The 448,770-nt window shown below is 56.7% G+C and carries 446 protein-coding genes, 6 tRNA genes, 4 pseudogenes and 1 riboswitch (2 of these 457 cut by a window edge); of the genes and pseudogenes, 230 read left to right on the top strand and 226 right to left on the bottom strand.

Going from position 1 to position 448,770, the window contains the following annotated elements:
• Both B9Z44_RS08470 and B9Z44_RS08465 read left to right on the top strand, forming a co-directional pair.
• Nucleotides 1–567, top strand: the 3' portion of a protein-coding gene (locus B9Z44_RS08470; RefSeq protein ID WP_108402165.1) for a metallophosphoesterase family protein. 198 nt of this gene lie to the left of the window's left edge; the window shows 567 of its 765 coding nt (coding positions 199–765); its start codon lies off the left edge, out of view; it ends in the stop codon at nt 565–567.
• Complete coding sequence (locus B9Z44_RS08465) at nt 564–1,997, top strand: bifunctional serine/threonine-protein kinase/universal stress protein (protein WP_108360220.1); 1,434 nt, start codon at nt 564–566, stop codon at nt 1,995–1,997. The genes B9Z44_RS08470 and B9Z44_RS08465 overlap by 4 nt, the downstream gene beginning before the upstream one ends.
• Before the next feature lie 66 nt (nt 1,998–2,063).
• On the opposite strand, the gene B9Z44_RS08460 is transcribed toward B9Z44_RS08465, so the two are convergent.
• The 8 genes from B9Z44_RS08460 to B9Z44_RS08425 form a co-directional block, all read right to left on the bottom strand.
• Entirely contained in the window at nt 2,064–3,044 is a 981-nt protein-coding gene (locus tag B9Z44_RS08460) for a tripartite tricarboxylate transporter substrate-binding protein (protein WP_108402164.1), read from the bottom strand.
• 107 nt (nt 3,045–3,151) lie between these two features.
• Nucleotides 3,152–4,396 (bottom strand): phenylacetate--CoA ligase family protein, encoded by a 1,245-nt coding sequence (locus B9Z44_RS08455; protein WP_108402163.1) that lies wholly within the window; start codon nt 4,394–4,396, stop codon nt 3,152–3,154.
• Nucleotides 4,397–4,409: 13 nt separating this feature from the next.
• Nucleotides 4,410–5,219: an ABC transporter ATP-binding protein gene (locus B9Z44_RS08450; RefSeq protein WP_108360223.1), complete on the bottom strand. Its 810-nt coding sequence runs from the start codon at nt 5,217–5,219 to the stop codon at nt 4,410–4,412.
• 116 nt (nt 5,220–5,335) lie between these two features.
• The gene (locus B9Z44_RS08445; RefSeq protein WP_108402162.1) at nt 5,336–6,673 is read right to left on the bottom strand and encodes an ABC transporter substrate-binding protein; all 1,338 of its coding nucleotides are present in this window, start codon (nt 6,671–6,673) and stop codon (nt 5,336–5,338) included.
• A gap of 41 nt (nt 6,674–6,714) precedes the next feature.
• Nucleotides 6,715–7,791, bottom strand: a complete 1,077-nt coding sequence (locus tag B9Z44_RS08440; RefSeq protein WP_108360225.1) for a branched-chain amino acid ABC transporter permease — start codon at nt 7,789–7,791, stop codon at nt 6,715–6,717.
• Nucleotides 7,792–7,803: 12 nt separating this feature from the next.
• The gene (locus tag B9Z44_RS08435; RefSeq protein WP_108360226.1) at nt 7,804–8,733 is read right to left on the bottom strand and encodes a branched-chain amino acid ABC transporter permease; all 930 of its coding nucleotides are present in this window, start codon (nt 8,731–8,733) and stop codon (nt 7,804–7,806) included.
• 10 nt (nt 8,734–8,743) lie between these two features.
• Nucleotides 8,744–9,526, bottom strand: coding sequence for an ABC transporter ATP-binding protein (locus B9Z44_RS08430; RefSeq protein WP_108360227.1), 783 nt, complete (start codon nt 9,524–9,526; stop codon nt 8,744–8,746).
• Nucleotides 9,523–11,469: an AMP-dependent synthetase/ligase gene (locus B9Z44_RS08425; protein ID WP_108402161.1), complete on the bottom strand. Its 1,947-nt coding sequence runs from the start codon at nt 11,467–11,469 to the stop codon at nt 9,523–9,525. The genes B9Z44_RS08430 and B9Z44_RS08425 overlap by 4 nt, the downstream gene beginning before the upstream one ends.
• Nucleotides 11,470–11,642: 173 nt before the next feature.
• Here B9Z44_RS08425 and B9Z44_RS08420 point away from each other — a divergent pair, with 173 nt between their 5' ends.
• The 4 genes from B9Z44_RS08420 to B9Z44_RS08405 all read left to right on the top strand — a co-directional run bounded on the left by B9Z44_RS08420 (nt 11,643) and on the right by B9Z44_RS08405 (nt 16,052).
• The gene (locus B9Z44_RS08420) at nt 11,643–12,350 is read left to right on the top strand and encodes a Crp/Fnr family transcriptional regulator (protein WP_108360229.1); all 708 of its coding nucleotides are present in this window, start codon (nt 11,643–11,645) and stop codon (nt 12,348–12,350) included.
• A 12-nt stretch (nt 12,351–12,362) separates the two neighbouring features.
• Nucleotides 12,363–13,220, top strand: a complete 858-nt coding sequence (locus B9Z44_RS08415) for a pseudouridine synthase (protein ID WP_211308694.1) — start codon at nt 12,363–12,365, stop codon at nt 13,218–13,220.
• Nucleotides 13,221–13,315: 95 nt separating this feature from the next.
• Nucleotides 13,316–15,301 (top strand): molecular chaperone HtpG, encoded by a 1,986-nt coding sequence (gene htpG, locus B9Z44_RS08410; protein ID WP_108402159.1) that lies wholly within the window; start codon nt 13,316–13,318, stop codon nt 15,299–15,301.
• 19 nt (nt 15,302–15,320) lie between these two features.
• Entirely contained in the window at nt 15,321–16,052 is a 732-nt protein-coding gene (locus B9Z44_RS08405) for a haloacid dehalogenase type II (RefSeq protein WP_108360297.1), read from the top strand.
• Nucleotides 16,053–16,058: 6 nt separating this feature from the next.
• Here B9Z44_RS08405 and B9Z44_RS08400 read toward each other — a convergent pair whose 3' ends face one another.
• The 21 genes from B9Z44_RS08400 to rplN all read right to left on the bottom strand — a co-directional run bounded on the left by B9Z44_RS08400 (nt 16,059) and on the right by rplN (nt 27,163).
• Entirely contained in the window at nt 16,059–17,090 is a 1,032-nt protein-coding gene (locus B9Z44_RS08400; RefSeq protein ID WP_108402158.1) for a serine/threonine protein kinase, read from the bottom strand.
• Entirely contained in the window at nt 17,056–17,400 is a 345-nt protein-coding gene (locus B9Z44_RS08395) for a DUF1840 domain-containing protein (RefSeq protein WP_108402157.1), read from the bottom strand. The genes B9Z44_RS08400 and B9Z44_RS08395 overlap by 35 nt, the downstream gene beginning before the upstream one ends.
• Nucleotides 17,401–17,444: 44 nt before the next feature.
• Nucleotides 17,445–18,296, bottom strand: coding sequence for an alpha/beta fold hydrolase (locus B9Z44_RS08390; RefSeq protein WP_108402156.1), 852 nt, complete (start codon nt 18,294–18,296; stop codon nt 17,445–17,447).
• A 54-nt stretch (nt 18,297–18,350) separates the two neighbouring features.
• Nucleotides 18,351–18,427: transfer RNA gene (locus B9Z44_RS08385), tRNA-Met, on the bottom strand.
• Between the two features lie 22 nt (nt 18,428–18,449).
• Nucleotides 18,450–18,845 carry a 50S ribosomal protein L17 gene (gene rplQ, locus B9Z44_RS08380; protein ID WP_108360234.1) on the bottom strand — a complete coding sequence of 132 codons (396 nt, stop codon included), beginning with the start codon at nt 18,843–18,845 and terminating at the stop codon, nt 18,450–18,452.
• A 77-nt stretch (nt 18,846–18,922) separates the two neighbouring features.
• Nucleotides 18,923–19,915, bottom strand: coding sequence for a DNA-directed RNA polymerase subunit alpha (locus tag B9Z44_RS08375; RefSeq protein ID WP_108360235.1), 993 nt, complete (start codon nt 19,913–19,915; stop codon nt 18,923–18,925).
• A 112-nt stretch (nt 19,916–20,027) separates the two neighbouring features.
• Complete coding sequence (gene rpsD, locus B9Z44_RS08370) at nt 20,028–20,651, bottom strand: 30S ribosomal protein S4 (RefSeq protein ID WP_108360236.1); 624 nt, start codon at nt 20,649–20,651, stop codon at nt 20,028–20,030.
• Between the two features lie 102 nt (nt 20,652–20,753).
• The gene (rpsK, locus tag B9Z44_RS08365; RefSeq protein ID WP_100133809.1) at nt 20,754–21,155 is read right to left on the bottom strand and encodes a 30S ribosomal protein S11; all 402 of its coding nucleotides are present in this window, start codon (nt 21,153–21,155) and stop codon (nt 20,754–20,756) included.
• Nucleotides 21,156–21,167: 12 nt separating this feature from the next.
• Nucleotides 21,168–21,533: a 30S ribosomal protein S13 gene (gene rpsM, locus B9Z44_RS08360; RefSeq protein WP_108360237.1), complete on the bottom strand. Its 366-nt coding sequence runs from the start codon at nt 21,531–21,533 to the stop codon at nt 21,168–21,170.
• Between the two features lie 25 nt (nt 21,534–21,558).
• Nucleotides 21,559–21,672 carry a 50S ribosomal protein L36 gene (gene rpmJ / locus B9Z44_RS08355; RefSeq protein WP_011481465.1) on the bottom strand — a complete coding sequence of 38 codons (114 nt, stop codon included), beginning with the start codon at nt 21,670–21,672 and terminating at the stop codon, nt 21,559–21,561.
• A 71-nt stretch (nt 21,673–21,743) separates the two neighbouring features.
• On the bottom strand, nt 21,744–23,057 hold the full coding sequence (gene secY, locus B9Z44_RS08350; RefSeq protein ID WP_108360238.1) for a preprotein translocase subunit SecY: 1,314 nt from the start codon (nt 23,055–23,057) through the stop codon (nt 21,744–21,746).
• Between the two features lie 28 nt (nt 23,058–23,085).
• Complete coding sequence (gene rplO, locus B9Z44_RS08345) at nt 23,086–23,517, bottom strand: 50S ribosomal protein L15 (RefSeq protein ID WP_104796729.1); 432 nt, start codon at nt 23,515–23,517, stop codon at nt 23,086–23,088.
• A 10-nt stretch (nt 23,518–23,527) separates the two neighbouring features.
• Nucleotides 23,528–23,710: a 50S ribosomal protein L30 gene (rpmD, locus tag B9Z44_RS08340; RefSeq protein ID WP_104796730.1), complete on the bottom strand. Its 183-nt coding sequence runs from the start codon at nt 23,708–23,710 to the stop codon at nt 23,528–23,530.
• Between the two features lie 14 nt (nt 23,711–23,724).
• Nucleotides 23,725–24,243 (bottom strand): 30S ribosomal protein S5, encoded by a 519-nt coding sequence (rpsE, locus tag B9Z44_RS08335; protein WP_108360239.1) that lies wholly within the window; start codon nt 24,241–24,243, stop codon nt 23,725–23,727.
• A gap of 18 nt (nt 24,244–24,261) precedes the next feature.
• Entirely contained in the window at nt 24,262–24,627 is a 366-nt protein-coding gene (gene rplR / locus B9Z44_RS08330; RefSeq protein WP_108360240.1) for a 50S ribosomal protein L18, read from the bottom strand.
• An 11-nt stretch (nt 24,628–24,638) separates the two neighbouring features.
• A complete protein-coding gene (gene rplF, locus B9Z44_RS08325; RefSeq protein WP_108402155.1) occupies nt 24,639–25,172 on the bottom strand; it encodes a 50S ribosomal protein L6 in 534 nt (177 codons plus the stop codon).
• Nucleotides 25,173–25,196: 24 nt separating this feature from the next.
• Nucleotides 25,197–25,592, bottom strand: a complete 396-nt coding sequence (gene rpsH / locus B9Z44_RS08320; RefSeq protein WP_104796734.1) for a 30S ribosomal protein S8 — start codon at nt 25,590–25,592, stop codon at nt 25,197–25,199.
• A gap of 17 nt (nt 25,593–25,609) precedes the next feature.
• Nucleotides 25,610–25,915 (bottom strand): 30S ribosomal protein S14, encoded by a 306-nt coding sequence (gene rpsN, locus B9Z44_RS08315; protein ID WP_108360242.1) that lies wholly within the window; start codon nt 25,913–25,915, stop codon nt 25,610–25,612.
• A complete protein-coding gene (gene rplE / locus B9Z44_RS08310; RefSeq protein WP_108402154.1) occupies nt 25,908–26,462 on the bottom strand; it encodes a 50S ribosomal protein L5 in 555 nt (184 codons plus the stop codon). The genes rpsN and rplE overlap by 8 nt, the downstream gene beginning before the upstream one ends.
• Nucleotides 26,463–26,464: 2 nt before the next feature.
• The gene (gene rplX, locus B9Z44_RS08305; RefSeq protein WP_104796737.1) at nt 26,465–26,785 is read right to left on the bottom strand and encodes a 50S ribosomal protein L24; all 321 of its coding nucleotides are present in this window, start codon (nt 26,783–26,785) and stop codon (nt 26,465–26,467) included.
• 9 nt (nt 26,786–26,794) lie between these two features.
• Nucleotides 26,795–27,163, bottom strand: a complete 369-nt coding sequence (rplN, locus tag B9Z44_RS08300; RefSeq protein ID WP_053172537.1) for a 50S ribosomal protein L14 — start codon at nt 27,161–27,163, stop codon at nt 26,795–26,797.
• Nucleotides 27,164–27,381: 218 nt separating this feature from the next.
• Between rplN and proC the strand changes: the two genes are divergently transcribed.
• Nucleotides 27,382–28,212 carry a pyrroline-5-carboxylate reductase gene (gene proC / locus B9Z44_RS08295; RefSeq protein WP_108402860.1) on the top strand — a complete coding sequence of 277 codons (831 nt, stop codon included), beginning with the start codon at nt 27,382–27,384 and terminating at the stop codon, nt 28,210–28,212.
• A 59-nt stretch (nt 28,213–28,271) separates the two neighbouring features.
• Nucleotides 28,272–28,493: a hypothetical protein gene (locus tag B9Z44_RS08290; RefSeq protein WP_108360243.1), complete on the top strand. Its 222-nt coding sequence runs from the start codon at nt 28,272–28,274 to the stop codon at nt 28,491–28,493.
• A 79-nt stretch (nt 28,494–28,572) separates the two neighbouring features.
• On the opposite strand, the gene B9Z44_RS08285 is transcribed toward B9Z44_RS08290, so the two are convergent.
• The 3 genes from B9Z44_RS08285 to recG are packed head-to-tail and all read right to left on the bottom strand — an operon-like array spanning nt 28,573 to nt 32,619.
• A complete protein-coding gene (locus B9Z44_RS08285; protein ID WP_108402152.1) occupies nt 28,573–29,475 on the bottom strand; it encodes a 4-hydroxybenzoate octaprenyltransferase in 903 nt (300 codons plus the stop codon).
• Between the two features lie 13 nt (nt 29,476–29,488).
• Nucleotides 29,489–30,454, bottom strand: a complete 966-nt coding sequence (locus B9Z44_RS08280; protein ID WP_108360245.1) for a LysR substrate-binding domain-containing protein — start codon at nt 30,452–30,454, stop codon at nt 29,489–29,491.
• A 14-nt stretch (nt 30,455–30,468) separates the two neighbouring features.
• Complete coding sequence (gene recG / locus B9Z44_RS08275) at nt 30,469–32,619, bottom strand: ATP-dependent DNA helicase RecG (protein WP_108402151.1); 2,151 nt, start codon at nt 32,617–32,619, stop codon at nt 30,469–30,471.
• Between the two features lie 67 nt (nt 32,620–32,686).
• On the opposite strand from recG, the gene queA reads away from it, so the two are divergent.
• The 3 genes from queA (at nt 32,687) to B9Z44_RS08260 (ending at nt 36,370) form a co-directional block, all read left to right on the top strand.
• Nucleotides 32,687–33,796, top strand: coding sequence for a tRNA preQ1(34) S-adenosylmethionine ribosyltransferase-isomerase QueA (gene queA, locus B9Z44_RS08270; RefSeq protein WP_108402150.1), 1,110 nt, complete (start codon nt 32,687–32,689; stop codon nt 33,794–33,796).
• Nucleotides 33,783–34,949 carry a tRNA guanosine(34) transglycosylase Tgt gene (tgt, locus tag B9Z44_RS08265; RefSeq protein ID WP_108360248.1) on the top strand — a complete coding sequence of 389 codons (1,167 nt, stop codon included), beginning with the start codon at nt 33,783–33,785 and terminating at the stop codon, nt 34,947–34,949. Before queA ends, tgt begins: the two co-directional genes overlap by 14 nt.
• An 83-nt stretch (nt 34,950–35,032) precedes the next feature.
• Entirely contained in the window at nt 35,033–36,370 is a 1,338-nt protein-coding gene (locus B9Z44_RS08260; RefSeq protein ID WP_108360249.1) for a dicarboxylate/amino acid:cation symporter, read from the top strand.
• A 25-nt stretch (nt 36,371–36,395) separates the two neighbouring features.
• Here B9Z44_RS08260 and B9Z44_RS08255 read toward each other — a convergent pair whose 3' ends face one another.
• The 5 genes from B9Z44_RS08255 to B9Z44_RS08235 all read right to left on the bottom strand — a co-directional run bounded on the left by B9Z44_RS08255 (nt 36,396) and on the right by B9Z44_RS08235 (nt 39,993).
• Entirely contained in the window at nt 36,396–37,667 is a 1,272-nt protein-coding gene (locus B9Z44_RS08255; RefSeq protein WP_108360250.1) for an FIST signal transduction protein, read from the bottom strand.
• A complete protein-coding gene (locus B9Z44_RS08250) occupies nt 37,664–38,335 on the bottom strand; it encodes a PhaM family polyhydroxyalkanoate granule multifunctional regulatory protein (RefSeq protein ID WP_108402149.1) in 672 nt (223 codons plus the stop codon). Before B9Z44_RS08250 ends, B9Z44_RS08255 begins: the two co-directional genes overlap by 4 nt.
• Before the next feature lie 71 nt (nt 38,336–38,406).
• A complete protein-coding gene (locus B9Z44_RS08245; protein ID WP_108402148.1) occupies nt 38,407–38,901 on the bottom strand; it encodes a copper chaperone PCu(A)C in 495 nt (164 codons plus the stop codon).
• 17 nt (nt 38,902–38,918) lie between these two features.
• Nucleotides 38,919–39,467: a YcnI family copper-binding membrane protein gene (locus tag B9Z44_RS08240; protein ID WP_245912788.1), complete on the bottom strand. Its 549-nt coding sequence runs from the start codon at nt 39,465–39,467 to the stop codon at nt 38,919–38,921.
• Between the two features lie 145 nt (nt 39,468–39,612).
• Complete coding sequence (locus tag B9Z44_RS08235) at nt 39,613–39,993, bottom strand: DUF2946 family protein (protein ID WP_342748886.1); 381 nt, start codon at nt 39,991–39,993, stop codon at nt 39,613–39,615.
• Between the two features lie 83 nt (nt 39,994–40,076).
• Between B9Z44_RS08235 and B9Z44_RS08230 the strand changes: the two genes are divergently transcribed.
• A complete protein-coding gene (locus B9Z44_RS08230) occupies nt 40,077–40,442 on the top strand; it encodes a TraR/DksA family transcriptional regulator (protein ID WP_108360255.1) in 366 nt (121 codons plus the stop codon).
• Between the two features lie 16 nt (nt 40,443–40,458).
• Nucleotides 40,459–40,830, top strand: a complete 372-nt coding sequence (locus B9Z44_RS08225; RefSeq protein ID WP_108360256.1) for a hypothetical protein — start codon at nt 40,459–40,461, stop codon at nt 40,828–40,830.
• Nucleotides 40,831–40,907: 77 nt separating this feature from the next.
• On the opposite strand, the gene B9Z44_RS08220 is transcribed toward B9Z44_RS08225, so the two are convergent.
• A complete protein-coding gene (locus tag B9Z44_RS08220) occupies nt 40,908–41,867 on the bottom strand; it encodes a fumarylacetoacetate hydrolase family protein (RefSeq protein ID WP_108360257.1) in 960 nt (319 codons plus the stop codon).
• Between the two features lie 11 nt (nt 41,868–41,878).
• On the opposite strand from B9Z44_RS08220, the gene B9Z44_RS08215 reads away from it, so the two are divergent.
• From B9Z44_RS08215 to B9Z44_RS08195, 5 genes are all read left to right on the top strand, one after another.
• Nucleotides 41,879–42,961, top strand: a complete 1,083-nt coding sequence (locus tag B9Z44_RS08215; RefSeq protein WP_245912787.1) for a DUF3108 domain-containing protein — start codon at nt 41,879–41,881, stop codon at nt 42,959–42,961.
• A 59-nt stretch (nt 42,962–43,020) separates the two neighbouring features.
• Nucleotides 43,021–43,299 (top strand): BTH_I0359 family protein, encoded by a 279-nt coding sequence (locus B9Z44_RS08210; RefSeq protein ID WP_108360301.1) that lies wholly within the window; start codon nt 43,021–43,023, stop codon nt 43,297–43,299.
• Nucleotides 43,300–43,372: 73 nt separating this feature from the next.
• Nucleotides 43,373–44,218, top strand: coding sequence for a formyltetrahydrofolate deformylase (gene purU / locus B9Z44_RS08205; protein ID WP_108360258.1), 846 nt, complete (start codon nt 43,373–43,375; stop codon nt 44,216–44,218).
• Nucleotides 44,219–44,224: 6 nt separating this feature from the next.
• Nucleotides 44,225–45,100 (top strand): LysR substrate-binding domain-containing protein, encoded by an 876-nt coding sequence (locus B9Z44_RS08200; RefSeq protein WP_108402145.1) that lies wholly within the window; start codon nt 44,225–44,227, stop codon nt 45,098–45,100.
• A 131-nt stretch (nt 45,101–45,231) separates the two neighbouring features.
• Nucleotides 45,232–46,734 (top strand): FAD-linked oxidase C-terminal domain-containing protein, encoded by a 1,503-nt coding sequence (locus B9Z44_RS08195; RefSeq protein ID WP_108402144.1) that lies wholly within the window; start codon nt 45,232–45,234, stop codon nt 46,732–46,734.
• Between the two features lie 12 nt (nt 46,735–46,746).
• Here the strand turns inward: B9Z44_RS08195 and B9Z44_RS08190 are convergent, their stop codons facing one another.
• Entirely contained in the window at nt 46,747–47,463 is a 717-nt protein-coding gene (locus B9Z44_RS08190) for a YggS family pyridoxal phosphate-dependent enzyme (RefSeq protein ID WP_108360261.1), read from the bottom strand.
• A gap of 45 nt (nt 47,464–47,508) precedes the next feature.
• Between B9Z44_RS08190 and B9Z44_RS08185 the strand changes: the two genes are divergently transcribed.
• Entirely contained in the window at nt 47,509–48,570 is a 1,062-nt protein-coding gene (locus tag B9Z44_RS08185; protein WP_108402858.1) for a type IV pilus twitching motility protein PilT, read from the top strand.
• 85 nt (nt 48,571–48,655) lie between these two features.
• Nucleotides 48,656–49,570 (top strand): NAD(P)-dependent oxidoreductase, encoded by a 915-nt coding sequence (locus B9Z44_RS08180; RefSeq protein WP_108402143.1) that lies wholly within the window; start codon nt 48,656–48,658, stop codon nt 49,568–49,570.
• Nucleotides 49,571–49,627: 57 nt separating this feature from the next.
• On the opposite strand, the gene B9Z44_RS08175 is transcribed toward B9Z44_RS08180, so the two are convergent.
• From B9Z44_RS08175 to B9Z44_RS08165, 3 genes are read right to left on the bottom strand one after another with little or no spacing between them, the layout of a single operon-like run.
• Entirely contained in the window at nt 49,628–50,308 is a 681-nt protein-coding gene (locus B9Z44_RS08175; RefSeq protein ID WP_108360263.1) for a BON domain-containing protein, read from the bottom strand.
• Nucleotides 50,305–50,904, bottom strand: coding sequence for a phosphoheptose isomerase (locus tag B9Z44_RS08170; protein WP_108360264.1), 600 nt, complete (start codon nt 50,902–50,904; stop codon nt 50,305–50,307). The genes B9Z44_RS08175 and B9Z44_RS08170 overlap by 4 nt, the downstream gene beginning before the upstream one ends.
• Before the next feature lie 15 nt (nt 50,905–50,919).
• Nucleotides 50,920–51,285 carry a YraN family protein gene (locus B9Z44_RS08165; protein ID WP_108402857.1) on the bottom strand — a complete coding sequence of 122 codons (366 nt, stop codon included), beginning with the start codon at nt 51,283–51,285 and terminating at the stop codon, nt 50,920–50,922.
• A 57-nt stretch (nt 51,286–51,342) separates the two neighbouring features.
• On the opposite strand from B9Z44_RS08165, the gene rsmI reads away from it, so the two are divergent.
• The gene (rsmI, locus tag B9Z44_RS08160; protein ID WP_108402142.1) at nt 51,343–52,254 is read left to right on the top strand and encodes a 16S rRNA (cytidine(1402)-2'-O)-methyltransferase; all 912 of its coding nucleotides are present in this window, start codon (nt 51,343–51,345) and stop codon (nt 52,252–52,254) included.
• 72 nt (nt 52,255–52,326) lie between these two features.
• On the opposite strand, the gene B9Z44_RS08155 is transcribed toward rsmI, so the two are convergent.
• The 4 genes from B9Z44_RS08155 to B9Z44_RS08140 all read right to left on the bottom strand — a co-directional run bounded on the left by B9Z44_RS08155 (nt 52,327) and on the right by B9Z44_RS08140 (nt 55,301).
• Entirely contained in the window at nt 52,327–53,610 is a 1,284-nt protein-coding gene (locus tag B9Z44_RS08155; protein WP_108402141.1) for a TRAP transporter large permease, read from the bottom strand.
• Nucleotides 53,607–54,122 carry a TRAP transporter small permease gene (locus tag B9Z44_RS08150; protein ID WP_108360267.1) on the bottom strand — a complete coding sequence of 172 codons (516 nt, stop codon included), beginning with the start codon at nt 54,120–54,122 and terminating at the stop codon, nt 53,607–53,609. Before B9Z44_RS08150 ends, B9Z44_RS08155 begins: the two co-directional genes overlap by 4 nt.
• Nucleotides 54,123–54,207: 85 nt before the next feature.
• Nucleotides 54,208–55,191, bottom strand: coding sequence for a TRAP transporter substrate-binding protein (locus B9Z44_RS08145; RefSeq protein WP_108402140.1), 984 nt, complete (start codon nt 55,189–55,191; stop codon nt 54,208–54,210).
• A 34-nt stretch (nt 55,192–55,225) separates the two neighbouring features.
• Nucleotides 55,226–55,301, bottom strand: a tRNA-Arg gene (locus B9Z44_RS08140).
• A gap of 77 nt (nt 55,302–55,378) precedes the next feature.
• Between B9Z44_RS08140 and B9Z44_RS08135 the strand changes: the two genes are divergently transcribed.
• Entirely contained in the window at nt 55,379–55,885 is a 507-nt protein-coding gene (locus tag B9Z44_RS08135; RefSeq protein ID WP_108360269.1) for a c-type cytochrome, read from the top strand.
• A 46-nt stretch (nt 55,886–55,931) separates the two neighbouring features.
• On the opposite strand, the gene B9Z44_RS08130 is transcribed toward B9Z44_RS08135, so the two are convergent.
• The 12 genes from B9Z44_RS08130 to B9Z44_RS08075 all read right to left on the bottom strand — a co-directional run bounded on the left by B9Z44_RS08130 (nt 55,932) and on the right by B9Z44_RS08075 (nt 64,985).
• Complete coding sequence (locus B9Z44_RS08130; protein WP_108360270.1) at nt 55,932–56,462, bottom strand: DUF2946 family protein; 531 nt, start codon at nt 56,460–56,462, stop codon at nt 55,932–55,934.
• Entirely contained in the window at nt 56,455–57,435 is a 981-nt protein-coding gene (locus B9Z44_RS08125) for a YheT family hydrolase (RefSeq protein WP_108360271.1), read from the bottom strand. Before B9Z44_RS08125 ends, B9Z44_RS08130 begins: the two co-directional genes overlap by 8 nt.
• Nucleotides 57,432–57,881, bottom strand: a complete 450-nt coding sequence (locus B9Z44_RS08120) for a YybH family protein (protein WP_108360272.1) — start codon at nt 57,879–57,881, stop codon at nt 57,432–57,434. Before B9Z44_RS08120 ends, B9Z44_RS08125 begins: the two co-directional genes overlap by 4 nt.
• A gap of 84 nt (nt 57,882–57,965) precedes the next feature.
• Nucleotides 57,966–58,382, bottom strand: coding sequence for a F0F1 ATP synthase subunit epsilon (locus B9Z44_RS08115; protein ID WP_108360273.1), 417 nt, complete (start codon nt 58,380–58,382; stop codon nt 57,966–57,968).
• Between the two features lie 8 nt (nt 58,383–58,390).
• Nucleotides 58,391–59,794 (bottom strand): F0F1 ATP synthase subunit beta, encoded by a 1,404-nt coding sequence (gene atpD / locus B9Z44_RS08110; RefSeq protein WP_108360304.1) that lies wholly within the window; start codon nt 59,792–59,794, stop codon nt 58,391–58,393.
• A gap of 21 nt (nt 59,795–59,815) precedes the next feature.
• Complete coding sequence (gene atpG / locus B9Z44_RS08105; protein ID WP_108360274.1) at nt 59,816–60,682, bottom strand: F0F1 ATP synthase subunit gamma; 867 nt, start codon at nt 60,680–60,682, stop codon at nt 59,816–59,818.
• A 26-nt stretch (nt 60,683–60,708) separates the two neighbouring features.
• A complete protein-coding gene (gene atpA / locus B9Z44_RS08100) occupies nt 60,709–62,247 on the bottom strand; it encodes a F0F1 ATP synthase subunit alpha (RefSeq protein WP_108360275.1) in 1,539 nt (512 codons plus the stop codon).
• A 36-nt stretch (nt 62,248–62,283) separates the two neighbouring features.
• Nucleotides 62,284–62,814 carry a F0F1 ATP synthase subunit delta gene (locus B9Z44_RS08095; RefSeq protein ID WP_108360276.1) on the bottom strand — a complete coding sequence of 177 codons (531 nt, stop codon included), beginning with the start codon at nt 62,812–62,814 and terminating at the stop codon, nt 62,284–62,286.
• 9 nt (nt 62,815–62,823) lie between these two features.
• Nucleotides 62,824–63,294 (bottom strand): F0F1 ATP synthase subunit B, encoded by a 471-nt coding sequence (locus B9Z44_RS08090; protein WP_108360277.1) that lies wholly within the window; start codon nt 63,292–63,294, stop codon nt 62,824–62,826.
• A gap of 30 nt (nt 63,295–63,324) precedes the next feature.
• Nucleotides 63,325–63,573: a F0F1 ATP synthase subunit C gene (gene atpE / locus B9Z44_RS08085; protein WP_100147432.1), complete on the bottom strand. Its 249-nt coding sequence runs from the start codon at nt 63,571–63,573 to the stop codon at nt 63,325–63,327.
• Between the two features lie 63 nt (nt 63,574–63,636).
• Nucleotides 63,637–64,494 carry a F0F1 ATP synthase subunit A gene (atpB, locus tag B9Z44_RS08080; RefSeq protein WP_108360278.1) on the bottom strand — a complete coding sequence of 286 codons (858 nt, stop codon included), beginning with the start codon at nt 64,492–64,494 and terminating at the stop codon, nt 63,637–63,639.
• A gap of 14 nt (nt 64,495–64,508) precedes the next feature.
• The gene (locus tag B9Z44_RS08075; RefSeq protein ID WP_108360279.1) at nt 64,509–64,985 is read right to left on the bottom strand and encodes an ATP synthase subunit I; all 477 of its coding nucleotides are present in this window, start codon (nt 64,983–64,985) and stop codon (nt 64,509–64,511) included.
• Nucleotides 64,986–65,094: 109 nt separating this feature from the next.
• On the opposite strand from B9Z44_RS08075, the gene B9Z44_RS08070 reads away from it, so the two are divergent.
• Genes B9Z44_RS08070 through lipA form a run of 3 tightly spaced genes read left to right on the top strand, consistent with a single transcriptional unit; the run spans nt 65,095 to nt 67,092 of the window.
• A complete protein-coding gene (locus B9Z44_RS08070) occupies nt 65,095–65,388 on the top strand; it encodes a YbeD family protein (RefSeq protein WP_108402139.1) in 294 nt (97 codons plus the stop codon).
• 44 nt (nt 65,389–65,432) lie between these two features.
• On the top strand, nt 65,433–66,062 hold the full coding sequence (lipB, locus tag B9Z44_RS08065; RefSeq protein ID WP_245912835.1) for a lipoyl(octanoyl) transferase LipB: 630 nt from the start codon (nt 65,433–65,435) through the stop codon (nt 66,060–66,062).
• Between the two features lie 31 nt (nt 66,063–66,093).
• Nucleotides 66,094–67,092 carry a lipoyl synthase gene (lipA, locus tag B9Z44_RS08060; protein ID WP_108402137.1) on the top strand — a complete coding sequence of 333 codons (999 nt, stop codon included), beginning with the start codon at nt 66,094–66,096 and terminating at the stop codon, nt 67,090–67,092.
• On the opposite strand, the gene ptsP is transcribed toward lipA, so the two are convergent.
• The 6 genes from ptsP to B9Z44_RS08030 form a co-directional block, all read right to left on the bottom strand.
• Nucleotides 67,089–68,849 (bottom strand): phosphoenolpyruvate--protein phosphotransferase, encoded by a 1,761-nt coding sequence (gene ptsP / locus B9Z44_RS08055; RefSeq protein WP_108360283.1) that lies wholly within the window; start codon nt 68,847–68,849, stop codon nt 67,089–67,091. The genes lipA and ptsP overlap by 4 nt on opposite strands.
• A gap of 8 nt (nt 68,850–68,857) precedes the next feature.
• Nucleotides 68,858–69,127 carry an HPr family phosphocarrier protein gene (locus B9Z44_RS08050; protein WP_108360284.1) on the bottom strand — a complete coding sequence of 90 codons (270 nt, stop codon included), beginning with the start codon at nt 69,125–69,127 and terminating at the stop codon, nt 68,858–68,860.
• A complete protein-coding gene (locus B9Z44_RS08045; RefSeq protein ID WP_108360285.1) occupies nt 69,096–69,542 on the bottom strand; it encodes a PTS sugar transporter subunit IIA in 447 nt (148 codons plus the stop codon). Before B9Z44_RS08045 ends, B9Z44_RS08050 begins: the two co-directional genes overlap by 32 nt.
• A gap of 28 nt (nt 69,543–69,570) precedes the next feature.
• Nucleotides 69,571–70,809: an MFS transporter gene (locus B9Z44_RS08040; RefSeq protein ID WP_108402136.1), complete on the bottom strand. Its 1,239-nt coding sequence runs from the start codon at nt 70,807–70,809 to the stop codon at nt 69,571–69,573.
• Nucleotides 70,806–71,345, bottom strand: coding sequence for a hypothetical protein (locus B9Z44_RS08035; protein ID WP_146180599.1), 540 nt, complete (start codon nt 71,343–71,345; stop codon nt 70,806–70,808). Before B9Z44_RS08035 ends, B9Z44_RS08040 begins: the two co-directional genes overlap by 4 nt.
• Before the next feature lie 182 nt (nt 71,346–71,527).
• On the bottom strand, nt 71,528–71,989 hold the full coding sequence (locus B9Z44_RS08030) for a c-type cytochrome (protein ID WP_108360288.1): 462 nt from the start codon (nt 71,987–71,989) through the stop codon (nt 71,528–71,530).
• Between the two features lie 95 nt (nt 71,990–72,084).
• Here B9Z44_RS08030 and B9Z44_RS08025 point away from each other — a divergent pair, with 95 nt between their 5' ends.
• A complete protein-coding gene (locus B9Z44_RS08025) occupies nt 72,085–72,768 on the top strand; it encodes a cytochrome b/b6 domain-containing protein (RefSeq protein ID WP_108360289.1) in 684 nt (227 codons plus the stop codon).
• Between the two features lie 56 nt (nt 72,769–72,824).
• Here B9Z44_RS08025 and B9Z44_RS08020 read toward each other — a convergent pair whose 3' ends face one another.
• From B9Z44_RS08020 to B9Z44_RS07920, 21 genes are all read right to left on the bottom strand, one after another.
• Nucleotides 72,825–73,331 (bottom strand): peroxiredoxin, encoded by a 507-nt coding sequence (locus tag B9Z44_RS08020; RefSeq protein ID WP_108360290.1) that lies wholly within the window; start codon nt 73,329–73,331, stop codon nt 72,825–72,827.
• A gap of 92 nt (nt 73,332–73,423) precedes the next feature.
• Nucleotides 73,424–73,693: a 30S ribosomal protein S17 gene (rpsQ, locus tag B9Z44_RS08015; protein WP_108360291.1), complete on the bottom strand. Its 270-nt coding sequence runs from the start codon at nt 73,691–73,693 to the stop codon at nt 73,424–73,426.
• A gap of 9 nt (nt 73,694–73,702) precedes the next feature.
• Nucleotides 73,703–73,897, bottom strand: a complete 195-nt coding sequence (rpmC, locus tag B9Z44_RS08010; protein ID WP_100147416.1) for a 50S ribosomal protein L29 — start codon at nt 73,895–73,897, stop codon at nt 73,703–73,705.
• Nucleotides 73,898–73,914: 17 nt separating this feature from the next.
• On the bottom strand, nt 73,915–74,331 hold the full coding sequence (gene rplP / locus B9Z44_RS08005) for a 50S ribosomal protein L16 (RefSeq protein WP_100133884.1): 417 nt from the start codon (nt 74,329–74,331) through the stop codon (nt 73,915–73,917).
• Nucleotides 74,332–74,333: 2 nt separating this feature from the next.
• A complete protein-coding gene (rpsC, locus tag B9Z44_RS08000) occupies nt 74,334–75,221 on the bottom strand; it encodes a 30S ribosomal protein S3 (protein WP_108283479.1) in 888 nt (295 codons plus the stop codon).
• Nucleotides 75,222–75,236: 15 nt separating this feature from the next.
• Nucleotides 75,237–75,566, bottom strand: coding sequence for a 50S ribosomal protein L22 (rplV, locus tag B9Z44_RS07995; protein WP_100133886.1), 330 nt, complete (start codon nt 75,564–75,566; stop codon nt 75,237–75,239).
• Between the two features lie 9 nt (nt 75,567–75,575).
• Nucleotides 75,576–75,854, bottom strand: a complete 279-nt coding sequence (rpsS, locus tag B9Z44_RS07990) for a 30S ribosomal protein S19 (RefSeq protein ID WP_108283480.1) — start codon at nt 75,852–75,854, stop codon at nt 75,576–75,578.
• A gap of 10 nt (nt 75,855–75,864) precedes the next feature.
• Nucleotides 75,865–76,689: a 50S ribosomal protein L2 gene (rplB, locus tag B9Z44_RS07985; RefSeq protein ID WP_104796793.1), complete on the bottom strand. Its 825-nt coding sequence runs from the start codon at nt 76,687–76,689 to the stop codon at nt 75,865–75,867.
• A 2-nt stretch (nt 76,690–76,691) separates the two neighbouring features.
• On the bottom strand, nt 76,692–77,006 hold the full coding sequence (gene rplW, locus B9Z44_RS07980) for a 50S ribosomal protein L23 (protein WP_108360292.1): 315 nt from the start codon (nt 77,004–77,006) through the stop codon (nt 76,692–76,694).
• On the bottom strand, nt 77,003–77,623 hold the full coding sequence (gene rplD, locus B9Z44_RS07975) for a 50S ribosomal protein L4 (RefSeq protein WP_108402135.1): 621 nt from the start codon (nt 77,621–77,623) through the stop codon (nt 77,003–77,005). The genes rplW and rplD overlap by 4 nt, the downstream gene beginning before the upstream one ends.
• A complete protein-coding gene (gene rplC / locus B9Z44_RS07970; protein ID WP_108360293.1) occupies nt 77,623–78,288 on the bottom strand; it encodes a 50S ribosomal protein L3 in 666 nt (221 codons plus the stop codon). Before rplC ends, rplD begins: the two co-directional genes overlap by 1 nt.
• A 198-nt stretch (nt 78,289–78,486) precedes the next feature.
• Entirely contained in the window at nt 78,487–78,801 is a 315-nt protein-coding gene (rpsJ, locus tag B9Z44_RS07965) for a 30S ribosomal protein S10 (RefSeq protein WP_019426908.1), read from the bottom strand.
• A 13-nt stretch (nt 78,802–78,814) separates the two neighbouring features.
• On the bottom strand, nt 78,815–80,005 hold the full coding sequence (tuf, locus tag B9Z44_RS07960; protein WP_108401976.1) for an elongation factor Tu: 1,191 nt from the start codon (nt 80,003–80,005) through the stop codon (nt 78,815–78,817).
• Between the two features lie 130 nt (nt 80,006–80,135).
• Nucleotides 80,136–82,238: an elongation factor G gene (gene fusA, locus B9Z44_RS07955; RefSeq protein WP_108359612.1), complete on the bottom strand. Its 2,103-nt coding sequence runs from the start codon at nt 82,236–82,238 to the stop codon at nt 80,136–80,138.
• 15 nt (nt 82,239–82,253) lie between these two features.
• On the bottom strand, nt 82,254–82,724 hold the full coding sequence (gene rpsG / locus B9Z44_RS07950; protein ID WP_100134358.1) for a 30S ribosomal protein S7: 471 nt from the start codon (nt 82,722–82,724) through the stop codon (nt 82,254–82,256).
• Between the two features lie 148 nt (nt 82,725–82,872).
• A complete protein-coding gene (gene rpsL, locus B9Z44_RS07945; protein WP_066708835.1) occupies nt 82,873–83,250 on the bottom strand; it encodes a 30S ribosomal protein S12 in 378 nt (125 codons plus the stop codon).
• A gap of 128 nt (nt 83,251–83,378) precedes the next feature.
• On the bottom strand, nt 83,379–84,503 hold the full coding sequence (locus tag B9Z44_RS07940) for a D-alanyl-D-alanine carboxypeptidase family protein (RefSeq protein ID WP_233246921.1): 1,125 nt from the start codon (nt 84,501–84,503) through the stop codon (nt 83,379–83,381).
• Nucleotides 84,504–84,619: 116 nt separating this feature from the next.
• Nucleotides 84,620–85,243, bottom strand: a complete 624-nt coding sequence (locus B9Z44_RS07935) for an alpha/beta hydrolase (protein ID WP_108359609.1) — start codon at nt 85,241–85,243, stop codon at nt 84,620–84,622.
• Between the two features lie 7 nt (nt 85,244–85,250).
• Nucleotides 85,251–85,586, bottom strand: a complete 336-nt coding sequence (locus tag B9Z44_RS07930) for a (2Fe-2S) ferredoxin domain-containing protein (protein ID WP_108359608.1) — start codon at nt 85,584–85,586, stop codon at nt 85,251–85,253.
• Between the two features lie 9 nt (nt 85,587–85,595).
• Entirely contained in the window at nt 85,596–86,693 is a 1,098-nt protein-coding gene (locus tag B9Z44_RS07925) for a VanZ family protein (RefSeq protein WP_108402134.1), read from the bottom strand.
• A 16-nt stretch (nt 86,694–86,709) separates the two neighbouring features.
• Nucleotides 86,710–87,138: a CopD family protein gene (locus B9Z44_RS07920; RefSeq protein WP_108359606.1), complete on the bottom strand. Its 429-nt coding sequence runs from the start codon at nt 87,136–87,138 to the stop codon at nt 86,710–86,712.
• Nucleotides 87,139–87,350: 212 nt separating this feature from the next.
• On the opposite strand from B9Z44_RS07920, the gene hemB reads away from it, so the two are divergent.
• Nucleotides 87,351–88,361, top strand: a complete 1,011-nt coding sequence (gene hemB, locus B9Z44_RS07915) for a porphobilinogen synthase (RefSeq protein WP_108402133.1) — start codon at nt 87,351–87,353, stop codon at nt 88,359–88,361.
• Nucleotides 88,361–88,933, top strand: coding sequence for a hypothetical protein (locus B9Z44_RS07910; RefSeq protein WP_108402132.1), 573 nt, complete (start codon nt 88,361–88,363; stop codon nt 88,931–88,933). Before hemB ends, B9Z44_RS07910 begins: the two co-directional genes overlap by 1 nt.
• 3 nt (nt 88,934–88,936) lie before the next feature.
• Here B9Z44_RS07910 and B9Z44_RS07905 read toward each other — a convergent pair whose 3' ends face one another.
• Nucleotides 88,937–89,620, bottom strand: a complete 684-nt coding sequence (locus B9Z44_RS07905) for a dienelactone hydrolase family protein (RefSeq protein WP_108402131.1) — start codon at nt 89,618–89,620, stop codon at nt 88,937–88,939.
• A gap of 116 nt (nt 89,621–89,736) precedes the next feature.
• Here B9Z44_RS07905 and B9Z44_RS07900 point away from each other — a divergent pair, with 116 nt between their 5' ends.
• Nucleotides 89,737–90,483: an SDR family oxidoreductase gene (locus B9Z44_RS07900; RefSeq protein WP_108402130.1), complete on the top strand. Its 747-nt coding sequence runs from the start codon at nt 89,737–89,739 to the stop codon at nt 90,481–90,483.
• Between the two features lie 49 nt (nt 90,484–90,532).
• Here B9Z44_RS07900 and B9Z44_RS07895 read toward each other — a convergent pair whose 3' ends face one another.
• Nucleotides 90,533–91,477: a LysR family transcriptional regulator gene (locus tag B9Z44_RS07895; protein ID WP_108359601.1), complete on the bottom strand. Its 945-nt coding sequence runs from the start codon at nt 91,475–91,477 to the stop codon at nt 90,533–90,535.
• A gap of 106 nt (nt 91,478–91,583) precedes the next feature.
• Between B9Z44_RS07895 and B9Z44_RS07890 the strand changes: the two genes are divergently transcribed.
• The 3 genes from B9Z44_RS07890 (at nt 91,584) to B9Z44_RS07880 (ending at nt 96,004) form a co-directional block, all read left to right on the top strand.
• Nucleotides 91,584–93,107: a CoA-acylating methylmalonate-semialdehyde dehydrogenase gene (locus B9Z44_RS07890; protein ID WP_108402129.1), complete on the top strand. Its 1,524-nt coding sequence runs from the start codon at nt 91,584–91,586 to the stop codon at nt 93,105–93,107.
• A 191-nt stretch (nt 93,108–93,298) separates the two neighbouring features.
• The gene (locus B9Z44_RS07885; protein WP_108359600.1) at nt 93,299–95,020 is read left to right on the top strand and encodes a GMC family oxidoreductase; all 1,722 of its coding nucleotides are present in this window, start codon (nt 93,299–93,301) and stop codon (nt 95,018–95,020) included.
• Between the two features lie 225 nt (nt 95,021–95,245).
• Nucleotides 95,246–96,004: a sulfite exporter TauE/SafE family protein gene (locus B9Z44_RS07880; protein ID WP_108402128.1), complete on the top strand. Its 759-nt coding sequence runs from the start codon at nt 95,246–95,248 to the stop codon at nt 96,002–96,004.
• A gap of 34 nt (nt 96,005–96,038) precedes the next feature.
• Here the strand turns inward: B9Z44_RS07880 and mrdA are convergent, their stop codons facing one another.
• The 4 genes from mrdA to B9Z44_RS07860 are packed head-to-tail and all read right to left on the bottom strand — an operon-like array spanning nt 96,039 to nt 100,630.
• Nucleotides 96,039–98,138 (bottom strand): penicillin-binding protein 2, encoded by a 2,100-nt coding sequence (mrdA, locus tag B9Z44_RS07875; RefSeq protein WP_108402127.1) that lies wholly within the window; start codon nt 98,136–98,138, stop codon nt 96,039–96,041.
• Nucleotides 98,135–98,665, bottom strand: a complete 531-nt coding sequence (mreD, locus tag B9Z44_RS07870; RefSeq protein ID WP_108359597.1) for a rod shape-determining protein MreD — start codon at nt 98,663–98,665, stop codon at nt 98,135–98,137. The genes mrdA and mreD overlap by 4 nt, the downstream gene beginning before the upstream one ends.
• Entirely contained in the window at nt 98,662–99,582 is a 921-nt protein-coding gene (gene mreC, locus B9Z44_RS07865) for a rod shape-determining protein MreC (RefSeq protein ID WP_108402126.1), read from the bottom strand. Before mreC ends, mreD begins: the two co-directional genes overlap by 4 nt.
• Nucleotides 99,583–99,586: 4 nt before the next feature.
• Nucleotides 99,587–100,630: a rod shape-determining protein gene (locus B9Z44_RS07860; protein WP_104796817.1), complete on the bottom strand. Its 1,044-nt coding sequence runs from the start codon at nt 100,628–100,630 to the stop codon at nt 99,587–99,589.
• Between the two features lie 126 nt (nt 100,631–100,756).
• Here B9Z44_RS07860 and gatC point away from each other — a divergent pair, with 126 nt between their 5' ends.
• The 7 genes from gatC to B9Z44_RS15180 are packed head-to-tail and all read left to right on the top strand — an operon-like array spanning nt 100,757 to nt 106,976.
• On the top strand, nt 100,757–101,062 hold the full coding sequence (gene gatC / locus B9Z44_RS07855) for an Asp-tRNA(Asn)/Glu-tRNA(Gln) amidotransferase subunit GatC (protein WP_104801674.1): 306 nt from the start codon (nt 100,757–100,759) through the stop codon (nt 101,060–101,062).
• Between the two features lie 10 nt (nt 101,063–101,072).
• On the top strand, nt 101,073–102,548 hold the full coding sequence (gene gatA / locus B9Z44_RS07850) for an Asp-tRNA(Asn)/Glu-tRNA(Gln) amidotransferase subunit GatA (protein ID WP_108402125.1): 1,476 nt from the start codon (nt 101,073–101,075) through the stop codon (nt 102,546–102,548).
• Nucleotides 102,549–104,018, top strand: a complete 1,470-nt coding sequence (gene gatB, locus B9Z44_RS07845) for an Asp-tRNA(Asn)/Glu-tRNA(Gln) amidotransferase subunit GatB (protein WP_108402124.1) — start codon at nt 102,549–102,551, stop codon at nt 104,016–104,018. It abuts the gene before it with no gap.
• Between the two features lie 27 nt (nt 104,019–104,045).
• The gene (locus B9Z44_RS07840; RefSeq protein WP_108402123.1) at nt 104,046–105,056 is read left to right on the top strand and encodes a sialic acid TRAP transporter substrate-binding protein SiaP; all 1,011 of its coding nucleotides are present in this window, start codon (nt 104,046–104,048) and stop codon (nt 105,054–105,056) included.
• Nucleotides 105,057–105,058: 2 nt separating this feature from the next.
• Complete coding sequence (locus tag B9Z44_RS07835) at nt 105,059–105,535, top strand: TRAP transporter small permease (RefSeq protein WP_245912786.1); 477 nt, start codon at nt 105,059–105,061, stop codon at nt 105,533–105,535.
• Nucleotides 105,532–106,836, top strand: a complete 1,305-nt coding sequence (locus B9Z44_RS07830) for a TRAP transporter large permease (RefSeq protein WP_108402121.1) — start codon at nt 105,532–105,534, stop codon at nt 106,834–106,836. Before B9Z44_RS07835 ends, B9Z44_RS07830 begins: the two co-directional genes overlap by 4 nt.
• Nucleotides 106,833–106,976 carry a hypothetical protein gene (locus B9Z44_RS15180; RefSeq protein ID WP_170108483.1) on the top strand — a complete coding sequence of 48 codons (144 nt, stop codon included), beginning with the start codon at nt 106,833–106,835 and terminating at the stop codon, nt 106,974–106,976. The genes B9Z44_RS07830 and B9Z44_RS15180 overlap by 4 nt, the downstream gene beginning before the upstream one ends.
• A gap of 10 nt (nt 106,977–106,986) precedes the next feature.
• Here B9Z44_RS15180 and pyrE read toward each other — a convergent pair whose 3' ends face one another.
• Nucleotides 106,987–107,682 carry an orotate phosphoribosyltransferase gene (gene pyrE / locus B9Z44_RS07825; protein ID WP_108359590.1) on the bottom strand — a complete coding sequence of 232 codons (696 nt, stop codon included), beginning with the start codon at nt 107,680–107,682 and terminating at the stop codon, nt 106,987–106,989.
• Nucleotides 107,683–107,693: 11 nt separating this feature from the next.
• On the opposite strand from pyrE, the gene B9Z44_RS07820 reads away from it, so the two are divergent.
• Nucleotides 107,694–108,485: an exodeoxyribonuclease III gene (locus B9Z44_RS07820; RefSeq protein WP_108359589.1), complete on the top strand. Its 792-nt coding sequence runs from the start codon at nt 107,694–107,696 to the stop codon at nt 108,483–108,485.
• Here the strand turns inward: B9Z44_RS07820 and ureG are convergent.
• The 7 genes from ureG to B9Z44_RS07790 are packed head-to-tail and all read right to left on the bottom strand — an operon-like array spanning nt 108,482 to nt 113,013.
• On the bottom strand, nt 108,482–109,135 hold the full coding sequence (gene ureG / locus B9Z44_RS07815; RefSeq protein ID WP_370444590.1) for an urease accessory protein UreG: 654 nt from the start codon (nt 109,133–109,135) through the stop codon (nt 108,482–108,484). The genes B9Z44_RS07820 and ureG overlap by 4 nt on opposite strands.
• Nucleotides 109,132–109,866: an urease accessory protein UreF gene (locus B9Z44_RS07810; protein ID WP_245912785.1), complete on the bottom strand. Its 735-nt coding sequence runs from the start codon at nt 109,864–109,866 to the stop codon at nt 109,132–109,134. Before B9Z44_RS07810 ends, ureG begins: the two co-directional genes overlap by 4 nt.
• Nucleotides 109,856–110,422, bottom strand: a complete 567-nt coding sequence (ureE, locus tag B9Z44_RS07805) for an urease accessory protein UreE (RefSeq protein WP_108402119.1) — start codon at nt 110,420–110,422, stop codon at nt 109,856–109,858. The genes B9Z44_RS07810 and ureE overlap by 11 nt, the downstream gene beginning before the upstream one ends.
• Before the next feature lie 9 nt (nt 110,423–110,431).
• The gene (gene ureC / locus B9Z44_RS07800; RefSeq protein ID WP_108402118.1) at nt 110,432–112,198 is read right to left on the bottom strand and encodes an urease subunit alpha; all 1,767 of its coding nucleotides are present in this window, start codon (nt 112,196–112,198) and stop codon (nt 110,432–110,434) included.
• Nucleotides 112,198–112,527, bottom strand: coding sequence for an urease subunit beta (locus B9Z44_RS07795; protein WP_108402117.1), 330 nt, complete (start codon nt 112,525–112,527; stop codon nt 112,198–112,200). The genes ureC and B9Z44_RS07795 overlap by 1 nt, the downstream gene beginning before the upstream one ends.
• Nucleotides 112,528–112,539: 12 nt before the next feature.
• Nucleotides 112,540–112,704 (bottom strand): hypothetical protein, encoded by a 165-nt coding sequence (locus B9Z44_RS15175; protein WP_158268561.1) that lies wholly within the window; start codon nt 112,702–112,704, stop codon nt 112,540–112,542.
• A gap of 6 nt (nt 112,705–112,710) precedes the next feature.
• Nucleotides 112,711–113,013: an urease subunit gamma gene (locus B9Z44_RS07790; protein WP_108359584.1), complete on the bottom strand. Its 303-nt coding sequence runs from the start codon at nt 113,011–113,013 to the stop codon at nt 112,711–112,713.
• A gap of 309 nt (nt 113,014–113,322) precedes the next feature.
• Between B9Z44_RS07790 and urtA the strand changes: the two genes are divergently transcribed.
• The 5 genes from urtA (at nt 113,323) to urtE (ending at nt 119,030) form a co-directional block, all read left to right on the top strand.
• Nucleotides 113,323–114,594, top strand: a complete 1,272-nt coding sequence (urtA, locus tag B9Z44_RS07785; protein ID WP_108402856.1) for an urea ABC transporter substrate-binding protein — start codon at nt 113,323–113,325, stop codon at nt 114,592–114,594.
• A 63-nt stretch (nt 114,595–114,657) separates the two neighbouring features.
• On the top strand, nt 114,658–116,301 hold the full coding sequence (gene urtB / locus B9Z44_RS07780) for an urea ABC transporter permease subunit UrtB (protein WP_233246916.1): 1,644 nt from the start codon (nt 114,658–114,660) through the stop codon (nt 116,299–116,301).
• Between the two features lies 1 nt (nt 116,302).
• A complete protein-coding gene (urtC, locus tag B9Z44_RS07775) occupies nt 116,303–117,433 on the top strand; it encodes an urea ABC transporter permease subunit UrtC (RefSeq protein ID WP_108402116.1) in 1,131 nt (376 codons plus the stop codon).
• On the top strand, nt 117,430–118,302 hold the full coding sequence (gene urtD / locus B9Z44_RS07770) for an urea ABC transporter ATP-binding protein UrtD (RefSeq protein WP_108402115.1): 873 nt from the start codon (nt 117,430–117,432) through the stop codon (nt 118,300–118,302). The genes urtC and urtD overlap by 4 nt, the downstream gene beginning before the upstream one ends.
• Nucleotides 118,303–118,337: 35 nt before the next feature.
• Nucleotides 118,338–119,030 carry an urea ABC transporter ATP-binding subunit UrtE gene (gene urtE / locus B9Z44_RS07765; RefSeq protein ID WP_108402855.1) on the top strand — a complete coding sequence of 231 codons (693 nt, stop codon included), beginning with the start codon at nt 118,338–118,340 and terminating at the stop codon, nt 119,028–119,030.
• A gap of 163 nt (nt 119,031–119,193) precedes the next feature.
• On the opposite strand, the gene B9Z44_RS07760 is transcribed toward urtE, so the two are convergent.
• Nucleotides 119,194–120,027: an urease accessory protein UreD gene (locus tag B9Z44_RS07760; RefSeq protein ID WP_108402114.1), complete on the bottom strand. Its 834-nt coding sequence runs from the start codon at nt 120,025–120,027 to the stop codon at nt 119,194–119,196.
• Nucleotides 120,028–120,077: 50 nt separating this feature from the next.
• Here B9Z44_RS07760 and B9Z44_RS07755 point away from each other — a divergent pair, with 50 nt between their 5' ends.
• From B9Z44_RS07755 to B9Z44_RS07745, 3 genes are all read left to right on the top strand, one after another.
• Nucleotides 120,078–121,355 carry a TIGR03862 family flavoprotein gene (locus B9Z44_RS07755; RefSeq protein ID WP_281258799.1) on the top strand — a complete coding sequence of 426 codons (1,278 nt, stop codon included), beginning with the start codon at nt 120,078–120,080 and terminating at the stop codon, nt 121,353–121,355.
• A gap of 46 nt (nt 121,356–121,401) precedes the next feature.
• Complete coding sequence (gene panD / locus B9Z44_RS07750) at nt 121,402–121,806, top strand: aspartate 1-decarboxylase (protein WP_104796829.1); 405 nt, start codon at nt 121,402–121,404, stop codon at nt 121,804–121,806.
• An 86-nt stretch (nt 121,807–121,892) separates the two neighbouring features.
• Nucleotides 121,893–123,464 (top strand): hypothetical protein, encoded by a 1,572-nt coding sequence (locus B9Z44_RS07745; protein ID WP_146180598.1) that lies wholly within the window; start codon nt 121,893–121,895, stop codon nt 123,462–123,464.
• A 318-nt stretch (nt 123,465–123,782) separates the two neighbouring features.
• On the opposite strand, the gene B9Z44_RS07735 is transcribed toward B9Z44_RS07745, so the two are convergent.
• Together B9Z44_RS07735 and B9Z44_RS07730 are read right to left on the bottom strand one after the other, a co-directional pair.
• Complete coding sequence (locus B9Z44_RS07735; RefSeq protein ID WP_146180597.1) at nt 123,783–124,322, bottom strand: hypothetical protein; 540 nt, start codon at nt 124,320–124,322, stop codon at nt 123,783–123,785.
• 51 nt (nt 124,323–124,373) lie between these two features.
• Entirely contained in the window at nt 124,374–124,844 is a 471-nt protein-coding gene (locus B9Z44_RS07730; protein ID WP_108359553.1) for a hypothetical protein, read from the bottom strand.
• A 167-nt stretch (nt 124,845–125,011) separates the two neighbouring features.
• On the opposite strand from B9Z44_RS07730, the gene B9Z44_RS07725 reads away from it, so the two are divergent.
• From B9Z44_RS07725 to B9Z44_RS07715, 3 genes are read left to right on the top strand one after another with little or no spacing between them, the layout of a single operon-like run.
• Nucleotides 125,012–126,118, top strand: coding sequence for an HPP family protein (locus B9Z44_RS07725; protein WP_108359552.1), 1,107 nt, complete (start codon nt 125,012–125,014; stop codon nt 126,116–126,118).
• A gap of 17 nt (nt 126,119–126,135) precedes the next feature.
• The gene (locus B9Z44_RS07720) at nt 126,136–126,774 is read left to right on the top strand and encodes an MBL fold metallo-hydrolase (protein WP_108359551.1); all 639 of its coding nucleotides are present in this window, start codon (nt 126,136–126,138) and stop codon (nt 126,772–126,774) included.
• 40 nt (nt 126,775–126,814) lie between these two features.
• Nucleotides 126,815–128,305: a sensor histidine kinase gene (locus tag B9Z44_RS07715; protein WP_108359550.1), complete on the top strand. Its 1,491-nt coding sequence runs from the start codon at nt 126,815–126,817 to the stop codon at nt 128,303–128,305.
• On the opposite strand, the gene B9Z44_RS15045 is transcribed toward B9Z44_RS07715, so the two are convergent.
• The 3 genes from B9Z44_RS15045 to B9Z44_RS07705 form a co-directional block, all read right to left on the bottom strand.
• Entirely contained in the window at nt 128,302–128,571 is a 270-nt protein-coding gene (locus tag B9Z44_RS15045; protein ID WP_146180596.1) for a hypothetical protein, read from the bottom strand. The two genes, B9Z44_RS07715 and B9Z44_RS15045, sit on opposite strands and share 4 nt — an antisense overlap.
• Before the next feature lie 111 nt (nt 128,572–128,682).
• Nucleotides 128,683–129,177 carry a hypothetical protein gene (locus tag B9Z44_RS07710; protein WP_108402111.1) on the bottom strand — a complete coding sequence of 165 codons (495 nt, stop codon included), beginning with the start codon at nt 129,175–129,177 and terminating at the stop codon, nt 128,683–128,685.
• 9 nt (nt 129,178–129,186) lie between these two features.
• Entirely contained in the window at nt 129,187–130,014 is an 828-nt protein-coding gene (locus tag B9Z44_RS07705) for a M48 family metallopeptidase (RefSeq protein WP_108359547.1), read from the bottom strand.
• Between the two features lie 36 nt (nt 130,015–130,050).
• On the opposite strand from B9Z44_RS07705, the gene B9Z44_RS07700 reads away from it, so the two are divergent.
• The 5 genes from B9Z44_RS07700 to B9Z44_RS07680 all read left to right on the top strand — a co-directional run bounded on the left by B9Z44_RS07700 (nt 130,051) and on the right by B9Z44_RS07680 (nt 135,494).
• Nucleotides 130,051–131,391 (top strand): AmpG family muropeptide MFS transporter, encoded by a 1,341-nt coding sequence (locus B9Z44_RS07700; RefSeq protein ID WP_108359546.1) that lies wholly within the window; start codon nt 130,051–130,053, stop codon nt 131,389–131,391.
• A gap of 63 nt (nt 131,392–131,454) precedes the next feature.
• Nucleotides 131,455–132,162: a response regulator gene (locus B9Z44_RS07695; RefSeq protein ID WP_108402110.1), complete on the top strand. Its 708-nt coding sequence runs from the start codon at nt 131,455–131,457 to the stop codon at nt 132,160–132,162.
• A 4-nt stretch (nt 132,163–132,166) separates the two neighbouring features.
• Nucleotides 132,167–133,402 (top strand): sensor histidine kinase, encoded by a 1,236-nt coding sequence (locus tag B9Z44_RS07690; RefSeq protein WP_108402109.1) that lies wholly within the window; start codon nt 132,167–132,169, stop codon nt 133,400–133,402.
• A 65-nt stretch (nt 133,403–133,467) separates the two neighbouring features.
• On the top strand, nt 133,468–134,472 hold the full coding sequence (locus tag B9Z44_RS07685) for an NAD(P)H-dependent flavin oxidoreductase (RefSeq protein ID WP_108402108.1): 1,005 nt from the start codon (nt 133,468–133,470) through the stop codon (nt 134,470–134,472).
• 8 nt (nt 134,473–134,480) lie between these two features.
• Complete coding sequence (locus B9Z44_RS07680) at nt 134,481–135,494, top strand: glycosyltransferase family 9 protein (protein ID WP_108402107.1); 1,014 nt, start codon at nt 134,481–134,483, stop codon at nt 135,492–135,494.
• A gap of 2 nt (nt 135,495–135,496) precedes the next feature.
• Here the strand turns inward: B9Z44_RS07680 and B9Z44_RS07675 are convergent, their stop codons facing one another.
• The 10 genes from B9Z44_RS07675 to B9Z44_RS07630 all read right to left on the bottom strand — a co-directional run bounded on the left by B9Z44_RS07675 (nt 135,497) and on the right by B9Z44_RS07630 (nt 142,469).
• Nucleotides 135,497–136,324, bottom strand: a complete 828-nt coding sequence (locus tag B9Z44_RS07675; protein ID WP_108402106.1) for a glycosyltransferase family 2 protein — start codon at nt 136,322–136,324, stop codon at nt 135,497–135,499.
• 22 nt (nt 136,325–136,346) lie between these two features.
• Nucleotides 136,347–137,396 (bottom strand): lipopolysaccharide heptosyltransferase II, encoded by a 1,050-nt coding sequence (waaF, locus tag B9Z44_RS07670; protein WP_108402853.1) that lies wholly within the window; start codon nt 137,394–137,396, stop codon nt 136,347–136,349.
• The gene (locus B9Z44_RS07665) at nt 137,392–137,595 is read right to left on the bottom strand and encodes a zinc-finger domain-containing protein (protein WP_108359540.1); all 204 of its coding nucleotides are present in this window, start codon (nt 137,593–137,595) and stop codon (nt 137,392–137,394) included. The genes waaF and B9Z44_RS07665 overlap by 5 nt, the downstream gene beginning before the upstream one ends.
• Before the next feature lie 3 nt (nt 137,596–137,598).
• Nucleotides 137,599–138,540 carry a branched-chain amino acid transaminase gene (locus B9Z44_RS07660; RefSeq protein WP_108402105.1) on the bottom strand — a complete coding sequence of 314 codons (942 nt, stop codon included), beginning with the start codon at nt 138,538–138,540 and terminating at the stop codon, nt 137,599–137,601.
• A gap of 77 nt (nt 138,541–138,617) precedes the next feature.
• Nucleotides 138,618–139,049: a glycerate kinase gene (locus B9Z44_RS07655; protein ID WP_108402104.1), complete on the bottom strand. Its 432-nt coding sequence runs from the start codon at nt 139,047–139,049 to the stop codon at nt 138,618–138,620.
• 33 nt (nt 139,050–139,082) lie between these two features.
• Nucleotides 139,083–140,426, bottom strand: a complete 1,344-nt coding sequence (locus B9Z44_RS07650) for an ATP-binding protein (RefSeq protein ID WP_108359537.1) — start codon at nt 140,424–140,426, stop codon at nt 139,083–139,085.
• A 4-nt stretch (nt 140,427–140,430) separates the two neighbouring features.
• Nucleotides 140,431–141,087, bottom strand: a complete 657-nt coding sequence (locus B9Z44_RS07645) for a winged helix-turn-helix domain-containing protein (protein WP_108402103.1) — start codon at nt 141,085–141,087, stop codon at nt 140,431–140,433.
• The gene (locus B9Z44_RS07640; protein ID WP_108402102.1) at nt 141,062–141,610 is read right to left on the bottom strand and encodes a cytochrome b/b6 domain-containing protein; all 549 of its coding nucleotides are present in this window, start codon (nt 141,608–141,610) and stop codon (nt 141,062–141,064) included. Before B9Z44_RS07640 ends, B9Z44_RS07645 begins: the two co-directional genes overlap by 26 nt.
• On the bottom strand, nt 141,607–142,077 hold the full coding sequence (locus B9Z44_RS07635) for a diheme cytochrome c (RefSeq protein ID WP_108402101.1): 471 nt from the start codon (nt 142,075–142,077) through the stop codon (nt 141,607–141,609). Before B9Z44_RS07635 ends, B9Z44_RS07640 begins: the two co-directional genes overlap by 4 nt.
• A gap of 11 nt (nt 142,078–142,088) precedes the next feature.
• Nucleotides 142,089–142,469, bottom strand: coding sequence for a DUF1924 domain-containing protein (locus B9Z44_RS07630; RefSeq protein WP_108402100.1), 381 nt, complete (start codon nt 142,467–142,469; stop codon nt 142,089–142,091).
• A gap of 131 nt (nt 142,470–142,600) precedes the next feature.
• On the opposite strand from B9Z44_RS07630, the gene B9Z44_RS07625 reads away from it, so the two are divergent.
• Nucleotides 142,601–144,160 carry a DUF5666 domain-containing protein gene (locus tag B9Z44_RS07625; protein ID WP_108402099.1) on the top strand — a complete coding sequence of 520 codons (1,560 nt, stop codon included), beginning with the start codon at nt 142,601–142,603 and terminating at the stop codon, nt 144,158–144,160.
• Between the two features lie 4 nt (nt 144,161–144,164).
• Here the strand turns inward: B9Z44_RS07625 and radA are convergent, their stop codons facing one another.
• Nucleotides 144,165–145,541, bottom strand: a complete 1,377-nt coding sequence (radA, locus tag B9Z44_RS07620; RefSeq protein ID WP_108402098.1) for a DNA repair protein RadA — start codon at nt 145,539–145,541, stop codon at nt 144,165–144,167.
• An 83-nt stretch (nt 145,542–145,624) separates the two neighbouring features.
• Here radA and B9Z44_RS07615 point away from each other — a divergent pair, with 83 nt between their 5' ends.
• Both B9Z44_RS07615 and B9Z44_RS07610 read left to right on the top strand, forming a co-directional pair.
• On the top strand, nt 145,625–146,029 hold the full coding sequence (locus B9Z44_RS07615) for a 5-carboxymethyl-2-hydroxymuconate isomerase (protein WP_108402097.1): 405 nt from the start codon (nt 145,625–145,627) through the stop codon (nt 146,027–146,029).
• Nucleotides 146,030–146,041: 12 nt separating this feature from the next.
• Nucleotides 146,042–146,854, top strand: coding sequence for an aldolase/citrate lyase family protein (locus B9Z44_RS07610; RefSeq protein ID WP_108402096.1), 813 nt, complete (start codon nt 146,042–146,044; stop codon nt 146,852–146,854).
• Nucleotides 146,855–146,862: 8 nt separating this feature from the next.
• Here the strand turns inward: B9Z44_RS07610 and alr are convergent, their stop codons facing one another.
• Nucleotides 146,863–147,969, bottom strand: a complete 1,107-nt coding sequence (alr, locus tag B9Z44_RS07605) for an alanine racemase (RefSeq protein ID WP_108402095.1) — start codon at nt 147,967–147,969, stop codon at nt 146,863–146,865.
• A 99-nt stretch (nt 147,970–148,068) separates the two neighbouring features.
• Here alr and lplT point away from each other — a divergent pair, with 99 nt between their 5' ends.
• Genes lplT through B9Z44_RS07590 form a run of 3 tightly spaced genes read left to right on the top strand, consistent with a single transcriptional unit; the run spans nt 148,069 to nt 150,881 of the window.
• Nucleotides 148,069–149,376 carry a lysophospholipid transporter LplT gene (lplT, locus tag B9Z44_RS07600; protein WP_108359527.1) on the top strand — a complete coding sequence of 436 codons (1,308 nt, stop codon included), beginning with the start codon at nt 148,069–148,071 and terminating at the stop codon, nt 149,374–149,376.
• A 3-nt stretch (nt 149,377–149,379) separates the two neighbouring features.
• Nucleotides 149,380–150,339 (top strand): DMT family transporter, encoded by a 960-nt coding sequence (locus tag B9Z44_RS07595; RefSeq protein WP_108402094.1) that lies wholly within the window; start codon nt 149,380–149,382, stop codon nt 150,337–150,339.
• 56 nt (nt 150,340–150,395) lie between these two features.
• Entirely contained in the window at nt 150,396–150,881 is a 486-nt protein-coding gene (locus B9Z44_RS07590; protein ID WP_108402093.1) for a glutathione peroxidase, read from the top strand.
• 7 nt (nt 150,882–150,888) lie between these two features.
• Here B9Z44_RS07590 and glcF read toward each other — a convergent pair whose 3' ends face one another.
• From glcF to B9Z44_RS07565, 5 genes are all read right to left on the bottom strand, one after another.
• Nucleotides 150,889–152,133, bottom strand: a complete 1,245-nt coding sequence (gene glcF / locus B9Z44_RS07585) for a glycolate oxidase subunit GlcF (protein WP_108402092.1) — start codon at nt 152,131–152,133, stop codon at nt 150,889–150,891.
• 15 nt (nt 152,134–152,148) lie between these two features.
• Entirely contained in the window at nt 152,149–153,333 is a 1,185-nt protein-coding gene (gene glcE / locus B9Z44_RS07580) for a glycolate oxidase subunit GlcE (protein WP_245912784.1), read from the bottom strand.
• Nucleotides 153,334–153,469: 136 nt separating this feature from the next.
• Nucleotides 153,470–154,939, bottom strand: a complete 1,470-nt coding sequence (locus B9Z44_RS07575) for an ammonium transporter (RefSeq protein WP_108359523.1) — start codon at nt 154,937–154,939, stop codon at nt 153,470–153,472.
• A 15-nt stretch (nt 154,940–154,954) separates the two neighbouring features.
• The gene (locus B9Z44_RS07570) at nt 154,955–155,293 is read right to left on the bottom strand and encodes a P-II family nitrogen regulator (protein WP_108359522.1); all 339 of its coding nucleotides are present in this window, start codon (nt 155,291–155,293) and stop codon (nt 154,955–154,957) included.
• A 31-nt stretch (nt 155,294–155,324) separates the two neighbouring features.
• Nucleotides 155,325–156,089 carry a TorF family putative porin gene (locus B9Z44_RS07565; RefSeq protein WP_245912783.1) on the bottom strand — a complete coding sequence of 255 codons (765 nt, stop codon included), beginning with the start codon at nt 156,087–156,089 and terminating at the stop codon, nt 155,325–155,327.
• A gap of 211 nt (nt 156,090–156,300) precedes the next feature.
• Here B9Z44_RS07565 and B9Z44_RS07560 point away from each other — a divergent pair, with 211 nt between their 5' ends.
• A complete protein-coding gene (locus B9Z44_RS07560; protein ID WP_108402090.1) occupies nt 156,301–157,872 on the top strand; it encodes a YifB family Mg chelatase-like AAA ATPase in 1,572 nt (523 codons plus the stop codon).
• A 46-nt stretch (nt 157,873–157,918) separates the two neighbouring features.
• A complete protein-coding gene (locus tag B9Z44_RS07555; RefSeq protein ID WP_108402089.1) occupies nt 157,919–159,112 on the top strand; it encodes an MFS transporter in 1,194 nt (397 codons plus the stop codon).
• A gap of 50 nt (nt 159,113–159,162) precedes the next feature.
• Here the strand turns inward: B9Z44_RS07555 and metH are convergent, their stop codons facing one another.
• Nucleotides 159,163–161,898: a methionine synthase gene (gene metH, locus B9Z44_RS07550; RefSeq protein ID WP_425437200.1), complete on the bottom strand. Its 2,736-nt coding sequence runs from the start codon at nt 161,896–161,898 to the stop codon at nt 159,163–159,165.
• A gap of 50 nt (nt 161,899–161,948) precedes the next feature.
• Nucleotides 161,949–162,043, bottom strand: a riboswitch (S-adenosyl-L-homocysteine riboswitch).
• 58 nt (nt 162,044–162,101) lie between these two features.
• On the opposite strand from metH, the gene B9Z44_RS07545 reads away from it, so the two are divergent.
• Together B9Z44_RS07545 and B9Z44_RS07540 are read left to right on the top strand one after the other, a co-directional pair.
• Nucleotides 162,102–162,407 (top strand): hypothetical protein, encoded by a 306-nt coding sequence (locus B9Z44_RS07545; RefSeq protein ID WP_211308693.1) that lies wholly within the window; start codon nt 162,102–162,104, stop codon nt 162,405–162,407.
• Between the two features lie 12 nt (nt 162,408–162,419).
• Nucleotides 162,420–162,563 (top strand): annotated as a pseudogene (locus B9Z44_RS07540) (DUF4377 domain-containing protein); the annotation flags it as partial.
• Between the two features lie 3 nt (nt 162,564–162,566).
• Here the strand turns inward: B9Z44_RS07540 and B9Z44_RS07535 are convergent.
• Together B9Z44_RS07535 and B9Z44_RS07530 are read right to left on the bottom strand one after the other, a co-directional pair.
• Entirely contained in the window at nt 162,567–162,809 is a 243-nt protein-coding gene (locus tag B9Z44_RS07535; protein WP_108359510.1) for a hypothetical protein, read from the bottom strand.
• A 126-nt stretch (nt 162,810–162,935) separates the two neighbouring features.
• Complete coding sequence (locus B9Z44_RS07530; protein ID WP_108402085.1) at nt 162,936–163,979, bottom strand: homocysteine S-methyltransferase family protein; 1,044 nt, start codon at nt 163,977–163,979, stop codon at nt 162,936–162,938.
• Nucleotides 163,980–164,089: 110 nt separating this feature from the next.
• On the opposite strand from B9Z44_RS07530, the gene recQ reads away from it, so the two are divergent.
• The 7 genes from recQ (at nt 164,090) to B9Z44_RS07500 (ending at nt 173,208) form a co-directional block, all read left to right on the top strand.
• Complete coding sequence (gene recQ, locus B9Z44_RS07525; protein ID WP_233246912.1) at nt 164,090–165,988, top strand: DNA helicase RecQ; 1,899 nt, start codon at nt 164,090–164,092, stop codon at nt 165,986–165,988.
• A gap of 94 nt (nt 165,989–166,082) precedes the next feature.
• Nucleotides 166,083–166,214 (top strand): hypothetical protein, encoded by a 132-nt coding sequence (locus B9Z44_RS15405; RefSeq protein WP_255416737.1) that lies wholly within the window; start codon nt 166,083–166,085, stop codon nt 166,212–166,214.
• A gap of 234 nt (nt 166,215–166,448) precedes the next feature.
• Nucleotides 166,449–168,287, top strand: coding sequence for a phosphoenolpyruvate carboxykinase (GTP) (locus B9Z44_RS07520; protein ID WP_108402084.1), 1,839 nt, complete (start codon nt 166,449–166,451; stop codon nt 168,285–168,287).
• Nucleotides 168,288–168,478: 191 nt separating this feature from the next.
• Nucleotides 168,479–169,684, top strand: coding sequence for an ABC transporter substrate-binding protein (locus tag B9Z44_RS07515; RefSeq protein WP_245912782.1), 1,206 nt, complete (start codon nt 168,479–168,481; stop codon nt 169,682–169,684).
• A gap of 67 nt (nt 169,685–169,751) precedes the next feature.
• Complete coding sequence (locus B9Z44_RS07510; RefSeq protein ID WP_108402083.1) at nt 169,752–171,689, top strand: ABC transporter permease; 1,938 nt, start codon at nt 169,752–169,754, stop codon at nt 171,687–171,689.
• Nucleotides 171,686–172,504, top strand: a complete 819-nt coding sequence (locus tag B9Z44_RS07505; RefSeq protein ID WP_108402082.1) for an ABC transporter ATP-binding protein — start codon at nt 171,686–171,688, stop codon at nt 172,502–172,504. Before B9Z44_RS07510 ends, B9Z44_RS07505 begins: the two co-directional genes overlap by 4 nt.
• A complete protein-coding gene (locus tag B9Z44_RS07500; protein ID WP_108402081.1) occupies nt 172,501–173,208 on the top strand; it encodes an ABC transporter ATP-binding protein in 708 nt (235 codons plus the stop codon). Before B9Z44_RS07505 ends, B9Z44_RS07500 begins: the two co-directional genes overlap by 4 nt.
• 3 nt (nt 173,209–173,211) lie before the next feature.
• On the opposite strand, the gene B9Z44_RS07495 is transcribed toward B9Z44_RS07500, so the two are convergent.
• The 6 genes from B9Z44_RS07495 to B9Z44_RS07470 form a co-directional block, all read right to left on the bottom strand.
• Entirely contained in the window at nt 173,212–174,768 is a 1,557-nt protein-coding gene (locus B9Z44_RS07495) for an alkaline phosphatase D family protein (RefSeq protein WP_108402080.1), read from the bottom strand.
• On the bottom strand, nt 174,765–176,174 hold the full coding sequence (locus B9Z44_RS07490; protein ID WP_245912781.1) for a coniferyl aldehyde dehydrogenase: 1,410 nt from the start codon (nt 176,172–176,174) through the stop codon (nt 174,765–174,767). The genes B9Z44_RS07495 and B9Z44_RS07490 overlap by 4 nt, the downstream gene beginning before the upstream one ends.
• A 32-nt stretch (nt 176,175–176,206) precedes the next feature.
• Nucleotides 176,207–177,487: an HlyD family type I secretion periplasmic adaptor subunit gene (locus tag B9Z44_RS07485; protein WP_108402078.1), complete on the bottom strand. Its 1,281-nt coding sequence runs from the start codon at nt 177,485–177,487 to the stop codon at nt 176,207–176,209.
• A 94-nt stretch (nt 177,488–177,581) separates the two neighbouring features.
• A complete protein-coding gene (locus B9Z44_RS07480; protein ID WP_108402077.1) occupies nt 177,582–178,535 on the bottom strand; it encodes an OmpA family protein in 954 nt (317 codons plus the stop codon).
• 131 nt (nt 178,536–178,666) lie between these two features.
• Complete coding sequence (locus B9Z44_RS07475; RefSeq protein ID WP_108402076.1) at nt 178,667–179,620, bottom strand: OmpA family protein; 954 nt, start codon at nt 179,618–179,620, stop codon at nt 178,667–178,669.
• A 216-nt stretch (nt 179,621–179,836) separates the two neighbouring features.
• Nucleotides 179,837–180,400, bottom strand: coding sequence for a cob(I)yrinic acid a,c-diamide adenosyltransferase (locus B9Z44_RS07470; RefSeq protein ID WP_108359494.1), 564 nt, complete (start codon nt 180,398–180,400; stop codon nt 179,837–179,839).
• Nucleotides 180,401–180,510: 110 nt separating this feature from the next.
• On the opposite strand from B9Z44_RS07470, the gene B9Z44_RS07465 reads away from it, so the two are divergent.
• Nucleotides 180,511–181,938, top strand: a complete 1,428-nt coding sequence (locus tag B9Z44_RS07465) for an FAD-binding oxidoreductase (RefSeq protein WP_108359493.1) — start codon at nt 180,511–180,513, stop codon at nt 181,936–181,938.
• On the opposite strand, the gene B9Z44_RS07460 is transcribed toward B9Z44_RS07465, so the two are convergent.
• From B9Z44_RS07460 to B9Z44_RS07415, 10 genes are all read right to left on the bottom strand, one after another.
• Nucleotides 181,907–183,670 (bottom strand): ATP-binding protein, encoded by a 1,764-nt coding sequence (locus B9Z44_RS07460; RefSeq protein WP_108359492.1) that lies wholly within the window; start codon nt 183,668–183,670, stop codon nt 181,907–181,909. The genes B9Z44_RS07465 and B9Z44_RS07460 overlap by 32 nt on opposite strands.
• Nucleotides 183,667–185,421, bottom strand: a complete 1,755-nt coding sequence (locus B9Z44_RS07455) for a hybrid sensor histidine kinase/response regulator (protein WP_108402075.1) — start codon at nt 185,419–185,421, stop codon at nt 183,667–183,669. The genes B9Z44_RS07460 and B9Z44_RS07455 overlap by 4 nt, the downstream gene beginning before the upstream one ends.
• A gap of 6 nt (nt 185,422–185,427) precedes the next feature.
• Nucleotides 185,428–186,348 (bottom strand): ParB/RepB/Spo0J family partition protein, encoded by a 921-nt coding sequence (locus B9Z44_RS07450; RefSeq protein ID WP_108402074.1) that lies wholly within the window; start codon nt 186,346–186,348, stop codon nt 185,428–185,430.
• Nucleotides 186,338–186,889 (bottom strand): RBBP9/YdeN family alpha/beta hydrolase, encoded by a 552-nt coding sequence (locus B9Z44_RS07445; RefSeq protein WP_108402073.1) that lies wholly within the window; start codon nt 186,887–186,889, stop codon nt 186,338–186,340. The genes B9Z44_RS07450 and B9Z44_RS07445 overlap by 11 nt, the downstream gene beginning before the upstream one ends.
• A gap of 18 nt (nt 186,890–186,907) precedes the next feature.
• Complete coding sequence (locus B9Z44_RS07440) at nt 186,908–187,705, bottom strand: ParA family protein (RefSeq protein ID WP_108359488.1); 798 nt, start codon at nt 187,703–187,705, stop codon at nt 186,908–186,910.
• 30 nt (nt 187,706–187,735) lie between these two features.
• Complete coding sequence (locus B9Z44_RS07435; RefSeq protein ID WP_108402072.1) at nt 187,736–188,347, bottom strand: LysE family translocator; 612 nt, start codon at nt 188,345–188,347, stop codon at nt 187,736–187,738.
• Nucleotides 188,348–188,377: 30 nt separating this feature from the next.
• Nucleotides 188,378–188,980 (bottom strand): 16S rRNA (guanine(527)-N(7))-methyltransferase RsmG, encoded by a 603-nt coding sequence (gene rsmG / locus B9Z44_RS07430; protein ID WP_425437199.1) that lies wholly within the window; start codon nt 188,978–188,980, stop codon nt 188,378–188,380.
• Between the two features lie 89 nt (nt 188,981–189,069).
• Nucleotides 189,070–191,109: a tRNA uridine-5-carboxymethylaminomethyl(34) synthesis enzyme MnmG gene (gene mnmG, locus B9Z44_RS07425; protein WP_108402070.1), complete on the bottom strand. Its 2,040-nt coding sequence runs from the start codon at nt 191,107–191,109 to the stop codon at nt 189,070–189,072.
• Nucleotides 191,110–191,183: 74 nt separating this feature from the next.
• Nucleotides 191,184–192,578: a sensor histidine kinase gene (locus B9Z44_RS07420; RefSeq protein ID WP_108359484.1), complete on the bottom strand. Its 1,395-nt coding sequence runs from the start codon at nt 192,576–192,578 to the stop codon at nt 191,184–191,186.
• Complete coding sequence (locus tag B9Z44_RS07415) at nt 192,575–193,264, bottom strand: response regulator transcription factor (protein WP_108359483.1); 690 nt, start codon at nt 193,262–193,264, stop codon at nt 192,575–192,577. The genes B9Z44_RS07420 and B9Z44_RS07415 overlap by 4 nt, the downstream gene beginning before the upstream one ends.
• 62 nt (nt 193,265–193,326) lie before the next feature.
• Between B9Z44_RS07415 and B9Z44_RS07410 the strand changes: the two genes are divergently transcribed.
• Both B9Z44_RS07410 and B9Z44_RS07405 read left to right on the top strand, forming a co-directional pair.
• Nucleotides 193,327–194,595 (top strand): efflux RND transporter periplasmic adaptor subunit, encoded by a 1,269-nt coding sequence (locus B9Z44_RS07410; protein WP_108359482.1) that lies wholly within the window; start codon nt 193,327–193,329, stop codon nt 194,593–194,595.
• Nucleotides 194,592–197,681 carry an efflux RND transporter permease subunit gene (locus tag B9Z44_RS07405; RefSeq protein ID WP_108402069.1) on the top strand — a complete coding sequence of 1,030 codons (3,090 nt, stop codon included), beginning with the start codon at nt 194,592–194,594 and terminating at the stop codon, nt 197,679–197,681. The genes B9Z44_RS07410 and B9Z44_RS07405 overlap by 4 nt, the downstream gene beginning before the upstream one ends.
• A 16-nt stretch (nt 197,682–197,697) precedes the next feature.
• On the opposite strand, the gene B9Z44_RS07400 is transcribed toward B9Z44_RS07405, so the two are convergent.
• Nucleotides 197,698–199,947, bottom strand: coding sequence for a heavy metal translocating P-type ATPase (locus tag B9Z44_RS07400; protein WP_245912780.1), 2,250 nt, complete (start codon nt 199,945–199,947; stop codon nt 197,698–197,700).
• Nucleotides 199,948–199,981: 34 nt separating this feature from the next.
• On the opposite strand from B9Z44_RS07400, the gene B9Z44_RS07395 reads away from it, so the two are divergent.
• Together B9Z44_RS07395 and B9Z44_RS07390 are read left to right on the top strand one after the other, a co-directional pair.
• The gene (locus B9Z44_RS07395) at nt 199,982–200,176 is read left to right on the top strand and encodes a heavy-metal-associated domain-containing protein (RefSeq protein WP_108402849.1); all 195 of its coding nucleotides are present in this window, start codon (nt 199,982–199,984) and stop codon (nt 200,174–200,176) included.
• Between the two features lie 121 nt (nt 200,177–200,297).
• Nucleotides 200,298–200,783, top strand: coding sequence for a Spy/CpxP family protein refolding chaperone (locus tag B9Z44_RS07390; protein ID WP_108402068.1), 486 nt, complete (start codon nt 200,298–200,300; stop codon nt 200,781–200,783).
• On the opposite strand, the gene gyrB is transcribed toward B9Z44_RS07390, so the two are convergent.
• From gyrB to dnaA, 3 genes are all read right to left on the bottom strand, one after another.
• On the bottom strand, nt 200,780–203,344 hold the full coding sequence (gene gyrB, locus B9Z44_RS07385; RefSeq protein ID WP_108402067.1) for a DNA topoisomerase (ATP-hydrolyzing) subunit B: 2,565 nt from the start codon (nt 203,342–203,344) through the stop codon (nt 200,780–200,782). The two genes, B9Z44_RS07390 and gyrB, sit on opposite strands and share 4 nt — an antisense overlap.
• Nucleotides 203,345–203,413: 69 nt before the next feature.
• Nucleotides 203,414–204,520, bottom strand: coding sequence for a DNA polymerase III subunit beta (gene dnaN, locus B9Z44_RS07380; RefSeq protein ID WP_108359476.1), 1,107 nt, complete (start codon nt 204,518–204,520; stop codon nt 203,414–203,416).
• Between the two features lie 231 nt (nt 204,521–204,751).
• Complete coding sequence (dnaA, locus tag B9Z44_RS07375) at nt 204,752–206,164, bottom strand: chromosomal replication initiator protein DnaA (RefSeq protein ID WP_108402066.1); 1,413 nt, start codon at nt 206,162–206,164, stop codon at nt 204,752–204,754.
• 206 nt (nt 206,165–206,370) lie between these two features.
• On the opposite strand from dnaA, the gene rpmH reads away from it, so the two are divergent.
• The 8 genes from rpmH to lptC all read left to right on the top strand — a co-directional run bounded on the left by rpmH (nt 206,371) and on the right by lptC (nt 212,637).
• Nucleotides 206,371–206,505, top strand: a complete 135-nt coding sequence (rpmH, locus tag B9Z44_RS07370; protein ID WP_005798102.1) for a 50S ribosomal protein L34 — start codon at nt 206,371–206,373, stop codon at nt 206,503–206,505.
• A gap of 3 nt (nt 206,506–206,508) precedes the next feature.
• Entirely contained in the window at nt 206,509–206,943 is a 435-nt protein-coding gene (locus B9Z44_RS07365) for a ribonuclease P protein component (RefSeq protein ID WP_233246907.1), read from the top strand.
• Nucleotides 206,940–207,203 carry a membrane protein insertion efficiency factor YidD gene (gene yidD / locus B9Z44_RS07360; RefSeq protein WP_108359474.1) on the top strand — a complete coding sequence of 88 codons (264 nt, stop codon included), beginning with the start codon at nt 206,940–206,942 and terminating at the stop codon, nt 207,201–207,203. Before B9Z44_RS07365 ends, yidD begins: the two co-directional genes overlap by 4 nt.
• Nucleotides 207,200–208,903, top strand: a complete 1,704-nt coding sequence (gene yidC / locus B9Z44_RS07355) for a membrane protein insertase YidC (protein WP_108359473.1) — start codon at nt 207,200–207,202, stop codon at nt 208,901–208,903. The genes yidD and yidC overlap by 4 nt, the downstream gene beginning before the upstream one ends.
• 71 nt (nt 208,904–208,974) lie before the next feature.
• The gene (mnmE, locus tag B9Z44_RS07350; RefSeq protein WP_108402848.1) at nt 208,975–210,399 is read left to right on the top strand and encodes a tRNA uridine-5-carboxymethylaminomethyl(34) synthesis GTPase MnmE; all 1,425 of its coding nucleotides are present in this window, start codon (nt 208,975–208,977) and stop codon (nt 210,397–210,399) included.
• A 26-nt stretch (nt 210,400–210,425) separates the two neighbouring features.
• Nucleotides 210,426–211,439 carry a KpsF/GutQ family sugar-phosphate isomerase gene (locus B9Z44_RS07345; protein ID WP_108402847.1) on the top strand — a complete coding sequence of 338 codons (1,014 nt, stop codon included), beginning with the start codon at nt 210,426–210,428 and terminating at the stop codon, nt 211,437–211,439.
• Nucleotides 211,439–211,993 (top strand): KdsC family phosphatase, encoded by a 555-nt coding sequence (locus B9Z44_RS07340; RefSeq protein WP_108402065.1) that lies wholly within the window; start codon nt 211,439–211,441, stop codon nt 211,991–211,993. The genes B9Z44_RS07345 and B9Z44_RS07340 overlap by 1 nt, the downstream gene beginning before the upstream one ends.
• Nucleotides 211,990–212,637, top strand: coding sequence for an LPS export ABC transporter periplasmic protein LptC (gene lptC / locus B9Z44_RS07335; protein WP_233246906.1), 648 nt, complete (start codon nt 211,990–211,992; stop codon nt 212,635–212,637). The genes B9Z44_RS07340 and lptC overlap by 4 nt, the downstream gene beginning before the upstream one ends.
• 67 nt (nt 212,638–212,704) lie before the next feature.
• Here lptC and B9Z44_RS07330 read toward each other — a convergent pair whose 3' ends face one another.
• Nucleotides 212,705–213,145 (bottom strand): RNA recognition motif domain-containing protein, encoded by a 441-nt coding sequence (locus B9Z44_RS07330; protein WP_108359470.1) that lies wholly within the window; start codon nt 213,143–213,145, stop codon nt 212,705–212,707.
• A gap of 194 nt (nt 213,146–213,339) precedes the next feature.
• Complete coding sequence (locus B9Z44_RS07325) at nt 213,340–214,542, bottom strand: ammonium transporter (RefSeq protein ID WP_108359469.1); 1,203 nt, start codon at nt 214,540–214,542, stop codon at nt 213,340–213,342.
• Between the two features lie 132 nt (nt 214,543–214,674).
• On the opposite strand from B9Z44_RS07325, the pseudogene B9Z44_RS07320 reads away from it, so the two are divergent.
• Nucleotides 214,675–215,229: pseudogene (locus B9Z44_RS07320) on the top strand (TMEM165/GDT1 family protein); the annotation flags it as partial.
• 171 nt (nt 215,230–215,400) lie between these two features.
• Here the strand turns inward: B9Z44_RS07320 and gap (B9Z44_RS07315) are convergent.
• From gap (B9Z44_RS07315) to tkt, 3 genes are all read right to left on the bottom strand, one after another.
• The gene (gene gap, locus B9Z44_RS07315; RefSeq protein ID WP_108402063.1) at nt 215,401–216,399 is read right to left on the bottom strand and encodes a type I glyceraldehyde-3-phosphate dehydrogenase; all 999 of its coding nucleotides are present in this window, start codon (nt 216,397–216,399) and stop codon (nt 215,401–215,403) included.
• Between the two features lie 141 nt (nt 216,400–216,540).
• A complete protein-coding gene (gene gap / locus B9Z44_RS07310; RefSeq protein ID WP_108359466.1) occupies nt 216,541–217,548 on the bottom strand; it encodes a type I glyceraldehyde-3-phosphate dehydrogenase in 1,008 nt (335 codons plus the stop codon).
• A gap of 37 nt (nt 217,549–217,585) precedes the next feature.
• Nucleotides 217,586–219,667 (bottom strand): transketolase, encoded by a 2,082-nt coding sequence (gene tkt, locus B9Z44_RS07305; RefSeq protein WP_108359465.1) that lies wholly within the window; start codon nt 219,665–219,667, stop codon nt 217,586–217,588.
• 126 nt (nt 219,668–219,793) lie between these two features.
• Here tkt and B9Z44_RS07300 point away from each other — a divergent pair, with 126 nt between their 5' ends.
• The 4 genes and pseudogenes from B9Z44_RS07300 to B9Z44_RS07285 all read left to right on the top strand — a co-directional run.
• Complete coding sequence (locus B9Z44_RS07300) at nt 219,794–220,642, top strand: nucleotidyltransferase family protein (protein ID WP_108359464.1); 849 nt, start codon at nt 219,794–219,796, stop codon at nt 220,640–220,642.
• Nucleotides 220,643–220,674: 32 nt separating this feature from the next.
• Nucleotides 220,675–222,069, top strand: coding sequence for an aminopeptidase P N-terminal domain-containing protein (locus B9Z44_RS07295; protein WP_108359463.1), 1,395 nt, complete (start codon nt 220,675–220,677; stop codon nt 222,067–222,069).
• A gap of 199 nt (nt 222,070–222,268) precedes the next feature.
• Nucleotides 222,269–224,578: an NADP-dependent malic enzyme gene (locus B9Z44_RS07290; RefSeq protein WP_108359462.1), complete on the top strand. Its 2,310-nt coding sequence runs from the start codon at nt 222,269–222,271 to the stop codon at nt 224,576–224,578.
• Between the two features lie 148 nt (nt 224,579–224,726).
• A pseudogene (locus B9Z44_RS07285) lies at nt 224,727–225,116 on the top strand (barstar family protein); the annotation flags it as partial.
• A gap of 252 nt (nt 225,117–225,368) precedes the next feature.
• On the opposite strand, the gene rsmA reads toward B9Z44_RS07285, so the two are convergent.
• The 3 genes from rsmA to B9Z44_RS07270 are packed head-to-tail and all read right to left on the bottom strand — an operon-like array spanning nt 225,369 to nt 229,918.
• Entirely contained in the window at nt 225,369–226,127 is a 759-nt protein-coding gene (gene rsmA, locus B9Z44_RS07280; RefSeq protein ID WP_108402062.1) for a 16S rRNA (adenine(1518)-N(6)/adenine(1519)-N(6))-dimethyltransferase RsmA, read from the bottom strand.
• A 12-nt stretch (nt 226,128–226,139) separates the two neighbouring features.
• Entirely contained in the window at nt 226,140–227,441 is a 1,302-nt protein-coding gene (locus B9Z44_RS07275; protein ID WP_158268557.1) for a peptidylprolyl isomerase, read from the bottom strand.
• Nucleotides 227,442–227,449: 8 nt separating this feature from the next.
• Entirely contained in the window at nt 227,450–229,918 is a 2,469-nt protein-coding gene (locus tag B9Z44_RS07270) for an LPS-assembly protein LptD (RefSeq protein WP_233246905.1), read from the bottom strand.
• A gap of 92 nt (nt 229,919–230,010) precedes the next feature.
• Between B9Z44_RS07270 and B9Z44_RS07265 the strand changes: the two genes are divergently transcribed.
• Together B9Z44_RS07265 and B9Z44_RS07260 are read left to right on the top strand one after the other, a co-directional pair.
• Nucleotides 230,011–231,132 carry an aminoglycoside phosphotransferase family protein gene (locus tag B9Z44_RS07265; protein ID WP_108402061.1) on the top strand — a complete coding sequence of 374 codons (1,122 nt, stop codon included), beginning with the start codon at nt 230,011–230,013 and terminating at the stop codon, nt 231,130–231,132.
• A gap of 1 nt (nt 231,133) precedes the next feature.
• Nucleotides 231,134–231,865 carry a 16S rRNA (uracil(1498)-N(3))-methyltransferase gene (locus tag B9Z44_RS07260; RefSeq protein WP_108402060.1) on the top strand — a complete coding sequence of 244 codons (732 nt, stop codon included), beginning with the start codon at nt 231,134–231,136 and terminating at the stop codon, nt 231,863–231,865.
• A gap of 82 nt (nt 231,866–231,947) precedes the next feature.
• On the opposite strand, the gene metW is transcribed toward B9Z44_RS07260, so the two are convergent.
• Genes metW through B9Z44_RS07245 form a run of 3 tightly spaced genes read right to left on the bottom strand, consistent with a single transcriptional unit; the run spans nt 231,948 to nt 236,708 of the window.
• A complete protein-coding gene (metW, locus tag B9Z44_RS07255) occupies nt 231,948–232,529 on the bottom strand; it encodes a methionine biosynthesis protein MetW (RefSeq protein WP_108402059.1) in 582 nt (193 codons plus the stop codon).
• Nucleotides 232,526–233,743, bottom strand: coding sequence for a homoserine O-succinyltransferase MetX (metX, locus tag B9Z44_RS07250; protein WP_245912779.1), 1,218 nt, complete (start codon nt 233,741–233,743; stop codon nt 232,526–232,528). Before metX ends, metW begins: the two co-directional genes overlap by 4 nt.
• Before the next feature lie 16 nt (nt 233,744–233,759).
• Nucleotides 233,760–236,708, bottom strand: coding sequence for a DNA topoisomerase III (locus tag B9Z44_RS07245; protein ID WP_108402058.1), 2,949 nt, complete (start codon nt 236,706–236,708; stop codon nt 233,760–233,762).
• Nucleotides 236,709–236,818: 110 nt separating this feature from the next.
• On the opposite strand from B9Z44_RS07245, the gene B9Z44_RS07240 reads away from it, so the two are divergent.
• From B9Z44_RS07240 to B9Z44_RS07230, 3 genes are read left to right on the top strand one after another with little or no spacing between them, the layout of a single operon-like run.
• Entirely contained in the window at nt 236,819–237,424 is a 606-nt protein-coding gene (locus tag B9Z44_RS07240; protein ID WP_108359454.1) for an SET domain-containing protein, read from the top strand.
• Between the two features lie 5 nt (nt 237,425–237,429).
• Complete coding sequence (locus B9Z44_RS07235) at nt 237,430–238,242, top strand: biotin--[acetyl-CoA-carboxylase] ligase (protein WP_108402057.1); 813 nt, start codon at nt 237,430–237,432, stop codon at nt 238,240–238,242.
• A 57-nt stretch (nt 238,243–238,299) separates the two neighbouring features.
• The gene (locus tag B9Z44_RS07230; protein ID WP_108359452.1) at nt 238,300–238,500 is read left to right on the top strand and encodes a hypothetical protein; all 201 of its coding nucleotides are present in this window, start codon (nt 238,300–238,302) and stop codon (nt 238,498–238,500) included.
• Between the two features lie 63 nt (nt 238,501–238,563).
• Here B9Z44_RS07230 and ahpF read toward each other — a convergent pair whose 3' ends face one another.
• The 10 genes from ahpF to B9Z44_RS07180 form a co-directional block, all read right to left on the bottom strand.
• Entirely contained in the window at nt 238,564–240,129 is a 1,566-nt protein-coding gene (gene ahpF, locus B9Z44_RS07225) for an alkyl hydroperoxide reductase subunit F (protein WP_108402056.1), read from the bottom strand.
• A gap of 193 nt (nt 240,130–240,322) precedes the next feature.
• On the bottom strand, nt 240,323–240,886 hold the full coding sequence (ahpC, locus tag B9Z44_RS07220) for an alkyl hydroperoxide reductase subunit C (protein WP_108359450.1): 564 nt from the start codon (nt 240,884–240,886) through the stop codon (nt 240,323–240,325).
• A 144-nt stretch (nt 240,887–241,030) separates the two neighbouring features.
• Entirely contained in the window at nt 241,031–241,264 is a 234-nt protein-coding gene (gene hemP / locus B9Z44_RS15170) for a hemin uptake protein HemP (protein WP_245912778.1), read from the bottom strand.
• The gene (locus B9Z44_RS07210; RefSeq protein ID WP_233246903.1) at nt 241,261–241,668 is read right to left on the bottom strand and encodes an ExbD/TolR family protein; all 408 of its coding nucleotides are present in this window, start codon (nt 241,666–241,668) and stop codon (nt 241,261–241,263) included. Before B9Z44_RS07210 ends, hemP begins: the two co-directional genes overlap by 4 nt.
• A 2-nt stretch (nt 241,669–241,670) precedes the next feature.
• Complete coding sequence (locus B9Z44_RS07205) at nt 241,671–242,381, bottom strand: MotA/TolQ/ExbB proton channel family protein (RefSeq protein WP_108402055.1); 711 nt, start codon at nt 242,379–242,381, stop codon at nt 241,671–241,673.
• A gap of 15 nt (nt 242,382–242,396) precedes the next feature.
• Nucleotides 242,397–243,062, bottom strand: a complete 666-nt coding sequence (locus B9Z44_RS07200; protein ID WP_108402054.1) for an energy transducer TonB — start codon at nt 243,060–243,062, stop codon at nt 242,397–242,399.
• On the bottom strand, nt 243,062–243,742 hold the full coding sequence (locus B9Z44_RS07195; RefSeq protein WP_108402053.1) for a Fe2+-dependent dioxygenase: 681 nt from the start codon (nt 243,740–243,742) through the stop codon (nt 243,062–243,064). Before B9Z44_RS07195 ends, B9Z44_RS07200 begins: the two co-directional genes overlap by 1 nt.
• Nucleotides 243,743–243,794: 52 nt before the next feature.
• Nucleotides 243,795–246,125 (bottom strand): TonB-dependent receptor, encoded by a 2,331-nt coding sequence (locus B9Z44_RS07190; protein ID WP_108359444.1) that lies wholly within the window; start codon nt 246,123–246,125, stop codon nt 243,795–243,797.
• A gap of 189 nt (nt 246,126–246,314) precedes the next feature.
• Nucleotides 246,315–247,373 (bottom strand): extracellular solute-binding protein, encoded by a 1,059-nt coding sequence (locus B9Z44_RS07185; protein ID WP_108402052.1) that lies wholly within the window; start codon nt 247,371–247,373, stop codon nt 246,315–246,317.
• Nucleotides 247,374–247,484: 111 nt separating this feature from the next.
• Complete coding sequence (locus B9Z44_RS07180; protein WP_108402844.1) at nt 247,485–249,104, bottom strand: ABC transporter permease; 1,620 nt, start codon at nt 249,102–249,104, stop codon at nt 247,485–247,487.
• A 60-nt stretch (nt 249,105–249,164) separates the two neighbouring features.
• Between B9Z44_RS07180 and B9Z44_RS07175 the strand changes: the two genes are divergently transcribed.
• On the top strand, nt 249,165–250,355 hold the full coding sequence (locus B9Z44_RS07175; protein ID WP_108402051.1) for an ABC transporter ATP-binding protein: 1,191 nt from the start codon (nt 249,165–249,167) through the stop codon (nt 250,353–250,355).
• Between the two features lie 33 nt (nt 250,356–250,388).
• On the opposite strand, the gene B9Z44_RS07170 is transcribed toward B9Z44_RS07175, so the two are convergent.
• Genes B9Z44_RS07170 through B9Z44_RS07160 form a run of 3 tightly spaced genes read right to left on the bottom strand, consistent with a single transcriptional unit; the run spans nt 250,389 to nt 253,071 of the window.
• Complete coding sequence (locus B9Z44_RS07170) at nt 250,389–251,831, bottom strand: sensor histidine kinase (RefSeq protein ID WP_108359440.1); 1,443 nt, start codon at nt 251,829–251,831, stop codon at nt 250,389–250,391.
• A gap of 18 nt (nt 251,832–251,849) precedes the next feature.
• Nucleotides 251,850–252,524 carry a response regulator gene (locus B9Z44_RS07165; RefSeq protein WP_104801907.1) on the bottom strand — a complete coding sequence of 225 codons (675 nt, stop codon included), beginning with the start codon at nt 252,522–252,524 and terminating at the stop codon, nt 251,850–251,852.
• Between the two features lie 37 nt (nt 252,525–252,561).
• Nucleotides 252,562–253,071 carry a MarR family winged helix-turn-helix transcriptional regulator gene (locus B9Z44_RS07160; protein WP_108402050.1) on the bottom strand — a complete coding sequence of 170 codons (510 nt, stop codon included), beginning with the start codon at nt 253,069–253,071 and terminating at the stop codon, nt 252,562–252,564.
• A gap of 140 nt (nt 253,072–253,211) precedes the next feature.
• Here B9Z44_RS07160 and recA point away from each other — a divergent pair, with 140 nt between their 5' ends.
• Nucleotides 253,212–254,342 (top strand): recombinase RecA, encoded by a 1,131-nt coding sequence (gene recA, locus B9Z44_RS07155; RefSeq protein WP_108359438.1) that lies wholly within the window; start codon nt 253,212–253,214, stop codon nt 254,340–254,342.
• A 102-nt stretch (nt 254,343–254,444) separates the two neighbouring features.
• Nucleotides 254,445–254,879 carry a recombination regulator RecX gene (gene recX / locus B9Z44_RS07150; protein WP_108402843.1) on the top strand — a complete coding sequence of 145 codons (435 nt, stop codon included), beginning with the start codon at nt 254,445–254,447 and terminating at the stop codon, nt 254,877–254,879.
• On the opposite strand, the gene argC is transcribed toward recX, so the two are convergent.
• Nucleotides 254,876–255,793, bottom strand: a complete 918-nt coding sequence (gene argC / locus B9Z44_RS07145) for an N-acetyl-gamma-glutamyl-phosphate reductase (protein WP_108402842.1) — start codon at nt 255,791–255,793, stop codon at nt 254,876–254,878. The genes recX and argC overlap by 4 nt on opposite strands.
• A gap of 172 nt (nt 255,794–255,965) precedes the next feature.
• On the opposite strand from argC, the gene sucC reads away from it, so the two are divergent.
• From sucC to B9Z44_RS07120, 5 genes are all read left to right on the top strand, one after another.
• The gene (gene sucC, locus B9Z44_RS07140) at nt 255,966–257,126 is read left to right on the top strand and encodes an ADP-forming succinate--CoA ligase subunit beta (protein ID WP_108359437.1); all 1,161 of its coding nucleotides are present in this window, start codon (nt 255,966–255,968) and stop codon (nt 257,124–257,126) included.
• Between the two features lie 10 nt (nt 257,127–257,136).
• A complete protein-coding gene (gene sucD, locus B9Z44_RS07135; protein WP_108359436.1) occupies nt 257,137–258,033 on the top strand; it encodes a succinate--CoA ligase subunit alpha in 897 nt (298 codons plus the stop codon).
• A 130-nt stretch (nt 258,034–258,163) separates the two neighbouring features.
• Nucleotides 258,164–258,676, top strand: a complete 513-nt coding sequence (locus tag B9Z44_RS07130) for a pilin (protein ID WP_108359435.1) — start codon at nt 258,164–258,166, stop codon at nt 258,674–258,676.
• A 75-nt stretch (nt 258,677–258,751) separates the two neighbouring features.
• Nucleotides 258,752–260,431: a PglL family O-oligosaccharyltransferase gene (locus B9Z44_RS07125; protein WP_108402049.1), complete on the top strand. Its 1,680-nt coding sequence runs from the start codon at nt 258,752–258,754 to the stop codon at nt 260,429–260,431.
• Between the two features lie 13 nt (nt 260,432–260,444).
• On the top strand, nt 260,445–261,227 hold the full coding sequence (locus tag B9Z44_RS07120; RefSeq protein ID WP_108402048.1) for a glycosyltransferase family 2 protein: 783 nt from the start codon (nt 260,445–260,447) through the stop codon (nt 261,225–261,227).
• Nucleotides 261,228–261,244: 17 nt separating this feature from the next.
• On the opposite strand, the pseudogene B9Z44_RS07115 reads toward B9Z44_RS07120, so the two are convergent.
• A pseudogene (locus B9Z44_RS07115) lies at nt 261,245–261,427 on the bottom strand (cyclic pyranopterin monophosphate synthase MoaC); the annotation flags it as partial.
• Between the two features lie 812 nt (nt 261,428–262,239).
• Here B9Z44_RS07115 and B9Z44_RS07105 point away from each other — a divergent pair.
• The 4 genes from B9Z44_RS07105 (at nt 262,240) to B9Z44_RS07090 (ending at nt 265,509) form a co-directional block, all read left to right on the top strand.
• Nucleotides 262,240–263,381, top strand: a protein-coding gene (locus B9Z44_RS07105) for an IS3 family transposase (RefSeq protein ID WP_211308669.1) whose coding sequence is annotated in 2 segments (ribosomal slippage) — nt 262,240–262,486 and nt 262,486–263,381 — 1,143 coding nt in all. Because the reading frame shifts where the segments join, the coding sequence is not laid out codon by codon here.
• Between the two features lie 131 nt (nt 263,382–263,512).
• Entirely contained in the window at nt 263,513–263,758 is a 246-nt protein-coding gene (locus B9Z44_RS07100; protein WP_108402046.1) for a helix-turn-helix domain-containing protein, read from the top strand.
• 141 nt (nt 263,759–263,899) lie between these two features.
• Nucleotides 263,900–264,898: a M48 family metalloprotease gene (locus B9Z44_RS07095; protein WP_108402045.1), complete on the top strand. Its 999-nt coding sequence runs from the start codon at nt 263,900–263,902 to the stop codon at nt 264,896–264,898.
• The gene (locus B9Z44_RS07090; protein WP_108402044.1) at nt 264,898–265,509 is read left to right on the top strand and encodes a hypothetical protein; all 612 of its coding nucleotides are present in this window, start codon (nt 264,898–264,900) and stop codon (nt 265,507–265,509) included. The genes B9Z44_RS07095 and B9Z44_RS07090 overlap by 1 nt, the downstream gene beginning before the upstream one ends.
• Nucleotides 265,510–266,010: 501 nt before the next feature.
• On the opposite strand, the gene B9Z44_RS07080 is transcribed toward B9Z44_RS07090, so the two are convergent.
• The 5 genes from B9Z44_RS07080 to moaC form a co-directional block, all read right to left on the bottom strand.
• A complete protein-coding gene (locus B9Z44_RS07080) occupies nt 266,011–267,519 on the bottom strand; it encodes an AAA family ATPase (protein ID WP_108402042.1) in 1,509 nt (502 codons plus the stop codon).
• Nucleotides 267,516–268,181 (bottom strand): bifunctional DNA primase/polymerase, encoded by a 666-nt coding sequence (locus B9Z44_RS07075; protein WP_108402041.1) that lies wholly within the window; start codon nt 268,179–268,181, stop codon nt 267,516–267,518. Before B9Z44_RS07075 ends, B9Z44_RS07080 begins: the two co-directional genes overlap by 4 nt.
• Complete coding sequence (locus tag B9Z44_RS07070; RefSeq protein WP_146180595.1) at nt 268,181–268,423, bottom strand: hypothetical protein; 243 nt, start codon at nt 268,421–268,423, stop codon at nt 268,181–268,183. The genes B9Z44_RS07075 and B9Z44_RS07070 overlap by 1 nt, the downstream gene beginning before the upstream one ends.
• Before the next feature lie 247 nt (nt 268,424–268,670).
• Nucleotides 268,671–269,654 carry a tyrosine-type recombinase/integrase gene (locus tag B9Z44_RS07065; RefSeq protein WP_108402039.1) on the bottom strand — a complete coding sequence of 328 codons (984 nt, stop codon included), beginning with the start codon at nt 269,652–269,654 and terminating at the stop codon, nt 268,671–268,673.
• A gap of 78 nt (nt 269,655–269,732) precedes the next feature.
• On the bottom strand, nt 269,733–270,209 hold the full coding sequence (gene moaC / locus B9Z44_RS07060) for a cyclic pyranopterin monophosphate synthase MoaC (RefSeq protein WP_108402038.1): 477 nt from the start codon (nt 270,207–270,209) through the stop codon (nt 269,733–269,735).
• Between the two features lie 46 nt (nt 270,210–270,255).
• Between moaC and B9Z44_RS07055 the strand changes: the two genes are divergently transcribed.
• Nucleotides 270,256–271,860 carry a M48 family metalloprotease gene (locus B9Z44_RS07055; RefSeq protein ID WP_245912777.1) on the top strand — a complete coding sequence of 535 codons (1,605 nt, stop codon included), beginning with the start codon at nt 270,256–270,258 and terminating at the stop codon, nt 271,858–271,860.
• Here the strand turns inward: B9Z44_RS07055 and B9Z44_RS07050 are convergent.
• Entirely contained in the window at nt 271,813–272,172 is a 360-nt protein-coding gene (locus B9Z44_RS07050; protein WP_108359431.1) for a phage holin family protein, read from the bottom strand. The two genes, B9Z44_RS07055 and B9Z44_RS07050, sit on opposite strands and share 48 nt — an antisense overlap.
• Before the next feature lie 79 nt (nt 272,173–272,251).
• On the opposite strand from B9Z44_RS07050, the gene B9Z44_RS07045 reads away from it, so the two are divergent.
• Nucleotides 272,252–272,731 carry a DUF3717 domain-containing protein gene (locus B9Z44_RS07045; RefSeq protein WP_108359430.1) on the top strand — a complete coding sequence of 160 codons (480 nt, stop codon included), beginning with the start codon at nt 272,252–272,254 and terminating at the stop codon, nt 272,729–272,731.
• Between the two features lie 25 nt (nt 272,732–272,756).
• Here the strand turns inward: B9Z44_RS07045 and B9Z44_RS07040 are convergent, their stop codons facing one another.
• Both B9Z44_RS07040 and purB read right to left on the bottom strand, forming a co-directional pair.
• Nucleotides 272,757–273,317, bottom strand: a complete 561-nt coding sequence (locus B9Z44_RS07040; protein ID WP_108359429.1) for a YaeQ family protein — start codon at nt 273,315–273,317, stop codon at nt 272,757–272,759.
• A gap of 4 nt (nt 273,318–273,321) precedes the next feature.
• Nucleotides 273,322–274,725 carry an adenylosuccinate lyase gene (gene purB / locus B9Z44_RS07035; RefSeq protein WP_108359428.1) on the bottom strand — a complete coding sequence of 468 codons (1,404 nt, stop codon included), beginning with the start codon at nt 274,723–274,725 and terminating at the stop codon, nt 273,322–273,324.
• Nucleotides 274,726–274,809: 84 nt separating this feature from the next.
• Between purB and B9Z44_RS07030 the strand changes: the two genes are divergently transcribed.
• Complete coding sequence (locus B9Z44_RS07030; RefSeq protein ID WP_108359427.1) at nt 274,810–275,424, top strand: glutathione S-transferase N-terminal domain-containing protein; 615 nt, start codon at nt 274,810–274,812, stop codon at nt 275,422–275,424.
• A 1-nt stretch (nt 275,425) separates the two neighbouring features.
• Here B9Z44_RS07030 and B9Z44_RS07025 read toward each other — a convergent pair whose 3' ends face one another.
• From B9Z44_RS07025 to B9Z44_RS06990, 8 genes are read right to left on the bottom strand one after another with little or no spacing between them, the layout of a single operon-like run.
• A complete protein-coding gene (locus tag B9Z44_RS07025) occupies nt 275,426–275,893 on the bottom strand; it encodes a nuclear transport factor 2 family protein (protein WP_108359426.1) in 468 nt (155 codons plus the stop codon).
• Nucleotides 275,894–275,902: 9 nt separating this feature from the next.
• Entirely contained in the window at nt 275,903–276,685 is a 783-nt protein-coding gene (locus tag B9Z44_RS07020; RefSeq protein ID WP_108359425.1) for an SDR family NAD(P)-dependent oxidoreductase, read from the bottom strand.
• A 1-nt stretch (nt 276,686) separates the two neighbouring features.
• Complete coding sequence (locus tag B9Z44_RS07015) at nt 276,687–277,241, bottom strand: DUF3833 domain-containing protein (RefSeq protein ID WP_108359424.1); 555 nt, start codon at nt 277,239–277,241, stop codon at nt 276,687–276,689.
• A 44-nt stretch (nt 277,242–277,285) separates the two neighbouring features.
• Nucleotides 277,286–277,888 carry a chalcone isomerase family protein gene (locus tag B9Z44_RS07010; RefSeq protein WP_108359423.1) on the bottom strand — a complete coding sequence of 201 codons (603 nt, stop codon included), beginning with the start codon at nt 277,886–277,888 and terminating at the stop codon, nt 277,286–277,288.
• Entirely contained in the window at nt 277,885–279,120 is a 1,236-nt protein-coding gene (locus B9Z44_RS07005) for an SAM-dependent methyltransferase (protein ID WP_108402037.1), read from the bottom strand. The genes B9Z44_RS07010 and B9Z44_RS07005 overlap by 4 nt, the downstream gene beginning before the upstream one ends.
• A 14-nt stretch (nt 279,121–279,134) precedes the next feature.
• Nucleotides 279,135–279,908 (bottom strand): DUF1365 domain-containing protein, encoded by a 774-nt coding sequence (locus tag B9Z44_RS07000; RefSeq protein WP_108402840.1) that lies wholly within the window; start codon nt 279,906–279,908, stop codon nt 279,135–279,137.
• Nucleotides 279,909–279,913: 5 nt separating this feature from the next.
• Nucleotides 279,914–281,206: an NAD(P)/FAD-dependent oxidoreductase gene (locus B9Z44_RS06995; RefSeq protein WP_108402036.1), complete on the bottom strand. Its 1,293-nt coding sequence runs from the start codon at nt 281,204–281,206 to the stop codon at nt 279,914–279,916.
• On the bottom strand, nt 281,203–281,700 hold the full coding sequence (locus B9Z44_RS06990; protein ID WP_211308722.1) for a glutathione peroxidase: 498 nt from the start codon (nt 281,698–281,700) through the stop codon (nt 281,203–281,205). Before B9Z44_RS06990 ends, B9Z44_RS06995 begins: the two co-directional genes overlap by 4 nt.
• A 190-nt stretch (nt 281,701–281,890) precedes the next feature.
• Here B9Z44_RS06990 and B9Z44_RS06985 point away from each other — a divergent pair, with 190 nt between their 5' ends.
• Together B9Z44_RS06985 and rfaE2 are read left to right on the top strand one after the other, a co-directional pair.
• Nucleotides 281,891–282,856, top strand: a complete 966-nt coding sequence (locus B9Z44_RS06985; RefSeq protein WP_108359420.1) for a MerR family transcriptional regulator — start codon at nt 281,891–281,893, stop codon at nt 282,854–282,856.
• A gap of 11 nt (nt 282,857–282,867) precedes the next feature.
• Nucleotides 282,868–283,371: a D-glycero-beta-D-manno-heptose 1-phosphate adenylyltransferase gene (gene rfaE2, locus B9Z44_RS06980; RefSeq protein ID WP_108402035.1), complete on the top strand. Its 504-nt coding sequence runs from the start codon at nt 282,868–282,870 to the stop codon at nt 283,369–283,371.
• 32 nt (nt 283,372–283,403) lie between these two features.
• Here the strand turns inward: rfaE2 and glnE are convergent, their stop codons facing one another.
• Complete coding sequence (glnE, locus tag B9Z44_RS06975) at nt 283,404–286,109, bottom strand: bifunctional [glutamate--ammonia ligase]-adenylyl-L-tyrosine phosphorylase/[glutamate--ammonia-ligase] adenylyltransferase (protein WP_108359418.1); 2,706 nt, start codon at nt 286,107–286,109, stop codon at nt 283,404–283,406.
• Between the two features lie 36 nt (nt 286,110–286,145).
• On the opposite strand from glnE, the gene B9Z44_RS06970 reads away from it, so the two are divergent.
• Genes B9Z44_RS06970 through B9Z44_RS06960 form a run of 3 tightly spaced genes read left to right on the top strand, consistent with a single transcriptional unit; the run spans nt 286,146 to nt 292,843 of the window.
• The gene (locus tag B9Z44_RS06970) at nt 286,146–290,204 is read left to right on the top strand and encodes a YhdP family protein (RefSeq protein ID WP_108359417.1); all 4,059 of its coding nucleotides are present in this window, start codon (nt 286,146–286,148) and stop codon (nt 290,202–290,204) included.
• Entirely contained in the window at nt 290,204–292,204 is a 2,001-nt protein-coding gene (locus tag B9Z44_RS06965) for a two-component system sensor histidine kinase NtrB (protein WP_108359416.1), read from the top strand. Before B9Z44_RS06970 ends, B9Z44_RS06965 begins: the two co-directional genes overlap by 1 nt.
• 3 nt (nt 292,205–292,207) lie before the next feature.
• Complete coding sequence (locus B9Z44_RS06960) at nt 292,208–292,843, top strand: response regulator transcription factor (RefSeq protein ID WP_108359415.1); 636 nt, start codon at nt 292,208–292,210, stop codon at nt 292,841–292,843.
• A gap of 1 nt (nt 292,844) precedes the next feature.
• Here the strand turns inward: B9Z44_RS06960 and B9Z44_RS15165 are convergent, their stop codons facing one another.
• Nucleotides 292,845–292,985, bottom strand: a complete 141-nt coding sequence (locus tag B9Z44_RS15165; protein WP_170108445.1) for a hypothetical protein — start codon at nt 292,983–292,985, stop codon at nt 292,845–292,847.
• Here B9Z44_RS15165 and mltA point away from each other — a divergent pair.
• Nucleotides 292,918–294,180 carry a murein transglycosylase A gene (gene mltA / locus B9Z44_RS06955; protein WP_108359414.1) on the top strand — a complete coding sequence of 421 codons (1,263 nt, stop codon included), beginning with the start codon at nt 292,918–292,920 and terminating at the stop codon, nt 294,178–294,180. The two genes, B9Z44_RS15165 and mltA, sit on opposite strands and share 68 nt — an antisense overlap.
• A 12-nt stretch (nt 294,181–294,192) precedes the next feature.
• Here mltA and B9Z44_RS06950 read toward each other — a convergent pair whose 3' ends face one another.
• Entirely contained in the window at nt 294,193–294,669 is a 477-nt protein-coding gene (locus tag B9Z44_RS06950) for an Lrp/AsnC family transcriptional regulator (RefSeq protein ID WP_108359413.1), read from the bottom strand.
• A 141-nt stretch (nt 294,670–294,810) separates the two neighbouring features.
• On the opposite strand from B9Z44_RS06950, the gene B9Z44_RS06945 reads away from it, so the two are divergent.
• The 4 genes from B9Z44_RS06945 (at nt 294,811) to secF (ending at nt 301,654) form a co-directional block, all read left to right on the top strand.
• On the top strand, nt 294,811–298,371 hold the full coding sequence (locus B9Z44_RS06945; RefSeq protein WP_108402838.1) for an indolepyruvate ferredoxin oxidoreductase family protein: 3,561 nt from the start codon (nt 294,811–294,813) through the stop codon (nt 298,369–298,371).
• Nucleotides 298,372–298,458: 87 nt separating this feature from the next.
• Nucleotides 298,459–298,788, top strand: a complete 330-nt coding sequence (gene yajC, locus B9Z44_RS06940) for a preprotein translocase subunit YajC (protein ID WP_108359622.1) — start codon at nt 298,459–298,461, stop codon at nt 298,786–298,788.
• 28 nt (nt 298,789–298,816) lie between these two features.
• Complete coding sequence (gene secD / locus B9Z44_RS06935) at nt 298,817–300,670, top strand: protein translocase subunit SecD (protein WP_108402034.1); 1,854 nt, start codon at nt 298,817–298,819, stop codon at nt 300,668–300,670.
• A 30-nt stretch (nt 300,671–300,700) separates the two neighbouring features.
• Entirely contained in the window at nt 300,701–301,654 is a 954-nt protein-coding gene (gene secF / locus B9Z44_RS06930) for a protein translocase subunit SecF (protein ID WP_108359410.1), read from the top strand.
• Between the two features lie 63 nt (nt 301,655–301,717).
• On the opposite strand, the gene B9Z44_RS06925 is transcribed toward secF, so the two are convergent.
• From B9Z44_RS06925 to dprA, 6 genes are all read right to left on the bottom strand, one after another.
• Nucleotides 301,718–303,451 (bottom strand): T6SS phospholipase effector Tle1-like catalytic domain-containing protein, encoded by a 1,734-nt coding sequence (locus tag B9Z44_RS06925; protein ID WP_108402033.1) that lies wholly within the window; start codon nt 303,449–303,451, stop codon nt 301,718–301,720.
• Nucleotides 303,448–303,969: a DUF3304 domain-containing protein gene (locus tag B9Z44_RS15465; RefSeq protein WP_108402032.1), complete on the bottom strand. Its 522-nt coding sequence runs from the start codon at nt 303,967–303,969 to the stop codon at nt 303,448–303,450. Before B9Z44_RS15465 ends, B9Z44_RS06925 begins: the two co-directional genes overlap by 4 nt.
• Nucleotides 303,966–304,796, bottom strand: coding sequence for a DUF2235 domain-containing protein (locus tag B9Z44_RS06915; RefSeq protein WP_108402031.1), 831 nt, complete (start codon nt 304,794–304,796; stop codon nt 303,966–303,968). The genes B9Z44_RS15465 and B9Z44_RS06915 overlap by 4 nt, the downstream gene beginning before the upstream one ends.
• Nucleotides 304,793–305,314 carry a DUF3304 domain-containing protein gene (locus B9Z44_RS06910; RefSeq protein WP_170108481.1) on the bottom strand — a complete coding sequence of 174 codons (522 nt, stop codon included), beginning with the start codon at nt 305,312–305,314 and terminating at the stop codon, nt 304,793–304,795. The genes B9Z44_RS06915 and B9Z44_RS06910 overlap by 4 nt, the downstream gene beginning before the upstream one ends.
• Before the next feature lie 208 nt (nt 305,315–305,522).
• Nucleotides 305,523–306,005, bottom strand: a complete 483-nt coding sequence (locus B9Z44_RS06905) for a Smg family protein (RefSeq protein ID WP_108359621.1) — start codon at nt 306,003–306,005, stop codon at nt 305,523–305,525.
• A 61-nt stretch (nt 306,006–306,066) separates the two neighbouring features.
• On the bottom strand, nt 306,067–307,230 hold the full coding sequence (dprA, locus tag B9Z44_RS06900; protein ID WP_108402029.1) for a DNA-processing protein DprA: 1,164 nt from the start codon (nt 307,228–307,230) through the stop codon (nt 306,067–306,069).
• A gap of 98 nt (nt 307,231–307,328) precedes the next feature.
• Between dprA and def the strand changes: the two genes are divergently transcribed.
• The 4 genes from def to B9Z44_RS06880 are packed head-to-tail and all read left to right on the top strand — an operon-like array spanning nt 307,329 to nt 309,908.
• Nucleotides 307,329–307,835: a peptide deformylase gene (gene def / locus B9Z44_RS06895; protein ID WP_108359406.1), complete on the top strand. Its 507-nt coding sequence runs from the start codon at nt 307,329–307,331 to the stop codon at nt 307,833–307,835.
• A gap of 14 nt (nt 307,836–307,849) precedes the next feature.
• Nucleotides 307,850–308,839 (top strand): methionyl-tRNA formyltransferase, encoded by a 990-nt coding sequence (gene fmt, locus B9Z44_RS06890; protein WP_108402028.1) that lies wholly within the window; start codon nt 307,850–307,852, stop codon nt 308,837–308,839.
• On the top strand, nt 308,839–309,576 hold the full coding sequence (locus B9Z44_RS06885) for an AzlC family ABC transporter permease (RefSeq protein ID WP_108402027.1): 738 nt from the start codon (nt 308,839–308,841) through the stop codon (nt 309,574–309,576). Before fmt ends, B9Z44_RS06885 begins: the two co-directional genes overlap by 1 nt.
• A complete protein-coding gene (locus tag B9Z44_RS06880) occupies nt 309,573–309,908 on the top strand; it encodes an AzlD domain-containing protein (RefSeq protein WP_108359403.1) in 336 nt (111 codons plus the stop codon). Before B9Z44_RS06885 ends, B9Z44_RS06880 begins: the two co-directional genes overlap by 4 nt.
• A gap of 34 nt (nt 309,909–309,942) precedes the next feature.
• Here B9Z44_RS06880 and B9Z44_RS06875 read toward each other — a convergent pair whose 3' ends face one another.
• Entirely contained in the window at nt 309,943–310,326 is a 384-nt protein-coding gene (locus B9Z44_RS06875) for a cupin domain-containing protein (RefSeq protein ID WP_108402026.1), read from the bottom strand.
• Between the two features lie 112 nt (nt 310,327–310,438).
• Here B9Z44_RS06875 and B9Z44_RS06870 point away from each other — a divergent pair, with 112 nt between their 5' ends.
• Nucleotides 310,439–311,188: an SDR family oxidoreductase gene (locus tag B9Z44_RS06870; RefSeq protein ID WP_108359401.1), complete on the top strand. Its 750-nt coding sequence runs from the start codon at nt 310,439–310,441 to the stop codon at nt 311,186–311,188.
• A 47-nt stretch (nt 311,189–311,235) separates the two neighbouring features.
• A complete protein-coding gene (locus B9Z44_RS06865; protein ID WP_108359400.1) occupies nt 311,236–312,429 on the top strand; it encodes a phosphoglycerate kinase in 1,194 nt (397 codons plus the stop codon).
• A 3-nt stretch (nt 312,430–312,432) separates the two neighbouring features.
• Here the strand turns inward: B9Z44_RS06865 and B9Z44_RS06860 are convergent, their stop codons facing one another.
• Both B9Z44_RS06860 and B9Z44_RS06855 read right to left on the bottom strand, forming a co-directional pair.
• Entirely contained in the window at nt 312,433–312,804 is a 372-nt protein-coding gene (locus tag B9Z44_RS06860) for a surface-adhesin E family protein (protein ID WP_146180594.1), read from the bottom strand.
• Between the two features lie 69 nt (nt 312,805–312,873).
• On the bottom strand, nt 312,874–313,956 hold the full coding sequence (locus B9Z44_RS06855; protein WP_108402024.1) for a fatty acid desaturase: 1,083 nt from the start codon (nt 313,954–313,956) through the stop codon (nt 312,874–312,876).
• A 237-nt stretch (nt 313,957–314,193) separates the two neighbouring features.
• Here B9Z44_RS06855 and pyk point away from each other — a divergent pair, with 237 nt between their 5' ends.
• The 5 genes from pyk to B9Z44_RS06830 all read left to right on the top strand — a co-directional run bounded on the left by pyk (nt 314,194) and on the right by B9Z44_RS06830 (nt 320,188).
• Nucleotides 314,194–315,627 carry a pyruvate kinase gene (pyk, locus tag B9Z44_RS06850; protein ID WP_108359397.1) on the top strand — a complete coding sequence of 478 codons (1,434 nt, stop codon included), beginning with the start codon at nt 314,194–314,196 and terminating at the stop codon, nt 315,625–315,627.
• 108 nt (nt 315,628–315,735) lie between these two features.
• Nucleotides 315,736–316,800 carry a class II fructose-bisphosphate aldolase gene (fba, locus tag B9Z44_RS06845; RefSeq protein ID WP_108359396.1) on the top strand — a complete coding sequence of 355 codons (1,065 nt, stop codon included), beginning with the start codon at nt 315,736–315,738 and terminating at the stop codon, nt 316,798–316,800.
• A gap of 3 nt (nt 316,801–316,803) precedes the next feature.
• Nucleotides 316,804–317,709: a phosphoribosylaminoimidazolesuccinocarboxamide synthase gene (locus B9Z44_RS06840; protein ID WP_108402023.1), complete on the top strand. Its 906-nt coding sequence runs from the start codon at nt 316,804–316,806 to the stop codon at nt 317,707–317,709.
• A 206-nt stretch (nt 317,710–317,915) separates the two neighbouring features.
• Nucleotides 317,916–318,476 carry a DUF3304 domain-containing protein gene (locus B9Z44_RS06835; protein WP_170108480.1) on the top strand — a complete coding sequence of 187 codons (561 nt, stop codon included), beginning with the start codon at nt 317,916–317,918 and terminating at the stop codon, nt 318,474–318,476.
• Entirely contained in the window at nt 318,473–320,188 is a 1,716-nt protein-coding gene (locus tag B9Z44_RS06830; RefSeq protein WP_108402021.1) for a T6SS phospholipase effector Tle1-like catalytic domain-containing protein, read from the top strand. Before B9Z44_RS06835 ends, B9Z44_RS06830 begins: the two co-directional genes overlap by 4 nt.
• A gap of 20 nt (nt 320,189–320,208) precedes the next feature.
• Here the strand turns inward: B9Z44_RS06830 and trxA are convergent, their stop codons facing one another.
• Entirely contained in the window at nt 320,209–321,165 is a 957-nt protein-coding gene (gene trxA / locus B9Z44_RS06825; RefSeq protein ID WP_108402020.1) for a thioredoxin, read from the bottom strand.
• Between the two features lie 46 nt (nt 321,166–321,211).
• On the opposite strand from trxA, the gene purE reads away from it, so the two are divergent.
• The 4 genes from purE to B9Z44_RS06805 are packed head-to-tail and all read left to right on the top strand — an operon-like array spanning nt 321,212 to nt 324,830.
• Nucleotides 321,212–321,703 (top strand): 5-(carboxyamino)imidazole ribonucleotide mutase, encoded by a 492-nt coding sequence (gene purE / locus B9Z44_RS06820; RefSeq protein ID WP_108402019.1) that lies wholly within the window; start codon nt 321,212–321,214, stop codon nt 321,701–321,703.
• The gene (locus B9Z44_RS06815) at nt 321,700–322,872 is read left to right on the top strand and encodes a 5-(carboxyamino)imidazole ribonucleotide synthase (protein WP_108402018.1); all 1,173 of its coding nucleotides are present in this window, start codon (nt 321,700–321,702) and stop codon (nt 322,870–322,872) included. The genes purE and B9Z44_RS06815 overlap by 4 nt, the downstream gene beginning before the upstream one ends.
• A gap of 23 nt (nt 322,873–322,895) precedes the next feature.
• Nucleotides 322,896–323,918 carry an L-threonylcarbamoyladenylate synthase gene (locus tag B9Z44_RS06810; RefSeq protein WP_108402017.1) on the top strand — a complete coding sequence of 341 codons (1,023 nt, stop codon included), beginning with the start codon at nt 322,896–322,898 and terminating at the stop codon, nt 323,916–323,918.
• Between the two features lie 30 nt (nt 323,919–323,948).
• Nucleotides 323,949–324,830 (top strand): SGNH/GDSL hydrolase family protein, encoded by an 882-nt coding sequence (locus B9Z44_RS06805; RefSeq protein ID WP_108402016.1) that lies wholly within the window; start codon nt 323,949–323,951, stop codon nt 324,828–324,830.
• On the opposite strand, the gene B9Z44_RS06800 is transcribed toward B9Z44_RS06805, so the two are convergent.
• Both B9Z44_RS06800 and dacB read right to left on the bottom strand, forming a co-directional pair.
• Nucleotides 324,827–325,102, bottom strand: a complete 276-nt coding sequence (locus B9Z44_RS06800) for a SemiSWEET transporter (RefSeq protein ID WP_108402015.1) — start codon at nt 325,100–325,102, stop codon at nt 324,827–324,829. The two genes, B9Z44_RS06805 and B9Z44_RS06800, sit on opposite strands and share 4 nt — an antisense overlap.
• Nucleotides 325,102–326,610: a D-alanyl-D-alanine carboxypeptidase/D-alanyl-D-alanine endopeptidase gene (dacB, locus tag B9Z44_RS06795; protein ID WP_108402014.1), complete on the bottom strand. Its 1,509-nt coding sequence runs from the start codon at nt 326,608–326,610 to the stop codon at nt 325,102–325,104. Before dacB ends, B9Z44_RS06800 begins: the two co-directional genes overlap by 1 nt.
• A 32-nt stretch (nt 326,611–326,642) precedes the next feature.
• Here dacB and tsaB point away from each other — a divergent pair, with 32 nt between their 5' ends.
• The 4 genes from tsaB to pyrF all read left to right on the top strand — a co-directional run bounded on the left by tsaB (nt 326,643) and on the right by pyrF (nt 329,874).
• A complete protein-coding gene (gene tsaB, locus B9Z44_RS06790; protein ID WP_108402013.1) occupies nt 326,643–327,452 on the top strand; it encodes a tRNA (adenosine(37)-N6)-threonylcarbamoyltransferase complex dimerization subunit type 1 TsaB in 810 nt (269 codons plus the stop codon).
• A 27-nt stretch (nt 327,453–327,479) separates the two neighbouring features.
• On the top strand, nt 327,480–327,944 hold the full coding sequence (rimI, locus tag B9Z44_RS06785; protein WP_108402012.1) for a ribosomal protein S18-alanine N-acetyltransferase: 465 nt from the start codon (nt 327,480–327,482) through the stop codon (nt 327,942–327,944).
• 11 nt (nt 327,945–327,955) lie between these two features.
• Nucleotides 327,956–328,900 carry a uracil-DNA glycosylase gene (locus B9Z44_RS06780; RefSeq protein WP_108402011.1) on the top strand — a complete coding sequence of 315 codons (945 nt, stop codon included), beginning with the start codon at nt 327,956–327,958 and terminating at the stop codon, nt 328,898–328,900.
• 134 nt (nt 328,901–329,034) lie between these two features.
• The gene (gene pyrF, locus B9Z44_RS06775; protein ID WP_211308691.1) at nt 329,035–329,874 is read left to right on the top strand and encodes an orotidine-5'-phosphate decarboxylase; all 840 of its coding nucleotides are present in this window, start codon (nt 329,035–329,037) and stop codon (nt 329,872–329,874) included.
• A gap of 17 nt (nt 329,875–329,891) precedes the next feature.
• Here pyrF and B9Z44_RS06770 read toward each other — a convergent pair whose 3' ends face one another.
• Nucleotides 329,892–330,554 (bottom strand): GntR family transcriptional regulator, encoded by a 663-nt coding sequence (locus tag B9Z44_RS06770; RefSeq protein WP_108359384.1) that lies wholly within the window; start codon nt 330,552–330,554, stop codon nt 329,892–329,894.
• Nucleotides 330,555–330,653: 99 nt separating this feature from the next.
• Between B9Z44_RS06770 and B9Z44_RS15160 the strand changes: the two genes are divergently transcribed.
• The 12 genes from B9Z44_RS15160 to B9Z44_RS06715 are packed head-to-tail and all read left to right on the top strand — an operon-like array spanning nt 330,654 to nt 341,740.
• Entirely contained in the window at nt 330,654–330,857 is a 204-nt protein-coding gene (locus tag B9Z44_RS15160; RefSeq protein ID WP_158268556.1) for a hypothetical protein, read from the top strand.
• The gene (locus B9Z44_RS06765; protein WP_170108479.1) at nt 330,850–332,130 is read left to right on the top strand and encodes an amidase; all 1,281 of its coding nucleotides are present in this window, start codon (nt 330,850–330,852) and stop codon (nt 332,128–332,130) included. Before B9Z44_RS15160 ends, B9Z44_RS06765 begins: the two co-directional genes overlap by 8 nt.
• Nucleotides 332,131–332,132: 2 nt before the next feature.
• Complete coding sequence (locus tag B9Z44_RS06760) at nt 332,133–333,329, top strand: CaiB/BaiF CoA transferase family protein (protein WP_108359382.1); 1,197 nt, start codon at nt 332,133–332,135, stop codon at nt 333,327–333,329.
• Nucleotides 333,330–333,331: 2 nt separating this feature from the next.
• Nucleotides 333,332–334,105 carry an enoyl-CoA hydratase gene (locus tag B9Z44_RS06755; RefSeq protein ID WP_108359381.1) on the top strand — a complete coding sequence of 258 codons (774 nt, stop codon included), beginning with the start codon at nt 333,332–333,334 and terminating at the stop codon, nt 334,103–334,105.
• A gap of 24 nt (nt 334,106–334,129) precedes the next feature.
• Nucleotides 334,130–335,107, top strand: a complete 978-nt coding sequence (locus tag B9Z44_RS06750) for an ABC transporter substrate-binding protein (RefSeq protein WP_108402836.1) — start codon at nt 334,130–334,132, stop codon at nt 335,105–335,107.
• 15 nt (nt 335,108–335,122) lie between these two features.
• Nucleotides 335,123–335,923 (top strand): ABC transporter permease, encoded by an 801-nt coding sequence (locus B9Z44_RS06745; RefSeq protein WP_108359618.1) that lies wholly within the window; start codon nt 335,123–335,125, stop codon nt 335,921–335,923.
• A gap of 7 nt (nt 335,924–335,930) precedes the next feature.
• On the top strand, nt 335,931–336,689 hold the full coding sequence (locus B9Z44_RS06740) for an ABC transporter ATP-binding protein (RefSeq protein ID WP_108402009.1): 759 nt from the start codon (nt 335,931–335,933) through the stop codon (nt 336,687–336,689).
• Complete coding sequence (locus B9Z44_RS06735) at nt 336,682–337,560, top strand: polysaccharide deacetylase family protein (protein WP_108402008.1); 879 nt, start codon at nt 336,682–336,684, stop codon at nt 337,558–337,560. Before B9Z44_RS06740 ends, B9Z44_RS06735 begins: the two co-directional genes overlap by 8 nt.
• Before the next feature lie 26 nt (nt 337,561–337,586).
• Nucleotides 337,587–338,369 carry an SDR family oxidoreductase gene (locus B9Z44_RS06730; RefSeq protein ID WP_108402007.1) on the top strand — a complete coding sequence of 261 codons (783 nt, stop codon included), beginning with the start codon at nt 337,587–337,589 and terminating at the stop codon, nt 338,367–338,369.
• Between the two features lie 3 nt (nt 338,370–338,372).
• Nucleotides 338,373–339,527 carry an acyl-CoA dehydrogenase family protein gene (locus B9Z44_RS06725; RefSeq protein ID WP_108359377.1) on the top strand — a complete coding sequence of 385 codons (1,155 nt, stop codon included), beginning with the start codon at nt 338,373–338,375 and terminating at the stop codon, nt 339,525–339,527.
• An 11-nt stretch (nt 339,528–339,538) separates the two neighbouring features.
• Nucleotides 339,539–340,345, top strand: a complete 807-nt coding sequence (locus tag B9Z44_RS06720; protein WP_108402835.1) for an enoyl-CoA hydratase/isomerase family protein — start codon at nt 339,539–339,541, stop codon at nt 340,343–340,345.
• A 3-nt stretch (nt 340,346–340,348) separates the two neighbouring features.
• Complete coding sequence (locus B9Z44_RS06715) at nt 340,349–341,740, top strand: MmgE/PrpD family protein (protein ID WP_108402006.1); 1,392 nt, start codon at nt 340,349–340,351, stop codon at nt 341,738–341,740.
• Here B9Z44_RS06715 and B9Z44_RS06710 read toward each other — a convergent pair.
• Together B9Z44_RS06710 and B9Z44_RS06705 are read right to left on the bottom strand one after the other, a co-directional pair.
• Nucleotides 341,737–342,642, bottom strand: coding sequence for a DMT family transporter (locus B9Z44_RS06710; protein WP_108402834.1), 906 nt, complete (start codon nt 342,640–342,642; stop codon nt 341,737–341,739). The genes B9Z44_RS06715 and B9Z44_RS06710 overlap by 4 nt on opposite strands.
• Nucleotides 342,643–342,697: 55 nt before the next feature.
• On the bottom strand, nt 342,698–343,096 hold the full coding sequence (locus B9Z44_RS06705; protein ID WP_108359375.1) for a glutaredoxin family protein: 399 nt from the start codon (nt 343,094–343,096) through the stop codon (nt 342,698–342,700).
• A 77-nt stretch (nt 343,097–343,173) separates the two neighbouring features.
• On the opposite strand from B9Z44_RS06705, the gene B9Z44_RS06700 reads away from it, so the two are divergent.
• On the top strand, nt 343,174–343,644 hold the full coding sequence (locus B9Z44_RS06700) for an FKBP-type peptidyl-prolyl cis-trans isomerase (RefSeq protein ID WP_108359615.1): 471 nt from the start codon (nt 343,174–343,176) through the stop codon (nt 343,642–343,644).
• Nucleotide 343,645: 1 nt separating this feature from the next.
• Here B9Z44_RS06700 and uvrA read toward each other — a convergent pair whose 3' ends face one another.
• On the bottom strand, nt 343,646–346,621 hold the full coding sequence (uvrA, locus tag B9Z44_RS06695) for an excinuclease ABC subunit UvrA (protein ID WP_108402833.1): 2,976 nt from the start codon (nt 346,619–346,621) through the stop codon (nt 343,646–343,648).
• 188 nt (nt 346,622–346,809) lie between these two features.
• On the opposite strand from uvrA, the gene B9Z44_RS06690 reads away from it, so the two are divergent.
• From B9Z44_RS06690 to B9Z44_RS06655, 8 genes are all read left to right on the top strand, one after another.
• Nucleotides 346,810–347,997 (top strand): MFS transporter, encoded by a 1,188-nt coding sequence (locus tag B9Z44_RS06690; protein WP_108359613.1) that lies wholly within the window; start codon nt 346,810–346,812, stop codon nt 347,995–347,997.
• Between the two features lie 27 nt (nt 347,998–348,024).
• A complete protein-coding gene (gene ssb / locus B9Z44_RS06685; protein WP_104800452.1) occupies nt 348,025–348,522 on the top strand; it encodes a single-stranded DNA-binding protein in 498 nt (165 codons plus the stop codon).
• A 220-nt stretch (nt 348,523–348,742) separates the two neighbouring features.
• Nucleotides 348,743–350,371, top strand: coding sequence for a ShlB/FhaC/HecB family hemolysin secretion/activation protein (locus B9Z44_RS06680; protein ID WP_170108478.1), 1,629 nt, complete (start codon nt 348,743–348,745; stop codon nt 350,369–350,371).
• Between the two features lie 11 nt (nt 350,372–350,382).
• The gene (locus B9Z44_RS06675) at nt 350,383–358,440 is read left to right on the top strand and encodes a two-partner secretion domain-containing protein (RefSeq protein ID WP_108402004.1); all 8,058 of its coding nucleotides are present in this window, start codon (nt 350,383–350,385) and stop codon (nt 358,438–358,440) included.
• Nucleotides 358,437–358,700 carry a hypothetical protein gene (locus B9Z44_RS06670; RefSeq protein ID WP_108359364.1) on the top strand — a complete coding sequence of 88 codons (264 nt, stop codon included), beginning with the start codon at nt 358,437–358,439 and terminating at the stop codon, nt 358,698–358,700. The genes B9Z44_RS06675 and B9Z44_RS06670 overlap by 4 nt, the downstream gene beginning before the upstream one ends.
• Before the next feature lie 65 nt (nt 358,701–358,765).
• Nucleotides 358,766–360,814: a DUF637 domain-containing protein gene (locus B9Z44_RS06665; RefSeq protein WP_170108477.1), complete on the top strand. Its 2,049-nt coding sequence runs from the start codon at nt 358,766–358,768 to the stop codon at nt 360,812–360,814.
• Nucleotides 360,811–361,170: a hypothetical protein gene (locus tag B9Z44_RS06660; RefSeq protein ID WP_108402002.1), complete on the top strand. Its 360-nt coding sequence runs from the start codon at nt 360,811–360,813 to the stop codon at nt 361,168–361,170. Before B9Z44_RS06665 ends, B9Z44_RS06660 begins: the two co-directional genes overlap by 4 nt.
• 65 nt (nt 361,171–361,235) lie before the next feature.
• Nucleotides 361,236–361,559 carry a hypothetical protein gene (locus B9Z44_RS06655; protein ID WP_170108476.1) on the top strand — a complete coding sequence of 108 codons (324 nt, stop codon included), beginning with the start codon at nt 361,236–361,238 and terminating at the stop codon, nt 361,557–361,559.
• 197 nt (nt 361,560–361,756) lie between these two features.
• Here B9Z44_RS06655 and B9Z44_RS06650 read toward each other — a convergent pair whose 3' ends face one another.
• Nucleotides 361,757–362,308 carry a DUF2889 domain-containing protein gene (locus B9Z44_RS06650; RefSeq protein ID WP_108402000.1) on the bottom strand — a complete coding sequence of 184 codons (552 nt, stop codon included), beginning with the start codon at nt 362,306–362,308 and terminating at the stop codon, nt 361,757–361,759.
• A 240-nt stretch (nt 362,309–362,548) separates the two neighbouring features.
• Between B9Z44_RS06650 and B9Z44_RS06645 the strand changes: the two genes are divergently transcribed.
• From B9Z44_RS06645 to B9Z44_RS06600, 10 genes are all read left to right on the top strand, one after another.
• On the top strand, nt 362,549–363,400 hold the full coding sequence (locus B9Z44_RS06645) for a branched-chain amino acid ABC transporter permease (protein ID WP_108358871.1): 852 nt from the start codon (nt 362,549–362,551) through the stop codon (nt 363,398–363,400).
• Between the two features lie 17 nt (nt 363,401–363,417).
• On the top strand, nt 363,418–364,398 hold the full coding sequence (locus tag B9Z44_RS06640; protein ID WP_108401503.1) for a branched-chain amino acid ABC transporter permease: 981 nt from the start codon (nt 363,418–363,420) through the stop codon (nt 364,396–364,398).
• A gap of 60 nt (nt 364,399–364,458) precedes the next feature.
• A complete protein-coding gene (locus B9Z44_RS06635; RefSeq protein WP_108401504.1) occupies nt 364,459–365,187 on the top strand; it encodes an ABC transporter ATP-binding protein in 729 nt (242 codons plus the stop codon).
• Nucleotides 365,184–365,888 (top strand): ABC transporter ATP-binding protein, encoded by a 705-nt coding sequence (locus B9Z44_RS06630; protein WP_108360499.1) that lies wholly within the window; start codon nt 365,184–365,186, stop codon nt 365,886–365,888. Before B9Z44_RS06635 ends, B9Z44_RS06630 begins: the two co-directional genes overlap by 4 nt.
• A gap of 69 nt (nt 365,889–365,957) precedes the next feature.
• Nucleotides 365,958–367,145 carry an ABC transporter substrate-binding protein gene (locus B9Z44_RS06625; RefSeq protein ID WP_108360388.1) on the top strand — a complete coding sequence of 396 codons (1,188 nt, stop codon included), beginning with the start codon at nt 365,958–365,960 and terminating at the stop codon, nt 367,143–367,145.
• Between the two features lie 87 nt (nt 367,146–367,232).
• Nucleotides 367,233–368,750, top strand: coding sequence for an FAD-dependent oxidoreductase (locus B9Z44_RS06620; RefSeq protein WP_108360389.1), 1,518 nt, complete (start codon nt 367,233–367,235; stop codon nt 368,748–368,750).
• 19 nt (nt 368,751–368,769) lie between these two features.
• Nucleotides 368,770–369,015 carry a hypothetical protein gene (locus B9Z44_RS06615; RefSeq protein ID WP_146179079.1) on the top strand — a complete coding sequence of 82 codons (246 nt, stop codon included), beginning with the start codon at nt 368,770–368,772 and terminating at the stop codon, nt 369,013–369,015.
• A gap of 27 nt (nt 369,016–369,042) precedes the next feature.
• Complete coding sequence (locus B9Z44_RS06610) at nt 369,043–370,452, top strand: FAD-dependent oxidoreductase (protein ID WP_108360391.1); 1,410 nt, start codon at nt 369,043–369,045, stop codon at nt 370,450–370,452.
• A gap of 28 nt (nt 370,453–370,480) precedes the next feature.
• Nucleotides 370,481–372,196 carry an FAD-dependent oxidoreductase gene (locus tag B9Z44_RS06605; protein ID WP_108401999.1) on the top strand — a complete coding sequence of 572 codons (1,716 nt, stop codon included), beginning with the start codon at nt 370,481–370,483 and terminating at the stop codon, nt 372,194–372,196.
• A gap of 22 nt (nt 372,197–372,218) precedes the next feature.
• The gene (locus B9Z44_RS06600; protein WP_108401998.1) at nt 372,219–373,001 is read left to right on the top strand and encodes an SDR family NAD(P)-dependent oxidoreductase; all 783 of its coding nucleotides are present in this window, start codon (nt 372,219–372,221) and stop codon (nt 372,999–373,001) included.
• Nucleotides 373,002–373,022: 21 nt separating this feature from the next.
• Here the strand turns inward: B9Z44_RS06600 and B9Z44_RS06595 are convergent, their stop codons facing one another.
• Together B9Z44_RS06595 and B9Z44_RS06590 are read right to left on the bottom strand one after the other, a co-directional pair.
• On the bottom strand, nt 373,023–374,084 hold the full coding sequence (locus tag B9Z44_RS06595) for a Gfo/Idh/MocA family protein (protein WP_108401997.1): 1,062 nt from the start codon (nt 374,082–374,084) through the stop codon (nt 373,023–373,025).
• Between the two features lie 43 nt (nt 374,085–374,127).
• On the bottom strand, nt 374,128–374,889 hold the full coding sequence (locus B9Z44_RS06590) for an SDR family NAD(P)-dependent oxidoreductase (RefSeq protein WP_108402832.1): 762 nt from the start codon (nt 374,887–374,889) through the stop codon (nt 374,128–374,130).
• 111 nt (nt 374,890–375,000) lie between these two features.
• On the opposite strand from B9Z44_RS06590, the gene B9Z44_RS06585 reads away from it, so the two are divergent.
• Entirely contained in the window at nt 375,001–375,924 is a 924-nt protein-coding gene (locus B9Z44_RS06585) for a LysR family transcriptional regulator (RefSeq protein ID WP_108360396.1), read from the top strand.
• A gap of 168 nt (nt 375,925–376,092) precedes the next feature.
• Nucleotides 376,093–376,332 (top strand): hypothetical protein, encoded by a 240-nt coding sequence (locus tag B9Z44_RS06580; protein WP_108360478.1) that lies wholly within the window; start codon nt 376,093–376,095, stop codon nt 376,330–376,332.
• Nucleotides 376,333–376,353: 21 nt separating this feature from the next.
• Here B9Z44_RS06580 and mnmA read toward each other — a convergent pair whose 3' ends face one another.
• The gene (mnmA, locus tag B9Z44_RS06575) at nt 376,354–377,481 is read right to left on the bottom strand and encodes a tRNA 2-thiouridine(34) synthase MnmA (protein ID WP_108401996.1); all 1,128 of its coding nucleotides are present in this window, start codon (nt 377,479–377,481) and stop codon (nt 376,354–376,356) included.
• Between the two features lie 7 nt (nt 377,482–377,488).
• Nucleotides 377,489–377,989 (bottom strand): NUDIX hydrolase, encoded by a 501-nt coding sequence (locus B9Z44_RS06570; protein ID WP_108360398.1) that lies wholly within the window; start codon nt 377,987–377,989, stop codon nt 377,489–377,491.
• A gap of 102 nt (nt 377,990–378,091) precedes the next feature.
• Between B9Z44_RS06570 and B9Z44_RS06565 the strand changes: the two genes are divergently transcribed.
• From B9Z44_RS06565 to B9Z44_RS06545, 5 genes are read left to right on the top strand one after another with little or no spacing between them, the layout of a single operon-like run.
• Nucleotides 378,092–379,222 (top strand): Re/Si-specific NAD(P)(+) transhydrogenase subunit alpha, encoded by a 1,131-nt coding sequence (locus tag B9Z44_RS06565; protein WP_108401995.1) that lies wholly within the window; start codon nt 378,092–378,094, stop codon nt 379,220–379,222.
• 17 nt (nt 379,223–379,239) lie between these two features.
• Nucleotides 379,240–379,563 (top strand): NAD(P) transhydrogenase subunit alpha part 2, encoded by a 324-nt coding sequence (locus B9Z44_RS06560; RefSeq protein WP_108283800.1) that lies wholly within the window; start codon nt 379,240–379,242, stop codon nt 379,561–379,563.
• A complete protein-coding gene (locus B9Z44_RS06555) occupies nt 379,560–381,059 on the top strand; it encodes an NAD(P)(+) transhydrogenase (Re/Si-specific) subunit beta (protein ID WP_108401994.1) in 1,500 nt (499 codons plus the stop codon). Before B9Z44_RS06560 ends, B9Z44_RS06555 begins: the two co-directional genes overlap by 4 nt.
• Entirely contained in the window at nt 381,056–382,744 is a 1,689-nt protein-coding gene (locus B9Z44_RS06550) for a long-chain-fatty-acid--CoA ligase (RefSeq protein ID WP_108401993.1), read from the top strand. The genes B9Z44_RS06555 and B9Z44_RS06550 overlap by 4 nt, the downstream gene beginning before the upstream one ends.
• Entirely contained in the window at nt 382,741–383,499 is a 759-nt protein-coding gene (locus B9Z44_RS06545) for a 5'-methylthioadenosine/adenosylhomocysteine nucleosidase (RefSeq protein ID WP_108401992.1), read from the top strand. The genes B9Z44_RS06550 and B9Z44_RS06545 overlap by 4 nt, the downstream gene beginning before the upstream one ends.
• Here the strand turns inward: B9Z44_RS06545 and corA are convergent, their stop codons facing one another.
• Entirely contained in the window at nt 383,500–384,486 is a 987-nt protein-coding gene (gene corA / locus B9Z44_RS06540; RefSeq protein WP_108360403.1) for a magnesium/cobalt transporter CorA, read from the bottom strand.
• A gap of 281 nt (nt 384,487–384,767) precedes the next feature.
• Between corA and hpf the strand changes: the two genes are divergently transcribed.
• The 3 genes from hpf (at nt 384,768) to hprK (ending at nt 386,594) form a co-directional block, all read left to right on the top strand.
• Nucleotides 384,768–385,097: a ribosome hibernation-promoting factor, HPF/YfiA family gene (gene hpf, locus B9Z44_RS06535; protein WP_104800461.1), complete on the top strand. Its 330-nt coding sequence runs from the start codon at nt 384,768–384,770 to the stop codon at nt 385,095–385,097.
• A gap of 88 nt (nt 385,098–385,185) precedes the next feature.
• Entirely contained in the window at nt 385,186–385,650 is a 465-nt protein-coding gene (locus B9Z44_RS06530; protein WP_108360404.1) for a PTS sugar transporter subunit IIA, read from the top strand.
• A complete protein-coding gene (gene hprK / locus B9Z44_RS06525) occupies nt 385,647–386,594 on the top strand; it encodes an HPr(Ser) kinase/phosphatase (protein ID WP_108360405.1) in 948 nt (315 codons plus the stop codon). Before B9Z44_RS06530 ends, hprK begins: the two co-directional genes overlap by 4 nt.
• A 3-nt stretch (nt 386,595–386,597) precedes the next feature.
• Here the strand turns inward: hprK and fur are convergent, their stop codons facing one another.
• A complete protein-coding gene (gene fur / locus B9Z44_RS06520; RefSeq protein WP_108360406.1) occupies nt 386,598–387,032 on the bottom strand; it encodes a ferric iron uptake transcriptional regulator in 435 nt (144 codons plus the stop codon).
• 85 nt (nt 387,033–387,117) lie between these two features.
• Here fur and B9Z44_RS06515 point away from each other — a divergent pair, with 85 nt between their 5' ends.
• The 11 genes from B9Z44_RS06515 to gshB all read left to right on the top strand — a co-directional run bounded on the left by B9Z44_RS06515 (nt 387,118) and on the right by gshB (nt 399,506).
• On the top strand, nt 387,118–387,660 hold the full coding sequence (locus B9Z44_RS06515; protein ID WP_108401991.1) for an outer membrane protein assembly factor BamE: 543 nt from the start codon (nt 387,118–387,120) through the stop codon (nt 387,658–387,660).
• A gap of 22 nt (nt 387,661–387,682) precedes the next feature.
• Complete coding sequence (gene dapB / locus B9Z44_RS06510) at nt 387,683–388,501, top strand: 4-hydroxy-tetrahydrodipicolinate reductase (protein WP_108401990.1); 819 nt, start codon at nt 387,683–387,685, stop codon at nt 388,499–388,501.
• A 5-nt stretch (nt 388,502–388,506) separates the two neighbouring features.
• On the top strand, nt 388,507–389,133 hold the full coding sequence (locus B9Z44_RS06505) for a MotA/TolQ/ExbB proton channel family protein (protein ID WP_108401989.1): 627 nt from the start codon (nt 388,507–388,509) through the stop codon (nt 389,131–389,133).
• Nucleotides 389,133–389,585: an ExbD/TolR family protein gene (locus B9Z44_RS06500; protein ID WP_108401988.1), complete on the top strand. Its 453-nt coding sequence runs from the start codon at nt 389,133–389,135 to the stop codon at nt 389,583–389,585. Before B9Z44_RS06505 ends, B9Z44_RS06500 begins: the two co-directional genes overlap by 1 nt.
• A 141-nt stretch (nt 389,586–389,726) precedes the next feature.
• A complete protein-coding gene (leuS, locus tag B9Z44_RS06495; protein WP_108401987.1) occupies nt 389,727–392,414 on the top strand; it encodes a leucine--tRNA ligase in 2,688 nt (895 codons plus the stop codon).
• 8 nt (nt 392,415–392,422) lie between these two features.
• Nucleotides 392,423–392,929, top strand: a complete 507-nt coding sequence (locus B9Z44_RS06490) for an LPS-assembly lipoprotein LptE (RefSeq protein ID WP_108401986.1) — start codon at nt 392,423–392,425, stop codon at nt 392,927–392,929.
• A gap of 2 nt (nt 392,930–392,931) precedes the next feature.
• Nucleotides 392,932–394,002: a DNA polymerase III subunit delta gene (holA, locus tag B9Z44_RS06485; RefSeq protein WP_108401985.1), complete on the top strand. Its 1,071-nt coding sequence runs from the start codon at nt 392,932–392,934 to the stop codon at nt 394,000–394,002.
• Between the two features lie 15 nt (nt 394,003–394,017).
• Nucleotides 394,018–395,298: a glutamate-5-semialdehyde dehydrogenase gene (locus B9Z44_RS06480; RefSeq protein ID WP_108401984.1), complete on the top strand. Its 1,281-nt coding sequence runs from the start codon at nt 394,018–394,020 to the stop codon at nt 395,296–395,298.
• A gap of 81 nt (nt 395,299–395,379) precedes the next feature.
• Nucleotides 395,380–396,675: a glutamate--cysteine ligase gene (gshA, locus tag B9Z44_RS06475; RefSeq protein WP_108360416.1), complete on the top strand. Its 1,296-nt coding sequence runs from the start codon at nt 395,380–395,382 to the stop codon at nt 396,673–396,675.
• A gap of 8 nt (nt 396,676–396,683) precedes the next feature.
• A complete protein-coding gene (locus B9Z44_RS06470) occupies nt 396,684–398,555 on the top strand; it encodes a potassium transporter Kup (protein WP_108360418.1) in 1,872 nt (623 codons plus the stop codon).
• A 3-nt stretch (nt 398,556–398,558) separates the two neighbouring features.
• Nucleotides 398,559–399,506, top strand: coding sequence for a glutathione synthase (gene gshB, locus B9Z44_RS06465; RefSeq protein ID WP_108360420.1), 948 nt, complete (start codon nt 398,559–398,561; stop codon nt 399,504–399,506).
• On the opposite strand, the gene B9Z44_RS06460 is transcribed toward gshB, so the two are convergent.
• The 3 genes from B9Z44_RS06460 to B9Z44_RS06450 are packed head-to-tail and all read right to left on the bottom strand — an operon-like array spanning nt 399,503 to nt 401,974.
• Nucleotides 399,503–400,279, bottom strand: coding sequence for a class II glutamine amidotransferase (locus B9Z44_RS06460; RefSeq protein ID WP_108360422.1), 777 nt, complete (start codon nt 400,277–400,279; stop codon nt 399,503–399,505). The genes gshB and B9Z44_RS06460 overlap by 4 nt on opposite strands.
• Nucleotides 400,280–400,296: 17 nt before the next feature.
• On the bottom strand, nt 400,297–401,757 hold the full coding sequence (locus B9Z44_RS06455) for an MFS transporter (protein WP_108360424.1): 1,461 nt from the start codon (nt 401,755–401,757) through the stop codon (nt 400,297–400,299).
• Nucleotides 401,750–401,974, bottom strand: a complete 225-nt coding sequence (locus tag B9Z44_RS06450; RefSeq protein ID WP_108360426.1) for a cysteine-rich CWC family protein — start codon at nt 401,972–401,974, stop codon at nt 401,750–401,752. Before B9Z44_RS06450 ends, B9Z44_RS06455 begins: the two co-directional genes overlap by 8 nt.
• Before the next feature lie 46 nt (nt 401,975–402,020).
• On the opposite strand from B9Z44_RS06450, the gene B9Z44_RS06445 reads away from it, so the two are divergent.
• Complete coding sequence (locus B9Z44_RS06445) at nt 402,021–403,223, top strand: FAD-binding domain-containing protein (protein WP_245912774.1); 1,203 nt, start codon at nt 402,021–402,023, stop codon at nt 403,221–403,223.
• A 17-nt stretch (nt 403,224–403,240) separates the two neighbouring features.
• Here the strand turns inward: B9Z44_RS06445 and B9Z44_RS06440 are convergent, their stop codons facing one another.
• From B9Z44_RS06440 to B9Z44_RS06430, 3 genes are all read right to left on the bottom strand, one after another.
• Nucleotides 403,241–403,636: a hypothetical protein gene (locus B9Z44_RS06440; protein ID WP_108360430.1), complete on the bottom strand. Its 396-nt coding sequence runs from the start codon at nt 403,634–403,636 to the stop codon at nt 403,241–403,243.
• Between the two features lie 126 nt (nt 403,637–403,762).
• Complete coding sequence (locus tag B9Z44_RS06435; RefSeq protein ID WP_108401982.1) at nt 403,763–405,982, bottom strand: malate synthase G; 2,220 nt, start codon at nt 405,980–405,982, stop codon at nt 403,763–403,765.
• Nucleotides 405,983–406,114: 132 nt separating this feature from the next.
• A complete protein-coding gene (locus B9Z44_RS06430; protein WP_108401981.1) occupies nt 406,115–407,143 on the bottom strand; it encodes an SLAC1 anion channel family protein in 1,029 nt (342 codons plus the stop codon).
• 51 nt (nt 407,144–407,194) lie between these two features.
• On the opposite strand from B9Z44_RS06430, the gene B9Z44_RS06425 reads away from it, so the two are divergent.
• Genes B9Z44_RS06425 through B9Z44_RS06415 form a run of 3 tightly spaced genes read left to right on the top strand, consistent with a single transcriptional unit; the run spans nt 407,195 to nt 410,560 of the window.
• The gene (locus B9Z44_RS06425; RefSeq protein WP_108360436.1) at nt 407,195–408,136 is read left to right on the top strand and encodes a LysR family transcriptional regulator; all 942 of its coding nucleotides are present in this window, start codon (nt 407,195–407,197) and stop codon (nt 408,134–408,136) included.
• Nucleotides 408,133–408,963, top strand: coding sequence for a ChbG/HpnK family deacetylase (locus tag B9Z44_RS06420; protein ID WP_245912773.1), 831 nt, complete (start codon nt 408,133–408,135; stop codon nt 408,961–408,963). The genes B9Z44_RS06425 and B9Z44_RS06420 overlap by 4 nt, the downstream gene beginning before the upstream one ends.
• 7 nt (nt 408,964–408,970) lie before the next feature.
• Nucleotides 408,971–410,560 carry an ArnT family glycosyltransferase gene (locus B9Z44_RS06415; protein ID WP_108401980.1) on the top strand — a complete coding sequence of 530 codons (1,590 nt, stop codon included), beginning with the start codon at nt 408,971–408,973 and terminating at the stop codon, nt 410,558–410,560.
• Here B9Z44_RS06415 and B9Z44_RS06410 read toward each other — a convergent pair.
• Both B9Z44_RS06410 and B9Z44_RS06405 read right to left on the bottom strand, forming a co-directional pair.
• Nucleotides 410,483–410,854 (bottom strand): GtrA family protein, encoded by a 372-nt coding sequence (locus B9Z44_RS06410; RefSeq protein ID WP_108360440.1) that lies wholly within the window; start codon nt 410,852–410,854, stop codon nt 410,483–410,485. The genes B9Z44_RS06415 and B9Z44_RS06410 overlap by 78 nt on opposite strands.
• Nucleotides 410,855–410,857: 3 nt before the next feature.
• Entirely contained in the window at nt 410,858–411,913 is a 1,056-nt protein-coding gene (locus B9Z44_RS06405; protein ID WP_245912772.1) for a glycosyltransferase family 2 protein, read from the bottom strand.
• Between the two features lie 55 nt (nt 411,914–411,968).
• Here B9Z44_RS06405 and argS point away from each other — a divergent pair, with 55 nt between their 5' ends.
• The 8 genes from argS to B9Z44_RS06365 all read left to right on the top strand — a co-directional run bounded on the left by argS (nt 411,969) and on the right by B9Z44_RS06365 (nt 419,956).
• Nucleotides 411,969–413,678 (top strand): arginine--tRNA ligase, encoded by a 1,710-nt coding sequence (argS, locus tag B9Z44_RS06400; RefSeq protein ID WP_108360442.1) that lies wholly within the window; start codon nt 411,969–411,971, stop codon nt 413,676–413,678.
• A gap of 20 nt (nt 413,679–413,698) precedes the next feature.
• Nucleotides 413,699–414,385, top strand: a complete 687-nt coding sequence (locus B9Z44_RS06395; RefSeq protein WP_108401979.1) for an SPOR domain-containing protein — start codon at nt 413,699–413,701, stop codon at nt 414,383–414,385.
• A gap of 17 nt (nt 414,386–414,402) precedes the next feature.
• Complete coding sequence (locus B9Z44_RS06390; protein WP_108360446.1) at nt 414,403–415,062, top strand: thiol:disulfide interchange protein DsbA/DsbL; 660 nt, start codon at nt 414,403–414,405, stop codon at nt 415,060–415,062.
• Between the two features lie 111 nt (nt 415,063–415,173).
• The gene (gene lptA, locus B9Z44_RS06385) at nt 415,174–415,692 is read left to right on the top strand and encodes a lipopolysaccharide transport periplasmic protein LptA (RefSeq protein WP_108360448.1); all 519 of its coding nucleotides are present in this window, start codon (nt 415,174–415,176) and stop codon (nt 415,690–415,692) included.
• Nucleotides 415,689–416,471, top strand: a complete 783-nt coding sequence (gene lptB, locus B9Z44_RS06380) for an LPS export ABC transporter ATP-binding protein (RefSeq protein WP_108360450.1) — start codon at nt 415,689–415,691, stop codon at nt 416,469–416,471. The genes lptA and lptB overlap by 4 nt, the downstream gene beginning before the upstream one ends.
• 6 nt (nt 416,472–416,477) lie before the next feature.
• A complete protein-coding gene (locus tag B9Z44_RS06375) occupies nt 416,478–418,049 on the top strand; it encodes an RNA polymerase factor sigma-54 (RefSeq protein ID WP_108401978.1) in 1,572 nt (523 codons plus the stop codon).
• Between the two features lie 48 nt (nt 418,050–418,097).
• Entirely contained in the window at nt 418,098–419,513 is a 1,416-nt protein-coding gene (locus B9Z44_RS06370) for a THUMP domain-containing class I SAM-dependent RNA methyltransferase (RefSeq protein WP_108360454.1), read from the top strand.
• Entirely contained in the window at nt 419,510–419,956 is a 447-nt protein-coding gene (locus tag B9Z44_RS06365; RefSeq protein ID WP_233246975.1) for a putative toxin-antitoxin system toxin component, PIN family, read from the top strand. The genes B9Z44_RS06370 and B9Z44_RS06365 overlap by 4 nt, the downstream gene beginning before the upstream one ends.
• Here the strand turns inward: B9Z44_RS06365 and B9Z44_RS06360 are convergent, their stop codons facing one another.
• From B9Z44_RS06360 to apaG, 4 genes are read right to left on the bottom strand one after another with little or no spacing between them, the layout of a single operon-like run.
• Nucleotides 419,957–420,472: a CinA family protein gene (locus B9Z44_RS06360; RefSeq protein ID WP_108360458.1), complete on the bottom strand. Its 516-nt coding sequence runs from the start codon at nt 420,470–420,472 to the stop codon at nt 419,957–419,959. It abuts the gene before it with no gap.
• Nucleotides 420,469–420,957, bottom strand: coding sequence for a phosphatidylglycerophosphatase A family protein (locus tag B9Z44_RS06355; protein ID WP_108360460.1), 489 nt, complete (start codon nt 420,955–420,957; stop codon nt 420,469–420,471). The genes B9Z44_RS06360 and B9Z44_RS06355 overlap by 4 nt, the downstream gene beginning before the upstream one ends.
• Nucleotides 420,958–420,967: 10 nt before the next feature.
• Entirely contained in the window at nt 420,968–421,957 is a 990-nt protein-coding gene (gene thiL / locus B9Z44_RS06350) for a thiamine-phosphate kinase (RefSeq protein ID WP_108360462.1), read from the bottom strand.
• An 11-nt stretch (nt 421,958–421,968) separates the two neighbouring features.
• Nucleotides 421,969–422,361: a Co2+/Mg2+ efflux protein ApaG gene (apaG, locus tag B9Z44_RS06345; RefSeq protein WP_108360464.1), complete on the bottom strand. Its 393-nt coding sequence runs from the start codon at nt 422,359–422,361 to the stop codon at nt 421,969–421,971.
• Nucleotides 422,362–422,416: 55 nt separating this feature from the next.
• On the opposite strand from apaG, the gene rpe reads away from it, so the two are divergent.
• From rpe to B9Z44_RS06220, 26 genes are all read left to right on the top strand, one after another.
• A complete protein-coding gene (gene rpe / locus B9Z44_RS06340; protein WP_108360466.1) occupies nt 422,417–423,106 on the top strand; it encodes a ribulose-phosphate 3-epimerase in 690 nt (229 codons plus the stop codon).
• On the top strand, nt 423,106–423,819 hold the full coding sequence (gene gph / locus B9Z44_RS06335) for a phosphoglycolate phosphatase (RefSeq protein ID WP_108360468.1): 714 nt from the start codon (nt 423,106–423,108) through the stop codon (nt 423,817–423,819). The genes rpe and gph overlap by 1 nt, the downstream gene beginning before the upstream one ends.
• Nucleotides 423,820–424,024: 205 nt before the next feature.
• The gene (gene trpE / locus B9Z44_RS06330; RefSeq protein WP_108360470.1) at nt 424,025–425,536 is read left to right on the top strand and encodes an anthranilate synthase component I; all 1,512 of its coding nucleotides are present in this window, start codon (nt 424,025–424,027) and stop codon (nt 425,534–425,536) included.
• Nucleotides 425,533–426,102, top strand: a complete 570-nt coding sequence (locus tag B9Z44_RS06325; protein WP_108360472.1) for an anthranilate synthase component II — start codon at nt 425,533–425,535, stop codon at nt 426,100–426,102. Before trpE ends, B9Z44_RS06325 begins: the two co-directional genes overlap by 4 nt.
• A gap of 21 nt (nt 426,103–426,123) precedes the next feature.
• Nucleotides 426,124–427,158 (top strand): anthranilate phosphoribosyltransferase, encoded by a 1,035-nt coding sequence (trpD, locus tag B9Z44_RS06320; RefSeq protein ID WP_108360484.1) that lies wholly within the window; start codon nt 426,124–426,126, stop codon nt 427,156–427,158.
• A gap of 10 nt (nt 427,159–427,168) precedes the next feature.
• The gene (locus B9Z44_RS15155) at nt 427,169–427,330 is read left to right on the top strand and encodes a hypothetical protein (RefSeq protein WP_170108475.1); all 162 of its coding nucleotides are present in this window, start codon (nt 427,169–427,171) and stop codon (nt 427,328–427,330) included.
• Complete coding sequence (trpC, locus tag B9Z44_RS06315) at nt 427,327–428,118, top strand: indole-3-glycerol phosphate synthase TrpC (protein WP_108401977.1); 792 nt, start codon at nt 427,327–427,329, stop codon at nt 428,116–428,118. The genes B9Z44_RS15155 and trpC overlap by 4 nt, the downstream gene beginning before the upstream one ends.
• Nucleotides 428,119–428,124: 6 nt before the next feature.
• Complete coding sequence (locus B9Z44_RS06310) at nt 428,125–428,928, top strand: uracil-DNA glycosylase (protein WP_108360476.1); 804 nt, start codon at nt 428,125–428,127, stop codon at nt 428,926–428,928.
• A 60-nt stretch (nt 428,929–428,988) separates the two neighbouring features.
• Nucleotides 428,989–429,074, top strand: a tRNA-Tyr gene (locus tag B9Z44_RS06305).
• A 63-nt stretch (nt 429,075–429,137) separates the two neighbouring features.
• Nucleotides 429,138–429,211, top strand: a tRNA-Gly gene (locus tag B9Z44_RS06300).
• Between the two features lie 39 nt (nt 429,212–429,250).
• Nucleotides 429,251–429,325: transfer RNA gene (locus B9Z44_RS06295), tRNA-Thr, on the top strand.
• Nucleotides 429,326–429,365: 40 nt separating this feature from the next.
• A complete protein-coding gene (gene tuf / locus B9Z44_RS06290) occupies nt 429,366–430,556 on the top strand; it encodes an elongation factor Tu (RefSeq protein WP_108401976.1) in 1,191 nt (396 codons plus the stop codon).
• Nucleotides 430,557–430,567: 11 nt separating this feature from the next.
• Nucleotides 430,568–430,641: transfer RNA gene (locus tag B9Z44_RS06285), tRNA-Trp, on the top strand.
• 99 nt (nt 430,642–430,740) lie between these two features.
• Nucleotides 430,741–431,124, top strand: coding sequence for a preprotein translocase subunit SecE (gene secE, locus B9Z44_RS06280; protein WP_108358434.1), 384 nt, complete (start codon nt 430,741–430,743; stop codon nt 431,122–431,124).
• Nucleotides 431,124–431,720 (top strand): transcription termination/antitermination protein NusG, encoded by a 597-nt coding sequence (gene nusG, locus B9Z44_RS06275; RefSeq protein ID WP_108358433.1) that lies wholly within the window; start codon nt 431,124–431,126, stop codon nt 431,718–431,720. The genes secE and nusG overlap by 1 nt, the downstream gene beginning before the upstream one ends.
• 112 nt (nt 431,721–431,832) lie before the next feature.
• Complete coding sequence (gene rplK, locus B9Z44_RS06270) at nt 431,833–432,264, top strand: 50S ribosomal protein L11 (protein WP_104800531.1); 432 nt, start codon at nt 431,833–431,835, stop codon at nt 432,262–432,264.
• 1 nt (nt 432,265) lies between these two features.
• Nucleotides 432,266–432,961 carry a 50S ribosomal protein L1 gene (gene rplA, locus B9Z44_RS06265; protein WP_108358432.1) on the top strand — a complete coding sequence of 232 codons (696 nt, stop codon included), beginning with the start codon at nt 432,266–432,268 and terminating at the stop codon, nt 432,959–432,961.
• Nucleotides 432,962–433,196: 235 nt separating this feature from the next.
• Nucleotides 433,197–433,697 carry a 50S ribosomal protein L10 gene (rplJ, locus tag B9Z44_RS06260; RefSeq protein WP_104800533.1) on the top strand — a complete coding sequence of 167 codons (501 nt, stop codon included), beginning with the start codon at nt 433,197–433,199 and terminating at the stop codon, nt 433,695–433,697.
• Nucleotides 433,698–433,736: 39 nt separating this feature from the next.
• Nucleotides 433,737–434,108 carry a 50S ribosomal protein L7/L12 gene (rplL, locus tag B9Z44_RS06255; RefSeq protein WP_104800534.1) on the top strand — a complete coding sequence of 124 codons (372 nt, stop codon included), beginning with the start codon at nt 433,737–433,739 and terminating at the stop codon, nt 434,106–434,108.
• 257 nt (nt 434,109–434,365) lie between these two features.
• Nucleotides 434,366–438,478, top strand: a complete 4,113-nt coding sequence (gene rpoB, locus B9Z44_RS06250) for a DNA-directed RNA polymerase subunit beta (protein WP_108401975.1) — start codon at nt 434,366–434,368, stop codon at nt 438,476–438,478.
• A gap of 28 nt (nt 438,479–438,506) precedes the next feature.
• On the top strand, nt 438,507–442,733 hold the full coding sequence (gene rpoC, locus B9Z44_RS06245) for a DNA-directed RNA polymerase subunit beta' (protein WP_108358430.1): 4,227 nt from the start codon (nt 438,507–438,509) through the stop codon (nt 442,731–442,733).
• A 77-nt stretch (nt 442,734–442,810) separates the two neighbouring features.
• Nucleotides 442,811–443,368, top strand: a complete 558-nt coding sequence (locus tag B9Z44_RS06240) for a LemA family protein (RefSeq protein ID WP_158268535.1) — start codon at nt 442,811–442,813, stop codon at nt 443,366–443,368.
• The gene (rsmB, locus tag B9Z44_RS06235) at nt 443,365–444,705 is read left to right on the top strand and encodes a 16S rRNA (cytosine(967)-C(5))-methyltransferase RsmB (RefSeq protein ID WP_108358428.1); all 1,341 of its coding nucleotides are present in this window, start codon (nt 443,365–443,367) and stop codon (nt 444,703–444,705) included. The genes B9Z44_RS06240 and rsmB overlap by 4 nt, the downstream gene beginning before the upstream one ends.
• Entirely contained in the window at nt 444,659–445,321 is a 663-nt protein-coding gene (locus B9Z44_RS06230) for a DUF4390 domain-containing protein (protein ID WP_108401974.1), read from the top strand. Before rsmB ends, B9Z44_RS06230 begins: the two co-directional genes overlap by 47 nt.
• Nucleotides 445,318–447,597, top strand: a complete 2,280-nt coding sequence (locus B9Z44_RS06225) for a sensor histidine kinase (RefSeq protein ID WP_108358426.1) — start codon at nt 445,318–445,320, stop codon at nt 447,595–447,597. The genes B9Z44_RS06230 and B9Z44_RS06225 overlap by 4 nt, the downstream gene beginning before the upstream one ends.
• A 21-nt stretch (nt 447,598–447,618) precedes the next feature.
• On the top strand, nt 447,619–448,275 hold the full coding sequence (locus B9Z44_RS06220) for a response regulator (protein ID WP_108358425.1): 657 nt from the start codon (nt 447,619–447,621) through the stop codon (nt 448,273–448,275).
• 7 nt (nt 448,276–448,282) lie between these two features.
• On the opposite strand, the gene B9Z44_RS06215 is transcribed toward B9Z44_RS06220, so the two are convergent.
• A protein-coding gene (locus tag B9Z44_RS06215) for a hypothetical protein (RefSeq protein WP_108401973.1) crosses the window boundary here: on the bottom strand, nt 448,283–448,770 show its 3' portion. 127 nt of this gene lie beyond the right edge of the window; the window shows 488 of its 615 coding nt (coding positions 128–615); the start codon falls outside the window, past its right edge — the gene reads right to left on this strand; its stop codon occupies nt 448,283–448,285.

Here is a 448,770-nt window from a genome sequence, read left to right as displayed (position 1 = left end):
GAAGAGCTGATTCAAACGCACAACATCAACTCGGCCAACCCCAACCCTTCGTTGGGCAGCCAAACGGCTGAATGGACACACAACCAGCTGTCCCCCGCGCAACGCTTTTGGTTAGAAATCTTGCCGCTCACCGCACAGGTGGACCACATGCTGTTGGTCCACGCCAGCGCCGATGCGCCTGACCGCTGGCGTTATGTGGAAGACGAACGCACCGCCAGCCTGAGCTTGGATGCCGCTTGCGCCCACCCCGATGTGCGCTATGTGTTTGGTGGCCATGTGCACCACCAGTCGTTGTATTACCGGGGCACAGGCCGTCAGTTGATGGCGTTCAAGCCCACGTCGGGCGTGCCCATCCCCACCCCCAAACACCGCCAGTGGATTGCCACCATTGGCTCGGTGGGCCAACCACGCGACGGCAACCCACGCGCCATGTACGCGGTGTTTGACAGCACGGCGGCCAGGCTCACCTTCCACCGCGTGGCCTATGACCATCGCGCGGCCGCTCGTGCCGTGCGCGAAGCAGGCTTGCCCGAGTTCTTTGCGCAACGCTTGGAGACCGGCAAGTGAAACGCCTAGAAGCGGGCACCGAGCTGGACGGGTTCCGCATTGGCGCTTGCTTGCATGCAGGCGGCATGGCCCACATTTATGAAGTGACCTATGCCGACGAGCGCCCCGCGCCGTTTGACATGGTGATGAAAGTACCACGCATGACGGCGGGCGATGGCGCTGAAAACATTGTGGGCTTCGAAGTGGAGCATCAAATTTTGCAAGTACTGCAAGGCACGCATGTGCCACGTTTTGTGGCGGCAGGCGATTTGGTGAACATGCCCTACTTGGTGATGGAGCATGTGCCCGGCCTTACCTTGCAGCAAGTGTTGGACGCACACACGCACAACCGCACACGGGCAGAAGTAGCCGACATCACGCGCCTTGGTGCGGCCATCGCCCGCGCTGCCCACAGCCTGCACCAACAAAACACCTGCCACCTAGACATCAAGCCCGCCAACGTGCTGATGCATCCAAACGGTCACGCCGTTTTGCTGGATTTTGGTTTGTCGTCCCACGCGCATTACCCCGACTTGCTGGCCGAAGAGCTGCGCAAAGCCGTGGGCTCACCCGCTTGGATTGCGCCCGAACAAGTGGTGGGCGTGCGCGGCGACCCGCGCAGCGACATCTTTGCCATTGGCGTCATGCTGTACGAACTGGCCACGGGTGAGTTGCCCTTTGGCAATCCACAAACCAATGGTGGTATGCGCCAGCGTTTGTGGATGGACCCCACGCCACCGCGCCGCTTGCGCGACGACTTGCCCGAGTGGTTTCAAGAAGTGGTGCTGCGTTGCCTAGAGCCCGAAGCGGCCAAGCGCTATCCATCGGCCGCGCATTTGGCATTTGACCTGGAGCATCCAGAACAGATCAAGGTCACCAAGCGCGGCAAGCAGGTGCTTGGCACGCCGTTCTTCACGCACTTCAAACGTTGGCTCAAAGCAGCAGGCATGCACTACCAGCCTAGCCCACTGCCATCGCAGCAAATTGATGAAATTCCCATCGTCATGGTGGCAGTGCCAAACCACGAGGCCAGCGATGCCACCTTGTATTCGCTGCGTCAGTCTGTGGCGCGCTCTTTGGGTTTGCGGCCTGGCGCACGCTTGGCGGTGGTGACGGTGATTTCGCCCAACCTCAGTAGCTCGTCAGAACACGACAAGAGCGAAACCACCCTACACCGCCAATACCGCACCATGCTGCAGCAATGGGCGCAACCACTGGATTTGAGCGAACACCAAACCTCGTACCACGTGCTTGAAGCAAGCGATGTCGCCAACGCCATCGTGCGCTACGCCGAAGGCAATAACGTGAGCATCATCGTCATGGGTGCGGCCACACATGGCTTGCAGATGCAACGGTTTGTCGCGACTATCCCTATCAAGGTGGCCATGGACGCGCCCTGCACCGTGATTTTGGTGAAGCAGGCGTTGCCGTTTGAGCACTTGAACAACTAAGCCAAACGCCCACAAAAAAGCCACCCGAAGGTGGCTTTTGTTTTTGTCACAAGCTCAATTGTGGGTTTAGTCAGCGTACACGCCCGCAGCCTGAATGATCGGGCCCCACTTGGCGATTTCAGCCGCCACAAACTTCTTGTGCTCGGCGCCATCGGTGCGCTTGTCCGTCACGACCACAGCGCCCAAGCCTTGTTGCTTCTTGAGGAACTCGGGGTCTTTCAGAGCCACCTTCAACGCTTTGTTGATCTTGGCGGTCACCTCAGCAGCTGTGCCTTTAGGGGCATACAAACCGTGCCAAATGGTGACTTCAAAACCTTTGAGGCCTGACTCATCCAAAGTAGGCAAATACTTCAAGGCAGGCGTGGTCAAACGCTTGGTGGTGGTGACAGCGAAAGCCTTGACAGTTTTGGCTTCGATTTGGCTGGTGGTGTTGGTGGTTTGGTCACACAGCAAATCGATTTGGCCGCCCATCAAGTCGTTCATCGCAGGTGCCGTGCCTTTGTAAGGCACTGTCGTCATGTCGGTCTTGAGTGCGTTTTGGAACAACAAGCCGCACAGGTGTGAGGCGGCGCCCAAACCGGCGTTGCCCAAATTGACGGCGCCTTTGTTTTGTGCAATCCAAGCTTGCAACTCTTTGAAGTTGGTCGCAGGCAAGGTGGGACGACCGATCAAGGTCATGGGCACTTCGTTGACCATGCCCAAGTACTCAAAATCTTCGGTGGTGTTGTAAGGCATCTTGCGGTACAGGGCTGGCGATGTGGCCATGCCGATGTGGTGCAAAAGGATGGTGTGGCCGTCTTGCGGCGCTTTGGCAACCTTGTTGGCGCCAATCGTGCCGCCTGCGCCAGCCACGTTTTCAACCACCACGTTGGCGCCCAAAGGCTTGCGCAAAGCTTCAGCCAAATCACGCGCGACGCGGTCAGTCGGGCCGCCAGCCGTGAACGGCACAACGATGGTGACAGGCTTGTCTTTGATCGGGAAATCGGCGGCGTTTGCGCCAGTCAAAGTGGCCACAGCCAGCAAGCTCAAAGCGAATAGTTTTTTCATGAGGTCTCCTTAATGACAGTTCATGATAGTAGCGCCCAAGATGCCTTAAAAAACAGCGGGAATTACGTAAGCCCCTTGAGCTAGGTCAACCCCGCTGCAGATGGGTGTCACTGGTAGGTGCGGGCGTCTTCGATGACCTTGCCGTCGTTGGGTAAACTGCCCAGCGCCACCAAGCTCACATCGGCACGCAGCTTGGTGATGTCGCGCACGGCATCCCCAATTTTTTGTGCCAAGCCTTCGGCCTCGGCGGCTTCAACCTTCAACGACATTTGGTCGTTGGCCATTTCGCCCGTCACCACCAAACGCGCACGTTTGATTTCGGGGAAACGTTTGACCACTTCGGCCACTTGGCCTGGGTGAACAAACATGCCGCGGACTTTGGTGGTTTGGTCGGCACGACCCATCCAGCCTTTGATGCGCACGTTGGTGCGACCTGTGGGGCATTGCCCCGGCAGCACAGCCGACAAGTCGCCGGTGCCAAATCGAATGAGTGGGTAATCAGAATTCAGCGTGGTGATGACGAGCTCACCCACCTCGCCTTCGGGCACAGGGTCACCGGTGCCAGGACGCACGATCTCAACGATCACACCTTCGTCCAGCACCAAGCCTTCACGGGCTTCGGTTTCATACGCAATCAAGCCGAGGTCGGCCGTGGCGTAGCACTGGTAGCCCGCGATGCCGCGCTCGGCCAACCAATCGCGCAAGCTGGGAGGAAAGGCTTCGCCTGACACCAAGGCTTTGGTGACCGTGGGCAACTTCACGCCCATCTCGGCTGCTTTTTCCACAATGATTTTCAAGAAGCTGGGCGTGCCGATGTAGCCGGCAGGCTTCAACTCAGCCATGGCGCCTACTTGCTGTTCGGTCTGGCCTGTGCCGCCCGCAAACACGGTGCAACCAATGGCGTGTGCCCCCGTTTCCATCATCGAGCCCGCAGGCGTGAAGTGGTAGCTGAAGCAGTTGTGTGCAAGTTCACCCGCGCGAAAGCCTGCGGCGTAAATGGCACGGGCCATGCGCCAGTAATCTGGGCGCGCACCTTCAGGTTCATAAATGGTGCCAGGGCTGGCAAACACGCGCGGCATGGCTTTGCCAAAGCCAATGGCAGAGAAGCCGCCAAACACATTGGTGGCACGTTGTTCTTGTTGCTGCGCCAACAACTCGTATTTGCGAATCACGGGCAACTTGGCCAGCGCTTCACGGCTGGTGATGCTGGCGGCGTTCACACCGGCCAATGACTTGGCAAATGCGGGCGAGTTCTTTTGTGCATGCGCCACTTGCGCCGGCAGCGCGGCCATGAGTGCGGCCTCGCGCTCGACGGGGTTGCGGGTTTCGAGTGCGTCGTAGTGCTTGGACATGTGCGAGCCCTACTTATGCCAACCAACGCTTGCGGCGCTTGTAGCTCTTGGCGTCTTTGAAGCTCTTGCGTTCGCCGCCACCCATGCCGAGGTAAAACTCTTTCACGTCTTCGTTGTTGGCCAAGTCAGAGGCGGCACCGTCCATCACGATGCGGCCAGACTCCATGATGTAGCCGTAGTCGGCGTACTTCAAAGCCATGTTGGTGTTTTGCTCGGCAATCAGGAAGGTGACTTTTTCTTTCTCGTTCAAGTCTTTGACGATGTTGAACACCTCTTCCACAATTTGTGGCGCCAAGCCCATGGAGGGCTCGTCTAACAACACCATGTTGGGGCTGGCCATGATGGCGCGACCAATCGCGCACATTTGCTGCTCGCCACCTGATGTGTAGGCCGCTTGCGAGGTGCGGCGCGTTTTCAAACGAGGGAAGTAGTTGTAGACCTTCTCCAAGTTGGCCTCAATCTCGCCTTTGCTGCTGCGGGTGTAGCTACCGGTCAACAAGTTTTCTTCGATGGTCAAGTGGGCGAAACAGTGACGCCCCTCCATCACTTGCACCACACCGCGCTTGACCAAATCGGCGGGCGTGAGGTTTTCGATGCGCTCGCCGCGAAACTCAATGCTGCCCTTGGTCACCTCACCGCGCTCGCCTTGCAGCAAGTTCGAGATGGCACGCAAGGTGGTGGTTTTGCCTGCGCCGTTGCCACCTAGCAAAGACACGATGCGGCCTTCTGGCACGCTGAGCGAAACGCCCTTGAGCACCAAGATGACGTGGTTGTAAATGACTTCAATGCCATTGACGTTGAGAACGATGTTGTTGGCGCTCATAACTTACCTTGCTAAAAAAACGTTGTTGGGTTGGACCAAACCGCAAGCCCCTTGGGAGCCTGTGGTTTGGTGGCTCGTGAGAGCCACCAAACTGTCACAGCGTGACGACCCTCAAATTACAGCTGGCAGTCTGCGGCGCTACGACGCTGGATTTTTTTCTCAGCAGCGTATTTGTCAGCAGCAGCTTTCACCATGGGCTTCATGATTTGTTCGTCGGCTTGGTACCAATCAGAGGACCAAACAAACTTAGAACCATCCCATGTGTGCATGCGTGTCCATGCGCTACCCATGTGGTCTTGGCAGCTGGTCGACAAAGGACGGAGCACGCCTTTGAAGCCCAAGGTGTCCAACTTGGCTTGCGTCAAGTTCAGGTTTTCATAACCCCAACGAGCTTGCTCGCCGGTCATGACCTTGCCTTTACCGAAACGCTCTTGCGCGGCGCGAACACCTTCAATGCCGTACATCGCGGCTTGCACGCCACGCATGTAAAGCACATCGCCCACTTCTTCAGCAGGGCCTGTGCCTTGCTTTTTGCCGTGCACTTTGGCGAGGATTTCTTTCACAACATCAGACTTCTTCTCTGCGCCGTGTTGCATCATCACCGCGGTGTAACCCTTGGCGCCTGCGCCAACGTCTTTGACGTCTGGCTCAGCACCCGCCCACCACACGCCATACATTTTTTCGCGTGGGTAGCCTGTGGCTTGCGCTTCTTTCAACGCAGTGGAGTTCATCACACCCCAACCCCAGTTGACGACGTAGTCAGGGCGGTTTTGGCGAATTTGCAACCAGGTTGACTTTTGCTCAACGCCTGGATGCGTCACGGGCAACAGGCTCAGTTGGAAGCCGTGCAAAGCTGCGCGCTCTTGCAACATGGGGATGGCTTCTTTGCCGAATGGGCTGTCGTGGTACATCAACGCGATCTTTTTGCCCTTGAGTTTGTCAAGGCCGCCTTCACGCTTGCCGATGTCTTGGATGATGGTGTCAGCAGCCACCCAATAGGTGCCAGCCAATGGGAAGTTCCACTTGAACACGCCACCGTCTTGTGACTCACTGCGGCCCAAGCCAGGTGTCAACACGGGGATTTTGTCGATCGGTGCTTTTTCAGTCAGCGCAAAGGTGATGCCTGTGGACAAAGGCTGGAACACGGTGGCGCCGCCGTTCTTGCCCTTCAAGCGCTCGTAACACTCCACACCACGGTCTGTGGCGTAAGCGGTTTCACACTCTTCATAAATGACTTTGACGCCGTTGATGCCGCCACGCTCATTGGTGAGCTTGAGGTAGTCAATGAAACCGTTCGCAAAAGGAATGCCGTTAGGGGCATAGGCACCTGTGCGGTACACCAGCGCAGGGAAAAACTGCTCTTTGGCTTGTGCAGCAGCTTGCGTGCTCACCAAGCTGCCGGTGATGGCAGCAGCGAACAAGGTCACGGCTGTTGTGATTTGACGAAACTTCATGGGTTGTCTCCTGTTAAAAGTTTTTTAGAGGTCAAGGAAAATCAATGAGGGAAAGGCCACAGGCGAAGCTTTTGTTTGGCAATCGACCACAGCTTTGCCAAGCCGTGTGGCTCAACAATCAGGAACCAAACAATCAGCGCACCAAAGACCATGGACTCCACGTGCGACACGGTGGCGGTGGAGATGGCGATACCAAACACCTCGCCAAACACGGGCAAGAACTGGTTCAAGAAAATGGGCAAGATCACGATGAAGGCGGCACCAAAGAAGCTGCCCATGATGGAACCCATGCCGCCGATGATGACCATGAACAGCAACTGGAAGCTGCGGTCAATCGAGAACGCAGCAGGCTCCCACGAACCCAGGTGAATAAAGCCCCACAACGCACCCGCCACGCCCACGATGAATGAGCTCACCGCGAAAGCACTGAGCTTGGCGTAAACAGGGCGAATGCCAATCACGGCAGCGGCCACGTCCATGTCGCGAATGGCCATCCACTCACGGCCAATGGCAGAGCGCACCAAGTTTTTGGCGAGCAAGCCAAAGACCACGAGAAACGACAAGCAGAACAAATACTTTTCGACAGGGGTGCCGACAGGCAAGCCCATCACGCTCAAGTTCGACACCGAGACCGAGCCTGATGCGTTGTTGTTGGTGAACCAACCAATGCGCAAGAAAGCCCAATCGCAGAAGAACTGCGCAGCCAAGGTGGCGACCGCCAAGTACAAGCCTTTCACACGCAAGCTGGGAATCCCGAAAAAGATACCCACCAGCGTGGCAAAGAAACCGCCCGACAGCAAGGCCAAGATCAGCGGCACACCCTCAATGCGGATGTAGGTGTTGTAGGCCATGTAGGCGCCCACCGCCATGAAGGCGCCTGAGCCCAATGAAATCTGACCGCAGTAGCCCACCAAGATGTTCACCCCCAACGCTGCCAACGACAAGATGAGGAAGGGAATCAAAATAGCGCGGTACATGTACTCGTCGACCATCGCCGGAATGCCGATGAAAGCAAATGCGACCAGCGCAAGAATGACCCAGCGATCTTGGGCAATCGGAAAGATCTGTTGATCTGTGCGATAGCTCGTTTTGAATTGACCGTTTTCTCTGTAAAACATTTCTTTTTCTCCTTACACGCGGTCAATGATTTTTTCGCCGAACAAACCTTGTGGACGGAACAACAAGAAGACCAAGGCCAACACATAGGCAAACCAAATCTCAATGCCGCCGCCCACCATGGGGCCGACATACACCTCAGAGAGTTTTTCCCCGACGCCGATGATCAAACCGCCAATGATGGCGCCAGGCACCGAGGTCAAACCGCCCAAAATAATCACGGGCAAGGCACGCAAAGCCACGGTGGTCAGCGAGAACTGCACCCCCATCTTGGAGCCCCAAATGATGCCGGCGACCAACGCCGTCAAGCCAGCCACAAACCACACGATGACCCAAATGCGGTTGAGTGGAATACCGATCGACTGAGCCGCTTGGTGGTCATCGGCCACAGCGCGCAGTGCGCGGCCTGTGGTGGTTTTTTGGAAAAACATCGACAACACGAACACCAGCAAAGCAGCAATGCAAGCGGCATACACGTCTTCGAGGTTGATCATGACGCCGCCTTCAAAGACAGAGTCAAGCAAGAACACGGGATCTTTGGGCATGCCCACATCAATCTTGTAAATGTCGCTGCCAAAGATGCCTTGGCCCAAACCGTCCAAGAAGTAGGTGATGCCCAAGGTGGCCATCAGCAAGGTCACGCCTTCTTGGTTGACCAAGTGGCGCAACACCAAGCGCTCGATCGTCCAAGCCAACACAAACATGCACGCGCCAGCCAACACAAAGGCAATCACGTTGGCCAAAAACTGGCTGTTGATGCCGAGCCAGCCAGGCACCCACTCGGAAAAACGAGCCATGGCCAGCGCCGCAAACAACACCATCGCGCCTTGCGCAAAGTTGAAAACGCCTGAGGCTTTGAAAATCAAGACAAAGCCAAGTGCGACCAACGAATACAACATGCCGGCCATCAGGCCGCCGAAAAGGGCTTCTAGAAAAAATGCCATGTTCTTGTCCTTAGTGTGAAGTGCCGAGGTAAGCGCTGATGACTTCCTCGTTGTTGCGCACCTCATCGGGGGTGCCATCGCCAATCTTTTTGCCGTAGTCAAGCACGACCACGCGATCCGAAATGTCCATCACCACGCCCATGTCGTGTTCAATCAACACGATGGTGGTGCCGAACTCTTCGTTCACATCCAAAATGAAGCGGCACATGTCTTGTTTCTCTTCGACGTTCATGCCGGCCATGGGTTCGTCGAGCAGCAACACTTGTGGCTCCATCGCCAAGGCGCGACCTAAGTCGACGCGCTTTTGCAAACCGTAGGGCAGCTGGCCCACAGGCGTTTTGCGGTGCGCTTGGATTTCCAAAAAGTCGATGATGTGTTCAACCTTTTCGCGATGCTCTTCTTCCTCGCGTTGTGCGGGGCCGATGCGCAAGGCCTGCATGAACAGGTTGCTCTTGATGCGCAGGTTGCGGCCCGTCATGATGTTGTCAATCACGCTCATGCCTTTGAACAAGGCCAAGTTTTGGAAGGTGCGCGCAATGCCCATGGTGGCCACTTGGTGGCTGTCCATGTGGTCGAAGGTTTGACCGCGGAAAGTGATGGAACCTTCTGAAGGCGTGTACACCCCGTTGATGCAGTTGAGCATGGAGCTCTTGCCCGCACCGTTGGGGCCAATGATGGCGCGCACTTCGTGCTCGCGCACGTTGAAGGAAATGTCGGTCAGCGCCTTGACGCCACCGAAACGCAAACTGATGTTTTTGACGTCGAGGATGACGTCGCCGATTTTCTTGCTCATGCTGCTTTCCCCACAGGCGCGAAGGTTTTGGCGTCAGACAGTTTGAGCGTGGCGCTCACGCTGCCGGTGCGACCGTCTTCAAACTTCACCACGGTTTCAATGAATTGCTCGGTCGCGCCGTTGTACAGGGCGCCCACCAAGGCGTCGTATTTTTCGGCGATGAAACCGCGACGCACTTTGTTGGTACGGGTGAGTTCGCCATCATCGGCATCGAGTTCTTTGTGCAACACGAGGAAGCGGCTCACTTGGCTACCGGCCAAGAGTTCGTCAGCAGCGAGATCAGCATTGACCTTCTCAACGCACTCTTTGATCAACTGATACACCTCAGGCTTTTGCGCCAAATCGGTATAGCCGGCGTAAGGCAGGTTTTGACGCTCAGCCCAATTACCCACGGCTTCCATGTCGATGTTGATCATCACGCACACTTTTTCGCGTTGGTCGCCATAGGCCACCACTTCTTTGATGTGCGGGAAAAACTTGAGTTTGTTCTCGACGTACTTGGGCGCAAACATGGCGCCGTCGTTGCTGCCGCCTTTGATGCGGCCCACGTCTTTGACGCGGTCAATGATTTTCAAATGGCCATGCGCATCCAAGAAGCCCGCGTCGCTGGTGTGGTACCAGCCATCGGCGGTCAGCACTTCAGCCGTGGCTGCGTCGTTTTTGTAATAGCCTTTAAGCAAACCTGGCGACTTGACCAAGATTTCACCGTTGTCGGCGACTTTGATTTCAACGCCCGCGCAGGGCACGCCCACGGTGTCGGCGCGTGCTTCGTGGTCGGGCTGCAAGCAGACGAACACGGCGGTTTCGGTGGAGCCATAGAGCTGCTTCAAGTTCACACCGATGGAACGGTAGAAGCTGAACAAATCGGGACCAATCGCCTCACCGGCGGTGTAGGCCACGCGCACGCGGCTCATACCGAGGTTGTTGCGCAGCGGGCCGTAGACAAAGAAATTGCCCAAGGTGTAGAGCACTTCGCCTACCAAACCAATCGACTTGCCGTCCATTTTGGTGGGGCCGTATTTGCGAGCCACATCCATGAAGTAATGGAACATGTTGCGCTTGATGACGCCAGCATCTTCCATGCGAATCATCACGCTGGTGAGCAAGCCTTCAAACACGCGGGGTGGCGCGAAGTAGTAAGTGGGGCCGACTTCCTTCAAGTCGATGGTGACGGTGGCGGCTGACTCGGGGCAGTTCACCACATAACCGCAATACAACCACTGGGCGTAGCTGAAAATGTTTTGGCCAATCCAAGCGGGTGGCAAATACGCCAACACGTCTTCGTGCGAAGTGAGCTTGTCAAACAAGGCGCCGGCTTCAGCACGGTTGATGAGCGAGTTGTGCGTGTGCACCACACCTTTGGGGTTGCCTGTGGTGCCCGATGTGAAGAACATCGCGCCCACGTCGTCGGTGTGTGCTTTCTCCACTTCGTCCAGATAGAAGCCTGGGTGTTGCTTGGCAAACACGGCGCCAGCAGCCAGCAACTCTTCGAGGGAGGCCAAGCCTGGCTCGTCGTATTTGCGCAAGCCGCGTGGGTCATCAAAAAAGATGTGTGAGATTTGTGGGCATTGCTCACGAATCTCGAGCAGCTTGTCCACTTGCTCTTGGTCTTCCACGACGCAAAAACGCACGTCCGCGTTGTTGAGCGGGAACACGCACTCAGGGCCAGCGGCATCTTGGTACAAAGGAATTGGAATGGCACCCAACGATTGGGCCGCCAACATGGTGGCGTACAAGCGGGGACGGTTAGAACCCACCACCACCATGTGTTCGCCGCGCGTCAAACCTGCTTGGTGCAAGCCGCACGCCATGTGCTCCACCATTTGAGCCATATCGGCCCAAGAGGTGGTTTGCCAAATGCCGTATTCCTTCTCGCGCATGGCTGGCGCACTGGGGCGCTCGCTGGCATGCTTGAGTAACAGTCGTGGGAACGTGGTCTGCATTCCTAATCCTTGCTTTGTGTGTCGACAAAAAATCATGACGCGTAGGTGACGCGTTTTGATGTTGGGTGCGATCGTAGGACCGGATTTGACGCCAAGTTGTCGTTTCGACGACAATTTAGGGTAGACACTGAGCAGTGATTACCCGAATAAAACTTTTCTATTGATCAGAATCCATGGCGCAAACACCCACCGTTTACCAGCGACGACGCGCACTGACCGAGCAAGAACTCAAGCTCATTCCGTGGTTTGGCTTGCTCAAAGAAAACGAGCGCAACCGCATTGAATCTCAGCTGGTGGTGAGCGACCCCATGCCCGGCGACTACGTGTGCCGCATGGGCCGCCAAGCCACGTATTGGTTTGGCGTGGTGGAAGGCTTGCTGAAAATGAGCACGGACAGCGCCAGTGGCCGCACCATCACCTTCACGGGCGTCCCGCCCGGCGGTTGGTTTGGCGAGGGCACGGCCATCAAGCGCGAAACGTACCGCTACAACATCATGGCCTTGCGACGCAGCGTGGTGGCAGGCTTGCCGATCGAAACGTTTCATTGGCTGCTAGACAACTCCATCGGCTTCAACCGCTTTGTAATGAACCAACTCAACGAACGCTTGGCGCAGTTCATTGAAGCGCGAGAAATTGACCGATCTACCGACCCTGACGTGCGCGTGGCACGCAACTTGGCCGCGCTGTTCAACCCCACGTTGTTTCCAGGTGTGGGCGAGATTTTGCGCATCACGCAGCAAGAGCTGGCTTACCTTGTTGGCCTGTCGCGCCAACGTGTGAATGTGGCGCTGAATCGGCTGGAAGAGCAAGGCGCGATTCGCATTGAATATGGCGGCATGCGCGTGCTCGACTTGGCGGCTTTGCGCGCCAGCGGCACTTAGAATTTGCCTCTTATGTCAGACACCCCCTCAGAACTCATCCGCCTCAACAAACGCATGGCCGAACTCGGCCTGTGCTCACGCCGCGAGGCCGATGCGTGGATTGAACAAGGCTGGGTGTTGGTCAATGGCCGCCCCGCTGAAATGGGCGTGAAGGTTGGCCCGAACGACCGTGTTGAGGTGGACCCACGCGCCAAGGGCCACCAAGACACCCAAGTCACTATTCTTTTGCACAAGCCCATGGGCTATGTGAGCGGCCAAGCCGAAGACGGACATGAGCCCGCCATCATGCTGATCAACCCTCGCACGCATTGGGCGGGCGATTCGTCCAAGCGACGCTTCACGCCCCCACACTTGCGCAGCCTCGCCCCTTCGGGCCGACTCGACATCGACTCCACGGGCTTGTTGGTGTTGACGCAAGATGGACGCGTGGCACGCCAATTGATCGGTGAAGACTCGGAGATGGAAAAAGAATATTTGGTGCGCGTGACCTACACCGGCCACGAAAACACCGCCGCGGCCACCGCCGCCTCTGCCACGTACGGCGGCAGAGCGAATCAACTCAGCGCCATTGGCGACCACGACCGCGTGACCAACAATGTGCAGGCTGTGTTTCCGAAAGCGCAACTCGAACGCTTGCGCCACGGCTTGAGCTTGGACGGCAAGCCTCTCAAACGTGCACAGGTGGAATGGCAAAACCCAGAGCAACTTCGCTTTGTGTTGACCGAGGGCAAAAAACGCCAAATTCGCCGCATGTGCGAACAAGTCGGCCTTCAGGTCGTGGGCCTCAAACGCATCCGCATTGGGCACGTGCAACTGGGGCAACTGCCTGCTGGGCAGTGGCGCTACCTCGGCGCGCACGAGCGCTTTTAAGTTGCGCGCATTTCCCGCGTTTGATGCCTCTTGAAATTGAGGCCCACGCCCCGCATCTTGGGGCGTTGTTTTTTGTAATTTAGTTTTTGAAGACCATGACCAAACAAACCCATTCCTTCCAAGCCGAAGTGTCGCAACTGCTGCACCTCGTCACGCATTCGCTGTATTCCAACAAAGAAATCTTCTTGCGCGAGCTGGTGTCCAACGCCTCTGACGCCTGCGACAAGCTGCGCTACGAAGGCCTAAACAACGATGCTTTGTTTGAAGGCAACGCAGACCTCGAAGTGCGCGTGAGCTTTGACAAAGACGCCCGCACCTTGACCATTGCTGACAACGGCATTGGCATGAGCCAAGAAGAAGCCATTGCCCACCTCGGCACGATTGCCAAGAGCGGCACACGCGAATTCATGGGCAAACTCAGCGGCGACCAAAAGACCGATGCCAAAGACCAAGGCGCTTTGATTGGCCAGTTTGGCGTGGGCTTTTATTCGGGCTACATCGTGGCGGACCGCATCACGGTGGAATCTCGCCGCGCAGGCTTGAAGGCCAGCGAGGGTGTGCGCTGGAGCAGCACCGGCACGGGTGACTTTGAGGTGGAGACCATCACCCAAGCGGAGCGTGGCACCAAGATCATCTTGCACTTGCGTGATGATGCCGAGGAATACCTGAGCGCTTGGAAGCTCAAGTCGGTCATCAACAAATACTCTGACCACATCTCGTTGCCTATCCGCATGCGCAAAGAAGAATGGAAAGAGGGAGAAAACGACCAACCCGGCGAAATGGTGTTGACCGATGAATGGGAAACCATCAACCAAGCCAACGCGCTGTGGGCTCGCGCGAAGAAAGATGTGACTGACGAACAGCACAACGAGTTCTACAAACACATCAGCCACGACTTCGAGCCACCTTTGGCTTGGAGCCACAACCGTGTGGAAGGCAGCACCGAGTACACACAGTTGCTGTACATCCCCAGCAAAGCGCCGATGGACTTGTTCAACCGCGACAAAAAGTCGGGCTTGAAGTTGTACGTGAAGCGCGTGTTCATCATGGACGACGCCGAAGCGCTGATGCCCTCTTACCTGCGCTTCATCAAAGGCGTGGTGGACTCAGCCGATTTGCCACTGAACGTGAGCCGTGAGTTGCTGCAAGAAAGCCGCGATGTGAAAGCCATTCGCGAAGGCAACACACGCCGCGTGTTGGCCGTGTTGGAAGACTTGGCCAAGTACGACAAAGCCCCCGTGGCGGGCGACGATGGCGTGACTGACGCGACAACCGAAGGTGTCACTGACGTTCTCAGCGACGAAGACAAAGCCAAGCAAGGCAAGTACAGCCAGTTCTACGCGGAGTTTGGCTCCGTGCTGAAAGAAGGCTTGGGCGAAGACTTTGCCAACAAAGACAAGCTCGCCAAGTTGTTGCGCTTTGCCAGCACCAGCACAGACGCTGTGACCGTGTCTTTCGCCGACTACAAAGCGCGCATGAAAGAAGGCCAAGAGGCCATCTACTACATCACCGCCGACTCATTGGCTGCGGCCAAGAACAGCCCACAACTCGAAGTGTTCCGCAAAAAAGGCATCGAAGTGCTGTTGATGACCGACCGCGTGGACGAGTGGGCCTTGAACTTTGTACAAGAGTTCGACGGCACGCCATTGCAATCGGTCGCCAAAGGCGCTGTGGACTTGGGCTCGTTGCAAGACGAGGCCGAGAAGAAGGCTGCCGAAGACGCCGCCGAAGCTTTCAAGCCCGTGCTGGCCAAGCTCAAAGAAGCCCTGAAGGACAAAGCCGACGATGTGCGCGTGACCACCCGCTTGGTTGACTCGCCCGCCTGCTTGGTGGTGAAAGACCATGGCATGTCCATGCAACTGGCCCGCATGCTCAAGCAAGCAGGTCAGCAAGCGCCTGAGATGAAACCCATCTTGGAAGTGAATGCTGAGCATGCCTTGGTGAAGAAGCTGGGCGGTGACGCCAACCCCAACTTCAACGACTTGGCGCACATCTTGTTTGACCAAGCTTTGTTAGCCGAAGGTGGTTTGCCCGAAGACCCTGCCGCCTATGTGAAACGGGTGAACGCACTCTTGGTGTAAAACACCGTCCATGACACACATGGACACCCCTTACCCCGCGTTGCTAGACGACTTGAAGGCCAACACACACGTGTTGGCCTTTGACATTTTTGGCACGGTCGTCGACTGGCATGGCAGCATCGTGCGCGAAGTGCAAGCGCTCTACCCCTCCGTCGATGCCAATGCGTTTGCCCTAGCTTGGCGAGCGGGCTATCAGCCGGCCATGGCTCGCGTGCGCTCTGGCGAGCTGGGCTGGACGCGCATTGATGAGCTACACCGTTTGATTCTGGATGACTTGTTGCCAAGGTTTGGCTTAGCGCATTTGAGTGAAGCCGAACGCGTGCACCTCAACCGCGTGTGGCATCGCTTAGACGCGTGGCCTGATAGCGTGGCGGGGCTGCTTCGCTTGAAAAAGAAATTCACCATTTGCAGCTTGTCGAATGGGAATCTAGGCCTACTGACGAACATGGCCAAGCGAGCGGGACTGCCATGGGATTGCATCTTGTCCGCCGAAGTGTTTCGCGCCTATAAGCCTGACCCCGCCACCTATCTGGGTGTGGCACAGACCTTTGATGTGCAGCCTCATCAAGTCATGCTCTGTGCTGCGCACCATGACGACTTAGAAGGTGCGAGAGCTTGTGGTTTGCGCACGGCCTACATCGAGCGGCCTTTGGAGTTTGGTGCATCGCAACCCAAAGATGTGTCGCCTCAGGCGGGCAACGATTTGCATGTGCGCGACATTCATGCGCTTGCCGATGCGTTGGGTTGCTAAGTCCCGTTAAACGTAGAGCGGTTCTTCTTGCATGGCTTCGCATTGCTCCACCAACATGTGCGTTTGCCCCGCCCAGTAGTCACTGCTGCCAAACCATGAGAAGTGCTGTGCGAACGCAGGATCGTCCTTGCGACGTGCCAACCAAGCGCTGTAGTGAATCAAGCGCAAGGTGCGCAGCGGTTCAATCAAGGCCAGCTCGCTGCGATTGAGTTCACGCATTTGTTCGTAGCCATCTAACAGCATCGACAGTTGTTGTGTGCGTTGCGCACGATCGCCACTGAGCAACATCCACACATCTTGAATGGCAGGGCCCATGCGTGCATCGTCTAAATCGACAAAGTGCGGACCACCGTTGGGTAAGTCAGTGGGCGTCCACAAAATATTGCCGGGGTGGCAGTCGCCATGCAGGCGGATGTGGTCCGGAGGATGCATTGCAAATTTCTCTTGTGCCATGTCAATGGCCTGGTTGCAGACCGCCAGCCATTCGGTTTGTTGGTCCATCGGGATGATGCGGTGCGCCATCAACCAATCACGCGACTCAATAGCAAACGTATTCACACTCAAGGTGGGGCGTGTTGCAAAGTTGTGTTGCGCGCCGACGTTATGAATACGCGCGATGAAGCGGCCAATCCACTCCAACACTTCCGCATCGTCTAGCTCAGGCATACGTCCCCCACGACGCGGACTGACGCTGAATGCAAACCCATGCGCGTGATGCAAGGTTTTGCCGTGCAGCATGAGAGGGCCCACCAGTGGCACTTCGTCTGCCATCAACTCTGCGGCAAAACTATGCTCTTCCAAAATCTGCGCGTCCGTCCAACGCTCTGGCCGATAAAACTTGGCAACCACCGAGGCGTTGTCATCGAGCATGACTTGGTACACACGGTTTTCGTACGAACTCAAAGCGGTGAGTCGACCATCGACTTCGAGCCCCAAATCGGACAATGCATCCAACACCACATCGGGCGTGAGTGCTTCGTAGGCATGGTGCGTGGGCGTGTCATCAAACACCCCAAACCACCTCTTTGTCTTCCGCATGTGCGCGGCGCAGCATGTCGATGAAGGGCACAACACGTTGCTTTAAGCTGATGGTGCGCAGACCGCTGGTCGCGGGCGCTGCGCCCTCCTCCTGCACATTGCCACTTTGAGCGGCTTCTTTGGCGGTTTGATGCGCCAACTCTTCTTGCGCTACGGCAGCATTCAAGGCCTCAATAGCACCCAACATTTCATTGGGCAAGATGATGCCTTGGGCTCCCGATTCTTTGCCAATCAGCTTGAGAATGTGTTTGCCTTGCGGCTCCAGCATGATCAGATCGCCTGTGGCTTTTGATTTGAATTTGTACAGCATGCTTTTTATTGTGCGCTCTTGTGCGTCGTCGTGAAAGTCATTTGTTATCGACCTTGCAGCAGTGGATCCACCACAGCATGAAACGCATCGGGTCGCTCGAACATCACCCAGTGCCCAGCATCAGGTACCACGGTGAATGATGTCAGGCGCGTCAACACCTTTGGCACTTGCGACAACGTTCTTTCGTACAGAGCATCTTGAGCGCCCCAGACGCCATGCACAGGACACGTCCAGCGTGCCTGGGCTTTCGCCAACACATCCGTGCGCGCGATACGACGGCGGCGCATCCGATCACGGCCCACATTGGCTTGCTGCAAATCGATCACGTCTTCTGTGACGCTGTCTGCATGCGCAAACATCATGGCATTGAGGTTGTGTCGGTGCACGTCGCGCTGTGCTGCAGCATCCATGTCCACTGTCATGCCGCGCATCGGCAATGTTTGTCCAAACAGGCCCAAACCAGGAACCCCCACCAGCACCATGCTGCGAATGCATTCGGGGTGCGCCGCGGCAAGCAATCCGACCGTCATGCCGCCAAATGAAAAGGCCATGACATCGACGGCACGAACATCAAATGTTGCTTTCAATATTTCGGCTAGATAAGGCACAAGCCCATCGGCATCCCAGACGTCAGGCGGCACGCTGGAGTCACCAAACCCGGGGATGTCTAACACCCAAACGGGACGATATTGGGCGATGTGTTCCACATTGCGCAGCCAGTGCGTCCAGCTGCCTGAGCCGCCGTGCAAAAGCACCAAGGGCGCCTCATGTGAAGATGCATGTGTAGAGCTCGGAGCCGCCTGATGCGTCCCCCAAACGTGCCACACGACCTCACCCCAAGCGTAGGCTTGAACGATGCGCTGCGATTGCGCCTCAATCCGTTTGATTTCGACCATTTCGAATCTTCCAAGAAAAACGCCCACTGAATAAATTCAGCGGGCGTTTTAAAGTGGTTGCGCGAGTAGGATTTGAACCTACGACCTTTGGGTTATGAGCCCAACGAGCTACCAGGCTGCTCCATCGCGCGTCAAGAGGATTAGTATAACCTATTAAGCGGCTGTTTCGGTAGAAGATGCCTCAGAAACTTCTGCGCGGTCTACCAATTCAACATAAGCCATTGGTGCGTTGTCGCCCACGCGGAAACCCATTTTCAAAATACGGGTGTAACCACCTGGACGTGTCTTGAAACGTGGGCCCAATTCGTTGAACAACTTCACAACGCTGTCACGATCGCGCAAGCGGTCGAATGCCAAGCGGCGGTTTGCAACGGTAGGCTCTTTCGCCAAAGTGATCATCGGCTCGATGACGCGACGCAATTCTTTGGCTTTAGGCAATGTGGTTTTGATGGCTTCGTGCTCGATGAGCGAATTCATCATGTTGCGCAACATCGCCAAACGATGTGATGTTGTGCGGTTAAGTTTGCGAAGTCCGTGTCCGTGACGCATTTTGATTTCCTTTGATGTTTTGCCGGCCGCCGTATCAGGTACGGCCAGGGGACGTTATGTCAGTGATTATTTTAAGTTCAACGACGCTCTAAACCTGCAGGTGGCCAGCTCTCGAGCTTCATGCCCAAGGTCAAACCACGAGAAGCGAGAACTTCTTTGATTTCGTTAAGTGACTTACGACCCAGGTTAGGGGTCTTGAGCAACTCGTTTTCAGTGCGCTGAATCAGGTCACCGATGTAATAGATGTTTTCTGCTTTCAAGCAGTTGGCCGAACGAACGGTCAATTCCAACTCATCAACAGGGCGCAACAAGATCGGATCGAACTGTTGGCCACCGCGTGGTGCAGCTGCTTCCATGATGCCGTTGATGGCGTCGCCTTCCAACTGTGCGAACACAGCCAGTTGCTCAACCAAAATCTTTGAAGAAGCGCGCACAGCGTCTTCTGCAGTGATGGCACCGTTGGTTTCGATTTCCATGACCAAACGGTCGAGGTCGGTACGTTGTTCAACGCGGGCGTTTTCAACGCTGTAGCTCACGCGGCTCACAGGTGAGAACGATGCGTCCAACACGATACGGCCGATGGACTTGCTTGGCTCTTCACCATAACGACGCACAGTACCTGGCACATAGCCACGGCCTGTTTCAACTTTGAGTTGAATGTCGATCTTGCCGCCGTGCGACAAATTAGCAATCACGTGCTCAGGGTTGATGATTTCAACATCGTGAGGCACTTGAATGTCTGCAGCAGTGACAGCGCCTTCGCCGTCTTTGCGCAAGCTCAAAGTGACTTCATCGCGGTTGTGCATCTTGAACACAACGCCTTTGAGGTTCAACAAAATGTTGACCACGTCTTCTTGCACGCCGTCGATGGACGAGTATTCGTGCACTACGCCAGCGATGGTGACTTCAGTCACGGCATAACCAACCATGGAAGACAACAAAACGCGACGCAGGGCATTGCCCAACGTGTGGCCATAGCCACGCTCAAACGGCTCCAAGGTGACCTTGGCGCGGTTGTGACCCAATTGCTCGACGTGAATATTTTTTGGTTTCAGCAAGTTCGTTTGCATTCAGATTTCCTCTCAATACCCCCGGTTCGTTACACCGGTAAGGCTGGGTGTCTGGACCACGCTGCGCGAGCGGGCAGCGTGGGGTGCGTTAGGTTGAAAACTTCAACCAGGATTAACGCGAGTAAAGTTCGACGATCAGAGATTCGTTGATGTCTGCAGCGAATTCGTCGCGGTCTGGGGTCTTCTTGAAGACGCCTTCAGCTTTTTCGAGGTTCACTTCAACCCAAGCAGGCATGCCCACTTGTTTGGCCAATTCGAGAGCTTCCAATACGCGACCTTGCTTTTTAGACTTTTCGCGCACAGCCACTACGTCACCGGCTTTCACCAAGTAAGAAGCGATGTTGACTTGTTGACCGTTCACGGTGATGGCTTTGTGTGACACCAACTGACGTGCTTCAGCACGTGTAGAGCCGAAGCCCATGCGGTACACCACGTTGTCCAAACGTGTTTCCAAAATAGTCAACAGGTTTGCACCGGTGTTGCCTTTTTGGCGGTCAGCAGCTGCGAAGTAACGGCGGAACTGACGCTCCAACACACCGTACATGCGTTTGACTTTTTGCTTTTCGCGCAATTGCAAACCGAAGTCAGACGTACGCTGACCTGAAGTGCGGCCGTGTTGGCCTGGCTTGCTGTCGAATTTGCACTTGTCGCTGATCGAGCGGCGTGCGCTCTTCAAGAACAAGTCGGTGCCTTCACGGCGTGAGAGTTTGGCCTTGGGGCCTAGGTAACGTGCCACTTGAATTTCCTTATCTAATCAGCTGCTCGCAAGAAGCGAGGAGCCGCTGGGGGTTAGCCAGCGGCGGTGGGCTTGTGGTTAACAGTAAAAAGCGAAGAACGCTTAGATACGACGACGCTTTTGTGGACGGCAGCCGTTGTGCGGCACTGGAGTCACGTCAGCAATCGAGTTGATGCGAATGCCCAATGCGGCCAAAGCACGCACTGAAGATTCACGGCCAGGACCTGGGCCTTTGATCTCGACATCAAGATTTTTGATGCCTTGATCAACGGCTGCGCGACCCGCAACTTCCGAAGCCACTTGAGCTGCGAAAGGTGTGGACTTGCGTGAGCCCTTGAAACCTTGACCACCTGACGAAGCCCATGACAATGCATTGCCTTGGCGGTCAGTGATGGTGATGATGGTGTTGTTGAACGACGCGTGCACGTGCGCGATACCGTCAGCAATGTTCTTACGAACCTTTTTACGTACGCGTGAAGCTGCGCCGCTTGGAGATTTAGCCATTGTTCAGTCCTATTATTTCTTCAACGACTGGGCTGCTTTACGCGGACCCTTGCGTGTACGAGCGTTGGTACGCGTACGTTGGCCACGCATAGGCAGACCACGACGGTGACGGAAGCCGCGGTAGCAACCGATGTCCATCAAACGCTTGATGTTCATTGTTGTTTCGCGACGCAAGTCACCTTCAATCGTGAATTCAGCGATCTGATCACGGATCTTTTCGAGGTCCGAGTCAGTCAGATCTTTGATCTTCTTTGCGTAATCAATGCCAGTTGCTTCGCAAATTTTGCGAGCGCGTGTGCGACCAATACCAAAAATGGCTGTCAAGCCGATTTCAGTGTGTTTGTGCGGCGGAATGTTAATGCCAGCGATACGTGCCATGTGCGTCCTCTTTAAACCAGTTCAATCAACCTTGACGCTGTTTGTGGCGTGGATCTGTACAGATCACACGAACCACGCCCTTGCGGCGGATGATTTTGCAGTTGCGGCAAATTTTTTTGACCGAAGCCGAAACTCTCATTTCACTCTCCTAAAACTCATTTCATTTCACACCCTAATTGGCATGAAACACGACTTTTTTTACTTGGCCCGTTAGAGCGTTGTTTTGAAACTTGCCTTCTTCAACAGCGATTCGTACTGTTGGCTCATCATGTAGTTTTGCACTTGGGCCATAAAGTCCATGGTGACAACCACAATAATCAGCAACGAAGTACCACCGAAGTAGAAAGGCACGTTGTATTTCAAGATCAAGAACTCAGGTAGCAAGCACACAAAGGTGATGTACACGGCGCCCGCAAGCGTGAGTCGAACCAAAATTTTGTCGATGTATTTGGCAGTGTGGTCACCGGGACGAATACCGGGAACGAAAGCACCGCTCTTCTTCAGATTATCCGCTGTTTCTCGGCTGTTAAAGACCAAGGCGGTGTAAAAGAAGCAAAAGAAAACAATCGCAGCTGCATACAACATCACATAGACAGGTTGTCCAGGTGCAAGTGCTGCAGAAATATCTTTGAGCCAACGCATGCTGTCACCAGAGCTGAACCAGCTCACCACAGTTGCGGGCAAGAGAATGATGGACGAAGCAAAGATGGGAGGAATCACACCCGCCATATTCAACTTCAAGGGCAAGTGAGACGATTGACCGCCATACACTTTGTTACCCACTTGGCGACGCGCATAGTTCACCAAGATTTTGCGTTGGCCACGCTCGACAAACACCACGAAGTAAGTGACCAAAGCCACAACAATCACGATGAGGATGGCAGCCAAAATGCTCATCGCACCAGTACGCACCAATTCAAGCAAACCACCGATAGAACCTGGTAAGCCTGCTGCGATACCAGCAAAAATCAGTATAGAGATACCGTTACCCAAACCACGCTCAGTGATTTGCTCACCCAACCACATCAGAAACATGGTGCCAGCGGTCAAGCTGACCATGGCTGTCATGCGGAAACCAAAGCCTGGCACGTTGACCAAACCAGCTGATGCTTCCAACGCCAAGGCAATGCCCATGGACTGGAACAAAGCCAAGCCCAAAGTGCCGAAACGTGTGTACTGAGTGATTTTGCGACGACCTGCTTCGCCTTCTTTTTTGAGCTGCTCCAAAGAGGGCAACACATAAGTCAGCAACTGCATGATGATCGATGCAGAGATGTAAGGCATGATGCCCAAAGCGAACACCGTGAAACGCGACAAAGCGCCACCGGAGAACATGTTGAACAAGCTCAAAATACCGCCCTGCTGACCTTTGAACAGTTGTTGCAACTGGTTAGGGTCGATGCCGGGCACAGGAATGTGCGCACCCACGCGGTACACCACCAGGGCGAGCAGCAAGAAAACCAGTCGGCGACGGAGGTCGCCGAACTTGTCGGTATTGCCAATCGATGGAGCGGTAGTTGCCACGGAGTGCTATTCCTATTGAATCGAACGATTAAGCGACAGAGCCGCCAGCGGCTTCGATCGCAGCTTTAGCACCGGCAGTAGCGCCGATACCATTGAGTTTGACAGCTGTAGTCAATTCGCCAGTCTTGACAACTTTGACCACGCGAGCGATAGATGCCACGAGGCCAGCGGCCTTCAGTGTCAACATATCAACTTCAGCAGCGCCGAGTTGTTGCAAGTCAGCCAATGTCACTTCGTCGTTGTACTTCAAAGTGGTGGACTTGAAGCCACGCTTAGGCAAACGACGTTGCAAAGGCATTTGACCGCCTTCGAAACCAACCTTGTGGTAGCCGCCTGAACGTGACTTTTGACCTTTGTGACCGCGACCAGCAGTCTTACCGAGGCCAGAGCCAATACCGCGACCAACGCGACGCTTGGCGTGTTTTGCGCCAGGTGCGTGGGTGATGTTATTGAGTTCCATCTTTAACCTTTTACAGCACTTTGACCAGATAGCTGATCTTGTTAATCATGCCGCGCACTGCAGGCGTGTCTTGCAACTCGCTCACAGAATTCAGTTTGCGCAAGCCCAAGCCACGAACGGTGGCACGGTGCGATTCTTTGGTGCCAATTGGGCTACGCACCAATTGGATCTTCACAGTTTGAGGGGTAGTCATCGAATGCTCCGGAATTAGGCGAAGATTTCTTCGATATTCTTGCCACGCTTAGCAGCAACTTCTGCTGGCGTAGTGGAATTGTTCAAAGCATCCAAAGTTGCACGAACCATGTTGTATGGGTTCGATGTACCGTGGCTCTTTGCCACGATGTCAGTGATGCCCATCACTTCGAACACAGCGCGCATTGGACCGCCTGCAATGATGCCGGTACCCTTAGGTGCTGGAATCATCATGACGTTTGCAGCACCGTGACGACCGTGCACCTTGTGGTGAATCGTGCCGTTTTTCAAAGTGACTTTTGTCATGTTGCGACGGGCTTCTTCCATCGCTTTTTGGACAGCAGCTGGCACTTCTTTCGACTTGCCCTTGCCCATGCCCACGCGGCCATCGCCATCACCGACCACAGTCAAAGCTGCGAAACCGAGAATACGGCCGCCTTTAACCACTTTGGTGACGCGGTTGACCGCGATCATTTTTTCGCGGAGTCCGTCTTCTGGACCATCACCCTGCGCTTTAGCTTGAAATTTAGCCATGTGTAATTTCCAATCCGATTAGAACTGCAAGCCAGCTTCGCGGGCTGCGTCGGCCAAAGCCTTGACGCGACCGTGGTAAGCAAAACCTGAACGGTCAAACGCCACTTTTTCGACGCCAGCTTTTTTCGCCTTTTCAGCGATCAGCTTGCCAATCATTTGCGCCGCATCGACGTTGCCGCCTTTGCCTGTTGCGCCCAGTTGCTTGCGCACATCGGCTTCGGCTGAGGATGCTGTCGCAACCACTTTGGTACCGCAAGCGGAAACCACAGTAGCGTAGATGTGCAAGTTGGTGCGGTTCACCATCAAACGTGCAACGCCTTGGTTGGCGATGCGAATACGTGTTTGACGTGCCCGGCGGAGTCGCTGCTCTTTTTTGGTCAACATTTTGCAGCTCCTTATTTCTTCTTGGTCTCTTTGATCGTGATCTTCTCATCCGAATAACGGATGCCCTTGCCTTTGTAAGGCTCTGGGGGGCGAATTGCACGAATCTCAGCGGCCACTTGACCGACGCGTTGACGGTCAGCACCTTTGATGATGATCTCGGTTGGCGCTGGCGTCTCAACCTTGATACCTTCAGGCATGTCTTTGTTGACGGGGTGAGAGAAACCCACGGCCAAGTTCAATTTAGAACCTTGTGCCGCAGCTTTGTAACCCACACCAACCAAAATCAACTTCTTCTCGAAGCCTTTGGTCACACCGGTCACCATGTTGTTGACCAATTGACGCAAAGTACCGCTCATGGCGTTGGCTTCGCGAGAGTCATCAACTGGCGTGAAAGTCACTTGACCAGCTTCGTTGACAACCTTCACTAATGCGTGGGCAGCAACCGACAGCGTACCGCCGGAACCCTTCACACTGATTTGGGCGTTATTAACAGACACATCCACACCTTGGGGGATGGTCACAGGCATTTTTCCTACTCGGGACATTTCAGTCTTTCCTTTAGGCTGCGGTTAAGCGACGTAGCACAACACTTCGCCACCGACACCGGTAGCGCGTGCTTTGCGGTCAGTCATCACACCTTGAGGTGTTGTGACAATTGCCACACCCATGCCATTCATGACTTGGGGGATAGCGCCGCAGCCTTTGTAAACGCGCAAGCCAGGACGGCTCACACGTTCAATGCGTTCGATCACTGGACGACCTGCGTAGTACTTGAGAGTAATCTCAAGCTCAGTCTTGCCAGCGTCTTTTTTAATTTGAAAACCGTCGATGTAGCCTTCGTCTTTCAGCACTTGCGCAATGGCGATCTTCACTTTGGAAGATGGCACCATCACAGTGGGCTTAGCCACCATTTGCGCGTTGCGGATGCGAGTCAGCAAGTCGGCGATTGGATCACTCATGCTCATATTGAATCTCCTGCCTATTACCAGCTGGCTTTGGTGATGCCGGGAATGTTGCCTTGGAAGGCTAATTCACGGATCTTGGCGCGGCCAAGGCCGAATTGGCGGAACGTGCCACGTGGACGACCGGTGATTGCGCAACGGTTACGTTGACGTGTTGGGTTCGCGTTGCGAGGCAACTTTTGCAGACCCAAACGGGCAGCTGCGCGCTCTTCATCGCTACGCTTGAAGTCGGTGGCAATTGCCTTCAACTCAGCATGCTTAGCAGCGTACTTTGCAACCAAACGGTCACGCTTGAGCTCGCGCTCGATCAATGCTTGTTTAGCCACGTGCCACCTCTGTCTTGAATGGGAAACGGAAACCAGCGAGAAGCGCTTTGCACTCTTCGTCAGTCTTAGCCGTCGTGGTGATGCTGATGTTGAGGCCGCGCAGTGCGTCGACTTTGTCGTACTCAATCTCAGGGAAAATGATTTGCTCTTTTACGCCGATGTTGTAGTTGCCACGACCATCAAAGGCACGGACAGAAATACCACGGAAGTCACGAACGCGAGGCAAAGCCACGGTCACGAAACGGTCCAAGAATTCATACATCTGAACGCCGCGCAAAGTCACCATGCAACCGATAGGCTGGCCTTCACGGATTTTGAAACCCGCGATCGCCTTCTTAGCCTTGGTCACCACAGGCTTTTGGCCCGCGATTTTGGTCAAGTCATTGACAGCGTTGTCCATGACTTTTTTGTCAGCCACAGCCTCGCTCACACCCATGTTCAACGTGATTTTGGTCAAACGTGGAACTTGCATGGGCGATGTATAACCGAACTTAGCAGTCAGTTCAGCAGCCACTTTTTCGCGGTAGTGTTGTTGGAGTCGTGCCATATTTATGCCGCCTTGATTTCTTCGCCGCTGGACTTGTAGACGCGCACTTTGCTGCCGTCTGCCAGGACTTTGATGCCAACACGATCAGCCTTACCAGTAGCAGCATTGAAAATGGCTACGTTGGACTGATGAATAGGCATTGTTTTATCAACGATGCCACCTTGCGTGCCAGCCATTGGATTTGGCTTGGTGTGTTTTTTCACCAAGTTGATACCGTCGACCACCAAGTGGCTGTCATCTTTACGCAGCGACACAACGCCACGCTTGCCTTTGTCACGCCCAGTAAGGACGATGACTTGGTCGCCTTTGCGAATCTTGTTCATTGCTAGCCCTTACAGAACTTCAGGAGCCAATGACACGATCTTCATGAACTTCTCAGTGCGCAACTCGCGCGTCACTGGGCCGAAGATACGGGTGCCGATAGGCTCCAACTTTGCATTCAGCAACACAGCTGCGTTGCCATCGAATTTGACGAGCGAACCGTCGCCACGGCGGATGCCTTTGGCAGTACGGACCACAACAGCGCTATACACCTCGCCTTTTTTGACGCGGCCACGCGGAGCGGCTTCTTTGATGCTCACCTTGATGATGTCGCCCACGCTTGCATAGCGACGCTTAGAACCGCCGAGCACCTTAATGCACAAAACGGACTTCGCACCGGTGTTGTCAGCGACATCTAACCGTGTTTCAGTTTGGATCATTTCAATATTCCCAACTTGCATCAGTCTTGGCGCAACTCGCGTCACACACAAGACCGATCAGTCTTGGGCCCGTCATCCACATCGCGAACCACTCGCAACGCTTCAACTTGGGGCAGATAAACCCCGCTTTTTTAGCGGAGCCGCAAATTATGCCATAACTTTTCAGGCCGCGTCAAACTATTTTTATGAATCTTTCTGGATTGACCGACAATTCTTTCATGTCTACACCCTCTAACACCTCTCAAACCCTTGCATTCATTGGCGGCGGCAACATGGCCAGCGCCATCATCGGCGGCCTGATCAAGCAAGGCACGCCCGCCAACCGCATCTTGGTGGTTGAGCCTTTTGAAGAAGCGCGCCAGCGCCTACAGGCGCAATTTGGCGTGCGCATTTTGGCCGTCGCCGATGCCACCTTGGCAGAAGCAGGCCTTGTGATTTGGGCCGTCAAACCCCAAACCTTCAAAGAAGCCGCACAACAAACGCGTAGCTTCTGCGCCCATGCCCTGCACCTGAGCGTGGCCGCCGGTATTCGCAGCGACAGCATTGCCAACTGGCTTGGCACCGAGCGCGTGGTGCGCGCCATGCCCAACACCCCTGCACTCGTGGGACTGGGGCAAACCGGCTTGTTTGCCCGCGCAGCCGTGACCGCGGCAGACAAGGCATGGATTGAGCAAGTCGTTGCCACCACAGGCGCACTGCTATGGGTGAAAGACGAGCCATTGCTGGATGCCGTCACCGCCATCTCGGGCTCTGGCCCTGCGTATGTGTTCTTTTTCATTGAGGCGATGGTTGAAGCGGGCGTGAAGATGGGCCTGACCGCAGAGCAAGCAACGCAACTGGCCATCGGCACGTTTGAAGGCGCGTCACAACTGGCCAAGACTGCCAGCGAGCCACCCTCGGTCTTGCGTGAACGCGTCACATCGAAAGGCGGCACCACTTATGCCGCCATCACCTCGATGCAAAACGCCCACCTAGGCCAACTGTTCGAAACCGCGCTTAAAGCCGCAGAAATACGCGCGCACGAGCTAGGCGACGAGTTTGGCGCGTAAGCTTTTGCAGCCCCTCTGGTGAGACAATATTCGTGTTGATTTTTAAACCACTTGATTCCATGAACAAACTTCTTCTTTCTCTCTTGTCGGCTGCTGCATTGGGCTTGCCTTTGACATCTGTGGCACAAGCCCCTGCCATGCCCGCCGCGCCTGTGGCACAACCTGAGCAAGCCACGGCACCTGCCGTGACCAACACCGATTCAGCCACAGCGAAAAAAGCCAAGAAGGCCAAGAAAAAGAAACTGAAAAAGAAGAAATCTAAAAAGGCCAAAGCTCACTAAGCCAAACGCTTAAAGCTTGAAAAAAAGCGCTTGCGGCATTCGCCCAAGCGCTTTTTTCATGGCCGCATGGTGCGCACGATCAGCGCAAGGCGTAACTCACGGCAATGCCAGCGAATACGGTGCCGCCCAGCCAATGGTTTAAGCGAAACGCTCTGAAACATCCATCCCGCGAACGATCAAGGATGAGCAAAAAGTGCCACACCGCTTGCAATGCCGCCAAGCACAAGGCGAACGTCCAAGCCCCGCCCAGTTTTTCGGACGCCAACAAACCATACCAGCCGCAGAGATAGACCGCATAAAACGCCATGATCGCCGACACGTCATGGCGGCCCAAGGTGATGGCCGAGGTCTTCATGCCAATTCGAAGGTCGTCGTCGCGGTCGACCATCGCGTACTCGGTGTCATACGCCAACACCCAAAACAAATTGAACAACATCAAGCCCCAAGCTTGCATGGGCACCACATCGTTCAAGGTTTGCAAGTGGATGTCTTGCCACGTCAACCTGGCACCGCCCACCGCGACAAACGCCAAAGGAATGCCAAAGCTAAACGCCACGCCCAACACCGCTTGCGGCATCGACACATAACGTTTGGCGTAGGGATACATCAAAGTCACGGCCAGGCCTGCAAACGACCACACGATGGTGGCGGGGTTGGTGGTGAGCACCAAGCCAAATGCAGCCAGCGCCAGCACGGCGCCCACCAGCAAAGCCTCGCGCACCGACACCGCGCCGCGTGTGACGGGTCGCTCTGCGGTGCGTTTGACGTGACGGTCAAACTCGCGATCGGCGACATCGTTGATGCAGCAGCCTGCGCTGCGCATCAGGACAGTCCCCAGCACAAACACCGCCAGCAAATGCCAGCCGGGCCAGCCATCTGCCGCCACCCACAACGCAGCAAGCGAGGGCCACAACAACAGCAACCAACCGGCGGGACGGTTCCAGCGAATCAAGTCTAAATACAAGGCCAAGCGTTCACGCATCACACATACACCTTCAAGACAGACGGGTCACGCCTGGCAATTCGCAGGCATAGATGGCGTTACGCAAAGCAGCAATCGCTTCGTAGCGCGTGAAGCTGCGGCGCCACGCCAACACCACGCGGCGTGTGGGCGGTTCACCGCCTTTGTCGTCGGTGATGGGCAAATAGCGCACATACGTCTCTTCATTTTTTTTGCGCTTGGCCTGTGTATTCAGCGCTTCTTTGGGCACGCTCAAACGCGGCACCAGCGTGACGCCCATGCCTGCCGCCACCATGTGTTTGATGGTCTCCAGCGACGAACCTTCAAAGCTCTTTTGAATCCCCTCGGCATTGCTAGAGAAACGGGCGAACTCGGGGCACACCTCCAGCACATGGTCGCGAAAGCAGTGGCCATTGCCCAGCAGCAACATGGTTTCATTTTTCAACGCATCCGCGCTGACCTCCTTCAAAGCCGCCAGCGAATGGTTGCTAGGGACTGCGGCCATGAAGGGCTCGTCATACAAAGGCGCAGTGGCAAGGCCCGTGTCTGGGAAAGGCTCAGCCATGATGGCGCAATCAATCTCGCCGGTGCGCAACATTTCCAGCAACTTGACGGTGAAGTTTTCTTGCAGCATCAGCGGCATTTGCGGCGTCCGTGAAATCGCTTGGCGCACCAGGCTAGGCAGCAAGTACGGGCCAATCGTGTAAATCACGCCCAGCTTCAACGGACCTGCCAACGGGTCTTTGCCACGCTTGGCAATTTCTTTGATGTTGGCCGCTTGCTCCAACACGCTTTGCGCTTGACGGATGATTTCTTCGCCCAAAGACGTGACGGCCACTTCGTTGGCGCTGCGCTCAAACAGCTTCACATCCAACTCTTCTTCGAGCTTTTTGATGGCCACCGACAGCGTGGGTTGCGACACAAAGCAGGCCTCGGCCGCGCGGCCAAAGTGCTTTTCGCGGGCCACAGCCACGATGTATTTGAGTTCGGTAAGGGTCATGTGCGTTTAAGAGGTTAGGCCTTCAAAAAATCCGATTTTCCACCCAACCAGCGGCTCACGTGTCGCTCGGCCAACTCTGGGTACATGTCGAGCATCAACGGCGCCAACTCTCTGGCCCATTGCAGCAGTTCGCCGTCTTCGGCCAAATCCGCAAATCGCAGCAAAGCCGCGCCAGATTGGCGCGCACCCAAAAACTCACCGGGTCCACGAATTTCCAAATCGCGTCGTGCAATTTCAAACCCGTCTGAGGTTTCCACCATCGCACGCAACCGCTCGCGGGCGGTTTCGCTCACGCGCCCACTCTCGCCGGTGGCGTACATCAGCACACAGGCCGATGCAGCCGCACCGCGACCCACACGCCCACGCAACTGGTGCAACTGGCTCAGACCAAAACGTTCGGCATGTTCAATCACCATCAACGAGGCATTGGGCACATCCACGCCCACTTCAATCACCGTGGTGCTGACCAACACGCCCATGGCACCGCTTTCAAACTGGGCCATGACCGCTTTTTTCTCAGCAGGCGGCATGCGTGAATGCAACAGGCCCACCAACACGGGCTTCACCCCCGGCGGGTTGAGTGCCTCGGTCAGCAAGGCGTGTGTCTCGGTCGCGTTGGTCAAATCCAGCGCTTCGCTTTCTTCAATCAGCGGGCACACCCAATAGACCTGACGACCTTCATCCAGTTGATGGCGAATGCGCTCTATCAACTCATCGCGGCGGGACTCGGACACCAGCTTGGTCACCACGGGCGTGCGGCCCGGTGGCAACTCGTCCAAGGTAGACACATCAAGGTCGGCGTAATAGCTCATGGCCAAGGTGCGAGGAATGGGCGTGGCGCTCATCATCAGCATGTGCGGCTCTTGCTCTGGCATGCCGTCGTGCGTGAGCATCTTCTCGCGCAGGGCCAGGCGCTGCGCCACACCAAATCGGTGCTGCTCGTCAATGATGGCCAAGGCTAAGTTTTTGAACTGCACCTGCTCTTGAATCACCGCATGCGTGCCCACCACCAAGGCAGCTTCGCCACTGGCGATGAGCCCCAACATTTCTGTGCGTTCTTTTTTCTTTTGGCTGCCCGTGAGCCAAGCCACGCGCTTACCCAGTGGCGAAAGCAAAGGCTCTAGCCAGCCAATGAGTTTGCGAAAGTGCTGCTCGGCCAAAATTTCTGTCGGGGCCATCAGCGCACATTGCCAGCCGCCATCCATCGCCACCGCCGCGGCCAAAGCAGCCACCACGGTTTTGCCCGAACCCACATCGCCTTGCAACAAACGGTGCATGGGCACTTGACGCATCAGGTCTTGTGCAATTTCCTCGCCCACGCGGCGCTGCGCAGCCGTTAAACCAAACGGCAACACGCCCAGCAGCTGCTCGTGCAAGCCACCTTTTTTCAACACCAAGGCAGGCGCGCGCAACTCGTCACGCGCACGTTTGGACTGCAGCTGCGACAGCTGCTGCGCCAGCAACTCTTCAGCCTTCAAGCGTTGCCACGCTGGGTGCGTGCGGTCTTCCAGCTGCGCCAGCGACACATCGGGCGTAGGGTGGTGCAAAAAATGTAGGGACTGCTCAAGGCTCCACGCCTTCGCGCCAGCACTCATGGCCGAACGCGGCATGTACTCGGGTGGAATCGTCTCGACAAACGCACCATGCCGTGCGGCATGCACCAGCCCGCTGTGCACCGCCTTGCGCAAATACACCTGCGGCAAACCCGCCGACGTGGGGTACACCGGCGTGAGCGCATTGGGCAGCTCGCCACCGGCCATGTGAAAACTGGGGTGCATCATGGTGCGGCCCATAAAGCCGCCCTTCACCTCACCACGCAAACGCAGGCGGTTGCCCACAGCCAAAGCTTTTTGTTGAGATGGGTAGAAGCTAAAGAAGCGCAGCGTGCAAGTGTCTGAGCCATCGTCCACCACCACCAGCAATTGGCGGCGCGGCTTGTAGGCGATGTCACACGACACCACCGTGGCCTCAATTTGCGCCATGTCGCCCTCGCGCGTATCGGCCAGCCGCACGATGCGCGTTTCGTCTTCGTAACGCAGGGGTAGGTGCAGAGCCAAATCGATGTCGCGGTCCAGCCCTAGCTTGCGCAACGCTTTTTGCGGTGCGGAGAGGGGTTTACTTTCCGATTTAGCTTCCAGCTTCACGGATGGCTTGGTGCGAGTCATGGGACAATTGTGCCTCTGTCATTTGATCTCCCTCAACTTGGAACGGGCCCGTCCGGCCCTCAAGCGCATGTCACACATTTACACGCTCAGCGATTTCGATTTCGAACTGCCTGAGTCCCTGATTGCCCAGCACCCCGCCTCTGAACGCAGCGCCTCGCGCTTGCTCGACGGCCGCCATGCTGAATTTGCCAATCGCACCTTCAAAGACCTTCCCTCTCTGCTCAAAGCAGGCGACTTGCTCGTGTTCAACGACACCCAAGTGGTGAAAGCCCGTTTGTTTGGCGAGAAGCCCACAGGCGGCAAGCTCGAACTTTTGGTGGAGCGCGTGCTGACCAACCACGAAGTCGTGGCCCACATGAAGGTGAGCAAAAAGCCGCCCGTGGGCACTGAGCTGTTGATGGTGGGCGGCAAAAATAACGGCGGATTCAACGCCACGCTCTTGGGCCGCTGGCCCAATGAAGACGGCCAACTGTTTCGCTTCAAGTTCAGCGACGAGCCGCACACGCTGATGCAGCGCCACGGCCACATGCCGTTGCCACCCTACATTGAGCGCCACCAAAACACGACTGACGCGCAACACGAAACCGAGGCCGACAAAGCCGAAGACGAGCGCCGTTACCAAACCGTGTTTGCCAAACACCCGGGGGCCGCCGCTGCGCCCACCGCTGCGCTGCACTTTGACGAAGGCGTGTTGCAAGGGCTAGAGGCGCAAGGCGTGGCACGCGCCAGCGTGACGCTGCATGTGGGCGCGGGCACGTTTCAGCCGGTGAAGACCGAGAACTTGGCCGAGCACCGCATGCACAGCGAGTGGTACAACATCCCGCCCGAAACCGTGCAAGCCATTGCCGACTGTCGCGCACGCGGTGGTCGCGTGGTGGCGGTGGGCACCACCAGCGTGCGCACGCTGGAGAGTTGGGCGCAAAGCGGGCAAGCCAGTGGTGACACGCAAATTTTCATCACACCGGGCTTTGCGTTTCAGGTGGTGGATGTGCTGATCACCAACTTCCACTTGCCCAAGAGCACCTTGCTCATGTTGGTCAGCGCGTTTGCGGGCTTCGAGCACATGCACGCGCTGTACCGGCACGCGATTGCCAACCACTACCGTTTTTTCAGCTATGGCGACGCCATGCTGCTAGAGAGAAATTCCGAAAGAAAGGCCGCCCATGTTGAAGTTTGACGTTCTCGCCAAAGACACATCCAGCCACGCACGCCGCGGCACGCTCACGCTCAACCACGGTGTGGTGCAAACGCCCATCTTCATGCCCGTGGGCACCTACGGCACGGTCAAAGGCGTGATGCCGCGCAGCCTCGAAGAAATGGGCGCGCAAATTATTTTGGGCAACACCTTCCACCTGTGGATGCGCCCCGGCCTCGATGTGATGCAAAGCTTTGGCGGCCTGCACGACTTTGAGCGTTGGAACAAACCCATCCTCACCGACAGTGGCGGTTTTCAAGTGTGGTCGCTGGGCGCGATGCGCAAAATCACCGAAGAAGGGGTGACGTTTGCCTCACCCGTGAACGGCGACAAGCTGTTCATGTCGCCCGAGGTGAGCATGCAAATTCAAACCACGCTCAACAGCGACATCGTGATGCAGCTCGACGAGTGCACACCCTATGAAACCAAAGGCCACCTCACCACGGAAGCAGAAGCCCGCAAGTCGATGGAGATGAGCCGTCGCTGGGCCGTGCGCAGCAAAGACGAATTTGCGCGCTTAGAAAACCCCAATGCCTTGTTTGGCATCGTGCAAGGTGGCATGTTCACCAACCTGCGTCAAGAGTCACTCGACGCGTTGGTGGAGATGAACTTCCCCGGCTACGCCGTGGGCGGCGTGAGCGTGGGTGAGCCCAAAGACCAAATGCTCGAAATCATGGCGCACACGCCCCACCGCTTGCCCGAGCACAAACCACGCTACTTGATGGGCGTGGGCACGCCCGAAGACTTGGTGCAAGGCGTGGCCGATGGCGTGGACATGTTTGACTGCGTCATGCCCACACGCAATGCACGCAACGGCACGCTGTTCACCCGCTTTGGCGATTTAAAAATTCGCAATGCCCGCCACAAAGCCGACCACGGCCCGCTCGACAGCACCTGCACCTGCTACACCTGCGCGGGCCACACACGCCCCGACGGCACAAGCAGCGGCGGCTTCAGCCGTGCGTACTTGCACCACCTCGACCGCTGCGGCGAAATGCTCGGCCCCATGCTGACCACCGTGCACAACCTGCACTACTACCTCAACCTCATGCGCGAAGTGCGTGAGGCTTTGGAGGTGGGGCAGTTTGGTGCGTTCCGCGCCAAGTTCAAAGAAGACCGCGCACGCGGGGTTTGACGCGCGACAGCCATGTGGAAACCCACATGAGAAGAGAGGGTTTGGACAGTTAAATTTCTAGGGTTAACACTTAGGAGCTTCGTATGTCCAACGCGCTCACCCAAAAACCTATCTACAAATCGCTCTACGCCCAAGTGCTATTCGCCGTGGTCGTGGGCGTTTTGCTCGGCCACTTCTACCCACAAGTCGGCACTGACATGAAGCCCTTGGGCGACGGCTTCATCAAGCTCATCAAGATGATCATCGCGCCCATCATCTTCTGTACCGTGGTGGTGGGCATCGCCGGCATGGAAGACATGAAGAAGGTCGGCAAGACCGGTGGCTTGGCGCTGCTGTACTTTGAAGTGGTCAGCACTTTGGCACTGATCATTGGCTTGCTCATCGTCAACTTTGTGCAGCCAGGCGTGGGCATGAATGTGGACCCCACCACGCTCGACACCAAAGGCATTGCCGCCTACACCGCACCCGGCAAGATGCAAGGCACCGTGGACTTCTTGTTGAACGTCATCCCCACCTCGGTGGTCGATGCGTTTGCGAAAGGCGAAATCTTGCAAGTGTTGCTGTTCTCCATCTTGTTTGGCTTTGCACTGCACAAGTTCGGCGGCCGCGGCACGATGGTGTTTGACTTCATCGAAAAGTTGTCACACGTGTTGTTTGACATCGTGGGCATCATCATGAAAGTGGCCCCCATCGGCGCGTTTGGCGCGATGGCCTTCACCATTGGCAAGTACGGTGTGGCCTCGTTGTTCTCGCTCGGCAAATTGATGGGCACGTTCTATCTGACGTGTTTGATTTTTGTGTTCGTGGTACTGGGGCTCATCAGCAAGTTGCACGGCTTCAGCATCTGGAAGTTCGTGAAGTACATCAAAGAAGAATTGCTCATCGTGTTGGGCACGTCTTCTTCTGAATCTGTGTTGCCACGCATGATGGAAAAGCTGGAAAACCTTGGCGCACGCAAATCGGTTGTGGGCTTGGTCATTCCGACTGGCTACTCGTTCAATTTGGACGGCACATCCATCTACCTCACCATGGCGGCTGTGTTCATTGCGCAAGCCACCGACACGCCGATGAGCCTGACACAACAGCTCACCTTGTTGGCGGTTTTGTTGATGACCTCCAAAGGCGCAGCGGGAATCACCGGCAGTGGTTTCATCGTGTTGGCCGCGACCTTGTCAGCCGTGGGCGGCGTGCCTGTGGCGGGCTTGGCGCTGATCTTGGGCATTGACCGCTTCATGTCTGAAGCACGCGCGCTAACCAACTTGGTGGGCAACGGCGTGGCGACTTTGGTGGTGGCCAAGTGGACGGGCGACTTAGACATGCAACGCTTGCATGACGGCCTGAACAATCCAACCCCCGAAGAACTGGAAGCGCCTGAGGTCATCCTTGACCAAAAAGAAGCGCACATGGCGGCAAAGCACTAAGCCAAAAGCCGAGGCATAGCGCTTGTTACACCTCGGTGGTGAACACCGTCAACACGCCGGTGTAACCATGCAGCGCTTGGTGGGCGATCTCGCCACCCGCAAAGAAGCCCACCAGCGGAACATCCCCCAAAGCGCGACGAACGATGTGCATCTCGGCACTCTCCCCGCCAAAGTGGGGGCCGCCACGTCCCGCACAGCTCACATAAATGGCGCCCGCCATTCGGCGGGCTGGGTGTGGGTTGATGTTGGTGTCGGCAGTCAAGGCGCCTGCCAAATCGGCGGTCATTTCTTCAGGCTCTAGGGCTTCCCGAATTTCGGCACAAATACGCGTCAGATCGGCACGCGCAGCGGCTGCGTTGCGTTGACAAAACGTCAGGCGCATGCCCACGTCCACAGGCTGCGCCACGGCCACCGCTTCACGCGCAGGGTCGATGCCGATGATGTGACGCACCAACACCGCATCGTCAAATTCCCCGGTACGTTTGATCGATGCATCATGTTCTGCCGACAAACCCACCAGCGTCGCGCGCACTTTGGCAATGGCAGGCTGGGTGTCGGTGAGGTTGATCTCTAAGTCACGTTCCAGCACATCCAGGGCAGGCTCGTTGTCTAAGGTCAGCACCACGTGGTTGTCGGCGCTGGTGATGGTGTGTGCTTTGGCCACGGGCAAGCAGCCTTGCGTCACGCGCGACACCATGGCCACATCAGCATCAAAGGCCACCCCACTCAAGCCGCCATGAAACACGCCTGAGGCTTTGCCTTGCCCGGCCATGTTGCCGTCACCATTCAGCGCAAACTGCACCACATCGCGACGGCTGGCGGCCAAACCACCAAACACATAGCCACTGGCCGTGCGCTGCGCCAATTCGGCGATCAACTCGGGCACGTCGGGTGTCTGGGCATCTGCATGCAAGAGCGCGGTGTGCGGCACAAAGTGACTGCCTGTCGTCCCCGCTTGCGCCAATGGCGCCACGCCACTGAACACACGGTAGTGTTCGGGCGCAATGTCGCACAGCATCACGCTGAGCGCGGGCTCATCAAAGTACTCCACGTTGTTGGCCGCAATGCCTACACCCACCGTGCCCGCCCAATCGGTGACCTCGGGCAACTCCGCGCTCAAGTGCGCCAAGATAGCTTGCGCATGGTTGGCGTAATGGTCGGTGATGTAGAGCAACCCCAAGTGCGGGGCACTGGCGTATTCGGGCAATGCCATGTGCGCGCGCAACTGCGCGAGCACCAACCCTGCAGCCATCTCCCACTGCGGATGTGTGGCATGGCCGTAGGGAAAGAGTTTCATCGTTTCGCTTTAGCGGCAGTTTTGCGTGCAGTCGTTTTTCGTGCCGCTGTTTTAGGTGCGGCAGACTTGCGCGCAGCTGTTTTGGCGGCTGTCTTTTTGGCAGCAGGTGCGGCAGTCTCTGTCGCCGCATGCGCTTGGGCGCGATGGGCCATGTCCGTCATGGCTTGTGCGGCAATGTGCTGAAACTGGTCGGTCAACGCACCCCACCAATGTGAGGGGTCGACGCCTGAAGTCGCTGCTTTTTTGCTGCGCAATTTGCTAGCTTTGGGCTCCGCCTTGGGTGCCTCAGGCTCAGGCGCTGCCTGGGTTGGTTCAGCTTGTGTGAATGCGTATTGAGACGCCGCAGGTGCCGCCTCTTGCGGCTTGACCTTGAGCGATTCGGCCAAATCGTTGAAGCTCATGTTCATGCCCTTGAGGGTGGCCAACGTCATGCGCTGCACCTCCAACGCCTGAATGGTGGCCCCCACGGCTTTGGCGTTTTGCTCAAGCCAAAACTGCACGGTCTTGAGTTCTTGAATGCGCTTTTCCAACTCTTCTGGGTCGAGTGTGGGGGCGACCCATCCCGGGGCCGTCGCCGAAGCTGACGATGCGTTACCAGGCGTTAAGTTCTTTAGGAAGTCAAAGCCCGGTACGAACTTTGTGAAATCAAAACCGGTGGGGTTGGTCATGGCTGTCTCCTGTTGGGTTGTTCACACACATTAAACCAAAACAAAACCACCGCCGGTGTGCGATGTGCAACTCAGTGCTTGTGGTCACCGTGGTTGTGTTCCATCTGTTTTTGATGTTGCATCATGGGCGCTTGCATCCCCACTTGCACCTTAAGCTCCACCTTTGATTTCACACCTTTGACATCTTCAAACATCAAGGTCACAGGCACGGTGCTGTCTTTGGCCAACGGTGCTTTCAAGTCCATCAACATCACGTGGTAGCCGCCGGGTTTGAGCTCCACCGCTTTACCAGCGGGCAGGTCTAGACCGTTGGGCAAGGCGTTCATGCGCATCACGTCTTTGTCCATCTTCATTTCGTGAATCTCAGCCACGCCCGCCACAGGGCTGCTCACGCCCACCAATTTGGCGTTGTCTTTGGCGGTGATTTTCATGAACGCACCGGTGGCCTTTTGGCCTTGCACCGTGGCGCGTGCCCATGCGTCGGTAACGGTCACGTTTTGGGCGAAGGCACTGACGGTACACACGGTGGTGAATGCGGCGGTGATGAGGTATTTGGCGAATGGCATGTAAAAACTCCTGGGGATTAATGGTGGTGTTCGTGTTTGGGTGCGGCTTGCACGTCCAGCAGCGCAGCGGGTTGCTTCAAACCGCGCGTTGAGGTGCCACTGGCAGGTAGATCTGACCAGTCATTTTGACCGCGCTCGCAGGTTTGCAAAACCTTCACCCACAAAGGGCCGGCTTGATCGGGCAAGCGGCCCATGAACGCGAACTCGTCAAACTGCGCATCGGGCAATGCCGCGTCTTGGCTGGCAGTCCACTGCAAAGTCACCACATCCTCGGTCACCGTTTTGCCGTGGCTGTTGTAGGGCTGCGCGAGCTTGGCTTTTTGGACCGCCAGCGTCCAGCCCATCTTGGGTTGAGGCTTGGCAGCTTGAAGCCCTGCAGGCACATGCACCGTGATGCCCGTGGTGGCGGCCCCGTTGCAACCGTGGCCCACACGTAGCGTGGCTTTGTAATAGCTGCCCGCCACCGCTTGTGACTCGGCTAAGGTGATGTGGGCGTGCGCTTGCAGCGCCGCGCATGTCACGCTGACCAGCACACACTGCGCTAGTGTTTTGAAATGTTTCGTCATCTTGTCTTCCATTGCTTATTCGGTCATTGCATCCTCGACATGAGGCGTACATGACCTGCTTCATCTCGATGGCGACATGTGCGCCAACGCGCAGCACGACACCCACACCAGGTCGAGGCAAAAGCCTCAAACCCGCAGAAGAGCATTAAAGGAAGACAGCAGGTGGCCCGCGCGAGGGCAGCGGAGGCGCCGTGGTGGCCGCAATGTGCGCTGCAGCCGTCGGCAACATGGCATGGGCCAGAGGGGACGCTTGCGTCAACGTGGTGTTGAGCGCAGGCGGCGGGGCGCTGATGGATGCACACAACGGACAGTCCAGCGTATGGCTAGAGGCAGCCACATCATCGTCACCCGGCATCACCAACTTCATGCTGCCGGTGCTGGTACAGACGAGGTCCATGCCATGTGGGTTGACGACTGGCGATGCAATAGCCACACCGATCGACAACGCAAACCACACCAGCACAAGGCGGGTAAGTTGGATGGCGTGGCGCAAGCGTTGCATGCGTTTGATTATGTCGTATCGCACGGACAAGCCACCATTTCTTGACCTCGGTCAATGAATCAGGCGCAAGATGCGCGCAACATCAAGTTAAACAAAGAGGAGTCCTGATGGATGCACAACACGCCACCGCCTTCAAGCAAAAGCTTGAAACCCAACGCGCCGACTTGTTGGCACAAATTGCACAGCAACGCGGCGGTAAAGCCAGCCGTGTGGAAGTAGCGGCCGAACACTTCGCGCACAACGAAGACTCAGACGCACAAGTCAACACGGCACGCGACCTCGAGTTCGCGATCAACGAACACGAGACTGCCGAGCTGGCTGCGATTGACGAAGCCTTGGCCCGTTTGAGCACTGGCACTTATGGCCACTGCATCGATTGCGACGCCACGATTCCCGAAGCACGCCTGAACGCAGCGCCCGAAGCTGCGCGATGCATTGGCTGCCAAGAAAAAGCTGAACACAACCACCACTAAGAGAGAAAGAAAACACATGACCACTTTTCACGCCGTTGTTTGGATGGACCACCAAGAAGCCCACGTGCTGATGTTTGACCGTGAGCACGTAGAGAGCCAACGCGTCAAGTCACGCACCCACCACAAACATCAAGGTAAACAAAACGACACCGCCGCGATGTATGCAGACATCGCCAAAGCCCTCGAAGGCACGCACGAAGTGTTGGTGACTGGCCCCGGCATTGCACGCGACGAGTTCCGCGATTGGTGCAAGCAGCACCACGCCCATGTGAACGTGGTGGACAGCGTGTCCAGCGACCACCCCACCGACGCACAAGTGGTGGCCATGGCGCGTCAATACTTCAAGAAGCTTGACAACATGGGCGCTGACCCGGCACTCGTCAAATAAGACAACACGGCCTCAGCGCCGCCCACAAAAAAGCCCGCTCACATCACGTCAGCGGGCTTTTTGTTGCGCCGAAAGACTCAAGCGTTCAACGGGGCCAGCTCTTGGTCAATCGCACCAAACACGCTTTGGCCATCTTTGCCCTTGGCTTCGATGCGCACGGTGTCGCCAAACTTCATGAAGTCAGTGGTGGCTTTGCCATCCAATGCGTCTTCCATGGCGCGCTTTTCGGCAATGCAGCTGTAGCCCTTGGGCCATTCTTTTTTGCCGTTTTTCTCAAAGCCTGCGTTGCTGACCGTGCCGCTGCTCACGACCGTGCCTGCGCGCAATGCGCGGGTTTTGCTGGCGTGCGCCACGAGCTGACCGAACGCATACGTCATGTCTGTGCCCGCGTCGCACATGCCCACTTTGCGGCCATTCCAGGCCACTTGCACCGTCAGGTGCACGCAGCCGTTGTCCCAGGCGTCGCCCAATTCGTCAAGCGTCACGGCCACGGGGCTGAATGCGGTGGCGGGCTGACTTTGCACGCGGCTGCCCACGTTGCGCAGCGTGATGTCGTTGGACAACATGACCAAACGAATGCCCTCTAAGGCGTCGTCTGCTGATGCACCTAGGGCCACATCGCCCGTGACGACGGCGATTTCAGCAGAAAAATCGACGCCTAAGTTTTCGTTGGCGCACACCACGTGGTCTTGCGCGCCCAGCAGTGGGTCGCTGGCGGCTTGGTGGACCGCCAAGTCGACCTCAGCGTCACCCAGCAGGGTCGCGTGGTTGGCATAGGCCTGACCCTTCAAGCGTTGGTAGGCGCGTGGCAGCGGGGCCATGCACAAAGTGGGGTCAAACGGAAAGGCGTGGCGCGTTTTGCCGTTGTTGAGGGTTTCATACAAGTCTTGCAGCTGCGGGGCCATGAAGCCCCAGTCGTCCAGCGCTTGCTGCAGGCGGGTGGCAATGCCCGTCGCATAATGCGCGGTGCTCAAATCGCGAGACACGACCACCAGTTGTCCGTCGCGTGTACCGTCTTTGTATGTGGCTAATTTCATGCCACGATTCTATGAAAGTTCGCTCCGTCGTCATGCACGCACGTGCCCTGCCCACTCGTCTGCCTCATTTGCAACGCAAACATGCGGTGCTGCTGGTGGCTGGCGTGCTGTTGCTGCACCTTTGGCTCTTGGCGGGCGCGCCCTTGTGGCTCACACCCGAGTCGGGCAAACCCTTGCGCACACAAGCGTTGGTCACACGCCAAATTGAAGTCGCGGCACCGCGTGCGCCCCAAGTCCCCAAGCCCGTGCAACCCACCCCAGCCAAACCGCCCCCTGCACAAACAGAGGAAGCGCCAGCCGAAGCCAGCGCAGCCACACCGCCGTTGAAGTTTGACGACCTCGGCCAAGACCTCAGCGCCCCGGTGGGCCTGCCTGCACGTAGCGCCGCCAGCGTGGATCTGCCACCGTACAAGCGTGCAGGCAGCGAGGGTTTGACAGACGTCACCGCCTTCAAAGCGCCCGACTCGGCTTTGCTCAAATACCAAGTGCAAGGCCAAGCCAAAGGCTTCAGCTACTGGGCCTCTGCCGAGTTGCAGTGGCTGCAAGACGGCAAAGACTATGAGGCCCGTTTAGAGGTGAGTGCCTTTTTGTTGGGCTCACGCGTACAAATCAGCAAAGGCACGTTGGGCGCGGAAGGCCTCATGCCTACCCGCTTTGGCGACAAAACCCGCAGCGAACAGGCCGCGCACTTTCAGCGTGACAAAGGCCTCATCACCTTCAGCGCCAACTCACCCGATGCGCCACTGCTCAAAGGCGCGCAAGACCGCTTGAGCGTGGTGTTGCAGCTCAGCAGCCTGCTGGCGGCTGACCCCACGCGTTTTCCAGCGGGCACCATGTTGTCGTTCCAAACCGTGTCGCAGCGCGAAGCTGAGGTGTGGCAATTCTTGGTGGAAAAAGAAGAAATGTTGCAATTGCCCTTTGGCGACATCAGCGCCATCAAGCTCAACCGCAAGCCACGCCGCGAATTTGACCAGCACATTGAGCTGTGGTTTGCGCCCACGTTGGGTTATTTGCCCGTGCGTTTGCGCATCACCAACGCCAATGGCGACTTTGTGGACCAACTTTTAAGCAAAGCCGAAAAGCCCAGCCCTTGAATTTGGGCTTTTGAATCCGATATGCTTAGATGCAATTCGTTTTCCGCCGAAAGATTCCCATGGACATGCTCTACAACTCCGACACGTATTCGGTCATGCACCTGCAGGTGGATGACGCGTTGGTGCCTGTGCGCCCCGACGTGCCTGCCTTGGCCCGCCACGGCTTTGAGATCGTGGACAAGCGCTCAGGCAAAGAGATTTACCTAGAAGGCTCATGGGCCGAGCAGTTCCAAGCCCATTTGCGCGCTTGGCAAGAAAACGCCCCCACCCAAGAAGAGGTGGAAGACACCTTGGCTGGCTACGCCGAGCTGGCCCAAAACCCGGTCGTGGTGCACTGAGCCTGCTCCCCACACGACACACAGGGCGCTTTGGCGCCCTTTTTCATGCCCAGTCCTACCTACAATTGCGCACATGACTGCATACATCCTTAATTTGTCTTGCCCCGACCGCCAGGGCATCGTGCACGCCGTGTCTGGCTTTTTGCTGGAGCGCAAAGGCAACATCGAAGAAGCCGCCCAGTACAACGACCCCGACACCGGTCTGTTCTTCATGCGCGTCCAATTCGCGTGCGATGCCGTGGGCCAAGACGAGTTACGTGCGCAGCTCGCCACCTTTGCTGACACCTTTGGCATGAAGTGGACCCTGCATGACACCACCCAACCCATGCGCACGGTGTTGATGGTCAGCAAAGAGGGTCATTGCTTGAACGACTTGTTGTTCCGCGTCAAAAGCGGCCTGCTGCCTTTGGACATTCGCGCCATCATCAGCAACCACCGCGAGTTTTATCAACTGGCGGCCAGCTACAACGTGCCGTTCCACCACATTCCCGTCACGGCAGCGACCAAGGCGCAAGCCGAGGCCAAAGCCTATGAAGTGATCGAAGCTGAAGGCGCAGAGCTGGTGGTGCTGGCCCGCTACATGCAAATTCTGAGCGACGACTTGTGCAAAAAATTGTCAGGCCGTGCCATCAACATTCACCACAGCTTCTTGCCCAGCTTCAAGGGCGCCAAGCCGTATTACCAAGCGCACGACCGTGGCGTGAAACTGATTGGCGCAACCGCCCACTACGTCACCGCCGACTTGGACGAAGGCCCCATCATTGAGCAAGACGTGGCCCGCGTGGACCACAGCAAAACCGTGGAAGACTTCACCGCCCAAGGCCGTGACACCGAAAGTCAAGTGTTGGCCCGCGCCGTCAAATGGCACAGCGAACACCGCGTGCTGTTGAACGGCCACAAGACCGTCATCTTCAAATAAAGCGACATGACCAGCCGCATCCCGCCCATCCAGTGCTTGCTCACGTTTGAGGCCTTGGCGCGGTTGCGTTCGGTCACCCAAGCCGCTGAAGAGCAATGCGTGACCCCCAGCGCGGTGAGCCACCGTGTGAAGCAGCTGGAACAGTTGTTGGGCGTCAAACTCTTTGGCCGAGCTGACTTTTCGCTCACCACCGAGGGCAGCGAATATCTGGCCCATGTGCGCGAAGGCTTGTCTATTCTTGAGCGCTTCCCCGGCAAAGACGGCAGCGCCACACCCGGCAAACGCAAACTGCGCTTGGCCGTGACACCCACTTTTGCCCGCTCCATCTTGATGCCGCGCCTGCGCCAGTTTGCAGACGCGTATCCCGAGATTGACATCATTTTGCAAGTCAGCATTCCGCTGCTGGATGTGGTGGCCGAAGACGCCGACCTGACCATCCGTTTTGGCACAGGGCGCTACGCCGATGTCGAGCATGTGTGCATCATGAAAGACGACGTGACGCCCATGGCCTCACCCGCCTACATCCGCGAACATGGCCCGTTTGACAGCCCCGAAGATTTGGCCGATGCCACTTTGTTGCGCAGCCCTTTGGAGCCATGGCGCACCTGGTTTGCCGCGCATGACCAAGACTGGCCCGAGCCAATTGAAGGCAGCAGCTTCAACGACATTGGCTTGATGTGCGACGCCTCCGCACAGGGCTTGGGCGTGGGCCTGGTGCGCTTAAAGCTAGGCGCACCGTGGCTAGAAAACGGCACGCTGGTGCGCATCTTCCCGCGTCAAGTCCCTAGCCCGCATGGGCATTACCTGTGTTGGCGCACAGGGGCGATGGACCGATGGGAATGTGCGGCGTTTGCTGACTGGTTGAAGAAGGCTGTTCCTTAAGTCACTTCTCTCGCTGTGAACGGGAGGGCCGGTCCCATTCACGACGTTTGGGTTGGCGTGTAAATCCATTTCAACGCACGCTGTAACTTTCTTCACGCGCCAACCCCAAGTTTTGCCGTAAAGTCCCTGACATGAACGCTCCACTGTCAAACGACCAGCAAACCACCCTTGCCCGCGCCGAGCGCCAAGCGCAGGTTGTGCAAGCCCTGCTGCAAGTGCTGCCCCAGCACGCCCTGCTCTACACCACCGAGGACACCGTGCCTTACGAGTGCGACGGCCTCACCGCCTACCGCGCTCGCCCCATGTGCGTGGCTTTGCCCGAGACGGTGGACCAAGTGCAAGCCGTGCTCAAGGCCTGTTACGCGCTAGACGTGCCCGTGGTCGCACGCGGCGCAGGCACCGGTCTGTCGGGTGGCGCGATGCCGCACACGATGGGTGTGACGCTGTCGCTGGCCAAGTTCAACCAAATCCTCAACATCGACGCAACAGCCCGAACTGCCGTGGTGCAGTGCGGTGTGCGCAACCTCGCCATCAGCGAGGCGGTGTCGCAATACGGGCTGTACTACGCGCCCGACCCCTCCAGCCAAATTGCCTGCACCATCGGTGGCAACGTGGCCGAGAACTCGGGGGGCGTGCATTGTTTGAAATACGGCCTCACGGTGCACAACGTGCTCAAAGTGAAGGGCTTCACCATTGAGGGCGAGCCGATTGAATTTGGCAGCGATGCCCTCGACACACCGGGCCTCGACCTGTTGCCCGTGGTTGTGGGCAGCGAAGGCATGTTGGCGGTGACCACTGAGGTGACTGTCAAACTCGTGCCCAAGCCACAACTGGCACGCTGCATCATGGCCAGCTTTGACGATGTGCGCAAAGCGGGCGACGCGGTGGCTGCCGTGATTGCCGCAGGCATCATCCCCGCAGGCTTAGAGATGATGGACGGCCCCATGACCGCCGCCGTGGAAGACTTTGTCCACGCCGACTACGACCTGAGCGCCGCCGCGATTCTGCTGTGCGAGAGCGACGGCACGCCGGAAGAAGTGGAAGAAGAAATTGGCCGCATGAGCGAAGTGCTGCGCGGCTGCGGCGCGACCGCCATCACCGTGAGCCGTGACGAAGCGCAACGCATGAAGTTTTGGAGCGGCCGCAAAAACGCGTTCCCCGCCTCGGGCCGCATCAGCCCAGACTACATGTGCATGGACAGCACCATCCCGCGCAAGCGCTTGGCCGACATTTTGGAAGCCATCAGCGAGATGGAAAAGAAATACCAACTGCGCTGCCTGAACGTGTTCCACGCAGGCGATGGCAACTTGCACCCACTGATTCTGTTTGATGCCAACGACCCCGACCAAATGCACCGCTGCGAACAGTTTGGCGCCGACATTTTGGAAACCAGCGTGGCCATGGGCGGCACGGTGACGGGCGAGCACGGCGTGGGCATCGAGAAGGTGAACAGCATGTGCGTGCAGTTCAGCGCTGAAGAAAACGAACAGATGTTTGGTGTCAAGCGCGCCTTTGACAGCAAGGGGCTACTCAACCCCGGCAAGGTCATCCCCACCCTGCACCGCTGCGCCGAGTACGGCAAGATGTTGGTGCGTGCGGGGCAGATTAAGCATCCGGATTTGCCGCGGTTTTAATTTGCCGCAGATTTAAGCAGCGTAAGTCCGCCCACCAAAGATCGCCGTCCCCACCCGCACCATCGTGCTGCCCGCCTGCACGGCGGCTTCTAAGTCGCCCGTCATGCCCATCGACAGGGTGTCGAACTGGGGCAGGTTCAATGCGGCTTTCACTTCGTCAAACAAGGCGCGTGCTTTGGCGTGTACGGCTACTTGCGCGTCAAAGCCATCCACCGGGTCTGGGATGGTCATCAAGCCGCGCAAAACCAAGCGCGGGAGCTTGGTCACTTCGGTGGCCAGCCCCAGCACGTCGGCGGGCGCAATGCCTGATTTGGTTTCGCCACCGTCAATGTTCACTTGCAAACACACGTTCAATGGCGCCAAGTGCGCGGGGCGTTGGTCACTCAAACGCTGCGCGATTTTGAGACGGTCTACCGTGTGTGCCCAGTCGAAATGCTCGGCCACAAGCTTGGTTTTGTTGCTTTGCATGGGGCCAATGCAGTGCCACACCAACGCGGGGGCTACACCTTGCAAAGCGGTGATTTTGTCTACCCCTTCTTGGATGTAATTTTCTCCAAAATCGCGCTGACCACAGGCCGCCACTTGGCGCACATCGTCGGCGCTGAAGGTTTTGGAGACGGCCAGCAATTGCACCGCATCGACGCTGCGGCCACTGGCCACGCAGGCCGCCGCGATGCGCGCTTGCACGGCACGGAGGTTGTCGCTCAACTGGGTATCTGTGTGTTTCATCTTGGGTACAACTTTAACAAGGAGCTGCACATGCCACACACCACGTTGACTTTGAATGAACTCCTCACCCAAGCGGTGAGACAACACGCGTCTGATTTGCATCTGTCTGCGGGTTTGCCACCGATGGCCCGCGTGCTGGGCGCTTTGGTGCCACTTGGCTGCGGCGCGGCACTGGCCGACTCAGCCACCACAGTGCAGCCGCACACCTCACCATCGCCACGCATAAGAACAGCACCACTCACACACGAGGCTTTGCATGCGCTATTAACGCCGCTGATGGACGCCCCCGCGCAAGCTCGCTTCGCCCAAGGGTACGAGGTTGACTTCGCATTTGCCGTGCCCGAGCTGGGTCGATTTCGGGCGAATGCCTTCATGCAGCAACATGGCTGCGGCGCGGTGATGCGGCACATTCCCAGTGACACCCCCACACTGGCAGCGCTTCATACGCCGCGTGTGCTGCCGGACTTGCTCAAGCAAGTTGGTTTGCTGCTGGTGACAGGGCCAACGGGTTCTGGCAAATCCACCACCTTGGCCGCGATGGTGCAACACCTGAACACCAGCACGCAGCAACACATCGTGACGCTGGAAGATCCGATTGAGTTTGTGCACACCAGCAACCAATGCCTGATTACCCAGCGCGAAATTGGCACGCACAGCCACAGCTTTGCGCACGCGTTACGCGCCGCTTTGCGCGAAGACCCCGACGTGATTTTGGTGGGTGAGCTGCGCGACCTAGAAACCATTCGCCTCGCCCTTACTGCCGCTGAGACGGGTCACTTAGTGCTAGCCAGTCTGCACACGCGCAGCGCGGCGGCCACGGTGGAGCGCATGGTGGATGTGTTTGACGCACACGAAAAAGCCTTGGTACGCACACAACTCAGCGATGCGCTGGTGGGCGTGGTGTCGCAAACGTTATGCCCCAGACCAACGGAAGATGGCCGCGTGGCGGTGTTTGAAACGCTGGTGGCCACCCCCGCCATTCGTCACCTGATTCGCGAGGGCAAAACCGCACAGATGCAAAGCACCCAGCAAACAGGGGCGGCACATGGCATGCAAAGCATGGCGCAAGCGCTTCAAGACGCCCGCCACCAAGGACTGATCGCCTAAGCACATCCAAGGTTGCCCGCGTGACACCAAGGGCTGCACTGAGCCCCTATGATTCAACGCAGTTCAACCCTCTACTGAAATACCCATGTCCAGCATCAACGCCAAAACCTACGAACCCACCGCCTCTGCCCACGTTGCCTTCATCGGCATGGGTGTGATGGGCTACCCCATGGCCGGCCATTTGGCCACCGCAGGCCACGCCGTGACGGTGTACAACCGCTCACCCGCCAAGGCCGAAGCTTGGGTTAAAGAATTTGCCGCGTCCAAAGCCCCCAAGAGCGCACTCACCCCACGCGAAGCCGCCAAGGGCGCCAGCATTGTGTTTTGCTGTGTGGGCAATGACAACGACTTGCGCTCGGTGGTGTTTGGCGCCGACGGCATACTGGCGGGCATGGAGCCTGGCACCGTGTTGGTGGACCACACCACAGCATCTGCCGATGTGGCGCGCGAGATTTACACCGCTGCCAAGAACCTCGGCATTCACTTCATCGACGCGCCGGTGTCGGGTGGTCAAGGCGGTGCGCAAAACGGCTTGCTGACGGTCATGTGCGGCGGCGATGCGCCCGTGTTTGAGCGCGTCAAGCCTGTGGCCATGGCCTTCTCTCGTGCGTTCACCTTGATGGGTGAGCCAGGTGCAGGCCAGCTCACCAAGATGGTGAACCAAATCTGTATCGCGGGCTTGGTACAAGGCCTGAGCGAAGCCATTGCCTTTGGCCAAAAAGCGGGCCTCGACATGAACCTCGTGCTCGACGTGATTGGCAAAGGCGCGGCGCAAAGCTGGCAACTGGACAACCGCGGTAAGACCATGGTGGCCGACAAGTTTGATTTCGGCTTTGCGGTGGATTGGATGCGCAAAGATTTGGGCCTGGTGTTTGACGAAGCCAAGCGCAACGGCGCAGTGTTGCCTGTGACGCAAATGGTCGACCAGTTCTACGGCGACGTTCAAAAAATGGGCGGCAACCGTTGGGACACCTCTAGCTTGATCAAGCGCTTGCGCTAAGCCTGATCGCCCACAAAAAAGCCCCGCATGCGGGGCTTTTTAATTGGTCATGCACGATTATTTAATCGGCGTCACAACGGGTTGCTGCGAAGCATTGGATTTCGGCGCATTCAGGTCCACTGACTGTGAATCGCTGCGCTTGGGCTGCATGGCACGCAGCTCGTCTTCGGTGATGTACTCAAATACACGCACCACACGCTTGACACCACTCACGCCACGCACCACATCGGTCGCGCGTTTGGCTTCGCGTTGGGTCACGCGGCCCATCAGGTAAACCGTGCCACGCTCGCCTACCACTTTGAACACGTTGGCAAACACGTCTTCGCTGTCCACCATGGCAGCTTTGACCTTGGCCACCAACAGCACGTCGTTGGAACGATCACCCATGCTGGAGGCTGGGCCAATGACCAGCTCGTTCACCACAGAGCGGACGTTTTGTACGCGGCCAATCAACTGCTCGGTTTGCGAACGCACGGTGTCGTTGGACACTTCACCCGTGATCAACACTTGGCGGTTGTAGCTGGTGATGTTGATGTGCTCTTTGCTTCCGAAATTTTCGCGGATGGCTGTCGCGCTGCGTTGTTCAATGCCTTCGTCTTCCACCTGGATACCCGCGGTGCGACGGTCGCTCGCCACCATAGCGCCACCAATCACACCACCGAACATCAGAGGTGCACACGCAGACAACTGCAAAGCGGCCAACAGAGCCAATGCGGCTTTTACAAATTTAGATGTCATTCTTTACTTTCTGAGTCGCCAAGCAGTTGCGCGTCCACACCATCGCAAATGCAATGGATGGCCAGCAAGTGCACTTCTTGAATACGCGCAGTGCGGTCGTGTGGCACACAAATATGCACATCGGTTTCGCGCAAAGCTTGGCCCATCTTGCCGCCGCCTTTGCCGGTGAGGGCGACGACCGTCATGTCGCGCTCATGCGCGGCTTGAATGGCCGCCAACACATTGGGCGAGCTGCCACTGGTGGTGATCGCCAGCAACACGTCACCCGACTGACCAAGGGCACGCACTTGCTTAGAAAAAATTTGTTCGTAGCTGTAGTCGTTGGCGATGGCTGTGATGATGGAGCTGTCCGTGGTGAGGGCGATGGCCCCCAGCTCTGGACGTTCACGCTCAAAGCGGCCCACAAACTCAGCGGCAAAGTGCTGCGCGTCTGCAGCAGAACCACCGTTGCCGCACGCCAGCACTTTGCCACCACTGGTGACACTGGCCAGCACGGCAGACACGGCTGCAGCGATGGGTTTAGACAAGACTTGTGCCGCCTGATATTTCAGGTCGGCAGAGTCGATGAAGTGTTGTTCAATTCGTTGCTCAAGCATGGTGCAATGATACCTTTAAGCATTAAAAGCGGCTTTAAACCAGTGCAAATCCTCGCCCTCAACCGCCACGATGTCAAACCTACATGGGGGTATTTGGCGCAATTTCAATAAGAAATGACGGGCGGCAAACACAATTCGCCGTTGCTTGGTCGGCGTGATGCTGGCTAAGGCGCCGCCGTGGTCTTGCCTGCCGCGCTGGCGCACCTCGACAAAAACCAGCGTGCCATCGGGGTCGCGGACGATCAAATCTATTTCGCCGCCGCCTCGCCCAGGCGTCCGATAATTGCGTTGCACCAGTTGCAGGCCCTGCGCCTGTAAATGTTGCAACGCGCGGTCTTCGGCCGCATCTCCTTTTTGCTTGGTGGTTGATTGCAGTTGCACACGCGCTAGTTTTTGCGCTGGCCTTTGACCATTGGGTTTGTTCACAGCATCTCCTTGATGAACGCTAACTTTGATTCCGCCTTGTCTGCCGCGCACGCCGCCGCCGCAAACCAAAACCACCCGGCAGGCACGCTGTATGTGGTGGCCACGCCCATTGGCAATTTGGCCGACATCAGCTTGCGTGCCTTGCATGTGCTGAGTCTTTGCGACACGCTGGCCTGTGAGGACACGCGCCACTCACAAACTTTGCTGCGCGCCTACGGCATCGATAAATCCGCGTCCCATTGGCTAGCCGTCCATCAGCACAACGAGGCCGAAGCCGCCGAAGAAGTGATTCGCCGTCTGCAAGCCGGGCAGCGCGTGGCCTATGTGAGCGACGCCGGCACCCCTGCCGTGAGTGACCCCGGCGCACGCTTGGCGTGGCAGGTGCAAAGCGCAGGTTTGCGTGTGATGCCTTTGCCAGGCGCCAGCAGTGTGACGGCCCTGTTGAGTGCCTGCGGCACGCCCGCACATGACTCGTCTGGTTTTGTGTTCGTCGGTTTTTTGCCCTCCAAAGCCACCGAACGTGGCCACGCGGTCGAGGTGCTGGCCCAAGAGCCACGCACCCAAGTGCTGTTGGAAGCGCCACATCGCATCGAGGCGCTGGCCACCGCCTTGGGCGTGCTGGGCGAACGCCCCGTGACGGTGGGCCGCGAGCTGACCAAACAGTTTGAAGAAATTGCCACCGTGGCGGCACAAGATTTGGCAGCTTGGCTACAGGGCAATGCGCAGCGCACACGCGGTGAATTTGCCCTGGTGGTCCACGCGCAAGCACAAGAGCGCGCGGCGGGCTCAGACAATGACCGCTTGCTGAAAATTTTGATGCAAGAGCTGCCTCTGAAAACAGCGGTCAAAGTCGCGGCTGAAATCAGCGGCGAAGCGAAGAACGCGCTGTATGACCGCGCGTTGGAATTGAAAGCCAACACGTAAACCGTCAGCGACGCCCCAAACAAAAAGGCTTTGCATTGCTGCAAAGCCTTTTTTGTTGGACTACAGGTTGACTTAGAAGCCCAAGGTGTGCGGCAGCCAGGTGGAGAGCTCGGGCACAAAGGTCAGCAACACCAACACCACAAAATGCGCCAGCAAGAAGGGCGGCAATTCGCGCGTCAGATCGGCCATCGACACGCGTGTGGCCACCGCGGTGACAAACAGCAAGCCACCCACTGGCGGCGTGATCATGCCCAAGGTCAAGTTGACGATGACCACCATCGCAAAGTGCGTAGGGTCAATGCCCAAGGCCAATGCCACGGGGGCCAAAATGGGCACCAAAATCATCACGCCTGGCAAGGGCTCCATGAAGATGCCAAACACCAGTAACAAAATGTTCACCACGATGAGGAAGGCCACGGGCGAGAGGTTCCATTCCACGATGGTTTGCGACACCTGCTGTGGCACGCCCTCCACCGTCAACACCCATGCAAATGCCGCCGAGGTGGCCATCACCAACAACACCGAAGCCGTCAACAACGACGAACGCGCAGCAATGCCGGGCAACGCTTTCCACTCTAAGGTGCGGTAAATCCATTTGCCGCAAATCAGCGCGTAAAACACCGCCACCACCGAAGCCTCGGTGGGCGTGAAGATACCGAAACGAATGCCCACCAAGATCAACACAATCAGCATCAACGCAGGGATGGCTTTGAAGCTGGTGACCAGCATTTCACGTGCGGAGGGGCGTGGTTCGGTCGAGCGGTAGTTGCGCTTGCGGCAAATGCGCCAGTTCACAAAGGCCATGGCCAAGGCAATCAAAATACCGGGAATAAACCCCGCCATGAACAAGCCCCCCACAGACACTTGCTCATCTTGCATGGCATAAATGATCATGCTGATGGACGGCGGAATGATGGGGCCCACAATGGCTGTGCTCGAAGTCAATGCTGCGGCATAGGCACGCGAATAGCCAGCCTTCTCCATCATCTTGACCATCATCGAGCCGGGGCCTGCGGCGTCTGCCAAAGCCGAACCGGAGATGCCGGAAAACAAGGTGAGTGACAGCACGTTGGCATAGCCCAAACCGCCTCGCAAATGCCCCACGAATTGCGACGCAAAGCGCAGCAGTACCAAGGTGAGTGCGCCGCCCGACATGAGCTCAGCCGCCAGAATAAAAAACGGCACAGCCATCAGCGGGAAGCTGTCGATGCCTGTGAACATTTCTTTGAACACCACCAACTGCGGATAACGCCCACCCACAAAGACGGCGAGAGACGCGGAAATAGCGAGTGCAAATGCCACGGGGAAGCCGAGGGTCATCAGCACGATGGCTGCGATGAAAAGTGTGAGGGTCATAGTGAGGCTGCGGATTCAGCATCCATCTCGTCTGAAGTGATGTAGTTGCCGTGGCCGATATAACCGCGCACGATGAAAAGCAAATGGACAAAGAGCAACAAAAAGCCAACCGGCATCGCGACATAAATCCAAGCGATGGGAATGTCTGTCGCCGCTGTGGTTTGAAAGCGCGTCGCCCAGACGTAGAGAATGGAGAAGTACATCATCACCAAAAAGAAAACGCCCAGGCCCAGCGCAACGATGGCACGCACCACACGTGCGCCCTGCTCACCCACCGCGTGATGAAAGTTGTCAATGGCCACATGGCCGCCAAAACGCAACACCAAACCAGCCCCCAAAAAGGTGACCCAAATCATCATGTGGCGCGCCACTTCTTCGGCCCACACAATCGAATCACCCGTGGTGTAACGCAACACCACATTGGCAAACACGATGCAGGACATGACCAGCAACAACAGAATCAACACCCATCGGTTGGTGGCCACCAACACGCGCTCAAATCGGTTCAACATGTGCGTTCAACAGCAAGTGCTGTTTTATAAGAGAAAAGAAGAACGCCCGGACATGTCCGGGCGCAGTAGGCAAGCGAAACTTGAATTACTTGGTTTGCGTGATTTTGTCGATGGTGGCTTGACCAAACTTGGCCGCGTATTGCTTGTAAGCAGGTGCCACGCCCGCTTGGAAAGACGCCACATCCACTTTGGTGACCACTTGCACGCCGTGCGATTGGATTTCGGTCACAGCCTTCTTCTCCACATCGTCCACGAACTTGCGTGACGCCAAAGCACCGGCTTTAGCGCCTTCAATGAAGGCCACTTTTTCAGCATCGCTCAAAGACCCAAAGAAAGCAGGCGACACGATCAAAGCCATTGGCGCGTAGACGTGTGCCGTCAAAGACAAATGTTTTTGCACTTGCCACAACTTGGCAGACACAAACACCGACACCGGATTTTCTTGGCCATCAATGGTGCCTTGCTGCAAAGCACCAATCACTTCAGGCCAAGCCATGGGCGTGGGAGACGCACCGAGCGTGCGGAATGCGGCAATGTGCACAGGGTTTTCTGTGACGCGAATCTTCATGCCTTTGATGTCTTCGGCTTTGGTCACCGGGCGCTTGTTGTTGCTCAAGTGGCGAAAGCCTTGCTCACCCCAAGCCAAGGCGATGAGGCCGCGCTTTTTGAACTTGGTCAACAAGTCTTGGCCAAACTCGCCGTCCAACACTTTGCGGGCATGGGCGGTGTCACGGAACAGGAAGGGAATGTCAACCACGCCCACTTCAGGCACAAAGTTGCTCAACGCGCCTGTGGACACAATCACAGCTTCAACGGTGCCCAATTGCAGACCTTCGATCAACTCGCGCTCACCGCCCAAGGCGCTGGCTGGGAACTGCTTGAATTTGTAAGCGCCTTTCGTGGATTTTTCAACCGAGTCAGCCCAAGTTTGAGCGGCGGCACCATAGTGCGAGTTGACAGCCAGGGCGTAGCCCACTTTGACTTCTTTGGCGGTTTGAGCAACGGCAAAGCCCGAAGTGGTGGCCAAAGCGACCAAAGTCATCAAAGCGGTACGGCGAAGAGTCGTCATTTGTAAGTTTTCCAAAAGAGTGCGAATTAAAGTTTGGTGCGGCTGGCGGGGATCGAACCCACGACCCTTGGCTTCGGAGGCCAATACTCTATCCACTGAGCTACAGCCGCGCTTTTGTGACTTGGCATTGTAGGGGTCCCGCTATAATTTCCATCAGTTCTAGAGCCCCTTCTTACAGGATTTAAAAATGAGCAACCAACACCACGAAGAAGACCACACAGGTCCTATCAAAACCCCCAAGCAACTCCTGATGGCTGTGTTGTATTCATTTGTATTGCCTGTGTTCGTCATTATTGGCCTGGTGGCATACGTCACATCTGCCAACAAACCCCAGGCCGGATCTTCGAACGAACCTGAAGCCGTGGCTGCACGTATTCAAAAAGTCGGCTCTGTTGAAATCAAAGATGCCAACCGCGCCGCTCGCAGCGGCGAAGACGTGTTCAAGGGCCAGTGCTCCGCTTGCCACGCCACAGGCGCTGCTGGCTCACCTAAGTTTGGCGATGCAGGCGCTTGGGGCGCTCGTATCGGCAAAGGCTACGACGCATTGTTGACATCGGCCCTCAAAGGCAAAGGCGCCATGGGCCCGCAAAGTGGTGGCGACTTTGAAGACTTTGAAATCGGTCGTGCCGTGGTTTATATGGCCAACGCAGCTGGTGCAAAGTTCACCGAACCCAAGAAGCCTGAAAGCAAATAAGCATTCGCTTCTCTCAAAAACCGGCTCATGAGCCGGTTTTTTTATGTCACTTTAGACCGTTCGCTTGTTGCGGGCTGCGCACGTAACCAAATCGCATGGGTAGTTCGCTAGCGGGCACTTCTTGTGGCACCCACAGGCCGGATTCGATCAAATCAGCGGCTTGCAGCACGTCTTGGGTGTGGACCAAGCCAAACCCTTGCTCGGTGTCAAGGTAGAGACGACCATGCTCGTCCACGATGCAGCGCTGCATTCGTGCAATAGCGCCTGTGTGCGATTGAATGCTGCCATCGGGCTGCAAACGCCAAACCCATGGTGTGGCCTCTAGTTCGACGTAAACGCGTTGCGGGCCATTTTGAAAAAACCAATGGCCTTGCTTATCGGATTCGTAGTTGCGTCCAATGAACGCGATCAGTTTTTCATGCGCAAGGCGAGAGCCTTTGCTTTGGGTAAATGAACCTAGTGCTTGCGCTTGATCGTCGCGCATGTACCAATCGCCGCGTGCGTCTAGCCCCAACCAGCCGTAGCAGTCGGGCACATTGGGCCATTTAGCCATGGCTTGGTGAACGAGATCATCCATGTTGTGTCATCCATTCTGAAACGGCCCAGGGCATTTCTTTCAAGTCACCAGGAAAGCGGCCGGAGGCAAAGCCCACATGCCCGCCCGTGTTGGGCTGCCAAAGCGTGACATGATCGCTCACTTGGTCTTGAGTCGGCAAGCTACTGGCAGGGATGAATGGGTCGTTGCGTGCATTCAGCACCAATGCGGGCACTTGCACACGCGTCAGGCCAGGCTTGGCGCTGGCGCGATCCCAATAATCATCGGTGCCACGAAAGCCGTGTAGCGGCGCTGTGAACACATTGTCAAACGCATAAAGGGTGTTAGCTGCCATCAGTTCGAGCGGGTCGAACAAGCCAGGAAATTGCTGTAACTTTTGCATGGCGCGTGGCTTCATCGTGGCCAAAAACATACGGGCATAAATCGCTTTGTTTAAACCAGTGTCGATGGCGTGACCGCTGGCCGTTAAATCAACCGGCGAACACACAGAAACAACGCCGTTGACGATTTGGGCTGCGGCATGCCCCATCTCTCCCGCCCAACGCATGAGCGCATTACCGCCCAGTGAGATGCCTACGGCATAGATTGGACCACTGTGCTGCTGCCTCAAACGACTGAGCATCCATGCAATTTCCTCAAAATCACCCGAGTGGTAAGCACGCGGAGCCCAGTTGATTTCGCCACTGCAGCCACGAAAGTGTGGCACTGCCATACGCCAGCCACGTGCGCGCGTTTCTTCAGCAAACGCTTCGGCGTAATGGCTGCTGGATGACCCTTCTAGGCCATGAAACAGCACGAACAGTGGTGCATCTTCTGAAAGTACGCGCTCCTCAACACGCCAATCGACATCGACAAAATCACTGTCGGGCGTGTCCCATCGTTCACGCGACCATTGCGGCTTGGGGCCTGAATAGCGACGCGCGAGTTTGGCGGCGTAAATCGTTTGAAAATTTCCGCCTGGCAACCACCAAGGCGCGCGGTAGTCCCAAATCAATGCAAGACCTGTGGTGCTTCGTGCGCTTCGGCGTGTGTGGGCGCTGTGCCTGGACTGGCGTGATGCGCCACCATGCGCCACCCTTGTGCCGTGCGCTGATAAACATTGGTGGCCACCACCACGGCCTCTTGCGTGCCATCGGTGGTGAGCAAAGCGATGCGTTCAATGACATTGTGCATGGCGCTGGTGAGCGATTCGACCTTGCACACATGCTCTGGACGCGCGGCAATCGTGCCATTCGCAAACATGGCTTCAAAAGCAGCACGGATGCTGGCACTGCCAATCAAACGAGGACCACCTGGATGGACGCAAACAATGTCATCTTCATCCGCCCAACAGCGCATGAGTTTTTCGATGTCGCCTGTTTGCAAGGCTTCGTAAAACTGGCTCTCAATGGCGTCGGCTGTGCCACCGACGGTGGCTGCATGAAGTTTGGCTTTAGGCATGGGGCAAATTGTCCACTTATTTTTGCGCAATAAAAAAGCCCCGACCGCGAGGCAGGGGCTTTTGAACGCTGACGCGCACAGCAATTACTTGTGAGCGCGGTAGCGGCGCAAGGCCGACAATTCAGCAGCCAAGATGGTCAGCTCTGAGCGAGCACGAGCCAGATCAACGTCTGATTTTGCGTTCTTCACGGCTTCTTCAGCTGCGAGTTTGGCTGCGTTTGCTTTTTCTTCGTCCATGTCTTTGCCGCGCACAGCGGTGTCAGACATGACGGTGACGCAGTCGGGTTGCACTTCAAGAATGCCACCTGCTACGAAAACAAACTCTTCACCACCATCAGCCGTGTGAATGCGCACCGAACCGGGACGGATGCGTGAAATCAGCGGCGTGTGGCGCGGATAAATACCGAGCTCGCCCGCCTCGCCTGGCAAAGCCACAAAAGTGGCTTCGCCGGAGAAGATCAACTCTTCTGCGCTGACGACATCTACGTGGATGGTACTCATAGGATCTCTCAGATCTTTTTAGCTTTTTCGAACGCTTCGTCGATGGTGCCGACCATGTAGAAGGCTTGTTCGGGCAAGTGGTCACACTCACCGTTCACAATCATCTTGAAACCACGGATGGTTTCAGCCAAGGTCACGTATTTACCGGGTGAGCCAGTGAACACCTCAGCGACGTGGAAAGGCTGTGACAGGAAACGTTGGATCTTACGAGCGCGGGCCACGGCCAGCTTGTCTTCAGGTGCCAATTCGTCCATGCCCAAAATCGCGATGATGTCACGCAATTCTTTGTAGCGTTGCAAAGTACCTTGCACAGCACGAGCTGTAGCGTAGTGCTCTTCGCCCACGACCAAAGGGTCCAACTGACGGCTGGTGGAGTCCAAAGGATCCACAGCTGGGTAGATACCGAGCGAGGCGATGTCACGACTCAACACAACGGTCGAATCCAAGTGAGCAAAAGTTGTCGCTGGAGATGGGTCAGTCAAGTCATCGGCAGGCACGTAAACGGCTTGGATGGAAGTGATCGAACCCACTTTGGTCGATGTAATACGCTCTTGCAAACGGCCCATTTCTTCGGCCAATGTAGGTTGGTAACCCACAGCAGAAGGCATACGACCCAACAAAGCGGACACTTCGGTACCGGCCAAGGTGTAGCGATAGATGTTGTCCACGAAGAACAACACGTCTTTGCCTTCGTCACGGAATGATTCAGCGATGGTCAAACCAGTCAACGCCACGCGCAAACGGTTGCCAGGAGGCTCGTTCATCTGACCGTAAACCATGGCCACTTTAGACTCGTTCAAGTCTTTCAAGTTCACCACGCCTGAGTCGGCCATCTCGTGATAGAAGTCGTTACCTTCACGGGTACGCTCACCCACACCAGCAAACACGGACAAGCCGCTGTGCGCTTTAGCGATGTTGTTGATGAGTTCCATCATGTTCACGGTTTTGCCCACACCCGCGCCACCGAACAAGCCGACCTTACCGCCTTTGGCGAAAGGACACACCAAGTCAATCACTTTGATGCCGGTCTCAAGCAATTCTTGCGAAGGGCTGAGTTCGTCATAGGCAGGAGCCTTGCGGTGAATCGTGGCAGTTTGAGTTTGGTCAACAGGGCCACGTTCGTCGATGGGGTTACCCAACACGTCCATGATGCGGCCGAGTGTGGCTTTACCCACTGGCACGGTGATACCGGCGCCAGTGTTAGTCACCATCAAACCACGACGCAAACCGTCGGAAGTTCCCAACGCGATGGTACGGACGATGCCGTCACCGAGCTGTTGCTGAACTTCCAGAGTCAGTGCGGTACCTTCGAGCTTGAGCGCGTCGTAGACCTTGGGCATCTGGTCGCGTGGGAACTCGACGTCCACCACAGCGCCAATACATTGAACAATCTTGCCTTGGGCATGAGCCATTTTTTGCTCCAAAAATTAAAATCAGACAGCAGCCGCACCGGCAACGATTTCCGAAAGTTCTTTCGTAATCGCCGCTTGACGCGTCTTGTTGTAAACCAGTTTGAGTTCGTTGATCACGTTCCCAGCGTTGTCGGTCGCAGACTTCATCGCAACCATACGGGCCGATTGCTCGGACGCCATACTTTCAGCCACAGCTTGATACACCATAGCTTCTACGTAGCGGAGCAACAATTCGTCGATGACGGTTTGCGCATCCGGTTCGTAGATGTAATCCCAAGTGCTGTGCACTTCGTGCGTTTTCAGCACTTCGGCCGACAAAGGCAGAAGCTGCTCAACCACAGACTCTTGCTTCATGGTGTTGATGAAACGCGTGTAACACAGCTGGACCGAATTGATCTCGCCGTTGACATACGCATCCAACAACACCTTGACTGGGCCAATGAGCTTGTCGAGGTGAGGGGTGTCACCCAGCTGTGTCGCATGCGCCACAACTTTGACACCTGAACGACCTAAGAAGCCCAGACCTTTGTTACCGATGGCCACAGCTTGCGCTTTGTGCCCTTCGGTTTGCAAGTCACGCAGCTTGTTCGCCACCATACGCAACACGTTGGTGTTGAGACCACCGCACAAGCCTTTGTCTGTGGTGACCACGATCAGGCCCACGTCCTTGGCGTGATTCACTTCCATGAAGGGGTGAACGTACTCAGGATTGGCCTTGCCGAGGTTAGCCGCGACATGGCGAATTTTCTCGCTGTAAGGGCGAGCCGCACGCATGCGGTCTTGCGCCTTACGCATCTTGGACGCGGCGACCATTTCCATGGCTTTGGTGATCTTCTTGGTGTTTTCCACCGATTTGATCTTGCCGCGAATTTCCTTACCTGCTGCCATTTGAGGCTCCTTGTGTCAGGTAGGAATTAAGCAAAGGTTTTCTTGAACGCAGTCAATGCTGCGGTCAGTTCGGCCTCGGCATCTTTGTCCATGGCTTTGTCGGCTTCGAGTTTGGCCAACAAGGCAGCGTGCTTAGCTTTGAGGTAAGCGTGCATTTCATATTCAAAGTGCAGAACTTGTTTGACTTCGATGTCGTCCATGAAGCCTTTGTTCACCGCAAACAGGGTTGAACCCATGATGCTGATTGACTGTGGGCTGTACTGAGCTTGCTTAAGCAATTCAGTCACGCGAGCACCGCGGTCGAGCTGTTTACGTGTGGCTTCGTCGAGGTCAGAAGCGAACTGAGCAAACGCTGCCAATTCACGGTACTGAGCCAAGTCGGTACGGATACCACCGGACAAGTTCTTGATCAATTTCGTTTGCGCTGCACCACCCACGCGAGACACCGAGATACCGGCGTTGATCGCAGGACGGATACCGGCGTTGAACAACGAGGTTTCCAAGAAGATCTGACCGTCAGTGATCGAAATCACGTTGGTTGGCACGAAAGCAGACACGTCACCGGCTTGGGTTTCAATGATTGGCAATGCAGTCAATGAACCCGTTTTGCCTTTGACGGCGCCTTTGGTGAAGGCTTCGACGTAGTCGGCGTTCACGCGGGCAGCGCGCTCGAGCAAACGGCTGTGGAGATAGAACACGTCGCCAGGGTAAGCTTCGCGGCCTGGTGGGCGACGCAACAGCAAAGACACTTGGCGGTAAGCCACAGCTTGCTTAGACAAATCGTCATACACGATCAAGGCGTCTTCGCCACGATCGCGGAAGTATTCGCCCATGGTGCAACCTGAGTAGGCTGACACGTATTGCATCGCTGCAGATTCAGAAGCAGAAGCGGCCACAACGATGGTGTACTCCATCGCGCCAGCTTGTTCCAAAGCGCGCACCACGTTTTTGATCGACGAGGCTTTTTGGCCAATCGCGACGTAAACGCAGGTCATGTTTTGACCTTTTTGGTTGATGATGGCGTCGATCGCAACAGCTGTTTTACCTGTTTGACGGTCACCAATGATCAACTCGCGCTGACCACGGCCCACGGGCACCATGGAGTCAACAGACTTCAGACCTGTTTGCATCGGCTGGCTCACGGATTCGCGAGCAATCACGCCTGGTGCAACCTTTTCGATCACGTCAGTCATCTTGGCGTTGATCGGGCCTTTGCCGTCGATAGGCTGACCCAAAGCGTTCACCACGCGGCCAATCAATTCAGGGCCGACTGGCACTTCCAAAATGCGACCTGTACATTTGACAATATCGCCTTCAGAGATGTGCTCGTACTCACCCAAGATCACAGCACCGACCGAGTCACGCTCGAGGTTCAGGGCCAGACCGAATGTGTTGTTGGGGAACTCCAACATTTCGCCTTGCATCGCGTCTGAAAGACCGTGCACGCGAACGATGCCGTCAGTCACCGACAAAACGGTGCCTTGATTACGAACGTTGGCTTCATTGCCCAAACCTTCGATACGGCTCTTAATCAGCTCAGAGATTTCTGCTGGATTGAGTTGCATGACTCTTTCCTTCTTTCTTGTTAGGGCTGACAGGCATTAAGCCGTCAGCGCAACTTTCATTTGATCTAAACGGGCTTTGACAGAAGTGTCCAACACTTCGTCACCCACCACCACGCGAATACCGCCAATCAGCTCAGGCTGCAAGGCCACAGAGACGTTGAGTTTGCGGCCAAAACGCTTTTCAAGAGTCGTCTTCACATCAGCCAAAGCTGCTGCGTCGATGTCAAAAGCGCTGTACACAAAAGCGTCTGCCGTACCGCTTTGCGCGTTGACATGTGCGCGGAATTGCGTTGCCACTTCGGGCAGCGCGCTCAAGCGACCGTTGTCAATCACGGCGCGCAAAAAGTTTTGCGCAGCAGTTGGCAATTTGGATTTAGCAACACCAGAAATCAAATCAAACACTTGGCTTGATGTGACCTTGGGGCCTTCTGCAAATTGCAGTAATTGGGCATTCCCAGCGATCGCTGCAAGCTCTTCGAGCCATGCAGCGGTACCGCTCAGGTCTGCGGCCGAAGCCTTGAACAAAGCTTCTGCGTAAGGGCGGGCAATGGTGGCGAGTTCGGCCATGTTGTCCTCTTACAGCTCAGTCTTCAGACGGCCCAACAAGTCGGCGTGGACACCAGCATTGACTTCCTTACGGAGAATCTGCTCGGCACCTTTGACCGCCAATGCAGCCACTTGCTCACGCAGTGCTTCACGGGCTTTCACGACTTCTTGCGCAGCTTCTGCATGAGCAGCAGCAACAATCTTGTTCGCTTCAACCGTGGCATGAGCCTTGGCTTCGTCGATCAAGTGTTGTGCACGACGCTCTGCGTCAGCCAACAAAGCAGTGGACTCATTGCGGGTTTCGGCCAGCTTGAGTTCAACTTCTTTGTGCGCATTGGACAGTTCAATCTTGGCATGTTCGGCCGCAGCCAAACCATGGGCAATTTTTTCTGAACGTTCGTCGAGGGCGCTTGCGATGGGTGGCCACACGAATTTCATCGTGAACCACACCAAGACCGCAAAAACGATCATCTGGACGAACAGGGTTGCGTTGATGCTCACGGCAACACCTTTCTTTTGGTAGTTGCTAGATTACTTCAGGACGAAGGGGTTCGCGAATGCGAACATCATGGCGATACCAACGCCGATCAAGAAAGCAGCGTCGATCAGACCAGCCAACAAGAACATTTTGGTTTGCAATTCGTTCATCAATTCAGGCTGACGTGCAGCTGCTTCGAGGTACTTGCTACCCATGATGCCGATACCGATACAAGCACCGATAGCGCCCAAACCAATGATGAGGCCAGCTGCGAGTGCTACATAACCGAGGACGTGTTCCATTTTGTTGCTCCTAAAGAATGGATGAGAAAGAAAAGTTAAGAAAAAACCGAAAACGAGTGCGCTTTAGTGGGCATCATGCGCTTGACCCACATACACCAGCGTCAACATCATGAAGATGAAGGCTTGCAATGTGATGATCATGATGTGGAAGATGGCCCAAATAGAACCAGCAATGATGTGACCGATAGGCAGCAAGATGCCTGGCAATGTGGCAGCAGCAGCGCCACCCATCAATGCGATCAACATGAACACCAACTCGCCAGCATACATGTTGCCGAACAGTCGCATGCCATGCGACACGGTCTTGGCTGCGAACTCGATCATTTGCATGACGAAGTTGACTGGCCACAAGAGGGGATGAGCACCGAAGGGAGCGCAGAACAACTCATGCACCCAGCCGCCGATACCTTTGATCTTGATGTTGTAAAACACGCAGACCAACAAAACAGATGTGGACAAACCCAGGGTGGTGGACAAGTCAGCCGATGGCACTACACGCATGTAAGCATGGTGAGCATCGCCACCGTTTGCGCCGTAGATGATTTCCCAAATTTTTGGGAACAAATCGACAGGAAACAAGTCCATGGCGTTCATCAAGAAGATCCAGACAAACACAGTCAAAGCCAAAGGAGCCACCAATTTGCGACTCTCTGCACTGTGAATGATGCCCTTGGCCTGGCTGTCGACCATCTCAACCAAGATTTCGACAGCAGCTTGGAAGCGGCCTGGCGCGTGCGCAGTTGCACCACGGGCAGCACGCCACAAGAAGAAGCTAGCAACCACACCCAACAACACAGACCAGAAAATCGAGTCAAGGTTGTAAACGGAGAAGTCAATGACGCCAGCCATCGGCTTGTTTTGCAGATGCGTCAGGTGGTGAACGATGTATTCACCAGCGGTCGGACCATGTTCAACAGACATTCGTTCGCTCTTCTTTAAGTTGGATTGACCGGGTAAAACACCTTGCGAAAGCCAAGCGCCACCCAATACACCTTCATTGTCACTACTAGACCTGCCAACATGGCAGGCCAGCTCAAATCACTCACAAGACGCGGGGCCGCAAACAACATTGCGACCGTCAAGCCTATTTTGACCATTTCCCAGAGGAAAAAGCCAAACACCGCAGCACCAACATTCACGGAGGCAACTCGACTGGTCAAACCTCGCGCAAAGAGCGCCGCAGGGGCGATCACCGTCAGAGCTCCGTAAAGCGCCGAATACACAGCCGCCATACGTCCTGACACAAACCACACAAAACCCGCCACCAAGAGCCCCAGGATGACCTGGACTCCGACCACCCGCCATACCGACAGAAGGGGCTGCTGCTTGCGCAACTCGACCACCTGTTCGGCGGTGAGCGGCTCAAACGCGTCTTGTACGTTTTCTTGATCTTCGGGTTGTATTCTGGTCATGTTTGTTTACGCCCAGGTTACATCCACTAGCCTCTATAGAGCCAATTATTGTACGTGATAACACATACGCTTTTAGGCTGATTGCACCAAGAAGAGGATAATTTCCCACATGACAAGCTCAAGCCCCCCCCCAGAAAACCCTCGTGCAGACTCGCTGATCGAGTATCCAAGCCTTTTCCCCATCAAAGTCATGGGAACGAAGGCCGATGGTTTTGTGCATGCGGTGACCTACATTGCCGAGCAATTTGACCCCGCATTTGACGCCACCACCATTGAGTTGCGAGAAAGCAAAGGCGGCAATTATTTAGGCGTCACCATCACTGTGACAGCCACCAGCCGCGAACAACTCGACGAGCTGTACCGCACCCTCACCTCTCATCCCATGGTGAAAGTGGTTCTGTGATCAAACAACTCGGCCTTGTGCCGTACCTGCCAACCTACCAAGCAATGCAGGATTTCACAGCCGCACGCACGTCCGATACACCGGATGAACTATGGGTTTGTGAACACCCCCCCGTATTTACGCAGGGGCTCGCCGGGCACGAAGACCACCTACTTGCCCCAGGGGACATCCCTGTCGTTCCCACCAACCGCGGCGGGCAAGTGACATTTCATGGCCCAGGCCAAGTGGTGGCTTACCCGCTGATTGACCTCAAACGCTCCGGCTACTACGTCAAAGAATATGTGTACCGCATTGAAGAGGCCGTGATTCGCACGCTCGATCACTTTGGCGTGACGGGACACCGCGTGTCTGGTGCGCCTGGCATCTATGTGCGCTTAGACAACCCACACAGCCACGCCATGCTGGCACAGCGCCCGCAAAAAGACGGCAACAAAGATCCAGACTTTGCGGGCCTAGGGAAAATCGCGGCACTCGGCATCAAAGTCAGTCGCCATTGCACGTACCACGGTGTGGCGCTGAATGTGGCCATGGATCTATCACCCTACCAACGCATCAACCCTTGTGGCTATCGAGGTTTGCAAACCGTCGATCTTTCTACAATCGGCGTATCGGTCAGCTGGCAAGACGTCGCTGACACTTTGAGCCAAAAGCTCGTTACCTATTTAGCGCCCTGAACCCAGGGCCTCCAACACAGGCTTGATTGCTATGTCCACCCCTGACAACAACGTCGTGCGCGAAGCGCAAACCGTCGAAAACTACAACGCATCAGCCAAGCAAAAAGCTGCAGCCAAACTCTCACGCATTCCCGTGAAAGTCGAGCAAAGCGAAGTGCTGAAAAAGCCAGATTGGATTCGCGTCAAAGCGGGCTCGCCGTCCACGCGTTTTTACGAGATCAAAGACGTGCTGCGCGCCAACAAATTGGTGACCGTGTGTGAAGAAGCCAGCTGCCCCAACATTGGTGAATGCTTCGGCAAAGGCACCGCCACCTTCATGATCATGGGCGACAAGTGCACACGCCGCTGCCCCTTCTGCGATGTGGGCCACGGCCGCCCCGATCCACTCGATGTGAATGAACCAGAGAATTTGGCCAAAACCATTGCTCAGTTGAAACTGAAATACGTGGTCATCACCAGCGTGGACCGCGACGATTTGCGCGACGGCGGCAGTCAACACTTTGTCGATTGCATTCGTCGCACGCGCGAGCTGTCACCGCAAACACAAATTGAAATCTTGGTCCCAGACTTCCGCGGCCGTGACGACCGCGCTTTGGAAATTCTCAAAGCTGCACCACCTGATGTGATGAACCACAACATGGAAACCGTGCCACGCCTCTACAAAGAAGCGCGCCCCGGCAGCGATTACGCCTTCAGCTTGAATTTGCTCAAAAAATTCAAAGCCCTCCACCCCAACGTACCCACGAAGAGTGGCTTGATGGTGGGCCTCGGCGAAACGGACGAAGAGATTTTGCAAGTGATGCAAGACATGCGCGACCACAACATCGACATGCTCACCATCGGCCAATACTTGGCGCCTAGCACCAGCCACATCCCTGTGCGCCGCTACGTGCACCCAGACACGTTCAAGATGTTTGAGGAAAAGGCCTACGAAATGGGCTTTAGCCATGCCGCCGTCGGCGCCATGGTGCGATCTAGCTACCACGCGGACCAACAGGCCCACGCGGCATCCGAAGCTGCAAAGGCTTAAAACCCCATCAATTCGGCCGGCTCATCGCTGGCCAACACACTTTGCGACCACGCTTCAAGACGCAAGGCATCCGCACGAATGATCTCTTGCTTGACGGCCAAGATTTGCGTGGGGTGCATCGAAAAACTGCGCAGACCCAAACCCAACAGCAAGCGTGTGAGGCTAGGGTCGCCTGCCATTTCGCCACACACACTCACGCCCTTGCCTTGCGCGCGGCACTCAGCAATGACATCGGCCACCAAACGAAGCACCGCTGGGTGCAGCGGGTCATACAGGTGTGCCACTGACTCATCGGCACGGTCAATCGCCAAGGTGTATTGAATCAAGTCGTTTGTGCCAATCGACAAGAAGTCGAAATAACGCAAGAACATCTTCACACTCAGTGCCGCAGCGGGCACTTCAATCATGGCGCCAACTTTCACCGGGCCAAACGCCACGCCGCGTTTGTCGAGCTGTTTGCGCGCCTGCTCCAACAACGCCAGCGTTTGCTGAATTTCACGCGCATGGGCCAGCATGGGAATGAGCAAATGAACTTGGCCATAAGCCGCCGCGCGCAAGATGGCACGCAACTGCGTCAAAAACATCGCAGGGTCAGCCAAGCTCCAGCGAATGGCTCGCAAACCCAACGCAGGATTCAAGTGGGCTTCCTCTTTCATCGCGCGGTCCAAGGGCTTGTCGGCCCCCACATCGACCGTGCGAATGGTGACGGGCAAGCCTTTCATACCTTCCACCGCGCGTCGATAGGCTTGGAACTGTTCTTGCTCATCAGGCAACGCGCCTTCGCGACCCATGAACAAAAACTCGCTGCGGAACAAGCCCACACCCACCGCACCGACGCCCAAAGCCGCAGGCGAGTCCTCGGGCATTTCAATGTTGGCCAACAAGTCCACGCGCTGACCATCTAGGGTTACTGCAGGTGTGTGGCGCAAACGTGAAAGCCGTTCACGCTCGACTTCTGCCTGACGTTGCTTGAAGCCGTATTCCGCCAAGATGATGGGCGAAGGATCGACAATGACCACGCCCGCATCACCATCAATGATGATCCAGTCGTCTTGCCGCACCAGCTGACTTGCCGTGCGTGCACCCACCACAGCAGGGATATCCAAGCTGCGCGCCACGATGGCGGTGTGCGATGTTTTGCCACCGACATCGGTGACAAAACCGGCAAACACGCTTTGCTTGAATTGCAACATGTCGGCTGGCGACAGGTCGTGCGCCACCAAGACCAAGGGGACATCCATCTCATCACCCAGCTGCAAATCTTGCTGACGCGGCTGATTGCTACGCTTGGGGGAGACTTGGGGCATCACATGCGGCATGCCTTTCATGTGGCGCAGCATGCGCTCCACCACCTGCTCGAGATCACCTTTGCGCTCGCGCAAATACGGGTCATCCATCTCATCGAACTGGCGTGCGACCACATCCAGTTGCGAGGTCAACGCCCACTCGGCGTTGTACAAACGATCTTTCACCCACTGCGCCACGCCGTCAGCCAGCATGGTGTCGTCCAGCAGCATGAGGTGAACCTCAAGAATCGCAGCCAGCTCTGGGGGCGACTCTTTGGGCAAGTTGTCGTGCAACTGTTGCAGCTCAGCCATCACCGCCTGGCGCGCTTCTGAAAGGCGCTCAATTTCGGAAGCGACTTGTGTGGCTTCGATGAAATAGTGAGCCACATCCACGCGACTGGATGCCACCAGCACCGCACGCCCAATGGCGATGCCGCGTGCGACTGCAAGACCGTGGACTGAGAATGTCATGTACGCCCTTACTCGCCTTCGCCAAACTTGTCGGCGATGAGGGCCAACAAGCCGTCCATGGCTTCTTGCTCTTGGGCACCATCGGTTTCCAGTTCGACCTCGCTGCCAATGCCGGCCGCCAACATCATGACGCCCATGATGCTTTTCGCATTCACACGGCGCTCGCCTTTGCTGATCCAGACTTCGCACGGAAAGCTGCCGGCGAGTTTGGTGAGTTTGGCTGAAGCACGCGCGTGCAGGCCCAATTTATTGCTGATGGTCGTTGTGGTTTTGATCATGGATTCGACGGTTTTGATTTTGAGGGGCGGTGATCGCAACTTGCATCACGCCTTGCGTACCACCCGCGAGTGCGCGCGCCACCAGCGCGTCGAGCGACTCGTGGCGATAACACACACTTCTAAACAACATGGGCAAGTTCACGCCCGCAATGAGTTTGGCGTTGCTGCCCGCGACCAGTTTTTGCGCGACGTTGGCTGGCGTCGCGCCAAAAATATCGGTCAGGACCAACAAACCACTGTCCAAGGCCGCGCCGGCCACGTCCAAGGCTTGCGCCAACGTGTCTTCAGGCTGCGCGTCTGGCAAAACGTCTAGCGCAATCACATCCGCCGCGCACTCGGAATACACATGCATGGCGCAGTCACGCAAGGCACTGGCCAGCGGCGCATGGGCGATGATGAGGATGCGGTTGTTCATATAAAAAAGCGAGGTCTGCCGCGCATTATCAGCTGTCTGATTTGTGCTTCAAAAAATAGCCGTAAGACACCAGGCAACATGCAAAAAATACAGCCATGGCGCACTGAAAGGCTTGTGGCTCTTGCCAACCGGCGGTTTTAAACCCGTCAATCATCAAGCCCATGCCCCACTGCACCACAAACACGCCCAAGAACAGCACCAAGTTATAGGCCGACAAGGCCCGCCCCGCCAGCGCCGTGGGAAACGCCATGCCCACCGCAGGCTGTGCAAGCGACACAAACGAACTGCTGATGCAAAACAAGGCCCAATGCAACGCACCCGCATCGGCCCCAGCCAACACAATGTAAATCTGCACACAAAAATTCAAAGGCACGCCATACGTCATCAGCTTGTTGGCGTTCAGGCCGCGCGCGTACAGCATCGGCGTCACCAAACCCCAAATCCAAAACGTCACCAACATGCACACGTTGATCCAAAACAAGCCCGTTGCAGCTTCCAGCGATGTGTAGCCTGCCACCTTGATCATCCAAGGCCCCGCCCACAAGGTTTGCATCGCGATCAATCCGCCGTAGTTGAAGAAACCCATCGGGGTGAGACTGCGAAAGTACGGATGCGCCCACACTTGTTTGTAGCTTGCCAAAATGCCAACGGGTTTGGCTGGCGTGCGCGTTGCGGCGGGCGGCTCTGCCATGCGCCACTTGGGAACCTGCCAGGCCATCAATGCCATGGACAAAACAATCAACAACGCCAAGCCAACAAACATCCAGCGCCAACCGATCACGGGCAGCAGCCATTGCACCGGCAAGGTCGACGCCAGCATACCGAATGCGCCTGTCATCTGCATCCACGCGTTCGCGCGCTGTTGTTTTTCAAGAACCAACCAACGGCGATAGCCTGTCAGTGGTGCCATCAAACAAGCGCTCACACCGACACCAATCAGCACGCGAGCCAACAACAAGCCACCGAAGTCTGTGGCCCATGCAAATGCCAGACAGCCCACCACAGCGACGCCTAAAAAGCTGAGCACCACCTTCTTGGGGCCGTGCTGATCCAGCCAATGCCCCATCGGTAACTGCGTGAGGGAGAAGCCTAAAAAATAACCGCCGGCCAAGAGCCCCAGATCACGTGCCTGCAAGCCAAATTCCAAAGTCAATGTCGGCGAGAGCGTGGCCGTGATGGCGCGCAGCAACGCGGATAAAAAATAGGCCGAAGCAAACGCCACAAAGACCCACACCGCGGTGCGGCGAGACAACACATCATGGCTCATGGCAATTTGATTCCTGAAAAATAAGTTTCGGCAGCCTCTGGCAAACCTTTGTCCTTGGCTTTGCCATACACGGCTGCTTGATAAATTTTGTTGCCATCGGCAAACCACACCCACTGCACTTGGTGCGTTCCAATCATGACCTGGGCACGCTCTGGCGGCGTCTGCGCATGGGCACCTTGGATCGCCCAGGTTTGCACCAACACATCGGTTGACGCGGCTTCGAGCGGCGCCACACTTGCCAAGCGCCATGCACGTATCGCATCACTCGCTGTTAATCCTTGCGGCACAACCATCTGCCCAAAAGTGAATTGCATATTGCTGGCTTCGCAACCCTGCAGCAACAAACTGGTTTGCACATCTTGATTGGCGACACGCAAGGTCACCGGACGTGTCGCCTGATCTGGCTTGCATGGCATCAACCACATCATGCCGGAAGTGCCTGCGCTCACCTGCCGCCAGTTGAGCGCAGGCGTGCAGGCCCCAAGCGCCGCAGCCAAGGTAAGTAAAGAAATTGAGCGCGTCGCACATCCTGTCATGGCTTGCATTATCTAAGTTCTCTGGAGCTGGGCAGCGCACGCAGCGGCCCGGCCGTTCATTGGCTGTCACGTGGCCGACATGCGCATGATTTTTCAAATGCAAACGGGGCACGGCCTCATGGCCAGTACCCCGTTTGCATGAGCGCAAGTTGTAGAAACCGCGCGCGTCTTAACGCCTTTGCTTATTTGGCTCTGAAGTCATCGTGACATGACTTGCAAGTACCGGCGGTTGCCGAGAAAGCTGTTTTGAAAGTATCTTCTTTGCCGCTTTTAGCTGCTGCGGCCAACTTTGTGGCTTCAGCCTGGAACTTTTCTGAGGCCTCTTTGAACTTGGCGTTTTGCTTCCAAATTTCGGGCTTGGCCTTGGTTTCGCCCACATCGGTGCCTTCGCCAAACGCAGCCCAAGGCAACTTGGACATGTTGGCAACGATGTCGGCATTCTCTGCAGCCGCCTTGGCATCAAACGGCACCTTACCTTGGGCCATCGCACCCAAGCGACCAAAATGCGCGGCGGTCACTGTCAAGGCGGCTTTGCGGTACTTGACTGCATCTTCCGGTTTGGCAAATGGCGACGATTGTGCAAAGGCCGAGATGCTGATCGCTGCTGCGCTGACTGCAATCAAGGTCAGAATTGTTTTTTTCATAAGTCGGTCCTTTAAGGTTGAAAATACGCGTTTAGGTGGCCGGAGTTTACGAACTTTCCATCACCTTGTCTTTTTGCCACCGCCATTGCTCACACATGCACCACGCTTCTTCTTTTCAACGCATCCGCATCTGGGATCTTCCCACACGTGTTTTTCATATTTTGCTAGCGCTGTCGGTCGCAGGATTGGTCATCAGCGGTGAAATCGGCGGCGATGCCATGCCAATTCACTTCATGCTTGGCTATGTTGTGTTGACCTTGGTTTTTTTCCGTTTGATTTGGGGTGTTGTAGGTGGCCACTGGTCACGCTTCGTGCACTTTGTGCCAACGCCCTCTAAGCTGTTGTTTTATGTTCAGGCGGTGCGCGCCAAGCAAACGCCGCATAGCGTGGGCCATAACCCATTAGGCGCGCTGTCTGTGTTGGCCATGTTGGCCGTTTTGTTCGTTCAGGTGTTGAGTGGCTTCATGAGCGACGATGAGATTTCCAACACCGGCCCTTGGACGGCTCTCGTCTCGTCCGAATGGGTGTCTAGGGCCACCAATTACCACAGTGACATTGGCAAGGTTCTTCTGATCCTCTTGATCGTGGTGCACGTGGGAGCCGTGCTGTATCACAAGCGCATCAAACAAGATGACTTGATCACCCCCATGCTGACGGGGGACAAAGTGCTACCGCCTGAGACACACCACTCGCGTGACACCTTGACTTCGCGGCTTTTCGCGTTAAGTGTGTTGGTGGGGTGCGGCTATGTGGTGTATCGCTTGGTCAATCTCGGCTAATTGTTGAGACGTAAAAAAGCCGCGCTAATTGGCGCGGCTTTTTTGCAACTGGCGAATTAAGCTTTTGCTTGAGCCAGCAAGGTCTCTGCGTCGCTCACTTCAAATTTGCCTGGCGCTTCCGCGTTCAGGTTCACCACTTTGCCGTCTTTGACGAGCATCGAGTATCGATCGCTACGCAAACCCATGCCGCGCGCAGTCAGGTCCAAGGTAAGGCCGGTGGCTTTGGCGAAATCGGCACTGCCATCCGCCAACATGCGCACTTTACCGTTGGTGTGTTGGTCACGTGCCCAAGCGCCCATCACAAACGCATCATTCACGCTCACACACCAAATCTCATCAACGCCAGCGGCTTTGAATTGTTCGAATTTTTCTACATAGCCCGGCACATGCTTGGCTGAGCATGTCGGCGTGAATGCACCTGGCAATGCAAACAAGGCAATGGTCTTGCCGGCAGTGGCTTTTGCCACGTCCACGGCATTCGGGCCAATGCTGCAGCCTTCGCCTTCAACCTCTGAATATTCCATCAGGGTGGTGTGTGGCAGGGTGTCTCCAACTTTGATCATGGTGTCTCCAAAAATATGACGTTACAAAAACAAAAACGACCCACATTGTGGGTCGTTTTCTTTAGCCTTGCAGAGCCGAAGCTCTTTGGTATTTAAACCGCTGCAGCTTTCTCAACCAAACGGGTCACGACCCAGTTTTTGGTTTTCGAAATTGGCTTGCTTTCAGTGATCTCGATCACGTCGCCCAGGTGGTAGGCACCTGTTTCGTCGTGAGCGTGATACTTCGAAGACTTAGCCACGATCTTGCCGTAGAGGGCGTGCTTCACACGACGCTCCACGAGCACAGTCACAGTTTTAGCGCGCTTGTCGCTAACCACCTTGCCAATCAAGGTGCGTTTGAGGGATTTCTTAGCGTCCGTCATGTTCACTCCTTACTTGGCGGCTTGCTTTTCAGCAAGAATGGTTTTCGCACGAGCAATACTGCGACGTGTAGAACGCAGTTGTGACGTGTTGTTGAGTTGTTGCGTACCTTTTTGCATGCGCAAGCCAAAATGAGCTTTTTGCAACTCTTTGACTTCAGCTTCGAGGCCGGCAACGTCTTTTTGGCGCAGTTCAGCAGCTTTCATTTCTTATTTCTCCTGAATTACTGGCCGATCATGCGAGCCACGAATGTGGTGCGCAAGGGCAGCTTTGCAGCGGCCAGACGGAATGCTTCACGGGCCAACTCTTCAGGGACGCCTACGATTTCGTAGAGGACCTTGCCGGGTTGGATCTCAGCCACGTAGTACTCGGGGTTACCTTTACCGTTACCCATACGCACTTCAGCAGGCTTTTGGGAGATCGGCTTGTCAGGGAACACACGAATCCAGATACGACCGCCACGTTTGACGTGACGAGAGATCGCACGACGTGCGGCCTCGATCTGGCGGGCCGTCAGACGGCCGCGATCGGTGGATTTCAGACCGAAGTCACCGAATGCAACAGTGTTACCACGTGTTGCGATGCCGGTGTTGCGGCCTTTTTGCTCTTTGCGGTATTTACGGCGTGCTGGTTGCAGCATGCTTATTCTCCTGTTCCGTCCGCAGCCGTGCCAGTGGATGCGGGCGCGGCAACCTTGCGGACGCGCTTGACGGCAGTTTTAGGGGCATCAGCGGCTTCAGCGGGTTTATCGCTGCCATCCGTTGGTGCGGCATTGGTACCTGCAGGACGACGAGCGCCGCTGCGTGCGGGACGGTCACCGGTAGGGCGAGCATCACGACGGGGACCGCGAGGACGACGCTCTTCTTCAGCACGAGGCTCAGCAGCGGCCGGCAGGTCGTTACGACCCAGGGTATCGCCTTTGTAAACCCACACTTTGACACCGATGATGCCGTAAGTGGTTTTAGCTTCCGAAGTTGCGTAATCGATATCTGCACGCAGGGTGTGAAGTGGCACGCGACCTTCACGGTACCACTCGGTACGTGCGATCTCGATGCCGTTCAAACGACCTGCCGACATGATCTTGATGCCTTGAGCACCCAGACGCATGGCGTTTTGCATGGCGCGCTTCATGGCGCGACGGAACATGATGCGTTTTTCGAGCTGTTGAGTGATGCTGTCAGCGATCAATTGAGCATCGATTTCAGGCTTGCGCACTTCTTCGATGTTGACTGCGACTGGCACGCCCAAACGAGCTGCGAGTTCTTTCTTCAAGTTCTCGATGTCTTCGCCTTTTTTGCCGATCACCACGCCTGGACGAGCCGAGAAGATGGTGATGCGGGCGCTTTTAGCGGGACGCTCGATGAGAACACGAGAAACAGAAGCGTTTTTCAGCTTGGCCTTCAGGTATTCGCGCACTTTGATGTCTTCAGCCAGCATGCCAGCGAAGTCATTGTTGCTTGCGTACCAACGGCTAGCCCAGTTGCGGCTCACTGCAAGGCGAAAGCCTGTGGGGTGGATTTTTTGTCCCATATCTTCCTATACCTTTCAGTTACCGACTGTCACGTAAACGTGACAAGTAGGCTTGCTGATACTGTTGCCGCGGCCTTTGGCGCGGGCAGTGAAACGCTTGAGCGTGGCGCCTTTTTCGACGTAGATGGTTTTCACCTTCAACTCGTCGATATCTGCACCGTCGTTGTGTTCAGCGTTAGCAATCGCAGATTCCAAAACTTTCTTGACGATGCCCGCAGCTTTTTTCTGCGTGAATGTCAGGATGTTCAGAGCCTGGTCAACTTTTTTGCCGCGGATCATGTCCGCGACCAAACGGCCTTTGTCGACCGACAAACGGACGCCCCTAAGGACTGCACGTGTTTCCATGGTCTTTCCTTATTTCTTCTGGACTTTTTTGTCCGCGGGGTGACCTTTGAAGGTACGAGTCAGAGCGAATTCGCCCAACTTGTGACCCACCATTTGGTCAGTGATATACACGGGCACGTGTTGTTTGCCGTTGTGCACAGCGATGGTCAAGCCGATGAAATCGGGCAAGATCATGGAACGACGTGACCAAGTTTTCACTGGCTTTTTATCTTTAGTTGCGATGGCCTTGTCGACCTTGGCAACCAAATGATGGTCAACAAACGGACCCTTTTTGAGAGAGCGAGTCATTTGTTACCCCTTACTTTTTACGACGCGACACAATCATGACTTGTGTGCGTTTGTTGTTACGGGTACGGTAGCCTTTTGTCAGGTTACCCCATGGGTCAACTGCATGACGGCCTTCACCGGTGCGACCCTCACCACCACCATGTGGGTGATCCACTGGGTTCATAGCGACGCCACGCACGGTTGGGCGAATACCCATCCAGCGCTTGACACCAGCTTTACCCAATTGGCGGAGGCTGTGTTCTTCGTTTGCAACTTCACCAATGGTGGCGCGGCATTCGATATGGATCTTGCGAACTTCACCCGAGCGCATACGCACTTGAGCGTAAGTGCCTTCACGAGCCAACAAAGTGGCTGATGTACCGGCCGAACGCGCGATTTGCGCACCAGCACCTGGCTTCAGTTCGATACAGTGAATGGTTGAACCCACTGGAATGTTGCGGATGGGCAAGGTGTTACCTGCACGGATCGGGGCTTCCGAACCGCTGAGCAACGATGCGCCAACTTCCAAACCACGTGGGGCAATGATGTAGCGACGCTCGCCGTCTGCGTAACACACCAAAGCGATGTGTGCCGTACGGTTTGGATCGTATTCAATGCGTTCCACTTTCGCGGGGATAGCGTCTTTGTTACGCTTGAAATCCACCACGCGGTAGTGATGCTTGTGACCACCGCCCTTGTGACGGGTAGTGATGTGACCGTTGTTGTTACGACCCGATTTTTGGTGCTGTGGTTCCAGCAACGGAGCGTATGGTTCACCTTTGTGGAGGTGATCACGGGTAACTTTAACGACGCCACGTTGACCGGGCGACGTAGGTTTCATCTTGATGACTGCCATGATTAAGCGGCCTCCCCAGAGATGTTCAGTTCTTGACCAGCTTTCAGGGTCACATAAGCTTTGCGAACGTTGTCGCGACGGCCAATGGACTTACCAAAACGCTTGGTTTTGCCTTTTGTGTTCACCACATTCACGCCTTGAACTTCAACCTTGAACATCAATTCCACAGCGGCCTTGATCTCTGGTTTAGTAGCGTTTTGCAGCACCTTGAATGTCACAACGTTGTGCTTCTCTGCAACCATGGTGGCCTTTTCGGACACAACGGGAGAGACCAACAATTGCATCAAACGACCTTCGTCAAATTTGTGTGCGCTCATGCGAACATCTCCTTGAGTTGGTCCATGGCACCCCTAGTCACGAGGACTTTACGGTAGTGCACCAATGACAATGGATCAGCGTAACGAGGCTCAACCACCAACACGTTTGGCAAGTTGCGTGAAGCCAAGTACAAGTTGTCATCAACTTCCTCAGAGATCACCAACACAGACTCAAGGTTCATGGCCTTGAATTTGGCTGCCAACAGTTTGGTTTTAGGAGCATCAACCTTCAAAGACTCAACCACAGCCAAACGACCTTCGCGGGCCAATTGGGACAAGATCGAAGCCATACCAGCGCGGTACATCTTCTTGTTGATCTTCTGTGTGAAGTTCTCGTTAGGCATGTTCGGGAAAATGCGACCGCCGCCACGCCACAGAGGCGATGACGTCATACCAGCGCGAGCGCGGCCGGTGCCTTTTTGCTTGAACGGCTTCTTGGTGGAGTGCTTAACTTGCTCACGGTCTTTTTGGGCACGAGTGCCTTGACGCGCGTTAGCTTGGTAAGCGACCACGATCTGGTGAACCAGATCTTCGTTGTATTCACGACCGAACACGGTTTCAGGGGCATCGTATTTAGACGCTGCTTGACCTTGGTCGTTCAGGAGTTCGACTTGCATCAGTTCGCTCCTTTAGCTTTGACGGCGGGATGCACAGTCACGAAGCCACCGGCTGAGCCAGGCACTGCGCCACGGATCATCAACAGTTGGCGAGCTTCGTCGATGCGAATCACGTCGAGGTTTTGTGTCGTCACGATGTCGTCGCCCAAATGGCCAGACATGCGCTTACCAGGGAACACGCGACCTGGGTCTTGTGCCATACCGATAGAGCCAGGCACGTTGTGCGAACGGCTGTTACCGTGCGACGCGCGCTGTGACTTGAAGTGGTGACGCTTGATGGTGCCAGCAAAGCCCTTACCGATGGTTGTGCCTTGCACGTCCACCTTTTGGCCCACAGCAAACACATCCGTCACAGGCACAGTAGCGCCGGCGGCGTACTTAGCTGCAACATCAGCAGTCACTTGGAATTCTTTGATGATTTCACCGGCTTCGACGCCTGCTTTCGCAAGGTGTCCAGCCATTGGCTTGGTCACACGAGATGCTTTACGTGCGCCGAATGTGACCTGCAAGGCCACATAGCCGTCGTTTTCCTGGGTTTTCACTTGGGTCACGCGGTTATTGGACACATCCAACACCGTGACAGGGATTGCATCCCCATCATCAGTGAACAGACGCATCATGCCCACCTTGCGGCCCAGCAATCCCAAACGGATGCTTTGACTCATTGTTTTCTCCAAAACTCTCACCGCAACCACTTCAATTGGCAGTTACGTTTTTACGTGAAAGACGGTTGATAAATCTCCGAACAAATTGCACGGAGCCCGCGAGTATATCGCGAAAACCGCGCCAAGAGCAACTACTCGTTGGCGCGGGGGTTGGAATGGGCTATTCACCCACTCCAAAACTGCAATAACGTTTAATTTTTATTGCAATTTGATTTCGACGTCCACGCCCGCTGGCAGGTCGAGTTTCATCAAGGCGTCAACTGTTTTATCAGTTGGGTCCACGATGTCCATCAAACGCTGGTGGGTACGGATTTCGAGCTGGTCACGGCTGGTCTTGTTGACGTGCGGTGAACGCAAGATGTCAAAACGCTTCATGCGTGTTGGCAAAGGCACGGGGCCTTTGACAATCGCGCCAGTGCGCTTGGCAGTGTCAACGATCTCAGCTGCAGACTGGTCGATCAATTTGTAGTCAAACGCCTTCAGACGGATGCGGATCTTTTGCTTCGAGGACATTTAAATTCCTTGATTAGGCAATGATCTTGGCAACCACACCAGCGCCAACTGTCTTACCACCTTCGCGGATAGCGAAGCGCAAGCCTTCTTCCATCGCAATGGGGTGGATCAACTTCACAGTGATCGACACGTTGTCACCTGGCATCACCATCTCTTTGCCTTCTGGCAACTCGATAGCACCTGTCACGTCAGTCGTACGGAAGTAGAACTGAGGACGGTAGTTGTTGAAGAATGGTGTGTGGCGGCCGCCTTCGTCTTTCGACAACACATAGATCTCAGCTGTGAAGTGAGTGTGCGGCTTGACTGAACCTGGCTTGCACAACACTTGACCGCGCTGCACGTCTTCGCGCTTTGTACCGCGCAACAAGATACCCACGTTGTCGCCAGCTTGACCTTGGTCCAACAACTTGCGGAACATTTCCACGCCAGTACACGTTGTCTTGACCGTGTCAACGATACCCACGATTTCGATTTCTTCGCCGACTTTGATGATGCCGCGCTCGATACGGCCTGTCACCACAGTACCGCGACCAGAGATGGAGAACACGTCTTCCACTGGCATCAAGAAGTTACCGTCCACTGCGCGCTCAGGCGTAGGGATGTAGCTGTCCAAAGCAGCAGCCAATTTCAAAATGGCTTCTTCGCCCAATGGGCCTTTGTCGCCTTCGAGGGCCAGCTTGGCTGAACCTTGAATGATTGGGGTGTCGTCGCCTGGGAAGTCGTACTTTTGCAGAAGTTCGCGAACTTCCATTTCGACCAATTCCAACAACTCAGCGTCGTCCACCATGTCGCACTTGTTCAAGAACACGATGATGTAAGGCACGCCCACCTGACGAGCCAACAAGATGTGCTCGCGGGTTTGTGGCATGGGGCCGTCAGCAGCTGAACACACCAAAATAGCGCCGTCCATTTGAGCAGCGCCAGTGATCATGTTTTTCACATAGTCGGCGTGACCAGGGCAGTCCACGTGTGCGTAGTGACGTGTTTCAGTCTCGTACTCAACGTGAGCAGTGTTGATCGTGATGCCGCGTGCTTTTTCTTCAGGAGCCGCGTCAATTTGGTCGTAAGCCTTAGCTTCGCCGCCAAACTTCAAAGACAGGATCGTGGTGATCGCAGCTGTCAACGTTGTTTTGCCGTGGTCGACGTGACCAATGGTGCCCACGTTCACGTGCGGCTTGGTACGTTCAAATTTTCCTTTTGCCATTTCTTTTCTCCAAAGAGCAGTGCCCGTGTACAGGTTTTATGTCTGCACGATGCTGCTGATTCGCCCCGCACGGGTGACAGGGCGGCGCATCGTCGCAGACAGGGGCCGCTTGACGCAGCCCCATGGGTTTTTATTTTGCGCGGGCGGCCACGATGGCTTCCGCAACGTTACGAGGGGCTTCAGCGTAGTGCTTGAATTCCATCGTATAAGTTGCACGGCCTTGTGACATCGAACGCAGGGTGGTTGAGTAGCCGAACATTTCAGACAATGGCACTTCAGCTTTAATTGCTTTACCGCCACCAACCATGTCGTCCATACCTTGCACCATGCCACGACGTGAGGACAAGTCGCCCATCACGCTACCAGCGTAGTCTTCAGGCGTCTCAACTTCCACAGCCATCATGGGCTCCAGAATGACCGGGCCAGCTTTACGGCAACCTTCTTTGAAACCAAAGATGGCAGCCATTTTGAAAGCCATTTCGTTCGAGTCCACATCGTGGTACGAGCCGAAGTGCAAGGTCACCTTGACGTCAACGACTGGGTAGCCAGCCAACACGCCTTGACCCAACGCTTCGATCACGCCTTTTTCAACCGCAGGGATGTATTCGCGAGGAACCACACCACCCTTGATCGCGTCAACGAATTCGAAGCCTTTGCCAGCTTCTTGTGGCTCAACCTTGAGCACCACGTGACCGTACTGGCCTTTACCGCCAGACTGACGCACAAACTTGCCTTCGGCCTCTTCCACAGTCTTGCGAATGGTTTCGCGGTAAGCCACTTGGGGCTTGCCCACGTTGGCTTCCACGCCGAATTCACGCTTCATGCGGTCGACAATAATTTCCAAGTGCAATTCGCCCTGACCACCAATGATGGTCTGGCCAGATTCTTCGTCGGTTTGCACGCGGAAAGAAGGATCTTCTGCAGCCAAACGAGACAAAGCCATGCCCATTTTTTCTTGGTCAGCTTTTGTTTTTGGCTCAACAGCTTGACGGATCACAGAGTCAGGGAACACCATGCGCTCCAAGGTGATCACGGCTGCTGGATCGCACAAAGTCTCACCTGTGGTGACGTCTTTCAAACCCACGCAAGCAGCGATGTCGCCCGCACGAATCTCGTCGACTTCTTCACGGTTGTTGGCGTGCATCTGCACAATACGACCGATACGCTCTTTCTTGCCACGCACAGGGTTGTACACGGTGTCGCCCTTTTTCAGGACGCCCGAGTAAACGCGCACGAATGTCAACTGACCCACAAATGGATCGGTCATCAATTTGAATGCCAAGGCGGAGAACTTCTCGTTGTCATCCGCTTTACGGATCACTTCTTTTTCGTCTTCGTCAAAGCCCTTGATCGCTTTCACGTCCAACGGAGAAGGCATCAATTCAAGCACAGCATCCAACATACGTTGAACGCCTTTGTTCTTGAACGCTGTACCGCACAACATCGGTTGAATTTCGCTGTTGATGGTGCGCACACGAAGACCGTGTGTGATTTCTTCTTCAGTCAAGTCACCTTCTTCGAGGTACTTGTTCATCAACTCTTCAGAGGCTTCAGCCGCAGCTTCCACCATCTTTTCGCGCCATTCTTTGGCCAATTCCACCAAATCAGCTGGAATTTCTTCGAAAGTGAACTTCATACCTTGAGACGCTTCGTCCCAAATGATGGCTTTCATTTTGCGGAGGTCAACCACGCCAGTGAAGTTATCTTCAGCGCCGATTGGGATCACGATTGGCACAGGATTGGCCTTCAAGCGCAACTTCATCTGGTCAACGACCTTGAAGAAGTTGGCACCCGTACGGTCCATCTTGTTCACAAAGGCCAAACGTGGCACTTTGTATTTGTTAGCTTGACGCCACACGGTTTCGGATTGGGGCTGAACGCCACCCACCGCACAGTAAACCATGCAAGCACCGTCGAGCACGCGCATGGAACGCTCAACTTCAATCGTGAAGTCAACGTGGCCAGGGGTGTCAATGATGTTGATGCGGTGGTCAGCGAAAGAGCCATCCATGCCCTTCCAGAAACAAGTGGTGGCAGCAGAAGTGATCGTGATGCCACGCTCTTGCTCTTGCTCCATCCAGTCCATGGTGGCAGCGCCATCATGCACTTCACCAATCTTGTGGTTCACACCGGTGTAAAAAAGAATACGCTCTGTCGTGGTGGTCTTACCAGCGTCAATGTGCGCTGAAATACCAATGTTGCGATAGCGCTCAATGGGGGTATTGCGAGCCATTTTTTACCTTTGAATTTAGAAGCGGAAGTGGCTAAACGCCTTGTTGGCTTCGGCCATGCGGTGAACTTCGTCACGCTTTTTCATAGCACCGCCACGGCCTTCAGAGGCTTCCAGCAACTCGTTAGCCAAGCGCAAAGCCATGGACTTTTCGCCACGCTTGCGAGCGGCTTCTTTGAGCCAACGCATGGACAAAGCCAAGCGACGCACAGGACGCACCTCAACTGGCACTTGGTAGTTAGCGCCACCCACACGGCGGGACTTAACCTCCACCATTGGCTTGACGTTGTTGATAGCAACGGAGAACAACTCGACGGGGTCTTTGCCCGACTTTTGCTCGATTTGCTCCAGAGCACCGTAAATGATGCGCTCAGCAACCGCTTTTTTGCCGCCTTCCATGATCACGTTCATGAATTTAGACAACTCGACATTGCCGTACTTTGGATCCGGCAGGATTTCACGTTTAGGGACTTCGCGACGACGTGGCATATTTCACCTCTTATTTGCTTCAGTTGGCATCTTCTTCAGACACCGCAAAAACCATTTTGGTTTTCACTTACTCGACCCACAGCGGGTCACTACGCCGATTCACCGCGCCACGCGGGAAACAGCACCTGTTTGATCAAAAGATCAGTGCTTACTTAGCCTTAGGCTTTTTAGCGCCGTACTTAGAACGCGATTGCTTGCGATCTTTCACGCCTTGCAAATCGAGCGAACCGCGCACGATGTGGTAACGCACACCTGGCAAGTCTTTCACACGACCGCCGCGCACGAGCACAACGCTATGTTCTTGCAAGTTGTGACCTTCACCGCCGATGTACGAAATGACTTCGAAACCGTTGGTCAAGCGAACTTTGGCAACTTTACGCAGCGCAGAGTTAGGCTTCTTAGGAGTCGTGGTGTACACACGGGTGCACACGCCACGACGTTGTGGAGAATTTTGCATCGCAGGGCTTTTAGACTTGGTCGTTTCGACCTCGCGCCCCTGACGCACCAGTTGATTGATGGTTGGCATTGAAAAACGTCCCTAAACGTTTGAATTAAAAAGAAAACGTGAATCCCTTCGGAAATTCCGAAAAGCCTTCTAGTGTATCAGCATCGGGAGGGGGAGGCAAATCTAGGCCGAAATGCCTCAAACAGCGCTTACTTGACCCACAAGCGCACGGCGTCCCAAGCGCGGCCCACGAAACCTGCTTGTTCGACGGTTTCGAGCACCAACAAAGGCACATCCACCAGTGGCTTCTGGTCCAGAGTGACCTTCAAAGCACCCACGGCTTGGCCCCGGCTGAGTGGCGCAACCAAAGGTTCAGGGCGAGCCACTTGGGTTTGAATGCGGCCAGCAGCGCCAGCCGGCACCGCCACCACGATGGGCGCGAAGCGGCCCAATTTGACTTGGTTGCCACGACCCTTCCAAACATTGGGCGTGACCACCGCTTGGTTCGCATCAAACAACTTGATGGCGTCAAACGCGGTGTAACCCCAGTTCAGCAGCTTTTGCGATTCAGTGGCTCGCGCGTTCTCGCTGGAAGCCCCCAACACAATCGACAACAAACGACGTTGACCCACGCCTGGTGCGTCACGCTTTGCGGTGGCAATCAAACAAAAGCCTGCAGCATCGGTGTGGCCTGTTTTCAAGCCATCCACACTGGGGTCGCGAAACAACAGCAAGTTGCGGTTGCTTTCATTGGCCGCAGGTGTGCCGGGGTAGCGGTATTTTTTGATGGCGTAGTAGCCCACGTAATCCGGAAAGTCTTGCATCAAGCGACCCGCCAAGATGCTCAGGTCACGCGCGGTGGTGGTGTGACCGGGCTCGGTCAAGCCTTCTGGGTTTTTGTAACCGGTGGATTTCATGCCGAGCACTTTGGCTTGGGCATTCATCATCTGCACAAAGTGCTCCACCGTGCCGCCCACACCTTCGGCCAAAGCCATGGTGGCGTCGTTGCCAGACTGAACAATCATGCCTTTGATGAGGTCTTCAACAGGCACTTTCATCTTGGGATCAATGAACATGCGCGAGCCGGGCATCTTCCATGCGCGCTCGCTCACGCCAAAGGTTTGTTGTAGGCTGATTTTTTTGGCCTTGAGCGCATCAAACACGATGTAGGCGGTCATCAACTTCGTCAGCGACGCTTGCTCAATCGGCTTATCGGCATCCAACTCCGCCAAGGTTTGCTGCGCGGTCAAATCCACCAGCAAATACGCACGTGCCGCAATTTCAGGGGGCTGCGGCACTTGCGCCTGCGCTTGAAACACGCAAGTCAAGCCCATCAAAAAGCCGATGAAAGTGGTGCGCAGGAATCGTGTCATGACGGTCTTCAGATGAAAAATGAGCCAAAGAATTGGGCTCGCTTTTTAAGCAAAAGCCCCGCAAGCGCTGGCAGGGCTTAGCCCTGCAAATGACGCACTACTAAATTCTTGAGAAGCGGTAATTGTCCATGAAAGAAATGGCCACCACCAGGCACCACCGTCACCGGCAGGCTTTGTGGGCGCGCCCAATCCATGACGGAAGCCAAGGACACGGTATCGTCTTGCTCGCCATGCACCACCAAGGTTTTGTCATGCAACCCGGGCGCCACAGGTGCGACAGTGAAGCGCTGCGCCGCAGTCCCAATGAAGGCCACCTTCTCAATCACGCGGTACGCGTGCAGCTCGGCCAAAGCATGGCTGGCCACAAAAGAACCAAACGAGAAGCCCGCAATGGCCAACGGTCCGACCGGTGCCACTTGCTCAACCACGCGCAAAAAGTCGCGCGCTTCGCCAGCACCTGCATCGTGCTCGCCCGCCGACGCGCCGACGCCGCGAAAATTAAAACGTACCACCGTCCAGCCGCATTGCACAAAGGCACGCGCCAGTGTTTGCACCACTTTGTTGTCCATGGTGCCGCCAAACAAAGGGTGCGGGTGCGCCACGATGGCCACGCCACGCGACACGCCCTCGGGCTCGTCACGCAAAGCTTCGATGACACCCGCTTCGCCTTCAAGGGTGATTTTTTGGGTTTGTGAATTCATGACTGCCTCAACGCCCCACGTGGGCGGGTACCACCAAGCGCTCGACCACTTGGCCGTTCTTCAGGTGGCTTTCAACGATTTCATTCACATCGCTTTTATCCATCACGGTGTACCAAACGCCCTCTGGGTACACCACAGCCACGGGACCGCCTGCGCAGCGGTCTAAGCAGCCCGCTTTGTTCACACGCACGCCGCCTACGCCCGCAAGGCCCGCCGCTTTGACTTGGGCTTTGCAATGGTCAAACGCTTCTTGTGCGCCATGGTTGGCGCAGCAATCTTGGCCGTTCTCACGCTGATTCAGGCAGAAAAAGATGTGGTGTTTGTAATAAGAAGTTTGTGTCATAGGTGAATTTTAGTTTTGGGTGCTGCGATCGCGCGACACACGCACCAGCGCCAGCATCAGCACGGCATAGGGCCACAGCCAGCCCAGCCATTGCACAAGTCCGTGAAAACGGATGAAACGACCTTGCTCCCAAGTTTGCAAAGTTTGCGCGAAGTAAGCGCTTTCCGGCGATTGGTTCAGCACACTTTGCTGCACAAGCAGCGCGAGCAACAAAAACGTCCAAGCGGTGCGGGCCGACAGCGGCAAAAAGAACAAAGCCACCACACAGCCAAAAATGAGCCCCAACATCACAGGCAAATCCAGCCAAGTCCAAGCATGTACTGGGCCGTAGCTCAACGCGGCAGATAAAGCACTCACACCCAAAGCCATGCACAGCACCAACAGCATGTACAAAAAGCGTTGCCCGGCTTGGCGAATCACACCAAATCCCAGCAAGCAAGGCACGAGCAAGCCCAACATCACACACAACAACTCGGCACCCGGCAGCAATGGCTCTAGTTCAAACGCGCGCAGGGGAATCCAATCTTCAAACGGTGTCGCATCAAATGCACTGGTCAGCGCGTCTTCCACACGCTCCCACACTTGGCCCAAGCCCAAAGGCACAGCCACTGGAAACAGCAACGCAGCGGGCCACACCGCCATCAACACCAAGGCCATATAAGCGTCGCGGACAAACCAACGTTCACGGAATTGGCTCCATCGGCGCAGCAAACCCAAATGTTCCAAGGAGCTCGCCAACACGGCGCCGATCCATGCACCCAGCGTGTTGAGCAGGAAGTCAGGCAAAGAAGGCACGCGCGCAGGCAAGTAGCTTTGCAAACCCTCCATCGCCAATGACAAAACAGCCGCCGCCAGGGTCGAAAGCGTGACCACGCGCGTTTGCCAGCCCATGCGCATGGCGCTCAGGGTCAGGAAAAAACCTAGTGGGGCATAGCCGAGAACGTTTGCCACCACATCAAACCCCAGCCAATACTTGGGCCAAGGCGCCGTTAAAAACGACCAAGACCAAATGCCTTGATCGCGCCAATGGTCAAACGGATACAGACTGGCGTAGACGATCAACGCCACGCACATTTGCGACAGAGGCCAAGCGGAGGTTTTACGCATGGGCCAAGCGTGTTTTTTAGAAAGGTTTGACGACCACCAAGATCACGGCAATGGTCAGCAAGACCACCGGAATCTCGTTGAACCAGCGGTACCACACGTGGCCACGGGTGTTGGTTCGGGTTTCAAATTTGCGAAGCAGGCGGCCACAGCCATGGTGGTAGCCCAGCGCCAGCAACACCACGGTCAGCTTGGCGTGCATCCAGCCATTGCCAGGGCCCATGCCAATACCGACGCCCAGCCAGAGCCACAAACCCAGGCCCACGGCAGGAATCATCAACAAGGTGGTGAAACGCATCAGCTTGCGCGCCATCAGCAACAAGCGCGTCTCTTCTGCCTCGGACCCAGGCTCAACTTGCGCCAAGTTCACAAAAATGCGAGGTAAGTAAAACAAGCCCGCAAACCAGCTGGCCACGAAGATGATGTGAAAAGATTTGATCCAAAGCATGGGACCAGTTTAGCCGCGCTCAAAAAAAGCCCGACACGAGGTCGGGCCAAGTCACCTGGCAGCTTTGACGCGCAAGGTGCCCGCTTAGGGAGGAAAAGCGGGGAGCAGCAAGCTGCCCGAATGCAATCTAGCAAACACGCAAATTGCCATCAATGGGGGTAACGCCACACGTTTCGCCTAAGCGACACACACAAACAGGCACAATTTCATATATGCAACACCCTTTTGCCCCTTTCCCCGCCAACCGCCCTCGCCGTCTGCGCCGTGACGACTTCACCCGCCGCTTGGTGCGCGAACACGCGTTGAGCGTGAACGACTTGATCTACCCCGTCTTTGTGCTCGAAGGCGAAAAACGCCGCGAAGCCGTGGGCTCCATGCCCGGCGTCGAGCGCTTGAGCTTGGACTTGCTGCTACCCGTGGCCGAAGAATGTGTGAAGCTGGGCATCCCCGTGATGGCCTTGTTCCCCGTCATCAGCGGCCACCTCAAAACGCCCGATGGCATTGAGGCCACCAACCCCGACGGCCTCGTGCCGCATGTGGTGCGTGAGCTCAAAAAACGTTTCCCCGAACTCGGCGTGATGACCGATGTGGCGCTGGACCCCTTCACCAGCCATGGCCAAGACGGTCTGCTGGACGACGCGGGTTACATCTTGAACGATGTCACCACCGAGATGCTGGTCAAACAGGCCATGACCCAAGCCGACGCAGGCGTGGACATCGTGGCCCCCAGCGACATGATGGACGGCAGAATTGGAGCGATTCGAGCAGCGCTCGAAGCGAAGGGCCACATTCACACCCGCATCATGGCCTACAGCGCCAAGTACGCCAGCGCGTTCTACGGCCCGTTCCGTGATGCGGTGGGGTCTTCGGCCAACTTGGGCAAGGCCGACAAAAAGGTCTACCAAATGGACCCCGGCAACACAGACGAAGCCCTGCGCGAAGTGGCGCTGGACATCGCCGAAGGCGCCGACATGGTGATGGTCAAGCCCGGCATGCCCTACCTCGATGTGGTGCGCCGCGTCAAAGATGAGTTCCATGTGCCCACCTTTGCCTACCAAGTCAGCGGCGAATACGCCATGCTCAAAGCCGCCGCCCAAAACGGCTGGCTCGACCACGACGCAGTGATGATGGAAAGCTTGCTCGCCTTCAAACGCGCAGGCGCAGACGGCGTGTTGACCTACTTCGCCATCGACGTGGCGAAAAAATTGCACGGACTGTCTTGATGCATTTGCCTGAAATTCGCAGGTCACACATCGCCATCGCGGTGATTTCGGGCTTGCTTTTCAGTTTGTCTTTTCGGCTGAACCAGTACTTTGACGCATTGTTTGTCTACTCTGCTGGCATCAGCCTGTTGTTCTTGCCTGCAGGTGTCAAGCTTTTAGCTGTGCTGGTCGGACGTTTGCCCGCGATCGTGGGCATCATGGTGGTCAGCGTGCATTTAGGTGCGAGCATTTGGCCAGACAAGCCGATGACGGCCATTGTTTACTTCGCTTTTGTGAGCTTGATGACCTACCCAATTGCGACGTTAGGGGTCATGCGTTTGTTCCACATCCGCAAAAATCTCAGCAACTTACGGTATCACCACATCGTGGTGTTGTCGGTCGTGGCCAGCATCCTGAACGGCTTGGTTCACAACTGGCTGTATCTCGCGCAAGGGGTCACCACGAGTGAAGAGCTTTGGCACAAAAGCGCCGCCATGGCGTTGGGTGACTTCATGGGATGCTTTGTGGTGGTGGCGTTTTTCCATGCCGCCATGGGCGTGCTGCGCAGTGCGCGCAACCCCCAAATCGATTGACGCTTAGCCCAGGTGTTTGCCAAAGAACGCCAAGGTTCGCACCAAAGCCAACTTGGCTGACGCCTCTTGGTAAGCACCGCGGTGGTCGCAATTGAAGCCGTGATTGGCGGGATACAAATGCACCTCTACCTCTGGGTGCGCGTGCTTGAACTTTTCCACCGTGTCTAGCGGAATCCAGTGGTCTTCTTCTGCGTAATGCGCGAGCACGGGGCAATGGGGGTGACGTGCGATTTCCTCGTCCGTCGTTGAGCCACCCCCGTAATAAGGCACTGCAGCGCTCAGGCCTTTCACCAAAGCCGCTGCACGCCACGCCAACAAACCGCCCCAGCAATAGCCCACGATGCCGACTTTGGCGCCGCTGGTCTTAGCGGCGTAGTCCACTGCCGCTTGAATGTCAGCCATGACGCCTGGCGCAGGCAAGGACTCGATCGCTGCTTTCAGCACCATGCCGGCTTGCATGTCTTCGGGGCTGTAGCCCAGCTCCACGCCATGTTTGGCTCGGTGGAACGTGGCGGGTGCCACGGCCAAATAACCTTGCGCGGCATACCCATCGGCCACTTCACGGATGTGCGCGTTGACACCAAAAATCTCTTGTACGACCACCACCGCACCCTTGGGCGTAGCCTTGGGTTGCGCCACATAGGCAGGAAAAACAAAGCCGTCTGCAGAAGTCAAATTGACAGTCATCTTGAGATCTCCTTAAATTTCTTGAAAGTAAATATCGAACAGCTTACTGGGTTTTTAAAGGCCTGGTGCTATCGTGCAGCCCATTAAGTTCGCTCAACCGCATTGAGGAGACAAGAATGAAACCTGTACTTTTGATCACTGGCGCCAGCCGAGGCATTGGCGCCGCCACTGCCGTTTTAGCAGCGCAGCAAGGCTGGGCCGTGGCCGTGAATTACGCCAGCAATGCACCGGCGGCCGACAGCGTGGTGAAGCAAATTCAAGACGCAGGCGGAACCGCCATCGCGGTGCAAGCCGATGTGGGCGACGAAGCGCAAATTTTGCGCATGTTTGCCGAAGTCGATGCCAAGCTGGGCCGCATCTCAGGCCTCGTCAACAACGCGGGCGTGGTGGATGTGACCGCCAAAGTGCAAGACCAAAGCTGGGCGCGCTGGGAACGCATGATGCGCATCAACGTGTTGGGCTCGTTCGCCTGCGCACGCGAAGCCGTTAAGCGCATGAGCACCGGGCACGGGGGCTCGGGTGGCAGCATTGTCAACGTCTCAAGCGCCGCCGCACGCTTAGGCGCACCCGGCCAATACGTGGACTACGCTGCGGCCAAAAGCGCCATCGACGCCTTCACCATCGGCCTCGCCAAAGAAGTGGCGGCAGAAGGTATCCGCGTCAACGCGGTGCGCCCCGGCTTGATTGACACCGACATCCACGCCTCAGGCGGCTTGCCCAACCGCGTGCGCGATTTGGCGCACTTGGTGCCCATGCAACGCGGCGGCACCTCTGAAGAAGTGGCGCAAGCCATTGTGTGGCTGCTCAGCGATGCGGCCAGTTACACCACCATGAGCTTGATGGAAATTTCGGGCGGACGCTAAAACACCGCCGCCCACTTTGGCCTTGGACGAGTACCGTCACGTGCGAGGTTTAAGCGGCGAAGCCTCCGGCCAAGGCCTTGCGCAAATAGTCCACAAACGCCGTCACCGCACGTGGCACATGGGGCGAATACGGGCGAATGGCGTACAGCTGCTCGGCAAATGCGCCGACCGGTTGCCAGTCCGGCAGCACCTGAACGAGCTTGCCTTGTTGCAAAGCGGCTTGCGCACTGAAGTCAGGCAAGAGCGCAATACCCAAGCCCGTTAAGGCTGCCTCACGCAGTGCCTCACTGTTGTTGGCAGCCAGCTGCCCCGTCACCGGGACGGTGATGCGTTCGTCTTTGTCTTTGGCTTTGGTCTTCACACGCGCCAGCGTCCACGTGGGCGTGTCTTGTGCGCGCAGGTAATGCAGGCAGTTGTGCGCTTGCAAATCAGCGGGCGTTTGCGGCGTGCCCGCACGGCGCAAATAAGCTTTATTGGCCACCAACACCGAGTGCGTGCTGCACAAAGTCCACGCCACATGTGTATCCGGTGGACGGGCGGTGTGACGAATCGCCAAGTCAAAACCTTCAGTGGCCAAGCTGCTGAGTCGGTCCGCCATATCTAGCTCTATGCGCACCTCTGGGTACTCGCGCAAGAAATCAGCCAAACGCGGGGCGAGCTGTTGACGCGCAAAAGCCACAGGCGCAGTGACGCGTAGCAAACCGCTTGGCACACCTGCCAAGTCGCGCACTTGGGCAAAGCTGTGTTCGATTTGTTCAAACGAAGCGCGGGTATCGTCCACCAAGCGCTGTCCGGCTTCCGTCAAACGCACGCTGCGGGTGGTGCGTTGCACCAGCGGCACACGTGCCGCGCGTTCAAGTTCAGCAATGCGTTGGCTCATGGCGGCCTTGCTCACACCGAGGCGTGCAGCGGCAGCGGTGTAGCTGCCTTGTTGGGCCAGCACACTGAGCCAATGCAGGTGGTGCCAAAGCTCACTGATTTTTTGGTCATTCATGGCTTGATTGTTCACTATTTTGAACAATCAATTCAAGGTTTGATGCTTGTTTCATGCATTTACCCTGCCTACACTGCGTCATCTTTCCTCAACACCGAAACACCTCATGACACAAGCCCACATCGCGCATTACATCAACGGCGCCGTTGCCAACGGCAGCGGCACACGCACGCAGCCCGTGTACAACCCAGCCACAGGCGCTGTCACAGCCAATGTGAGCTTGGCCAATGTGGCCGATGTCAACGCTGCCGTGGCCGCCGCCCACAAAGCTTTCCCCGCTTGGGCCGACACCCCGCCCCTGCGCCGCGCCCGTGTGATGTTCAAGTTCTTGGAATTGCTCAACGCCAACAAAGACAAGTTGGCCCACATGATCACCGCCGAGCACGGCAAAGTGTTCACCGACGCCCAAGGCGAAGTGAGCCGCGGCATCGACATCGTCGAGTTCGCCACCGGTATTCCTCAGTTGCTCAAAGGCGATTTCACCGAGCAAGTCTCCACCGGCATCGACAACTGGACCATGCGCCAACCCCTCGGCGTGGTGGCGGGCGTGACGCCCTTCAACTTCCCCGTCATGGTGCCCGCCTGGATGTTTCCCGTGGCCATTGCCGCTGGCAACACCTTTGTGCTCAAGCCCAGCCCGATTGACCCATCGCCTTCGTTGTTCATTGCCGAACTACTCAAGCAGGCAGGCTTGCCAGACGGTGTATTCAACGTGGTGCAAGGCGACAAAGAAGCGGTCGACGCTTTGCTGGTTCACCCCGATGTGAAAGCCGTGAGCTTTGTGGGTTCCACGCCCATCGCCAACTACATTTATGAGACCGGCGCCCACCACGGCAAGCGCGTGCAAGCCTTGGGCGGCGCGAAGAACCACATGGTCGTCATGCCCGACGCCGACATCGACCAAGCGGTCGACGCCTTGATTGGCGCGGCCTACGGCTCCGCAGGCGAGCGTTGCATGGCCATCAGCGTGGCCGTGTTGGTGGGCGATGTGGCAGACCGTTTGATGCCCAAACTCATTGAACGCACCAAGGCTTTGAAAGTGCTCAACGGCGAAAACCTCGCTGCCGAAATGGGCCCCATCGTGACCGACGTGGCGCACAAGCGCATCACTGGCTACATCGAACAAGGCGTGAAAGAAGGTGCGCGCTTGTTGGTTGACGGCCGCAACTTTGACGGCGCGTCTGCTGGCGAAGGCTGCGGCACTGACACATCAGGCGGCTTCTGGATGGGCGGCACCTTGTTTGACAACGTCACCCCAGACATGCGCATCTACAAAGAAGAAATCTTCGGCCCTGTGCTGAGCTGCCTGCGCGTGGCTGACTTGGCACAAGCCGTAGACCTCATCAACGCACACGAGTTCGGCAACGGCGTGAGCTGCTTCACCCGCGACGGCAACGTGGCCCGTGAGTTTGCGCGCCACATCCAAGTGGGCATGGTTGGCATCAATGTGCCGATTCCGGTGCCCATGGCGTGGCACGGCTTTGGCGGCTGGAAGAAGAGCTTGTTTGGCGACATGCACGCCTACGGTGAAGAAGGTGTGCGTTTCTACACGAAGCAAAAGAGCGTCATGCAGCGCTGGCCTGAAAGCATTGGCAAAGGCGCTGAGTTCGTGATGCCTACATCGAAATAACTTTAGCTTTCGAGAGGGGCGCTTTTGCGTGTGCAGCGGCAGCTTGGGGCAGCATGTTTTGCTCCTCGTCTGCTGCGCATCCGAATGTCGCTGCAACACGCCACCCCAATCTACCGCTGCACACACAAGGGCGCTATGACGCTCACAAGCTACCATCCATGCACACAACAACAAAGACTTGAGACCTTGGCATGAGTGATTCCCAGTTTGACTACATCATCGTCGGCGCCGGCACCGCTGGCTGCTTGCTCGCCAACCGCCTAAGCGCCAACGCCAGCAAACGTGTGCTGCTCATCGAAGCAGGCCGCAAAGACGATTACCACTGGATTCACATCCCCGTCGGCTACTTGCACTGCATTGGCAACCCGCGCACCGATTGGCTTTACAACACCGCACCCGATGAAGGCTTGAATGGCCGCAGCTTGCGCTACCCGCGCGGCAAAGTCTTGGGTGGCTGCTCCAGCATCAACGGCATGATTTACATGCGCGGCCAAGCGCGTGACTACGACCAATGGGCCGACATCACCGGCGACGCGCGCTGGCGTTGGGACAACGCGCTGCCCTATTTCAAACTCCACGAAGACCACCACGCAGGCGCCAATGCCGCCCACGGCGCCAAAGGCGAACGCAGCGAAGTGCTGCTGGCTGACAACACCGTGTACGGCGAAACCTTGCGTCACCACATTGCCGGTGGCGAATGGCGCGTCGAGAAACAACGCTTGCGCTGGGACGTGCTCGACGCGTTTGCACAAGCCGCTGTGCAAGCCGGCATTCCCGCCACCGACGACTTCAACCGCGGCAACAACGAAGGCGTGGGTTACTTTGAAGTGAACCAAAAAAGCGGTTGGCGTTGGAACACCGCCAAGGCCTTCATTCGCCCCACATGCTACGCACGCCCCAACTTTGAGTTGTGGTCATCCGCCCAAGTGGCCAAGCTCGTCATGACGAATGATGAAGACGGAACACAACGTTGCAGCGGCGTCGAAGTGTGGACGGGTCACGGCTACGTGACCGTCACAGCCAAACAATCCGTCGTGTTGAGCGCTGGCGCCATTGGCACGCCTCAAATCTTGCAGCTCTCCGGCCTTGGTCCAGCTGAGCTTCTGAAGCAACACGGCATTGAACCGGTCATTGACCTGCCAGGCGTGGGCGCCAACTTGCAAGACCATTTGCAAATTCGCTCAGTCTTCAAAGTGCAGGGCGTTCAAACTCTCAACACCTTGGCCAGCAGTTGGTGGGGCAAAGCCAAGATCGGTTTGGAATACGCCTTCAAGCGCAGCGGCCCCATGAGCATGGCGCCCTCACAACTCGGCGCCTTCACCCGCAGCAGCCCAGACCAGCCTTATCCCAACATCGAGTACCACGTGCAACCACTCAGCTTGGATGCGTTTGGTGAACCGCTGCACAGCTTCTCTGCCTTCACGGCCAGCGTGTGCAACTTGAACCCCACCAGCCGCGGCACGGTCAGCATCACCAGCGCTAACTTTGCAGATGCGCCCAAGATTGCACCCAACTACCTGAGCACCGAAGCGGACCGCAAAGTGGCTGCCGATTCGCTGCGTGTGACACGCCGCATCGCAGCCCAACCGGCCCTCGCCAAATACAAGCCTGAGGAATACAAACCTGGCGTGCAATACCAAACCGACGAAGACTTGGCGCGACTGGCAGGCGACATTGCCACCACCATCTTCCACCCCGTGGGTACCGCGCGCATGGGGCGGTTGGACGACGCCATGGCCGTGGTCGACCCCGAGTTGCGCGTGCGAGATGGGCGCGGCGGCGTGGTGCGCGGCCTGCGCGTGGTGGATGCCAGCGTGATGCCCACCATCACCAGCGGCAACACCAACAGCCCCACCTTGATGCTGGCCGAAAAGGCCGCGCAATGGCTGGCGCACGAAGCCGAGCAAGCGTGAGTCACATACGCCTCGGGTTAGCCCGCAAGGGAAAATCCTAGGCAAAAGGAGACTAAGTGGCGCTTACAGTCACTTCACTCGAAACGGCGTAAGCGCTGTATCACGAGGGTCTGAGGAGACAAACACAACAGACGCTTCCTAAGGGGCGTCACCCAGGAAAGGCACCGGTTACCCCCGGTGCCTTTTGCTTTTTCTGGCGTCGTCATTTCCGACCACAATCTGCGCATGGAACTTTTCTTCACCACCCTTGCCTCCGCTTTGGCTGGCTTTGTGGACTCAATCGTCGGCGGCGGTGGTTTGATCTTGCTACCCGCCCTCTTCGCCGTCTACCCATCCACGGCACCCGCCACCTTGTTTGGCACCAACAAAAGCGCGTCGGTTTGGGGCACGGCCTTTGCCACTTGGCAGTACAGCCGTCGCGTGCAGGTGCGCTGGTCAGCCTTGCTCCCAGCCGCGGCAACCACCATGGTGGCCGCCTTTGCAGGCGCATGGCTGGTGACCTTGGTTTCGCCCGAGTTTTTGCGTCGCTTGTTACCCGTCGTCTTGCTGGTTGTCCTGATCTACACCCTGATGCGCAAAGACATGGGGCGCCACCATGCGCCACGCTTTCATGGCCGTGCAGAGTTATTGGCGACCTCCACCATCGGTTTGACCATTGGGTTTTACGACGGATTTTTTGGGCCTGGCACGGGCAGCTTCTTTGTGTTTTTGCTGGTGCGCTGGTTGGGCTATGACTTTCTCAATGCGTCTGTGGCAGCCAAGCTGTTGAACCTTTCTAGCAACATCGCCGCCTTGATCTTGTTCACGATGAAAGGCCACGTGTGGTGGCATTTGGCCCTGCCGATGGCCATGGCCAATGTGGCGGGTAGCTTGCTGGGCACGCGCATGGCGTTGCAGCACGGTGCAGGTTTTGTGCGTGGCATGTTCATCATGGTGGTGAGCGCGCTGATTTGCAAAACCAGCTACGACGCGTTTTTGCGCTAAGGCCCAACAGCACCCCTGAGGCCTTTGAGGCTGGTCAGCGTGGGCTGGTGGTAGCTGGCTTTTGCGCCACCGCAGACGCAGCAGCAGAAGCCGATTTGGTAGCAGCCGAGGCGGCTTTTGCTGCGGCTGAAGCTGCTTTCTCAGCCGCAGAAGCAGCCACGACAGGCTCTTCCGCCGCCAACTCGGCCGCCTTGGGTGGCCAAGGTACGCTGGCCACTGGGCGGGGTTTGCCAATTGGCCGTGTCGCCTGACCTCTTTGCACCGCTTCAATGTCTTCTTGTGAGGGGTACTGCCCCGTGATGACGAAGTCAAACACGCGACGTGCAATCGGCGCTGCGTTTTGAGCGCCAAAGCCAGCGTTTTCTACCACCATGGCCAAGGCCACTTTGGGATCGTCTGCTGGCGCAAACGCCACGAACAACGCATGGTCGCGCATGCGTTCATCAATGGCCGCTGCGTTGTACTTTTCGTTTTGTTTGACCGTGAACACCTGCGCCGTGCCCGTTTTGCCGGCGCTCACATACTGCGCACCAATGAAGCTGGTGGCAGACGTGCCTTCGACGTTCACACCGATCATGCCTTTTTTGATGACTTCTAAATTCTCTGGCGACAACGGCAGTTGCCCGATGGGCTCCTTGGCCACAAGGGTCGACGCCTTGGTTTCAACGTCCACCACTTCGCGCACCAAATGCGGCTTCATCTTCAAACCGTTGTTGGCCACGGTGCCCATCGCATGCGCAATTTGCAGCATGGTGAAGTTGTTGTATCCCTGACCAATGCCCAGAGAAATGGTTTCGCCTGAATACCAACGTTGCTGCTCTGGCTTCTTGTAGGTGTTGCGTTTCCACTCGGTAGATGGCAGCACGCCGCGCGACTCACCCAAAATGTCGATGCCTGTAATTTGGCCAAAACCCAAGGGTTTCATTTGGTCGTGCATCAAGTCCACGCCCATGTCACGCGCCAGTGTGTAGTAGTAGGTGTCGCACGACTCGACGATGGACTTGTACATGTCCACCGCACCATGGCCACCCTCTTTGTCGTCCCGGAAACGGTGGTTGCCAAACATGAAGTAGCCCGGGTCGGAGATCAATGTCTTCTCCGCGCGCTTGCCGGTTTGCAACGCGGCCAAAGCCATGAAGGGCTTGTAGGTCGAGCCAGGCGGGTAGGTGCCGCGCAAGGCGCGATTCAACAAAGGCTTGTCGATGGACTCATTGAGCGCAGCCCAGTTTTCAGAGTCAATGCCGTCCACAAACAAGTTGGGATCGAACGTGGGTTTGCTCACAAAAGCCAGCACTTCGCCGGTCTTGGGGTCAAGAGCCACCAAGGCGCCACGGCGTTTGCCGTAGAGGTCTTCCACCAGCTTTTGCAGCTTGATGTCGATGGACAACACCACGCTGTTGCCGGGAATGGCTTGGCTGCTGTTGAGGCGGCGCACGGCGCGTCCGCCTGCCGAGGTTTCCATCTCTTGCACGCCCGTGGTGCCGTGCAACTGTGTTTCGTAGCTTTGCTCGACACCAAGTTTGCCGATGTAGTCGGTGCCACGGTAGTTGCCTGCATCGTCCGACTCTTCAATCTTGCCTTTTTCCGCTTGGTTGATACGACCGATGTAGCCAATCACGTGGCTGGCCAGTTGGTTGTACGGGTAGTTGCGGAACAAACGCGCGCGAATTTCAACGCCAGGAAAACGATAGCGCTGCGCAGCAAAGCGCGCCACTTCTTCGTCGCTCAATCGGTTGCGAATTGGCACCGATTCAAAGCTCTTCGATTCACCGAGCTGCTTTTTAAAGCGACGTTTGTCGCGCGCTTGAATGTCAATGACGCTTGAGAGCTGCTCAATCACCTCTTCCAGGGGCAAGACCACTTTGGAAGCCGTAATTTCGAGGGTGTAGGCCGAGTAGTTGGTGGCCAACACAATGCCGTTGCGGTCCATGATGACGCCACGGTTGGGCACGATGGGCACGATGGCCGTGCGGTTGTTTTCGGCTTGTGCGTTGAGTTCGTCGTAGCGCACCACCTGCAAATAAAACAGGCGAATCGACAACAGGCTAAACAACACCACAATCGCGCCCGTCACCACCACCATGCGCGACCTGAAGCGTCGCAGGTCGGACTCGATGTCGCGAATCACCCTCATAGCGGTCGGTTCGCGTCAGGATTGGGTGCGCGACGCTGCGGCGCCAACAAAAACACGCTGACCACAGGCCACAACACGGCCTCTAACAGCGGCGCCAAAAAGATAGGCCAACCGGGAAACAGCGCACCCGACATCATGCGCACCATCAACTCCAACGCGTGCGCCACCGCAAACATCGGCAACACCTGCATGGCCTGTGAAGGCACCGTGAACCACAACAAACGGCGGTGCATCAAGATCGCCATGAATCCAAGCGAGGTATACGTCAAGGCATGCTGGCCCAGCAAGGCTGATTGATGCACATCGGTGGCCACGCCAAAAAAGAAAGCCACGCCAATGCCGACCAGACGAGGCTGATGGACGCACCAAAACACCAGGGTCAAAGCCAAGAAATCAGGCATCCACGCGGCGTTGCCAACGAGACTGATGTTCACCACCATGTTGGCAAACAAGGCCATCAACAGCGTGAACAAAATGAACATGGGATTAGCAGGCAACAACAACTGCTGGCCACGGGGCATGATCATCGGCGACCTCCCTTTTGCGCAGCAAACGGGAGTTGCTTTTCAATTTGTGGACGTGGTGGCAATTGGTCACTCAAAGGCTCCAGCACCATCACATGGCGCGCCCCCTGCACGCGCCCCACGGGCTCGCACAAAATGCGCGCAAACGCAGTTTCGGCACGGCGCTCGACCTTGATGACTTTTCCGACCAACACCCCAGGCGGGTAAATGCCGTCCACGCCACTGGTCGACAACATATCGCCCACTTCAATGTCGGCATTGGTCGCCATGAAACGCAGCTCCAACAAAGGCGCGCCGCCCGATTCGCCATACGCCACACCACGCGCACCGGTGCGGGTATTGAGCACAGGAATCGAGTGTTCACGATCGGTGACCAAGGTCACTTCGCTGACGAGTGGCAACACATGCGTGACTTGGCCCAAGATGCCGTGCTCATCCATCACCGGTGAACTGGCTTTGATGCCGTTGGTCATGCCTTTGTCGATGATGAGCTTGCGGGTGTAAGGGTCAGCAGCGTCGTACAAGACCTCGGCGGCTTGGCCTTTGGTGTCCAAGCGCTTGCTCAAACTCAACAGCTCGCGCAGCTGTGTGTTTTCCAGGGCCAGCTGCTCTACTTGGCCTGAGCGACGGGCTTGCACCAGCAGCTGCTGGCGTGCCTCGCGCTCGGAAGCTTGCGCCACATCACGCGCTTCAAAATATTCCGTGGAATATTCGGCCAATGCCTGCGGGCGCATGGCCAGCCACTGCACCGGATACAGCGCCACAGACAAGGTGGCACGCAAAGGCTGCGTCACCCCAAACCGCGCGTCGGCCACCATCAACAGCACCGACAAGGCGCTGAAGAAAAGTAATTTGGAGACGGCGGACGGGCCTTGCTTGAAGAAGGCCGGAGGGGAGCTGTCCAGGGTGCCCAGTGGCACTTAATTATTCGCTCGTGAAGATGGAGCCCAAACGCTCCATACGCTCAAGGGCCAAACCGCAACCACGCACCACGCAGGTGAGGGGGTCTTCGGCCACCAAGACTGGCAAGCCAGTTTCTTCGGCCAACAAGCGGTCCAAGTCGCGCAACAACGCGCCACCACCGGTGAGCATCATGCCGCGCTCGGCAATGTCTGCGCCCAGTTCGGGAGGTGTTTGCTCCAACGCGTTTTTCACGGCAGAGACGATGTTGTTGAGTGGGTCGGTCAACGCTTCCAAGATTTCGTTCGACGAGATCGTGAAAGAACGTGGCACGCCTTCTGAGAGGTTGCGGCCTTTGACTTCCATTTCCTTGACTTCAGAGCCAGGGAATGCAGAACCGATTTGTTTCTTGATGGCTTCAGCGGTTGGCTCGCCAATCAACATGCCGTAGTTGCGACGGATGTAGTTGATGATGGCTTCGTCAAACTTGTCGCCACCCACGCGCACGCTGCCTTTGTAGACCATGCCGCCCAAAGAGATGACGCCCACTTCGGTGGTACCGCCACCGATGTCGACCACCATCGAGCCCGACGCTTCCGACACAGGCAAACCTGCACCGATGGCGGCGGCCATGGGTTCTTCAATGAGATACACCTCAGAGGCGCCAGCGCCCAAAGCAGATTCGCGAATGGCGCGACGCTCGACTTGGGTTGAGCCGCAAGGCACGCAAATGATGATGCGTGGGCTGGGCTTCAACACCGAGCGTGGGTGCACCATCTTGATGAACTGCTTGAGCATTTGCTCAGTCACGGTGAAGTCGGCAATCACGCCGTCTTTCATCGGACGAATGGCTTCGATGTTGCCGGGCACTTTGCCCAACATGGCCTTGGCTTCGTGGCCGACGGCTTGAATTGTCTTCTTGCCTTGGGGGCCGCCTTCGTGGCGAATGGACACAACCGATGGCTCGTCCAACACGATGCCTTTGTCGCGCACATAAATCAGGGTGTTGGCGGTACCGAGGTCAATCGCCAAATCGGTGGAGAAATACCGACGAAAAGATCCAAACATCACTGTCCTCTCTGGCCTTGACGGAATCGTCAAAGCACCACATTGCGGGGTGGTCGCGAGCGCGAGCACAAAGGCGAGATAATACCGCATCGCCCGTAAATCGCGGGTTTTTCCCCTTATAAAAGTATGTCCCTGAACGACCAAGACATCAGCCGCATCGCCAACCTGGCCCGGCTTGAGCTGCAGCCTGACGAACAGGCCCGTATGCTGAGCAAAATTAATGACTTTTTCGGCATCGTCGAGCAGATCCGCGCTGTCGACACCACAGGCATCGTGCCCATGGCCCATCCTGTGGACGCCATGCAAGGCGCGCACATCGAGTTGCGCCTGCGCCCCGATGTGGCCAGCGAGCCCAACCAACGCGACCTGAACCAACGCAGCGCCCCCGCCGTGGAGCGTGGTTTGTTCTTGGTTCCCAAAGTGATTGAGTGAGGCCTTTCGCATGACAACTTTGCATGACATGGGCGTGGCCCAACTGGCCCAAGCCCTCCAAACCAAACAAGTGAGCGCGGTCGAAGTGGCCACTGCCTTTTTGGCGCGCACCGGCGGCAACCCGCACAACGCGTTTTTGGACATCAACAGCGAAATCACGCTGGCCCAAGCCCAAGCGAGCGATGCCCGCATTGCCGCTGGAACCGCAGGCGCGCTGGAAGGCGTGCCGATTGCGCACAAAGACGTGTTCGTCACCCGCGATTTCGCCACCACCGCGGGCTCCAAAATTTTGAGCGGCTACCGCTCGCCGTTTGATGCCACCGTGGTGCAAAAACTCGGCGCTTCCGAATTGGGCGGCGCGGGCATGGTCACTTTGGGCAAGGTCAATTGCGACGAGTTCGCGATGGGCTCTGCCAATGAAAACTCAGCCTACGGCGCAGTGACCAACCCGTGGAACACCTCGCGCATCCCCGGCGGCTCATCGGGCGGCAGCGCTGCGGCTGTGGCGGCGCGTTTGGCGCCCGCTGCGACCGGCACAGACACCGGCGGCTCCATTCGCCAACCCGCCAGCTTTTGCGGCATCACCGGCATCAAGCCCACCTATGGCCGCGCTTCGCGCTACGGCATGATTGCCTACGCCTCCAGCCTCGACCAAGCCGGCCCCATGGCCCGCAGCGCCGAAGACTGTGCGTTGTTGCTGTCTGCCATGTGCGGCGCTGACCTCGACCGTGACTCCACCTCGCTCGATGTGCCTGCTGAGAACTTCTCCGCCAAGCTGGGCGACAGCCTGCAAGGCCTGCGCATTGGCATACCCAAAGAGTTTTTTGGCGACGGCCTCGCCGCTGATGTGCGCGCTGCGATTGATGCCGCACTCAAAACGCTTGAAGCCCAAGGCGCCAAGCTCGTGCCCATCACGCTGCCCCGCACCGAGCTGGCCATTCCGGTGTACTACATCATCGCGCCCGCCGAAGCCAGCTCCAACCTGAGCCGCTTTGATGGCGTGAAGTTTGGCCACCGTGCCAAGGACTACACCGACCTGGTGAGCATGTACAAAAAGACCCGCGCCGAAGGCTTTGGCGAAGAGGTGAAACGTCGCATCATGACCGGCGCGTATGTGCTGAGCCACGGCTACTACGACGCGTACTACCTGCAAGCCCAAAAAATTCGCCGCATGATTGCGGACGACTTTCAACGCGCGTTTGCCGAGTGCGATGTGATCGCAGGCCCCGTCGCCCCCACCGTCGCGTGGAAGCTAGGCAACAACGCCAGCGACCCGTTGGCCGACTACTTGGCCGACATCTTCACCCTGCCCGCCTCACTCGCTGGCTTGCCCGGCATGAGCGTGCCTGTGGGCTTTGGCGAAGGCAAGATGCCCGTGGGCCTGCAGCTCATCGGCAACTACTTGCAAGAAGCGCGTTTGCTCAACGTCGCGCACCAGTACCAACTGGCCACAGATTTCCATAACGCCAAGCCGGAGGGCGTTTAAATGACTGCACCCAAATTAGTCCAAGGCTACGAAGTCGTCATCGGCTTCGAAACACACGCCCAGCTCTCGACGAAGAGCAAAATTTTCAGCCGCGCCTCGGTGGCCTTTGGCGCCGAGCCCAACACGCAAGCCTGCGCGGTGGACATGGCCCTGCCCGGCACGCTGCCCGTGATGAACATCGGCGCGGTAGAACGTGCCATTGAGTTTGGCTTGGGCGTCAACGCACACATCGCCGAGCGCAGCATCTTTGCGCGTAAAAACTACTTCTACCCCGACCTGCCCAAGGGCTACCAAATCAGCCAGTTTGAAATTCCGGTGGTGCAAGGTGGCGAGGTCTCGTTCTTCTTGGAAGTGGGCAAAGAGACTGTGCACAAAACTGTGCGCTTGGAACGCGCCCACTTGGAAGAAGATGCGGGCAAATCGCTGCACGAAGACTCAGCATTAGGAGGTGGGGGCCAATCAGGCATCGACTTGAACCGCGCTGGCACCCCACTGCTCGAAATCGTCACGCAACCCGACATGCGCAGCAGCGAAGAAGCCGTGGCCTACGCCAAAGAGCTGCACAAAATCGTGACGTGGATTGGCATTTGCGACGGCAACATGCAAGAGGGCTCGTTCCGCTGCGACGCCAACGTGTCGGTGCGCAAACCTGGCGCCCCCTTGGGCACACGCCGCGAGATCAAGAACCTGAACAGCTTCAAGTTCATGCAGCAAGCCATCGACTACGAAGTGCGCTGGCAAATTGACCAGATCGAAGACGGTCACACCATACAGCAAGCCACCGTGCTGTTCGACCCCGACACCGGCGAAACCCGCGCCATGCGCACCAAAGAAGACGCCGCCGACTACCGCTACTTCCCCGACCCCGACCTGCCACCTTTGGTAATTGGTCGCGACTGGGTCGAGCGCGTGAAAAGCGAAATGGCCGAGTTGCCACGCGTCATGGCCGAGCGCTTTGTGCGCGACTACGCGCTGCCCGAATACGATGCGACGCAGCTGACCCAAAGCAAGGCCACAGCCGCCTACTTTGAAGCCACAGCCAAAGCCTGCGGTCAAGCCAAACTGGCCAGCAACTGGATCATGGGTGAGGTGTCACGTCGCTTGAACGCGAGCGAAATGGCCATCGAGCAAGCACCTGTGAGCGCCGCCCAACTGGCTGCGCTGATTGGCCGCATCAGCGACAACACCATCAGCAACAACGCTGCGCGCCAAGTGTTTGAAGGCTTGTGGAATAGCGAAGGCGATGTCGACGCCATCATCGAAGCCAAAGGCCTCAAACAGATGAACGACACCGGCGAGCTGGAAAAAATCATCGATGACGTGCTGGCCGCCAACCCCAAGAACGTGGAAGAGTTCAAGGCCGGCAACGCCAAAGCCTTGAACGGTCTGGTTGGCCCCATCATGAAAGCCAGCAAGGGCAAGGCCAACCCCGCCCAAGTCAATGAACTGTTGATGAAAAAACTGAGCTAAAAAATAGCCGGAATCTAGGAGACACTCATGAACGCATCCACCTTGCTTCGCCGCACTGTGTTGGGCTTGGCCGCAGCCTCAACGCTGATGGCCCTGACAGCGCCCACAGCATTTGCGCAAAACAAAACACTGCTGCGCATCTCCAGCCCCGCAGTGCCTGACGATTGGCACGGCAAGATGTGGGACGTGTTCAAAGAGTCGCTGAACAAATCGGCGCCCAACGCCTATGACGTGCAAATCAACTTGAACGGTTCTTTGTTCAAACAAGGCACCGAGCCCGCAGCGATGGCGCGTGGCAATCTAGAGTTGGCGTCTATCTCGGCGTTTGACATTGCCAAGCTGGTACCTGAGTTTTCGATCTTCACCGCAGGCTATGTCATCCGCGATCCCAAGCACCAGCAAAAAGTGTTCAACGGGCCCATTGGCGACGAGCTGTTCAAAATGGCTTCTGAAAAAATGGATGTCACGCTGCTCGCCACCGCTTACTTGGGCACACGCCAACTCAACCTGCGCGACACACGCAAGGTCAACACACCCGCCGACCTGAAGGGCGTGAAGCTGCGCATGCCAGGCTCTAAAGAATGGCTGTTCTTGGGCGATTCTTTGGGCGCTACGGCCACGCCACTCGCATTTGGTGAGGTGTACATGGGTCTAAAAACCGGCACCATCGACGGCCAAGATAACCCACTGCCCACCGTGCGTGCGGCCAAGTTTTACGAAGTGACGCAGCAAATTGTGTTGACCAACCACTTGGTTGACAGCTTGTTCATCGCTGTGTCCAACAAGACTTGGAACAGCCTTTCTGCGGCTGAACAAAAGACCCTCAAAGCCGCTGCACAAGCGGCTGCCAAGTTCAACAACGAGAACCGCATCAAAGAAGAAGCACAAATCTTGGACTTCTTCAAAAAGCAAGGTTTGAAAGTCAACAAGCCCAACGAAGAAGCTTTCCGCAAAGCTGTGCAGGCGGCCTATGACAAATCTGAGATGGCTCAGAACTGGCCCAAAGGCCTGATTGAGCGCATCAACGCCACCAAATAAAAATGTTCTTGCGAAAAATCGCGAACGCGATTGGGGGCTTGCTCTTTCTCGCCTTGTTCCTTACTTTTTTGGTTCAAATCACGGCGCGGTTTGGTTTTAACCAGCCGCTGCCGTGGAGCGATGAATTGGCGGTCATCCTGTACCTGTGGGTCATTCTGTGGGCTTGCGCGTTTGTGGTGCCAGAAAAAGAACACGTGATGTTTGACTTGGTGTGGAACAGCGTCAGCCCCACGACCCGTCGCCTAATGCGCCTGGTGGGGCACACACTCATCGGCGGCTTGGCCATCGCTGCCATTCCTGCAAGCTGGAGCTACGTGCACTTCATGGCCCGCGAAAAAACCGCCGTGCTGGGCCTGTCATTTGAATGGGTGTTTTTACCTTTTGTGTTGCTGCTGTTGTCATTGGCTGCTCGCAGTTGGCACGGCTTGGTGCAAGCCATGAACAACCGCGACCTAGACATTCACGAGGCCAACCCATGACGATAACGCCCCTCACCACCTTAGCCGCCGTGTTGGTGCTGGGCATGTTGTTGCGCATGCCCATTGGTTTTTCAATGCTCATGTCGGGCGTGGCTTATCTCATCACCAAAGGCCAAGACTTAGGTCTTGTGGCAGAACAAGTCAGCAACGGCCTTTACAACAGCTATGTGTTGTTGGCCGTACCCTTGTTTGTGTTTGCCGCCAACTTGATGAATGCTGGCACGGTGAGTGAGCGCATTTTTGACTTTTGCCGCATCCTCGTAGGTCGCATGCGCGGTGGCTTGGCGCAAGTCGATATTTTGGTCAGCGTGATCTTCTCGGGCATGAGCGGCAGCGCCATTGCTGATGCCGCAGGCCCAGGCTTGGTGACGATTCGCCAGATGCTCAAAAAGCCCGAATACACCCGCGGCTTTGCGGGTGCCGTGGTCGTGGCCAGCGCCACACTCGGCCCCATCATTCCGCCGTCGATTCCGATGGTGATTTATGCACTCGTTTCAGGCGCTTCTGTCGGGGCTTTGTTTTTAGGTGGTGTGGTGCCCGGGTTACTCATGACGGTTTTGATGATGAGCGTCGTTCACATCATTGCCACCAAGCGCGACATGCCGCGTGAAGCGCCAATTCCTTTGCATGAATGGCCCAGCATTTTGTTTCGTGGTGCATTGCCACTGTCGATGCCCATCGTGTTGCTGGGTGGCATTTACTCGGGCGCCTTCACGCCCACCGAAGCCGCCGCAGTTGCCGCACTGCATGCCTTGATTTTGTCAACGGTGGTGTACCGCGCGCTCACCTGGCGCAGCTTTTGGGGCGTGGTGATGGAGTCCACACGCGCCAGCGCTGTCATCACCATCATCTTGGCCGGCTCGTTCATCTTGAACTACGCCTTCACTGCCGAGCAGGTGCCGCAACAGATGGCCACTTGGGTGGACAGCATGCAGCTCAGCCGCATTCAATTCTTGCTGATGGTCAATGCGTTGTTTTTGGTACTGGGCTGCTTCTTGGATGTATCCGTGCTGCTGCTGGTGTTTGTGCCCATGCTGCTACCCGCAGTCAATGCACTGGGCATCGACCTCGTTCACTTCGGTGTGCTGGTGGTGCTCAACATGATGATTGGCCTGATTCACCCACCCTTTGGCATGCTGCTGTTTGTGACCAAAGCCCTCACCGGTATTCCTATTGGGGAGATGATGCGCGAGGGATGGTTGTTTTTAGTCATGTTGCTGGGTTTACTGCTGGCCCTGACCTTCTTTCCACAACTTGTACTGTGGCTGCCACAGACCATGGGCTATGGCGCGACCACATGACCCAGACACCCGCCGCACTGATGGCGGGCCTCTTAGTGGGCACAGGTATTTTTATTTTTTTGATTCGTCACGGCGGTGTATTTGCTTTGAATTTGGTGATTGCCGTCAACCACCGCGCCGACCGTTACTACGGCGCCTAAGGCTCACCACTTAAACGCCGTAACGCTCGCGATACGCCTGTGTGCGAGCCAAATGCTCACCCATGGCGTTGTCGGGCTGCTTGCCCAAATAAGCCAACAAGTCTTCCAGCTTGGCAATGGTGCACACGCTCATGCCCAGTTGCTCGCGCACGTATTGCACCGCGCTGTAGGGCACGTCTTTGGTCGAACCATCGGCTTGTTTTTCGGTGGCCATTTCTTGGCGGTCCAACGCAATCGCCACAGCATGCGGTGTGGCACCTGCCGCTTTGATGAGGGCAATCGATTCACGCGCAGCCGTGCCCGCGCTCATCACATCGTCCACGATCAACACACGGCCTTTGAGCGGTGCGCCCACCAAACTACCGCCTTCGCCATGGTCTTTGGCTTCTTTGCGGTTGTAGGCAAACGGCACGTTGCGTCCTAGGCGTGCCAACTCAATCGACACGGCCGCACCCAATGGAATGCCTTTGTAGGCGGGGCCAAAAATCATGTCGAACTCGATGCCGCTGTTGACAATGCACTGCGCATAAAAACTGGCGAGCTTGCCCAACTTGGCACCGTCATCAAACAAACCGGCGTTGAAAAAGTAAGGGCTCATGCGGCCCGCTTTGGTTTTGAACTCCCCAAATTTCAGCACGCCACAATCCAGCGAAAATTGCACAAACTCTTGTGCCAACGCGTCGTTGGCAGCCACACTCTGACTCATGGGGAAATTCCTTGTTCAAACTAACCAGCCTCAACCTCAACGGCATTCGTTCGGCCGCCCGCAAGGGCGTGGAAGCTTGGCTCGAAAAAGCCAGCCCTGATTGTATTTGCGTCCAAGAAATCAAAGCCCAGGCTCCCGATGTCGAAGGCAGCTTCGACACCTTGGCGGGTTTGAAAGGCCACTTTCACTATGCAGAGAAAAAAGGCTACTCAGGCGTGGGCGTGTACACCAAGCACGAGCCCAGCGACGTGATCGTGGGCTTTGACGGCGGCGAATTCGATGCCGAAGGCCGCTACATCGAGCTGCGCTTTGACACACCCACACAAAAGCTGTCCATCATCAGCAGCTACTTTCCCAGCGGCTCATCCGGCCCTGAGCGCCAAGACGCGAAGTTTCGTTTCTTGGCCGCCATGTACCCGCACCTCAATGCCTTGAAGCAAGAGCGTGAGTTTGTGCTGTGCGGCGACATCAACATCGCGCACCAAGAGGCCGACTTGAAGAATTGGAAAGGCAACAAAAAGAACAGCGGTTTCTTGCCCGAAGAGCGTGCGTGGATGACGCAGCTCACAACGCAAGGCGGCATTGTCGACGTGTATCGCCAGCTGCAACCCGACACCACCGACGCTTGCTACACCTGGTGGAGCAACCGAGGCCAAGCCTATGCCAACAACGTGGGTTGGCGCTTGGACTACCACCTGGCCACGCCAGCGATAGCAGCCAAGGCACGCAGCGAGGCGATCTACAAGGACGAAAAATTCTCAGACCATGCGCCCATCACCATCGCGTATGAGGGTTTGATTTAAACCAACATCCCTTTGGTCTCGATGAACTTGACCACCTCTTGCAAACCATCCAAGGTACGCAAGTTGGTCATGACAAAAGGCTTCAAGCCACTTGCATTCGTGCGCATGCGAATGGTGTCGGCTTCCATCACATCTAAGTTCGCTCCCACGTAGGGGGCGAGATCGGTTTTGTTGATCACAAACAAATCGCTCTTGGTGATGCCGGGGCCACCTTTTCGGGGAATTTTTTCGCCTGCCGCGACGTCGATCACATAGATCGTCAAGTCGCTCAACTCCGGGCTGAAGGTGGCGGCCAAGTTGTCGCCACCGCTTTCAATGAACACCACGTCGGCATCGGGAAAGTCCACCAACATGCGGTCAATCGCTTCGAGGTTGATGGATGCATCTTCGCGAATCGCGGTGTGCGGACAGCCGCCCGTTTCCACGCCCATGATGCGCTCGGCAGGCAGCGCACCGCTGATGGTGAGCAAGCGTTGGTCTTCTTTTGTGTAAATGTCGTTGGTGATGGCGACGAGGTCGTACTTGTCGCGCATGGCTTTGCAGAGCATTTCCAACAAGGTGGTTTTACCGGAGCCCACAGGGCCGCCGATGCCCACGCGCAAGGGTGGCAATTTTTTGGTGCGATGTGCGATGGTGTGTAAGTGCTTCATGATCTGAACAGTCGTGAGTATTGGGTTTCGTGTTGGGCCGAGAGGATGGCCAGCATGGGAGAAAAAGCTTGGCGTGTGTCGTCGTTCACTTGCATGGCATGGCTGACGGCGGGCGCGATGTGCTGGGCAAGCTTCGTCAACATGCGTTGCCCCGAATTTTGTCCGAGGGGCACCGACTTGATGGCGGCTTGCACCATGTTTTCGGCCCAGCCAAAGGCATAGGTTTGCAAGCATTGCTCCAGCGACGCGCCTGTGCGCGACAACGCCAACGCAAACATCAGCGGATAAGTGGGCACCCAGCGGTTGCACAGGGCGATGGTGGCTGAATCGATGGCTTCTTGGTTGCGCAGCCACTCCAACATGGAGCGGCCCATTTGTTCGCTTTGCAAGCGTAGCTCAGCGCTCTCGCGCGTGGCGTGCACCCATTGGCTCAAGGTTTCTAAACGTTCGTGGTCTAAGGCTTGCCATGCGGTGATCATTTCGCCAAGTACCGCCATATCGCCACGTGATTGTGTGAGGTGCAGTTGGTCCATCAACCACTCGGCCGCGCTGTGTTCGTCATGCACCAGCCCATGATCGATGGCCGCCTCTAAACCTTCGGAGTACGAGAAGCCACCAATCGGCAACGCGGGTGAGGCGAGCCAGATGAGTTGAAGCAACGCGGGCGTGCCAGCAGGCGAGCTAGTCGACACTGGGGCTGCTGCCGCTACCGATACAACATCAATGGTCATGCTTGCAATGAGGTCCGTGCACATGGCCCTGTGCATGTTGCTCGTGAGAATGGTCGTGCGCTTCTGTGCCGTGGTCATCTCCATGACCTTGCGCGTGCCCGTGGCTGCTGTATGCGCCACCTTCTGGTTCAAACGCTTCATGCACGGTGACCACCGTCATGTGCATGGCGCGCAGCATATCGGCCAGCACATGATCGGGCTCGATCTTCAAATGGTCGGGCTTCAACTCAATGGGCACGTGGCGGTTGCCCAAGTGATACGCGGCACGTGTCAAGTCAAAGGCCGAACCGTGCTCGGCACACGCGGTGATGCGCAACACTTCTTGTGGGGCGGCTTGCACGCGCACGAGCGAACCGTCTTCGAGCACCAACACATCGCCGCCACGTACCAAGGTGCCGCGCGACAAGAACACGCCAAAGGCACGGCCTGTCGAGTCGGTTGCATCGAAGCGGCTTTTTTGGCGCACGTCCCAATCCAGCTCTACGGTGGCGGCGCGTTTGACGAGTGCAGCGGCCAAGCCTTGGCCGCCCGCGATTAATTTAGAACAGGTAAGCATCAGAAAAAATCAGAACAAGAAATAGCGTTGGGTCATAGGCAAGCTCACCGCAGGTTCGCAGGTGAGCAGATGGCCATCGGCGCGCACTGCATAGGTTTGTGCATCCACTTCCATGCGCGGCGCGTAGTCGTTGTGAATCATGTCACGTTTGCCAATGCTGCGAATGTTCTTCACCGCACTCAGGGTTTTGTGCAAACCAAATTTTTGCCCAATGCCTGCGGCCAAACCGGCTTGCGACACAAAGGTGAGCGAGCCACGGTGCAGCGCACCGCCATACGCGCCAAACATGGGGCGGTAGTGCACGGGCTGCGGTGTGGGAATGGAAGCATTCGGGTCGCCCATCGCGGCCATGGCGATGAAGCCGCCTTTCAAAATGATGCTGGGTTTGATGCCGAAGAACGCAGGCTTCCACACCACCAAGTCGGCCCACTTGCCCACTTCCACACTGCCCACTTCGTGGCTGATGCCGTGCGCGATGGAAGGGTTGATGGTGTATTTGGCGATGTAGCGTTTGACACGGAAGTTGTCGTGGCGGTCTGAGTCCCCGACGCTGGCGTCGGCGCCTGAAGGACGTAGCTGCCCCCGCTGCGCTTTCATCTTGTGCGCGGTTTGCCAGGTGCGAATGATCACCTCGCCCACACGCCCCATGGCTTGGCTGTCGCTGCTCATCATGCTGATGGCACCGAGGTCGTGCAAGATGTCTTCGGCTGCGATGGTCTCGCGGCGAATGCGGCTTTCGGCAAAGGCCAAGTCTTCGGCAATCGCGGGGTCGAGGTGGTGGCACACCATGAGCATGTCCACATGCTCGTCGAGTGTGTTCACCGTGTACGGGCGCGTGGGGTTGGTAGAGGACGGCAACACATTGGCCTCGCCTACCACTTTCAAAATATCGGGCGCGTGGCCACCACCTGCACCTTCGGTGTGGAAGGTGTGGATGGTGCGGCCTTTGAAGGCGGCCACCGTGTCTTCCACAAAGCCACTCTCGTTGAGCGTGTCGGTGTGGATGGCCACTTGTGTGTCGGTGGCTTCTGCCACGTTCAAGCAGTTGTCAATCGCGGCGGGCGTGGTTCCCCAGTCTTCATGCAGCTTCAAGCCAATCGCACCTGCGTTGATTTGCTCGTGCAGCGAATCGGGCAAAGCGGCATTGCCTTTGCCCAAGAAACCAAGGTTCATGGGGAACGCATCGGCCGCTTGCAACATGCGCTCGATGTTCCAAGCGCCGGGTGTGCAGGTGGTGGCAAAGGTGCCCGTGGCGGGGCCTGTGCCGCCACCGAGCATGGTGGTCACGCCACTGGTCAAGGCTTCTTCAATTTGCTGGGGCGCGATGAAGTGGATGTGGGTGTCCACACCACCCGCGGTGACGATGTGGCCTTCGCAGCTGATGACCTCCGTGCCGGGGCCAATCACGATGTCTACACCCGGTTGTGTGTCTGGGTTGCCCGCTTTGCCAATGGCCACGATGCGGCCACCTTTCAAACCAATGTCGGCTTTCACGATGCCCCAGTGGTCGATGATGAGCGCGTTGGTCATCACGGTGTCTACCGCACCGCCCGCTTGCGGGCCAGTGCCGGCACCGTCGCGTGTGCGCTGCGATTGCGCCATGCCATCGCGGATGGTTTTGCCGCCGCCGAACTTCACTTCTTCGCCGTAGCCGCCCGCTTGCAGTGTGAAGTCTTTTTCAACCTCAATGACCAAGTTGGTGTCTGCCAAGCGCAGGCGGTCGCCCACGGTGGGGCCAAACATTTCTGCGTAGGCGCGTTTGCCGATGGTTGCCATTACATGTTTCCTTTGCGTGGCACGTCCACCGGACCATTCACCAAGCCGCGAAAGCCAAACACTTGGCGATCACCACTCAGGTCCACCAACTCGACCGTGCGTTGTTGGCCCGGCTCGAAACGCACGGCCGTGCCTGACGCAATGTTCAAACGCATGCCGTGTGCGGCAACGCGGTCAAAGCGCAAGCCCGCGTTGGTTTCAGCAAAGTGGTAGTGCGAACCCACTTGGATGGGGCGGTCGCTGGCGTTTTGCACGACCAGCGTGTGCGTGCGTCGCCCTGGGTTGAGGGTGTGTTCACCCTCGTCAATCAACAGTTCACCGGGTGTCATGTGCGCTCCGCTTTATTTGCCACGACCCATCCACCACATGAGAGCAACCACGCCAGCAAAGGCGACGAAGCCCCACACATCGGTGGCGTGGTAGTGGGAGGCACCTTCAATGCCGTGGCCTTCGTGGGCCAGCGCCAAAGTGGGCAACAAAGCAAAAAGAGAAAGAAGTTTTTTCATAGCAGTTCAAACAATGGGTTGATGCACGGTGACGAGCTTGGTGCCGTCGGGGAAGGTGGCTTCGACTTGGATGTCAGGAATCATCTCGGCCACGCCCTCCATCACATCGGCGCGGGTCAGCACGCTGCGACCTGCGCTCATAAGTTGCGCCACGGTTTGACCGTCGCGGGCGCCTTCCATGACGGCGGCGCTGATGAGGGCCACGGCTTCGGGGTAATTGAGCTTCAAGCCACGGGCCTGTCGGCGCTCGGCCAACAAGGCGGCGGTGAAGATCAAGAGCTTGTCTTTTTCGCGGGGAGTGAGTTCCATAGTGGTTTTGTCTATGCAACTTGCGTGCCCTCTTTTGCAATGCATCGCATGCGCCAAGTGCATGCTTTGGTGCACGAAACCTGTCTTGGTGCACGCACAACCACACCTCAAGCCGCGCCACCTTGGTGCATGACACCTGAATTGAACTGTCTTGGTGCATCTGCGTCGCGCTTGGGTTGCACCTTATAGCAACGCTACTTTTTGCCTAGGAGAAATGCGCGTTGGCACAGGGTTTGCGATAGCTGTTACGAAGCGCACCGTTACCACGAGCGCCGAACCAACCCTTAATTTTTGGAGTGAACCCCCATGATGAATCGTCGAGGAAATCTGAAGGCTTTGGCCGCGGCTGCGGCTCTGTCCGTTGGCTCATTTGTGATCGCACCCCAAGCGTTGGCGGCAGACACCATCAAGGTTGGCGTGCTGCACAGCTTGTCCGGCACCATGGCGATTTCTGAAACCGTGTTGAAAGACACAGTGCTCATGGCCATCGACGAAATCAATGCCAAAGGCGGCGTATTGGGCAAAAAGCTCGAGCCCGTGGTGGTGGACCCCGCTTCGAACTGGCCTTTGTTCGCTGAAAAAACCAAGCAGTTACTCGGTCAAGACAAGGTGTCGGTCATCTTCGGTTGCTGGACGTCGGTGTCTCGCAAATCCGTGTTGCCTGTGGTTGAAGAAATGAACGGTTTGCTGTTCTACCCCGTGCAATACGAAGGCGAAGAACTCAGCAAAAACGTGTTCTACACCGGCGCCGCGCCTAACCAACAAGCCATTCCCGCGGTGGACTACTTGATGAGCAAAGACGGCGGCGCTGCCAAGCGTTGGGTCTTGTTGGGCACCGACTACGTGTACCCACGCACCACCAACAAAATCTTGCGCGCTTACCTCAAGAGCAAAGGCGTGGCTGACAAAGACATCGACGAGAAGTACACCCCGTTTGGTCACAGCGATTACCAAACCATCGTGGCTGACATCAAGAAGTTTTCTGCAGGCGGCAAAACAGCCGTGGTGTCCACCATCAACGGTGACTCCAACGTGCCGTTCTACAAAGAACTCGGCAACGCAGGCTTGAAGGCCAAAGACGTGCCCGTCGTCGCCTTCTCAGTCGGTGAAGAAGAATTGCGCGGCGTGGACACCAAGCCGTTGGTCGGTCACTTGGCGGCATGGAACTACTTCATGTCGATCAAGAGCCCCGCCAATGATGAGTTCATCAAGAAATGGTCTGCCTACGCCAAAGCCAAAGGTATCGCTGGTCACAAAGACAAGCCTTTGACCAACGACCCGATGGAAGCCACCTACATCGGCATCAACATGTGGAAACAAGCGGTTGAGAAAGCCAAATCCACCGATGTGGACAAAGTCATCGCCGCCATGGCCGGTCAAACCTTCAAAGCACCGAGCGGCATCGTGAGCAAGATGGACGAGAAAAACCACCACTTGCACAAGTCGGTGTTCATCGGCGAAATCAAGGCTGACGGCCAGTTCAACGTGGTTTGGAAAACACCAGGCCCTGTGAAAGCCAAGCCATGGAGCCCCTTCATCGAAGGCAATGCTTCCAAGCCTGATGAGCCTGTGAAAAAGTAAACCTTTCTCCGAGGGATGAACTTGGGGGAGGGCACTGCCCTCCCCTTTTTTATGGGAATTTGGATGACTTGTTTTTCTATTTCGACGCGCATGCCCAAGCTGCAGCAGCGCAGCGCAGCATGTCGCGATTTTGTTGTGCGCGTCACTTGCGGATTGGCCATTGCCTTGCTCGGTCAATCCAGCGCGTTGGCGCTGACCGCGGAGCAAACACGCGCACTCACGCTGGGCGACACCGATGCACGCGTGACCGCACTGCAAAAAGCACTCGCCTCACCCGACGCACCAACCGCCGCCTTTTTGCAAGCCATGGCCGATGACGCGGTGAAAGTGAATGGCACACAAGTGCTGGTGGTGCGCGATGGCAAAGCCACCGACCCCGTGAGTGGTGACGCCACCACCCTGCCCGACACCGCAGAAGACGTGATCAACAACAACCGCATGCGCGGCGAAATTGACGCCGCCTTGTCTGCCCTGCAATTGCTCAGCCCCGATGCCGCCTTGCGTGTGCAAGCTGCCAAGTCGGTGCTGAAAGAACCCGACCCCACCAAACTTGCCATGCTGGAAAAAGCCGTGGCCAGCGAAACCAACGAGGGCGTGAAAAAACAAATGTTGTTGGCCCGTGCGGCGATTTTGCTCAACAGCAACGACGCCGACGAACGCTTTGCCTCGGCCAAAACTTTGGCTGACAGCCAAACGCCGGACACCCAACTTTTACTCAACCAACGTCTGAGCCAAGAGGAAGACAAAAAGGTGCGCGCTCAGTTGCAAACCTCGCTGCTCACCATCCAAGCGGCGCTGAGCTGGGGTGAAAAACTGGGGGCGTTGTTCACTGGCATCAGCTTGGGTTCTATTCTTTTGCTGGTCGCCTTGGGTCTCGCCATCACCTACGGTTTGATGGGCGTCATCAACATGGCGCACGGCGAGCTAATGATGATTGGCGCTTACGCCACCTACGTGGTGCAGGGCTTGTTCCGTCAATATTTGCCGGGCATGTTTGACGCGTATTTGTTGGTGGCCGTGCCAGCCTCGTTCCTCGCGGCGGCCTTGGTGGGTGCGGTGCTGGAGCGATTGGTGTTGCGTCACTTGTATGGCCGCCCGCTCGAAACACTGCTGGCCACATGGGGCATCAGCTTGGTGTTGATGCAAGGCGTGCGCAGTATTTTTGGCGCGCAAAACGTGGGCGTTGAAAACCCTTCTTGGATGAGCGGCGGCGTGCAACTGCTGGCCAACCTCTCGCTGCCCTACAACCGTTTGATCATCATTGGCTTTGCGGTGTTTGTGTTGGTGGGCATGACGCTGTTGATCAGCAAAACACGTTTGGGTTTGTTCGTGCGCGGCGTCACACAAAACCGCCCGATGGCTTCGGCTTTGGGCGTGAACACGGCACGCATCGACACCTATGCGTTCTCGCTCGGTTGCGGCATCGCGGGCTTGGCCGGTTGTGCGCTCAGCCAAATCGGCAACGTCGGGCCAGACCTCGGCCAAAACTACATCGTCGACGCCTTCATGGTGGTGGTGCTGGGTGGCGTGGGCCAACTGGCAGGCACGGTGTATGCCGCGATGGGCCTGGGCCTGATGAACAAATTGCTCGAAGGCGTGGCCGGTGCGGTGCTGGCCAAGATTGCGGTGTTGGTGTTCATCATCGTGTTCATCCAAAAACGTCCCCAAGGCATCTTTGCCATGAAAGGCCGCAGTGCGGAGGCATGACATGACACACACCACTTCTACTTTGCAACTGCCCGAAGCGCCTGCCCTCTTGGGCACCAAAGGCTGGATACTTTTCTTGGCGGCCTTCATCACCGTATGCGCAGTGGTGCCCGTACTCAACCTGTGGGTGCCCGCGGACAGCGTGTTCCACATGAGCGACTACGCCGTGGCCTTGGTGGGCAAGGTCATGTGCTACGCCATCTGCGCTTTGGCCATTGATTTGATTTGGGGCTACACCGGCATCTTGTCGCTGGGCCACGGTTTATTTTTTGCACTCGGCGGCTACGTGATGGGCATGTACCTGATGCGCCAGATCGGCACAGACGGCAACTACAAAAGCAACCTGCCCGACTTCATGGTGTTCCTCGATTGGAAAACCTTGCCTTGGCATTGGACCTTCAGCGACAGCTTTCTTGCCACGCTGCTGATGATCGTGTTGGTCCCCGGGGTGTTGGCCTTTGTGTTTGGCTACTTCGCCTTTCGCTCACGCATCAAAGGCGTGTATTTCTCCATCATCACGCAGGCCATGACGTTTGCGGCCATGCTGCTGTTCTTCCGCAACGAAACTGGTTTTGGTGGCAACAACGGCTTCACCGATTTCAAACGCATCTTGGACTTGCCCATTGCCACACCCGCCATGCGCATGACCTTGTTTGTGCTGACGGGTTGGGCTTTGTTGATGAGCTATTTGTTTGCACGCTGGTTGGTGCAAAGCAAGTTTGGCCGCGTGCTGCAAGCCATTCGTGATGCCGAAAGCCGCGTGATGTTCTCGGGCTACTCGCCCCTGCCCTACAAGCTCACCATCTGGGTTATCTCTGCGGTGATGTGCGGCATTGCCGGTGCCTTGTATGTGCCACAAGTGGGCATCATCAACCCCAGTGAAATGAGCCCCGCCAACTCCATTGAAATGGCGGTGTGGGCCGCCGTGGGCGGACGCGCTTCGCTGATTGGCCCCATCGTGGGCGCGTTCTTGGTCAACGGCATGAAGAGCTGGTTGACGGTGACGGCGCCTGAGTTTTGGTTGTATTTCTTGGGTGCGTTGTTCATTGGCGTGACGCTGTACATGCCGCAGGGCGTGGTGGGCCTGATGCAAAAACTCAGCGCCAAGACAAAAGCAGAGGAGCGCGTATGACCCCCGATCTGTTTGAAGAAGGCGCCAAGCGCCTCGCCACACACCAAGCGCGTGTGGTGAGCGAAGTTACCTCGGGCGACCGCAGCGCAGGCTTTGGTCGCGTGCACGAACCCGGCAGCCTGGACCTGACGCATGGCCGCATCTTGTACTTGGAAGATGTGCACGTGAGCTTCGATGGCTTCAAAGCCATCAACGGTTTGTCACTCGACATTGCGCCGGGCGAACTGCGCTGCATCATCGGGCCCAACGGCGCGGGCAAGACCACGATGATGGACATCATCACGGGCAAAACCAAACCCGACTCGGGCCAAGTGTTCTTTGGCAGCACCATCGACTTGCTGCGCCACAACGAACCTGAAATTGCACAGCTGGGCATTGGCCGCAAGTTTCAAAAACCAACCGTGTTTGAACGCTTAAGCGTGTTTGAAAACTTAGAGCTGGCTCTGAAAACCCACAAGGGTGTGGCTGCCTCGATGTTCTTCAAACTCAACGGCACGCAACGCGACCGCTTGAGCGAGGTGCTGCACACCATCCACTTAGAAGACAGCGTGAACGCCCAAGCGGGCAACCTGAGCCACGGCCAAAAGCAGTGGCTGGAGATTGGTATGTTGCTCATGCAAGACCCCAAACTCTTGCTGCTCGACGAACCCGTGGCCGGCATGACTGACTTTGAAACTGAACGCACGGCAGAACTTTTCTTGACCCTCAAAGGCAAACACTCGCTGATGGTGGTGGAACACGACATGAGCTTCATCAACACCATCTCCGACATCGTCACCGTGCTGTGCGACGGCTCGGTGTTGGCGCAAGGCACGCTGGCACAAGTGCAAGCCGACGAGCGCGTGATTGAGGTGTACCTAGGCCGCTAACTCTGATGTTGACTATGCAAACCACACACACGCCCATCCTTCAAGCCGCCAACATCAACCAGTTCTACGGCGGCTCGCACATCCTGCGCGATGTGAGCTTTGAAGCCAACCTAGGCCGCATCACGGTGCTGCTAGGCCGCAACGGCGTGGGCAAAACCACGCTGCTCAAATCGTTGATGGGTGCGGTGCCCATTCGCGATGGCAACATCACCTTCAACGGCGAAGCCATCGAACGCGCGGCACCCTACGAACGTGCGCGTGCAGGCATTGGCTATGTGCCACAGGGACGCGAAATCTTTGCGCGCCTGACCGTCGAAGACAACTTGCGCATGGGCCTCGCCACGCAACCCGCAGGCACAGACATTCCTGCGGAGTTGTTTGAACTCTTCCCTGTGCTCAAACAAATGCTGCACCGCCGTGGCGGTGATTTGTCAGGCGGTCAACAACAGCAACTCGCCATTGCAAGGGCTTTGGCATCAGGCCCCAAGTTGTTGGTGTTGGATGAACCCACCGAAGGCATTCAGCCGAGCATCATCAAAGACATCGGCCGCGTGATTCGCATGCTGGCCAGTCGTGGTGACATGGCCATCTTGCTGTGCGAGCAGTATTACGACTTTGCTGAAGAGCTGGCTGATGACTACTTGGTGATGGAACGCGGCGAGGTGATTGCGCGTGGCTTAGGTTCGGATATGCAACGCAACAACGTTCGTCAGCTGGTTGCTATCTGAGGTTTTGTTTTGCTCGTGAAGGTTTCTCGCCGGAGGGCATCCTAAAAAACTGTATGCCGTAGTCTGGGGGCAGAGGGTTTGGGCAGGTGACGATTTCTGGTACCCCAGCATGAGGAACCTGCCCAACCCCTCTGCCCCCAGCGAGCCCAGCAAAAACCAAAAACTACATAGACCAAATACGCGGCGGCACATCCGACATACCCCACATGCCACGTCGCCAAGAAGCCCAAACCCCACGCAACAAATTCTGCGCAGGCTCCACCAACGGCGACAAGGTACGCAACACCACCACACGCGGATGTGGCGATGTCACACCCGCCACCAAACCCGCAGGTGCTACTTCCGTCAGTTCACGCGCCAAGGCCAGTGCCACATCGCGTCGCTCACGCGGCAAATCGGCCCCACACGCAAACACCAAAGTGGCCATGCATCGCTGCTTGGCCAAACCCAGTGGGCCATCCATCAAACGTGCGTCTTGTGCGTCGATCAAACCGCGCTCTAGCCACACACCCGACACTTCCATGTGCTGCTGCAACTGACCGCGCTCAAAGGGTAAGTTGGCGTTGGGTAGCCCGAGGGCCGTGATGTCCCAAGCCATCATCTCTGCTGTGGGGGCGAGATCGAACACCGCATGGTTCAACCCATGGCAACCGTTGTAGGCAATGGTTTCTAGCGGCAGCCACTCTAAGCGCGCGCCGTCGCCCACATGGGCTTTGACTTGCTGCGTGGCCAAGCCTTGTTCGCTTCTGTAAAAACGTGTCGCGCCAGGCGTGGTCAACAACGCATGCGTGCCAGCACCCAAGTTCAAGTGGATGTCCAACACATCACCGCCCACCAAACCACTGGGTGGATGCACCAGCACGTTGTGGCACACGGCGTCGCCTTCGGGGTAAAGGCTTTGCAACACGCGCAGCGGGCCTTCGTGTTCAAACTTAGCCACCGTGCGCTCCGCGTTCAGGGTGTAGTCGAGTTTGAGATGTGCGTGCCAACCAGTCATGCGTTGATTTTCGCTCACGATGCAGGGTATTCGCCGCCTACACTTGAGGTGTGACTACAAATACAAACCAACAAATCGCCATCATTGGCGCAGGCCCCGCTGGCCTGATGGCCGCTGAAATGCTCAGCGCTGCAGGCGTAAACGTGCATGTGTATGACGCCATGCCTTCGGTGGGCCGCAAGTTTTTGCTGGCAGGCTTGGGTGGGCTCAACCTCACACACGCCGAGCCTTTTGACATTTTCACCACACGCTATGCCGAGCGCAGCGAGGCTTGCGCAACATGGCTCAAAGCATTTGATGCAGCCGCCATTTGCGAATGGGTCAAGGGCTTAGGCCTTGACACGTTTGTGGGCAGCTCGCAGCGCATCTTCCCCACCGACATGAAAGCTGCGCCGCTGCTGCGCGCGTGGCTGCATCGTTTGCGTCACCCCACACAGGGCGTGCCCGTGACCTTTCATATGCGCCACCGCTGGAACGGTGCGTTGCAACACGCAGACAAAAAATTCACCTTGAGCTTTGACACACCCCAGGGCGCACATACAGCACAGGCTGATGCTGTGCTGTTGGCACTGGGCGGTGGCAGTTGGGCCAAGTTGGGCTCAGACGGCGCATGGCAACCGTGGGTCAGCGCATTGGGCATTGACGTGTCGCCACTTCGCCCCAGCAACTGCGGCTTTGATGTGCAAGGGCGTGATGGCCAGACGGGCTGGAGCAGCCACCTGTCGAGCCAGTTTGGAGGCACACCACTGAAGTCAGTCGCCTTGTCATTTACCGACAGCATGGGCCAGAGCTTTAGCCGTCGCGGCGAGTTTGTGGTCACGGCCACCGGCGTGGAAGGCAACTTGGTTTACGCCGCCTCTGATTTGTTGCGCGACGACATTGCACGCAACGGCAGCGCCACCTTGGCACTCGACCTCAAACCCGACTTCACGCCTGAGCGCGTGTTGGCCGAGGTGTCACACCCGCGTGGCACCCGCTCGCTCAGCAGCCATTTGAAAAGCCGCCTCAACCTCACGGCCTTGCACTTGGCGCTGTTGCACGAAGTGTTGAGCAAAGAAGCCATGAACGACCCCGCGCAACTGGCAGCAGCCATCAAACATTTGCCCATCACGCTGGCGGCCACGCGCCCGATGGACGAAGCCATCAGCAGCGCAGGCGGCGTGCGCCTAGAAGCACTGGACGCACACCTGATGGCCAGCGCTCTGCCCGGTTTGTTTGTGGCGGGCGAAATGCTGGACTGGGAAGCGCCCACCGGCGGCTACCTGCTGAGCGCTTGCTTGGCCAGTGCTCGCGTGGCGGGCCTTGGCGCGGCAAAGTATTTGGGCTGACCCACTATGATTGAGGCATTGCTTCGTTTTTGACCGATTTTTAGACATGTTCCGTACCCTGCTCAAATCCAAAATTCACCGCGTTGCCACCACCCAGTGCGAATTGCACTATGAGGGCTCCTGCGCCATCGACGAAAACCTGCTGGACGCCGCCAACATTTGTGAGAACGAACAAGTCCACATCTGGAACATCAACAACGGCGAGCGCTTCATCACTTACGCCATCAAAGGTGAACGTGGTTCGGGCATGATTTCGGTCAACGGCTCTGCCGCACGTCGCGCCAGCGTGGGCGACTTGTTGATCATTGCGTCATTCGCTCAAGTTCACGAAGACCAAGTGGCCACCCATGAACCACAACTCGTGTTTGTGGATGAGCACAACCAGCAAGTGGGTTTGCGTCACCATGTGCCTACGCAGGCTGCGCCGGGGCATGGGACGGATGAGTGCTGATTTCAATGTCTCAAAACAAAACCCGCCTGAGAGCGGGTTTTGTTTTGTACACATCAGATAGACGTAGCAAAGCAGGGAATACTTAAGTGGCATCGTTGAAACACTACCTGCTTTTCCTCGGTATGTATGGCGTTGGAATTTCACTCGTTTTAGGATGGGTGGCTTCTTGGCTAATTCCCAACCGGTATGCGAGACATATCGACACGCTGGCAAAGCCGTTGACGTACGCTGCTTTTATTTTTACAGCCGCGTGCTCGGTTCTCTACTTGTTCTATCCGAACTTCATTGACCACTTAGAGCCAACCATCACACAAATCACCTTGATCTGGATGCAAGGTGGCGACTTGTATCCCCCCATGGACGCCCCGTCCATGCATGGGTTGCTCTATGGTCCAGCACTTTACTGGGTTCAGTTTCCGTTTTTAGCGCTTAGCAGCGACCCAATCCTCAGCTCTAAGCTGCCGAGCGTGATTGCCTTCAACATCGCGTGGTGTTTGCTTTTCTTTACCTACAAGAACTCGTTAGCCAAAGCGTATTTGCTTTTATTGCTACCTTTCAACCTGATTCTGTTTTGGAATCGCGCAGAGCCTTACTTTGTTTTGCTTGTTGCGTTAGCTGCTCTGATCGTTGAGCGACAGCCAACGCACAAAGCGCTACTGCTGGGCGTGTTGGCAGGGCTTGCAAGCTCCTTAAAAGCGCACGGAATTTTGTACATCCTGCCATTCCTGATTTTCTTTGGCGGCCACTCGTTGCGCACAGTTGCTCAATTCGTTGTCGCCTTTGTAGTCGTGTGTTTGAGCTTTTTCATAGATGGCGGGACGTCATTGCTTCAATATTTTGAGTATTTGAAGTTGGCAACAAAGCACGGCATCTCGTTTGCTTACTTAGAAAAGAATTTGTTTTTTCTGTTGTTTGCATGGATACCCATTGCTCTGACGTTCAGATGCACAACCGTATCCCGGTACGAAGCCTACAGATGGACGGGCGTTGTGCTTATTGAAATTCTTGTTGCCATTGCAGGCTCAAAGCCTGGTGCCGGCGTCCATCATCTGATTCCCATCGTCGTGTTGAATTCATATCTCTATGAGATTCAATTACGAAAAATTGAAAACATCGAAGCCAAATTTTTAGGCATCAAAATTGGCCTCGCCATCTTGGCTCTCTACGTGCTCTCTTTTGTTTGGAAAAACATTTATGACTCGGAGATCAAGAGCGTATCGACGATCGAGTCGCAACGCCAAGCGACGCTCGAAATCCAAAAGTTTGCCAAAGAATATCCCAGCTTGCTCATGGGGATCACCGACAAAGAAAACGACAACTACAACTTGACGTTTTTGCGGCCCTATTTGATTACCTCCGCTGCACCTCAATTTGAATACGCCGGCTTTATGGACTTGAGTTACTCCGGCATTTCTGACAAACCTTTTGTTGCTTTTCTCAATGGCTGTCAAAACAAGTTCATCGCAACCCCAAACCATGGCATCCCATTTTCGATTGTGAACTTTTACACCAACGAGCCTCTTTTCTCAGTGGATGCACAGAGCGCATTTCGCGACCATTACAAAGCGCGCCATCGCGGAGAGTTCTTTACGGTTTACGAGTGCAAAGAGAGTAACCTTGAGTTACACGAGCGAGCGCTCAAGACATGGAAAAACTAGACTGCTTAATCCAACACGGCATTGATTTGAAGGGGTCGGACAAAGGGCCGCCCTTTTTGCATCCCGTCTATGAATCATCACACCATGGAGATGCAACATTTCAAATGGCAGTGAAGAATGGATCAAAAGCACACCACTGGCGATTTGGTGACATGCCTCCAGTTCCTGGCTTGACCCCTGATGACGTGGTTCACATCACGACATATGTTCGTCAAGTTCAACGCCATGAATGATGCAATCAAAATACTTGTTTCAGCGCTCGTCATTGTGTTGGTGAATGAAGCCAGTAAGCGCAGCACGACTCAAATCACGAACTGGCTAAACCTTCTTGAGCATCAAAGTCACGGCATGGAAAAAAGAAACCACCGCTAGGCAACCCAGAAAATCACCCAAAGCCATGGCGGCAGAGGTTACCCATTGCGCATCCGTCGCTGTGACCCCGACCATCAAATAAGCCGCGTTATGCGCAACGCTATTGAACACGCTTGCTGAAAGCGAGAGCACCACGATGTGGTGATACCGCAAGTTATGCAAGTCTCGGAAGATGCCCGCCAACGTCATGACAACGTACGCGGCAATGGCGTAGCTAAAGACACTGGCGGCAGCAAACAGATAGAGCGATGCCGCTTGCAAGTCACGCCATATTTCCGTAGACACATAAACGCTTGCAATGTACAGGCCCACGATGGCAGGCAAGCGTCCAATAAGAATCGAAAGCAATTTGACGCCCGCAGGAATAAAAATCAGGCTGACGCCTGGTGTGTAAAGCATGTAACTGTCCAAGCGTTGATTCAGATGGAATGAACCCACAAAAACCAAAAAGGTGGTGGCTGCCACCGCTAGGTCAGTGACAGACATAGTGAGATGCTTGACGTACTCAAGCGATCGACATTGCGGCAGCGATGCCATCTAGCTCACCCGGCCAAGGTTGGTGACAAGCGCCCGCTTTAAAGTTGGCAAATCTAATTTTTGGGCATGAAGGCCGTGCGTTTCACGCAGTGCCCAAGCCGTTAACAAAATCGTGTGGCGCGTTTTGTCATCCATGTGCCTGACTAGCTCACGAATGGTGTCAATCACCACATCATCATCCGTTTGTGTTTTGCCCAGCCGTGTGCTCATGAACTCATTGGCATCCAATCCCAACCAGTCCACAAGCACGATTAATTTAGCGACCTCTGGAATGGCTTGACCGGCTAACCACTTACGCGCAGTTTCCCGGGTGACGCCTGCAAGACCGCCCGCACGGAAGCTGAATTGATTAGCAAATGCGTTGGCTGTTGGGACTTTGCCAAACCTGTTGATCAATGCGTCGTTCAAAGCTTTTCTAAAACGAACTTTGGCGTCGTCTAGATTTAGGCTTTGTGTTTGCTGCTTGTTCATGCCGGCGATGCAAAATGACTGCACGATTAGTTTTTGTACGATCCATTTTGTGCATTTCAAAGTTGCATTTGCCAATTTGCTCGTGTATTTTTTGTTGTTATTTGCAATATTGAGTTGTTACTGATGACTTTGTTCAAATCAATACTTTTGCAGCTTGAGGCGCAATCATGATGCGTCGCTTTTGGCCTACTCCGCTGACAGTTTCGAACCAAGAGAAGTTGCGAATGTTGGTGGGTACCGCACTGGGCATTTTGTTTGTCGGTGTTTTGAGTCGATACCTAGGTAAAGGCATAGACCCCTGGTTGGTCGCACCCATCGGTGCCAGTGCCGTTTTGGTGTTTGGCGTGCCATCTAGCCCGCTGGCTCAGCCTTGGGCTGTTGTGGGTGGCAACACACTTTCTGCATTGATCGGCACGGCGATTGCACTGGTATTGCCAGACAACTTAGCCATGGCCGCTGCACTGGCTGTGGCGCTGGCCATTGCCGTGATGTTGTGGGGCCGGTGTTTGCACCCACCTGGTGGCGCTGCGGCATTGTTGGTGGTTCTGGCACACAAGCCATCGTTTGACATCGTGCTGTTTCCGTTCCTCCTGAATTCTGTGCTTTTGGTTGTGGCGGGCTTGGTCTATAACAATTTGACTGCGCGGCCCTACCCCCATCATTCAAAAACTGATCGCGATGATGCACATGCGAACAACCGGTTCACGCAGAGTGACCTGAATGCCGCGCTGGAACACTACCAACAGATCATTGATGTGGACCCCTCCGACCTGGCGCAATTGCTTCAATACGCCGAGTCAGCAGCGTATCAGCGCACGCTAGGAGATTTGCGCTGCGAAGAAGTCATGTCGCGATCACCGCACGCGGTGGAGTTTGGCTCCTCTTTGTCAGAAGCTTGGGGGCTGATGCGGCGGCATCACATCAAAGCGCTGCCGGTCGTGGACCGTGCCAGGCGTGTGGTGGGCATCATCACCATGGCAGACTTTTTAAAGCACGCGCAAATCGACGATTACATGAGCTTGTCTGAACGCATCAAACATGTTTGGAAACCCTCGGGCCTGTCGCACGGCGACAAGCCCGAAGTGGTGGGCCAAGTCATGACACGCCGCGTGCGCGTCGCCAGTGCGCAAAGCTACTTGGCAGAACTGTTGCCACTTTTTTCTCAAACAGGACACCACCACCTGCCCGTGATCGATTCAGAAAATCGCTTGATTGGCATATTGACGCAAACGGATGTGGTCAGTGCCCTGGCAAAAGCAGTCAGACATGTTTAACCGCTACCATTTGCAACATGCTTCAGTACGAAACCGTCCCCGTCACCCCCTTCCAACAAAACTGTTCCATCGTCTGGTGCGATGAAACGATGCAAGGCGCCGTCATTGATCCTGGGGGTGATTTGCCCGTGCTGGAAGACGCTTGCAAACAACTGGGTGTGACGCTGGAACAAATCTGGATCACACATGCACACATTGACCATGCAGGCGCCACCGCCGACTTGGCCGAAAAGCTGAACTTGCCCATCATTGGCCCGCATCCAGGCGATCAGTTTTGGATTGACGGCTTGCCACAGGCCGCTGCCAACTACAGATTTCCGCCGTCACGCCCCTTCACCCCGACGCGTTGGCTACACGATGGCGACACGGTCACATTGGGCAAACACACGTTGCAAGTGCGCCATTGCCCCGGCCACACACCTGGCCATGTGGTGTTTTACTCACCCGAGATCAAGCGTGCGTTTGTGGGCGATGTGCTGTTTGCCGGCAGCATTGGCCGCACCGACTTTCCGCAAGGCAATCACGAAGATTTGATCAACAGCATCACGCAACGTTTGTGGCCCATGGGTGACGACACCGTGTTCATTCCTGGCCATGGTCCAGAGAGCACGTTCGGGCGCGAGCGCGTGAGCAACCCCTATGTGGGCGGCACCTAAGCGCTGCGCACCCAAGCCTCATTGAACACGACACGCACTGATGCAACTTGACACACAAACCACGATCTTCATGATTTGTTTCGTGTACTTGATGCTGCACGGCGCCATTTGGCTCGCCCTGCTGGAGTACAGAAGTTTTCAGGTCAAGCTGTGGTGTGTGTCGGGCATGATCAGCGGCGGTGCCGTGGTCTTGCTCGCCATACGCGGGAGCGTACCGGATGTGGTGTTTTTTTATGTCGCGCAGTTCTTAATGCTTATTGGCAACTGGGGGCGCATGGTGGCCTTGCGCATGTATTTGTTGCCGTCCCCGCAAGACACAGCGTTTCGCGTCTACACGGTGGTAAATACGGCGTACTTCGCTGTTTTTTGCTACTTGATTTATTTTCATCAAGCGGAGTGGGAAGCGCTGCTGCTTTTCAACGGCTTTTACGCCTTGTTGTGCTTTGACTATTTCCGCATTGGTGAACAGTTAAACCAACAGCAACCTTCGCTAGGGGCACGATTGTTGATGTGGGCTGGGTTGAGTCTTAGTGTCACGCTCGGCGTACGCACCTTGGGTGTCAGCCTGCTTGGTGACGTGCATGACATTTACGCGCCCACCTGGGATCAAGCCATCATGATCGTTGGCCAGTTCACGGCCATCACATTAAGCAACATTGCTTTCTTGCGCATCTTTTTAGAGATTGCCGAGCGTCAAAAAATGGCCATGACGCACGAACTGGCCGTAACCAACGAGCGTGCGGAAGCCATACGAAAAACCAGCATCGACTTAAAAAAGTTGTTGCAAGAGCGAGAAGAAATCATTCGCCAACTCGCCATCTTCAACAAAACCGCAGGCATGGGGGCCTTGGTCGCGTGCTTGGCACACGAGCTGAACCAACCCCTCACGTCTATTCAACTCAACGCCGAATTGATTGACTCGGCCTTGCTGGATACGGGTACAGACGCCAACGCAGACAGCACAGTCAAAGAGGCCATGCGCGACTTGATGAAAGACAACCAACGCGCGGCCACCATCATCAAAACACTGCGCAACATGTTTGGCAGCGGCCGGAAATTGATGTCGACGTTTGACTTGAACGCGCTAGCCAATGACGTGTTGTTGCTCTGCAAATCTAAACTCAACAGCAACCACATTGCTTTGAAGGTCGACCTGCACCCCGAGGCAACGATGATCACGGGTGACAAATCTCAGCTACAGCAGGTGTTGCTGAACCTCATCACCAATGCTGCAGATGCGTTGACGCTCGACACCTCAAAACAAAAACGCATCACATTGCGCACACAACTGCAGGGCGACCGTGTGCTGCTGACGGTGACGGACAACGGATCAGGCATTGCCCCAGAAATTGCCGCATCAATTTTTGAATTGTTGCGAACCAACAAAGAAGACGGCATGGGCATTGGTCTGTGGCTGAGCCGCACGATTGTGGAAACACATCAAGGCACGATTGATTTCGTGACCGACACAAACAGCGGCACCACATTCACGGTCAACTTGCCGGCGACAACCGGGCCAATGATTTATTAACGGCTACTGGCCGAGCAGTCGCTGATAACCGACTTGGAAATGCAACCAAAGTCCTGTGTCGCTTTTCCTGGGCGTGTGCTGAAAAACAAAGGTCGAATGATGGTGACCAGCACATACAGCGCCATCAACACACCCACGGCAATGGCCACATAGTTGAGGCGCAACGCACGTTGCTGCTGCGTGTGAAAGCGGCCAAGTCGAGCGCCGTCAGCCAGACCCGATCGTTCTGATGATGGAGTACGGAGGGGGGAAGGCTTGGAAGTCACGCGCGCTACAAATGAAAAGATCTGTAGCGATGGTAATTTTTATAAGCGGCGAAAGCTATACGCCAAGGGGGTTACACCGGCGGGCGTACCTGGGTTGAAGGTCGCGGAGTTTTAAAACCCAAACAGCACCGCAGCACTGAATCCAGAAACCGAAACAGCGCCAGAGCGCAAGACGTCGCGCGAGACACGCAACGTGGTGGTGTCGTCAAGCGCGTGCTCGTAACCCACGCTGTACATCGCCGCACGGTCTTTGGATTTTTCTAAGTCGGCATCATCGCGGTCCAACTTGACATAGGCCGCCTTGCCATAAAACCCGTTGTACGTGAGTTTGTAACCAAACGCCATCAACGTGGTTTCGACGTTTTGAGCGCCCAGTTGTCCTGTGCTGGTGCTGATTGGCCCCGTGTATTCAACGCCATGTTTCAAGTCTGCCGAGAGTGGCCACTCGTAGCCCACGACCACATTGGCTTGGCTGGTGGCGTATGACTGGTCACTGCGTGTGCCAGACAATTTTTGGTATTCCATGCCCATGTACGGATCGGCATAGGCCTTGGCGGCTAGCAACAACAGGCTCGCAAGGAAGGTGCGGGAAAGCGTGGATGTCATGTGTGCGCCTTACTTTTTACGCTCGTACAAAGGCATGACCTTGGGCAAATTGGCCTGAATTTCTTCAATGCGTGTGTTGCCTGAAGGATGGGTGCTGAGCCACTGGGGTGGTGCGCCTTTGTTGGCGGCACTCATTTTTTGCCACAGCGTCACGCCTGCGCGCGGGTCATAGCCGGCGCGTGCGGCGATTTCCATGCCCACCAAGTCAGCTTCGGTTTCATCGTCGCGGCTGAATTTGAGGTTCAGCAAGTTCGCCCCCTGCTTGGCCACCAAATCGGTGAGCTGCGGGCTCACGCCAAAAAAGACAGAAGCCACCGTGCTGCCGATGGTGGCCACGCCGTTGGTGGCAGCCGCTTTGCCCATGCGTTCACGCGCGTGCTCACGCAAAGCGTGGGCAATTTCGTGGCCCATGACCATGGCCACCTCATCGTCGGTCAGTTGCAACTGGGTCAAGATGCCGCTGTAAAAAGCAATCTTGCCGCCGGGCATGCAAAAGGCGTTGATTTGGTTCGAGCCCACCAAGTTGACTTCCCACTTCCATTCTTTGGCGCGGGGGTTCCAGTCAAAGCTCTGCGGGATGATGTCTTTGGCAATTCGGCGCAGGCGTATGACTTGGGGATGGTTGTCTGGGCCCAACGCGTTTTTGCCAGCGGCCTCTTTCATCATGTCGGCGTATTGCTTGTGGGCCGATTGTTCGACCTCCGCCGCAGGCACGAGGTTGGCAAACACAGAGGCTTCTCGGGTCACTTCCACGCCGTCGCGCGCCAACAAAGCGCCGCTGCCAAGGCCACAAGCGCAGCCGACACAACCGTAAAGAAAAGCGCGTTTGGTGAGCATGGAAAAGTCTCTTTGTGAAAGCCTGAAAATAGAGGCATGAACGATACCAAAAAACTCAGCTGGCTGGACGCACTTCATGTGTACTTAGAGCCTGCTTCATGGCGCATGTTGTGTCTGGGCTTTTCTGCGGGCTTGCCACTTTTGTTGGTTTTAGGCACGCTGAGTTTTCGCTTACGAGAAGCTGGGATTGACCGCAGCACGATTGGCTTTTTAAGTTGGGTGGGTTTGGCTTACGGCTTCAAATGGGTGTGGTCGCCGCTGGTGGACCGCCTGCCTTTGCCACTGCTCACACGCTGGCTGGGCCGCCGTCGCAGCTGGCTGCTGTTGGCACAAACCGTGGTTGTCGCAGGGCTCATCGGCATGGCGTTGCTCGACCCGCAACTGGCGCTAGAGCCGGTGGTGTGGTGCGCCTTGGTGGTGGCTTTTGGTTCAGCCACACAAGACATTGCGCTAGATGCCTTTCGCATTGAATCTGCCGATGCGCAACACCAAGCGGCACTTGCCGCCACCTACCAAACCGGCTACCGCCTTGCCATGATTTGGGCAGGTGCGGGCGTGTTGTGGGTGGCAGCGCGTGCATCGGGTGCAGACGAAACCGCGTACCAACACGCCGCTTGGCAAACCGCATACTTGGTCATGGCCGCGTCCATGAGCCTGGGCGTGTTGACCGTGTTGCTCTCGCCCGAGCCAGCCCAACGTGACATGCCCCCCGCGCGCAATGCGCGCGAATGGCTGCAAAGCGCATTGGTCGAACCCTTTGCCGAATTTATTCGCCGTTACCGCTGGCAAGCGGCGCTCATTTTGGGCTTGATCGCGGTGTACCGCATCAGCGATGTGGTGATGGGCATCATGGCCAATCCGTTTTATGTGGACATGGGTTACACCAAAGACGAAGTGGCTGCCGTCACCAAAGTGTTTGGCGTCATCATGACGTTGTTGGGCGCGTTCATTGGCGGGGTGCTGTCCATGCGTTTGGGCGTGATGCGCATCCTCATGCTGGGCGCGGTGCTCAGCGCCGTGACGAATTTGTTGTTTGCTTGGCTGGCCACGCGCGGGCACGATTTGACGGCGTTGGTGTGGGTCATCTCGGCCGACAACTTGGCCAGCGGCATTGCGTCAGCGGCGTTCATTGCGTACTTGTCTAGTTTGACCAATGTGAACTACTCGGCCACGCAGTACGCGCTGTTCAGCTCGATGATGTTGCTCGCGCCCAAGTGGCTGGCCGGGTTCTCGGGCGTGTATGTGGACGCGCATGGCTACGAAGCTTTCTTCAACAGCACTGCCTTGCTGGGCGTGCCTGTGTTGCTGCTGGTGTGGCTGGCCTCACGCATCTTGCCGGTGGCGCACGCAGGCGCAGACGCAAAAGCAACGCACTGATTTACCCAGTCTTTACCTTGTCTTTAGACAAGCCCAGACATCGCGAGGCATGATGAACGCACCATGAATACCTTGCTCTTGATCGAAGATGACCACCGCCTCGCCAACATGGTGAGCGAGTACCTCCAACAATCTGGTTTCACCGTACAGCACGCCGCCAACGGACTAGATGGCCTGAAGGTGCTGCAAAGCACAGCGCCTGCTTTGGTGCTGCTTGACTTGATGCTGCCCGACATCGATGGCCTTGAAGTGTGCAAACGCATCCGCGCTTTGCCCGGCGCGCTGGCCCAAACCCCTGTGTTGATGCTCACCGCCAAAGGCGACCCGATGGACCGCATCGTCGGCTTGGAGCTGGGCGCAGATGACTACCTGCCCAAACCCTTTGAGCCCCGTGAATTGCTGGCCCGCATTCGCGCCGTGTTACGTCGCCACGCGCCAGGTGAGGCAACGGAGGCCACGCACCAAACTTTGAAATTCGGCTCGCTAGAGCTAGACCGCGATGCACGCAGCGTCAGCGTCCGTGGCGACGTGTGCGACCTCACGGCGTACCAGTTTGATTTGCTCTGGGTCTTGGCTGAACGCGCTGGCCGCGTGCTGTCACGCGATCAAATCATGGAGGCGGTGCGAGGACGCGAACTCGAAGCCTTTGACCGATCCATCGACGTCCACATGGGCCGCATTCGCGCCGCCATTGAAGAAGATGCCAAAGCACCTAAGCGCATCCTCACCGTACGTGGTGTGGGCTACGTGTTTGCCAAGCAACAAGACTGACGCCATGCCGACCACCTCATCGCACACCCGCGCTTTGCACCTGCCTTTGTATGTGCGCATCTGGCTGGCCGTGGTGCTGGCGGTGGCCGTGCTGACATTGCTCACCGGCTGGGTCATGCGCATGACCGCGGAGCCACCGCTGCGCGAAGTGTTGGTGCGCAATTCGGCAGGCGAACTGGTGGGCCAAGGCCGCGCACGCTTGCGACCACCAGATGGTCTTCCAGTAGAAGCGCCCCCCCTCCAAGGCCCCGACATGCGCCACCCGCCTGGCCACTTTGGTTCGGGCCCTGAGTTCATGGTGCGCATGCAAAACGGCGAACTGATGCATGTGCATTTGCCACGCCCCCCGCATACTTTTTGGTCACGCCCGCCTTTTGGGTTCGCATGGACATTGGGCTTGGTCGCCCTCGCTGTGGCGCTGGGCACCTACCCCATCGTGCGTCGCCTGACCCGCCGCTTGGAGAATTTACAAAAAGGCGTGGAGCAATGGGGCACGGGCAACTTGTCGGCCCGCGTGGCCGAACAAGGCAATGACGAAGTGGCCTACCTGGCGCAGCGCTTCAACCACGCGGCATCCCAAGTGGAGCAACTCGTCACCTCACACAAATCATTGCTGGCCAATGCCTCGCATGAGCTGCGCTCGCCCCTCACACGCATCCGCATGGGGCTAGAGCTGATGGGGGACGCCCCCTCACCCAGCATGAAAGCAGAAATCTCGCGCAGCGTGGGCGAGCTGGACCAACTGATTGATGAGATTTTGTTAGCCAGCCGCCTTGACGCCAAAGAGGCGGATCTGGGCACGGTTGAAGCTGTGGACCTGACAGGCCTGGCCAGCGAAGAATGCGCACGCGTGGACGCCCATTTAGAGCTCGGCTTTCAGCCGCAAAGCATCGTGGTGCCGGGCATCGCCAAACTGCTGCGACGCATGCTGCGCAATTTGCTGGAAAACGCGCGCCGATATGGCACGTCAGACATTGAGGTGCAGCTGTCAACTCTGGTTGAAAACCACCGAAATTGGGTGCGCTTGTGTGTGTGCGACCGCGGGCCCGGCGTTCCTGCCGACTTGCGCGAACGCATCTTCGAGCCCTTCTACCGCCTGCCGGGCGCCAGCGAACGCGAAGGTGGCGTGGGCCTGGGCTTGTCGTTGGTGCGCTCCATCGTGCAACGCCACGGCGGCCGTGTGCGCTGCGAAGACCGCGAAGGCGGCGGCGCCCGATTTGTGGTGATGCTGCCTGCCTGATGCACCCGCATAACCCGCGGCACTGACGCTCACCAAGCACACGGGCTCGTTGCACAATATCGTGCATGACACACGCTGCCCTGAACACCCGCTTCACCCAACGTTTTCAACTGACCACCCCAATTGCTTTAGCGCCCATGGCGCTGGCCACGGGCGGCGCTTTGGCTGCCGCCTGCGCCCAAGCCGGTGCGCTGGGCTTGGTCGGCGGCGGCTACGGTGACCTCGCTTGGACCCAACGCGAATACGCGCTAGCGCATGACTTGCTGAAAGACGATACCGCGAGCCACGCACGCCTAGGCTGTGGCTTCATCACTTGGAAATTAGACGAAAACGCGGAGGCACTTGACTGGGTACTGACACAAAAGCCTTGCGCCATCATGCTGTCATTTGGCGACCCTCGCCCTTATGCCGAGCGCATTGCCCAAGCAGGCGCGCAACTGATTTGCCAAGTGCAGCGCCTGGACCAAGTGCCGCACGCGTTAGAGGCCGGTGCCTCGGTCATCGTGGCACAAGGCGGCGAAGCCGGCGGCCACGGTGCCAACGCCCTTGAAGGGCGCAGCACCTTCACGTTGGTGCCTGAGATTGCCGACTACCTCGCGGCCCATTCACCCGACACCTTGCTGCTCGCCGCAGGCGGCGTAGCCGATGGTCGCGGACTGGCGGCGGCTTTGATGCTGGGCGCTGATGGCGCCTTGGTTGGCTCGCGCTTGTGGGCCACAACGGAGAGCTTGGCTGCCGCAGGCGCCAAAACCCAAGCCACACACACCAACGGTGACGGCACCGCACGCAGCATGGTGTTTGACATCTTGCGTCGCAAAAACTGGCCCGCACCGTATGACTTTCGCGCCATTCGCAACGACTTGCACCGCGCACTTGAAAGCAACGTGGCCGCTTTACAAACCAACCCAGATGCCGCACGCGCCGACTACGACGCAGGCGTGAAAGCGGGTGACTTCACACGCGCACATGCCACGGTGGGTGAAGCCGTGGGCTTGATTGCCGATATCCCTGCCGCGCAGACGGTGATTGCCCGCATCACACAACAAGCGCAACGCTTGTTAGGCAAGTAAAGGCTCGCATGAAAAAACGCCTGCTCATCTTGTCGCACGACAACAAAATTGGCGATGCCATTGTCGTGACGGGTCTGTTCAAACAATTGCATGCGCACTGGCCTGATTGCGACATCGGCGTGCTGTGTGGCGCCAGCAATGCGGCGCTGTACCGCCACCACCCCGAAGTGAAGTGGCTGCACGTGTCGGCAAGCCGCAATGTGTTTGCCCGCATGTGGGCGAGCCTCAAAGCACGGATGACGCGCTACGACATGGTGGTTCACTTTGGTCTAGACCTGGCCAACCCGTCTGTGCAAATTGTGTTGAACATGGTGAATGCCAAGCAGCGCTTTTTATTTTTGAAACACCCCACAAAACCCCTCCCCAATGATGTGGTGATGGAAGGCGATTGGGGCTACAGCACGCACGGCACGGCACAACACTATTCGGCGCGCCATCTGCGGTTTCTACAAACCCTAGGCGCCACGCCTGGCCCTTACCACTACGACATTCGCTTGGGCGAGCACACGGCGGCGGCCAAGCCTTCAGACACAGGCTTGCTGATGGTCGTCAACAGCCAAAGCAGCGCGGCGAACAAATCGTTCTCTCTGCCGTGGCTGCAACAGTTCGTGCATGCGGTTTATACACAGCACCCCCACATTCACATGCAACTGCTCAGCGCCAGCCCTGCGCTAGAAGTAGCGATGCATGAGATGTTCAACACACAAAGCGACCGCGTCCACGTGACCCCGTTTGCCGCCACGGTCACGCCCTCGCTGGCCAGCATTCAAAACGCAGATGTGGTGGTATCGCCCGACACCTACGCCGTGCATGCCGCCAGTGCTTGGAACAAGCCAGTGATTGCGCTGTACGAGCCCAGCGTGTTGTCGGTGGATTCATGGGAACCGTTGTCAGACACGTATGCCCAAATCATCGCCCCCACGGGGAAAGCGGTAAGCGACATTGGCGTCCCCGAGGTCATGAAGGCGCTGGCACACCTTCTGGCCAATCCGAAGTCACGCGAGCGCGTGTTCTTGAAATAAGTTCAGTTCTCGATCAGCAGCGCGCGCTGCTCGGGCGTCCACTTTTGCTCAAGCGCAATGAGCTTGTCTTTGTCCACAAAGGGTGGGTAACCGCCCTTCATGGTCAAGCGGATGTAGTGGTGGTTGAAGCAATCCAACGCGATGTGCATGGGGCGAATGTCACCCACCTCGCGTGCGCGCATGGCGGTGCGCAAAAACAAATCAAAGTCTGCGGCTTGTTGGGTTTCGTCCCAAGGGCCCAAGATGGCTAGCGCGCGGCGCGAGAACATCACGGTGTTGCCCACAAAGCCTTCCACGGCTTGATGCTTGAAACGCGTTTGACGGTCTTTGCAAAACGCCGCCCAGTTGCCATACATCCATTTGTGCATGAGCAGCAAACAGGTGCGCCCCGTGCCAAACAAGCCCACCAACCCACGGATACGGTTCCATCGGCGACGCAGCTTTTTGGTAGCCGCTTTGCTTTCGATGCGCTCGATACCGCAAGAGGTGATGACATCGAGCTGGTTGTGTTCAGCGTTTGCAATGAGCGTTTCATCCCACCCATCGCTCACGATGATGTCGTTGTTTAAGAACGCCAGCCACTCACCCTTGGCGATGGCAATGCCTTGGTTCTGCGACACAGGGTATGAATAGTTGCCGGAATTGCGAATCACACGTGCGCCGACCGATTCAAAAAAATCAGCGCTGGCATCGGTTGATGCGTTGTCGATGACGATGAGCTCAAACGAATGTTTGGTGTGCTTGACCAAGTTTTCCCAGTAAATCTGGTTCATCGGCAACTGGTTGTACACCGCTGTGATGATGCTGAGTTTGGGCTTTTGTTCAGACATGGTCAGGCTTTTAAAAATGAACTCAGAGCAAGCGGTAGACGCGCTCAGCCGACACGTCTTCTAAGCAACGCGTGTGGCCCAGCGGACACGTGCGTTCGTAACAAGGCGAACAGGCCAACGGAGGCTGGTAGTTGGCATCCACACGCAGCCACACCACGCGCGCACGCTCGTTCAAAGGTGGCGTGTGTTCAGGGCTGGACGAACCAAACACCGCCACTTGCGGCACACCAAACGCTGCGGCCACGTGCATGAGCCCGGAGTCGTTGCTGACCACACGGTGCGCGTAGGCAATCAACGCAAAGGCTTGCATCAAGTTGGTTTGACCTGCCAAGTTGAAACAATGACCGGGCTTTTTGGCATTGGCGGTGGTGGCAATTTCTTGGCAGATGTCGAACTCTTTGTTCGAACCCAACAAGAACACGGGGCGGTCAATCTTGCCCGCCAATTCAGCAAAGTGTTTGGCAGGCCAGCGTTTGGCGGGGCCGTATTCGGCGCCCGGCGCAAACACCACATAGCTGTGCTTGGCCAAGGTTGGCAGCGTGGGCATGTGGGTGGCCAGCTCTTCGAGCGCGTCGTCCATCACGCCCACCCCCACTTTGAGCACGGGGCGTAAATCGCCCACCAGCTTCATGGGCTTGCCGGGGTTTTGGCCCACCAAACTCAGCGCGGCATACCACTCGACCATGGGCGGGCGCTCTTCGGTTTGGGGGTTGTCTAAGCGATCGGTCAGCAGACCAAAACGCATTTCGCCGGTGTAGCCCACGCGCTTGGCGATGTTGGCCATCCAGGGCAGCAACGCGCTCTTCAGTGAGTTGGGGCACACATAGGCCACATCAAACTTGCCGCGCAACTGGCGGGCCAGTTTCAAGCGACCCATCAGTTGCAGGCCGCCGTGTTTGAACGGCATCTCAATCACTTCGGCCACGCCGGGCATCACACGGTAAACCGGTGCAATCCAAGGCAAGGCAGCGACAGTGAGGCGCTCGCCGCGCGCAGCCAAGCGGCGCAGCAAGGGTTCGGTCATCACCGCGTCCCCAATCCATTGGGGGGCGATGATGAGGGCGTTTTTAATGATGGCCGCCAACGTGCTCGCCAGCCTTGAGTTTGTAAACCGTGCCGCAATAAGGACACTTGGCTTCGCCGGTTTTAGCCACATCCAAGTAGACCTTGGGGTGGCTGTTCCAGAGTTTCATGTCAGCTTTGGGGCTGGGGCAAAACACGCCGCCTTGAGCGTTCAAATCTTTGGCTAAGAGTTCAACGGTGTTGCTCATTTTTTAAACCTTTGTCAACCAATGTGCGTACTTGGGATTGCGGCCATTGACGATGTCAAAGAACGCCGTTTGGATTTTTTCAGTGATCGGGCCACGGCTGCCCTCGCCCAATTGGATGCGGTCGAGTTCGCGGATGGGCGTGACTTCAGCGGCAGTGCCCGTGAAGAAGGCTTCGTCAGCGATGTAGATCTCGTCACGGGTGATGCGCTTTTGCACAATCTCAAGGCCCAAGTCTTTGGCAATGTGGAACACCGTGTTGCGGGTGATGCCGTTCAAAGCGCCAGCCGACAAGTCAGGCGTGTAGATGACGCCGTCTTTGACGACGAAGATGTTTTCGCCAGCGCCTTCAGACACAAAGCCCGAGGTGTCGAGCAACAAGGCTTCGTCGTAACCTTCGTCGGTCACTTCCATGTTGGCCAAGATGGAGTTGGTGTAGTTGCTCACCGCCTTGGCTTGCGTCATGGTGATGTTGACGTGGTGGCGGGTGTAGCTAGAGGTCTTCACGCGGATGCCGCGCTTCATGCCTTCTTCACCGAGGTAAGCACCCCAAGTCCAAGCAGCCACCATCACATGGATGTCATTGCCGCGAGGGCTGACGCCCAATTTTTTGTCGCCAATCCAAGTCAAGGGGCGGATGTAGCCGCTTTCTAAATTGTTTTCACGCACCACGGCACATTGCGCATTGTTGATTTGCTCTTTGGTGAAGGGCATGTTCATGCGCAAAATTTTGGCGCTGTTGAACAAGCGGTCGGTGTGCTCTTGCAAACGGAAGATGGCGGTGCCTTGCTCGGTTTTGTATGCGCGCACGCCTTCGAAGGCGCCGCAACCGTAGTGCAGGGTGTGGCTCAGCACATGGATCTTGGCATCGCGCCAATCGACCATCTGGCCGTCCATCCAGATTTTGCCGTCACGGTCAGACATGGATGATGGGATCACGACGCTCATGGGATTTCCTTTGGACTGATGATGTGGTTGTCGCCTGTTTCGGCGTAAGGGTTCATTTTAGCGAGCCTGACGAGGGGTCAGTCGTTGGCGGCGTGGGTCACGGGCTCAACGTCGGTGGCTTGGAACGGACGGTCTAGCGTCCAGCTCTGCAACTTGCCCTGCATAAACACGCAGCGCACCACCGATTGGCTGCCATCGCGCCAGCTGAACACCTCGGGCTGGGCGCCCTTTTCGGTCTCCAGCTGACCCAAGGCGCGGGTCATGGCGACGACGTGCATCAGGCTCACGCCCGCTTTGAGCTTGGCATTGAGCATGACGGCACTGTCCACAAAGCCAATGGGGCGGTTGCTGGCCCGCTTCATGATTTGCACCAAACGTGTGAAATACAGCAGCAGCCACATGACGCCGCCGGTCACCACCATGGCAATGCCCATCCAGCCCCAGCTTTGCCAAGCCCACGCCGTCAAGCCCACCGTGCCAATGGGCACCAAATATCTTTGAAAGTTCATGGGCTTATTGTCTCAGGCTCTCAAAGAGCCAGCTCAGTGCTGTGGATAACGCAAGGTCACTTGCAAACCGCCCAGGGCCTGGGATTGGCCTAATTCCACTTGAATGTGCTGCAACGTCGCGATGTGCCGCACGATGGACCAGCCCAAGCCGCTGCCCGTGGCTGACGTGCCCAACACGCGGAAAAACCGCTCGCCAAGGCGTGCCTTGTCCTCCGACGACAGGCCAGGGCCACCGTCTTGGACGGTCACCACCACGTGTTGCGCGTCTGCCCGATGCGCTTGAATACGCACGGTGGCGCCCTCAGGGCTGTAACGCAAAGCGTTGTCAATGAGGTTGCGCAGCAAGATCTGCCACAAGGTGCTTTGGCCGTTGACCTGCAGCGCGTCAGGCGCGAGCAGCTCTAGGGTTTGATGGCGTCGCAGCGCCTCAGGCGTGAGGTCGGCCATGATTTGTTGTGCCAACTGGTCTAAGCGGAAGGGTTCAGAAAGCACGTCTTGCGGGCCTTCCACACGGGCCAAGGTCAACAGTTGCTCAACCACGCGCGAAGCCCGGTCACAACCCAGCAAGGTGTCTTGCAACGCTTGTTGGCGAACTTGGTCGTTGCTTGCCGATGTGAGCGCCACTTGCGCTTGGGCACGAATGGCGGCAATCGGTGTGCGCAGCTCATGGGCAGCATCGGCGGTGAAGCGGCGCTCGGTTTCCATGCGCTGGGCCAAGCGTTGCAGCAAATCGTTGAGCGCGTCCAACATGGGCTGCACTTCTTGCGGGGTGTCGGGCAAGGCCACGGGCGCAAGGGTTTGGGTGTCACGCTTTAAGAGCACTTGTCGCAAGCGCTGCAAAGGTTGCAGGCCTGAGCGCACGTTCCACCACAAGCCAATCAACAGCAGCGGCAAGGCCATGGTGAGGGGCGGCAAAAAACCACGCAACACGGCACGCAAAATTTCGTCACGGCTGTCTACACGTTCGGCCACATAGATCTGCACATCGCGGGCGCGGCCAGGCGCGGCGAACACACGCCACGATTGACCGTCGGCCAAGATGATGGTCTCAAACCCCTCTGTGTGCTGAGCCATGGGCGTGTGCGCCACGTTGGGGGAGTGCATGACCAAGCGGTCTTCATGAAACACTTGGTAGGCCACGCGGTGCGCGTATTTGTGCAAGGTAGGCGCATCCAGCAAGGGCTCGTCATCGTCGGGCGTGACAGATTGCTGAACCACCAACAAGGCGGCCGACTGCGCCAGGTGGGCGTCGAGGAGCTCGTCCACCTCGTGCCGAGCTTCAAACCACACAAAAGCCGCAGTGGCGAACCACACCACCAGCACCGCACCCAAAGTGCGGGTGAGCAAGCGTTGTTGCAAAGAAAAGTGTTGGCGCATAGCTTTAAGGCATGACGATGTAACCCACACCGCGTACGGTGTCGATCAAGCCCGCGCCCATTTTGCGGCGCAGGTGGTGAATATGAACTTCGATGGTGTTGCTCTCCACCTCGTGGCCCCAGCGGTACAGGTGCTGTTCAAGCTGCTCGCGTGACAACACGCGGCCAGCGTTGAGCAACAAGGCTTGCAACAAATCAAACTCGCGGGTGGACAGGCTGATGGCGTCGCCATCGCGGCTCACCTGCCGTGCGCTGGGGTCCATCACCACGTTGCGAATTTGCAGCATGGCTTGTGTTTTACCGTGGGCGCGGCGCACCAAGGCATGCAGACGGGCGGCCAGCTCGTCCAAATCCACAGGCTTGATCACGTAATCGTCGGCCCCGAGGTTGAGGCCTTCGATGCGTTGGGCCACGGCATCACGTGCCGTCAGCACCAGCACGGGTGTGTCGATGCCACGCGCACGCACAGCTTTCAACACAGCCAAACCATCTTGTCGCGGCAAGCCAATGTCCAGCACCGCCGCTTGGTGCTGCGCGCTCAGCAGCTCTCGCTCGGCGGCCACCCCATCGCGCACCCAATCGACTTGGAAGCCGCGCTGGTCTAAGCCCGCACGCAGGCCGCTGCCTAGCAGCTCATCATCCTCGGCCAGAAGTATTCGCATAACCTCGCCACATGGGTCGCAGGGCTTGTGGGCCACGCCAGATGCGCAGCATCACCACCAACCCCACATGCACACACACCACAGCCATGGCCGCGTTGCCCAAGCCTTCGTGCAACTCTTGCAGGGCATCGTTCAACCAGCCATCGCCTAAAAGTTCATTGTAGGTAGCCCACCCGCTGGCAATGGCCACCGTGCAAAACGCATAAATGAACAGCACCGCAGCGCCCAGCACCCAACTGCTGGCCCCCACCCAAAAGTTACGCGTGAGCCATTCGCCTTGCTTGAGTTTGTTCAGCCACACGCGCCACATCGCGACACGACGCAGCAGCAAACCCCAACGTGCCGACGCAGGTCCCACCCACCCCCACACCAAGCGAAACGCCAACACCGCCGCCAAGCTGTAACCGCTGTAGACGTGTACCAAACGCCAATACTCAGACTCTGACGTGACATAAGACATGAGAAACGCCAGGGCCATGCTGGCGTGCGCCATGCGCGTGCCTAAATCGACCACGGGCTTCATTTTGGAATCCTCACGCGGTCTTCTTCAAAGTCACCTTGTGCTGCGTCGCGGTGGCAAGCGGTGCAATTGGCAGGGCTTTTGATGGACGCACGCTTGAAGGTGGCCGCACTCACCTCGCGGTGCTTGCGCTCAAACCACGCCGAGCGGGTGATGCGGTCTTGTGGCGGCTCCTCGCGCGCACGCTTGCCTTGGCCGCCGTGGGTTTGCAGCCAGGCATCGATTTGTTTTTGTGTGGCAACGTCTAACGAAGCGTCGCTGCCGTAGTGTTTGTCTAGCCCGTTCATCACGCGCTGCCATGAAGCTTTGGGTAGCAAGTTGGGTGGGAATGCCAAGTGGCAGCTGCCGCACTCTTGGGTATAGGTCGCGGGCGGCGTGAGACCTTTGTCGCTGCCAGCCCACGCTGATGTTGTCGTCAGCAAGACTGCGGCCACCATGCCGCGCATGAGGCGTATGAAACATACATGCATAAGAACCTCCATCAACGTAAGGTCATGAGCCAAGCCAACACATCGGCTTTTTCGACTGCCGTGCATTCACGCGCCAACACGTCTTTGCAATTGCGGCGGAACCACTTTTCAACTTTGGCACTGTCGGTGAAGCGTTTGGCGTTGGCCGCAGGCGCGAGTGGCTCAATGGTTTTGTCGGTACTCGCATGACGACCGCCCACCATCGGTGATTTGCCGTGGCAACTGGTGCACTGCCACTCTTGGCCATGGCTGGCTTTGAAAAACGTTTCACCGCGCGCGGCATTGGCAGGCTGGCCGGCTTGCGCGGTGTAGCCAGCCAACAACTCAGCGGGCGTGGCGGCCACCGCATGAAGCGACGTCAAGAGCAGTAAAGCAAAGAACTTTTGAAGCATGGTGTTGAACCTTTCAAAACCGATGCTAGTGAACGCGTCTTAGGGTTTTCTTAAGGCTGGTGCAGCTCTTCTTAAGACTGTCTTAATCTGTGGTCTGCACACTTTCATCATTCGTTAATGGTGGAGTTGGTATGTCACGTTCTGTTTTAAAACCACAAATAGTTGCCTTGCTGTTAGCCACTGCCGGCTTCCTCAGCGCATGTGGGGGTGGCGGCGGCGGAAGTGACAACGGTCACAGTGACGCCACATGGTCGACCAATCCGGCAGGCGCCGCCACGTTCAACGGCGCTGCCGCTGCCTACCAAGGTTCGATCAGCGGTTTGGGCTCAATTGTTGTCAACGGCGTGCGTTTTGAAACGACTGATTCCGTGGTTTACGACAGTGATGATTTCAGCACCAGCTATGACAGCAGTACACCCACCTTTAGCAGCCCACTGGCCTTAGGAATGACCGTTGCCTTGTTTGGGGATGTGGACGATGCACAAAGTTTGGGGCGTGCGGCACGCATTCGCATCGTAGGCGGTGTGCGCGGCACGATGAACGCCATCACGCCCACAGCCATTGATCTGTCAACTCAAATTGTGCAAATCAACGCTGCGACCACCTATGGCGGAACGTCCGATGGAACCTTGGCTGGCACCGCTGTGGCCACTTATGCAGATCTGGCAGCGCTGGCAAACACAAGTCCATTGCTCACCATGTATGGTCTTGCCCAAGCAGATGGCAGCTTCTTGGCGACACGCGTCGTTGTCACCCATGCATTGACTCATGCGCTGGATGTGGCCGTGCGCGGAACCATCACTGCGATTGTCGGAAGTAATTACACGATTCAGACCGGGGCGACTTCCAGCATCACCGTGAATTGCAACAGTTGCACCATTCAACCGACGGGCAACACGCCGGTGGTTGGCGATGCCATTCGTGCATTGGCTGCTGACAACACCAGCTGGAACGGCACAACGCTCACGGCAACACGTTTGCAGTTGGTCAATCCAGCCTATCTCACCCGCTTTAGTGGTGCACCCAGCACATCGACCTACGCCAAGATCAAAGGGATCGCGACACAAGCGAACGGCAATTGGTACGTTGGAGGTGTTCAAGTGAGTGGCGCCACATTGACTGCTAACACCATGTACGAAATCAAAGGCACATGGTCTGGGTCCGTCTTAGCGGCAACTCGCGTAGAAGTTGAAGGCCAGCGTAGCTTTACCGACAGCTATGGCCAAAACCTGACTTACTCTCACGAGTTCTATGGTGCCGTTAGCAACTTGAACGGCAACAGCTTTACCGTGCAAGGGGTAAATGTGAATGCGGGCTCTGCCTACTTCCCTGACGGCTCAGCGGCCAATCTCAGCAATGGCTCGTTTGTTGAAGTCAAAGGCAGCTACGTGAATGGCACCTTGAACGCGACAAAAGTAGAGATCAAATACGCATCCAGCAGCAATGCCAGCTCAGGTCGCGTGTTTGAGATGTACGGTCAGGTCGGCGGTTGGTCTGGCGTCAACAGTGCGTTTAGTTTGACCCGCTTTGGTGTCGTGTACACCGCACAAACGTCAGCCAATACACGCTTCAAATACGGCACACCCACTAACGGAAGCTATGTTGAAGTCAAAGGCTACATGGATGCCAGCAATGTCTTCCAAGTGATCAAACTAGAGCTGAAAAACGGTTACCACGATTACGACGATTGATGCGTTAACCCAACTCGCGCACCAAGCCAATCGCCTCATCCACCCGTTCCACCGCATGCACGGTCATGCCGGGGATGGGCTTTTTGGGTGCGTTGGCTTTGGGAATGACGGCCACGGTAAACCCAAGCTTGGCCGCCTCTTTCAAACGCTCTTGCCCACGCGGAGCGGGGCGCACTTCGCCTGCTAAGCCCACTTCGCCAAAGGCGATGAAGCCTTGCGGCAGTGGCTTGCCACGCAAGCTGCTTTGAATAGACAGTAAGACGGCCAAGTCGGCCGCGGGTTCGCTGATGCGCACGCCGCCGACGGCGTTGACAAACACATCTTGGTCCATGCACGCCACACCCGCGTGGCGATGCAAGACGGCCAGCAACATGGCCAAGCGGTCGCGGTCTAAGCCCACGCTCAAGCGGCGAGGTGAAGGGCCACCGCTATCCACCAAAGCTTGAATTTCAACCAACATGGGTCGCGTGCCTTCCAGCGTGACCAACACACAACTGCCGGGCACGGGCTCGGTGTGTTGGCTCAAGAAAATGGCGCTGGGGTTACTCACGCCCTTCAAGCCTTTTTCGGTCATCGCGAAGACGCCAATTTCGTTGACCGCACCAAAGCGGTTTTTGATGGCACGCACAAGTCGGTAAGTCGAATGTGTGTCGCCTTCAAAGTACAGCACCGTGTCCACCATGTGCTCCAACACACGCGGCCCAGCCAGTGCGCCCTCTTTGGTGACATGGCCCACCAACACCACAGCGGTGCCCGAAGACTTGGCCATGCGGGTGAGGTGTGACGCGCACTCGCGCACTTGCGCCACCGAGCCGGGGGCACTGGTGAGTTGATCGGAATAAACGGTTTGGATGGAGTCCATCACCACCACCGCCGGTTGAAGCTTGTCGACGGTGGCCAATATTTTTTCAAGCTGAGTTTCAGCCAGCACTTGCACTTGGCTGTGGTCCAGCCCCAAGCGGCGCGAGCGCAAGGCCACTTGCGCGGCAGACTCTTCGCCCGTCACATACAAAGTGCTCATGCCGCTGCGTTGCAGGCCGTCCATGGCTTGCAAAATCAACGTGGATTTGCCAATGCCGGGGTCGCCACCAATCAGCACCACACCGCCTTCCACCATGCCGCCGCCCAACACGCGGTCGAGTTCTTCTTGACCAGTGGGCGTGCGCGCCACGTCTTGCGCCTCAATGTCGGAGAGCACCGCCACTTCTGAAGCTGGGGCCAAGGCCGCCATGCCCGCGTAACGGTTTTTGGTGGGGCCGCTGCTGTCGACCGCCGTTTCAATCAGCGTGTTCCACGCGTTGCAACTGGGGCATTTGCCCAACCATTTGGCAGTGATGCCGCCGCAGTCGGTGCAGGTGTATTGGGTTTTTTCTTTGGCCATACGCCAATATTACTGGATAAATAGCCAGTGGTCTGGGCGGCGGAATTGAAACTTGTGAGAAGAAGTTGCGAGACACTTCAGACATGCCTCACCTCATCATCCAATACACCGCCCAGCTCGACGCCGAAACTGACATGGGCGAGCTTTGCCAAACCTTGAGCGCCACGATGTTGGCCGCCAAGCACCCCGACGGCCAAGCCGTGTTCCCGATCGGGGCCACGCGCGTGCTGGCGTTTGCCACATCACACGCCGTCATCGCGGATGGCAGCGGCGACTACGCCTATGTGTATCTGAACTTTCGCGTCGCCAAGGGCCGCACGCCCGAGATGATTGCGCAAGTGGGTCAGTCATTGTTGACCGCGACCCAAGCCCATTTCGCGGAAGTGTTTGCCCAGCGCCCCATCGGCATCACGCTGCAAATTGACGAAGGGCACGAGGTGTTCAACGCCGTCCACAATAATTTGCACCCTTTGTTCAGCAAACCTTGAAAACGCCCAGCCATGCAAACCCCCGAGAACCTATTTAAACAAGCCCTGCGCCACCAACAGCCACAAATCGGCTTGTGGATGGGCTTGGGCAGCACCGTGACCACTGACATTTGTGCGGGCGCAGGCTTTGACTGGTTGGTGATTGACGGCGAACACGGCCCCAACGACTTGACCACCTTGCTCGCACAGTTGCAGGTCGTGGCCGCCTATCCCAACTCACACCCTGTGGTGCGTGTGCCGCATGACAACGCGGCACTGCTCAAGCAAGTGCTGGACATTGGTGCCACCACGGTGTTGGTACCCATGGTGGACACGGCCGCGCAAGCCGCAGCCATTGTGAAAGCCTGCCGCTACCCGCAAGACGATGGCCAAGGCGGCATTCGTGGCATGGCGGGCACGCGCGCCTCACGTTGGGGCCGCTTCCCCAACTACGGCAAAGAGGCCAACGACCAAGTGTGTGTGTTGGTGCAAGCCGAAACCCGAGAAGCCTTGAAAAATCTGGATGCGATCGCTGCCACACCCGGCGTGGACGGTGTGTTCATTGGCCCGGCAGACTTGTCGGCCTCCATGGGACACATCGGCAACCCCAGCCACCCCGAAGTGCAAGCGGCCATCGTGGACGCGATTGCGCGCATTCGCCAAGCAGGCAAAGCGCCTGGCATTTTGATGGGTGACGAAGCGCTGGTGCGTCAGTATTTGTCACTGGGCGCTTTGTTTGTGGCGGTGGGTGTGGACGGCATGATTTTGTCGCGCCAAACCTCAGCCTTAGCGGCCAAGTACAAAGAAGGCTTGGGTGAAGTGAGCGCCGGCAAAGGCCCTTACTAAACGGCGATTCAGTCCTGCGTGAAGCCCACGCGGTTGGACACCGCGCACATCAGCTCATAGCCCACTGTGCCTGCAGCCTGTGCGACGTCATCGATCGGCAGCACCGTGCCGTTGCTGGCTTTGCCCCACAGCGTGACTTCGCTGCCAAAGCCAGCCTCATGACCTGTTTCAACGCAAGGCGTGAGGTCGACCGCAATCATGTCCATGCTCACGCGACCCAAGGTGCGGGTGCGCACACCGTCCACCAACACAGGCGTGCCTGTGGGGCAATGACGGGGATACCCATCGGCATAGCCGCAAGCCACCACGCCCAAGCGCATCGGTGCATCTGCTTTGAACGACGAGCCGTAACCCACGGTGTCGCCCGCTTGCAAGTCTTGCGTGGCAATGATGCGGCTGCGCAAACTCATGGTGGGTTGTAAATCCCACTGCGCGATGTTGCGCTCTGGAAAGTCGGGCGCACTGCCGTACAGCGCAATGCCGGGGCGGACCCAATCGGCAGCCACCGCCGTATCGCCAGCGTGACGCAACAAGCCCGCGCTGTTGCAGGTGCTGCGCTCGCCGGGCAAGTCTTCGGTGGTTTTGGTGAACGTGGCGATTTGTTCGGCAATGCCTTTGGGGCCATCGGCATCACTGAAGTGGGTAATGAGTGAAATCTCATCCACTTGTGGCAACTGGTTCAAGCGTGTCCACGCCGAACGAAAACGCGTGGGCGTGAACCCCAGACGGTTCATGCCGCTGTTCATTTTGAGGAATATTCGGTGCGGCACTTGGGTTTTGTGACGGCTGAGCATGTCAATTTGCTCGTCGCAATGCACGGTGTGCCACAGGTCTAGACGCGAGCAAAGCTCTAAATCGCGAGACTCAAAAACGCCTTCCAGCAACAGCACCGGTCCGCGCCAGCCCAAGCTGCGTAGGCGTTGCGCCTCATCGAGGTCTAACAACGCAAAGCCGTCGGCCCCTCGCAAACCTTCAAACACACGCTCAATGCCATGGCCATACGCATTGGCTTTGACCACGGCCCACACGCGAGCGTCGGGTGCTGCGGCGCGCATGCGCGCCAAGTTATGACGCAAAGCGTCGGTGTGAACAAAGGCTTGTATCGGACGGGGCATGGTCAATATTGTGGCACCCGCGTGATATAACCTTGGGTAGATACAGAAGAAAGAAGAATCAGCAGGCTCGCAGTACGCTGCGAGCTGCCAGACCCATCCATGAAGCGCGGTTTTTACACCATCATGTCGGCCCAATTTTTCAGTTCGTTGGCCGACAACGCACTGTTTGTCACAGCCGTCGAATTACTGAAATCAGATGGCGCCGCCGAATGGCAGCGCGCTGCTCTGGTGCCTATGTTTGCCCTGTTCTACGTGGTGTTGGCCCCGTTCGTGGGCGCATTTGCCGACTCACGACCAAAGGGCGAAGTCATGCTCATGAGCAACACCATCAAAGTGGTAGGTTGCTTGATGATGCTGTTTGGCGTGCATCCTTTGCTGGCTTATGCCGTCGTTGGCTTGGGCGCTGCGGCGTATTCGCCGGCCAAGTACGGCATCCTGACCGAGCTGCTGCCTGCGTCGCAGTTGGTCAAAGCCAACGGTTGGATTGAAGGTTTGACCATCACCTCCATCATCTTGGGCGTGTTGCTGGGCGGCCAATTGGTGGGGCCAAATTTGTCAGCTTGGTTGTTGTCGTTTGATTTGCCATTCGTCACCACGGGTGTGGACACCTCGGCTGAGGCCGCGATTTGTTTGTTGATTCCTCTGTATGCCTTGGCGGCTTGGTTCAACAAGCGCATTCCTTACACCGGCGCGGCGTTGATTCCGATGCGCCTGGACCCCGAAAAAACCATGGCGCGCAACCTCTTGGCGCTGGTGCCCGACTTCTGGCATTGCAACCAACGCTTGTGGCACGACAAGCTGGGCCAAATTTCTTTGGCCACCACCACCTTGTTCTGGGGCGTGAGCGGCAATCTGCGCTACATCGTGCTGGCTTGGAGCGCTGCCGCTTTGGGCTACACCACCACACAAGCCTCTAGCTTGGTGGGTGTGGTGGCCATCGGCACGGCCGTGGGTGCAGTGGTGGCGTCCATGAAGATGCGACTCGACCACGCCACACGCCTCATGCCTTTGGGCATCGCCATGGGCTGCTTTGTGGTGGCGATGAACTTCATCGACAACCTCTGGCTGGCTGTGCCCTTCCTCATTGTCTTGGGGGGCTTGGGCGGCTTTTTGGTAGTGCCCATGAATGCGCTGCTGCAACACCGCGGTCACAACCTCATGGGTGCGGGCCGTTCGATTGCGGTACAAAACCTGAACGAACAACTGTGTATTTTGGGCCTGGGCTTTTTGTACACCTTCAGCACGGGCATGGGGCTCAGCGCCTTTGGTGCCATCACCGCCTTCGGCACGTTGGTGGGTTATGTGATGTGGCTCATCAAGTTGTGGCACGAACACAACCACAAACACCACCGTGAAGAACTTGCACGTTTGATGCACATCGCGCGCAACGACGACTTGCACGGTTAAGTTTTGACCACACGCCCCCTGCTGGCCGTGTTGGCATTGGCCCTCAACGCTTTGGTGTGGGGCCTGTCTTGGTGGCCACTGCGCCAACTCGATGCCGACGGCCTTCACCCCTTATGGACCACAGCCGCGGTGTTTATCTTGGCCACGGTGGTACTTATCTTTATCAGCCCTTCAAGCTGGCGGTACTTCAAGCAACACCCGCAACTTTGGTGGCTCATGGCTGCCTCGGGTCTTACGAACGTCGGCTTTAACTGGGCCGTCACAACGGGCGATGTGGTGCGCGTGGTGTTGCTGTTTTATCTCATGCCCACATGGTCGTTGTTGCTGGCTTGGTGGCTGCTGGGCGAACGGCCTACGCGTGGCGCATTGATGCGTTTGGGTTTGGCATTGCTGGGCGTGGTGCTGGTGCTCAAAACGCCCGAATCTGCTTGGCCTCTGCCGCAAGATTTGTCCGACGTGTTGGCACTGCTAGGCGGTTTTTGTTTTGCACTCACCAATATTTGGCTGCTGCGTTTGCAACACACACCAGAGTCCGCGCGCATGGTCGCCATGTTCAGCGGTGGCGCCCTGATGGCGGTGGCCTGCGCGGTGCTGGCAACAGCGGCGGGCGTGGTTCCCACCGCCCAAGTGTTTGCAGTGCCGCTTGAAAGCCATGGTGTGTCAGGCCTTCTCACTTGGCTCACCGACGCTTTCGTGACGCAACAAGTGGCGACATGGGCACCTTGGGTTTTGGGTTTGAGCGCGGCTTTTTTGGTGTCTAACTTTGCGCTGCAATACGGCGCCGCCCGCTTGAGTGCGCACACCACCGCGATGGTGATGATGTCGGAAGTCGTGTTTGCCAGCGTGTCCTCGGTGGCACTAGGGGCATCGACGCTGACGTGGCGCGTGGGCCTGGGTGGCGGCATGATTGTGTTGGCTGCGCTGCTGGCATCGCAAGCGCACACCGACAAAAACCACGCTTGATTGACTTTAAGTGCCTCGCTTTCGCGTGCAGGCACTTGCTTTGCAAGGCTTCGCCAATGACCACTTTGACCGACTTCACCGCCAACCGCATTGACGGCACACCTTTGTCGTTTGCTGACCTGAAAGGCCAAGTGCTGCTCATCGTCAACACCGCCAGCGCTTGCGGGTTCACGCCGCAGTTTGAAGGCTTAGAGGCACTGCACAAAACCTATGGCTCGCAAGGCTTGGCCGTCATTGGTTTTCCGTGCAACCAGTTTGGCGCGCAAGACCCGGGGAGCAATGTCGAGATTGGTGCCTTCTGCCAACGCAACTACGGCGTGAGCTTTGCAATGATGGAAAAAGTAGACGTGAATGGCGACAACGCGCACCCGCTGTTCAAGTGGCTCAAAGCAGAAGCGCCCGGCGTCTTGGGCAGCGAAGCCATTAAGTGGAACTTCACCAAGTTCTTGGTGGGCAAAGACGGGCGCGTGCTCAAGCGCTATGCGTCGATGGATGCGCCACCCAAGCTGGGGAAAGACATTGAGGCCGCCCTAGCCTCGTGAACTAGGTTTAGTTCAACGCCTCATCCAGCACTTCCACCCAATGCTTCACCGGCACATCGGTGCCGCTTTGCAGATGGGTGATGCAGCCCACGTTGGCACTCAAAATGGCTTTGGGCTTGAGCGCATCGAGGTGGCCCAGCTTGCGGTCACGCAAGGTGGTGCTGATCTCAGGATTGAGCACGCTGTAAGTGCCTGCTGAGCCGCAGCACAAATGCGATTCGGTGTTGGCCACTTGAATGGCAAAGCCCAACTCGGCCAAATGTGTCTCCACACCGCCCTTGAGCTTTTGGCCGTGCTGCAAAGTGCAAGGGGGGTGGAAGGCTTGCATGCCGGCGTTGGCCAACACGTGGGCTTTCAACTTGGGCTTGAGCACCGGCACCAACTCGGGCAACAACTCGCTCAAATCTTGGGTGAGTTCGCTGATGCGCTTGGCTTTGGCTGCATAAAGGGCATCGTCTTTGAGCACGTGGCCGTAGTCTTTCACCATCACGCCGCAGCCAGAGGCGTTCATCACGATGGCCTCCACGCCTTGTTCAACAAAGGGCCACCAAGCGTCGATGTTGTTGCGCATGTGAACCATGCCGCCGTCTTGGTCGTTCAAGTGGAATTTCACCGCACCACAGCAACCGGCTTCGGGCGCCACGATGGTTTGAATGCCCGCCGCATTCAACACACGCGCCGTGGCGGTGTTGATGTTGGGCAGCATGGCGGGTTGTACGCAGCCTGCGAGCATCAGCACTTTGCGAGCGTGGGTTTGGGTGGGCCACACCACGCCATTGCGTTCTGCCGTTTGGGGCGCTGGCACTTTGGCTTTGAGCTTGGCAGGCAACACACCGCGCACGGCTTGGCCCAGCTTCATGGCAGGTGCAAACAACGGCGAAGGTAAGCCTTCTTTCAAGGCCCAGCGCAACAGGCGCTCGCCCATAGGGCGCTGCACTTGGGCGTCCACCACTTTGCGGCCCACGTCCACCAAGTGGCCGTATTGCACACCGCTGGGGCAGGTGCTTTCGCAGTTGCGACAGGTCAGGCAACGGTCCAAGTGCTGTTGCGTAGCGCGCGTGGGCGTGGCACCTTCAAACACTTGTTTCATCAAATAGATGCGCCCACGCGGGCCGTCTAGCTCATCACCCAACAGTTGATACGTGGGGCACGTCGCCGTGCAAAAACCGCAGTGCACGCACTTGCGCAAGATGGCTTCGGCTGCTTCGCCTTCGGGCGTGCCGACGTATTGGGGGGCCAGGTTGGTTTGCATGTGAGGCTCTGAGTTTTAAGTGCGACCGGGGTTGAAGATGCCCGCTGGGTCAAACTGTTTTTTGAGTTCGTTTTGAATGCGTTGTTGCACGGCATTGAGTGGGGTGTACACGCCCACTTGCTTGTCGACATCGCCCAAGGTTTGGCGGCTCGCCGTGCTGGTGCGAAACAAGGTGGCGTGACCGCCTGCTTTCACCGCCGCGTCGCGCACTTGGGTGGCTGCCGAGGCAGGTGCCCACAACCAACGCTGTGCGCCGTGCCATTCGATGTATTGCGCACACGCGATGCCGCTCACACGCACGTCGAGCACAGGGGCCGTTTGCGGCACGCTCAAGCGCCACAAGCAGTCGTGTTCGCTAGGTGCTTTGAAGAAATCCAACGTTTGCTCGCCACTGGCTGTCCAATCGGCGGCCACATCTGCGTGGTCCATGCGCGTGACTTGCGCGCCCAAGGCTTGCACGTCGGCACTCATCTTGATCACAGCAGCGTCTACGGCAGCCAAGGCACCGCGCAGGCGCACAAAGAAAAAGTCTTGCGCGGGTGATGCAGTGGTGTCGTGCACCCACGCGCTGGCATTGAGTGGCAGCGGCTGACCGCCCCATTGGTTGATGAGTTTCAAAGCTTGCGCTTGGCTCACACCCGCGCACACCAAGGTGGCTTCGCCGGGGGCCACGGGCAGCACTTTCAAAGACACTTCAGTAATCAAGCCCAACTGGCCCCAGCTGCCGGCCAGCAAACGCGACACGTCGTAGCCCGCCACGTTCTTCATCACTTGGCCGCCGAAGGTGAGGTGTTCGCCTTTGCCGTTGATCACGCGGGCGCCCAACACAAAGTCACGCACCGTGCCCACACTGGCGCGGGCCGGGCCACTCAGGCCTGCGGCGACCATGCCGCCAATCGTGGCGCCTTCGCCAAAGTGCGGCGGCTCGAACGCAAAGCTTTGGCCTTTTTCAGCCAACGCAGCTTCCACCTCGGCCAGCGGCGTGCCGCAGCGCACGGTGATGACCAGCTCGCTCGGCTCGTAGCTCAAGATGCCGCTGTAGGCACGGGTGTCGAGCACCTCGCCTTGCAGGGACTGGCCTAAAAAGTCTTTGGTGCCGCCGCCGCGCAAGCGCAAAGCCTTGCCCGTTTGGGAGGCTTGCAGAATGCGGTCGGTGAAATGTTGAAGGGTGTGTTGCAGTGTGTCTTGCATGGCGGTCATGTTAGCCGCTAGGTCTGGCGCTGGTTTTGAATTTTTTGCACAGCTCTGTCAAAAATCGTTCGCCCACAAAAAAGCCCGCCCTGATTTCTCAGGAGCGGGCTGTGAAGTCCAAGGAGATCTTGAAGTACTTGAAAAATTAACGGTGGTAGGCAGTTTCGCCGTGTGAGCTGATGTCGAGGCCTTCGCGCTCTTCTTCTTCGCTGACACGCAGACCCAAAACCATGTCCACAATTTTGTAGGCGATGTAAGACACCACACCCGACCAAACAATGGTGGTCACCACAGCTTCCAACTGGATCAGCACTTGGCCGCCGATGGAATACTCTGGGCTCACGGCGTTGGCAACGTAGTCAAAAATGCCCGTGCCGCCGAGGGATGGCGCAGCAAACACGCCGGTCAACAACGCACCCACAATGCCGCCCACGCCGTGGACGCCGAACACGTCGAGTGAATCGTCAGCGCCCAAGAGGCGTTTCAGACCGTTCACACCCCACAGACACAAGAAGCCACCCGCAGCACCGATCACGATGGCACCCATGGGGCCCACGAAACCGCAAGCTGGGGTGATTGCCACCAAGCCAGCCACAGCACCAGAAGCCGCGCCCAACATAGAGGCCTTGCCTTTAGACAATGCTTCACCTGCAATCCAAGCCAGGGTCGCAGCAGCCGTCGCCACCAAGGTGTTCACGAAAGCGAGGGCAGCAACACCGTTGGCTTCCAGGTTAGAGCCGGCGTTGAAACCGAACCAACCCACCCACAAGAGAGATGCGCCAACCATGGTCAACGTCAAGCTGTGAGGCGCCATGGATTCTTTGCCGTAGCCTGTGCGTTTGCCGATCACGTATGCGCCGACCAAACCAGCCACCGCAGCGTTGATGTGCACCACAGTACCGCCAGCGAAGTCCAAAGCACCCTTGGCCCACAACCAGCCAGCAGCGGCCGTCACAGTTTCCAAGGTCGCAGCGTCCGTGATGGCGTCTGGGCCGTCCCAATACCAAACCATGTGGGCCACGGGCAAGTAGCTGAACGTGAACCAGATGGTGCAGAACAACAACACAGCCGAGAAGCGCACACGCTCAGCAAATGCACCCACGATCAAGGCACAGGTGATGGCTGCGAATGTGGCTTGGAACGCCACGAATGACAGTTCAGGAATCACAACACCTTTGCTGAACGTGGCAGCAACGGAGTCAGGCGTGATGGTGGCCAAGAACAACTTGTCAAAGCCGCCGAAGAACGGTGAACCGCCAGAGAACGCCAAGGTGTAGCCGTAGACAACCCACAACACATAAATGAGTGAGCTCACGACAAACACTTGCATCAGCACTGACAGCATGTTCTTGCTGCGGACCAAACCGCCGTAGAACAGGGCCAAACCTGGGATGGTCATCAAGATCACCAACAGGGTGGACACAGTCATCCAAGCGGTGTCGCCTTTGTTAGGCACAGGTGCGGGGGCTGCAGTGGCAGCCGTTGCGGCAGCAGCGGGCGCTGCGGCAGGGGCTGTGACTTTGACGTCAGCAGCAGGGGCAGTTTGTGCCATCGCGGCGGTGCCGCCAAGCAGCAAACCAAACCCGAGGGCCAGAGAGGCTAGAAATTTTTTCATGATGCGTCTTCTTTCTTAAAGCGCTTCCACGCCGGTTTCGCCGGTACGGATGCGGACAACTTGTTCGAGGTCGTAAACAAAAATCTTGCCGTCGCCGATTTTTCCGGTACGGGCAGAACCTTCGATGGCTTCGATGGCGCGGTCAACGTGTTCAGCGTCAACGGCGGCTTCAATCTTGACCTTTGGCAAGAAGTCAACCACGTACTCAGCACCGCGATACAACTCGGTATGGCCTTTCTGACGGCCGAAGCCTTTGACTTCAGTAACAGTGATGCCTTGCACACCAATTTGAGAGAGGGCCTCGCGGACCTCATCCAACTTGAATGGCTTGATGATGGCGGTGATGAGTTTCATGGTTGCTCCTAGAGAAGACAGTTAGCTTGGGTTAGAAGCTGTACTTGACGCCGACGACCATCGCGTTTTTGGCTGTGTTGTAACCGTTGACGGTGAATGCATCAACGTTCTTAGCGTTCGTAGAAATGGCAGCAACGCTGGCAGACAAACCATCACCCAAATCTTTGTTGAGGGTCAAAGCAAAGTCTGTGTAACTGGCGTTCGGTGAGTTGCTGACCTTTTGGTGACCAACATGTGGGACCAGGCTATAGCCATTGCCCAAATCAAGGTTTGCGCTCAAATCAATATAGGCGCTGCCTTTCGAATTTGCCGTACCGAACAAATCAGAGAATGCATAAGAGTACTTAGCTGTGAACACACCATAAGTGGCTGCGCCATAGACTTCGTCTGTATTGGCATTCACGTTGCCAGAGATGTTGTTGTAAGTGTTGCCAACGTACTGATAACGCAGGTAGCCGACGTCATATGCCACACCAGCAGCTTCAAATTTATAGCCACCATAGACATCCAACTCCACAGGACCTTTGGTATCTGCTGCAGGTGATGCACCAGCTCCTGCTTCTTTAATCCACTTGATGGTCGAACCCCAAGCGCCCAAATAAAAACCATTGGCGTTGGCATAGTCAACGCCACCTTGCAAAGCTGGATCACCTTTGGTTTGTGCCAGACCGCGGTAACGGTATTGGCTCACCACGCCCACGTTGTAAGTGACTTCGGGTGCAACAGGCGCAGTTTGCGCGAATGCTGCAGAAGAGGTAGCCAAGAGGGCCAACACGATTTTGGACTTGAGGTTCATAGTTTTCTCCATTGAAAAATTTAAGAGGGATACACCTACTTAGCAGGGTCCGTGCCAGCGTTGAAGTCCACAAAAGTGCCCTCTTCACTTGAACTAAGACCCAAAGTGATGCAGTAGTCTGACGACTGCCTCATTTTCATGCACGCACTTGGTGCGTCAACATGTCTTAGATGCCCTGCAATGGGGCTAACCCCTCAAAAAGAGAAGTTTTATGACGCTTGCGTTAATTCACAGCCGCGCACTCTTGGGTTTGCAAGCACCGGCGGTGACCGTTGAGGTGCATTTGGCCAATGGCCTGCCCAGCTTCACTTTGGTAGGTTTGGCAGATACAGAGGTGAAAGAAGCCCGCGAACGCGTGCGCTGCGCCATTCAAAACACGGGGTTGGACTTTCCAACGAACAAACGCATCACGGTGAACCTCGCCCCAGCCGACTTGCCCAAAGACTCGGGCCGTTTTGACTTGCCGATTGCTTTGGGCATCTTGGCGGCGAATGGCCAGCTCGACGAGGCCGCATTGGCTTTGCATGAGTTTGCGGGCGAGTTGTCTTTGTCGGGCGAGCTGCGTCCCGTGCGCGGCGCACTCGCCATGGGGCTGGCCCTGCGCAGTGCGGGGGTGCGCACGCGGTTGGTGTTGCCACCCGGCAGCGCCGAAGAAGCCGCGCTGGTGCCCACCGCCGAGGTGTACCGCGCCCAACATTTGAGCGATGTGGTGGCGCACTTTGCCAAACCCGAGGTGAAAGGCTTGGTCGCGCAACGCGAAGAAGCCACAACGCGCCCGGTACACACGACTGAAGGATGGTCTCGTATTGCGACGCCCACCTTCAGCGCGCCCGCCGCAGCCTACAGCCCGGACTTGGCCGACGTGAAGGGCCAAGCAGGCCCGCGACGCGCCCTAGAGATTGCTGCTGCGGGCGGGCACTCTCTTCTATTAGTAGGACCACCCGGCACAGGCAAGTCGATGCTGGCGCAACGCTTCGCCGCTTTGCTGCCCGACATGACGCTGGACGAGGCGTTGGAAAGCGCTGCCATCGCCAGCTTGGCGGGTCGTTTTGAGTTGAACCAGTGGATGCAGCGCCCTACGCGCAGCCCGCACCACACAGCCACCTCGGTGGCCTTGGTGGGAGGCGGTACACCGCCTAGGCCGGGGGAAATTTCTTTGGCACACAACGGCGTGTTGTTTTTAGACGAGTTGGCCGAAGTCAAACGCAGCGCACTCGAAGCCTTGCGTGAACCTCTAGAGAACGGCCACATCACCATTTCACGTGCGGCCACGCAAGCCAAATTTCCGGCACGTTTTCAACTCATCTCGGCCATGAACCCCTGCCCTTGCGGCTACTTGGGCTCACCCCTCAAGGCTTGCCGTTGCACGCCCGACCAAGTGGCACGTTACCAAGGCAAGCTCAGCGGCCCATTGCTAGACCGCATCGACTTGCAGGTGGAAGTGCCCACACTGGCCACCGAGGTGTTGATGCAAAGCGGGACGGGTGAATCCACAGCCGCCGTTCGTGCGCGTTGTTTGGTCGCGCACGCCAAAGCACTGGTGCGACAAGGGACCCCCAACCAAGGTTTGCAAGGCCAAGCCTTGGAAGCGCACATGCACCTCGATGCAGCAGCGGCCACGTTTTTACAAAACGCTGCCAGCAAGCTTGGCTGGTCTAGCCGCAGCACACACCGTGCGCTGCGCGTGGCGCGCACGATTGCCGACTTGGCTGACAGCGCCACCGTTGAAGTCACGCATGTGGCCGAAGCCCTGCAATACAGGCGGGTGCTGGTCAACCACTGACCGGTGCGTCGCTTGGCATATCGCTGGCTTCGTATCATTGGCATGTATGCCTCGTTCCCATTTTTCTCGTCACGATGCCCGCTTTGTTTGGGCGCTGTCCGCGCTGCAACTCATCGCTTGGGGCAGTGTTTTTTACGGTTTCGCTTTGTTCATGGTGCCGTTGGAGCAAGCCTTGGGCATGAGCCGCGCCGAGTCGTCGCTGGGCTTTAGTTTGATGTTGTTGGCCGAGGGTGTGCTGGCGTTCCCCGTGGGTCGTTGGATTGACCGCGGTCACGAACGCGCGGTGATGACAGGCGGCTCGCTGCTGGTGGGGCTGGCTTTTTTCCTGCACAGCCGCATTCACACACCCACCGAGTTTTATGCGGTGTGGACGCTGCTGGGCGTGGGCTTGGCGGGCACCTTGTACCCACCAGCTTTTGCGGTGTTGACGCGGCGCTTTCCTAACCATTTCCGACGCGCCATCATCACGCTCACATTCTTGGGTGGTTTGGCCAGCACGGTGTTCATGCCGTTGGTGGCGTGGTTGATCGACGCCTTCGGCTGGCGCGATGCGCTGTGTGTGCTGGGCGCCATACACGTGCTGGTGTGTGTGCCCGTTCACTGGGTGCTGCTGCGCAATGCGCCGCAACGTGCCGTGCTTGCCAGTGCGCACACGGATAGCGACACACTCGCCGGCTACTTGCGCCAGCCCACGTTTTGGCAATTGGCGGTGTTTGTGGTGTTGCTCATGGGCGTGACGTCTGCGCTGCCCGCACACATGGTGAGCCTGTTGCGCGAAGCGGGCATGGACGCGTCGTGGGCCATTGCCGTACCCGCCAGCATTGGCGTGTTGCAGGTGATAGGCCGCTTGGGTTTGTACCTGACCGAGCACCGCGTGAATGTGCACGCCGCCAACCGCTGGGTGACGGTGCTGATCCCTCTCGGGTTTTTGATGCTGCTCATCAGCGCTGGCCACGGCATGTGGGGCGTGGTGTTTGTGGTGTTCTACGGTTTGGGCAACGGCATGCTCACCATCGTCAAAGGCACGGTGATGGCGCAATACGTGAGCCGCGAACACATGGGTCGCTTGAACGGTTTGCTGGGATTGCCCATGGCGGTGGCGCGCGCTGCAGCGCCGTGGTTGATGGGGCTGCTGTGGTCTGCCGAGACGGGCTACACGGCGGGGCTGTGGTTGATGTTGGCGGCCAGTGTGGTGGGCGTGGCGGCTTTGTGGTCCGCGCAAAAAAACCATCGCCTTTGACAAGCCAAAAAAAGCCCGCATGCAGCGGGCTCTTTGTGCAGCAAACACGCTTACAAATTAGGCGCCAGCAAACGCTCTAAGTCTTTCACCGCCACACCTTGGCGTTGGGCCAAGTCTTGTACTTGGTCGTCACCAATACGGCCCACATTGAAGTATTTGGCATCGGGGTGGGCCAAGTAAAAACCGCTCACGCTGGCAGCGGGCGTCATGGCCAAGCTGCTGGTCAAGCCCATGTCGATGTCGTCGCATTGCAAGACGCGGAACATGTCTTGTTTGGCGCTGTGGTCGGGGCACGCAGGGTAGCCGGGCGCAGGGCGAATGCCTTGGTATTTTTCTTTGATCAGGTCTTCGTTAGTCAAAGCCTCGTCTGCCGCGTAGCCCCACAGGTCGGTGCGCACGCGGTGGTGCATGCACTCGGCAAAGGCTTCAGCCAAGCGGTCGGCCAAGGCTTTGAACAAAATGGCTGAATAGTCGTCGTGCGCGGCTATGAAACGCTTTTCTTGTTTCTCCGCCCCGAGGCCTGCGGTCACGGCAAAAAGGCCAACGTAGTCTGCGGCTTGGGTTTGGTCGGCCACGTAGTCGGCCAGGCAACGGTTGGGGTTGCGCACATCATCGCGGGTGGGCTTTTCGGTTTGTTGGCGCAAACCGTACCAAGTCATCACTTGCTGTTGGCGGGTTTCGTCCGCATACAAAACAATGTCGTCCCCCACGCGCTGCGCGGGGTACAAGCCCACCACCGCGTTGGCGGTGAGCCAGCGGTTGGCGATGATTTTTTTCAGCATCGCTTGGCCATCGGCGTAGACCTTCTTGGCTTCCACCCCCACGACGGCGTCTTCCAAGATGGCAGGAAATGGGCCCGCCAAATCCCAAGTTTGGAAGAACGGCGCCCAGTCGATGTATTTCTCAAGCTCAGCCAGGTCAAAGTTTTTGAACACGCGACGACCAATGAACTTTGGCTTGGCAGGTTTGTAGTTGTCAAAGCTCACAGGCGTGGCATTGGCACGCGCTTGGGCCAAGGTGACCAACGGTGTTTGCTTTTTGTTGGCGTGTTGTTCGCGCACCTTGGCGTAGTCGGCATTCAGCTCGGCAATGTATTTGGCGGCTTGGTCTGACAACAAACCCTGCGCCACGCTCACGCTGCGTGAGGCATCGGGCACGTAGACCACGGGGCCGCTGTAGTTGGGGGCAATCTTCACGGCGGTGTGCACGCGGCTGCAAGTCGCGCCACCAATCAACAAAGGCATTTGGCGGTCACGGAAATACGGGTCTTTTTCCATCTCGCTGGCCACGTATTGCATTTCTTCCAGCGACGGTGTGATGAGGCCCGACAAGCCGATGATGTCTGCGCCCTCTTCTTTGGCCTTGGCCAAAATTTCGTGGCAAGGCACCATCACGCCCATGTTCACCACCTCGTAGTTGTTGCACTGCAAGACCACGGTGACGATGTTTTTGCCAATGTCGTGCACGTCGCCCTTGACCGTGGCGATGACCATCTTGCCCTTGGCTTTCACGTCTTGGCCCGCTTCGGCTTGCAAGCGTTTTTCTTCTTCGATGTAGGGCACCAAGTGCGCCACCGCTTGCTTCATCACGCGGGCCGACTTGACCACTTGGGGCAAGAACATCTTGCCTTGGCCAAACAAATCACCCACCACGTTCATGCCGTCCATCAGTGGGCCTTCGATGACGTGCAGCGGGCGGCCGCCCTTGGCCAAAATGTCGCGGTAGGCCTCTTCCGTGTCATCGGTGATGAAGTCTGTGATGCCGTGCACCAACGCGTGGCTCAGGCGATGCGCCACGGTGACGGGCGCATCGGGCGTGCCACGCCAAGCCAGCTTTTGGCTGTCGTCTTTCGCTGCGCCCTTGGCGGTTTCGGCCACTTCAATCAGGCGCTCGCCGGGCGTGAGGTGCGCTTCGCCTTCTTTGTACTGGGGTGTGCGATTCAGCACCACGTCTTCCACGCGCTCGCGTAGTGTGGGTTCGAGGTCGTCGTACACGCCGACCATGCCGGCGTTGACGATGCCCATGTCCATGCCCGCCTTGATAGCGTGATACAGGAATACGGTGTGAATGGCTTCACGCACAGGGTCGTTGCCGCGGAAACTGAACGACACGTTAGACACGCCGCCGCTCACTTTCGCGCCGGGCAGGTTTTGCTTGATCCAGCGCGTGGCTTCGATGAAGTCAACCGCGTAGTTGTCGTGCTCTTCAATGCCGGTGGCAATGGCGAAGATGTTGGGGTCGAAGATGATGTCTTCAGCAGGAAAACCTACCTCGTCGACCAACACGCGGTAAGCGCGCTCACAAATTTCAATCTTGCGTGCGTAGGTGTCAGCTTGACCTTTTTCGTCAAACGCCATCACCACAGCAGCCGCGCCGTAGCGCTTGACCAAGGTGGCTTGACGCTTGAACTCGTCCAAGCCTTCTTTCATGCTGATGGAGTTGACGATGCCCTTGCCTTGGATGCAACGCAGGCCCGCTTCGATGACCGACCACTTGGACGAGTCCACCATCACCGGCACACGCGCAATGTCGGGCTCGCCCGCCATCAGGTTGAGGAAACGCACCATGGCGGCTTGGCTGTCGAGCATGGCTTCGTCCATGTTGACGTCGATCACTTGTGCGCCGTTTTCCACTTGCTGGCGTGCGACGGCCAAGGCTTGCTCGTACTCGCCATTCAAAATCATGCGCGCAAAGGCCTTAGAGCCAGTGACGTTGGTGCGCTCGCCAACGTTGACAAACAAACTGCCCTCGCCAATAGAGACTGGCTCAAGGCCAGACAGCTTCATGGGGGGAACTGCAGTGGAATTCATGGGGGTACTCACCTGGGGGCTATCAATACAGGTGAGCGTCGTTGCAAAAGATTCGGCCCCAAGCCTGACTTCACGCGCGAGTCCTGAAAGGACGGGTGAAGCTGCAACGCTCCTTGGGGAAGGCATTATTTTAACCGCTGCGCTGTTGCGGGCCCCACAGGCCACCGAAAATGCAGGCCATGCGAAAAATCTTACTGAGCCTCTCTGTTTTTTGTTGCACGTCGCTGGCCCAAGCCGGCATCTGCACCCGCGAATACGCGCCTGTTTGCGGCCAGTTGCCTCACCAAAGCCAAACGTTTTCCAACCGCTGCATGATGAAAGACGCAGGGGCAAGCTGGGTGTCTGACGGCGAATGTCCCGCCGCACACAGCAACGCGCCAGCCAAAGACATCACGCTGACCGTGGCGGCGCACGATGTGGCATGCATGGGTGCTGCGCCCATGCGCTGCTTGCAAGTGAAAGAGGGGAAAGCGCTGACGTGGTAAAACTTTTACAGCCCGATTGAGGGCTTCACGTTCACGCCGGGGGTGCAATACAAATTATTGGTGCGCGCGACGCCGACTGCGAACCCGCCAGCCGACATGGCCGATACGCGCTATCAGCTGGTGCGTGTGTTGTCTCGCCAACCCACACCGCCATAAACCTCACGCGCGACGTGGCCGCGTCATCAAGTAAGTGCTGCGGTAGTTGTCCCACTCCACCACGGGCGCATGTGCGCTTAAGAACTCGCGCAGCAACTGGCTGGCTTGCAACTTGGTCAGCGCTAACTTTTCAGAAATCAGGGTCCGATTGACGTGACCGTGTTCTTGATAAATGGCCAACACGGAGTTGATGCGGCTCTGCAGATGAACATCTGCAGGGGAAGTACTTGTGATTTCTGTGGACATGAACGGTAACGTTGAACGATTACCGCCATTCTCGAAATCAAATGCCGCCCTGTAAATCCGCCTCTTGGCGTATACCCTTATCAGCCATCAACCCAAAAGCTCTCGTTTTGACGGGCGATTAAATACTTAGGCTGCTTCGCGATAAAAAGGCCCCGCGCTCAAAGCGCGCGCCTTTTGGTCAGCCACCGCGCTACCAATGGCTGCGATGTGCTCAGGCGTGGTGCCGCAGCAGCCGCCCACGATGTTCACCAAACCTTCGGCGGCAAACTCGTGCAGCAAGCGGCTGGTCACATCGGGCGTTTCGTCAAAGCCGGTGTCGCTCATGGGGTTGGGCAAGCCCGCGTTGGGGTAGCAGCTGATGAAGGTGTCGCCCGCGACTTTGTTGAGTTCTTGAATGTAGGGGCGCATCAGCGTCGCACCCAAAGCGCAGTTCAGGCCAATGGCCAGCGGCTGCGCGTGGCGCACGCTGTGCCAAAACGCGGTCACGGTTTGACCGCTCAAAATGCGGCCCGAAGCATCGGTCACCGTGCCGCTGATGATGAGCGGCAAGCGCTCGCCCGTAGCTTCAAAAAATTCTTCAATCGCAAACAAGGCAGCTTTGGCGTTGAGCGTGTCGAAGATGGTTTCCACCAACAACACATCCGAACCGCCTTCGACCAAGGCTTTGACTTGGTCGTAATACGCGGCGCGCAGTTCTTCAAAGTTCACATTGCGTGCGCCTGCGTCGTTCACATCGGGGCTGATGCTGGCGGTTTTGGGTGTGGGGCCCACAGCGCCCGCCACAAAGCGGGGTTTGTCAGGCGTGCTGTATTTGTCGCAGGCTTCGCGGGCGATGCGGGCTGAAGCGAGGTTCATCTCGTAGGCCAAATCGGCCATGTCGTAATCGGCTTGCGCAATGGTGGTGGCGCCAAAGGTGTTGGTCTCGATCAAGTCAGCGCCAGCGGCGAGGTAACGCTCATGGATGTCACGAATCACGTCGGGGCGGGTGAGGCTGAGCAACTCGTTGTTGCCCTTCACGTCTTTGTGAAAGTCTTTGAAACGCTCGCCGCGGTATTGCTCTTCCGTCAGCTTGAAGCGCTGAATCATGGTGCCCATCGCGCCGTCGAGGATGGCGATGCGTTTGGCCAAGATGGCGGGTAATTCTTTTGCGCGTGTGTAGGCTTGGGTCATCCCCCCATTGTAAGAAGCAGGGACAATAGCTGGTTCATGCCCTCGTTGATCCCCACTCACACCCCCTCTGACCGCCTTGCCAGCTTGGTCAGCGCACGCCGAAAGCTGCCGTGTCCACGCCTGTGAATCCACAAGACATCTTGCGCGAAGTCTTTGGCTACGGCGCCTTTCGCGGCCCACAAGAAGCCATCGTCAACCACGTGTGCGGCGGCGGCGATGCGCTGGTGCTCATGCCCACGGGCGGCGGTAAATCACTCTGTTACCAAATTCCGGCCATTGCGCGGCAACGCGCAGGCCACGGCATCACCATCGTGGTGTCGCCGCTCATCGCGCTCATGCACGACCAAGTGGGCGCACTGCACGAGGCGGGGGTTGAAGCCGCCTTTTTAAATTCCAGCCTCAGCGGCGAAGAAGCTAACGCGGTGGAGCAACGCCTGCGCCGTGGCGACATCACCCTGCTGTACGCCGCGCCCGAGCGCATCACCACGCCGCGCTTTTTGGCGCAGCTCGACATGTTGCACGAGCAAGGCCAGCTCAGCCTGTTTGCCATTGACGAAGCACATTGCGTGAGCCAGTGGGGCCACGATTTCCGCCCCGAATACCGCGCCCTCACCGTGCTGCACGAGCGCTACGCGGGCGTACCGCGCATGGCACTCACCGCCACCGCCGATGCACTGACGCGCGCTGACATCGTGGAGCGCTTGCAGCTGGAAGACGCACAGCAGTTCGTCAGCAGCTTTGACCGCCCGAACATCCGCTACACCATCGTCGAAAAGAAAGACGCGTCCACCCAGCTGCTGCGCTTCATCCAGCGCGAACACACCGGCCCCGACTGGCAAGACAGCGGCATCGTCTATTGCCAATCACGCAAGCGCGTGGAAGAAGTGGCCAAAAATTTGTGCGACGCGGGCATTGCCGCGCTGCCCTACCACGCAGGCTTGGACGGCGCGATTCGCCAAAAGCACCAGAACCGCTTTTTGCGTGAAGAAGGTTTGGTGATGGTCGCCACCGTGGCGTTTGGCATGGGAATCGACAAGCCCGATGTGCGCTTTGTGGCGCACTTGGACATGCCCAAAAACATCGAAGGCTACTACCAAGAAACCGGCCGTGGCGGCCGCGACGGCCAAGCTGCGCACGCGTGGATGGCCTACGGCTTGAACGACGTGGTGAACCAACGCCGCATGATCGACGAGAGCCCCGCAGGCGAAGACTTCAAACAAGTCATGCGCGGCAAACTCGACGCCCTGCTGGCCTTGGCCGAAGCGACCGACTGCCGACGCGTGCGTCTGTTGGGCTACTTTGGCGAAACCTACCAATCACCCGAAAACGGCGCGCCCCGCTACACCTGCGGCAACTGCGACAACTGCCTCAACCCGCCCGACATTTGGGACGGCACCGAAGCCGCCCGCATGTTGCTGTCCACCATCTACCGCGTGAAGCAGCAAAGCGGCATGTCATTTGGCGCGGGCCACATGATGGACATCTTGCGCGGCAAGGTCACCGAAAAAGTCACCCAATACGGTCACGACAAGCTCAGCACTTTTGGCATCGGCGCGCATTTCAGCGAGGTGCAGTTGCGCGGCGTGTTGCGCCAATTGATTGCCATCGGCGCTTTGGGCGTGGACGCTCAGGCCTTCAACACCCTGTATTTGACCGAGGCCTCACGCGGCGTGCTCAAAGGCGAAGTCACCGTGCGCTTGCGTGCCTCGGTGTCCACCCCCGCCGACCGCAAAGCCAAGCGTACCGCCAGCGGCGCAGCCAAGGCCGCACCGATTGCGCTGGACGACGCAGGCCAAAAACGCTACGACGCGCTCAAGGCCTGGCGTGGCGAGGTGGCCCGCTCGCACAACTTGCCCGCCTATGTCATCTTCCATGACGCCACGTTGGCGGCCATTGCGCAGGCCGAGCCGCACGACCTCGAAGCCCTGCAAGGCATCGCAGGCATCGGTGCCAAAAAGCTCGAAGCTTATGGCGACGAGGTGCTGCGCGTGGTGGGCCTGCCCGCCTAAGCCAGCGACATCGACGGGTTTACCCTGTCTCCACGACGACTGCAAACTGGGCGAACTCTCCTAGAATTTGAAGAACTTAAATAGGAGACAAACCATGTCACACCATGACCACGCGGCCGAACAAGATGTTGTTGAAGCCATCGTTCCTTTGATGCCCATCGTGCTGCCCGTTGCTGGCGCCGTGCTGATTTTCTTGTTGGCTTTCATTGCCGTGTTCATGGCCTAAACGCCCTGATGACCGCACCATGTTCGGTCACGAGCCTCAAAAAAGCGCCACTCTTGGCGCTTTTTTGCATTCTTTTGGGTTCTTTTTCTATTTTTTGATGCCCCTTGAAAGCCTCCGTAAGGGGTTGGTTTCTTAAAATAAGGCACCGTTTCACACGGGCGTAATGAATTGAGGTCAGAGCCTCGCAGCAACTCGCTGGGCTCTGACCTCAATTTTTTGACTTAGGAGCTTTCCATGACTATCAACGCACCTGCGTATGTGAAGAACCCCAAGCTGATCGCTTGGGTTGGCGAAATGGCCGCTTTGTGCAAGCCAGACACCGTGTACTGGTGTGACGGCAGCGACGAAGAATACAACCGCCTCTGCCAACAACTGGTGGATGCCGGCACTTTCAAAAAGCTCAACCCCGCCAAGCGCCCCAACTCTTTCCTGGCCTGCTCTGACCCCTCAGACGTGGCCCGCGTGGAAGACCGCACCTACATCTGTTCAGAGAAAAAAGAAAACGCCGGCCCCACCAACAACTGGATGGCCCCCGCCGAGATGCGCGCCACCTTGAACCCTTTGTTCGACGGCTGCATGAAAGGCCGCACCATGTATGTGGTGCCATTCAGCATGGGCCCCATGGGGTCGCACATTGCGCACGTGGGCATCGAGCTGTCTGACAGCGCCTACGTGGCGGTGAACCAACGCATCATGACCCGCATGGGCAAAGCCGTGTTTGACGTGATCGGCACCGACGGCCCCTTCGTGCCTTGCGTGCACACCGTGGGTGCACCTTTGGCAGCCGGTCAAGCCGACGTGAAGTGGCCTTGCAGCAAAACCAAGTACATCGTGCATTTCCCAGAGACCCGCGAAATTTGGTCTTACGGCTCGGGCTACGGCGGCAACGCTTTGCTGGGCAAGAAGTGCTTTGCCTTGCGCATTGCTTCCAACATGGGCCGTGACCAAGGCTGGCTCGCCGAGCACATGCTCATCTTGGGCGTGACCAACCCCCAAGGCAAGAAGTACCACGTGGCAGCCGCTTTCCCCAGCGCTTGCGGCAAGACCAACTTCTCGATGTTGGTGCCCCCAGAAGGCTTTGACGGCTGGAAAGTCACCACCATCGGTGACGACATTGCTTGGATCAAGCCGCACTCGGACGGCAAGTTGTACGCCATCAACCCTGAAGCGGGTTACTTTGGCGTGGCCCCCGGCACCAACTTCCACACCAACCCCAACTGCATGGCCAGCTTGGACAAGAACGTGATCTTCACCAACGTCGCGCTGACCGACGACGGCGACGTGTGGTGGGAAGGCATGGAAAAAGACACCGGCTCATTGCCCGACCACTTGATCGACTGGCAAGGCAAAGACTGGACGCCAGCCATTGCCAAAGAAACCGGTGCCAAAGCCGCCCACCCCAACGCCCGCTTCACCGTGGCTGCCACCAACAACCCCGCGCTGGACAGCCAGTGGGACGACGCCAACGGCGTGGCCATTGACGCGTTCATTTTCGGCGGCCGCCGCTCCACCACCGTGCCTTTGGTGACCGAAGCGCGCAGCTGGACCGAAGGCGTTTACATGGCCGCGACCATGGGCTCCGAGACCACCGCTGCCGCCGCTGGCCAACAAGGCGTGGTGCGCCGCGACCCGTTCGCCATGCTGCCGTTCATGGGCTACAACATGAGCGACTACTTCCAACACTGGCTGGACATGGGCGAAAAGTTGGAAGCTGCCAAAGCAAAACTGCCATCGATCTACTGCGTGAACTGGTTCCGCAAAGGCGACGACGGCAAGTTTGTGTGGCCTGGCTACGGCGAAAACATGCGCGTGTTGAAGTGGATGATTGACCGCATCGAAGGCCAAGCCCCAGGCAAAGAAAACGTGTTCGGCGTGAGCCCCACGTATGAAGAAATCAACTGGACTGGTTTGAACTTCACGGCTGACCAATTCAACACCGTCACCAGCATCGACAAAGCGGCTTGGGTCGACGAGTTGAAGCTGCACGAAGAGTTGTTCACCCAACTGGCCTACCACTTGCCCGTTGAAATGACCGCGACCAAAGTGGCTTTGGCTGCGCGTTTGGAAGCTTAATCTCCGCGCAACATCACAGATGCATCGCAAGATGCGCACTGAATGTGAAGAGCCCCGCATAGCGGGGCTTTTTCTTTGGGGCTTTGATATCTCGTATGCAAATGCCTTTTGGGTTTGCAAGACAATTCGTGCTTCACACATTTTTAGGCGTGGGTTGCCGCAACCCACGCTTGCTTTCAAAGGCCACTTTCGTGAACACCACACTTGCATCAACCCTGCGCACCGCCGCCCTGCTCTTCAGCGTGGCGGCCCTGCCCGCCTTCGCTCAAAACGTCATCAAGATTGGCGAAATCAACAGCTACAAAGCTCAGCCCGCTTTCCTCGACCCCTACAAAAAAGGCATGGAGTTGGCGGTGGAAGAAATCAACGCCGCGGGTGGCGTGAACGGCAAACAACTACAACTCGTCATCCGTGACGACAACGCCTCGCCCGGCGACGCGGTGCGTGCCGCCGAAGAACTGCTGAGCCGCGAAAAGGTGGATGTGCTTTCGGGCGCCTTCCTCTCGCACATCGGTTTGGCACTGGGTGACTTTGCCAAGCAACGCAAAGTGTTCTTCCTCGCGGGCGAGCCGCTGACCGACAAAATGGTGTGGCAAAACGGCAACCGCTACACCTACCGCCTGCGCGCCAGCACCTACATGCAAGTGGCAATGCTGGTGCCCGAAGCCGCCAAGCTCAAGAAAAAACGCTGGGCCGTGGTGTACCCCAACTACGAATACGGTCAGTCGGCTGCCGCCACTTTCAAGCAATTGCTGAAGGCTGCGCAGCCCGATGTGGAGTTTGTGGCCGAGCAAGCGCCCGCGCTGGGCAAGATTGACGCAGGCTCCGTCACGCAAGCGATTGCAGATGCCAAGCCCGACGCCATCTTCAACGTGTTGTTTGCTACCGATCTGGCCAAGTTTGTGCGCGAAGGCAACACACGCGGTGTGTTCCAAGGCCGTGAGGTGGTGAGCCTCTTGACCGGCGAGCCCGAGTATTTGGAGCCCTTGAAAGACGAAACACCCAACGGTTGGATCGTCACGGGCTACCCTTGGTACGGCGTGCAAACCCCCGAGCACAAAGCCTTTTACTTGGCCTACCACCGCAAGTACAGCGACCACCCGCGCTTGGGCTCGGTCGTGGGCTACAGCATGATTCAGGCTTTGGCCGCAGGCATCACCAAGGCCAAGAGCACCGAGACTGAAAAGCTGGTCACTGCGTTCAGCGGTTTGAAATTCAGCACGCCTTATGGCCCCGTGATGTTCCGCAAGCAAGACAACCAGTCCACCATGGGCGCGTTCTTGGGCCGCACCAAGAACGATGGCGGCAAGGGTGTGTTGGTAGACTACCGCTACATCGACGGCGCCAGCGTGCAACCCAGCGATGACGTTGTGAAAAAACTCAGACCGAGCAACTAAACGCCCCTCGAACCTCAACACAACGCCCGCCTCTTGCGGGCGTTTTAATTTCAAACCCTCACACCTCATGGACGTCGCCAGCCTCTTCGTACAAGCCCTCAACGGGCTGGCCGCTGCTTCGTCTTTGTTTTTGGTGGCGGCGGGCTTGTCGCTCATCTTTGGGGTGACGCGCATCGTCAACTTTGCGCACGGCTCGTTCTTCATGTTGGGTGTGTATGTGGCTTACTCGCTGGTGTCACATGCTGCACCCGTTGTGTCGTCAGCTTTGAGCGTGGCGTTGGGCGATGCTGCGAGCCAAACCACCGCCTACTTTGTCATGTTGCTTTGCGCGGCGCTCGTCACCGGCATGTTGGGCGCATTGGTGGAAGTGCTGTTGCTGCGCCGCATTTACAAAGCGCCTGAACTGTTTCAATTGCTCGCCACGTTTGCCTTGGTGCTGGTCATTCAAGACGGCACGTTGTGGCTGTGGGGTGCGGAAGATTTGCTGGGGCCACGCGCCCCGGGCCTGAGCGGCGCGGTAGATATCTTGGGCCGCCGCTTTCCGACGTATGACCTGTTCTTGATTGCGATTGGCCCGCTCGTATTGGCCGTGTTGTGGTGGTGTTTACAGCGCACACGCTTTGGCATGTTGGTACGCGCCGCCACGCAAGACCGCGACATGTTGAGCGCTTTGGGCGTGAACCCGCGTCACTTGTTCACTGCTGTGTTTGCGTTGGGTTGCGCGCTGGCTGGCTTGGGCGGCGCACTGCAACTGCCACGCGAACCCGCGCACTTGGGGCTGGACATGGCCACCATTGGCGACGCGTTTGTGGTGGTGGTGGTGGGCGGCATGGGTTCCATCCCCGGTGCGTTTGTGGCGGCGTTGTTGATTGCCGAAATCAAAGCGCTGTGTATCGCAGTTGGCACGGTGGAAATTTTGGGCGTGTCGTTTGCGTTTTCTAAGCTCACGTTGGTTGCTGAGTTTTTGGTGATGGCTGCGGTGTTGATGGTGCGGCCTTGGGGCTTGCTGGGCAAACCACAAAGCGCACCGCGTGCCAGCACGGAGCAAGAGACACCGTTTGCTTTGAGCAGCGTGCGCACACAGTGGGTGTGGCTGTGCATTGGTGCAGCGTTGTTGGCGCTGCCTTTGTTCACGGCGGATTCGCCCTACACACTGGTGCTGGGCATTGACTTGGCGGTTGCTGTTTTGTTCGCCGCCAGCTTGCACTTCATCATGGGGCCTGCGGGCATGCACTCGTTTGGTCATGCGGCTTACTTTGGCGTGGGCGCGTATGGCGCAGCGCTGCTGGTGTTGCGTGCGGGCGTGTCTAGCGAAGCGGCCTTGTTGTTGGCCCCACTCGTCAGCGCCTTGGTGGCGGCACCCATTGCGTGGTTTGCGGTGCGCTTGTCGGGTGTGTACTTGGCCATGCTCACGTTGGCGTTTGCACAAATTGTGTGGTCCATCTGTTTTCAGTGGGACGACTTCACGGGTGGCAGCAACGGCATCACGGGTGTGTGGCCTAGCGCGTGGTTGCAAGACAAAGCCGCTTATTACTGGCTCACGCTTGTGCTGGTTGCACTCAGCGTGTTTGCGTTGCGCTGTGTGCTGATGTCACCGTTGGGCTACGCACTGCGTGCCAGCCGCGACTCGGTGGGTCGCGCCGAAGCCATGGGCCTGAATGTGGCGCGCGTGCAGTGGCTGGGCTTTGTGCTGGCCGCTGGCTTTGCGGGTTTGGCGGGTGCTTTGTTTGCATTCTCGAAGGGCAGCATCTCGCCCGATGTGTTGGGCGTGAGCAAGTCGGTGGATGGCTTGGTCATGGTCATGCTCGGTGGCGTGCACACCCTCGTCGGCCCGTTGGTAGGTGCCGTCACATTCACCGCGCTGCAAGACAGTTTGGCCCGCAGCACCGACTATTGGCGTGCCGTGTTGGGTGCCAGCATGTTGCTGCTGGTGCTGGTGTTTCCGCAAGGCATTGCCGGGTCAGTGCAAGCGTTGTGGCAACGTGTGCGAGGCGCATCGGCATGACATTGCTCAGCGTTCAACATTTGCACAAAGCCTTCGGTGGTAACCAAGCCGTCAACGATGTGTCGTTCAGTTTGCAAGCCGGCGAGCTGCTGGCCCTCATCGGCCCCAATGGGGCGGGCAAGTCCACCACCTTCAATTTGGTCAACGGCCAGCTCGCGCCGGACAGCGGCAGTATCACTTTAGACGGTGTATCGCTGCTGGGTCGCAAGCCACATGACTTGTGGCGCATGGGTGTGAGCCGCACGTTTCAAATTGCACAAACCTTTGGCTCGCTCACCGTGATCGAGAACGTGCAAATGGCGTTGCTGTCGTCCGATGGCCAATCGCTCTCGCCTTGGCGACGCGCGGCAAACTACCGTCGTGCTGACGCGCTGCATTTGCTGGAACAAGTGCAACTGGACACACAAGCCCAACGCGCAGGCCGTGCTTTGGCCTACGGCGATGTGAAGCGTCTAGAGCTGGCCATGGCGCTGGCCAACGAGCCGCGCTTGTTGCTGATGGACGAACCCACCGCAGGCATGGCCCCCGACGAACGACACGCATTGATGAACCTCACCCGGAGCTTGGTGACACAGCGCGGCGTGGCGGTGCTGTTCACCGAGCACAGCATGGATGTGGTGTTTGAACACGCCGACCGCGTGTTGGTGATGGCTCGTGGCGCACTGATCGCGCAAGGCACACCCGCGCAAGTGCAAGCCGACCCACACGTGCAGACGGTGTACTTTGGCAGTGGTAAAACTTTTGGGGAACCGAGGGTGAGCCAAACATCACATGCAGCGTCTGGCCCTGCATCCAACACCGAGTCCGCACCATGACGCACTCGTCAACGCCCAACATCGCCATCACGCCCTTACTGAACGTGCAAGGTCTCAACGCTTGGTACGGGGCGGCGCAAGTGCTGTTCGATGCTGACCTGCAGGTGACGCGGGGCGAAGTCGTAGCCCTGATCGGGCGCAACGGCGCAGGCAAATCGAGCACGCTCAAAGCCATCATGGGTCTCATGCCGCGCCGCACGGGTCGTGTGGTGTTTGCAGGACATGACATTTCCAACGCCGAACCCTACCAAGCCGCACGTTTGGGTTTGGGCTATGTGCCCGAAGACCGCCGTATCTTCACTGACTTGACGGTACTGGGGAACTTGCAAGTAGGCGCACAAGCCAAACGTCGCTTAGCGGATAAGTTGGCAAGTGACAGCGCGGCACCGCAATGGTCAGTTGAAAAAATATTTGCGCTGTTTCCTAACTTGGCCCCGATGCAGCACCGCCTAGCCAGCCACATGAGCGGGGGTGAGCAACAAATGCTCACCGTCGCTCGCACACTCATGGGCAATCCACAGATGGTGTTGCTGGATGAACCGTCCGAAGGCGTCGCGCCCGTCATCGTGGAGCAAATGGCCGAGATGATTTTGGCGCTCAAGGGCCAAGGCATGGGGGTGTTGCTGTCTGAACAAAACACGCATTTTGCGCAATGGGTAAGCGACCGCAGCTATAGGCTGGATCGCGGCGTGCTCACCGCATAAACATCAGGCCGGTTGCGGGCCTGCTTTGCCGCTCTTGACCACATAACTCGCTTGCGTTTTCAAGCCGGCTTCGCTGCCTGCTGGAAATTTTGTGGTCCGGAAATCACAACGCACGGCATTGGGCGTGACAGTGATCAGGCTGTAGCCGCGCTCATCCGAACGGTAGTGCAACAAATCTGAATTGCTCTCACGGATCAATGCCGCGGGCTTGTCGCCCAAGCCGCGAGAAGTGATGGAGGTGGTGACAAACTCGCTGGCAACAATGGGCGACTGCGGGTTGTTGGGCTCGAGGCGCAAGTTGGCCGCCACATTGCAATGCACATCACCGCCGAGGGTGACGACGTTTTGCAGCTTCGCATCGACCACGGTTTGCAACAGACGCTTGCGGGCTTCGGGATAGCCATCCCACGCATCGTTCCAATAGCTGCGACCAACGGGTGCGGGAATGCTGGTGGAGCTGATTTGCGTGGCTTGCGCCAGCAGCTTCCATTGGCGATTGGAATGGCTCAAACGCTCGGTCAGCCAACGCTCTTGCGCCTGCCCCAACATGCTGCGACTGGTGTCGCTCAACTCATCGCACTGCAACACCATGCGACCACCGCCGCGGACGGGGTCGCGACAGACCTGAACGCTGCGGTACTGACGGCAATCGAGGGTCCAAATGTCCGCCAACTTGCCCCAGCTGAGCTGGTCATACAAACGCATATTGGCTCGGTTATCAACGTCAGGGCCGAGCAGCAAAGGTTGATGTTCAAAGTACGCTTGATACGCAGCGGCACGGCGTTTGAGTACTTGATGCGGGTCGGTGTAATGGCGATCTTGGTCATTGGCGTAATCGTTGACCACTTCATGGTCATCCCACATCAACACCCACGGATGCGCCGCATGCGCGGCTTGCAACATGGGGTCGCGCTTGTATTGTTCGTAGCGCTCGCGGTATTGCGGCAAGGTTTTAGGCTCGGCGCTGCTGTGTTGGCGCGTCGCGTATTGCGGGTTGCTGCTCTCGTAGATGTAGTCGCCCACGAACAAAACAAAGTCAAGCTGCTGGTTGGCAATCTCCGCATGTGCAATGTACTGCCCTTGTTCATAGTGTTGGCATGACGACAATGCCATGCGCAGTTGTCGCACATCGGCATTCAACGCAGGTGCCGTACGGGTGTGGCCTACGGCACTCAGGGCATCACCTTGGCGGAAGCGATACCAATAATCGGTGCCCGGTTGTAAGTGCTGCACATGCACATGCACGCTGTGACCACGCGCGTCATCTGTGACGACGTCTGTTTTTTGCACACGTTGTTTGAGTGCCGCATCGACAAACACCTCCACATGCACACGTAGCGGGTCAGTGCCTGCTGCACGGTCTTGTTCACTGAACAACACACGGGTCCACAACACGACCGAGTCCGCACGCGGGCGTCCACTGGCGACGCCCAATGCAAAAGGGTTGGCAAACCATCTGCGTACTTTTTCTGTCGGTGCTGCAACGGCAGACATCCATGGCGAAAGGGCCAAGGCAATGGCACTGCGATGCAGGTGTTGGTTGAAGTCGCGTCTTTTCATTTCATGAGAAATTTCAAATAGGTCTCTATGCGCTGGCGATAGGGTGGCCAAACCAAACGCACCGCATTGAAACGCGCTTGGTAAAAAATGGGGCGCATCTTGGAAAAATTCACAAACCCTTCATGCCCGTGGTAGTGGCCCATGCCACTCTCGCCCACGCCACCAAAGGGCAAGCTGTGTTGTGCAGCATGCAGCAGTGCATCGTTCACGACCACGCCGCCGGACATGGTCCGCATCACCAAGTCCTGAATGATTTGCCGGTTGTTACTGAATGGGTAGAAAGCCAAAGGGTGCGGTGCCGCATGAATGCTTTGCACCACCTCATCCAAGGTGGTGTAGCCCATCACTGGTAACACGGGGCCAAATATTTCGTGAGTTTGCAGAGCACATCCGGGCGGCAGATTGAGCACCAAGTGCGGCGCGATCTTGCGCGTGCGTTCATCCCAATGCGGGCCTGGCAACAAGGGAACAAGGGTTGCGCCCTGCGCTTGGGCCTCTTGCAAGGCCGCCACTAAGCGGTGGAACGACTTGGCGTCAATGATGGCCGTGAAGTCAGGGCTATCGAGCGTGTCATAGCGTTTTTGCACGATCTCTTTTGCCAGCGCCACAAATGCAGCAATGCTGTGCCGAGGCAGGTACACATGGTCGACATCGGTACAAATTTGCCCTGCGTTGAAGCACTTGGCAAACAGTATCCGCTCGGCAGCCGTTCGCAAGGGGAAGTCCTCGCACACCAACGCGGGTGACTTGCCCCCCAGCTCCAAGGTCACAGGACACAAGTTGGGGGCTGCAGCCGCCATGACCGCTTTGCCCGTTTCTGTCGAACCCGTGAAGACCAAATGGTCAAACTTGAGCTTTGAAAACGCCACGCCCACGCCGCCAGTTTCTTCAAAAAAAATCAATTTGTCGGGACTGAAATAACGAGGCATCAAGTCCATCAATACCCGCGTTAGGTGACGCGAGTTCTCTGACATCTTGACCATGGCGCGATTGCCTGCTGCAAAGACATCCACCAAAACTAGAAAACTCAAATTAATGGGGAAATTCCACGGCACGATGATGCCCACCACGCCCAAGGGCTGTGGCAACACACGATTTTTCGCACCGAAGAATTTCATCCAATCGACGCTGCGCCGCTGTGGCGTCATCCATCGCTTGAGGTGTTTGAGCGCATGGTCCACGCCATGCATGACGGGCAAAACGTCCGCCAACAAAGTTTCGTGGCGTGAACGGTGGCCGTAATCTGCAGAGATGGCTTGGGCCAAAGCTTCGGCGTTGTCACGCACAAAGGCCTTGAGATTGAGCAAGTCGTTGCGACGCTGCGCTTCGCTAGGATAGGCGTGCGCCCTATGCGCGGCGCGCTGGCGTTGCAGCGCTTTGTTTAAAAAAGAATGTTCAATTGGCACCAAAAGTTAACCCCTCTGGCACCCATCCTAAATCAACGCTCGCGCAAGGCTTGGGACACGTTTTGCAAAGGTCGGAACAGATATTCGAGCACCGTCTTTTGGCCAGTTCGAATTTCCACACTCGCCGTCATGCCCGGTGTGGGCGCGATCTTCAACCCTTTGCGCACGAGGTTGGGGTCTTTGATGCGCACCAAGATGCGGTAGAAACCTTCGTCCATGTCCGCGGGTGTTGCGCCGGGTTTGCGCTGTTGGCGTTCGTCTTTCATGGTGTCAGGGCTCAGGTGCTCTAGCTCGCCATCCAATCCGCCGTACTTGTTGAAGTCGTATGACGTGAGCTTGACCACCGCTTTTTGACCCACCTTCAAAAACGCCACTTCTGCGGGTTTGACATAGGCCTCGACCATCATTTCATCTTCGGTAGGCACGATTTCCAAAATCGGTTGGCCCGCTTGAATCACGCCGCCCACGGTGGTGACCTGCACGTTTTTCACCACGCCCTTCATGGGCGATTTGATGGTGGTATGCAGATAGGCATCTTCGCGCGCAGAGGCGTTTTCTTTGGTCTGCGACAGATCGGATGACACACGTGTCAACTCGTTGTTCGCATCTGTGAGGTAACGGTTTTTGCGCTCTGCGCGTTGTCCCATCAATTCGGCTTGTTGACGCTTTAGGCGCAACAGCTCCACCTCCGACATCACACCGCCTTTGACCAAGGGTTCGGTGAGCGTGATTTCACGGGTGATGGCTGCCAACGAAGCATCCACGGCTTGCAATGATTCCGTCAACGCTTGCTTGCGTGCTTTGTAAGCCTGCGTTTCTTGTGTGATCAACTGTGGCTCGGCTTTGAGTTCTGGCGGAAATGCCAAGGTCGTGTTGTTGGCCTCTGCGCGTAAACGTGCAGCAATGGCCAACAAAGACAAATACTTTTCATTTGCTTCCCGGTAGCCTGCCCCTGAACGTGTGTCATCCATCTGCAACAGCACTTGGTCTTTTTCAACCACATCGCCTTCGCGCACCAACATCTCGCTCAAGACACCAGAGTCCAAACTTTGAATCACCTGTTCACGGCTGGAGGGAATGATCTTTCCTTGACCACGCGTGATTTCATCCAAGCTAAAAAACCCCGCCCAAATCAACCCAAAAAACAAAGTACCAGCCGTCACCCACACCAACAAGCGGCTGGCTTCGCGCTCGTCGTCTTCCACGGTGCGCACACCAAAGCCTGCAATCTTTTTGTCGTCTTGCGACAGCTCTTTGAACTTGGCCCACAAGGTTTTGGCTTGCACCCAAGTTGCTATTAGTTTTTGTTTCATACAGCGACTCCGGCCATCTTGACTTCAACGCCACGCGACAGCTTTTCAATCATTTCTTGTTTGGGCCCGACCATCACGCATTGCCCTGCATCAATCACCGCCACCACATCGGCCCACACCAACAACTGGGGACGGTGATAACCGGTTGTTCAGCGCCCACGCCTTGGCCTGTGACACGTTCGGGCTTCATGCCGCCTTCAATCATGTATTTGCGAATGGCAAGCGCGCGGGTTTCCGACAGGCGCTTGTTAGATGCTGGATTGCCCAGAGGATCCGCATGGCCCGTGATTTGGATGAGTGCGTCTTCGTCGTTACCGTATTCTTTTTGCAGTCGTGCAATGAGCGTATCCATGGCTGTACGACCTTGGGGCACGATGTCTTTGATGTCGGCCTTACCAAATGCAAACAACGTGTCTGAACCTAAAACAATGCTTTCTGTCTTAACCATGGCAGTTGCGGCGGCAGAGTGCGGTACAGAGTCGACGCACGGCTTAGCTTGCGCCAGGCGAGACACGGCATGAATTTGCAAGCGCGTGTCCTTAAGTTCGGATTGGGCAATGTCTGCTTTAACAGGGGTGAGCGTGGCGCGACCGTCACCGTATTCAAAAACCCGCACGTAAAAATTTTGTGCAGCTTGTGACTTCAACTTGGCTGTCGCGTCTTGGAAGTTTTTGAGTTCGCTGCCGGTTTGAACCATGCGGGCTGAGAGCTGGAGTTCTGCGGGCTCCACACAGACTTCGGTGTAACCGCCAAGTTGCAAGGAGGTCAGGTAATGGCCGTTAATTTCTAAGTGCGCTGCACCAGGGGCAAAACCATGTGCCGGGCGATAGAGCGTAATGCGGGCCAAGCGAGGGTTGAGTTTTTGAGGCGCAACGTATTCTTCACCCTGGGGCTCTGTCACGCTGCCACTGAGTTCAAAGTCAGCATAGGCACTGGCAGGGGTTCGCTGCGCTTGCACTGGCAGCACAAACGCCCCAAATAACGCAAACACGGCGACAGTGGCTGCAACACAATGGCTGCTGAATAAGCGCGCAGAAATTACATTCATAAGTACTCTTTTAAAATTACAAACCACGGGAAAACGATAACATTCTGCCTCATTATTCCTGTTGGTTACGGATTTAGATTAACAATTCCGTTATTTTTGCAGTTTAAAGATTGATAAAGTATTAAGTTTTGTTAACGCAGTTCGACTGCAACTTCAACTTCCACCCGTCGTGGAGATAAACCAAAAAGCTGCGCTTTTTGTTTTTCTTCAGACCCTCGGCCCTCGTGTGTCAGAGCGGTGGAGCGCAAGCCTTGGGCTTTGAAAAATGCGCGCACGCTTTGAGCGCGCTGTTGAGAAATACGGCGGTTTAAGACGTCATCCGCCTCGTCATCGGCAAAACCCACCACATGAACTTTGACGGTTTTGAAAGTTTTGTACTTAATATTAATTTTTTCAACAATTTGCTGCAGCTCTTGCCTGCCCTGTGTGCTGATCGCGTGGATGTCAGTTTTCTTATGTTCAAAAATAGCATCTGAACCAAAGGTGATGATGTTGGGGTCAAAGGCAAAGCGGGTTTCTTCTGCTTCGCGACATGCCTGGGCACCGGGCACACGGCTAAGGGTGTGCATTTGTTGGTGCGCGTCCGCGAGGTCCTTGAGCGCAAGTTGTGGGGTGACGAGGTCGATGCGGCTTGTCGTGTTCTCGCCCTCAGTGATGCGCAGATATACCGACTGACCACCATTTATGGCAATCGCCAAGTAAGTGTCGAGTTCCGGGCGTATGTCTGTGCTTTGGTTGGGTAAATAGCGGGTGCGAACGTCCGTTTTTTTGCCACTTAAGCAAACCACCGTGAAGGCCTCTTTTTGCAAAGATGCGTGGTAACGCCCATTCAAATAAACTGAGACAACGCCAGCCATATCGGGCACGGACGGGCGGTAAAGCACAATGCGCGTTTGCTCGTCAGCCACACTTTTGACCCCCGCATAGGTATCGCCTAAAGGCTTGCTGACACCGTACTTAGGCTTGCCATCTGCACCGCTCGCTTTGTCTGCTTGCGCATGCGCTTGCAATACAAGTCCTGCGATTCCAAACGCAAAAGTGACAACGCACCAACGCCCCGCGCGTTGGCTGAAAATTAAACACATTGCAAACCACCAGAACTAGATTCAGCAATTGCATCCGCAGGAATGCAAGAACCAAAAGAAACAATAAATTCAACGCATAGGCGCAAAATTAGAAAAATTTCATTGTCTGGGGTTTTCCCTGTTTCGTACATACGCCAACTGGCGTATATGTTTTAGTTTCAGGTGGGTTTTTGATGTTTTTTAAGTGCAAGATTTCATGCGCTTAAGCAGCGCTTCTTAAGCGTCGCTACGCTTCATCCGTTCACTTTTCCAGTACACGTCATCGCCACCATTCAAGCGATTGAGAACACGAGCGAAAACGAACATCAGGTCACTCAATCGGTTGAGGTATTGGCGCGGCGCATCGCCTATCGCTTCTTCGTTGCCTAAAGCCACAGTGGCACGCTCTGCACGACGTGCCACGGTGCGACACACATGTGAAAGCGCTGCACCGCGTGTGCCGGCAGGCAAGATAAATTCTTCAAGTTTGGGGAGTTGGCTGTTGTATTTTTCGAGCGCGTTGTCAAGCGCTTGAACGGCCTCTTCTTTCAGCAACTCAAAACCGGGGATGGACAGCTCACCACCCAGGTTAAACAACTGGTGCTGAATCTCAACCAACACCTCGCGCACGTCTTGCGGCATGTCTTCACAAAGCAAGACGCCGATGTTGGAGTTGAGTTCGTCCACCTCGCCCATGGCGTGGACGCGCAGGCTATTTTTGGACACGCGTTGGTTATTGCCCAAGCCTGTGGTTCCTGCGTCACCTGTGCGCGTGGCGATTTGTGAAAGTCGGTTGCCCATATACGTTTGCCTCGTGTGTGTTTGATTTTTGTCTTATTTTGCCTGTCGCGTGGGCGCGCCCGCCAGACAAGGGCTTCTTCTTAAAATAAGCCATTGCCTAGGAGAATTTCATGAACGCCCCCACCGCCCATCAACATTTAACACCTGCCCTCGCACCACGCGAGGTGCCCGCCGAATTAATTGCGGCACTGCAAGCCCGATTTGGCGCAAATTGCTCAACTGCGTTGGTGGTGCGAGAGCAGCATGGGCGCGATGAATCACCCTTCGTGCACGTGCCACCACCCGCTGCAGTGGTGTTTGCCGAAAGCACACAAGACGTGGCGGATGCCGTCACGCTGGCCGCGCAATACAAAGCGCCCGTCATTCCATTTGGTGTGGGTTCGTCGCTAGAAGGCCACTTGCTGGCTGTCCAAGGCGGTATCAGCCTAGACGTGAGCCGCATGAACAAGGTGCTGAGCATCAACGCCGAAGACTTGACGGTGACGGTGCAACCCGGCGTGACGCGCAAACAACTGAATGAGGAGATCAAAAGCACGGGGCTGTTCTTCCCAATCGATCCGGGTGCGGACGCATCGATTGGCGGCATGTGCGCCACACGTGCCAGCGGCACCAACGCCGTACGCTACGGCACGATGCGCGAAAACGTCTTGACACTTGAAGTGGTGACCGCCAGTGGCGAGGTAATTCGCACCGGAACGCGTGCTAAAAAATCAGCAGCGGGCTACGACCTGACACGTTTGTTTGTGGGCAGCGAAGGCACGTTGGGTGTGATGACAGAAATCACGCTGCGGATTTACCCACTACCTGAGGCGGTGCTGGCTGCCGTGTGTTCGTTCCCCAGCATTGAAGCGGCGGTGCACACGACAATCACGACCATTCAAATGGGGGTGCCCATTGCGCGTGTAGAGCTGCTTGATGGCGCCTCTGTCCGCATGGTGAACCAATATGCGAAATTGAATTTGGCGGAAACGCCCATGCTGTTGATGGAGTTTCACGGTTCACCCGCCGGCGTGAAAGAACAAGCCGAAACAGTGCAAGAAATTGCTGCAGAACATGGTGGCGTGTCGTTTGAATGGGCAACGACACCCGAAGAACGCACACGCTTGTGGACGGCACGACACAACGCCTACTTTGCCGCCATTCAAAGCCGCCCTGGCTGCCGCGCAGTGACAACGGACACATGTGTGCCCATTAGCAAGCTAGCGGATGCCATGTTGGATTCAATTGCCGAGGCCAATGCGTCTGGCCTCCACTACTTCTTAGTGGGGCACGTCGGCGATGGCAATTTCCATGTGGGATATTTGATTGACCCCAACAACGCACAAGAGTGCGCCTTGGCAGAAGACTTGAACCACAAACTGGTGACACGCGCCCTCAACCTAGGCGGCACATGCACCGGCGAACATGGCATTGGTTTGCACAAGATGGCGTTCTTACGTACCGAAACAGGTGAAGGTGCCGTGAACATCATGCGCACCATCAAGCGGGCACTGGACCCAGACAACATCATGAACCCAGGGAAGATTTTTTCTCTGTGAGCATTTGCTCAACCTGAGCGCAGAGCTTGACGGCATCAAATGGCTTGAGCACCACAGCGCTCACGCCGGCATCGGCAAAGCGCTCAAGGTCTTGGGGATTGACGTTCGCGGTGAGGCCCAAGACGGGGGTGTCACGCGTGGGTTGATCAAAGCTTAAGCGCAGCGCAGCAGTGGCCTCAATGCCATCCATTTCGGGCATGACCATGTCCATGAGCACCACATCGAAATCTTGTTGGCGCAGCGCGTCTAGCGCTTTGATGCCGTTATCTGCTTCGACCAACTCACAATTTTTCCAATTATTTTTCAAAATTTGACGCACCAGCAATCGGTTGATTGGATGGTCATCCACAACCAAGAAACGCGGCACCGTAACACTCGTCGTCGTGGGCATTTTGATCCGCGGAACCTCCACCTCGGGAGGGGCAACCTCAACCAGCGGTAAGGTGAACCAAAACATGGAACCTTCACCGGGCCTACTTTCAAAACCAATATGGCCGCCCATCAGTTCAACGAGGCGCTGCGTGATGGACAAACCCAAGCCATTGCCGCCGTAGCGCGATTGAATGTCATCCTCAGCTTGGACAAAACGTTGAAAAATTTTGGGCTGTTGCGCTTCGGGGATACCAATACCGCTGTCACGCACGGAGAAGTGCACGCACAGCGGCTGTTGACGTACATGCAAAGTCACATGGCCTTGATGCGTGAACTTGATGGCGTTGCCCAACAGGTTCACCAGAATTTGCATGAGTCGATGACGATCGGTATGCACCCAATGCGGGACGTTGTCGTCAATGGTGCAAGAGTATTTCAGATGCATGCTCTCGACGCGTTGCGCAAATAGGTCGAATGCGGTGTGAACGGTATCGCGCAAGGCAAAAGTTTCGTACTGCACGTTGATCTTGCCGGCTTGCAACTGTGAGTAATCCAGCACGTCGTTGATGACAGTAAGCAAGTGATCCGCCGATTGCCGGGTGTGGTTCAAAATTTTCAAGGCTTGCGGGTTATCAGACACGCGAGCAAGCAACATGTTGTTGAAGCCCAAGATCGCATTCATGGGCGTGCGCAGTTCATGACTGACAGTGGCAATGAACTGCTCGCGCAAGGCCGCCGTACGCAGAAGTTCTTTGCGTTTTTCCTCTAGCTCTAAGTTGCGTTGAAGGCTTGCGGCATAGGCTTGGCGAAAGAGGTTGTCATACAAAAAAGGCACGGTGATGACGATGATCGTGACCACTGTATAGCTGGCAAACGAGGACATGATTTGTGCTGCCCCCAAAGTCGGGTTGTCAGGCAACCAACCATGCCAAGTGACATAGGCCATGGCCAACTCCACGCACAACACCGAAACCAACCACGCGAGGCCCGTGAAGCGACTGATGGCGTAAAACGGAATCAAAGGAATCGCGGCCAACCACGCCATGCGTGGCGAAAAAATACCGCCTGACATCCAAGCCGCATAACAAACTTGCAACAACCCCGCGAGCAAACCCAGGTTGACAGCCCCTTGCAACGGCAAACCCCAGATGAACAAGAACTGCAAGATAAGCAACACAACAGCAAACGCCAACGGCACAGGCACGCCATTCGGGTAAGGCGTGATCAAAGCAAGCACCACCATCGCAGCAATGAGAAGCCACACGATCAAGAACAAATACGGCAAGCGCCCTTCTTGAAAGCGCGTGGGCAAGCGTGGCACAACCCAAGCAGCCAGGGCATCAAACTTGATGCTGCTCACGGCTGTTCCTTGGCCGCATGCAACGCGAGGGCATTTGAAATTTTGACGATGAGTTCTTGTTCGTCCAACGGCTTGTGTATGACGTCGTTCATGCCCGATGCCAAACAACGGTCTTGGTCCACAGGATTGGCGCTGGCAGTAAGTGCCAACACGGGGATGTGACACACCGGCGCAGAAAAGTTGGTTCGCAGGATTTGGGTGACCTCCATGCCATCCATCTCAGGCATGACCATGTCCATCAAAACCAAGTCAAAACTTTGTGCACGCAGCTTTTCTATCGCGATGGTTCCACTGCTGGCTTCCACAATTTCCGATTTAGGAAAGCATTTTTTAAGCATCATGCGGGCAACCAGCAGATTCACCGCATTGTCATCCACGAGCAAAATTTGCAAGGCTTTGTCTACCAACATGCGCGCCATCTCTGCGGCGGCCTTGGCCTCTTGCACGGCGACGCTGCGCATGGGCAATTGAAACCAAAACCGAGCGCCCTGGCCTTGCACACTACTCACCCCAATGGTGCCGCCTTGCAACCGAACCAAGCGCTCGCAGATGGACAAGCCCAACCCAGTTCCACCGTATTGCCGATTGGTTTGCACGTCGGCATGTTCAAAACCGTTGAAGATTTGTTTTTGACGGTCCGGGGCAATGCCAATGCCCGTGTCTTGCACCTCAAACAACACGCCACCACCCACAGCTTGTCCGCGCACATGAATGTTGCCTGTGGCGGTGAACTTAAGGGCGTTGTCGAGTAAGTTGCTGAGCACTTGAGCCAAGCGTTGACGGTCTCCCTTGACCCACATGTTGTGTACAGCAGCAGCATCGAGGTGCAACGCAATGCCTTTGGCCTGCGCTTTGGCCTCAAAGGAGGCAAGCACAGCCGTCAGCGTTTCACGCAGCGAGAACTCATCCTCCCGCAGCGTCAGCCGCCCGGCCTGGAGTTGCGAAAAATCCAAAATATCGTTCACCACTTGCAACAGCTGTTCTGTCGAGCGGCGAATGTGATCGACCACCTCGGCATCTTCTGCGCGTGAGGAAAGCTCCGTGCGCAAGATGCCGTTGAGACCCAAAATGGCGTTCATGGGTGTGCGCAGCTCATGGCCCACCGATGCAATGAATTCGTCTTTGTGCGCTTGTGCGCGAATCAAGGCTTGGTGGGTTTGTTCTAGCTCCGCGTTGCTGTGATCCATATCAGCCACTTGGCTGCGGTGCATGCGTTCGGCAACAAACACCACGAACATAGCCAAGCTCAACACGAAGAGTTTGTTGGCCACCGTCCACGCCATGACGTCGTTGGCCATGTTGATATCGCTGTTGACCAAGCCCTGCTGACTGATGAGCAGCAGCAGCAAATTGACCACGAACACCACGATGACCCAAAAGAAAGCGGCCATTCGGTCAAGCAACAAAATGGCGGGCAACACAACTGCAGTGATCCACACCAACACGGGTGAGTTAATGCCACCCGTCATCGCCGCTAAGTAAGCGACATAAGAAATGGACCAGAGCAAGGTGCCATTGGCAATGAGCACATACGGGGCGCCTAACCAGAGCAACACCAGCAAACCCCAATACCCCGCGGTGCCGACCAAGTTTGCGACGTGGTTGTAATCGGGATGGTGGATGAAATAAAACGGCAGCGAACACGCGCCCACCAAAAGGAGCATGTACGTGAGCAAGCTGCGACGACGCTGGAGCGGCGAGCCTTGGAAAAAGCCCTTTGGTAAGAATCCGTTTTGCAGCGTTTCAGCCATCTGTTTTTACGATTTGCGCAGTTTGTCAATCAGTCCGTTGAGTTCATCGAGCGATCCAAACTGAATCGCCAACTCGCCCATTTCTTCGACTCTGCCATGACGCTTGACGCGCTTTTTAACGCGCACTTCAACTTGCGCTGTGAGCAAATCGGAAAGCTCTTCTTCGATGCGTTTGATGTCGCGTGATTTTTCGCTTTTGGGTTTTTGCGGCACGAGGTTGAATTCGGCGCTGAGCTTTTTGACCAAACTTTCAGCTTCACGCACCGACATCTTTTTCGCGCTAATTTGATTGGCCGCAGTGATTTGCGTCCCGCGATCCAGCGCCAACAAAGCACGTGCATGGCCCATGTCAATGTCGCCCGCCATGAGCATGGACTGCACAGGGTCGGCCAAGTTGAGCAAGCGCAGCAAGTTGCTGGCGGCGCTGCGTGAACGCCCCACCGCTTGTGCTGCCAGCTCGTGCGTGAGACCAAACTCTTTGATGAGGCGTTGCAAGCCTTGTGCTTCTTCGAGCGGGTTGAGGTCTTCGCGCTGGATGTTTTCAATCAGCGCCATCGCCGCGGCAGCTTCGTTCGGCACGTTGCGCACCAACACGGGCACGGTGTCTAGGCCAGCTAATTTAGCAGCGCGACTGCGGCGTTCACCAGCGATGATTTCGTATTTGCCAGCATTGGGGCCATCGGTGAGCTGACGCACGAGGATGGGCTGCATGATGCCTTGGGCCTTGATGCTTTCGGCCAACTCATACAAAGCGCCCTCGTCCATGCGCGTGCGTGGCTGATACATGCCGGGCACCATTTGGGTGAGCGGCAAGGTGCTGGGCAAACCGTCCGCTGCTGCTGCTTGTGCAGCAACGCTGTCGTCTACTTTGGGGCCGAGCAAGGCTTCAAGGCCGCGGCCTAAGCCTTTGGGTTTTTTAGTGACCATGGGTAACTTCTTCTTTGAGTAAATCTTGTAACAAGGCAAAGCCTTCGGGCCAATCGCCCAAGTTGGCGTCGGCATTGATGTGGCCGCTCATGCCGCAATCGACCATGCGCGAGCCCCACGCGTGCGCCAAAGCACTTGCGCGCATGAAACTGCAATAAGGGTCGTTGCGGCTGGTGGCCATCACGCTTGGGAACGGCAAACGCGCGCGCGCGATGGGGCTCCAACTGTGGAGCATCTGTTGCATCTCGGCTCGCTCGACATCTGCAGGAGCCACCAACAATGCGGCTTTGACACGGTGTGTTTGCAACGAATGTGCGGCCCATGCCGCCACCAACAAACAGCCCAAGCTGTGAGCCACCAACACGGCGTCCGGGTTAGCCAACACAGCTTCTTCCAGCTGCATCATCCAGTCACCACGCAAGGGCCAATCCCAGCTGTGCTGCTCCACACGCACGTAGCCGTGCGTCTGCTGCCACAGGCTTTGCCAATGGGTGGGCCCGCTGTTACGCCAGCCAGGCAGGATGAGAACTGAAGCCGTCATACGGATGCTTTTTAGGGCTTAGAACGCTTTGACGCGCTCCACCATTTCTTGCGCAAAATCGACAAACGCGTGACTGCCTTTGGCAGACGGATCAAACACCACGCCTGGCAAACCGTAGCTGGGTGCTTCGGCCAAACGCACATTGCGAGGAATAACAGCGCTGAACACTTTGTCGCCAAAGTGGTCTTTGAGTTGGTCACTCACCTGCTGTTGCAAGGTGATGCGCGGGTCAAACATGACGCGCAAGAGGCCAATGATTTTGAGGTCCCGGTTGAGGTTGGCATGCACTTGCTTAATGGTATTGACCAAGTCGGTCAAGCCTTCCAGAGCGAAGTATTCGCACTGCATGGGCACGATGACGCCGTGCGCGCAGCACAAGCCGTTGAGAGTGAGCATGGAGAGTGACGGAGGGCAGTCGATAAGCACAAAGTCGTACTCGGTATCCACAGCGGCCAAGGCTTGCTTTAGGCGGTTTTCACGGCGCTCCAAAGACACCAGCTCCACTTCCGCACCTGCCAAATCCCGGTTGGCACCCAGGACGTCATAGGTTGGAATCTTGGCGCGCACGCCATCGGTGCCCCAATTGCTGCGAATGCGGGCTTCGGCCACGCTGGCTTCTTCCAACAACACGTCGTAAACCGACAGTTCCATCTCGCGCTTGTCGACGCCCGAACTCATGGTGGCGTTGCCTTGTGGGTCCAAGTCAACCATCAACACGCGCTGCCCGACGAATGCCAAGCCAGCCGCCAAATTGACGGTGGTGGTGGTCTTGCCAACGCCACCTTTTTGATTGGCAACGCAAAAGATTTTGGCCATATAGAGCTTTCGAAAGAGACAGGAAAATTATTAAAACAGCGCCAACTTCAGGCCAAAACCCATGAGCAAGGTGCCCGCTACTTTGTTGAGCATCACGCTCACCATCGGATTGGCGCGCACGCGCTCAGCCAAATGGTGGGCCAGCAAAACAACCACCAACCCATAAAGAAAAGTAAGCGCCGCAATGGTGATAGCCATGAAACCAAAGGTGACCAAACCTTGATGAACCGCCGGGTCTACAAACAAAGGAAAAAAAGCCATGTAAAACACAATCGCTTTGGGGTTCAACACCGTGATGAACAGCCCTTGGCGAAAGTAGTGATCGGGCTTCATATTCAACACTGGCGCATCACCCGGCTTGCTGTTGAACAAGGAATAGCCCAAACCCAACAAGTAAGCAGCGCCCGCCCATTTGACCGAGCTGTACAAACCAGGATAGTTGATGAGCACCGCCGACAAACCCGCCACGGCCAACCACAACAACACCTGGTCACCCGCGATCACGCCCAGCGTGGCAGCCAAACCAGACCGCACCCCACCCTTGCCCGTTGCGGTGAGCAAGGCCAAGTTACCGGGGCCGGGAATGGCCAAAAAGACAATGATGGCCACGACGAAAGCGCCGTAGTCCGCGATACCAAACATAGAAGACTCAGATTTATAACTGAGTGAAGTTTAACCGCGCATCCAGATGATGCAGCGCTCGGCATCTAAGCCGGGCACTTGGAGCAGTTCCACGTGAAACACTTTGACGCTTTCCGGCAACACGGCCAGCTCTTGGTCCGGGTGCTTACCCTTCATCGCCATCCACACACCATGCGTGGCCAAGGCAGATTTGGACCATGTGGTGAAGTCCACCAGCGAAGCAAAAGCACGAGAACAAACGACATCGTAGGGCTGGGTCAGGCTTTCGACCCGTGCATGCAGACCCTTGAGGTTGGGCAACCTCAAAGTCGCCGCCACCTGCTGAATGAAGGCGGCTTTTTTGGCCACCGTATCCACACAAGTCACTGCCACATCGGGGCAAGTGATGGCAATGACGATGCCTGGCAAGCCAGCGCCCGAACCCACATCAAGCAAGCTGAACTTCGACCGAACTACAGCGAGCCCGGGCCGCTCACCCGATGCCGCCGAATTCGCCACATCCAACTTAGCCAGCTCGCGACGCAGAGGGGCAACCACCGCCAAGCTATCGAGCAGATGGTGCGTGAGCATTTCATTGCCATCACGCACTGCGGTCAGGTTGTAAACCTTGGTCCATTTGGCGATCAAATCCATGTAGGCCAACAACTGGGCTTGCTGGTCACCGGACAAAGGCAAACCCAAATCGTGAATCCCCTTTTGCAGAGCTGGCAACAAAAGATGCATCAGACGGCCTCGGTCGAATTGTTGACAGCAGACTCTTGAGCAAAACCTTTGACACGCGATCGCTTGAGGTGAATGAGCAACAAAGAAATAGCCGCAGGCGTGATGCCCGACAGGCGCGACGCCTGCCCCAGGGTTTCGGGTCGCTGGCGACTCAGCCGCTGACGCACCTCAAACGACAAAGCGGTAACTTGGTTGTAGTCCAAGTCTTCGGGCAACTGTAGGTTTTCGTAATTGGCAGCACGCGCCACCTCGTCGCGCTGACGGTCGATGTAACCGGAATATTTGGCAGCAATCTCGATCTGCTCAATGACAGCTCGGGTTGTTTCACGTGAAACCTCATCACCCACCAAGGCGTCTACAAGCTCTTGGTTCTGGTGCTTGGCGTCATCCAAAGACATCAGGCCTTGGTAACTCACATCGGGGCGGCGGAGCAAGTCGGCCAAGTTGTATTCACGGTCAATGGCCCTGCCCAGCACACGCTCGGCTTCTGCCACCGACAAGTTACGAGGATTCACCCAGATCGATTTAAGGCGCTCTGTTTCACGTGAAACAGCATCACGCTTGCGGCTGAAGGCATCCCAGCGGGCGTCGTCCACCAAGCCCATTTCGCGGCCAAGTTCAGTCAGGCGCATGTCGGCGTTGTCCTCGCGCAGCTGCAAACGGAACTCCGCTCGGCTGGTGAACATGCGGTAAGGCTCGGTCACGCCCTTGGTGGTGAGGTCGTCCACCAACACACCCAAGTAGGCTTGGTCGCGGCCCGGTGTCCACGCACCGCCAAAGTCGTTGGCGGCGCCGGCCAAGCTGCGGCATTGCAAAGCGGCGTTGATACCAGCGAACAAGCCTTGTGCCGCCGCTTCTTCGTAACCCGTAGTGCCGTTGATTTGTCCTGCAAAGAACAGGCCGCCGATGGCGCGGGTTTCAAAACTGCGTTTGAGTTCACGGGGGTCAAAGTAGTCGTACTCGATGGCGTAGCCGGGGCGAATGATGTGAGCATTTTCCAAGCCCTTCATCGAACGGACCAGCTCGTACTGAATGTCAAACGGCAAGCTGGTGCTGATGCCATTGGGGTAGTACTCGTGTGTGGTCAGGCCTTCGGGCTCTAAGAAAATTTGGTGGCTGTCTTTGTCCGCAAAGCGGTTGATCTTGTCTTCCACACTGGGGCAGTAACGTGGGCCGACGCCCTCAATCTTGCCGGTGAACATAGGACTGCGGTCAAAGCCGGAGCGGATGATGTCATGGGTGCGCTGATTGGTATGGGTAATCCAACACGGCATGTGTTGCGGATGCATGGATGCTCCCCCCATATAGCTGAACACCGGTACCTCGCCCAACACGCCCGCCGAGCGTGCGCCGTTTTCGGTTTGGTTGGCCACGCCATCGCCGGGTTGTTCGATGCATTGGCTGAAATCAATCGTACGGCCATCAATGCGCGGGGGGGTGCCAGTTTTCAAGCGGCCTTGAGGCAACTTGAGTTCTTTGAGTCGCGCCGACAAGCTGACCGCAGGCGGGTCGCCCGCGCGGCCACCGGCGTAGTTGTTCAAGCCCACATGAATCTTGCCGTCTAAGAATGTGCCCGCCGTCAGCACCACGGTGCGGCTGCGGAATCGGATACCCGCTTGGGTGCAAGCGCCCACCACGCGGTCACCCTCCACCATCAGGTCATCGACCGCTTGCTGGAACAGCCACAGATTGGGCTGGTTTTCCAACATGCGGCGGATGGCGGCTTTGTACAAAATGCGATCGGCTTGTGCGCGGGTGGCGCGCACGGCTGGGCCTTTGGAGCTGTTGAGGATGCGGAACTGGATGCCCGACTCGTCAGTGGCCAAGGCCATGGCACCGCCCAAAGCGTCCACCTCTTTGACCAAGTGGCCTTTACCGATGCCGCCGATAGACGGGTTGCAGCTCATCTGGCCCAAGGTTTCGATGTTGTGACTTAAGAGTAAAGTTTTAGCCCCCATGCGTGCAGCGGCCAACGCGGCTTCGGTGCCAGCGTGACCACCGCCTACGACGATGACATCAAACTCTTGGGGGTACAACATAAAACCAACCTTTGGGTGTGCACAAGTGCGAGGCCTCAGGGTTGTGCGCCGCCCTTTTAGCCGAGGGGGCGATTTTACAAGGGCTTGTTCAAGGTGATGCTCACCCGCAAGCCGTGGGGGCTTTCGGTTTGCATGGTCACCTTGGCGCCGAGCAAACGCACATACTCGCTGACGATGGCCAAGCCCAAACCCGAGCCTTCTTTGAGTGCCTCACCGGCCGAGCCTTGCACCCAGCGTTGCGTGAGTTTTTTGAGCTGCTCGGGCGAAACGCCGGGGCCGTTGTCAATCACGGCCAACACCACGGCTTGCGGGGCATCCACCACCGACACCGTGATGTGGCTTTCGCCATCAGGCGCGCGGCCATAACGCAAGGCGTTGTCGAGCAAATTATTCAACACGCCTTCTATCAAAGCCGCATTGGCAAACGCCCACACGGGTTGTTCAATGCCACGCGCACCCAGGTCAACACCAGCAGCATCGGCTCGGGGCAAAAAGCGCAACACCGCTTCGCCCACCAGCGCATCAATGGCGACAGGCATTTGTTCTAAGGTGTGTTGCGCCTCATCGGCCAAGGCCAACGCCAACAACTGGTCGACCAAGTGGCTGGCCCGTTCTTGGCTTTGTGCAATGCCAAGCAGCTGCTCGCGCCACACCTGCGGGTCGTTTTGACGCAGGCCGTAATCGGCCAAAGCACGAATGCCAGCGAGAGGCGTGCGCAACTCATGCGCGACATTGCCCGAGAACTCGCGCTGCGCTTGCACGCTGTGCGCAATGCGCCCCAACAACGCATTGATGGCTTGACCCAAGCGTTGCACATCTCGCGTGGTGGCGCTGACAGGCACAGGGGTTAGGTCACGCGCGTCACGGCGGCCCACGGCATGTTCAAGGTCAGCGAGCGGCACCAAATCGTCTTCAATCGCGCGCTGCAGCCAAGCGGCCAAGCCCATGAGCAACAGCAGTTGCGGAACAATAGAAAACGTGAGCAAGCGCTGCAACAAGTGGTCGCGGCTGGCCGTGGTTTGAGCCATCACCACATAAAAATTACCCGGATGCTCGCGGTAAATGGTGACGCTGCGCAACACACGGCCTTGGTATTCAATGGCATCGAAATGCGGTTTTAAATTGTCGTCAAACTGCGGCGGACGCAACCCGGCGTGACCCGCCAACAAAGCACCACTGGGGCTGAGCACCGCAAAATACAACGATTCACTTTGGTCAAACAAAACCGTGCTCATCTCTTGGGCGGAGAGGCTCAAATCCAACGCGCCTGACTCGCCCGTCACACGACGTACATGGCTGGCCACCAAATAAGCATCGTCTAGCAAAGCACGGTCAAACGCCTGTTGTGCAAAGTAAGAAGCAATGCCCACGACCAACGCAGAGCCCAGCAACCACGTCACCGCCAGCGGCACCAAGACATGACGCAACAAACGGTTGCGCAACGAGGGTTTGCTGTGCGTGGCTTTCATGGCTGCTCTTCCAAAACATAGCCAATCCCGCGCAAGGTGCGAATGGTGGCACCGCTGTCTGCCAATTTTTTACGCAACCTGGAAATGAAAGCCTCTAAGGCGTTGTCACCCAGCGCCTCATCAAATCCCGAAAGTTTGTCTGACAACACACGCTTGCTCACGGCGCGACCCGGTGGCGTCATCAGCTCGCACAGCACCTCAAACTCACGCGCGGGCAAGGCCAAATCAGCATCCCCCAAAAAAATACGATGGTGCTTGCGGTGCAAGCGCAACTGCCCCACTTGCACCTCATCATCCACGCCCTGACTGCGGCGAACCAAGGCGCGCAAACGGGCCTCCACCTCTTCCAAATCAAAGGGTTTGCCAAGGTAGTCGTCTGCACCAGCGTCTAAGCCGGCAATGCGTTCGTCAGTACGGTTACGCGCCGTCAACACCAGCACCGGTGTGCGGTCGCCACGGGCACGCGCTTCGCGCAAAAGCTGCAAACCACTGCCTTGTTGGGCATGGGGCTGGCCGTTGAGCGGCAAATTCAAATCCAGCAATACCGCGTCATAGGCCTGCACTTGCCAGAAGTGCGCGCCATCTTCCAAATGGCTTGCAGCGTCCACGCGATGACCCGCATCGCTGAGGCTGCGCAGCATCACCGCTTGCAACACGGCGTCGTCTTCAATCAACAAAATTCGCAAGTGAGGCCCAAAGAAATATGAAGTCAGGGGCTGGTCAGCCACGATGAACGATAAACCTGTCTATGAGCATACGACAGAACCTGCAAGACCGCTTGCGCCAAGCCTCCCGAACCTTGTTAGACACCCCCGCCAAGCGCTACAGCGCAGCAGGCGGTGTCGTCGCACTTCTGGTGCTGGCCTATGCCTTGCTAAACCAAGAAGCCCCCACCAAACCACCCGCGCCTCAGCCTATCGTGCAAGGTCAACAACTGCGCTTTCCCGCAGGCCACCCACAGCTGGCTTTACTCAGCACCATTGAAGCCAAGGCCGCCGAGAGCGTGACCATTGAATTACCCGCCCGCTTGGTCTGGAACGAAGAGCGCACCCAGCGGATCTACCCCGCATTCGCGGGGCGCGTCCTCACACTCAATGCTGACATTGGTCAAACCGTCAATGCCGGTCAAGTATTGGCCACCTTGGCATCGCCAGAATTTGGCGCGGCCCAGGCTGACACGGCCAAAGCCATGGCTGACGCTCAAGTGGCCGACCGCGCCTTGGTCCGTCACCAAACCTTGTTTGAAGCCGACGTGATCTCTCGCAAAGAACTGGATGCCACCGAAGCCGACGCGCTCCGCGCCAAAGCCGAACTGGCACGCGCGCAAGCACGCACACGTATGTATGGCAGCACCAATGGTGTGAACCAACAGCTAGGCCTGGCGGCCACCGTGCGTGGGGTGGTGGTCGAGCGCAACCTGAGCGCGGGCCAAGAAGTGCGCCCCGACCAAGGCGGCCCAGGCAACCAAGCCCTGTTTGTGGTCAGCGACCCCGGCGTGCTATGGGTGCAAATTGATGCCCGCGAGTCTGACACCGCATCCCTCAAACCCGGCACCAAAATTTCTTTAACACTGCCGAACTTCCCAGGCCAAACCTTTGAGGCCAAGATCACCGCGGCAGGTGACTTTATCGACAGCAACACCCGATCTATCAAAGTGCGCGCCGTCATCGACAACGCCCAGCGTTTGCTCAAAGCCGAAATGCTGGGCACCGCCCGCATCGAGCGCAAACTGGCCGCTGGCGTTTTGGTGCCCGCAAGCGCCGTACAGCTGCGCGGTACCGAGCAATGGGCTTATGTACAAACCGAACCTGGCGTGTTCGAACCCCGCCGCGTCAAGCTGGGCTATGAAGGCCTGCAAGAAGTGCTCATCGTTGATGGCGTACAAGCCAACGAGTTGGTGGTGAAAGAAAACAGCTTGCTGCTGGCCCGCGAATTCCGCAACGCTCAAGATGAAGCCATGCAACACACCCCAGCTCCCGGCTCTGCCGTTCCCGCCCGCGGTGCAGGTCAAAAATGAAGCGCCTCATTGACTATGCGCTGAACCAGCCGCTCTTCATTCTGTTGGGCACACTGCTGTTTGTGATGGCGGGCGTATTTGCTTTTAAAAACCTGTCTGTTGAAGCCTTCCCTGACGTCACCGACACCCAAGTCACGGTGATTGCGCTCTACCCTGGCCGTGCCGCCGAAGAGGTGGAAAAAGAAGTGTCTTTGCCCATTGAAGTCGCGCTGTCTGGCTTGCCCAACTCAATTCGCGTGTTCTCACACACGCAGTTTGGTTTGTCGTTCACCGTCGTCACGTACGACGACAAGGCCGAGGTGAACCTCGCCCGTCAACAGGTCAATGAACGCTTAAGCAGCGTGGACTTACCCACAGGCGTGCAAGCCAATGTCATGCCCAACGCGACCCCCGTGGGTGAAGTGATGCGTTACCGCCTCAAGGGCGATGGCAAGACATCTACCGAGCTGCGCACCATCCAAGACTGGACCGTCGAGAGAGCGTTGCGCCAAATTCCAGGTGTGGCCGACGTCGTGGGCATGGGCGGCTACATCAAACAGTACGAAGTGCAGCCCGACATGCAAAAGCTGCGCGCCTACAAACTCACGCTGCAAGATTTGCAAGATGCCATGGGCCGTGGCAACTCAAACGCGGGGGGTAGCTATGTAGCCCAAGGCGCACAACAGTTCGCCATTCGTGGCATTGGCTTGCTGCATTCGGCGCAAGACATTGGCAACATCGTGGTCACTGCACGCGGTAACACCCCTGTACTGGTAAAGGATGTAGCGACCATCGCCATTGGCGCAGTACCTCGTTTGGGCACCGTCGGTCAAGACTTAGACGACGATGTAGTCACCGGCATCATCATCATGCGCAAGGGCGAGAACCCCAGCGTGGTGCTCAAGGGCATCAAAGAAAAACTGATTGACCTCAACGAACGCGTGCTACCCAAGGGCGTGCAGATCGTGCCGTTTTACGACCGCACATGGTTGATGGGCAAGACCCTCACCACCGTGTTTAAAAACTTGGTCGAAGGCGCGCTACTGGTGTCGCTGGTGCTGTATTTGTTCTTGTCCAACATGCGCGCTTCGCTCGCGGTGGTCGTCGTCATTCCACTTGCCCTGCTATCTACCTTCTTGGGGCTCAAAATTTTGGGTGTGCCCGCCAACTTACTCAGTTTAGGCGCGATGGACTTCGGCATCATCGTGGATGGTGCGGTGATCGTGATTGAAAACATCATGCACCGCTTGGCCGAACGCGGTGAAGGCATGAACGAGAAAGAGCGTCGCACGCTCATCACCAACGCGGCCAACGAAGTGGGTCGCCCTACGTTGTTCTCGATGCTCATCATCATCGCCGCGCACATTCCTATCTTTGCACTACAACGCCACGAGGGCCGAATTTTTCAGCCTATGGCGCTATCCGTGACCACAGCACTGGTGGGCTCGCTCATTTTTTCGTTGACCTTGGTCCCACTGCTGGCCTATTGGATGCTGCGTAAAGGCATTCCGCACGGCGACAACGGCCTGGTGTCGTGGGCCAAGCGGGTGTACGAACCCGTGCTGAACTGGGCACTTGAAAAACCTCGCAAAGTGGTGGGCATCGCCCTGAGTGGATTTGCCATTTCTGTTTTAGCGGCAGCCAGTTTGGGCTCTGAGTTCTTACCTGAACTGAACGAAGGCACGTTCTGGGTGAACTGGGACATGCCTGCCAGCGTGTCACAAGAAGAAGCCGCCAAAGTGCTGCGCAAAGCGCGCGTACAACTGCTGACCATTCCTGAAGTGCGTACCGTGGTCTCCAAGGCCGGTCAACCGGAAGACGGCACCGACCCTAAAACACTCAGCATGGCCGAGGTGTTTGTAGACGTGAAGCCCGCTGAAGAATGGCGCAAAGGCATGACACGCGATTTGCTGATTGAAGAAATGGACCAAAAGCTGGCGATTATTCCGGGCGTAGACCCTGCATTTTCGATGCCCATTCGTGACAACGTGTTGGAGTCAATTTCGCAAATCAAAGGGCAGATCGTGGTGAAGGTTTCGGGAGACGACTTAGATGAACTGCGTCGAACCACCGAAGCCATGCAACGTGAGTTCAAACAAGTCGTAGGTGTACAGCGTGCTGAGATTGACCGATTGGGTGAAGTGCCACAACTCATCGTCGACATCGACCGTGACCGCGCCGCACGATTGGGACTCAACGTGGGTGACATTCAAGACGTGATTGAGTCTGCTTTGGCCGGTCGCGCCACCACCCAAATTTGGGAGGGGGAGCGCAAGTTCACCGTGGTACTGCGCTTGGCTAGTGACCGACGCTCGGTCATCAACTTACCAGCCACCCCCATCGCTCTGCCTGGCGGTGGCTACGCCACGCTAGAAAACGTGGCCACGATTCGGCAAGGCAGCGGCGCGATGAACATCGCCCGAGAAGCCGGCCGACGGACCATGGCGATTGGTATTTTTGTGAAGGGCCGCGACATGGGCTCGGTCGTGGCAGACATGAAGGCACGTGTCGAAAAGAACGTGAAGATTGCCGACAGCTACGCCGTCACTTGGTCCGGTGAGTTTGAAAACCAAGAGCGCGCCATGCAACGCTTGGGCGTGGTGGTGCCAATTTCGCTGCTGCTGATTTTCGTGTTGCTGTTCGACGCGTTTGGTTCGTTCAAAACTGCGGGTTTGATTTTGATCAACGTGCCGCTCGCATTGATTGGCGGTTTTGCGGCGCTATGGATTTTTAGCATTCCGCTGTCCGTGTCAGCCGCCATTGGTTTTATTGCGCTATCGGGCCAAGCCGTGCTCAATGGCGTGGTTATGCTTTCGGTCTTCCAACAGTTGCGCAATGCGGGCTACACCGTGATTGAGGCCGTCAAGGAGGGTGCATTGCAACGTCTACGCACCGTCTTAATGACAGCCATGCTCGCCGCACTGGGTTTGCTGCCCATGGCGTTGAGTCATGACATCGGCTCCGAAACCCAACGCCCTTTGGCAATCGTGGTGATTGGCGGCTTGGTCACCGCCACGTTGTTGACGCTGGTGGTGCTGCCGGCCCTTTATGTGTCGTGGTTTTCAACACCGAAAGCGCCAACGATAAACAGCAAAGCCAACGCCTAAGAAAATCAAAAGACGATCAAGGTTTCCAACGCTTCAACAACAAAGCGTTGGTCATCACGCTGACGGAACTCAACGCCATGGCGGCACCCGCGACGACTGGACTCAAATAGCCCATCGCTGCCAGCGGGATGCCTGCGGCGTTGTAAACAAACGCCCAAAACAAATTTTGGCGGATCTTGGCGACCGTGCGCGCCGAGATGTCCAACGCACCGGCGACCAAGGCCACGTCACCGCGCATGAGCGTGATGCCTGCGGCTTGCATGGCCACATCGGTGCCACCACGCTGGCCATCTGCATTGAGGTTGGCCATGGCCAACCCCACATCAGCAGCAGCCAAAGCGGGCGCGTCGTTGATGCCGTCGCCCACAAAAGCGACCACATGGGGAGAGCCATGTGGGTTGTGTTGCAAGCGCTTCACCAACGCCGCTTTGTCACCGGGCATCACGTCGGCATGTACCTCGTCTGAACGCAAACCCAAGCGTGCGGCCATGGCTTGTGCGGCACCCGCGTTGTCACCTGAAATCATCACCAAACGCAAACCACGCGCACGCAACTTAGCCAAGGCAGCCTGCACGCCAGGTTTAGGCTCATCGCCAAAGGCCAGAACGGCGAGTGGTGCTATCCCTTGCGCCGTGCGTTCAGCCAACACCGACACCGTGGCGCCCTGGGCTTGCAAAACGCTCGCTTGCGCGAGCCATGCACCTTCTGGCAAAGCCAGTTCGGTCATCCAACGCAAGCTACCTAGCAGCAGGGTACGCCCCTGCACCACACCTTCGCTGCCAAAGCCGGGAACCGCCTTCGCGCTGTCAGGGGCGGCAAACGCCACGCCTTGGGCCTTGGCCGCCTGCACCACCGCATGAGCCAACGGATGTTCGCTGCCGCTTTGCAAACTCGCGGCAAGGGCGAGCAACAAAGTTTGAGCCTCTGTTATCGCGTCGGTACTTGCGGTCGCGAGCAACGACAACAAACGGGGCTGACCCACGGTCAATGTACCGGTCTTATCAAACGCCACCGCGTCGACTTTGTGAGCCACTTCTAAGGCCTGAGCATCTTTGATCAAGATGCCGTGCTTGGCCGCCACGCCCGTGCCCGCCATGATGGCCGCTGGCGTGGCCAAACCCAGGGCACAAGGACACGCAATCACCAGCACCGCGACGCAATGGATGAGCGACACCTCAAAGCTATGACCCGTGAACCACCAAACCAACAACGTGACCAAGGCCAGCACCAAGACTACCGGCACAAACACCGCAGACACCTGATCCACCAAGCGCTGAATGGGTGCCTTGGCCGCTTGTGCGTCTTCCACCAAGCGGATGATGTTGGCCAACACCGTGGCCGTGCCTGTCGCGCTGACGCGAATCACCACACGGCCTTCACCGTTGATGCTGCCCCCCGTCACACGTGAATCCACAACCTTGTGTACGGGCAATGGCTCGCCCGTGAGCATGGCTTCATCGACCTGTGTTTGCCCTTCAAGGACCACGCCATCTGCGGCGAAGCGTTCACCGGGCAAAACCACCAAACGGTCGCCGACCAACAATTCTTCGATGGGAATTTCAGCCTCGCCGTCCAAAGTAATCACACGTGCGCGCGCTGGACGCAAGGCATGCAAGGCGCGAATGGCATCGGTTGTTTGGCGCTTGGCGCGGGCCTCGAGCCATTTGCCCAACAACACCAAGGTGATGACAACGGCTGAGCCTTCGAAATACAAATGCACCATGGCCCCTGCTGGGGCGGTGAGCCACAGCCACACGGACAACGCCCAGCCCGCGCTCGTGCCCAAAGCAACCAGTAAATCCATATTGCCGCTGCCTGCCAACAGGGCATGCCAACCCGCTTTGTAAAAGCGCGCACCCAGCACAAACTGCACAGGCGTCGCCAACAAAAACTGCCACAGCGCAGACAACATCCAATGCTGGCCTAAAACATCGCCCAGCATTGGCAAAACCAACGGCGTACTGAGCAGCAGACCCAAAGCAACGAGTGAAAAACCCGCCCAGGCCCCTGCAGGTGCTTGCTCTAAATGCTCAGCCGCCAAGGGCTCGTACCCTGCATCGCGTACAGCACGTCGCAAGCGGGCTTGCTGGGTTTGTTCGTCCTCAGTGGTCTGCAAGGCAGCCCATGTCACCCTTGCAGACTCGGTGGCCAAGTTAACGCTCACCGATTCAACCCCGGGCAGTTTGGCAATCGCGCGCTCCACACGGGCCACGCAGGACGCACAGGTCATTCCACCAATACCAATATCGCAAAACAATTCAGACATGAGTTAAGGTTACATCTTTTATAAGGAGCAAATGATGGACAACACGTTTCAAGTTCAGGGCATGACATGCGGCCATTGCGAAATGGCCGTCAAAAAGGCCATTGCGCGCTTGGATCCGGAAGCTAAAGTGGAGATTGACCGCAGCACAGGCAAGGTCGATGTGCACAGCACCAAACCACGCGAAGACATTGCACATGCCATTGCCGACGAAGGCTACCAAGTCGCGTAAAGGCAAAGCCACGCTACAAAACTTTACGAAACTTGTGCGGCGACGCACAGACGCGTTACACGAACGGTTCACAGTACGAACTTGACCGAGGCATTTCGCCTCTCACTTCAAGGAAGCTTCTATGACCCGTTTGAACACCACCCGTTTTGCACTGTCTGTTTTGTTAGCTGGAACTGCCTTGGCCGCTGTCGTGCCTGCACAAGCTCAACCCATGATGGGCGAAATGGGCGTCCACCACGATGAGGGCCGCATGCATGAACGCATGACCAAGCATTGGGAGAAGCGTCAGACAGAACTGAAAGCCAAGCTGCATTTAACAACCGCACAAGAGCCCGCATGGAATGCCTTTGTACAAAGCATGAAAATGCCCGCAAAGCCCCTCATGCAACCGCTTGATCGAGAAGCCATGGCCAAGCTGAGCACGCCAGAGCGCATGGAAAAAATGAATTCGGTGCATGAGGCCAATTTGGCCGCCATGCAATCGCACGTCAAACAACGCTCAGAAGCAACGCGTACGTTCTACAACCAACTGACGGCTGAACAGCAAAAGGTGTTTGATGCCGAGACCCTTCCAGAGCATTCACGCTGGAAGGGCAAGCGCGATTAAATATCGATGTTGGCAGCGCGCAAAGCGTTGTTTTCGATGAAGTTGCGGCGAGGCTCGACCTCGTCGCCCATCAACATGGTAAACACGCGATCGGCTTCGATGGCATCGTCAATTTGCACACGCAACAAACGGCGAACTGTCGGGTCCATCGTGGTTTCCCACAGCTGAGCTGGGTTCATCTCACCCAAACCCTTGTAGCGCTGACGTGCTGTGGCGTTTTCGGCTTGGCCAATCAGCCACTTCATCGCTTGGCGGAAGTCAGAGACTTTTTCTTCTTTCGCCTTTTCGCCTTCGCCACGGTGCACTTTAGAGCCCTCACCCACCAAGTCACGGAAGGTTTGTGCTGCTTCGGCCAAGGCGCCGTAATCGGCACCGTGCACAAAGTCTTGTGTGATCACACTGCTCTTGACGTTGCCATGGTGGCGACGGCTGATGCGCAGAATAGGCTTGTCGGTACGCACATCAAACTCGCCGGAAGCTTCTGAGCCGCTGCCAAGTTCACGCAATTTTTCTTGCATGGCCAGAGCAGATTTTTCAGCATCAGCCACGGTGTCGAGGTTGATAGACACACCATCTGCAATGGCACGCAAGGCTTCGGCATCCATGAAGCCACTCAAACGCGCAATGACAGACTCAGCCACTTGGTGCTTACGCGCCAATTCGGCCAAGGTGTCACCACTCAAGGTTTGCGCATTTGCACCGCCGGTGGTGATGCTGGCGTCTTTCAACGCAATGCGCAACAAGAAGCCATCCAATGCGGATGCGTCTTTGAGGTACAGCTCTTCTTTACCCGCCTTAACTTTGTACAAAGGGGGTTGCGCAATGTAGATATGGCCACGCTCCACCAACTCAGGCATTTGGCGATAGAAGAACGTGAGCAACAGCGTACGAATGTGCGCACCGTCCACGTCCGCGTCAGTCATGATGATGATGCGGTGGTAACGCAGCTTGTCGACGTTGAAGTCATCGGTGGCCGACTTGCCAGACTCAGCACTGGCTTTGCCAATACCAGTACCCAACGCCGTGATGAGCGTCAAGATTTCGTTGCTGGTCAGCAGCTTCTCGTAACGTGCTTTTTCCACGTTCAAAATCTTGCCACGCAGGGGCAAGATGGCTTGGAATTTACGGTCACGACCTTGCTTGGCTGAACCACCCGCAGAGTCACCCTCCACGATGTAGATTTCGCACAGCGATGGGTCTTTTTCTTGGCAATCTGCCAGTTTGCCTGGCAGACCCATGCCGTCCAACACACCTTTGCGGCGTGTCATCTCACGGGCTTTACGGGCAGCTTCGCGAGCACGCGCAGCTTCCACAATCTTGCCGCAAATGATCTTGGCGTCGTTGGGACGCTCTTGCAGATAGTCAGTCAGTGTTTTAGCGACGATGTCTTCCACGGGTGCACGCACCTCGCTGGAGACAAGCTTGTCTTTGGTCTGGCTGCTGAACTTGGGCTCAGGCACTTTAACCGACAGCACGCAGCACAAGCCTTCGCGCATGTCGTCGCCTGTCACTTCGACTTTGGCCTTCTTGGCAAATTCGTTTTCTTCGATGTACTTGTTGATGACACGGGTCATTGCCGCACGCAAACCAGTCAGGTGGGTGCCACCGTCACGCTGTGGAATGTTGTTGGTAAAGCACAAGACGTTCTCGTTGTAACCATCGTTCCACTGCATGGACACTTCCACACCAATGTTGGTGCCCGGAATACCACCATAAGTCTCAGCAGGACGGTCGCCTTCAGCGTAAAACGCATTGGGATGCAATACCTTTTTGCCTGAGTTAATGAAGTCTACAAAGCCCTTCACACCACCTGCACCAGAAAAGTCGTCTTCTTTGCCTGTGCGTTCGTCCAACAAGCGGATGCGAACACCGTTGTTCAAAAAGCTGAGTTCGCGCAAACGCTTGCTCAAAATTTCGTAATGAAAATCTGTGTTTTGAGTGAAGATTTCTGTGTCGGGCAAGAAGTGAACTTCTGTGCCGCGCTTCTCAGTATCACCCGTGATCCGCATGGGAGACACTTCCACACCGTTCACAACTTCAATCAAACGGTTTTGCACAAAACCTTTAGAGAACTCCAAGGTATGTACCTTGCCATCACGGCGGACCACCAAGCGCAATGACTTGGACAGCGCGTTCACACAAGACACACCCACACCGTGCAAACCGCCAGACACTTTGTAACTGTTCTGGTTAAATTTGCCGCCTGCGTGCAATTCAGTCAAAGCAATTTCAGCCGCACTGCGCTTGGGCTCGTGCTTGTCATCCATCTTCACGCCTGTAGGAATACCACGGCCGTTGTCAGTCACGCTGATGGAATTGTCACTGTGGATGGTGACCACGATGTCATCGCAATGACCCGCTAAAGCTTCGTCAATCGAGTTGTCGACCACCTCAAACACCAAGTGGTGCAAACCTGAACCGTCGGATGTATCTCCGATATACATGCCGGGACGCTTACGAACCGCCTCAAGGCCTTCCAAAATTTGGATAGAGCCTTCACCATAGCCTTCACCGGCTGGGGGTGTTACTGGATTTTCAGGGGTTTGAGTGGATTCGGTCATAGCAAGTCTTCGTGCGTGAGGCACAAGCGCCTCACGATTTCAATCAGTAAAAAGGGAAACAACAGCGCGTTAGATACGCATTGGCATCACCACGTATTTGAAGGTGGCGTTATCTGGAATAGTGATCAGTGCAGAACTGTTGGAATCTGCCAAATCAACCTGAACCATATCTTGATCCATATTGGTCAAAGCGTCGATCAAGTAGGTCACGTTGAAACCAATTTCAATGGCATCGCCGCTGTAATCAATTTCAAGTTCATCTACAGCTTCTTCTTGCTCAGCGTTGCTTGACGCCACGCGCAACACACCTGGCTCGAGGTTCAGACGAACACCTTTGAACTTCTCGCTGGTCAAAATCGCGGTACGTTGTAAGGTGGCCAACAAAGCCGTACGACCCATGGTGATGGTGTTCTTGTGGTTCTTTGGAATCACGCGGTTGTAGTCAGGGAACTTGCCTTCGACCAACTTGGTCACAAACTCCATGCCCTCAAAAGTGAACTTGGCTTGGTTGCCTGCAAATTGCATTTCAATCGCGCCTTCTTTGTCACTCAACAAACGCTGCATTTCCAGCACTGTTTTGCGCGGCAAGATGACTTCTTGGCGTGGCACTTCTACATCCAACGTGGCCGAAGAAAAAGCCAAACGGTGACCATCCGTGGCCACCAAGCTCAACTGCTTGCCTTCTGCCACAAACAAAATACCGTTGAGGTAGTAACGGATGTCATGCACGGCCATGGCGAATGACACTTGGTGCAACAACTCTTTGAGTGTCTTTTGTGGCACGCTGAACGAAGGGCCAAAGTTGGCAGCTTCTTGTACCAATGGGAAATCTTCAGCAGGCAAGCTTTGTAAAGTAAAACGACTCTTGCCACCTTTCAAAATCAATTTGTTTTGATTGGATTCCAAACTCACGGTTTGATCTGAAGGCATGGTGCGCAAGATGTCGATCAACTTGCGAGCGCCCACTGTCGTGGTGAAGTTACCTGCATCACCATCCAGCTCAGCTGTGGTGCGAATTTGAATTTCTAAATCGCTGGTGGTGAGTTGCAATGCACTGCCTGTTTTGCGAATCAACACATTGGCCAAGATTGGCAATGTGTGGCGACGTTCAACGATGCCTGCAACAGATTGCAGAACTGACAAAACCTTGTCTTGTGTTGCTTTCAGTACGATCATCTCTTCCTCTTGTTTTCTTTATTTAAATTAGTAGTAGTAGATAAGCAAAGCATCTTTCTGTGGACAACAGCATTTTCCTCTTTTTTTTCAAGCACTTGGGTTGACCCATAAGGTGTTGGCAAGCTTGCTTTTCTGCTGTCGTTCAAAACTGGATAACTTTATTTTTCCTACTTTTCTGTGGATAACTCTGGTGTTATCCAGAAACCATCCACAAGGTTGTTCTTTTGCTGTTTAGCCCTTGAGTGTTTGTTCTAAAACGTGCAGTTGTTGGTTCAGGTCAGCCATTTGTTGACGCTCTGCCGTGATTTTGCGAACTGCATGTAGCACGGTGGTGTGGTCTCGTCCGCCAAACAGCTCACCAATTTCAGGAAGGCTCTTTTGCGTGAGTTCTTTGGCCAAATACATGGCAATCTGACGTGGACGTGCAATCGAGGCAGGGCGCTTCTTAGAGTACATGTCCGCCACTTTGATCTTGTAATAGTCGGCAACCGTTTTTTGGATGTTCTCTACGGAAATTTGGCGGTTCTGAATAGAAAGCAAATCACGCAATGCATCGCGTGCCAGTTGAATTGATATTTCTTTTTGATTGAAACGCGAATAAGCCAAAATTTTACGCAAGGCGCCTTCGAGTTCACGTACGTTAGAACGCACGTTCTTTGCAACAAAGAAGGCCACTTCTTCAGGCATTTCAGAGCCTTCAGCGCGTGATTTACTGATCAAGATGGCCACACGCATTTCGAGTTCAGGAGGCTCAATCGCCACTGTCAAACCCGCATCAAAACGCGACACCAAACGTTCATGAATGTCAGTCAACCCTTTTGGATAGGTATCACTCGTCATGATGATGTGCGATTTTTTAGCCAACAAAGCTTCAAACGCGTTGAAAAACTCTTCTTGGGTGCGTTCTTTGTTGGCAAAAAACTGAACATCGTCGATCAAAAGTAGATCTAGCGAGTGATAACGCTCTTTGAATTCGTCAAAAGTTTTACGTTGATAGGCTTTAACCACATCGGAAACAAACTGTTCCGCATGGATGTAGAGAACTTTGGCTTCGGGACGTTCGGACAACAGCTTGTTGCCAACCGCATGCATCAAATGGGTCTTGCCCAAACCCACACCACCATAGATGAACAAAGGGTTGTACAGCTGCCCTGGCATGGTGGCTACATGCATCGCAGCAGCACGTGCCATCCGGTTAGCTGTACCTTCAACCAAGGTGTCAAAGGTTAGGGCTGTGTTGAGGCGTGTACGAGGGCCGCTGGGAATACCTTCCTCAAGGCCTACAAAACTTTCCGGTAAAGACTCAAGCTCTTGGGAAAATGAGACAGGCTTAATTCTGACGGGCGTTTCTTTGGGAGTAATCGCTAACTCCACTTGAATAGATTGCCCGTGCATTTGTTGTAACAAGCCTGCAATTCGATTGGCGTATTGGGCGCGAATCCAGTCTAATTTGAAGCGGTTGCCAACCAAAATAACCACTTTGCTGAAGTCTTCAGCGACGTTGGCGACCAACGGTTTGATCCAAGTATTGAACTGCTGTTCGGGCAATTCTTGCGCCAATTGATCGACGCAGGCCTGCCACAAACCCTCACCAGAACCTGGTGGTAGGCCGTCGGCGGCAGAAGATGGAAGACCCTGGTTCATGCAATATTTTTTCTGTGGATAGCTGCCTTAAAAAGACAGGCAACTGGACACTTTATCAAAAAATTATCCACAGGTCATCTAAAACTGCGAGACTTTTAAAAAAGCAAAGCTAAAAAGAGTGTGGATAAAAGTCTGCAAGGGGGCGAAAAGTTTGAGATAATCATTGGTTTCCCTGATCTCTCAGGGCTTAGCTTTTTGGAAAAATCATGAAACGCACTTACCAGCCTTCTAAAACCCGTCGCGCCCGTACCCATGGCTTCTTGGTCCGCATGAAAACACGCGGTGGCCGCGCTGTGATCAACGCACGTCGCGCCAAAGGTCGCAAGCGTCTGGCTGTCTAATTTTTGACTGCTGAACAGGCCCGCGACCCAAGCGCCGTGGTACGTCTGAAACAGTGGTCAGAATTTCAGGCCGTCATGTCGGCAGGTTCTGTTGCACGCACGCCGCACTTTGTGCTGCACCAGTGGCAACCGTCTGCCAAAGCCTCTACAGGGTCTGGGTTTGAAGAAGCCCCGACCCTGTTTGTCGATGGCGTCTTGATGATGGGTGCGCTGACGCCCAAGCGTTGGGCCAAGCGCGCTGTCACGCGCAATTTAATTCGACGTCAAATCCATGCTGTTTCGCGTGACTTTGAAAAAGGCTTGATGCCCACCGCCTATGTGGTTCGGTTACGCGCAACATTTAACGCACAGAAGTTTGTCAGCGCGTCTTCGGATGTACTCAAGCAAACGGTGCGTGAAGAGCTCAAACAATTGTTTGGCAGAGTGAGTACACCATGATGCAGTCATTTTTAATGGCGTTGGTGCGTGGGTACCGCTTGTTCCTCAGTCCATGGCTGGGGTCATCGTGCCGATTTGAACCGACATGCTCTGTGTATTCGTTGCAAGCTTTAGAAGTTCATGGTGCTGCGCGTGGCAGCTATCTGACATTGCGTCGCTTAGCGCGTTGCCATCCTTGGTGTGTGGGTGGACATGACCCCGTACCTCCCGCTTTGTTTACCTCTTTGACCTCTTCCAACTCCGGAAAGAAAACTTCATGAATGACATTCGCCGCACCATTTTGTGGGTGATCTTTGGCTTCTCCATGGTCCTCCTGTGGGACCAATGGCAAGTTCACAACGGTCACAAAGCCACATTTTTCCCAACACCTGCGCAACAAGCGCAAGTGGCAGCAGCTTCAGCTGCCGCACCGCAAGCGGCGGGCGTACCAGCGGCTGTTGTGCCGCAAGGTACGGTGGCTGTGCCAGTGGTTGAAACACGCGCTGCCAGCAAAGAGTTGGTTCAAGTTGAAACCGATTTGTTCAAACTCAGCTTCGACACCGAAGGCGGCACGTTGGTCCGTGCCGAGTTGCTCAAGCATGAAGACGAGCAAAAGCCGGGTCACAAAATTGTGTTGTTGGACGACAGCAAAGACCGCATCTATACCGCACAAACGGGTCTGATAGCCAGCACCCCAGGCGTTGCATTGCCCACACACAAGACCTTGATGACCGTTCGCCCAGGCGCTCGCCAACTCAAAGACGGTGAGAACGAGTTGTCCATCACGTTTGAGTCGACTGCACAAGGCGGCGTGAAGTTGGTCAAGACCTACACCGTCAAGCGTGGCGCGTACGACATGGCTGTGAAACACGACATCGTGAACACGGGCACTCAAGACGTGGCACCGCAGTTGTATTTCCAATTGGTCCGCGATGGCAACAAGCCTGCAGGCGAGTCCTCGTTTTATTCCACCTTCACGGGCCCTGCGATTTACACAGAAGCTAAGAAGTACCAAAAGGTGGAGTTTGCCGACATCAAAAAGAAAAAAGTAGATGTTGAAAAACAAGCCAGCACCGGCTATATCGCCATGGTGCAGCACTACTTCGCGAGCGCATGGATCTTGCCTGATGGCATGAACCGTGACATCTCCATCGACGCGGTCGACATTGGTTCAACCATGGCCGATTGCTGCTACCGCGTGACGTTGATTGCGCCTTTGGACGCCATCAAACCAGGTCAAACCAAGAGCGTGGCCGCCACGTTCTATGCAGGCCCACAAGAAGAGAAAAAACTTGAAGCGCTCTACCCAGGCTTGGAGTTGGTCAAGGACTACGGTTGGTTGACCATTTTGGCCAAGCCCTTGTTCTGGTTGCTGCATCAGCTCAACAACATCTTGGGTAACTGGGGCTGGTCGATTGTCAGCTTGGTGGTTTTGCTCAAAGCGGCCTTCTACTGGTTGAACGCTCATGCGTACCAAAGCATGGCCAAGATGAAAGCCATCAATCCAAAAATCATGGAAATGCGCGAGCGTCTCAAAGACAACCCACAACAAATGCAAGTGGAGATGATGAAGATTTACCGCGAAGAGAAGGTCAACCCCATGGGCGGTTGCGTTCCTATTGCGTTGCAAATCCCCGTGTTCATTGCTTTGTACTGGGTGTTGTTGTCCACCGTTGAAATTCGCAACGCACCTTGGGTGGGTTGGATTCACGACTTGTCGGCACCAGACCCTTACTTCATCTTGCCGCTGTTCATGACATTGACAACGTTGCTGCAAACTGCATTGAACCCCGCACCACCGGACCCCATGCAAGCCAAGATGATGTGGATCATGCCGCTGGCTTTCAGCGTGATGTTCTTCTTCTTCCCTGCAGGCTTGGTCTTGTATTGGATCACCAACAACGTGTTGTCGATTGCACAGCAATGGCTCATCAACGTTCGTATGGGCGTGCCACCGCAATTCAACCTGCCTAAGTTCTAACGTAGAAACTTGGTCTATCAAAACCCCGCCTCCTTCATCGGTTGGCGGGTTTTTTTCTGGACAATCTAGCCATGCTTGCTCAACACGACGCCCCCATCATTGCCATTGCCACCGCACCCGGTCGAGGCGCCGTGGGCATTGTGCGCGTGAGCGGCAAAAACCTCGGCGCTTTGATTCAGGCTTTGTGTGGTCGCGGACTCAAACCGCGTGAGGCCACCTACATGCCGTTGCCAGATGAAACCGGCGCGCCCATAGACCATGTGCTGGCCTTGCATTTTCCAGGCCCGAACAGTTACACCGGCGAAGACGTGTTGGAGCTGCAAGCACATGGTGGTCCCGTGGTGCTGCAACTCATCTTGGCGCGTTGCCTGCGCGTCGCGGCTTCGTTGAACCAACAGGGCGTGCCTTTACTTGGCGGCTTACGTTTGGCGCAGCCCGGTGAATTTACCCAGCGTGCGTTTTTGAACCACAAGCTTGATTTAGCCCAAGCCGAAGCGGTGGCCGATTTGATTGATGCCAGTACCGAAGCGGCAGCCCGCGGTGCCAGCCGTTCGTTAGCGGGGGCGTTCTCCAACGAAATTCATCAGTTGCGTGATGCGCTCATCCACTTGCGCATGTTGGTTGAAGCCACGTTGGATTTTCCAGAAGAAGATATCGACTTTTTGAAGCAGGCCGACGCACAAGGGCAGCTCAACCGCTTGCAACACAACCTTGCGCGTGTGATGGCGCAAACCAAACAAGGCGCGCTGTTGCGCGAAGGCATCCGCGTGGTGATTGCCGGTCAGCCCAATGCTGGCAAAAGCTCGTTGCTCAATGCCTTGGCAGGCGCAGAGCTCGCCATCGTCACGCCGATTGCGGGCACCACGCGCGACGTGGTGCAGCAAACCATTCAAATTGATGGCGTACCTTTGCATGTGGTGGACACCGCCGGGTTGCGTGAGCATCCCGATGTGGACGAGGTCGAGCGCATTGGCATTGCCCGCGCATGGGAACAAATTGGTCAGGCCGATGCGGTGCTCTTTTTGCATGATCTGACGCGCAAAGACGATGCGGCTTACGCCGCCGCCGATCTACAAATCGAACAAACATTGCAAGGCAAATTAGACGCCCATGTGCCTGTTTTGCACCTCTGGAACAAGGCCGATGCCCAAAGCACGGCGGCAGCGCTGCCAACCCAAGCCACGCACCTCACCCTGTCGGCCAAGACAGGCGACGGCCTGCCCGCGCTGCGCCAACAACTGCTGCATCTGGTGGGTTGGCAAGGGGGCGGTGCCGAAGGCATGTTCATGGCCCGTGGGCGCCACGTACAAGCCCTGCACGAGGTGGATGAACACCTCATGTTGGCCAATGCCAGTCTCCAGGCCCAAGTGCCCGCACTGGACTTGTTGGCCGAAGAACTGCGCTTGAGCCAAAACGCACTCAACGCCATTACGGGTGAGTTCACCTCGGATGACTTATTGGGCGTGATCTTCTCCAGTTTTTGCATCGGCAAATAAGCCCACCCCACCGATAAAATGTGCGCATGACCCAAACCCATGCTCACGTCGCCAGCACTGCTGCGCAGGTGGACGACCAGCGCATTTTGCAGCTGGCCCATGACACCCTCACCATCGAGGCAGACGCAGTGCGGCACTTGCGCGAAGGCTTGTCGCCCTCATTCGTGCAAGCCGTGCGTGCAATCCTCAAAGTCACAGGCCGCGTGGTCGTGATGGGCATGGGCAAAAGCGGCCATGTGGGTCGCAAGATCACTGCGACCTTGGCGTCCACGGGCACTGCCGCAATGTTTGTGCATCCTGCCGAGGCTAGCCATGGCGATCTCGGCATGGTCAAAGATTCGGATTTGGTGATTGCCATTTCCAACAGCGGTGAAAGCGATGAACTCGCTGCCATCCTGCCCGTGCTCAAACGTCAAGGCGTTCCTCTGGTGGCGCTCACCGGTGGCGCGCAGTCCACGCTTGCCAGCCATGCGGACATCGTGCTCAACACAGGCGTGCTCAAAGAAGCCTGTCCACTCAACTTGGCGCCCACCGCCAGCACCACTGCACAAATGGCGATGGGCGACGCCTTGGCCGTTGCGCTGCTGGATGCGCGTGGTTTCAAGGCCGAAGACTTTGCCCGTTCACACCCCGGCGGCGCCTTGGGCCGCCGTTTGCTCACGCACGTGAGCGATGTGATGCGCAGCGGTGACGCCGTGCCAGGCGTGTTGCCCACAGCGACTTTCAGTGACTTGATGCGCGAAATGAGTGTCAAAGGTTTGGGCGCATCGGCCATCGTGGACGCGAACAAAAAAGTGTTGGGTATCTTCACCGATGGGGACTTGCGTCGCTTGATTGAAACAGGCACCGACATGCGTCAACTCACCGCGCAGCAAGTCATGCACGCCAACCCACGTACGGTGCGTTCAGGGGCATTGGCTGCTGAAGCCGCTGAGTTGATGGAGCTGCACCGCATCACCAGCGTTTTGGTGGTGGACGAGCAAGGCACCCTGTGCGGCGCGATCAACACCAACGATCTGATGCGCGCGAAAGTCATTTGATGAATACCTTTACCCCTGCACTGAATTTTGAACCCGCGCTGCTGTTGCGCGCACAAGGCATACGCATTGCATTTTTTGACGTGGATGGCGTGCTCACCGACGGCGGTTTGCTGTTTACCGAGAGCGGTGAAACGATCAAGCGGTTTTCTACCCTGGATGGCCATGGTTTGAAGATGCTGCAAAAAGTGGGCATCACAGCCGCAGTCATCACAGGTCGCGACAGTGCGCCTTTGCGTGCGCGCCTCAAGGCCTTGGGCATCACGCACGTGCGTTATGGCACTGAAGATAAAGCGCCCGCTGCGCAAGAAATTTTGAATGAGCTTGGCCTGGATTGGTCACAAGCCGCACACATGGGCGATGACTGGCCAGACTTGGCTGTTATGACACGCGCGGCTTTTGCTTGCGCACCCAGCAACGCACACATCGAAGCGAAAGCAGTTGCGCACTATGTGACGCAACGCGAAGGCGGGCACGGCGCTGCGCGCGAGTTTTGCGACTTGTTGCTGGTGGCCAGTGGCTGTTACGCTGAGTTGCTAAGAGGTTATCTCGCATGAGCACGGCCGCCCCTGTGTCGTTGGTGCTGCGCGTCCGCCGTGTGTGGGATCGCCTCGCTGTCTACCTGCCGCTGTTACTCATGGGCGTGATGGCCATGACCACCTACTGGCTCGTGCGCAACACGCCCACCATGAGTGAGCCAGAGCTTGAAGCCGCACCGCGCCATGTCCCTGACTATTTCATGCGAGATTTTTCAGTGAAGGTGTTTGGCGAAGATGGCAAACTCAAAAGCGAAATGGTGGGCATCGAAGGACGCCATTACCCCGATACCGACACCTTAGAAATCGACCAACCCCGCATCCGGATCTTGGGCGCAGAGGGTCGCATCACTACCGCCGTGGCTGCGCGTGGTCTTATCAATGCAGATGGCTCAGAGGCACAGTTGTTTGATAAAGCGGTTGTCATCCGTGAAGCCAGCACCAGCGCCCAAGGGGTGGTGACGCCACGAAGCGAATTGCAAAGTGATTTCTTGCACTTGTTTGCCAATACCGAACAAGTTCGTTCGCACTTGCCCGTTGTTTTGGTCCGTGGTGCCGGTGATCGATTTACTGCAGACGGCATGGACTACGACAATTTAGATCGTTTGATGCAGCTCACTGGACGTGTGCGCGGTACATTGCAACCACCCAAAGACAAAAAATAAGCGCATTCAAATGCCCATAAAAAAAGGCTCCCAAGGGAGCCTTTTGATTTGCAGTGAAGCAGATCGATTAGTAGCTGCTGCCACCACCGAAACCGCCACGACCACCGCCGCCGCCGCCTTCACGACGACCGCCGCCAGCACCGCCGCCGCCGTAGGGGCTACGGAAACCGCCGCCACCACCACCGCCGCCGCCTTCACGACCGCCACCACCGTAGCCGCCACCACCACCACCGAAACCGCCGGTGCGGGGAGGACGTGGCTCCATTGGGCGAGCTTCGTTCACCACGAGGCTACGACCACCCAAAGGGGCGCCGTTCATGCCTTCGACGGCTGCCAAAGCTTCGGCATCGCTGCCCATTTCGACGAAACCAAAACCTTTAGAGCGGCCAGTGTCGCGCTCCATCATGACCTTGGCGCTAGTCACAGAACCGAACTGTCCGAAAGACTGCTCAAGATCGCTGTCGCGTACCGAATACGGCAAATTGCCGACGTACAGTTTATTGCCCATGAAAGGGACTCCTTAAAACACAAAAACAAAGCGATGGAGTCCCGAACCGAAACTGACCGATCACCAAATACAACCTTGCCAATGACGAGCATTCACAAGGTTGCGACCATTATGGAGCACAAGTTACCTAAATAACCAAGCGTTTACCTGTATTTAACTGGATTCATACCCGAAAAACGACAAATCGTGCCGACTTACCAGCTGGCTTCTCTGTCTGGAGACGCTGTGATCTTGTGAATCGTCAAGTCGGCGCCTTCGAATTCTTCCTCTTGGCTCAAGCGCAAACCGAGCGTCATCTTCAGTACGCCGTACACCACAAAACCACCCATCAATGCCCACACCACACCGAGCGCTGTGCCCGCCAACTGCGCCGTGAGATTGACGCCGCCCAAACCACCGAGCGCTTGCGAGCCAAAAACGCCTGCGGCAATGCCGCCCCATGTGCCGCACAAGCCGTGCAAAGGCCACACACCCAACACATCGTCAATGCGCCACTTGTTTTGGGTGAGCGTGAACATCACCACAAAAATGCCACCTGCTACAGCGCCCACCACCAAGGCGCCCATGGGGTGCATCAAATCAGAGCCCGCGCACACCGCGACCAACCCCGCCAAGGGGCCGTTGTGTACAAAGCCTGGGTCGTTCTTGCCCGCAATCAGCGCTACCAAGGTGCCGCCCACCATGGCCATCAACGAGTTGACCGCCACGAGGCCAGAAATTTTGTCTAGGGTTTGTGCGCTCATCACGTTGAAGCCAAACCAGCCCACGATCAAAATCCATGCGCCCAAGGCGAGGAACGGAATGCTCGATGGTGGATGTGCAGAAATCGCACCGTCTTTGCGGTAGCGGTTGCTGCGTGCGCCGAGCAACAACACCGCAGGCAAAGCAATCCAGCCGCCCACGGCATGAACCACCACAGAGCCCGCAAAGTCGTGGAACTCATCACCGGTCAATTCTTTGAGCCACGCCTGAAAACCGAAATGCTGGTTCCAAGCAATGCCTTCAAAGAAGGGGTACACGAAGCCGACGATGACGGCGGTGGCAATCAGTTGTGGCCAAAACTTGGCGCGTTCCGCAATACCGCCTGAGATGATGGCGGGAATTGCCGCCGCAAATGTCAACAAGAAAAAGAACTTCACCAGCTCGTAGCCATTTTTGTCGGCCAGCGATTCGGCGCCGATCATGAAGCTTGCGCCATAAGCCACGCCGTAACCCACCACAAAGTAGGCAAGGGTGGATACGCAGAAGTCCACCAAAATCTTTACCAGTGCATTGACTTGGTTTTTGCGGCGAACGGTGCCCAGTTCTAAAAATGCGAAACCTGCATGCATGGCAAGCACCATGATGGCTCCGAGCAGAATGAACAAAGCATCTGCGCCCTGTTTGTGTGCGTCCATAAATTTATCCTTGGAAGGTTTGTTTTGTTTTGGTGCGTTTTTGCACCTATTTTTTCGTTTGCACCTGATGTAAGCAAAAAATGCACCAAATGGTGCGGAGATTTGAAAAGCGACGCGCGGTAGGATCGCTTCATGGAAGCTTTTTTGATCTCAACGGGCATCGTCGCCCTCGCCGAAATGGGCGACAAGACGCAACTTTTATCACTCGTGCTGGCCGCACGTTTTCGCAAGCCCTGGCCCATCGTGTGGGGTATTTTTGTGGCCACACTGGCCAATCACGCCTTGGCTGGCGGTTTGGGGGCGTGGGTCACCAGCCTGATGGGCCCGACGGTGTTGCGCTGGGTCTTGGGCGTGTCGTTCTTGGCCATGGCTGCGTGGATGTTGGTGCCTGACAAATTGGACGACGATGACGCAGATGTGCAGCCAAAGTTTGGTGTGTTTGGTACCACGGTCATTGCTTTCTTCTTGGCCGAGATGGGCGACAAAACACAAATTGCTACCGTGATGCTGGCAGCGGAATATCAGTCGTGGTTGTGGGTGGTGGCGGGCACGACGCTGGGCATGATGTTGGCCAACGCGCCGGTGGTGTGGTTTGGCGAGCGCATCACGCGTTTGGTGCCGCTTACTTGGGTGCATCGCATCAGCGCGGCGGTGTTTGTGGTGCTGGGACTGCTGGTGTTGTTTGGCGGCGAAGCGCCTGAGACGCATGGCAAACCACATGATGTGGCCGCACAAGCTGTTGCTCCTAGCGAGCCTGCATCGGCGGCTTTAGCCGCATCAAGCGCGCCATAAAAAAGCCAGTGCGTTTGAAGCACTGGCGCTGTTGGAGCCACAAGGCACGCAAAGTGCCTATTTGTTTTATTTGGCGATCACGCGCACCATCTCCAAACACTTGTTGGAGTAGCCCCATTCGTTGTCGTACCAGCTCACGATTTTGATGAAAGTGCCGTCCAAGGCCAAGCCTGCGTCGGCATCAAACACCGAGGTGCAAGGCTCGCCACGGAAGTCGGTGGACACCACTTTCTCGTCGGTGTAGCCCAACACGCCTTTCAATGCGCCCAAACTTTGCGCTTTCATCTCGGCACAAATTTCTTTGTATGTAGCTTCGCTGTTCAACTCTACGGTCAGGTCGACCACTGATACGTCAGACGTGGGCACGCGAAATGCCATGCCTGTGAGCTTGCCTTTGATTTCAGGAATCACAACGCCCACGGCCTTGGCCGCGCCGGTGCTGGAGGGAATGATGTTTTCCAAAATGCCGCGGCCACCGCGCCAGTCTTTGTTGCTCGGGCCATCCACTGTTTTTTGGGTGGCAGTGGTGGCATGCACGGTGGTCATCAGGCCGCGCTTGATGCCCCATTTGTCGTTCAACACTTTGGCCACAGGGGCCAAGCAGTTGGTGGTGCAGGACGCGTTGGAGATGATGGGTTGGCCTGCGTAAGTCGTGTGGTTCACGCCATACACAAACATGGGCGTGTCGTCTTTGGATGGGGCAGACAGCAACACCTTCTTGGCGCCTGCGGTCAAATGCTTTTCAGCCGTGGCTTGGTCGAGAAATAGACCTGTGGCTTCGACCACCACGTCTGCGCCGATGTCGTTCCACTTCAATGACGCTGGGTCGCGCTCTTGGGTGAGGCGAATCTTTTTGCCGTTGACGACCAAGTGGCCGTTGTCGACAGACACCTCGCCCTGGAAGCGGCCATGCACGCTGTCGAACTTAAGCATGTAAGCCAAGTAGTCAGGCTCTAACAGGTCGTTGATGCCGACGACTTCGATGTCGTGGAAGTTTTGAATGGCGGCGCGGAACACCATGCGTCCGATGCGGCCAAAGCCGTTGATGCCGATTTTGATGGTCATGTCAGTCTCCTTAGATGGCTCAATTCTATGAAACTTTGTTACATGATTCCACCGGAATTCATGTATTTTTTTTACCTAATGAAAAAAGCAGGCAAAGAAAAAGCGCCCGAAGGCGCTTATGTGTAGCAAGGTTTTAAAGAATTACTTCTTCTTCGCCACCACGCGAACCATTTCCAAGCACTGCTTGGCATAGCCCCATTCGTTGTCGTACCAAGCGACGATCTTGACGAAGCTCTTGTCCAGTGCGATGCCTGCGGTGGCATCAAACACGCTGGCGCATGGCTCACCACGGAAGTCGGTGGACACCACTTTTTCGTCGGTGTAACCCAGCACGCCTTGTAATGCGCCTTCGCTTTGTGCTTTCATTTCAGCGCAAATTTCGGCGTAGCTGGCATCGCTGTTGAGCTCCACGGTCAGGTCAATGACCGACACATCAGAGGTGGGCACGCGGAAGGCCATGCCGGTGATCTTGCCTTTGATTTCTGGAATCACCACGCCCACGGCTTTGGCAGCGCCGGTGCTCGATGGAATGATGTTTTCCAAAATGCCGCGACCGCCGCGCCAGTCTTTGCGCGAGGAGCCGTCTACCGTCATTTGGCTGGCAGTGGCTGCGTGCACCGTGGTCATCAAACCGCGCTTGATGCCCCATTTGTCGTTCAACACTTTGACCACAGGGGCCAAACAGTTGGTGGTGCAAGACGCGTTAGATACGATGGCTTCGCCCGCGTATTTCTTGTGGTTCACGCCGTACACGAACATGGGGATGCTGTCTTTAGACGGTGCCGAAATGACCACTTTCTTCGCGCCTGCAGCGATGTGCATTTGGCTGGTGGGTTCGGTCAAGTAGTGGCCCGTGCACTCCAGCACGGTGTGAACGCCCATCTCACCCCACTTGAGGTTGTGTGCGTCGCGCTCGTGAGAGAGTTTGATTTTTTTACCGTTGACGATGAGCGCGTCTTCGGTGTGCTCCACCGTGCCATCAAAGCGGCCGTGCACGCTGTCGTACTTGAGCATGTAAGCCAAGTAGTCTGCGGGCTTGGGGTCGTTGATGCCGACGATTTGGATGTCGGTGTAGCCGTGCTTGAGCGCAGCGCGCAAAGCCAAGCGACCGATACGGCCGAAACCGTTGATACCTAATTTGATGGTCATGTGAATGCCTCAGGAGAAAGTTAAAAACCTAGGTGGTTTAAGCCTGCTTTTGCAGCGCGGCTTGAACCGTGTCGGCCACGTTTTCAGGCGTGAAACCGAAGTGTTTGAACAAAACGGGTGCAGGTGCAGACTCGCCGTAGGTGTCGATGCCGACCACGGCGGACACGCCGTATTTCCACCAACCGTCGGTCGAGCCCATTTCCACCGCAATGCGCGGCACGCCTGAGGGCAGGACGGCTGATTTGTAAGCGGCGCTTTGACGGTCAAAGGTGGTGGTGCTGGGCACAGACACCACGCGCACGGCAATCTTGCGCTCGGCCAGCAAAGCTTGCGCTTTCATGGCCAGTTGCACTTCAGAGCCGGTGGCCAAGATGATCGCTTGTGCCTTTTTCTTGATGCCGACTTCGCTTGGCTCGGCCAGCACGTAAGCACCTTTGTTGATGGCGTCGAGGCCAGAGATATCGCCAGCAGCTTCGGTGGTTTTGGTGGCCACCACGTCGCCCTTGGGCAAGTAAGGCAGGTTTTGGCGGCTCAACAACAACGCGGTGGGCTTGTTTTTGTTTTGCAACGCCACGGCCCAAGCCACGGCGGTTTCAGCCGTGTCAGCGGGACGCCACACGTCGAGGTTAGGAATCAAGCGCAATGACGCTGCGTGTTCGATGGACTGGTGTGTAGGGCCGTCTTCGCCCAAACCGATGGAGTCGTGGGTGAACACATGGATGATGCGTTGCTTCATCAGCGCGGCCATGCGGATGGCGTTGCGCGAGTAGTCGCTGAAGGTCAGGAACGTGCCGCCGTAAGGGATGAAGCCGCCGTGCAAAGCCACGCCGTTCATGATGGCGGCCATTCCGAATTCGCGCACGCCGTAGTTGATGTGACGGCCGCCTTGGCCTGCTTCGTTCTTCACCACGTTGCCTGCCAAGTCAAAGCGCAGGTTGGGGGTGGATTTGGTGTTGGTCAGGTTGGAGCCGGTCAAGTCAGCGCTGCCACCCAAGAGCTCGGGCAAGGCGGCGGTGAAGGCTTCCAAGGCCAATTGGCTGGCCTTGCGGCTGGCCACGGTTTCGGCTTTGGTGTGGGCGCCGATGACGGTGTCGACCACGGTTTGTGCAAAGTTTTTGGGCAACTCGCCGGCCATGCGGCGCAGCAGTTCTTTGGCCAAGGCGGGGTGCGCGGCTTTGTAAGCGGCGAAAGCGGTTTTCCACTCGGCTTCTTGGGCCTTGCCTTTGGCAGCAGCGTTCCAGTCGGCGTACACCTCTTTGGGCATTTCGAAGGGCGCGTGGTTCCAGCCGATGGCGGCGCGGGTCAAGGCGATTTCGTCGGCGCCCAAGGGCTCGCCGTGGGCTTTGGCCGTGTCAGCGCGGTTGGGGCTGCCTTTGCCGATGCTGGTTTTGCACACGATCAAGGTGGGCTTGGTCGTACTCAGCTTGGCGCTGGCAATCGCTTGGCTCACCACAGCGGCGTCGTGGCCGTCGATGGGGCCAATGACTTGCCAGCCGTAAGACTTGAAGCGCTCAGGTGTGTTGTCAGCGAACCAAGGGGCCACTTGGCCGTCGATGGAAATGCCGTTGTCGTCGTACAAGGCGATGAGTTTGTTCAGCTTCCAAGCGCCTGCCAATGAGCACGCTTCGTGGCTGATGCCTTCCATCAAACAACCGTCGCCCATGAAGGCGTAGGTGTGGTGGTCGACGATGTCGTGCCCTTCGCGGTTGAACTCAGACGCCAACAGCTTTTCAGCCAGCGCCATGCCCACCGCGTTGGTGATGCCTTGGCCCAATGGGCCGGTCGTTGTCTCGATGCCAGGGGTCACGCCTACTTCGGGGTGGCCGGCGGTTTTGCTGTGCAATACGCGGAAGTTTTTCAACTCGTCCATGGGCAAGTCATAACCGGTGAGGTGCAGCAACGCGTAAATCAACATCGAGCCGTGGCCGTTGGACAACACAAAGCGGTCGCGGTTCAACCAATGGGGGTTCTTGGGGTTGTGACGCAGGTGGTCGCCCCACAAAGCGACAGCCATATCGGCCATGCCCATGGGCGCGCCGGGGTGTCCTGAGTTGGCTTGTTGTACAGCGTCCATTGCCAAGGCGCGAATTGCGCTGGCCATTTGTTGGGTGTTTGCCATGTCAGGCGGCTCCGGTGGGGTGTGAGGGAAAACCACGATTTTAGCGAGCCTGCCTACCGCTGGCTGACCACGCGTGACAGATGTTTCATAAATACCCAGCGGCAGGGCTGGCTACACTGCGGCGTGATGACAAAACACCTCATTTCAGCCCCTTCAACTTCGCCTGTTGGCTCTGCGTCAGGCCTTGCCACGGGCCTACTTTTGGCAGCAGGCCGCGGTGAGCGCATGCGTCCCCTCACCGATGCCACGCCTAAGCCGCTACTGCCCGTGCGCGGCCAACCCCTGATGCAATGGGCCATGCAAGGCCTGCAGCGCGGCGGCGTAGAAAACTTGGTCATCAACACGGCTTGGCTGGGCGAGCAAATTCCTCAGCACTTTGGTGATGTGTTTGACACCAACGGCCTTGCGCCCATGCATCTCCAATATTCGCAAGAAGGCGTGGACTTTGGCGGCGCATTGGAAACAGCAGGTGGCATTGCCCGTGCCTTGCCCCAGTTGGCAGATGTGTTTTGGGTGGCGGCGGGCGATGTGTTTGCCCCAGACTTTGTGTTTGCGCCTGAGGCCTATGCGCGCTTCACAGCCAGCCCTCAACTCGCTCACATTTGGCTGGTCCCTAATCCCGAACACAACCTAGGCGGCGACTTTGGTTTGTCTGCCGAGGGCTTGGCTTTGAATTTGCCGAAGTTAGCTGTCGCAACAACCGCTGATGCGCCTGTTGTTGCCGCTGCTGCAGCACGCCAAGAGATACCGCGCTACACCTTCAGCACCATCGCGCTTTACAAGCGTGCTTTCTTCGAAGCGGCTTGGTGTCCTATCCCCGCAGGAAATCCGGAAGGCGTGAAAGCCCCACTGGCCGCCATGTTGCGTGCCGCCATGGACAATGGAGCGGTAAGTGCGTCGCTCTTCAGTGGCGCGTGGACCGATGTGGGCACGCCCGAGCGATTGGCAGCGTTGAACGCTGCATCTGTCAGCTGACACGTCAACATCACTTTAAAACTGAACGCGCCATGACCCAAGCCTCTGCTTCTCTTTACGCCGCTCGCCGCGCCCGCTTGGCTGCACAGTTGGGCGACGGTGGCGTGGCCATCATCCCCACGGCCCCCGAGCACGCGCGTAACCGCGACAGCGATTTTCCGTACCGCCACGACAGCTACTTTTATTACCTGACGGGCTTCACCGAACCCAACGCTTGGCTGGTGCTCGACGCCACGGGGCGCAGCACGTTGTTTTGCCAACCCAAAGACTTGGAGCGCGAAATTTGGGACGGTTACCGTTTGGGGCCAGATGCCGCCGTTGCCTCGCTGTGCGTGAGTGCCGCTGTGTCAGTGGCCGAGCTGGACAAACAGCTGCCTAAATTGCTGGAGAACCAACACACGGTTTGGTATCCGTTTGCTACGCACAAAGGTTTGGAAACCCGTGTGGACGGTTGGCTCAATGCCGTGCGCGCCCGTGTGCGCTTTGGCGCGCAATGCCCCGCGCAACAGCGTGATGCCTGCGGCCCACTCGACGAAATGCGCCTTGTCAAAGACGCGTACGAGCAAGACGTGATGCGCCGTGCCAGCGCTATCAGCTCTCGCGCCCATATCCGTGCCATGCAAACCAGCGTGCGCATGTTGCGTGCGGGCCAAGACGTGCGCGAGTACCACTTGGACGCCGAGTTGCTGCATGAGTTCCGCATGCACGGCTCACAGTTTCCTGCCTACACCTCCATCGTGGCCGCGGGCGCCAATGCCTGCGTGTTGCACTACCGCGCCGACGCCGCGCCTGTGCGCGAAGGCGAGTTGGTGTTGATTGATGCAGGTTGCGAATTAGATGGCTATGCCTCCGACATCACCCGCACCTTCCCTGCCAATGGCAAATTCACAGGCCCGCAGCGCGACCTCTACAACTTGGTGCTCGCCAGCCAAGACGCGGCCGTGACTGCCACCAAAGTGGGCGCACGTTTTACCGACCCGCACGATGCGACCGTTCAAGTGTTGGCTCAGGGTTTGTTGGATCTCGGGCTGCTGAGCAAAGCCAAGCACGGCACCGCGCAAGACGTGATTGAAAAGCGTGCGTACTTTCCGTTTTACATGCACCGCACCAGCCACTGGTTGGGCATGGATGTGCACGACTGCGGAAGCTACGTGGAGCCGTCTGAACTGGGCCAAACCAGCGAGCGCAAAGACCCGCTGTCAGGCGAGACCATCGTCAACCGACCCAGTCGCATCTTGCGCGAGGGCATGGTGCTCACCATCGAACCGGGTCTCTATGTGCGACCTGCCGACGATGTGCCAGAGGCGTTTTGGAACATCGGCATTCGCATTGAGGACGATGCCATCGTGACAGCTGATGGCTGCGAACTCATCACGCGTGGTGTGCCTGTGATTGCTTCTGAAATTGAAGCGTTGATGCGCGGCTAATTTCTTTGGCGTGGCGGCCAAGGCAAACAAAACAACTGACCGCTTAAGTTTGCTTTTGCGAATAAGTAAAAACCATTGCCACTTGTGTAAGCACATCCACGCATAAAGCGCCTTAGTCACAGGCCTAAAATGAAATCACAAGCCAAGGCGGTGTGCTTTTGCAAAGCACAGCCGCCTTTTGCATAACAAGGAGATTTCTATGGGTTCCAACCACTCTCACAACAGCGCCGAGGCACGTGCCGAACTGCGCCGCGCCGCGCTCGAATACCACGAGTTCCCCACCCCAGGCAAAGTGGCGATTCACGCCACCAAGCAGCTGGTCAACCAACACGATTTGGCCCTGGCTTATTCGCCTGGCGTGGCCGCACCTTGCGAAGAAATCGTCAAAGACCCCAACAACGCCTTCAAGTACACCAGCCGCGGCAACTTGGTGGCCGTGATCACCAACGGCACCGCCGTGTTGGGCTTGGGTGACATCGGCCCACTGGCATCTAAGCCAGTGATGGAAGGCAAGGGCGTTCTGTTCAAGAAGTTTGCCGGCATCGATGTGTTCGACTTGGAAATTGACGAGAAAAACCTCGACAAGTTGGTCGACATCATTGCGTCGCTGGAACCCACGTTTGGCGGTATCAACCTCGAAGACATCAAGGCGCCCGACTGCTTCTACGTCGAGCGCAAGTTGCGCGAGCGCATGAAAATCCCAGTTTTCCACGATGACCAACACGGCACCGCCATCACCGTGGGCGCCGCCATTTTGAACGGCCTCAAGGTGGCTGGCAAAGACATCAAAACCGTCAAGCTCGTCACCTCGGGTGCGGGTGCTGCGGCTTTGGCTTGCTTGGGCTTGCTGCTCAAGATGGGTATGCCACGCAAAAACATTTATGTCACTGACTTGGCCGGTGTGGTCTATGAAGGCCGTACCGAGCTGATGGACGAAGACAAGATCCAATTCGCCCAAAAAACCGATGCGCGCACTTTGAGCGACATCATCGAAGGCGCGGACGTGTTCTTGGGCCTCTCCGCAGGTGGCGTGTTGAAGCCAGAGATGGTCAAGAAGATGGCGTCTAAGCCCATCATCATGGCCTTGGCCAACCCGAACCCTGAAATCACGCCTGAAGAAGTGAAGGCGGTGCGCGACGACGCCATCATCGCCACGGGTCGCAGCGACTATCACAACCAAGTGAACAACGTGCTGTGCTTCCCCTACATCTTCCGTGGTGCCTTGGATGCGGGTGCGTCCACCATCACCGACGAGATGGAAATTGCCGCGGTGTACGCCATTGCTGAGCTGGCGCAAGCCGAGCAAAGCGAAGTGGTGGCGGCGGCTTATGCGGGCGAGACCTTGGCCTTTGGCCCTGAGTACCTCATCCCCAAGCCGTTCGACCCACGCTTGATGATGAAGATCGCGCCTGCCGTGGCCAAAGCGGCTGCAGACAGTGGTGTGGCCACGCGCCCCATCAAAGACATGGAAGCCTACATTGAGAAGCTGCAAGGCTTTGTGTATGCCTCTGGCTCCATCATGAAGCCCATCTATGCCGCTGCCAAACGCGCCACCAAAAAGCGCGTGTGCTATGCCGAGGGCGAAGAAGAACGCGTGTTGCGCGCTGTGCAAATCGTGGTGGACGAGCGTTTGGCCAAGCCCACCTTGATTGGCCGCCCAGCCGTGATTGCCCAGCGCATTGAGAAATTCGGCTTGCGCCTGAAAGAAGGCGTGGACTATGACGTGGTCAACGTCGAGCAAGACCACCGCTACCGCGATTTCTGGCAAACCTATTACAAGATGACGGCTCGCAAAGGCGTGACCGAGCAGTTGGCCAAAATCGACATGCGTCGCCGTTTGTCGTTGATTGGCACCATGATGTTGCACAAAGGCGAGGTAGACGGCCTGATTTGCGGCACGTGGAGCACACCGCTGACCCATCTGAACTATGTGGACCAAGTGATTGGCCACCGCAAAGGCGTGAGCACCTACGCCGCCATGAACGGTTTGTTGTTGCCTGACCGCCAAGTGTTTTTGGTCGACACGCACATCAACTACGACCCCACGGCTGAGCAGTTGGCTGAAATCACGGTGATGGCGGCTGAAGAAATGCGTCGCTTTGGTATTCAGCCCAAAGCCGCTTTGCTGTCGCACTCCAACTTCGGCAGCAGCGATCAGCCCTCAGCCCTCAAAATGCGCGAAACCTTGGGCTTGGTTAAGAAAAAGGCACCTTGGCTTGAAATTGATGGAGAGATGCACGGTGACGTGGCCTTGGATGGCCATGTCCGCGAAGCTCAAATGCCTGACAGCTCTTTGATTGGCGATGCCAATTTGTTGGTGTTGCCCAATTTGGACTCCGCCAACATTGCCTACAACCTGCTGAAAACAGCGGCTGGCGGCAACATTGCCATTGGCCCCGTGTTGTTGGGTGCTGCCAAACCTGTGCACATCTTGACCGCGAGCACCACCGTGCGTCGCATCGTCAACATGACGGCCTTGACCGTGGCGGATGCCAGCGCGGTGCGTTAAGCGTTTTCCCTAGCCTAAATTAAGCTTTTTAGGTTAAATAACCCTTTAAGGGCCCCCCAGTAATGGGTGGGCCCTTGCTTTTTTGTTTCAATTCGAAGACACTTGCGCTTCCAATTTTCGGGTTAACCCGAACACGAAACGAATACTTATGCCATTGCGTACCGTCAAAACAAATATCGTCCAGTCCATCCGCGCATTCCGCGTGCCTGACTTGCAAGAGGCCGCCCAAGGCCTGGGCCACCACTTTCTGTATGTCAATTTGGCTCAAGCCCAAAGCAAGCAAGACATCTTGGACATCATCTCTAAAGAATTCAATCTGTCGGCTTCCGCCAGCAAAAACTTTGATTCTTTGTATGACGGCATGACCGATCCTCTGCACAAGTCTGGCCCACAGCCTGGCTTTATCTTGGTGTTGGAGCACATTCCTGCCCACGCCAAATTCGACAAAGAAGCCCGCGAACAGCTGTTGGACATCTTCCGCGAAGCCGCTGATTACTGGTCTGACCGCAAAGTGGCGTTCCGCTGCTTCTACTCGTTCTCTGTGGCGCGCGCACCTTCAGCTGAAAAAGCAGGCGTATCGCCCGAAGGCATCGAGTTGTTGGAAGAGGGCGAAAAAATGCCAACCGACAAGTTGGTAGACGTGTCGCCCATGGCTTTGCGCATGAGCAGCCCCTTCAACGCAGGCTACTGGCAAACAGCGGCTTAATTGGCAGGCCGCCTTTCAGGCGGCACCAAAAACAAAACCCGTCGCAGGTGACTGCTGACGGGTTTTTTGTTGGCGCTTCGGTCTTTACAGACGCTGCACCAACGCCACATATTCAGCCACCGGCACTTCTTCCGCACGGCGCTGCACATCAAATTGCCCCGCAAAGTTGCGCGCCTCTAGCCAGCGACCTAAGGTGTGACGCAACAGTTTGCGGCGCTGGCTAAAAGCTGTTTTCACCATTTCCTCCATCAACTTGACGTTGATTTGAGGCGGCTCAGCCAACGGCACCATGCGCACCACCGCGCTGTCTACGCGCGGGGGCGGGTCAAACGATTCAGGCGGCACAAACAACACGTTTTCCATGTCGTAACGCCATTGCAGCATCACACTCAGCCGGCTGTAGTCGCCGCTGCTGGGCGTGGCGACCATGCGGTCAATCACTTCTTTTTGCAGCATGAAGTGCTGGTCTTGCACCACGGCCACGTGTTCAAGCAGGTGGAACAGAATAGGCGACGAGATGTTGTACGGCAGGTTGCCCACCACGCGCAGTTTGGGCGCCTTCAAATCAGCGGCCAATTGGGTGAAGTTCACGCGCAGCACGTCGGACTCAATCACGTTCAGGTGCGGATGCTCGCGCAGGCGCACGGCCAAATCGCGGTCCAGCTCAATGACGTTGAGTTGACCCAAGCGCTCCACCAAAGGTTGTGTCAAGGCGGCCAGACCCGGGCCAATTTCGACCATGGGGTCGCCCGCTTGCGGGTTGATGGCATCCACGATGCCTTCAATGATGGCACCGTCGGTTAAGAAGTGTTGGCCGAAGCGCTTGCGTGCAATGTGTTTCAAAGTGGGCTCTGTTTATTGCGGTGCGTCGCGGTATTCCACATAGGCGCGGCCACGTACTTCTTGTGCCCACAACTGGTAGGTTTCATCAAACTTTTTCTCGCGCAGGTTGTTGCGCGCCATGTCACGCAGCTCGCGTTCGCTGATGGGGGCTTCACGGCGCTCCAGCACTTGAATCAGATGCACACCAAAGCGCGAGATGGTGGGATCAGCCATTTGGCCGGGTTGCAGTTTGTTCATGACCTCTTCAAACTCAGGCACAAACATGCCTGGCGAGACCCAGCCCAAGTCGCCGCCTTCTGGGCCGCTGCCGTCTTGCGAGTGTTCACGGGCAAGTTTGGCAAAGTCGGCTTTGCCCGCTTCGATTTGGCGTTTGTATTCAGCCAACTGCGCACGTGCCGTGGTTTGGCTGAGCTGGCCGCCTGGGCGCAGCAAGATGTGGCGGGGGTGGGTTTGTGTCACGGTGATCACACTGCTGGCACGTTTGGTGACCACCTTCAACACATGAAAGCCGGCACCTGAACGCACAAGCGTTGCATCGCCCACGTTCATATTTTTGATGGCATCCACAAACAGCGTTGGGTAACGGCTGGCAGCGCGCAAGCCCATCAAGCCGCCTTTGTCGCGCTCCGCACCGTCAGAAAATTCTTTGGCAACACGCGCCAAGTCATCGCCGCGCTTGACGTGTGCCAATGCGGTTTGGGCTTTGGTTTGAAGCGCGGCCACTTCTGCGTCGCTGGCTTTTTCTGGAATGGCAACCAAGACGTGGCCAAGTTCAATGTCGGGGTTGGTGCCCACGCTGGCGTTTTGACGCTCGCGAATCGCTTGGTCAATCTCCACATCGCTGACACGAATTCGGCTGGGGACATTGCGCTCGGTCAGGCGCTGCAGGGTGAGTTGTTCAAGCAGGTTTTGACGCAAACGCGCCACGCTGGAGCCTTCGGCTTTTACTTTTTTATGCAGGGCATCTACGCTGAGTTGGCTTTGCGCAGCCAAGCGTTGCTCGGCTTGCGTCACCGCCTCGTCTTCAACAGTGACGCCTGCTTCTTTGGCGTGTTGCAGCAAGGCTTTTTCAACAATCAAACGCTCCAAAGCGGCTTTGAGCAGCGCGTCCCCTTCGGGAACGGGGCGACCCTGTTGCTTGAGCTGGTCGCGCAACTGCGGCGCGCGCAAGGCCACGTCGTGGTTGGTGATGGGCACCGAGTCGACGACGGCCACAATGAAGTCGCGACCATTGACGGCGCTTTGCGCTGCGACAGACACTGTCCACGCCATCAAGGCCCACACAAGGTAAGAACGGGGTTTTGAAAAGAACATGGTCATCGTCAATCGTAATTGCCAAAACGGCTAGGGTTCATGGTCGGTTGGCGCAGGGGTTGGTAACGCGGCACGTTGTTGCGCAGCGAGCCCAGTGCGTTTGTGCCCACGCGCGACAGGCCCACAAACTCAAGTTGGAACAAGATGCGTTGACGGGCCAAACCGTCGGTAATTTGCAAACGTTCAATCACGGTGCGGCTGAGCCAACAGCCCGCATCGTATTCGAAGCCAATGACGGACTCGACCGCCTTCTTGTTCAGCATGTCGTAGTTCACACGTGCCACGCTGTACCAACGGCCTTCGCCCAAGCCGCGGCCTTGGCCATCGTCGCCGTCTGCGCCGCCCCACAGGTCGTGCAACGGCCATTGCCAGCCCACGTCTAACTGTTTGGACACGGGGTTGGCAGACTCGTCGTTTTCGGTTCGCAAGGCGGCATTGATGACGCGGTAAGAGCCGGGGTTGTAGCGTCCACCAACCACTCGGCGCATGAAGTTGCTGGTTTTGGGGTTGTACTGCACGGTGGAGTCCAGCGCCCAAGCGCGCGACAGGTTCAGGGTTGCGCCGGCCAAGATGTCGCTGATACCTGCCTTGGCGGTTGGGTCATCTGGCAGCGTGACCAGTTGCTCTTGCATGCGCAAGCGTTGGGCTACACCAAAGCGTGCGCCTTCGGCGCCTGTTTCAGGATCAATGAAGCGTGACGTGGCGCCCAAAGTGAGCAGCTTGCTGTCTGAAATGCGGTCATGCCCACCAAAGGCGTTCTCAGTGAAGATGCTGGCGAAGTTGAAGGCGTTGCTGCCCGAGTCGTAGTTCGGCAAGTAGTTTTGGTTGCGGTAAGGCGTGTGCACATAAAACACGCGAGGCTCTAGGGTTTGTATCCAGTTGCGGCTGAACAAACGCTTGTTGCGCTCAAAGGCCATGCCCGCATCTAAGCTGAAGGTTGGCACCGTCACGCTGGCGCTGGTTTGGCCTTGGTGGCCGTCGTAAAACGAGGTGTTGGGAAGGCCGCCATCAAACTGGTAGTTGCGGCCATGCAATTGCACTTTGGGTGTGACATAGCCATAAGGCGACACAAAGGGGCGGCTCAGTTGAACCCAGGACACGGCGCGATCGGCATTGGGGGCGCAGTTGTAAAACGACTTGCTGGTGCCGTTGGCCGTAGCGGCGGCACAGTCGATATCGCGGACAGATGAAAAACGCGTCAAATCACCGTCGACGCTGAAATCGAAGCCGCCCGTGACGTTGAATTTTTGTAGCCGCGCTGTGACCTGGGGCAAACGATCAAACGGTGGCGTGATGCGGTTGTTCACGTTGGCCAAGTCTTGCAGCGTTTGCCATTTTTGAGCGCGTATGCCTGTGCTGACAAAACCATCGGTCCAAGTGAGGCCTGCGTCACTGGACAACAAGCGTTGAATGCCGACGCCACTGCTGACCGAAAAGTCTTTCCAATAATCGTCGTCGCTCACGCGGTTGATGTTCAGGTTCATGCCCAGACCACCGCCTGCAAAGTAGGGGTTCAGCAGGCCCGTGTGCGCGTAATTCATGCTCCAGCGGCGCGAATCGTTGCGAATCTGGTCTTTCTCCATGTAGTCAAAGCGCATGATGCCTTGGAACGGAGGCTGTGGTGCCGCGCTTTCCATGTAGCGGAACTCGGTGCCTAAGTTGATGCCGCGTTTGCTCCAGTACGTCGGGGTCAAGGTCATGTCGCGGTTGGGCGCCAGGTTCCAATAGTACGGTTGGGTGTATTCCAAACCGCCAATGTTGTCGATGCCAATGCTGGGCGGTAGCAGGCCCGATTTGCGTTCGTCGTTCAGCGGAAACTCAACCTCTGGCACTGGCAAGATGGGGACACCTTTGAAGCGAACCGATGCGCCTTCCACCAAACCCACATTGCGATCGCTGTCGATGGAAATTTTGTCGCCTTTGAAGAACCAGTCTGGCATCCAGCCTGGCCCGGGCTTGCGTTGACAGGTGGTGAAACTGGCGTTGTGCATGACGGTGTGGGCAGGGTCCACAAAATCAATGCGGTCGGCGTTGCCGTAGGCGTTGTTTTTTAACAGGCGGTAGTTGGGTTGCGTGAAGAACCCTTCGAACGCATCCAAATGCAAATCAAGCGCTGGACCTTGGTACACGTTGCCCGACTGGTTGATGTACACATGGCCACGCGCTTGGGCGAGGTCGTTGACCTGGTCGTAATCAATTTTGTCGGCTTTGAGCAAAAGCTCGCCCCGACGCAACACCACTTGGCCTTCGAGCACAGTTTGTTGGCTGGTTCGCTCATTGAGCGTGTCGCTCTGTAAAAAGGTGGGCAATTGGCGGCGTGTTTCAGGCGACAGAGCTTCTTGCAGCAAGCTGCTCGGCTTCAAAACCAGCGACGGTGCATCGGCCGTTTGTGCCTGCACGCTGGCGTGACCGGCGAACATGCCCATCACCAGCCACGACAGGGCGCGAATTTGGCGGTGAAAATCAGGCAACAGCATGAAAACGGGAAAACCTTCAATGAAGCGACCCCTTGAGCAGCGTGCCCGAAAAGTCGGGGCGCCGAGGACCGTTTGTAGAATTTAGATTATCCATGAGCACACCCTCTATTTCCCAGCCTTCGGGCACATCCCTCCACGCGCCAATCGAATGGGCCCAGCCCGAGCGCCAAGTGGCCTTCCACCAGTGGCTAGACGCCCAAGCCAGCGCCCACGGCGTGCTGCCCGCCTCCGTGCGTGCCGCCTCGGCAGATGCCAGCTTTAGGCGCTATTTCCGTGTCGATACGGCCAATGGCTCGTGCATCGTCATGGACGCCCCGCCCGACAAAGAAAACTGTGAACCCTTTGTGCGCATTGCCCGCCTGATGCTGGACGCGGGCCTCTATGCCCCCCGCATCTTGGCGTGGGACGAGCCGCAGGGCTTCATGTTGCTGGACGACATTGGCTCGCAAACCATGATGGACGTGATCAACCGTGACGACCCACAAGCCAACCACGGCCTGTACATGCGCGCCGTTGATGCGCTGTTGACCTTGCAACAAAGCAGCCGCCCCGGCGTGTTGCCTGTCTATGACGAGGCCTTGTTGCAGCGCGAACTGTCACTGTTTCCCGATTGGTACCTCACCCAACACCGCAAGCTAGACATCGACAGCAGCCAGCGCCAGATGCTGGACAAAACCTTCCAAACCATCGTGCAACGCAACTTGGCCGCGCCCAGTGTGTACGTGCACCGCGATTTCATGCCGCGCAATTTGATGATGCCGCACGACCCCGCTGAACAACGCTTGGGCGTGCTCGACTTTCAAGATGCCGTCTATGGCCCTGTGACCTACGACATTGCCAGCCTCATGCGCGACGCGTTTTTGACGTGGGAAGAAGACGTGGTGTTGGACGTGACCATCCGCTACTGGGAACGCGCCCGCAAACTCGGCCTGATGGACTTTGACGGCTGGCACAACGACTTCGGCGCGTTTTACCGTGCCGTGGAGTGGATGGGCTTGCAACGTCATCTCAAAGTGGCGGGCATCTTTGCGCGTCTGACCCTGCGTGACGGCAAGCCCAAGTACTTGGCCGATGCGCCGCGTTTCATCAACTACATCCGCACCACAGCCAGTCGCTACAGCGAGCTCACGCCCTTGCTGCGCTTGATCGACAAGATTGAAGGCACAGAGCCCGCTATCAGCTTGGCCTTTCCCCGTTTGAACGGGCGCGGCTAAGGTGGCGCGCTTTTACTGCCCCCTGCCCTTGGTGGCTGGCCAAGTGGTCGACCTGCCGCCCACCGCCGCTCGCCATGTGCAAGTGCTGCGCATGCAGCCCGGCCACACACTGACTTTGTTCAACGGCGAGGGCGGCGAGTTCAGCGCCGAAGTGCAACACATGGGCCGCAGCGATGTCCGCGTGGTCGTGGGCGAGCACCGTGCCGTGGAATGCGAAGCCGTGTGCCAAGTGCACCTCGCGGTGGGCATGCCCGCCAACGAGCGCATGGATTGGCTGGTGGAAAAAGCCACCGAGTTGGGCGTGCGCCGCATCACTCCTTTGATGACCGAGCGCAGCGTGATTCGCCTGACGGGCGAGCGCGCCGAAAAGAAACAAGCCCATTGGCAAGCGGTGGCGGCGAGCGCGAGCGAGCAGTGCGGGCGCAACCGCGTGCCTGTGATTGACATGCCCGAGCGCTTAGATGCGTGGCTGATGCGTCAAACGGCGCAGGCGGATGTGGTGCATGGCGTGTTGTCGTTGAATGCGAGCACGCAGCCTTTGAACGCCTTGCGTGATGGCGCAGCGGCAAGTAGCAAGTCGTGGGTATTGCTCAATGGCCCAGAGGGCGGGTTGACCGATGCAGAAGATGCGGCTGCGCGAGCTAAGGGCTTCGTGGCGTTGAGCTTGGGCGAGCGGGTGCTACGTGCTGAAACGGCCGCTTTAGGTGCATTGGCCCTGCTGACTTTGGCATAGCCTGCGTGAGCCAAAGGCGACGGCCCTAGCTGCGCATAAGGCAGTGGGTGCGTCTGTCTTAAGCCGTTAACTCACCAAGCGTTTATGAACGCTCAAATTTAAACACCGCTGTCCCCGCCATGAGGTTTGGCCACGTGTCCACACGCTGGCCGTTTTGCAAGCCAAAGGAATCGGTCACATGCAGACCGTTTTTCTCGGCCAACACTTCAAAGTCCTTGAACGTGCCCACGCGAATGTTGGGCGTGTCGTACCACTGGTAGGGCAGGCGCTTGGTCACGGGCATGCGCCCCTGCAGAATGCTCAGGCGGTTGGGCCAGTGTGCAAAGTTGGGGAAAGCCACGATACCGGTTTTGCCCACACGCGCAGTTTCGCGCAACATGGTTTCGGCGTTGCGCAAGTGTTGCAAGGTGTCGATTTGCAGCACCACGTCAAACGACTGGTCGGCAAACACGCTCAGGCCTAAATCAAGGTTGAGCTGCAACACGTTGACACCGCGTTGCACGCAGGCATGCACATTGGTGTCATCAAGCTCTACGCCATAGCCGGTGCAGGCTTTGTGTTGCTGCAAGTGGGCCAGCAATGCACCGTCGCCGCAGCCAAGGTCAAGCACGCGGCTGCCTTGGGGCACGAGGGCGGCAATGGCCACTAAGTTGTCGTGGGTCATGCTGCACCTCCGGTGTGCGCGGCCAAGGCGGGCTGGACGCCGTTGTTAGAACTGCACGCGGGCAACTCGCCGCTGATGCGCGCAAAGTACGAGCGCACCACATTCATGTAGCGGGCATCGTCCAGCAAGAACGCATCGTGGCCATGTGGCGCGTCGATTTCGGCGTAGCTCACATCGCGTTGGTTGTCGAGCAGGGCTTGCACCATCTCGCGGCTGCGTGCGGGTGAGAAGCGCCAATCGGTGGTGAAGCTCACCAGCAAAAATTTAGCCGCTGTGCGCGTAAACGCAGCTGACAAATCACCGCCGTAAGTGCGTGCGGGGTCGAAGTAATCGAGGGCGCGGGTGATGAGCAAATAGGTGTTGGCGTCAAAGTACTCGCTGAACTTGTCGCCTTGGTAGCGCAGATAGCTTTCGATTTGAAACTCCACGTCTTGGGTGGAGTACTTGTAGCCTGTGGCACTGCCAACGACAGCATCACGCAGTTCACGGCCGAATTTCTCGTTCATCACATCGTCGCTCAGATACGTGATGTGGCCCACCATACGGGCGATACGCAAACCGCGCTGCGGCACAACGCCGTGTTGGTAAAAATGACCGCCATGAAAGTCGGGGTCGGTCACGATGGCGCGACGCGCCACTTCGTTGAAGGCGATGTTCTCCGCCGTCAGGTTGGGCGCACTTGCCACCACCACGGCATGACGCACGCGGTCTGGGTATTGCAGCGTCCAGCTCAGGGCTTGCATGCCGCCCAAGCTGCCGCCTAAAACAGCGGCGAGTTGCTGGATGCCCAAACGGTCGAGCAACAAGGCTTGGGTGTTCACCCAGTCCTCTACGGTGACCACGGGGAAGTCCGCGCCGTACACCTTGCCCGTGTCGGGGTGGGTGTGCATGGGGCCGGTGGAGCCAAAGCAAGAGCCGAGGTTGTTCACGCCAATCACGAAGAAGTGGTTGGTGTCCACAGGCTTGCCTGGGCCAATCATGTTGTCCCACCAGCCTTCGCTTTTGTCTTGGCCTTCGTACACGCCTGCGACGTGGTGCGAGGCGTTGAGGGCGTGGCACACCAGCACCGCGTTGGAGCGGTCGGCGTTGAGCGTGCCGTAGGTTTCATAGGCGAGGGTGTAGTCGCGCACACTGGCGCCACTCTGCAGCGCGAGTGGTTCTACAAAGTGCATCGCCTGCGGCGTGGCAATCATGGGTTTGGCGTGGACGGTCATGCGGTCACTCTATTTTTTACTCACCAATGGGTCGCAGGTGTTTGCCGGCAATGCCTGCCAGTTCAAACATGGTCACTTGGTCTTTACCAAACACGGGTTTGAGTTTGGCGTCGGCGTTGATGGCGCGTTTGTTGGTGGCATCTTGCAAGCCATTGGCCTTGATGTAGTCCCACAGCTTCTTAATCACCTCGGTGCGGGCCACGGCTTCTGCACCAATCACGTTGGCTAGGTCAGCGCTGGGCAAATAGCCTGCGGTGACTTTGCGTGGTGCTTTGGGTTTGGCCACTTTTTCTGCTTTTGCTTTGGCAGCCTTGGTGGTTTTAGCGGGCACTTTCTTGCCAGCGGCTTTGATGAGCGCGTTGGTCGTGGGCGTCTTGCCGCCTTTGGGCGGGTACTTGCTCACGCGTGGTTCGAACGCAAAGTTCACCTTGCCGGCTTCGGCGTCCCACTGCAAGAACGCTTTGAACGAACGGCGTGTGCGCATGGACACAAACTTATCGAGCAAATCGGTTTTACCTTCGCTCAACAACTTGGCCATTTGCTCGCGTTCCACCGGTTGCTGCAAGATGATTTTGCCGCTCTTGAAGTCACAGCTGGGTGTGGCTTGCGCGTGCGTGGGCACAGCCTTGCTACACACATAGTTGCTGCCGTGTTCGTGTACTGGGCTGCCGCACTTGGGGCAGTTGCCCAAGGGTGCTGCGTCGCTGAATTCCACGATTTCGCCCGAGTCTGCGCCGTCGTCACCAAAGTCGAATTCGAGTTTCCAGTTTTGGTCTTCTTCGCTGTACTTAAGCGCGATTTCGGCGGTGAACGGCCAGCCCGCTTTGGAGCGGAAGCCGTCGAGTGGGCCAATCTTTTTGTTGGTCAAAAACGCTTCTACTTCAGCCGCATCAAAGGTGCGACCGCCTGGAATTTTGCTGATAGAGAAACCGCAGCCTGCGCCGTTTTCGCCGGAGTCAGACGCGCTGCCGTCTTTGCCCACGCAAGCGTAGCGACGGTAGTTTTCTTTCACCACGCCGCCGCACTTGGGGCATGGGGTTTTGAGCGTGGCGTAGTCACCGGGGATGGTGTCGCGGTCAAACTCTTTGGCCTTCTTGACGATGTGCTCGGTCATCTCGGCAATTTCGCGCATGAACTCTTCGCGGCTCAGTTGGCCGTGTTCCATGAGCGAGAGTTTGTGTTCCCAGCCGCCAGTGAGTTCGGGCTTGGACAGCTCTTCCACGCCCAAACCGCGCAGCAGCGTGAACAGCTGGAAAGCCTTGGCGGTGGGAATCATCTCGCGGCCATCGCGGATGAGGTATTTCTCGTTGAGCAGGCCTTCGATGATGGCCGCGCGCGTTGCTGGTGTGCCCAAGCCTTTTTCTTGCATGGCTTCGCGGAACTCGTCGTCTTCCACCAACTTGCCAGCACCTTCCATCGCGCCCAGCAACGTGGCTTCGCTGTAGCGTGCGGGTGGGCGGGTTTTCAGGCCTTTGGCGTCGGCCGACTCGTTCTTGGCCGATTCGCCTGCTTTCAAGGCGACGAGGGTCTTGCCATCTTCTTCGTTGTCGGAGGCTTCTTGCGCGGCGTCTTTGCCGTACACGGCCATCCAACCGGCGTTGACCAACACTTTGCCTTCGGTGCGGAAGGCGTGGTCTTTGCCCGCAGCTTTGACCGTGCTGATGCGCGTGGTCACCATGTATTCGGCGCTGGGGAAGAACACCGCCATGAAGCGGCGCACCACCAAGTCATACAACTTTTGCTCGGCTTCAGACAAACCGCTGGGTGCTTGCAAGGTCGGGATGATCGCAAAGTGATCGCTGACTTTTTTGTTGTCAAACACACGGGGCAGTTTGCGCACGTACTTGTTGTTCAGCGCGACGGTGGCGTGTTGCTCTAAGTGCTTCATGCCGCTATCAGCAAGCATGGTGAAAGTGTCTTTCACCACGGCCACATAGTCTTCGGGCAAGTGGCGTGAATCGGTACGTGGGTAGGTCAGCGCCTTGTGGCGCTCGTACAAGCTTTGCGCCAAGGCCAAGGTGGTTTTGGCGGAGAAGCCAAAGCGGCCGTTGGCTTCGCGTTGCAGCGAGGTCAAGTCAAACAAACCGGGGCTGGCTTTGGTGGTGGGCTTGCTTTCTTCGGTGACGGTGGCAATTTGGTTGCGCACAGCGTCGGCGATGGCCAAAGCTTCGGCTTCGCTCCACACACGGTCGTGTTTTTTCTCGGCGTCTTTTTTGTGCTCGGGGTTGAACCACTTGGCGGGGTAGGCACCTGCTTCAACCTTGAATGACGCGTGAATTTCCCAGTAGTCGCGGCTGATGAACTTGCGAATTTGTTCTTCGCGCTCCACCACCACAGACAGCGTGGGCGTTTGCACACGGCCCACGGTGGTCAAGAAGAAGCCACCTTCGCGCGAGTTGAACGCGGTCAAGGCTCGGGTGCCGTTGATGCCCACCAGCCAGTCGGCTTCCGAGCGGCTTCGTGCGGCATCGGCCAAGCCTTGCATTTGTTTTTCGCTGCGCAAAGATTCAAAACCATCGCGAATCGCTTGCGGCGTCATCGACTGCAACCACAGGCGTTTGACGGGTTTGTCGAGGGGCTTTTTGCCGCCTGCGTATTGCTCGATCAAACGGAAAATCAATTCACCTTCGCGGCCCGCGTCACACGCGTTGATGAGGGCGGTCACGTCTTTGCGTTTGGCCAGCTTCACCACCGCGTTCAAACGGGTCTTGGTTTTTTCCACCGGCTTCAAGTCGAAGAAGGGGGGGATGACGGGCAGGTTGGCAAAGCTCCATTTGCCGCGTTTGACGTCGAATTCTTCGGGTGCTTGGATTTCCACCAAATGACCCACGGCACTAGAGACGACATAGGTGTCGCTCTCAAAGTGATCGTCGTGTTTTTCGAACTTCCCCGCCACAGGCGTGAGTGCGCGCACGATGTCTTGCGCGACCGAAGGTTTTTCGGCAATCACGAGGGTTTTGCTCATTTCAAAGTTCCTTAAAAACTGACCACTACAATTTGCTTCTCTCGCGTGCGCACGCGCGCCCACGGGCGCGCACGCACATGCGTACGTATTTAAGTTAACAGAAAAATTCAGTGTCCAAAAAATCTATCGCCCAACCCCCCGCGCCCATCAAAGGCCGTCGCATCCAAACCCGTCGCTCAGGTGTCCATGGCAAAGGGGTTTTTGCACTGACAGACTTCGCCAAAGGCGAGACCATCATTGAGTACGTGGGCGAGATCATCAGCTGGAAAGAGGCGCTGCGCCGCCATCCGCACGACCCCACCGACCCCAATCACACGTTTTACTTTCACATCGACGAGACCCACGTGATTGACGCGCTGTACGGCGGCAACTCTTCGCGTTGGATCAACCACTCGTGCAAACCCAGCTGTGAACCAGACGAAGTGGACGGTCGCATTTTCATTAGGGCGATACGCGACATCAAAGCCGGTGAAGAGCTGAGCTACGACTATGGCTTGGTGATCGACGCGCCCATGACGCCCGCGCTCAAGCTGGAATACCCTTGCTGGTGCGGCGCGAAGAAGTGCCGTGGCACTTTGTTGTCTTCCACCTCTGAATTTCCAAAGGACGAAAAGCCCAAAGCGAAAAAGGCGGACAAGCCAAAGAGCAAGCTAGCCAAAGGTGACAAAAAGAAGTCGGACAAGAAGGCCGACAAAACCAAATCTAAAAAAGGCTGAGCCTCATGATTTGGCCCGCTGAAGACCTCTGGCTTGCCCTGGTTGCCAAGCAACCAGGCATCACAGTCGAGGTGCTGCCAGCGATTGATTCCACCAACACCGAGCTGATGCGCCGCGCACGCGCAGGCCAAACCGAACCGGTGCTGTTGGTGGCCGAAACCCAAACCGCAGGCCGTGGCCGCCTAGGTCGCCCGTGGCACGGTGAAGTGGGCCATGCCTTGACCTTCTCCTTGGGCCTCATGCTCAAGCCCGCGGATTGGTCGGGCCTGTCTTTGGCGGTCGGCTTGTCGTTGGCGCGCAGCCTAGATCCGCAGGGTGAACTGGGCGTGCGCTTGAAGTGGCCCAACGACTTGTGGGTGAAGCGCCCCCAGACGGCGACAGGCTGGGGCAAATTGGCGGGCATATTGATTGAAACAGCCTTGCCCGTAGGTATGGGTTACAGCGCTGACCAAGGACGAGAGCAAGGTCGTTATTGCGTAGTCGGTGTGGGCATCAACATCGCCCCGCCTGTGGCCGAGGGCTTGTCCACCGCGCCATTGGGCCTGCAAGACCTGCAAAACGGCATCACCGCACCCGAGGCCTTGATGAGGGTGGCCGGGCCTTTGTTGGCCACTTTGCTGGCGTTTGAACGCACGGGCTTTGCGCCATTGCAAAACGCCTTTAATGCCCGTGACGCATTACGCAATTTGAACGTCACTTTGAGCGATGGTCGTCACGGCGTGGCAAGGGGCGTAGACGCCGCTGGCGCGATGCTGGTGGACACCGAACAAGGCCAAGAGGCCATCAGTAGCTCAGAGGTGAGCGTGCGGCCGGTTTAACGCGGACAACTTCATGCGCGCAAATTCGGCGCAACTTAAAGAACAAAGGTGGTGTTTATGAACTCGAAATATTTTTGGCGCAACGTGGTCTATGCCTTGGCCGCCATCAACCTCTTGTTTTGGTTGTGGAACGACGGTGGTTTGCGTTTCTTAGGACTGGGCCCCAAGCCCGTGCAAGAGCCGCACCGCGTTGACAACCAAGTGGACCCAGAGCTGCTCACGATCAAACCAGCAGCGTCTGCGGCCTCTTCGCACTAACGCGCGGCTCAGAAAAAAGCCCAACGCATAGACACACGTTGGGCTCAGCAAGTGTCTCAACGATCAGTTGCGAATCAAGTGGTCAAACGCTGACAACGCCGCTTTGGCCCCTTCACCTGCCGCAATGATGATTTGCTTGTAGGGCACGGTGGTGCAGTCACCCGCAGCAAACACGCCGGGCATGCTGGTGTGGCCTTTGGCGTCCACCACGATTTCGCCAAACTTGCTCAGCTCCAACGTGCCTTTCAAGAACTCGGTGTTGGGCACCAAGCCGATTTGCACGAACACACCTTCCAACTCAATGTGATGCACCACATCCGTGGCGCGGTCTTTGTAGCTCAGGCCATTGACCTTGCCGCTTTCGCCGGTGATTTCGGTGGTTTGGGCATTGGCATGGATGGTCACGTTGGGCAAGCTCTTGAGCTTGTTGACCAACACGGCATCGGCTTTGAGCTGGTCGGCAAATTCAATCAGCGTCACGTGTTCGACGATGCCTGCTAAATCAATCGCGGCTTCCACGCCAGAGTTGCCGCCGCCGATCACCGACACGCGCTTGCCTTTGAACAAGGGGCCGTCGCAATGCGGGCAATAGGCCACGCCTTTGTTTTTGTACTCGGCTTCGCCGGGCACGTTCACATTGCGCCAACGTGCGCCGGTGGACAAGATGACGCTCTTGGCTTTGAGCACGCCGCCGTTTTCTAAGTGCACCTCGGTCATGCCGCCCGTTTGTTCGGCAGACACAATTTTGCTGGCGCGTTGCATCGCCATGATTTCTACGCCGTAGTGCTGCACTTGGGCTTCGAGGTCAGCGGCGAGTTTGGGGCCGTTGGTCTCTAACACCGAGATGTAGTTCTCAATCGACATGGTGTCGTTCAGCTGACCGCCGAAGCGCTCAGCCGCAATGCCCACGCGGATGCCTTTGCGGGCGGCATACACAGCGGCGGCCGCACCGGCTGGGCCACCGCCCACGATCAACACGTCGTAAGGGGCTTTTTCGCTCATCTTCACCGCGTCGCGGGCTGCGGCGCCTGTGTCGAGCTTGGCCACGATTTCTTCCACGCTCATGCGACCAGAGCCGAACACTTGGCCGTTTAAGAACACCATGGGCACCGCCATGATTTGGCGCTCTTCCACTTCTTTCTGGAATGCGCCGCCTTCGATCACCACGGTCTTGACCTTGGGGTTGACGATGGCCATGAGCGAGAGCGCTTGCACCACGTCTGGGCAGTTGTGGCAGCTCAGGGACATGTAGACCTCAAAGTTGAAGTCGCCACCATCCGCAGAATGAAGGGCCTTGATGCTGTCGATCACGTCTTGTTCCACCTTGGGTGGGTGGCCGCCGGTCCACAACAGCGCCAATACCAACGAGGTGAACTCGTGGCCGAGAGGCAAGCCTGCAAAGCGCACGCCTTGGGCTTCGTTCTCACGTGCCACCACGAAGGAAGGCTTGCGTGCATCGGTGCCCGAGGTGTCGAGTGTGACTTTGTCTGACAGGCCCACGATGGTGTTGAGCAGCTCGTGCATGTCTTTGCCGGTTTCGCTGTCGTCAAGTGAGGCGATCAAGCGGATGGGCTGGCGCAGCATGCCAAGGTATTGTTGAAGTTGTGATTTGAGTGCGTCGTCGAGCATGGTGTTCTCCTGTTTCGGGGTGCAGAAAACCTAGGCCAAGCACTTTTGGCGCTGACCTGGTGGGTTCAAAAGGTTGGGGAATTCGCTGAGTACAGCGCACGGGGTTGAGGCCATGCGCTGCGGTCAGCGTCCTGGGTGAGCAGGCTGTGAGACCGAAGTGGCCCTGCTGCGCAGGACCACGCGGTGGCAAAAATTAGATCTTGCCGACCAAGTCGATGGAAGGCGCCAAAGTCTTCGCGCCTTCTTTCCACTTCGCTGGGCACACTTGGCCTGGGTTGGCGGCCGTGTACTGAGCAGCAGTCAACTTACGCAGTGTTTCAGACACGTCACGCGCGATTTCGTTGGAATGGACTTCCATGGTCTTGATCATGCCTTCTGGGTTGATCACGAAAGTGCCGCGCAAAGCCAGGCCGTCTTCTTCGATGTGCACGCCAAAAGCGCGTGTCAATTTGTGTGTGGGGTCGCCCACCAATGGGAACTTGGCTTTGCCCACTGCTGGAGAAGTCTCGTGCCACACTTTGTGTGAGAAGTGGGTGTCGGTGGTGATGATGTACACCTCAGCGCCGGCTTTTTGGAAAGCAGCGTAGTTGTCAGCAGCGTCTTCGATTTCTGTGGGGCAGTTGAAGGTGAAAGCGGCTGGCATGAAGATGAACACGTTCCACTTGCCTTTGAGGCTGGCTTCGGTCACTTCGATGAACTTGCCGTTGTGGAAGGCTTGGTTTTTGAAAGGCTGAACTTGTGTGTTGATCAAAGACATGTGGTTTCCTTTGTGTGGTTGTTAAAAACTATCGAATGAGCAAAACTCATTGACGTGAATGATAGTCAAGATTTTCTGTGTCGGTGATTGTTTGTCTCAATGAGGCCGATTGAGACAGCCTTGTGCGGTGCCGTCCTTGCGTCATCACTTGGTCAAAATTAACTTGCCAAAACGCGTGGTTTGTAGCCGATAGACCTCGCCCAAATGCACGATTTCCAGCACGCGTTGGCCGTCCATCAACGCTGCGCTGTCCACGCGTAGTGGCCCCACGCACCCAGTCGCGGTGGTGGGCGCTGGGCTTGGCGCAGGCTGCGTGGCTGACGTGGCTGACGTGGCTGACGTGGCTATTGAGGCCGATGTGGGCGGGCGAGTGCTCAAGGCTTTTGGGCGATGAAATTGACCTTGGCCAACCCCGCGCCTTGTAAGGTGCTGAGCGTTTGCAGCACGCGTTCATAGGGCACGGCACGGTCGCCACTCAGGCGTACCACGGGTTGCGGGTCAAGCGTGGCGGCTTGTTGGGCTTGGGCTTTGAGTGCGTCGTCTTCGACCGGTTTGCCATTCCAATAGGTGTGGCCTTGGGCGTCAATGTCGAGGCGCACGGGTTCGGCGGGTTGTTGTGGCGCCGCACTGCTGGCGCGCGGCAGCACCAAGGGAATGGCGCTGTGAATGGCAGGCACGGCCAAGATGAACACCACCAACAACACCAGCATCACGTCAATCAACGGTGTCATGTTGATTTCGGTCATCACCTCGTCATCGTCTTGGGCGGGTAAGAACGACATGCTCAAACGCCTGCGTGGTTGCGCTGGCCGACGCGAGCGCCTGTGACCAAAAAGGCGTGCAAGTCGTGTGCGAAGCGGTTGAGTTGGCCCAAGATGAATTTGTTGCCACGCACCAAGGCGTTGTAGCCCAGCACCGCAGGCACGGCCACCACCAAGCCTAACGCCGTCATGATGAGGGCTTCGCCAATCGGGCCCGCCACGTGGTCCATGCCCACTTGGCCCGAGGCACCCATGCTGATGAGTGCGTGATAAATGCCCCACACCGTGCCGAACAAACCCACGAACGGTGCGGTGGAGCCAATGGATGCCAACACGGCCAAGCCTGCTTGCAAGCGCGCGGTGGAGTCGTCAATCGCGTTGCGCAAACTGCGTGTGACCCAATCGCTCACGTCCAAGCTGTCGTGCAGTTGTTCTTGCGTGGCGCGGTGGTGGGCCGATGCCTCGTGGCCTTGCTTGGCCAAGCTGTAAAACGGGTTGGTGTTGGCGGCGTGTGGTGTGGCGCCATCGAGTGCGGCCAAGCCTTCGTCTAAGTTGCTGCTGTGCCAAAACGATTCGACGTGTTGCGCCATGCGTTTCAAGCGCACGATGTCGAGCGCCTTCATGACGATGACCACCCACGACAACACAGACATGCCGATCAACAGCAGCGCCACGATGTGGGTGATGGCGTCACCTTGTTGCCAAAAATTCAAAATGCCGGCTTGGTTTTCCATGACAGTTTCCAAAAGTTATTCCAAAACAAAATTAACGGGGACGTTGAACCACATGGCCTCGGGCGTGCCCAAGCGTTGACCCGGCACAAACCGCCAGCGCAGTACGGTGCGCAAGGCCTCTTGGTCGAGGCGGTCATAACCGCTGCTGGTTTTGACCTCGCCTTGCTGTGCTGAGCCATCGGCCGCTACAAAGACGCGAATCAACACTTGCCCTTGTTCGTTCAAGCGACGGCTCATACGTGGGTAAGCGGGCTTGGGGTTGTTCAAGCCATGTGCTTCGCTGCTGGGTAGGCTGAAGGCGGGGGTGCCTTGTGATTTGCCTGTTTGTGCGGGTGTCGCTGCTGGTGTGGCGTTGGCGTTAGTAGCTGAGGATGCAGCCAAGGCCTCCGCGTTGCGTGTGGCCAGCGCAGATGCAAGCGAAGGTGCGGCAACGGCAGGCGTGCTGGGTGTTGTCGGCGCGGCCGTGGGCGTGACTGTCGTCTGTGCTTTTGTTGCTGTGTTGCTGACCGGAGCCAGCACCATTTCCATGGCGATGCTGTGTTGGTTGTCGATGTCGGTGGTGCTTGGCGACAACAGCAAATTGCCAATGGCCAACACATGCAGCGCCAACACACATAGCACCACGGTGGGGGCTGTGCGTGGTCGCTCTGCGTGTGATGGCGCGTAAGTGAATTGCAGCATCAGGTGTCTGCCCACATGCGCAAGAGGTTGTGATAGACGCCGGTTTGTGTCACGGCCTCTGGCAGTTCGCCATATTGGTCACGCAAGCTCAAGATGCTCATGTCGAGTTCGTACAGCAAGCGGCGTTGTTCGTCGCTGCGCACCAAACTTTCAATCCAAAAGAAGCAAGCCAAACGTTCGCCGCGTGTGACGGGTTTGACTTCGTGCAAGCTGGTGCCCGGGTAGATGACGATGCTGCCTGCGGGCAGCTTGATGCTTTGTTCGCCGTAGGTGTCGGCAATGGTCAGCTCGCCGCCGTCGTAAGTGTCGGGGTCGCTCAAAAACACCGTGCATGAAATGTCAGTGCGCACGCGTTTTTCGTGGCTCAGCATGCGGATCGAACCGTCGATGTGTTTGCCAAAGTAATTGCTGTCACCCGCATAGCGGTTGATGCGCGGTGTGTAAATTTTCTTGGGCAGCGTGGCCGAGAAGAAGGTGGGGTTGGCGTTGAGTGCCTTGAGCACCATCTCTCGAATGTTCACCGCTGCATCACAAGTCTGTGGCAATTGCTCGTTGTGTTTCACCATCGCCGCTTGCCGACCTGCCGTGCCAAGGCCCGGCTCCCAAGGCGCATCTTTGAGCCAAGCGCGGGCTTGGCTCAGCTCTTCTGCGGACAACAAATTGGGCAGGGTCAGCAGCATGCTCGACCCGATGACATGGGGCGTGTTGAAAGCGGTGTCATGGTGTCTCCTGTCAAAACTTGTAAGAGCCCGTCACCTGCACCAAGCGTCCCGCACCCGGCACGTAGTGGCCGCTGTAGAGCTGGTCGGCGTAGCGCTTGTTGGTGAGGTTGCTCACATTGCCTTTGAAGGTGAGCTGCTCGTCCACGCGGTACTCGGCCATCACGTCGGCTGTGGTGAAGGCAGGCGCTTCCCAGCCGGGGTTGCGGTTGGGCGTTTGTGCGCCACGGTGGTTCAGGCCTGCGCCCACACGCCATTGGCCGTTGATTTGGTAGGTGTTCCACAACGTGGCGCTGATACGCGGTGTGAGCGAGGGGCGTGCGCCGGTGCGCTCGTTGTCGCTGCCGGTGGGCGACTTGTAGGCTTCGTCAATGCGTGCATCTGGAATCCACATGAACGAGCCATACGCTTCCCATCGTGGCGTGATGCGACCTGTGAAGTCAAGCTCTAAGCCTGTGGCGTGGCGCTTGCCCGACAACACGGCCACGTCGACCAAGGGGTCGGTGTTGCGCTCGTGGAGTTTGGTGGAGCGAAACAGCGCGTAGCGTGTGGTGAAGTTTTTATCGGCCGAATCAATCTTGGCACCCAGCTCTAAGTTGATGCTTTGTTCGGGTGGCACATCGGCATTGCTCGCACCCAAGGAGTAGGCATCGCCCGACGTGTTGAACGAGGTGGCCGCAGAGAAGTGGTACGACTCGCGTTCGTTGGGTTGGAACAAGGCGCCCACGCGCTTGCTCCATTCGCCGACGTTCATTTTGTAGTTGGTGACGCCTGTTTGGCTAAAGTTACCTGCAGTGGTGGCATTGCCGGAGTAGCTGTAGTTGTTGGTGTTGTAGCTGCCATTCAGGCTGTCGTAACGCAGGCCACCTAAAAGTTTCCAGTGGTTGGCGATTTGCACCAAGTCTTGCGCGTAAACACCCCAAGCGGTGGAGGTGTAGTTGTTGGTTTCGAATGGTGGGCGAATGCTCTCGTTCACGCTCGCGCCGTCGTTGGCTGTGCCAACGTATGTGCTGGGTTTTAAAAGACCGAACGAACCGAGATAGGTGTTGCCGTAAAGCGTGGCGTTGGTGCCGGTGACGCCATAGCTCGGAATGCCGTAAACCACTTTTTTCTCTTGCGCAATGTCCACGCCGCTGAGCAACTCATGCCTCATGCCGAGGGCGTTGAACTTGGCGCTCAAGTCGCTTTGGATATACACCGAGTCCAAGTTTTGAATTTTGTTTTGCGTGCCGCGTGTGAGTTCGGTGATGGAGCTGAAGTTGGATAAGTCTTCGCCAGCGGTCAAGCGAATGGTGCTGGCGCGTTGGTCGCGCGTGTAAGCACCGCGGCGCACACGGGTGGTGAGTTCGGTCTCACCATCAAAACGGTGCGTGTGTGCGAGCGTGGCGTAGGTGGCGGTGCCATCGTTGTAGTCGCTGGCCATTCCGTAATTGCTCGTGGGGCTCACTGGCAGCAAGGTGGTGGCGCTGGCAAGGCTGGTGCTGGTGGGTTTGATCCACGGCATGCCGTAATTGATGCCGTTGTTGTTTTCTAAGCGGTACAGGCTGGCGGTGAATTCGTCGCGCTCGCCAATGCCCCAGCGGTAGCTGCCAGCGATGCCTTGTTTGTCAATGCTGCTGCCCGCGCCGTTGTTGTCGGCGGTGGTCTTCATGGCGCTCACGCGCAAGGCCGAGCTCTCGCCGGTTTGTTGGTTGAAGTCACCCACCACGCGGCGGTGGTTGTGGCTGCCCACGGTCACGTCGATTTGGTTTTCGTCCATCAAGCGCGGCACTTTGTTGACCATGTTGACGGCACCCCCTGTGGAGCCGCGGCCAAACAACATGGAGGCCGAGCCGCGCAAGAGTTCCACGCGGTCGAGGTTGAAGGTGTCGCGGTCGTAAAACGCGGGGTCGCGAATGCCGTCTACAAAAATATCGCCGGTGGTGGAGAGTGCAAAGCCGCGCAAGCGGATGTCTTCTTCGCCGCCTTCGGCCGCTTGAAAGGTGATGCCCGCGGTTTGCTTGAGCGCGTCTTTGACGGTGTCCAAATTGCGGTCATCCATCATGCGTTCGGTTACCACGGTGATGGATTGCGGAATGTCGCGCAGCTTTTGTTGGCCTTTGCCAATGCGGGTTTCTGTCGCGCGTAGGCTGTCTTTGCCTTCAGCCACTTCGGCCTTTTCGCGCACGGTGACGGTGCTGAGTGTGTTTTCAGTTTGCGCACGGAGAGTGCTTGCAAAACTGGCGGCCAACAACATGGCACCCAAGGGCAACAGTTTGGAAGACGGCGTGGCTTGCACGCGTGTGGTGCGAGGCGCAGGTAAAGACAAGCGGCGTCGGTTGAGCCGCGAACGGGTAGTCGCCATGGAGAAGCTCCGAAAGTAGTCGCCGAACCAAGTCGGCAGTTGTGATCAGAGGCTGGCTACACGCCCTTGCACGGAGGGCGACAAACACAGGGTTTGTTGGCTGGCCGAAAAGTTCAGGCGCAAAAATTTCTATGCTTTGCGCCTCAGTGCTGGGCACCGCGCGGGGTGCGCGGTGCGTGAGGCAGGTGCTTACTTGAAACCCACACGGTCCAACATTTGTTGCACCTTGATTTGGTTCATGCCCACGGCGCTGATGGGCACCAGCTCGCTTTTGAAGTTGCCGCCGGTCATGGCTTTGAGGGCTGGGTTGTCCAGCTTCATGCCCTTGACCACGGGCCACTCGTTGTTGCCGTTGGCAAAGTGGTTTTGCGCTTCGGGGCTGACGAGGTATTCCAAAAACTTCACGGCGTTGGTTTGGTTCTTCGAGTACCGCGCCACCGCTCCGCCGGCCACGTTCACGTGTGTGCCCCAGCTTTGTTGGTTGGGGAACACCACGCCCACGCGTTCGGCCACCGCTTTTTCGGCGGGGTTGGTGGAGCGCATCAAACGCGCCAAGTAATAGGTGTTGGTCACCGCAATGCCGCATTCGCCGCTGGCCACCGCTTTGATTTGGTCGGTGTCACCGCCTTTGGGGGCGCGTGCCATGTTGTCGACCATGCCTTTGAGCCACGTCTCTGTGGCGGCTGGGCCGAGGTGTTCGGTCATCGCGCCAAACAAGCTCAGGTTGTACGGGTGCGAGCCTGAGCGGATGCACAGCTTGCCTTTGTTTTTGGGGTCGGCCAGCTCTTCGTAGGTGTCCACGTCTTCACGCTTGACCTTGAGCTTGTCGTACACCACCACGCGAGCGCGGGTGGACAAACCAAACCAAGCGGTGCCGCCATCGTCAGAGGGCTTGGCGCGCAGTTGTGTGGGCACAGCGGTTTCTAAAGTTTTGGACTTGATGGGCAAGAACATGCCATCGACTTCGCCTTTCCACAAGCGGGCGGCGTCTACCAGCAAGATGACGTCAGCGGGCGATGCGGTGCCTTCAGCCTTGAGGCGGGCGATGATGCCTGCGTCGTCCGAATCGACGCGGTTGATCTTGATGCCCGTGGCTTTGGTGAAGTCGCTGTACAGCGCTTCGTCGGTGGGGTAGTGGCGGGCTGAGTAGAGGTTGATGACCTGTTCGTCGGCAAAGGCTGTAGTGCTGAATAAACCAGCAGATACGGCGGAAATGGCCAACGACAAAACGGTGAGGGTGCGACGCATGTGGCGACTCCAAGTTAAAAAGCTTGGATGGAGTTTACATCAAATGCGAATCATTATCATTTGACTTGGATCAAATGCCCCTGCCGAAAGTGCAGGTTTTGCCGCGCAGAGTCAGCTGCGGCGCAAGGTGCGGCTCAGCAAGATGACCGGCAACAAGCCCACCAGCACCAAAGCCAACGAGGGCAAAGCGGCTTCGCCCAAGCGTTCATCACGCGCCAATTGGTAGGCCATGACGGCCAAGGTGTCGGTGTTGAAGGGGCGCAGCACCAAGGTGGCGGGCAGCTCTTTCATCACATCCACCAGCACCAGCAGCGTAGCCGCTGCCAATGGTTTTTTCAGCAAAGGCCAATGCACGCGGCGCACCAGCGACAAGCCCGATGTGCCCAGCATGCGCGCGCTGTCGTCCAGCGAAGCAGGCACGCGCGCGTAGCCGCTTTGCACCGATTGCAAAGCCACGGCCACAAAGCGCACCAAGTACGCCCAGACCAAACCCAGCACCGTGGCGGTCAGCCAAAAGCCCACGCCCGATTGCGGCCAAGTGGCTTGCACCCAGCCCACGGGCAAGAGCAAGCCCACCACAATCACCGCGCCCGGCACGGCATAGCCCAAGCTCACCACGCCCATGGCCTGACGCGTGAGCCAGTTGGGATGCAAGCGGGCTTGTGCGGCCAGCAGCAGCGCAGCACCCACCGCCAACAAAGCCGTCATGCCGCCCAACGACAAACTGGTGAGCGACCATTGCATGAAGCGGTCCCAAGGCAAGTCCACCACGCCGTCGCCTTGCAGCAAGGCGCGCACCATGAAGAGCACGGGCAACACAAAACCACACAACACGGGCAACACGCACAAGGTCCACACAAACGCAGCAGACAAGCCATGCAACTTCAACGGTTGCGATTCACTGCTGTGACGGTCGGCACGTGCGCTAGAAAAACGCAAACGCGATTGCGCGCGTTGCTCTGCGGCCAACAACGCCACCACCACGATGAGCAGCAAAGTGGCCAACTGCGCTGCTGCAATGCGGTTGTCCATCACCAACCAGGCTTTGTAAATACCTGCGGTGAAGGTTTGAATGCCAAAGTAGCTCGACACACCAAAGTCAGCCAAGGTTTCCATCAAGGCCAACGCGGTGCCAGCGGCAATCGCAGGGCGGGCCAGCGGCAAGGCCACGCGCATGATGCGGCGCGACAAAGGTGCGCCCAGCAAACGTGCGGCTTCCATCAAATGGTTGGCGCGTTCAGATAGCGCGGTGCGAGCCAACAAATACACATAGGGATAAAGCGCAAGCGTGAACACACACGCTGCCCCCCACACATTGCGCACTTCGGGAAACACTCGACCCTCAAGGCCAAACGCCGCACGAATGCCGGTTTGCAGCGGACCGCTGAATTGCAAGTAGTCGGTGTAGGCATAGGCCACCACATACGCTGGCATGGCCAGTGGCAAGAGCAGCGCCCATTCCAAGCTGCGGCGCATTGGAAAGTCAAACAAGGTCACCGCCGCCGCAGACACCGTGCCCATGCTGATGACGCCCACGCTCACCAAGGCGCACAACAGCAATGAGGTGCCCACGTAGTCGGGAAGCACGGTGCTGGCCATCTCGGCCAAGATGCTGGCTGAGGCGTCGTTCCACTGTGCCCAGGAAAACAGCACGGTCAACACCGGCAGTGCCAACAGCAAGGCCAGCACGACCAACACACAGCGTAAAAACAAGCGGGAGCTAAAAACCATGCGGCATTGTAGGTAGCCGCACACGGCATAGCGTTAAAGCGCCCTCTCTACAATGAGCTTATGTTTTTAGATGTCGCCCAGCTCTCCGTCAGCTATCCAGAACGCCCCCGCCCGTCGGTGGACCGCGTGACTTTGGGACTGCGTGCGGGTGAAATGGGCGTGCTCATTGGCCCTTCGGGCTGCGGCAAGACCACGCTGTTGCGTGCGGTGGCTGGCCTAGAGCGTGCCAGCGCGGGCGAAATTCGTTTGGCCCAATCGGTGGTCAGCAGTGCCTCCGTGCATGTGGCACCCGAAGCGCGACGCATTGGCATGGTGTTTCAAGACTACGCCCTCTTTCCGCATTTGACTGTGCATGACAACGTGAGCTTTGGCTTGCACAAGCAGCCCCGTGCCGAGCGCGAGGCGCGTGTGCGTGAGGTGCTGGCCCTCGTGGGCTTGAGCACCAGCGCACAACGTTTTCCGCACGAGTTGTCGGGTGGCCAGCAACAACGCGTGGCTTTGGCCCGCGCGTTGGCGCCCAAGCCGCAACTGCTGTTGCTGGACGAGCCATTCTCCAACCTCGATGTGGAGTTGCGCGAACGTTTGGCCTTGGAAGTGCGCGGTATTTTGAAAGAGGCACAAACCACCGCCTTGTTTGTGACGCACGACCAAATGGAAGCCTTTGCGATTGGTGATGTGATTGGCGTCATGTCCGAAGGTCGCTTGCACCAGTGGGACGATGCCTACACGCTGTACCACCGCCCTGCCACGCGCTTTGTGGCCGAGTTCATTGGTCACGGTGTGTTCACGCCCGCCACTTTGCAAGAGGTGAACAACCAAGTCGTGGTTCACACGCCCATGGGTGATTTGATGGATGTGGCCGAGTGTCCGCTGCCCTGCACTTTTGCATCAGGTGAGTGCGATGTGTTGTTGCGCGCCGACGATATCGTGCATGACGACGATGCGCCGGTGAAGGCCGAAATCATTCGCAAATCATTTCGCGGTTCAGAGTTTTTGTACACCTTGCGCTTGAAGACCGGCGAGACGGTGATGGCCCATGTGCCCAGCCATCACGACCACAAAGTCGGCGAGTGGATTGGCATTCGCGCCGAGGTGGACCATGTGGTCACGTTCAACCGCGCTTGCCCGGTGAACGGCCACGACTTGTGCAACATGCCGTGCGCCGAGCACGAAGCGCCGCATGACCACGCACATGCACATGAGTCATCGCATGAGCAGCCGATTCACTTTCACGTGAAGCCTTCGGTTTAAGCCACTACCTCAGAGGCTGGCAAGCCGCGTGCATCAAGCCTGCGTATTCGAGAAACGCACTGTGAACCGAGCGCCCGGCATGGGTTTGCCAGGATAAGCATCTTCCAACGTCACCACCGCCGCGTGTTGGTGTGCAATCTCCATCACGATGGGCAGGCCTAAGCCCGAGCCATCGGCCTCGGTGCCCAAGGCGCGGTAGAAGGGCTGGAACACCAAATCGCGTTCCGCCTCTGGAATGCCGGGGCCCGAATCTTCCACCTGCACCACCACCACTTTGCCAAATTTGTCGGCGAGCAAACGCACGGTAATGACACCTGGATTGTCAGCTGTGGAGGGCGTGTAGTTGATGGCGTTGTCGACCAGGTTGCGCACCATTTCTTTCAGCAGCGTGGGGTTGCCCATCACGCGCACGCCGGTGCTGCCAGACGCTGCGCCTTCGTAGCCCAAGTCAATGTATTTGTCCATGGCGCGGGGCAGCGAGTCTTGAATCACATCACTCACCAAGCTCACCAAATCGCAGGGGCTGCGCGCGATGTTGGTGCTGCCGCTTTCGGCGCGCGCCAAGGACAGCAGTTGGTTCACCGTGTGCGTGGCACGAATGCTGGCGCGGCCAATGAGCTTGAGCGATTGCTTGAGTTCATCCGCACTCGAGTCCGCGCGTTGCGCCAAGTCGGCTTGCATGCGCAAACCCGCCAGCGGTGTTTTGAGCTGATGCGCGGCGTCGGCCAAAAAGCGTTTTTGGGTGGCGATGGATTCTTTGAGTCGTGTGAGCAAGTCGTTGATGGATGCCACTAGCGGGGCCACTTCTTGCGGCACCGCAGATTCATCCAACGGGCTCAAGTCATCGGGTTTACGCAAGCGAATGCGCTCTTCGAGTTTGTTGAGCGGGCGAATGCCGCGCGCCAAAGCCAGCCAGACCAGCAACACGGCCAGCGGCAAGATGACGAACTGCGGCAGCATCACGCCTTTGATAATTTCGGTGGCCAGCACCGAGCGCTTCTCTAGCGTTTCGCCCACTTGCACCAGCACGGGCTTGGCGCCCGGCACGTCCACGCGCACCCAGGTGTAGGCCACGCGCACATCGGCACCGCGCATTTCGTCATCGCGAATGCGCACTTCACTGGGCAAAGGTTTTTCTTCGTCGGGGGGCAGCGGAAAGTCGCGCTCGCCGCTGACAAATTCGCCGCGTGTGCCCAGCACTTGGTAGTAAATCAAGTCGGCTTCGTCGGCGCGCAAAATTTCTCGTGCGGGCAAAGGCAAGTTGAAATACATGCGCGTTTGGTCGCTCTTGACAAGCTGCGCGAGGGCTTGCACGTTGTATTCCAAGCCACGGTCAAACGGGCGGCCCGCAATGTTTTGTGCCACCAGCCAGGTCAGCGCCAAGCTGACTGGCCACAGCAGCAGCAGCGGCGTGAGCATCCAATCCAAAATCTCGCCAAACAGCGAGTGTTGCTCGCGCCTAAACAGCTTTGCCATGCCCGTGTGGAGGTGTGTTTAACCCGGGATTTTTTCGAGGCAGTAGCCCAAGCCGCGCACCGTGGCAATGCGAATCGGCCCTTTTTCAATCTTCTTGCGCAGGCGGTGGATGTACACCTCGATGGCGTTGTTGCTCACTTCTTCGCCCCATTCGCACAGGCGTTCGACCAACTGGTCTTTGCTGACCAAGCGGCCGCTGCGTTGCAACAGCACTTCCAGCAAACCCAGTTCACGCGCGGAGAGTTCGACCATCTTGCCGTCAATGGTGGCGACACGACCGGTTTGGTCGTACACCAGCGGGCCGTGCTTGATGGATGACGAAGTGCCGCCCATGCCGCGACGTGTGAGGGCGCGCACGCGGGCTTCGAGTTCTTGCAGGCTGAAGGGCTTGGCCATGTAGTCGTCAGCGCCGTAGTCCAAACCTTTGACGCGTTCTTCCACGCCATCGGCGGCGGTGAGGATGAGCACAGGAATGGAGGAGCCGCGTGAGCGTAAGCGCTTGAGCACTTCAAGGCCGTGCATTTTGGGGAGGCCCAAATCCAAGATGAGCAAGTCAAACTCATCGGTGGTCATCAAGGCGGCGTCGGCTTCGGTGCCGCTGGCTACGTGGTCGGCGGCGGCACCCGATGCGCGCAAGGTACGCAACAGGCCGTCGGCCAAGACCAAGTCGTCTTCTGCAATCAGGATGCGCATGTGTTGTCTCCAACTTTGTTTGTGTTTTTTAGAAGGTTCAGCGCTGCGATTCTAGGTCCGAGTAGGCCCCCGCATAGGCCTCCAACCCTAAGCTGACCACTGTGGCCACATCGTTGCCGACTTCTTGTTTGAATTCCGCCTCGGTTTGCGCCACCGCTTGCTCAAAAGCGCGTAGCCAAGCCAAGCCCGTTTCGGTGAACACAATGCGCCGCGCGCGGGCGTCTTGCGGGTCGTGCGTGCGTTGCACCAAGCCCCAGGCTTCGCACTGGGTGACCAAGTCGCCCATGGCTTGCTTGGTCATGCCGGCACTGGCGGCCAACTCGATCAGACGTGAGCCCTCAAGGCTGAGATGGCGCGTGATGTGAATGTGCGCCGCGCTGACCTGTGCGCGGGCCGCGAGGTTAGACAGGGCCAGCGGCACATCTTCGTTCTGCGCCATCAGTTGCAGCACACGTGCGTCAAAGCGGCGCATGGCGTGGCCCAGCAAGCGGCCCAAGTGAACTTGCCGCCAGTCTTGCTGGTTAGAAAACGAGGGGGAAGAAGCCATGTTTATATAGTAAGGCAAACTGACCAAAAAAAGTGTTTACAAGTTTTGACTTTGCGTTAAAGTACTGGTCAAGCATCCAGTTGTTGTTAAACACAGTAACTAGACACTCTCGGTAAGCCCTTGATTCCACGGAGATTTTTATGAACAGCAAACCCATCGTCGCTGACAGCGAAAAAGCCAAAGCCCTCCAAGCCGCCTTGGCGCAAATTGAAAAACAATTCGGCAAGGGCACCATCATGCGCTTGGGCGAAGGCGAAGTGATTGACGACATCCAAGTTGTCTCCACAGGCTCTTTGGGTTTGGACATCGCCTTGGGCGTGGGCGGTTTGCCCCGTGGCCGCGTGATTGAAATCTACGGCCCTGAGTCGTCCGGCAAAACCACCCTCACCTTGCAAGTCATCGCTGAAATGCAAAAGCAAGGCGGCACCTGCGCGTTTGTGGATGCTGAGCACGCCTTGGATTCTCAATACGCCCAAAAACTCGGCGTGAACTTGCAAGACTTGCTCATTAGCCAGCCCGACACCGGCGAACAAGCCCTCGAAGTGGTCGACAGCTTGGTGCGTTCAGGCGCGGTCGATTTGGTCGTCATCGACTCTGTGGCTGCCTTGACACCTAAAGCCGAACTCGAAGGCGACATGGGTGATTCATTGCCAGGCTTGCAAGCCCGTTTGATGAGCCAAGCACTGCGTAAATTGACGGCTTCCATCAAGAAGACCAACTGCACGGTCATCTTCATCAACCAAATCCGCATGAAGATTGGCGTGATGTTCGGCTCGCCCGAAACCACCACGGGTGGTAACGCGCTCAAGTTCTACGCCTCGGTGCGCTTGGACATTCGCCGCACGGGCACCATCAAGCGTGGTGACGAGGCCGTGGGTAACGAGACCAAAGTCAAAGTGGTGAAAAACAAAGTGGCGCCTCCTTTCAAGACAGCCGAGTTCGACATCTTGTTTGGTGAGGGCATCAGCCGCCAAGGCGAAATCATTGACATGGGCGTGAACGCCAAAGTCATTGAAAAGTCGGGTGCTTGGTATGCCTACAACGGCGAAAAAATCGGCCAGGGCCGTGACAACGCCCGTGAGTTCTTGCGTGAAAACGAAGCCTTGGCTTTTGAAATCGAAAACAAGGTGCGCGAATCTTTGGGTATTCCTTTGTTGGCTGGCGGTGTAGATGCACCTGCGGCCAAAGAAGAAAAAGCGCCCAAGGCCTCTAAGGCTGCCAAAGAAGCCAAAGGCGCTGCGGACGCAGATGCCGATGGCGTGGTGGCTTAACGCTCGCTCAAAAGCGTCAACCAAAAAGCCAGTTTCGTGACACACGACGTTGATTCAAACGGAGACGAGAAACCTCAGGCGAAAAGGGCCAAGGGGTTTCAAATCTCGCTCAAAGGCCGAGCCTTGCGCTTGCTGTCGCAACGCGAGCACTCGCGCTTTGAGTTAGAGCGCAAGCTCAAACCCTTTGAAGAAACACCGGGCGAGCTGGCCGAGGCTTTGGATTTTTTGCAGGCCAAAGACTTCATCAACGAACAGCGTGTGGTGGAGTCGGTGGTCAATAGCCGTTCTCGCAAGCTCGGTGCATCCCGGGTGCGTCAAGAATTGCAAGCCAAGGGGTTGCCTGTCGAGGCCATCGCCGAAGCCGTGCAAGAGATGCGCAGCACCGAGCTTGAGCGAGCCCGCGAAGTCTGGCGAAAGAAATTTGGCGAGCCGCCTGTGGACCAAGCGGCGCGTGCCAAACAAGTGCGGTTTTTAGTGAGCCGAGGCTTTGCGCCCGAAGTCGTGCGCAAAGTCGTGGCTGGCGCGGAAGACTTTTAAACGCCCAGCATCAGCTGCAGGTTTTGCACCGCAGCGCCGCTGGCACCCTTGCCCAAGTTGTCCAAACGCGCCATCAGCACGGCATGGCGATGGGTTTCGTTCGCGAAGACGCGAATTTCTAGTTTGTTGGTGTCGTTCAAAGCGGTCGCGTCGAGCTTGCCGTTGTCGGTGGCGGGTTGCACGCTCACCCAGCTGTCTGGGCTGTGGCCGTAGTGTTTGGCCAGCGCGTCATGCAGGTCAGCGGCTTTGGGCTTGCCAGGCAACATGTCCAAATGAATGGGCAGCTGCACCAGCATGCCTTGGCGGAAATTACCCACCGATGGCACAAACAAAGGGCGGCGTGTGAGGCCGGTGTAGGCCATGATTTCGGGGATGTGTTTGTGCTCTAGGCCCAAGGCATAGGCTTCAAACAGGGGCGCTTTGCCCGCTTCGTAGTCTTCAATCATGGTGCGGCCACCGCCCGAATAGCCGCTGACCGAAGGCAGGGCCACGGGGAAGTCGGCAGGCACCAAGCCCGCATCGACCAAGGGGCGCAACAGCGCAATCGCGCCGGTGGCGTAGCAGCCGGGGTTGGCGACGCGTTGTGCGTTGACCACGGCATCGCGTTGACCCGCGGCCAGCTCTGGAAAGCCGTACACCCAACCCGGTGCCACGCGGTGCGCGGTGGAGGCGTCGATGATTTTGGGTTTCCGGCCAGCAAGGCTGTCGATCATGGCCACGGATTCAAGGGCGTGGTCGTCGTGCAGGCACAGGATGACCATGTCCACGCCAGCCATGAGCTCGCGTTTGGCTTCTGGGTCTTTGCGTTTGGCGGGGTCGATGCTGACCACTTGCACGGCTGGCATCAGGGCCAAACGTTCGCGAATTTGTAGACCTGTGGTGCCGGCTTCGCCGTCAATGAAGACTTTAGACATGGATGTCGCCAAAAAGTACAAGAAAAGTTGGGCGTCGCTAAGCTCTTGTAAGCCAATTAAAAGTTTGACGCGATGCAGCATGATACAGTCTTAAGGCTTTGTGCAGGGCGGCTCTTTGGCGTCGTTCACTGCAGAAAACGTTACAAATCCACCGATTACTAAGAGAGATCTCATGAAGATTCACGAGTACCAAGGCAAGGAAATCTTGCGTCAATTTGGTGTGCCAGTGCCACGCGGTATCCCCGCGTTCACGGTGCAAGAAGCGGTGGAAGCCGCGCAAAAGTTGGGCGGCCCAGTTTGGGTTGTGAAGGCCCAAATTCACGCGGGTGGCCGCGGCAAGGGCGGCGGCGTCAAAGTGGCTAAGACCATCGAAGACGTCAAACGCATCTCTGGCGAAATTTTGGGCATGCAGCTCAAGACCCACCAAACGGGCCCAGAAGGTCAAAAAGTCCGTCGTCTCTACATCGAAGACGGCGCTGACATCAACAAAGAATATTACGTGTCAGTTGTGACTGACCGTGCAACGCAAAAGATTGCTTTCATCGCTTCCAGCGAAGGCGGCATGGACATTGAAGAAGTTGCCCACAGCACCCCAGAAAAAATCATCACCGAGTTCATCGACCCGTTGACTGGTTTGGGCGATGCACAAGCCAAGAAGATCGCAGACGCCATCGGCATGCCTGCTGACTCCACCGCACAAGCCGTGGACATCTTCAAGAAGCTGTACCAGTGCTACATGGAAACTGACGCATCTTTGGTGGAAATCAACCCACTGAACCGCGACAGCAAAGGCAATGTGATGGCTTTGGATGCGAAGTTCAACTTCGATGCCAACGCTTTGTTCCGTCACCCAGAAATCGTGGCTTACCGCGATTTGGACGAAGAAGATCCTGCTGAAGTGGAAGCTTCTAAGTTCGACTTGGCCTACATCTCGTTGGACGGCAACATCGGTTGCTTGGTCAACGGTGCTGGCTTGGCCATGGCCACCATGGACACCATCAAGTTGTTCGGCGGCGAGCCAGCCAACTTCTTGGACGTGGGCGGCGGCGCAACTGCCGAGAAGGTCACTGAAGCTTTCAAGATCATGTTGAAGAACCCCAATGTCAAAGGCATTTTGGTCAACATCTTCGGCGGCATCATGAAGTGCGACACCATCGCCAGCGGCGTGATCACAGCTTGTAAAGCCGTGAACTTGTCAGTGCCATTGGTGGTGCGCATGAAAGGCACCAACGACGAGCTGGGCAAGAAAATGTTGGCCGAATCAGGTCTGCCAATCATCTCTGCCGACACCATGGCCGAAGCCGCAACGTCTATCGTTGCAGCCGTGAAGTAAGGGAAAAAACATGTCCATCTACATCAATAAAAACACCAAGGTCATCACCCAAGGTATCACCGGTAAAACCGGTCAGTTCCACACTGAAAAGTGCATCGAATACGCAAACGGTAAAAACTGTTTCGTCGCGGGTGTGAACCCCAAGAAAGCCGGCGAAAAGATTTTTGACGTGCCAATCTTTGCATCCGTCAAAGAAGCTGCTCAAAACACAGGTGCCACCGTGTCTGTGATCTACGTGCCACCAGCAGGCGCAGCTGCCGCCATCTGGGAAGCTGTGGAAGCTGACCTCGACTTGGCCATCTGTATCACCGAAGGCATCCCCGTCCGTGACATGCTTGAAGTTCGTAACAAGATGAAAGCCAAGGAAGCTGCTGGCGGCAAGAAAACCTTGTTGCTCGGCCCTAACTGCCCTGGTTTGATCACGCCTGACGAAATCAAGATCGGCATCATGCCCGGTCACATCCACCGCAAAGGTCGTATCGGCGTTGTGTCTCGTTCGGGCACATTGACGTACGAAGCCGTGGCGATGTTGACCGAAGTGGGCTTGGGCCAATCCAGCGCCGTCGGTATCGGTGGTGACCCCATCAACGGTTTGAAGCACATCGACGTGATGAAGGCTTTCAACGACGATCCAGACACCGACGCCGTCATCATGATCGGTGAAATCGGTGGTCCAGACGAAGCCGAAGCCGCCATGTGGTGCAAGGCCAACATGAAGAAGCCCGTGGTTGGCTTCATCGCTGGTGTGACTGCCCCTCCCGGCAAGCGCATGGGCCATGCAGGTGCTTTGATCTCTGGCGGTGCAGATACTGCAGATGCCAAGCTCGCCATCATGGAAGAGTGCGGCTTCATCGTCACACGCAACCCCTCTGAATTGGGCAAATTGCTCAAAGCTCAGTTGAAGTAATTTCTTTCGAGAATTGCGAATGAAGAAGCGAGCGGTGGTTTCACCGCTCGCTTTTTTTTGAACTGATGGATTGGCGCTTGCTTTGATGTCGATGCCTAAAATTAATGCCCTACCTATCCAAGGACTTGCGATGAAACACACCCTGCAACGCGGCTTCACCTTGATCGAACTCATGATCGTGGTGGCCATCATTGGCGTTTTGGCTTCAGTGGCCTTGCCCGCATACCAAGACTACATGGTCCGCGCACGCGTGAGCGAAGGTTTGGGGCTGGCATCTGCTGCCAAGACGAATGTGCTCGATGTGGTCAACAGCGGCAACATCGCGACAGTCGCCAGCGGCTACAAAGCAGGCTACACCTGGTCGGGTGCCACCAAGAACATCAGCAGCATTGACATTGCGTCGAGCACAGGCGTCATCACCATCACCACCACGGCGGCAGCCGGTGGCGGTAGTTTGTTGCTGGTGCCGTACACCAAAAATGGCACGACTGACTCAGCCTTACCGGCCCCGACGACGACCAATGGGGTGGTCGATGGGGTGGTGCAGTGGAAGTGTTTGGCCAAAGGTGCGGATGCATTCGTGGGCGTGTCAGTGCCTGCCGATGCGTTGCAGAAAAAGTACGTGCCCAGTGACTGCAAATAAGTCACCCTACGCATTGAACAAGGCGCCCACGGGCGCCTTTGTTTTTTAGGTGCGTGACTGATAGAAAATCTCACCATGAATTCGTCTACAGCCCAAAGCATCTTGGTGCGCAATGTCATTCTTGTTGCGTGCATCGCTCTGCCGTGGCTCAACCCATTTGCCAGCAGTCCATCTACATCGGTCATTCCTTTGCTGGTGAGTTGGATGTTGGCCGCCTGCGCCTTGTTGGCGGTGGTGGAGTTGCCCTTGGCGAAGCCGCGTTGGCCGATGTCCTCGCGTGTGGTGCTGGGCGTGCTGTTGCTGTGGTTGTTGGCTTCGTTGCTGTGGGTGCCGCAGGTGGTGGACCGCGCATTAACCGCAGGTTTGTTGGCGTCGCTGATGTGTGTGTGGCTGATGGTGGCCGTTGGCCGGCGTGCTGCTGTAGACGAAGGTTTGCTGCAGTGGGTGGTGTGGGGCCTGATCGTTGCCGCGACCATCAGTGCGGTGCTGGGCATGTTGCAGTATTTGGGTTTGGCACATGGCTTGTCGCCTTGGGTGAACCAACCTTTGAAGGGGGATGCCTTTGCCAATTTGCGTCAGCGCAACCAGTTTGCATCGCTCACCAGCTTAGGTTTGGTGGCCTTGCTGGGCTGGGTGGCCGCGCAGGCCAAGCGGCACACCCTGCAGCGCTCCACTTGGGTGTTGGCGGTGGTGTTGCTCAATGTGTTGGCTGCTGGTGTGGCGTGCTCGGTGTCGCGCACGGGGGCCATGCAATGGGCGTTGGTGGGCGTGTTGATGGCGACTTGGGGCTGGCGCAGCGCTAAGCAAGATGCTGCATCTGGCAAAGGCTTGGTGTGGCTGGCCTTGGCCGCGCCTGTGTCGGTGGCCGTGTGGTCGGTGTTGATGCCTTGGTTGGCATTGCAAACCACAGGCGAATGGGGTGCGAGCATGATTTTGCGGGTCACCGGCCAAGCGCAAGACTACGCCGCCTGCGGGGGGCGCCGCGTGTTGTGGGCCAACGTCTTGGCTTTGATTGCGCAACACCCGTGGTTGGGCTGGGGCTGGGGTGAGACCGATTACGCGCACTTCATGACCGGCTACAGCAGCCTGCGTTTTTGCGACATACTCGACAACGCGCACGACTTTCCCTTGCACGTGGCGTTGGAGCTGGGCGTGCCATTCGCGTTGGTGGTCATGATTGGCATGACTGCGTGGGTGCTGCGTCGCAAGCCTTGGCGTGAGCAGCACGCGTGGCGTGTGATGGCCTGGTGCTTGCTGGTCGTGCTGGGCTTGCACAGTTTGCTGGAGTACCCACTTTGGTACGGCCCGTTTCAAATGACATTGGGCTTGGCCATCGGTTTGTTGTGGGCGGCCCCTGATGCGGCGGCTGAGGAAGAAGCACAAGAAGGTCCCATGTGGGTCGCAGCATTGCTCTTCATCGGGTGCTTGTATGCCGCGTGGGATTTCAACCGCGTTGGCCAAATTTACCGACAAGCCGCCTCGCGTGATGCGGCTTACCGTGACAACCCGCTGCACCACGCCAAGCAATCGTGGCTGTTCAAAAACCAAGCCGATTTTGCTGAACTCACCACACAAACCGTGACGGCGGACAACGCGGCTGAGCTGTATCCGCAAGCGGTGCGCTTGATGCACTATTCGCCCGAAGCGCGCGTGGTGCAACGCGTGATCGACAGTGGCAAGTTGCTCGGGCATCACGAAGAGGCCCAAGCTTTGGCTGCGCGCTTAGAAGACGTGAAACAAAACACGCCGCGCTAAACTCATCTGCAACATGACCCACGCTCACCCCACCCTCTCGGCCATTGTCATCACGCGCAACGAAGCGCATAACCTGCACGACTGCTTGCAGTCCATGCGCGGGTTGGTGGATGAAATCATTGTTGTGGACAGCCAAAGCACAGACGCCACCGTGGCCATTGCCCAGCAGCATGGCGCCAAAGTGGCGCAGCCTGCTGATTGGCCAGGCTTTGGGCCACAAAAAAACCGAGCCTTAAATTTGGCCACCTGTGATTGGGTGTTGTCGATTGACGCAGACGAACGCGTCACGCCCGCACTGGCTGCGGAAATCAAACAGGTGTTGCAAGCGGAAGCGTCCGACGTGGCCTACAAGCTGCCCCGCTTGTCGTCGTATTGCGGCAAATTCATCCATCATGCGGGCTGGCAACCAGACTATGTGCTGCGCTTGTTCAAGCGTGGCACGGCAAGATTTTCAGACGATCTTGTGCATGAACGTGTGGTGACCGAGTTGCCCGTGCACGCGTTGCAAAACCATTTGCTGCATTACAGCTACCTCAACTTCTCGCAAGTGTTGTCAAAGGTCGATGCCTATTCCAGCGCGTCAGCCAAGCAAGCCTACGCGCGCGGTAAGCGTTCGTCGGTGGCGGGGGCTTTGGGCCACGGTGCATGGGCCTTCTTTCGCACCTATGTGATTCGCCGAGGCTTCTTAGATGGCGGACATGGCTTGGCGCTGTCTATCTCGAATGCTGAGACGAGCTACTACAAGTATTTGAAGATTTGGCAAATGCAGCAGGCTGAAGAGGCTGCTGCAAAGTAAGCGCACATAGATGGTTTTTAGGCCGCTACGTAGCTGCCCGATTTACCGCCGTGCTTCTCCAGCAAATGCACATCGGTCATCGTCATGCCTCGATCGACTGCCTTGCACATGTCGTAGATGGTGAGCAACGCCACTTGCACGGCGGTGAGAGCTTCCATCTCCACGCCAGTTTGACCGACGGTTTCTACAGTGGCTGTGCAGTGCAAAAGTAGTTTGAACAACATCCTGAATGGTTAGTTGGACAAAATTTGGACAAGATTACTCGTCCTCATTCAGTGTAAATCAAGCTGACTTTGTGAACAACAACGCATTTCGTTTGCACACTAGTTAAGTGGATTTGAGAAATCCAGCACAAGTTGCCCCTACCGTACCCCCACCCCCCTAAATCCAGAAGGGTCCCTGTTAACAGTGATAAACCAAGTTCAGCACTTGGAGTCTAAATGTCATGAAGTCTTGTCTAACGTTTGACTCAATCAAAGTAGATGTACGGGTAGAAGGCCATGTTGTTTGTTTTGCATTTTGGGCAGTAGTTCCACCATCTCAGCATTACAAGAGTCTTTTTGAGCTTCTCGCAGTAAGACGGATCAAGCTCCTCTTGCCGAGTGTGGTACCCCCGTTTGTGCAAGAAATCAATGCCCAGCTTCTCAAGCAGCCTATTAGGTACAAGCTTTGTTTTGGCTTCATAACTTGTGACATTGGAACTACCGCACTCATTGCAACAAGGCGTTTCCGAAAGTACATCAACACGTGTCACGCTGTTGCAGTCATTGCAGAAGTGGGGGAAATCAAAAACTTTCCCATGTTCTAGACGAGTAGACCCAATGATGCTCCCATCTTCATAACCGCAGGTGCAAGTAGCTTTTAATCCGGTTCCCATGCTCAATTCCGGCGTTTAGGAATCCCATGCTTTTGCATAAACTTTTCCGATTCCGTGTTGGTCGCAACAATTCCAATGGCATTCCCCCAAATCAGTAGACAAATATGATGTCAAAACTGAAATGGAGAATTGCAAATGCAACGAGCGAAATATGCCCCTGAGTTCAAAGACGAGGCAGTCAAACAAGTCATCGATAAAGGCCACTCGGTTGTCGATGTAGCCAAGCGACTAGGCATTGCTGAAGGTGTTCTGTACACGTGGGTCAGTAAGTTCAAAAAGGCTGATGAACCATCTACCAACGATCTAAAGGTGCTGCAAGCCGAGATGGCCAAGCTCAAGGCTGAGCTAAGACGCACTACCGAGGAGCGCGATATCCTAAAAAAGGCCGCCGCGTACTTTGCAAAGCAGTCCGGGTGAAGTACGCATTTATTCAAGCCCACCGATCCGAATTCAAACTCACCAGCATGTGCCGCGTTCTCAAAGTTCACCGCAGCGGCTACTACGCTTGGCTGCATGAGCCGCTCTCAGCAAGGGCAAGAGCCAATGAGGTGTTGACGGCAAAGATCAAAGAGTTCTACGACCAGAGCATGGGCATCTACGGCAGTCCGCGCATCTTCTGTGACCTGCGTGAAGCTGGCGTGGCTTGTAGCGAAAACCGTGTGGCGCGGCTGATGCGTGTGGCTCAAATCAAATCAGTTCGAGGCTACAAACGCCCTAGGTACAAAGTGGGCAAGCCTTCATTGGTTGCGCCCAACCAGTTGCAGCGCCAGTTCCAACACGACGAACCCGACCAAGCTTGGGTGACGGACATCACGTATATCCGCACACATGAAGGGTGGCTGTATTTGGCGGCTGTACTAGATTTGCATTCGCGTGCGGTGGTGGGATGGAGTATGGGCCCACGCATGCAGACGAGCTTGGTGCTGGATGCATTGACGATGGCGGTGTGGCGCAGAAGGCCAAAGGACTCAGTGATCATCCATTCTGACCAGGGTAGCCAATTTGGCAGCGATGAGTTCAACCGCTGGTGCAAAGACAACCGACTGAGCCCGAGCATGAGCCGTCGAGGCAACTGCTGGGATAACGCGGTTGCTGAATCGTTCTTCAGTAATTTGAAGAGCGAACAAATCAAGAAGCGGATTTACCAAACTCGGGCTGAAGCTAAGTCGGACATCTTCGATTACATCGAGGGTTTCTACAATCGAGTTCGACGCCATAAGCACCTCGATCAACTCAGCCCCTATGAGTTCGAGCGGCAGCGTCAAACTGCGCTATGAAAAGTGTCTAGAGGTTTGGGGGAATGCCAAAACAACATAGGAAAGTAAAGTAACCATGCTTAAATTTTCGATAGAAAGATGGGTATCTTATCCCGTGGTTCTTTCTCCGTCAAAATTAGACGATCACGGGTATGGCAAAACCATCCCCAAAGCACGCAGGAGATCAGGTCTTAGTTGACTTGGGGTTGGCTATTCGCAAAGCGCGGCTCGCCATGAAACTATCGCAAGAGGCCCTTGCCGTGGATGCGGGGCTAGACCGCTCTTATATGGGTGGAATCGAACGTGGGGAGCATAACGTTACAGCCATAAATATTTTAAAGATCGCTACCGCCTTGGGCATCAAACCTTCCAAATTGTTATTGGACTCTGGTTACTAGTAGCTGATGGAGATGGGTACGTTTTGGCAACGATAATGCAAATCTTGCTAGGTAATTTTTATCAACGTTGGTATTATTGAAGGCTAATTTATTTTCGGTTACAGCATGAGGATCGAAAATTACTCACTCTAGGAGTTGGCTATGCCAGACTCGAAAATGCAATCGCTTTATTCTCAGCTTCACTCTCTTGGAGTGAGCACCTTTTTCGCACGTAAGGCATTCCCTTCATGGTGGGAAGACTCAATAGCCTCGACTGATTCAGGGTTGCAGCAAGCTCAAATCTATCTATCTAAAGCCTTCAATTTAGACATCCGTAGCTTTGACGAAAAACGTATTGAGTTCAGACAAACACAGAGAAAATTTAAGCTCAGTCGCAATGTTTCCGAAAAAGAAGTGAGCCTAAGCGCGCACTACGCGACGGGCATTGCAAGAGTCGTATTGTTTTCAATTGAGAACCAGACGCCTGTTCCACAAGAACCATTAGAGTTACGTAGCGAATGCCTTACCAATGGAGATAGCGTTAATCTAACCACATTGCTTCAATGGTGTTCAGCAGCAAATATTCCCGTGATGCATGTTGATGACTTACCAGGGAAGAAAATGACCGGCTTAGTAGTTAGAGAGAGTGGCAAATATGCCATCATTCTTTCAAGAAAGGGTTGCCAGTCAGAAATGCTTTTCTGGCTGGCCCACGAGCTAGGTCACATTGCATGCGGACATCTAAATCAAGATGGTTTTTTTGCTGATGAAAAAATTGGAAATAATGCAGAGGATGACGATGAAAAGCAGGCTGATAAATACGGTGTACTTTTGCTGAATGGTGCTGAAAAAAAATACACAGTTAAATCATTAATGCCTGCAAAACAGCTTGCGGTTGCTGCTACCAGTATGGGTGAATCATCCCAAGTTGACCCCGGTCATATTTTGCTGAATTTCGGGCATCACAGTAACCAATTCAAATTGGCAAAAGCGGCACTTAACGAGTTGCATCAAACTAGTGAAGCCGCGATAAAAGAAGTCAACGGAACTTTTTTCAATTGGTTTACTGAAGGGCCTATTTCAGAGGATCAACTTGAAATTATTCAAAAGGCGTGCTCTTATCAACCTAACCTAGCTGCGCCTAAAGAACTTACAAAGTAATGGTAGTAATTGCCGATTCCGATTGCATCCGCAAGCTAGCGTACTGTAGTTTTCTAAGCGAATTTCTTCAAATAGTCGAAGTCCCGCCAAACGATATTTGGGTTCTACCTGATGTGGCATTTCAGCTGAGGAGAAAGCTTTCTAGCTCCAGCGATGCGCTCGCTGATTTTGAAAAGTTTTTTAAGAAGACCAAACAGATCCCCAAGGCAAGTCTAAATATGCTTGCCCGTTTTGAGAGCTTAGATTCAGGAGAACAGCAGATCTTTGCGCTTCTATGCGAAGTTGAGCGAGTAAACCTTGTAGCAACTGGTGACAAAGCAGCAATGCGGCTAGTCGCGAGCTTAATTCACAAAGATCCAAGCCTTGGAAAGCTGATGGAGACATCTACCATCTGGTGTTTTGAGTCAGTCATACTTCGATTAATCGAAAAACAAGGTTTTAGCATTACCAATGCAAGAATAAAACGCTGGAAAGAACGAGACAGCGCAAGCATGGATATGTCAATGCGTTTGATATTTACTGATGAGTCAACCGCAGACTCCGTAAAGGCGGAATTGAAAGCAAGGATACATACGTTACGAGCCTCCTGCATAGGAGTTCCGATTCAATAATTAACGCCCCATCAATGCGGTTTAGGGCCCTTGATGCGTGGTCCTGCTAGGAGCCCGATTTTTAGTCCGAGTGACTCGATCGTCAGTAGCCGCTTAGATGCCTCTTGATATGCGCGAAGTCCATCAATGCTTCGTTGTCCATGCTTATAGTTTGGATGATTCTCACCTTTAAGAACAGTTGTCTGTTTTCTAGCGCCGTGGTATCGGCAAGTCTGACACCCGTACGAAGCAGGGTTTTTGCACTGTTCTCCAGTTGATCGTTTTTTTGCTTGGCAAAAGTGTTCGGGTTTTGTGAGGTTTGGAAGTGGCATCGGTTAGACATCTTTTCGGTGTGTGTTGCAAGGCTCCTCGCGAACTGAAATCAACAAAATTGCGGTAACCCAACGAAGGGAAAATGTCCAAACTGTTGATTAATGACTTGAGGGAGAGCGGCCCAAATGTCCACAATGTCCACCCCCCCTATAAGGGGGGGGACTTATGGACTCGATAAGTCAGGACCTGTTAAGAAGGCAACCATATCCAACCGACTTCGCCATCTAAACCTGAGTCGAGATAGGAACCATTTATCAGACTCTCAACCAAGCTACGCGCGCGATGGCGACGCTTATTGGGCGCTGTTGCAACTAAGGTTGGTGCTAAAGCTTGAATTGCCATATCAACTTGCAGGCATTGCACGTGAGTCATTGAATTTGACATCCCAAGATCGTTGCTATCTTCAATCATGTTCTTAATTTGCTTGAGCGCGTCACGCTGTGTCGCTCCCTTAGGAACAGATTGAACGGCAAGTAGTACGCGGTCGCGTTCGACAGAGCAGCTTGAAATTTGATCGCCATCTTGGTCTTGCCCAAGGAAATGCTGCTTCAAGCGAAAGGGATATTTTTTTCCATCCTCACCATCTTTGGCCTTAGCAACGCTCCATGACTTACCTGTGGCCGTACGCTCTACTTGTATAGCGCCATCAAGTGCAGCAAAAAATGAACTATGACCACGCGCCCCCTTACTTGCATCCTTGCCAGTATGGTGAACTAAAACAACAAGTCCCTTGATAGCAGATTGCAGTCGCTTTGCCCCCTCAAGAATCTGGCCCATGTCGTGGCTTGAGTTCTCATCTGCTGTTGGTGATGCGCGGTTAAGCGTATCAATGAAAACGACCGCCCCTTGTGGCAACTGCGCTGCAAGCTCGTCGACATCAACAGCGTCATTGATTTTGAAAGGCTCCATGACAAAGTGAAAATTTGCAGGCCAGCGAGTTTTCTTATCCCGCTCCCATGCTGTGATGCGGTTTTTGTAACCAGACTCCCCTTCAAGGGCCACGTAGATGACTGGCGTCGCTTGAGTTCGACAATCAAACCATGTCTCCCCTCGAGCAATCGCTGCTGCCATATCCAACGCCAAGAAAGATTTACCGGATGCACTAGGTCCATACAGGGCCGTAAGTCCTTGAGCTGGAAAAACGCCCTTCACACGCCATAGAAGAGGTGGGAGGCCTTTGATGTCATCAATACCAAGAAGCTTGTAGCGCTTTTGGGCAGCTGTAGGTGAATCGACGGGTGACGGCTCCCAGCCATGGAGTTTTGCAAACTTGTAGAACGACCCGATGCCAACAGGGTTGGTATGGCTTGGCTTGTAATCCCGCCATGCTTTTTCAAATCCTGCGTCGTCGTATAAATTCGGCGCCTTCTTAGACCACTCACGTGCTAGCTCTTTGCCACAGTCCCATCCCAAACTGGCGATGGCCCAAACTACTGCTTGCCAGTAAGCAGGCTCAGGTTCCCCGTTCTGATCGAAGAACGAACCATTGCCGCGCCCTATATTTGATGAGAGGCGAGCAAGTGCACTTTTTATGCGAGCAGTAGCATGCTCAGTCTCAGGGTTAGATACCCCCAGTAGATTCTTTCCCAAGGAACTTGGCTGCGCAACTGGTCGCAATGCTGGGTTCAATTTTGATGGAGTCGATTCAAGTTCTGCGTTGAGCTTGGTCAACATTTCAAGGGTGATGTCATTTTTCATAGAACTACAGCCATTCGGTAAGGACGATCTTGTGACTCAACGCCTTTGCGGGCGATAGTGCCCGGGACTTTGGTAATACGTGATGCGTTGTAGACAACGGTGTCAATTGCAACGACTGCATTGTCAAAACGCGATGCCAAGTTTTTTAGCGTGCATTGAATAACGTTCTTGGTTTTATCAGTGCAAGGAAGGTTTGAGAGTGGGTAGTAAAGGTGATAGCCGTTACCGCTCATGACTTCAAAGGGTGTCTGCCAGTTCTGAGTTTCAAGAAATGCTCTGACTTCTGATGACAGAAGATGTGCCGCATTCAACTCCATTTGGCTAGCAGGTACGCTGGTATCGCCCTTTCGGTCGATGTCGATTAGTAAAAGTTGACGGACACGAATATCTGCGTCACTTGCGCAACTGCCAGCAAACTCGCGATTAATAGGGTTCATCACGATGTAGATGTTGTAGCCAGTCGCGTTCAGCGCTAACGCCATTTCCTCAAAGGAGGCTTGGCATGCTTTCACGTCTTTGAACTCATGAACGCGGAAGTGATGGAACTGTGTTCTCTTTGCGCCTGCATGTCCCTTAGGCCAAATAGCTCTCAACTCCAGAACGCTGCTAGGCTCGACAGAAAAGATCTGCCACATTTTTTTGATTTCAGCGATGGCGTTCATTACTTGACCTCCACTGCGAGTGCGATGTCCAACAGTTCGCGACCAGTAGAGCCTCCAAATAACGCTTGCGCTAAAACACGGGCATCAGCAGACGGCATGCCACCGGAGCGAAATATTTCGTACGCAAGTACTTCATTGGCTTGCTGAAGTGCCAGCCACTCGGCGTCGGTCTCTGGACGGAGACCAGATGCTGGCTTTGCTGCCAGAAGTTTTTCAACTGCTTTGGTGAGAGGGGTAATCATGATTGGTATCTCCAAGATGTCGGAGATACCTGCTACAAAAAAGTGCAAGATCTCCAACAGGTTTAGTTGGAGACCGAACTTTTTGTAGCGGCCCTTTGGCTTATAGCGCTGGGGCGATGCTGGCTAATTTATATGCTGAGTGCATTCTGGGACAGCCATCCCTTACGACGGTCACGTTCAAGCAACAACTCAAACGCACAAAGATAGTAGCAGTAAAAACGGTGCAATAGAAGAGGCTGTCTTTGTATTAACCAAGTTTGCGGGCTAACTCCTCAACGTCAGGGTGGTAATACCTCTTCAACATAGAAAGGCTTTTATGTCCAGTAACTGCCGACAGTTCGATTAGGTTGGGCAGTTTTTCTGCCATCGCCGTAATTGCCGTATGCCTGAGATCATGGAAATGGAAATCCACAAGTCCAGCTCGTTTGACGGCACGCTTGAAGGCTGCATCAAGTGTGAAGTACTTCACAGGAAAGACAATACCCGAAATGTTGCGAGGAATTGTGCGCAGAACTTCTGTAGCTGCGGCAGAAAGCGGTACCGTTCGAGGCGTTCCGTTTTTAGTATCGGGAAGGAATGCGGTTTGGCGAGTCAGATCAATGTTTTCCCAGCGTAGCGCTAACAACTCGCTTCGCCGCATGGCGGTTTGTATTGCTAGCAGAACCACAGGGCGAGTCCAAGTATTTTGTCTACCGGTTGGCTCAAGGGCTTGCAGTAATTTGGTGGTTTCATCGTCAGACAGCTTACGAGTACGACCTGTTGGCGAAGTAGGCTTACGCACGTGTATTACTGGATTTGACATGTTGATGTCCCATTCGCGGCGAGCATGATTGATGATGGAGGAAAGGTAAGCTAGTTCTCTGATGACAGTACCGTTGCTAACCTCTTTGAGGCGTTCGTCACGAAAAGCTGCAATCCGTGTAGCACTTAAATTTATCAAGCTCCAATTAGCAATAGGGCGGCGCGCAAGCGCTTTGAGTCTGTATGTGTCTTCCGTTACCGATTTCATCGTCGGCGTTACTTCTCTGACATACCTAAGAATGAGTTCTCTCAGAGTAGTCCGTTGAGCTTCTTGTGTATCAACAAACTGCCCCTTGTCCATTGCTGACTCTACAGACCTTGCCCATCGTTCGGCATCAGCCCTAGCTTCAAAAGTTTTTACTTGATTTGGGTAGCCGTCACGGGTAACGCGTGCTTGCCATTTGCTGCTTCGTTGGCGAAAAGATGCCATTTCCTGATCCTCAGTTGGACAGGCGTTGGACAAACAACTTTTTCGCTAGCTCATCGGCGATGTCGACGTTAGCGGTTCTTAACCCGCTACGTAGCTGCCCGATTTACCGCCGTGCTTCTCCAGCAAATGCACATCGGTCATCGTCATGCCTCGATCGACTGCCTTGCACATGTCGTAGATGGTGAGCAACGCCACTTGCACGGCGGTGAGAGCTTCCATCTCCACGCCAGTTTGACCGACGGTTTCTACAGTGGCTGTGCATTGCACGCTGTGTGTGGTTTCGTCCATCGCAAACACCACGGCTACGCGGGTGAGTGCGAGTGGGTGACACAGGGGGATCAAGTCGCTGGTTTTCTTGGCGGCTTGAATGCCTGCAATGCGTGCGATGCCCAACACATCGCCCTTCTTGGCGGTGCCGCTTTGAATCAAGGTCAAGGTGGCGGGCAACATGACGATGCGGCCTGTGGCCACGCCCACGCGCTTGGTGTGGGCTTTGTCGGCCACGTCCACCATGTGGGCTTGGCCTTGTGCGTCAAAGTGTGTGAGTGTGGACATGCTGAAATTTACAACGGGTTAACATGAAAGCCGCATCATACGGTCCATGGCACACATGCTTTCCACCCAGCTTTCGCCCCATCTTTTACGTCGCTTTGGCGTGCTGAGTGTGTGCGCGGCTTTGCTGCTGCCCGTGGCGCCCGCCCACGCGCAACTCAATCCCAGTCGCTTGCCTAATTTAGGCGATGGCGCAGAGGTGCCACTGGGCGTCGAGCGTCGCTTGGGCGAAAGCATTGCGCGGGAAATTTACCGCGATCCCGATTACTTAGACGATCCCGTGCTCGGCGACTACTTGCAGTCGATCTGGCAAACGCTGCTGGCTTCTGCCCGTCAACGTGGTGAGTTGACACCCGAGCTGGAGCAGCAGTTTTCTTGGGAGGTTTCGCTCATTCGCGATCGCAGCATCAACGCGTTTGCATTGCCAGGTGGTTACTTGGGCGTGCATTTGGGGCTAATTTCGGCGGTCAGCAGCGCGGATGAATTGGCGTCAGTGCTCGCGCATGAGTTGAGCCACGTCACGCAGCGCCACATCGCACGCATGATTGCGCAGCAAGGCCGTCAAGGCCCGATGGTGATGGGCGCCATGATTTTGGGCATGTTGGCGGCCAGTCGCACAGCAAACGCCAGCAGCATGAGTGCAGCAAATGCCGTGATGGTCGGTGGACAAGCTGCCGCGATACAAAGTCAGCTGAACTTCTCGCGCGATATGGAGCGCGAGGCCGACCGCGTGGGCTATGGCGTGATGACCGAAGCTGGCTACGAAGCCCAAGGCTTTGTCACCATGTTTGAGAAACTACAGCAAGCCGCCCGCTTGAACGACAACGGCTCTTTTCCTTATTTGCGCAGCCACCCCATGACGACTGAGCGCATCGCCGATGCCCAAGCGCGTCAGCAGTTGTTACCTGCGCGTGCAGCCGTCGCGACCACGCCCACGCATGCCATGATGTCTGCGCGTGCCCAAGTGTTGGCCAAGCCTGGTGTGGATGTGTTGCGCACCATTGCCGCCCAAGCGAATGCCACAACGTTGTTATCGGCCAGCAAAGCCAAACAAGCGGGGGTGTTGTACGGCGCCACGCTGGCAGAGATGGAACAGCGCAATTTTGCTGCGGCACGCCAGCATTTGGTGCGGCTACAAAGCTTGAGTGGCCTAGAACTCAGCGCCTTGCGCGTGGTGCGTTTGCTGGGCGCAGAGCTGGCCTTGATCTCGGGTGATGCTGCGCAAGCAGTGGGCTTGCTTGAGCCGAAGGTTGCCGTGTTAGCCAGCCATGACCGCGCAACGCGCATGCAACTCGCACGTAGCCGCGTTGCCACGCAAAAGCCTGCGCAAGGCAAAGTGGCGGCAACTGAGTTGTCGTTGTGGTTGAACCAACACCCACGTGATGCGTCGGCGTGGTTGCTGCAGGCCTCGGCCTATGAGTTGCAAGGCGATAGCTTGCGCGCCATTCGTGCACAAGCAGAGGCGCGCGCCATGGAGTTGGATTACGGCGCAGCCCTCGACCGCTTTAAGGCGGCGCAGCTGTTGGCGCACCAAATGGCAAGTGAGGGCAAGTTAGACCGCGCGGGCCACATGGAGGCGTCCATCATTGACGCCCGTTTGCGCGAATTAGAGAATTTGCGGCGGGAACAAGCGCTCGAGCGCGGCATCAATTAACACGCCAAACGCGGAGTAAATCAGCGAGCCCAGCAGGGCTGAGCCAAAGCCGCGTACCCAGAAGCCTTCGAGCAAGCCTGCCGCGGCCCAAAACATGAAGGCGTTGATGACGAACAAGAACAAGCCCAGCGTAAAAAATGTCACAGGCAAGGTCAGCACGACCAAGGCGGGCCGCACGATGAGGTTAAAAATGCCCATGACCAAGGCGGCTGCCATGGCCGCGCCAAAGCCTGTGACCTCAACGCCGCTGTATAGGTGTGCCAATGCCATCAAGGCTGTGGCATGGAGTACCCAAGTTAAAAGTAGTTTCATTGCTCGGTCAGCATAGCATTGCCGCTATCATCCACACCCCGACTTTCACCCTGCTTTTTAGGTAACAGACTCTAACGCGATGGCTGGCATTCACATCACCGACATTGAAGCGGCCATCAACTATTGGCGCGAACAAAAACCCTCGCCCGATGGCGTCACGCTGGCGCCTGAAATCCGCGCGCTGGCTGAGGTCTATGCGTTGATGATTTATTACCACCACGAAGAGGCGGCGGAACAAGGCTTTCCCAAAAAGGCCTACGAGGCATGGTTGGGTTGGTATCGCACCACGCCCGACGCGCCGTGTATCGCCATTTGTTCGACCAGCCAAGGCGATGAAGAGTGCAAAGGCTGTGGCCGCACCTTTGAAGAAGTGCAGTACTGGCCAGAAATGTCACCAGGCGAGAAGCGCAGCACATGGCGACGCATCACCATGATTGGCACCTCTTGGCGCTTCAACAAGTACGCAGAGCGTGCGTTGGCGTGTGCCTCTGTGGATGTGGGCGATACGCAAAAAGACGGCGAAGCTAAATCAGACGCGCAAGAAAAAAGCGCACCTTAAGTGCGCTTTGTCAGATTGGTGGCGCTTATTTCCAGCGCTCGCACTCGATGTCAACGGTGGTTTTGCCGTTGCTCATCATCACCACACCCTCTTGAACCGTCGCTTGCAATTGCATGCTGCGCTCGGCCAGTTTGGCCAAGTCTTGCGAGGCACTGCTGGGAATGCGCCACACCTGCAGCGATGTGGGCTTGATGAGTTTGTTTTGCATGTTTTTCCACCAGACATCGCCTGAGCTGGAGAACACATACAACATCACTTGGTCGGCCTTGCTGCACGCTTTGAGAAGCGGCTTTTCTTCGGGTTGACCCACTTCAATCCACAAGCGCTTGCGACCCGTGAAATCGGTCAGCATCACATCGGGTTCGTCGGGGTCAGACAGACCAGCACCAAACGCCAGTACGCCGTCGCCGTTGCACACGTCTTGCAGCAAGTGCGCTTGCAGCGAGAGAGCGACCAAACGCACCATCATGCGTTCGTCGGTTTCGCTGGGGTGACGCGCGAGGGTCAGCGCGTGGTCGGCGTAGTAGCCGTGGTCAATGTCAGCGATTTGGACGTTCGCTTTGAAGATGGTGGATTTGATCGCCATCTGTTTAAACGCGACGCGCCAGTTCGGCGGCTTTGCCCACGTAGCTGCCGGGCGTCATGGCCAACAAACGGTCCTTATCGGCCTGAGGAATTTGCAACGAGGCAATCAAACCATGCAACGCTTCTGCTGTGACGGTTTTGCCACGCGTGACTTCTTTGAGCTGCTCGTAAGCGCCTTGCACACCGTAGCGACGCATGACGGTTTGGATGGGTTCGGCCAACACTTCCCAAGCGGCATCGAGGTCGGCCGCCAAAGCTTCTTCGTTGAGTTCGAGTTTGTTCAAGCCCACCATCATCGACTGATACGCCAACGCGGTGTAGCCCAAAGCCACGCCCATGTTGCGCAGCACGGTGGAGTCGGTCAGGTCACGCTGCCAACGGCTGATGGGCAGCTTTTCGCTGAGGTGTTTGAGCACGGCATTGGCCAGCCCTAAATTGCCTTCGGCGTTTTCAAAGTCAATGGGGTTGACTTTGTGCGGCATGGTGGACGAGCCAATTTCGCCAGCTTTCAAGCGTTGCTTGAAGTAGCCCAACGACACATAGCCCCACACGTCGCGTGACCAGTCAATCAGGATGGTGTTGGCACGCGCCACCGCATCAAACAACTCGGCCATGTAGTCGTGGTGTTCGATTTGAATGCTGTAAGGCTGGAAGGTCAGACCGAGGCCCAAAGGCGCAGGTGTTTCCACCACGTTGCGGCTGAAGGCTTCCCAGTCAAAGTCAGGCCAAGCGCTCATGTGCGCGTTGTAGTTGCCTACGGCGCCGTTCATCTTGGCCATGATGTGCACGCCTGCAATGCGCTCGCGCACTTGGCGCAGGCGCATCACCACGTTGGCCACTTCTTTGCCCACGGTGGTGGGGCTGGCGGTTTGGCCGTGCGTGCGGCTGAGCATGGGCACATCGGCAAACGCGTGCGCCATCTCGCGCAGCTTGGCAATCAGGCCGTCGAGGCCGGGCAAGATGACTTCGTCACGTCCCGCTTGCAATTGCAGCGCATGGCTGGTGTTGTTGATGTCTTCGCTGGTGCAGGCAAAGTGCACAAACTCAGAAGCCGCTTCGAGTTCGGCGTGACCTTTGAATTTCTTTTTGATCCAATATTCCACGGCCTTCACGTCGTGGTTGGTGACCTTCTCTTCGTCTTTGATCGCCAGCGCATCTTCGGTGCTGAAGTTGGTCACCAAACTGATGAGATAGTCGCGAGAAGTCGCGCTCAAGGGTTTGAATTCAGCAAAACCTGCATCGCTCAGTGCGATGAACCACGCAATTTCCACTTGCACGCGGCGGTGCATATAGCCTTGCTCGCTCATCAGGGGACGCAGGGCGGCAACTTTGCCGGCGTAGCGGCCATCCAGGGGCGACAGGGCGGTGACTTGGGAAATAGCTTGGGGGGTGCGGGTTGTATTGCTCATGTTGCAATTTTAGGTGCTTGGCCCAAGTGCCATGTATACGCCAAGCTCGCTAAACTAGAGCCTCAACAAATCTATGAAAAACATATGAAACTGATTGGTGCAATTACCAGCCCCTATGTGCGCAAAGTGCGCATCGTCATGGCCGAGAAGAAACTGGACTACCAGTTTGTGACCGAAGACGTCTGGGCTGCAGATACCAACATCACGGCATCCAACCCTTTGGGCAAGGTGCCTTGCCTCATCATGGAAGGCGGCGAGGCGCTGTTTGACTCGCGCGTCATCGTTGAATATGTAGACACCCTGTCACCCGTGGGCAAGCTCATTCCTGGCAGCGGCCGCGAACGCGCCGAAGTAAAAACTTGGGAAGCTTTGGCTGATGGCTTGTTGGACGCGGCCATTCTTGCCCGTCTGGAAGCCACTTGGCCTGGTCGCAAAGAGGGGGAGCGCAGCCAAGCGTGGATTGAGCGTCAAATGAAAAAGATTGACGACAGCTTGATTGCGATGGACCGTGCTTTGGCCGAGCGCAGCAACTGTGTGGGTATTCATCTGAGTTTGGCGGACATTGCAGTGGGTGCCGCCTTGGGTTATTTGGATTTCCGCTTCGCGCACATTGACTGGCGCGGCCAGCACCCCAATCTGGCTGCGTTGTATGAGCGTTTGGCGCAACGCCAAAGCTTCAAAGACACAGCGCCTGTTTGATCTAGCTGTTGGCGCGTTTTTTCAACCAACGCATCACGCTGCCCACCACGGGCAGCTTCTCGTACAGCTCTTCTGCTGCATCCCAATAGTCGCGGTGCACGGCCACGCGCCACACGCCGGCTTCTTCACGCAACACAAAGTGGGTTGCGCCGCGAATGGTTTGTATTGCGCCGTCGTCCATGCGTGGCGCAGAGAAGAAAAAATCCCAAGTCACAAAACATTGCGCACCGTTTTGTACTTGCTGCGTAATCACAAAGCGTGGTGCTTCTAGCGCTTCGAACATGTGGGTAAAGATGTGCGCAATCGCTGAGATGCCTTGCACCTCATTGAAGGGGTCTTTGAACTGCGCGTCTGCGGTGTAGAGCTGCCCCACACGCGCCACGTCGCCAGGTTGCAAGTGCTCAAAAAAATGCACCACGCGTTGTAGCGCAGCTTCGGGGCTGTCAGGCTGGGTCAGTTGGAACGGCATCGTGACCTTTTACATGCCGGTGCCGCGGCGTACCAAGGCAAAGTACCAGCGATAAGGCAGCAAGCGCATCAAAAGCAACATGCGTGTGAAGCGCTTAGGAAAGTGAATGTGAAATTGGCCCTGACGCCATCCGTTCAAAATTTCAGAAGCGGCTTTGTTGGGCGTGATGAGCGCGGGCATGGGGAAGTCGTTGTTGGCTACCAGCGGAGTTTCTACAAAGCCAGGGTTGATCAAACTCACGCCAATACCGTGGGGCGACACGTCGTAATACAAAGCCTCTGCCAAATTGATGAGCGCGGCCTTGGTGGGCCCGTACGCCAAGCTTTGCGGCAAACCGCGAAAGCCCGCCACGCTAGAAATAAAACTGATGTGGCCGCGCTGCTGCGGCAGCAACTCGGGCAGCACAGCATCCAGCACACGCAGAGCGCCGGTGTAGTTGATGTCAAGGTGGCGCAGCATTTCGGACAGCGAATAGTCGGCCGCGCGCATGGCTTGGTAGTAGCCGGCACAGTACATCACCACATCCAAACCTTGTTGTGTTTGCACGTAGCGGGCTGCGGTGGCAATGGCGGCAGTGTCAGCCACATCCAGCACCACCGCTTGCGCGCCAGGGTGGTCGTCGACAAACTGTTGCAGCAACCCGGCATTGCGTGCCGACACCACCACGCGGGCGCCTGCGGCATGCAGGGCTTTGGCGGTGGCCAAGCCAATGCCGCTAGACGCGCCAATCAGCCACACGCTGCGGCCCTGCCAGTCGGTGATGGGTGGGTTCATGGGTTTGATCCAAGACATGTCAACCTCGGCGAGTGAAGGACAAGGTGACGTCGCCCAAGTGCACGCCCCACTTGCTCATGCGTGCTTTGTTGAGCATGACACGGTCGTTCATCAGATACATCCAATCGTCCATGCTCACATGCAGCACACGGCCGTCCACGGGTAAGGCCAAGGTGTAGCCCCAACGAAAGGCGTTGCCGCGTGTTTGTCCGCTGGCGATGCCCACCACGTCGCCAGCCGTGCCTTGGTACTGGCCGTTACCCAAGTGGGTGAGTTTCCAAATGCGGCGCTCTTGTGTGCCATCGGAGTAGACAAAGCGCTCATCCAACACGCCCTGTTCTCCCTGCCAAGTGCAGGCCATGTCCACGGTGAAGCGCTTCACCACTTTGCCTTGGCGGTCTGTGAACACGCCCCACGCATCGACCTTGCCGTTGAAGTAGCTGCGCAAGTCCAGCGTGGGTTTGTCTTGGGCGTAGTCTTCAATCGAAGGGCTGGCACAGCCGCTCAAGCCCACAACAGCCAGTGCGCCCATGCCGGTGGCACTGCGGGTTAAGAGTTGTCGTCTATTCACCATCTGGTTTCTCCCAAAGTTCAAATGCAGTTCTGCGGTGCGGGGCTTCATTGTTGAGCGCCGGCCAGCAATTGCTGGCGAAGCTGGCGTTGCGAAGTTTCGGGGGCCAACCAAATGCCAAAAAAGCGTTTCGCCAGTTCTGCGTCGGTTACGTCACCCAACAGGCGGTCTTGGTGCAAGAGCTGCATGCCTTTGTCGGGGGCGTAAACGCCAGTGATGCGGTCGCCGCTGCGCACATTTGGAATGAGCGATTGCAACACGCCCGACCAGTTGTGTTGTTGGGCAGCGCTCAAGGTACGCTGGCCTTGCATTTCTTCTATGGAGCGCTGCGCAATGTCAGCGCCTTTGAAATCCCGCAGGTAGCGCAGCTCTAGCACCAAGGCTTGCATGGCCCAGTTGTTGGGTGCAAAAGCGGTGCTGCCCCACAGGCTGGCGTCGTACACCTCAAAGCCCCAATAGGTGAATCGGTGCTGCCCAATCAGGCGCGGTGTGCCGCGAAGCAGGGAACGCACAAAACCTGGGACTGCGGTTGGTGTGTCTGGCTTGGCGTTGCTTTGCTGGTTGGCGTGTGCGTCTAACGACAAGGCACCTGCACAGCTGAGAACCGCCGCACGCATCACATGGGTCAATGCGCTGCGGCGTGTGGTCATGGCTTGACCAAGGTGAACTGCAACACATCGGTGTTGTGCTGCTCAAATGCGGCTTCGCAGTAAGCGAGGTAGAACTCCCAAATACGGATGAAGCGCTCGTCGAAACCTAGTTGCAACACCTGCGTTTTGTCCGCCATGAATTGGTGACGCCAGCGGCGCAAGGTTTCGGCGTAGTCCAAACCAAAGGCCAGCTCGTCCACCACTTTCAGGCCTGCGCGTTCGGCGTGCGCGCGAAACTCGCGCGGACAAGGCAAGCAACCGCCTGGAAAAATGTATTGCTGAATGAAGTCGGTGCTTTTGACATAGCGGTCAAACAGCGCGTCGTCGATGACGATGGTTTGGATGCAAGCTTTACCGCCAGACTTCAGCAAGCGTGCCACGCTCTCGAAATAGGTGGGCCAATATTCTTGGCCGACAGCCTCCAACATTTCGATGGAGCAGATCGCGTCATACGGGCCGTCGTCAATGTCGCGGTAGTCTTGCAAGCGCAGGTGGCTGGTGGCGGCTAAGCCTTGGGTTTGCATGCGTTGGTTGGCAAAAGCCAGTTGCTCGTGGCTCAGGGTCACGCCGCTCATGTGCGCGCCAAACTCTTGGCCGCCCAACTCGGCCAAAGCGCCCCAGCCGCAGCCGATTTCAAGAATACGGTCACCCGCTTTGGCGTCGACCATGCGCAGGGCGCGTCGCACTTTGGCGGTTTGTGCCTCGGCCATCGGCTTGGCGCGGTCGTTGTCAAACCACGCGGACGAATAGTTCATCGTGGGATCAAGCCACAGCTCATAAAAGGCATTGCCCAAGTCGTAATGTGCGTGGATGTTTTTCTTGCTGTTGCTGCGCGTGTTGCGGTGAAGCAAGTGGCGCACGCGGTAGAACAAGCGGCCCAGCCAGCTGCCAAAGATCAGCTCGTCCATGTCGCGGCGGTTGGCGACTAAGAGCTGCAGCAGCTCAGACAAATTGTTTGTGGTCCACTCGCCCGCAATGTAGCTTTCGGCGAAACCAATGTCGCCCGATTTCAAGGCTTGCGTCAGCGGTGCATAGCTGTGCAAATGCAAGGTGGCGTTGAGTGCTGGGCCTGTGGCGGGTGCTGCACCGTACTGCGCCACACTGCCATCGGGCCATTGCACATGCAAGGTGCCATGCTGCAAACGTTGCAGCAGGCTGAGCACACGCCGCGCAGCAGCGGGCATGTCTTGGGGGGCAAAACGGACGGGGGCCGAGGTCGTGGATGAGGTCATGGCTAGGCTTTGATTCAACGGGTTACAAAATCTTTGGGTGGCTTGGGCTTGGTGAAAAAAGGCACACGCTTGCGCCACAGCTTCATAGCTTGCCAATGGATGCGGGCCATGACCATGAGCGTCATCAGCGGGTAGCCCCACAAGGCGCGGCGCAAGGCAGCGCGGGTGATGGGTTCGAGGTGGCCGCTCACGCTGGTTTCGATCAAGGGGCCCAGCGCATCATCGTGGTCCACGCGCGCCACGGTGTGGTCGGCGGTGCGCATGAAGCGAAAGCGGTAGTCGCCTTGCACGTCGCAAAACGGCGACACATGAAACACCTTGTTGGCGCATTGCGCCACGCCGTATTGCGGGCGGTCTAACAAATAACAGTGGCGTTCGCCAAAGGTGTTGTTCACTTCCACCACGATGGCGCGTAGCGAGTCATCGGCCGCGTGGCAGTACCAAAAGCTCACAGGCTTGAAGGTGTACCCCAGCACGCGTGGGTAGCAATGCAGCCACACCTCGCCCGTGGCGTCGGTGATGCCTTCCTTTTCCAGCAATTCTTCTAACCACGCGAGGGCGCCACCCGCTTCGACGCCGCGACCATCGCCGTGGTCGGTCTCGTGAAAGCTGATCGCTCCTGCACGGTTGATGGGCAAGATGGCATCACGTGCCGTTTGCAGGCTGCGCATGGGCAGCATCAAAAAGAAGGTGTTGTAGTTGAAGGCGTGGTGTTTGGGGCGCAGGCGCGTGTGGCGCACTTGGCCAAAACCCATCATGGCTTGTGGGTGACGTGTGTTGTGCGTCATGTCGTTCATCGTGCCAACGTGGCAAGCAGGCCTTGCGCGGCGGCGCGGCCTGCTTTGAAGCCATCTTCATGGAAGCCATAACCCATCCACGCGCCGGCAAACCAGGTGTGTTGTTGGCCTTGCAGTTGGGGCATGTGGGTTTGCGCTTGAATGGCGGGTAAGTCAAACACGGGGTGGGCGTAGTCGTACTCGCCTATCACGTGGGCGGGGTCAATCTCGTGCACGGGGTTGAGCGACACGATCACGTCTTGCGCGAAAGGCAGCGGCTGCAACAGGTTAAGCCAGTAATGCAGACACACACGGGTGGACTCGGTGTTGTCATGGGCGGCACGTTCGTAGTTCCATGCGGCCCAAGCGAGTTTTTTCTCAGGCATCACCGACACGTCGGTGTGCAGCACCGCACGGTTGGGGTGGTAGCGAATGGCGCCCAAGGTACTTTGTTCTTGTGCTGTGGGCTCGGCCAGCATGGCCAACGATTGGTCGGCATGGGTGGCCAAAATCACTTGGTCAAAGCGCTCAGAACCTGCGTGGGTTTGCAGCGTCACGCTGTGGGCATCGCGTTCAATGCGCAGCACGGGCGTGTTCAAACGCTGATCGCCAATGCCTGCCAAAATTTTCTCGACGTAATGGCGTGCGCCGCCCGCCACCGTGAACCACTGCGGGCGGTTGTTCACTTGAATCAGCCCGTGGTTGTGGCAAAACCGAATCATGGTGGCCACAGGGAATTTCAGCATTTGGTCTGTGGGGCAGCTCCAGATGCAACCCAGCATCGGCAGCAAATACCAATCGCGGAAGGCGTCGCTGAACTTGTGCGAAAACAAAAAGCCACTCAGCGGCTGGGCCAGTTCGTGGTCTTGGTTGCGCTCGGCCAATTCTGTGGCCAAGGTGTTGAAGCGAACCACATCGCGCAGCATGCGAAGGAAGCTGGGCTTGAGCAAATTGCGGCGCTGGGCAAACACGGTGTTGAGATTGGCGCCGTTCCACTCCAGCGCGCCTTTGCCGTTCTTGTTTGGCACTTGCACCGAGAACGACATGTCCGATTTGACCGTCGCCACTTGCAATTGTTCAAACAAGGCAATCAGCCCTGGATACGTGCGCTCGTTGTAGACCAAGAAGCCGGTGTCCACACCGTGGGTTTGCAGGCCTGTGGGTGTGGGCAAGGTCACGTCCACGGTGTGGGTGTGACCGCCAAAATAGTCACCCGCTTCAAACAGCGTGATGTCGGCTTGGCCCTGCAAATGGTGGGCGGCAGACAAGCCCGAAATGCCCGAACCCACAATGGCGATACGTGGCTTCATAGCGCAGAGGCTTTCATGGCCAACTGGTTTTCAATCTCTTGCACAAAGCTTTTGTCTTGTGGCCCGGTCATGCTGCTGAAGCTCTTGATGTGTTTGCCATCGCGGCTGATGACGTATTTGTAAAAGTTCCACTTAGGCGTGGTGCCAGTTTGCTCGGCCAACTGTTTGAACAAGGGCAAAGCGTCTGCGCCGCGCACTGTGGTTTTGACAAACATAGGGAACTTCACGCCAAATGTGTTGTCGCAAAAGTCGGCGATCTTGGCATTGTTGTCGGGCTCTTGTGAGAAGTCGTTGCTGGGGAAACCCAGCACCACCAGACCGCGATCCTTGTATTTGGCATACAGCGCTTCGAGGCCTTTGTATTGCGGCGTGAACCCACAAAAGCTGGCTGTGTTCACGACCACCACCACTTGACCTGCGTATTGGCAGAGCGCTTGTGGTTTTTCGTCTTGCAGTCGCAGCACCGTGTGTTGCAGGACGCGTGGGCAGGTCATTGTTGCTGTCGTGGCGTTTTCTGAGGCGCTATGCGCTGTGTTGAGGCCCAAGAGCAGCCAAATGAACAAGAAAACAAAACGGTGCGCCATGGGAAAGCCCTTCTTCAATAGGGGACAATCATGGCCTAATCTGAAAAAACCGTCTAGGACAGAACTTATTCTCCATGTTCACTTGCGGGGCTTGCCATTTATGAACTCACGTGATGACCCTTCACGCCTGGTACTTTCCATTGCGGCTGTCGAGCGCGACACGGGCATTGGCAAGGACACTTTGCGCGTGTGGGAGCGACGTTATGGCTTCCCTGTGCCCGGTCGCGACGCGCATGGTGAGCGCGCCTACCCGATGGCGCAGGTGGAAAAGCTGCGCGTGATCAAGCGTTTGATGGACCAAGGCCACCGTCCTGGTCGCATCGTGGCCCAATCCATAGAGGCACTGCAACACCTCAGTCGTGGTGAGGCTTCATGGCAGCCAAACGATGAGGCTGCTGTGCTGCTGCATCCGCGTCCAGATTTGATGGCTTACATCGTCATGTTGCAAACGCAAGACCATGAAGGCCTTCAGCGCGAGCTTCTCAAAATCTTGTCGCAAGATGGCTTGCAGCGTTTTGTCACCGATGTGGTCGCGCCCCTCACGGCGATGGTGGGTGACACATGGGCTCGCGGTGATTTGGCCGTGTACGAAGAACATCTCTACACACAATGTGTCATGACCTTGATGCGACAAGCGATCTTGGCGCTTCCAAAGCCAGCCAACGGTGGCGAACCATCGGTGTTGCTGACCACGTTCCCGCAAGAAGCCCATGGATTGGGCTTGTTGATGGTCGAAAGTTTGTTGACCTTGCAAGGCTGCCGTTGTGTGTCGTTGGGCACACAAACCCCTGTGCGCGACATTGCCCAAGCGGCGATGGCCCATCGTGCGGACGTGGTGGCTTTGAGTTTCAGTGCCAACATGAAGCCCAACCCTGTGGTGGACGGTTTGACCGAGTTGAATTTGCTATTGCCCGCTTCGAGCCAGATTTGGGTGGGCGGGCAAGCCTCGGCGTTGCGTCGTCGACAGATTGAGCGCGTGGTGGTGTTGCACGATTTGAATTCGATCACCGATGCCGTGAACCATTGGCGTCGCCACAAGGCTGCGTCAGACCATGCCGCCACCTAAAATTCATCCCCATGACTGACACCACTTTGCTCCCTCCGGCTTTCCTTTCCAAGTTGGCTTCACGCCACGACGCGGTGCAACGCGTGGCGGCCTTGCGCGCGCAGGGACCCGTGGTGTTCACCAACGGCGTGTTTGATGTGCTGCACCGCGGCCACGCCTCGTATTTGGCGCAAGCCCGCAGCTTAGGCGGCAGCTTGGTGGTGGCCTTGAACAGCGATGCGTCTGCGCGCCGTTTGGGCAAAGGCCCAGACCGCCCACTGAACAACGAGCTGGACCGTGCGGCGTTGATGGCGGCTTTAGAGTCCGTGAGCTTGGTGACGTGGTTTGACGAAGACACGCCACTGGAGCTCATCACCGAGTTGCGTCCCGACGTGCTAGTCAAAGGCGGCGATTACGACATGGGCAAACTGGCGGAAACGCAAGTGGTGTTGGCCTACGGTGGCCGCGCCCAAGCGATTCCGTTTGTCGATGGCTACTCCACCACTGCGTTGGTGAAAAAAATCCGACAAGGATAAAACCCGCGCACGGTCATCGCGTGCGTGCTGATTCACACCTCAGGAAACACCGCGTGCCACAGCGCCTGGATGGCTGAACATTCTTTTTCCAGTTCAGCCGTGGGCACTTGTGTGGGTTGTTCGTCCAAGCGCGCACGGTGTTGCACACGGCGCAGTTCTCGGTAAGCGCTGCCAGCCGCTTCACCCACACCGGCGGGCAGCAAGCCGGCTTTTTCAGCGCTCAGCAACAAGGCAATGTTGCCCACGTTTGCCAGCAAGGCCGGGTGTTGCTGCGCAAACGCCAGCACCAAATATTGGACGGCAAACTCAACATCCACCATGCCACCCGCGCTGTGCTTCACGTCAAACAACTCGGGCTTGACGGTGTGTGCGGCGTGCAGCTTTTCGCGCATGGCCACAATTTCTTGGCGAAGCGCCGCTTGGTCGCGTTTGGCGTTGATGACGTTGGCGCGGACGGCGTCGAAGCGGGCTTTGAGATCCGACGCGCCCAAGCAAAAACGCGCACGCGTCATGGCTTGGTGTTCCCAGGTCCATGCGGTGTTTTCGCCGCGTTGGCATTGGTAGTCTGAGTAGGCTTCGAAGGTTGACACCAACAGGCCCGAGTTGCCGTTGGGACGCAAAGCGGTGTCAATCTCATACAAATCGCCTTCGCCAGTTTTGACGGTGAGCCAGTTGATGAGCTTGCGCACATAGGTCGCATAAATTTCGCCTGCGCGTTCGTGCGCGTCTTCATAGACAAACACGATGTCCAAGTCGCTGCCGTAGCCCAGCTCTTTGCCGCCCAGCTTGCCGTAGGCGAGGATGGCAAATTGCGGCTCGTCGCGGTGGCGTTGTTTGAAGTGTTGCCACACCCAACGGCTGGTGATCTTCAACACCGAGTCAGCCAAAGCGCTCAAGTCGTCGGCCACCTGTTCGACGGTGATGCGGCCTTCCACGTCACGCGCCAAGGTGCGGAACACTTCGGCGTGGTGTGCGCGGCGCAGCAAGTTGAGCAACGTTTCTTCGTCGGCCTGCCCGGTCGCTTGCAGCGATTCCAGGCGACGTTCCAGTTCTTGTTCAAACTCGGCAGGCACAAAGCGCTCGGCCAACAAGGCTTCGCCCGCGAGCTCGTCAATGACACCCGGGTGCTGCTGCAAATATTTGGCAGGCCAACGAGCCATGCCCAGCAAACGCATCAGTTGCTCGTGCACGCGAGGCCGCTCAATCAACAAGGCCAAATAACTTTCGCGGCGTAGCAGCGGCTCCATCCAGTCGCTCCAGCGCACGGCAGCTTCTTCGGTGATGCGGCCATCGTCGATCCACGCATTGGTGCGCTGCAAAAGTTTGAGCAAGCGCTGCACACTGTCGTCGCGCAAGGCGCGCACGCGGGGTTGCTCTGACCACAGCGCCACGCGCTCGCGCAGATGCACATTCAGGTCTGGCAGCAAAGACTCGAGGTCTACGTAGTCGTTTTGCGCTTTGGGTGTGCAGCCTTTGCACTCGCCGTTGTTTGTGTTTTCTGCTTTGTCGCCCAAGCCCAGCAAGCGGTCAAACTCGTGCGCCACCAATTCCCGGTGGGTGTCGAGCTGGGTCAAAAAGTCGCACACATCGCCATAGCCCAAAGTCAACGCAATCCAGTTCAGGTCGTCGTCGTTGGTGGGCAAGACGTGTGTTTGTTGGTCGTCCAAGTATTGAATGCGGTGTTCGACTTGACGCAAAAACACATAGGCCTTGGCCAACGCATCGGCGGTGGCGGCGGGCATGAGGTTGGCTTGGCTCAGGCGCTGCAAGGCTTGCAGTGTGGGGCGGGTGCGCAATTCGGGGAAGTGGCCACCGCGCACCACTTGCAGCAGTTGCACCGTGAATTCAATTTCTCGAATGCCACCGCGGGAGAGTTTGACATCGTTGGCGCGCTCAGGCCTGCCCGCGCTGCGTGTGACCGAGTGTTTGCGAATTTGTTGGTGCAAACCGCGCAGCGATTCAAACACGCTGTAGTCCAAATACCGGCGGAACACAAAGGGCAGCACCGTGTCGCGCAGTTCAAACGCATTGGCTTTGGCGCTGAAGGGCGCGACCACGCGGCTTTTGAGCCAAGCAAAGCGTTCCCACTCGCGCCCTTGCACCAAGAAATATTCTTCCAGCGATTGGCGCGACACCACGCTCGGCCCCGAGTTGCCGTTGGGGCGCAAAGCCAAATCCATGCGAAAGACAAAGCCATGCTCGGTGTTGTCGCCGATCAGCGCGTAAATCAGTTTGACGGCTTTGGCAAAGTAGTCGTGGTTGCTGATGCGTCCGCGTCCGTCGGGCAGGCCCGTGGTTTCGCCGTCTTCGTCGTACACATAAATGAGATCGATGTCGCTCGACACGTTGAGCTCACGTGCGCCAAATTTGCCCATGCCAATGATCCACAGCACCGCGCGTTCGCCGCGGGGCGTGGTCGGTGTGCCGTAGCTGGCGTCGAGTTGGGCTTGGGCGTCTTGATAGGCTGCGTCGAGGGTGAATTCACCCAGTTCGGTCACGGCGCGTGTCACCACATCGAGTTTTGCGCCTTGGTCGCAGTCCAACACCGCCAAGCGTTCCATCACCAGTTGGCGCAACATGCGCAGAGCGTTGCCGCAGGGCTGGGTTTGGCGCAGCGCCTCAAAACACGTTTGCATGGTGGCCAAGTTCGGCGCGCCCGCAGGCAGCAGGTGCAGCTCATTGGCATAGCGGCGGCGCAAGCGCTGCACAAAGCGCGAATAAGTACTTAAGTCCTGCATGGAGGGAGGGATAATTCCAGTCACGTTGCTAACACCATGAAAAATTTGTCTGACTCTGTCAATGCCACCCCCGAATCCAAGGCTTCTGATTTGCAAACCAAATCAGGCTGGCGACGCGCGCTCAACTGGGCTTTAGGCCTGGTTGCATTGGCATGGGTGGTGGTGTTGGTCGCTTGGAGCGCCCTGCACATTTTCATTGTGCCCCGAATCGGCGATTACCGTGAGGTGCTGCAACAACAGGCTTCGCGTGCCATGGGTGTGCGCGTGGACATTGGCAGCATCAGCACCCAAGGCGGTTGGTGGGTGCCGTGGTTTGAGGTGAACGACATCGTGTTGTTCGACCGCGAAGGGCGTGAGGCTTTGCGCTTGCCCCGCGTGTTGGCGGCAGTGTCGCCACGCTCTGTCTTGCTGGGCCAGTTTGAGCAACTGGACATTGAGCAACCTGAATTAGAAATTCGCCGCGATGCCGCCGGTCATGTGTGGGTGGCGGGTTTAGACACCGGTGTCGCGGGTGACGGCAGCGGCGCCGATTGGTTCTTCTCGCAACCCGAGTTTGTGGTTCGCCAAGGCGTGGTGCATTGGCGTGACGAGAGCCGTCCAAGTGCGGCACAAACCATCGCCCCGGCGTTGACCTTGCGTGGCGTGGACCTGTCGGTGAAAAACCATGGGTTCCAACATGAGCTGCGTCTGGATGCCACGCCGCCTGATGCCTTGGGTCAGCGCATGTCCGTGCGCGGCAAGTTTTACCAATTGCCCTGGCAACGCGCGGGCGACACCTCGCAATGGACAGGCGAGGTGTTTGCCGACTTGCCGTATGTCGACCTCGCCGCGTTGCGTCAGTGGGTGGCCTTGGACAAAGGCTTGTCTTTGCAAGAAGGCCGTGGCGCCATGCGCATGTGGACCGATGTGCAAAAAGGACAACCCACAGGGGTGACTGCGGACGTGGCACTCGATGCGGTCACCGCACGATTGGGCGCTGATTTGTTGCCTTTGGGGCTGCGCCATGTGCATGGCCGTGTGGGTGCGCAATTTCAAGGCGGTGAAGTTGAAATCAGCAGCCAAGACTTGGTGTTTGACACCCAAGAGGGCGAGCACTGGCCCGGCGGTGTGTTGCGTGTGAGCTGGCGCGGCGATGCGTTTGAGTCTGGCACCGTGAATGCAGACCGTTTGGACTTAGACGCGTTGGTGCAAATCAGCCAGCGCCTGCCGTTGCCAGAGGATTGGCGCGGAATTTTGGCGCGCGTGCAACCGCAAGGCCAAGTTAACCAGCTCAAGGCCACTTGGCAGAAAAATGAAGGCGATGTCTTGCAATACGGCGCACGCGGCCAAGTGCGTCAGCTTTCTCTCCAACGTGACGCGCAGCCAGACAGCCCCTTGGCCAATTTGCCTGGCCTGCAAGCAGCGCAGCTCGAATTTGATTTCACGCAAAAGGGCGGCAAAGCACGCGCGAGCATTCACAAAGGCAGCGTGACCTTGCCCATGGGTTTGGATGAGCCGTACCTGGCCCTCGAAGAAGCCTCGGCGCAGCTCGCTTGGCAGCTCAAAGGCGATGACGTGGCTGTGCAGTTCACACAAGGCCGTGTGGTCAGCGACGATGTGGCCGGCGAATTCAACGGCAACTGGAAAACAGGCGAAACCGAGGCGCGTCTGCCGGGCGTGTTGGATTTGACCGCTGCGATCAGCCGAGCCAATGTGGCGCGGGTGTACCGCTACCTGCCCAATACCTTGCCCGCTGATGTGCGCGCCTATGTGCGTGATGCGGTTCAAGCGGGGGAGGCCCATCATGTGACCTTGCGCTTGCGCGGCAATTTGAATGACATGCCGTTTGAGAACCCCAAGCTGGGCGAGTTCCGCATCGTGGCCCAAGTGACGCAAGGGCGATACGCCTATGTGCCGCCCACACCACCCAAGCCCAAAACACCACCACCGCCTGCATGGCCTGCTTTGATGGCGGTGAACGGCGAGTTGGTGTTTGACCGCGCTGCGTTGCATTTCAAAGGCAGCACCCATTTGGCGGGCGCACCCGGCGTGACTTGGCAAAAAGTAGAGGCACACATCCCCACGTTGGCGCAACCCGTGGTCAGCGTGACAGGTGAGGCACGTGGCCCCGTGGCGCAAGTGCTGGACATGATTGCCAAATCGGCACTCAATGAGTTGACGGGCAACGTGTTGGGCAAGAGCCAAGCAACGGGCGATGCCAATTTCAAATTGGCGCTGACCTTGCCCATCGACAAACTAGAGACCGCCAAAGTTCAAGGCAGTGTGGCGTTTGCGGACAACGCATTGCAAATCATGCCGGGCACACCCGTGCTCAATCGAACGCGTGGCAACTTGCAGTTCAGCGAGCAAGGGTTTGAGCTCAAAGCAGTGCAAGCGCAGCTGTTGGGCGGCGATGCCGTGTTGGATGGTGGCCTGACCTTTGTGGCCACAGAGGGTCAATCACCCTTGCAACTCAAAATTCGCGGTGACTTGACGGCAGAGGGTTTGCAACAAGCGCGTGAGCTGGGCTTTGTGTCACGCTTGGCGCAGCGTGCCACAGGCAAGTCGACTTACACCGCAACTTTAGGGCTACGCCGTGGCGAGCCAGAGCTGTTGATCAACAGCGACCTCAAAGGCATGGCCTTGAACTTGCCAGCACCGCTGAACAAAACAGCCCAGACTGCCATGCCGTTGCGCATTGAGTCGCAACTCACGCGGGAATCGCTGCAAGCCAAATCACGCGTGTTGCAAGACCAAATCAAAGTCACCTTGGGTCGGTTGGTGTCGGTCACATATGTGCGCGATCTCAGCGGCCCACGCGTGCGCGTGGTTCGTGGTGGCATTGCCGTGGGGCAGTCGGTCGTTGATGCGGTGCCCATGCGTGACAACGCGGTGAGCTTGAATTTGCAATTGCCCTCGCTCGACTTGGATGCGTGGAACACCGCCCTCACCCAGCTCACGGGTGTGTCGCCGCTCAAGCGCAAACAGGCCACGGCAGCTGTCATCGGCAGCGAAGCCACGGGTGAAGGCGCGCAAGAGTACATGCCCACCTTTGCCGCGTTGCTGGCGGACCAAATCAAGGTGTCTGATCGCGTGATTCACAAAGTGGTGGTGGGTGGCACACGCCAAGGCGATTTGTGGCGCTTGAACATCGGTGCCGATGAGCTCAATGGCTCGGCAGAAGTGCGACCACCTAATGGCAATGTGCCCGCACAGTTGTATGTGCGTTTGGCGTATTTGAATATCCCACCCAGCTCGGTGCCCGATGTGGAGCGCCTGTTGACCGAGCAGCCCAGCAGCATTCCCACCTTGGACATCGTGGTGAATGAGCTGACCTTGCGTGGCAAAAAATTGGGCCGCTTAGAAATTGATGCCGTTAACCGCGTGGGCGCAAACGCCGTGCGCGAATGGCGCCTGAACAAATTCAACGTGACGCTGCCAGAAGCCACCTTGACGGCCAATGGCAATTGGGCAACCGAGGGGCCGCGCGTGCGACGCACGCAGTTCAACTTTGTGTTGGCCATCCGTGACAGCGGCGAGCTGTTGGGCCGCTTGGGCACGCCAGGCGCCATTCGCCATGGCGAAGGACGCCTGGAGGGCCAAGTGTCTTGGCAGGGTTCGCCCATCACGCTGGACTACGCCAGCATGAGCGGCAAGATGAACTTGGCGATTGAAAAAGGGCAGTTCTTAAAAACAGAGCCAGGCGCGGCCCGCTTGTTGGGCGTGCTCAATTTACAAGCTTTGCCACGTCGCTTGACCTTGGATTTCAGCGACTTGTTCAGCGACGGGTTTGCGTTCGACTTTGTGCGTGGCGACGTGCGCATTGAGCAAGGCGTGGCCTCCACCAACAACCTGCAAATGAAGGGCGTGGTGGCTGGCGCATTGATTGAAGGTCATGCCGACTTGGTGCGCGAAACCCAGCAACTCAAAGTGGTGGTGGTGCCTGAAATCAATGCAGGCACGGCCTCGCTTTACGTTGCCACCATCAATCCTTTGATCGGCTTGACCAGCTACCTTGCGCAGATGGTGTTGAGCAAGCCTTTGGTGCGCGCCGGGACCAACGAGTTTCATGTGGATGGCACGTGGGCGGACCCCCGTGTGACCAAGGTCGACTGATGCCGTTCAACGCTGGAACACAAGTGCGCCGTTGGGTGCTGTGGGTGCTTCTGGTGGTGCTGGTGCTGTCCATGCTCAGCACTTTGGTGTGGTTGGCGGGGCGTTATGAAGTCAGCCAAGTGCAAAGCCGTTTAGAGCGTGACGCGGCGGATGCCGTGGGCGACATTCGCACCGCCCTCACCCGCAATGTGCAGAGCTTGCAAGCGCTGCAATACGCCGACCGAGCTGCTACGCCTTGGGAGCAAGATGCCCACACATTGCTGCGTGAACACCGTGAGTGGTTGCGTTTGGAGTTGCGGGACACGGAATTGCGGGTGCTCAAAAGCATCGACACCTCGTTTCGTGCGCCCGTGTTCAATCGCTTTGGCCGAGCTGCCAACCAGCCCGAAGTGGTGCAAGCCTGTGGCGTGGCGCGTCGCCAAAGCGGCCCCGGCTACGGCGCCAGTACCTACGTGCCGCAAGCCGATGGCTTGGGTTTGGAAATCATGGATCTGTGCTTGCCCGTCATCACCGATGGGCAGCTCACGGGTTACACCGTGGCCACGTATTCCTTGGGTGAGATGTTGGTCAACATGGTGGGCCCGCAACTGACCCGCAGCCAAGAGGTGTCGTTCACCGAATCGGATGGCACACGCTTGGCCATGCATGGCACGGCACGCCGCGGTTCGCGCGTGTTCATTGCCAAACAGCTGCTGGATTTGCCCGGTCACACCATGGTGTTGCGCATGGACAGTTGGCGCGGTGCGCCCGATCTGTTTCCCAACGTTTTGACGGCCTTGGTCACGGCGATGGCGATTGCCTTGGTCACCGTGCTCATCATGCTGGCGCGTGACATGCGCCGCCGTCAACGCGTGGAGCTGGATTTGGCTGACGCGCTGGCCTTTCGCAAAGCGATGGAAGATTCACTGGTCACGGGTTTGCGCGCGCGTGACAACGAAGGTTGCATCACGTATGTGAACCCCGCGTTTTGCGAGATGGTGGGCTTTGAAGCCAAAGAGCTGATCGGCCGCGGTATTCCTGCCCCCTATTGGCCGCCAGAGATGGTGGACGAATACGGCCAGCGCCAAGCCTTGCGGTTGGCGGGCAATGCACCGCCGCGTGAGGGGGTGGAGTCCGTCTTCATGCGCAAAAACGGCGAGCGTTTTGCGGTGATGATTTTTGAAGCCCCGCTCATCAACGCCTTGGGCGAGCAAACGGGTTGGATGGGCGCGGTGCTGGACATCAGCGAGCAGCGCCGCGTGGAAGAAGTGTCGCGTGCCAGCCAAGAGCGCCTGCAAGCCACGGCACGTTTGGCGACGGTGGGTGAAATGGCGTCGCTCTTGAGCCATGAACTCAACCAACCATTGGCCGCGATTTCCAGTTACGCCACGGGCAGCATGAACTTGTTGCAAGAAGCCGCCGTCAAAGACCCGCAATTGGCGGAGACGCTCAGCAGCGCCATTCAACGCATTGGGCAGCAAGCGGAGCGTGCGGGCAAGGTCATCAAGAGCGTGCACGACTTCGTGCGTCGCCGCGACCAAGCGCGCGAGGCCGTCACGCCACGTGCCTTGTTGGATGACGTGATGCCTTTGGTGATTTTGCAAGCCCGTAAGTTGGGCGTGCGCGTGGTCGTGCAATGCCCGCCTGATTTGCCCACCGTGTGGTGTGACCGCACCATGGTCGAGCAAGTGCTGTTGAATCTGTCGCGCAACGGCATGCAAGCCATGGCCGATGACACGCCGAACAAAGTGCTCACGCTCAGCGTGCGTCCCGCCGCCTCGAACGCCATCAGCCGCTGGCTTGAGTTTTCAGTGGCCGATTTGGGCCAAGGCATTCCTGAAGGCGTGTCCGAAAAACTCTTCACACCCTTCTTTACCACCAAAGAAGAAGGCATGGGCTTGGGCTTGAGTTTGTGTCGTACCGTGGTGGAACAGCACGGCGGATTTTTGGGGCACCGCCCCAACACGCCGCGCGGCACGGTGTTCAGCTTCACCCTGCCACAATCGTCACCCGAGACCTGACACATGCAACCCACAGAAGACGCTTTGGTTTTTATCGTTGACGACGACGCTGGCGTGCGCGAAGCCTTGGCGTGGCTGCTGCGCTCGCGTCGCTTGCCCAGTCAATCCTTTGAAAGTGCCGACGCCTTCGCTGAATTTTTGGATGCGGGCAGCAGCCCTTGGCAGCCCACGCAGCCTGGGTGTTTGCTGCTCGATGTGCGCATGCCCGGCATGAGTGGCCTGGCTTTGTTTGAGCAACTCATCGAACGTCAGCTCTTGGATGCGCTGCCCGTGATTTTCTTGACGGGCCATGCCGACGTGCCCACCGCCGTGGATTCGGTCAAGCGCGGTGCTTTTGACTTCTGTGAAAAACCGTTCTCAGACAACGCCTTGGTCGACCGCATTGAACAAGCCTTGGCGCGCTCGGCGCAAACCTTGCAAAGCCTGCGCACCAAACAAAATTTGCAACACAACTTGGCAGACTTGACCGAGCGCGAACGCGACGTGATGCACTTGGTGGTGGAGGGCTTGCCCAACAAACTGATCGCAGATCAGCTCGACATCAGCGTGCGTACGGTGGAAGTGCACCGCGCCCGCGTGTTTGACAAAATGAATGTGAAGTCGGCCGTCGAGTTGGCCAACTTGCTGCGCGGCGAGTGAGTCACGGCTTGTCTTTGGCGGCTTCTTGCTGCGCCGCACGGTGCTCTGCTTCGGCCTCTGCACGACCTGAGAACATGGTCCACCACACGATCAATACCAAGATGCAACCTGCGCCGAGCGCTTCTAGCAAAATTAACAGCATGAGACAAATCCTGTGGCGTTTGACGTGGGCCTTGATTGTAGGAAGCTTGGTGGCTTGCGGCACCACGCGCCATGCACCTGTGAGCGACTACGGACGCACGCCGCCTTCAGCTGCGCGAACCCCTGCGGATGCGCCGCGCACGACAGGCAGCTTGGCAGGCACGCCTGGCACACCGAGTCCCCAACAGAGTTATCGCAGCCGCTGGGTGGCTGCGTCGTGGAGCGAGGTGCCCGGCTGGCAAAACGACCAAATGCAAGACGCATGGAATGCGTGGCTGCAAAACTGCGAACGCCCCGGCCCTTTGTTTGCGCCTCTTTGCAAAGATGTGCGTCAGCTCATGCTGGGCAGCGACGATGACCGCCGCCTGTGGATGATGGGCCGCTTGCAGCCGTATCGGGTTGAATCTTTGGATGGTGCGAGCGACGGTTTGCTCACCAGCTATTACGAGCCGTTGTTTGATGCGTCGGCCCAAATGCGCCCCGGTTTTGAAGTGCCTTTGTACGCGCCGCCCGAGGGCTTGGCCGAAGCGCGTCGCGCAGGTCGCCCGTGGTTCAGCCGACAAGAGATCGACACCAACCCTCAAGCGCGTGATGCCTTGCGTGGCCGAGAAGTGGCGTGGCTCGCTGACCCGATTGACGCCTTGGTGTTGCACATCCAAGGTTCGGGCCGCGTGCGCATCGCCAACCCCGATGGCACCACGCGCATCGTGCGCTTGGCGTTTGCAGGCTCGAACGAACAGCCGTACCAAAGCGTGGGCCGTTGGTTGTTGGACCGCGGCTTGATTCGCGATGCTTCTTGGCCCGGCATCAAAGCTTGGATTGTCAGCGCACAACAAAGCAACCCGCGCTTGGTGCAAGAGATGTTGTGGAGCAACCCCCGCTATGTGTTTTTCCGCGAGGAAACGCGCAGCGCAGCTGAGGCCGACCTAGGGCCACGCGGCGCACAAGGTGTGCCGCTGACCTCTGGCCGCTCCATTGCGGTGGACAAAGACTCGATTCCTTATGGCACGCCGGTGTGGTTGGCCAGTGCGGGCCCGAATGCCAACTTGCAGCGCTTGGTGTTTGCGCAAGACACCGGCAGCGCCATCGTGGGCGCGGTGCGTGCCGATTACTTTGCCGGCACAGGGCCAGAGGCGGGCGACTTTGCGGGCCGCATGAAGCAGGGCCTGCGTTTGTGGGTGTTGTGGCCCAAGTGATGAACCGCTGATTTATTTTTTCAAATGCGTCAGTGGCAAGGCGCCGCTGGCTTTGACTTCGCCCAAGGAAAAACTGGTGTGAATGTCCTTCACGTGTGGCAAGTTGATCAGCACCTCGCGTGCAAATTGGCTGAAGCTTTCTAAGTCTTGAGACACCACTTGCAGCTCAAACGTGCCGGTGCCGCTGATGTAGTGGCAAGCCACGATTTCCGGAATTTTGCGAATCGCCACTTCGAGTTTGCGCGCCACATCGCCCGTGTTGCGTTCGGCATCTACTCGCACAAATGCCAACACGCCCAAACCAATTTTGTGGCGGTTGATTTCAGCGCGGTAACCCGTGATGTAGCCCTCTTCTTCGAGCACACGCACACGCCGCCAACATGGCGCGGCGCTCAGGCCCACGCGTTGCGCCAACTCTGCATTGGTCAGGCGTGCATCGGCTTGTAATTCGCCCAAGATGGCAAGATCAAATTTGTCGAGTGTTTCCAAGCTTGCGCTCCTTTGTTTCGTTATGTGAAGATTTTAGAAAGAATCTTGCGCAAAGAGGCTGATTCAGAGCGAAAAACGCAAACCTTTATCTGGGTTGCAACCCTACACTTTGCTTCAAACACAAAACAAACGGAGACACCGATGAACGCACCCATGTCCGATTCCCTTCGCCGCGCCCTGGACACCGTGACGCTGGACGACAAATACAGCCTCGATGTGGGCCGTGCGTTCATGAGTGGTGTGCAAGCGCTGGTCAAGCTGCCCATGTTGCAGCGCCAACGCGATGCGCTGCAAGGCAAAAACACAGCCGGCTTTATCAGCGGTTATCGCGGTTCACCCCTGGGTACGTATGACCAATCGTTGTGGAAAGCCAAGCCTTACTTAGAAGCGCAAAACATTGTGTTTCAGCCGGGTGTCAACGAAGAGTTGGCGGCTACCGCGTTGTGGGGCACGCAGCAGCTCGGCTTTGCGCCACAAGGCAGCAACAAGTTTGATGGTGTGTTTGGCATTTGGTATGGCAAGGGCCCGGGCGTGGACCGTTGCTCGGATGTGTTCAAACACGCCAACATGGCAGGCACCACCCCGTGGGGCGGCGTGCTGGCCATTGCTGGTGACGACCATGTGGCCAAAAGCTCCACCGCTGTTCACCAAAGCGACCACATTTTCAAAGCTTGCGGCACGCCCGTGTTCTTTCCGAGCAGCGTGCAAGAAATTTTGGATTTGGGTTTGCACGCGATTGCCATGAGCCGTTTCAGCGGTGTGTGGTCGGGCATGAAGACGATTCAAGAAATTGTGGAGTCCAGTTCTACCGCGGTGATTGACCCGCACCGTGTGAACATCGTCATCCCTGAGTTTGAAATGCCTGCGGGCGGCTTGCACATCCGCTGGCCCGATACCGCGTTGGAGCAAGAAGCGCGTTTGTTTGACTACAAGTGGTACGCGGCCCTTGCGTATGTGCGTGCCAATCGTTTGAACCACAACGTCATCGAAGGACCGAATGACCGTTTGGGCTTGATCACCAGTGGCAAGGCCTACAACGACACGCGCCAAGCTTTGCTTGACTTGGGGTTGGACGACGACACCTGCCGCCGCTTGGGCATTCGCTTGCACAAGGTGGCCGTGGTGTGGCCGTTGGACGCGCAGCTCACACGCGAGTTTGCCCAGGGCTTGCAAGAAATTTTGGTGATTGAAGAAAAGCGCCAAGTCATTGAGTACCAACTCAAAGAAGAGCTGTACAACTGGCGCGCCGATGTGCGCCCCAATGTGCTGGGCAAGTTCAACGACATGGGCGGTGACCAAGGGCCAGACAGCCTCTTCGGCGGTGGCGGCGAATGGTCCATGCCCAACCCCAGCGCCAACACCTTGTTGCGCGCCAATGCCGACTTGAACCCCGCACTCATTGCCAAGGCCATTGCGCAACGCGTCTTGAAGCTCGGCGTGGATGCCGACACCACCGCACGCATCAACGCGCAGCTGGCCATCATCACGGCCAAAGAACAAGCCATGACGGCGGTCACGTTAAAGGCTGACCGCATGCCTTGGTTCTGTTCCGGCTGTCCGCACAACACCTCCACCAAAGTGCCCGAAGGCTCACGCGCCATGGCCGGCATCGGTTGCCATTTCATGGTGTTGTGGATGGACCGCGACACCCATGGCTTCACACAAATGGGTGGCGAGGGCGTGCCTTGGGTGGGCCAGCAGCCGTTTGTGAACGACCAACACATCTTCGCCAACTTGGGCGATGGCACGTACTTCCACAGCGGCATCCTGGCGATTCGCCAAAGCATTGCGGCGGGTGTGAACATCACCTACAAGCTGCTCTACAACGATGCGGTGGCGATGACGGGTGGCCAACGCGTGGGCGAAAGGCCAGAGGGTCACAGCGTTTTGCAAATCGCGCAAAGCATGAAGGCCGAAGGCGCGCAACGCATCACCGTGGTGACGGATGAGCCCGAAAAATACGAAGGCGTGGGTTTGGTCGATGGCGTGGCGGTGTTCCACCGCGATGAGCTGGATCACATTCAACGTGAGATGCGGGAGATCAAAGGTTGCACCGTCATCATCTATGACCAAACTTGCGCCACCGAAAAACGCCGCCGTCGCAAACGCGGCACCATGGCCGATCCAGCCTTGCGCGTGATGATCAACGAACTCGTGTGCGAAGGCTGCGGTGACTGCGGCGTGCAAAGCAACTGCATGAGTGTGGAGCCACTCGAAACCGAGTTCGGTCGCAAACGCACCATCAACCAAAGCACGTGCAACAAAGACATCAGTTGCGTGAAAGGCTTTTGCCCGAGCTTCGTCACGGTGGAAGGCGGCAGCTTGAAAAAGAAAGCCAAGGGCGTGTCGCGCATGGCACTGCCTGCGCTTGAATTGCCCGAACCCAAGCTGCCCGACACCACCCACGCGTGGGGCATGGTGGTGGCAGGGGTGGGTGGCACGGGGGTCATCACCATTGGCCAGTTGTTGGGTATGGCCGCGCACATCGAAGGCAAAGGCGTGGTCACGCAAGACGCAGCGGGTCTTGCGCAAAAAGGCGGTGCCACTTGGAGCCATGTGTTGATTGCCAACCACCCAGATGACATTCGTACCACGCGTGTGGGTCTTGCTGCGGCAGACCTCGTGATTGGTTGCGACCCCATCGTGGTGGCCGGCAAAGAAACCTTGCAACGCATGCGTGCAGGGCGCACCCATGTGGCGCTCAACGCGCACAGCGCACCCACCGCAGCTTTTGTGCGCAATGCCAACTGGGAGAACCCCGGTGAAGCGTGCGTAGCCGAAATCGTGCACACCGTGGGCACCGAGGGCGTGAGCGCCTTTGATGCAGACCGCGTGGCCACGCAAGTGCTGGGCGACAGCATTTTTGTGAACCCCATGGTCTTGGGCTTTGCTTGGCAAAAAGGTTGGGTCCCATTGGGACGCGAAGCCTTGATGCGCGCGATGGAACTCAACGACATGGCCGTTGCACAAAACAAAGCCGCGTTTGAATGGGGCCGTCATTGCGCGGTGCATTGGGAGGCCGTGCAAGCGTTGCTCGCGCCTGAACAAGTGGTGCAATTCCACAAGCCTGAAGGCGTCGATGCGCTCATTGCCAAGCGCGTGGCATTTCTCACCGACTACCAAAACGCGGCTTATGCCAACCGCTACCGTGCGCTGGTTGAGCGTGTGCGTGAGGCGGAGGTGCCGCTGCACAAAACCACGCTGACCGAAGCGGTGGCACGCAACCTTTTCAAACTCATGGCCTACAAAGATGAGTACGAAGTGGCGCGCTTGCACACCGACACCGCTTTCTTGCAAAAGATCGACGGGATGTTTGAAGGCAACTACACGCTCAACTACCACTTGGCCCCGCCGTTGACCGCCAAGACCAACGCCAAGGGCGAATTGCAAAAGCAAAAGTTTGGACCGCTCATGCTGACGGGCTTCAAAGTGCTCAAACGTTTCAAGTGGCTCAGAGGCAGCGCTTTGGATGTGTTTGGGTACACCGAAGAGCGCCGCACCGAGCGTGCCCTCATCCAGCAATACCGCACAAGTGTGGATGTGTTGGTGAGCCAGCTCAACGCCAGCAACCATGCGTTGGCGGTCGAGATCGCGCGAATCCCTGAACAAATCAAGGGATTTGGCCATGTCAAAGCGCGCCACTTGGCGGCTGCCCGTGAGAAGTGGAACAGCTTGAAAGCCCAGTGGTCGACTCAGAACTGAGAAACTAAGCCAGCCGCATACAATCCGCGGTTGGTCTGCTAGGGCGTTTTGCACCCTGGCAGCCGTCCCTCAATTTGGAGTTTGACCGTGTTGATTTCTTCTGCTTTTGCCCAAACCGCTCCTGCCGCTGCTGCAGGCAACGACATCATGTCTTCTCTCCAAGGCATGTTGCCTTTGGTGTTGATGTTTGTGGTGTTGTACTTCGTGATGATTCGTCCACAAATGAAGCGTCAAAAAGAACACAAAGCCATGATCGAGGCCATCGCCAAAGGCGACGAAATCGCCACCGCTGGCGGCTTGCTCGGCAAGGTGACCAAGTTGGCTGAAGCCACGGTGACCATCGAAATCGCGGCTGGCGTGGAAGTGCAATTGCAACGCCAAGCCGTGGTGCAAGTGCTGCCCAAAGGTACTTTGTAATTTTTAGCCACGAGACGACGAAGCGATCATGAACCGTTACCCCCTTTGGAAGTACGCGATCATCGTGATCGCTTTGTTGGTTGGCAGCATCTACACGCTGCCTAACTTTTTTGGCGAAGCGCCTGCGGTGCAGGTGTCGGCTGCCAAGTCGTCCGTCAAAGTTGATCTTGCGGTGCAAGACCGTGTGCAAGCGGCTTTGGCAGCTGCCAACCTCACCCCCGATGTGGTGACGTTGGACAACGGCTCGCTCAAAGTGCGCTTTGACAGCACGGACAACCAGCTCAAAGCCAAGGACGCGATACAGCATGCCTTGGTGCCCGACGCGAACGATGCTTCATACGTTGTGGCTTTGAATTTGTTGGCCCGCTCACCCGCGTGGCTGACCTCGCTCAATGCCGCGCCCATGTATTTGGGTTTGGATTTGCGCGGTGGCGTGCACTTCATGTTGCAAGTGGACATGCCTGCGGCGCTGACCAAAAAGGCGGAGTCCTTGGCAGGTGACATCCGCACAGGTTTGCGCGAAAAGAACGTGCGCCACAGCGGCATCAGCCGCAACAACCAAACCATCGAGATTCGTTTCCGCGATATGGAAACGCTCGAAGCTGCTCAACGCGTGATTCAAGATCAGTTCTTGGATTTGCAAACCACCAGCGCCCCCGATGGCGCTGACGTCAAGCTCACCGCGGTGATCAACCCCGTAGCTGCCAAGCGCGTGCAAGAGCAAGCCATCAAACAAAACATCACCACCTTGCACAACCGTATCAACGAGTTGGGCGTGGCCGAGCCCGTGATTCAACAGCAAGGCACCGACCGCATCGTGGTGCAACTGCCTGGCGTGCAAGACACGGCCAAGGCCAAAGACATTTTGGGTCGCACGGCCACGTTGGAAATCCGCATGGTGGACGACAGCGCCGAAGCCCGCAGTGCTGAGTTTGGCAACGGTCCCGTGCCGTTTGGCACCGAGCGCTTCATGGACCGCAGCGGTCAAGCGGTGATCGTGAAAAAGCAAGTCATCTTGACGGGCGAAAACCTCACCGACGCACAGCCCGGCTTTGACAACCAAAACCAAGAAGCGGCAGTGCACCTGACGCTCGACGCCAAAGGCGCACGCATCTTCAAAGACGTGACGCGTGAAAGCGTGGGCAAACGCATGGCCATCTTGCTGTTTGAAAAAGGCAAGGGCGAAGTCGTCACTGCGCCTGTGATTCGCAGTGAAATCGGCGGTGGACGTGTGCAAATTTCGGGGCGCATGAGCACCGTGGAAGCCAACGACACCGCGTTGCTGTTGCGCGCTGGCTCGCTGGCTGCACCGATGGAAATCATCGAAGAACGCACCATCGGCCCAAGCCTCGGCGCTGAAAACATCGCCAAAGGTTTTGACTCGGTCACCTGGGGCTTTGTGGCCGTGACGGCCTTCATGTGTGTGTACTACATGCTGTTTGGCCTGTTCTCCAGCGTGTCGCTGGCCGTGAACTTGCTGCTCTTGGTCGCGGTGCTCTCGATGCTGCAAGCCACGCTCACCTTGCCCGGCATGGCCGCGATGGCTTTGGTGTTGGGTATGGCGATTGACGCCAACGTGCTGATCAACGAACGCGTGCGCGAAGAGTTGCGCAACGGTGCGTCAGCGCAGTCTGCCATTCACGCCGGTTATGACCGTGCATGGGCCACCATCCTTGACTCCAACGTCACCACCCTGATTGCCGGCTTGGCCTTGTTGGCTTTTGGTTCTGGTCCTGTGCGCGGCTTTGCCGTGGTGCATTGCTTGGGCATCTTGACCAGCATGTTCTCTGCGGTGTTCTTCTCGCGTGGCTTGGTCAACGTTTGGTATGGCCGCCAAAAGAAATTGCAAAGCGTGTCGATTGGCACCGTGTGGCGCGCCTGATCGCTTAGCGACAAGAAAGAGATTTGAGTCATGGAATTTTTCAAAATCCGTAAAGACATCCCGTTCATGAAGCACGCGGTGGCGTTCAACGCCATCTCGTTCATCACGTTTTTGGCGGCGGTGTTCTTTTTGTTCAGCCGTGGCCTGCACCTGTCGGTGGAGTTCACGGGCGGCACGCTGATGGAAGTCAGCTACAGCCAGCCTGCTGATCTCAATGCCGTTCGCGACCAAATCGCCAAGCTCGGTTTCTCCGACGTGCAAGTGCAAAACTTTGGCACCGCCCGCGATGTGATGATCCGCATGCCTGCGGTCAAAGGCCAAAGTTCTGCACAGCAAAGCGAACAAGTGCTGAATGCACTCAAAGCCACCGACGCCAACGTGCAGTTGCGCCGCACCGAATTCGTGGGCCCCCAAGTGGGCGACGAGTTAGCGGTTGACGGCCTCAAGGCTTTGGCCTTTGTGATTGTGGGCATCATGATTTATTTGGCCATGCGCTTTGAGTGGAAGTTTGCGGTGGCTGCCATCATTGCGAACTTGCACGACGTGGTCATCATCTTGGGCTTCTTCGCGTTCTTCCAGTGGGAGTTCTCGCTGCCGGTGTTGGCCGCGGTGTTGGCCGTGCTGGGCTACTCAGTGAACGAATCGGTGGTGATCTTTGACCGTATCCGCGAGAACTTTCGCCGCTACCGCAAGATGGACACGGTTGAGATCATCGACAACGCCATCACCTCTACCATCAGCCGCACCATCATCACCCACGGTTGTACGCAGCTCATGGTGTTGTCGATGTTGCTGTTTGGTGGCGCCACGTTGCATTACTTTGCATTGGCGCTGACTATCGGCATTTGCTTTGGCATTTACTCATCGGTGTTCGTGGCCGCAGCCATCGCCATGTGGCTGGGCATTCGCCGTGAAGACCTGATCAAACACACCACCAAAGTGGCGGGCGATCCGGATGACGAAAATTCGGGTGCGGTGGTTTAAGGCCACGTCACTCATCAGTCAAAAGCCCCGCATCGCGGGGCTTTTTAATTGATGGCGTTTTGATTAAGCGTATTTAGCCTTTGGTTCTGAAGCATTATTCAATTCATCTGGGTCAAAGTGCAGTGTGGCCACACGGTCGTCTTCGCCCATATAGATGCCACGGTGGCGCAAATAACACTCGTTTTCAACCACTATGTGCGCACGGCCTAGGCTTTGCAAAAATCCTGCAAACGAATCGTGTACCCAATCGTCAAAAAAATGCTCTTTGGCATCTGTGGACCGAATGCTTTGAATGGCCTCGTAAATCTCACCTGCTTTGGCGTGATAGCCCATTGTTTTTTCGGGAGACCAACTGCGCATGAGACGAATCTGCTCTTCAAGCAGTGCTTGGCCTTTTTTGTAAAACGATACACGTGCGGAGTCAAATTCGTGGGCACGCTTGACGCTGTCTAGCGCATCAAAGCCACGTCGCACAGTCACTCGGTAACGCCATGCCAAATATGCCAAGCTGTGAGATTGAATCAGTGGTACTAGGGGTAGGCTAGGGCCTACACCGACTGCAGAAAAATAGTCAGCAACTGCTTGCTTGGTGTACTGAGGTAATAAAAATTGGCGCGGCAAATCTAAATCACGCGCTGTATCGTAGTCACGACTTTTTTCATTCTCAAACTCAAGCCAAGGGCTGTCTTCGGTATAGCGAGGCACAGTTTTAAGCGCCGCAGCCAGCATGTCGTTCAATGTCAGTTGCGACAGCTTCAAGTGATCCGCTTTTATCAGCGTTGTTTCTTGCTTCACCGCCAGGGCTTTGCCTTGCTCACCTGGCTGATAGCCACCACCCACATCGCTGTGGGTGCCTGGGTACACATGCTCGTTGCAATGGCTGGGCAGCGCACCGTTTACTCGCACGCTTTCTAGCGGAAAGCTCTTCCTCAGCTCATGCAACGCCACAAAGTGCACACAGTTTTTCACCACCGAATCGGCTGGTATGCGCAAGTTTTTTGAACTGCTCCAATCGCCATGTCCACTTGACCCAGTCCCCACCGAGGCCACTGTGTCAAAAATGCCCAACATACGAATATGCGCTGGTACACCAAACATCTTGCCGTTGACCAACAAACCCTGTTGCAGCCAGTTGCAAAATACCCGCGCTTGTGCGGCACCGCGCGAGAAGCCAAACACATCCAAGTTGATGCCCGTGAGTTGGATAGATGTCTTAGGGTCGTTGTGCAGCATGGTGAGCTTGCCAGCGCATTCAGACATGAATGCGTGGCGGGTGCTCCAGTTGTCGACCAAGCCGGTACGCAAGCCTAAGCCGTCCAAGATGGTTTGGGCTTCTGTCAGTGAAGCAGCGCTTGAATCTGCAAAGCTGCTGGGGACTGTGGTGTTGCTGCACAGAGCCTTAATTTGTTTGTCGTTAAAAAGCTCCTGATTGCTCTTTAAAAACATGTGCATCGAGTTAAGCACTTGCAGCAGTCCCCAAACAATGCGAGGTTCTCCGCCCCAGCCAAAACCCGCCCCAAATACTGATCTACCTTCTTCTCCAATGTCTTTAAAAGGTGTTCCGACACCAGGGGCGTAGTGAGCAAAGAAGCCTTCCATTGGATTGTCTTTATAAGCTTGCCAAAGCCTCGCCACATTGCTATGCCCTTGGCCTGCTGCATCTTCGTACCAGTTGTTACCCGTGCCATCAAAGAACAGGCCAATGTTGAGAATGAACTCGCACTTGTGCCCCATTGCTCGTGGGTGTTCGGCGGGTTTGGTGATGTTGGGTTTGTCTAGAGCTGTACAGACCTTCATGGTTTGACCTCCGCGTTGGGTTGAGGCTTCTCGTTAGGCCGCGGGGCGTAGTCGGGAGCTGGACCTTTAGGGTAGGCAGGCCCCGGATAGGCATCCCCCCAAGCACCACCACTTGTGTACCAAGCCTGAACTTGATGCCCTGGTAAGAAATGAATTTTTAAGCCAGATCCATCTCCGGATGGCGCCGCAAAATTCACTGGCACTGTTTGTTCGTGCCAAGCCTCTTCGCCCACATTGCTTCGAATCGTGCGCCATTTCACGGTCACCATCACAGGCTTATCGGGGTGACGTGGCAAGCTCACGCAACAGAGACTTTTCCCCCCCCCTCCCCAACCAGTGACAGCACCTGCCCACTGACCATTCACAAAAAAATCAGCAACACCAATTCGTTTTCCGTAGTGCCCCACACCACTCACGCTCGTACCAACCGTGTCTTCTCCTGCCGTACTCGCACACGCAATCAGTAACGGCAAAACTGCCAACGCAAGAACTCGTAGCCATCTGTAGAAGAAGTTCATGCCTTCACCTCTTGGTTTTTAAATTGCTTACGCGCATTGCAGCCAGCTTTACGCTTCTCCGCAAAGTGCACGCAGTTTTTCATCACTGGCTCAGGCTGCATACGAATATGCGCTGGCACGCCAAACATCTTGCCGTTGACCAACAAACCCTGTTGCAGCCAGTTGCAAAATACCCGCGCTTGTGCGGCACCGCGCGAGAAACCAAACACATCCAAGTTGATGCCCGTGAGTTGGATAGATGTCTTAGGGTCGTTGTGCAGCATGGTGAGCTTGCCAGCGCATTCAGACATGAACGCGTGGCGGGTGCTCCAGTTGTCTACCAAGCCCGTGCGCAAACCAAGCCCGTCCAAGATGGTTTGAGCCTCGGTTAAAGAAACAGGGCCTGAGTCAGCAAAGCGGCTGGGGACTGTGGTGTTGCTGCAAAGGGCTTCAACTTGATTTAACTCAAAAATCAATGGGCCGCTCTTTAAGAAACGATGCATCGAGTTGAGAACTTGCAGCAGTCCCCAAACAATTCGGTTTTCACCGCCCCAGCCAAAACCCGCCCCAAATACTGATCTACCTTCTTCTCCAATGTCTTTAAAAGGTGTTCCGACACCGGGAGCGTAGTGCTTAAAGAAGCCCTCCATCGAGTTATTTTTGTATGCACGCCAGAGCCTTGCCACGTTGCTATGCCCTTGGCCCGCTGCATCTTCGTACCAGTTGTTGCCCGTGCCATCAAAGAACATGCCGATGTTCAAAATGAACTCGCACTTATGCCCCATTGCTCGCGGGTGTTCGGCGGGTTTGGTGATGCTTGGTTTATCTAAAGCTGTGCAGACCTTCATGGCTTGACCTCCGCGTTAGGTTGAGGTTTCTCATTTGGCAAAGGCGCATAGTCGGGCGCTGGGCCTCTTGGATAAGTTGGCCCAGGGTAAGCATCATTAACAGGTCCGTTACTTGTGTACCAAGCTTGAACTTGATGTCCAGGTAGGAAATGAATTTTTAAGCCAGAACCTTTTCCAGGCCGAACTTCAAAATTCACTGGCACTGTCTGTTCGTGCCAAGCCTCTTCGCCCACATTGCTTCGAATCGTGCGCCATTTCACGGTCACCATCACAGGCTTATCGGGGTGACGTGGCAAGCTCGCGCAGCAGACATTACCGCCGCCGCCTCCCCAACCAGTGACAGCGCCTGCCCACTGCCCATTCACAAAAAAGTCAGCAACACCAATTCGTTTTCCGTAATGCCCCACACCACTCACGCTTGTGCCAACGGTGTCTTCTCCTGCCGGACTTGCACATGCAACCAGAAATGGCGCAACAAGCAATACAAACACTCTTAACCATTTCCAACATACGTTCATTTCACAGCGCATTGATTACCTCGTTTGAGGATGCCAAAGGACGGGCATCAGTTATGAAGTGAGCAATCTTATGTGTAACGGGAAAGTATTCAATGGCACTTTTGTGCCTTTTTAATGAAGCATCTTCAATAACGGAAGCCGACATTAAAAAGCCTGCAAAAATTAAGCAGGCTGAATGAAGTGATTAACGTGCAGTAATGCCTGTCTGCTAATGCGCCACCCGATCCGCGTCATCACACAGCTCATCCAGCACCAGCGCATCCGGCTCTAGGCCAATGCTCCAGTACACCATCAACACAATGATCTTGAGGTCATCCAAGTCCATGGGGTGACCGGGGATGGCCATGGCGCGGTCCATCACGATTTCGCGCATGTGGGGCGACAGCACATCGGCAGACTCAAGGAAGTTGATGAAGCCCAAGCAAGCCGCACCCAAGTGGTCTTGCTCGGCCACCGAGTAAACGCGCATGCTGTGGGCTGATTCGGTGTGGTGTTCGCGTGCGGATTGACTGATGTCGATCAGCTCGGTTTTGTGCGACGCCAAGTTGAGCTCGTCGAGCCACGACAAAGCTTGTTGGATGTCTTCTACGTTAAAACCAGCAGCGCTGAGTTTGCGGCCCAGCTGCTCTAGCTCGGGACACGCATCGCCTCGCCAGTAGTTTTCATAGACGAATACGAGCACTTCAAACATGGAGCCAATATACATGTTTTTTGTTTCTCTGCAGCCGCAAAACATCAGTGTTCACCCTCAATCACGCCGAGGCCAAACGCTGAAACAAACCACCAGGTAATCGACCTACAGCACCGTCTAGTTCTAACGTCAGCAGTTGCGCTTGTAGTGAGGAAGTGTCTAGCCCGCAACGCGCCTGTAAGGCGTCCAAGCTCACGGGCGCAAAGGCCATGTGGGTGAGCAGCGGGTGTTCATTGTCAGACGCGCCTGTAGCCTCTCCGTCGTTTAACGCATCGGCAAATAAGTTGACTTGCTGTTGCGGTGCGAGCTGCAACTCTTCCAACACGTCTTGTGCGTTCTCGACCAACTTAGCCCCTTGGCGTATCAGCGCATGGCAACCGTGCGATTGCGTGGCGTGGATAGAGCCCGGAATGGCCAGCACTTCGCGGTTGAGTTCAAGCGCCATCTTGGCGGTGATGAGCGAGCCTGATTTCAAAGCAGCCTCCACCACCAAGGTGCCCAAGCCCAACGCCGCAATGATGCGGTTGCGTTTGGGAAAGTGGTGTGCCAGCGGCGCAGTGCCCAAGTGGTATTCGCTGATCAGCAACCCTTGCAACGCCATCTGCCCCGCCAGTGTTTGGTGCTGACGCGGGTACACGCGGTCCAAGCCCGTGCCGACCACGCCCACGGTGTGCCAGTGCTGTGTGCATGTGGATGCCCCATCGCGAGCTTTGCCGCCACGCAGCGCGCCTTGGTGTGCCGCGCCATCCACGCCCAGCGCCAAGCCCGAGACCACGCACAAACCCGCTGCGCTGAGTGCCTCACCAAACTGCGCTGCCGTTTGTGCGCCTTGTGGCGTGGGGTTGCGGCTGCCCACGATGGCAATGGCGTTGCCCAGCGTTCGCGCGGTTTGGCCTGCCACATAAATCATCAGCGGTGGGTCGGCCAGTTGCAGCAGCTCGCAGGGGTAGCGCGTATCGCCCAAGGTCCACAGCGCGTGGCTGTGTGTGTCGGGTTGGTGCATCAGCCATTGGTGGGTACGCACACATTGCACAGCCAGTTCGTTGGGTACGCTCAACAGGGCTTGGGCTTGTTGGGGGGTGACTATTTGGCCCAGCGCGGCTTGTGTTTGTTCAAACACCGCTTGCGGGCTGCCAAAGCAGCTTAGTAATCGACGGGCCGCGTCGTTGCCAATGCCCTCGGTCATGCTCAGGCGCAGCCATGCGCGCAACTCGTCTTTGTCCATGCGACCCTCCCGTGGAATGAAAAATCCATTGTCAGAATGGCTGTCACGAATAGGCGAGCCCGAAGGTCGAAAACTTCAAAACCGGAGACAATAAAGCCATGCCCAAGTTAGACATCCTCCGATTCCCCGACCCCAAGCTCCACACCGTGGCCAAGCCCGTCAAAGACATTGACGCGCGCATCAAAACCTTGATCGCCGACATGCTGGAAACCATGTACGACGCCAATGGCATCGGCCTGGCCGCCACGCAAGTGGATGTGCACGAGCGTTTGGTGGTGATTGACACCTCTGAAGAGCGCGACGAGCCCATGGTGCTCATCAACCCTGAAATCACCTGGATGGGGGACGAGCGCGTCAAGGGCGACGAAGGTTGCTTGTCGGTTCCCGGTATTTACGACGGCGTAGAGCGCGCCACGCAGGTGAAGGTCAAAGCCCTCGACGAGCACGGCAAAGAGCGCACCATCGAAGCCGAAGGTTTGCTGGCCGTGTGCATTCAACACGAACTGGACCACTTGTTGGGCAAAGTGTTTGTGGAATACCTCTCGCCCTTGAAGCGCAACCGCATCAAAACCAAAATGCTCAAAGCCCTGCGTGACGACGAATAAATGGGTCAGCTTTTATGAGTGATTCATTACGCGTCATCTTTGCCGGCACGCCCGAGTTTGCGGCAGAGGCCTTGGCCAAAATTATGGCCGCCGGTCACACCGTGCCCTTGGTGCTGACCCAGCCCGATCGCCCTGCAGGACGTGGCATGAAGCTGCAAGCCTCGGCCGTCAAGCAACTGGCCGTGCAACACAACATCCCCGTGGCCCAACCTTTGAGCCTGCGCCTAGACGGCAAATACCCAGACGATGCAGCCGCTGCACAAGCCGCGATTGCTGAAGCCAAAGCCGATGTGATGGTGGTGGCCGCCTATGGCCTCATCCTGCCGCAGTGGACTTTGGATGCGCCACGTTTGGGTTGCCTGAACATTCATGCCTCGCTGCTGCCACGCTGGCGCGGTGCGGCGCCCATTCACCGCGCCATCGAGGCGGGGGATGCGCAAACCGGCGTGGTCATCATGCAAATGGACGCAGGTCTCGACACTGGCGACATGCTGCTGACCGATGTGCTCGACATTGCGACGGATGACACCACAGCCAGCCTGCACGACCGCTTGGCCGATAGGGGCGGTGCCTTGGTGGTGCGCGCTTTGGCCGACGCACAAGCGGGCCAATTGCAACCTGTGAAGCAGCCCGAAACTGGCATTACCTACGCCCACAAAATTGAAAAATCCGAAGCCGCGGTGGACTGGCAACAGCCCGCAGAGGCGATTGGCCGACGCGTGCGTGCGTTCAACCCGTTCCCTGCGGCCTCGGCGCAGCTGGGTGCAGACGTCATCAAACTGTGGCGTGCCACCGTGGAGACAAGCGCGCACAACAAACAGCCAGGCACCGTGCTGAGTGCCGACGAACACGGCGTGCGCGTAGCCTGCGGCCAAGGCGTGCTGTGCGTGACCGAGCTGCAACGCGCAGGCGGCAAGCGCCTGAGCGCAGCCGACTTTTTGCATGGCTTCGCGCTCACACCTGGACAATGTTTTGAACCTCACGTTTCACACAAAGTCGACTGATGTTTTGGCAACGCAGACTCCAGCAACACCCTGAGTTTCGACTTGGGGCCAAACATTACGCGCAGCAAGCGCTAGGCCAAGTGGCTTGGGGTTTGATGACCGGCGTGGCGATGGTCAAGTCAGGCATGAGCGTGTTTGAGTCCGTCGCCATGACGCTGTGTGTGTATGCCGGTAGCTCCCAGCTGGCGGCGATGCCGCTGATTGCTGTGGCTGCACCCGCATGGGTGATTTTGTCCACGGGCTTTTGTGTGAACTTGCGCTTTGTGGTGTTCAGTTTGCATCTGCGGCCTTATGTGATGCACCTGTCACGCGGCACACGCATGGCACTGGGCTACTTCACCACCGACATCACCTATGTGCTGTTTACCAAACGCTTTCACACCCCTGCAAAGAGCGACGATGAGCGCACCGCGCACGAGGCCTACATCGCGGGTGCGAGCTTTTTAAACTGGGCGGTGTGGATGGTGTCGAGCTTGGTTGGCGTGGCCTTGGCCAACATCATCCCGCCGTCGTGGGGTCTGGGCTTTGCGGGCATTTTGTGTCTGCTGGGTATTCAATGCTCGTTGGCCAGTTCGCGTTTGCGCGTTTTGTCGTCAGTTGTGGCCGGCGTGACGGCGGTCAGTGCTTATGCCTTCCCGCTCAAACTCAACATCATCTCAGCCATTGCCATGGCTGTGCTGGTGAGCATGTTGGTCGAACACGCCAAGCCGGCACTCGCACAAGGAAGTCGCGCATGATGGACATCAACTGGTGGACGTTTGGGGTAATCGTGGGCTTGGCCGTGGTGACCGTGGTGTCGCGCAGCTTTTTCTTTTTAAGCAACACGGATTGGGATTTGCCCCACTGGGCACAACGCGGCTTGCAATATGCGCCCATCGCCGCACTGTCAGCTGTCGTGGTGCCTGAAATTGTGATGACCCAAGGCCAACTGATCACGACTTGGCAAGACGCCCGCATCTTTGCGGCGGCAGCTGGGGTAGCGGTTTACTTTGCCAAGCGTGATGTGTTGTTAACCATTGTGCTGGGCATGGCGGTCTTCTTGCCACTTCACTTGGGCTTGGGCTGGTAAGCCGCAAGCCTTGTGCGGCTTAGTCGCGCATCAATTAGTCGCGTACAAACAAGGTGACGAGTTCGTCAGGCCCCACTTGGCGGCTCCAATGGCCGTGGACCTTGGCGTCAAACGTGGCACCTGCGGGCAACACATCGGCCGAGTAAAAGTGCTCGCCCGGGCCAAAAACGCGCGATGTGCCGTCTTGTAAAAAGATTTCCATCTGACCTGCCAACACAAACAACCACTGCGGGTTGTCGGTGCAATGAAAATCGCTGCGAAACCCCACCGGGCTGCGGCGCAACTGAAAACCACTGCTGACCATGAGGGGCGACAAACGCGCTTGCGGCTTGCCTTCGGACAGCGCCACCGTTTCTTCGCGGAAACGCGCGAAGCCGTCGGTATCGGTGAAAAGGATGACTTTGTTGAATGTGCTCATGCGCGTACTTTAGCGCGACTGCATGGGTTTGCTGTTTACGCGCACGAGACAATCATTGCTTGCGTGAGCCTTGAGCTTGTTCACAATCAGGGTTTTACACAGGAGCAACCCCATGAGCAAAGTAGCAGTCGTCACAGGCGCCAGTTCTGGCATTGGCAAAGCATGTGCTTTGGCTTTGTTGGCCGAAGGCTGGAAGGTGGTGTTGGTGGGGCGTCGCGCGGATGCGCTGCAAGCCACGGTGCAAGCGGCGGGCGCGCACGCCGGCAATGCCTTGGCTGTTCCCTGCGATGTGAGCAACGAAGACGATGTGGCCAAGTTGTTTGAGCAGGTGCGCGTCAACTACGGCCGCTTGGATTTGCTGTTCAACAACGCCGGCATCTTCTTGCCCGCCACCATGCCCGGCGATTTGTCGGGGGCCGATTGGCGTCGTTCGGTAGATGTCAATTTCAATGGCGCGTTTTATTGTCTGTCGCACGCGTTCAAGTTGATGAAAGAACAAAGCCCACAAGGCGGACGCATCATCAACAACGGGTCTATTTCGGCGCATGCGCCGCGCCCGGGCTCGATCGCCTACACGGCCACCAAGCACGCCATCACCGGCATGACCAAAGCGGCGTCGCTGGATGGCCGAGCGTTTGACATTGCGGTGGGCCAGATTGACATTGGCAACGTGGCCAGCGACATGACCGAAAAGTTTGCCGCAGGCGCTTTGCAAGCAGACGGCAGTGTGAAGCCCGAAGCCCGCATGGACATGCAAGGGGTGGTGGACAGCTTCATGGCCATGGCCCGTTTGCCGCTGACGGCCAATGTGCTGTTCATGACGGTGATGGCGACCAAAATGCCGTTTGTGGGGCGCGGTTAATCGAACTTTTAGAATAGCCCTAGTTTTTACTTTTACCGCTTACCTCCATGAACGTCATTCGCTTCTCTGATTTGTGCGCCAACGGCTCGGCCAAAGGCAAACGTGTGTTCATCCGCGCCGACCTCAATGTGCCGCAAGACGACGCAGGCAACATCACCGAAGACACCCGCGTGCGCGCTTCTGTGCCCGCGATTGAAATGGCGCTCAAGGCTGGTGCGGCTGTGATGGTCACCTCTCATTTGGGGCGCCCCACAGAAGGCGAATTCAAATCTGCAGACTCTTTGGCCCCCGTGGCCAAGCGGTTGGGCGAGTTGTTAGGCCGCGATGTGCCGCTGGTGGCCAACTGGGTGGACGGCGTGACCGTCGAGCCCGGCCAAGTGGTGCTGCTGGAAAACTGCCGCGTCAACAAAGGCGAGAAAAAGAACAACGACGAATTGGCCCGCAAGTTGGGCGCGTTGTGCGACATTTTTGTGCACGACGCATTTGGCACCTCGCACCGCGCCGAAGGCACGACCTACGGCATCGCGCAATACGCGCCCGTGGCCTGTGCCGGCCCGTTGTTGGCCGCCGAGATTGACGCCATCACCAAAGCCTTGGCTAACCCCAAACGTCCACTGGCCGCCATCGTGGCGGGCAGCAAGGTCAGCACCAAGCTGACCATTTTGAAGAGCTTGGCCAACAACGTGGACCAACTCATCGTGGGTGGCGGCATTGCCAACACCTTCATGCTGGCCGCGGGCCTGAACATTGGCAAGAGCTTGGCCGAACATGACTTGGTGGACGAAGCCAAAGCCGTGATCGACATCATGAAAGCGCGCGGCGCTGAAGTGCCAATCCCCACCGACGTGGTGACCGCCAAAACCTTCGCCGCAGATGCCGTGGCCACCGTGAAGAAAGCCACCGACGTGGCCGACGACGACATGATCTTGGACATCGGCCCAGAGACTGCTGCCAAGCTGGCCGCGCAGCTCAAGCAAGCTGGCACGATTGTGTGGAACGGCCCTGTGGGCGTGTTTGAATTTGCGGCGTTCGAGAACGGCACCAAAACCATCGCGCACGCCATTGCCGAATCGAGCGCTTTCAGCATTGCAGGTGGTGGCGACACCTTGGCAGCCATTGCCAAGTACGGCATCGAAAAACAAGTGGGCTACATCTCTACCGGCGGTGGTGCTTTCTTGGAAGTGCTGGAAGGCAAGACCTTGCCTGCATTCGAGATTTTGACCAAGCGCGCTGCGGGTTAAAACTCACCAAGCACAAGCAAACGCAAACAACTGCCGGCTCATGCTGTCTTGGCTGATGGGCCGCCAGCCTTCAGGCACTGGCAGGACTTTGATGGCGGGGCCGTTGCCCATTTTGTTGGGGTGGCTGGTGGCACTGAGGGTTTTGTATTTGCCTTCGGCGCAGTCGTAATCGATGTTTGATTTGACCGATTGCTGGCCTGTTTGGTCTGGCGCTTGCAGGTCGTACACCACCCACACGCGGCGGTTGCCGCCCATTTTGCTGATGGCGCTGGAGTCGATGTAAACGGTGGCCACTTCGTTGCGCGTGACTGTGACCCACATGGCGTGCGATGCGGTGGCTGCAGCGGCCAACAAAAACAAAACAATGAACTTCATGGGCATGGAGCGTACAAGAAAAAGCCCCGCAAATTCGTGTGAACTTGCGGGGCTGAGAAGGCTGGGTGCTTAGGCCTTCATCGCACGAGGGCTAGTGACCTTGCCGTCGTAAGTGGTCCAGCTGTCGGTCTTGAAGTCATACAGCTTGCAGTCGCGTGCTGTTTGAAAGTACCAGCGCCAAGAGAAAGGCTGAACGATGATGCGCTCTGGCAGCAACTCTTCGAGTTTGCTTTGCGCTTGCTTCAGCTTGTACAGAGGGATGCTCATGTCCAAGTGGTGCGCGGTGTGCTCCATGATGTGGTGCATCAGTGCGCCAATGTTCAAGGGGAAGGTCAAGTGCACGGTGGTGGACACAAAAGGCGACGCCTTAGACCAACCCGTGCGCTCTTCGTGCCAAGACACGTCCACGTGAGTGTGGTGCACATAAACCACAAAGCCAATCATGCTGACCCAGAAGAAGAAGGGTACGCCCACGCCCATCAACAAGATGTAGCCGATGGTTTGCTCAGTGGCGATTGCAGCCCAAGCCATGACAGCGACCCAAAGCACGGCGAATGCAGTGATCAGCAAGCAGTCTTTGATGAAGATCGGGCGGCGTGTGGGCATGTTCTTTTCATTGGGGAACACCATCTTGTTCCACCAGATTTCGATCATGTAGTACAGGCCAGGTGCCCAGCCGCTGCGGTAGACGCGGTCACGCAGTTTTTCGAAGGTGCTCAGGGCTTCGAATTCTTCGGGGGTGTAAGGGGCCCACACGAAGTCGAAGTTTTTCAGGTTGGTGTAGCCGTGGTGCACCACGTTGTGGCCAATGTCCCACAGGCTGTAGGCGGTCAACGAGGGCAAGAAGGCGATGCGGCCCAACCACTTGTTGAGGTTGCGGTGCGGCGTCAGGCTCTGGTGGCACGCGTCGTGGCCCAAGATGAACAAACGGCCAATCACGAAACCTGCTGCGCAGCCGCTCAAGAGCTTGGCCCACCAAGATTCGAACAACACAGTGCCGGCCATGAGGGCGCCCCAAAGCACGTAGTCAACGACGAGCATGACGATGGCCAGCGCCGTGGTGCGTTCAGCCAATGGAATCAGCCACTCGCGCATGACTTTGCGGTGCGGCATCGGTTCGCCGGGAAGGATAGGTTGGATATGTGTGGTCATAGAAGATGAATCTTAGGTGAGCTGTGATGATGCGCACTGATTTGCATCAATTAGTGACAGATTATCGCTGTTTACGCACATGAATGGGTGTTTACCCGCCAAACCCCTTGTCACTCGAAGGCTGATAAGCGCTAAAAAGCATGCGTTTTAACCCGTGCATATGTTGAAGAACACCGCTGTGGCGTGCTTTAAGCATGTAAGAATCAAGCAAACAAAACACATACGGAGACACAAAACATGGCACGTCACGCTACCAAAATTGTTGCTACTTTAGGCCCAGCTTCCAGCGATCCCGCGTTGCTGGAAGCCATGATCCGCGCTGGCGTGAACGTGGTTCGCCTGAATTTCAGCCACGGCAAAGCCCAAGACCACATTGACCGCGCCCGACTGGTGCGCGAAGCCGCCGCCCGCGCAGGCCGCGAAGTGGCCATCATGGCCGACCTGCAAGGCCCCAAGATTCGCGTGGGCAAGTTTGTGGATGGCAAGGTCATGTTGGAGAACGGCGCCAAATTTGTGCTCGACGCCTCACGCACCGAACCCGGCGATTTGCAAGGCGTGGGTTTGGACTACAAAGAACTGCCCCGCGACGTGAAGCCCGGCGATTTGCTGTTGCTCAACGACGGCTTGATCGTGTTGACCGTCGAAGCCGTGCGCGGTGAACAAGTGCACACCACGGTCAAAGTGGGTGGTGAGTTGTCGAACAACAAAGGCATCAACAAACAAGGCGGCGGCCTGACTGCACCGGCCTTGACCGGCAAAGACATGGAAGACATCAAAACCGCGATGAGCTTCCAAGCCGACTACCTCGCTGTGAGCTTCCCCAAAAACGCCACCGACATGGAAATGGCGCGCCAACTGGCCAACGTGGCTGGCGCTGAATACAAACACAAGCCGGGCTTGATTGCCAAGATTGAGCGTGCCGAGGCCATCCCGCTGTTAGAAGAAATTTTGCGAGCCAGCGACGGCATCATGGTGGCGCGTGGCGACTTGGCCGTCGAGGTGGGTAACGCCGCCGTGCCCGCGTTGCAAAAACGCATGATCAAGCTGGCGCGTCAGCACGACAAAGTGGTGATCACAGCCACCCAAATGATGGAAAGCATGATCACCAACCCCGTGCCCACGCGCGCCGAGGTGAGCGACGTGGCCAACGCCGTGATTGACGGTACAGACGCCGTCATGCTCAGTGCTGAAACCGCCGCAGGCAAATACCCGCTTGAGACCGTGCAAGAAATGTCCAAGATTTGTGAGGCTGCCGAAGCCGCTGAGGACGTGGAACTGGACGCCGACTTCAAAGGCCAAACCTTCACCCGCATTGACCAAACCATCGCGATGGGTGCCTTGTTCACGGCGCACCACTTGGGCGCAAAAGCCATCGTGGCCTTGACCGAATCGGGCTCCACCGCGCTGTGGATGAGCCGCCACCGCATTCACATTCCCATCTACGCGGTGACCACCAAAGTGGCCTCACAACGCCGCATGGCTTTGTTCCGCAACGTGCGCCCCTTGTTGATGGACACCAGCGCCGACCGCGACACCGCTCTGGCCCAGGCCGAAGCGCACCTGAAGTTACGCGAAATCGTGGACACGGGCGATGTCTACGCCATCACTTGCGGCGACCCCATGGGCACGCCAGGCGGCACCAACATGCTGCGTATTTGCGAAGTTCGCTAAAGCATCTTGCACGGCGGGTGGGCTTTTGGGTCTGTCAGCTGTGCGGTGAGCTGCCGCCTTTAAAATTGCCAGCAGTTACATCAGTTTTTAATTTTTGAGGATTTCCCCATGGCACTCGTATCGATGCGCGAACTTCTGGACCACGCTGCAGAGCACGGTTACGGCATTCCAGCTTTCAACGTCAACAACTTGGAGCAAGTGCAAGCCGTGATGATGGCGGCCGACGCCGTGGGCGCGCCTGTCATCTTGCAAGCCAGCGCTGGCGCACGCAAATACGCCGGTGAGCCTTTCATCAAGCATTTGATTCAAGCCGCCACCGAAGCCTACCCACACATTCCTCTGGTGATGCACCAAGACCACGGCACATCGCCCAAGGTTTGCCAAGGTGCGATTGACCTCGGCTTTGGTTCCGTCATGATGGACGGCTCGTTGATGGAAGACGGCAAAACGCCTTCTAGCTTTGAGTACAACGTGCAAGTCACCCAGCAAGTGGTGGCCATGGCGCACAAAGTGGGCGTGTCGGTCGAAGGCGAATTGGGTTGCTTGGGCAATTTGGAAACCGGCGAAGCTGGTGAAGAAGACGGCATTGGCGCAGTGGGCAAACTCGACCACAGCCAAATGTTGACCGACCCTGAAGAAGCTGCGCTGTTTGTGAAAGCCACGCAACTCGACGCCTTGGCCATCGCCATCGGCACCAGCCATGGCGCGTACAAGTTCACCCGTGAACCCACGGGCGACATTTTGGCCATCAGCCGCGTCAAAGAAATTCACGCCCGCATCCCCAACACCCACTTGGTCATGCACGGTTCTAGCAGCGTGCCGCAAGACCTGTTGGCCATGATCAACCAATACGGCGGCCAGATGAAGCAGACCTTCGGTGTGCCCGTGTCTGAAATTCAAGAAGCCATCAAGCACGGCGTGCGCAAGGTCAACATTGACACCGACATCCGTTTGGCCATGACGGCTGCCGCTCGCAAGTTCATGTTTGAAAACCCAGAAAAATTTGACGCCCGCGAATGGCTCAAGCCAGCCCGCGAAGCTGCGATGAACATCTGCAAACAACGTTATTTGGAATTCGGTTGCGAAGGCCAAGGCAGCAAGATCAAAGGCGACAGCCTCTCTGTGGTGGCAGCCAAGTACGCCAAGGGCGAACTCGCTCAGTTGGTGAAGTAACTCATGACAGCTCTGCACACCTCTGCGCTCACTTCTTTGCCTTTGCTCGCGCGCGGCAAAGTGCGCGACAACTATGCCGTGGGCGACGACCGCATCTTGATGGTCGCGTCGGACCGCATCAGCGCGTTTGACGTCATCATGGGCGAAGCCATCCCCGGCAAGGGCGAATTGCTCACGAAGATGGCTTTGTTTTGGTTCGGTAAGCTCGGCCACATTTGCCCCAACCACTTGACCGGCGAAGCGCCTGAGAGCGTGGTGAGCGCGGACGAAGTGGCACAAGTCACTGGCCGCTCGATGTTGGTCAAACGCTTGAGGCCCATCCCCGTGGAAGCGGTGGTGCGCGGGTATTTGGCCGGCAGCGGCTGGCAGGAATACCAAGAGAACCAAGCCGTGTGCGGCGTCAAGCTGCCCAAAGGCTTGAAGAACGCCAGCAAGTTGCCAGAGCCCATCTTCACACCCGCTGCCAAAGCGGCCGTGGGTGACCATGACGAGAACATCACCTACGAACAAGTGGTGGAGATGATTGGTGGCGGCTTGGCTGAAAAAATCAAAACCGTCAGCATCGCTTTGTACGAGACAGCGCGTGACGTGGCGGCGGCCAAAGGCATCATCATTGCTGATACCAAGTTTGAGTTTGGCCTCGATGCCAACAACGACTTGGTGCTGATGGACGAGGTGCTCACGCCCGACTCCTCACGCTATTGGCCGGCTGATAGCTACGCGCAGAGTTTCAAAGACGGTGTGAACCCACCGAGCTACGACAAGCAGTTCTTGCGCGACTGGCTGGAAACCGCCCAAGTGCAAGGCAAGCCGTGGAGCAAGTCACCCCCTGCACCGCATTTGCCGCAAGCGGTGATTGCCCAAACCGCCGCCAAGTACCAAGAGGCTTGGGAGCGGTTGAAGGACTGATTAGCTTATTGCATTACCGATGAAAACCCGCTTGTCACACAAGCGGGTTTTTTATTTCTATTTCAAACCAATTCATATTTGTGGTTGATGTGAAAAAAGGCACAAAAGTGCCATTGAACACTTTGTGGTTACACATAAGATTGCTCGCTTTAAAACTGATGCCCGTCCTTTGGCATTCTCAAACGAGGTAATCAATGCGCTATGAAATGAACGTATGTTGGAAATGGCTGCGAGTGCTTGCATTGGCTGTTGCGCCATTACTGGTCGCGTGTGCGAGTACGGCAGGAGAAGACACCATTGGCACAAGTGTGAGTGGTGTGGGGCACTACGGCGGGATGACAGGTATTCCGAACTTTTATGTGAATGGGCAGTGGGCTGGCGCTGTCACTGGCTGGGGTGGAGGCGGCGGTAATGTCTGCTGCGCGAGCTTGCCTCGTCACCCAGACAAACCCGTGATGGTGACGGTGAAGTGGGAAACCTGTGACATCAGCCATATCGAGTTTGTGAACGGCAGAGCTGTAGACCCGAATGCTGAGTGCAAATCTTCATGGCACGAACAAACAGTGCCAGTGAATTTTGCGCAGAAGCAGCCTGGATACATGTTTGTCCACTTTTTACCTGGGCATCGTGTTGAAGTTTGGTCATCAGCAAAACTCGCCCCTGAAAGCGTTGACTATCCGGGCCCAGCCTATCCCAGAGGCCCAGCCCCCGACTACGCCCCGCTGCCTAACGAGAAACCTCAACCCAACGCGGAGGTCAAGCCATGAAGGTCTGCACAGCTTTAGATAAACCCAACATCACCAAACCCGCCGAACACCCGCGAGCAATGGGGCATAAGTGCGAGTTCATTTTGAACATCGGCATGTTCTTTGATGGCACGGGCAACAACTGGTACGAAGATGCAGCGGGCCAAGGGCATAGCAATGTGGCAAGACTCTGGCGAGCATACAAAGAAAACCCAATGGAAGGGTTTTTTAAACACTACGCCCCTGGTGTCGGAACACCTTTTAAAGACATTGGAGAAGAAGGTAGATCAGTATTTGGGGCGGGTTTTGGCTGGGGCGGAGAACCTCGCATTGTTTGGGGACTGCTGCAAGTGCTTAACTCGATGCATCGTTTCTTAAAGAGCGGCCCATTGATGTTTGAGTTAAATCAAGTTGAAGCCCTCTGCAGCAACACCACAGTCCCCAGCAGCTTTGCAGATTCAAGCGCTGCTTCACTGACAGAAGCCCAAACCATCTTGGACGGCTTAGGCTTGCGCACCGGCTTGGTCGACAACTGGAGCACCCGCCACGCATTCATGTCTGAATGCGCTGGCAAGCTTGCCATGCTGCACAACGACCCTAAGACATCTATCCAACTCACGGGCATCAACTTGGATGTGTTTGGCTTCTCGCGCGGTGCTGCGCAAGCGCGGGTATTTTGCAATTGGCTGCAACAGGGTTTGTTGGTCAACGGCAAGATGTTTGGTGTACCAGCGCATATTCGTATGTTGGGTATTTTTGACACAGTGGCCTCGGTGGGGACTGGGTCAAGTGGACATGGCGATTGGAGCAGTTCAAAAAACTTGCGCATACCGCCCGATTCGGTGGTGAAAAACTGTGTGCACTTTGTGGCGTTGCATGAGCTGAGGAAGAGCTTTCCGCTAGAAAGCGTGCGAGTAAACGGTGCGCTGCCCAGCCATTGCAACGAGCATGTGTACCCAGGCACCCACAGCGATGTGGGTGGTGGCTATCAGCCAGGTGAGCAAGGCAAAGCCCTGGCGGTGAAGCAAGAAACAACGCTGATAAAAGCGGATCACTTGAAGCTGTCGCAACTGACATTGAACGACATGCTGGCTGCGGCGCTTAAAACTGTGCCTCGCTATACCGAAGACAGCCCTTGGCTTGAATTTGATTCAGCAGATGGCGTGGCTAACAAGTTGAATAAAGAGTTTTTATTACCTCAGTACACCAAGCAAGCAGTTGCTGACTATTTTTCTGCAGTCGGTGTAGACCCTAGCCTACCCCTAGTACCACTGATTCAATCTCACAGCTTGGCATATTTGGCATGGCGTTACCGAGTGACGGTGCGACGTGGCTTTGATGCGCTAGACAGCGTCAAGCGTGCCCACGAATTTGACTCCGCACGTGTATCGTTTTACAAAAAAGGCCAAGCACTGCTTGAAGAGCAGATTCGTCTCATGCGCAGTTGGTCTCCCGAAAAAACAATGGGCTATCACGCCAAAGCAGGTAAGATTTACGAGGCCATTCAAAGCATTCGGTCCACAGATGCCAAAGAGCATTTTTTTGACGATTGGGTACACGATTCGTTTGCAGGATTTTTGCAAAGCCTAGGCCGTGCGCACATAGTGGTTGAAAACGAGTGTTATTTGCGCCACCGTGGCATCTATATGGGCGAAGACGACCGTGTGGCCACACTGCACTTTGACCCAGACGAATTGAATAATGCTTCAGAACCAAAGTCAGTGTATGCCTGATGATCTGTGCAGGAACTTGTTTAATTCAGCGCCATGCTGAGCTTGCGGCGGTAGCGAGAAATCATCTCCAACACGGGGTCTTCTTGCACCGCAGCTTTGCCGGTTAACTCGATGCCGCCTGCGGTTTTGCCAAAGGCGGCATCGTCCGTTTTGGGCTTGGGTGGTGTCATCAGCTCCAAGATGGACACATAGGTCTTGCGCGCCACATCGTGGTTCCACGTTTTGTCGCGCATGATGATTTCCAGCAACTCGTCCATGGCGGCTTCAAACAACTCAGCGGCAATCAGCACGCGGGCTTTTGCTAAGCGGGTGTCGAAGTCGCGTTTGTTTTGGGCGATGGCGGCATCGAATTGTTCAAACGTCCAAGCGGCGCGTTCGTCGGTCGACACAAACTGCAAAGCTTGCAGCCAGTAGTTGAGGGCATCAAAGCGCAGTTGCAATGGGATTTCCGTCAGCTTAGGTGCCAATGCCGCTTGCGCTTCTTCCAGCTCGCCCACAGAAATCAGCAGTTTGACCAAGTTGTAACGGGTTTCGTCGTCAGCCGTGTTGAGGCTCAAAGCCTCTTGCAGCTTGGCGATGGCGGCTTGGGCGTCGCCTGAGTTGATGAGTTGCTCGGCTTCTTGGGCATCGGCTTGGGCAGCCACTTCGTTGTCGGATGGCAAATGCTTGTCCAAGAATTCGCGCACTTTGCCCTCGGGCAACGCGCCCATAAAGCCGTCCACAGGGCGGCCACCCATCAGCAAAATGCAGGTGGGTAGGCTCTTGACGCCAAAAGCGCCCGCCAGCTGCTGCTCGGTGTCGGCGTTGATTTTGACCAGCTTGAAGCGGCCTGCGTAGTCGGCTTCTAGCTTTTCGAGGACTGGGCCCAACGATTTGCAGGGGCCACACCAGTCGGCCCAGAAGTCCACCAACACGGGGGTGGTTTGTGAGGCGGCGATCACGTCGGCCTCGAAATTTTCCATCGTCACATCAATCATGGGGGTCCCGTCTTAAAATTCGTTTTTGCTCACACACAGCCACATCATGACCCAGTGCCAAGTCGGTGTCGTCATGGGTTCCAACTCTGATTGGGACACCATGCAACATGCAGCCCAGATTCTCCAAGAATTTGGCATCACTTTTGAAACCCGCGTGGTTTCAGCCCATCGCATGCCCGATGACATGTTTGCCTATGCCGAAGCCGCGCAAGGCCGTGGTTTGCGCGCCATCATCGCAGGTGCGGGCGGTGCCGCTCACTTGCCCGGCATGATTGCCGCCAAAACCATCGTGCCCGTGCTGGGTGTGCCGGTGGCCAGCAAGCATTTGCAAGGCGTCGACTCCTTGCACAGCATCGTGCAAATGCCCAAAGGCATTCCGGTGGCCACCTTTGCCATTGGCAATGCGGGTGCTGCGAATGCGGCTTTGTTTGCCGTGGCTTTGTTGGCATCGACCGATGCTGTTTTGGCTGAAAAGCTGCAAGCCTTCCGCGCAGCGCAAACCGAAGTGGCGCGCAACATGACGCTGCCACCCGTATGAGCACCGCCCTGAAGCCATTGCTGCCCGGCTCGACCTTGGGCGTGTTGGGCGGTGGCCAGTTGGGCCGCATGTGGGCTCACGCTGCGCAACGCATGGGCTACAACACCGCCGTGCTCGACCCCGATGCACAAAGCCCCGCAGGTTTGGTGAGCCACCACCACATTCACACCGACTACTTGGATGCCGCAGGCTTGAAGCAACTCGCCGCCGTGTGCCAAGCCGTGACCACCGAGTTTGAAAACGTGCCCGCCGATGCGCTGGCGCAACTCGCCGCCACACTGCCTGTGTCACCCGCCGCGTCTGCCGTGGCCGTGGCGCAAGACCGCGCGCGTGAGAAAGCCCATTTTGTGAAATGCGGCGTGCCTGTGGCGCCGCATGCGGTGATTGACACGCCAGAGCAACTGGCCGCTGTCAACGACAACTTGCTGCCTGGCATTTTGAAAACCTCCCGCATGGGCTACGACGGCAAAGGCCAGTTGCGCGTGACCACGCGTGACGAGCTCAACGCCGGTTGGGCCAAGCTCGGCAAAGTGCCTTGCGTGCTGGAAAAAATGTTGCCTTTGGCCAGCGAGTGCTCGGTCATCGTGGCGCGTGGTCGTGATGGCGTGATGGTGAACTTGCCTGTGCAACGCAACTTGCACCGCGATGGCATCTTGGCCGTGACCGAGGTGTTTGCGGGCAATGTGCCTGACGTCTTGGCGCAGCAAGCGATTGAAGCCGCCAAAGCCGTGGCGCAAGAGCTGAACTACGTGGGCGTGTTGTGCGTGGAGTTTTTTGTGTTGGCTGATGGCGCGTTGGTCGTCAATGAAATCGCTCCTCGCCCGCACAACAGCGGCCACTACAGCCAAGACGCTTGCGATGTGTCGCAGTTCGAGCTGCAAGTGCGCACCATGGCCGATTTGCCTTTGACGCAACCACGTTTGCACAGCCCCGCTTTCATGCTCAACCTATTGGGCGACTTGTGGTTTGCAAATACCAATGCTGCGCAAGTTGAACCTGCATGGCAAAAGGTGCTGGCGCTGCCCGGCACGCACTTGCACTTGTATGGAAAAACCGAAGCGCGTGTGGGCCGCAAGATGGGTCACCTCAACATCACAGCTCCTACGCCAGAAGCCGCCCGTGCTGCGGCATTGCAAGCCGCTGCTATTTTGGGCATTGCGCCATTTTGATGGTTGCGCGTTAAGCCAAGCTCATGATCCTCAACGGCCAACTTCCCGCATCCATCGCCACTGCTGCACAAGCTTTGCAGCGCGGTGAGTTGTTGGGCTTACCGACCGAGACGGTTTACGGCTTGGCCGCAGATGCGGGCAACGACGCAGCAGTCGCCAAAATCTTTGAAGCCAAAGGCCGCCCCGCCAACCACCCGCTCATCGTGCATGTGGCCAGCGCGCAAGGCGTGCAGCGCTTTGCCAGCCATGTGCCGGACTTTGCACAAAAACTCATGGATGCGTTTTGGCCCGGTCCTTTGACCCTCATCTTGCCGCGCCGCCCCGAGGTGGCTGCCGTGGCCGCAGGCGGACAAAACTCGGTAGGCCTGCGTTGCCCCTCACACCCAATAGCGCATGACGTGCTGCAAAGCGCCCAAGATTTAGGCGTGTTTGGCGTGGCCGCACCCAGTGCCAATTTGTTTGGCCGTGTTAGCCCTACCACCGCTGCGCATGTGGCCAGTGAATTTGGTTCTGAGCTACTGATCATTGATGGCGGCGCTTGTGATGTGGGCATCGAGTCCACCATTGTGGATTGCACCCGCGCTGCGCCCGTGCTGTTGCGTCCCGGCGTGTTGACGCCTCAGCAGTTGAGTGAGGCCTGTGGCGTGACCGTCATCACGCCGAATGCACCAGATGCCGACGCCCCACGAGCCTCCGGCACATTGGCATCGCATTACGCGCCCGCTGCCAAAGTGCAGTTGATGACCGCAGTTGAGCTGCAGCAAGCCATCGACGCGCAATCGGTGGCCCAGGCGGGGCTGACCCTGACCTGCACCACTGCCGTGTGGTCGCGCTGCGCTTTGCATGTGCCGTCAGACAAACGGGCACACTTCAACTTGCAGCCCATGCCCCTGGATGCGCATGACTGCGCCCACCAACTTTTTGCCCAGCTGCGCGACTTCGATGCCCAAGGCATCGCGCACATTTGGGTCGAAACTCCGCCCCAAACCCCCGAATGGGATGGCGTGCGCGACCGCTTGACGCGGGCCGCCACACCAACTTGTTAAACTAACGTGGTACTCAAAAGAGAGCCTGTGATGAACCCAATTTTTAGCCGAATTCTCAAAGCCCTGTGCACGCTTGCCGCAGTCGCGCTGCTGTCTGCCTGCGGCTCAAGCAGTACGGTGGATCCGTTCAAACCAACGCGCGTGATTGGTTTGGGGGACGGTTACAACGACGTCAACGCAACGGTTCGTGAAGGCAGCACCACGGATACCGTGGTTCAACAAGTCGCGGCGTCTTTTGGGCTTGGGCAGTCTAGTGTGGTGTTCGCTGCAGGCAATGGCAAAAAAATTGCTGATTTGGCGACTCAAATCACATCTGTTGGCAGCTTTTCCGAGGGTGATTTGGTGGTCATCACGGTGGGCACACATGATGTGATTGATGGCACAAATTTGACGGACGCGAAGAACAATTTGGTTGCAGCAGTCCAGAGCTTGCTGAATGCAGGTGTCAAACACGTGTTGATCATGCCTGTGTTGGAGGTTTCAAGAGCGCCATGGGGCCGCACCACAACCTTCAACGCTACAGCGACCAATACTTTTAATGACGCCGTATTGGCAGCGCTCGGTTCTGCTTTCGGTGGTCATAGCGCCAACACGGTAATTTATGCCAACACCTCTGGTGTGACAGCTGCCTTTTTGACCGCAACATCTGCGACGACCTATCCGCCGTTCACTGACACAGGTTTCAGCGCTACTGTTTCAACAGGAACTACGCCTGCGTGCGGTAGTGGTTCCGTTACAGCGCCATTGACTGCACCACTGTTTACCTCAGGATGTGCCACCTCTGTGCCTACTGGTACTTCTGGTGTTGATTACACCACCATGTTGTTTGCCGACGGCATTCACCTCACGCCCGCCGGCAACCGTTGGGTGGCCAGTTATTTGTACAACGCCACCGCTCAAGGCTGGCGTTAATTCGGGGCTGATGCCTTGCGCGCAAATCGCAAGCGCATCGCCAAAATACTGGCGGCCAACACCAAGGTGATGATGTTGGCAATCACGACGGGCCAGGCTTCAATCAGCAAGCCGTAGGCCAGCCACAGCGCAATGCCAAGCGTGAACGCGCTGTACATCCCCAACGAAATACCGCTCACATCACGCGTCTTAAAGGTCAGCCACGCCTGAGGTACAAAGCTCGCGGTGGTCAAGCTGGCTGCAGCGTAGCCAATCCATTCGGTGTAATTCATTAAGGTTGCCTTCCCGCCCAGTCAATCATCGCGTCCAGCGCAGGGCGTGCTGCGTTGGCATTGGCGTGATGAAGGATAGCCACCACCACGAGTCGTTTGCCACTGGCTGTGTCTACAAAGCCAGCCACACCCGCCACATCACGCAAGCTGCCTGTTTTTAAATGTGCGCTGGCTTGTGCTTTGCTGCGTTTCATCGTGCCGTCAAGGCCGGTGACGGGCAGTGAGCTCATCAGTTCTGACATGGTGGGCGATGCCCACGCGACTTGTAGCAAACGCGCCAAGGCCTGGGCGCTGATCCGTTCTTCGCGGCTCAAGCCCGAGCCGTTGTCGAAGATGGGTGCTTCACCGCCCACACGTTCGTGCCACCAGCGTTGCATCACCTCGCGCGACGCGTCAAAGCTGCCCACGCCGCGTTGCTGTTGGCTGAGGGTGAGGAACACGTGTTGTGCCATCACGTTGTTGCTGTACTTGTTGATGTCGCGGATGGTTTCTGCCAAGGTGGCTGACTCCATATTGAATGCGGGCTGGAGATTGGCGGGCACATTGCCCTCCCGTACTTGACCGTTGAGTTGACCACCCAGTTGTTGCCACATGCCCGCGATGGCGCGCTGTGCAAACTGCTGGGGTGCGGCGTAGGCGATGGGCCACATTTTTTCGCCACACACGGCGGGGAAGTTACCTGCAAAGCGGATGCGGGTGGGGTCTGTCCAATCGGCCCGCAAAGCTGTGCGGTAGTCGCTGCAATCCCCATTGCTCAACGGCACGGTGGCGGGGAATTGCACGCCTGCCAAGGGCGGCTCAATTTGCACACGCGCCACGTTGGCAGCGCGATCGGGCACAAACTGAATGAGCAGCGATTTGAAGTTCAGAAGCAGCGCATCGGGCGCCGCGTTGTAGGGGCGCAAGGGCTCGCCGTCAAAACTGGCGGCGTCACGCGTGGGCACCTCAAACGCACTGCGGTCCAGCACGATGTCGCCTTGAATTTTCTGAATGCCCAAGCCTTGGATGCGGCGCATCAACAGCCACAAACGCTCCACCACCAAACGCGGGTCGCCGCTGCCCTTGATGTAGACATTGCCTTGCAATATGCCATCGCGCACAGGGCCGTCCACGTAAACGGGCGTGCGCCACACAAACGCGGGGCCGAGCGTGTCCAGCGCGGCGGTGGTGGTGGCCAGCTTCATCAGCGAGGCGGGGTTCACACGGACTTGGGCTTGGTGGCTCAGACGTGGCGTGCTGCTGGCGTGCGTGTCGACCACCATGACATGGAAGTTCTCGCTTGGCACTTTGGCGCGTTGCAGCGCTGCTTGCACGTCGGGGGGCAGCTGGCCTATGTCGCCCGCCGTGTGTTTGGGGGGCTCGCTGCGCACGGCTTTGGAATGTGGGGCTGCGTGCGCGTGCAAGACCATGGCGCACATCATTGCCAATGCCAAGCGGCCCCAGTGAAATCGGGGGAGTGATAAATGCGCGGGAAGCCGGTGCAAAGAGGGCAAGTGCAGAGGGGTCATGGACAAATTATCACGGCTGGGATAATCACCCCATGCACAACAACCAGTGGCTGGCGTTAGAGACCAGCACCGACACCCTTTCTCTTGCGGTCGCACGCGGCACGCACACATGGACGCACACCAGCGCGGGCGGTGCGCTCACGTCCACGCACATGATTCCGCAAACCTTGGCGCTCTTGAAAGAGGCCGGTTTGGCATTGGCTGATTTGCAAGCTGTGGTGTTTGGCCGCGGGCCGGGCGCGTTCACGGGTTTGCGCACCGCGTGCTCGGTGGCGCAGGGCTTGGCGTTTGGGGCGGACTTGCCCGTGTTGCCGATTGACACCTTGTTGGCCTTGGCCGAAGAGGCGCGTGCGGCCAGTGTTGCACCCGTGACCCGCGTGCTGACCGTGATGGATGCGCGCATGGAGCAGGTGTATGTGGCGGCGTATGAATTCACGCCAAATGCTGCTGATGTCACTCCACCCAACGCAGATGACACCAATCAAATGCAAGGCACATGGCGCTGCGTGCAAGCGCCCGATCTGCACAGCCCCGAATCTTTGCATTGGCCCGCTGAGTGGTCGCAAGACAGCTTCATTGCCGCAGGCAATGCGTGGCCGGTGTACGTAGGCCGTTGGCCCACCGCATTCACGGCACCTCAAGTGACGGCCTTGCCCACCGCCGCTGCGCTGCTGCGTTTGGCTCCCGCTGCGTGGGCGGCAGGTGCTGCCGTACCTCCTGAAGAAGCATTGCCGCTCTACATCCGCGACAAAGTGGCGCAAACCACCGACGAGCGCATGCAAATCAAAGCGCAACAAGCAGAGCAGCTTGCGCAAGCCGCTGCGCCGACAATCACGCCCTAACTTTTCTTAGCCACATCCACCCACGCCATGAGTGCTGTTTTGAAATCCGAAGTTCGCCTAGAGCCGCTGACTGCAGCGCTGCTCGACGACGTGCTGCGCATTGAAAACAGCGCTTACGCCCACCCGTGGACGCGCGGCAACTTTGCGGATTCGCTCAAGTCGGGCTACAAGTTGCTGGCGCTGATGGGCGGCGACACCCTGATTGGCTACTTCGTAGCCATGGAGGGCGTGGAGGAAGTGCATTTGCTCAACATCACCGTCGCGCCTGAGTTTCAGGGGCTGGGTTACGGTGTGCTCATGCTCGAGGCCTTGTCGGTGTGGGCGCGCAGCCGCCAAGCCCAATGGCTGTGGCTAGAGGTGCGTGTGGGCAACACCCGCGCCATGCAGGTGTACGAACGCTTTGGCTACCGCCGCGTGGGTGAGCGCAAAAACTATTACCCTGCCGACCACGGCCAGCGCGAGCACGCGGTGGTCATGTCGCTCAAGCTGTAAGCTATCCCCCCATGACCGACACCCTGCACCTCGACAAACGCCAACGCGCCATGCTGGCCGAGATGGGCGTGCGCGTGTGGTCGCCCATGTCTGAGGCCGCTGTCATGGGCGCTCCCGCGGTGGAAACCTTGGTGGTCGACACATCCGCTTGCGCACCTGCCGATGTGGTGATGCAAGCCCACGCCGAAGAGGCGCACAGCTTTGCCGCCGCCAGCGAACTGGCCACGCAAGCCATTGCGAACGCCGCAGGCCATGACACCGCAGTGCGGCAAATGCCTGCGCCTGTGGCCAAGGCTGAGTCCGCGCCCATCATCATTCAGCGCCCCGAAGGCATCGACCAAATGGATTGGTCAGCCTTGCACAGCACGGTGTCTGGCTGCCAAGCTTGCGCCTTGTGCGGCTCGCGCAAAAACACCGTGTTTGGTGTGGGCGCGCCTGCAGCAGAGGGGCAAGCCCCGCAGGTGGATTGGCTCATCGTGGGCGAAGCTCCGGGTGAAAACGAAGACTTGCAAGGCGAGCCCTTTGTGGGTCAAGCAGGCAAGCTGCTCGACAACATGTTGGGCGCCATGAAGCTGTCACGCACCGGTGAACGCACGGCAGAGGGCGGTGGTGTGTACATCTCCAACGTACTCAAGTGCCGCACCCCCGGCAACCGCAACCCCAAGCCCGAAGAGGTGGCGCAGTGCCTGTCTTACCTTGAGCGCCAAGTGGCTTTGCTGAAACCCAAGATGATTTTGGCCATGGGTCGCTTTGCGGTGCAGGCCTTGTTGCGCGACACCGTGCCCGAGGTGGAAACCACGCCGCTGGGCAAACTGCGTGGCCGTGTTTACCAGTATCAAAACTTGCCGGTGGTGGTGACGTACCACCCCGCATATGTGTTGCGTAACTTGCCTGAAAAGGCCAAGGTGTGGGCTGATCTTTGTTTGGCGATGGCTCACCTTAAGGGCTCTGAGTAGGTTCTCTCGTTCGTGAGTGCTTCGCGCCGGAGAGGTGGGCGCAGCTTGGGTACCCCAGCATGAGGAACCTGCCCGCGGCCTTTGCCCGCAGCGAGCCCAGCAAAACCCCCAAACAAGCCTTCTAAAATGGGCGCATGACCTTCCTTGACATGCTGAGCGCCGCTGAGCGCCAAAACAACTCCATGCTCTGCGTGGGCCTCGACCCCGAGCCGACCAAGTTTCCAGACCGCATCAAGGGCGACTCGAACAAGATTTACGACTTCTGTGCGGCCATCGTCGATGCCACAGCAGATTTGGTGAACAGCTTCAAGCCTCAAATCGCTTACTTTGCCGCGCACCGTGCCGAAGGCCAGTTGGAACGTTTGATGGAGCACATGCGCCGCGTCGCGCCCCAAGTACCCATCATTTTGGATGCCAAGCGCGGCGACATTGGCAGCACCGCAGAGCAATACGCCATCGAAGCTTTTGAGCGTTATGGCGCCGACGCGGTGACCCTCTCGCCCTTCATGGGTTGGGACTCTGTGGCGCCTTATTTGAAGTACCACGGCAAAGGCGCGTTCTTGCTGTGCCGCACCTCTAACCCCGGTGGTGACGATTTGCAAAACCAACGCCTTGCGTCGGTTGACGGTCAGCCTTTGTTGTACGAACACGTGGCACGTTTGGCCCAAGGCCCTTGGAACCTCAATGGTCAACTGGGCTTGGTGGTGGGCGCGACCTACCCCAAAGAAATTGAACGTGTGCGCGAACTTGCACCCACTGTGCCCTTGCTCATCCCCGGCGTGGGTGCTCAAGGTGGCGATGCGGCGGCCACTGTGAAGGCGGGTTTGCGTGAGCGCGATGGTGCCACCACAGGGCCCATCATCGTCAACTCCTCACGTGCGATTTTGTATGCGTCGAATGGTGACGACTTTGCAGCCGCTGCACGTCGTGTGGCATTGCAAACGCGTGAGCTGCTTCAAGCCTCACGGGCTTGATTCAGCGCACTTGTGGATCAGCCGGCCAACAACTCACGTGGCAGGCTGATGATGAAATCGTTCAAAGTCTTTGAGTCACGGCCAGGGCGCATGTGGGCTGTCATGCAGGTGAATGCAGCCGCGGCATCTCGTTTTTCGAGTGCGTTGACTATTTTTTCGTGCTGCTCGTAAGACGATTTGATGCGGCCTAACGCGCCAAACGCATGGCGCCGATAAGCCCCCGTGCGTGACCGAATGCGCAAGACCTCTTGTCGCAAGAACGAGTTACGGGCGCCCTCGTAAATAATTTCATGAAATTTAAGGTTGGCCTCTTGCCAGCCATCAATGTCTTCTTTGGTCGCCAGTTTCTGGCTGCTGCGGTGTTGTTTTACCAAGGCTTTGATTTCATCGTTGGTCATGCGTTCACATGCCAAGCGAACCACAACGCCTTCCAACTCGGCAAGCAATTCCCAAAGCGAAAGCAGCTGCTGCAAGTTCATTTTTGACACGATGTGACCACCCCGCGGGGTGCTGCTCAAAATGCCTTGCGCTTGAAGCTGAAGCAGTGCCTCACGAACGGGCGTGCGAGAGACCTTGTGCTGCGTGGCCAAGGCTACGTCATCAATGGCATCACCAGGGAGTAGCTCACCCGACGAAATAGCCGATTCAATGCGAAGTCGAATTTGGTCACTGATTTTCATAAACATGCCTAGGTGAAAACGATATTTTAAATTTTCCCTATAAATATATTTAATGAGGTATAAATATACGCATGCAGATTATCCAAATACGCCAAACGCATGTTGACTAGCGCAAACAGGTCACAAGACTTTACCCAATTGGCCAAGCAGACCTTGGTCGAGAACGGTGTCTTGCCGTCTGATGCGTTGTCGCAAGCCACAGGAAAGATGCTGGCACGTCTGGCGACGTCTGAGCCCGTGCCACAAGCTTCGGACGTGGGTGTCACTTACGAAGCCATGCTGCGGAGGTGCGCCCTTGTTTGAGTTGCCCGATCGCATGGTGCAGTTGCAAGCGCAAATTCGCGCAGGGCAAATTTCAATGCAACAAGCGTTGCTTGCACAAGTTGCAAAGGGCCGAGCTTTGCGTGGGCAGTACGCATGCGTGGTCGATGAGTTGCCGATGACCGCCCCTGAGGCAGGGCCTTTGGCGGGAATAGCGTTGGCGCATAAAGATATTTTTGATTTGCAAGGCCGATTGCCTGGATGCGGCGTGCAACATGGCGCTCCCCAAATGGGCCTGCAACCCGCGGCGGCTATCACGGCGCTCGCCAATGCCGGTGCAAGCCAATGGGCCACCTTGGTAATGGCGCCTCATGCCTGTGGCGCGACGGCACAAAACCCACACTTTGCACGTTGCGTCAATCCATTGGATGAGGCTGCGGCTGTGGGAGGGTCGTCAAGTGGTTCAGCCATCGCCGTGGCTGCCGGCATCACGTATGCCGCTTTAGGTACTGATACCGCAGGCTCGGTACGCATTCCTGCGGCGACGTGTGGTTTGATCGGTCTTAAAACCACGCAGGGTGCTGTGAGCACGCAAGGGTGTGCGCCTTTGGCGCCGTCGCTTGACAGTGTGGGTGTTTTGAGCCGCTGGCCACAAGATGCGCGTGAAATTTGGCAGGCGCTATCGCCTCAGTCGTTGCGTGAAACCGTGGTCACGGATGCGGTGTGTCAGGTCTGGCTACCTGGCCGTGGTGTAGACAGTCAAGTGATTCAGGCAATTCGTGAATGGGTTGCACAACTGAATGTGGCCGTTGCTGAGGTCGACATGGCCGCTGAGTTTGAGCAACTCAACCGACACGCGCAACGTGTGTTGTTTTACGAAACCGCGCGCACCCATCGCACGTCGTTGCTGGCGGGTCAAGCAGAACCTGCGGTACAGGCGATTGGCATGCCTGGCTTGGGCGTGCCCGACGCGTGGTACCAAGAGTCGATAGCCGCGCGCGGTGCATTTCTCGAGCAGTTCGTCCAGCGACATTTCAACGACGCAGAATTTTTGATCTTGCCCGCCTTGGGCTGCCTGCTGCCCGATGGGTCTGCGGTAGAGGTTGGCAACCCGGCTTTTGACCGGACCCAGTTGGCTGGCATGCATGCCTTTATGGGGTTTGTGAATTACTTGGGTTTGCCGGCGTTGAATTTGCCGATTGCGCGTGATGCGCGACATCGCCCAATTTGCGTGCAGGTGCTTGCCCGTCCTTTTGCTGAACATCGGTTGCTTGACTTTGCAGAGCAAGCAGAATTAATTTCTCGGGTTACATAAACATGCCAAAAATACAAGCGTCTAGCGCACTCGCGCGGTTCAAGGTGATCGATTTGTCGCGCGTGCGTGCGGGCCCCAACTGTGTGCGTATCCTGACCGACTTTGGTGCGGATGTGATCCGTGTCGAGCCGCCCGAAGGGGTCGACCCGAATGAAGCGATGTTTGCGGCCAACCGCAAAGGCGGGGATTTCCAGAACATCAACCGCAACAAGCGCTCCATGACGCTCAACCTCAAAAAGCCTGGCGCTATGGATGTACTCATGCGCTTGGTCGCCGAGGCGGACGTGGTGGTCGAGAACTGGCGCCCAGATGTGAAGACCCGTTTGGGTCTTGATTACGAGTCTTTGGCCAAGGTCAACCCGCGCATCATCTTGGCGAGTATTTCTGGCTTTGGTCAGGATGGTCCATACGCTTGGCGTCCCGGATTCGATCAAATCATTCAAGGCATGGGGGGCTTGATGAGCGTGACAGGTGAGCCCGAGCACGGCCCCATTCGCGCCGGCTTGGCCGTTGCCGATCTGAGTGCGGGCTTGTACTGCGCCCTCGGTATTTTGGTAGCCCTGTTGGAGCGCGAGGTGTCTGGCAAGGGCCAGTGGGTGCACAGCTCTTTGTTGCATTCACAAATCGCCATGATGGATTTTCAAATGGCGCGCTACCTCAACGACAACGACATACCTGTGCAAGTGGGTAACAACCACCCCACCAGCTCACCGATGGGCTTGTTCGATGCGAACGATGGATGCTTCAATTTAGGCGCGTCTGGTGAAGGCAACTGGAAACGCTTTTGTGATGCATTGGACAAACCTGATTGGTATGCTGATCCCGAATTCCGCACCGAGCCTTTGCGTGTGCAACACCGTGAACGCCTGAATGCACAAATTGCAGTTGAGTTTAAAAAGAACACGGTCAAACATTGGGTCGACTTGCTCAACCAAATTGGCGTTCCCGCTGGTCCCGTTTACACCGTACCTCAAGTGTTTGAAGATGAACAAGTGAAACATTTGAAAGTCACACAATCCTTGATGACAAACTTTGGCAAAGAAATTGCGTACATCACTCAGCCAGTGGTTTTAGAGCGCACACCATCCCAAGTTGTGGCGCCCGCACCTGGATGGGGCGAGCACACGGATGAAGTGTTGCGCGAAGCCGGTTACTCAGACGAAGAGATTCAGCAATTTCACACACAAGAGGTGGTCTAAGCATGGGTGCTATTCATGTCACACACGACGCGCACGTGACCGTGGTCACGATCGACGATGCCGAGCGTTACAACGCCATGAGCTTGTCGATGTGGATTGCGCTCGGCCAAGCGTTTGACGCGATTGAACGTCAGCCGGATGTGCGTGCTGTGATTTTGCGGGGGGCCGGTGAACGTGCGTTTGTGTCCGGCGCCAATATCAGCGAATTTGAAACCCAGCGAAATTCAGACGCATCGGTCGCACACTACAACCAAAGCGTGGCGCAGGCGCAAGAGGCGATCACCCGTTGTCGCGTCCCTGTCATTGCTGCCATCAGTGGCATTTGTTATGGCGGTGGTTTGGGCTTGGCATTGAGCTGCGATTTGCGTTATGCCAGCCCTACATCGAAGTTCCGCATGCCTGCCGCACGCTTGGGCTTGGGCTATGGCTACCAGGGCATGAAAAGCATTGTGCAAAACCTCGGGCCCACAGCGGCGGCAGAAGCTTTTTATACCGCCAAGATCTACAGCGCAGCAGAGGCTGCACACATTGGCATCGTCAACTCGGTGCATGACGATGTGTTCGCGCATTGCGCCGACGTGGCTTTGCAAATTGCACAGAACGCCCCCCTCACGGTTCAAGCCGCCAAGCAAGCCATGCTGTGCATTGCTGATGGCGACACCTCTCAAATCACACGCATCGATCAGGCCGTAGATGCGTGTTTCAAAAGCAGCGACTATGCCGAGGGCCGACTGGCTTTTGCACAGAAGCGGCTACCTCAGTTCACCGGCCATTGAATCAACCACCCCATGGAGAAGAAGATGAAATCTTTAAGAACCCTGCTCACGATTGCGCTGTCATTGACAGCCACCGTTGCTTTGGCTGTGGGGCCCTCCCCCGCGCCCATGAAACAAAAAGAAGTCCTCAGTGTGGGCTTTGTCAAAGTGGGCCACTTGGCGCCTATGCTGATGCTGGAAGAGGAACTCAAGAAGCTCAACATTGAAGTCAAGCGTGCAGAGTTTGTGCGCTACGCCGATGCACGCACCGCGTTGTTATCGGGCTCGGTCGATGTGTCGGCCGTTGGGCCTGGTGACTTGGCCATCGTGGCGGCGCAAGGCAGCAAGAACTTGATTGGTTTGACCGGTGTGGGTAGCTCCAACAAATTTTTGGTGGTGCGCAAAGGCGTGAAGATCGACGAATGGGGTGACATCAATGGCAAGAAAATTGCCATCGCACCCGGATCAGCCGTGTGGTTCCAATGGGCCATGACCTTGATTGAGAAAAACATCCCTTACACCTCGTTCTCACCGGTCAACGTGCAAGGTGGCGGTACCGCATTTGTGCAAGCCATGAAGCGTGGCGACATTGATGCGATGGTGTTGTGGGAGCCCTTTGAATCTCAAGCTGTTGCCGAAGGCGATGCGTATTTCGCTACCAAGCTTGATTACAGCCAGTCACGTTCCGTGGGCGCAGAGTTGGGCATGTTGGCGGCTTCGGGCGAAGCCATGGCGACTAAGAAAGAATTGGTGCGTCGCTTCTTGTGGGCATACCTCAAAGTGGAAGAGCAATTGGCTAAAAACAACGACCAATTTGCAGATGCCTATGCCAAGTACACAGGCCTGCCGCTGAACGTGACCAAAGAATCTGCCAAGATCATCAAGCTCGGTGGCGTGCTCAACAAAGAGCAAGTGGGTCGTTTGGCTGAAGCTGCGTTCAAGCAAGGCATCGTGCAAAAAGACGTGACCAAAGAAGCGGCTGAGCTGTATGACGACAGCATGGCCAAAGAAATCAAGAAGTAAGTGCAAGGACACACCATGAAGACAACGGCACATTTCAAGCAACTGCTGCTCGGACTGGTGGTGCCCACCGCCGTTGTCGTGCTGTGGCAGGTGATGGGCAATATGCCCGGCATGGCCGGCATACTGCCTACGCCTTTGAAGGTGGTTGAGGGGTGGCACGGCTGGATCTTCGGACAAGCCGGTCTGGGCCTCAACCCCTACCTCGGCACGTGGTTGTCCAACGTGGAGTACTCCTCCATGCGAGTGGCCCAGGGCTTTGTGTTGGCTGCACTGGTCGGCGTGCCACTCGGCCTGTTGATTGGTTGGAGCAAGTTCATTTCGCAAATGCTCGACCCCTTGATCCAAAGTCTGCGCCCTATTCCCATCACAGCATGGTTGCCCTTCTCCATCGCCGTGTTTGGTATCCGAGATGTGGGTTCGATCTTTCTCATTTTCCTAGGTGGTTTTTATGCCATCGTAGTCAACGCCACACAAGGCGCACGCGACGTGGACCGTAATTTGGTGCGCGCGGCGTTGATGATGGGCGCGAGCCGCACGCAACTGTTGTACCGCGTCGTGTTGCCAGCGGCCATGCCGTCGATCTTCACAGGTTTACGCATTGGCCTTGGCATTTCGTGGACAGCGGTGATCGTGTCAGAAATGGTGGCCGTCAAATCGGGCTTGGGCTATGTGCTGTGGGACGCCTACTACGTAGGCCGCATGGACATCGTGTTGGCCGACATGGTGTCGATTGGTGCCATGGGTTATATCAGCGATCGCATCATTGTGTTCATCGAACGCAAGGTTCTGGTCTGGCGTATTTTGCAAAGTCACTGAAATTCTTATGTCCAATATCACTGTTCAAGATCTTTGCAAAACTTATCCTGGTCAACCGCCTGTCAAGGCACTTGACCACATTGACCTCGACGTGCCTCCGGGTGAGTTTGTGGCTTTGCTCGGCCCTTCGGGTTGTGGCAAATCTACCTTGCTCAACCTGATTGCCGGTTTCGAGTTGCCCAGCTCGGGCGTCTTGCAGGTCAACCAGCAAGCGGTGCATGCGCCAGGGCCTGAGCGTGGCGTGGTGTTTCAAGAGGCCGCCTTGTTTCCTTGGCTGACGGTATGGGAGAACGTCATCTTTGGTCCGCAAATGCAAGGTCTACCCAAAGCCGAGTACGAAGAGCGTGCCAACGAAATGCTCAGCATCGTCGGTTTGCATGACTTCAAAAATCACTTGCCCGTGCAGCTGTCAGGGGGCATGCGTCAACGCGTGGGCATTGCACGTATCTTGACCTTGGGTTCACGTGTGTTGCTGATGGACGAACCCTTTGGCGCGTTGGATGCGCAGACCCGACTCACCATGCAAGAGCTGTTGTTGTCGGTGTGGCAAAAGCTCAAGCCCACCATCATCTTTGTCACACATGACATTGACGAAGCCATTTTCTTGGCCAGCACCATCTATGTCATGTCTGCACGACCTGGTCGCATCCAATCCAAAATCAATGTGCCCTTGGCGCGTCCCCGCACGGTGGCTGACACGGCGAGTGAGGCTTTCAGCGCCATGAAGCTCGACATTCTCAACCTCATCCGACACACGCATGGCTAATCCTCGCATCCCTTATCGGTTTTCTAACGAAGGCCCACAGCTGGCGGCGCCCAAAGAAGGTGCCATCTTGGTTCATTTGGTGGTCAACGTGGAGCACTGGCAGTTTGATGCCAGCATGCCGCGCACCATCATCACGCCGCCACATGGCAAAGAAACCGTGCCTGACGTGCCCAACTTCAGTTGGGTCGACTACGGTATGCGCGCAGGCTTGCCGCGCATCATCAATGCCATACACAGCCGTGGCTTGCCTGCCTCCACCAGCTTTAACGCGGGTGTGATTCAAGCCTATCCACGTGCGGCAGAAGCCATGCACCAAGCCGGCTGGGAATTCATCGGTCATGGCGTGCATCAAAAGGCGCTCAACCATGCGGAGGGCGAAGAGGCATTGATCGCGACCAGCTTGGACATGATCGAGTCGTTCACGGGCAAACGCCCCAAAGGTTGGCTAAGCCCGGGCTTGAGGGAGTCGCTAGACACCCCCGACATTTTGAAGAAGTTGGGCGTTGAGTACGTGTTCGATTGGGTGGTGGACGATGTGCCGCATTGGATGCACACCAAGAACGGCCCACTCATGTCCTTGCCTTACAACCTCGAAGTCAACGACTCCATCATCTACGCGATTGAGAAACATGCGTCAGACGAAATGTTCCAACGCTTGTCCAACACCTTGCGCTTGTTCAAGCGTGAATGTGCGATCCAACCACGGGTGCTGTCGCTTGGCTTGCATCCGCATTTGATCGGTGTGCCGCACCGTTTCGAGAGCTTCGAAAGAATGCTCGACCTTTTGATGGCAACGCCTGAGGTGTGTTTTGTCACCGGCGAAAAAATGGCCCAGTGGTATTCGGCCCAAGTGCCAGCCCCAACTCACTGACCCCAACTTCACAAAGAGAGCCGACAATGAATTTAGAACTGACAGGACAGCGCGTCCTTATCACGGGTGGATCCAAAGGCATTGGCTTGGCGATTGCGCAAGCGTTCGCTGCCGAAGGCGCCAAGCCTGTTTTGGTGTCGCGTGATCGCGCCAACTTGGCCCATGCGGTGCAAGCCATTGAAGCTGCACACCACATCACTCCCGAGGTGTTTGAGGCTGATTTGGGCTTGCCTGGTTCCGCGGAAAAGTTATGTCAACAGGTGGGTGATATTGATGTGTTGGTGAACAATGCGGGCGCGATTCCAGGCGGCAACATCCACGACATCACCGAAGAGCGCTGGCGTCAGGCATGGGAGCTCAAGCTCTACAGCTACATCAACCTGACGCGCGCATATTTGCCCAGCATGGAAAAACGCGGCAAGGGTGTGATTGCCAACATCATTGGCATGGCGGGTGCCGCGCCGCGTTATGAGTACATCTGCGGCTCAGCGGCCAATGCGGCGCTCATCGCTTTTACCCAAGGTCTGGGCGGTGGCACGGTGCGTCAAGGTGTGCGCGTGTTCGGTATCAACCCTTCACCCACCCGCAGTGACCGCATGCAGGGCATGTTGCAGCAGCAAGCCACCACCAAGTTGGGAGACGCCTCGCGTTGGCATGAACTGACCTTGGCTTTGCCGTTTGGTCGTCTGGCCGAACCCGATGAGATTGCCAAGTTGACAGCCTTTTGTGCTTCACCGTTGTGCGGCTATCTGAGCGGCAGTGTCATCAACGTAGACGGTGGCCAAATGTTCACCACACCGAGCAAATAAACCATGAGCCGAAATGATTTCCCCGAATTGCGCGAAGGCGTGCGTCAAGTTGTGTCAGCGTTTGACTCACGCTACTGGCAAGAGATAGACGAGGCTAGGGCGTTTCCTGAAAAGTTTGTCACCGCCTTGACCGATGCAGGTTGGTTGTCGGCCCTGATTCCTGAGGAATACGGCGGGTCCAACTTGAGCCTGACCGAGGCCAGCGTGATCATGGAAGAGATCAACCGTGCTGGCGGCAATTCAGGCGCCTGCCATGGCCAGATGTACGTGATGGGTTGTGTCGTGCGTCATGGTTCAAAAGCGCAAAAAGAAGCCCTGTTGCCCAAGATTGCTTCAGGTGAGTTGCGCATGCAGTCGATGGCGGTGACGGAGCCAACCACGGGCTCGGACACCACCCAGCTCAAAACAGTCGCGGTGCGCCAAGGTGACCACTATGTGGTCAATGGCCAAAAGGTGTGGACCTCACGGTTGCAGCACTCCGACTACATGTTGCTGTTGGCCCGCACCACACCGCTGTCTGAAGTGAAGAAAAAGTCAGAAGGTTTATCGGTGTTCTTGGTGGACTTGCGTGAAGAGGTCGGCAAGACCATCACGGTCAAACCCATTCGCAACATGGTCAACCATGAGACGAATGAAATCTTCATCGACAACTTGCGTATCCCTGTCGAGAACCGCATTGGCGAAGAAGGCCTGGGCTTGAAATACATTCTGGATGGGTTGAATGCCGAGCGCATTTTGATCGCGGCTGAATGTATCGGTGACGGCTATTGGTTTGTTGACCGAGCCACCCAGTATGCAAAGGAACGCGTGGTGTTTGGCCGCGCGATTGCGCACAACCAGGGCATTCAATTTCCGATTGCCAAAGCGCACATCAACGTCGAAGCGGCCAGCTTGATGCGCTATGAAGCCGCGCGTTTGTTCGATGCCGGTCTGCCGTGCGGGGCCGAGGCCAATATGTCTAAATTGCTTGCAGCCGATGCGTCGTGGGAAGCCGCCAATGTGTGTTTGCAAACGCACGGTGGATTTGGCTTTGCCGCCGAGTACGACATTGAGCGCAAATTCCGCGAGACACGTCTCTACCAAGTGGCACCGATCTCGACCAATTTGATCTTGTCTTATGTGGGCGAGCACGTGTTGGGCATGCCTAAATCTTATTGAGCGCACACACCATGGCCTACCTCCAATTGCCGACTTACACAACGCTTGAATGCACACAGGTGTCAGACCACGTGTTGCAGGTGTGTCTCAACCGTCCAGAGGTAGGCAATGCACTGAACACGCAGATGGGTGTCGATTTGCTGGATCTGTGGGTGCGCCTGACCGATGTGCCTGGTGATCTGCGTTGCGTGGTGTTGACGGGTGCAGGCGCCAAAATATTTTGTGGCGGCGGTGACTTGAAAGAGCGCAACGGCATGACGCCGCAAGCGTGGCAATACCAGCATGAGATTTTTGAGCGCTTGTATTGGGCATTGATTGATTTGCCATTGCCTGTCATTGGCGCCATCAATGGCCATGCCTATGGCGGTGGTTTGGAGATGGCGTTGTGCTGTGACTTTTTGTACGCGAGCCAAGACGCACGTTTTGCGCTGCCCGAGGTCACCTTGGGCATCATGCCTGGCATGGGCGGTACGCAAAATTTACCGCGCGCTTTGGGCGAGCGACGCGCCAAAGAATTGGCGCTGACAGGCCGTCCTTTCAGCGCTGAACAGGCCTTGGCATGGGGCTTGGTCAACCAAGTGGCTGCACCTGATGCTGTCTTGGCATTGGCGCTAGAGACGGCGCAACGCATTGCCGCCAATGCGCCTTTGTCCGTGCGACAGATCAAGAAGTCAATCCGTTACGGCGGACAAATGGAGCTGCGCACCGCATATCGGTTTGAGGTGGAGGCCTACAACCGCCTCGTGGACACCGACGACCGCCGCGAAGGTGTGGCAGCCTTTAACGACAAGCGCCCACCGGTTTTCAAAGGCCGCTGAGTCATGCAAAGGCTTGGGCTAGAAGCCATCAAAGGGCCTTCTTGGACCGAGCAGTTGTTGGCCTTGCAAGGCCGCCCCATCAGCGACACCGACCGCAGCCGCGCGGCATTGCATCTGCTGGACTGGTTTGGGTGTGTGTTGCTCGGTCACGCTTCTCCGGCTGGTGCCGCTTTGAACCGCTGGGCCGCACAGACCGCGGCGGGACCGTGTTGGACCGCGAGTGGTTTGCAGTTGCACAGCGAAGCTGCTGCATTGGTCAACGGTGGGTTAGGCAACATCGATGAGTTGGACGACTTGCACCGTGCTGCTGTGGTGCATCCGGCTGACACCATCATCGCGGCAGCGTTAGCTGTTGCACAGCGTGAACAAGCCACGCCGCATGCGCTGCTTGATGCGGTGGTGCGTGGCTATGAGGTGGCCATCCGTGTTGGCTTGTTAGCGGGGACTGCGCATTACCAGCATTGGTACAGCACAGCCACATGTGGGGTGTTTGGCGCAGCCACGGCCAGTGCAAGTTTGTTGCAGCTTGATGCCACACAAGCCATGCATGCTTTGGCGCAGGCTGGTATGCAAGCCAGTGGGGTGTGGCAATGTCGCTTAGAACCCGGTTTTTCTAAACAGTTGGCTGTGGGGCGCAGTGCGCAATCGGGCGTCATGGCGGCTGACTTGGCTGCGGCTGGTTTGGTCGGACCTCGTCATATCTTGGAGGGCGAACATGGCTGGTTTGCTGCGACCGGCAGTCGCCCGAATGTACGGCGCGCAAAGGCTGTGCTCACGCCAAAGCCAAATGCGCCGTGGCTGATACACGAAGTCAGCTTCAAACCTTGGCCTGCTTGCCGCCATGTTCACCCGGCCATTGCGTGTGCTGTGCGGTTGCACGCGCAAGTGCCAGATGTGAGCCAGATCAACCGCATCGAAATCCAGACCTACCAAACCGCGGTGGCGTTTGCCAATCAACCACACCCGAATACGCGCCAACAAGCGCGCTTCAGTTTGCAACACGGCGTGGCGGTGGGCTTGCTGAGGGGCGATTTTGGTTTGGACGACACGCAACCTAAATGCCTGGCGCAACCCACCTTGGCACGTTTGCGCGCCTGCACCCATGTCAGTGCAGTGTCGCGCTGGAGTCGAGCCTACCCAGCGCACTACGGCGCTCAAGTTCGTGTCTGGTTACGCAACGGTGCGGTGTTGCACACCCAGGTGTCAGATGCACCCGGCGACCCAGAAAGTCCGATGTCTGATGCGATGGTGGTAACGAAAGCGCAACGTCTGATGCAGGCCGCAGGTTACTCGCCGCAGGCCGTGGCCAGGGTGCTTGCCGCTTGCGCGGCGTTGCCGCAAGCGGCGTCGACGGATGATTTATGGCGTGCCTTGCGCCACCTCAACACCGCCTAAATGTGTTCAGCTTGTGATGCGCGCGCTGGCCACAGCACAGAGGCGATGGCCGCGACCACCAGCAACACCGCCAGCCAGTCTTGCCAGTGCAACACCTCGCCCAGCCACCACGCGCCTGCGAATACGCCAAGGACAGGGATGAACATCACGCTCAAACTCGATGCCAACGGTGGCAAGCTGCGCGCCAAACTTAGCCACGCGGCTTGTGCAAATACAAAGACGCCAATGGCGTTGTAAATGATGGAGCCCCAAGTGTGGGCAGGAGGCATAGCCCAACGGTCCATTTCAAACACAACGGCCAGCGCACTCATCACCACAGCTGTCATGCCGGTCATCCAAAACACAATCGTGAGGGTGGGCACCGTCATCTTGGTGTGACGAATCTGTTGTGTGCCCAAGGCCCAAGACGCTGCCGCTAACAAAGCGATCAAAACGCCCAAGGGCTTTCCGGATAGATGTGCCAACTCGTGCCACAACAAGAGCATGGCGGCCAAGGCGGCCAATGCCACGCCCAACCAAGCACGAGGGCGCAGCGGTGATTTAAAAAACAAAACACCCATCACCGCTGAAAAAATTGGCATGGTGTAGCCCAAGATTGCCGCGCGTCCACTCGACAAATCTTGTACCGCCAAAATGATCAACACATGCCAAACAAACATATTGCTGACGGCCAAAAGCACCAATTCCCGCCACTCGTGACGCGGCACTTTGAATGGCACTTTCATACGCAGCAACACGAGGCCCAACAAGGGCCAGCCGATCCACATGGAAATGCTGCGAAAGGTAATGGCGGGATAGCCCGTCACGCCAATTTTCAAGATGGGCCAGTTCATGCCCCAAACCAAAGTCAGGATGACGAGGGTCAGTAACTGTTTGCGGGTAAGACTGTGTAGGGCTGACATGGTGTGCATGGTAAAGCTTCTGGGTGCGCGAACAAGACGTATAGGTCTTGCAGGTTCAAGCCGCTGGCGTACCGAAGCGTTCACGCAGATAAGCCACGATAGTGTTCGAGTCTTGCAGCCAACGTGTTTGACCGTTTACTTCGGTGATCTTCAGGCATGGCACTTTGGTAGCACTGCTGCCTTGCAGCAGTGCGTCACGATTGGATGCATTGTGTTGCGCATCACGCTTTTCAATCGGCAGCGACAAGCGGCGCATTTCTTGGCGCACCTTGATGCAAAACGGGCAGGTGTTGAACTGGTACAGCGCCAAGCTTTGGCATTCCAGCTCAACCGCAGCTTGTGCCGCAGCGTCGCGCTGCACGCCCTTAGGCTGGGTGAGGCGCTCTTTGAGCAGCATGACGGGGCCCAGCACGAGGCGCAGGGTTTTGAAGAAGGCACGGATGACAGGTTTCATGGGGGTGAATGGTAAGGCTTGAGACGGGATCAGCCGTGTGGTCGTGGACAATGGCGTTTTTCATTCAAAGCCTAGCCATGCAGATCATCCAAGACACGGCCGTCACTATCAAATACCAAGTCACCTCACCCGCAGGCAAGCCTTTGGACTCGGGGCACTTGTCGTATCTGCACGGCGGCTACGAAAACATTTTTCCCAAGGTCGAAGGAGCCCTTAATGGTCAAGCCGTTGGCTTTGCAGTCAAGCTGGATTTGAGCGCGGAAGACGCCTTTGGCGAACGCGACGAATCGTTGGTGCGCGTCATTCCTAAAGCCGAATTTCCACCGGGCGTGAAAGTGGGCGGCCAGCTGCAAGGCGCAGGCGACGACGGGCAGCCACGTGTATTCAACGTGGTGAAGATCAAAGGGCCCGAAGTGCATCTAGACGGCAACCATGAGTTGGCGGGCCAAGCGCTGCGTTTCAGCTGCACCGTGACGGATGTGCGCGCCGCCACGGCTGAAGAAATTGCCCATCGCCATGTGCATGGCGCGCATGGGCATCAGCATTAAATCAGCTGGCTAGCAAGCGCTTCAAGTACTTGCCGGTAAAGCTGGCAGGGTTGGCCGCCAAATCTTCGGGTGTGCCAACGCCCACGACCATGCCGCCGCCCGAGCCGCCTTCAGGCCCCATGTCAATCAGCCAATCAGCGGTTTTGATGACATCAAGGTTGTGCTCAATGATGACGATGGTGTTGCCTGCATCGCGCAGGTGTTGCAGCACTTTCAGCAGCAGCGCAATGTCGGCAAAGTGCAGGCCCGTGGTGGGTTCGTCCAAGATGTAGAGCGTGCGGCCTGTGTCGCGTTTGCTGAGCTCCAAGGCCAGTTTCACGCGTTGCGCTTCACCGCCCGAAAGGGTGGTGGCGGCTTGGCCGAGTTGCAGGTAGGACAGGCCCACGTCCATCAAGGTTTGTAGCTTGCGTGCGATGTTGGGCACGGCGTTGAAGAACTGCAAGGCAGCTTCCACCGTCAGATCTAAAACCTGTGCAATGTTTTTGCCCTTGTACATCACCTCTAGCGTTTCGCGGTTGTAGCGCAAGCCGTGGCACACGTCGCAGGGCACGTACACATCGGGCAAGAAGTGCATTTCCACTTTGACCATGCCGTCGCCTTGGCAGGCTTCGCAACGGCCGCCGCCTGAGCCTGCGGCCACGTTGAAGCTGAAGCGCCCCGGGCCGTAGCCGCGTTCGCGGGCCATGGGCACTTCGGCCATCAGCTCGCGAATGGGCGTGAACAGGCCGGTGTACGTGGCTGGGTTGCTACGCGGTGTGCGGCCAATGGGCGACTGGTCGACGTTGATGACTTTGTCGAAATAGTCGAGGCCGGTGATTTCGTCGTGCGCTGCTGGCTCGTCGTGCGCACGGTGAATGGTGTGCGCGGCGGCTGTGTACAGCGTGTCGTTGACCAGGGTGGATTTGCCCGAGCCCGACACGCCCGTGACGCAGGTGAGCAAGCCCACGGGGAAATCGGCGGTCACGTTTTTCAAGTTGTTGCCACGTGCTCCACGGATGCGAATCACTTGGTGTTCCGACGCATCTTTGTGCAGCTTGCGTTGGAACTTCAGCTCTTCGGCTTCCACAGGCAAGAAGGCATTGCGTTTGGCAGGCACGTCGATGCGCAACGCTTGCGCAAGGTAACGGCCCGTCAGTGAATTGGGGTTGGCCTCCACTTCGGCAGGCGTGCCGCTGGCCATCACTTGGCCGCCATGCACGCCCGCGCCGGGGCCCATGTCCACGCAGAAGTCTGCGGCACGAATCATGTCTTCGTCGTGCTCGACCACGATCACGCTGTTGCCGATGTTGCGCAGGTGTTTGAGGGTGTCGATGAGTCGGTCGTTGTCGCGCTGGTGCAGGCCGATGCTGGGCTCGTCCAAGACGTACATCACACCGGTGAGGCCCGAGCCAATTTGGCTGGCCAAACGAATGCGTTGTGCTTCGCCGCCCGACAGCGTGTCGGCGCTGCGGTCGAGGCTGAGGTAGTTCAGGCCCACGTCGTTCAAGAACTTTAAGCGTGAGGCGATTTCGCGCACCACTTTGTCGGCAATTTCGGCTTTGGCACCTTGCAGTTGCAGGGTGTTGAAGTAGCCAAAACATTCGCCCAGCGTGGTGTGGCTGATGTCAAAAATGCCGCGCATTTGCGCGCCTTCGCCAATGCGCACGTTGCGGGCTTCGCGACGCAGGCGTGTGCCACCGCATGAGGTGCAGGCACGCACGCCACGGTAGCGAGAGAGATCTTCGCGCACCACTGTGGAGTCGGTCTCGCGGTAGCGGCGCTCCATGTTGACCAAGATGCCTTCGAAGGGGTGCTTCTTGCTCAGCTTTTTGCCAGAGCCGTTTTCAAGGCTGTAGTTGAATTTGATTTCTTCTTCGCCCGAGCCATACAACAGCACTTGGCGCACTTCGGGGCTCAGGTCTTCATACGGTGCATCAAGGTCAAACTTGTAGTGCTTGGCCAAGCTCTCGAGCATCGTGAAGTAATGCGCGTTGCGGCGGTCCCAGCCTTTGATGGCGCCGCTGCCTAAGCTGAGTGACGGAAACGCCACCACGCGTGCTGGGTCGAAATAGTCTTGGTGACCCAAGCCGTCACATGAGGGGCAAGCGCCCACGGGTGAGTTGAACGAGAACAAACGGGGTTCGAGTTCGCTGATGGAATACGAGCACTGTGGGCAAGAAAACTTCGCGTTGAACGCGTGCTCCACGCCTGTGTCCATCTCTAGCGCGATGGCGCGGCCTTCGGCCAAGCGCAGCGCGGCTTCAAAGCTCTCGGCCAAACGCTGGCGCAAGCCGGGCGGAGGTGCAGCCACGGCAATGTCGCCGATGCTGGGCGCGGCCACAGGGGCGGGGGCAGCTGGCGCTTCGTGGCGCACTTTGATGCGGTCCACCACCACGTCGATGTCGTGTTTCTCGGTTTTCTTCAGCTCGGGCAGTTCGTCGTATTCGTACACCTTGCCCTCGATGCGAAAGCGCACATACCCCTGCGCTTGCAGCTGCGTGAAGATTTCGCTGTACTCGCCCTTGCGGTTGCGCGCGATGGGCGCGAGCAGCATGAGCTTGGTGTCTTCGGGCAGGGCCATGACGGCGTCCACCATTTGCGACACGCTTTGCGCTTGCAGCGCCAAGTTGTGGTCGGGGCAATAGGGCGTGCCCGCGCGGGCAAACAGCAAGCGCAGGTAGTCGTGAATTTCGGTCACCGTGCCCACGGTGGAGCGCGGGTTGTGGCTGGTGGCTTTTTGCTCAATGCTGATGGCGGGCGACAGGCCTTCAATCAGATCCACATCGGGCTTGTCCAAGCGGCCCAAAAACTGGCGGGCGTAGGCCGAGAGGCTTTCCACATAGCGGCGCTGGCCTTCAGCGTACAGCGTGTCAAACGCGAGGCTGGATTTGCCCGAGCCCGACAAACCCGTGATCACCACCAGCTGGTTACGCGGAATGTCGAGGTCGATGTTTTTCAGGTTGTGCGTGCGCGCCCCGCGAATGCTGATATTTCGCATGGCGGAGGGGTGGTTCAGGGCAAGGCCAAGGTAGGCGCCGTCATCGGTGGGTTTGTTCACGGGGCAGTCAAATTAAGGGCAACCCGCCATGATAGTGGCGGCGGGCTAACTTGGCTAGGAATGCAGGACAATGGCAGGCTGTGACGATCAACTTAACCCCCGACCCCACACTGGACGATAGCCCCACCATGACGCGCACCGAGCTGCGCGCCAGTGGCTCGCTCGCGTCCATCTTTGCCTTGCGCATGTTGGGCTTGTTTTTGGTGTTGCCCGTGTTTGCGCTGGAAGCGCGCAAGTACCCAGGCGGGGATGACCCCGCACTGATTGGCTTAGCCATGGGCATTTATGGCCTGACGCAAGGCATTTTGCAAATTCCGTTTGGCATGGCGTCTGACCGCTTGGGCCGCAAGCGGGTGATTATTTTTGGTTTGTTGGTGTTTGCCTTGGGCAGCTTGATTGCCGGTAGTGCCGACACCTTGACAGGTTTGCTGGTGGGCCGCTCGGTGCAAGGCGCGGGCGCGGTGTCTGCTGCGGTCACCGCTTTGTTGGCAGACCTGACGCGCGACAGTGTGCGCACCAAAGCCATGGCTTTGGTGGGCGCAAGCATTGGGCTGATGTTTGCCTTGTCACTGGTGGTGTCGCCCGTGATTGCGGCACACATTGGTTTGTCGGGCTTGTTTGTGTTGACAGCGGTGCTGGCGCTGCTGGGCACAGCCGTGGTGGTGTGGGGCGTGCCTGCTGAGCCTGTGGCGCACAAAGATGCCGCCCGCGGTGGCCTACGTCAAGTGCTGTCTAGCCCTGCGCTGCTCCGCCTGAACATTGGTGTGTTTGTGTTGCATGCGGTGCAGCTGGCGATGTGGGTAGCGATCCCTGCGTTTTTGGTGCAAGCCGGGTTGGGCAAAGATGACCACTGGCAAATTTATTTGCCCGCTGTGTTGGGCTCGTTCGTGTTGATGGGCGGTGTGTTTCCGCTGGAGCGCCGTGGTTATTTGCGTGCGGTGTTTTTAAGCGCCATTGCTTTGATTGCTTTGGTGCAAGTGGCGCTGCTGTGGGTGTCGTCTGGCGCGCCCAGCATCACCTGCTTGGCTTGGTTGTTGTTTGCGTTCTTTTGTGGCTTCAACGTGTTGGAAGCCACGCAGCCCAGCTTGGTATCGCGCATCGCGCCCGCTGCGTCGCGTGGCGCGGCCATGGGTGTGTACAACACGCTGCAATCGTTGGGCTTTTTTGCGGGTGGCGTGATGGGCGGTCAGCTTGTCAAAAGCTACGGCACACAAGGCCTGTTTTTAACTTGTGCGGCACTCATGCTGCTGTGGCTGGTGGTAGCTTGGCCCATGGTGGCGCCCAAGCGATTGGCCCCTTCCGCAAAGACCCCATAATTAGCCCCTATCTGGAGGAATTTACCCATGGCATCCGTTAACAAAGTCATCCTCGTCGGCAACTGCGGCCGCGACCCCGAAGTGCGCTACTTGCCCAGCGGCCAAGCCGTGGCCAACGTGAGCGTGGCCACATCGAGCCGCCGCAAAGACAAAAACAGCGGCGAGATGATTGAAGACACGCAGTGGCACCGCGTCACGTTCTATGACCGCTTGGCCGAAATCGCTGGCGAATACGTCAAAAAAGGCCGTCCCATCTACGTGGAAGGCCGCTTGAAATACGGCGTGTACACCGACAAAACCACAGGCGTGGAAAAAAACACCGTGGACATCATTGCCACTGAGTTGCAGCTCTTGGGTGGCCGTGAAGGCATGGGCGGCCCCAGCGGTGGTGGCGAAGAAGGCGGCGGTGGCTACAGCCGTCCAGCGGCAGCTCCTCGCGCCGCAGCCCCAGCAGCGCAACGCCCTGCGGCACCTGCGCCTGCCAAGGGTGGCTTTGACGACATGGACGACGACATCCCGTTTTGATCTGCTGACGTAAATTAGGCATGCAATCAAAAGCCGACTGGTGATAAGCCAGTCGGCTTTTTTTATAACCAGGCAGACGCTTAAATTAACAAATATTAATAATATGTAGCTACATATATTTACAATCAATCCCTTTTGAAGAAGCTAAAAGGGTTAATGAATGTGGCTGGTCGAGACAAGAAACCCTCTGCACAGGGGTCGTCACATTTGGATTGTGGGTTTGATCGGTGCAACATCCGCACTCGCTCAAACCACCCCTGTTGAAACATTAATTCGTCAACACGAACGTGCGGTCCAAGACGTTACACGTCGTGAGTCTCTGGGTGTCGATTCACTCAGCCCCGAGACAGACGCGGGCCAAACTACCCCAAGAACCAAACCGCAAGCGGGTGCATGTCGCGTTATTCGGACCATCCGGCTAGATGGCCACCCCGATGCCATGGGTGCACAGCCACAAGCGCTGTTCAGCGCTTATTTAGGTCAGTGCCTGGTTGCAGAAGAGATCAACGCATTGCTAGGTGACTTGAACAGTTGGTTCCAACGCAAAGGCTGGACCACCACCCGTGTCTATGCCGCAGAGCAAGACATCAACGGAGGCGAACTGGTCTTACGTGTGGTGGCAGGTCGCATCGAAGGCTACCGCTACATAGACAAAGAGGCTGATGAGCGATTGGCCTATGCGTTCCCACAAGAGCCTGCTGGTTACCTCAATCTGCGAGACCTAGAGCAAGGCCTAGAAAACCTCAATCGTGTGCCGTCACAAGAGGCCAAGTTTCAGCTCTACCCAGGTAAAGAGCCGGGCACCTCGGTCGTCGTGGTCGAGATGACAGAAAAGCCACGCACGCGATGGACCGAAATGGTCGACAACAGCGGCAACGCCAGCATGGGGCATTGGCGCAGCAACACCGAGTTTGCGATTGACAACTTGTTGGGTCGCAACGACCAACTTGCCATTGGCTACAACCGCAACTTAGACGGCGGCACATTAGGCTCAACCTTTGAGGGCTTAACAGCTAACTACAACCTCTCCAGTGGCAATCATTTATGGGGTACATCGTTGGCCCTGTTTAGAACAGATTTCACGTTGCCTGGTATCAATCAAAACTATTTGCTTCAAACGCGTTCTAAAAAAATGGGTGTGAGTTACGAATACCTGCTCACACGCGATCAAAGCAGCAAGTTCAGTTTCATTGCGGGTTTGGACTTCACCCATCAACGCAGCTACACACAAGACATCAACATCGACAGTCAGTACCGCCGCCTAGCTGTGGCCTATGCAGGCATCAAGGGCAAACAGTACTTTGGCAACAACATCTTGGATTGGCAATTGCGTGCAGATCAAGGCACGGGCCTGATAGATGCGATGAGCCGCATTCCCGGTGGTACAGACCCACGTTACTGGGCGCACAAAGCGCAGGCTAACTTGACAGTGCCGTTGCCTAAAAACAAAGGCATTTGGCGGACAAGTTTTCAGGCGCAAGACAGCCAAGACAACACGCCTACGTTGGGACAGATGTATGTGGGAAGCCGCTACAACGTGCGTGGCTACCAAGACCACAGTCTCTACGGTGCTACCGGTGCTTGGCTGCGTAATGACTTAGAAAGCAGCCCCGTGCGCGTTGATCAAGTCAATCTCACGCCCTATGTGGGCTACGACGCAGGCCACATCAAATCCAACGCACAGCAACAAGTCAGCCAACACCATGTCACCGGCATGGCTGTGGGTATGCGCATGGACTGGGGCAAGGTCAAAGCTGATCTTGCCTACACCCGCGCTTTGAGCCGCCCCGAAGAATTTGTCAACGAGTCACGCAGCCGCTGGCTAGCCCACCTCAGCATTGCTTTGTGAATGAGAACGCTATGACCCACTTTCACCTATCCCGCCGTCAAATTGCGAGTGTCTTGCTCGCCAGTTACTTGATGGGGCCTGCACTGGTTTTTGCGCAAGTGGTTATCAACGGTGGCACGCCTAATGACGGACGACGAGCCTATGTAGACCAAACGCAAAACGGTTTGCCCAAAGTCAACATCGCCACGCCTAATGGTGCGGGCGTGTCACACAACGTTTACCAAGAGTTCAATGTGGGCAAGCAAGGCCTAATCTTGAACAACGGCGCTAGCAACAGCAACACATCGCTCGCAGGCTGGGTGGAGGGCAACCCCAACCTCACGGTAGGCAATGAAGCCAAGATGATCTTGAACGAGGTTGTCGGTGCCAAGCAGTCGCAATTGCAAGGCTTTGTAGAGGTGGCGGGTAAAAAGGCAGACGTCATCATCGCTAACGAAAACGGCGTCACCTGTAACGGTTGCGGCTTCATCAATACCAGCCGTGTCACGCTCAGCACAGGTACGCCCATGTGGGGCAGTGCGGGCCAAATCGATGGCCTCAAAGTACGCCAAGGTACTTTAGTGGTGGGGGCCGATGGCCTAAGTGCGCCTGATAGTCGTGTGGACTTGCTCTCGCAAGTCATCAACATCCAAGGTGGCATTCACGCTGACCAAATTAATGTCATTGCAGGTGGCAATGATGTTCGTTATGACGACCTGAGCTATATCAAGCAAAACGACATCAAGGGCAGCTTAGACATCTCTGCACTGGGTGGCATGTATGCAAACCAAATTCAACTGGTGGCCACAGGCACAGGTGTGGGCGTTCGCGTGGATGGCACATTGGTCAGTGCTGGTAATGTCATCATTAACAGTGATGGCCTGCTCACTCACGGTGGCAAAACCAGTGCACAAAACAACATCCAAATTAACGCGCAGCAGATGACACAAAGTGGCAGTGTGCTTGCCACTGAAAAACTGGATGTCAAAGTCCAATCGTTGACCAACACAGGCACGCTGGTCGGACAAGACTTGAACTTGCAAGTAGACCAAGCTCTTGTGAACCAAGGCAGCGTAGGCGCCAACGCTGCGTTGACGGTGACAAGCAATAGCTTAGATAACAGCGGCAAACTCAACGCCAAAGGCTCAGCGCAAATCACGACCGGAGTATTGGGCAACTCAGGCGAAGTGGTGTCTGATGCCGCATTAAATGTGGCTGCATCCAGCGTCAACAACACAGCCAAAATTTCAGGCAACAGCGTGACGCTCACGAGCGCGGGTGCGTTAGACAATGGCAGCACGGCCAGCATGGCGGCAGCAACAACGCTCGTTCTTAAAGCCAACGCCATCAACAACGCAGGCAGCATGTCGGCGAATCAGTCGATCGCGATTGAGGCTGACAAGTTGGTGCAAAGTGGCAATCTTGTGAGCAAAGGCGCGTTCACGGCCAGCAAGCTCAGCACATTAGAAAACTCGGGCACGCTCAATGCTCAGTCGTTGGATGTGACGACAGACAAAGTGCTCAATCTTGGTACAGGAACTGTGGCCAGCAGCGGTAAAGCTGCGATTCACGCCACCACACTCAATAACTTAGGGCGCATCCACACCGAGGGCCAAGCCACGTTCGATGTGCGCCGCATGAACAACGCAGGCGTCATTGAGGCCACAGGTGGTTTGGATGTCAACCAAGCATGGACCGTTCAAAACTCGGGCGCGCTCAGTGGCGCTAACGTTGCCATCAACACGCAAGCCCTGAACAACTCGGGCCGTGTGCAGGCAGACCAGTTCACTCTTTCTGCGTATCAAGACAGCAGCATCCCCGCTACGGACCAACTTGCTCAAACAGCGGTGACCAACAGTGGCGTGATAGCTGCAAGCCAAATTGCCATCACTGGCTATGGCAACGTCACCAACGCCAACCAAATCAGCACAGACATCACCAGTCAGAACAACGCGACTGGTAACGGCGACATCCATATTCAAGCCGCCACGTTGGACAACACAAGCGGCAGCGTTCTTGCCAAAAACAAACTCACCGTCGAAGCGGGTGACGTGTACAACAAACGCGCCACGCTGAGTAGCAAAGGTGATTTGAGCATCACGGCCAGCGGCAACATTGACAACGGTGAAGGCCTTATCCTGCATCAGGGTGCAGGCACTGCACAGGTGCAAGCAGGCTTAGCGCTGAACAATGCCAAAGGTCAAATTGAAGGGCAAGGTCAAAGTCTCAGTGTGAACGCTGGTGACATTGACAACAGCCAAGGCCAAATCCTTCAAACCAAAGCCAGCACGGGTGCGCAGCCCGCTACGCTGAATGTGACTGTGCAGGCCGGAGTTGGCACTGCCAGCACGCCAGCCCCTACCAAAGGCCAACTGGTCAACATCAAAGGCAAGATCAGCAGCACAGGCAATGGCACTGTCACAGCCAACAGCATCGTCACAGATGCCAGTAGCGCACAGCTCAGCAGTGGCAGTAGCTTGACTTTCTTGGATAAAAGCAAAACCAGTAGCGGCGCCAGTACGTCCACTGGAGGCTACAACTGGAATGCAGACATCGCAGCAGCCAATGCCGTGACGCAGGCGCAAGCCGCTGTGGATGCAGCCAATGCGAATGTGACGGCCCAAGCCGCCGCACTGCAAGCCGCACAGGCCAACTTGGCTAGATTACAAGCCAACACAGCCAGCACCCCAGCAGTCATTACGCAGGCACAAAATGATGTGGCTGCGGCTCAAGTCGCCAACAACACAGCCCAAGCCGCTGCCTCAACTGCTGCACAGCAACTTGCCACGGCCAAAGCCGCAGTACCTGCTGTGATTGACGGTACTACGGGAATAGGCTCGGCACAGACCAACGGCAAGCCTGTTGACTTGACAGTGCCTGATGCCCCCGTCATCGTGTTCGGCATTGCCAGCTCACAAATTCAAGCTGGCAACGACCTGACCCTCAACGTTGGCGCAGGGTTGTTCGACAACCGCCAAGGCAGCTTGGCCGCAGGTCGAAACCTCACAGTCAATGCGCAGGGCGATGTGTTGGCTGGCCAAATGGCTGCAGGCAATGCGCTCAGCGTGACTGCTAAGCAGTTGGAGGTGGATCAACAGATTCGTGGCAAAACTGCAGACATCACAGCAGACAAACTTGTTGTCACAGGTCGTGTGCAAGGCGACGACAGCTTGGTCGTCAAAGCCGACAGCATCACCAACAGCGGCACCCTGACTGGCAAAGCCACCACCCTGCAAGGGCGCAGCAGCGACACCTCGCTAGAGCTGGGCAACACCGGCATGGTGCAAGGCAACCAAAGCCTCAGCATCAAGGCCAACAAAGTGCTCAACCAAGGTACCTTGGCCTCGGGTGGTGACATCACCACCCAAACCCAATACCTTGAGAACCAAGCGCTGATCTACAGCGGTGGCCGCCAAAAACATTACGGTGTAGAGCTGGTGAACAACGGCGGGCGCATCTACGCCGTGGATGACATCACCATCCAAGGCAACGAAGCGGGCGACAACGCACAAAGCATCCTGAACTACGTGGGCCGTATCGAAGCCCAGGGCGACATCAACCTCAAAGCCAACACCATCACCAACCGCGCTGTTGTGCCCACCGTGAATGCACGTGGTGTGGTGGGAAAAGTCAGCACCAGTACACAAATTCGAACAATTGCCAAAGACACCTTCAATGCCGATGGCAAGAGCGCAGAAATCTTGGCGGGCAAAAACCTCAATATCAAAGCCGACGAGCTGAACAACGAATACGGCATCATCTCGGCCCGTCTCAATGCCAACATTGGCACCCGTTTGCTGACCAATCGAGCTTACGGCGCCATTCAAACCGAAAACATGGTGGTTAAGGCTGCATGCTTTAACTGCCACCAAACCGTGAGCTACAGTGAAACATGGGGCGGCGTCATTGCAGCGGGTGGTACTGCCACCGTCACCGCAAGTGAAAAGCTGGACAACAAAACCATCGACACACGCGATGGCTTTGCAGGCCTGTCCACTGACCCGCGCGTGGTTATCGTGGACGAGCGCTCAGGCACTGCATCCCCTCTCACCCAAGCCTTCAAAGACCGTTTTGGCATCGTCAATGGCCCGTCTAGCAGCGCGGCGGGCACCGCACCCAGCTTGAACCTAGGCAGCCCCAAAGCCTTGTCAGACGGCATCGTGCTCAACCCCAATGGCACGTTTGACTTTAGCCACTACACCGTGCCCAACGGCCAAACCGGGTTGTTTGAAAAAGCGCCTGCCACCTCGCCATACCTTATCCGAGGCCGCAGCGACCTCTTTGCCCCTGCCGCTAATGACCAGTACACCAGCTACAACAAATTTGCGGGCTCTGACTACTTGCTCACCCGCTTAGGCCTCATGCCCAGCGGCATCAAACTCTTGGGCGATGCTTGGTACGAAACCCAACTCGTGCAAGACCAGATGTACGCCCTCAAAGGCCGCACACATTTGGTGGCGGGTACTGACAACGACTACGACCTCATGATGGGCCTCATGGACGCAGGCCTATTGGCTCAATCCCAGTTTGGTTTTGGTTTGGGCGACACCCTTAGCGCTGCGCAACAAGCCGCCCTCACTAAAGACATGGTGTGGCCCGAGTGGCAAGTGGTCGATGGCCAAAAAGTGCTCGTGCCCAAACTCTATGTGGCGCACCTTGACCAGAACAACGACAACAACAAAGGCGCTCGTATTGTGGGCACTGACGTGGCCATCACCACACGCGAACTAGAAAACACCGGCACGCTGCAAGCCAGCAACAGCTTGGTCATCAATGCATCCGGCAAAGTAAGCGGCGGCGGCAGCTATAGCGGCGGCAAGGCTGTGGCCATCGTGGCTGACAGCGTGGACTTGAAGTCTGCGAGTATTCAAAGTGGAGGCTGGCTCAGCGTTGACACTGCCAATGACTTGACCTTGGCTGCCACACAGATCAAGGCAGAGGGTGATGCACGATTAAGTGCAGGCGGCACGGTTGCTTTGAACGCAGACAAACATGAAGCGCACCTTGTGCGTGGCAACGGCAGCACCAAAGACGAAGTGCGCTACGAAACCACCAATGTGAGCGCGGGTGGCAACCTCACCATCGAGGGCACGAAGGGCGTGGTCGCCCAAGGCAGCAAGCTCGATGCAGGCGAAGACTTCAAACTCTCCTCAACTCAAGGCAATGTGGACCTGCAAGCCGTGGTGGATAGCGAAAACGTCAACATCAAAGGCGCTCGGGGCGGCGGCCTCTTAGGCGGTTTACTCAGTCGCTTGGCGGGTAACACCACCCAAACCGAAGACATCAAAGGCGTGCAAATTAATGCAGGCGGCAACGCGGTGGTGCAAGCCAACCAAGGCAACGTGAGCGCACAAAGCCTGCAAATGCACGCAGGCGAACAAGCGGCTATCGTGGCCGCTGGTGCTGTCAAACTCACGAGCGAGCAAGCTTATAGCAAGGCACAAACTGGCAGCGATGTACGCCAAAGCTTGGTGACCGAGCGTAGCGAGATCACGGGCGACAAAGGCGTGATGATTTATGGCCAAAATAGCGTGCAGTTGGATGCTGCGAGCGTCAAAGCAACCCAAGGCGATGTAACCGTGTCATCGGCAGGTGATGTGAGCATGGGCTTCAACACAGACACCCAGCAACACAACTGGACGACCAGCAGCACAAGTGGCAATGTGCTGAAAAAGAAAACCACCACCACCCAACACGAGACGCTCGACAAAACCGCGCAGGTCACAGAGCTAGAAGGCCAGAACGTCAAAGTGCTGGGCAACAACGTCAAAAGCGAAGGCGCCAAGCTAGATGGTTCGAAACTGGTGCAGATCGAGGGTGTGAACAACACCCAGTTGTACGCCGTGCAAGAAGTGCATCAGGTCACAACCAGCAGCCAAACCAGCTCGGGCTTCATGGGCTTCACCTACAGCAAGAGCAGCAGCACCGACAGCAGCATCAAGAGCGAAGCCTTGGGCACCCAGCTGAGCTCGTATGAAGCCGTGCAAATTGGCGTGGGGGCTGTGACCGATGTGCAAGGTGCCATCTTGAACGCACCCAAGGTGAACTTTGTGCGCAGCGCGGGCGCAGACACCAGCCAAGACGGTCAGCTCCTCTTGGGGGGTAGTACCAACACGACCCAAACCAGCCATACAGAAAAAACCACCACAGCGGGTGTGTACCAAGAAATGTCCGGCTATGGTGAGACCAAACAAACGCTGAATCAAACGCAAATTAACGGCAAGGTAAACATTGCATCGGGCATTAACACCACAGTGATGATTCCTGAAGGCACGCTTAAAGACCAAGTACAAAACTTGAGCCAACAGCCGGGCATGGCTTACATCGGTGAGTTGGCCAAAGACCCTAAGATCAACTGGCAGCAAGTGAAGTTAGCCTATGACAAGTGGGAGTACAGCCAAGAGGGGCTCACACCTGCGGGAGCAGCCATTCTTGCCATCGCCATTGCAGCGTATACCGGCGGTATGGGTGCAGAGCTTTTGGGTGGCACAGCGGCGACTAGCACGAGCGCTGCAACTTTGATGGGCAGCACCGTTTACGGCGCTGCAGCCAACGCAGGTTTTGCAGCACTGGCCTCAAGCGCAGGCGTGAGTTTTGTGAACAACGGCGGCGACATTGGCAAAACCCTTAAAGACATGGGTAGCAGCCAAAACGTCAAAGGCGTGTTGACCGCTATGGCCACAGCAGGTGTACTCACCGAGCTGGGCAGCACACCCACCGCCACCGGCCAAACAGGGGCTAATGCACAAGCCATCAGCACCACACAAGCGGTGGACAAGTTCACAGCCAACCTAATGCAAAACGTGACCAACAACATGGCCAGCGCAGTGGTGAGCAGCGCCATCAACGGCACACCGTTGAATGAAGACACGTTGAGCACAGCGCTGACCAGCGCACTCATCACAGCGGGCATGGCGCAGGCGGCCAACAACATTGGTGCGGCTACACAAAACGGCACGCTTAACGCCTATACACAAGCCATGGCGCACGCCTTAGCAGGTTGTGTGGGCGGTGCTGCCACCACAGGTAACAGCGGTGGATGCAGCGCAGGTGCTGTGGGGGCAGTGGTGGGGGAGTTGAGTGCAACGTATGCACTAAGCCAAAACATGAGTGATGCCGCAACTGTTAATTTTGCGAAGACCATGAGCGCGGCGGCAGGTGCGATGGTCGGCGGGCCTGACAGTGCTGCGGCGGTGAACGTGGCGGCGCAGATGGGGGCGAATGCGGCGTTGAATAATGCGCTAACGGGTAAACAACAACGTGCCAAGGAGTTGTTAAAACAACAAGCAGTAACCGCTCAAGATGTTGCCACTGTTGATGCAGCATTCAAAGAGTTAGATGACCGACAAACTAAGGCGTTGGTCAATGCGACGAATGCTAAAGATGCCTATGCTTTAGCAAATACGCCTCAAGAAAAACAACAGGCCTACGCTCAACTGCAGTCTGCATATGCAGCACTGGGGGACATTGCAACTGCGCTGACTAAGCAAGGAGATAGCGCAGGTGCGGCCGTGTATGGCAAAGCAGCACTAACCACCTACTTGACGCTTCAAGTGGCAGCTCAAGAGGTGGGCCAACTCGCAACGCCACTAACGCCAGCGCAGAGAGATGTGGTTGCAAACCAATTCGTTGAGTTGGGAATTGCATTGGATGCTTCAGACTCGGCTAGTGCTAGAGCTGCATTACAAAAATTGAACTCCACAAGCTTTACAGCAGCGACTAATGCTCAAACGTCGAATGGGGGAGTGGCGGCGGGAGAATTGACCCTCGGTGAGAGAGCAGTAGCCAATGCGCTTGAAAATGGACCGTCTACCACCGCACCTGTAGGACGAGGCGGAAGCCCAATGAGTGTTACTCCTGGTACAAATACCCCAGCAGCGATTGATGGTGTCAACTATTCAGGGCATGCATTGGATCAAATGCAGGGTAGAGGGGTTGTTCCGTCGGCAGTGAAAAGCACGATTGAAAATGGAACAATATTCCCAACTGGTCTAGGCACTACGGGTTATTACGATGCTGCGACCAATCTTCGTGCTATCGTTAATTCAACGAATGGTCGTGTTGTAACTGTTATTCCGGGCAAGCCATGAAAACTAGTTCTTTGCTTTCTGATGTCAAAAGGGTGCTGCTCATGGATTGGGATCCAATCGGCATACAAAACATACCTGATGCGATGACTGAGTACGATGGATACGCGCCTAGTATTTGTCAACTGCTCGGTGAATCGAGATCTGTTGAAGAAGTTTATGCGCATCTTCGCTGGATCGTCGTGGATCGTATGGGTCTGGATGACAATGAAGCGCATACGATGGCGGTTGCAAAATCGCTTGTAAGTCTCCCGAGGGCGTAGAGTCTGAGACCTAACCGAAACTCTGACCTATGCGGTGCGCGAAATAATGAGAAATGTGGTGTGGCGTGGAAGACAAAACCACCCAAGTGGGCAGTGATGTGAAGGGCGCCACGGTAGAGATCAGCGCAGGCAAAGACCTGACTACGGTAGCCAGCACGATTGAAGGCAGCGATGTGAGCCTGAGCGCCCAAGGCAAGATTGACTACCTTGCTGCCTTGAACGTGGACAAAAAAGAGGTGCAAAGCAAGAGCAGCAGTAGCTGGTTTGGTATTGATATCCGGTTTTTTAGCTTGCTGCAGACAGCCAAGTCAGAGACCAATGACAGCAGCATCCAAACCCGAGCAGCCGCCACGCAGCTGCAAAGCGAGGGCGATATCTTGAGCCAGTCGGGTGGCGACACAAAACTGCAAGGCACACAAGTCAAAGCCCAAAACTTCACGGTCAACGCAGGTGTAGGTGCAAAAGCGGACCCCAATGCCAAGATCCTGATCGAAGGCGTCAAAGAGACCCTGCAAACCAGCCACACACAAAAGAGCGAGAGCTTGGTGTGGCAAAGCATGTCTGGCAACGGCAGCACGACGGAAACAGCAGTTTTAGCCAACATCCAAGCCAAAACCAAGTTCAGCGCACCTGGCGGCATTGATGTGCAGCTGCCGCCAGGCGAGCCGCTCAAAGAGCAAATCAAAACACTGAGCCAACAGCCGGGCATGGAGTGGCTCAGTGACTTGAGCCAACGCAAGGATGTGAACTGGCAAGAGATCAAGCTTGCTAAAGACAGCTGGAGCTATGACCAACAAGGGCTGACGCCTGCGGGGGCGGCCATTCTTGCCATCGCCATTGCAGCGTATACCGGCGGTATGGGTGCAGGGGTGGTAGGCACCACAGGTGCAGCGGCAGGCGGTGCAAGCGTGACCACATTAGGCGGTGTTACGTTGGCAACGACCACGGCAGCAGGGGTTACAACTGTGACGGCATACGGCGCAGCGGTGAACGCAGGTTTTGCAGCACTGGCCTCAAGCGCAGGCGTGAGTTTTGTGAACAACGGTGGCGACATTGGCAAGACCCTCAAAGACATGGGTAGCAGCCAAAACGTCAAAGGCGTTCTCACTGCGATGGCCACAGCTGGGGTGCTCGCAGAGCTGGGCAGTACACCCACGGCCACAGGCCAAACAGGTGCGAATGCGCAAGTGGTCAGCACCACACAAGCGGTGGACAAATTCACAGCCAACCTGATGCAAAACGTGACCAACAACTTGGCCAGCGCGGTGGTGAGCAGCGCCATCAACGGCACACCGTTGAATGAAGACACGTTGAGCACAGCGCTGAGCAGCGCACTCATCACAGCGGGCATGGCGCAGACGGCCAACAGCATTGGTGCAGCGGCGACAGGAACCAACCCAACACTCAACGCCTACACACAAGCACTGGCGCACGCTCTAGCTGGTTGTGTGGGTGGTGCGGCAACCACGGGCAATAGCGGTGGATGCAGCGCAGGTGCTGTGGGCGCGGTGGTGGGGGAGTTGAGTGCTGGCTATGCCAAGAGCACAGGCGCCACAGATGCAAATGCTCTTGCATTTGCCAAGAGCATGAGTGCCGTGGCTGGAGCCTTGGTGGGCGGGCCTGATAGCGCGGCAGCGGTGAATGTGGCATCGCAGATGGGGGCTAATGCGGCGGAGAATAATTGCATTATTCACAAATGTTATTTACTAACGCCGAAGCCAGACTCGGGATTGGAGCTTTCTGGCAAGGTTGGCAATGGCTACTATGGACGAGAGGAAACATTAACTGCTCTCGAGAGCATTGGTACTGCGTGGAAAGATTCTGGGGCTACAAAGAATATTGTTGTGACTGAAATTAGCCAAGAGATTGGACCTACGCCGGGGCATAAAACGCATGATGAAGGTGCGAGTGTTGATATTCGCCCAATCAGGGCAAGCGGTACGGGTGGGCTATCTTATAAAGATCCTAACTATGACCAACCAGCGACGCAAAATTTGGTAAACATCATTAAGCAGCAATACCCAGATGCGATCATTTATTTCAACGACCCAAATATCGTCGGTGTAAAACCTTGGCCGGGGCACAACGATCATTTACATGTGGGGTTCAAATGACACGAGTTCTGTTGGGTGTGTGTTTTTTGTTTTCCGTCGCATCAATCGCTAACGCCGCTGGAGATTGGTGGGGCCATTTGGAGGGTGATATAGGCGTTGGGCAAACGCCATTAGTTGACCCCGCACCGACCGATCCACCTGCTGCTTACTTTGTAATTAAAGGTGATGCTGCAAAGCTCATGTACGAGAGAATGGGTGGAGAAGTAGTTGCGGGGCAGGACTCCTGTGAGGAAGGTGTTGTTACGAAGTTTTCTGGTGATTTGCAATGTGCTCTACATCTGAATGATCAGACATACGTCTGTGATATCGGCGTTGATTTGCTCAAAGGAAAGTCTATTGTTGGACGTGGCTGTTGATAGCGTGAGCCATACCACCAGCAGCATCAAAGCAGGTAACCAAGCCAACCACAGCACTGAATAACTTGACCGTGCAAGGCGGCGATGTGCAAGCCAAAGACATCAACCTCATTGCCTTAGGCGATGTCACATTGACAGGCGTACAAAACAAACAGGTCTATGGCGGTGGCAATGACACCACCACCGTCACCACCACCCAAAGCCTCAACCTCAAGGCTGACAACGTCAACATCCAAGGCGTGGGTCAAAACAGCAATGTGGCTTTGGTAGCCGCCAATGTGGATGCTGCTAACAAAGCCAAAATTGCAGGTACAGGGGATGTGACCATTGCTTCAGGCGAGAACCGCACCACGCATGAGTGGACCACGCGAAACGAAGACAGCACCTAAGGTGGACTTTGTGCGCAGCGCAGGGGCTCACACCAGCAAAGAGGGTTAGCTGATCTTGGGCGGTAGTACCAACACGACCCAAACCATCCATGCAGAAAAAACCACCACAGCGGGTGTGTACCAAGAAATGTCCGGCTATCGCGAGACCAAGCAAAAGGTAACGCCTGCCTTGATTTCAACTCTGTCAATGTCCAAGTTCAAGAACCATCGGTGGATGGTGGTTTAAAAAACATGGGGTAACGACGGCTGACCAATTCCGTGTCGAGCCGCCATGCGACACAACGGTTTAAGTGAGGTGGTGGTATTTCTGGGTTTGTGACTTCAAATGTGCCAGTCACGGTTTGGAACGCGGCGGTGGCCATGTTGAACAGCAGCTCCCGCAGGTGCGCACACCCTTGCGATTTACCCAAGTTTTCTTCAATTGCTTTTCGCCAGCCACTGGCGAGTTGAGCGCCAATCAGTTTTTGCATAGGTGGCATGGCTTGGGGACACTCGTCGTGCGGAACATCATCCATCGACACCTGAATGTCTTGAATCACAAGGCGTGCATTCACCGTTAAGCGAATCGACATGTTGTGAATTGGTTCGTTCGGCAACCAAGATTTCTCGCCGGGAACTTCAAATGGCATGGGTTTGGTATCACGCAACACACCTTCAATGTCCCACAAGCCATCGTCTCTTTGATAGCCAGTGAAAGTGACTTGCCTTGTGTGCGCGTGTCTTCGCGGTTGTGCTGCTGGTAAAGCCAAAGTGAATCCTGAGAACAGAGGGTTTTGATAGCGCTGACTGTATAGCCTCTATCGCTCATGTGCATGAACCGAAGGTGATCGCATGTGTTTGCCGACAGACGACACATCCAACATAGATATATTTTAAAAATATGGTTAATACGATTATTTCATTGGAAATGGAATAGCTTCATCTTGATACTCGCGCCCATAAGAAAACAAGTGACAAAACTGAAGGGTGAGTTTTATGAGGATGACAACATGTTGACCATCAACCTTTTTAACGGCCTCGTCTACGGCGCATTGCTCATCGTGATGTGCTCGGGCCTGGCCTTGATCTACGGCCTGCGCCGCGTGGTCAACTTTGCCCATGGCTCGCTCTACATGTTGGGCGCCTACCTCGGCTACACCGTGGCCTTGCAAAGCAACTTCTGGGTCGCCTTGGTCGTCGCCCCCGCCTTGATGGCCGTCTTTGGGGTGCTGCTGGACCGCTACGGTTTTCGCCTGCTCCAAGACCGTGAACCCCTCACGGTCGTGTTGGTCACCTTCGGCTTGCTGCTCGTCATCGAAGACATGGTGCAGTCGGTCTGGGGCAAGAGCAACCTCTCTGTCGCCGCCCCCGAGGCCTTGAACTTCTCTGTCGATTTGTTTGGCACCTCCGTGCCCGCCTACCGCATTGGCGTCATCGTGATGGGTGCGGCTGTGGCACTGGGCCTGAGCCTGTGGCTGCGCTACTCCAAAGTCGGTTTGTTTGTGCGCGCTGCCAGCACCGACCCCGTGACCACCGCCATGCAAGGCGTCAACACCGATGCCTTGAGCGCTGGTGTGGTGGGCTTGGGTACCGCGTTGGCTGGTTTGGCCGGTGTGGTGGCTGCACCCTTCTTGTCGCTGTCACCCTCCATGAGTTCAGACGTGTTGATTGACTCTTTTGTGGTGGTCGTGATTGGCGGCTTGGGCTCACTTGCAGGGGCCTTCATTGCCGCCTTGCTGCTGGGCATGGTGCAGGCCATTGGCGCGGTGTATTTGCCTGATGCATCGGTGCTGCTGCCCTTTGTGTTCATGGTCGCCATCTTGATTTGGAAGCCCGCAGGTTTTGCTGGCAGCCGCACTTAATTCCGAGGACCTTGGATATGAGCCCCCTTCGCGCTATTGCTTATTCTGTCGCCGCCCTGCTCGCAGGCGTGGGCTTGGTGGCGGTGATCAGTTCAAACACCGTGCTGTCACTGCTGACCCAAGCCGTGGTGTACGCCGTCTTTGCCTTGGGCATTGGCGTGCTGCTCAAGCAAAACGGCTTGGTGAGTTTTGGTCACGCCTTGTATTTTGGTGTGGCCGGTTACGCCATCGGCATCACCTTGCAACAACAACTCATGCCCGTCGAATGGGCCATCTTGGCCACCTTGGTGGGCATAGGCATCGCCGCCTTTGTGGTGGGCCTGATCATCGTGCGTGTGCCCGGCATTGCGTTTGGCATGTTGACCTTGGCGATTGGCCAAATGTTCTTTTTGTCGGTCTCGCGCGCCCGCGGCATCACGGGTGGCGCTGACGGCATGCAAGTCGATTGGCCTGCCACGATTTTTGGCTTTAGCCAATCGGCCATCCTCAAGCCTGTCACCCTATTTTTGATTTGCTGGACGACCTTGGTCATCGTCATGTTGCTGCTGACCTTGTTGCTCAACACACGTTTTGGTGCCATCACCGAAGCCGTGCGCGACAACGAAGAACGTGCGCGCTTCATTGGCATCTCCACCGTCATTCCACGCGCTGCCATCTACGCCTTGTCTGCGGTGGTCACCGCCGTGGCGGGCTTGCTGTCCACCTTGAACACCGGCTTTGTCTCTCCCGAGAGCTTGCACTGGAGCTTGTCGGGCATGGCCTTGATGATGGTCGTGGTCGGTGGCTTCAAAGCCCTGTGGGGCCCCGCCTTGGGCGCGGTGGTGTATTTCATCTTCAAAGACGTGGTGGGCGACTACGCCACCCACTGGATGTCTATTTTTGGTGTCGCCTTGATCGCCGTCATCGTGTTCTCGCCCACGGGCATCGCGGGCGCTTTGCAAGCCCTCTGGCGCGGCAAGCCCGCCTCAGCGTCACGCGCCAAAGCCGGTGCGCATTAAACGGCAAACAGAGCCGAAAACAGAACGCTAAATAGACCGACACACAGACACGGAACCCCTATGAGCAACTCCTCCCCTTATGTACTCCAGGCCGACGATGTGGCCATCCACTACGGCGGCGTCAAAGCCGTTGATGGTGTGTCCCTCACTTTAGAAAAAGGCCAAATTCGCGGCCTGATCGGCCCCAACGGTGCTGGTAAATCCACCGTCATCGATGCCATCACCGGTCGTCGCCGTTTGACGCGCGGCAAAGTCACCCTGCGTGGCACCGATGTGAGCGAGATGGGCGTGGTCGAGCGCCGCATGCTCGGCTTGTCACGCAGTTTTCAGCGCACCAGCATTTTTGGTGGCATGCCCGTTCGCAAACAAGTCGAACTGGCCTCGCACAAGATGGGCGTGCAGGACTCAGCCGCCGATGCAGATGCTGTGCTCAAAGAGCTGGAGCTCGACCGCATGGCCCACGTGATGGCCGAAGACTTGGGCTACGGCGAGCAACGCCGCCTCGACTTGGCTTTGGCCTTGGTGGGTCGCCCCAGCGTGCTGCTGCTGGACGAGCCCATGGCCGGTTTGTCGGTCAAAGAATCCCACGATTTGGCGCACCACTTAAAAGCCCTCACCTCGCGCTGGGATGTGTCGGTACTGCTGGTGGAGCACGACATGGATGTGGTGTTTGGCATTTCTGATGTGGTGACTGTTTTTGAATTGGGCCGCGTCATCGCCAGTGGTGAGCCGGCCGCCGTGCGCGCTGACCCGCGCGTGCGTGAAGCTTATTTGGGGAGTGCAGCATGAGCGCCTTACTGAACCTGAAAAACGTGCACGCCTACTACGGCGCTGCGCACATCTTGCACGGCCTGAACTTGCATGTGAACGCCGGCGAGCGCGTGGCTTTGATTGGCCGCAACGGCGTGGGCAAAACCACGGTGGTCAACACCATCTTGGGACTGGCCAGCCTCAAAGCAGGTCACATCCATTTAGACAAACACGAAATCATCAAGCCCCGCCCCTACATGGCGGCACAACACGGCATCGTGGTGGTGCCCCAAGGCCGCTGCATCATTGCCAACCTCACCGTGGAAGAAAACCTCTTGCTCGGCGCTGCGGTGGGCCGCAAAGGCCCATGGTCTGTGCCCGAGATTTACAAGCTCTTCCCCATCTTGCAAGAGCGCGCCCACACACCGGGCACAGCGCTATCAGGTGGTCAACAACAAATGTTGGCCGTGGGCCGCGCGTTGATGGCCAACCCCAGCTTGATCTTGTTGGACGAACCCACCGAGGGCTTGGCGCCCGTGATCGTGGACCAACTCGCCGACATCTTCAACCGCGTGGCGGACGAAGGCACGGCGCTGTTGTTGATCGAACAAAACATGAGCCTCGTCGCACGCGTGGCCCACCGTTACTTGGCCATGGCCAAGGGCTCGGTGGTGGCGCAAGGCGTGGTGAGCAACTCGCCCGAAGGCCTCAAAGATTTAGAAAGCCATGTGATGGTCTAAGGCCATCGCCCCCAGTTCCCAACGGCCGCCGGACCGATTCCGGCAATCCTTCATACCTAGGAGACAAGCATGCAATATAAAAAAATCTATCAACTGTTGGCCAGTGCAGCGCTGGTGACAGTCCTGCCGTTGAGCGCCTTGGCGCAAGGCAAAGAGCCGGTCAAGGTCGGTTTGGTGTCGTCCAAAACAGGCGTTTGGGCGGAGATGGGCGAGGAGGTCATTCGCGGCATCCGATTTGCGATTGATGAGGCGAATGCCAAAGGTGGCGTGGATGGCCGCAAAATCGAAGTGGCCGAAGGTGATGACGAGGGCAATCCCGACACTGGCCGTCGTGCCGCTGAGAAGCTGGCACGCGATGGTTACAACTTGCTGATTGGCCCAATCGGCTCTGCCGTTTCTTTGGCCATTGTTCCGAACCTGGAGCGCTGGGATGCGGCTTACTTCGCCACGATCAGCAAGACCGACAAGCTGACCGGTGAAACCTGCAAATTCCGCAGCTTCCGCACCGTGCAGTCGGATGCGATTGACATTGCCATGATCAACGAATGGGCGCCTAACATCAAAGGCAACAATTTCGCGATCATCGCGGCTGACTACGCTTGGGGCCGTGACTCCGCGGCATCTTTTAAGAAGGCCGTAGAAGCCAAAGGCAAGACCGTGGCCACAGTTCTGTTCTCCCCCTTAGGGACCAAGGACTACTCACCCTACATTGCCCAATTGAAAGCCGCCAATGTGGATGGCGTTTGGGCTGCCATCCCTGCACGCGACGGCATTAACTTCATGAAACAAGCGGGTGAGTTTGGTCTCATGCCAAAGACACCAGTGATTGGTCACGCAATGTTGTCGGATTTCATGGTCGGCGCCACTGGAAAAATCCAAGAAGGCATGGCTGGCACTTTGGGTTACGGCGTTGACATTGACAACCCACGTAACAAGGCATTTGTGTCGGGTTTCCGCTCTAAGTTCAACCGTGCGCCCACCGAAACCGAGGGCTTGGCTTATCACGGTGCCACCGTCATGTTGGAAGGTGTGCGCTTGGCCAAGAGCCCCAAACCTGAAGACGTGAGCAAAGCTTTGCACGGGGCTCAAATCGAAACCATCATGGGATCTTTGACGCTGCGTGCTGCCGATCATCAATTGATGGTGCCTAACTTTATGGCTCGCGTGAAATCGGTCGACGGCAAGCTCCGCCCTGTTGTTGATCAAACCTACAGCCCCGCCATCGTTCCAAGTGCATCGCCACTTTGCAAGATGTAAATCGCGTCACCACGCACGTTTATATCTGGGTCTGCCCTCTGATCGGGGGCAGATCATGGACCTCAATTCCTTGAATCAGAAATTATCATGAACTCATCTCCTCAGTCCCTGCGAATAGAAACGGCAGATGTCATCGTTGTGGGCGGCGGCGGTTCGGGCATGGCTGCCGCGATTGCAGCAGCCGAACAGGGTGCGCACGTCATCCTGCTCGAAAAAAATCCATTTTTGGGCGGCACCACCAAGCTCTCGGTGGGGTCGATCACGGCAACTGGTACGCGTTTTCAAAAGGCCAAAGGCATTGAAGACACACCAGATGAGCACTTCAACGACATGTCTCTCTTCTTGAGTCCAGAGTTGGCCAAGAAGGAAAACTTAGAGTTGCGTCGGGTGTTGGTGGATAACGCGCAAGCGACGCTGGAATGGCTCATCAGCATTGGACTGAGTTTTTATGGGCCGATGCCAGAGCCGCCCCACAGCAAACCGCGAATGCACAACGTGCTGCCCAATTCCCGGGCCTATGCGTACTACCTCGAGAAAGAGTGTCGCAAACAAGGCGTCGATATTCGTTTGGAAACTCGCCTGAGCCATTTGGTCATGGATGGTGAGCAAGTGACCGGCATCGTTGCGGACACAGGTTCGGGCATGACCGAGTTCAACGCACGCGGGGGGGTCATTCTTGCCAGTGGTGACTTCAGCGCTAGCACAGCGCTGAAACAACAGCACGTCCCGCATGCGGCGCATGTCGATGCAATGAACGCTGCCAGCACTGGCGATGGGCATCGCATTGCCCAACAAGTGGGGGGCTGGATCAAGAACCCCGAAGTGATGTGGGGGCCAAGCATGCGCTTTAAGGCGCCGCCGGTGGAAACACTGCTGCGTCGATTGCCACCCTACCGTTGGATCACCAAGCCGATGCAGTTTGCGTTGATGAATTTGCCGTTGTGGGTGTTCCGCCCCTTTGTGACCCGGTTCATGACCGCGTCACTGGCGCCAGAGCCTTCCCTTTTGCGCGCTGGAGCCATGCTGGTTAATAAACGGGCTGAGCGTTTCAGCGATGAACTGGATCGCCCAGAACTTCAGGTGCCGAACCAACCGGACAAAGAGGCGTATCTTGTGTTCGACCATCGCGTGGCGCAAATGTTTGAGGCGTGGCCTAACTTTGTTTCTACCGCTCCAGGCGTGGCTTATGCGTATTTGAAAGACTACAAACACACACGTCCTGACCTGTATCACGAAGCTTCCACATTGGCTGAGCTGGCTCGCCAAATGGGGATGCCTGCAGACCAATTGAACACCAGCGTTCAAGCGTACAACCAGGCGATACAGGCGGATTCAACACGCACGCGTCAGCCGATTAGCCAAGGGCCTTTTTATGCACTCGGCCCAGTGATGAGCTGGATTGTTTTCACCGAAGGTGGGCTGGCAGTCACTGCGCGGCATGAGGTGACGCGACCAGACGGTCAGCGCATCTTGGGCCTCTGGGCGGCAGGCTCAGCAGGGCAAGGCGGCACCATTTTGGCGGGGCACGGGCATCACATCGGTTGGGCCATGACCTCGGGCCGTCGTGCCGGTCGCTTCGCTGCAGAGCGCGCTATTCAACGTTAATCTCACATCCAAACTCACTATGTCAGAACCCTTTTCTTCTCACAGCTCATACCCCGTTGTGCAATTCCTGGTGCGTCGTGGACACACGGTCGCATTTGCTTTGTCCGCGTTCGTTTTTCTGGGCTTTCTCGGCATGTCTTTTCAGTTGGGACAGCTCTGGCCAAGCCTCGTTGGCTTCGTGCTTGCGGCTGTAGTGCTGGGGCTGTTGGTGAGCTATGTGGAGGTGCTTCGCATCATTGCGGACACCCTGTTGCCTAAGTACTAAGAACACGTGGATTCAAGGAGATAGCCCATGACACTCAGCGATGTAATCGTGATCGGCGGTGGACTTGCAGGACTTGCCGCTGCCAACAAAGTGGCCGAGCAAGGCTGGAGCGTTCAAGTTCTGGAGCAGAGCAAAGACGATGCTTACTTGTGCAACAGCCGCTATACCGGAGGCTTGTTTCACATTGCCATGGACGACATGGCGGGCGACCCTCAGTGGGTGAAAGAGAACTTAGAAAAGACCACCCGCGGGACGACCCATCCACAGCTGGCGGATGCCTTGACGCAAAACGCGCGCCGTACTTTGCGTTGGCTGTCGTCCTTGGGCGTGCGCTTTATTCAAGCGGGGCCTGATGGCTTGCGTCGCAATTCACTTTCCCCACCCGGGGTCCGTCAAACTGGACTGAATTGGCGTGGACGCGCGGGTGATGTGATGTTGCGTACCTTGGGTGATAAGTTGCGTGCGCAAGGTGGCACGATCGCACAAGGTATGACGGCACAACGCCTGCTGATGGGGGCCGACCGTTGCGAGGGTGTCGAAGTCAAAACCGCCACAGGAGATGTGGTGCAGCTGCATAGCCGTGCTGTGGTCATTGCGGATGGTGGTTTTCAAGCCAACCCAGATTTGGTGAAGCGCTTCATTTCTGCTCGGCCCGATCGACTGTTGCAGCGCAATGCAGGCAGTGGCCAAGGCCAAGGGTTGCTGATGGCCGAGGCGGCGGGTGCAAAACTGGTCGGTACAGATCGTTTCTATGGACACATTCAACATCGCAAGGCCATGACCGATGGGGCGTTGTGGCCTTACCCCGTGCTCGATTCGTTGGCATGTGGCGGAATTGTTGTAGATGAGACCGCACGTCGTTTTTGTGATGAAGGCTTAGGTGGTGTGTTCATCACGAACGCGATTGCCCAGCGCGCTGATCCGTTGTCGGCCGTCATCATCTTTGACGAAGCCATTTGGAACGGCCCGGGACGCGATTGGTTGCTGCCTGCCAACCCCTACCTGCTCAGTGCCGGCGGCAATCTGATCAGTGCCGATACCTTGACTGAATTGGCTCAAAAGCTGGGACTCGATCCCAGCACGCTGGTCGATACCGTCACGCGCTACAACCAATTGGTCGATGAAGGCACTGCGTCCGATCAGCCGCCACGAAGCGTTCATCCGTATAAAGCGTGGCCGATTCGGCATGGGCCTTTTCATGCCATCGAGGCTTGCGCAGGGATCACTTACACCATGGGTGGCATTGCCACAGACGCGCAAGCGCGCGTCTTGCGTGAGGACGGGCAAACCATTCCAGGGCTCTATGCAGCAGGTGCTTGTACGGGTGGCTTGGAGGGGGGCGGTGAGGCGGCTGGCTACTCAGGTGGATTGTCCAAGTCAGCGGTATTTGGCATGTTGGCTGGAGAAGCCATCGACCAATACCTGCCATCGGTCTGAGCACAGGGTACGAAACAAAGGCAATGAGATGAACGCTAAATCAAATACAACACCCAGCTGGGATCAACAGGTCGATCTACTGGTGATGGGCGCGGGCCCTGCGGGCATGACCACGGCGCTGGTTGCAGCGCTGGAAGGTATCAAACCGTTGATACTTGAAAAATCTGCTTGGGTTGGAGGAACTGCAGCCACCTCGGCTGGAACGGTATGGATTCCAGGCAATCGACAAAGCCTAGAAGCCGGTTACACCGACAGCGCAGATGCCGCTGCACGTTACATGGATGCGTTGATCGGCGGCCCGGATGTGGATGGCCGACGAACCGCCTATTTGGCGACGGGGCCGAAGGTGGTTGACTACCTGCGTGAAAAAACGGATGTTCACTTCGTGCCTTGCGGCAAGCACCCAGACTATCGGGACATGGATGGTGCAGCGATCACAGGCCGTGCACTCGCGCCAGCCATGTTTGATGGACGACTTCTGGGTAAAGACTTTGAGCGAGTCCGTCCCCCTATTCCAGAGTTCATGGTTCTGGGCGGAATGATGGCGGGTAAGAGCGATCTTGCGCCTTTGATCCATCGCTTTCAATCGATGAGCAACTTCATTTACTCAGGCAAATTATTTTTGCGTTACGTTGTTGATCGTTTGCGTTACTCACGCGGGACGCGTGTTGTCATGGGCAACGCGTTGGTCTCACGTTTGTTTTATAGCCTTCGCAAGAAGAATGTCCCCGTGATGTTTGAGACGACGGTGCAGGAAGTCATCTGGGACGCGGGTCGTGTGGTGGGTGTGGTCGCCCAGTCTCAAGGCAAACGCTTACGCATCCAAACTCGCCGAGGCTTGGTCATTGCGACAGGTGGTTATGGTCACAACACAAAGCTGCGTCAAATGTTCATGCCTAAACCAACACCGCCGCTCAGTGTGGCTTGTCAAAGTAACACGGGCGATGGCATTGAATTGGGATTGGCACATGGCGGCGTTGTCGCCCCAGAAACTCAGGGCCCGGGTGCATTTTGGACACCCGTTTCTGTGACCCGACGACCCGATGGGAGTCGTGGTGTCTACCCCCACTTGTCGCTTGATCGTGCCAAGCCTGGACTGATTGCCGTCAACAGCGCTGGCAAGCGTTTTGTCAATGAAGCCAACTCTTACCATGACTTTGTTGAAGGCATGTATGCCTCGCACAAGACAGTGCCAACGATGCCGGCTTACCTAATTTGTGAAGCAAATTTCGTGAAGCAATACGGTCTGGGCAATGTCTATCCAGGCACTACCAATCTGAAACGCTTTGAGGCGGACGGTTACCTCTTGACCGCGCCTACGCTTGAGGCCTTGGCATTGAAACTCAAAATACCGTCAGAAAATCTGACGGCAACTGTGAGCCGTTACAACGCCATGGCGGTTCAAGGTAAAGATCTAGATTTTGGCAAGGGCGACAGCGAACTGAATCGTTTCAACGGCGACCCCACGCAAATGCCCAATCCCTGCCTGCGTCCCATCGCGCATGGTCCGTTCGTCGCCATGGAAGTTTGGCCTGCGGAGATTGGCACCAGCACTGGATTGATGACCAACGCCGATGCACAAGTGTTGGATTCCCAAGGGCAGGTGCGCGATGGTTTGTATGCGGTTGGCAATGACATGGCGTCCATCATGATGGGAACCTATCCTGGCCCAGGAACGACGCTTGGCCCAGGGCTGACATTTGGCTATCGTGCCGCGATGCACGCAGCGGGCAAAACTGTTTGATTTCTTATTTAAAGCGAACACGATGAATAAAACGTCTTATCTGCATCAAACCTTTGGTTTGGATGGCCGTACGGCCTTGGTCACAGGGTCTGCGCGCGGCATTGGGTTGTCCATTGCAACCGCGCTTGGCAACGCGGGTGCGCGAGTGATCATCAACGATCTTCGATCAGCGGCCTGCGATGAAGCTGTCGCAGGCTTGCAAGCGCAAGGCATCGATGTACGCGGCGCTAGTTTTGATGTGTCTGACCATGCGGCCGTGCAGGCGGCACATCAGCAGCTGCTTGCCGAGCATTGGGATGTCGATATTTTGATCAACAACGCGGGCAACCAAAATCGCAAACCTTTGATTGAAACGACGCCTGTGGAGTGGCAGCAGTTGATGAATGTGCACGTCAATGGCTCATTCAACTGCAGCCAAATATTCATACCGGGGATGCGCAATCGTGGCTTTGGCCGCGTGGTGATGACTTCTTCTATTTCCGCTGAGGCGACTATGCCGAACATTGCGGCTTACTCGACGGCCAAGGCCGCCATGGCCGCTATGGCGCGTGCGATCGCCGTGGAATACGGACCGCACGGCGTGACGGCGAATGCAATTGCCCCTGGATTTGTACGTACAGAGTTCACCGTTGGCTTACAGGAGCGAGAAGGTTTTGAGCATTACTTGCAGGAGTCGGTGCCGTGTGGCCGCTGGGCTTTGCCTGAAGATATTGCCCCAGTGGTTCTGTTCTTGGTTTCGCCGGCAGCCCGTTTTGTCAACGGTCAGACGCTGGCCATTGACGGCGGGTTGTTAGCCCGCGCCTAGGTCGACACTGAGCAAGACCCGTTAAGCGGGCGTGATTTGAACTGTTTGCCCAGAGCGCGCAGCTTCGTGAACCGCTAGCGTTGTGCGCAAGGTCTGTAGCCCGTCCCAGCCAGAGCAGACGGGCATTTCATGTCCTTCTGCCACGGCGCGAATATGAGTTAACTGTGCAACGTACGGATCACCGCGATGCAAGGGCGTGCGCTCTTGCGTGAGTGGTTCATGCCAACCGCGTTTCTCCTTGAAGCTGAAAATTTGGAGCTGAGGAAGTGTGATTGAAGCTTCGGTGCCTGTGATGAAGATGGCATCTACATCCTGTTTGGCGTAGTGAGACGCCTCGCCTGCTGCGAAATCCCAGTTCCACGGTGCGACGGCGGCATCCGAAACGTTGAGTGCCGCCAGTGCGCCATTTTCAAACCGCAGCAAGGCCGATGCTGTGTCCTCGACCTCAAACCCCCGAATGGCGCTAGAGGTTTGTGCCTGCACAGACACCACTTCGCCTAACAAAAAGCGCAGCAAATCGATGTCGTGAATCATGTTGATCAAAATCGGTCCGCCACCCGGTTTGCGGCGCCATTCCATTTGAAAGTACTCATCTGGTTTGAGCCAAGTTGCCATGGCCGTGGCCGTGACTGGGCGACCAAGCAAGCCCTGTTGTACCAGCGCTTTGGCGCGGCGAAGGATGGGGTTGTGGCGACGCTGATGGCCCACCATCACTGGCACGCCAGCCGTGTCGGCAGCCCTACATAGTTGCGCGCCACTCTCCAGCGTGTGGGCAATGGGTTTTTCTACCAAAAAGGGCAACTTGCGTGCAATGCAAGCCAGTCCCGCGGACGTATGTGTCTGATTGGGCGTAGCAATGATCACCGCTTCGGGGTTGGTGTTTTCCAACAAGGCCAAAGGTTCGCTGAACCACGGCACATTCAAATCGGTGGCCAGCTCGCGCGCGGCGTCCGAAGGGTCTGCAATGCCGCTGAGGCAGACATCAGGATGTGACTGAATGCGTTCAATGTGCATGCGTCCAATCGCGCCTGCGCCGAACACTGCAATGGGCATACGCGCCGTGGTTTTGAGCCTAGAGGTCATCGGTATCTTTCTTTGTGTGAGTGGCTGACGGGTGCGGATGCGTTCACAAACCACGCCCGCCCGACAAGTCGTAAGTGGCACCTGTCGAGAAGGAGCACTCTTCAGAGCACAACCAGCACACCAAGGCCGAGGCTTCATCTAGCGTGCCAGGGCGGCCTAAAGGAATCCGCGATAAGGCTGCGGCCATGTATTCGGCAGACAGCTGTTGCAACAACTCTGTTGCAATCAAGGCGGGTGTGATGGCATTGACGAGTACACCCGTGCTGGCGAGGTCCTTGCCCATTGACTTGGTGAGTCCCACCACGCCCGCCTTGGAGGCGGCGTAAGGACCCAGATTTTTGGGCCCTTCATTGGCTGTGACAGACGCAATGTTGACAATTCGCCCCCAGCCTTGATCAATCAGATGCGGTGTGACGGCGCGCGACACATAAAAAGTGCCGAACAAATTGATACGCATCACGCGTTCCCAATCTGAAACCTCGACTTGCCAAAATGGACCATTGGGGCCGACGATGCCAGCGCCATTGACCAAGATATCTAGTTGAGAAAATTTCTGTAGCGCCTCTTTGAGGGCGTGCTGAATCTGTTGATCGTCTGTGACGTCGACGCGCTGCGTCAACACCCGGTCTTTATGCGTGTTCTGGCAAGCTTGTAGCTTGGCGGCATCGATGTCCCAGACGATGGCTTTTGCCCCTTCATGCACCAAACGATCGACGACGGCTCGGCCAATGCCTGAGGCGCCACCCGTGATCAAGGCCACGCGATTTTCAAAACGCCCTGCAAAAAGAGCTGGTTGATTTTTCATATGACTCTCCATTAATCTGTGGGTACCGATAGTGCGCCAAGAGGCATAACTTTTAAAATAAAAAGTTCTTATACTCCATACGATTATTGATATATCAAGGCTGGTTAACTTATGAGCACTGACTGGACGCATCGCCTGCGTTTGCGTAATTTGCAAACACTTCTGAGTCTGGGGCAAACAGGCAATATGAGCCAAACGGCTGACGCGTTGAACACGACACAGCCAGGGCTGTCAAAGTGGCTCAAAGAGTTGGAAGATGACATTGGGTTGCCCCTGTTTGAACGTCACGCCCGAGGGTTGCGCCCAACGGTTCATGGCCAGGCTTTGATTGATCATGCGAGACGCATTGAGGCTCACCTAGACACGGCCCGGGATGAAATGTTGCTTCTGCGCGAAGGCAGCAGCGGCCAGGTGACGATCGGTTTTGCCGGCGCATCTTCTGTCGACACGGTGCCAATGGCTGTTTTGAAAATTGTGGATCGATTGCCAATGGCACGCATCCATTTGCTGGAAAACAAAATCAACGGCCTATTCGATGCACTCAATGCGGGCGAAGTCGATGTCGTGGTTGGCCCTTCGGAAATCATTGCGCACGGGCCTGACATCAAAAGTGAATTGCTCTATTCAGAGCCCATCCATTTGGTTGCGCGCATCCAGCACCCTATTTTTCAGTTGAAGACCATCGAATGGGACGACGTGCTGAAATATCCTTGGGCGCTCTGGGCCAAGGGGACACCTGTTCGTAAAGCTTTTGACCAAGCGTTGTCTCACCTGGGGCACAAACTTCCACCGAATTATGTGGAAAGCAACTCTGCAACATTGACGACCACGCTGCTGTTGCACAGCGACATGATTGGGGTGACCTCACAGCGCCCCGCGCTGCGTTACAGCCGACTACAACTTCTGGGGTTAATCCCGCTTAACTTAGATGTGCACGGTTCAATTAGTTTGTACTGGCGTGCTGATGCGATGGATCGGATTGCGGTGAAGACAGCACTTGATTGCATACGTGAAGTTGTCTACGAGTTCGCTTAACAACTTTTTAATCGCATGGTCGTGTGCCAACGAAAACGCAGACTAACGAACGTTGAGTCTGGTGCGTTGACCAAAATATTTAAATATTTGCGTCAACAGCTGCGTCTTCCTTGCCGTTGAATGTTCACTCCGCTGTTGGAGTTGTTCAACCACCGTAAAGGAATTTATATGAACAAGCTGATTGCCTCTTTGATCGTTGGTGCTTTTTCTGCTGCAGCGTTTGCTGTGACACCTGCGGCGCCGGCGACACCAGCAACACCTGCCACGCCCGCAACTGCTGCGAAGGTTGAAGCCGCACCTGCGGTGAAGACCGAAGGCAAACACCTCGGCCAAGAAAAGAAGGCTGCGAAAAAAGCCGAAGGCGGCAAGAAGGCCGAGGCCGCACCAAAAGCTGACGCTGCCAAGTAAGCGCGTCGCTGCCTAGCGCAGTTAGGCGAGGGTTGTGTTCAGCGCTGCAGCGCTGGCAATGACCCCGCCGCCCATACACACCTCACCGTCATACAACACAGCCGATTGGCCGGGTGTGACGGCCCACTGGGGGTCATCAAAGGCGAGCACCAGCTCGCCTTCGTCGTTGTAGCTCAACTCGCACGGGGCATCGGCTTGGCGATAGCGCGTTTTGGCTGCGTAGCGTCCGGGTGTTGGCGCGTGAGGGGCGCACCAGCTCAGGTCGTCGGCGTGCAGCGAGCCGTAAAGCAACCAAGGGTGGTCATGGCCTTGCACCACATACAAGGTGTTGGTGGCCAAGTCTTTGCGGGCCACAAACCAGGGTTGGTGTTCGCCACCGCCGCGCTGCGCACCTTTTTCCTTCAAACCACCAATGCCCAAGCCTTGGCGTTGACCAAGCGTGTAAAAACTCAAGCCCACATGTGTGCCAATCTTGCGGCCGCGTTCGTCTTTGATGGGGCCGGGCTCGTTGGCGATGTAGCGGTTTAAAAACTCGCGGAAAGGACGTTCGCCGATGAAGCAAATGCCGGTGGAGTCTTTTTTCTTGGCGTTGGGCAAACCGATTTCATCTGCAATGCGACGCACTTCGGTCTTGTGCAGCTCGCCCACGGGAAACAAGGTTTTGGAGAGTTGCGCTTGGTTCAAGCGGTGCAAGAAATAGCTTTGGTCTTTGCTGGGGTCCAAGCCTTTGAGCAGTTGAAACTCGCCATTCACTTCACGCACGCGGCAGTAATGGCCAGTGGCAATTTTTTCAGCGCCTAGGCGCATGGCGTGGTCTAAGAACGCTTTGAACTTGATTTCAGCGTTGCACAAAATGTCGGGGTTGGGCGTGCGGCCGCCTTGGTACTCGCGCAAGAACTCGGCGAACACGCGGTCTTTGTACTCGGCGGCAAAGTTGACGTGTTCGATCTCAATGCCAAGCACGTCAGCCACGGCAGCGGCGTCCACGAAGTCGATGTTGGACGAGCAGTACTCGCTGTCGTCATCGTCTTCCCAGTTTTTCATGAAGATGCCGACGACGTCGTAGCCTTGTTGCTTCAACAGATAGGCGCTGACAGCCGAATCTACGCCGCCGCTCAAGCCCACCACCACACGTTTGTTATTTGCCATGCGGCAATTATCCCTTTGCGGGGTTCAAGACGCTGGGGTCGGTGTAAATCAAATCCATTGGAAAGCGTTGACCCGCCAAGTGGTCTTCCATGCAGCGCAATACCAATGGGCTGCGCAGGCGGTGCACATTGGCGCGAATGTCGTCGGGCGTCATCCACAGGGTGCGCACGATGCCTTTGTCTAGCTTGGCGCCTGGTACTTGTTCGCCCAGTTCGCCGCAAAACGCGAGGCGAAAGTAGGTCACGTCTTCGGCGGCGCGGCCTTCGCGGGCAGGGCGTAACAGCCGAGAGATGTAGATGCCCACCATGTCTGTGGGTTTGAAGGTGTAGGTGGTTTCTTCCAACGCTTCGCGGGCGCAGCCATCTTCGGGCGACTCGCCCGGGTCGAGGTGGCCCGCGGGGTTGTTTAGGCGCAAACCTTCAGGTGTGTGTTCTTCGATGAGGAGGTAACGACCCTCGCGCTCAATGATGGCGGCGACGGTGACACTGGGCTTCCAACGTTTATTCATTCGCTCATTATCTTTCGGGTAAATCCCGCTCAGTTGTCTTTGTAAAGTCGTGTAACCTTGCGTCACTCTGACAAGAATAAGCATCCACACGAGGAGAAGCGCATGTTGATAGGTGTTCCCGCCGAGACGACGGCAGGTGAGACCCGCGTGGCCGTCACGCCTGAAACGGCTAAGAAGCTCATTTCCCAAGGACACACTGTCCGCGTGCAGGCGGGGGCTGGTGTGCCAGCCAGCGTGCCAGATGCTGCCTATGCGGCGGTGGGCGTTGAGGTCGTGAATGTCACACAAGCTTGGGGCTGCGATTTGATTCTCAAGGTGCGTGCCCCTGAAGCGTCTGAGGCTTCAAGCATCAAAGCAGGCAGCACCGTGGTGGGCATGCTGGAGCCTTTCAATGCGGAAGGTTTGCAACGTTTGGCCACCGCAGGTGCTACGGGCTTTGCCCTCGAAGCCGCACCGCGTACAACGCGCGCGCAAAGCATGGATGTGTTGTCTTCTCAAGCCAACATCGCAGGCTACAAAGCCGTCATGCTGGCCGCCGACAAATACCAACGCTTTTTCCCCATGTTGATGACGGCAGCGGGTACGGTGAAGGCCGCCCGCGTGGTCATCCTCGGTGTGGGCGTGGCGGGCTTGCAAGCCATCGCCACAGCCAAGCGTTTGGGGGCGGTGATTGAAGCCACCGATGTGCGCCCCAGCGTGAAGGAGCAAGTGGAGTCGCTCGGCGCGAAGTTCATCGACGTGTCGTTTGAAAGCCAAGACGAAAAAGACGCCGCCGAAGGTGTGGGTGGCTATGCCCGCCCCATGCCCCAAAGCTGGTTGGATCGCCAAAAGGTAGAAGTGGCCAAGCGCGTGGCGCTGGCCGACATCGTCATCACCACGGCCTTGATTCCGGGTCGTGCAGCGCCCGTGTTGGTGACTGAAGACATGGTCAAAGCCATGAAGCCTGGCGCTGTCATCATCGACATCGCGGCTGGCAAAGGCGCTGATGGCGTGGGCGGCAACTGCCCGTTGACCGAAGCAGGCAAGACCGTCATCAAGCACGGCGTGACGATTGTGGGCGAGACCAACTTGCCCGCTTTGGTGGCTGCAGACGCTAGCGCGCTGTATGCCCGCAACGTGCTCGACTTCTTAAAGCTGGTCATCAACAAAGAAGCTGCGTTGCACATCGATATGGAAGACGACATCGTGGCCGCTTGTCTTGTCACCCGCGACGGCGCGGTGGTGAAGAAATAAAACGAGGAATTACAAACATGGATGCAGTTTCCCCCACCCTCGTCAACCTGATTATTTTTGTGCTGGCTATCTACGTGGGCTACCACGTGGTGTGGACGGTGACGCCCGCCTTGCACACGCCGTTGATGGCGGTAACCAACGCCATCTCGGCCATCGTCATCGTGGGTGCCATGCTGGCGGCTGCCATGACAGAAACCACGCTGGGTAAAACCATGGGTGTGTTGGCTGTGGCGCTGGCAGCGGTCAACGTGTTTGGTGGCTTCATGGTCACGCGTCGCATGTTGGAAATGTTCAGAAAAAAAGACAAACCCGCTAAGGCAGCTGCAGGAGACAAAGCATGAACATGGACTTTGTTTCAATGAACCTCGTTACCTTGATGTACTTGGTGGCGAGCGTGTGTTTCATTCAAGCGCTCAAAGGTTTGAGCCATCCCACCACGTCCATTCGCGGCAACGTGTTTGGCATGACCGGCATGACGATTGCCGTTTTGACGACAGCTGCTTTGATTGTGAAGTTGTCTGGCTCCAGCATGGGCATGGGCTGGGTTTTGGCTGGCCTCGTCGTCGGTGGTGGCGCTGGCACCCTCATGGCACAACGCGTTGAGATGACCAAAATGCCCGAGCTGGTGGCTTTCATGCACAGCATGATTGGTTTGGCCGCAGTGTTCATCGGCGTGGCTGCGGTGGCAGAGCCTTGGGCGTTTGGCATCACGCCAGCGCCGCAAGAGTTGATCACCAAGGTGCAAACGACGTCGGGCGTGGTCATCACCGAGCTGATGCAGCGCTTCCCCATTCCAGCCGGTAACCGTTTGGAGTTGTTCCTTGGCGCGGCCATTGGTGCCATCACCTTCAGCGGCTCGGTGATTGCGTTTGGCAAGCTCTCGGGCAAATACAAGTTCCGTTTGTTTCAAGGCACGCCTGTGAGCTTTGCAGGCCAGCACATGCTCAACCTCGTGTTGGGCTTGGTCATGATTGGTCTGGGCTTGATGTTTGTGATGACTGAAAGCTGGACCGCTTTCTTCGCCATGCTGGCCCTGTCGTTTGTGATGGGCGTGCTCATCATCATCCCGATTGGTGGCGCTGACATGCCGGTGGTGGTGTCCATGCTCAATAGCTATTCGGGCTGGGCTGCTGCAGGCATTGGCTTTTCGCTCAACAACAGCATGCTCATCATTGCGGGCTCGTTGGTGGGCAGCTCGGGCGCGATTTTGAGCTACATCATGTGCAAGGCCATGAACCGCTCTTTCTTCAGCGTCATCTTGGGTGGCTTCGGCGCAGAGGCGGTCACGGCCGTGGCTGGCGCCCAAGAGCAACGCCCCGTCAAGAGCGGCAGTGCAGACGATGCGGCTTATATCTTGTCCAACGCCGAAACCGTGGTGATCGTGCCTGGCTACGGCTTGGCTGTGGCGCGTGCGCAGCATGCGGTGAACGAGTTGGCTGAGAAGTTGATGCATAAAGGCATCAACGTGAAGTACGCGATTCACCCGGTGGCGGGTCGCATGCCTGGCCACATGAACGTGCTCTTGGCTGAGGCCGAAGTGCCTTACGACCAAGTGTTTGAGATGGAAGACATCAACGGCGAATTTGGCCAAGCCGACGTCGCCATTGTGTTGGGTGCGAACGACGTGGTGAACCCCGCTGCGTTGGAGAAGGGCAGCTCAATTTACGGCATGCCGATTCTGGAAGCTTATAAAGCCAAGACGGTGATCGTGAACAAACGTTCCATGGCTTCGGGTTATGCGGGCTTGGACAATGAACTGTTTTATATGGACAAAACCATGATGGTGTTTGGAGACGCCAAGAAGGTGGTTGAAGACATGGTGAAAGCGATTGAATGAACTCCACACAGAAGCCTTGGTTAAGCGCCTACCCAGAGGGTGTACCTGCAGAAATTGACATCACCGCGTACAGCTCGTTGGTAGATTTGATGCAAGAAAGCTTTCGCCAGTACGGCGATCGCACAGCGTTCAGTTTCTTGGGTAAGCGGCTGACCTATAAAGAGCTTGACCGTTTGAGCCAAGTGTTTGCCGCCTATTTGCAAAGCCTAGGACTGGTGTTTGGTGACCGGGTGGCCATCATGCTGCCCAACGTGTTGCAGTACCCCATCGCTGTGGCGGCGGTGCTTCGCGCGGGTTTTGTGGTGGTCAACATCAACCCGCTTTATACCGCCCGCGAATTGGAAGCCCAGCTCAAAGACTCAGATGCCAAAGCGATCGTGGTGCTCGAAAACTTCGGCGCGACCTTGCAAGCGTGTTTGGCCCGTACCCCTGTGAAGCATGTGGTGTTGTGTGCGATGGGCGACCGCTTAGGTTTGCTCAAAGGCGTGTTGGTCAACCACGTGGTGCGCAAAGTTAAAAAAATGGTGCCTGCGTTCGAGCTGCCCACAGCCGTTCGATTCAACGATGCATTAGCGGCCGGCGAGCGTTGCACATTGACGTCCCCTGAGATTCATGGCGATGACTTGGCGGTGTTGCAATACACCGGCGGCACAACAGGCGTGGCCAAAGGGGCCGAGCTGTTGCACCGTAATGTGATGGCCAATATGTTGCAAGCGTCGGCGTGGTTTCAGCCTGCACTCAAGCGCATTCCGTCTCACGAGATTCCGACCTTTATATGCCCGTTGCCGCTGTATCACATCTTCGCTTTCACGCTCAACATCATGGCGTGTATGCGCATGGGCGGCTGCTCGGTGCTCATCCCCAACCCGCGTGATTTGCCTGCGGTGTTCAAAGAGATCAGTAAGCATCGCTTCCATGTCTTCCCTGCGGTGAATACCTTGTTCAACGCCTTGGCCAACCACCCTGATTTCAATAAAGTAGATTGGTCGCACTTGGTGGTGTCCGTGGGCGGCGGCATGGCCGTGCAAGGTCCAGTCGCCAAGTTGTGGCTGGAGAAAACCGGCTGCCCCATTTGCGAAGCCTACGGTTTGTCAGAAACCAGCCCTGCTGCCAGCGGTAACCCTGTGACCAACAAAGCCTTCAACGGCTCAATTGGTGTGCCATTGCCCAGCACTGACATGAAGATCATCGACGATGACGGCAACGAAGTGCCTGTGGGCACGCCTGGTGAGATCGCCATTCGTGGCCCACAAGTGATGGCTGGCTACTGGCAGCGCCCCGATGAAACCGCCCGCGTGATGACGGCCGATGGCTTCTTTAAATCAGGGGACGTGGGCGTGATGGACGAGCGCGGCTACTTCCGCATCGTCGATCGCAAGAAAGACATGATCTTGGTCAGTGGCTTCAACGTCTACCCCAACGAGATTGAAGAAGTGGTGGCTGGCTTGCCCGGCGTGCTGGAGTGCGCGGTGATCGGCATTCCAGACGAGCGCTCGGGCGAGGCCGTCAAACTGGTGGTGGTCAAGAAAGACGCTGCCTTGACCGAAGCGCAAGTGTTGGAACACTGCCGCCACAACCTCACGGGCTACAAAATGCCGCGCGTGGTCGAGTTCCGTACGGAGCTGCCGAAAACACCCGTGGGCAAAGTGCTGCGCCGCGAGTTGCGCGACAAAACCCCTGCATGAGCCGCATCGCGCTGGTCAGCGCCATGCATGAAGAGCTGGCCGCTGTGCTTGCTCGCATGCCCAATGAACACAAAACCGTGGTGGCGGGTCGCGAGTTTTGGGTGGGGCATTGGCACGGTCACGACGTGGTGGCTGTGCTCTCGCGAATTGGCAAGGTGGCTGCAGCCACCACGGCCACAACCCTGATTGAGCGTTTTGGTGTGAGTCGCATCGTCTTCACAGGTGTGGCTGGCGGTTTGGCGCCGCATGTGAATGTGGGCGACGTGGTGGTGGCGCGTGAATTCATTCAGCATGACATGGATGCATCGCCTTTGTTCCCGCGCCACGAAGTGCCGTTGACGGGCATGACGCGTTTTTTGGCTGACCCCGTGTTGAGCGACGCCTTGGCAGCTGCAGCCCCCTTCGCGATGCAAGACATGCTGGCAACTCTGCCCCCAAACGAATGGCTCAACCTAGACTTGCCCAATGCAAAAGTACATCAAGGCTTGATAGCCAGTGGTGACCGCTTTGTGTCGCAAACTTTAGAGAGCCAAACTTTGCAGCGAGATCTGCCGCATGCCTTGGCGGTCGAGATGGAGTGCGCCGCCATGGCGCAGGTGTGTCACGACTATGGCGTGCCTTTGGCTGCGGTGCGCACCATTTCAGACCGCGCCGATGATGCGGCGCATGTGGACTTTCCGCGATTCATCCAAAGCATCGCCAGTCGCTACAGCGTGGCGGTGCTTGACCGCCTGCTGTCCACGCTGGCCGTTTGATTACTTGAGCCAGCCGCGTTTGCGGAAGTACCACATGGGCACCAAAGCGCTGGCAATCATCAGGCACAAGGCCATCGGATAACCCCACGTCTTGTCGAGCTCTGGCATGTACTGGAAGTTCATGCCGTAGATGCTGGCAATCAAGGTGGGCGGCAGCAAGGCCACGCTGGCCACCGAGAAGATCTTGATGATCTTGTTCTGGTTGATGTTGATGAAACCCACGGTCGCATCCATCAAGAAGTTAATTTTGTCAAACAAGAAAGCCGTGTGGTTGTCGAGCGATTCGATGTCACGCAAAATTTGGCGGGCTTCTTCAAACTGGTCGGCATTGAGCATGCGCGAGCGCATCATGAAACTCACGGCGCGGCGGGTGTCCATCACGTTACGGCGAATGCGGCCGTTCAAGTCTTCTTGGCGTGCAATGGCACCCAGCACTTCACCGGCCAGCACGTCGGTCACGTCTTCAGACAGTACCAACTTGCCTGCTTTTTCGAGCTGGTCGTAAATGCCTTCTAGTGTGTCGGCTGAGTATTCGGCGTCGGCGTCAAAGAGCTTTAACAGAACGTCTTTGTCGTCTTCAATCAAGCCAGGCGCGCGGCGTGCACGCATGCGCAACAAGCGGAACACGGGTACGTCTTCGTCGTGAATGGAGAACAACACGCCACGGCTGCGTAGCGACGCGTTGTTTTGGTTCAAGATGAACGCCACACGCACGGTGCGGGGCTCGTCTTCGTCGGCGATCAAAAAGTCGCTACGGATGTGTAGTTCGCCGTTGTCTTCTTCGTAGAAGCGGGCAGACTCTTCAATGTCCTCGTCCATCGCATCTTCGGGGATGGAAAGGCCGTAGTACTGCTTGATCCAGCGTTTTTCCTCAAGCGTGGGCGCTTCGAGGTCAACCCAGATGGGTTGGAATTTGGAGAGTTCTTCCAGCGATTCGATCTCTTCTTGAAAGAGTCGACCGTTGGCCAGCGTGAAGATATTGAGCATGGCAGTCCTTGCGCGTGGGGCACAGAAATTCGAAGGGTGAGAAATGCAGCTTTCGAATTCGCGCGCCGTCTATAGGCCTGGTGCGATCCGAAAGCTACCGACTAGGGTAGGTTTCCAAGGAGATAGCTCCGCTGTTGATGTGGCGCAGATTATCGCACCGCCTCGGTGCAGTCTAGGGGTTTTCCGTAGGGTGTTTTTGGGCTGATTTTGAGTTCAACCCATTGCCTTTTAGGTGGGCTGAGCGCATAGTGAAAGCGCTAACTCACCAATGGAGGTTTTTTATGAACTTGACGATCAGTGGTCACCATCTTGAAGTAACTCCCGCCTTGCGCACTTACGTGACAGGCAAGCTAGACCGCATCACCCGACATTTCGATCAGGTGGTTGATGTGAAGGTGCTGCTTAGCATTGAGAACCAAACTGAGAAAGAGCGCCGTCAAAAAGCAGAGTGCAATATCCACGTCAAAGGTAGCGATATGTTCGCCGAGAGTGCACATGAAGACATGTACGCAGCCGTGGATGAGTTGGTGGATAAGCTGGATCGTCAAGTGGTTCGGCACAAAGACCGCTTGCAAAACCATCACCATGAGAGTCCCAAGCGTTTGATGTAGGCCTAGAAACTTCTCAAAACCGCCGTGAATCGGCGGTTTTGTCGTTTCAAGGCTTGTTATTTTGTAGGTGCATAATCTGCGCTCAATCATGAATCGTTTAGCTTCTATTCTTCCTCCAGCACAAGTTCTTGTGCGTGTTGAGGTCACCAGTAAAAAGCGCGCCTTTGAAGAGGCGGGCTTGTTGTTTGAGGGCCTGCACGGCCTCAATCGCGCTTTGGTGGCCGAGAGCTTGTTTGCGCGTGAGCGTTTAGGCTCCACAGGGTTGGGGCACGGCGTGGCGATTCCGCATGGCCGCATCAAAGGCTTAAAGTCGCCCATGGCGGCGGTGTTCCAGCTAGACAAAGCCATTGGCTTTGACGCCCCTGACGAGCAGCCTGTGAGTCTGCTCATCTTTTTGCTGGTGCCCGAGGCGTCTACGCAAAAGCACCTTGAAATTTTGTCTGAAATCGCTGAGTTGCTCAGCGACACCGGCTTGCGCGAAAAAATCAAAACCTGCGATGACGCGACGGAACTCCACCGCATCATCTCCACCTGGAATGCGGTGCAACCGTGAGGCCTTCCGTCATCAGCGCGGATGTGCTGTTTGAAGCCTTTCGCGGTCGACTGCGTTGGGAATGGATTGCCGGCTTAGGCGCCTCAGAGCGCCACTTTGACGAGGTGGCTGTCCGCAGCGCGCGCTCTGGCGCCGACTTGGTGGGGTATCTCAATTACATCCATCCCTACCGCGTGCAAGTGATGGGTGAGCGTGAAGCCAATTACGTCAGCAAATGCTCGCCCGAAGACTGCGCACGGCGCATCGCGCGCATCGTCACCTTAGAGCCTCCGGTGTTGGTCTTGGCTGATGGTCAGCAGCCCTCCGAGGCTTTGGTGTCCATGTGTGAGCGAGCCCAAATCCCCTTGTTTGCCACGCATGAGTCGGCGGCTTTTGTCATTGATTTGTTGCGCGCTTATTTGTCCAAGCACTTTGCCGATCGCACCACCATGCACGGCGTGTTCATGGACATTTTGGGCTTGGGCGTGATGATTACCGGTGAGTCTGGCTTGGGTAAAAGCGAGCTGGGCTTGGAGTTGATTTCTCGTGGTAACGGCCTGGTGGCCGACGACGCGGTCGATTTGTACCGCATCAACCAAACCACCATCGAAGGTCGCTGTCCCGAGTTGCTGCAAAACTTGCTGGAAGTGCGCGGCATTGGTTTGCTCGATATTCGTGCCATCTTTGGTGAAACCGCGGTGCGTCGCAAGATGCGCTTGAAGCTTATCGTGCATTTGGTGCGCAAAGAAACCCTAGAACGCGACTACGAGCGTTTGCCCCATGAGCCTCTTACGCAAGACGTGTTGGGCGTACCCGTGCGTAAGGTTGTCATTCAAGTGGTCGCGGGTCGCAACATTGCGGTGTTGGTGGAGGCGGCGGTGCGCAACTCAATTTTGCAGTTGCGCGGTGTCGACACTTATCAAGAGTTCATCGCGCGCCACCAGCGCGCCATGTCGCAAGGCTAAGCCTTATTTGCCCGCAGGGCGATGCTCGCAATTTTTTTTAACGCAGTGGGCATACAGACTGAGCGCGTGGTCTGCAATCTCGAATCCGTGGCGCTTGGCCACTTGGACCTGCAGAGCTTCGATCTCTTCGTCGTGAAACTCTTCTACGCGCCCGCAGTCTAGGCACACCAGGTGGTCGTGGTGCTCGCCTTCATTCAGCTCATATACCGCACGTTCGCTCTCAAAGTGGCTGCGTTTCAAAATGTCAGCTTGCTCAAACTGCATCAACACGCGGTAAACCGTGGCGATGCCAATGTCCATGTTTTGCAACAATAAATGGCGATACACGTCCTCGGCCGTCATGTGCCGTTGCGTGCCTTGTTGGAAAATTTCCAAAATTTTCAGGCGAGGTGCGGTGGCCTTGAGGCCAATGCTTTTGAGGTCGTCTGGGTGTGCCATTTTGCCTTTCGCTCAGCGCTGGAAATAGACCCACCGCTACAATGAACGAATCATAGCCTTAGCGCCTCATTCGGCCTTTCACACCATGTTTGAATCCTGTCGAAATGCCCCAGAATTTTTGCGTCAGCAACGCCGCTTTGTGGCCCTGGCTTGCGTGGTCGCGGGCCTAGGGCTGACGGCCTGTTCGAGCAACCTGATTTACAAGCCCGAAGTCGTGCAAGGCAACTTTGTCTCGCGTGAGCAAGTACAAGCTCTGCGCGCAGGCATGCCCCGCCAAGCGGTGCGTGATGTGCTCGGTACACCCTTGGTGACCAGCTTGTTTCATGCAGACCGGTGGGACTACGCTTTCACCATCCGTCGTCAAGGTGCTGAACCGCAGCAACGCCGCTTCAGCGTGTTCTTCAAAGGCGATGTGTTGGACCGCATTGAGGGCGATCCATTGCCTACCGAGGCCGAGTTCGCAGCCAAGCTAGACAACCGTCGCCCACCTACCAAATTGCCAGAGCTCAAAGCCACTGAGGCCGATTTGGCTAAGTTCCCAACCAAGCCGGCACCTGCTCAAGGCTCAGCCCAGCCAGCAGCACCTGTTGGCCCAGTTACTTACCCGCCGCTCGAAGTGGCTCGTTGATTTTTGAAAGTGCCGACACACCATGGCTCAATCTCCTGACATTTTGAAAATTGCCATCGCTGGCGCCAGTGGCCGCATGGGCCATATGCTGATCGAGGCTGTGCGCAACGACCCCATGTGCATGTTGGCTGGCGCCTTGGATGTGCCTTCTAGCCCTGGCATCGGTAACGATGCGACTGGCTTTTTGGGTCAAGCCAGCGGCGTGAACATCGAATCTGATGTGCGCAAAGGCTTGCAAAACAGCCATGTGTTGATTGACTTCACGCGTCCTGAAGGCACGCTGGCGCATTTGAAGATTTGCCGTGAATTGGGCGTCAAGTTGGTCATTGGCACCACTGGTTTTACGGACGAGCAAAAGGCAGAAATCGCCGAAGCCGCCAAGGACATCGCTATCGTCATGGCGCCCAACATGAGCGTGGGTGTGAACGTGACTTTGAAACTGTTGCAAATGGCTGCGCAAGCCATGCCCACGGGCTATGACATTGAAATCATCGAAGCCCACCACCGCCACAAGGTGGATGCGCCTTCAGGCACCGCATTGAAAATGGGCGAAGTGATTGCCGACGCCATCGGTCGCGACCTCAAAGATTGCGCGGTGTATGAGCGTTATGGCCACACGGGTGAGCGCGACCCCTCCACCATCGGTTTCTCCACCATCCGTGGTGGCGATATCGTGGGCGACCACACCGTGTTGTTCGCTGGCATTGGCGAGCGCATCGAAATCACGCACAAGTCGTCCAGTCGCGCCACCTACGCCCAAGGCAGTTTGCGTGCAGCAAGCTTCTTGGCCAGCAAGAAAAACGGCTTGTTCGACATGTTTGATGTCTTGAGCCTGCGCTAATTTCTATGGACTTCTTCGCTGCTGCTTTGCAAGGTGACGCGCTCAGCGCCACCTTGGCCTTGGCAATGCTTGCCATGTCGGTGGCCAGCTGGACCGTTATTTTTTACAAAGCCTGGTTGCTGCACCGCGTGAGTGCGGACGTTGTCAATGGCAAAGCTGCATTTTGGCAAGCGCGTGATGTGCAGCAAGGCATCCAAGCTTTGACGGCGGTAGAGCGCACGGCGGTGCTGTTGCCACTGGCGCAAGCCAACCAACAACTCATGCCCGGCACGTTGGGTGCGCAAGGCGATGTGTCGGCCCAGCGCACGCGCGTGTTGCGCGATGCCTTACATGGCGTGTTGCACCGTTTGCAGTCGGGTCAAGTTTTGCTGGCCACTGTCGGTTCTACCGCGCCGTTTGTGGGTTTACTGGGTACGGTGTGGGGTATTTATCACGCGCTGACCGGCATTGCCACGGCAGGTCAGCTCACCATCGAGCGCGTGGCTGGTCCCGTGGGCGAGGCCTTGGTCATGACGGCTGCGGGCTTGGCTGTGGCTTTGCCAGCCGTGTTGGCGTTTAACGTGATGGGCCGCGTGATTAACCGTTTGGAGCAAGAGCTGGAAGGCTTTGCCCACGACCTGCGAGAGCTCTGATGGCTTTCGGACGTTTTGAGCGCACGCCGGGTCAAACGCCCATGAGCGACATCAACGTCACCCCCTTGGTCGACGTGATGATGGTGTTGCTGGTGATTTTCATCATCACCGCACCTTTGATGGTCAGCGCTTTGAAGCTTGATTTGCCTAAAACCGAAGGCGCACAGGCCAGCAGCGCGCCGCCGCGCTTTGTCAAACTCAGCATTGACAACAAAGGTGCTATTTTTTTAGACGACAAACGCATCACTTTGGATGAGCTCAAGCGCAGTTTGAATGCCGAAGCCTCCAAAGACTTAGCCGTAGACCATGGCGAACTGCCTGAAGTGCAGCTGCGCGCTGACGAGCGCGTGCCCTACGGCAAAGTGGTCGAAGTCATGGGCTTGGCCCAGCAAGCGGGCATGAACCGCATTGGCTTTGTGACCGAGCGCAAGCAGCCCGTTGCCGCGCCTTAATGAGCTTCGTCTTCACTCGCTGAGTGTTGCCTTCTTTGGCATCCCGATTGCCCTCAAACCAAGGCCTAAAATCAGTGCATTCTTTGCCTTTGTTTGAAGGCGCTGCCTCGCGACCCCAGCGGGGATTCTCTGACTGATTCCATGCAAGACAAATACAACCACACCGAGGTAGAACGCGCCGTTCAGGCCGCTTGGACCCAAGCCGACGCCTACCGCGTGACCGAAGACGCGTCCAAGAAAAAGTTTTACGCCTGCTCCATGCTGCCTTACCCCAGCGGCAAGCTGCACATGGGGCACGTGCGCAACTACACCATCAACGACATGCTCACGCGCAACCTGCGCATGAAGGGCTACAACGTGTTGATGCCCATGGGCTGGGACGCCTTTGGGCTGCCTGCTGAAAACGCCGCGCTGAAAAACGGCGTGCCGCCCGCGAAGTGGACGTACGAGAACATCGCTTACATGAAGAAGCAAATGCAGGCGATGGGTTTGGCCATCGACTGGTCACGCGAAGTGGCCACCTGCGATGCGACCTACTACAAGTGGAACCAATGGCTCTTCTTGAAGATGCTCGAAAAAGGCATCGCTTACCGCAAGACTCAAGTCGTGAACTGGGACCCGGTGGACCAAACCGTGTTGGCCAACGAGCAAGTGATTGACGGCAAAGGCTGGCGCACGGGCGCTCCGGTTGAGAAGCGCGAGATTCCTGGCTATTACCTCGACATCACCCGTTACGCGCAAGAGTTGTTGGACCATGTGCAAATTGGCAACGAGAAAGCCACCTTGAACGGCTGGCCCGACAAAGTGCGCTTGATGCAAGAGAACTGGATTGGCAAGAGCGAGGGTGTGCGCTTTGCGTTCACGCACGACATTGCCGGTGCAGATGGCTCGCTTATCGGCGACGGAAAAATGTATGTGTTCACCACACGCGCCGACACCATCATGGGTGTGACGTTTTGTGCGGTGGCCGCCGAGCATCCGCTGGCATTGCACGCTGCGGCGACGAACCCTGCGTTGGCTGCGTTCCTCGAAGAATGCAAAAGCGGCGGCACCACCGAAGCCGAGCTGGCCACGCAAGAGAAAAAAGGCATGCCTACGGGCTTGTTCGTCACGCACCCACTGACCGGCGCGAAAGTCGAAGTGTGGGTGGGCAACTACGTGCTCATGTCTTACGGCGATGGTGCAGTCATGGGCGTGCCTGCGCATGACGAACGTGACTTTGCGTTTGCTTTGAAATACGACTTGCCCATCCAACAAGTGGTGTCGGTCAAAGACCAAGCGTTCAATGACAAAGAGTGGCAAGAGTGGTACGGCGACAAACAAAGCTGCGTCTGCATCAACTCTGGCGAACTCGATGGCTTGAACCAAAAAGCAGCCGTCAACAAAGTGGCCGAGTTGCTCGCCGCCAAAGGCTTGGGCGAGAAGAAGACCACTTGGCGTTTGCGCGACTGGGGTATCAGCCGCCAGCGCTATTGGGGCACACCGATCCCCATCATTCATTGCGACGAACACGGCGCTGTGCCCGTGCCCGAAAAAGACCTGCCCGTGGTGTTGCCGCAAGACTGCATCCCTGATGGTTCAGGCAACCCGTTGCACAAGCACGAAGGTTTCCATGCGGGTGTGACATGCCCCGTGTGCGGCAAGCCCGCCCGCCGCGAGACCGACACGATGGACACCTTTGTGGACTCGTCGTGGTACTTCATGCGCTATTGCGACCCAACCAACACGGATGCAATGGTGGCTGAGGGCGCGCAGTACTGGGCGCCGATGGACCAATACATTGGCGGCATTGAGCACGCGATTTTGCATTTGCTCTACGCACGTTTCTGGACCAAAGTCATGCGCGACATGGGCCTGGTCAAAGTGGACGAGCCCTTCACCAAGCTGCTCACGCAAGGCATGGTGCTCAACCACATTTACTCACGCCGCACGGCCAAAGGTGGCAAAGATTATTTCTGGCCCCACGATGTCGAGCATGTGCTGGACGACGCAGGCAAAGTGGTGGGCGCCAAGCTCAAAAACGCGGCCGACAGCAGCGACGGCAAATTGCCCGTGGGCACCGCCATCGACTACGAAGGCGTGGGCACCATGTCCAAGTCCAAGAACAACGGCGTGGACCCACAAGACCTGATCGAGCGCTACGGCGCCGACACCGCGCGTCTGTACACCATGTTTACCGCGCCGCCCGAAGCCACGTTGGAGTGGAACGATGCGGCGGTGGAAGGCAGCTACCGTTTCTTGCGTCGCGTGTGGAACTTTGCGTTCAAACACGAGGCCACGCTCAAGGCCGCCACCGCTGGCAACTTGAGCGCCGCCAAGCCGCGCAAAGAAGCTGCCGATTTGCGTCGCGAAATGCATGTGGTGCTCAAGCAAGTCAGCTACGACTATGACCGCATGCAATACAACACCGTGGTGTCGGGCTGCATGAAGTTGCTCAATGCCTTGGAAGATTTCAAGGCCGATGGCAGCGAGGGCGACAACGCTGTGTTGTGCGAAGGCATGTCTGTTTTGCTGCGCATGCTCTACCCCGCCTGCCCGCACATCAGTGCGAACTTGTGGGCTGAGTTGGGCTACGCCAAGCAGTCGGGCGACTTGCTCGACACCGCTTGGCCAGAGGTCGACGAGCGCGCCTTGCAACGTGACGAGCTGGAGCTGATGCTGCAAATCAACGGCAAGTTGCGCGGCTCGGTCACCGTCAGCGCCACGGCCACCAAAGAACAAATCGAGCAAGCCGCGTTGGCCACCGACGCCTTCATCAAGCAAGCCAATGGTGCTGCGCCCAAGAAGGTCATCGTCGTGCCTGGCCGCTTGGTCAACATCGTCGTTTAAAGGTTGATATGCACACCACACGTCGCGCTTGGTTGATGTCCACCGCCCTCATGACAGGGCTGGCGGGGTGTGGTTTTGAGCTGCGTAAGCCGCCCAGCTATGCATTCAACACGCTGTTTAGCAGCATTCCCATCGTGTCGCCCTTTGGCGTGAAGCTCAAGCGCAGTTTGGAGTCTTCAGGTCAGGTTGAGGTCATCGGCGATCCGCGTCAAATTGAACGCGCACAAGTCATTTTTGATCAGCTGTTTGAGTTGCGTGAAAAGGTGGTGGTGGGTCGCACATCGACGGGTGCCATTCGTGAATTTCAGTTGCGTTTGCGTTACCGTTTTCGCCTGCGCTCACGCAACGGCATTGAGCTGATTCCCGACACGGAAATCATGCTGACCCGCGACATCAACTTCAACGAAACTGGCGCGCTGTCCAAAGAGTCAGAAGAAGCCTTGCTGTATCGCGACATGGAAAATGATTTGGTCTTGCAAATTCAACGCCGCCTGGCAGCTGTGCGTCAAATTTAAACATGCAAGTCGCCAGCGCTCAATTTGCCAATCACCTGCAAACGCAGGCAAGCAAAGGCTTGCGCAGCCTCTACACCTTTCATGGCGATGAGCCTCTGTTGCAGCAAGAAGCGCTAGATGCTTTGCGCAATACTGCACGCGAACAGGGCTACACCGAACGCAACGTCTACACCGTGGCTGGTGCGCATTTTGATTGGGGCGAAGTGTTGGCGGCAGGCGGCTCCATGAGCTTGTTTGCCGATAAGCAACTCATTGAAATTCGCATTCCTTCGGGCAAGCCCGGCAAAGAAGGCAGCACAGCTTTGCAGCAAATTGCTGAGTTGGCTGTGGGCAATGACAGCACGTTGACCGTGGTGCTGTTGCCGCGCTTAGACAAAGCCACCAAAAGCTCGGCTTGGTTCGGTGCCTTAGAAAACAACGGCATCAGCGTGCAGATTGATCCGATTGAACGCCACGCTTTGCCCACGTGGATTGCGCAACGTTTGGGTGCGCAGCAGCAACGCGTCGCTGCTGGCGAAGCGGGTCAACACACCTTGCAATTTTTTGCCGAGCGTGTGGAAGGCAACTTGCTGGCAGCGCACCAAGAAATTCAAAAGCTTGGCCTTCTGTACCCCGCAGGCGAGTTGAGCTTTGAGCAAGTCGAACGCGCAGTGATGAACGTGGCACGTTATGACGTGTTCAAACTCTCAGAAGCTGTACTCAGCGGTCAGCCCCTGCGCGTGCAACGCATGCTCGATGGTTTGAAGGCCGAAGGTGAAGCGGAGGTGTTGGTGCACTACACGCTGGCCGAAGAAATCCGTGCTTTGAAACGTGTCAAGGATGCTGTCGCATCGGGCAAGGCCTTACCGATGGCGCTGCGCGAGCAACGCATCTGGGGTCCGCGCGAGCGCTTGTTTGAACGCGTGCTGCCACGCTTGAGCGTGGGCATGCTGGAAAAATTGTTGCAATCGGCTCACCAGGTCGACGGCATTGTCAAAGGCTTGAAAACACCAGAATGGCCTGCCGACAATTGGCAAGCCCTGCACCGTTTGGCCATGCGTTTGTGCCGCGCTTGTATGCCGCGCAACGCTTAATTAGGAAAACACACCATGACGACTCTCAACGTTGCCGACCACATGCACGCGCTGGGCGCTCAAGCCAAAGTCGCTTCAGCGCAAATGGCCAAAGCCTCTGCCGCGGTCAAAAACACCGCGCTGCGCAAGCTGGCCGCTTTGCTGCGTGACAACATCGCCGCGCTGCAAATTGACAATGCCAAAGACATTGAGCGCGCCATCGCCGCAGGCTTGGATGCGCCTATGGTGGACCGCTTGAAGCTCACGCCCAAAGTGTTGGAAACCTGCGCGCAAGGTTGCGAACAACTCGCCGCCATGCCAGAGGTGATTGGCGAAATCACAGGCTTGAAAGAGCAACCCAGCGGCATTCGCGTGGGCCAAATGCGTGTGCCTTTGGGCGTGTTTGGCATGATTTTCGAAAGTCGTCCCAACGTGACGATTGAAGCCGCTTCGTTGTCCATCAAGAGCGGCAACGCCTGCATCTTGCGTGGCGGTTCGGAAGCGATTGAGTCTAATAAAGCGTTGGCAAAGTTGGTGCAACAAGCACTGAGCGAAAGCGGCTTGCCGACCGATGCTGTGCAACTGGTGCAAACCACCGACCGCGAGGCGGTAGGCCATTTGATTGCCATGCCTGAGTTTGTGGACGTCATCATTCCGCGCGGCGGCAAGGGCTTGATCGAGCGCATCAGTCGCGACGCCAAAGTGCCCGTTATCAAACACTTGGACGGCAATTGCCACACCTATGTGGACGACCCTTGCGACATCGCCATGGCGGTGACCGTGGCCGACAACGCCAAGACCCAAAAGTACAGCCCTTGCAACGCCAGCGAAAGCTTGTTGGTCGCACGTGGCGTGGCCGCCGAGTTTTTGCCCAAGATTGGCGCCATCTTTGCTGCCAAAGGTGTGGAGATGCGCTGTTCTCCAGAAGCCAAAACTATCCTCACACAAGTCAAAGGTGCAAACCTCAAAGACGCAACCGAGCAGGATTGGTTTGAAGAATATTTGGGCCCCATCATCAGCATCAAAGTGGTGGAAGGCTTGGACGAAGCCATTGCCCACATCAACCACTACTCCAGTCACCACACCGAATCCATTCTCACGCGCGACCACATGCACGCCCAGCGCTTTTTGCGCGAGGTGGACTCGTCCAGCGTGATGGTCAATGCCAGCACCCGATTTGCAGATGGTTTTGAATACGGTTTGGGTGCTGAAATAGGCATTTCTACCGATAAATTTCATGCCCGGGGACCTGTGGGCATCGAAGGTCTGACCTCATTGAAATACGTGGTGTTGGGTCAAGGTGAAATTCGCACCTAGCCAATGGCGCGACACTTCTTCGTTTGAAACGCGTCTTGTCATCCCAACGTCCTAGAATTACTTTCCACATACAAGGACACCATGGTTCCTCATCTCATCACCGCCCTCAACGGCCCCATCAACGAGCTTGAACAACGCATCCTCGATTCCATGCCTGCCATCGAGCGTTGGTTTCGTTTGGAGTGGATGGAGCACACCCCTCCTTTCTACAGCTCAGTCGATATTCGCAATGCGGGTTTCAAGCTCGCTCCCGTAGATACCAACCTCTACCCAGGCGGCTGGAACAACCTCACGCCTGAAATGCTGCCGCTTGCCGTGCAAGCCGCGATGGCCGCGATCGAGAAGATTTGCCCTGAAGCGCGCAATCTGCTGTTGATCCCCGAGAACCACACGCGCAACACCTTCTATTTGTCGAACGTGGCGCAGCTGCAGCGCATCTTCCACATGGCTGGTTTGAATGTGCGCATTGGCTCAATCAACCCTGAGATCAAAGAAAACACCACCATCGATTTGCCCAACGGTGACAGCGTCACGTTGGAGCCGGTGATTCGTGGCAAACGTCGCTTGGGGCTCAAAGACTTTGACCCTTGCACGATTTTGCTCAACAACGATTTGAGCGCAGGCATTCCTGGCATCTTGGAAGACTTGCATGAGCAACACCTGTTGCCACCGCTGCATGCGGGCTGGAGCGTGCGCCGCAAGAGCAAACACTTTGAGTGCTACGAAGAAGTCGCCAAACGTTTTGGCAAGTTGTTGGGGATCGATCCGTGGCTGATCAACCCCATGTTCAACCAGTGCGGCGAAGTCAACTTCGCTGAGGGCACGGGCATGGAGTGCTTGAAGACCAATGTGGATGCCTTGCTCACCAAGATCAAGCGCAAATACAAAGAGTACGGCATCAACGAAAAACCATTCGTCATCGTCAAGGCCGACAACGGCACCTACGGCATGGGCATCATGACCGTGCGCGATGTCAAAGACTTGGACGTGGTCAACCGCAAGACGCGCAACAAAATGAGCGTGGTCAAAGATGGTCAAGAAGTCAACCAAGTCATCATCCAAGAAGGCGTGCTCACGCACGAGCGCTTGAACGACGCGGTGGCTGAACCCGTGGTCTACATGATGGACCGCTACGTGGTGGGCGGTTTCTACCGCGTGCATGCCGACCGCGGCGTGGACGAAAACTTGAACGCTCCCGGTGCCAGCTTTGTGCCTTTGGCTTTTGAACAAAGTGCGCACACACCGCAGCCTGGCATGAAGCCCGGTGCAAGTACCCCCAACCGCTTCTACATGTATGGTGTCATCGGCCGTTTGGCCATGTTGGCTGCGAGTTATGAACTCGAAGCCACTGATCCCGAAGCAGAAAATTACGACTGAGGTTAGTTATGGATCAACACGGAAAGTCGTCGCTCGCGGCGCTCACCTTGGGCGCGATTGGCGTTGTTTACGGCGACATCGGCACCAGCGTGCTGTACGCGATGAAAGAGGTGTTTGGTTCGGGCCATGTGCAATTCACGCCCGACAACATCTATGGCATCTTGTCCATCTTCTTTTGGACGTTGACCGTCATTGTGTCCATCAAGTATGTGGCTTTGGTGTTGCGTGCGGACAACCACGGCGAAGGTGGTTTGGTGGCGATGCTGGCTTTAGCGTCCATGGCGGTGAAAGACCGCCCCGTGTTGCGTCATCGCATGCTGATCGTGGGCATCTTTGGCACTTGCTTGTTTTATGGCGATGGTGTGATCACACCCGCTATTTCGGTGTTGTCTGCGGTCGAGGGTTTAGAGGTGGTGTCACCCGCTTTTAAGAAGTATGTGATTCCACTCACAATCATCATTTTGTTTGGCCTCTTCGCTGTGCAAAAGCGAGGCACCAGTGGTATTGGTAAGTTTTTTGGTCCGATCACCGTGGTGTGGTTTGCTGCCATTTCTGCTTTGGGCATTTATCACATCGCATCGCATCCAGAAATTTTGTGGGCCATCAGCCCGCATCATGCTTTGCGTTTCATCTTCACCGAACCCGAAGTGACCTTCTTGATTTTGGGCGCTGTGGTGTTGTGCGTCACCGGTGGCGAAGCTTTGTATGCGGACATGGGGCACTTCGGTAAGAAGCCCATTCGCATCGCCTGGTTCTTTGTGGTCATGCCTGCGTTGACCCTGAACTACTTTGGTCAAGGCGCTTTGCTTTTGAGTGACCCCGCAGCCGTGGCCAACCCGTTCTTCAACATGGCACCTGATTGGTTGCTCGTGCCGTTGGTGGGGCTGGCGACAGCGGCCACCGTGATTGCTTCGCAAGCCTTGATTTCAGGCGCTTTTAGCGTGACCAAGCAAGTGGTTCAACTGGGCTTCTTGCCACGTTTGCAAGTGCTGCACACCAGCGTGAAAGACACGGGTCAAATCTATATTCCGTTTGTGAACTGGGGCTTGTTTGCTGTCATCGTATTGGCGGTGATGATGTTTAAATCATCCAGCAATTTGGCGGCGGCCTACGGCATTGCGGTGTGTACCGATATGCTCATCACCACCGTACTGACCTTCTTTGTGATTCATTACGGTTGGAAATACCCGTTCTGGTGGTGTTTGGCGGCCACGAGCTTTTTCTTTGCGGTGGACTTTGTGTTCTGGGCCTCGAACTTGTTGAAGCTGTTCGAAGGTGGCTGGTTCCCGTTGCTGATTGCTTCGGTCATCATGATGTTCATGCTGACATGGCGCGATGGCCGTGCCATCCTTCATGAGAAGCGCAAAGAAGATGCATTGGACTTGAACAGTTTCTTAGAGGCGGTGTTTTTGTCACCCCCCACGCGAGTCGAAGGCACGGCCGTGTTCTTGACTTCTGGAAAGGGTGCCGTGCCCAACGCCATGTTGCATAACTTGAAACACAACAAAGTGTTGCACAAGCAAAACTTGTTTGTGAACGTGCAAAACCATGAAGTGCCTTGGATTGATGAAAACGAACGCCTAGAAATTTCCGCCATTGGCCAAGACTGTTGGCAGGTCGTGATTCACTACGGTTTCAAAGACGATCCGGACGTGCCAGGCGCGTTGGCTAACTTGAATGGCATGGGGTGCGAAATCAGCCCGATGACGACAAGCTATTTCCTGTCACGCGACAGCATCGTGCCTACGGTGACGGGTGGCATGGCCCAGTGGCGTGAAAAACTGTTTGCCCAAATGCACCTCAATGCCAGCTCTGCTGCCGACTTCTTGAACTTGCCTAGCAACTCCGTGGTGGAGCTGGGCAGCAAAATCGAAATTTAAAACATGCATATCCTCTTCGTCGCAGACCCGTTGTCGTCTTTCAAAATTTACAAGGACACCACGTTTGCGATGATGCGTGAAGCCCAGCGCCGTGGCCACCAAGTGTTGGCCTGCGAACCGCAAGACATCGTGTGGCAAAGCGGCCAAAAAGTCACTGCACGCGTGCAACATGTGCGCTTGACGGGTGATGCTGAGAGTTGGTTTAACGTGCAAAGCGTGGACGAGCACTACGCGCTCAACAGCGCCGACGCCATCGTGATGCGCAAAGACCCGCCTTTTGACAGCGAGTACTTCTACGCCACGCACTTGCTAGAGCAAGCCGAGCGCGAAGGTGCCAAGGTGTTCAACAAACCCGCTGCTTTGCGCGACCATCCAGAAAAATTAGCCATTCTGGAATTCGCACAATTCATCAGCCCCACCCTGGTGACGCGCAGCGCCGATGCCATTCGTGCGTTTCATGCGCAACACCGCGACATCATCTTGAAGCCACTCGATGGCATGGGCGGCATGGGTATCTTCCGCGTGAAGGACGATGGCTTGAATCTCGGCGCCATCACCGAAACCCTCAACCGTGACGGCGCCCAAACGGTCATGGTGCAAAAGTTCATCCCTGCGATTGATAAAGGCGACAAGCGCGTGCTCGTCATTGGCGGCAAAGTCGTGCCCTATTGCTTGGCGCGTATTCCCCAAGGTGGTGAAGTGCGCGGCAACTTGGCTGCAGGCGGCAAAGGCGTGGCGCAAGCTATCTCAGCACGTGACCAAGAAATCGCCGAAGCCCTAGGCCCCATCCTCGCCAAGCGTGGTTTGTTGTTGGTGGGTTTGGATGTGATTGGTGACTGCCTCACCGAAGTGAACGTGACCAGCCCTACTTGCTTTCAAGAGATCTTTGATCAAACCGGTTTTGATGTCGCTGCGATGTTCATTGACGCGTTGGAAACTGCGGCCGCTTAAGCGCGCAGCTGTCCATCCACAAACACCTTCAACTCTCCCGGTGCAAACGGCGTCCACACCTCGTTGGTTGTCAAAGGCGCCGTCACCACCACCGCCACACGGTCATCAGGCGATGCGTGTTCTGCAAAATTGATGCTCATGTCTTGATCACTCAGCGTGGCCTTTGCAAATGGGTGTTTGCGTTCGATGTAACAAAGATTAGTCGAGGCATGCGCCCACAGCGCCTGACCGTTGGACAGCAAGAAATTGAACGTGCCGTGCTTGGCAATCTGCGGCACCAGCTCTTTGAGCGTCAGTGTCAGCTCATCAACCGATGGCACGCTGGCGTGTGACTTGGCCATTTCTTGCATCAACCAGCAAAACGCCTGCTCGCTATCGGTGTGACCGACGGGTTTGAAATTGCCATGCAAGCGCGGTTCGTAGTTCTCTAGGTTTCCGTTGTGCGCAAACACCCAGTAGCGGCCCCACAGCTCGCGCACAAAGGGGTGGCAATTCTCAAGTGCCACCACGCCTTGCGTGGCCTTGCGAATGTGGGAAATGACGTTGCGGCTTTTGATGGGGTACTTGCGAATCAGTTCGGCCACGGGCGATGTGCTGGCTGGCAAGTGGTCGATGAAGTGACGCAGGCCGCGGTCTTGCTCGGAGCCTTCAAAGAACGCAATGCCCCAGCCATCGGCGTGGTGGTCGGTCACACCAGCGCGTTGCGCGAAGCCGCTGAAGCTGAAGGTCGCGTCTGTGGGGTTTTTGCAATTCAGTCCGAGCAGTTGGCACATGGCGGTTCAATTCAAGATCAATGGGTGTGTTGGTGCGGTTGGCGAATGCGCCACGCCGCTAAGAGTGCCAGCATGCAAACCAACGCGAGCATCAAAAACACTTCGTCAAACGCCGCCAAGCGCATGGCCGACGTTTTTGGGTTGGTGAGCGAATCCCCGTGCACAGCCAATCGCCATTCCAACAAAATGCCGCACAGGCTCACACCCGCTGCGCCGCCTAGCATGCGCAAAAAGTTGATGACGCTGGCGCCTTGAGGAATCAAGTTGCTGTCCATGCCACGCATGGCGCCGATGTTGAGTGAGGGCAAGATAAAGCCCAAGCCCACGCGTCCCAAAATGGCAAAGGCCACCAGCACCCACAAACCTGTTTGCAAATTCACGGTGAGCATGAGCGCAAAAGAAAGTGCCAGTAACACCAAGCCAAAGCTCACCATCAAGTGTGTAGGGTGTGTGCTCGAGTAGCGGCCCACGATGGCAATGGTGAACGCCAACAGCAAGCCTGATGGCAACAACAAAGTGCCCACATAGCTGGGTGACAGACCTAAGCCGAGTTGCAAATACAAGGGCAACAAATAGGTGGAGCCAAACATGGCAATGCCGTAAATGAAGGCCACGGTGGTCCCCATGGCAAATGGTCTATGCGTGAACAAAGCCAAGTTCATCAGTGGTTTGCCATCGTTTTGAGTTTGTACACGTTGCCACGCCACAAAGCCCACTGTGCATAACACTGCTGCGCCAATCAAGCTGAGAGAGGCGGTCACATTGCCGCTGTGCAACATCACCAAGCCATTGAGCAAGCACAAGGTGCCCACGGTGGCAAGTGCGAGTCCGCCCAAATCCAGCGAGGGCCTGCCGTGGTTGGCGCTCACGCCGCCTGGTGCGGTGGTGGGCACGTAGCGCATGGCCATCCACATGGACACCATGCAAAACGGCACCACCATGAAAAACAGCGCGCGCCAACTCATCCAGTCCACCAACAAACCGCCGATGCTGGGACCCAGCGCGGGGGCCAGCACCACGCCCATGCCAAAGAAACTGTTGGCTCGGCCTTGCTCTGAAGTATCAAATGCCCGCAAGATGATGATGGCCGGAATGGGTTGCACCACGCCAGCCGCCAGGCCTTCGATGACGCGTGCCGCTAGCACCAAGTTGTAATCGGTGGAGAGTCCGCCGGCGACACCTGCCGTGAACAGCACCCACATGCAACCCATGTAAGTGGTGCGGTAGCCAAAGCGTGCCAACAGCCAAGGCGTGGTGAGCATGGACACCGTCATGGCCACCATGAAGCTAGAGCTCACCCACTGCGCCGACTCTTGACCAATGCCGAACTGCAAGCTCATGTCGGGAATGCCCACATTCATGATGGTGGACGACATGATGGCGGCCATCGAGCCAATCATCACCGTGGTCAACATCAACCAACGGTGGCGTGTGCCGTAGCGGCTTTGTAGGTCTGCCAACGAGCCGCGTTCAGCCATGTGCTTCTTTCGTGGCGCAGGCTTGGCAAATGCAGGCCTTGCGTTGTGATGCGGCGGGCACTTGGGCAAGCAGCTCGGGCGAGAAAGACGCGTTCACGCACCAGCACTTGGCAACGGGTTGCCCGCTGACTTTGGCCGCTTCCATGGCGCATTGATTCGGCTGGCCGCACAAGGGGCAAGCGCAAGCGTCAATGGGGGCGGGCATTTGGCTGTGCATGCCCCAAAGTGTAGCGAAGCGAACAAGGCACAATCGCAAAAATCTTATGTACGAATTCCCACCCACGCCAGAAGCCGCACAGCTGCGGCTTGACTACGTCAGCCCCAAAGACTATGCGCACAGCCGCAACGCCTTGGATGGCGCGGTGACGCATTTGTCGCCGTACCTCACCCATGGTTTTTTGAGCGTGCCCGATGTGGCCAGCGCCATGTACCACCAGTACCGCGTGGGCGTGCAACACAAGCTGATTTATGAGTTGGGTTGGCGCGAGTATTTTCAACACTTGCATCACCATTTAGGCGATGGCATTGCGCAGTCCTTGCACGAAGGTGTCTTGCCAGATACCGAGTACAGCACCGAGCTACCCGAGGATGTGCGCCACGCTTGCACCCGCGTGCCTGTGATTGACACCGCCATACGCATGCTCTACACCACGGGTTATTTGCACAACCATGCGCGCCTGTGGGTGGCCAGCTACATCGTGCATTTGCGCAAAGTGCATTGGCGCGTGGCCGCCGATTGGATGTACAGCCATTTGTTGGATGGCGATGTGGCCAGCAACTATTTGGGGTGGCAATGGGTGGCAGCGACGGGAAGCAGCAAACCTTATTTGTTCAATGCCGACACGGTAGAGAAGTTTGCCCCTGAAATTTGGCACAGCCGCGCCACATCGATTGACGTGAGCTACGAGCTGATGGACATCTTGGCCCGTAGCTCGGCCACTGTGGCGCAAGTGCGTAAAAACGAATTGGCTTGGGATGAGCCAGCGGTGTTCTCCGAACCACCTGCTGATTTAGGGTTTACAAAACCTGTGGCAAGCGATGTGGCAGGCCAACATGTGTGGCTGGTGCATCCGTGGGTGCTGGCTGATTTGCCAAAGGACTTACCTGCGGATGTGGTGTGCGTGGCCGTGGCATTTGCAGAGCACACACAAGCGCATCCATGGAATGCTTTGCGTTGGCACTTTGTGGGTGAACGCATGACGGCACTTACGCCGCACCGTTGGTTTGGTTCTGCTGACGAGGTGTTGGCCGCATTGGCCCATGCGCAAAGTGTGCAAACCGTGGCGCATCTGTGTTTGCCAGACCTTGCTGCAGGTCATGTGCAATTGCGACCTGCGCCACGCCTGTTCCGTCACCTCGACAAGCCGATGGATTCGTTCAGCAAATGGTGGGTGCAGGTGAACAAGAACGTGCGGCACTTGCAGCAGTTGGTGTACCCGCTGCCTGCGCGACCACCCGCGTCTTAAACGCGGCTTGATACGCCTTATTCGCCAGGCGCCGGCGTGACTTTGGTGATGAAGTATTCGGTCTCGCCAAAGCAGGTCGGCAAGCCTTTGTGTTGCTCATACTCCACCACTACTTTTTGACCAATGTGTTTGTTGATTTGGTCAGCCACCGCATCATCACGCACGGTGAAGGCAAACTTTTCTGGAATGGCGGGGAGGGTGGCTAAAGCCCGAATTTGTTCGCCTTCCCATGTTTTGCAGATCCAGCCTTTGTAAGAGAGCTTTTGCACAAAACCCACGCTCTCGCCCTTGGAGTAAGTGAAGTGGTACGAGAACAGCAAGTACACTCCCACGGCAATCAGCACGGTCAACACCAAACCAATCACGGTGCGCAAAGCAAAACGAAGTGTGGTGCTAATCAAAGGGTGTGTCATGGCAGGCTCTCAATCGCAAAATGGAATCACTCAATCATAGTTCGCAGCACCCATGAAAAACGGCTCCCGAGGGAGCCGTTTTCTTTTGCTTCATGCAGCAGTGATTAGGCTTGACCGGCCTTCACTTTAGGCGTGGCCCGCCTTCACTTTCAAGCGCCATGCGTGCAGCAAAGGCTCGGTGTAGCCGCTGGGCTGCTCTTTGCCTTTGAACACCAAGTCGAGGGCGGCTTGGTAAGCAGGTGCTTTGGCAAAGCGGCCCGCCATTTTTTGGTAAGCCTTGTCGCCCGCGTTTTGCTTGTCCACCACCGACGCCATGCGCTTGAAGGTGTCTTTCACTTCAGCCGGTGTGACCACGCCGTGGTGCAACCAGTTGGCGATGTGTTGGCTAGAAATGCGCAGGGTGGCGCGGTCTTCCATCAAGCCGACGTTGTGGATGTCTGGCACTTTCGAGCAGCCCACACCTTGGTCGACCCAGCGCACCACATAGCCCAAGATGCCTTGCACGTTGTTGTCCAACTCTTGTTGCTTCTCAGCAGGTTTCCAGTTGGGGTTGGCTGTCACAGGCACTTGCAACAGGTCGTTCAAGAGGCTGTCACGCACCTTGTTGTAGTCGATCTTTTCCAATTCTTTCTGCACGTCCACCACTTTGACTTGGTGGTAATGCATGGCGTGCAACACAGCGGCTGTAGGGCTTGGCACCCAAGCGGTGTTGGCGCCCGCTTTGGGGTGGCCAATTTTTTGTTTCAGCATCTCTGCCATCAAGTCGGGCATGGCCCACATGCCTTTGCCGATTTGCGCCTTGCCGCGCAAGCCGCATGACAAGCCAGCCAACACGTTGTTCTTTTCGTAGGCTTGAATCCATGCGCTGGTTTTCATATCGCCTTTGCGCAACATGGGGCCTGCTTGCATGGCGGTGTGCATCTCGTCGCCGGTGCGATCCAAGAAGCCGGTGTTGATGAACGCCACGCGGCTCGCTGCAGCAGCGATACAGGCTTTCAAGTTCACGCTGGTGCGGCGCTCTTCGTCCATGATGCCCAGCTTGACGGTGCTGTCAGACAAGCCCAAAACCTTCTCAACGCGACCAAACAATTCGCAGGCAAACGCCACTTCGGTGGGGCCGTGCATTTTGGGTTTGACGATGTACACAGAACCTGTGCGTGAATTGCGAATGCCTTTTTTGCCGTGGCCTTGCAAGTCGTGCAGCGCGATGGTCGTGGTGATGACCGCGTCCATGATGCCTTCTGGGATTTCGTGCATCTGGCCGTCTTTACCTTTGTAAAGAATGGCGGGGTTGGTCATCAAGTGGCCCACGTTGCGAAGGAACAGCAATGAGCGGCCATGCAATTTGACGGGCTGGCCGTCTTTGCCTTTGTATTCGCGGTCGGCATTCAAACCACGTGTGAACGTTTTGCCACCTTTTTCAACCGTCTCGGTCAAGGTGCCTTTGACGATGCCCAACCAGTTGCTGTAGGCCAGCACTTTGTCGTCTGCATCCACGACGGCCACGGAGTCTTCCAAGTCGAGGATGGTCGACAAGGCAGCTTCCACCACCAAGTCGCTCACGCCGGCTGGGTCTGTCGCGCCGATGGGGGTGTTGCGGTTGATTTGCAAATCAAGGTGCAAGCCGTTGTGCGCGAAGAGCACCGACGATGGCTCAGACATCTTGCCTTGAAAGCCCACAAACTGAGCGGCCTTGGCCAGCTTGGTGGTCTTGCCGCCTTTGAGGGTGACGACCAATTCGCCGTTCACCACGGCGTAGCCGGTGGAGTCGATGTGCGAGCCGCTCTTCAAAGGCACGGTGCGGTCCAGCACGTGACGTGCATAGGCAATGACCTTGGCGCCGCGCTTGGGGTTGTAGCCCGCAGTTTTTTCTGCGCCGCCTTTTTCTGGGATGGCGTCTGTGCCATACAAGGCGTCATACAAAGAACCCCAGCGTGCGTTGGCTGCGTTCAAGGCGTAACGTGCATTGAGCACGGGCACCACCAGTTGTGGGCCAGCTTGCAAGGCCAATTCAGCGTCCACGTTTTTGGTGGTGGCTTTGACCTTGTCGGGTTGTGGCACGAGGTAGCCAATTTTTTCCAAGAACTTGCGATAGGCCTTCATGTTTTTGATGGGGCCTGGGTTGGCGCTGTGCCATGTGTCCATCTCGGTTTGCAGGCGGTCACGCTCTGCCAGCAAGGCGATGTTTTTCGGTGCCAAGTCTTGGACGATGGCGTCGAAACCCTTCCAGAATTTATCGCTGCTCACGCCAGTGTCGGGCAACACTTTGGTCTCGATGAATTTGTACAAGTTGGTGGCAACTTGCAAGCTGCGCACTTGGGTGCGCTTGGTGGTGTCTTGGCTCATGGTGAGGTCTCTCTGGATAAATCAAAAAGGGGAAATCAGAACGAATCTTATTGGATTGCGCTGAGGTGATTGCATCGCCAGCTTTTTGGCTGTCGTGACAAATAGGGTGGTAATCGTGCGTGCGGCTGCGCTTTACTTGTCAGGCGCCAGCAAGTGGCCATGACGCAAGCCGCGCCATGTGCCTAGGGTCAACCCCAAAATCAGCAGTGAGGTGACCGCCAGCAACAAGGTAGCAGGCAGTTCCAGCCATGCACCGCCCTGCTCTTGCGACATGCGCAGGCTAAGTGTGGTGAAGGCGGCCATCGGAAAGCTCATGGCCCAATGGGGCAAACCAAAAGGCTGTTCAAGGATGGTGTGAATTTGCGTGAGCGATAGGGCTAAGAAAAACAGACCAATGCCCCACGAGCCCCAGGCCAAGCTCAGTGGTGCATCAAATTGCAAGAAACACAAACCGATGATGGATGGCGCCACCATGGTGATGAAGATGCTGGGGCTCATGCGCGCAGCCAGCGGGCCCGCTTGCACCATGCGAATGAGGAGCATGGTCTGCAGCACTGGCCACAACAGCAGACCAATGCCAAACTGAGCTGTGGCCCAAGACTCAAGACCGATGGTCACGCCCGACAAAGGCGCTAACACATTGCCAATGACGGGAATAAAAAACACGGGCGTGAAAGCGGCCCATTGCAAGCCGCCGTTGTCAGGCGTGTTGAGCCAACGCGCAATCACCCACACAGAAGCCGCCAGCTCTAAGACCGAACCCAACACCCACGCAAATGTGAGCAGCGTGTCGAGTGTGCGTGAGGTGTTCCAAAACAAAGACACACCAATGCCAGCGAGCAACATGATGGACAGCGGTAGCGTGGCCATGAAGGCGTGACGCACGGGGTGGCGCATGTCTGCGGCCACGGCGTTGGGGTGAAACGTCAAACGCACCACGCATGAGAGGCACAGCAAGACGAATACAAATAGGGCAAAGAGAGCGCCCACCAGTCCTAAGCCAAGGGCGGTGTCGCCCAACACATCGGTGGCGCGCAACCAAGCGAGTGACAAACCGCACCAACCCATGACCATGGCAAACCATGCGGGTGCGAGGTGCTCTAACAGCGCAATGGCGCGGGTGATTCGACTGGGGCGATGCGTGGGAGCTTGGGTATTCATGCGCCAATTTTAGGTTGCAGCCTCAAAACCGTCGGCGTGGATAATTGATGCATGGACAAACTCAAAGCCTTTGAGTCTTTTGTGTCGGTGGCCTTGAAGGGCAGCTTGACCGCTGCGGCCAAAGCCGAGGGCGTGGCACCCGCCATCATGGGGCGTCGCTTGGACAGCTTAGAAGCGCACTTGGGCGTCAAGCTCTTGGTGCGCACCACGCGACGCATCACGCTCACACACGAAGGCACGGCATTCCTCGAAGACTGTCAACGCTTGCTGGCCGATGTGGCCAATGCCGAAGCGAGCGTCAGTGCGGGTGGTCTCAAAGCCAGCGGGCATTTGCGCATCACGGCGCCTGCGGGGTTTGGTCGCCGCCACGTGGCACCACTGGTGCCCAAGTTTCACAGCATGCACCCCGATGTGACGGTGTCACTCAACCTGAGCGACCGTGTGGTCGACTTAGCCGCCGAAGGTTTTGATTGCGCGGTGCGCGTGGGCGATTTGCCCGACTCATCGTTGGTGAGTGTGCGCATGGCCGACAACCGCCGCTTGTGTGTGGCCACCCCCGAATTTTTAAAACGCTACGGCACACCCAAAGTGCCGAGTGACTTGATGCGCTTTCGTTGCTTGACGCTGTCCAGCGACGCCTCACAAACACGCGGCTGGGCGTTTCGTGTGCCTGTGACGGGTAAGCTTTTGGATAGCCAAACGCACGAGGTGATTCACCTGCGCCCCAGTGGCCCGATGGACTGTTCGGACGGTCAAGTGCTGCACGACTGGTGTTTGGCGGGCCACGGCATTGCATGGCGCAGCACGTGGGAGGTGGAGTCTGAAATCAGCAGTGGGCAATTGGTGCCTGTGTTGGAAGAATTCGCCGCACCCCCCAACGGAATTTATGCGGTGTTCTCGCAGCGCAAACACCTGCCCCTGCGTTTGCGCTTGTGGATTGATTTTCTCAAAGACCACTACGGTCATGCGAGTTACTGGAGTTCGGCTGCATGACGTGCGATCACATCAAAGACGTCGTGCTGTGTGCGGATGACTACGCGTTGAACGCACCCGTGTCGCAAGGCATTGTTGCCTTGGCTGTGCTTGGGCGCCTGAGCGCCACCAGCGTGATGAGCCTCTCGCCGCGTTGGGCCGAAGATGTGGTGGCCCTACGCGACGTGCGTGAACGCTTGGATGTGGGCGTGCATTTGGATTGGACCAGTAGCTTTGCCGTGGCGGCAGGCCATGGTCGCGGTTTGGGTGTTGTCATGGCGCGCGCTGCGCTTCGCCTTTACAACCAACAAAGCATTGAAGACGAAATTGAACGGCAGCTGGATGCTTTTGAGGGTCAGTGGCAAGCGGCCCCTGATCACATCGACGGACACCAACACATCCAGCAGTTTGCAGTCTTTCGTCACGCTTTGGCCGAGGTTCTGATGCGCCGTTATGGCGATACCGCCCCGCGTCCATGGCTACGCGTGTCGCAAGTTGCGCAACCTGGGCTCAAGGCCAAAGTCATCTCTGCCATGGGAGCGGCAGCACTCGCCGACTGGGCTCAACACCACGCATGGCCTACGGTGGGGCCGTTGTTGGGCGCCTATGGCTTTGATGGCAGCCTGGACGACTACGCACGCCACATGCAAGGCTGGCTCACCCACCTGCCAGCAGACAACGCCGCGCTCATCATGTGCCACCCTGCCGTGTCGGCACAACCGGACGATGCGATTGGCCCTGCACGCAAGCGAGAGTTTGCTTATCTCGCAGGACACGATTTTGTGCAGCACATGTTTGACGCCCGCGTGCGTTTGGTGCGCGGCAGCGGCAAACTTATACAAGCTTGAGACCCACATGACTTCTTCTTTCTTTGCATCTCTTCGCTGGCGCACTTGGGGCCTTTGGCTCTTGCCGGTGTTGCTGTTGGTCCTGGCTTCCGAGCGGCCGCTTTCGATTCCAGATGAGGGGCGTTATGCGGAAGTGGGTCGATGGATGTGGATGAGTGGCGACTGGTTGACCCCGCGCATTGATGGCATTCCTTTCTTTCACAAACCACCGCTTCTGTATTGGTTCGAAGCGGCCTCGATGGCCGTGTTTGGGGCAACGCCTTGGGCTGCCCGTGTGGTGGTGGCGCTGCATGCGTGTGTGATGCTGGGCCTCATGGTGGCGTGTGTGCGCCACTTCGCTGGTGCCGAAGTGGCGCGTCGCGCAGGCTGGGTGCTGGGCACCAGCATGACGTTTTTGGTCGCAGGTCAATATGTGAATACCGACATGATGGTGGCCACATGGATGGGGGTGGCCATTTGGTGCTTTGCCCGTGCCTTCATGCATCAAGGTGGCTTGCATGTCAACTGGGCACGCGCAGGTTTTGTGGCATGCGCCTTGGGCGTGTTGAGCAAGGGCTTGATTGGTTTGCTGTTGCCAGGGCTGGTGCTGTTTGTCTGGATTGCTTACACCTGGCAGTGGCGCAAAATTTTGGCGTTGCCGTGGGTGAGTGGCTTGCTGCTCTTTGCTGCCGTCGCCTTGCCTTGGTTTGTGCTGGCTGCGCGTGAGCACCCCGATATGTTGGCCTACATGTTTGGCAAGCACCAGTTTGGCCGCTACACCGCCACCACGTTCAACAACGCACGCCCTTGGTGGTTCTACGGCGTGGCTGTGACGGTGCTGTTGTTTCCTTGGATTTTCTTTGTGGCCGCTGATGGCGTTCAGCGCGTGCGCCAACGTGTGCTTCAGCAACCCTCCAATGACAACGGTGCTTGGGTGGCGTTGTGCTGGATTTGGGTGCTGGCCATTCTTGGCTTTTTCTCTATTCCTAACTCCAAACTGATTGGCTACGCCTTGCCTGTGATGCCGCCCTTGGCCGTCTTGGCGGCTTTGTGGTGGCAGCGCCATTTGGCACCGCGCGCATGGAGCGCTTGGTTGTTCGGTGCCTTGTCGCTGGTGGGCATAGGTGTGGCCAGCTTTGCCAATCACTACGCCGGCGTGTTCACGCTAGAGCGCAGCACACGCGGCGTGGCCCAAGCGGTGGTGTGCCAAGTGGCTCCCAACGATGTGCTGGCGGTGGTGGACGACTACCCCTATGACGTGATGTTCTATGCCCAACGCCAACGCCCGATAGAGGTGATTCAAGACTGGGCGCGCGAGGAACAAGAAGCTGGCGACGACTGGCGCCGCGAACTGATGGACGGCGTGGACTTTGACAAACCCGCGGGTGCAGCGCTGCAGCCGATGTCACGCTTGGCCGAGCTGCGCACCAATGAACACGCATGGGTCCTGGCGCCGCGTTGGCGAAAGGCCTTTCGCACCGAAACCTATGCAGGCTTCACCGAGGTTTACAAAGACGATGCGTGGATTTTGTATCGCGGCTCACCGAGCGCGGCGAAAAGCCCAGAAGCGGCTGAGCAAAAAAGTCTGCGCGGATGCGAAGACCAGCGCAAAAAATAACGCCAACCAATCGGGCAAATTTAAGCCTCGCAGCAGCGCCACAAACATCACTTCGTTGGCGGCAAAACCTGCCAGCGCTGTAGCTGCAAAGCGGCGAAAGCTTTGCCACAGGCTGGTCGCGGCATCGCTGAAGCTCAAAAAACGGTGCCCTGCAAAGCTCACCACAAACGCAATGCAAAAGCCCGCCGCATTCGCGACCTCGGGCCACATGTAGGGCGTGGCCAGCATGAACACAGCCATGTGGACCGCCGCGGCTGTTGCGCCCACCACTAAAAACCAAAAACCGGTACGCATGCTTTAGACGGGGTGCGGTGGGTCGTTGTCGATCACCGCAGGCGCTGTCGCTTTGACCGGCGCCAAAGACAAGCCCGCGCCCCAACGTTGGCTCACCAAATACATGGGGCGTTGTTTCACCTCTTCGTAAATGCGACCCACGTATTCAGCCAGGATGCCAATCGACAGCAGCTGAATGCCACTGAAAAACATCATGCCCACCACCAGTGTGGCGTAGCCCGGGACATCAATGCCCCACACAAAATATTCGGCTACCACCCATGCGCCGTAGCCCAAAGCCAACATCGCCAGCATCAAGCCGGTGATGGTCAGGGCGCGCAACGGTGCGATGGAGAACGCCAATACGCCAGTCAGTGCCAACGCAAATGACCCGCGCAAACCAAAGCTGCTTTCGCCCGCCGCGCGTGGCAGCGGCTCGTAGTCAATTGCGGTGCTTGCAAAGCCGACCCAGGCGTATAACCCCTTCATGAAACGGTTGCGCTCGGGCAGCTGCTTCAGGGCCTCCACCACACGGCGGTCCATCAGGCGGAAGTCGCCCGCGTGCGCGGGAATCTTCACGCGGTTGCCCATGTTGATGAGCTTGTAAAACATACCTGTCAGCCCCGCGTGCAAGGCCGATTGGTCGTCACGTGTGCGGCGAATCGCATACACCACGTCCGAGCCCTCACGCCAGCGCTTCACCATATCGGCAACCAGCGACACAGGGTGTTGGCCGTCGGCGTCCATCAGCACGACCACCTCGCCGCGTGCGGCGTCAATGCCCGCCGTCAGTGCGGCTTCTTTGCCAAAGTTGCGCGACAGGTTGATGCCCACCACTTCGCGGTGCGCTTCGCACAAGGCTTGCATGACCTGCGCCGTGTCGTCACGGCTGCCGTCGTTGATGAGCACGATTTCCACTTGCGAACCCAGCGCCTGCAAGGCTTGCAGCACCTGCGGCACCACGGTGCCCAAGTTTTGTCCCTCGTTGTAAGCGGGCATGACGCACGACAGGGTGGGGGTGTATTGGAAACGGTCGGGTTGGGGGAGTGTGTGGGCGTCGCGCATATAGGGGTAGATCATGCCAAAAAATAAGGCGTGCCCCGTGAAAGTGAGGGCCGCCCCGTAAAATCTCGCCATGCTCCAAGTTAAACAAGAATTGCTGGCCGCTCTGAGCCAAGCCCTCGACGGTTTGTTGCCCGGTTCCGGCAACAAGGCTGCTTTTGAATCGCCCAAGGTCGCCGCGCATGGCGACTTTGCTGTGACAGCTGCCATGCAGTTGGCCAAGCCCCTCAAGCTCAACCCCCGTCAGCTCGGCGAACAGTTGCGCGACGCGTTGCTGGCTGCGCCCGTGTACCAACAGTGGGTGCAAGACATCGAGATTGCAGGCCCCGGCTTCATCAACATCCGTTTGAAGCCTGCCGCCAAGCAACAAATCGTGCGCGAGGTGTTGGCTGCCAAAGAGCAATTCGGTTTCCAAACGGACAACGGCCAGCGCGTGCTGGTCGAGTTTGTGTCTGCCAACCCCACCGGCCCGCTGCACGTGGGCCATGGCCGTCAAGCGGCCTTGGGCGATGCGATTTGTAATTTGTTTGCGACGCAAGGCTTCAACGTCTACCGCGAGTTTTATTACAACGACGCAGGCGTGCAAATCAACACATTGGCCAAGAGCACGCATTTCCGTGCCCAAGGCATCAAGCCCGGCGACGCCAGCTGGCCTGTAGACCCCGAGAACCCAGAGAGCAAAGCGTTTTACAACGGCGACTACATCCAAGACATTGCCACCGATTTCTTGGCTGGCAAAACCGTCAAGTCCGACGACCGCGAATTCACCGCCAGCGGCGATGTGAACGACGTGGACGGCATGCGCGAATTCGCCGTGGCCTACCTGCGCCACGAGCAAGACCTCGACTTGAAGGCCTTTGACGTCAAGTTTGACAATTACTACTTGGAAAGCAGCCTCTACACCAGCGGCAAGGTAGCCGATGCGGTGAGCCGCTTGCAAGCTGCTGGTAAAACTTACGAGCAAGACGGCGCCTTGTGGCTCAAGTCCACCGACTACGGCGACGACAAAGACCGTGTGATGAAAAAGACAGACGGCACGTACACCTACTTTGTGCCGGACGTGGCGTACCACATCACCAAGTGGGAGCGTGGCTTCACCAAGGTGGTCAACATCCAAGGCACCGACCACCACGGCACCATTGCCCGCGTGCGCGCTGGTTTGCAAGCCGCCAATGTGGGCATTCCTGAGGGCTACCCCGACTACGTGTTGCACACCATGGTGCGCGTGATGCGCGGCGGCGAAGAAGTGAAGATTTCTAAGCGTGCGGGCAGCTACGTGACCCTGCGCGACCTGATCGAGTGGACCAGCAAAGACGCGGTGCGTTTCTTCTTGCTGAGCCGCAAGCCCGACACCGAGTACACCTTCGACGTGGACTTGGCCGTGCAAAAGAACAACGACAACCCCGTGTACTACGTGCAATACGCACACGCCCGCATTTGCTCGGTGCTGCGCGCCTGGGCCGACAAAGACGGTGGCCATGTGGCCTCGCTCCAAGACGTGGACTTGTCTGCGCTGGAAAGCCCGCAAGCCCAAGCCCTCATGCTGCAACTGGCCAAGTACCCCGCCATGCTCTCGGCCGCATCGGCCGACTTTGCGCCGCATGACGTGACCTTCTACTTGCGCGACCTCGCCGCCAGCTACCACAGCTACTACGATGCCGAGCGCATTTTGGTGGACGACGAAGCGGTCAAAAAAGCACGCTTGGCGTTGGTGGCTGCCACCGCGCAGGTGCTGCACAATGGCTTGGCGGTGTTGGGCGTGTCTGCGCCTGCCAGCATGTAAATACGACGGAGACTTTGAGCATGAATCAGCAACGCGGTAGCACTTTGGTGGGCTTCATCATCGGTTTGGTGGTGGGCCTCGCCGTGGCCTTGGGCGTCGCGGTGTACGTGACCAAAGTGCCCATGCCTTTCATGAACAAAGGCCAAACACGTTCGGCAGACTCCGACGCTGCCGAAGCCGAGAGGAACAAAGACTGGGACCCCAACGCGCCGCTGTACGGCAAAAAGGGTGCTAAGTCCGGCGACAAAGCCGATGAAGCCAAAGCAGAGCCTAAGCCAGACGCCGCGATCAAGGTTGACCCCAAGAGTGCAGACCCCTTGGGTGATTTGGCCAAAGTGAAAGCCGCTGAACCCAAGTCAGAACCCAAAGCAAAGCCAGAGGCAAAAGCACCTGAAGCCCCGCCTGCAGAAACAAAAGCGCCCCAACCCAAAGCCGCTGAACCTGTTGCCGAGGCTAAGCCAGCCAGCACGGACCCATTCATTTACTTTGTCCAAGCTGGCGCCTATCGCAGCAATGACGAAGCCCAGGCGCAACGCGCCAAAACCGCCTTGTTGGGCCTAGACGCCAAGATCAGCGAGCGCGACCAAGGCGGCCGCACGGTCTACCGCGTGCGTGTGGGCCCCATGGACAAAGTTGAAGCCGAGCGCGTACGCGCCAAGCTCGAAGCCGCTCACATTGATTCCGCCATGGTGCGGGTGCAACGTTAAACACCAAGAGGTAACCCATGAAACGTCGTGATTTTTCTTTAGCCGCCATCAGCGCAGCGTCTGTGGCTGGTCTGCCTTTGGCTGCACAAGCACAAGGCCCTGCCGCCGCGAAAAAACCTGTAGAGGGCTCGGATTACCTGTCGCTCGACAAGCGCGTGCCGACCGATGTGGGCGCAGGCAAGATTGAGCTGATCGAGTTTTTTTGGTACAGCTGCCCGCATTGCAATTCGTTTGAACCGCAGTTTGCTGCGTGGGTCAAAGCGGCCCCCAAAGACGTGGTGGTACAGCGCGTGCCCGTGCGCTTCCGTGACGACTTTGAAGCGCAACAACGTGCCTATTACGTGTTTGAGTCGCTCGGCTTGGTGGATGCCATGCACGGCAAACTGTTCCATGCCATCCACACCGAGCGCCAGCAGCTCAACACAGCACCCGCTTTGGCGGCTTGGGCCAACAAAAATGGTTTGCCTGAGAAGAAGTTTTTGGACACCTTCAACAGCTTTGGCGTCGCCACCAAAGCACGCCGCGCCACGCAGCTGCAAGACGCGTTCAAGGTCCAAGGCGTGCCTGCCTTGGGCGTGGCTGGCCGCTTCTACACAGACGGCTCGCTGACCCAAACCATGGACCGTGCCTTGCAGGTTGCTGAATACCTGATCGGCGAAGTACGCCGCGGCCGCTAACTCCAGCTGGGTCAGCACGAAAATTGCTTTGTTGATGGTTAGAATGCCATCAACTTAACGAGCAATATTCGTGCCTTGACTTCATTTGCTTCTTTCTCCCTCGCTTTGCTGATGGCCATCGTGCCGGTAGCGGCGTCTGCAGAAAAAGCAGACCGAGAAAAACCCACACATATTGAGGCCGACAACTTAGTTCACGACGAGCTGAACCAAGTCAGTATCTTCACCGGACGTGCTGTTTTGACCCGAGGCACGATGGTCATGCGTGGTACGCGCATTGAAATGCGCGAAGACGCCGACGGTTATCAATTTGGCGTCATCTTCCCTGAACCGAACAAGCGTGCTTTCTTTCGCCAAAAGCGCGAAGGCAATGACGAGTTCATGGAAGGCGAGGCTTTGCGTATCGAATTTGATGGCAAAGCAGACCGCGTCAAACTCATCGACAACGCCGAAGTGCGCCGCTACCGCGGTGCTGTGTTGAATGACACGATGACCGGCAAACTCATCATTTATGAAAACCTGACCGATGTCTTCAGCATCGATGGCCAACGCACCGAAGCAGGTGGCAAGGCCAGCGGTGGTCGGGTGCGTGCCGTGTTGGCACCGCGCAGCAAAACCTTGGAAAAACCGTGATCGAAACGCTTTCACCCACACACACCGCTGAGACCACAGAGAGTCGTTTGGAAGCCCGCCACTTGGAAAAGTCATACGGCAGCCGCAAGGTCGTGCACGATGTGTCGATCTCTGTGAAAAAGGGTGAAGTGGTGGGTTTGCTCGGCCCCAACGGTGCAGGCAAAACTACGTCGTTCTACATGATCGTGGGTTTGGTGCGTGCCGATGGCGGCAGCATCACCATCGATGGTCAGCCGGTGGCACATTTGCCCATTCACCGCCGCTCGCGTTTGGGCTTGAGCTATTTGCCTCAAGAAGCCTCCATCTTTCGTAAACTGAATGTGGAAGACAACGTGCGCGCCGTGTTGGAGCTGCAACGCGGCGAAGACGGCAAGCCACTCAAGCACGAGGAAATTGAAACCCGCTTGACCTCGCTGCTGCAAGAGTTGCGTGTGGACCACTTGCGGGCTTCGCCCTCAGTGGCGTTGTCGGGTGGTGAGCGCCGTCGTGTGGAGATTGCACGTGCTTTGGCGACCAACCCGCGGTTCATTTTGTTGGACGAGCCGTTCGCTGGTATCGACCCAATTGCAGTGATCGAAATTCAACGCATCATTGGCTTCTTGAAGGCGCGTGGCATGGGCGTGCTCATCACCGACCATAACGTGCGCGAGACGCTGGGTATTTGCGACCACGCCTGCATCATCAGTGATGGTCGTGTGTTGGCGCAGGGCACACCAGTCGAAATCATCGAGAACGCAGATGTGCGACGTGTGTATCTCGGCGAACATTTCCGAATGTGATCTTGCATGAAACAAGGTTTATCACTTCGCGTCTCTCAACATCTGGCACTCACGCCGCAGTTGCAGCAGTCGATCCGACTGTTGCAGTTGTCTACCTTGGAGTTGAGCCAAGAGATTGAGCAAATGCTCGACGAGAACCCGTTTCTCGACAAAGAGTTTGAAGAGGCCCCACGTGAAGAGTTTGGCCTCGACAAGGCCGATGCGCCAGCGCGCGACGAAGAGATGGAGCCCATGCGCGAAGTGCCATCGCTCGATGGCGGCATGTCAGAAATCACCGTGGACAACACGGCCAGCGATACCGAACCCAGCGTGGACGGTGTGGCCGAAAGCTGGGATGGCGATGGCAGCGTAGAGTTTTCTGCTGACGATTCCGAGTGGGGCGGTGACGCACCCGCCAGCAATAACAACAACACGGCCGACAGCGACACCGCCGACGCCACCGAGTTGGCGCGCATGCAAGAGTCGCTCACCTCGCATTTGCACCGTCAAGCGCTGGCCTTGCGCCTGAGCCCCACCGACCAAGCGGCCTTGCGCTACTTGATTGAAAACCTCAACGACGACGGCTACCTCGAAGACACGCTGCGCAGCTTGGCCGAAGGTTTGGGTGGTGACGACGAAGAGGAAATTGAAGAACTTGAACACCGCTTCCAAGTGGCCTTGTCTTTGCTGCAAAGCCTAGAGCCTGTGGGCGTGGGTGCGCGTGACTTGGCTGAGTGTTTGACGCTGCAACTGAAAGCTTTGACGCCCAAAGGCGAAGAAGCTTTGCAGATTCGCGACACGGCCATTCGCATGTGCAAGCAGCCCATGGAGATGTTGGCCAAGCGCGATTTCAAACGCTTGGCGGTCATCGTGGGGGACAGCGAGACCAACGTCAAGGTGGCGATTGCGCTGATTGCTCGCCTAGAGCCCAAGCCTGGTCGCCGTTTTGCCGATGTGGAGCGCCATGTGGTAGTGCCCGATGTGTTGGTGACACGCGTGGGCAAGTCCACCACGGCGCCCAAATTCAAGGTGGCGCTGAACCCCGATGTGATGCCTCGCTTACGTGTGCACGACATCTACGCCAATGCCCTCAGAGGCGGCAAAGGCGAAGCACATGCTGGGTTGCAGCAGCGCCTACAAGAAGCGCGTTGGTTTATCAAAAACATCCAGCAACGCTTTGACACCATCTTGCGTGTCAGCAATGCGATTGCCGAACGCCAAAAAAACTTCTTCGTGCACGGCGAACTCGCCATGCGTCCCATGGTCTTGCGCGAGATTGCTGAGGAGCTGGGTCTTCATGAGTCAACCATCAGCCGCGTCACGACCAACAAGTACATGAGCACGCCTTTTGGCACCTTTGAACTCAAGTACTTCTTCGGCTCGGGGTTGGAGACAGACAGCGGTAACAACGCTTCCAGCACGGCCGTGCGTGCGCTCATCAAGCAATTTGTGGCGAGCGAAAACCCCAAAAAGCCGCTGTCGGATAATCAGCTCTCCGAAATGCTCAAAGAGCAAGGCATTGAGTGCGCCCGCCGCACCGTGGCCAAATACCGTGAGGCGCTGCGCATTGCGCCCACGACATTGCGCAAGGCCCTCTGATAACTTGCGGGACAGGCCCAATTTGCGCTGTCCTCAACTGGTGAAACTATGAATCAATTACATCTCTTCTTGCCCTGTGCGGCAGGCGTCGAATCCTATTTGGCCGAGGAAGTGCGCCGCATCACCGGTGTGGGCGACGACGACTTGCGCGCCTTCCGTGCTGGCGTGATGGTGCGCGCTTCGTGGCGCGATGTGTTGTTGCTCAACCTGCACAGCCGCTTGGCGCAGCGCGTGTTGGTGGAGTTGTCGCACACCCAATATCGCCAAGAGGAAGATCTGTACCGCGCGGCCTGCGAGGTGGCGTGGGAGCTGTGGTTCTCGCCCAAAGAATCTTTCAAAATCGAAATCACCGCGCAGCACAGCCCGCTCAAGAGCTTGAACTTTGCGGCGCTCAAAATCAAAGATGCAGTGGCCGACCGCTTCCGTCATAAGTTTGGTGTGCGCCCTGACGTCAACACGCAATGGCCCGATGCGCGCATCTACGCCCATCTGACCACCGAAAATTGCACGCTGTATATCGACACCTCGGGCGAGCCCTTGTTCAAGCGCGGCTGGCGCGCTGACAAAGGCGATGCGCCTTTGAAAGAAACCCTTGCCGCAGCCATGTTGGCCGCTAGCGGTTGGAGCCAAGGCGACGGCACAGCGGCCAACCCAGAAGGCCTCGTGGCCCAAGGCGTTCCGCTGTATGACCCTTGCTGCGGCAGCGGCACCATCGCGGTGGAAGCCGCGCAAATCGCCTGCAACATTGCACCAGGTTCGATGCGCAAATTTGGTTTCCAAAAACTCATTCCTTATCAAGAGCACGTGTGGCACGGCTTGCTTGACAACGCCCGTGCGCAAGAGTGCGAGCCGCGTGCGCCGATTTACGGCAGTGACGTGGCCTTTCGTATGGTTGACTTCGCGCAGCGCAACGCCGAGCGCGCAGGCGTGGCCCACGCCGTGCAGCTGCGCGGTGGCGATGCCTTGCAACGCATGCCCCCCAGTGATGTGCCGGGCGTGATGCTGGTCAATCCACCGTACGGCGAACGTATCGAAGCCGCAGGCATTGCAGGCGCGGCGCGGCGTGCGCGCTACTCGCCGCCCACCGAATATGTGTCGCCCTACGAAGACGTCAACCAAAACGGCGATGCAGGTTTTGATGACGAATCGTTTGGCAATGGCATGGTGCGCGACGACGTGCCACGCTTTGGCGCACGCGACATTGCGCAGACCGAAGATGGTGGCGATTTCTTCGCGCAACTCGCGAGCCATTGGAAGAAAAACTACCCCGGCTGGACGGCATGGATGTTGACGCCCGACCTTAAGCTGCCAAGCCGCATGCGTTTCAAAGAATCGCGCCGCGTGCCCATGTGGAACGGCCCGATTGAGTGCCGCATGTTCCGCTTTGACTTGCGTGCGGGTTCGATGCGCAACAAGCCCAACGACGCGCAGCCCCCAGAGGGCAACGCGCCGTCAACATCGTGAGCGGCGCTGTCGATGTAGCACCCGCGCGCGTGGTGCTTGACACCAACATCGTGCTCGACCTGTGGCTCTACCAAGACGCGGCCACGCCGGTGTTGTTGGCGGCGCTCACAAACAAGACGGTGCAATGGCTGGCCACGCAAGTCATGCGTGACGAGCTAGAGCGCGTGTTGGCCTACACCCACATCGTCAAACGGTTGGCGTTTAGTCAGCTCACTGCTGAGGACATCTTGGCGAAGTTTGATGCCCATGCGCGCCTGGCGCCGATTGCGCCTAAAGCGCTGTTTGTGTGCAAAGACGGTGATGACCAAAAATTCATCGACCTAGCGGCACAACACACCACTCAACTCATCAGCAAAGACAAAGCGGTGTTGACCATGCGTAACCGCATGGCGCGTTTGGGTGTGGCGGTGGGTAAGATTTTTCCAGCGACTTTGCCGGTTTGATCAGTGCTGTTGGATTAAGTTCAGCAAAGTGTTCAGCGCATGTTGTGTCGTGGCTTCGCGCACCGCAGCGCGGTCGCCAGCGAAGTGCATCAACTCAGTTTTGACCCACGCGGTTTCAGCGCCCAATGTGGGGCCAGCATCGCTCGGGGTGGCCCACGCCAACCACACCGTGCCCACAGGCTTGTCTGCCGAACCCCCTGTGGGGCCTGCCACACCCGTCACAGCCACAGACACTTGTGCGCGTGAGTGGCGCAAAGCGCCCAAGGCCATCGCTTGTGCGACGGCTTCACTCACAGCGCCATGCTGGGCAATCAACGCAGCGTCCACGCTCAGCATCTCGTGTTTGGCTTCGTTCGAGTAGGTCACAAAGCCGCGTTCAAACCAGTTGCTAGAGCCGGATAAATCCGTGCAGTTCGCGGCAATCAGGCCGCCCGTACAACTCTCGGCGGTGGCCAGCATCCAACCGTGCTGTTGCAACACGTCGGCGAGTTGTTCGGTCACAGTGTGTGAACTCATAACGACCTCCAAATAGCGATGACCAACAAGGTACAAAACGCAGCCACCAAGTCATCAAAGATGATGCCCCAGCCCCCACGCCACCCCAAGCCTTTGAACAGGCTGTCGGCCCAGCGCACAGGGCCAGGCTTGGCCGCATCAAAGTAGCGAAACAAGACAAACGCACCCAGTTGGCCCCAAAACGTGGTGGGCGTCACCAGCCACAGCACCAACCAAAACGCAATCACTTCGTCCCACACAATCGCGCCGGGATCAGCCACACCCATGTGCTGCGCGGTGACGGTGCAAGCCCACCAACCGACCAACGTGGACGCCGCAATCAGCATGCCCATTTGTAGCGGGGTCAACCAAATTTGCAAGAGTAAAAACACGGCCCATGCCCACAAGGTGCCTGCTGTGCCCGGTGCCAAACGCGACAGGCCAGAGCCTGCGCCGAGTGCAATGAAGTGGGCGGGGTGGGAGAGTAAAAAACGGCGGTTCAGCATCTGAGGCCTGTCATGCGAAGTGGTCAAACGACGCAAAGCGTTTGGCAATGGGTTGACCTTGCGGGTCAAGTACCACCAAGCCAAGTTCTTGTGTGATGCGGCCAATGCGTGTAACGGGCGTATGGGTTTCCCATGCGGCGGCATGCACCAGTTCGCGTTGGTTCACGGGTGCGGTGAAGCACAGCTCGTAGTCGTCGCCGCCCGACAAGGCGAACTCTAGGCGTTTGTTCCAAGGCAGCTCGGCCAGCACGGGCGTGATGCCTGCGGGCAAGCGTGCTTCGCCAAAGCTGCCTGCGGCTTGCAGCCATGTGGTGTCAATCTGCGCGCCCACGCCTGAGCGTTTGAGGATGTGGCCTAGGTCGCCCAACAAACCATCGCTCACATCAATGGCCGCGTTAGCTACGGCGCGCAGTGCGCTGCCCAGTGCCACGCGTGGCGTGGGTTGCTCCATGCGCAAACGCGCTTGCTCGAAGGCTTCGCCCGACAGGGCGTGCGTGCCACGGAATACTTCGAGTGCCAAGCGCGCATCGCCCACTGTGCCGCTGATGTAAATGTCGTCGCCCACTTGTGCGTTTTGGCGCAGCAGCGCATCGCCTGGGGGCACTTCACCAAAGGCGGTGATGCAAATATTCAGCGGTCCTTGCGTGGTGTCGCCGCCCACCAGCTCGCAGCCGTGGGCATCGGCCAAGCGCAGCAAGCCGCTGGAAAAACCTGCGAGCCATGCTTCGTCCACGCGTGGCAAAGAGAGCGCGAGGGTGAAGGCCAAAGGCTCTGCGCCCACAGCAGCCAAATCGCTCAGGTTCACCGCCAAGGCTTTGTGGCCCAAACGGGCGGGGTCGACTGTGCTTAAGAAGTGGCGGCCTTCCACCAACATGTCGCTCGACACAGCGAGTTGCATGCCGGGTGTGGTGTTGAGCAATGCGCAATCGTCACCCACGCCGAGTGCGGCTTTGTGTGTGGGGCGCTTGAAGTAGCGCTCGATGAGGTCAAATTCACCCATGACGTTTGGCCTCAGTGCAAGTTGCGGTTGCCCGGCTCATCGCTGAGCGCATCGAGCACAAACATGGGAATGTCGACATCAAACTTTTCCCCGTCTTCAGCCACGCAAAAGTAGCTGCCGTGCATGGTGCCCGTGGGCGTGCGCAGGCGTGTGCCGCTGGTGTACTCAAACTGTTCACCGGGCTGCAGCAAGGGCTGGTGGCCCACCACGCCTAGGCCTTTGATTTTTTCGTGCGTGCCGTTGGCGTCGTTCACGTTCCAGGTGCGCGAGATGAGCTGTGCCGCCACATGGCCCGCGTTGGTGATGGTGATCGTGTAGGCGAAGGTGTACAAGCCACCATCGGGGTCGGACTGCTCAGGCAGGTATTGCGGGTGAACTTCGACTTGGAATTTGTAGCGTGGCATGGGGTGATTTTGGCCTAAGCCAGCTGCCCCTCTCGGAGGGTGAAATAATCACCCCATGACCAGCCCACGCACCCCATTCAACATCGCGCCCTCCATCTTGTCTGCCGATTTCGCCCGTTTGGGTGATGAAGTGAAAAACGTCATCGCCGCTGGCGCTGATTGGATTCACTTTGACGTGATGGACAACCACTATGTGCCCAACCTCACGTTTGGCCCCATGATTTGCCAAGCCTTGAAGCCGCACGCCAAAACGCCAGCCGGCGTGGCCGTGCCCATCGACGTGCATTTGATGATTTCGCCTGTGGATGCTTTGGCCGCTTCGTTTGCCGAAGCCGGTGCTGACTACATCAGCTTCCATCCAGACGCGAGCGCTCATGTGCACCGCAGCATCCAAGCCATCAAGAGCAAGGGCGTAAAAGCGGGTTTGGTGTTCAACCCAGCCGAGTCACTGGACGTGTTGAAGTGGACGATTGATGAGATTGACCTGATCCTCATCATGAGCGTCAACCCCGGCTTTGGCGGCCAAAGCTTCATCGATTCTGCGCTGCACAAAGTCGAGCTGGCCCGTGAGTGGATTGAGCGCAGCGGCAAAGACATTCGCCTTGAGGTGGACGGCGGCATCAAGCCCGACAACATCCGCCAAGTGGCCGATGCAGGCGCCGACACCTTTGTGGCGGGCAGCGCGATTTTTGGCAAGCCTGACTACAAAGCGGTGATTGACCAAATGCGTGTGGCTTTGGCCTAATGTTTCGTCAATTGCAAGCCGCCATCGTTGATCTTGACGGCACGATGGTCGACACCTTGGGCGATTTTGAAATCGCACTGAACCGTTCGCTGGCAGATTTAGATTTGCCGTGCGTGACCCGCGCCTTGGTTGAGCGCACGGTAGGCAAAGGCTCTGAACATTTGATTCGGTCGGTGCTGGCCCATCAGTTGGCGTTGCCGGAAGTCAAAGGCCTGACCAATGTATGCGGTGCACGCAGTGTGGAGAACTTGTACGAAGCCGCTTGGCAGCGTTACCAGTACCACTACCTCGCCATCAACGGCGAGTTCGCGCTTGTGTATCCGGGCGTGGTTGAAGGCTTGCAACAGTTGCGCGAAGCGGGTTTGCAACTGGCGTGCCTGACCAACAAGCCCTTGTCATTTGCCAAGCCTTTGCTGCAAGCCAAAGGCTTGGATTCGTTTTTCACCCACGTTTTTGGTGGTGACAGCTTTGAGCGCAAAAAGCCAGACCCGCTGCCCTTGCTCAAAACCTGCGAGGCCTTGGGCGTGAGCCCCAAGCAAGCGTTGATGGTGGGCGATTCCAGCAACGACGCCCAAGCCGCCCGTGCCGCGGGCTGCCCCGTGGTGTTGGTGCGCTATGGCTACAACCACGGCGAGCCCGTGGATGGCGTGGATGCCGACGCCCACGTGGATACCCTGACCCACATCACGCAAGCGCTGGCCCGCTTGGGTTGAGCGTTTGCTAAACTGAGCCCATGTTCATTCATCGCAGCACTGTCACAGGTTGTCACGACCGGGGAGCTTGGCCCTGGCGTACGCCGTCGTTTGCGCTCGTCTAAAGCACGCCTTGCCGTGCCCGCGCTGATGCACTTTTTTGCTGCTCAGCACTTGTCCGAATGAACGCCCCAAGGCTTATGGGGCAGAGCTGTGGAGGCTCACGATGACTGAAACCGAATTCAAACAATTGGCCCAAGAGGGCTACAACCGCATCCCGTTGGTGGCCGAGGCCTTTGCCGACTTAGAAACTCCGCTTTCGCTTTATTTAAAACTGGCCCATGTGCAAAACAAGGGCGAGCGCAGCTTTTTGCTGGAGTCTGTGGTGGGGGGCGAGCGCTTTGGGCGCTACAGCTTCATTGGTTTGCCCGCCCGCACCTTGCTGCGTGCCAGTGGTTTTGGCGAAGCTGCCAAGACCGAGGTGGTCACCGATGGCGTGGTGGTCGAAACCCATGCGGGCAACCCGCTGGACTTTGTGGCCGATTACCAAAAGCGTTTCAAAGTGGCGCTGCGCCAAGGTTTGCCGCGTTTTTGCGGTGGCTTGGCGGGCTACTTTGGCTATGACACGGTGCGCCACATCGAAAAGAAATTGGTGCACTCCTGCCCGCCCGATGACCTCGGCATGCCCGACATCTTGCTGCTGCAAACCGAAGAGTTGGCGGTGATTGACAACCTTTCAGGCAAGCTCTCGCTCATCGTCTACGCAGACCCCGCGCAGCCCAATGCCTACGCCAAAGCCCATGCGCGTTTGGCGGAGTTGAAGCTGCGCCTGAAAGCGCCTGCGCAAGCCCCATCCATTGCGCCTTGCGCCAGCCACCCCGCCGAGCGCAGTTTTGCAAAAGACGATTATTTGGCGGCAGTGCTGCGCGCCAAAGACCTGATTGCAGCTGGCGACTTCATGCAAGTGCAAGTGGGACAACGTATTCACAAAAAATTCACGGCCAGCCCCCTGTCGTTGTACCGTGCGCTGCGTTCTTTGAACCCCAGTCCCTACATGTATTACTACAACCTCGGCGACGCCTACGTGGTGGGCGCATCGCCTGAGATTTTGGTGCGTCAAGAGTCCACGCCCGAAGGGCAAAAAGTCACCATCCGCCCCTTGGCTGGTACGCGCCCACGCGGTGCGACGCCTGAGGCGGACAAGGCGGCTGAAGTGGAACTCATCAACGACCCCAAAGAACGTGCCGAGCATGTGATGTTGATTGACCTCGCGCGCAACGACATTGGCCGCATCGCCAAAACAGGCAGCGTCAAAGTGACCGAGGCCTTTGTGGTGGAGCGCTACAGCCATGTGATGCACATCGTGAGCAACGTGGAAGGCTTGTTGCTCGACGGCGCAGATGGTCAGCCGCTGACCAGCATGGATGTGCTCAAAGCCACGTTCCCTGCGGGCACGCTGACGGGTGCGCCTAAGGTGCATGCGATGGAATTGATTGACCAGCTCGAACCCACCAAGCGCGGTTTGTACGGCGGTGCGTGTGGCTACTTGAGTTTTGCCGGCGACATGGATGTGGCGATTGCCATTCGCACGGGCATCATCAAAAACGACACGCTCTATGTGCAAGCCGCCGCCGGTGTGGTGGCTGACTCGGTGCCCGAGTTGGAGTGGAGAGAAACAGAACACAAAGCGCGCGCCCTGTTGCGTGCCAGCGAATTGGTTGAGGAGGGTTTGGAATGAAAAAACTCAAACTCCTCATGGTCGACAACTACGACAGCTTCACCTTCAACATCGTTCAATACTTTGGAGAGTTGGGTGCTGAGGTCGAGGTGTTTCGCAACGACGAGATCACATTGGAGGGTATTGCGGCACGCAAGCCGGACCGTTTGGTGATTTCGCCTGGCCCTTGCTCGCCAGCTGAGGCGGGTATCTCGGTGGCGGCCATTCAACACTTTGCGGGCAAGCTGCCTATCTTGGGTGTGTGTTTGGGCCACCAAAGCATTGGCGCTGCGTTTGGCGGCAACATCATTCGTGCGCAAGAGTTGATGCATGGCAAGACCAGCGTCATCACCACCACGCAAGAGGGGGTATTTGCTGGGTTGCCCGAGAAGTTCACGGTCAACCGTTACCACTCGCTCGCGATTGAGCGTGCGTCTTGCCCCTCGTGCCTCAAGGTCACGGCGTGGACAGATGACGGCGAAATCATGGGTGTACGCCATACCGAGTTAGACATTCAGGGCGTGCAGTTTCACCCTGAATCCATCCTCACCGAGCATGGCCACGCCATGCTGAAAAACTTTTTGTAAAGGCTGGCTATGACAACCACCATGCACGCAATCACGCCACAAGAAGCGTTGCAGCGCGTCATCGAGCACCGTGAGATTTTTCACGACGAGATGCTGCACATCATGCGCCTCATCATGTCGGGCGAAATGTCGCCGGTCTTGATGTCGGCGTTTATCACCGCTTTGCGCGTGAAAAAAGAAACCATTGGCGAAATCACCGCCGCAGCACAAGTGATGCGCGAGTTCTCGACCAAGGTAGACGTGCCCGACCGCACGCACATGGTGGACATCGTGGGCACAGGCGGTGATGGTTCGCACACCTTCAATATCTCGACGTGTTCGATGTTTGTGGTGGCTGCTGCGGGCGGCAAAGTGAGCAAGCACGGTGGCCGCAGCGTGAGCAGCAAAAGCGGTAGCGCCGATGTGCTGGAGAGTTTGGGCGTCAACATCAATTTGCCACCTGCGAAAATTGCCAAATGCATTGCCGATGTGGGCATTGGGTTTATGTTCGCACCTAACCACCACCCCGCGATGAAAAACGTGGCACCTGTTCGCAAAGAGCTGGGTGTGCGCACCATCTTCAACATCCTCGGCCCCCTCACCAATCCTGCCGGCGCACCTAACATCTTGATGGGTGTGTTTCACCCGGATTTGGTGGGCATCCAAGTGCGTGCTTTAGAGCGCTTGGGCGCTGACCACGCGCTGGTCGTTTATGGCCGCGATGGTTTGGATGAGGTGTCCTTGGGTGCATCAACTTTGGTCGGTGAACTCAAAGACGGCAAGGTGAGCGAGTACGAAATTCACCCCGAAGACTTTGGTTTTGCCATGAGTAGTAACCGCGCTTTGCGCGTGGAAACGCCCGAGCAATCGCGTGCCATGTTGCTGGGCGTGTTGGACAACCAAGCAGGCCCTGCGCGCGACATCGTGGTGCTGAACGCGGGCGTGGCTTTGTATGCCGCCAACGTTGTGGGCAGCATTGAGGCGGGCATTGCGCGTGCGCGTGAGGTCTTGGCGTCAGGTGCGGCCAAAGCCAAGCTGGACCAATTGGTTACCGTGGCACATGCGTTGTCGGCCTGAGGTCTGAGTGATGTGGAATAACCCCGAAGCATGGATTGCCATTGGTGTCTCGGTGGGGTTTGTGGTTGCAGGCGTGGTGATGCATCGCGTGTTTGTGAATGTTTTAAAAAATGAGTCGTCAAATGACGATCACCATGTGTCGCCTGAGCGCGAAAAGAAAGCCAAGTCATGAGTGACATCCTGAACGAAATCGTTGCCGTCAAACACCAAGAGGTGGCTGCGGCGTTGCAACGCAAATCATTGGCAGCCATGCGCGCTGACGCCGAAAGCCGTGTGTTGACGCGCGACTTTGTGGGCGCGTTGCGCGCCAAGATCACCGCAGGCTTGCCTGCGGTGATTGCCGAAATCAAAAAAGCCAGCCCATCCAAGGGCGTGATTCGCGAAGACTTCATTCCTGCCGACATCGCGCAAAGCTATGCCGAGCACGGTGCCGCGTGTTTGTCGGTGTTGACGGACAAAGACTTTTTCCAAGGCCAAGTGGATTACCTCAAGCAAGCGCGCGCCTCGTGTGACTTGCCCGTGCTGCGCAAAGACTTCATGGTCGATCCGTACCAGGTGTACGAGGCACGTGTGATGGGCGCAGACTGCATTTTGCTGATTGCCGCGTGCTTGACCGATGTGCAAATGGCGGAGATGGAAGCGATTGCGCGTAACCTCGACATGGCTGTGTTGGTCGAGGTGCACGATGCGGCCGAGCTGCAACGTGCGCTCAAACTCAAAACACCGTTGGTGGGTATCAACAACCGCAACCTGCGCACTTTTGAGGTGTCGCTCGACACCACGATTGGCATGCTCAAAGACGTGCCTGCTGACCGCTTACTCATCACCGAGAGTGGCATCGTGCAACGCAGCGACGTGCAAAAAATGCGCGATGCGAACGTGCATGCGTTCTTGGTGGGTGAGGCGTTTATGCGCGCACCCGATCCAGGCGTGGCGTTGGCTGAATTGTTTGCGGCTTAATCGCGCATGACAGGCGATTTGTTTGGCGATGCTGCGTCGGTTGAGACGCAAGCGCCGCGTTTGACCCGATGGTTGCCATCAGACTGGCCCACTCAGCCAGATTGGCAGCCGGCGCTCGATGCGTTTTGGCGCAGCGCGCAAGGCGTGTCGTTGGCGTCATTTGTGCAATCGCGCTTAGATGCTGGTGCGGTGGTCTATCCCAAGCATCCCTTGTGGGCGTTGCAGCTCACGCCTTTGTCGCAAGTGAGGGTGGTCATCTTGGGTCAAGACCCTTACCACGGGCCGCATCAAGCGCAGGGCTTGTCTTTCTCGGTGGCGCCAGGCGTGAAGATTCCGCCTTCGTTGCGCAATATCTTCAAAGAGTTGCAGCGCGACTTAGGCCAAGCCGTTCCCGCCAATGGCTCGCTCGAAGCGTGGGCCAAGCGTGGCGTGTTGCTGCTCAACACCAGTTTGACTGTTGAGGATGGTCAACCAGCCAGCCACGCTAAGCGCGGCTGGGAGCTGCTTACGGATGCTTTGTTGGTCGAGGTGGCGCGCACTGCGCCTGCTTGCGTGTACATGCTTTGGGGTGGCCACGCCCAAGCTAAGGCTGAGTTGATTGAGCGCGAAACCGGTGCTCACCTGGCTGGGTTTGTGGGCTTGCGCGATGGCGGCGCCGGGCGTAAACGTGAGGCTTTGGTGTTGAAATCCAACCACCCTTCGCCTTTGTCCGCTTTGCGGCCGCCGCAGCCTTTCATCGGATGCGGTCACTTTTCGCAAGCCAAAGCCTGGTTGACGCAGAAAAACCTGAGCTTGGAATGGAATTTGTGAGCCATTTAGGCCCAGAGATTCGCGAATACCCTAAAACTCTGCTATAGTTCGCGATTCGCCGGAGGGGTGCCCGAGTGGCTAAAGGGGGCAGACTGTAAATCTGTTGGCTTACGCCTACACTGGTTCGAATCCAGTCCCCTCCACCAGCGAAAACCAACAAGTAGAAGTGCCGGTAGGCCTGCAACTGTGACGATCTTTTCTGATCCGATGCGGGAGTAGTTCAATGGTAGAACCCTAGCCTTCCAAGCTAATGACGCGGGTTCGATTCCCGTCTCCCGCTCCACCTGTGGTTTTCGATGGATTGATTGGCGATCAATGTTTTGCCCTTGTGGCTCAGTGGTAGAGCACTCCCTTGGTAAGGGAGAGGTCGCGGGTCCGATTCCCGCCAAGGGCACCAGATTTTTTGTGATTGACCTATTTTTTTTCGGAGTCGAAAGATGGCAAAAGGAAAATTTGAACGTACCAAGCCGCACGTGAACGTGGGCACCATTGGTCACGTCGACCACGGCAAAACAACTTTGACCGCAGCGATCACCACGATCCTGTCTTTGAAGTTTGGCGGCGAAGCTAAGGCTTACGACCAAATTGACGCGGCTCCTGAAGAAAAAGCACGCGGTATCACGATCAACACTGCTCACGTTGAGTACGAGACTGAAACACGTCACTACGCACACGTGGACTGCCCTGGTCACGCCGACTATGTGAAAAACATGATCACTGGCGCTGCTCAAATGGACGGCGCTATTTTGGTGTGTTCAGCTGCTGACGGCCCCATGCCACAAACCCGCGAGCACATCTTGTTGGCTCGTCAGGTGGGCGTGCCTTACATCATCGTGTTCTTGAACAAGTGCGACATGGTGGACGACGCTGAGTTGTTGGAATTGGTCGAAATGGAAGTTCGCGAACTTCTGCAAAAGTACGACTTCCCAGGCGACGACACCCCAATCATTCAAGGTTCAGCCAAGCTGGCCCTCGAAGGCGACAAAGGCCCATTGGGCGAAGAAGCCATTTTGAAATTGGCTGCTGCTTTGGACAGCTACATCCCTACGCCTGAGCGCGCAGTGGACGGTAACTTCTTGATGCCAGTGGAAGACGTGTTCTCCATCTCTGGTCGCGGTACTGTGGTGACAGGCCGTATCGAGCGCGGCATCATCAAAGTCGGCGAAGAAATCGAAATCGTGGGTATCGTTGACACGGTCAAGACAACGTGTACTGGCGTGGAAATGTTCCGCAAGTTGTTGGACCAAGGTCAAGCTGGCGACAACGTGGGTATCTTGTTGCGCGGTACAAAGCGCGAAGACGTGCAGCGCGGCCAAGTGCTGTGCAAGCCAGGTTCGGTCAAGCCACACACTCACTTCACAGCTGAGATCTATGTGTTGTCGAAAGACGAAGGCGGCCGCCACACACCATTCTTCAACAACTACCGTCCTCAGTTCTACTTCCGTACGACTGACGTGACAGGTGCTATCGAGTTGCCAGAAGGCAAAGAGATGGTGATGCCAGGTGACAACGTGTCGATCACTGTGAAGTTGATCCACCCCATTGCGATGGAAGAAGGCTTGCGCTTCGCTATCCGCGAAGGTGGTAAGACAGTTGGCGCTGGTGTGGTTGCCAAGATCATTGCCTAATTGCTAAATCTAGGGGCGTAGCTTAGTGGTAAAGTTGCGGTTTCCAAAACCGTCGATGGGGGTTCGATTCCCTCCGCCCCTGCCACTAAAGCCTTAGAGCTCGGTGGTTTACCAAGCCCGCCACGATGGCTGGCTTCGGTGTCTTAATCAACGCATAAAAAACGGTACAGGAAAACCCTTATCCATGTCTGCAGCAAATATTGAAAACGTCTCGACTACAGCCGACAAGGCCAAACTTGTCTTGGTGGTGGCGTTGGTTGTGGCTGCTTTGGCCGGTTTTTACACGCTGTCTGCGCAGGGTGCAATCATTCAATGGTTGACATTGGTGGGCGGTTTGGTGGCTGCGGTCGTTGTGTTTTTGTTGTCCTTGCCTGGTCGTCAATTGGTGGCGTTTGGTAATGATGCGTGGCGTGAAGTCAACAAGGTTGTGTGGCCAACTCGTAAAGAGTCCACTCAAATGACTTTGTATGTGTTTGCCTTTGTGGTGATCATGGCGCTGTTTTTGTGGCTGACTGATAAGACCCTCGAGTGGGTGTTTTACGACCTGATTCTGGGCTGGAAAAAATAATGAGCGACATCATCGACAACGCCGCAGCTGATGCGGCTTCAACGCCACCTGCTTACGTGAATCCTGATTTGCGTTGGTATGTGGTTCATGCCTATTCCGGCATGGAAAAAGCCGTTGAGCGCAACATCCGCGAAAGCATTGCGCGCGCTGGCATGGAAACCAAATTTGGTCGCATCTTGGTGCCTACCGAAGAAGTCGTTGAGATGAAAAACGGTCAGCGTCGCACTGCTGAGCGCAAGTTCTTCCCTGGCTATGTCTTCGTTGAAATGGTGATGGATGACGACACATGGCACTTGGTGAAGCACACCAACAAGGTGACAGGTTTTGTGGGTGGTGCAAAGAACCGCCCCGCGCCTATTTCTGAGGCGGAAGTCCAGAAAATCGTGAGCCAAATGCAAGACGGCGCTGACAAGCCTCGTCACAAGGTGGAATTCATGGTGGGTGAGTTGGTGCGTGTCAAAGAAGGTCCGTTCACCGACTTCAATGGTTCGGTCGAAGAGGTTAACTACGAGAAAAGCAAAGTGCGCGTCTCGGTCACCATCTTCGGTCGTGCAACGCCTGTTGAATTGGAATTCGGCCAGATCGAGAAAACTTAATCTGGTTCAAAGTTTTGTGGTTTGGTGCTTCCCGACTCGGTGCCAAACATTTGAAGTGAGTCGTTAACCCCGGGGAGTTCGCAAGAACGTTTGCACCCGCAAGGAGAAAAGCATGGCGAAAAAAATCGTCGGTTTTATCAAGCTGCAAGTTCCAGCAGGTAAAGCTAATCCATCGCCACCTATTGGCCCAGCATTGGGTCAACGTGGTTTGAACATCATGGAATTCTGCAAGGCGTTCAACGCCCAGACCCAAGGCGTTGAGCCAGGTCTGCCATTGCCAGTGGTCATCACTGCGTTTGCAGATAAATCCTTCACCTTCATCATCAAGACGCCTCCGGCGACCACCTTGATCAAGAAGGCCATCAAGCTCGACAAAGGTTCTGCACGTCCTCACGTCGACAAAGTTGGCAAGATCACTCGCGCTCAGCTCGAAGAGATCGCCAAAACCAAGATGGAAGACTTGAATGCTGCCGACTTAGACGCAGCTGTTCGCATCATCGCCGGCTCTGCCCGTTCGATGGGCGTGACTGTGGAGGGCGTGTGATATGGCCAAGTTGACTAAAAAACAAAAAGCCTTCGAAGGCAAAGTTGATAGCACCAAGCTGTACGCTTTGGTCGATGCTTTGGGCATCGTCAAAGAGTGCGCAACTGCCAAGTTCGACGAGTCCATCGACGTTGCTGTGCAACTCGGTATCGACGCTAAGAAATCTGACCAAGTGGTGCGTGGCGCCGTGGTCTTGCCTAACGGCACTGGTAAAACTGCTCGCGTGGCCGTGTTCGCCCAAGGCGCTAAAGCTGAAGAAGCCAAAGCCGCTGGTGCTGACGTGGTGGGTATGGACGACTTGGCCGCGATGGTCAAAGCCGGTGACATGCCTTTCGACGTGGTGATCGCTGCCCCTGACGCCATGCGCGTTGTGGGTACTTTGGGTCAAATCTTGGGCCCACGTGGTCTGATGCCTAACCCCAAAGTCGGCACCGTCACACCAGACGTCGCCACTGCTGTGCGCAACGCCAAAGCTGGTCAAGTCCAGTTCCGCGTTGACAAAGCCGGTATCGTGCACGGCACCATCGGTCGTCGTTCATTCGACACAGATAAGTTGCAAGGCAACTTGGCTGCATTGATCGAAGCTTTGAACAAGGCCAAGCCTGCTTCAAGCAAGGGTGTTTACCTGCGCAAAGTCGCCGTGTCGTCCACCATGGGTGTGGGTGTTCGCGTTGACGTTCAAACAGTGGGCGCCTAATTAGCGTTCAAAAATCCGGGTGGTGCGAAAGTACTGCCCAGAGTGGTGGGCTGAGGCAGCTTTTCGAAGCTGCACAGGCCATCCAAGACCGTTGGTGTGGGGCTTGCCCCGCTTAATTTGATTGACCAACGCAGATGGCGATCCCGCTCGACGGAGTTCTTCCTGACAGTTAGGTCGCTGCAAAAGTGGCGTGTCGACGGGTAATTACCTGAAGACACATTTAAAGGAGTAGACCTTGAGTCTTAATCGCAGTGAGAAAGAAGCGGTCATTTCAGAAGTGACCACGCTCGCCGCCCAAGCTCAAACGCTGGTGATTGCGGAATACCGCGGCATCACGGTCGCTGACATGACTAAGTTGCGCAACCAAGCGCGCAGCAACGGTGTGACCCTGAGCGTGTTGAAAAACACACTCGCACGCCGTGCTGTGACTGGTAGCTCATTCGAAGTCGTCGCCGACCAGATGACCGGTCCGCTGATCTATGGCTTCTCTGTTGACGCTATTGCTGCCGCTAAGGTGGTGGCTAACTTCGCGAAAACCAACGACAAGTTGGTAATCCGCGCTGGCGTTTACGGTGGTAAAGCTTTGGACGCGAACGGCGTTAAGCAATTGGCAAGCATCCCTTCGAAAGAAGTGTTGTTGGCTCAGTTGTGTGGCTTGTTGATGTCGCCTATGTCTCGCACCGCAGTGGTGTTGGGCGCTTTGGCTGCTCAAAAAGGCGAAACAGCTGCCGCTTAATGCGCAGCTTGTGTTTTAACTAATTGTTAGGAAATAAAAATGGCATTCGATAAAGACGCATTTTTGACCGCGCTCGACAGCATGACGGTCTTGGAACTCAACGAACTGGTGAAAGCCATCGAAGAGAAGTTTGGCGTGAGCGCTGCCGCTATGGCCGCTCCTGCTGCTGCTGGTGGCGGTGCCGCTGCTGCAGAAGAGAAGACTGAATTCAACGTCATGTTGATGGAAGCCGGCGCAAACAAAGTGTCCGTGATTAAAGCAGTTCGCGAAATCACCGGTCTGGGCTTGAAAGAAGCCAAAGACATGGTTGACGGCGCTCCAAAGGCTGTGAAAGAAGGCGCTTCTAAGGCTGACGCTGAAGCCGCTAAGAAGAAGCTCGAAGAAGCTGGTGCTAAGGTTGAACTGAAGTAATTCGGTTCGCTTTCGAGGCTGGAGTGTCCCGTCAAGGGCCTCCAGCCTTCTGTGCTTACAGAGCACACCCATAAGCGGGTTGAGTCAACCTTCTTTTGAGTGTCTTCTGACCCCAACTGCAGAAGATGCCTTGGTTCGGGTTGCGTGCAATGCGCAACCGTCCGCCAACGCTGGTAGAGGCCAGCCGCCAAGCCTGATGTATGGGACGTGATGTCTCATGCAGAAAACAGTTCTGAAAGATCAAGCCCGGAGATCTCATGGCCTACTCATACACCGAACGCAAGCGTATCCGCAAGAGTTTCGGCAGCCGCGACAGCGTGCTGGAAATTCCATATTTGTTGCAGATGCAAAAAGACGCGTACACCGCGTTCTTGCAAGCTGATGTCGCCCCTAAAAAGCGTACCAACGAAGGTCTGCAAGCTGCATTTGAAGCTGCATTCCCCATCGTGTCGCACAACGGTTTTGTCGAGATGAAATATCTCGAATACAACTTGGCCAAGCCCGCCTTTGATGTGCGCGAATGCCAAACCCGTGGTTTGACTTTCTCTTCAGCCGTGCGCGCCCGCGTGCAACTCATCATTTACGACCGTGAGTCTTCGACACCCCAGTCCAAAGTGGTCAAGGAAGTGAAAGAGCAAGAGGTCTACATGGGCGAAGTGCCTTTGATGACGGACAAAGGTTCTTTCATCATCAACGGTACCGAGCGCGTGATCGTGTCTCAGTTGCACCGTTCGCCCGGCGTGTTCTTCGAACACGACAAGGGCAAGACCCACAGCTCTGGCAAATTGTTGTTCAGCGCGCGCATCATCCCTTACCGCGGTTCATGGCTCGACTTCGAATTCGATCCCAAAGACTTGCTGTACTTCCGCGTCGACCGTCGCCGCAAGATGCCAGTGTCTATTCTGTTGAAAGCCATCGGCCTGACACCAGAGACCATCCTCGCGAACTTCTTCGTGAACGACAACTTCCGCTTGATGGACAGCGGCGCACAAATGGAATTTGTGGCCGAACGTCTGCGCGGCGAAGTGGCTCGCTTTGACATCACTGACAAAGCTGGCAAAGTGATCGTTGCCAAAGACAAGCGCGTGACCGCACGTCACACCCGCGAGTTGGATGAAAGCAAAACCACGCACATCAGCGTGCCAGAAGACTTCCTTGTTGGCCGCGTGTTGGCCAAGAACATCATCGACAGCGACACAGGCGAATTGATCGCCCGTGCCAACGATGAGTTGACAGAAGCCTTGCTCAAGAAATTGCGCGAAGCTGGCGTGCAAGAACTCCAATGTATCTACACCAACGAACTTGACCAAGGTGCGTACATTTCGCAAACCTTGCGCACGGATGAAACCGTGGACGAATTCGCTGCACGCGTGGCCATCTATCGCATGATGCGCCCTGGCGAGCCACCGACAGAAGATGCGGTGCAAGCCTTGTTCCAACGTTTGTTCTACAACCCAGACACGTACGATTTGTCGCGCGTGGGTCGTATGAAGTTCAACGCCAAAGTGGGCACACCAGAATCCACAGGCCCCATGGTTTTGACCAACGACGACATCTTGTCTGTTGTGAAAATCTTGGTGGACTTGCGTAACGGCCGTGGCGAAGTCGATGACATCGACCACTTGGGTAACCGTCGCGTGCGTTGTGTGGGTGAATTGGCCGAAAACCAATACCGCACAGGTTTGGCACGTATTGAAAAAGCCGTGAAAGAGCGTTTGGGCCAAGCCGAGCAAGAGCCGCTCATGCCTCACGACTTGATCAACTCCAAGCCAATTTCTGCTGCACTGAAAGAATTCTTCGGCGCATCACAGTTGTCACAGTTCATGGACCAAACCAACCCCTTGGCCGAGATCACGCACAAGCGTCGCGTCTCAGCATTAGGCCCAGGCGGTTTGACACGCGAACGCGCAGGCTTTGAAGTCCGTGACGTGCACGTGACCCACTACGGTCGTGTGTGCCCCATCGAAACGCCAGAAGGTCCAAACATTGGTTTGATCAACTCTTTGGCTTTGTACGCCCGTTTGAACGAGTACGGTTTCATCGAAACCCCATACCGTCGCGTGGTCGATGCCAAAGTGACGATGGAAATTGATTACTTGTCTGCCATCGAAGAAGGCAAATACGTCATTGCTCAGGCCAACGCGGCTTTGGATAAAGACGGCAAGCTGACTGGCGACTTGGTGTCTGCCCGTGAAAACGGTGAATCCATTTTGTGCGGCGCAGAGCGTATCCAGTACATGGACGTGTCTCCAGCTCAGATCGTGTCAGTGGCGGCCTCTTTGGTGCCGTTCCTCGAGCACGATGACGCGAACCGCGCGTTGATGGGTGCCAACATGTCACGTCAAGCCGTGCCTGTATTGCGTCCAGAAAAGCCAATGGTCGGTACCGGTATCGAGCGCGTTGCCGCGGTCGACTCAGGCACTGTGGTGACCGCCACTCGCGGTGGTGTGGTGGATTACGTTGACGCAACCCGCGTTGTGGTTCGCGTGAACGACGCCGAAGCACAAGCTGGCGAAGTGGGCGTGGACATCTACAACCTCATCAAGTACCAACGTTCTAACCAAAACACCAACATCCATCAGCGTCCGATCGTCAAGCGTGGCGACAAGATTGCCAAGGGCGATGTGGTGGCTGACGGTGCATCGACTGACCTCGGCGAAATCGCCATCGGTCAAAACATGTTGATCGCCTTCATGCCTTGGAACGGCTACAACTTCGAAGACTCGATCTTGATCAGCGAGCGCGTGGTGGCAGAAGACCGCTACACCTCGATCCACATCGAAGAACTCGTGGTGATGGCACGCGACACCAAGTTGGGTGCCGAAGAAATCACACGCGATATTCCAAACTTGGCTGAGCAACAACTCAACCGTTTGGATGACTCCGGCATCATCTACGTGGGTGCAGAAGTGCAACCCGGCGACACACTGGTCGGCAAGGTCACGCCAAAAGGCGAAACCACACTGACGCCAGAAGAAAAACTGTTGCGCGCGATCTTCGGCGAAAAAGCCAGCGATGTGAAAGACACATCTCTGCGCGTGAGCCAAGGTTCGCAAGGTACGGTCATCGACGTGCAAGTCTTCACCCGTGAAGGCATCGTGCGCGACAAGCGTGCTCAGCAAATTATTGATGACGAACTCAAGCGTTTCCGTCTCGACTTGAACGACCAGCTCCGCATCGTGGAAGCTGACGCGTTTGACCGTATCGAAAAACTCTTGAACGGCAAAACCGCCAACGGCGGCCCCAACAAGTTGGCCAAGGGCAGCAAGATCGACAAGGCCTATTTGGCTTCTGTCGAGAAGTTCCACTGGTTCGACATCCGTCCTTCTGATGAAGAAACTGCAGGCCAGTTGGAAAGCATCAAGAACGCGATGGAACAAACCCGCCACAGCTTTGACTTGGCCTTCGAAGAGAAGCGCAAGAAGTTGACACAAGGCGACGAGTTGCCAGCAGGCGTGTTGAAGATGGTCAAGGTTTACTTGGCTGTGAAGCGTCGCTTGCAGCCTGGTGACAAGATGGCCGGTCGTCACGGTAACAAGGGTGTGGTGTCTAAGATCGTTCCGGTCGAAGACATGCCTTACATGGCCGACGGCACACCTTGCGACATCGTGTTGAACCCCTTGGGCGTTCCTTCACGTATGAACGTGGGTCAGGTGTTGGAAGTTCACTTGGGTTGGGCTGGTAAAGGTATCGGTCAACGCATTGGCAACATGCTCCAAGCAGAAGCCAAAGCCGCTGAAATCCGCAGCTTCATGGAAGAGTTGTACAACGGTTCAGGCCGCAAAGAAGACTTGACCAAGCTGAGCGACGCGCAAATCGTCGAGATGGCTGGCAACTTGACCAACGGTGTTCCTTTTGCAACCCCCGTGTTCGACGGCGCTGCAGAAGAAGACATTCGCACCATGTTGAAGTTGGCTTACCCAGAAGACATCGCTAAGGCGAAAGGTCTGACAGCTACGCGTACACAAGCGAACTTGTTTGACGGCCGTACTGGCGAAGCTTTCGAGCGTCCAACCACCATCGGCTACATGCACTTCTTGAAGCTCCACCATTTGGTCGACGACAAGATGCACGCACGTTCTACCGGCCCATACAGCTTGGTCACACAGCAGCCGCTGGGTGGTAAGGCTCAGTTCGGTGGTCAGCGTTTCGGTGAGATGGAGGTGTGGGCTTTGGAAGCTTACGGCGCGTCTTACACATTGCAAGAAATGCTCACCGTCAAGTCCGACGACGTGCAAGGCCGTACCAAGGTGTACGAGAGCATTGTCAAAGGCGAACACTCGATCGAAGCGGGCATGCCCGAATCGTTCAACGTGTTGGTCAAAGAAATTCGTTCATTGGGCATCGACATTGAGTTGGACCGCGCCTAAGCGGTTTGACGACATAAGGATTTAAAACATGAAATCATTACTCGACCTGTTCAAGCAGTTCACGCCCGATGAGCATTTCGATGCCATCAAAATTGGCATGGCTTCTCCCGAGAAGATCCGTTCATGGTCTTTCGGCGAAGTGAAAAAGCCAGAAACCATCAACTACCGTACCTTCAAGCCTGAGCGCGATGGTCTGTTTTGCGCCAAGATCTTTGGCCCTATCAAAGACTACGAATGCTTGTGCGGCAAATACAAACGCCTCAAGCACCGCGGCGTGATTTGCGAGAAGTGCGGCGTTGAAGTCACACAAACCAAAGTGCGTCGCGAGCGCATGGGTCACATCGACCTGGCCGCACCTTGCGCCCACATCTGGTTCTTGAAGTCATTGCCATCACGTTTGGGCCTCGTGCTCGACATGACCCTGCGTGACATCGAGCGCGTGTTGTACTTTGAAGCATATGTGGTGACCGATCCCGGCATGACACCTTTGAAGAAGTTCGCCATCATGTCGGAAGACGACTATGAAGCCAAAGTGGTGGAGTACGGTGACGAATTCATCGCCAAGATGGGCGCTGAAGGCATCAAAGATTTGCTCGAAGGTCTCGACCTCGATGTTGAAATCGAAAAGCTGCGTAACGACTTGACCGGCTCTGAAATCAAGATCAAGAAAAACGCCAAGCGTTTGAAATTGATGGAAGCGTTTAAGAAGTCAGGCATCAAGCCCGAGTGGATGGTGTTGACTGTCTTGCCCGTGTTGCCACCTGATTTGCGTCCTTTGGTGCCGTTGGACGGCGGTCGTTTTGCGACCTCCGATTTGAACGACTTGTACCGTCGCGTGATCAACCGCAACAGCCGCCTGCGCCGTTTGCTCGAGCTGAAGGCGCCTGAAATCATTGCACGCAACGAAAAGCGTATGTTGCAAGAAGCCGTGGACAGCTTGCTGGACAACGGTCGTCGCGGCAAGGCCATGACAGGCGCCAACAAGCGCGCCTTGAAGTCCTTGGCTGACATGATCAAAGGTAAGAGCGGTCGTTTCCGTCAAAACTTGTTGGGTAAGCGCGTCGACTATTCAGGTCGTTCCGTGATTACCGTGGGCCCAACTTTGAAACTGCACCAGTGCGGTTTGCCTAAGTTGATGGCACTCGAGTTGTTCAAGCCTTTCATCTTCTCGCGTCTCGAAGCCATGGGCATCGCGACCACGATCAAGGCTGCGAAGAAAGAAGTCGAATCCGGTTCAGCCGTGGTGTGGGACATCTTGGAAGAGGTGATCAAAGAGCACCCCGTGATGTTGAACCGTGCGCCTACGCTGCACCGCTTAGGCATTCAAGCGTTCGAACCTATCTTGATCGAAGGTAAAGCCATTCAGTTGCACCCACTCGTCTGTTCAGCGTTCAACGCCGACTTCGACGGTGACCAAATGGCCGTTCACGTGCCTTTGTCTGTGGAAGCACAGATGGAAGCCCGTACTTTGATGCTGGCTTCGAACAACATCTTGTTCCCTGCCAACGGCGAACCTTCTATCGTTCCTTCACAAGACGTTGTGTTGGGCTTGTACTACGCCACCCGTGACCGTATCAACGGCAAGGGCGAAGGCTTGGTGTTTGCCAACTTGACCGAAGTTCAACGTGCTTTGGACGCTGGCGTGGTCGAATTGACCGCCAAAGTGGCCGTGCGTTTGACCGAGTGGACCAAGGACAAAGAAACCGGTGAGTTCGTGCCGAGCACCAGCTTGGTTGACACCACCGTGGGTCGTGCTTTGTTGTCGGAAATCTTGCCCAAGGGCTTGCCTTTCTCCAACATCAACAAGTCGTTGAAGAAGAAAGAAATTTCTAAGCTCATCAACGTGTCATTCCGCAAGTGCGGTTTGAAAGAGACCGTCGTGTTCGCCGACAAACTGTTGCAAAACGGTTTCCGTTTGGCGACTCGCGCTGGTATCTCCATCGCGATTGACGACATGTTGGTGCCGCCAGAAAAAGGCGCCATCATCAGCGCGTCTGAAAAAGAAGTCAAAGACATCGAGCAGCAATACGTGTCCGGTTTGGTGACTTCTGGCGAGCGTTACAACAAGGTGGTTGACATCTGGGGTAAGGCTGGCGACGCTGTGTCCAAGGTGATGATGGACCAACTCCGCAAAGAGAAGACCATCGACCGCCACGGCAAAGAAGTCGAGCAAGAATCGTTCAACTCCATCTACATGATGGCTGACTCTGGCGCGCGCGGTTCTGCCGCTCAGATCCGTCAGTTGGCCGGTATGCGTGGCCTGATGGCCAAGCCTGACGGCTCCATCATTGAGACACCCATCACGGCGAACTTCCGTGAAGGTCTGAACGTGTTGCAGTACTTTATTTCCACCCACGGTGCACGTAAAGGTCTGGCCGACACGGCGTTGAAGACAGCGAACTCAGGTTACTTGACACGTCGTTTGGTTGACGTGACCCAAGACTTGGTGGTCACTGAACACGATTGCGGTACGACCAACGGTCAACTCATGCGCGCCATCGTTGAAGGTGGTGAAGTGATTGAATCCTTGCGCGACCGTATCTTGGGCCGCACTGCGGTTGAAGATGTGTTGAACCCAGAAACACGTGCGGTGTTGGTCAAGGCCGGCGTCATGCTGGACGAAGACATCATTGACGAAATCGAAGCCGCTGGCGTCGACGAAGTCAAAGTGCGCACTGCATTGAATTGCGAAACACGCTTCGGCTTGTGCGCCATGTGTTACGGCCGTGACTTGGGTCGCGGTGGCTTGGTCAACAACGGTGAAGCTGTCGGCGTGATCGCTGCGCAGTCCATCGGTGAACCCGGTACACAGCTGACCATGCGTACGTTCCACATCGGTGGTGCAGCGTCTCGTGCAGCCGTGGCTTCCAGCGTGGAAGCCAAGTCGAATGGTGTGATTGGTTTCAACTCCACCATGCGCTATGTGTCCAACACCAAGGGTGAGTTGGTGGTGATTTCTCGCTCAGGCGAAATCATCATCCACGACGAACATGGCCGTGAGCGTGAGCGTCACAAAGTGCCGTACGGTGCGATTCTGTCGGTCAAGCCCGACCAGACCCTCAAGGCTGGTGTGATCTTGGCCAACTGGGATCCATTGACGCGCCCCATCATCACTGAATTCGCCGGTAAGGTGCAATTCGAAAACGTCGAAGAAGGCCTCACCGTTGCCAAGCAAGTGGACGAAGTCACTGGCTTGTCTACCTTGGTGGTGATTGACCCGAAACGTCGCGGCTCAACCAAAGTGGTTCGTCCACAGGTCAAGCTGATCGATGCGTCTGGCAAAGAAGTGAAGATCCCCGGCACAGACCACGCGGTGACGATTGGTTTCCAAATCGGCGCGCTGATTCAAGTGCGCGACGGCCAAGATGTGGGCCCAGGCGAAGTCTTGGCACGTATCCCTGTTGAAGGTCAAAAGACCCGCGACATTACCGGCGGTTTGCCACGTGTGGCCGAACTGTTCGAAGCACGCTCACCCAAAGACAAGGGCATGTTGGCTGAGATGACCGGTACTGTGTCGTTTGGTAAAGAAACCAAAGGCAAGGTTCGTTTGCAGATCACGGATCCAGAAGGCAAAGTGTGGGATGAGCTCATTCCTAAAGAGAAGAACATCTTGGTCCACGAAGGCCAAGTGGTCAACAAAGGTGAGAGCGTTGTGGACGGCCCAGCCGACCCACAAGACATCTTGCGTTTGCTCGGCATGGAAGAGCTGGCCCGCTACATCGTCGACGAAGTGCAAGACGTTTACCGCTTGCAAGGTGTGAAGATCAACGACAAGCACATTGAAGTGATCGTGCGTCAAATGTTGCGTCGCGTTGTGGTCGAAAGCGTGGGTGATTCCAACTACATCGCTGGCGAACAAGTTGAGCGTTCTGAGATCCTCAACACCAACGAAGCGCTGCAACGTGATGGCAAAGTCCCCGCGACTTTCACCAACTTGTTGTTGGGCATCACCAAAGCGTCCTTGTCGACCGACTCGTTCATCTCTGCGGCTTCTTTCCAAGAAACCACACGTGTGTTGACCGAAGCGGCCATCATGGGCAAGCGCGACGAATTGCGCGGCTTGAAAGAAAACGTCATCGTCGGTCGCCTGATTCCTGCAGGTACCGGCATGGCTTATCACAAAGCCCGCAAGGTCAAAGACGCGATGGACGATGCCGAGCGCCGCGCCATTGCAGACGCCGAAGCGGCTGAGTTGGCTGGAGACTCTTCGGAAGAAGAAACTCAAGTCGATCACGGCGCTGGCGAAGAAGCGTAAGGCGACCCTCTCAACAAAGGCCCGAAAGGGCCTTTGTTGTTATGGGACAAGAGGTTGGAAGACACAAGGGGTTCAACATGCTTGATGCGTGGTGGTTTTGGCTGTTTGTAGCCGTGATGGTGTTTTGGAGCGTGGGCGCCTACCGCCGTTTGGTGGGCTTGCGCACGGCGGTGAACAAGCAGTTTGCGGTGCTCGAAGAGCTCATGCTGCGCTACCAAGCGCTGGTGCAAGAGGCCACGACGGCTGCGGTGACTTCGCCTTCGGGCTGGCAAACCGCGGTGTCACCCGAGTTGGGTGCCAGTCACTGGACACGCTTGCAGGTGGCCGCCAATTTGTCGGCCATGGCTTTGGCGCGCATGCAAGAGCATCCGTTGGATCCTTCGTCATCCATTGCGCTGGTCGCGACCAGTCGTGATTTACAAGACGCGTGGGAAGCCCTCACGCACCCCGATGTGTATTACGTGTCGGTGCCCGCAGAGCTGACGCAGCGCTGGACGGAGTTGGGTATCTCGATCCAACCTGATTTGCAGCGTTTCAACCAAGCGGTGGCCCATTACAACGACGCGATTGATATGTTCCCAGCCACTTGGATGGCACGTTTGTTCAAGTTCAAACCCGGACGCATTTTGGGATGAGCGAACACACGTCTACCTCCATCCCTTTGTGGCAACAGCTGCAAGCTGTTGCGCAAGCCTTGGCGCAAGTGCGTCGTGGTGTCTCTGGCACGGCCGCGCTAGACGCGGTCCCATCAGCGCTGCGTCCCGGTGTGCAAGCCTTGCTGTTTCAAGCGCTGCGACAACTCGGCCGTGCGCAAGCCCTACGTGCGCAGTTGGCCTCGCGTGCGCCCGCCCCGCTGCCCGATGCGCTGTTGTGCACGGCACTGGCCTTGGCGTGGGACCCAGAGAACGCGCCCTATGAGCCGCACACCTTGGTGAACCAAGCTGTTGAGGCTGCCAAGCAAACCCGCAGCTTGCAAATGCAAGCTAACTTTTTGAATGCGTGCTTGCGCCGTTTTTTGCGTGAGCGCGATGCGCTTGTGCGTGCCACCGACAACGATGTGCATGCGCAATGGAACCACCCCGAGTGGTGGGTCAAGCGTCTGCAAAAAGACCACCCAGATCATTGGCAAGACATCTTGCGCGCCAACAACCAAGCGGCACCCATGACATGGCGTGTCAACACCGCACGCACCAGTCGCGAAGCTTTGCAAACGGATTGGGCCAACCATGGTTTGCCGTCCCATCCTGTGGGTGAACAAGGTTTGGTGCTTGAGCAAGCGCACAACGTGCGTGACATCCCTGGTTTTGCCGAAGGCTTGTGTTCGGTGCAAGATGCAGCGGCCCAATGTGCCGCGCAAATTTTGTTGAATGGTTTGGCTCCTGCGCATCAACCGCTGCGCATCTTGGATGCGTGTGCGGCACCGGGCGGCAAAACAGCACATTTGCTGGAGATGTTGAACGACCAGTCCGAGGTCATCGCCTTGGACATCGATCCACAGCGTTGTGAGCGCATTGCGCAAAACATGCAACGCATTGGGCGCAGCGCCAAAGTCATTGCGGCAGATGCCGCGTTGACCAAAACTTGGTGGGATGGTCAGCTGTTTGATGCGATTCTTTTGGATGCACCCTGCACAGCCTCTGGCATTGTGCGGCGTCACCCCGATGTGCGTTGGTTGCGTCGAGAGGCGGACATCGACAAACTCGCGGCGATTCAGAAAAACTTACTCAAGCAGCTTTGGCCCTTGGTGAAGCCCGGCGGTCGTTTGCTGTATTGCACGTGCTCGGTTTTTAGAGCCGAGGGCGAGAACCAGGCCAAAACGTTTGTTGAACACAACACCAATGCCCGTTTACTGCCGTCTCTGGGCCATTTAAGGCCTCAAACCCATGCAACGACGGCCTTGCTCACCGACAATCTACCAGGTGACCATGACGGCTTTTATTACGCACTGCTGGAAAAACTTCCTACGCCTTGATCTGCCTTTCTCAGGTGGCGTCAAGCGCGTGCGGTCGCTGTGCGCCGCTGGGTTGGTCGTGTGTTGCTTGGCCTTCGCTGGTGCGGCACACGCGGATACACCTGTCGATTTGCAGGGGCTTCAGCTAGAGCGCCAAGAAGCGGGGCTTTATATGTCTGGTCAATGGCGTTTTGATTTGCCGCCAGCCTTAGAAGATGCTTTGCTCAAAGGCATCACGCTTTACTTTGTGACCGAAGTCGAGATCAACCAAGAGCGTTGGTACTTTTACAACCAACGTGTGGCACGTGCGGAGCGTCATGTGCGCTTGTTCTACCAACCACTCACACGCCGTTGGCGCGTCAATATTTCTCCGCAAGCGTTCAGCCAGAGTGGCTTAGGCGTGAGCCTGGGGCAGAGTTATGACACCGCGGAAGAGGCCATGAGCGCCGTGCGGCGCATCATTCAATGGCGCATTGCGAATGCCGCCGATGTTGCTTCGGATGCCAAGCAAACTATCAGCATCAATTTCAAACTCGACCTCAAGCAACTGCCCCGACCTCTGCAAATTGGCGCAGCAGGCCAGAGTGACTGGAACATTGGCTTTAGCAAAACACAACGCCTGGAGTTGGCGCCATGATTGAGTTGGCTGAAAAGCGGGTGCGCCTTTCACGCTTTCAGTTGAGATGGTTGCTGGTCATCAGCGCCACGGTGGTGTTGGGTCTGGGCTTGGTGTTGTTGTTCTTGCTGACGCAAGCCACGGACAACCGAGAGCTGTACGAACGCAACTACCGCCAACTCTTTGGCTTGAATGTGGTGGTCGCAACTTTGTTGATGGGCGTGATTGCTTGGCTGTCCATTCGCTTGTTGCTGCGCCTGCGTCAAGGCAAATTTGGCAGCCGCTTGTTGCTCAAAATTGCGGCAACTTTTGCCTTGGTTGGTTTTGTTCCTGGCTTGCTGATTTACAGCGTGTCATACCAATTCGTTTCGCGCTCCATTGAGAGTTGGTTTGATGTGAAGGTCGAGGGTGCGCTAGACGCAGGCCTGAGCTTGGGCCGCACCACACTCGACACCTTGGCGAATGACTTGGGCCAAAAAACACGTTCGGCAAGCGTGCAAATCAACGATTTGCCAGACGCCTCTGTGGGCGTGGCGTTGGATCGCATGAAAGACCAGCTGGGCGCCGATGACGTGATTCTGTGGAACACCTCGGGCCAAGCCTTGGCCAGTGCCGGCGATTCACGTTACAAAATCAACCCTGAGCGGCCCAGTCCTGCACAACTTCGCTTGGTTAAAACACAAAGTGTGGTCACGGCCGTTGACGGTTTGGACGAGGCCGATTCTCTGGGCACGGCCAAGGCGCGTATTCGTGCGTTGGTGTTGGTGGCCCCTTCTGGTTTGGGTTTGCTGATTGAGCCCCGTGTTTTGCAAGTCACCAAAGCTTTGCCACCCACCTTGGTCAGCAACGCCTTGGCGGTGGAAGTGGCGTATCGCGAATACCAAGAGCGTGCGCTCGGGCGTGAAGGCTTGCGCAGCATGTACATCGGCACTTTGACCTTGAGCTTGTTCTTGGCGGTGTTTGGTGCGGTGTTGTTGGCCGTGCTGCTGGGTAACCAACTGGCGCGGCCTTTGTTGATGTTGGCCGAAGGTGTGCGCGATGTGGCGGCGGGTGATTTGAGCCCAAAGCCTGCACTTCAAGGTCGCGATGAATTGGGCGGCTTGACACGTTCATTCGCCCAGATGACGCAGCAATTGGCCGATGCCCGCTCGGCAGTGGACCGAAGCATGTTGCAGGTGCACACCTCGCGCGCCAACTTGCAAACCATTCTTGACAACCTCACGGCGGGCGTCATTGTGATGACGGACAAGGGACTCATCAAATCTTCCAACCCTGGCGCCACGCGTATCCTGCGCGTGCCGTTGGCCGCTTGGGAAGGTCGCTCGTTGAGCGACATTGAAGGACTTGCCGAGTTTGCGCAGCATGTGCAATCGGAGTTTGATGGCTTCTTGGGCGAACGCAGCCAACACGGTCTAGACCATTGGCAGCAGTCTTTTGAGCTGCATGCCACAGCCATCAGCCCTGCCGTGCAATTAACGGACGATATGCACCAGCACATCACTCTGCTCGCGCGTGGTGCCGTGCTGCCCAACAACGGACGCTTGCTGGTGTTTGACGATATTTCTGAAATTGTGTCGGCCCAGCGCGCGCAAGCGTGGGGCGAAGTGGCGCGTCGATTGGCGCATGAAATTAAAAATCCACTCACCCCCATTCAGTTGTCGGCAGAACGCTTGGAAATGAAACTCACGGGCAAGTTGCAAGAGCCCGAGCAACTCATTTTGAACAAGTCGGTGAAGACCATCGTGGACCAAGTGGACGCCATGAAGCGTTTGGTGAACGAGTTCCGTGACTACGCCCGCTTGCCAGTGGCTGAACTCAAACCACTCGACCTCAACGCCCTGGTGCAAGACGTGATGCAGCTCTACGGGACAGAAAATGCTTCTGTTCCCGTACACGCCCAGCTGGACCCCACTTGTCCCATCATTCAAGGGGATGCTCAGCAGTTACGCCAAGTGGTGCACAACCTGTTGCAGAACGCACAAGACGCCACTGAGGGGCAGACGAACCCGATGGTGTCTATTGCCACGCAATGGGTACCTAGTTCGGGGCGTGTGCGTTTGGTGGTGCGAGACAACGGGCCGGGCTTTCCACCCAAAATCTTGAACCGTGCGTTTGAGCCCTATGTCACCACCAAGTCTCGTGGCACGGGTCTCGGCTTGGCGGTGGTGAAGAAAATTGCTGATGAGCATTCGGCGCGAATTGACCTCAAAAATCGCGGATTACAGGGGCGGGTGATTGGTGCGCAAGTGTCGTTATCATTCCAAGTTGCAGAATCGCAACAAACCCAACTCATTTAATTCAGCGAGACAAATTTAGACATGGCAAACATTCTGGTGGTGGATGACGAGTTAGGCATTCGGGACCTCTTGTTTGAGATCCTCAATGACGAAGGTCATGCGGTTGAAGTTGCAGAAAACGCCGCACAAGCACGCATGGCTCGACAAGCCTCGCGCCCAGATTTGGTCTTGCTTGACATTTGGATGCCTGACACCGACGGTGTGACGCTGCTCAAAGAATGGGCGGGCGCGGGCTTGTTGAACATGCCTGTCATCATGATGAGTGGCCACGCCACCATCGATACCGCCGTCGAAGCGACCCGCATCGGCGCGCAAGCGTTCCTTGAAAAACCCATCACCATGCAAAAGCTGCTCAAAGCTGTTGAGCAGGGATTGGCGCGCAAACCTTTGGCTTCGGCGCCTGCGAAAGTTGGGTTGAACTCAAACAAAGACGCGTCAGGCGTATTTGTGACGCCGCAACCGGTGGTGCTACCGCCAACGCATCAGAGCTTTGATTTAGAGCAGCCTTTGCGTGAAGCACGCGATACGTTTGAACGTGCTTACTTTGAATACCACCTCACGCAAGAGAGCGGCTCGATGACCCGTGTGGCAGACAAAACAGGTTTAGAGCGCACGCATTTGTATCGCAAGCTCAAGCAGCTCGGTGTGGATTTGTCCAAAGCCAAGCGCGTGGCTTGAACTGGCGTCAGGTTTCCGTCGTTGGCGGCACGGGTTCTCTGGCTTTTTCGCGCAAGTACTGAATCAGTTGCGTACGGCGCGCCAGCCAACGCAGGCCCAGTGCGCCAATGACGGCGCCGTTGATATCGCCGATCACCATGTACATGAGCTGATTCGGATCCACCAATTGAGATGTGTCCAGCATCGACCACAGCAAGTGGTGTGTGAGTGCGTTCAGTAGTGCGTAAAACAAAGCCAGTTGGAGCACGTCATCTAACCGTGTGAGAGAGAGTGCGCGTTTTTGCATAAAACGCATCAACATGACAGCCAGCGCGGCACTGCCCGCAGAGATGGTCGTGTTGGCAATGCTCAGCCATAAACTGTCGTTCATCCAAAAGAACAGCAAAGCACCACCAAAAGCCGAACCCAAAGTGCCCCACAGCAGCCCGAGTACCAATACATTGGCCAAGCGCAAAAAGCTGGGTAAATAGATAAAACTGATGTGTCCTGTGACCT

Source organism: Limnohabitans curvus (assembly GCF_003063475.1).
GTDB classification, from domain to species: domain Bacteria; phylum Pseudomonadota; class Gammaproteobacteria; order Burkholderiales; family Burkholderiaceae_C; genus Limnohabitans; species Limnohabitans curvus.
Note: the sequence above shows the minus strand (reverse complement) of the source record. Positions and strands in the feature narration are given on the sequence as shown.

What these genes read in the sequence shown, in the direction of transcription:
- B9Z44_RS07535 (WP_108359510.1), bottom strand. Translation starts at nt 162,809, where the DNA reads ATGTCCACAGAAATCACAAGTACTTCCCCTGCAGATGTTCATCTGCAG.
- B9Z44_RS08025 (WP_108360289.1), top strand. Translation starts at nt 72,085, where the DNA reads ATGCACCACGCTTCTTCTTTTCAACGCATCCGCATCTGGGATCTTCCC.
- urtB (WP_233246916.1), top strand. Translation starts at nt 114,658, where the DNA reads ATGACTTGTTTTTCTATTTCGACGCGCATGCCCAAGCTGCAGCAGCGC.
- gyrB (WP_108402067.1), bottom strand. Translation starts at nt 203,344, where the DNA reads ATGACCGAATCCACTCAAACCCCTGAAAATCCAGTAACACCCCCAGCC.
- rpsE (WP_108360239.1), bottom strand. Translation starts at nt 24,243, where the DNA reads ATGGCTAAATTTCAAGCTAAAGCGCAGGGTGATGGTCCAGAAGACGGA.
- B9Z44_RS07885 (WP_108359600.1), top strand. Translation starts at nt 93,299, where the DNA reads ATGAGTGATTCCCAGTTTGACTACATCATCGTCGGCGCCGGCACCGCT.
- mnmG (WP_108402070.1), bottom strand. Translation starts at nt 191,109, where the DNA reads ATGTTGTACCCCCAAGAGTTTGATGTCATCGTCGTAGGCGGTGGTCAC.
- trpE (WP_108360470.1), top strand. Translation starts at nt 424,025, where the DNA reads ATGACTGAAACCGAATTCAAACAATTGGCCCAAGAGGGCTACAACCGC.
- B9Z44_RS07650 (WP_108359537.1), bottom strand. Translation starts at nt 140,426, where the DNA reads ATGCGCCAACACTTTTCTTTGCAACAACGCTTGCTCACCCGCACTTTG.
- B9Z44_RS06855 (WP_108402024.1), bottom strand. Translation starts at nt 313,956, where the DNA reads ATGACCACACATATCCAACCTATCCTTCCCGGCGAACCGATGCCGCAC.
- B9Z44_RS07500 (WP_108402081.1), top strand. Translation starts at nt 172,501, where the DNA reads ATGACGCACTCGTCAACGCCCAACATCGCCATCACGCCCTTACTGAAC.
- glnE (WP_108359418.1), bottom strand. Translation starts at nt 286,109, where the DNA reads ATGCAGGACTTAAGTACTTATTCGCGCTTTGTGCAGCGCTTGCGCCGC.
- mnmA (WP_108401996.1), bottom strand. Translation starts at nt 377,481, where the DNA reads ATGGCAAATAACAAACGTGTGGTGGTGGGCTTGAGCGGCGGCGTAGAT.
- B9Z44_RS07040 (WP_108359429.1), bottom strand. Translation starts at nt 273,317, where the DNA reads ATGGCGATCAAATCCACCATCTTCAAAGCGAACGTCCAAATCGCTGAC.
- B9Z44_RS08255 (WP_108360250.1), bottom strand. Translation starts at nt 37,667, where the DNA reads ATGAAACTCTTTCCCTACGGCCATGCCACACATCCGCAGTGGGAGATG.
- B9Z44_RS07200 (WP_108402054.1), bottom strand. Translation starts at nt 243,062, where the DNA reads ATGCTGCAATTCACTTACGCGCCATCACACGCAGAGCGACCACGCACA.
- B9Z44_RS06455 (WP_108360424.1), bottom strand. Translation starts at nt 401,757, where the DNA reads ATGGCTGAACGCGGCTCGTTGGCAGACCTACAAAGCCGCTACGGCACA.
- rplN (WP_053172537.1), bottom strand. Translation starts at nt 27,163, where the DNA reads ATGATCCAAACTGAAACACGGTTAGATGTCGCTGACAACACCGGTGCG.
- rpsC (WP_108283479.1), bottom strand. Translation starts at nt 75,221, where the DNA reads ATGGGACAAAAAATCCACCCCACAGGCTTTCGCCTTGCAGTGAGCCGC.
- rpsJ (WP_019426908.1), bottom strand. Translation starts at nt 78,801, where the DNA reads ATGTCCTCGAAGCAAAAGATCCGCATCCGTCTGAAGGCGTTTGACTAC.
- B9Z44_RS15175 (WP_158268561.1), bottom strand. Translation starts at nt 112,704, where the DNA reads ATGAAAAAACTTCTTTCTCTTTTTGCTTTGTTGCCCACTTTGGCGCTG.
- rpsS (WP_108283480.1), bottom strand. Translation starts at nt 75,854, where the DNA reads ATGACTCGCTCTCTCAAAAAGGGTCCGTTTGTTGACCATCATTTGGTT.
- B9Z44_RS07835 (WP_245912786.1), top strand. Translation starts at nt 105,059, where the DNA reads ATGTTCTTGCGAAAAATCGCGAACGCGATTGGGGGCTTGCTCTTTCTC.
- B9Z44_RS06580 (WP_108360478.1), top strand. Translation starts at nt 376,093, where the DNA reads ATGAACAAGCTGATTGCCTCTTTGATCGTTGGTGCTTTTTCTGCTGCA.
- corA (WP_108360403.1), bottom strand. Translation starts at nt 384,486, where the DNA reads ATGCTCAATATCTTCACGCTGGCCAACGGTCGACTCTTTCAAGAAGAG.
- B9Z44_RS06880 (WP_108359403.1), top strand. Translation starts at nt 309,573, where the DNA reads ATGATGGACATCAACTGGTGGACGTTTGGGGTAATCGTGGGCTTGGCC.
- B9Z44_RS06810 (WP_108402017.1), top strand. Translation starts at nt 322,896, where the DNA reads ATGATCCTCAACGGCCAACTTCCCGCATCCATCGCCACTGCTGCACAA.
- B9Z44_RS08240 (WP_245912788.1), bottom strand. Translation starts at nt 39,467, where the DNA reads ATGACGAAACATTTCAAAACACTAGCGCAGTGTGTGCTGGTCAGCGTG.
- recA (WP_108359438.1), top strand. Translation starts at nt 253,212, where the DNA reads ATGAACAGCAAACCCATCGTCGCTGACAGCGAAAAAGCCAAAGCCCTC.
- metX (WP_245912779.1), bottom strand. Translation starts at nt 233,743, where the DNA reads ATGACCGTCCACGCCAAACCCATGATTGCCACGCCGCAGGCGATGCAC.
- B9Z44_RS08210 (WP_108360301.1), top strand. Translation starts at nt 43,021, where the DNA reads ATGGACATGCTCTACAACTCCGACACGTATTCGGTCATGCACCTGCAG.
- B9Z44_RS07830 (WP_108402121.1), top strand. Translation starts at nt 105,532, where the DNA reads ATGACGATAACGCCCCTCACCACCTTAGCCGCCGTGTTGGTGCTGGGC.
- rsmB (WP_108358428.1), top strand. Translation starts at nt 443,365, where the DNA reads ATGAGCGAACACACGTCTACCTCCATCCCTTTGTGGCAACAGCTGCAA.
- B9Z44_RS07000 (WP_108402840.1), bottom strand. Translation starts at nt 279,908, where the DNA reads ATGACGCACAACACACGTCACCCACAAGCCATGATGGGTTTTGGCCAA.
- rpmD (WP_104796730.1), bottom strand. Translation starts at nt 23,710, where the DNA reads ATGACTACCCCTCAAACTGTGAAGATCCAATTGGTGCGTAGCCCAATT.
- dprA (WP_108402029.1), bottom strand. Translation starts at nt 307,230, where the DNA reads ATGGACAAAGACGAGTTGCGCGCATGGCTGCGCCTGAGCATGACCGAG.
- B9Z44_RS08430 (WP_108360227.1), bottom strand. Translation starts at nt 9,526, where the DNA reads ATGAGCAAGAAAATCGGCGACGTCATCCTCGACGTCAAAAACATCAGT.
- B9Z44_RS07630 (WP_108402100.1), bottom strand. Translation starts at nt 142,469, where the DNA reads ATGCTTCAAAAGTTCTTTGCTTTACTGCTCTTGACGTCGCTTCATGCG.
- B9Z44_RS07025 (WP_108359426.1), bottom strand. Translation starts at nt 275,893, where the DNA reads ATGCCGTTCCAACTGACCCAGCCTGACAGCCCCGAAGCTGCGCTACAA.
- queA (WP_108402150.1), top strand. Translation starts at nt 32,687, where the DNA reads ATGTCACACATTTACACGCTCAGCGATTTCGATTTCGAACTGCCTGAG.
- rpmC (WP_100147416.1), bottom strand. Translation starts at nt 73,897, where the DNA reads ATGAAAGCTGCTGAACTGCGCCAAAAAGACGTTGCCGGCCTCGAAGCT.
- B9Z44_RS07470 (WP_108359494.1), bottom strand. Translation starts at nt 180,400, where the DNA reads ATGGGCAACCGACTTTCACAAATCGCCACGCGCACAGGTGACGCAGGA.
- rplC (WP_108360293.1), bottom strand. Translation starts at nt 78,288, where the DNA reads ATGAGTCAAAGCATCCGTTTGGGATTGCTGGGCCGCAAGGTGGGCATG.
- gap (WP_108359466.1), bottom strand. Translation starts at nt 217,548, where the DNA reads ATGACCATCAAATTAGGTATCAACGGTTTCGGCCGTATCGGTCGCTTG.
- B9Z44_RS07565 (WP_245912783.1), bottom strand. Translation starts at nt 156,089, where the DNA reads ATGAACCTCAAGTCCAAAATCGTGTTGGCCCTCTTGGCTACCTCTTCT.
- B9Z44_RS08260 (WP_108360249.1), top strand. Translation starts at nt 35,033, where the DNA reads ATGTCCAACGCGCTCACCCAAAAACCTATCTACAAATCGCTCTACGCC.
- gatB (WP_108402124.1), top strand. Translation starts at nt 102,549, where the DNA reads ATGACTGCACCCAAATTAGTCCAAGGCTACGAAGTCGTCATCGGCTTC.
- B9Z44_RS06835 (WP_170108480.1), top strand. Translation starts at nt 317,916, where the DNA reads ATGAACGTATGTTGGAAATGGCTGCGAGTGCTTGCATTGGCTGTTGCG.
- hpf (WP_104800461.1), top strand. Translation starts at nt 384,768, where the DNA reads ATGAACTTGACGATCAGTGGTCACCATCTTGAAGTAACTCCCGCCTTG.
- B9Z44_RS07020 (WP_108359425.1), bottom strand. Translation starts at nt 276,685, where the DNA reads ATGTCTTGGATCAAACCCATGAACCCACCCATCACCGACTGGCAGGGC.
- B9Z44_RS06960 (WP_108359415.1), top strand. Translation starts at nt 292,208, where the DNA reads ATGCAACCCACAGAAGACGCTTTGGTTTTTATCGTTGACGACGACGCT.
- B9Z44_RS06220 (WP_108358425.1), top strand. Translation starts at nt 447,619, where the DNA reads ATGGCAAACATTCTGGTGGTGGATGACGAGTTAGGCATTCGGGACCTC.
- B9Z44_RS06860 (WP_146180594.1), bottom strand. Translation starts at nt 312,804, where the DNA reads ATGAAGTTCATTGTTTTGTTTTTGTTGGCCGCTGCAGCCACCGCATCG.
- B9Z44_RS06610 (WP_108360391.1), top strand. Translation starts at nt 369,043, where the DNA reads ATGACACTCAGCGATGTAATCGTGATCGGCGGTGGACTTGCAGGACTT.
- moaC (WP_108402038.1), bottom strand. Translation starts at nt 270,209, where the DNA reads ATGTCCACACTCACACACTTTGACGCACAAGGCCAAGCCCACATGGTG.
- B9Z44_RS07170 (WP_108359440.1), bottom strand. Translation starts at nt 251,831, where the DNA reads ATGGCAAAGCTGTTTAGGCGCGAGCAACACTCGCTGTTTGGCGAGATT.
- B9Z44_RS07070 (WP_146180595.1), bottom strand. Translation starts at nt 268,423, where the DNA reads ATGATTACCCCTCTCACCAAAGCAGTTGAAAAACTTCTGGCAGCAAAG.
- B9Z44_RS07880 (WP_108402128.1), top strand. Translation starts at nt 95,246, where the DNA reads ATGGAACTTTTCTTCACCACCCTTGCCTCCGCTTTGGCTGGCTTTGTG.
- B9Z44_RS06780 (WP_108402011.1), top strand. Translation starts at nt 327,956, where the DNA reads ATGACCGACACCCTGCACCTCGACAAACGCCAACGCGCCATGCTGGCC.
- B9Z44_RS07735 (WP_146180597.1), bottom strand. Translation starts at nt 124,322, where the DNA reads ATGTCTGTCACTGACCTAGCGGTGGCAGCCACCACCTTTTTGGTTTTT.
- B9Z44_RS07180 (WP_108402844.1), bottom strand. Translation starts at nt 249,104, where the DNA reads ATGGTTTTTAGCTCCCGCTTGTTTTTACGCTGTGTGTTGGTCGTGCTG.
- B9Z44_RS07055 (WP_245912777.1), top strand. Translation starts at nt 270,256, where the DNA reads ATGGCACACATGCTTTCCACCCAGCTTTCGCCCCATCTTTTACGTCGC.
- rplA (WP_108358432.1), top strand. Translation starts at nt 432,266, where the DNA reads ATGGCCAAGTTGACTAAAAAACAAAAAGCCTTCGAAGGCAAAGTTGAT.
- ureC (WP_108402118.1), bottom strand. Translation starts at nt 112,198, where the DNA reads ATGGCAACCATCGGCAAACGCGCCTACGCAGAAATGTTTGGCCCCACC.
- B9Z44_RS07795 (WP_108402117.1), bottom strand. Translation starts at nt 112,527, where the DNA reads ATGACACCCGGTGAACTGTTGATTGACGAGGGTGAACACACCCTCAAC.
- rpmJ (WP_011481465.1), bottom strand. Translation starts at nt 21,672, where the DNA reads ATGAGAGTTTCGGCTTCGGTCAAAAAAATTTGCCGCAACTGCAAAATC.
- B9Z44_RS06640 (WP_108401503.1), top strand. Translation starts at nt 363,418, where the DNA reads ATGAGCCCCCTTCGCGCTATTGCTTATTCTGTCGCCGCCCTGCTCGCA.
- B9Z44_RS06755 (WP_108359381.1), top strand. Translation starts at nt 333,332, where the DNA reads ATGGGTGCTATTCATGTCACACACGACGCGCACGTGACCGTGGTCACG.
- B9Z44_RS07890 (WP_108402129.1), top strand. Translation starts at nt 91,584, where the DNA reads ATGACACAAGCCCACATCGCGCATTACATCAACGGCGCCGTTGCCAAC.
- B9Z44_RS07005 (WP_108402037.1), bottom strand. Translation starts at nt 279,120, where the DNA reads ATGACCTCATCCACGACCTCGGCCCCCGTCCGTTTTGCCCCCCAAGAC.
- B9Z44_RS06740 (WP_108402009.1), top strand. Translation starts at nt 335,931, where the DNA reads ATGTCCAATATCACTGTTCAAGATCTTTGCAAAACTTATCCTGGTCAA.
- B9Z44_RS06760 (WP_108359382.1), top strand. Translation starts at nt 332,133, where the DNA reads ATGCCAAAAATACAAGCGTCTAGCGCACTCGCGCGGTTCAAGGTGATC.
- B9Z44_RS07270 (WP_233246905.1), bottom strand. Translation starts at nt 229,918, where the DNA reads ATGCTGTTGCCTGATTTTCACCGCCAAATTCGCGCCCTGTCGTGGCTG.
- B9Z44_RS08215 (WP_245912787.1), top strand. Translation starts at nt 41,879, where the DNA reads ATGAAAGTTCGCTCCGTCGTCATGCACGCACGTGCCCTGCCCACTCGT.
- B9Z44_RS07400 (WP_245912780.1), bottom strand. Translation starts at nt 199,947, where the DNA reads ATGTCTGAATTGTTTTGCGATATTGGTATTGGTGGAATGACCTGTGCG.
- B9Z44_RS07450 (WP_108402074.1), bottom strand. Translation starts at nt 186,348, where the DNA reads ATGGTCACTAAAAAACCCAAAGGCTTAGGCCGCGGCCTTGAAGCCTTG.
- B9Z44_RS06745 (WP_108359618.1), top strand. Translation starts at nt 335,123, where the DNA reads ATGAAGACAACGGCACATTTCAAGCAACTGCTGCTCGGACTGGTGGTG.
- B9Z44_RS07275 (WP_158268557.1), bottom strand. Translation starts at nt 227,441, where the DNA reads ATGTTCTTTTCAAAACCCCGTTCTTACCTTGTGTGGGCCTTGATGGCG.
- B9Z44_RS08145 (WP_108402140.1), bottom strand. Translation starts at nt 55,191, where the DNA reads ATGACGACTCTTCGCCGTACCGCTTTGATGACTTTGGTCGCTTTGGCC.
- tuf (WP_108401976.1), top strand. Translation starts at nt 429,366, where the DNA reads ATGGCAAAAGGAAAATTTGAACGTACCAAGCCGCACGTGAACGTGGGC.
- B9Z44_RS06490 (WP_108401986.1), top strand. Translation starts at nt 392,423, where the DNA reads ATGCACACCACACGTCGCGCTTGGTTGATGTCCACCGCCCTCATGACA.
- B9Z44_RS06585 (WP_108360396.1), top strand. Translation starts at nt 375,001, where the DNA reads ATGAGCACTGACTGGACGCATCGCCTGCGTTTGCGTAATTTGCAAACA.
- mltA (WP_108359414.1), top strand. Translation starts at nt 292,918, where the DNA reads ATGGTCCACCACACGATCAATACCAAGATGCAACCTGCGCCGAGCGCT.
- lptA (WP_108360448.1), top strand. Translation starts at nt 415,174, where the DNA reads ATGGCCATCGTGCCGGTAGCGGCGTCTGCAGAAAAAGCAGACCGAGAA.
- secE (WP_108358434.1), top strand. Translation starts at nt 430,741, where the DNA reads ATGTCTGCAGCAAATATTGAAAACGTCTCGACTACAGCCGACAAGGCC.
- fur (WP_108360406.1), bottom strand. Translation starts at nt 387,032, where the DNA reads ATGGCACACCCAGACGACCTCAAAAGCATTGGCCTCAAGGCCACCGCA.
- rpsM (WP_108360237.1), bottom strand. Translation starts at nt 21,533, where the DNA reads ATGGCACGTATCGCTGGCATTAACATTCCGCCGCACAAACACACTGAA.
- mnmE (WP_108402848.1), top strand. Translation starts at nt 208,975, where the DNA reads ATGCTTGCTCAACACGACGCCCCCATCATTGCCATTGCCACCGCACCC.
- panD (WP_104796829.1), top strand. Translation starts at nt 121,402, where the DNA reads ATGTTCCGTACCCTGCTCAAATCCAAAATTCACCGCGTTGCCACCACC.
- B9Z44_RS08175 (WP_108360263.1), bottom strand. Translation starts at nt 50,308, where the DNA reads ATGACATCTAAATTTGTAAAAGCCGCATTGGCTCTGTTGGCCGCTTTG.
- B9Z44_RS07570 (WP_108359522.1), bottom strand. Translation starts at nt 155,293, where the DNA reads ATGAAACTCATCACCGCCATCATCAAGCCATTCAAGTTGGATGAGGTC.
- B9Z44_RS06885 (WP_108402027.1), top strand. Translation starts at nt 308,839, where the DNA reads ATGTTTTGGCAACGCAGACTCCAGCAACACCCTGAGTTTCGACTTGGG.
- B9Z44_RS07090 (WP_108402044.1), top strand. Translation starts at nt 264,898, where the DNA reads ATGGTAGTAATTGCCGATTCCGATTGCATCCGCAAGCTAGCGTACTGT.
- B9Z44_RS15465 (WP_108402032.1), bottom strand. Translation starts at nt 303,969, where the DNA reads ATGAACTTCTTCTACAGATGGCTACGAGTTCTTGCGTTGGCAGTTTTG.
- B9Z44_RS07545 (WP_211308693.1), top strand. Translation starts at nt 162,102, where the DNA reads ATGCGAAAAATCTTACTGAGCCTCTCTGTTTTTTGTTGCACGTCGCTG.
- B9Z44_RS06690 (WP_108359613.1), top strand. Translation starts at nt 346,810, where the DNA reads ATGACGCGCACCGAGCTGCGCGCCAGTGGCTCGCTCGCGTCCATCTTT.
- B9Z44_RS08445 (WP_108402162.1), bottom strand. Translation starts at nt 6,673, where the DNA reads ATGAAGTTTCGTCAAATCACAACAGCCGTGACCTTGTTCGCTGCTGCC.
- B9Z44_RS06705 (WP_108359375.1), bottom strand. Translation starts at nt 343,096, where the DNA reads ATGAAACCTGTCATCCGTGCCTTCTTCAAAACCCTGCGCCTCGTGCTG.
- B9Z44_RS08020 (WP_108360290.1), bottom strand. Translation starts at nt 73,331, where the DNA reads ATGATCAAAGTTGGAGACACCCTGCCACACACCACCCTGATGGAATAT.
- sucC (WP_108359437.1), top strand. Translation starts at nt 255,966, where the DNA reads ATGAAGATTCACGAGTACCAAGGCAAGGAAATCTTGCGTCAATTTGGT.
- B9Z44_RS07325 (WP_108359469.1), bottom strand. Translation starts at nt 214,542, where the DNA reads ATGGACGCACACAAACAGGGCGCAGATGCTTTGTTCATTCTGCTCGGA.
- B9Z44_RS08280 (WP_108360245.1), bottom strand. Translation starts at nt 30,454, where the DNA reads ATGACCCTTACCGAACTCAAATACATCGTGGCTGTGGCCCGCGAAAAG.
- B9Z44_RS07300 (WP_108359464.1), top strand. Translation starts at nt 219,794, where the DNA reads ATGACAAAACACCTCATTTCAGCCCCTTCAACTTCGCCTGTTGGCTCT.
- B9Z44_RS08150 (WP_108360267.1), bottom strand. Translation starts at nt 54,122, where the DNA reads ATGTTGAACCGATTTGAGCGCGTGTTGGTGGCCACCAACCGATGGGTG.
- B9Z44_RS07590 (WP_108402093.1), top strand. Translation starts at nt 150,396, where the DNA reads ATGACCACTTTGACCGACTTCACCGCCAACCGCATTGACGGCACACCT.
- urtD (WP_108402115.1), top strand. Translation starts at nt 117,430, where the DNA reads ATGACCCCCGATCTGTTTGAAGAAGGCGCCAAGCGCCTCGCCACACAC.
- rplF (WP_108402155.1), bottom strand. Translation starts at nt 25,172, where the DNA reads ATGTCCCGAGTAGGAAAAATGCCTGTGACCATCCCCCAAGGTGTGGAT.
- B9Z44_RS06990 (WP_211308722.1), bottom strand. Translation starts at nt 281,700, where the DNA reads ATGACCTGCCCACGCGTCCTGCAACACACGGTGCTGCGACTGCAAGAC.
- B9Z44_RS08045 (WP_108360285.1), bottom strand. Translation starts at nt 69,542, where the DNA reads ATGAACAACCGCATCCTCATCATCGCCCATGCGCCGCTGGCCAGTGCC.
- recG (WP_108402151.1), bottom strand. Translation starts at nt 32,619, where the DNA reads ATGACTCGCACCAAGCCATCCGTGAAGCTGGAAGCTAAATCGGAAAGT.
- B9Z44_RS07615 (WP_108402097.1), top strand. Translation starts at nt 145,625, where the DNA reads ATGCCTCACCTCATCATCCAATACACCGCCCAGCTCGACGCCGAAACT.
- B9Z44_RS07730 (WP_108359553.1), bottom strand. Translation starts at nt 124,844, where the DNA reads ATGAACAAGCAGCAAACACAAAGCCTAAATCTAGACGACGCCAAAGTT.
- B9Z44_RS06660 (WP_108402002.1), top strand. Translation starts at nt 360,811, where the DNA reads ATGACACGAGTTCTGTTGGGTGTGTGTTTTTTGTTTTCCGTCGCATCA.
- rplL (WP_104800534.1), top strand. Translation starts at nt 433,737, where the DNA reads ATGGCATTCGATAAAGACGCATTTTTGACCGCGCTCGACAGCATGACG.
- B9Z44_RS08400 (WP_108402158.1), bottom strand. Translation starts at nt 17,090, where the DNA reads ATGCGGAAGACAAAGAGGTGGTTTGGGGTGTTTGATGACACGCCCACG.
- B9Z44_RS06815 (WP_108402018.1), top strand. Translation starts at nt 321,700, where the DNA reads ATGAGCACCGCCCTGAAGCCATTGCTGCCCGGCTCGACCTTGGGCGTG.
- gatA (WP_108402125.1), top strand. Translation starts at nt 101,073, where the DNA reads ATGACAACTTTGCATGACATGGGCGTGGCCCAACTGGCCCAAGCCCTC.
- B9Z44_RS07175 (WP_108402051.1), top strand. Translation starts at nt 249,165, where the DNA reads ATGTTTTTAGATGTCGCCCAGCTCTCCGTCAGCTATCCAGAACGCCCC.
- B9Z44_RS06530 (WP_108360404.1), top strand. Translation starts at nt 385,186, where the DNA reads ATGAATCGTTTAGCTTCTATTCTTCCTCCAGCACAAGTTCTTGTGCGT.
- B9Z44_RS07435 (WP_108402072.1), bottom strand. Translation starts at nt 188,347, where the DNA reads ATGTTTGGTATCGCGGACTACGGCGCTTTCGTCGTGGCCATCATTGTC.
- B9Z44_RS07120 (WP_108402048.1), top strand. Translation starts at nt 260,445, where the DNA reads ATGACCCACGCTCACCCCACCCTCTCGGCCATTGTCATCACGCGCAAC.
- B9Z44_RS08135 (WP_108360269.1), top strand. Translation starts at nt 55,379, where the DNA reads ATGAGCAACCAACACCACGAAGAAGACCACACAGGTCCTATCAAAACC.
- B9Z44_RS06670 (WP_108359364.1), top strand. Translation starts at nt 358,437, where the DNA reads ATGAAAACTAGTTCTTTGCTTTCTGATGTCAAAAGGGTGCTGCTCATG.
- B9Z44_RS06730 (WP_108402007.1), top strand. Translation starts at nt 337,587, where the DNA reads ATGAATTTAGAACTGACAGGACAGCGCGTCCTTATCACGGGTGGATCC.
- B9Z44_RS06435 (WP_108401982.1), bottom strand. Translation starts at nt 405,982, where the DNA reads ATGAGCCAAGACACCACCAAGCGCACCCAAGTGCGCAGCTTGCAAGTT.
- B9Z44_RS08070 (WP_108402139.1), top strand. Translation starts at nt 65,095, where the DNA reads ATGACAAGCTCAAGCCCCCCCCCAGAAAACCCTCGTGCAGACTCGCTG.
- B9Z44_RS08230 (WP_108360255.1), top strand. Translation starts at nt 40,077, where the DNA reads ATGGATGCACAACACGCCACCGCCTTCAAGCAAAAGCTTGAAACCCAA.
- B9Z44_RS08420 (WP_108360229.1), top strand. Translation starts at nt 11,643, where the DNA reads ATGGCGCAAACACCCACCGTTTACCAGCGACGACGCGCACTGACCGAG.
- B9Z44_RS07925 (WP_108402134.1), bottom strand. Translation starts at nt 86,693, where the DNA reads ATGCGTAAAACCTCCGCTTGGCCTCTGTCGCAAATGTGCGTGGCGTTG.
- B9Z44_RS06310 (WP_108360476.1), top strand. Translation starts at nt 428,125, where the DNA reads ATGACAGGCGATTTGTTTGGCGATGCTGCGTCGGTTGAGACGCAAGCG.
- B9Z44_RS07840 (WP_108402123.1), top strand. Translation starts at nt 104,046, where the DNA reads ATGAACGCATCCACCTTGCTTCGCCGCACTGTGTTGGGCTTGGCCGCA.
- ureE (WP_108402119.1), bottom strand. Translation starts at nt 110,422, where the DNA reads ATGCTTACCTGTTCTAAATTAATCGCGGGCGGCCAAGGCTTGGCCGCT.
- radA (WP_108402098.1), bottom strand. Translation starts at nt 145,541, where the DNA reads ATGGCCAAAGAAAAAACCCAATACACCTGCACCGACTGCGGCGGCATC.
- B9Z44_RS07480 (WP_108402077.1), bottom strand. Translation starts at nt 178,535, where the DNA reads ATGAATGTAATTTCTGCGCGCTTATTCAGCAGCCATTGTGTTGCAGCC.
- B9Z44_RS08170 (WP_108360264.1), bottom strand. Translation starts at nt 50,904, where the DNA reads ATGCTTGAGCAACGAATTGAACAACACTTCATCGACTCTGCCGACCTG.
- rpe (WP_108360466.1), top strand. Translation starts at nt 422,417, where the DNA reads ATGACCAGCCCACGCACCCCATTCAACATCGCGCCCTCCATCTTGTCT.
- B9Z44_RS07555 (WP_108402089.1), top strand. Translation starts at nt 157,919, where the DNA reads ATGCCTCGTTCCCATTTTTCTCGTCACGATGCCCGCTTTGTTTGGGCG.
- B9Z44_RS06875 (WP_108402026.1), bottom strand. Translation starts at nt 310,326, where the DNA reads ATGAGCACATTCAACAAAGTCATCCTTTTCACCGATACCGACGGCTTC.
- B9Z44_RS07445 (WP_108402073.1), bottom strand. Translation starts at nt 186,889, where the DNA reads ATGACGGCTTCAGTTCTCATCCTGCCTGGCTGGCGTAACAGCGGGCCC.
- rpsL (WP_066708835.1), bottom strand. Translation starts at nt 83,250, where the DNA reads ATGCCAACCATCAATCAACTGGTGCGTCAGGGGCGCGAGGTCGAAACG.
- B9Z44_RS15405 (WP_255416737.1), top strand. Translation starts at nt 166,083, where the DNA reads ATGTCACACCATGACCACGCGGCCGAACAAGATGTTGTTGAAGCCATC.
- B9Z44_RS07655 (WP_108402104.1), bottom strand. Translation starts at nt 139,049, where the DNA reads ATGAACTTTCAAAGATATTTGGTGCCCATTGGCACGGTGGGCTTGACG.
- B9Z44_RS07455 (WP_108402075.1), bottom strand. Translation starts at nt 185,421, where the DNA reads ATGGCTGAAACGCTGCAAAACGGATTCTTACCAAAGGGCTTTTTCCAA.
- B9Z44_RS07075 (WP_108402041.1), bottom strand. Translation starts at nt 268,181, where the DNA reads ATGAACGCCATCGCTGAAATCAAAAAAATGTGGCAGATCTTTTCTGTC.
- B9Z44_RS07125 (WP_108402049.1), top strand. Translation starts at nt 258,752, where the DNA reads ATGAATTCGTCTACAGCCCAAAGCATCTTGGTGCGCAATGTCATTCTT.
- B9Z44_RS06720 (WP_108402835.1), top strand. Translation starts at nt 339,539, where the DNA reads ATGGCCTACCTCCAATTGCCGACTTACACAACGCTTGAATGCACACAG.
- B9Z44_RS08220 (WP_108360257.1), bottom strand. Translation starts at nt 41,867, where the DNA reads ATGAAATTAGCCACATACAAAGACGGTACACGCGACGGACAACTGGTG.
- dapB (WP_108401990.1), top strand. Translation starts at nt 387,683, where the DNA reads ATGGCTCAATCTCCTGACATTTTGAAAATTGCCATCGCTGGCGCCAGT.
- trxA (WP_108402020.1), bottom strand. Translation starts at nt 321,165, where the DNA reads ATGATTGATGTGACGATGGAAAATTTCGAGGCCGACGTGATCGCCGCC.
- apaG (WP_108360464.1), bottom strand. Translation starts at nt 422,361, where the DNA reads ATGCCACGCTACAAATTCCAAGTCGAAGTTCACCCGCAATACCTGCCT.
- B9Z44_RS06600 (WP_108401998.1), top strand. Translation starts at nt 372,219, where the DNA reads ATGAATAAAACGTCTTATCTGCATCAAACCTTTGGTTTGGATGGCCGT.
- B9Z44_RS08245 (WP_108402148.1), bottom strand. Translation starts at nt 38,901, where the DNA reads ATGCCATTCGCCAAATACCTCATCACCGCCGCATTCACCACCGTGTGT.
- B9Z44_RS06905 (WP_108359621.1), bottom strand. Translation starts at nt 306,005, where the DNA reads ATGTTTGAAGTGCTCGTATTCGTCTATGAAAACTACTGGCGAGGCGAT.
- B9Z44_RS07710 (WP_108402111.1), bottom strand. Translation starts at nt 129,177, where the DNA reads ATGACATCCACGCTTTCCCGCACCTTCCTTGCGAGCCTGTTGTTGCTA.
- htpG (WP_108402159.1), top strand. Translation starts at nt 13,316, where the DNA reads ATGACCAAACAAACCCATTCCTTCCAAGCCGAAGTGTCGCAACTGCTG.
- B9Z44_RS08450 (WP_108360223.1), bottom strand. Translation starts at nt 5,219, where the DNA reads ATGAGCGCCAACAACATCGTTCTCAACGTCAATGGCATTGAAGTCATT.
- rpmH (WP_005798102.1), top strand. Translation starts at nt 206,371, where the DNA reads ATGAAACGCACTTACCAGCCTTCTAAAACCCGTCGCGCCCGTACCCAT.
- B9Z44_RS08050 (WP_108360284.1), bottom strand. Translation starts at nt 69,127, where the DNA reads ATGATCAAAACCACAACGACCATCAGCAATAAATTGGGCCTGCACGCG.
- tuf (WP_108401976.1), bottom strand. Translation starts at nt 80,005, where the DNA reads ATGGCAAAAGGAAAATTTGAACGTACCAAGCCGCACGTGAACGTGGGC.
- B9Z44_RS07910 (WP_108402132.1), top strand. Translation starts at nt 88,361, where the DNA reads ATGCATTTGCCTGAAATTCGCAGGTCACACATCGCCATCGCGGTGATT.
- thiL (WP_108360462.1), bottom strand. Translation starts at nt 421,957, where the DNA reads ATGGGTGAATTTGACCTCATCGAGCGCTACTTCAAGCGCCCCACACAC.
- B9Z44_RS06470 (WP_108360418.1), top strand. Translation starts at nt 396,684, where the DNA reads ATGGATCAACACGGAAAGTCGTCGCTCGCGGCGCTCACCTTGGGCGCG.
- rplD (WP_108402135.1), bottom strand. Translation starts at nt 77,623, where the DNA reads ATGCAAGTCGAACTCCTGAACGACCAAGGTCAAGCAGCGTCTAAATAC.
- rpsH (WP_104796734.1), bottom strand. Translation starts at nt 25,592, where the DNA reads ATGAGCATGAGTGATCCAATCGCCGACTTGCTGACTCGCATCCGCAAC.
- dnaN (WP_108359476.1), bottom strand. Translation starts at nt 204,520, where the DNA reads ATGATCGTACTGAAAGCAACACAAGACAAGGTTTTGTCAGTTCTGCAA.
- B9Z44_RS06985 (WP_108359420.1), top strand. Translation starts at nt 281,891, where the DNA reads ATGAACTCACGTGATGACCCTTCACGCCTGGTACTTTCCATTGCGGCT.
- B9Z44_RS07475 (WP_108402076.1), bottom strand. Translation starts at nt 179,620, where the DNA reads ATGTGTTTAATTTTCAGCCAACGCGCGGGGCGTTGGTGCGTTGTCACT.
- B9Z44_RS06460 (WP_108360422.1), bottom strand. Translation starts at nt 400,279, where the DNA reads ATGTGCCAACTGCTCGGACTGAATTGCAAAAACCCCACAGACGCGACC.
- atpB (WP_108360278.1), bottom strand. Translation starts at nt 64,494, where the DNA reads ATGTCTGTTGAACATGGTCCGACCGCTGGTGAATACATCGTTCACCAC.
- B9Z44_RS07660 (WP_108402105.1), bottom strand. Translation starts at nt 138,540, where the DNA reads ATGAGCGTCGTGATCCCATCATCCATGTCTGACCGTGACGGCAAAATC.
- B9Z44_RS07210 (WP_233246903.1), bottom strand. Translation starts at nt 241,668, where the DNA reads ATGTCGTTCTTACCCGCCCAAGACGATGACGAGGTGATGACCGAAATC.
- B9Z44_RS07295 (WP_108359463.1), top strand. Translation starts at nt 220,675, where the DNA reads ATGACCCAAGCCTCTGCTTCTCTTTACGCCGCTCGCCGCGCCCGCTTG.
- pyrE (WP_108359590.1), bottom strand. Translation starts at nt 107,682, where the DNA reads ATGAGTCAGAGTGTGGCTGCCAACGACGCGTTGGCACAAGAGTTTGTG.
- holA (WP_108401985.1), top strand. Translation starts at nt 392,932, where the DNA reads ATGCAAGTCGCCAGCGCTCAATTTGCCAATCACCTGCAAACGCAGGCA.
- B9Z44_RS06355 (WP_108360460.1), bottom strand. Translation starts at nt 420,957, where the DNA reads ATGCTGAACCGCCGTTTTTTACTCTCCCACCCCGCCCACTTCATTGCA.
- B9Z44_RS07440 (WP_108359488.1), bottom strand. Translation starts at nt 187,705, where the DNA reads ATGGCCAAAATCTTTTGCGTTGCCAATCAAAAAGGTGGCGTTGGCAAG.
- ahpC (WP_108359450.1), bottom strand. Translation starts at nt 240,886, where the DNA reads ATGTCTTTGATCAACACACAAGTTCAGCCTTTCAAAAACCAAGCCTTC.
- B9Z44_RS06620 (WP_108360389.1), top strand. Translation starts at nt 367,233, where the DNA reads ATGAACTCATCTCCTCAGTCCCTGCGAATAGAAACGGCAGATGTCATC.
- urtA (WP_108402856.1), top strand. Translation starts at nt 113,323, where the DNA reads ATGAATCGTCGAGGAAATCTGAAGGCTTTGGCCGCGGCTGCGGCTCTG.
- B9Z44_RS07725 (WP_108359552.1), top strand. Translation starts at nt 125,012, where the DNA reads ATGATGCGTCGCTTTTGGCCTACTCCGCTGACAGTTTCGAACCAAGAG.
- atpG (WP_108360274.1), bottom strand. Translation starts at nt 60,682, where the DNA reads ATGGCAGCAGGTAAGGAAATTCGCGGCAAGATCAAATCGGTGGAAAAC.
- trpC (WP_108401977.1), top strand. Translation starts at nt 427,327, where the DNA reads ATGAGTGACATCCTGAACGAAATCGTTGCCGTCAAACACCAAGAGGTG.
- B9Z44_RS07235 (WP_108402057.1), top strand. Translation starts at nt 237,430, where the DNA reads ATGATTTGGCCCGCTGAAGACCTCTGGCTTGCCCTGGTTGCCAAGCAA.
- B9Z44_RS06560 (WP_108283800.1), top strand. Translation starts at nt 379,240, where the DNA reads ATGGATGCAGTTTCCCCCACCCTCGTCAACCTGATTATTTTTGTGCTG.
- sucD (WP_108359436.1), top strand. Translation starts at nt 257,137, where the DNA reads ATGTCCATCTACATCAATAAAAACACCAAGGTCATCACCCAAGGTATC.
- tgt (WP_108360248.1), top strand. Translation starts at nt 33,783, where the DNA reads ATGTTGAAGTTTGACGTTCTCGCCAAAGACACATCCAGCCACGCACGC.
- B9Z44_RS08040 (WP_108402136.1), bottom strand. Translation starts at nt 70,809, where the DNA reads ATGAGCCATGATGTGTTGTCTCGCCGCACCGCGGTGTGGGTCTTTGTG.
- B9Z44_RS08115 (WP_108360273.1), bottom strand. Translation starts at nt 58,382, where the DNA reads ATGAGTACCATCCACGTAGATGTCGTCAGCGCAGAAGAGTTGATCTTC.
- lplT (WP_108359527.1), top strand. Translation starts at nt 148,069, where the DNA reads ATGAAGCGCGGTTTTTACACCATCATGTCGGCCCAATTTTTCAGTTCG.
- mrdA (WP_108402127.1), bottom strand. Translation starts at nt 98,138, where the DNA reads ATGAGGGTGATTCGCGACATCGAGTCCGACCTGCGACGCTTCAGGTCG.
- B9Z44_RS06840 (WP_108402023.1), top strand. Translation starts at nt 316,804, where the DNA reads ATGACAGCTCTGCACACCTCTGCGCTCACTTCTTTGCCTTTGCTCGCG.
- B9Z44_RS06675 (WP_108402004.1), top strand. Translation starts at nt 350,383, where the DNA reads ATGACCCACTTTCACCTATCCCGCCGTCAAATTGCGAGTGTCTTGCTC.
- urtC (WP_108402116.1), top strand. Translation starts at nt 116,303, where the DNA reads ATGACACACACCACTTCTACTTTGCAACTGCCCGAAGCGCCTGCCCTC.
- dacB (WP_108402014.1), bottom strand. Translation starts at nt 326,610, where the DNA reads ATGACCCCTCTGCACTTGCCCTCTTTGCACCGGCTTCCCGCGCATTTA.
- B9Z44_RS06870 (WP_108359401.1), top strand. Translation starts at nt 310,439, where the DNA reads ATGAGCAAAGTAGCAGTCGTCACAGGCGCCAGTTCTGGCATTGGCAAA.
- B9Z44_RS07050 (WP_108359431.1), bottom strand. Translation starts at nt 272,172, where the DNA reads ATGAAACTACTTTTAACTTGGGTACTCCATGCCACAGCCTTGATGGCA.
- glcF (WP_108402092.1), bottom strand. Translation starts at nt 152,133, where the DNA reads ATGCAAACCAACCTGGCCCCCCAATACGTCGGCACGCCCGAAGGCGAA.
- gshB (WP_108360420.1), top strand. Translation starts at nt 398,559, where the DNA reads ATGCATATCCTCTTCGTCGCAGACCCGTTGTCGTCTTTCAAAATTTAC.
- B9Z44_RS06410 (WP_108360440.1), bottom strand. Translation starts at nt 410,854, where the DNA reads ATGCGTACCGGTTTTTGGTTTTTAGTGGTGGGCGCAACAGCCGCGGCG.
- B9Z44_RS07930 (WP_108359608.1), bottom strand. Translation starts at nt 85,586, where the DNA reads ATGACACAAACTTCTTATTACAAACACCACATCTTTTTCTGCCTGAAT.
- B9Z44_RS07680 (WP_108402107.1), top strand. Translation starts at nt 134,481, where the DNA reads ATGAAAAAACGCCTGCTCATCTTGTCGCACGACAACAAAATTGGCGAT.
- B9Z44_RS07690 (WP_108402109.1), top strand. Translation starts at nt 132,167, where the DNA reads ATGCCGACCACCTCATCGCACACCCGCGCTTTGCACCTGCCTTTGTAT.
- B9Z44_RS07195 (WP_108402053.1), bottom strand. Translation starts at nt 243,742, where the DNA reads ATGCTGCTGACCCTGCCCAATTTGTTGTCCGCAGAAGAGCTGAGCCAA.
- atpA (WP_108360275.1), bottom strand. Translation starts at nt 62,247, where the DNA reads ATGCAACTCAATCCAGCAGAAATCTCTGAGCTGATTAAGAGCCGTATC.
- rplX (WP_104796737.1), bottom strand. Translation starts at nt 26,785, where the DNA reads ATGAACAAGATTCGCAAAGGCGACCAAGTCATCGTCCTTACTGGGCGT.
- pyrF (WP_211308691.1), top strand. Translation starts at nt 329,035, where the DNA reads ATGACCTTCCTTGACATGCTGAGCGCCGCTGAGCGCCAAAACAACTCC.
- B9Z44_RS06735 (WP_108402008.1), top strand. Translation starts at nt 336,682, where the DNA reads ATGGCTAATCCTCGCATCCCTTATCGGTTTTCTAACGAAGGCCCACAG.
- hemB (WP_108402133.1), top strand. Translation starts at nt 87,351, where the DNA reads ATGCAACACCCTTTTGCCCCTTTCCCCGCCAACCGCCCTCGCCGTCTG.
- gph (WP_108360468.1), top strand. Translation starts at nt 423,106, where the DNA reads ATGTTTCGTCAATTGCAAGCCGCCATCGTTGATCTTGACGGCACGATG.
- B9Z44_RS07895 (WP_108359601.1), bottom strand. Translation starts at nt 91,477, where the DNA reads ATGAATGACCAAAAAATCAGTGAGCTTTGGCACCACCTGCATTGGCTC.
- B9Z44_RS06395 (WP_108401979.1), top strand. Translation starts at nt 413,699, where the DNA reads ATGAATCAGCAACGCGGTAGCACTTTGGTGGGCTTCATCATCGGTTTG.
- B9Z44_RS07705 (WP_108359547.1), bottom strand. Translation starts at nt 130,014, where the DNA reads ATGCTCACCAAACGCGCTTTTCTTTACGGTTGTGTCGGCTGCGCTTGT.
- B9Z44_RS07530 (WP_108402085.1), bottom strand. Translation starts at nt 163,979, where the DNA reads ATGACCCAAGCCTACACACGCGCAAAAGAATTACCCGCCATCTTGGCC.
- rplE (WP_108402154.1), bottom strand. Translation starts at nt 26,462, where the DNA reads ATGGCACGACTCCAACAACACTACCGCGAAAAAGTGGCTGCTGAACTG.
- B9Z44_RS06715 (WP_108402006.1), top strand. Translation starts at nt 340,349, where the DNA reads ATGCAAAGGCTTGGGCTAGAAGCCATCAAAGGGCCTTCTTGGACCGAG.
- rplB (WP_104796793.1), bottom strand. Translation starts at nt 76,689, where the DNA reads ATGGCAGTCATCAAGATGAAACCTACGTCGCCCGGTCAACGTGGCGTC.
- B9Z44_RS06230 (WP_108401974.1), top strand. Translation starts at nt 444,659, where the DNA reads ATGACGGCTTTTATTACGCACTGCTGGAAAAACTTCCTACGCCTTGAT.
- ptsP (WP_108360283.1), bottom strand. Translation starts at nt 68,849, where the DNA reads ATGACATTCTCAGTCCACGGTCTTGCAGTCGCACGCGGCATCGCCATT.
- rpoC (WP_108358430.1), top strand. Translation starts at nt 438,507, where the DNA reads ATGAAATCATTACTCGACCTGTTCAAGCAGTTCACGCCCGATGAGCAT.
- B9Z44_RS08435 (WP_108360226.1), bottom strand. Translation starts at nt 8,733, where the DNA reads ATGGCATTTTTTCTAGAAGCCCTTTTCGGCGGCCTGATGGCCGGCATG.
- tsaB (WP_108402013.1), top strand. Translation starts at nt 326,643, where the DNA reads ATGCACAACAACCAGTGGCTGGCGTTAGAGACCAGCACCGACACCCTT.
- B9Z44_RS15155 (WP_170108475.1), top strand. Translation starts at nt 427,169, where the DNA reads ATGTGGAATAACCCCGAAGCATGGATTGCCATTGGTGTCTCGGTGGGG.
- B9Z44_RS06240 (WP_158268535.1), top strand. Translation starts at nt 442,811, where the DNA reads ATGCTTGATGCGTGGTGGTTTTGGCTGTTTGTAGCCGTGATGGTGTTT.
- B9Z44_RS06405 (WP_245912772.1), bottom strand. Translation starts at nt 411,913, where the DNA reads ATGATCTACCCCTATATGCGCGACGCCCACACACTCCCCCAACCCGAC.
- B9Z44_RS06910 (WP_170108481.1), bottom strand. Translation starts at nt 305,314, where the DNA reads ATGAACGTATGTTGGAAATGGTTAAGAGTGTTTGTATTGCTTGTTGCG.
- B9Z44_RS06500 (WP_108401988.1), top strand. Translation starts at nt 389,133, where the DNA reads ATGGCTTTCGGACGTTTTGAGCGCACGCCGGGTCAAACGCCCATGAGC.
- rplO (WP_104796729.1), bottom strand. Translation starts at nt 23,517, where the DNA reads ATGGAACTCAATAACATCACCCACGCACCTGGCGCAAAACACGCCAAG.
- B9Z44_RS06415 (WP_108401980.1), top strand. Translation starts at nt 408,971, where the DNA reads ATGACTTCTTCTTTCTTTGCATCTCTTCGCTGGCGCACTTGGGGCCTT.
- rsmG (WP_425437199.1), bottom strand. Translation starts at nt 188,980, where the DNA reads ATGGATTTGATCGCCAAATGGACCAAGGTTTACAACCTGACCGCAGTG.
- B9Z44_RS06925 (WP_108402033.1), bottom strand. Translation starts at nt 303,451, where the DNA reads ATGAAGGTCTGTACAGCTCTAGACAAACCCAACATCACCAAACCCGCC.
- B9Z44_RS08030 (WP_108360288.1), bottom strand. Translation starts at nt 71,989, where the DNA reads ATGAAAAAAACAATTCTGACCTTGATTGCAGTCAGCGCAGCAGCGATC.
- B9Z44_RS08285 (WP_108402152.1), bottom strand. Translation starts at nt 29,475, where the DNA reads ATGCGTGAACGCTTGGCCTTGTATTTAGACTTGATTCGCTGGAACCGT.
- B9Z44_RS07405 (WP_108402069.1), top strand. Translation starts at nt 194,592, where the DNA reads ATGAAGCGCCTCATTGACTATGCGCTGAACCAGCCGCTCTTCATTCTG.
- B9Z44_RS07095 (WP_108402045.1), top strand. Translation starts at nt 263,900, where the DNA reads ATGCCAGACTCGAAAATGCAATCGCTTTATTCTCAGCTTCACTCTCTT.
- B9Z44_RS08195 (WP_108402144.1), top strand. Translation starts at nt 45,232, where the DNA reads ATGAACGCTCCACTGTCAAACGACCAGCAAACCACCCTTGCCCGCGCC.
- B9Z44_RS07645 (WP_108402103.1), bottom strand. Translation starts at nt 141,087, where the DNA reads ATGCGAATACTTCTGGCCGAGGATGATGAGCTGCTAGGCAGCGGCCTG.
- B9Z44_RS07390 (WP_108402068.1), top strand. Translation starts at nt 200,298, where the DNA reads ATGACCCGTTTGAACACCACCCGTTTTGCACTGTCTGTTTTGTTAGCT.
- tkt (WP_108359465.1), bottom strand. Translation starts at nt 219,667, where the DNA reads ATGGCAAACACCCAACAAATGGCCAGCGCAATTCGCGCCTTGGCAATG.
- B9Z44_RS07230 (WP_108359452.1), top strand. Translation starts at nt 238,300, where the DNA reads ATGAACTCGAAATATTTTTGGCGCAACGTGGTCTATGCCTTGGCCGCC.
- rplW (WP_108360292.1), bottom strand. Translation starts at nt 77,006, where the DNA reads ATGAGCGCACACAAATTTGACGAAGGTCGTTTGATGCAATTGTTGGTC.
- B9Z44_RS07560 (WP_108402090.1), top strand. Translation starts at nt 156,301, where the DNA reads ATGACGCTTGCGTTAATTCACAGCCGCGCACTCTTGGGTTTGCAAGCA.
- gshA (WP_108360416.1), top strand. Translation starts at nt 395,380, where the DNA reads ATGGTTCCTCATCTCATCACCGCCCTCAACGGCCCCATCAACGAGCTT.
- B9Z44_RS06440 (WP_108360430.1), bottom strand. Translation starts at nt 403,636, where the DNA reads ATGACACACCCTTTGATTAGCACCACACTTCGTTTTGCTTTGCGCACC.
- def (WP_108359406.1), top strand. Translation starts at nt 307,329, where the DNA reads ATGCCCAAGTTAGACATCCTCCGATTCCCCGACCCCAAGCTCCACACC.
- B9Z44_RS06725 (WP_108359377.1), top strand. Translation starts at nt 338,373, where the DNA reads ATGAGCCGAAATGATTTCCCCGAATTGCGCGAAGGCGTGCGTCAAGTT.
- B9Z44_RS15160 (WP_158268556.1), top strand. Translation starts at nt 330,654, where the DNA reads ATGTTGACTAGCGCAAACAGGTCACAAGACTTTACCCAATTGGCCAAG.
- B9Z44_RS07205 (WP_108402055.1), bottom strand. Translation starts at nt 242,381, where the DNA reads ATGGAAAACCAAGCCGGCATTTTGAATTTTTGGCAACAAGGTGACGCC.
- B9Z44_RS06550 (WP_108401993.1), top strand. Translation starts at nt 381,056, where the DNA reads ATGAACTCCACACAGAAGCCTTGGTTAAGCGCCTACCCAGAGGGTGTA.
- B9Z44_RS07345 (WP_108402847.1), top strand. Translation starts at nt 210,426, where the DNA reads ATGACCCAAACCCATGCTCACGTCGCCAGCACTGCTGCGCAGGTGGAC.
- fusA (WP_108359612.1), bottom strand. Translation starts at nt 82,238, where the DNA reads ATGGCTCGCAATACCCCCATTGAGCGCTATCGCAACATTGGTATTTCA.
- rplV (WP_100133886.1), bottom strand. Translation starts at nt 75,566, where the DNA reads ATGGAAACACGTGCAGTCCTTAGGGGCGTCCGTTTGTCGGTCGACAAA.
- B9Z44_RS06635 (WP_108401504.1), top strand. Translation starts at nt 364,459, where the DNA reads ATGAGCAACTCCTCCCCTTATGTACTCCAGGCCGACGATGTGGCCATC.
- B9Z44_RS06390 (WP_108360446.1), top strand. Translation starts at nt 414,403, where the DNA reads ATGAAACGTCGTGATTTTTCTTTAGCCGCCATCAGCGCAGCGTCTGTG.
- B9Z44_RS08155 (WP_108402141.1), bottom strand. Translation starts at nt 53,610, where the DNA reads ATGACCCTCACACTTTTCATCGCAGCCATCGTGCTGATGACCCTCGGC.
- mreD (WP_108359597.1), bottom strand. Translation starts at nt 98,665, where the DNA reads ATGATCATGCCCCGTGGCCAGCAGTTGTTGTTGCCTGCTAATCCCATG.
- B9Z44_RS07010 (WP_108359423.1), bottom strand. Translation starts at nt 277,888, where the DNA reads ATGACCACACGCCGCAGCGCATTGACCCATGTGATGCGTGCGGCGGTT.
- atpD (WP_108360304.1), bottom strand. Translation starts at nt 59,794, where the DNA reads ATGGCTCATGCCCAAGGCAAGATTGTTCAATGTATTGGCGCTGTGGTG.
- B9Z44_RS06370 (WP_108360454.1), top strand. Translation starts at nt 418,098, where the DNA reads ATGAATCAATTACATCTCTTCTTGCCCTGTGCGGCAGGCGTCGAATCC.
- purE (WP_108402019.1), top strand. Translation starts at nt 321,212, where the DNA reads ATGACCCAGTGCCAAGTCGGTGTCGTCATGGGTTCCAACTCTGATTGG.
- B9Z44_RS07790 (WP_108359584.1), bottom strand. Translation starts at nt 113,013, where the DNA reads ATGGAACTCACTCCCCGCGAAAAAGACAAGCTCTTGATCTTCACCGCC.
- rpsK (WP_100133809.1), bottom strand. Translation starts at nt 21,155, where the DNA reads ATGGCTAAATCTCCAAGCGGCGCAGCTTCACGCGTACGTAAAAAGGTT.
- B9Z44_RS06445 (WP_245912774.1), top strand. Translation starts at nt 402,021, where the DNA reads ATGTACGAATTCCCACCCACGCCAGAAGCCGCACAGCTGCGGCTTGAC.
- B9Z44_RS06375 (WP_108401978.1), top strand. Translation starts at nt 416,478, where the DNA reads ATGAAACAAGGTTTATCACTTCGCGTCTCTCAACATCTGGCACTCACG.
- B9Z44_RS06605 (WP_108401999.1), top strand. Translation starts at nt 370,481, where the DNA reads ATGAACGCTAAATCAAATACAACACCCAGCTGGGATCAACAGGTCGAT.
- B9Z44_RS07760 (WP_108402114.1), bottom strand. Translation starts at nt 120,027, where the DNA reads ATGACTGGTTGGCACGCACATCTCAAACTCGACTACACCCTGAACGCG.
- B9Z44_RS07165 (WP_104801907.1), bottom strand. Translation starts at nt 252,524, where the DNA reads ATGCGCATCCTGATTGCAGAAGACGACTTGGTCTTGGCCGACGGCCTG.
- ureG (WP_370444590.1), bottom strand. Translation starts at nt 109,135, where the DNA reads ATGAAGCACTTACACACCATCGCACATCGCACCAAAAAATTGCCACCC.
- B9Z44_RS07920 (WP_108359606.1), bottom strand. Translation starts at nt 87,138, where the DNA reads ATGCTTTGGATCAAATCTTTTCACATCATCTTCGTGGCCAGCTGGTTT.
- B9Z44_RS08190 (WP_108360261.1), bottom strand. Translation starts at nt 47,463, where the DNA reads ATGAAACACACAGATACCCAGTTGAGCGACAACCTCCGTGCCGTGCAA.
- B9Z44_RS06645 (WP_108358871.1), top strand. Translation starts at nt 362,549, where the DNA reads ATGTTGACCATCAACCTTTTTAACGGCCTCGTCTACGGCGCATTGCTC.
- B9Z44_RS07395 (WP_108402849.1), top strand. Translation starts at nt 199,982, where the DNA reads ATGGACAACACGTTTCAAGTTCAGGGCATGACATGCGGCCATTGCGAA.
- rpoB (WP_108401975.1), top strand. Translation starts at nt 434,366, where the DNA reads ATGGCCTACTCATACACCGAACGCAAGCGTATCCGCAAGAGTTTCGGC.
- B9Z44_RS06615 (WP_146179079.1), top strand. Translation starts at nt 368,770, where the DNA reads ATGTCAGAACCCTTTTCTTCTCACAGCTCATACCCCGTTGTGCAATTC.
- B9Z44_RS06225 (WP_108358426.1), top strand. Translation starts at nt 445,318, where the DNA reads ATGATTGAGTTGGCTGAAAAGCGGGTGCGCCTTTCACGCTTTCAGTTG.
- purB (WP_108359428.1), bottom strand. Translation starts at nt 274,725, where the DNA reads ATGAGCAATACAACCCGCACCCCCCAAGCTATTTCCCAAGTCACCGCC.
- rplK (WP_104800531.1), top strand. Translation starts at nt 431,833, where the DNA reads ATGGCGAAAAAAATCGTCGGTTTTATCAAGCTGCAAGTTCCAGCAGGT.
- B9Z44_RS06995 (WP_108402036.1), bottom strand. Translation starts at nt 281,206, where the DNA reads ATGAAGCCACGTATCGCCATTGTGGGTTCGGGCATTTCGGGCTTGTCT.
- B9Z44_RS07640 (WP_108402102.1), bottom strand. Translation starts at nt 141,610, where the DNA reads ATGAAGCCCGTGGTCGATTTAGGCACGCGCATGGCGCACGCCAGCATG.
- B9Z44_RS06830 (WP_108402021.1), top strand. Translation starts at nt 318,473, where the DNA reads ATGAAGGTCTGCACAGCTTTAGATAAACCCAACATCACCAAACCCGCC.
- B9Z44_RS07190 (WP_108359444.1), bottom strand. Translation starts at nt 246,125, where the DNA reads ATGGCGACTACCCGTTCGCGGCTCAACCGACGCCGCTTGTCTTTACCT.
- fmt (WP_108402028.1), top strand. Translation starts at nt 307,850, where the DNA reads ATGAGTGATTCATTACGCGTCATCTTTGCCGGCACGCCCGAGTTTGCG.
- B9Z44_RS07520 (WP_108402084.1), top strand. Translation starts at nt 166,449, where the DNA reads ATGACTATCAACGCACCTGCGTATGTGAAGAACCCCAAGCTGATCGCT.
- B9Z44_RS07610 (WP_108402096.1), top strand. Translation starts at nt 146,042, where the DNA reads ATGCAAACCCCCGAGAACCTATTTAAACAAGCCCTGCGCCACCAACAG.
- B9Z44_RS08035 (WP_146180599.1), bottom strand. Translation starts at nt 71,345, where the DNA reads ATGACAGGATGTGCGACGCGCTCAATTTCTTTACTTACCTTGGCTGCG.
- B9Z44_RS06505 (WP_108401989.1), top strand. Translation starts at nt 388,507, where the DNA reads ATGGACTTCTTCGCTGCTGCTTTGCAAGGTGACGCGCTCAGCGCCACC.
- ahpF (WP_108402056.1), bottom strand. Translation starts at nt 240,129, where the DNA reads ATGCTCGACGACGCACTCAAATCACAACTTCAACAATACCTTGGCATG.
- B9Z44_RS07130 (WP_108359435.1), top strand. Translation starts at nt 258,164, where the DNA reads ATGAAACACACCCTGCAACGCGGCTTCACCTTGATCGAACTCATGATC.
- B9Z44_RS07935 (WP_108359609.1), bottom strand. Translation starts at nt 85,243, where the DNA reads ATGAATTCACAAACCCAAAAAATCACCCTTGAAGGCGAAGCGGGTGTC.
- B9Z44_RS07810 (WP_245912785.1), bottom strand. Translation starts at nt 109,866, where the DNA reads ATGACCATTGATGTTGTATCGGTAGCGGCAGCAGCCCCAGTGTCGACT.
- rpsG (WP_100134358.1), bottom strand. Translation starts at nt 82,724, where the DNA reads ATGCCACGTCGTCGCGAAGTCCCTAAACGTGAAATCCTGCCGGATCCA.
- B9Z44_RS08200 (WP_108402145.1), top strand. Translation starts at nt 44,225, where the DNA reads ATGACCAGCCGCATCCCGCCCATCCAGTGCTTGCTCACGTTTGAGGCC.
- B9Z44_RS07410 (WP_108359482.1), top strand. Translation starts at nt 193,327, where the DNA reads ATGAGCATACGACAGAACCTGCAAGACCGCTTGCGCCAAGCCTCCCGA.
- B9Z44_RS07100 (WP_108402046.1), top strand. Translation starts at nt 263,513, where the DNA reads ATGGCAAAACCATCCCCAAAGCACGCAGGAGATCAGGTCTTAGTTGAC.
- uvrA (WP_108402833.1), bottom strand. Translation starts at nt 346,621, where the DNA reads ATGCGAAATATCAGCATTCGCGGGGCGCGCACGCACAACCTGAAAAAC.
- B9Z44_RS06590 (WP_108402832.1), bottom strand. Translation starts at nt 374,889, where the DNA reads ATGAAAAATCAACCAGCTCTTTTTGCAGGGCGTTTTGAAAATCGCGTG.
- yidD (WP_108359474.1), top strand. Translation starts at nt 206,940, where the DNA reads ATGATGCAGTCATTTTTAATGGCGTTGGTGCGTGGGTACCGCTTGTTC.
- B9Z44_RS07625 (WP_108402099.1), top strand. Translation starts at nt 142,601, where the DNA reads ATGTCACGTTCTGTTTTAAAACCACAAATAGTTGCCTTGCTGTTAGCC.
- B9Z44_RS06805 (WP_108402016.1), top strand. Translation starts at nt 323,949, where the DNA reads ATGAACCCAATTTTTAGCCGAATTCTCAAAGCCCTGTGCACGCTTGCC.
- B9Z44_RS08095 (WP_108360276.1), bottom strand. Translation starts at nt 62,814, where the DNA reads ATGGCCGAACTCGCCACCATTGCCCGCCCTTACGCAGAAGCTTTGTTC.
- B9Z44_RS06515 (WP_108401991.1), top strand. Translation starts at nt 387,118, where the DNA reads ATGTTTGAATCCTGTCGAAATGCCCCAGAATTTTTGCGTCAGCAACGC.
- B9Z44_RS06945 (WP_108402838.1), top strand. Translation starts at nt 294,811, where the DNA reads ATGAACGCACCCATGTCCGATTCCCTTCGCCGCGCCCTGGACACCGTG.
- yidC (WP_108359473.1), top strand. Translation starts at nt 207,200, where the DNA reads ATGAATGACATTCGCCGCACCATTTTGTGGGTGATCTTTGGCTTCTCC.
- leuS (WP_108401987.1), top strand. Translation starts at nt 389,727, where the DNA reads ATGCAAGACAAATACAACCACACCGAGGTAGAACGCGCCGTTCAGGCC.
- B9Z44_RS08425 (WP_108402161.1), bottom strand. Translation starts at nt 11,469, where the DNA reads ATGCAGACCACGTTCCCACGACTGTTACTCAAGCATGCCAGCGAGCGC.
- proC (WP_108402860.1), top strand. Translation starts at nt 27,382, where the DNA reads ATGTCTACACCCTCTAACACCTCTCAAACCCTTGCATTCATTGGCGGC.
- B9Z44_RS07330 (WP_108359470.1), bottom strand. Translation starts at nt 213,145, where the DNA reads ATGGGCAATAAACTGTACGTCGGCAATTTGCCGTATTCGGTACGCGAC.
- dnaA (WP_108402066.1), bottom strand. Translation starts at nt 206,164, where the DNA reads ATGAACCAGGGTCTTCCATCTTCTGCCGCCGACGGCCTACCACCAGGT.
- atpE (WP_100147432.1), bottom strand. Translation starts at nt 63,573, where the DNA reads ATGGAACACGTCCTCGGTTATGTAGCACTCGCAGCTGGCCTCATCATT.
- B9Z44_RS07065 (WP_108402039.1), bottom strand. Translation starts at nt 269,654, where the DNA reads ATGGCATCTTTTCGCCAACGAAGCAGCAAATGGCAAGCACGCGTTACC.
- rplR (WP_108360240.1), bottom strand. Translation starts at nt 24,627, where the DNA reads ATGTTGACCAAAAAAGAGCAGCGACTCCGCCGGGCACGTCAAACACGT.
- rplQ (WP_108360234.1), bottom strand. Translation starts at nt 18,845, where the DNA reads ATGCGTCACGGACACGGACTTCGCAAACTTAACCGCACAACATCACAT.
- B9Z44_RS07290 (WP_108359462.1), top strand. Translation starts at nt 222,269, where the DNA reads ATGGGTTCCAACCACTCTCACAACAGCGCCGAGGCACGTGCCGAACTG.
- B9Z44_RS06570 (WP_108360398.1), bottom strand. Translation starts at nt 377,989, where the DNA reads ATGAATAAACGTTGGAAGCCCAGTGTCACCGTCGCCGCCATCATTGAG.
- B9Z44_RS07575 (WP_108359523.1), bottom strand. Translation starts at nt 154,939, where the DNA reads ATGAAAAAATTTCTAGCCTCTCTGGCCCTCGGGTTTGGTTTGCTGCTT.
- B9Z44_RS06325 (WP_108360472.1), top strand. Translation starts at nt 425,533, where the DNA reads ATGAAAAAACTCAAACTCCTCATGGTCGACAACTACGACAGCTTCACC.
- B9Z44_RS08075 (WP_108360279.1), bottom strand. Translation starts at nt 64,985, where the DNA reads ATGACCAGAATACAACCCGAAGATCAAGAAAACGTACAAGACGCGTTT.
- rimI (WP_108402012.1), top strand. Translation starts at nt 327,480, where the DNA reads ATGAGTGCTGTTTTGAAATCCGAAGTTCGCCTAGAGCCGCTGACTGCA.
- B9Z44_RS08455 (WP_108402163.1), bottom strand. Translation starts at nt 4,396, where the DNA reads ATGTCCAAGCACTACGACGCACTCGAAACCCGCAACCCCGTCGAGCGC.
- B9Z44_RS06430 (WP_108401981.1), bottom strand. Translation starts at nt 407,143, where the DNA reads ATGAATACCCAAGCTCCCACGCATCGCCCCAGTCGAATCACCCGCGCC.
- lptC (WP_233246906.1), top strand. Translation starts at nt 211,990, where the DNA reads ATGAGCACGGCCGCCCCTGTGTCGTTGGTGCTGCGCGTCCGCCGTGTG.
- B9Z44_RS07860 (WP_104796817.1), bottom strand. Translation starts at nt 100,630, where the DNA reads ATGTTTGGATCTTTTCGTCGGTATTTCTCCACCGATTTGGCGATTGAC.
- B9Z44_RS15180 (WP_170108483.1), top strand. Translation starts at nt 106,833, where the DNA reads ATGACCCAGACACCCGCCGCACTGATGGCGGGCCTCTTAGTGGGCACA.
- secD (WP_108402034.1), top strand. Translation starts at nt 298,817, where the DNA reads ATGAACCGTTACCCCCTTTGGAAGTACGCGATCATCGTGATCGCTTTG.
- rplP (WP_100133884.1), bottom strand. Translation starts at nt 74,331, where the DNA reads ATGCTGCAACCAGCACGCCGTAAATACCGCAAAGAGCAAAAAGGCCGC.
- glcE (WP_245912784.1), bottom strand. Translation starts at nt 153,333, where the DNA reads ATGACCGCCATGCAAGACACACTGCAACACACCCTTCAACATTTCACC.
- gap (WP_108402063.1), bottom strand. Translation starts at nt 216,399, where the DNA reads ATGACCATCAAAATCGGCATCAACGGCTTTGGCCGCATCGGACGCATG.
- B9Z44_RS08225 (WP_108360256.1), top strand. Translation starts at nt 40,459, where the DNA reads ATGACCACTTTTCACGCCGTTGTTTGGATGGACCACCAAGAAGCCCAC.
- B9Z44_RS06420 (WP_245912773.1), top strand. Translation starts at nt 408,133, where the DNA reads ATGACGTGCGATCACATCAAAGACGTCGTGCTGTGTGCGGATGACTAC.
- B9Z44_RS08250 (WP_108402149.1), bottom strand. Translation starts at nt 38,335, where the DNA reads ATGACCAACCCCACCGGTTTTGATTTCACAAAGTTCGTACCGGGCTTT.
- B9Z44_RS07715 (WP_108359550.1), top strand. Translation starts at nt 126,815, where the DNA reads ATGCAACTTGACACACAAACCACGATCTTCATGATTTGTTTCGTGTAC.
- purU (WP_108360258.1), top strand. Translation starts at nt 43,373, where the DNA reads ATGACTGCATACATCCTTAATTTGTCTTGCCCCGACCGCCAGGGCATC.
- B9Z44_RS06710 (WP_108402834.1), bottom strand. Translation starts at nt 342,642, where the DNA reads ATGTCAGCCCTACACAGTCTTACCCGCAAACAGTTACTGACCCTCGTC.
- B9Z44_RS07695 (WP_108402110.1), top strand. Translation starts at nt 131,455, where the DNA reads ATGAATACCTTGCTCTTGATCGAAGATGACCACCGCCTCGCCAACATG.
- rfaE2 (WP_108402035.1), top strand. Translation starts at nt 282,868, where the DNA reads ATGACTGACACCACTTTGCTCCCTCCGGCTTTCCTTTCCAAGTTGGCT.
- B9Z44_RS06545 (WP_108401992.1), top strand. Translation starts at nt 382,741, where the DNA reads ATGAGCCGCATCGCGCTGGTCAGCGCCATGCATGAAGAGCTGGCCGCT.
- B9Z44_RS07505 (WP_108402082.1), top strand. Translation starts at nt 171,686, where the DNA reads ATGACATTGCTCAGCGTTCAACATTTGCACAAAGCCTTCGGTGGTAAC.
- B9Z44_RS07665 (WP_108359540.1), bottom strand. Translation starts at nt 137,595, where the DNA reads ATGAGCAACACCGTTGAACTCTTAGCCAAAGATTTGAACGCTCAAGGC.
- B9Z44_RS06360 (WP_108360458.1), bottom strand. Translation starts at nt 420,472, where the DNA reads ATGAGTTCACACACTGTGACCGAACAACTCGCCGACGTGTTGCAACAG.
- B9Z44_RS06970 (WP_108359417.1), top strand. Translation starts at nt 286,146, where the DNA reads ATGAAAAATTTGTCTGACTCTGTCAATGCCACCCCCGAATCCAAGGCT.
- B9Z44_RS06425 (WP_108360436.1), top strand. Translation starts at nt 407,195, where the DNA reads ATGGACAAACTCAAAGCCTTTGAGTCTTTTGTGTCGGTGGCCTTGAAG.
- B9Z44_RS08290 (WP_108360243.1), top strand. Translation starts at nt 28,272, where the DNA reads ATGAACAAACTTCTTCTTTCTCTCTTGTCGGCTGCTGCATTGGGCTTG.
- pyk (WP_108359397.1), top strand. Translation starts at nt 314,194, where the DNA reads ATGGCACGTCACGCTACCAAAATTGTTGCTACTTTAGGCCCAGCTTCC.
- B9Z44_RS08395 (WP_108402157.1), bottom strand. Translation starts at nt 17,400, where the DNA reads ATGCTGTACAAATTCAAATCAAAAGCCACAGGCGATCTGATCATGCTG.
- B9Z44_RS06750 (WP_108402836.1), top strand. Translation starts at nt 334,130, where the DNA reads ATGAAATCTTTAAGAACCCTGCTCACGATTGCGCTGTCATTGACAGCC.
- B9Z44_RS06700 (WP_108359615.1), top strand. Translation starts at nt 343,174, where the DNA reads ATGCAGATCATCCAAGACACGGCCGTCACTATCAAATACCAAGTCACC.
- B9Z44_RS08460 (WP_108402164.1), bottom strand. Translation starts at nt 3,044, where the DNA reads ATGAAAAAACTATTCGCTTTGAGCTTGCTGGCTGTGGCCACTTTGACT.
- B9Z44_RS07900 (WP_108402130.1), top strand. Translation starts at nt 89,737, where the DNA reads ATGAAACCTGTACTTTTGATCACTGGCGCCAGCCGAGGCATTGGCGCC.
- B9Z44_RS06965 (WP_108359416.1), top strand. Translation starts at nt 290,204, where the DNA reads ATGCCGTTCAACGCTGGAACACAAGTGCGCCGTTGGGTGCTGTGGGTG.
- B9Z44_RS07015 (WP_108359424.1), bottom strand. Translation starts at nt 277,241, where the DNA reads ATGGTGAATAGACGACAACTCTTAACCCGCAGTGCCACCGGCATGGGC.
- B9Z44_RS06565 (WP_108401995.1), top strand. Translation starts at nt 378,092, where the DNA reads ATGTTGATAGGTGTTCCCGCCGAGACGACGGCAGGTGAGACCCGCGTG.
- gatC (WP_104801674.1), top strand. Translation starts at nt 100,757, where the DNA reads ATGTCCCTGAACGACCAAGACATCAGCCGCATCGCCAACCTGGCCCGG.
- argC (WP_108402842.1), bottom strand. Translation starts at nt 255,793, where the DNA reads ATGTCTAAAGTCTTCATTGACGGCGAAGCCGGCACCACAGGTCTACAA.
- B9Z44_RS07720 (WP_108359551.1), top strand. Translation starts at nt 126,136, where the DNA reads ATGCTTCAGTACGAAACCGTCCCCGTCACCCCCTTCCAACAAAACTGT.
- nusG (WP_108358433.1), top strand. Translation starts at nt 431,124, where the DNA reads ATGAGCGACATCATCGACAACGCCGCAGCTGATGCGGCTTCAACGCCA.
- B9Z44_RS07635 (WP_108402101.1), bottom strand. Translation starts at nt 142,077, where the DNA reads ATGCATGTATGTTTCATACGCCTCATGCGCGGCATGGTGGCCGCAGTC.
- B9Z44_RS08390 (WP_108402156.1), bottom strand. Translation starts at nt 18,296, where the DNA reads ATGGTCGAAATCAAACGGATTGAGGCGCAATCGCAGCGCATCGTTCAA.
- B9Z44_RS06800 (WP_108402015.1), bottom strand. Translation starts at nt 325,102, where the DNA reads ATGAATTACACCGAATGGATTGGCTACGCTGCAGCCAGCTTGACCACC.
- B9Z44_RS07510 (WP_108402083.1), top strand. Translation starts at nt 169,752, where the DNA reads ATGGACGTCGCCAGCCTCTTCGTACAAGCCCTCAACGGGCTGGCCGCT.
- B9Z44_RS07485 (WP_108402078.1), bottom strand. Translation starts at nt 177,487, where the DNA reads ATGAAACAAAAACTAATAGCAACTTGGGTGCAAGCCAAAACCTTGTGG.
- B9Z44_RS07045 (WP_108359430.1), top strand. Translation starts at nt 272,252, where the DNA reads ATGGCTGGCATTCACATCACCGACATTGAAGCGGCCATCAACTATTGG.
- B9Z44_RS07495 (WP_108402080.1), bottom strand. Translation starts at nt 174,768, where the DNA reads ATGAAAAGACGCGACTTCAACCAACACCTGCATCGCAGTGCCATTGCC.
- B9Z44_RS07940 (WP_233246921.1), bottom strand. Translation starts at nt 84,503, where the DNA reads ATGGGCTTGACTTGCGTGTTTCAAGCGCAGGCGCAAGTGCCGCAGCCC.
- B9Z44_RS15165 (WP_170108445.1), bottom strand. Translation starts at nt 292,985, where the DNA reads ATGCTGTTAATTTTGCTAGAAGCGCTCGGCGCAGGTTGCATCTTGGTA.
- B9Z44_RS08120 (WP_108360272.1), bottom strand. Translation starts at nt 57,881, where the DNA reads ATGCCTAAAGCCAAACTTCATGCAGCCACCGTCGGTGGCACAGCCGAC.
- B9Z44_RS08375 (WP_108360235.1), bottom strand. Translation starts at nt 19,915, where the DNA reads ATGCAAACGAACTTGCTGAAACCAAAAAATATTCACGTCGAGCAATTG.
- B9Z44_RS08440 (WP_108360225.1), bottom strand. Translation starts at nt 7,791, where the DNA reads ATGTTTTACAGAGAAAACGGTCAATTCAAAACGAGCTATCGCACAGAT.
- B9Z44_RS07030 (WP_108359427.1), top strand. Translation starts at nt 274,810, where the DNA reads ATGAAACTGATTGGTGCAATTACCAGCCCCTATGTGCGCAAAGTGCGC.
- B9Z44_RS07465 (WP_108359493.1), top strand. Translation starts at nt 180,511, where the DNA reads ATGAACGCCCCCACCGCCCATCAACATTTAACACCTGCCCTCGCACCA.
- B9Z44_RS07080 (WP_108402042.1), bottom strand. Translation starts at nt 267,519, where the DNA reads ATGAAAAATGACATCACCCTTGAAATGTTGACCAAGCTCAACGCAGAA.
- B9Z44_RS07700 (WP_108359546.1), top strand. Translation starts at nt 130,051, where the DNA reads ATGAACGATACCAAAAAACTCAGCTGGCTGGACGCACTTCATGTGTAC.
- B9Z44_RS06630 (WP_108360499.1), top strand. Translation starts at nt 365,184, where the DNA reads ATGAGCGCCTTACTGAACCTGAAAAACGTGCACGCCTACTACGGCGCT.
- B9Z44_RS06625 (WP_108360388.1), top strand. Translation starts at nt 365,958, where the DNA reads ATGCAATATAAAAAAATCTATCAACTGTTGGCCAGTGCAGCGCTGGTG.
- B9Z44_RS06450 (WP_108360426.1), bottom strand. Translation starts at nt 401,974, where the DNA reads ATGCACAGCCAAATGCCCGCCCCCATTGACGCTTGCGCTTGCCCCTTG.
- B9Z44_RS06915 (WP_108402031.1), bottom strand. Translation starts at nt 304,796, where the DNA reads ATGAAGGTCTGCACAGCTTTAGATAAACCAAGCATCACCAAACCCGCC.
- trpD (WP_108360484.1), top strand. Translation starts at nt 426,124, where the DNA reads ATGCACGCAATCACGCCACAAGAAGCGTTGCAGCGCGTCATCGAGCAC.
- lipA (WP_108402137.1), top strand. Translation starts at nt 66,094, where the DNA reads ATGTCCACCCCTGACAACAACGTCGTGCGCGAAGCGCAAACCGTCGAA.
- rsmI (WP_108402142.1), top strand. Translation starts at nt 51,343, where the DNA reads ATGAACGCTAACTTTGATTCCGCCTTGTCTGCCGCGCACGCCGCCGCC.
- B9Z44_RS07245 (WP_108402058.1), bottom strand. Translation starts at nt 236,708, where the DNA reads ATGAGCAAAACCCTCGTGATTGCCGAAAAACCTTCGGTCGCGCAAGAC.
- B9Z44_RS07160 (WP_108402050.1), bottom strand. Translation starts at nt 253,071, where the DNA reads ATGGCTTCTTCCCCCTCGTTTTCTAACCAGCAAGACTGGCGGCAAGTT.
- fba (WP_108359396.1), top strand. Translation starts at nt 315,736, where the DNA reads ATGGCACTCGTATCGATGCGCGAACTTCTGGACCACGCTGCAGAGCAC.
- B9Z44_RS07185 (WP_108402052.1), bottom strand. Translation starts at nt 247,373, where the DNA reads ATGCGTCGCACCCTCACCGTTTTGTCGTTGGCCATTTCCGCCGTATCT.
- B9Z44_RS06595 (WP_108401997.1), bottom strand. Translation starts at nt 374,084, where the DNA reads ATGACCTCTAGGCTCAAAACCACGGCGCGTATGCCCATTGCAGTGTTC.
- argS (WP_108360442.1), top strand. Translation starts at nt 411,969, where the DNA reads ATGCTCCAAGTTAAACAAGAATTGCTGGCCGCTCTGAGCCAAGCCCTC.
- B9Z44_RS07685 (WP_108402108.1), top strand. Translation starts at nt 133,468, where the DNA reads ATGACACACGCTGCCCTGAACACCCGCTTCACCCAACGTTTTCAACTG.
- rpsQ (WP_108360291.1), bottom strand. Translation starts at nt 73,693, where the DNA reads ATGACGGACGCTAAGAAATCCCTCAAACGCACCTTGATTGGCAAGGTG.
- B9Z44_RS08180 (WP_108402143.1), top strand. Translation starts at nt 48,656, where the DNA reads ATGTCCAGCATCAACGCCAAAACCTACGAACCCACCGCCTCTGCCCAC.
- B9Z44_RS07675 (WP_108402106.1), bottom strand. Translation starts at nt 136,324, where the DNA reads ATGTCTGAACAAAAGCCCAAACTCAGCATCATCACAGCGGTGTACAAC.
- metH (WP_425437200.1), bottom strand. Translation starts at nt 161,898, where the DNA reads ATGAAGCTGTCTGGCCTTGAGCCAGTCTCTATTGGCGAGGGCAGTTTG.
- B9Z44_RS08130 (WP_108360270.1), bottom strand. Translation starts at nt 56,462, where the DNA reads ATGGATGATCTCGTTCACCAAGCCATGGCTAAATGGCCCAATGTGCCC.
- B9Z44_RS07905 (WP_108402131.1), bottom strand. Translation starts at nt 89,620, where the DNA reads ATGACTGTCAATTTGACTTCTGCAGACGGCTTTGTTTTTCCTGCCTAT.
- secF (WP_108359410.1), top strand. Translation starts at nt 300,701, where the DNA reads ATGGAATTTTTCAAAATCCGTAAAGACATCCCGTTCATGAAGCACGCG.
- metW (WP_108402059.1), bottom strand. Translation starts at nt 232,529, where the DNA reads ATGACCCACGACAACTTAGTGGCCATTGCCGCCCTCGTGCCCCAAGGC.
- B9Z44_RS06865 (WP_108359400.1), top strand. Translation starts at nt 311,236, where the DNA reads ATGAACGTCATTCGCTTCTCTGATTTGTGCGCCAACGGCTCGGCCAAA.
- B9Z44_RS07420 (WP_108359484.1), bottom strand. Translation starts at nt 192,578, where the DNA reads ATGAAAGCCACGCACAGCAAACCCTCGTTGCGCAACCGTTTGTTGCGT.
- B9Z44_RS06480 (WP_108401984.1), top strand. Translation starts at nt 394,018, where the DNA reads ATGACGACTCTCAACGTTGCCGACCACATGCACGCGCTGGGCGCTCAA.
- alr (WP_108402095.1), bottom strand. Translation starts at nt 147,969, where the DNA reads ATGCCCCGTCCGATACAAGCCTTTGTTCACACCGACGCTTTGCGTCAT.
- B9Z44_RS07340 (WP_108402065.1), top strand. Translation starts at nt 211,439, where the DNA reads ATGAATACCTTTACCCCTGCACTGAATTTTGAACCCGCGCTGCTGTTG.
- lipB (WP_245912835.1), top strand. Translation starts at nt 65,433, where the DNA reads ATGCAGGATTTCACAGCCGCACGCACGTCCGATACACCGGATGAACTA.
- ssb (WP_104800452.1), top strand. Translation starts at nt 348,025, where the DNA reads ATGGCATCCGTTAACAAAGTCATCCTCGTCGGCAACTGCGGCCGCGAC.
- B9Z44_RS08415 (WP_211308694.1), top strand. Translation starts at nt 12,363, where the DNA reads ATGTCAGACACCCCCTCAGAACTCATCCGCCTCAACAAACGCATGGCC.
- B9Z44_RS06555 (WP_108401994.1), top strand. Translation starts at nt 379,560, where the DNA reads ATGAACATGGACTTTGTTTCAATGAACCTCGTTACCTTGATGTACTTG.
- B9Z44_RS07265 (WP_108402061.1), top strand. Translation starts at nt 230,011, where the DNA reads ATGAGCACACCCTCTATTTCCCAGCCTTCGGGCACATCCCTCCACGCG.
- B9Z44_RS08405 (WP_108360297.1), top strand. Translation starts at nt 15,321, where the DNA reads ATGGACACCCCTTACCCCGCGTTGCTAGACGACTTGAAGGCCAACACA.
- B9Z44_RS06770 (WP_108359384.1), bottom strand. Translation starts at nt 330,554, where the DNA reads ATGAAAATCAGTGACCAAATTCGACTTCGCATTGAATCGGCTATTTCG.